Origin of the sequence: Floridaenema flaviceps BLCC-F50 (assembly GCF_041929275.2) — a bacterium.
Taxonomy (GTDB): domain Bacteria; phylum Cyanobacteriota; class Cyanobacteriia; order Cyanobacteriales; family Aerosakkonemataceae; genus Floridanema; species Floridanema flaviceps.
Map to the genome: position 1 here is coordinate 805,690 of NZ_JBHFNR020000001.1, position 461,373 is coordinate 1,267,062.

Annotated in this window: 439 protein-coding genes, 5 tRNA genes, 1 other RNA gene and 9 pseudogenes (2 of these 454 cut by a window edge); 245 read left to right on the forward strand and 209 right to left on the reverse strand. The window is 41.2% G+C overall.

The features are described 5' to 3' along the window. Window positions 1-250 carry the end of a hybrid sensor histidine kinase/response regulator gene (locus ACE1CI_RS03815; protein WP_413266933.1) on the forward strand. Its footprint begins 1,172 nt before the window's first position, so 250 of the gene's 1,422 nt are visible here — the last part of the coding sequence; its start codon lies beyond the left edge, outside the window; it ends in the stop codon at window positions 248-250. A 579-nt stretch (window positions 251-829) separates the two neighbouring features. After that, entirely contained in the window at window positions 830-4,792 is a 3,963-nt protein-coding gene (locus ACE1CI_RS03820) for a choice-of-anchor D domain-containing protein (protein WP_413266932.1), read from the forward strand. A gap of 123 nt (window positions 4,793-4,915) precedes the next feature. Here the strand turns inward: ACE1CI_RS03820 and ACE1CI_RS03825 are convergent, their stop codons facing one another. Beyond that, window positions 4,916-5,386, reverse strand: coding sequence for a hypothetical protein (locus ACE1CI_RS03825; RefSeq protein ID WP_496615220.1), 471 nt, complete (start codon window positions 5,384-5,386; stop codon window positions 4,916-4,918). A gap of 32 nt (window positions 5,387-5,418) precedes the next feature. On the opposite strand from ACE1CI_RS03825, the gene ACE1CI_RS03830 reads away from it, so the two are divergent. Beyond that, on the forward strand, window positions 5,419-6,384 hold the full coding sequence (locus tag ACE1CI_RS03830) for an isopenicillin N synthase family dioxygenase (RefSeq protein ID WP_413266930.1): 966 nt from the start codon (window positions 5,419-5,421) through the stop codon (window positions 6,382-6,384). 178 nt (window positions 6,385-6,562) lie between these two features. On the opposite strand, the gene ACE1CI_RS03835 is transcribed toward ACE1CI_RS03830, so the two are convergent. Together ACE1CI_RS03835 and ltrA are read right to left on the reverse strand one after the other, a co-directional pair. Further along, the gene (locus ACE1CI_RS03835; RefSeq protein ID WP_413266929.1) at window positions 6,563-7,972 is read right to left on the reverse strand and encodes an aminopeptidase P family protein; all 1,410 of its coding nucleotides are present in this window, start codon (window positions 7,970-7,972) and stop codon (window positions 6,563-6,565) included. A 268-nt stretch (window positions 7,973-8,240) separates the two neighbouring features. After that, on the reverse strand, window positions 8,241-9,881 hold the full coding sequence (gene ltrA / locus ACE1CI_RS03840; protein ID WP_496615221.1) for a group II intron reverse transcriptase/maturase: 1,641 nt from the start codon (window positions 9,879-9,881) through the stop codon (window positions 8,241-8,243). 831 nt (window positions 9,882-10,712) lie between these two features. Between ltrA and ACE1CI_RS03845 the strand changes: the two genes are divergently transcribed. After that, window positions 10,713-11,153, forward strand: a complete 441-nt coding sequence (locus ACE1CI_RS03845) for a DUF4332 domain-containing protein (RefSeq protein ID WP_413267446.1) — start codon at window positions 10,713-10,715, stop codon at window positions 11,151-11,153. A gap of 80 nt (window positions 11,154-11,233) precedes the next feature. On the opposite strand, the gene ACE1CI_RS03850 is transcribed toward ACE1CI_RS03845, so the two are convergent. The 8 genes from ACE1CI_RS03850 to ACE1CI_RS03885 form a co-directional block, all read right to left on the reverse strand. Continuing rightward, window positions 11,234-11,590 carry a type II toxin-antitoxin system PemK/MazF family toxin gene (locus tag ACE1CI_RS03850; RefSeq protein WP_413267445.1) on the reverse strand — a complete coding sequence of 119 codons (357 nt, stop codon included), beginning with the start codon at window positions 11,588-11,590 and terminating at the stop codon, window positions 11,234-11,236. Next, window positions 11,571-11,756, reverse strand: coding sequence for a hypothetical protein (locus ACE1CI_RS03855; protein WP_413267444.1), 186 nt, complete (start codon window positions 11,754-11,756; stop codon window positions 11,571-11,573). The genes ACE1CI_RS03850 and ACE1CI_RS03855 overlap by 20 nt, the downstream gene beginning before the upstream one ends. Window positions 11,757-11,896: 140 nt before the next feature. Then, window positions 11,897-12,082: a hypothetical protein gene (locus ACE1CI_RS03860; protein ID WP_413267443.1), complete on the reverse strand. Its 186-nt coding sequence runs from the start codon at window positions 12,080-12,082 to the stop codon at window positions 11,897-11,899. A gap of 94 nt (window positions 12,083-12,176) precedes the next feature. Beyond that, entirely contained in the window at window positions 12,177-12,653 is a 477-nt protein-coding gene (locus tag ACE1CI_RS03865) for a PIN domain-containing protein (protein WP_413267442.1), read from the reverse strand. Between the two features lie 9 nt (window positions 12,654-12,662). Beyond that, on the reverse strand, window positions 12,663-12,926 hold the full coding sequence (locus tag ACE1CI_RS03870) for a UPF0175 family protein (RefSeq protein WP_413267441.1): 264 nt from the start codon (window positions 12,924-12,926) through the stop codon (window positions 12,663-12,665). Window positions 12,927-13,066: 140 nt separating this feature from the next. Continuing rightward, a complete protein-coding gene (locus tag ACE1CI_RS03875) occupies window positions 13,067-13,741 on the reverse strand; it encodes an RpnC/YadD family protein (protein WP_496615222.1) in 675 nt (224 codons plus the stop codon). Between the two features lie 127 nt (window positions 13,742-13,868). Beyond that, complete coding sequence (locus ACE1CI_RS03880) at window positions 13,869-14,126, reverse strand: hypothetical protein (RefSeq protein ID WP_413268301.1); 258 nt, start codon at window positions 14,124-14,126, stop codon at window positions 13,869-13,871. A 15-nt stretch (window positions 14,127-14,141) separates the two neighbouring features. Then, window positions 14,142-14,762, reverse strand: coding sequence for a TetR family transcriptional regulator (locus ACE1CI_RS03885; protein ID WP_496615223.1), 621 nt, complete (start codon window positions 14,760-14,762; stop codon window positions 14,142-14,144). Window positions 14,763-15,301: 539 nt separating this feature from the next. Between ACE1CI_RS03885 and ACE1CI_RS03890 the strand changes: the two genes are divergently transcribed. From ACE1CI_RS03890 to ACE1CI_RS03900, 3 genes and pseudogenes are all read left to right on the forward strand, one after another. Continuing rightward, window positions 15,302-16,834, forward strand: a complete 1,533-nt coding sequence (locus ACE1CI_RS03890) for a M16 family metallopeptidase (RefSeq protein WP_459564171.1) — start codon at window positions 15,302-15,304, stop codon at window positions 16,832-16,834. A 47-nt stretch (window positions 16,835-16,881) separates the two neighbouring features. Next, window positions 16,882-18,415 (forward strand): annotated as a pseudogene (locus tag ACE1CI_RS03895) (M16 family metallopeptidase). 582 nt (window positions 18,416-18,997) lie between these two features. Beyond that, window positions 18,998-22,822 (forward strand): DUF4347 domain-containing protein, encoded by a 3,825-nt coding sequence (locus ACE1CI_RS03900; protein WP_413268297.1) that lies wholly within the window; start codon window positions 18,998-19,000, stop codon window positions 22,820-22,822. A 228-nt stretch (window positions 22,823-23,050) separates the two neighbouring features. Here the strand turns inward: ACE1CI_RS03900 and ACE1CI_RS03905 are convergent, their stop codons facing one another. From ACE1CI_RS03905 to gifA, 4 genes are all read right to left on the reverse strand, one after another. Continuing rightward, window positions 23,051-25,471 carry a GH116 family glycosyl hydrolase gene (locus ACE1CI_RS03905; protein WP_413268296.1) on the reverse strand — a complete coding sequence of 807 codons (2,421 nt, stop codon included), beginning with the start codon at window positions 25,469-25,471 and terminating at the stop codon, window positions 23,051-23,053. A gap of 202 nt (window positions 25,472-25,673) precedes the next feature. Beyond that, window positions 25,674-27,986 (reverse strand): polysaccharide biosynthesis tyrosine autokinase, encoded by a 2,313-nt coding sequence (locus ACE1CI_RS03910; RefSeq protein WP_496615224.1) that lies wholly within the window; start codon window positions 27,984-27,986, stop codon window positions 25,674-25,676. A 120-nt stretch (window positions 27,987-28,106) separates the two neighbouring features. Beyond that, window positions 28,107-30,305: an SLBB domain-containing protein gene (locus ACE1CI_RS03915; RefSeq protein ID WP_413268294.1), complete on the reverse strand. Its 2,199-nt coding sequence runs from the start codon at window positions 30,303-30,305 to the stop codon at window positions 28,107-28,109. 827 nt (window positions 30,306-31,132) lie between these two features. After that, window positions 31,133-31,330, reverse strand: a complete 198-nt coding sequence (gene gifA / locus ACE1CI_RS03920; RefSeq protein ID WP_413268293.1) for a glutamine synthetase inactivation factor IF7A — start codon at window positions 31,328-31,330, stop codon at window positions 31,133-31,135. 244 nt (window positions 31,331-31,574) lie between these two features. Between gifA and ACE1CI_RS03925 the strand changes: the two genes are divergently transcribed. Continuing rightward, window positions 31,575-31,952 carry a histidine kinase gene (locus ACE1CI_RS03925; protein ID WP_413268292.1) on the forward strand — a complete coding sequence of 126 codons (378 nt, stop codon included), beginning with the start codon at window positions 31,575-31,577 and terminating at the stop codon, window positions 31,950-31,952. 173 nt (window positions 31,953-32,125) lie between these two features. After that, window positions 32,126-33,040 (forward strand): calcium-binding protein, encoded by a 915-nt coding sequence (locus ACE1CI_RS03930; RefSeq protein ID WP_413268291.1) that lies wholly within the window; start codon window positions 32,126-32,128, stop codon window positions 33,038-33,040. 305 nt (window positions 33,041-33,345) lie between these two features. On the opposite strand, the gene ctpA is transcribed toward ACE1CI_RS03930, so the two are convergent. Next, entirely contained in the window at window positions 33,346-34,581 is a 1,236-nt protein-coding gene (gene ctpA / locus ACE1CI_RS03935; RefSeq protein ID WP_413268290.1) for a carboxyl-terminal processing protease CtpA, read from the reverse strand. Between the two features lie 139 nt (window positions 34,582-34,720). On the opposite strand from ctpA, the gene ACE1CI_RS03940 reads away from it, so the two are divergent. The 5 genes from ACE1CI_RS03940 to ACE1CI_RS03960 all read left to right on the forward strand — a co-directional run bounded on the left by ACE1CI_RS03940 (window position 34,721) and on the right by ACE1CI_RS03960 (window position 39,692). Further along, complete coding sequence (locus ACE1CI_RS03940; protein WP_413268289.1) at window positions 34,721-36,256, forward strand: ATP-dependent DNA helicase; 1,536 nt, start codon at window positions 34,721-34,723, stop codon at window positions 36,254-36,256. Window positions 36,257-36,329: 73 nt separating this feature from the next. Then, window positions 36,330-36,542, forward strand: coding sequence for a DUF2839 domain-containing protein (locus tag ACE1CI_RS03945; protein WP_413268288.1), 213 nt, complete (start codon window positions 36,330-36,332; stop codon window positions 36,540-36,542). A 322-nt stretch (window positions 36,543-36,864) separates the two neighbouring features. Then, complete coding sequence (locus ACE1CI_RS03950; RefSeq protein WP_413268287.1) at window positions 36,865-37,212, forward strand: DUF1815 family protein; 348 nt, start codon at window positions 36,865-36,867, stop codon at window positions 37,210-37,212. 160 nt (window positions 37,213-37,372) lie between these two features. Next, the gene (locus tag ACE1CI_RS03955; protein ID WP_413268286.1) at window positions 37,373-38,275 is read left to right on the forward strand and encodes an alpha/beta fold hydrolase; all 903 of its coding nucleotides are present in this window, start codon (window positions 37,373-37,375) and stop codon (window positions 38,273-38,275) included. 685 nt (window positions 38,276-38,960) lie between these two features. Further along, window positions 38,961-39,692 carry an FHA domain-containing protein gene (locus ACE1CI_RS03960; protein WP_413268285.1) on the forward strand — a complete coding sequence of 244 codons (732 nt, stop codon included), beginning with the start codon at window positions 38,961-38,963 and terminating at the stop codon, window positions 39,690-39,692. Between the two features lie 93 nt (window positions 39,693-39,785). Here ACE1CI_RS03960 and recA read toward each other — a convergent pair whose 3' ends face one another. Next, window positions 39,786-40,889 carry a recombinase RecA gene (gene recA, locus ACE1CI_RS03965; protein WP_413268284.1) on the reverse strand — a complete coding sequence of 368 codons (1,104 nt, stop codon included), beginning with the start codon at window positions 40,887-40,889 and terminating at the stop codon, window positions 39,786-39,788. 204 nt (window positions 40,890-41,093) lie between these two features. Between recA and xseA the strand changes: the two genes are divergently transcribed. The 4 genes from xseA to ACE1CI_RS03985 all read left to right on the forward strand — a co-directional run bounded on the left by xseA (window position 41,094) and on the right by ACE1CI_RS03985 (window position 43,541). After that, window positions 41,094-42,377: an exodeoxyribonuclease VII large subunit gene (gene xseA / locus ACE1CI_RS03970; RefSeq protein ID WP_413268283.1), complete on the forward strand. Its 1,284-nt coding sequence runs from the start codon at window positions 41,094-41,096 to the stop codon at window positions 42,375-42,377. A 114-nt stretch (window positions 42,378-42,491) separates the two neighbouring features. Further along, the gene (xseB, locus tag ACE1CI_RS03975) at window positions 42,492-42,743 is read left to right on the forward strand and encodes an exodeoxyribonuclease VII small subunit (protein ID WP_413268282.1); all 252 of its coding nucleotides are present in this window, start codon (window positions 42,492-42,494) and stop codon (window positions 42,741-42,743) included. A 109-nt stretch (window positions 42,744-42,852) separates the two neighbouring features. Next, the gene (locus ACE1CI_RS03980; RefSeq protein ID WP_413268281.1) at window positions 42,853-43,176 is read left to right on the forward strand and encodes a DUF433 domain-containing protein; all 324 of its coding nucleotides are present in this window, start codon (window positions 42,853-42,855) and stop codon (window positions 43,174-43,176) included. Window positions 43,177-43,178: 2 nt separating this feature from the next. Continuing rightward, complete coding sequence (locus ACE1CI_RS03985; RefSeq protein WP_413268280.1) at window positions 43,179-43,541, forward strand: hypothetical protein; 363 nt, start codon at window positions 43,179-43,181, stop codon at window positions 43,539-43,541. A 64-nt stretch (window positions 43,542-43,605) separates the two neighbouring features. Here ACE1CI_RS03985 and ACE1CI_RS03990 read toward each other — a convergent pair whose 3' ends face one another. From ACE1CI_RS03990 to ACE1CI_RS04045, 12 genes are all read right to left on the reverse strand, one after another. Further along, entirely contained in the window at window positions 43,606-44,808 is a 1,203-nt protein-coding gene (locus ACE1CI_RS03990) for a DNA double-strand break repair nuclease NurA (protein WP_413268279.1), read from the reverse strand. 12 nt (window positions 44,809-44,820) lie between these two features. Then, entirely contained in the window at window positions 44,821-46,713 is a 1,893-nt protein-coding gene (locus tag ACE1CI_RS03995) for an alpha-amylase family glycosyl hydrolase (protein WP_413268278.1), read from the reverse strand. 98 nt (window positions 46,714-46,811) lie between these two features. After that, window positions 46,812-47,198 carry a nuclear transport factor 2 family protein gene (locus ACE1CI_RS04000; RefSeq protein WP_413268277.1) on the reverse strand — a complete coding sequence of 129 codons (387 nt, stop codon included), beginning with the start codon at window positions 47,196-47,198 and terminating at the stop codon, window positions 46,812-46,814. Between the two features lie 19 nt (window positions 47,199-47,217). Beyond that, window positions 47,218-48,000, reverse strand: a complete 783-nt coding sequence (locus tag ACE1CI_RS04005) for an HAD family hydrolase (protein ID WP_413268276.1) — start codon at window positions 47,998-48,000, stop codon at window positions 47,218-47,220. Between the two features lie 49 nt (window positions 48,001-48,049). Then, window positions 48,050-48,121, reverse strand: a tRNA-Gln gene (locus ACE1CI_RS04010). 290 nt (window positions 48,122-48,411) lie between these two features. Then, complete coding sequence (locus tag ACE1CI_RS04015; protein WP_413268275.1) at window positions 48,412-50,238, reverse strand: R3H domain-containing nucleic acid-binding protein; 1,827 nt, start codon at window positions 50,236-50,238, stop codon at window positions 48,412-48,414. 182 nt (window positions 50,239-50,420) lie between these two features. Then, entirely contained in the window at window positions 50,421-51,599 is a 1,179-nt protein-coding gene (gene ldpA, locus ACE1CI_RS04020; protein WP_413268274.1) for a circadian clock protein LdpA, read from the reverse strand. 135 nt (window positions 51,600-51,734) lie between these two features. Further along, entirely contained in the window at window positions 51,735-52,337 is a 603-nt protein-coding gene (locus ACE1CI_RS04025) for a vWA domain-containing protein (protein ID WP_413268273.1), read from the reverse strand. A 189-nt stretch (window positions 52,338-52,526) separates the two neighbouring features. After that, on the reverse strand, window positions 52,527-53,132 hold the full coding sequence (locus ACE1CI_RS04030; RefSeq protein WP_413268272.1) for a vWA domain-containing protein: 606 nt from the start codon (window positions 53,130-53,132) through the stop codon (window positions 52,527-52,529). 234 nt (window positions 53,133-53,366) lie between these two features. Then, window positions 53,367-53,822 carry a salt stress protein, Slr1339 family gene (locus ACE1CI_RS04035; RefSeq protein WP_413268271.1) on the reverse strand — a complete coding sequence of 152 codons (456 nt, stop codon included), beginning with the start codon at window positions 53,820-53,822 and terminating at the stop codon, window positions 53,367-53,369. Window positions 53,823-53,880: 58 nt separating this feature from the next. Then, complete coding sequence (locus ACE1CI_RS04040) at window positions 53,881-54,486, reverse strand: vWA domain-containing protein (protein WP_413268270.1); 606 nt, start codon at window positions 54,484-54,486, stop codon at window positions 53,881-53,883. A 157-nt stretch (window positions 54,487-54,643) separates the two neighbouring features. Continuing rightward, window positions 54,644-55,120, reverse strand: a complete 477-nt coding sequence (locus tag ACE1CI_RS04045; protein WP_413268269.1) for an NAD(P)H-quinone oxidoreductase subunit N — start codon at window positions 55,118-55,120, stop codon at window positions 54,644-54,646. 1,166 nt (window positions 55,121-56,286) lie between these two features. Between ACE1CI_RS04045 and ACE1CI_RS04050 the strand changes: the two genes are divergently transcribed. The 30 genes from ACE1CI_RS04050 (at window position 56,287) to rpsI (ending at window position 73,407) form a co-directional block, all read left to right on the forward strand. Then, window positions 56,287-56,451, forward strand: coding sequence for a hypothetical protein (locus tag ACE1CI_RS04050; protein WP_413268268.1), 165 nt, complete (start codon window positions 56,287-56,289; stop codon window positions 56,449-56,451). Between the two features lie 457 nt (window positions 56,452-56,908). Further along, window positions 56,909-57,544, forward strand: coding sequence for a 50S ribosomal protein L3 (gene rplC, locus ACE1CI_RS04055; RefSeq protein ID WP_413268267.1), 636 nt, complete (start codon window positions 56,909-56,911; stop codon window positions 57,542-57,544). Window positions 57,545-57,644: 100 nt separating this feature from the next. Then, window positions 57,645-58,277 (forward strand): 50S ribosomal protein L4, encoded by a 633-nt coding sequence (gene rplD, locus ACE1CI_RS04060; RefSeq protein WP_413268266.1) that lies wholly within the window; start codon window positions 57,645-57,647, stop codon window positions 58,275-58,277. Beyond that, window positions 58,270-58,584, forward strand: coding sequence for a 50S ribosomal protein L23 (locus ACE1CI_RS04065; RefSeq protein ID WP_413268265.1), 315 nt, complete (start codon window positions 58,270-58,272; stop codon window positions 58,582-58,584). Before rplD ends, ACE1CI_RS04065 begins: the two co-directional genes overlap by 8 nt. A 53-nt stretch (window positions 58,585-58,637) precedes the next feature. Further along, window positions 58,638-59,501, forward strand: coding sequence for a 50S ribosomal protein L2 (gene rplB / locus ACE1CI_RS04070; RefSeq protein ID WP_413268264.1), 864 nt, complete (start codon window positions 58,638-58,640; stop codon window positions 59,499-59,501). A 118-nt stretch (window positions 59,502-59,619) separates the two neighbouring features. Then, on the forward strand, window positions 59,620-59,898 hold the full coding sequence (gene rpsS, locus ACE1CI_RS04075) for a 30S ribosomal protein S19 (protein WP_193980734.1): 279 nt from the start codon (window positions 59,620-59,622) through the stop codon (window positions 59,896-59,898). A 94-nt stretch (window positions 59,899-59,992) separates the two neighbouring features. Beyond that, window positions 59,993-60,343, forward strand: a complete 351-nt coding sequence (gene rplV / locus ACE1CI_RS04080) for a 50S ribosomal protein L22 (protein ID WP_413268263.1) — start codon at window positions 59,993-59,995, stop codon at window positions 60,341-60,343. A 97-nt stretch (window positions 60,344-60,440) separates the two neighbouring features. Further along, on the forward strand, window positions 60,441-61,187 hold the full coding sequence (gene rpsC, locus ACE1CI_RS04085; RefSeq protein ID WP_496615227.1) for a 30S ribosomal protein S3: 747 nt from the start codon (window positions 60,441-60,443) through the stop codon (window positions 61,185-61,187). A gap of 5 nt (window positions 61,188-61,192) precedes the next feature. Further along, window positions 61,193-61,612, forward strand: a complete 420-nt coding sequence (gene rplP / locus ACE1CI_RS04090) for a 50S ribosomal protein L16 (protein ID WP_413268261.1) — start codon at window positions 61,193-61,195, stop codon at window positions 61,610-61,612. 2 nt (window positions 61,613-61,614) lie between these two features. Next, window positions 61,615-61,842, forward strand: coding sequence for a 50S ribosomal protein L29 (gene rpmC, locus ACE1CI_RS04095; protein ID WP_413268260.1), 228 nt, complete (start codon window positions 61,615-61,617; stop codon window positions 61,840-61,842). A 12-nt stretch (window positions 61,843-61,854) separates the two neighbouring features. Next, the gene (gene rpsQ / locus ACE1CI_RS04100; RefSeq protein WP_413268259.1) at window positions 61,855-62,088 is read left to right on the forward strand and encodes a 30S ribosomal protein S17; all 234 of its coding nucleotides are present in this window, start codon (window positions 61,855-61,857) and stop codon (window positions 62,086-62,088) included. 126 nt (window positions 62,089-62,214) lie between these two features. Continuing rightward, window positions 62,215-62,583, forward strand: coding sequence for a 50S ribosomal protein L14 (rplN, locus tag ACE1CI_RS04105; protein ID WP_413268258.1), 369 nt, complete (start codon window positions 62,215-62,217; stop codon window positions 62,581-62,583). Then, the gene (gene rplX / locus ACE1CI_RS04110; RefSeq protein WP_413268257.1) at window positions 62,583-62,936 is read left to right on the forward strand and encodes a 50S ribosomal protein L24; all 354 of its coding nucleotides are present in this window, start codon (window positions 62,583-62,585) and stop codon (window positions 62,934-62,936) included. The genes rplN and rplX overlap by 1 nt, the downstream gene beginning before the upstream one ends. A gap of 152 nt (window positions 62,937-63,088) precedes the next feature. Continuing rightward, window positions 63,089-63,634, forward strand: coding sequence for a 50S ribosomal protein L5 (gene rplE, locus ACE1CI_RS04115; protein ID WP_413268256.1), 546 nt, complete (start codon window positions 63,089-63,091; stop codon window positions 63,632-63,634). Between the two features lie 10 nt (window positions 63,635-63,644). Further along, window positions 63,645-64,046, forward strand: coding sequence for a 30S ribosomal protein S8 (gene rpsH / locus ACE1CI_RS04120; protein WP_413268255.1), 402 nt, complete (start codon window positions 63,645-63,647; stop codon window positions 64,044-64,046). A 147-nt stretch (window positions 64,047-64,193) separates the two neighbouring features. Continuing rightward, window positions 64,194-64,742 carry a 50S ribosomal protein L6 gene (gene rplF, locus ACE1CI_RS04125; protein WP_413268254.1) on the forward strand — a complete coding sequence of 183 codons (549 nt, stop codon included), beginning with the start codon at window positions 64,194-64,196 and terminating at the stop codon, window positions 64,740-64,742. Beyond that, window positions 64,739-65,101: a 50S ribosomal protein L18 gene (rplR, locus tag ACE1CI_RS04130; protein ID WP_413268253.1), complete on the forward strand. Its 363-nt coding sequence runs from the start codon at window positions 64,739-64,741 to the stop codon at window positions 65,099-65,101. The genes rplF and rplR overlap by 4 nt, the downstream gene beginning before the upstream one ends. Window positions 65,102-65,199: 98 nt before the next feature. Further along, on the forward strand, window positions 65,200-65,736 hold the full coding sequence (gene rpsE / locus ACE1CI_RS04135) for a 30S ribosomal protein S5 (RefSeq protein WP_413268252.1): 537 nt from the start codon (window positions 65,200-65,202) through the stop codon (window positions 65,734-65,736). 111 nt (window positions 65,737-65,847) lie between these two features. After that, window positions 65,848-66,306 carry a 50S ribosomal protein L15 gene (gene rplO / locus ACE1CI_RS04140; RefSeq protein WP_413268251.1) on the forward strand — a complete coding sequence of 153 codons (459 nt, stop codon included), beginning with the start codon at window positions 65,848-65,850 and terminating at the stop codon, window positions 66,304-66,306. A gap of 71 nt (window positions 66,307-66,377) precedes the next feature. Then, a complete protein-coding gene (gene secY, locus ACE1CI_RS04145; protein ID WP_413268302.1) occupies window positions 66,378-67,682 on the forward strand; it encodes a preprotein translocase subunit SecY in 1,305 nt (434 codons plus the stop codon). Window positions 67,683-67,687: 5 nt separating this feature from the next. After that, window positions 67,688-68,248 carry an adenylate kinase gene (locus ACE1CI_RS04150; RefSeq protein WP_413268250.1) on the forward strand — a complete coding sequence of 187 codons (561 nt, stop codon included), beginning with the start codon at window positions 67,688-67,690 and terminating at the stop codon, window positions 68,246-68,248. A 203-nt stretch (window positions 68,249-68,451) separates the two neighbouring features. After that, on the forward strand, window positions 68,452-68,676 hold the full coding sequence (gene infA / locus ACE1CI_RS04155) for a translation initiation factor IF-1 (RefSeq protein WP_006276978.1): 225 nt from the start codon (window positions 68,452-68,454) through the stop codon (window positions 68,674-68,676). Between the two features lie 123 nt (window positions 68,677-68,799). Next, complete coding sequence (gene rpmJ, locus ACE1CI_RS04160) at window positions 68,800-68,913, forward strand: 50S ribosomal protein L36 (RefSeq protein WP_071782548.1); 114 nt, start codon at window positions 68,800-68,802, stop codon at window positions 68,911-68,913. Window positions 68,914-68,992: 79 nt separating this feature from the next. Continuing rightward, window positions 68,993-69,376 (forward strand): 30S ribosomal protein S13, encoded by a 384-nt coding sequence (rpsM, locus tag ACE1CI_RS04165; protein ID WP_413268249.1) that lies wholly within the window; start codon window positions 68,993-68,995, stop codon window positions 69,374-69,376. Between the two features lie 79 nt (window positions 69,377-69,455). After that, window positions 69,456-69,854 (forward strand): 30S ribosomal protein S11, encoded by a 399-nt coding sequence (gene rpsK / locus ACE1CI_RS04170; RefSeq protein ID WP_413268248.1) that lies wholly within the window; start codon window positions 69,456-69,458, stop codon window positions 69,852-69,854. Window positions 69,855-70,023: 169 nt separating this feature from the next. Then, on the forward strand, window positions 70,024-70,974 hold the full coding sequence (locus ACE1CI_RS04175; RefSeq protein WP_413268247.1) for a DNA-directed RNA polymerase subunit alpha: 951 nt from the start codon (window positions 70,024-70,026) through the stop codon (window positions 70,972-70,974). Window positions 70,975-71,084: 110 nt separating this feature from the next. Beyond that, window positions 71,085-71,435, forward strand: a complete 351-nt coding sequence (rplQ, locus tag ACE1CI_RS04180; protein ID WP_413268246.1) for a 50S ribosomal protein L17 — start codon at window positions 71,085-71,087, stop codon at window positions 71,433-71,435. 33 nt (window positions 71,436-71,468) lie between these two features. Further along, on the forward strand, window positions 71,469-72,377 hold the full coding sequence (truA, locus tag ACE1CI_RS04185) for a tRNA pseudouridine(38-40) synthase TruA (RefSeq protein WP_413268245.1): 909 nt from the start codon (window positions 71,469-71,471) through the stop codon (window positions 72,375-72,377). A gap of 146 nt (window positions 72,378-72,523) precedes the next feature. Next, window positions 72,524-72,976, forward strand: a complete 453-nt coding sequence (rplM, locus tag ACE1CI_RS04190) for a 50S ribosomal protein L13 (protein ID WP_413268244.1) — start codon at window positions 72,524-72,526, stop codon at window positions 72,974-72,976. Further along, the gene (gene rpsI, locus ACE1CI_RS04195) at window positions 72,976-73,407 is read left to right on the forward strand and encodes a 30S ribosomal protein S9 (protein WP_413268243.1); all 432 of its coding nucleotides are present in this window, start codon (window positions 72,976-72,978) and stop codon (window positions 73,405-73,407) included. The genes rplM and rpsI overlap by 1 nt, the downstream gene beginning before the upstream one ends. A 1-nt stretch (window position 73,408) precedes the next feature. Here rpsI and ACE1CI_RS04200 read toward each other — a convergent pair whose 3' ends face one another. After that, window positions 73,409-74,773 carry an RNA-guided endonuclease InsQ/TnpB family protein gene (locus ACE1CI_RS04200; RefSeq protein WP_413268242.1) on the reverse strand — a complete coding sequence of 455 codons (1,365 nt, stop codon included), beginning with the start codon at window positions 74,771-74,773 and terminating at the stop codon, window positions 73,409-73,411. Between the two features lie 248 nt (window positions 74,774-75,021). Between ACE1CI_RS04200 and rpmE the strand changes: the two genes are divergently transcribed. After that, on the forward strand, window positions 75,022-75,282 hold the full coding sequence (gene rpmE / locus ACE1CI_RS04205; protein WP_413268241.1) for a 50S ribosomal protein L31: 261 nt from the start codon (window positions 75,022-75,024) through the stop codon (window positions 75,280-75,282). 105 nt (window positions 75,283-75,387) lie between these two features. Further along, window positions 75,388-76,482 carry a peptide chain release factor 1 gene (gene prfA / locus ACE1CI_RS04210; RefSeq protein WP_413268240.1) on the forward strand — a complete coding sequence of 365 codons (1,095 nt, stop codon included), beginning with the start codon at window positions 75,388-75,390 and terminating at the stop codon, window positions 76,480-76,482. Window positions 76,483-76,687: 205 nt separating this feature from the next. Here prfA and ACE1CI_RS04215 read toward each other — a convergent pair whose 3' ends face one another. Further along, a complete protein-coding gene (locus tag ACE1CI_RS04215; RefSeq protein ID WP_413268239.1) occupies window positions 76,688-77,260 on the reverse strand; it encodes an SRPBCC family protein in 573 nt (190 codons plus the stop codon). Between the two features lie 731 nt (window positions 77,261-77,991). Between ACE1CI_RS04215 and ACE1CI_RS04220 the strand changes: the two genes are divergently transcribed. The 5 genes from ACE1CI_RS04220 (at window position 77,992) to ACE1CI_RS04240 (ending at window position 81,399) form a co-directional block, all read left to right on the forward strand. After that, window positions 77,992-78,186 (forward strand): hypothetical protein, encoded by a 195-nt coding sequence (locus ACE1CI_RS04220; protein ID WP_413268238.1) that lies wholly within the window; start codon window positions 77,992-77,994, stop codon window positions 78,184-78,186. Window positions 78,187-78,208: 22 nt separating this feature from the next. Beyond that, the gene (gene rd / locus ACE1CI_RS04225; protein ID WP_413268237.1) at window positions 78,209-78,373 is read left to right on the forward strand and encodes a rubredoxin; all 165 of its coding nucleotides are present in this window, start codon (window positions 78,209-78,211) and stop codon (window positions 78,371-78,373) included. Beyond that, window positions 78,374-79,624, forward strand: coding sequence for a BaiN/RdsA family NAD(P)/FAD-dependent oxidoreductase (locus ACE1CI_RS04230; RefSeq protein WP_459564170.1), 1,251 nt, complete (start codon window positions 78,374-78,376; stop codon window positions 79,622-79,624). A gap of 75 nt (window positions 79,625-79,699) precedes the next feature. Beyond that, the gene (lpxD, locus tag ACE1CI_RS04235) at window positions 79,700-80,740 is read left to right on the forward strand and encodes a UDP-3-O-(3-hydroxymyristoyl)glucosamine N-acyltransferase (protein WP_413268235.1); all 1,041 of its coding nucleotides are present in this window, start codon (window positions 79,700-79,702) and stop codon (window positions 80,738-80,740) included. Between the two features lie 194 nt (window positions 80,741-80,934). Then, window positions 80,935-81,399: an Hsp20/alpha crystallin family protein gene (locus ACE1CI_RS04240; RefSeq protein WP_413268234.1), complete on the forward strand. Its 465-nt coding sequence runs from the start codon at window positions 80,935-80,937 to the stop codon at window positions 81,397-81,399. Between the two features lie 629 nt (window positions 81,400-82,028). Here the strand turns inward: ACE1CI_RS04240 and ACE1CI_RS04245 are convergent. Beyond that, entirely contained in the window at window positions 82,029-82,925 is an 897-nt protein-coding gene (locus tag ACE1CI_RS04245; RefSeq protein WP_413266337.1) for a CoB--CoM heterodisulfide reductase iron-sulfur subunit B family protein, read from the reverse strand. Window positions 82,926-83,254: 329 nt separating this feature from the next. On the opposite strand from ACE1CI_RS04245, the gene ACE1CI_RS04250 reads away from it, so the two are divergent. The 3 genes from ACE1CI_RS04250 to tkt all read left to right on the forward strand — a co-directional run bounded on the left by ACE1CI_RS04250 (window position 83,255) and on the right by tkt (window position 87,179). Beyond that, window positions 83,255-83,506, forward strand: a complete 252-nt coding sequence (locus ACE1CI_RS04250; RefSeq protein WP_413266336.1) for an acyl carrier protein — start codon at window positions 83,255-83,257, stop codon at window positions 83,504-83,506. 155 nt (window positions 83,507-83,661) lie between these two features. After that, window positions 83,662-84,918 (forward strand): beta-ketoacyl-ACP synthase II, encoded by a 1,257-nt coding sequence (gene fabF / locus ACE1CI_RS04255; protein ID WP_413266335.1) that lies wholly within the window; start codon window positions 83,662-83,664, stop codon window positions 84,916-84,918. 248 nt (window positions 84,919-85,166) lie between these two features. Then, window positions 85,167-87,179 (forward strand): transketolase, encoded by a 2,013-nt coding sequence (gene tkt / locus ACE1CI_RS04260; protein ID WP_413266334.1) that lies wholly within the window; start codon window positions 85,167-85,169, stop codon window positions 87,177-87,179. Window positions 87,180-87,611: 432 nt separating this feature from the next. Here the strand turns inward: tkt and ACE1CI_RS04265 are convergent, their stop codons facing one another. Beyond that, window positions 87,612-88,400: an ion transporter gene (locus ACE1CI_RS04265; protein WP_413266333.1), complete on the reverse strand. Its 789-nt coding sequence runs from the start codon at window positions 88,398-88,400 to the stop codon at window positions 87,612-87,614. A gap of 270 nt (window positions 88,401-88,670) precedes the next feature. Between ACE1CI_RS04265 and ACE1CI_RS04270 the strand changes: the two genes are divergently transcribed. The 8 genes from ACE1CI_RS04270 (at window position 88,671) to ACE1CI_RS04305 (ending at window position 95,716) form a co-directional block, all read left to right on the forward strand. After that, window positions 88,671-88,811, forward strand: a complete 141-nt coding sequence (locus ACE1CI_RS04270) for a hypothetical protein (protein ID WP_413266332.1) — start codon at window positions 88,671-88,673, stop codon at window positions 88,809-88,811. Window position 88,812: 1 nt separating this feature from the next. Continuing rightward, the gene (locus ACE1CI_RS04275; RefSeq protein WP_413266331.1) at window positions 88,813-90,072 is read left to right on the forward strand and encodes a glycosyltransferase family 4 protein; all 1,260 of its coding nucleotides are present in this window, start codon (window positions 88,813-88,815) and stop codon (window positions 90,070-90,072) included. 455 nt (window positions 90,073-90,527) lie between these two features. Beyond that, window positions 90,528-90,971 (forward strand): ribosome silencing factor, encoded by a 444-nt coding sequence (gene rsfS, locus ACE1CI_RS04280; RefSeq protein WP_413266330.1) that lies wholly within the window; start codon window positions 90,528-90,530, stop codon window positions 90,969-90,971. Between the two features lie 86 nt (window positions 90,972-91,057). Further along, entirely contained in the window at window positions 91,058-91,558 is a 501-nt protein-coding gene (locus ACE1CI_RS04285) for a CGLD27 family protein (protein ID WP_413266340.1), read from the forward strand. A 109-nt stretch (window positions 91,559-91,667) separates the two neighbouring features. After that, window positions 91,668-92,621, forward strand: coding sequence for an asparaginase (locus tag ACE1CI_RS04290; RefSeq protein ID WP_413266329.1), 954 nt, complete (start codon window positions 91,668-91,670; stop codon window positions 92,619-92,621). Window positions 92,622-93,076: 455 nt separating this feature from the next. Further along, entirely contained in the window at window positions 93,077-93,595 is a 519-nt protein-coding gene (locus ACE1CI_RS04295; RefSeq protein WP_413266328.1) for a group I intron-associated PD-(D/E)XK endonuclease, read from the forward strand. Between the two features lie 75 nt (window positions 93,596-93,670). Further along, complete coding sequence (locus tag ACE1CI_RS04300) at window positions 93,671-95,152, forward strand: YcjF family protein (RefSeq protein WP_413266327.1); 1,482 nt, start codon at window positions 93,671-93,673, stop codon at window positions 95,150-95,152. A 171-nt stretch (window positions 95,153-95,323) separates the two neighbouring features. Further along, window positions 95,324-95,716 carry a WD40 repeat domain-containing protein gene (locus ACE1CI_RS04305; RefSeq protein WP_413266326.1) on the forward strand — a complete coding sequence of 131 codons (393 nt, stop codon included), beginning with the start codon at window positions 95,324-95,326 and terminating at the stop codon, window positions 95,714-95,716. A gap of 66 nt (window positions 95,717-95,782) precedes the next feature. On the opposite strand, the gene ACE1CI_RS04310 is transcribed toward ACE1CI_RS04305, so the two are convergent. Both ACE1CI_RS04310 and ACE1CI_RS04315 read right to left on the reverse strand, forming a co-directional pair. After that, window positions 95,783-96,151, reverse strand: coding sequence for a DUF5615 family PIN-like protein (locus ACE1CI_RS04310; RefSeq protein WP_413266325.1), 369 nt, complete (start codon window positions 96,149-96,151; stop codon window positions 95,783-95,785). Next, entirely contained in the window at window positions 96,151-96,375 is a 225-nt protein-coding gene (locus ACE1CI_RS04315) for a DUF433 domain-containing protein (RefSeq protein WP_496615229.1), read from the reverse strand. Before ACE1CI_RS04315 ends, ACE1CI_RS04310 begins: the two co-directional genes overlap by 1 nt. 185 nt (window positions 96,376-96,560) lie before the next feature. Here ACE1CI_RS04315 and ACE1CI_RS04320 point away from each other — a divergent pair, with 185 nt between their 5' ends. After that, window positions 96,561-97,886: a GTP-binding protein gene (locus tag ACE1CI_RS04320; RefSeq protein ID WP_459564113.1), complete on the forward strand. Its 1,326-nt coding sequence runs from the start codon at window positions 96,561-96,563 to the stop codon at window positions 97,884-97,886. Here ACE1CI_RS04320 and ACE1CI_RS04325 read toward each other — a convergent pair. From ACE1CI_RS04325 to ACE1CI_RS04340, 4 genes are all read right to left on the reverse strand, one after another. Then, window positions 97,876-98,097, reverse strand: coding sequence for a hypothetical protein (locus tag ACE1CI_RS04325; RefSeq protein WP_413266322.1), 222 nt, complete (start codon window positions 98,095-98,097; stop codon window positions 97,876-97,878). The two genes, ACE1CI_RS04320 and ACE1CI_RS04325, sit on opposite strands and share 11 nt — an antisense overlap. Before the next feature lie 91 nt (window positions 98,098-98,188). Beyond that, on the reverse strand, window positions 98,189-99,070 hold the full coding sequence (locus ACE1CI_RS04330) for a polysaccharide deacetylase family protein (RefSeq protein WP_413266321.1): 882 nt from the start codon (window positions 99,068-99,070) through the stop codon (window positions 98,189-98,191). Next, the gene (locus ACE1CI_RS04335) at window positions 99,067-99,918 is read right to left on the reverse strand and encodes a hypothetical protein (RefSeq protein ID WP_413266320.1); all 852 of its coding nucleotides are present in this window, start codon (window positions 99,916-99,918) and stop codon (window positions 99,067-99,069) included. The genes ACE1CI_RS04330 and ACE1CI_RS04335 overlap by 4 nt, the downstream gene beginning before the upstream one ends. Before the next feature lie 32 nt (window positions 99,919-99,950). Continuing rightward, a complete protein-coding gene (locus ACE1CI_RS04340) occupies window positions 99,951-100,775 on the reverse strand; it encodes a TlyA family RNA methyltransferase (protein ID WP_413266319.1) in 825 nt (274 codons plus the stop codon). Between the two features lie 244 nt (window positions 100,776-101,019). On the opposite strand from ACE1CI_RS04340, the gene ACE1CI_RS04345 reads away from it, so the two are divergent. Further along, complete coding sequence (locus ACE1CI_RS04345) at window positions 101,020-101,487, forward strand: hypothetical protein (protein WP_413266318.1); 468 nt, start codon at window positions 101,020-101,022, stop codon at window positions 101,485-101,487. 5 nt (window positions 101,488-101,492) lie between these two features. Here ACE1CI_RS04345 and ACE1CI_RS04350 read toward each other — a convergent pair whose 3' ends face one another. Further along, the gene (locus tag ACE1CI_RS04350) at window positions 101,493-102,647 is read right to left on the reverse strand and encodes an Arm DNA-binding domain-containing protein (protein ID WP_459564112.1); all 1,155 of its coding nucleotides are present in this window, start codon (window positions 102,645-102,647) and stop codon (window positions 101,493-101,495) included. Between the two features lie 144 nt (window positions 102,648-102,791). Beyond that, window positions 102,792-102,864: transfer RNA gene (locus ACE1CI_RS04355), tRNA-Phe, on the reverse strand. Between the two features lie 182 nt (window positions 102,865-103,046). On the opposite strand from ACE1CI_RS04355, the gene ACE1CI_RS04360 reads away from it, so the two are divergent. After that, a complete protein-coding gene (locus tag ACE1CI_RS04360; protein WP_413266316.1) occupies window positions 103,047-103,208 on the forward strand; it encodes a metallothionein in 162 nt (53 codons plus the stop codon). 31 nt (window positions 103,209-103,239) lie between these two features. Here ACE1CI_RS04360 and ACE1CI_RS04365 read toward each other — a convergent pair whose 3' ends face one another. Beyond that, window positions 103,240-104,118: a metal ABC transporter permease gene (locus ACE1CI_RS04365; RefSeq protein WP_413266315.1), complete on the reverse strand. Its 879-nt coding sequence runs from the start codon at window positions 104,116-104,118 to the stop codon at window positions 103,240-103,242. A 64-nt stretch (window positions 104,119-104,182) separates the two neighbouring features. On the opposite strand from ACE1CI_RS04365, the gene ACE1CI_RS04370 reads away from it, so the two are divergent. Then, window positions 104,183-104,596, forward strand: coding sequence for an ArsR/SmtB family transcription factor (locus tag ACE1CI_RS04370; RefSeq protein ID WP_413266314.1), 414 nt, complete (start codon window positions 104,183-104,185; stop codon window positions 104,594-104,596). A gap of 170 nt (window positions 104,597-104,766) precedes the next feature. On the opposite strand, the gene ACE1CI_RS04375 is transcribed toward ACE1CI_RS04370, so the two are convergent. Both ACE1CI_RS04375 and ACE1CI_RS04380 read right to left on the reverse strand, forming a co-directional pair. After that, entirely contained in the window at window positions 104,767-105,537 is a 771-nt protein-coding gene (locus ACE1CI_RS04375) for a metal ABC transporter ATP-binding protein (RefSeq protein ID WP_413266313.1), read from the reverse strand. Between the two features lie 86 nt (window positions 105,538-105,623). Next, window positions 105,624-106,610, reverse strand: a complete 987-nt coding sequence (locus tag ACE1CI_RS04380) for a metal ABC transporter solute-binding protein, Zn/Mn family (RefSeq protein ID WP_496615231.1) — start codon at window positions 106,608-106,610, stop codon at window positions 105,624-105,626. A gap of 200 nt (window positions 106,611-106,810) precedes the next feature. On the opposite strand from ACE1CI_RS04380, the gene ACE1CI_RS04385 reads away from it, so the two are divergent. Further along, window positions 106,811-108,523, forward strand: coding sequence for an iron uptake porin (locus ACE1CI_RS04385; protein WP_413266311.1), 1,713 nt, complete (start codon window positions 106,811-106,813; stop codon window positions 108,521-108,523). Between the two features lie 281 nt (window positions 108,524-108,804). Here ACE1CI_RS04385 and ACE1CI_RS04390 read toward each other — a convergent pair whose 3' ends face one another. Both ACE1CI_RS04390 and ACE1CI_RS04395 read right to left on the reverse strand, forming a co-directional pair. Further along, window positions 108,805-110,526 (reverse strand): Rqc2 family fibronectin-binding protein, encoded by a 1,722-nt coding sequence (locus tag ACE1CI_RS04390; protein ID WP_413266310.1) that lies wholly within the window; start codon window positions 110,524-110,526, stop codon window positions 108,805-108,807. Window positions 110,527-110,649: 123 nt separating this feature from the next. After that, a complete protein-coding gene (locus tag ACE1CI_RS04395; protein ID WP_413266309.1) occupies window positions 110,650-111,366 on the reverse strand; it encodes a choice-of-anchor W domain-containing protein in 717 nt (238 codons plus the stop codon). A 454-nt stretch (window positions 111,367-111,820) separates the two neighbouring features. Here ACE1CI_RS04395 and remA point away from each other — a divergent pair, with 454 nt between their 5' ends. From remA to ACE1CI_RS04410, 3 genes are all read left to right on the forward strand, one after another. Further along, complete coding sequence (gene remA, locus ACE1CI_RS04400) at window positions 111,821-112,087, forward strand: extracellular matrix/biofilm regulator RemA (RefSeq protein ID WP_073593291.1); 267 nt, start codon at window positions 111,821-111,823, stop codon at window positions 112,085-112,087. 184 nt (window positions 112,088-112,271) lie between these two features. Next, window positions 112,272-112,829 carry a guanylate kinase gene (gene gmk, locus ACE1CI_RS04405; RefSeq protein WP_413266308.1) on the forward strand — a complete coding sequence of 186 codons (558 nt, stop codon included), beginning with the start codon at window positions 112,272-112,274 and terminating at the stop codon, window positions 112,827-112,829. A gap of 164 nt (window positions 112,830-112,993) precedes the next feature. Then, window positions 112,994-113,596 carry a DUF6174 domain-containing protein gene (locus tag ACE1CI_RS04410; protein WP_413266307.1) on the forward strand — a complete coding sequence of 201 codons (603 nt, stop codon included), beginning with the start codon at window positions 112,994-112,996 and terminating at the stop codon, window positions 113,594-113,596. 179 nt (window positions 113,597-113,775) lie between these two features. Here ACE1CI_RS04410 and ACE1CI_RS04415 read toward each other — a convergent pair whose 3' ends face one another. From ACE1CI_RS04415 to ACE1CI_RS04430, 4 genes are all read right to left on the reverse strand, one after another. Beyond that, window positions 113,776-114,312 (reverse strand): photosystem I reaction center subunit XI, encoded by a 537-nt coding sequence (locus tag ACE1CI_RS04415; protein WP_413266306.1) that lies wholly within the window; start codon window positions 114,310-114,312, stop codon window positions 113,776-113,778. Window positions 114,313-114,534: 222 nt separating this feature from the next. Beyond that, window positions 114,535-114,669, reverse strand: a complete 135-nt coding sequence (locus ACE1CI_RS04420) for a photosystem I reaction center subunit IX (RefSeq protein ID WP_413266305.1) — start codon at window positions 114,667-114,669, stop codon at window positions 114,535-114,537. 299 nt (window positions 114,670-114,968) lie between these two features. Further along, window positions 114,969-115,097: a photosystem I reaction center subunit IX gene (psaJ, locus tag ACE1CI_RS04425; RefSeq protein ID WP_413266304.1), complete on the reverse strand. Its 129-nt coding sequence runs from the start codon at window positions 115,095-115,097 to the stop codon at window positions 114,969-114,971. A gap of 39 nt (window positions 115,098-115,136) precedes the next feature. Next, entirely contained in the window at window positions 115,137-115,643 is a 507-nt protein-coding gene (locus tag ACE1CI_RS04430; RefSeq protein ID WP_413266303.1) for a Photosystem I reaction center subunit III, read from the reverse strand. A gap of 183 nt (window positions 115,644-115,826) precedes the next feature. On the opposite strand from ACE1CI_RS04430, the gene tsaD reads away from it, so the two are divergent. Together tsaD and ACE1CI_RS04440 are read left to right on the forward strand one after the other, a co-directional pair. After that, window positions 115,827-116,870, forward strand: coding sequence for a tRNA (adenosine(37)-N6)-threonylcarbamoyltransferase complex transferase subunit TsaD (gene tsaD / locus ACE1CI_RS04435; RefSeq protein WP_413266302.1), 1,044 nt, complete (start codon window positions 115,827-115,829; stop codon window positions 116,868-116,870). Window positions 116,871-116,970: 100 nt separating this feature from the next. Then, on the forward strand, window positions 116,971-117,576 hold the full coding sequence (locus ACE1CI_RS04440) for a Uma2 family endonuclease (RefSeq protein WP_496615232.1): 606 nt from the start codon (window positions 116,971-116,973) through the stop codon (window positions 117,574-117,576). Window positions 117,577-117,595: 19 nt separating this feature from the next. On the opposite strand, the gene ACE1CI_RS04445 is transcribed toward ACE1CI_RS04440, so the two are convergent. The 3 genes from ACE1CI_RS04445 to ACE1CI_RS04455 form a co-directional block, all read right to left on the reverse strand. Then, window positions 117,596-118,060: a DUF29 domain-containing protein gene (locus tag ACE1CI_RS04445; protein WP_413266300.1), complete on the reverse strand. Its 465-nt coding sequence runs from the start codon at window positions 118,058-118,060 to the stop codon at window positions 117,596-117,598. Window positions 118,061-118,152: 92 nt separating this feature from the next. Then, window positions 118,153-119,058, reverse strand: coding sequence for an alpha/beta fold hydrolase (locus tag ACE1CI_RS04450; protein WP_413266299.1), 906 nt, complete (start codon window positions 119,056-119,058; stop codon window positions 118,153-118,155). A gap of 156 nt (window positions 119,059-119,214) precedes the next feature. After that, a complete protein-coding gene (locus tag ACE1CI_RS04455) occupies window positions 119,215-119,934 on the reverse strand; it encodes a hypothetical protein (protein ID WP_413266339.1) in 720 nt (239 codons plus the stop codon). A 519-nt stretch (window positions 119,935-120,453) separates the two neighbouring features. Between ACE1CI_RS04455 and ACE1CI_RS04460 the strand changes: the two genes are divergently transcribed. Together ACE1CI_RS04460 and ACE1CI_RS04465 are read left to right on the forward strand one after the other, a co-directional pair. Continuing rightward, the gene (locus ACE1CI_RS04460; RefSeq protein WP_413266338.1) at window positions 120,454-120,981 is read left to right on the forward strand and encodes a GNAT family N-acetyltransferase; all 528 of its coding nucleotides are present in this window, start codon (window positions 120,454-120,456) and stop codon (window positions 120,979-120,981) included. A gap of 161 nt (window positions 120,982-121,142) precedes the next feature. Then, window positions 121,143-121,216: transfer RNA gene (locus ACE1CI_RS04465), tRNA-Pro, on the forward strand. Window positions 121,217-121,234: 18 nt separating this feature from the next. Here the strand turns inward: ACE1CI_RS04465 and ACE1CI_RS04470 are convergent. Beyond that, complete coding sequence (locus tag ACE1CI_RS04470) at window positions 121,235-122,533, reverse strand: ABC transporter substrate-binding protein (protein ID WP_413266298.1); 1,299 nt, start codon at window positions 122,531-122,533, stop codon at window positions 121,235-121,237. A gap of 273 nt (window positions 122,534-122,806) precedes the next feature. On the opposite strand from ACE1CI_RS04470, the gene ACE1CI_RS04475 reads away from it, so the two are divergent. The 4 genes from ACE1CI_RS04475 to ACE1CI_RS04490 all read left to right on the forward strand — a co-directional run bounded on the left by ACE1CI_RS04475 (window position 122,807) and on the right by ACE1CI_RS04490 (window position 126,447). Then, the gene (locus ACE1CI_RS04475; protein ID WP_413266297.1) at window positions 122,807-123,676 is read left to right on the forward strand and encodes a Tic22 family protein; all 870 of its coding nucleotides are present in this window, start codon (window positions 122,807-122,809) and stop codon (window positions 123,674-123,676) included. A gap of 108 nt (window positions 123,677-123,784) precedes the next feature. Beyond that, window positions 123,785-124,837, forward strand: coding sequence for a HemK family protein methyltransferase (locus ACE1CI_RS04480; RefSeq protein WP_496615233.1), 1,053 nt, complete (start codon window positions 123,785-123,787; stop codon window positions 124,835-124,837). 35 nt (window positions 124,838-124,872) lie between these two features. Continuing rightward, window positions 124,873-125,457 carry an L-threonylcarbamoyladenylate synthase gene (locus tag ACE1CI_RS04485; RefSeq protein ID WP_413262109.1) on the forward strand — a complete coding sequence of 195 codons (585 nt, stop codon included), beginning with the start codon at window positions 124,873-124,875 and terminating at the stop codon, window positions 125,455-125,457. Between the two features lie 156 nt (window positions 125,458-125,613). After that, window positions 125,614-126,447 carry a sensor histidine kinase gene (locus ACE1CI_RS04490; protein WP_413262108.1) on the forward strand — a complete coding sequence of 278 codons (834 nt, stop codon included), beginning with the start codon at window positions 125,614-125,616 and terminating at the stop codon, window positions 126,445-126,447. Between the two features lie 157 nt (window positions 126,448-126,604). Here ACE1CI_RS04490 and ACE1CI_RS04495 read toward each other — a convergent pair whose 3' ends face one another. The 6 genes from ACE1CI_RS04495 to ACE1CI_RS04520 all read right to left on the reverse strand — a co-directional run bounded on the left by ACE1CI_RS04495 (window position 126,605) and on the right by ACE1CI_RS04520 (window position 131,795). Further along, window positions 126,605-127,078 (reverse strand): GNAT family N-acetyltransferase, encoded by a 474-nt coding sequence (locus ACE1CI_RS04495; protein WP_413262106.1) that lies wholly within the window; start codon window positions 127,076-127,078, stop codon window positions 126,605-126,607. Window positions 127,079-127,282: 204 nt separating this feature from the next. Further along, window positions 127,283-128,266 carry a porphobilinogen synthase gene (gene hemB, locus ACE1CI_RS04500; RefSeq protein ID WP_413262105.1) on the reverse strand — a complete coding sequence of 328 codons (984 nt, stop codon included), beginning with the start codon at window positions 128,264-128,266 and terminating at the stop codon, window positions 127,283-127,285. A gap of 153 nt (window positions 128,267-128,419) precedes the next feature. Further along, window positions 128,420-129,757, reverse strand: coding sequence for an RNA-guided endonuclease InsQ/TnpB family protein (locus ACE1CI_RS04505; RefSeq protein ID WP_413262104.1), 1,338 nt, complete (start codon window positions 129,755-129,757; stop codon window positions 128,420-128,422). A gap of 295 nt (window positions 129,758-130,052) precedes the next feature. Next, window positions 130,053-130,343, reverse strand: a complete 291-nt coding sequence (gene rpmA / locus ACE1CI_RS04510) for a 50S ribosomal protein L27 (protein WP_413262103.1) — start codon at window positions 130,341-130,343, stop codon at window positions 130,053-130,055. Window positions 130,344-130,656: 313 nt separating this feature from the next. Continuing rightward, window positions 130,657-131,124 (reverse strand): 50S ribosomal protein L21, encoded by a 468-nt coding sequence (gene rplU / locus ACE1CI_RS04515; protein WP_413262102.1) that lies wholly within the window; start codon window positions 131,122-131,124, stop codon window positions 130,657-130,659. 293 nt (window positions 131,125-131,417) lie between these two features. Next, on the reverse strand, window positions 131,418-131,795 hold the full coding sequence (locus tag ACE1CI_RS04520) for a hypothetical protein (RefSeq protein ID WP_413261021.1): 378 nt from the start codon (window positions 131,793-131,795) through the stop codon (window positions 131,418-131,420). A 346-nt stretch (window positions 131,796-132,141) separates the two neighbouring features. Here ACE1CI_RS04520 and ACE1CI_RS04525 point away from each other — a divergent pair, with 346 nt between their 5' ends. After that, a complete protein-coding gene (locus tag ACE1CI_RS04525) occupies window positions 132,142-134,148 on the forward strand; it encodes a lipoxygenase family protein (protein WP_413261020.1) in 2,007 nt (668 codons plus the stop codon). Window positions 134,149-134,322: 174 nt separating this feature from the next. On the opposite strand, the gene psbU is transcribed toward ACE1CI_RS04525, so the two are convergent. From psbU to ACE1CI_RS04540, 3 genes are all read right to left on the reverse strand, one after another. Then, the gene (gene psbU, locus ACE1CI_RS04530; protein WP_413261019.1) at window positions 134,323-134,763 is read right to left on the reverse strand and encodes a photosystem II complex extrinsic protein PsbU; all 441 of its coding nucleotides are present in this window, start codon (window positions 134,761-134,763) and stop codon (window positions 134,323-134,325) included. A gap of 96 nt (window positions 134,764-134,859) precedes the next feature. Next, a complete protein-coding gene (locus ACE1CI_RS04535; RefSeq protein ID WP_413261018.1) occupies window positions 134,860-135,852 on the reverse strand; it encodes an adenylate/guanylate cyclase domain-containing protein in 993 nt (330 codons plus the stop codon). A gap of 116 nt (window positions 135,853-135,968) precedes the next feature. Beyond that, window positions 135,969-136,652 carry a DUF3120 domain-containing protein gene (locus ACE1CI_RS04540; protein ID WP_459563971.1) on the reverse strand — a complete coding sequence of 228 codons (684 nt, stop codon included), beginning with the start codon at window positions 136,650-136,652 and terminating at the stop codon, window positions 135,969-135,971. Between the two features lie 346 nt (window positions 136,653-136,998). Here ACE1CI_RS04540 and ACE1CI_RS04545 point away from each other — a divergent pair, with 346 nt between their 5' ends. From ACE1CI_RS04545 to ACE1CI_RS04585, 9 genes are all read left to right on the forward strand, one after another. Next, window positions 136,999-137,961: an undecaprenyl-diphosphate phosphatase gene (locus tag ACE1CI_RS04545; protein WP_413261017.1), complete on the forward strand. Its 963-nt coding sequence runs from the start codon at window positions 136,999-137,001 to the stop codon at window positions 137,959-137,961. Window positions 137,962-137,971: 10 nt separating this feature from the next. Further along, the gene (locus ACE1CI_RS04550) at window positions 137,972-138,523 is read left to right on the forward strand and encodes a hypothetical protein (protein ID WP_413261016.1); all 552 of its coding nucleotides are present in this window, start codon (window positions 137,972-137,974) and stop codon (window positions 138,521-138,523) included. Window positions 138,524-138,543: 20 nt separating this feature from the next. Next, window positions 138,544-139,914, forward strand: coding sequence for a TIGR03279 family radical SAM protein (locus tag ACE1CI_RS04555; protein ID WP_413261015.1), 1,371 nt, complete (start codon window positions 138,544-138,546; stop codon window positions 139,912-139,914). A gap of 614 nt (window positions 139,915-140,528) precedes the next feature. Next, the gene (locus ACE1CI_RS04560) at window positions 140,529-140,999 is read left to right on the forward strand and encodes an REP-associated tyrosine transposase (protein ID WP_413267879.1); all 471 of its coding nucleotides are present in this window, start codon (window positions 140,529-140,531) and stop codon (window positions 140,997-140,999) included. Window positions 141,000-141,285: 286 nt separating this feature from the next. Next, a complete protein-coding gene (locus ACE1CI_RS04565) occupies window positions 141,286-142,329 on the forward strand; it encodes an adenylate/guanylate cyclase domain-containing protein (protein ID WP_496615235.1) in 1,044 nt (347 codons plus the stop codon). Window positions 142,330-142,436: 107 nt separating this feature from the next. Next, window positions 142,437-143,009, forward strand: coding sequence for a COP23 domain-containing protein (locus ACE1CI_RS04570; protein ID WP_413267881.1), 573 nt, complete (start codon window positions 142,437-142,439; stop codon window positions 143,007-143,009). Between the two features lie 168 nt (window positions 143,010-143,177). Further along, window positions 143,178-144,092 carry a S1 family peptidase gene (locus ACE1CI_RS04575; protein WP_413267882.1) on the forward strand — a complete coding sequence of 305 codons (915 nt, stop codon included), beginning with the start codon at window positions 143,178-143,180 and terminating at the stop codon, window positions 144,090-144,092. Window positions 144,093-144,114: 22 nt separating this feature from the next. Beyond that, window positions 144,115-145,278: a S1 family peptidase gene (locus tag ACE1CI_RS04580; RefSeq protein ID WP_413267883.1), complete on the forward strand. Its 1,164-nt coding sequence runs from the start codon at window positions 144,115-144,117 to the stop codon at window positions 145,276-145,278. Window positions 145,279-145,354: 76 nt separating this feature from the next. Continuing rightward, a complete protein-coding gene (locus ACE1CI_RS04585; RefSeq protein WP_413267884.1) occupies window positions 145,355-146,218 on the forward strand; it encodes an RpnC/YadD family protein in 864 nt (287 codons plus the stop codon). A gap of 70 nt (window positions 146,219-146,288) precedes the next feature. On the opposite strand, the gene ACE1CI_RS04590 is transcribed toward ACE1CI_RS04585, so the two are convergent. After that, window positions 146,289-146,522 carry a YARHG domain-containing protein gene (locus ACE1CI_RS04590; RefSeq protein ID WP_413267885.1) on the reverse strand — a complete coding sequence of 78 codons (234 nt, stop codon included), beginning with the start codon at window positions 146,520-146,522 and terminating at the stop codon, window positions 146,289-146,291. Between the two features lie 7 nt (window positions 146,523-146,529). Then, window positions 146,530-146,670: a hypothetical protein gene (locus ACE1CI_RS04595; protein ID WP_413267970.1), complete on the reverse strand. Its 141-nt coding sequence runs from the start codon at window positions 146,668-146,670 to the stop codon at window positions 146,530-146,532. 128 nt (window positions 146,671-146,798) lie between these two features. Here ACE1CI_RS04595 and ACE1CI_RS04600 point away from each other — a divergent pair, with 128 nt between their 5' ends. The 5 genes from ACE1CI_RS04600 to ACE1CI_RS04620 all read left to right on the forward strand — a co-directional run bounded on the left by ACE1CI_RS04600 (window position 146,799) and on the right by ACE1CI_RS04620 (window position 149,686). Further along, window positions 146,799-147,578, forward strand: coding sequence for an alpha/beta hydrolase (locus ACE1CI_RS04600; RefSeq protein ID WP_413267886.1), 780 nt, complete (start codon window positions 146,799-146,801; stop codon window positions 147,576-147,578). 39 nt (window positions 147,579-147,617) lie between these two features. After that, window positions 147,618-148,172 carry a Uma2 family endonuclease gene (locus ACE1CI_RS04605; protein ID WP_413267887.1) on the forward strand — a complete coding sequence of 185 codons (555 nt, stop codon included), beginning with the start codon at window positions 147,618-147,620 and terminating at the stop codon, window positions 148,170-148,172. A 137-nt stretch (window positions 148,173-148,309) separates the two neighbouring features. Beyond that, complete coding sequence (locus ACE1CI_RS04610) at window positions 148,310-148,885, forward strand: Uma2 family endonuclease (RefSeq protein ID WP_413267888.1); 576 nt, start codon at window positions 148,310-148,312, stop codon at window positions 148,883-148,885. 70 nt (window positions 148,886-148,955) lie between these two features. Beyond that, window positions 148,956-149,297: a DUF6883 domain-containing protein gene (locus tag ACE1CI_RS04615; RefSeq protein ID WP_413267889.1), complete on the forward strand. Its 342-nt coding sequence runs from the start codon at window positions 148,956-148,958 to the stop codon at window positions 149,295-149,297. Then, window positions 149,297-149,686, forward strand: coding sequence for a hypothetical protein (locus ACE1CI_RS04620; RefSeq protein WP_413267890.1), 390 nt, complete (start codon window positions 149,297-149,299; stop codon window positions 149,684-149,686). Before ACE1CI_RS04615 ends, ACE1CI_RS04620 begins: the two co-directional genes overlap by 1 nt. A gap of 140 nt (window positions 149,687-149,826) precedes the next feature. Here the strand turns inward: ACE1CI_RS04620 and ACE1CI_RS04625 are convergent, their stop codons facing one another. After that, on the reverse strand, window positions 149,827-152,550 hold the full coding sequence (locus ACE1CI_RS04625) for a CHAT domain-containing protein (RefSeq protein WP_413267891.1): 2,724 nt from the start codon (window positions 152,548-152,550) through the stop codon (window positions 149,827-149,829). A 355-nt stretch (window positions 152,551-152,905) separates the two neighbouring features. On the opposite strand from ACE1CI_RS04625, the gene ACE1CI_RS04630 reads away from it, so the two are divergent. Genes ACE1CI_RS04630 through ACE1CI_RS04645 form a run of 4 tightly spaced genes read left to right on the forward strand, consistent with a single transcriptional unit; the run spans window position 152,906 to window position 154,312 of the window. Further along, window positions 152,906-153,190 (forward strand): ribbon-helix-helix domain-containing protein, encoded by a 285-nt coding sequence (locus ACE1CI_RS04630; protein WP_413267892.1) that lies wholly within the window; start codon window positions 152,906-152,908, stop codon window positions 153,188-153,190. Next, window positions 153,190-153,333, forward strand: coding sequence for a hypothetical protein (locus tag ACE1CI_RS04635; protein WP_413267893.1), 144 nt, complete (start codon window positions 153,190-153,192; stop codon window positions 153,331-153,333). Before ACE1CI_RS04630 ends, ACE1CI_RS04635 begins: the two co-directional genes overlap by 1 nt. 56 nt (window positions 153,334-153,389) lie before the next feature. Next, window positions 153,390-153,995, forward strand: a complete 606-nt coding sequence (locus tag ACE1CI_RS04640) for a tetratricopeptide repeat protein (protein ID WP_413267894.1) — start codon at window positions 153,390-153,392, stop codon at window positions 153,993-153,995. Next, window positions 153,995-154,312, forward strand: coding sequence for a hypothetical protein (locus ACE1CI_RS04645; RefSeq protein WP_413267895.1), 318 nt, complete (start codon window positions 153,995-153,997; stop codon window positions 154,310-154,312). The genes ACE1CI_RS04640 and ACE1CI_RS04645 overlap by 1 nt, the downstream gene beginning before the upstream one ends. A 75-nt stretch (window positions 154,313-154,387) precedes the next feature. Here ACE1CI_RS04645 and ACE1CI_RS04650 read toward each other — a convergent pair. From ACE1CI_RS04650 to ACE1CI_RS04660, 3 genes are all read right to left on the reverse strand, one after another. Further along, window positions 154,388-154,459: transfer RNA gene (locus tag ACE1CI_RS04650), tRNA-Lys, on the reverse strand. Window positions 154,460-154,576: 117 nt separating this feature from the next. Then, the gene (locus tag ACE1CI_RS04655; protein ID WP_413267896.1) at window positions 154,577-155,401 is read right to left on the reverse strand and encodes an alpha/beta fold hydrolase; all 825 of its coding nucleotides are present in this window, start codon (window positions 155,399-155,401) and stop codon (window positions 154,577-154,579) included. A gap of 67 nt (window positions 155,402-155,468) precedes the next feature. Next, window positions 155,469-156,188 (reverse strand): lysophospholipid acyltransferase family protein, encoded by a 720-nt coding sequence (locus ACE1CI_RS04660; RefSeq protein ID WP_413267897.1) that lies wholly within the window; start codon window positions 156,186-156,188, stop codon window positions 155,469-155,471. Between the two features lie 328 nt (window positions 156,189-156,516). Between ACE1CI_RS04660 and metG the strand changes: the two genes are divergently transcribed. The 3 genes from metG to lptC all read left to right on the forward strand — a co-directional run bounded on the left by metG (window position 156,517) and on the right by lptC (window position 160,294). Further along, window positions 156,517-158,121: a methionine--tRNA ligase gene (gene metG / locus ACE1CI_RS04665; RefSeq protein ID WP_413267898.1), complete on the forward strand. Its 1,605-nt coding sequence runs from the start codon at window positions 156,517-156,519 to the stop codon at window positions 158,119-158,121. 93 nt (window positions 158,122-158,214) lie between these two features. Continuing rightward, window positions 158,215-158,826: a LabA-like NYN domain-containing protein gene (locus ACE1CI_RS04670; RefSeq protein ID WP_413267899.1), complete on the forward strand. Its 612-nt coding sequence runs from the start codon at window positions 158,215-158,217 to the stop codon at window positions 158,824-158,826. A 292-nt stretch (window positions 158,827-159,118) separates the two neighbouring features. Continuing rightward, a complete protein-coding gene (gene lptC / locus ACE1CI_RS04675; protein WP_413267900.1) occupies window positions 159,119-160,294 on the forward strand; it encodes an LPS export ABC transporter periplasmic protein LptC in 1,176 nt (391 codons plus the stop codon). Between the two features lie 17 nt (window positions 160,295-160,311). On the opposite strand, the gene ACE1CI_RS04680 is transcribed toward lptC, so the two are convergent. Continuing rightward, window positions 160,312-161,703 carry a D-alanyl-D-alanine carboxypeptidase gene (locus ACE1CI_RS04680; protein ID WP_413267901.1) on the reverse strand — a complete coding sequence of 464 codons (1,392 nt, stop codon included), beginning with the start codon at window positions 161,701-161,703 and terminating at the stop codon, window positions 160,312-160,314. Window positions 161,704-162,021: 318 nt separating this feature from the next. On the opposite strand from ACE1CI_RS04680, the gene plsX reads away from it, so the two are divergent. From plsX to ACE1CI_RS04715, 7 genes are all read left to right on the forward strand, one after another. Next, on the forward strand, window positions 162,022-163,056 hold the full coding sequence (plsX, locus tag ACE1CI_RS04685) for a phosphate acyltransferase PlsX (protein ID WP_413267902.1): 1,035 nt from the start codon (window positions 162,022-162,024) through the stop codon (window positions 163,054-163,056). Between the two features lie 2 nt (window positions 163,057-163,058). Next, window positions 163,059-164,075 carry a beta-ketoacyl-ACP synthase 3 gene (locus tag ACE1CI_RS04690; RefSeq protein ID WP_413267903.1) on the forward strand — a complete coding sequence of 339 codons (1,017 nt, stop codon included), beginning with the start codon at window positions 163,059-163,061 and terminating at the stop codon, window positions 164,073-164,075. Between the two features lie 34 nt (window positions 164,076-164,109). Then, entirely contained in the window at window positions 164,110-164,664 is a 555-nt protein-coding gene (locus ACE1CI_RS04695; protein ID WP_413267904.1) for a Uma2 family endonuclease, read from the forward strand. Window positions 164,665-164,750: 86 nt separating this feature from the next. After that, window positions 164,751-165,635: an ACP S-malonyltransferase gene (gene fabD, locus ACE1CI_RS04700; RefSeq protein WP_413267905.1), complete on the forward strand. Its 885-nt coding sequence runs from the start codon at window positions 164,751-164,753 to the stop codon at window positions 165,633-165,635. Window positions 165,636-165,836: 201 nt separating this feature from the next. Continuing rightward, window positions 165,837-166,475: a 1-acylglycerol-3-phosphate O-acyltransferase gene (locus ACE1CI_RS04705; RefSeq protein WP_496615236.1), complete on the forward strand. Its 639-nt coding sequence runs from the start codon at window positions 165,837-165,839 to the stop codon at window positions 166,473-166,475. Between the two features lie 317 nt (window positions 166,476-166,792). Continuing rightward, window positions 166,793-167,089, forward strand: a complete 297-nt coding sequence (locus tag ACE1CI_RS04710) for a DUF2288 domain-containing protein (protein ID WP_413267907.1) — start codon at window positions 166,793-166,795, stop codon at window positions 167,087-167,089. 96 nt (window positions 167,090-167,185) lie between these two features. Continuing rightward, a complete protein-coding gene (locus ACE1CI_RS04715; RefSeq protein WP_413267908.1) occupies window positions 167,186-168,229 on the forward strand; it encodes an AI-2E family transporter in 1,044 nt (347 codons plus the stop codon). A 1-nt stretch (window position 168,230) separates the two neighbouring features. Here the strand turns inward: ACE1CI_RS04715 and ACE1CI_RS04720 are convergent, their stop codons facing one another. Both ACE1CI_RS04720 and ACE1CI_RS04725 read right to left on the reverse strand, forming a co-directional pair. Then, window positions 168,231-168,785 (reverse strand): ElyC/SanA/YdcF family protein, encoded by a 555-nt coding sequence (locus ACE1CI_RS04720; protein ID WP_496615237.1) that lies wholly within the window; start codon window positions 168,783-168,785, stop codon window positions 168,231-168,233. Between the two features lie 906 nt (window positions 168,786-169,691). Then, the gene (locus ACE1CI_RS04725; protein ID WP_413267910.1) at window positions 169,692-170,849 is read right to left on the reverse strand and encodes a tocopherol cyclase family protein; all 1,158 of its coding nucleotides are present in this window, start codon (window positions 170,847-170,849) and stop codon (window positions 169,692-169,694) included. Window positions 170,850-170,961: 112 nt separating this feature from the next. On the opposite strand from ACE1CI_RS04725, the gene ACE1CI_RS04730 reads away from it, so the two are divergent. From ACE1CI_RS04730 to ACE1CI_RS04740, 3 genes are all read left to right on the forward strand, one after another. Further along, complete coding sequence (locus tag ACE1CI_RS04730; RefSeq protein ID WP_413267911.1) at window positions 170,962-172,812, forward strand: protein kinase domain-containing protein; 1,851 nt, start codon at window positions 170,962-170,964, stop codon at window positions 172,810-172,812. Window positions 172,813-173,146: 334 nt separating this feature from the next. Further along, window positions 173,147-173,329, forward strand: a complete 183-nt coding sequence (locus ACE1CI_RS04735; protein WP_413267912.1) for a hypothetical protein — start codon at window positions 173,147-173,149, stop codon at window positions 173,327-173,329. 89 nt (window positions 173,330-173,418) lie between these two features. Continuing rightward, on the forward strand, window positions 173,419-174,354 hold the full coding sequence (locus ACE1CI_RS04740; protein ID WP_413267913.1) for a WD40 repeat domain-containing protein: 936 nt from the start codon (window positions 173,419-173,421) through the stop codon (window positions 174,352-174,354). A 15-nt stretch (window positions 174,355-174,369) separates the two neighbouring features. Here the strand turns inward: ACE1CI_RS04740 and ACE1CI_RS04745 are convergent, their stop codons facing one another. Next, a complete protein-coding gene (locus tag ACE1CI_RS04745; protein ID WP_496615238.1) occupies window positions 174,370-176,145 on the reverse strand; it encodes a diguanylate cyclase domain-containing protein in 1,776 nt (591 codons plus the stop codon). A 280-nt stretch (window positions 176,146-176,425) separates the two neighbouring features. On the opposite strand from ACE1CI_RS04745, the gene ACE1CI_RS04750 reads away from it, so the two are divergent. Beyond that, window positions 176,426-176,677: a type II toxin-antitoxin system MqsA family antitoxin gene (locus tag ACE1CI_RS04750; RefSeq protein WP_413267915.1), complete on the forward strand. Its 252-nt coding sequence runs from the start codon at window positions 176,426-176,428 to the stop codon at window positions 176,675-176,677. Further along, window positions 176,637-176,858 carry a hypothetical protein gene (locus tag ACE1CI_RS04755; protein ID WP_413267916.1) on the forward strand — a complete coding sequence of 74 codons (222 nt, stop codon included), beginning with the start codon at window positions 176,637-176,639 and terminating at the stop codon, window positions 176,856-176,858. The genes ACE1CI_RS04750 and ACE1CI_RS04755 overlap by 41 nt, the downstream gene beginning before the upstream one ends. Here ACE1CI_RS04755 and gnd read toward each other — a convergent pair whose 3' ends face one another. Then, a complete protein-coding gene (gene gnd, locus ACE1CI_RS04760; RefSeq protein WP_413267917.1) occupies window positions 176,859-178,361 on the reverse strand; it encodes an NADP-dependent phosphogluconate dehydrogenase in 1,503 nt (500 codons plus the stop codon). 150 nt (window positions 178,362-178,511) lie between these two features. On the opposite strand from gnd, the gene ACE1CI_RS04765 reads away from it, so the two are divergent. Both ACE1CI_RS04765 and ileS read left to right on the forward strand, forming a co-directional pair. Then, entirely contained in the window at window positions 178,512-179,237 is a 726-nt protein-coding gene (locus ACE1CI_RS04765) for a Ycf66 family protein (RefSeq protein ID WP_413267918.1), read from the forward strand. A 199-nt stretch (window positions 179,238-179,436) separates the two neighbouring features. Next, window positions 179,437-182,805, forward strand: coding sequence for an isoleucine--tRNA ligase (gene ileS / locus ACE1CI_RS04770; protein ID WP_413267919.1), 3,369 nt, complete (start codon window positions 179,437-179,439; stop codon window positions 182,803-182,805). Between the two features lie 243 nt (window positions 182,806-183,048). Here the strand turns inward: ileS and ACE1CI_RS04775 are convergent, their stop codons facing one another. Next, on the reverse strand, window positions 183,049-183,981 hold the full coding sequence (locus ACE1CI_RS04775) for a ParA family protein (protein WP_413267920.1): 933 nt from the start codon (window positions 183,979-183,981) through the stop codon (window positions 183,049-183,051). Window positions 183,982-184,487: 506 nt separating this feature from the next. On the opposite strand from ACE1CI_RS04775, the gene ACE1CI_RS04780 reads away from it, so the two are divergent. From ACE1CI_RS04780 to ACE1CI_RS04790, 3 genes are read left to right on the forward strand one after another with little or no spacing between them, the layout of a single operon-like run. After that, window positions 184,488-185,885: an AAA family ATPase gene (locus ACE1CI_RS04780; protein WP_413267921.1), complete on the forward strand. Its 1,398-nt coding sequence runs from the start codon at window positions 184,488-184,490 to the stop codon at window positions 185,883-185,885. Beyond that, window positions 185,882-186,442 (forward strand): hypothetical protein, encoded by a 561-nt coding sequence (locus ACE1CI_RS04785; RefSeq protein WP_496615239.1) that lies wholly within the window; start codon window positions 185,882-185,884, stop codon window positions 186,440-186,442. Before ACE1CI_RS04780 ends, ACE1CI_RS04785 begins: the two co-directional genes overlap by 4 nt. Window positions 186,443-186,447: 5 nt before the next feature. Continuing rightward, complete coding sequence (locus ACE1CI_RS04790) at window positions 186,448-186,639, forward strand: hypothetical protein (protein WP_496615240.1); 192 nt, start codon at window positions 186,448-186,450, stop codon at window positions 186,637-186,639. 288 nt (window positions 186,640-186,927) lie between these two features. Here the strand turns inward: ACE1CI_RS04790 and ACE1CI_RS04795 are convergent, their stop codons facing one another. Next, window positions 186,928-187,662: a hypothetical protein gene (locus tag ACE1CI_RS04795; RefSeq protein ID WP_413267923.1), complete on the reverse strand. Its 735-nt coding sequence runs from the start codon at window positions 187,660-187,662 to the stop codon at window positions 186,928-186,930. Between the two features lie 184 nt (window positions 187,663-187,846). On the opposite strand from ACE1CI_RS04795, the gene ACE1CI_RS04800 reads away from it, so the two are divergent. Continuing rightward, window positions 187,847-189,073, forward strand: coding sequence for a glycosyltransferase family 4 protein (locus tag ACE1CI_RS04800; RefSeq protein WP_413267924.1), 1,227 nt, complete (start codon window positions 187,847-187,849; stop codon window positions 189,071-189,073). On the opposite strand, the gene ACE1CI_RS04805 is transcribed toward ACE1CI_RS04800, so the two are convergent. From ACE1CI_RS04805 to ACE1CI_RS04815, 3 genes are all read right to left on the reverse strand, one after another. After that, window positions 189,063-189,566, reverse strand: a complete 504-nt coding sequence (locus ACE1CI_RS04805; protein ID WP_413267925.1) for a hypothetical protein — start codon at window positions 189,564-189,566, stop codon at window positions 189,063-189,065. The two genes, ACE1CI_RS04800 and ACE1CI_RS04805, sit on opposite strands and share 11 nt — an antisense overlap. Before the next feature lie 212 nt (window positions 189,567-189,778). Beyond that, window positions 189,779-190,831, reverse strand: coding sequence for a fatty acid desaturase (locus ACE1CI_RS04810; RefSeq protein ID WP_413267926.1), 1,053 nt, complete (start codon window positions 190,829-190,831; stop codon window positions 189,779-189,781). Window positions 190,832-191,147: 316 nt separating this feature from the next. Continuing rightward, window positions 191,148-191,405, reverse strand: coding sequence for a hypothetical protein (locus tag ACE1CI_RS04815; protein ID WP_496615241.1), 258 nt, complete (start codon window positions 191,403-191,405; stop codon window positions 191,148-191,150). 277 nt (window positions 191,406-191,682) lie between these two features. Here ACE1CI_RS04815 and thrC point away from each other — a divergent pair, with 277 nt between their 5' ends. Next, complete coding sequence (thrC, locus tag ACE1CI_RS04820; protein ID WP_413267928.1) at window positions 191,683-192,774, forward strand: threonine synthase; 1,092 nt, start codon at window positions 191,683-191,685, stop codon at window positions 192,772-192,774. On the opposite strand, the gene ACE1CI_RS04825 is transcribed toward thrC, so the two are convergent. Beyond that, window positions 192,719-193,318: a hypothetical protein gene (locus ACE1CI_RS04825; protein ID WP_413267929.1), complete on the reverse strand. Its 600-nt coding sequence runs from the start codon at window positions 193,316-193,318 to the stop codon at window positions 192,719-192,721. The genes thrC and ACE1CI_RS04825 overlap by 56 nt on opposite strands. A 233-nt stretch (window positions 193,319-193,551) precedes the next feature. Here ACE1CI_RS04825 and ACE1CI_RS04830 point away from each other — a divergent pair, with 233 nt between their 5' ends. Next, entirely contained in the window at window positions 193,552-194,037 is a 486-nt protein-coding gene (locus ACE1CI_RS04830) for a DUF4112 domain-containing protein (protein ID WP_413267930.1), read from the forward strand. Window positions 194,038-194,069: 32 nt separating this feature from the next. Further along, the gene (locus ACE1CI_RS04835; RefSeq protein WP_413267931.1) at window positions 194,070-195,011 is read left to right on the forward strand and encodes an alpha/beta fold hydrolase; all 942 of its coding nucleotides are present in this window, start codon (window positions 194,070-194,072) and stop codon (window positions 195,009-195,011) included. Between the two features lie 7 nt (window positions 195,012-195,018). Here ACE1CI_RS04835 and ACE1CI_RS04840 read toward each other — a convergent pair whose 3' ends face one another. The 3 genes from ACE1CI_RS04840 to ACE1CI_RS04850 are packed head-to-tail and all read right to left on the reverse strand — an operon-like array spanning window position 195,019 to window position 197,440. Then, entirely contained in the window at window positions 195,019-195,390 is a 372-nt protein-coding gene (locus ACE1CI_RS04840) for a DUF5615 family PIN-like protein (RefSeq protein WP_413267932.1), read from the reverse strand. Then, window positions 195,387-195,680, reverse strand: a complete 294-nt coding sequence (locus ACE1CI_RS04845) for a DUF433 domain-containing protein (RefSeq protein WP_413267933.1) — start codon at window positions 195,678-195,680, stop codon at window positions 195,387-195,389. The genes ACE1CI_RS04840 and ACE1CI_RS04845 overlap by 4 nt, the downstream gene beginning before the upstream one ends. A gap of 59 nt (window positions 195,681-195,739) precedes the next feature. Then, complete coding sequence (locus tag ACE1CI_RS04850; protein WP_413267934.1) at window positions 195,740-197,440, reverse strand: CBS domain-containing protein; 1,701 nt, start codon at window positions 197,438-197,440, stop codon at window positions 195,740-195,742. Between the two features lie 183 nt (window positions 197,441-197,623). Here ACE1CI_RS04850 and ACE1CI_RS04855 point away from each other — a divergent pair, with 183 nt between their 5' ends. Next, window positions 197,624-198,652, forward strand: a complete 1,029-nt coding sequence (locus ACE1CI_RS04855; protein ID WP_413267935.1) for a hypothetical protein — start codon at window positions 197,624-197,626, stop codon at window positions 198,650-198,652. Between the two features lie 51 nt (window positions 198,653-198,703). Here the strand turns inward: ACE1CI_RS04855 and ACE1CI_RS04860 are convergent, their stop codons facing one another. Then, a complete protein-coding gene (locus ACE1CI_RS04860; protein ID WP_413267967.1) occupies window positions 198,704-199,450 on the reverse strand; it encodes a carbohydrate ABC transporter permease in 747 nt (248 codons plus the stop codon). 447 nt (window positions 199,451-199,897) lie between these two features. Between ACE1CI_RS04860 and ACE1CI_RS04865 the strand changes: the two genes are divergently transcribed. Continuing rightward, the gene (locus ACE1CI_RS04865) at window positions 199,898-200,593 is read left to right on the forward strand and encodes an aldehyde oxygenase (deformylating) (RefSeq protein WP_413267936.1); all 696 of its coding nucleotides are present in this window, start codon (window positions 199,898-199,900) and stop codon (window positions 200,591-200,593) included. A gap of 197 nt (window positions 200,594-200,790) precedes the next feature. Beyond that, window positions 200,791-201,813 carry a long-chain acyl-[acyl-carrier-protein] reductase gene (locus tag ACE1CI_RS04870; protein ID WP_413267937.1) on the forward strand — a complete coding sequence of 341 codons (1,023 nt, stop codon included), beginning with the start codon at window positions 200,791-200,793 and terminating at the stop codon, window positions 201,811-201,813. A gap of 74 nt (window positions 201,814-201,887) precedes the next feature. On the opposite strand, the gene ACE1CI_RS04875 is transcribed toward ACE1CI_RS04870, so the two are convergent. The 3 genes from ACE1CI_RS04875 to ACE1CI_RS04885 all read right to left on the reverse strand — a co-directional run bounded on the left by ACE1CI_RS04875 (window position 201,888) and on the right by ACE1CI_RS04885 (window position 204,627). Then, window positions 201,888-202,979, reverse strand: a complete 1,092-nt coding sequence (locus ACE1CI_RS04875; protein WP_413267938.1) for a hypothetical protein — start codon at window positions 202,977-202,979, stop codon at window positions 201,888-201,890. Between the two features lie 293 nt (window positions 202,980-203,272). Continuing rightward, complete coding sequence (locus tag ACE1CI_RS04880; RefSeq protein WP_496615242.1) at window positions 203,273-203,629, reverse strand: hypothetical protein; 357 nt, start codon at window positions 203,627-203,629, stop codon at window positions 203,273-203,275. Between the two features lie 191 nt (window positions 203,630-203,820). After that, window positions 203,821-204,627 carry a hypothetical protein gene (locus ACE1CI_RS04885; protein ID WP_496615243.1) on the reverse strand — a complete coding sequence of 269 codons (807 nt, stop codon included), beginning with the start codon at window positions 204,625-204,627 and terminating at the stop codon, window positions 203,821-203,823. A gap of 518 nt (window positions 204,628-205,145) precedes the next feature. Here ACE1CI_RS04885 and ACE1CI_RS04890 point away from each other — a divergent pair. From ACE1CI_RS04890 to ACE1CI_RS04920, 7 genes are all read left to right on the forward strand, one after another. Continuing rightward, entirely contained in the window at window positions 205,146-206,624 is a 1,479-nt protein-coding gene (locus tag ACE1CI_RS04890; protein WP_413267940.1) for a toll/interleukin-1 receptor domain-containing protein, read from the forward strand. Window positions 206,625-206,761: 137 nt separating this feature from the next. Beyond that, window positions 206,762-207,736 (forward strand): acetyl-CoA carboxylase carboxyltransferase subunit alpha, encoded by a 975-nt coding sequence (locus tag ACE1CI_RS04895; protein ID WP_413267941.1) that lies wholly within the window; start codon window positions 206,762-206,764, stop codon window positions 207,734-207,736. A gap of 264 nt (window positions 207,737-208,000) precedes the next feature. Next, a complete protein-coding gene (locus ACE1CI_RS04900; protein WP_413267942.1) occupies window positions 208,001-208,726 on the forward strand; it encodes an SDR family oxidoreductase in 726 nt (241 codons plus the stop codon). Window positions 208,727-208,772: 46 nt separating this feature from the next. Then, window positions 208,773-209,501: a GTP cyclohydrolase I FolE gene (folE, locus tag ACE1CI_RS04905; protein WP_413267943.1), complete on the forward strand. Its 729-nt coding sequence runs from the start codon at window positions 208,773-208,775 to the stop codon at window positions 209,499-209,501. Between the two features lie 224 nt (window positions 209,502-209,725). Then, a complete protein-coding gene (locus ACE1CI_RS04910) occupies window positions 209,726-210,241 on the forward strand; it encodes a MarR family winged helix-turn-helix transcriptional regulator (protein ID WP_413267944.1) in 516 nt (171 codons plus the stop codon). 137 nt (window positions 210,242-210,378) lie between these two features. After that, on the forward strand, window positions 210,379-210,912 hold the full coding sequence (locus tag ACE1CI_RS04915) for a hypothetical protein (protein WP_413267945.1): 534 nt from the start codon (window positions 210,379-210,381) through the stop codon (window positions 210,910-210,912). 135 nt (window positions 210,913-211,047) lie between these two features. Next, window positions 211,048-211,401, forward strand: coding sequence for a hypothetical protein (locus ACE1CI_RS04920; protein ID WP_413267946.1), 354 nt, complete (start codon window positions 211,048-211,050; stop codon window positions 211,399-211,401). Here the strand turns inward: ACE1CI_RS04920 and ACE1CI_RS04925 are convergent. Next, window positions 211,398-212,042 carry a phosphoribosylanthranilate isomerase gene (locus tag ACE1CI_RS04925; protein WP_413267968.1) on the reverse strand — a complete coding sequence of 215 codons (645 nt, stop codon included), beginning with the start codon at window positions 212,040-212,042 and terminating at the stop codon, window positions 211,398-211,400. The genes ACE1CI_RS04920 and ACE1CI_RS04925 overlap by 4 nt on opposite strands. Before the next feature lie 130 nt (window positions 212,043-212,172). Here ACE1CI_RS04925 and psaK (ACE1CI_RS04930) point away from each other — a divergent pair, with 130 nt between their 5' ends. The 4 genes from psaK (ACE1CI_RS04930) (at window position 212,173) to ACE1CI_RS04945 (ending at window position 214,972) form a co-directional block, all read left to right on the forward strand. Then, entirely contained in the window at window positions 212,173-212,451 is a 279-nt protein-coding gene (gene psaK, locus ACE1CI_RS04930) for a photosystem I reaction center subunit PsaK (RefSeq protein WP_413267969.1), read from the forward strand. A gap of 109 nt (window positions 212,452-212,560) precedes the next feature. Continuing rightward, window positions 212,561-212,818 (forward strand): photosystem I reaction center subunit PsaK, encoded by a 258-nt coding sequence (gene psaK / locus ACE1CI_RS04935; RefSeq protein ID WP_413267947.1) that lies wholly within the window; start codon window positions 212,561-212,563, stop codon window positions 212,816-212,818. Window positions 212,819-212,976: 158 nt separating this feature from the next. Further along, window positions 212,977-214,200: a site-2 protease family protein gene (locus ACE1CI_RS04940; protein ID WP_413267948.1), complete on the forward strand. Its 1,224-nt coding sequence runs from the start codon at window positions 212,977-212,979 to the stop codon at window positions 214,198-214,200. 262 nt (window positions 214,201-214,462) lie between these two features. Beyond that, window positions 214,463-214,972 (forward strand): DUF4278 domain-containing protein, encoded by a 510-nt coding sequence (locus ACE1CI_RS04945; protein ID WP_413267949.1) that lies wholly within the window; start codon window positions 214,463-214,465, stop codon window positions 214,970-214,972. Here the strand turns inward: ACE1CI_RS04945 and ACE1CI_RS04950 are convergent. The 4 genes from ACE1CI_RS04950 to glnA form a co-directional block, all read right to left on the reverse strand. Next, a complete protein-coding gene (locus tag ACE1CI_RS04950; protein WP_413267950.1) occupies window positions 214,962-215,711 on the reverse strand; it encodes a lipoate--protein ligase family protein in 750 nt (249 codons plus the stop codon). The two genes, ACE1CI_RS04945 and ACE1CI_RS04950, sit on opposite strands and share 11 nt — an antisense overlap. 234 nt (window positions 215,712-215,945) lie before the next feature. Beyond that, window positions 215,946-216,434: a YbjN domain-containing protein gene (locus tag ACE1CI_RS04955; RefSeq protein ID WP_413267951.1), complete on the reverse strand. Its 489-nt coding sequence runs from the start codon at window positions 216,432-216,434 to the stop codon at window positions 215,946-215,948. Between the two features lie 370 nt (window positions 216,435-216,804). Next, window positions 216,805-217,701 carry a ferritin-like domain-containing protein gene (locus ACE1CI_RS04960; RefSeq protein WP_413267952.1) on the reverse strand — a complete coding sequence of 299 codons (897 nt, stop codon included), beginning with the start codon at window positions 217,699-217,701 and terminating at the stop codon, window positions 216,805-216,807. Between the two features lie 192 nt (window positions 217,702-217,893). Continuing rightward, window positions 217,894-219,312 (reverse strand): type I glutamate--ammonia ligase, encoded by a 1,419-nt coding sequence (gene glnA / locus ACE1CI_RS04965; RefSeq protein ID WP_496615244.1) that lies wholly within the window; start codon window positions 219,310-219,312, stop codon window positions 217,894-217,896. 420 nt (window positions 219,313-219,732) lie between these two features. On the opposite strand from glnA, the gene ACE1CI_RS04970 reads away from it, so the two are divergent. From ACE1CI_RS04970 to ACE1CI_RS05000, 7 genes are all read left to right on the forward strand, one after another. After that, entirely contained in the window at window positions 219,733-220,023 is a 291-nt protein-coding gene (locus ACE1CI_RS04970) for a hypothetical protein (protein ID WP_413267954.1), read from the forward strand. A 237-nt stretch (window positions 220,024-220,260) separates the two neighbouring features. Beyond that, window positions 220,261-220,770 carry an allophycocyanin subunit beta gene (gene apcB, locus ACE1CI_RS04975; RefSeq protein ID WP_413267955.1) on the forward strand — a complete coding sequence of 170 codons (510 nt, stop codon included), beginning with the start codon at window positions 220,261-220,263 and terminating at the stop codon, window positions 220,768-220,770. A gap of 199 nt (window positions 220,771-220,969) precedes the next feature. Next, window positions 220,970-221,311, forward strand: a complete 342-nt coding sequence (locus ACE1CI_RS04980; RefSeq protein WP_413267956.1) for a hypothetical protein — start codon at window positions 220,970-220,972, stop codon at window positions 221,309-221,311. 143 nt (window positions 221,312-221,454) lie between these two features. Beyond that, on the forward strand, window positions 221,455-221,847 hold the full coding sequence (locus ACE1CI_RS04985) for a YtxH domain-containing protein (RefSeq protein ID WP_413267957.1): 393 nt from the start codon (window positions 221,455-221,457) through the stop codon (window positions 221,845-221,847). Between the two features lie 66 nt (window positions 221,848-221,913). Continuing rightward, window positions 221,914-222,408, forward strand: a complete 495-nt coding sequence (locus ACE1CI_RS04990; RefSeq protein ID WP_413267958.1) for a DUF948 domain-containing protein — start codon at window positions 221,914-221,916, stop codon at window positions 222,406-222,408. A gap of 362 nt (window positions 222,409-222,770) precedes the next feature. Beyond that, window positions 222,771-223,619, forward strand: coding sequence for a TPM domain-containing protein (locus tag ACE1CI_RS04995; RefSeq protein ID WP_496615245.1), 849 nt, complete (start codon window positions 222,771-222,773; stop codon window positions 223,617-223,619). A gap of 290 nt (window positions 223,620-223,909) precedes the next feature. After that, window positions 223,910-224,539, forward strand: coding sequence for a precorrin-8X methylmutase (locus ACE1CI_RS05000; RefSeq protein ID WP_413267960.1), 630 nt, complete (start codon window positions 223,910-223,912; stop codon window positions 224,537-224,539). Between the two features lie 255 nt (window positions 224,540-224,794). Here the strand turns inward: ACE1CI_RS05000 and ACE1CI_RS05005 are convergent, their stop codons facing one another. The 3 genes from ACE1CI_RS05005 to ACE1CI_RS05015 form a co-directional block, all read right to left on the reverse strand. Continuing rightward, window positions 224,795-225,550, reverse strand: a complete 756-nt coding sequence (locus ACE1CI_RS05005) for a DUF8619 family protein (protein ID WP_413267961.1) — start codon at window positions 225,548-225,550, stop codon at window positions 224,795-224,797. A 119-nt stretch (window positions 225,551-225,669) separates the two neighbouring features. Next, window positions 225,670-226,497 carry a 4-hydroxy-tetrahydrodipicolinate reductase gene (gene dapB / locus ACE1CI_RS05010; protein ID WP_413267962.1) on the reverse strand — a complete coding sequence of 276 codons (828 nt, stop codon included), beginning with the start codon at window positions 226,495-226,497 and terminating at the stop codon, window positions 225,670-225,672. A 174-nt stretch (window positions 226,498-226,671) separates the two neighbouring features. Next, on the reverse strand, window positions 226,672-226,962 hold the full coding sequence (locus ACE1CI_RS05015) for a DUF7219 family protein (protein ID WP_413267963.1): 291 nt from the start codon (window positions 226,960-226,962) through the stop codon (window positions 226,672-226,674). A gap of 665 nt (window positions 226,963-227,627) precedes the next feature. Between ACE1CI_RS05015 and ACE1CI_RS05020 the strand changes: the two genes are divergently transcribed. Next, window positions 227,628-227,951: a TMEM14 family protein gene (locus tag ACE1CI_RS05020; RefSeq protein ID WP_413262402.1), complete on the forward strand. Its 324-nt coding sequence runs from the start codon at window positions 227,628-227,630 to the stop codon at window positions 227,949-227,951. A gap of 22 nt (window positions 227,952-227,973) precedes the next feature. On the opposite strand, the gene ACE1CI_RS05025 is transcribed toward ACE1CI_RS05020, so the two are convergent. The 3 genes from ACE1CI_RS05025 to ACE1CI_RS05035 form a co-directional block, all read right to left on the reverse strand. After that, entirely contained in the window at window positions 227,974-228,477 is a 504-nt protein-coding gene (locus tag ACE1CI_RS05025; protein ID WP_413262401.1) for a hypothetical protein, read from the reverse strand. Window positions 228,478-228,676: 199 nt separating this feature from the next. After that, on the reverse strand, window positions 228,677-228,877 hold the full coding sequence (locus ACE1CI_RS05030; protein ID WP_413262400.1) for a hypothetical protein: 201 nt from the start codon (window positions 228,875-228,877) through the stop codon (window positions 228,677-228,679). 251 nt (window positions 228,878-229,128) lie between these two features. Further along, a complete protein-coding gene (locus ACE1CI_RS05035) occupies window positions 229,129-230,328 on the reverse strand; it encodes a class I SAM-dependent methyltransferase (protein ID WP_413262399.1) in 1,200 nt (399 codons plus the stop codon). Between the two features lie 489 nt (window positions 230,329-230,817). On the opposite strand from ACE1CI_RS05035, the gene ACE1CI_RS05040 reads away from it, so the two are divergent. The 5 genes from ACE1CI_RS05040 (at window position 230,818) to ACE1CI_RS05060 (ending at window position 237,657) form a co-directional block, all read left to right on the forward strand. Beyond that, window positions 230,818-234,216: a phycobilisome rod-core linker polypeptide gene (locus tag ACE1CI_RS05040; protein WP_459564004.1), complete on the forward strand. Its 3,399-nt coding sequence runs from the start codon at window positions 230,818-230,820 to the stop codon at window positions 234,214-234,216. Window positions 234,217-234,802: 586 nt separating this feature from the next. Further along, a complete protein-coding gene (gene apcA / locus ACE1CI_RS05045; RefSeq protein WP_413262398.1) occupies window positions 234,803-235,288 on the forward strand; it encodes an allophycocyanin subunit alpha in 486 nt (161 codons plus the stop codon). A gap of 77 nt (window positions 235,289-235,365) precedes the next feature. Further along, window positions 235,366-235,851, forward strand: a complete 486-nt coding sequence (apcB, locus tag ACE1CI_RS05050; RefSeq protein WP_413262397.1) for an allophycocyanin subunit beta — start codon at window positions 235,366-235,368, stop codon at window positions 235,849-235,851. 209 nt (window positions 235,852-236,060) lie between these two features. Beyond that, complete coding sequence (locus ACE1CI_RS05055; protein ID WP_073595487.1) at window positions 236,061-236,264, forward strand: phycobilisome linker polypeptide; 204 nt, start codon at window positions 236,061-236,063, stop codon at window positions 236,262-236,264. A gap of 139 nt (window positions 236,265-236,403) precedes the next feature. Further along, window positions 236,404-237,657, forward strand: coding sequence for an FtsW/RodA/SpoVE family cell cycle protein (locus ACE1CI_RS05060; protein ID WP_413262396.1), 1,254 nt, complete (start codon window positions 236,404-236,406; stop codon window positions 237,655-237,657). A 25-nt stretch (window positions 237,658-237,682) separates the two neighbouring features. On the opposite strand, the gene ACE1CI_RS05065 is transcribed toward ACE1CI_RS05060, so the two are convergent. Together ACE1CI_RS05065 and ACE1CI_RS05070 are read right to left on the reverse strand one after the other, a co-directional pair. Continuing rightward, on the reverse strand, window positions 237,683-238,144 hold the full coding sequence (locus ACE1CI_RS05065; protein ID WP_413262395.1) for a VOC family protein: 462 nt from the start codon (window positions 238,142-238,144) through the stop codon (window positions 237,683-237,685). A gap of 60 nt (window positions 238,145-238,204) precedes the next feature. Then, complete coding sequence (locus ACE1CI_RS05070) at window positions 238,205-239,152, reverse strand: alpha/beta fold hydrolase (protein ID WP_413262394.1); 948 nt, start codon at window positions 239,150-239,152, stop codon at window positions 238,205-238,207. Between the two features lie 204 nt (window positions 239,153-239,356). Between ACE1CI_RS05070 and ACE1CI_RS05075 the strand changes: the two genes are divergently transcribed. The 4 genes from ACE1CI_RS05075 (at window position 239,357) to ACE1CI_RS05090 (ending at window position 242,483) form a co-directional block, all read left to right on the forward strand. Continuing rightward, window positions 239,357-239,674, forward strand: coding sequence for a nucleotidyltransferase family protein (locus tag ACE1CI_RS05075; protein WP_413262393.1), 318 nt, complete (start codon window positions 239,357-239,359; stop codon window positions 239,672-239,674). Continuing rightward, complete coding sequence (locus ACE1CI_RS05080) at window positions 239,661-240,005, forward strand: HepT-like ribonuclease domain-containing protein (protein WP_496615248.1); 345 nt, start codon at window positions 239,661-239,663, stop codon at window positions 240,003-240,005. The genes ACE1CI_RS05075 and ACE1CI_RS05080 overlap by 14 nt, the downstream gene beginning before the upstream one ends. A 190-nt stretch (window positions 240,006-240,195) precedes the next feature. Then, window positions 240,196-240,936, forward strand: a complete 741-nt coding sequence (locus ACE1CI_RS05085; protein ID WP_413262391.1) for a cytochrome c biogenesis protein CcdA — start codon at window positions 240,196-240,198, stop codon at window positions 240,934-240,936. Between the two features lie 170 nt (window positions 240,937-241,106). Then, the gene (locus ACE1CI_RS05090) at window positions 241,107-242,483 is read left to right on the forward strand and encodes a cytochrome c biogenesis protein (RefSeq protein WP_413262390.1); all 1,377 of its coding nucleotides are present in this window, start codon (window positions 241,107-241,109) and stop codon (window positions 242,481-242,483) included. Here ACE1CI_RS05090 and ACE1CI_RS05095 read toward each other — a convergent pair. Continuing rightward, window positions 242,480-242,986, reverse strand: a complete 507-nt coding sequence (locus tag ACE1CI_RS05095; RefSeq protein ID WP_413262389.1) for a MarR family winged helix-turn-helix transcriptional regulator — start codon at window positions 242,984-242,986, stop codon at window positions 242,480-242,482. The genes ACE1CI_RS05090 and ACE1CI_RS05095 overlap by 4 nt on opposite strands. Before the next feature lie 137 nt (window positions 242,987-243,123). Between ACE1CI_RS05095 and ACE1CI_RS05100 the strand changes: the two genes are divergently transcribed. Then, complete coding sequence (locus ACE1CI_RS05100) at window positions 243,124-244,365, forward strand: RNA-guided endonuclease InsQ/TnpB family protein (protein WP_413262388.1); 1,242 nt, start codon at window positions 243,124-243,126, stop codon at window positions 244,363-244,365. Between the two features lie 234 nt (window positions 244,366-244,599). Here ACE1CI_RS05100 and ACE1CI_RS05105 read toward each other — a convergent pair whose 3' ends face one another. The 6 genes from ACE1CI_RS05105 to gloA all read right to left on the reverse strand — a co-directional run bounded on the left by ACE1CI_RS05105 (window position 244,600) and on the right by gloA (window position 248,143). Next, a complete protein-coding gene (locus tag ACE1CI_RS05105) occupies window positions 244,600-245,694 on the reverse strand; it encodes a response regulator (protein WP_413262387.1) in 1,095 nt (364 codons plus the stop codon). Between the two features lie 151 nt (window positions 245,695-245,845). Continuing rightward, on the reverse strand, window positions 245,846-246,271 hold the full coding sequence (queF, locus tag ACE1CI_RS05110; protein WP_413262386.1) for a preQ(1) synthase: 426 nt from the start codon (window positions 246,269-246,271) through the stop codon (window positions 245,846-245,848). Between the two features lie 14 nt (window positions 246,272-246,285). Further along, window positions 246,286-246,723 carry a hypothetical protein gene (locus ACE1CI_RS05115; protein ID WP_413262385.1) on the reverse strand — a complete coding sequence of 146 codons (438 nt, stop codon included), beginning with the start codon at window positions 246,721-246,723 and terminating at the stop codon, window positions 246,286-246,288. A gap of 210 nt (window positions 246,724-246,933) precedes the next feature. After that, complete coding sequence (locus ACE1CI_RS05120; protein WP_413262384.1) at window positions 246,934-247,311, reverse strand: phasin family protein; 378 nt, start codon at window positions 247,309-247,311, stop codon at window positions 246,934-246,936. 26 nt (window positions 247,312-247,337) lie between these two features. Beyond that, an RNA gene (gene ffs / locus ACE1CI_RS05125) (signal recognition particle sRNA small type) lies at window positions 247,338-247,434 on the reverse strand. Window positions 247,435-247,705: 271 nt separating this feature from the next. Then, window positions 247,706-248,143: a lactoylglutathione lyase gene (gene gloA / locus ACE1CI_RS05130; protein ID WP_496615249.1), complete on the reverse strand. Its 438-nt coding sequence runs from the start codon at window positions 248,141-248,143 to the stop codon at window positions 247,706-247,708. Between the two features lie 236 nt (window positions 248,144-248,379). Between gloA and eno the strand changes: the two genes are divergently transcribed. Further along, window positions 248,380-249,669 carry a phosphopyruvate hydratase gene (gene eno, locus ACE1CI_RS05135; RefSeq protein WP_413263418.1) on the forward strand — a complete coding sequence of 430 codons (1,290 nt, stop codon included), beginning with the start codon at window positions 248,380-248,382 and terminating at the stop codon, window positions 249,667-249,669. Window positions 249,670-249,794: 125 nt separating this feature from the next. Here eno and argC read toward each other — a convergent pair whose 3' ends face one another. Next, a complete protein-coding gene (gene argC / locus ACE1CI_RS05140; protein ID WP_413263417.1) occupies window positions 249,795-250,853 on the reverse strand; it encodes an N-acetyl-gamma-glutamyl-phosphate reductase in 1,059 nt (352 codons plus the stop codon). A 261-nt stretch (window positions 250,854-251,114) separates the two neighbouring features. Between argC and ribBA the strand changes: the two genes are divergently transcribed. Continuing rightward, window positions 251,115-252,812: a bifunctional 3,4-dihydroxy-2-butanone-4-phosphate synthase/GTP cyclohydrolase II gene (gene ribBA / locus ACE1CI_RS05145; protein WP_413263416.1), complete on the forward strand. Its 1,698-nt coding sequence runs from the start codon at window positions 251,115-251,117 to the stop codon at window positions 252,810-252,812. Window positions 252,813-253,226: 414 nt separating this feature from the next. Further along, the gene (locus ACE1CI_RS05150; RefSeq protein ID WP_413263415.1) at window positions 253,227-254,549 is read left to right on the forward strand and encodes a tetratricopeptide repeat protein; all 1,323 of its coding nucleotides are present in this window, start codon (window positions 253,227-253,229) and stop codon (window positions 254,547-254,549) included. A gap of 130 nt (window positions 254,550-254,679) precedes the next feature. Here the strand turns inward: ACE1CI_RS05150 and gltD are convergent, their stop codons facing one another. The 12 genes from gltD to ACE1CI_RS05210 all read right to left on the reverse strand — a co-directional run bounded on the left by gltD (window position 254,680) and on the right by ACE1CI_RS05210 (window position 266,621). Then, window positions 254,680-256,164, reverse strand: coding sequence for a glutamate synthase small subunit (gene gltD, locus ACE1CI_RS05155; protein WP_496615250.1), 1,485 nt, complete (start codon window positions 256,162-256,164; stop codon window positions 254,680-254,682). A gap of 51 nt (window positions 256,165-256,215) precedes the next feature. Next, a complete protein-coding gene (locus tag ACE1CI_RS05160) occupies window positions 256,216-256,464 on the reverse strand; it encodes a DUF4926 domain-containing protein (RefSeq protein WP_413263413.1) in 249 nt (82 codons plus the stop codon). Continuing rightward, window positions 256,454-256,795 carry a DUF6883 domain-containing protein gene (locus ACE1CI_RS05165; RefSeq protein ID WP_413263412.1) on the reverse strand — a complete coding sequence of 114 codons (342 nt, stop codon included), beginning with the start codon at window positions 256,793-256,795 and terminating at the stop codon, window positions 256,454-256,456. The genes ACE1CI_RS05160 and ACE1CI_RS05165 overlap by 11 nt, the downstream gene beginning before the upstream one ends. 57 nt (window positions 256,796-256,852) lie before the next feature. Continuing rightward, entirely contained in the window at window positions 256,853-257,416 is a 564-nt protein-coding gene (locus ACE1CI_RS05170) for a Uma2 family endonuclease (RefSeq protein WP_413263422.1), read from the reverse strand. A 19-nt stretch (window positions 257,417-257,435) separates the two neighbouring features. Beyond that, window positions 257,436-257,687: a hypothetical protein gene (locus ACE1CI_RS05175; RefSeq protein ID WP_413263411.1), complete on the reverse strand. Its 252-nt coding sequence runs from the start codon at window positions 257,685-257,687 to the stop codon at window positions 257,436-257,438. A gap of 32 nt (window positions 257,688-257,719) precedes the next feature. Further along, window positions 257,720-258,082, reverse strand: a complete 363-nt coding sequence (locus ACE1CI_RS05180; RefSeq protein WP_413263410.1) for a DUF5615 family PIN-like protein — start codon at window positions 258,080-258,082, stop codon at window positions 257,720-257,722. Then, window positions 258,079-258,399, reverse strand: coding sequence for a DUF433 domain-containing protein (locus ACE1CI_RS05185; protein ID WP_413263409.1), 321 nt, complete (start codon window positions 258,397-258,399; stop codon window positions 258,079-258,081). The genes ACE1CI_RS05180 and ACE1CI_RS05185 overlap by 4 nt, the downstream gene beginning before the upstream one ends. A 33-nt stretch (window positions 258,400-258,432) precedes the next feature. After that, the gene (locus ACE1CI_RS05190) at window positions 258,433-259,494 is read right to left on the reverse strand and encodes an AAA family ATPase (RefSeq protein WP_496615251.1); all 1,062 of its coding nucleotides are present in this window, start codon (window positions 259,492-259,494) and stop codon (window positions 258,433-258,435) included. 79 nt (window positions 259,495-259,573) lie between these two features. After that, window positions 259,574-264,172: a glutamate synthase large subunit gene (gene gltB / locus ACE1CI_RS05195; protein WP_413263421.1), complete on the reverse strand. Its 4,599-nt coding sequence runs from the start codon at window positions 264,170-264,172 to the stop codon at window positions 259,574-259,576. Window positions 264,173-264,904: 732 nt separating this feature from the next. Further along, a complete protein-coding gene (locus ACE1CI_RS05200; RefSeq protein WP_496615252.1) occupies window positions 264,905-265,192 on the reverse strand; it encodes a phosphoribosyltransferase family protein in 288 nt (95 codons plus the stop codon). A gap of 28 nt (window positions 265,193-265,220) precedes the next feature. Next, window positions 265,221-265,382, reverse strand: coding sequence for a hypothetical protein (locus tag ACE1CI_RS05205; RefSeq protein ID WP_413263406.1), 162 nt, complete (start codon window positions 265,380-265,382; stop codon window positions 265,221-265,223). A gap of 18 nt (window positions 265,383-265,400) precedes the next feature. Further along, window positions 265,401-266,621, reverse strand: coding sequence for an RNA-guided endonuclease InsQ/TnpB family protein (locus ACE1CI_RS05210; RefSeq protein ID WP_413263405.1), 1,221 nt, complete (start codon window positions 266,619-266,621; stop codon window positions 265,401-265,403). Between the two features lie 220 nt (window positions 266,622-266,841). Between ACE1CI_RS05210 and ACE1CI_RS05215 the strand changes: the two genes are divergently transcribed. After that, window positions 266,842-267,294: a COG3650 family protein gene (locus ACE1CI_RS05215; protein ID WP_413263404.1), complete on the forward strand. Its 453-nt coding sequence runs from the start codon at window positions 266,842-266,844 to the stop codon at window positions 267,292-267,294. An 18-nt stretch (window positions 267,295-267,312) separates the two neighbouring features. Here ACE1CI_RS05215 and ACE1CI_RS05220 read toward each other — a convergent pair whose 3' ends face one another. The 4 genes from ACE1CI_RS05220 to ACE1CI_RS05235 all read right to left on the reverse strand — a co-directional run bounded on the left by ACE1CI_RS05220 (window position 267,313) and on the right by ACE1CI_RS05235 (window position 269,640). Next, window positions 267,313-267,504, reverse strand: coding sequence for a hypothetical protein (locus ACE1CI_RS05220; RefSeq protein WP_413263403.1), 192 nt, complete (start codon window positions 267,502-267,504; stop codon window positions 267,313-267,315). Window positions 267,505-267,634: 130 nt separating this feature from the next. Next, window positions 267,635-267,820, reverse strand: a complete 186-nt coding sequence (locus ACE1CI_RS05225) for a hypothetical protein (RefSeq protein WP_413263402.1) — start codon at window positions 267,818-267,820, stop codon at window positions 267,635-267,637. A 236-nt stretch (window positions 267,821-268,056) separates the two neighbouring features. Beyond that, window positions 268,057-269,220: a spore photoproduct lyase family protein gene (locus ACE1CI_RS05230; RefSeq protein ID WP_413263401.1), complete on the reverse strand. Its 1,164-nt coding sequence runs from the start codon at window positions 269,218-269,220 to the stop codon at window positions 268,057-268,059. A gap of 39 nt (window positions 269,221-269,259) precedes the next feature. After that, window positions 269,260-269,640 carry a glyoxalase superfamily protein gene (locus ACE1CI_RS05235; protein WP_413263400.1) on the reverse strand — a complete coding sequence of 127 codons (381 nt, stop codon included), beginning with the start codon at window positions 269,638-269,640 and terminating at the stop codon, window positions 269,260-269,262. A 378-nt stretch (window positions 269,641-270,018) separates the two neighbouring features. Between ACE1CI_RS05235 and ACE1CI_RS05240 the strand changes: the two genes are divergently transcribed. From ACE1CI_RS05240 to ACE1CI_RS05265, 6 genes are all read left to right on the forward strand, one after another. Then, complete coding sequence (locus tag ACE1CI_RS05240; RefSeq protein ID WP_496615253.1) at window positions 270,019-271,902, forward strand: methyl-accepting chemotaxis protein; 1,884 nt, start codon at window positions 270,019-270,021, stop codon at window positions 271,900-271,902. Window positions 271,903-272,093: 191 nt separating this feature from the next. Continuing rightward, window positions 272,094-272,687: a TetR/AcrR family transcriptional regulator gene (locus ACE1CI_RS05245; RefSeq protein ID WP_413263398.1), complete on the forward strand. Its 594-nt coding sequence runs from the start codon at window positions 272,094-272,096 to the stop codon at window positions 272,685-272,687. Then, window positions 272,684-273,973 carry an ABC exporter membrane fusion protein gene (locus ACE1CI_RS05250; RefSeq protein WP_413263397.1) on the forward strand — a complete coding sequence of 430 codons (1,290 nt, stop codon included), beginning with the start codon at window positions 272,684-272,686 and terminating at the stop codon, window positions 273,971-273,973. Before ACE1CI_RS05245 ends, ACE1CI_RS05250 begins: the two co-directional genes overlap by 4 nt. A 61-nt stretch (window positions 273,974-274,034) precedes the next feature. After that, window positions 274,035-274,382: a DUF2834 domain-containing protein gene (locus tag ACE1CI_RS05255; protein WP_413263396.1), complete on the forward strand. Its 348-nt coding sequence runs from the start codon at window positions 274,035-274,037 to the stop codon at window positions 274,380-274,382. 34 nt (window positions 274,383-274,416) lie between these two features. After that, on the forward strand, window positions 274,417-275,580 hold the full coding sequence (gene devC / locus ACE1CI_RS05260; RefSeq protein WP_413263395.1) for an ABC transporter permease DevC: 1,164 nt from the start codon (window positions 274,417-274,419) through the stop codon (window positions 275,578-275,580). A 17-nt stretch (window positions 275,581-275,597) separates the two neighbouring features. Then, window positions 275,598-276,347: a DevA family ABC transporter ATP-binding protein gene (locus ACE1CI_RS05265; protein ID WP_413263394.1), complete on the forward strand. Its 750-nt coding sequence runs from the start codon at window positions 275,598-275,600 to the stop codon at window positions 276,345-276,347. Window positions 276,348-276,573: 226 nt separating this feature from the next. On the opposite strand, the gene ACE1CI_RS05270 is transcribed toward ACE1CI_RS05265, so the two are convergent. Together ACE1CI_RS05270 and ACE1CI_RS05275 are read right to left on the reverse strand one after the other, a co-directional pair. Continuing rightward, window positions 276,574-276,924, reverse strand: coding sequence for a hypothetical protein (locus ACE1CI_RS05270; protein WP_413263393.1), 351 nt, complete (start codon window positions 276,922-276,924; stop codon window positions 276,574-276,576). Between the two features lie 99 nt (window positions 276,925-277,023). Further along, entirely contained in the window at window positions 277,024-277,731 is a 708-nt protein-coding gene (locus ACE1CI_RS05275; RefSeq protein ID WP_413263392.1) for a DUF305 domain-containing protein, read from the reverse strand. A gap of 139 nt (window positions 277,732-277,870) precedes the next feature. On the opposite strand from ACE1CI_RS05275, the pseudogene ACE1CI_RS05280 reads away from it, so the two are divergent. From ACE1CI_RS05280 to ACE1CI_RS05305, 6 genes and pseudogenes are all read left to right on the forward strand, one after another. Beyond that, window positions 277,871-277,975: pseudogene (locus tag ACE1CI_RS05280) on the forward strand (four-helix bundle copper-binding protein); the annotation flags it as partial. Window positions 277,976-278,136: 161 nt separating this feature from the next. Next, window positions 278,137-280,395 (forward strand): heavy metal translocating P-type ATPase, encoded by a 2,259-nt coding sequence (locus ACE1CI_RS05285; protein WP_413263391.1) that lies wholly within the window; start codon window positions 278,137-278,139, stop codon window positions 280,393-280,395. A 12-nt stretch (window positions 280,396-280,407) separates the two neighbouring features. Further along, entirely contained in the window at window positions 280,408-280,953 is a 546-nt protein-coding gene (locus ACE1CI_RS05290; RefSeq protein ID WP_496615254.1) for a cupredoxin domain-containing protein, read from the forward strand. A 277-nt stretch (window positions 280,954-281,230) separates the two neighbouring features. Then, window positions 281,231-282,031, forward strand: coding sequence for an Rpn family recombination-promoting nuclease/putative transposase (locus ACE1CI_RS05295; RefSeq protein ID WP_413263389.1), 801 nt, complete (start codon window positions 281,231-281,233; stop codon window positions 282,029-282,031). Window positions 282,032-282,165: 134 nt separating this feature from the next. Further along, entirely contained in the window at window positions 282,166-282,519 is a 354-nt protein-coding gene (locus tag ACE1CI_RS05300; RefSeq protein WP_413263388.1) for a DUF433 domain-containing protein, read from the forward strand. After that, entirely contained in the window at window positions 282,494-282,856 is a 363-nt protein-coding gene (locus tag ACE1CI_RS05305) for a DUF5615 family PIN-like protein (protein ID WP_413263387.1), read from the forward strand. The genes ACE1CI_RS05300 and ACE1CI_RS05305 overlap by 26 nt, the downstream gene beginning before the upstream one ends. Window positions 282,857-282,928: 72 nt before the next feature. Here ACE1CI_RS05305 and ACE1CI_RS05310 read toward each other — a convergent pair whose 3' ends face one another. Then, on the reverse strand, window positions 282,929-283,294 hold the full coding sequence (locus ACE1CI_RS05310) for a hypothetical protein (protein ID WP_413263386.1): 366 nt from the start codon (window positions 283,292-283,294) through the stop codon (window positions 282,929-282,931). 7 nt (window positions 283,295-283,301) lie between these two features. Beyond that, window positions 283,302-283,643 carry a hypothetical protein gene (locus ACE1CI_RS05315; RefSeq protein WP_413263385.1) on the reverse strand — a complete coding sequence of 114 codons (342 nt, stop codon included), beginning with the start codon at window positions 283,641-283,643 and terminating at the stop codon, window positions 283,302-283,304. Window positions 283,644-283,889: 246 nt separating this feature from the next. On the opposite strand from ACE1CI_RS05315, the gene ACE1CI_RS05320 reads away from it, so the two are divergent. Genes ACE1CI_RS05320 through ACE1CI_RS05330 form a run of 3 tightly spaced genes read left to right on the forward strand, consistent with a single transcriptional unit; the run spans window position 283,890 to window position 285,106 of the window. Beyond that, window positions 283,890-284,702, forward strand: coding sequence for an Rpn family recombination-promoting nuclease/putative transposase (locus ACE1CI_RS05320; RefSeq protein WP_413263384.1), 813 nt, complete (start codon window positions 283,890-283,892; stop codon window positions 284,700-284,702). Between the two features lie 34 nt (window positions 284,703-284,736). Then, complete coding sequence (locus ACE1CI_RS05325) at window positions 284,737-284,880, forward strand: hypothetical protein (RefSeq protein WP_413263383.1); 144 nt, start codon at window positions 284,737-284,739, stop codon at window positions 284,878-284,880. 49 nt (window positions 284,881-284,929) lie between these two features. Next, the gene (locus ACE1CI_RS05330; RefSeq protein WP_413263382.1) at window positions 284,930-285,106 is read left to right on the forward strand and encodes a hypothetical protein; all 177 of its coding nucleotides are present in this window, start codon (window positions 284,930-284,932) and stop codon (window positions 285,104-285,106) included. Between the two features lie 14 nt (window positions 285,107-285,120). On the opposite strand, the gene ACE1CI_RS05335 is transcribed toward ACE1CI_RS05330, so the two are convergent. From ACE1CI_RS05335 to ACE1CI_RS05345, 3 genes are all read right to left on the reverse strand, one after another. Continuing rightward, complete coding sequence (locus ACE1CI_RS05335) at window positions 285,121-287,718, reverse strand: PA14 domain-containing protein (RefSeq protein ID WP_413263381.1); 2,598 nt, start codon at window positions 287,716-287,718, stop codon at window positions 285,121-285,123. A gap of 604 nt (window positions 287,719-288,322) precedes the next feature. Then, on the reverse strand, window positions 288,323-288,838 hold the full coding sequence (locus ACE1CI_RS05340; protein ID WP_413263380.1) for a methyltransferase family protein: 516 nt from the start codon (window positions 288,836-288,838) through the stop codon (window positions 288,323-288,325). Between the two features lie 350 nt (window positions 288,839-289,188). After that, a complete protein-coding gene (locus ACE1CI_RS05345; protein WP_413263379.1) occupies window positions 289,189-290,139 on the reverse strand; it encodes an aldo/keto reductase in 951 nt (316 codons plus the stop codon). A gap of 156 nt (window positions 290,140-290,295) precedes the next feature. Between ACE1CI_RS05345 and ACE1CI_RS05350 the strand changes: the two genes are divergently transcribed. The 4 genes from ACE1CI_RS05350 (at window position 290,296) to ACE1CI_RS05365 (ending at window position 293,656) form a co-directional block, all read left to right on the forward strand. Then, a complete protein-coding gene (locus tag ACE1CI_RS05350) occupies window positions 290,296-291,744 on the forward strand; it encodes a BCD family MFS transporter (RefSeq protein WP_413263378.1) in 1,449 nt (482 codons plus the stop codon). Window positions 291,745-291,798: 54 nt separating this feature from the next. Further along, entirely contained in the window at window positions 291,799-292,611 is an 813-nt protein-coding gene (locus ACE1CI_RS05355; RefSeq protein ID WP_413263377.1) for an inositol monophosphatase family protein, read from the forward strand. 93 nt (window positions 292,612-292,704) lie between these two features. Next, window positions 292,705-293,055 (forward strand): hypothetical protein, encoded by a 351-nt coding sequence (locus tag ACE1CI_RS05360; RefSeq protein WP_413263376.1) that lies wholly within the window; start codon window positions 292,705-292,707, stop codon window positions 293,053-293,055. Window positions 293,056-293,068: 13 nt separating this feature from the next. Beyond that, the gene (locus ACE1CI_RS05365) at window positions 293,069-293,656 is read left to right on the forward strand and encodes a Uma2 family endonuclease (RefSeq protein WP_413263375.1); all 588 of its coding nucleotides are present in this window, start codon (window positions 293,069-293,071) and stop codon (window positions 293,654-293,656) included. Between the two features lie 173 nt (window positions 293,657-293,829). Here ACE1CI_RS05365 and ACE1CI_RS05370 read toward each other — a convergent pair whose 3' ends face one another. The 5 genes and pseudogenes from ACE1CI_RS05370 to petP all read right to left on the reverse strand — a co-directional run bounded on the left by ACE1CI_RS05370 (window position 293,830) and on the right by petP (window position 297,757). Beyond that, window positions 293,830-294,702, reverse strand: a complete 873-nt coding sequence (locus tag ACE1CI_RS05370; RefSeq protein WP_413263374.1) for a ChaN family lipoprotein — start codon at window positions 294,700-294,702, stop codon at window positions 293,830-293,832. Between the two features lie 172 nt (window positions 294,703-294,874). Continuing rightward, on the reverse strand, window positions 294,875-295,147 hold the full coding sequence (locus ACE1CI_RS05375; protein ID WP_413263373.1) for a hypothetical protein: 273 nt from the start codon (window positions 295,145-295,147) through the stop codon (window positions 294,875-294,877). 170 nt (window positions 295,148-295,317) lie between these two features. After that, window positions 295,318-296,245, reverse strand: a pseudogene (chlG, locus tag ACE1CI_RS05380) (chlorophyll synthase ChlG). Window positions 296,246-296,383: 138 nt separating this feature from the next. Continuing rightward, entirely contained in the window at window positions 296,384-297,550 is a 1,167-nt protein-coding gene (locus ACE1CI_RS05385) for a Get3/ArsA fold putative tail anchor-mediating ATPase NosAFP (RefSeq protein ID WP_413263371.1), read from the reverse strand. Window positions 297,551-297,559: 9 nt separating this feature from the next. Next, window positions 297,560-297,757 carry a cytochrome b6f subunit PetP gene (gene petP / locus ACE1CI_RS05390; protein WP_413263370.1) on the reverse strand — a complete coding sequence of 66 codons (198 nt, stop codon included), beginning with the start codon at window positions 297,755-297,757 and terminating at the stop codon, window positions 297,560-297,562. A gap of 458 nt (window positions 297,758-298,215) precedes the next feature. Here petP and ACE1CI_RS05395 point away from each other — a divergent pair, with 458 nt between their 5' ends. The 11 genes from ACE1CI_RS05395 to ACE1CI_RS05445 all read left to right on the forward strand — a co-directional run bounded on the left by ACE1CI_RS05395 (window position 298,216) and on the right by ACE1CI_RS05445 (window position 315,249). Further along, the gene (locus tag ACE1CI_RS05395; protein WP_413263420.1) at window positions 298,216-299,061 is read left to right on the forward strand and encodes an ABC transporter permease; all 846 of its coding nucleotides are present in this window, start codon (window positions 298,216-298,218) and stop codon (window positions 299,059-299,061) included. A gap of 74 nt (window positions 299,062-299,135) precedes the next feature. Next, window positions 299,136-300,566: an ABC transporter ATP-binding protein gene (locus tag ACE1CI_RS05400; protein ID WP_413263369.1), complete on the forward strand. Its 1,431-nt coding sequence runs from the start codon at window positions 299,136-299,138 to the stop codon at window positions 300,564-300,566. A gap of 23 nt (window positions 300,567-300,589) precedes the next feature. Continuing rightward, the gene (locus ACE1CI_RS05405) at window positions 300,590-301,474 is read left to right on the forward strand and encodes a class I SAM-dependent methyltransferase (RefSeq protein ID WP_413263368.1); all 885 of its coding nucleotides are present in this window, start codon (window positions 300,590-300,592) and stop codon (window positions 301,472-301,474) included. Window positions 301,475-301,476: 2 nt separating this feature from the next. Beyond that, window positions 301,477-303,927, forward strand: a complete 2,451-nt coding sequence (locus tag ACE1CI_RS05410) for a glycosyltransferase (RefSeq protein ID WP_496615255.1) — start codon at window positions 301,477-301,479, stop codon at window positions 303,925-303,927. A 32-nt stretch (window positions 303,928-303,959) separates the two neighbouring features. Then, a complete protein-coding gene (locus tag ACE1CI_RS05415; protein WP_413263366.1) occupies window positions 303,960-307,532 on the forward strand; it encodes a glycosyltransferase in 3,573 nt (1,190 codons plus the stop codon). 2 nt (window positions 307,533-307,534) lie between these two features. Next, window positions 307,535-308,293 (forward strand): sulfotransferase family protein, encoded by a 759-nt coding sequence (locus ACE1CI_RS05420; protein WP_413263365.1) that lies wholly within the window; start codon window positions 307,535-307,537, stop codon window positions 308,291-308,293. A gap of 88 nt (window positions 308,294-308,381) precedes the next feature. Next, on the forward strand, window positions 308,382-310,025 hold the full coding sequence (locus tag ACE1CI_RS05425) for a glycosyltransferase family 39 protein (RefSeq protein ID WP_413263364.1): 1,644 nt from the start codon (window positions 308,382-308,384) through the stop codon (window positions 310,023-310,025). 526 nt (window positions 310,026-310,551) lie between these two features. Further along, on the forward strand, window positions 310,552-311,817 hold the full coding sequence (locus ACE1CI_RS05430) for a glycosyltransferase family 4 protein (protein WP_413263363.1): 1,266 nt from the start codon (window positions 310,552-310,554) through the stop codon (window positions 311,815-311,817). Window positions 311,818-312,264: 447 nt separating this feature from the next. Beyond that, window positions 312,265-313,731 carry a calcium-binding protein gene (locus ACE1CI_RS05435; protein ID WP_413263362.1) on the forward strand — a complete coding sequence of 489 codons (1,467 nt, stop codon included), beginning with the start codon at window positions 312,265-312,267 and terminating at the stop codon, window positions 313,729-313,731. Between the two features lie 839 nt (window positions 313,732-314,570). Continuing rightward, the gene (locus ACE1CI_RS05440; protein WP_413263361.1) at window positions 314,571-314,801 is read left to right on the forward strand and encodes a hypothetical protein; all 231 of its coding nucleotides are present in this window, start codon (window positions 314,571-314,573) and stop codon (window positions 314,799-314,801) included. Next, on the forward strand, window positions 314,788-315,249 hold the full coding sequence (locus ACE1CI_RS05445; RefSeq protein ID WP_413263360.1) for a type II toxin-antitoxin system VapC family toxin: 462 nt from the start codon (window positions 314,788-314,790) through the stop codon (window positions 315,247-315,249). The genes ACE1CI_RS05440 and ACE1CI_RS05445 overlap by 14 nt, the downstream gene beginning before the upstream one ends. Before the next feature lie 45 nt (window positions 315,250-315,294). Here the strand turns inward: ACE1CI_RS05445 and ACE1CI_RS05450 are convergent, their stop codons facing one another. The 3 genes from ACE1CI_RS05450 to ACE1CI_RS05460 form a co-directional block, all read right to left on the reverse strand. After that, window positions 315,295-315,753 carry a hypothetical protein gene (locus ACE1CI_RS05450; protein ID WP_413263359.1) on the reverse strand — a complete coding sequence of 153 codons (459 nt, stop codon included), beginning with the start codon at window positions 315,751-315,753 and terminating at the stop codon, window positions 315,295-315,297. A gap of 11 nt (window positions 315,754-315,764) precedes the next feature. After that, the gene (locus ACE1CI_RS05455) at window positions 315,765-315,899 is read right to left on the reverse strand and encodes a hypothetical protein (protein ID WP_496615256.1); all 135 of its coding nucleotides are present in this window, start codon (window positions 315,897-315,899) and stop codon (window positions 315,765-315,767) included. A gap of 73 nt (window positions 315,900-315,972) precedes the next feature. After that, window positions 315,973-316,341, reverse strand: coding sequence for a TSUP family transporter (locus ACE1CI_RS05460; protein WP_413262292.1), 369 nt, complete (start codon window positions 316,339-316,341; stop codon window positions 315,973-315,975). A 60-nt stretch (window positions 316,342-316,401) separates the two neighbouring features. Between ACE1CI_RS05460 and ACE1CI_RS05465 the strand changes: the two genes are divergently transcribed. After that, window positions 316,402-317,286, forward strand: coding sequence for an ion channel (locus ACE1CI_RS05465; protein ID WP_413262293.1), 885 nt, complete (start codon window positions 316,402-316,404; stop codon window positions 317,284-317,286). 319 nt (window positions 317,287-317,605) lie between these two features. Here the strand turns inward: ACE1CI_RS05465 and ACE1CI_RS05470 are convergent, their stop codons facing one another. Continuing rightward, on the reverse strand, window positions 317,606-319,228 hold the full coding sequence (locus ACE1CI_RS05470; RefSeq protein WP_413262294.1) for a CocE/NonD family hydrolase: 1,623 nt from the start codon (window positions 319,226-319,228) through the stop codon (window positions 317,606-317,608). Between the two features lie 78 nt (window positions 319,229-319,306). On the opposite strand from ACE1CI_RS05470, the gene ACE1CI_RS05475 reads away from it, so the two are divergent. Then, the gene (locus ACE1CI_RS05475; protein WP_413262295.1) at window positions 319,307-319,546 is read left to right on the forward strand and encodes a hypothetical protein; all 240 of its coding nucleotides are present in this window, start codon (window positions 319,307-319,309) and stop codon (window positions 319,544-319,546) included. Between the two features lie 96 nt (window positions 319,547-319,642). Here the strand turns inward: ACE1CI_RS05475 and ACE1CI_RS05480 are convergent, their stop codons facing one another. Both ACE1CI_RS05480 and ACE1CI_RS05485 read right to left on the reverse strand, forming a co-directional pair. After that, entirely contained in the window at window positions 319,643-320,095 is a 453-nt protein-coding gene (locus ACE1CI_RS05480; RefSeq protein ID WP_413262296.1) for a cupin domain-containing protein, read from the reverse strand. A 125-nt stretch (window positions 320,096-320,220) separates the two neighbouring features. Continuing rightward, on the reverse strand, window positions 320,221-320,988 hold the full coding sequence (locus tag ACE1CI_RS05485; protein ID WP_413262297.1) for a cysteine hydrolase family protein: 768 nt from the start codon (window positions 320,986-320,988) through the stop codon (window positions 320,221-320,223). Between the two features lie 141 nt (window positions 320,989-321,129). Between ACE1CI_RS05485 and ACE1CI_RS05490 the strand changes: the two genes are divergently transcribed. Then, the gene (locus ACE1CI_RS05490; protein ID WP_413262298.1) at window positions 321,130-322,554 is read left to right on the forward strand and encodes an amidohydrolase; all 1,425 of its coding nucleotides are present in this window, start codon (window positions 321,130-321,132) and stop codon (window positions 322,552-322,554) included. Between the two features lie 51 nt (window positions 322,555-322,605). After that, a complete protein-coding gene (gene hpxZ, locus ACE1CI_RS05495; protein ID WP_413262299.1) occupies window positions 322,606-322,989 on the forward strand; it encodes an oxalurate catabolism protein HpxZ in 384 nt (127 codons plus the stop codon). A gap of 81 nt (window positions 322,990-323,070) precedes the next feature. On the opposite strand, the gene ACE1CI_RS05500 is transcribed toward hpxZ, so the two are convergent. The 17 genes from ACE1CI_RS05500 to ACE1CI_RS05580 form a co-directional block, all read right to left on the reverse strand. Continuing rightward, window positions 323,071-323,466 carry a DUF2281 domain-containing protein gene (locus ACE1CI_RS05500; RefSeq protein WP_413262300.1) on the reverse strand — a complete coding sequence of 132 codons (396 nt, stop codon included), beginning with the start codon at window positions 323,464-323,466 and terminating at the stop codon, window positions 323,071-323,073. Then, complete coding sequence (locus tag ACE1CI_RS05505) at window positions 323,463-323,807, reverse strand: DUF6883 domain-containing protein (RefSeq protein ID WP_413262301.1); 345 nt, start codon at window positions 323,805-323,807, stop codon at window positions 323,463-323,465. The genes ACE1CI_RS05500 and ACE1CI_RS05505 overlap by 4 nt, the downstream gene beginning before the upstream one ends. Beyond that, on the reverse strand, window positions 323,804-324,850 hold the full coding sequence (locus ACE1CI_RS05510) for a S66 peptidase family protein (RefSeq protein WP_413262302.1): 1,047 nt from the start codon (window positions 324,848-324,850) through the stop codon (window positions 323,804-323,806). The genes ACE1CI_RS05505 and ACE1CI_RS05510 overlap by 4 nt, the downstream gene beginning before the upstream one ends. After that, window positions 324,847-325,209, reverse strand: a complete 363-nt coding sequence (locus ACE1CI_RS05515; protein WP_413262303.1) for a Lin0512 family protein — start codon at window positions 325,207-325,209, stop codon at window positions 324,847-324,849. The genes ACE1CI_RS05510 and ACE1CI_RS05515 overlap by 4 nt, the downstream gene beginning before the upstream one ends. Before the next feature lie 21 nt (window positions 325,210-325,230). Further along, entirely contained in the window at window positions 325,231-326,796 is a 1,566-nt protein-coding gene (locus ACE1CI_RS05520; protein WP_413262304.1) for a hypothetical protein, read from the reverse strand. Between the two features lie 2 nt (window positions 326,797-326,798). After that, a complete protein-coding gene (locus ACE1CI_RS05525; RefSeq protein ID WP_413262305.1) occupies window positions 326,799-328,256 on the reverse strand; it encodes an MBOAT family O-acyltransferase in 1,458 nt (485 codons plus the stop codon). Window positions 328,257-328,363: 107 nt separating this feature from the next. After that, window positions 328,364-329,092: a GDSL-type esterase/lipase family protein gene (locus ACE1CI_RS05530; protein ID WP_413262306.1), complete on the reverse strand. Its 729-nt coding sequence runs from the start codon at window positions 329,090-329,092 to the stop codon at window positions 328,364-328,366. Window positions 329,093-329,200: 108 nt separating this feature from the next. Beyond that, window positions 329,201-329,671, reverse strand: a complete 471-nt coding sequence (locus tag ACE1CI_RS05535; protein ID WP_496615257.1) for a tetratricopeptide repeat protein — start codon at window positions 329,669-329,671, stop codon at window positions 329,201-329,203. 23 nt (window positions 329,672-329,694) lie between these two features. Next, a complete protein-coding gene (gene glsA / locus ACE1CI_RS05540; protein ID WP_459563999.1) occupies window positions 329,695-330,615 on the reverse strand; it encodes a glutaminase A in 921 nt (306 codons plus the stop codon). Then, window positions 330,615-331,664: a threonine aldolase family protein gene (locus tag ACE1CI_RS05545; RefSeq protein ID WP_413262309.1), complete on the reverse strand. Its 1,050-nt coding sequence runs from the start codon at window positions 331,662-331,664 to the stop codon at window positions 330,615-330,617. The genes glsA and ACE1CI_RS05545 overlap by 1 nt, the downstream gene beginning before the upstream one ends. A 117-nt stretch (window positions 331,665-331,781) precedes the next feature. Continuing rightward, a complete protein-coding gene (locus tag ACE1CI_RS05550) occupies window positions 331,782-332,555 on the reverse strand; it encodes a metallophosphoesterase (protein WP_413262310.1) in 774 nt (257 codons plus the stop codon). Between the two features lie 87 nt (window positions 332,556-332,642). Next, on the reverse strand, window positions 332,643-333,743 hold the full coding sequence (locus ACE1CI_RS05555; protein WP_413262311.1) for an ABC transporter ATP-binding protein: 1,101 nt from the start codon (window positions 333,741-333,743) through the stop codon (window positions 332,643-332,645). 137 nt (window positions 333,744-333,880) lie between these two features. Further along, a complete protein-coding gene (locus ACE1CI_RS05560) occupies window positions 333,881-334,753 on the reverse strand; it encodes a carbohydrate ABC transporter permease (protein ID WP_413262312.1) in 873 nt (290 codons plus the stop codon). Window positions 334,754-334,756: 3 nt separating this feature from the next. Further along, window positions 334,757-335,665, reverse strand: coding sequence for a carbohydrate ABC transporter permease (locus tag ACE1CI_RS05565; RefSeq protein WP_413262313.1), 909 nt, complete (start codon window positions 335,663-335,665; stop codon window positions 334,757-334,759). Window positions 335,666-335,712: 47 nt separating this feature from the next. After that, window positions 335,713-337,044, reverse strand: a complete 1,332-nt coding sequence (locus ACE1CI_RS05570; protein WP_459564000.1) for an ABC transporter substrate-binding protein — start codon at window positions 337,042-337,044, stop codon at window positions 335,713-335,715. Between the two features lie 361 nt (window positions 337,045-337,405). Further along, window positions 337,406-338,317, reverse strand: a complete 912-nt coding sequence (puuE, locus tag ACE1CI_RS05575; protein WP_413261225.1) for an allantoinase PuuE — start codon at window positions 338,315-338,317, stop codon at window positions 337,406-337,408. A 128-nt stretch (window positions 338,318-338,445) separates the two neighbouring features. Beyond that, window positions 338,446-339,093 carry a DUF1361 domain-containing protein gene (locus tag ACE1CI_RS05580; RefSeq protein WP_459563978.1) on the reverse strand — a complete coding sequence of 216 codons (648 nt, stop codon included), beginning with the start codon at window positions 339,091-339,093 and terminating at the stop codon, window positions 338,446-338,448. A gap of 135 nt (window positions 339,094-339,228) precedes the next feature. Here ACE1CI_RS05580 and ACE1CI_RS05585 point away from each other — a divergent pair, with 135 nt between their 5' ends. The 4 genes from ACE1CI_RS05585 (at window position 339,229) to ACE1CI_RS05600 (ending at window position 347,115) form a co-directional block, all read left to right on the forward strand. Then, window positions 339,229-341,763 carry an ATP-binding protein gene (locus ACE1CI_RS05585; protein WP_413261227.1) on the forward strand — a complete coding sequence of 845 codons (2,535 nt, stop codon included), beginning with the start codon at window positions 339,229-339,231 and terminating at the stop codon, window positions 341,761-341,763. A gap of 121 nt (window positions 341,764-341,884) precedes the next feature. Next, window positions 341,885-344,728 carry an ATP-binding protein gene (locus ACE1CI_RS05590; protein WP_496615258.1) on the forward strand — a complete coding sequence of 948 codons (2,844 nt, stop codon included), beginning with the start codon at window positions 341,885-341,887 and terminating at the stop codon, window positions 344,726-344,728. Window positions 344,729-344,832: 104 nt separating this feature from the next. Next, entirely contained in the window at window positions 344,833-345,018 is a 186-nt protein-coding gene (locus ACE1CI_RS05595; protein ID WP_413261229.1) for a PCP reductase family protein, read from the forward strand. 255 nt (window positions 345,019-345,273) lie between these two features. Further along, window positions 345,274-347,115, forward strand: a complete 1,842-nt coding sequence (locus ACE1CI_RS05600; RefSeq protein WP_413261230.1) for a pentapeptide repeat-containing protein — start codon at window positions 345,274-345,276, stop codon at window positions 347,113-347,115. Window positions 347,116-347,281: 166 nt separating this feature from the next. On the opposite strand, the pseudogene ACE1CI_RS05605 reads toward ACE1CI_RS05600, so the two are convergent. The 4 genes and pseudogenes from ACE1CI_RS05605 to ACE1CI_RS05620 all read right to left on the reverse strand — a co-directional run. Then, window positions 347,282-347,533 (reverse strand): annotated as a pseudogene (locus ACE1CI_RS05605) (PIN domain-containing protein); the annotation flags it as partial. Further along, a pseudogene (locus ACE1CI_RS05610) lies at window positions 347,530-347,776 on the reverse strand (UPF0175 family protein). The pseudogenes ACE1CI_RS05605 and ACE1CI_RS05610, both read right to left, overlap by 4 nt. A gap of 73 nt (window positions 347,777-347,849) precedes the next feature. After that, window positions 347,850-348,722 (reverse strand): SWIM zinc finger family protein, encoded by an 873-nt coding sequence (locus tag ACE1CI_RS05615; protein ID WP_413261233.1) that lies wholly within the window; start codon window positions 348,720-348,722, stop codon window positions 347,850-347,852. Window positions 348,723-348,760: 38 nt separating this feature from the next. After that, a complete protein-coding gene (locus ACE1CI_RS05620) occupies window positions 348,761-353,371 on the reverse strand; it encodes a sll1366 family intein-prone helicase (protein WP_413261234.1) in 4,611 nt (1,536 codons plus the stop codon). 256 nt (window positions 353,372-353,627) lie between these two features. On the opposite strand from ACE1CI_RS05620, the gene ACE1CI_RS05625 reads away from it, so the two are divergent. Then, on the forward strand, window positions 353,628-353,816 hold the full coding sequence (locus tag ACE1CI_RS05625; RefSeq protein WP_413261235.1) for a DDE transposase family protein: 189 nt from the start codon (window positions 353,628-353,630) through the stop codon (window positions 353,814-353,816). Between the two features lie 78 nt (window positions 353,817-353,894). Here the strand turns inward: ACE1CI_RS05625 and ACE1CI_RS05630 are convergent, their stop codons facing one another. Then, window positions 353,895-354,767 (reverse strand): S-methyl-5'-thioadenosine phosphorylase, encoded by an 873-nt coding sequence (locus ACE1CI_RS05630; protein WP_413261236.1) that lies wholly within the window; start codon window positions 354,765-354,767, stop codon window positions 353,895-353,897. Window positions 354,768-354,980: 213 nt separating this feature from the next. Here ACE1CI_RS05630 and ACE1CI_RS05635 point away from each other — a divergent pair, with 213 nt between their 5' ends. Further along, a complete protein-coding gene (locus ACE1CI_RS05635; RefSeq protein ID WP_413261237.1) occupies window positions 354,981-355,184 on the forward strand; it encodes a hypothetical protein in 204 nt (67 codons plus the stop codon). Window positions 355,185-355,298: 114 nt separating this feature from the next. Here ACE1CI_RS05635 and ACE1CI_RS05640 read toward each other — a convergent pair whose 3' ends face one another. Further along, complete coding sequence (locus ACE1CI_RS05640) at window positions 355,299-356,264, reverse strand: DMT family transporter (protein WP_413261238.1); 966 nt, start codon at window positions 356,262-356,264, stop codon at window positions 355,299-355,301. A gap of 438 nt (window positions 356,265-356,702) precedes the next feature. On the opposite strand from ACE1CI_RS05640, the gene sppA reads away from it, so the two are divergent. The 3 genes from sppA (at window position 356,703) to ftsH2 (ending at window position 360,599) form a co-directional block, all read left to right on the forward strand. Beyond that, on the forward strand, window positions 356,703-357,524 hold the full coding sequence (gene sppA, locus ACE1CI_RS05645; RefSeq protein WP_413266390.1) for a signal peptide peptidase SppA: 822 nt from the start codon (window positions 356,703-356,705) through the stop codon (window positions 357,522-357,524). Between the two features lie 185 nt (window positions 357,525-357,709). Continuing rightward, entirely contained in the window at window positions 357,710-358,105 is a 396-nt protein-coding gene (aroH, locus tag ACE1CI_RS05650; protein ID WP_413266389.1) for a chorismate mutase, read from the forward strand. Window positions 358,106-358,703: 598 nt separating this feature from the next. Continuing rightward, window positions 358,704-360,599 carry an ATP-dependent zinc metalloprotease FtsH2 gene (gene ftsH2, locus ACE1CI_RS05655; RefSeq protein WP_413266388.1) on the forward strand — a complete coding sequence of 632 codons (1,896 nt, stop codon included), beginning with the start codon at window positions 358,704-358,706 and terminating at the stop codon, window positions 360,597-360,599. Between the two features lie 216 nt (window positions 360,600-360,815). Here the strand turns inward: ftsH2 and ACE1CI_RS05660 are convergent, their stop codons facing one another. After that, entirely contained in the window at window positions 360,816-361,091 is a 276-nt protein-coding gene (locus ACE1CI_RS05660; protein ID WP_413266387.1) for a DUF6464 family protein, read from the reverse strand. A gap of 212 nt (window positions 361,092-361,303) precedes the next feature. On the opposite strand from ACE1CI_RS05660, the gene rbp reads away from it, so the two are divergent. The 3 genes from rbp to ACE1CI_RS05675 all read left to right on the forward strand — a co-directional run bounded on the left by rbp (window position 361,304) and on the right by ACE1CI_RS05675 (window position 362,676). Then, window positions 361,304-361,621 carry an RNA-binding regulator gene (rbp, locus tag ACE1CI_RS05665; RefSeq protein WP_413266386.1) on the forward strand — a complete coding sequence of 106 codons (318 nt, stop codon included), beginning with the start codon at window positions 361,304-361,306 and terminating at the stop codon, window positions 361,619-361,621. A gap of 231 nt (window positions 361,622-361,852) precedes the next feature. After that, on the forward strand, window positions 361,853-362,029 hold the full coding sequence (gene rpsU / locus ACE1CI_RS05670; RefSeq protein WP_073594437.1) for a 30S ribosomal protein S21: 177 nt from the start codon (window positions 361,853-361,855) through the stop codon (window positions 362,027-362,029). A 170-nt stretch (window positions 362,030-362,199) separates the two neighbouring features. Continuing rightward, complete coding sequence (locus ACE1CI_RS05675; RefSeq protein WP_413266385.1) at window positions 362,200-362,676, forward strand: DUF29 domain-containing protein; 477 nt, start codon at window positions 362,200-362,202, stop codon at window positions 362,674-362,676. A 61-nt stretch (window positions 362,677-362,737) separates the two neighbouring features. Here the strand turns inward: ACE1CI_RS05675 and ACE1CI_RS05680 are convergent, their stop codons facing one another. The 4 genes from ACE1CI_RS05680 to ACE1CI_RS05695 form a co-directional block, all read right to left on the reverse strand. Beyond that, window positions 362,738-363,133 carry a helix-turn-helix domain-containing protein gene (locus tag ACE1CI_RS05680; protein WP_413266384.1) on the reverse strand — a complete coding sequence of 132 codons (396 nt, stop codon included), beginning with the start codon at window positions 363,131-363,133 and terminating at the stop codon, window positions 362,738-362,740. A 90-nt stretch (window positions 363,134-363,223) separates the two neighbouring features. Further along, window positions 363,224-363,523 (reverse strand): type II toxin-antitoxin system HigB family toxin, encoded by a 300-nt coding sequence (locus tag ACE1CI_RS05685; RefSeq protein ID WP_413266383.1) that lies wholly within the window; start codon window positions 363,521-363,523, stop codon window positions 363,224-363,226. Window positions 363,524-363,763: 240 nt separating this feature from the next. Further along, the gene (locus ACE1CI_RS05690; protein WP_413266382.1) at window positions 363,764-364,675 is read right to left on the reverse strand and encodes a restriction endonuclease; all 912 of its coding nucleotides are present in this window, start codon (window positions 364,673-364,675) and stop codon (window positions 363,764-363,766) included. A 91-nt stretch (window positions 364,676-364,766) separates the two neighbouring features. Continuing rightward, the gene (locus tag ACE1CI_RS05695; protein ID WP_413266381.1) at window positions 364,767-364,940 is read right to left on the reverse strand and encodes a type II toxin-antitoxin system HicB family antitoxin; all 174 of its coding nucleotides are present in this window, start codon (window positions 364,938-364,940) and stop codon (window positions 364,767-364,769) included. A gap of 461 nt (window positions 364,941-365,401) precedes the next feature. Between ACE1CI_RS05695 and ACE1CI_RS05700 the strand changes: the two genes are divergently transcribed. The 3 genes from ACE1CI_RS05700 to ACE1CI_RS05710 all read left to right on the forward strand — a co-directional run bounded on the left by ACE1CI_RS05700 (window position 365,402) and on the right by ACE1CI_RS05710 (window position 369,309). Beyond that, window positions 365,402-366,415 (forward strand): substrate-binding domain-containing protein, encoded by a 1,014-nt coding sequence (locus tag ACE1CI_RS05700; RefSeq protein WP_496615259.1) that lies wholly within the window; start codon window positions 365,402-365,404, stop codon window positions 366,413-366,415. A gap of 342 nt (window positions 366,416-366,757) precedes the next feature. Then, on the forward strand, window positions 366,758-368,311 hold the full coding sequence (locus tag ACE1CI_RS05705) for an ATP-binding cassette domain-containing protein (RefSeq protein WP_496615260.1): 1,554 nt from the start codon (window positions 366,758-366,760) through the stop codon (window positions 368,309-368,311). Beyond that, window positions 368,308-369,309 carry an ABC transporter permease subunit gene (locus tag ACE1CI_RS05710; RefSeq protein ID WP_413263988.1) on the forward strand — a complete coding sequence of 334 codons (1,002 nt, stop codon included), beginning with the start codon at window positions 368,308-368,310 and terminating at the stop codon, window positions 369,307-369,309. Before ACE1CI_RS05705 ends, ACE1CI_RS05710 begins: the two co-directional genes overlap by 4 nt. Before the next feature lie 555 nt (window positions 369,310-369,864). On the opposite strand, the gene ACE1CI_RS05715 is transcribed toward ACE1CI_RS05710, so the two are convergent. From ACE1CI_RS05715 to ACE1CI_RS05730, 4 genes and pseudogenes are all read right to left on the reverse strand, one after another. Beyond that, window positions 369,865-371,043, reverse strand: a complete 1,179-nt coding sequence (locus ACE1CI_RS05715) for an RNA-guided endonuclease InsQ/TnpB family protein (RefSeq protein WP_413263989.1) — start codon at window positions 371,041-371,043, stop codon at window positions 369,865-369,867. 8 nt (window positions 371,044-371,051) lie between these two features. Then, window positions 371,052-371,513: pseudogene (locus tag ACE1CI_RS05720) on the reverse strand (Uma2 family endonuclease); the annotation flags it as partial. 134 nt (window positions 371,514-371,647) lie between these two features. Then, window positions 371,648-373,435 (reverse strand): aspartate--tRNA ligase, encoded by a 1,788-nt coding sequence (gene aspS / locus ACE1CI_RS05725; RefSeq protein WP_413263990.1) that lies wholly within the window; start codon window positions 373,433-373,435, stop codon window positions 371,648-371,650. A gap of 233 nt (window positions 373,436-373,668) precedes the next feature. Further along, window positions 373,669-374,259, reverse strand: a complete 591-nt coding sequence (locus ACE1CI_RS05730; RefSeq protein ID WP_496615261.1) for a hypothetical protein — start codon at window positions 374,257-374,259, stop codon at window positions 373,669-373,671. A 546-nt stretch (window positions 374,260-374,805) separates the two neighbouring features. On the opposite strand from ACE1CI_RS05730, the gene ACE1CI_RS05735 reads away from it, so the two are divergent. Then, entirely contained in the window at window positions 374,806-376,548 is a 1,743-nt protein-coding gene (locus tag ACE1CI_RS05735; protein WP_413264371.1) for a WD40 domain-containing protein, read from the forward strand. A gap of 21 nt (window positions 376,549-376,569) precedes the next feature. Here ACE1CI_RS05735 and ACE1CI_RS05740 read toward each other — a convergent pair whose 3' ends face one another. The 5 genes from ACE1CI_RS05740 to ACE1CI_RS05760 form a co-directional block, all read right to left on the reverse strand. Beyond that, window positions 376,570-376,887: a hypothetical protein gene (locus tag ACE1CI_RS05740; protein ID WP_413264370.1), complete on the reverse strand. Its 318-nt coding sequence runs from the start codon at window positions 376,885-376,887 to the stop codon at window positions 376,570-376,572. Between the two features lie 34 nt (window positions 376,888-376,921). Further along, complete coding sequence (locus tag ACE1CI_RS05745) at window positions 376,922-377,284, reverse strand: hypothetical protein (RefSeq protein WP_413264369.1); 363 nt, start codon at window positions 377,282-377,284, stop codon at window positions 376,922-376,924. A 653-nt stretch (window positions 377,285-377,937) separates the two neighbouring features. Beyond that, window positions 377,938-378,192 carry a hypothetical protein gene (locus ACE1CI_RS05750; protein WP_413263458.1) on the reverse strand — a complete coding sequence of 85 codons (255 nt, stop codon included), beginning with the start codon at window positions 378,190-378,192 and terminating at the stop codon, window positions 377,938-377,940. Window positions 378,193-378,421: 229 nt separating this feature from the next. Then, window positions 378,422-379,606 carry a M20 family metallopeptidase gene (locus tag ACE1CI_RS05755; RefSeq protein WP_413263461.1) on the reverse strand — a complete coding sequence of 395 codons (1,185 nt, stop codon included), beginning with the start codon at window positions 379,604-379,606 and terminating at the stop codon, window positions 378,422-378,424. 173 nt (window positions 379,607-379,779) lie between these two features. After that, a complete protein-coding gene (locus tag ACE1CI_RS05760; RefSeq protein WP_413263459.1) occupies window positions 379,780-381,765 on the reverse strand; it encodes a calcium-binding protein in 1,986 nt (661 codons plus the stop codon). A 423-nt stretch (window positions 381,766-382,188) separates the two neighbouring features. On the opposite strand from ACE1CI_RS05760, the gene ACE1CI_RS05765 reads away from it, so the two are divergent. From ACE1CI_RS05765 to ACE1CI_RS05785, 5 genes are all read left to right on the forward strand, one after another. Next, window positions 382,189-383,928: a protein kinase domain-containing protein gene (locus ACE1CI_RS05765; protein ID WP_413263460.1), complete on the forward strand. Its 1,740-nt coding sequence runs from the start codon at window positions 382,189-382,191 to the stop codon at window positions 383,926-383,928. A gap of 270 nt (window positions 383,929-384,198) precedes the next feature. Further along, the gene (psaC, locus tag ACE1CI_RS05770; RefSeq protein ID WP_073594425.1) at window positions 384,199-384,444 is read left to right on the forward strand and encodes a photosystem I iron-sulfur center protein PsaC; all 246 of its coding nucleotides are present in this window, start codon (window positions 384,199-384,201) and stop codon (window positions 384,442-384,444) included. A gap of 269 nt (window positions 384,445-384,713) precedes the next feature. After that, on the forward strand, window positions 384,714-386,615 hold the full coding sequence (gene glmS / locus ACE1CI_RS05775; RefSeq protein ID WP_413266639.1) for a glutamine--fructose-6-phosphate transaminase (isomerizing): 1,902 nt from the start codon (window positions 384,714-384,716) through the stop codon (window positions 386,613-386,615). A gap of 418 nt (window positions 386,616-387,033) precedes the next feature. Next, the gene (locus tag ACE1CI_RS05780) at window positions 387,034-387,252 is read left to right on the forward strand and encodes a hypothetical protein (protein WP_413266638.1); all 219 of its coding nucleotides are present in this window, start codon (window positions 387,034-387,036) and stop codon (window positions 387,250-387,252) included. Beyond that, window positions 387,249-387,545, forward strand: a complete 297-nt coding sequence (locus tag ACE1CI_RS05785) for a type II toxin-antitoxin system VapC family toxin (protein ID WP_413266637.1) — start codon at window positions 387,249-387,251, stop codon at window positions 387,543-387,545. The genes ACE1CI_RS05780 and ACE1CI_RS05785 overlap by 4 nt, the downstream gene beginning before the upstream one ends. Before the next feature lie 439 nt (window positions 387,546-387,984). Here ACE1CI_RS05785 and ACE1CI_RS05790 read toward each other — a convergent pair whose 3' ends face one another. From ACE1CI_RS05790 to ACE1CI_RS05825, 8 genes are all read right to left on the reverse strand, one after another. Continuing rightward, the gene (locus tag ACE1CI_RS05790; protein WP_413267551.1) at window positions 387,985-390,279 is read right to left on the reverse strand and encodes an FdhF/YdeP family oxidoreductase; all 2,295 of its coding nucleotides are present in this window, start codon (window positions 390,277-390,279) and stop codon (window positions 387,985-387,987) included. 103 nt (window positions 390,280-390,382) lie between these two features. Next, entirely contained in the window at window positions 390,383-391,909 is a 1,527-nt protein-coding gene (locus ACE1CI_RS05795; protein WP_413267550.1) for an adenylate/guanylate cyclase domain-containing protein, read from the reverse strand. Between the two features lie 2 nt (window positions 391,910-391,911). Continuing rightward, entirely contained in the window at window positions 391,912-392,958 is a 1,047-nt protein-coding gene (locus ACE1CI_RS05800; protein ID WP_413267549.1) for a chemotaxis response regulator protein-glutamate methylesterase, read from the reverse strand. A gap of 2 nt (window positions 392,959-392,960) precedes the next feature. Further along, complete coding sequence (locus ACE1CI_RS05805) at window positions 392,961-395,846, reverse strand: hybrid sensor histidine kinase/response regulator (RefSeq protein ID WP_413267548.1); 2,886 nt, start codon at window positions 395,844-395,846, stop codon at window positions 392,961-392,963. A gap of 6 nt (window positions 395,847-395,852) precedes the next feature. Continuing rightward, window positions 395,853-396,599 (reverse strand): chemotaxis protein CheW, encoded by a 747-nt coding sequence (locus tag ACE1CI_RS05810; RefSeq protein WP_413267547.1) that lies wholly within the window; start codon window positions 396,597-396,599, stop codon window positions 395,853-395,855. Between the two features lie 16 nt (window positions 396,600-396,615). Continuing rightward, on the reverse strand, window positions 396,616-398,217 hold the full coding sequence (locus tag ACE1CI_RS05815) for a HAMP domain-containing methyl-accepting chemotaxis protein (protein ID WP_413267546.1): 1,602 nt from the start codon (window positions 398,215-398,217) through the stop codon (window positions 396,616-396,618). A gap of 60 nt (window positions 398,218-398,277) precedes the next feature. Further along, window positions 398,278-399,585 carry a CheR family methyltransferase gene (locus tag ACE1CI_RS05820; RefSeq protein ID WP_413267545.1) on the reverse strand — a complete coding sequence of 436 codons (1,308 nt, stop codon included), beginning with the start codon at window positions 399,583-399,585 and terminating at the stop codon, window positions 398,278-398,280. Continuing rightward, entirely contained in the window at window positions 399,566-400,036 is a 471-nt protein-coding gene (locus tag ACE1CI_RS05825) for a chemotaxis protein CheW (protein ID WP_413267544.1), read from the reverse strand. Before ACE1CI_RS05825 ends, ACE1CI_RS05820 begins: the two co-directional genes overlap by 20 nt. A gap of 750 nt (window positions 400,037-400,786) precedes the next feature. Here ACE1CI_RS05825 and ACE1CI_RS05830 point away from each other — a divergent pair. Further along, complete coding sequence (locus ACE1CI_RS05830) at window positions 400,787-402,601, forward strand: hybrid sensor histidine kinase/response regulator (RefSeq protein ID WP_413267543.1); 1,815 nt, start codon at window positions 400,787-400,789, stop codon at window positions 402,599-402,601. Between the two features lie 151 nt (window positions 402,602-402,752). On the opposite strand, the gene aqpZ is transcribed toward ACE1CI_RS05830, so the two are convergent. Next, window positions 402,753-403,526 carry an aquaporin Z gene (aqpZ, locus tag ACE1CI_RS05835; protein ID WP_413267542.1) on the reverse strand — a complete coding sequence of 258 codons (774 nt, stop codon included), beginning with the start codon at window positions 403,524-403,526 and terminating at the stop codon, window positions 402,753-402,755. A 125-nt stretch (window positions 403,527-403,651) separates the two neighbouring features. Beyond that, window positions 403,652-403,903, reverse strand: a pseudogene (locus ACE1CI_RS05840) (response regulator transcription factor); the annotation flags it as partial. 644 nt (window positions 403,904-404,547) lie between these two features. Here ACE1CI_RS05840 and ACE1CI_RS05845 point away from each other — a divergent pair. From ACE1CI_RS05845 to ACE1CI_RS05870, 6 genes are all read left to right on the forward strand, one after another. Beyond that, complete coding sequence (locus ACE1CI_RS05845; RefSeq protein WP_413267540.1) at window positions 404,548-406,932, forward strand: response regulator; 2,385 nt, start codon at window positions 404,548-404,550, stop codon at window positions 406,930-406,932. A gap of 361 nt (window positions 406,933-407,293) precedes the next feature. Further along, window positions 407,294-408,502, forward strand: a complete 1,209-nt coding sequence (locus ACE1CI_RS05850) for an RNA-guided endonuclease InsQ/TnpB family protein (protein WP_413265852.1) — start codon at window positions 407,294-407,296, stop codon at window positions 408,500-408,502. A gap of 16 nt (window positions 408,503-408,518) precedes the next feature. Then, the gene (locus tag ACE1CI_RS05855) at window positions 408,519-414,059 is read left to right on the forward strand and encodes a PAS domain S-box protein (RefSeq protein WP_413265808.1); all 5,541 of its coding nucleotides are present in this window, start codon (window positions 408,519-408,521) and stop codon (window positions 414,057-414,059) included. Continuing rightward, complete coding sequence (locus ACE1CI_RS05860) at window positions 414,056-414,427, forward strand: response regulator (protein ID WP_413265809.1); 372 nt, start codon at window positions 414,056-414,058, stop codon at window positions 414,425-414,427. Before ACE1CI_RS05855 ends, ACE1CI_RS05860 begins: the two co-directional genes overlap by 4 nt. 105 nt (window positions 414,428-414,532) lie before the next feature. Beyond that, window positions 414,533-414,745, forward strand: a complete 213-nt coding sequence (locus ACE1CI_RS05865; protein WP_413265810.1) for a hypothetical protein — start codon at window positions 414,533-414,535, stop codon at window positions 414,743-414,745. A gap of 58 nt (window positions 414,746-414,803) precedes the next feature. Then, the gene (locus ACE1CI_RS05870; RefSeq protein ID WP_413265811.1) at window positions 414,804-415,202 is read left to right on the forward strand and encodes a response regulator; all 399 of its coding nucleotides are present in this window, start codon (window positions 414,804-414,806) and stop codon (window positions 415,200-415,202) included. 167 nt (window positions 415,203-415,369) lie between these two features. Here ACE1CI_RS05870 and ACE1CI_RS05875 read toward each other — a convergent pair whose 3' ends face one another. Both ACE1CI_RS05875 and ACE1CI_RS05880 read right to left on the reverse strand, forming a co-directional pair. Next, the gene (locus ACE1CI_RS05875; RefSeq protein ID WP_413265812.1) at window positions 415,370-416,968 is read right to left on the reverse strand and encodes a helix-turn-helix domain-containing protein; all 1,599 of its coding nucleotides are present in this window, start codon (window positions 416,966-416,968) and stop codon (window positions 415,370-415,372) included. A 431-nt stretch (window positions 416,969-417,399) separates the two neighbouring features. After that, on the reverse strand, window positions 417,400-418,791 hold the full coding sequence (locus tag ACE1CI_RS05880; protein WP_413265813.1) for a BamA/TamA family outer membrane protein: 1,392 nt from the start codon (window positions 418,789-418,791) through the stop codon (window positions 417,400-417,402). A 118-nt stretch (window positions 418,792-418,909) separates the two neighbouring features. Here ACE1CI_RS05880 and ACE1CI_RS05885 point away from each other — a divergent pair, with 118 nt between their 5' ends. Continuing rightward, the gene (locus ACE1CI_RS05885; RefSeq protein ID WP_496615262.1) at window positions 418,910-419,737 is read left to right on the forward strand and encodes a PHP domain-containing protein; all 828 of its coding nucleotides are present in this window, start codon (window positions 418,910-418,912) and stop codon (window positions 419,735-419,737) included. Window positions 419,738-420,012: 275 nt separating this feature from the next. Further along, window positions 420,013-421,500, forward strand: coding sequence for a hybrid sensor histidine kinase/response regulator (locus ACE1CI_RS05890; protein WP_413265815.1), 1,488 nt, complete (start codon window positions 420,013-420,015; stop codon window positions 421,498-421,500). Between the two features lie 230 nt (window positions 421,501-421,730). On the opposite strand, the gene ACE1CI_RS05895 is transcribed toward ACE1CI_RS05890, so the two are convergent. Next, on the reverse strand, window positions 421,731-422,516 hold the full coding sequence (locus ACE1CI_RS05895) for a calcium-binding protein (protein ID WP_413265607.1): 786 nt from the start codon (window positions 422,514-422,516) through the stop codon (window positions 421,731-421,733). Window positions 422,517-422,890: 374 nt separating this feature from the next. Here ACE1CI_RS05895 and ACE1CI_RS05900 point away from each other — a divergent pair, with 374 nt between their 5' ends. Next, on the forward strand, window positions 422,891-423,268 hold the full coding sequence (locus tag ACE1CI_RS05900; protein ID WP_413265608.1) for a response regulator: 378 nt from the start codon (window positions 422,891-422,893) through the stop codon (window positions 423,266-423,268). Here ACE1CI_RS05900 and ACE1CI_RS05905 read toward each other — a convergent pair. The 3 genes from ACE1CI_RS05905 to ACE1CI_RS05915 form a co-directional block, all read right to left on the reverse strand. Continuing rightward, entirely contained in the window at window positions 423,265-423,573 is a 309-nt protein-coding gene (locus ACE1CI_RS05905) for a glycosyltransferase (RefSeq protein ID WP_413265609.1), read from the reverse strand. The two genes, ACE1CI_RS05900 and ACE1CI_RS05905, sit on opposite strands and share 4 nt — an antisense overlap. After that, complete coding sequence (locus ACE1CI_RS05910) at window positions 423,506-424,585, reverse strand: HEAT repeat domain-containing protein (protein ID WP_413265610.1); 1,080 nt, start codon at window positions 424,583-424,585, stop codon at window positions 423,506-423,508. The genes ACE1CI_RS05905 and ACE1CI_RS05910 overlap by 68 nt, the downstream gene beginning before the upstream one ends. Before the next feature lie 274 nt (window positions 424,586-424,859). Further along, window positions 424,860-424,933, reverse strand: a tRNA-Pro gene (locus tag ACE1CI_RS05915). A 435-nt stretch (window positions 424,934-425,368) separates the two neighbouring features. Between ACE1CI_RS05915 and iscB the strand changes: the two genes are divergently transcribed. The 6 genes from iscB to ACE1CI_RS05945 all read left to right on the forward strand — a co-directional run bounded on the left by iscB (window position 425,369) and on the right by ACE1CI_RS05945 (window position 431,953). After that, window positions 425,369-426,658, forward strand: a complete 1,290-nt coding sequence (gene iscB / locus ACE1CI_RS05920) for an RNA-guided endonuclease IscB (RefSeq protein WP_413265611.1) — start codon at window positions 425,369-425,371, stop codon at window positions 426,656-426,658. A gap of 88 nt (window positions 426,659-426,746) precedes the next feature. Beyond that, window positions 426,747-427,616: a lipoyl synthase gene (gene lipA, locus ACE1CI_RS05925; protein ID WP_413265621.1), complete on the forward strand. Its 870-nt coding sequence runs from the start codon at window positions 426,747-426,749 to the stop codon at window positions 427,614-427,616. A 258-nt stretch (window positions 427,617-427,874) separates the two neighbouring features. Next, the gene (locus tag ACE1CI_RS05930) at window positions 427,875-428,798 is read left to right on the forward strand and encodes an NAD(P)H-dependent glycerol-3-phosphate dehydrogenase (protein WP_413265612.1); all 924 of its coding nucleotides are present in this window, start codon (window positions 427,875-427,877) and stop codon (window positions 428,796-428,798) included. Window positions 428,799-429,240: 442 nt separating this feature from the next. Continuing rightward, complete coding sequence (sigC, locus tag ACE1CI_RS05935) at window positions 429,241-430,479, forward strand: RNA polymerase sigma factor SigC (RefSeq protein ID WP_413265613.1); 1,239 nt, start codon at window positions 429,241-429,243, stop codon at window positions 430,477-430,479. Window positions 430,480-430,859: 380 nt separating this feature from the next. After that, window positions 430,860-431,360, forward strand: coding sequence for a Fur family transcriptional regulator (locus ACE1CI_RS05940; RefSeq protein WP_413265614.1), 501 nt, complete (start codon window positions 430,860-430,862; stop codon window positions 431,358-431,360). Window positions 431,361-431,497: 137 nt separating this feature from the next. Continuing rightward, complete coding sequence (locus tag ACE1CI_RS05945) at window positions 431,498-431,953, forward strand: Fur family transcriptional regulator (protein WP_193981623.1); 456 nt, start codon at window positions 431,498-431,500, stop codon at window positions 431,951-431,953. Between the two features lie 365 nt (window positions 431,954-432,318). On the opposite strand, the gene ACE1CI_RS05950 is transcribed toward ACE1CI_RS05945, so the two are convergent. The 5 genes from ACE1CI_RS05950 to ACE1CI_RS05970 form a co-directional block, all read right to left on the reverse strand. After that, window positions 432,319-433,443, reverse strand: a complete 1,125-nt coding sequence (locus tag ACE1CI_RS05950; protein ID WP_413265615.1) for a peptidoglycan-binding domain-containing protein — start codon at window positions 433,441-433,443, stop codon at window positions 432,319-432,321. 320 nt (window positions 433,444-433,763) lie between these two features. Further along, window positions 433,764-437,147: an efflux RND transporter permease subunit gene (locus ACE1CI_RS05955; protein WP_413265616.1), complete on the reverse strand. Its 3,384-nt coding sequence runs from the start codon at window positions 437,145-437,147 to the stop codon at window positions 433,764-433,766. Between the two features lie 114 nt (window positions 437,148-437,261). Further along, the gene (locus ACE1CI_RS05960; RefSeq protein ID WP_413265617.1) at window positions 437,262-438,800 is read right to left on the reverse strand and encodes an efflux RND transporter periplasmic adaptor subunit; all 1,539 of its coding nucleotides are present in this window, start codon (window positions 438,798-438,800) and stop codon (window positions 437,262-437,264) included. A 376-nt stretch (window positions 438,801-439,176) separates the two neighbouring features. Beyond that, complete coding sequence (locus tag ACE1CI_RS05965) at window positions 439,177-439,917, reverse strand: class I SAM-dependent methyltransferase (protein ID WP_413265618.1); 741 nt, start codon at window positions 439,915-439,917, stop codon at window positions 439,177-439,179. Window positions 439,918-440,048: 131 nt separating this feature from the next. Beyond that, window positions 440,049-440,171, reverse strand: coding sequence for a hypothetical protein (locus ACE1CI_RS05970; protein WP_413265619.1), 123 nt, complete (start codon window positions 440,169-440,171; stop codon window positions 440,049-440,051). A gap of 349 nt (window positions 440,172-440,520) precedes the next feature. Between ACE1CI_RS05970 and ACE1CI_RS05975 the strand changes: the two genes are divergently transcribed. Next, window positions 440,521-441,867 carry a D-alanyl-D-alanine carboxypeptidase gene (locus ACE1CI_RS05975; RefSeq protein ID WP_413265620.1) on the forward strand — a complete coding sequence of 449 codons (1,347 nt, stop codon included), beginning with the start codon at window positions 440,521-440,523 and terminating at the stop codon, window positions 441,865-441,867. Window positions 441,868-441,934: 67 nt separating this feature from the next. On the opposite strand, the gene ACE1CI_RS05980 is transcribed toward ACE1CI_RS05975, so the two are convergent. Continuing rightward, window positions 441,935-443,128: a glycosyltransferase gene (locus ACE1CI_RS05980; protein WP_413264111.1), complete on the reverse strand. Its 1,194-nt coding sequence runs from the start codon at window positions 443,126-443,128 to the stop codon at window positions 441,935-441,937. 31 nt (window positions 443,129-443,159) lie between these two features. Continuing rightward, window positions 443,160-443,501, reverse strand: coding sequence for a hypothetical protein (locus tag ACE1CI_RS05985; RefSeq protein ID WP_413264110.1), 342 nt, complete (start codon window positions 443,499-443,501; stop codon window positions 443,160-443,162). A gap of 368 nt (window positions 443,502-443,869) precedes the next feature. On the opposite strand from ACE1CI_RS05985, the gene ACE1CI_RS05990 reads away from it, so the two are divergent. After that, window positions 443,870-444,346: a DUF29 domain-containing protein gene (locus ACE1CI_RS05990; RefSeq protein ID WP_413264109.1), complete on the forward strand. Its 477-nt coding sequence runs from the start codon at window positions 443,870-443,872 to the stop codon at window positions 444,344-444,346. Window positions 444,347-444,474: 128 nt separating this feature from the next. Here the strand turns inward: ACE1CI_RS05990 and ACE1CI_RS05995 are convergent, their stop codons facing one another. The 6 genes from ACE1CI_RS05995 to ACE1CI_RS06020 all read right to left on the reverse strand — a co-directional run bounded on the left by ACE1CI_RS05995 (window position 444,475) and on the right by ACE1CI_RS06020 (window position 451,718). Continuing rightward, window positions 444,475-444,708 carry a DUF6887 family protein gene (locus ACE1CI_RS05995; protein WP_413264108.1) on the reverse strand — a complete coding sequence of 78 codons (234 nt, stop codon included), beginning with the start codon at window positions 444,706-444,708 and terminating at the stop codon, window positions 444,475-444,477. Between the two features lie 278 nt (window positions 444,709-444,986). Further along, window positions 444,987-445,376, reverse strand: a complete 390-nt coding sequence (locus ACE1CI_RS06000) for a type II toxin-antitoxin system VapC family toxin (protein ID WP_413264107.1) — start codon at window positions 445,374-445,376, stop codon at window positions 444,987-444,989. Continuing rightward, the gene (locus ACE1CI_RS06005) at window positions 445,363-445,608 is read right to left on the reverse strand and encodes an AbrB/MazE/SpoVT family DNA-binding domain-containing protein (RefSeq protein ID WP_413264106.1); all 246 of its coding nucleotides are present in this window, start codon (window positions 445,606-445,608) and stop codon (window positions 445,363-445,365) included. The genes ACE1CI_RS06000 and ACE1CI_RS06005 overlap by 14 nt, the downstream gene beginning before the upstream one ends. 115 nt (window positions 445,609-445,723) lie before the next feature. Beyond that, a complete protein-coding gene (locus ACE1CI_RS06010; protein ID WP_413264105.1) occupies window positions 445,724-449,113 on the reverse strand; it encodes a WD40 domain-containing protein in 3,390 nt (1,129 codons plus the stop codon). A gap of 371 nt (window positions 449,114-449,484) precedes the next feature. Beyond that, entirely contained in the window at window positions 449,485-449,859 is a 375-nt protein-coding gene (locus ACE1CI_RS06015) for a hypothetical protein (protein WP_413264104.1), read from the reverse strand. 44 nt (window positions 449,860-449,903) lie between these two features. After that, entirely contained in the window at window positions 449,904-451,718 is a 1,815-nt protein-coding gene (locus ACE1CI_RS06020) for an AAA-like domain-containing protein (RefSeq protein WP_413264103.1), read from the reverse strand. Window positions 451,719-452,143: 425 nt separating this feature from the next. Between ACE1CI_RS06020 and ACE1CI_RS06025 the strand changes: the two genes are divergently transcribed. From ACE1CI_RS06025 to ACE1CI_RS06055, 7 genes are all read left to right on the forward strand, one after another. Next, window positions 452,144-452,527: a hypothetical protein gene (locus tag ACE1CI_RS06025; protein WP_496615263.1), complete on the forward strand. Its 384-nt coding sequence runs from the start codon at window positions 452,144-452,146 to the stop codon at window positions 452,525-452,527. A gap of 145 nt (window positions 452,528-452,672) precedes the next feature. Further along, window positions 452,673-453,050, forward strand: coding sequence for a hypothetical protein (locus tag ACE1CI_RS06030; RefSeq protein ID WP_496615265.1), 378 nt, complete (start codon window positions 452,673-452,675; stop codon window positions 453,048-453,050). 148 nt (window positions 453,051-453,198) lie between these two features. Continuing rightward, window positions 453,199-453,576, forward strand: coding sequence for a hypothetical protein (locus ACE1CI_RS06035; RefSeq protein ID WP_496615266.1), 378 nt, complete (start codon window positions 453,199-453,201; stop codon window positions 453,574-453,576). 148 nt (window positions 453,577-453,724) lie between these two features. Next, window positions 453,725-454,111 (forward strand): hypothetical protein, encoded by a 387-nt coding sequence (locus tag ACE1CI_RS06040; protein ID WP_413264100.1) that lies wholly within the window; start codon window positions 453,725-453,727, stop codon window positions 454,109-454,111. A 145-nt stretch (window positions 454,112-454,256) separates the two neighbouring features. After that, complete coding sequence (locus tag ACE1CI_RS06045; protein WP_413264099.1) at window positions 454,257-454,580, forward strand: hypothetical protein; 324 nt, start codon at window positions 454,257-454,259, stop codon at window positions 454,578-454,580. A gap of 39 nt (window positions 454,581-454,619) precedes the next feature. Further along, window positions 454,620-455,006 (forward strand): hypothetical protein, encoded by a 387-nt coding sequence (locus ACE1CI_RS06050; RefSeq protein ID WP_413264098.1) that lies wholly within the window; start codon window positions 454,620-454,622, stop codon window positions 455,004-455,006. Window positions 455,007-455,049: 43 nt separating this feature from the next. Then, window positions 455,050-455,601, forward strand: coding sequence for a hypothetical protein (locus tag ACE1CI_RS06055; protein WP_413264097.1), 552 nt, complete (start codon window positions 455,050-455,052; stop codon window positions 455,599-455,601). 110 nt (window positions 455,602-455,711) lie between these two features. Here ACE1CI_RS06055 and ACE1CI_RS06060 read toward each other — a convergent pair whose 3' ends face one another. Next, window positions 455,712-456,323 carry a fasciclin domain-containing protein gene (locus ACE1CI_RS06060; RefSeq protein WP_413268214.1) on the reverse strand — a complete coding sequence of 204 codons (612 nt, stop codon included), beginning with the start codon at window positions 456,321-456,323 and terminating at the stop codon, window positions 455,712-455,714. 312 nt (window positions 456,324-456,635) lie between these two features. On the opposite strand from ACE1CI_RS06060, the pseudogene ACE1CI_RS06065 reads away from it, so the two are divergent. The 4 genes and pseudogenes from ACE1CI_RS06065 to ACE1CI_RS06080 form a co-directional block, all read left to right on the forward strand. Then, window positions 456,636-456,851 (forward strand): annotated as a pseudogene (locus ACE1CI_RS06065) (glutathione S-transferase N-terminal domain-containing protein); the annotation flags it as partial. Window positions 456,852-457,397: 546 nt separating this feature from the next. Then, the gene (locus tag ACE1CI_RS06070) at window positions 457,398-458,900 is read left to right on the forward strand and encodes a group II intron reverse transcriptase/maturase (protein WP_413268216.1); all 1,503 of its coding nucleotides are present in this window, start codon (window positions 457,398-457,400) and stop codon (window positions 458,898-458,900) included. An 86-nt stretch (window positions 458,901-458,986) separates the two neighbouring features. After that, window positions 458,987-459,562, forward strand: a pseudogene (locus ACE1CI_RS06075) (glutathione S-transferase family protein); the annotation flags it as partial. Window positions 459,563-459,751: 189 nt separating this feature from the next. Continuing rightward, window positions 459,752-461,373, forward strand: partial view of a helicase HerA domain-containing protein gene (locus tag ACE1CI_RS06080; protein WP_413268218.1) — the 5' portion only. The gene runs 115 nt beyond the window's last position; 1,622 of the gene's 1,737 nt are visible here — the first part of the coding sequence; its start codon is at window positions 459,752-459,754; the stop codon falls past the right edge of the window.

Genomic DNA, 461,373 nt, shown 5'->3' on the forward strand with positions numbered 1-461,373 from the left:
TGTCATTCGCATTCAAGATAACGGTGTGGGGATGTCCGAAGTAGTTAAACAACAAGCTTGTGAACCATTTTTTACCACCAAACCTGCCCAAGGAGCTAGGGGATTAGGATTAGCGATCGTTCGTCAAATTGTAGTCGAAAAACATGGCGGCAGCATAGAAGTAATCTCATCCCCAGGAGAAGGTTCTGAGTTTGCGATCGTTCTGCCTTCTTCAGCATCAGACGATCGCACATCTGCTCCCCGACTTTGACCTTCCCGAATAACTTGATTTGGCTGATCTTTCCCGTTAAAAACATCAAATCTCGCCTCCAAGATTTTGATATTGCCACATACGCGCTCTATATCGCAGGTGCATTAATTCCCGCAACTTGGTACATTTAAGCACGGAGATTTCGGCGTTGCGCGATCGCCTGCGAATAATTATCCGATCGGCGCACCCAACAAAAAATCATTAATTTTAACAGTAGCGAAATACTTAGAAGATCCAGGAATTATTTTCGCACCAGTCATAAAGTAGATATTATCGATCGACTCGGTTAATTGGCAGAAACTTAGTTCTCAAACCCTCATATTATACTTGAGCTTGCTATTAACAAAACCATGTAAATTGCTGAGCTAACTATCTGCTAAATCACAGGAAAAACCTTTTTTAGATATTTTTAATAATATGCCTGTGGTCGGAAATAAACCTATAAATAGGAAGATGAATAACATATTCCTTTAAAATATTTCAATTTAATGATCTATATAAGTGAAGAGGTAAATAAATAGACCTGATAGATAGCCTAAACATATAGATATCAATTTATTAGGCGGTCAGGAGTTTAAAATGGCTATTTCACAAGCAGCAATTGACAATAAATTAATCATTGGTACACCTGCACCCGATTCTATTGCCGGATTAGAAAATACAGACACAATTTTAGGCGCAGAAAGCGCAGATATTCTAATTGCTAATCAAGACTTAGATATGATCAATGGCAACCAAGGCAGCGACACAATTAGAGGCAGTCAAAGTGCCGAAATGTTGCGTGGGGGTCAGAATAATGATTTTATTACTGGTGACAACGGTCAGGATACTATATTAGGTGATTTAGGTAGCGACACTCTCATTGGCGATCGAGGAGACGACGTAATATATGGTGCTCCTTATGAAGATGTAGACTTTGCCGGAGATGGCAAAGACTTCCTATACGGAGGACAAGGAAAAGATACCTTATTTGGGGGTGCTGACAACGATTTAGTCGCTGGCAACGAAGAATCAGATATACTTTATGGTAACAAAGGTAACGACACAATTTACGGCGGACAAAGCAACGATACCATATACGGTGGTCAAGAAAATGACCAACTTTTTGGCGACAAAGCTAACGATGTTCTTTGGGGAGATTTAGGCGCAGATACCTTAACTGGTGGGATTGGCGATGATGTATTTGTAATTGGTAGACGCAACGATGTAGATGGTTTTCAGAGTACAGGTGGAAGTACGATCGCACAAGCTGATGTGATTACAGATTTTGGTAAAGGTTTAGATTTAATCGCCTTAACAGGTGAGCTAACTTTTGATAACTTAAATATTGTCCAAGGTACTGGAGAAAACGCAGCTAATACCTTAATTCAAGATAAATCTACAGGTCAGTATTTAGCCAACCTACAAGGAGTTGACCTCAACACAATTACTAAAGCTGACTTCACTTACTCAACTATTAGCATCAATAACTACTTATCATTTGCTCAGCCAACATATAGCGTTACAGAAGAAGGTACGCCTGGGCTCGCTGTTACCATCAATCGTACAGGCGAAATTAATCAAGCAGTCAGCGCTACATTATTTACCAGCGACGGCACTGCCAAATCACCAACTGACTACAATGGCAACCCAATTGCCGTTGATTTTGCCCCCGGACAAACCAGCAGAACTGTTACTATTCCCATAGTTGGAGATAACATAGCCGAAGGTCAAGAAACATTTGATTTAAGTTTAGGTTTCCCCTTCAACGGTGCCACAGTTGAACAACCTCAAAAAGCTACCGTGACCATTGTAGATAATGATAATGGTGGCGGAAATAATAATAATGGTGGTTCTAATGGCGGTGGTGTATCAGCAGCAGAAGCAGGAACTATTCAATTTAGCAGCCCCACCTTTGCTGTTAACGAAGATGGCACACCAGTAGCATCAGTAACAGTGAATCGCAATGGTAATAGTAACGGTGCCGTAAGTGCCAAGCTGTTAATAAATGGTGGTACTGCCATTGGTGGATCGTCACCCTTAGCCTCACCCGTAGATTATGACAACAGCTTTATCACAGTGGAATGGGAAGATGGAGATAATACTCCTAAAACGATCGATATTCCCATCACTGATGACGCACTAACTGAAGGTAATGAAACTGTTAATTTGACCTTGTGTGATTGTACAGGTGGCGCAACAATTGGCAAACAAGATACTACCGTCCTCACCATTGTTGATAATGAAGGTGTATCCTCCTCAACATTAAACCCAGAAATTGATTTGTTCGTTGGCGGAACAGGGATTCCTGATAATACAGGAAGCGTTGATTTTGGTAGCGCTGCGGTTGGTGATGACCTAACTAAAACCTTCACAATTCAAAATACCAGCCCCACTGATACTCTGAACATTAATAGTTGGGAAATACCCGATGGTTATTGTTTAGTAGGAAATGTCCCTGGTAGTGTCGATCCTAATAGTAAAGCCACCTTTACCTTATCAGTTGATACAACAAAAGCAGGTAATCGCCAAGGGGTAATATCAATCAATAACAATGACCGAAATGAAAGTCCTTTTAACTTCGCTGTTAAGGCTGCAATCGGTGATAATACTACCCCCAGCCCAACAGAAAGCGCAATTCAAATCTTTAATGATGGTAGCGAAGTTAGTGATGATAGTACTAGTGCGATCGACTTTGGTACAGTTAATCTCGGTGGAACTCTCAGCCACACTTTCACCATTAAAAATACCAGCAGTCAAAAAGCACTCACTTTAAGCGATTTAACCTTACCCGATGGATTCAGTTTAGTCGGAACATTTCCTAACAGCATTGCACCCAACACCGAAAAAACTATCACCATTAATGTGGACACTTCCACTGTTGCTAATCCTCAAGGCACTTTAAGTTTTAAAACCAGCGATAGTAGCGACAACCCCTTTAATTTCAACATTCAAGCCACAGTTAACCAAGGAACTTCTTCCCCTTCCCCTCAAGGCGGCGAAATTGAAGTGTTAGACAATGGTGTTGACATCAGCGATGGTAGTTCTAACCCCCTTGACTTTGGTACAGCTAAAGTGGGCGACAATCTCAGCAAAACCTTCACGATTAAAAATACCAGCACTCAAGGAACACTCACTTTAAGCGATTTGAGTTTACCCAGTGGATTCACTTTAGTCGGGAATCTTCCTAACAGCATTGCACCCAACAGCGAAAAAACTATCACCATTAATGTAGACACTTCCACTGTTGCTAAACCTGACGGTACTTTAAGTTTTAAAACTAGCGACAGTGACGAAAACCCCTTTAATTTCAACATTAAAGCCACAGTTAACCAAGGAACTTCTTCCCCTTCCTCTCAAGGCGGCGAAATTGAAGTTCTAGATCAAGGGATTTTTAATCTCACGGATGGTAGTCCTATTCCCGTTGACTTTGGTACAGCTAAAGTGGGTGACAATCTCAGCAAAATCTTCACTATTAAAAATACCAGCACTCAAGGAACACTCACTTTAAGCGATTTGAGTTTACCCAGTGGATTCAGTTTAGCTGGAACTTTTCCTGACAGTATTGCACCCAATAGCGAAAAAACTATCACCATTAATGTGGACACTTCCAAAGTTGCTAATCCTGATGGTACTTTAAGTTTTAAAACTAGCGACAGTGACGAAAACCCCTTCAATTTTGGCATTAAAGCCACAGTTAACGAAGCAACTTCTTCTAATGGAGGTGGCACAATTGAAGTTTTAGATGGGGGTTCGGAAATTACCGATGGTAGTACTAACGTCTTCGACTTGGGAATTGTTGATGTTGGGCAAAGCCTGTCAAAAACCTTTACCATCAAAAATGTTAGTAATAGTCAAGATCTGGTTTTAAGTAACTTGACTTTACCTGATGGATTTAACTTACAAGGTGATTTTCCTAGTACGATCGCACCCAATAGCACAGCTACTTTCAGCATTAATGTAAACACAACAACAGTCACTGATTTGCAAGGAACTCTCTCATTTAAGACTAACGATCCAAACCAAAATCCCTTTGATTTTGTCATTGGTGCTACAGTAAGAAATCCTGCTGCACCCGTAGAAATATTGGGCAGTGAAGGTCGAGATAGAATCCAAGGAGATGATAACGGTGTTGATATTATCACTCCTCGTGGTGGTGCAGATATTATTACTTGGACAAATGTTCCACCCCAAGGTATTACCGACCAAATCATCGGTTTTGCACCTAATGAAGACAAACTGCAATTTGCTGTTGCCAACTTCGGAGGTATTTCTAGTATTACCCCAGTAACTGTTACTCAATTGTCAGCTGATGGTACAAATATTAGCGGCAAAAACCTGGTTCTCTTTGACAACAGTCTCTCATTTTCCGATATTGCTGCTGTGGATTCAGCATTAGCAGCACAAAATGGTAGTTCGGGTTCCGCAACTTACTTTGTATACTCTGCTAGTGGAGTTCAGTATTTAGGTTTCGATCCAATTGCCAATCAAACTGGTGATGCAACAAACATTGTTAAATTGGATGCAGCACCAACAGCAGAAAGTTTTAGTTTCTTCAACTAAGCAAGTTCGATAGAGTGTTATATAGATCCCCGACTTCTTGGAGAAGTCGGGGATCTCGCTTAAGTTTAATTTGTGTTATATAGATCCCCGACTTCTTGGAGAAGTCGGGGATCTCGCTTAAGTTTAATTTTCTACTTTACGACTGCGACAAACTCCCATAATAATTTGATCTTGCTCACCAAAACTGATATTGATAATTTCTCCGGTTTTTGTGACAATAGTAGCTTGTGTAGGAGAAACAGTAGTAAACAAACCACCAGTTTCATAAGCGCTTCTTTCTGCTTCCGCACGCTGTCTACCAATAAGTTGTTGCCAACCACCTAAACGCGGATTTTTATCATTTTTCCTCGCAGTACAAGCTAACAATTCTTCTTGACTTTGCTCGGTATTTGTTCTATTAGATGGATCTGTCTGAGCATAGCCAGGAAGAACGAGACTATTTAAACTAATAGCAATTGCGGTGATGATGACTGTTCTCATATCCAACTTGGGGTTTGGGTGAATTAAACTAACGATCGCATTTAAGGTAGCATTGTTCCTAGTTACTGAGAAATAGGTACGTTGTTGCGCTTGGGCGCTCTTATTACCGCCCAAGCGCAACTACGTACTAAAAGCCGGAGGTTAAAATGTCTACTATCTTTACTGAAATTCCTGTTATTGATTTTGCTCCTTTTATTAATGAAGATGCCAGTAAGAAAAAATTAATTGCTAACCAAGTTTATCAAGCTTGTCAAGAAATAGGCTTTATGTATATCAAAAATCCAGGCATATCCAAAAATTTAATTCAGCAAATTTTTAGAGAAGCGAAAAAGTTTTTTGCTTTACCAATAGAAGTTAAAAGCAAATTAGCTTGGTCAGATGAATTTAGTAATAGAGGTTATGTTGGCGTAGAAAGAGAAAGCCTCAATCCTGAACAACCAGGAGATTTAAAAGAAGCTTTTAATGTGGGCAAAGAAGATAATTCAACTAACTTAAATTTAGAACAAAAGAACTCTAGTTTAACTTGTAATCGCTGGCCTACGGGAGATGAAAATTTTCGAGAAACAGTGTTAAAATTTTATCAAGCTTGTACAGAAACAGCGAACATTATTTTAGAAGCATTTGCGATCGCCCTGCAACAACCAACAAACTTCTTCACAAATACCCACACAGACCAAAACCACACCCTACGCTTACTGCATTATCCACCTTTACAACAAACACCAAAACCCGGACAAGTAAGAGCAGGCGAACATTCAGATTATGGCAGCATTACCTTATTATTTCAAAATGAAATTGGCGGATTAGAAGTTTGTACAACCGCAGGAAAATGGATTGCTGCACCGACAATTCCAGATACAATTTTAGTGAACACAGGTGACTTAATGCAGCGATGGACAAATCACGTTTTTTGTTCTACCAAACATCGAGTAATGATTCCTGAAGATGAGAAAAAAGCGGTTTCTCGTTATTCTATTGCTTTTTTCTGCCATCCAAATGATGATACCCTAATTGAAGCTATTTCGAGTTGTGTAAGGGAGGATTTTCCGCAACTTTATCCCCCCATCTCGGCTGGTGATTATTTGCTTAGTCGATTGCAAGCAACCTACTGATTTTAGATTTTCGATTTTAGATTTTAGATAAAACTCTGAAAATCTAAAATCTGAGATCACAGCACCAAGAGGCGGAGCCTGGAGTTTCTCGTTCCCCGGTTGAACCTGGGAACGAGGTGAAAAGAGGTTCTACCTCCATTGCTGCCAGATCTGAGAAAATCCAAAATCTAAAATTAATTTAGCTGTTAACAATATGTTCGATCGCATCTGGATGAGTGGGCAATTCACCAGTAATTACCTCACAACCAGAATCCGTAACTAACACATCGTTTTCAATGCGAATTCCCCGCACATCAGAGAATTGCGCCAAGCGATCCCAGTCTACAAACTCTTGGAAAGATTCTCTGCGATCGGGATAATTCAAAAGTGAAGGAACTTGATAGAAACCTGGTTCAATACTTACCAACATTCCCGCTTGCAAAGGACGATCCAAACGGAGGAATTTTAAGCCAAAGCGATCGCTTCTTGTCCGCCCCAACTCATACCCCGACAAATCGCCCAAATCCTCCATATCATGAACATCTAAACCAATTAAATGCCCAATACCATGAGGGAAAAATGCCGCATGAACATCATTTTCCACCAACTCTTCCACATCCCCTTTCAGGATGCCCAACTGTACCAACCCGTAGGTGAGAGTTGTCGCCGCCTGAAGATGAATATCCTTATATTCCACCCCTGGCGCAATTTTAGCGATACAGGCATCATGGGCCGATCGCACCACCTCATAAATATCACGTTGCGTCGGTGAAAACTTGCCCGAAACAGGCCAAGTGCGCGTCACATCAGAAGCCCACCCCAGCGCCGTTTCCGCACCCACATCCGCCAGCAACAAATCCCCCGGATTTATCGCCCGGTAATGCTGTTCGTTGTGCAGCACTTCCCCATGAACCGTGACAATGCTGTTATAAGCACAAGTCATCTGCTGGGCTAAAATCACATTTTCCATTGCCGCCCGTACTTGGGCCTCAAACTTAGCGTGACGAGTCGCCGCCATTCCTGCCCGATGCGCCTGTACCGTACAAGCAGCCGCCTTGCGTAACTCAGCAATAGCAGCAGCATCATGACAAAGGCGTAGTTGGACGATCGCATAAGCTAATTCCCAGTCAATCCAACTTAAGGAACTAGCCGAATACAGCCAACGATGCAGCATATTTGACTGTTGCTGTTGCAGGTAAACATCCTGAACTGGAATTGTAGCGCTACTGTATGCCCTCGACCACAATTCTGACATTGGGAAAGCAATATTTGCCCCAATCAGTTCAGCAACTTCTTCCCTGAGTAACTGTTTCCCATGCCACAGTTCATCATCTAAACTGGGGTCATCCATGTACAGTTCCAGCGTCCCTGGTGGTTCCATACGAATCGCCACATTTTCCAGAGGTATGCCAGCAAAGTAAAGAAAATGGCTGCTGGCGCGAAAAGGTAGCTGATTTCCCGGATAATTCCGAGAACTGCGAACCCCTGACCAGAGGACGACCGGAAAATTAATCATCTTAAAGAGTTTTTGCCGTCTTTTGCGAAGAGCATCAGCAAGGGAAACCCGGCTGCCATTAGTCTCCGCCAAAGAAGCTGTTTGTGTCAGCATAAAAGGAAAATTGTTAATTGACTCCGCTGGCCTTTCGATCGTGAGTTGCATTATCTGAACTAACCGTTCTGTAAAACTTACTCAAATTTACCAAAGTCGAACAGCGAAAGCGCGAACCAAGTAAATTCGATGTTTACTTCCTGCTTCATCGAATCCTTAACAGCGATGCTCTTAAGTTGATGTGACTCGTCGGGTAAGGATTGGGTATCACTACCCGCACCTCCCCTAAGAACCGGACTTGACAGTTTCCCATCATCCGGCTCAAGCCTTATTTCAAGCCTTTCAACTTGGGTTTTGAATGTACCTGTTTGTGGCACGCTGCGTGTAAGTGCTGTAGGTTGTCTGTGTCGTCTAGACCGCCTTTAGCTACAGGTACTATGTGGTGGGTTTCTACCTCTTCCCCATTGATTAATAGTTCACCGCAGATGGGACATTTCCAATTTTGGAGAAGGGCTACTTCGTAATATTTTGAGCCTTTCTCCCAGTATGATTTCCCGTTCTTTTGGTGACGTTTATCCCAATAATCTTTTAGGGACGGGTCATCTGGTGACGCGCTACCTTTAACCTTTATGTGCCTTTCAATGGGTGTTTTTGAGATAGGATATAGGGTGATTGTCACCTTTTTCCTACGGCGTTCGCTTTCGCAGGCGAACGTCCATTGATTATTTTGGATGGTCTTAAAGTAACGGTTTTTCACCCACTTTTTGCCTTTCTTGGGGTGTCTACGCTTTGCCCAATGCCAAAGGTATTGCCATACTCGGTGTGAGATATAGCTGAAGGTTTCTTTGCTAACTCCACCTTTGTAATAGTTAGCAAAACCCCTGAGAATCGGATTCAGTTTTCTGATGACTACTTCTTGTTCTTGACCATTCAGACGTTTGATTTCCTCTCCTATCCTTTTACAGAAAGCTAATACTTTCTTTTTGGATGGTTTGGTTAGCAGTTTACCGCTATAGTGTCTTAGATTAAAACCAAGGAAGTCGAAACCATCTTCCATTGACGTGATTAGCGTCTTCTCAGTGCTGAGTTCTAAGCCTCTTTCTCTCATCCATTGCTGAATCTGGATTTGTGCTTTTTCGAGACTTCCTTTGTCCCTAGCTGTAACTATGAAATCATCAGCGTATCTCACCACGCCAAGTTTCGGATTGGTGGATTTTATGTATGTTTCTAACCCATGCAATCCTATGTTGGCTAGGAGCGGGGATATTACCCCTCCTTGTGGTGTGCCAAGTTCTGTCGGGTTAATTTTCCCTTGGAACATGAATCCAGCTTTTAACCATTCTCTTATTAACTTTCTTTGTGGAAAGTGGCTAATACTGTCGAGAATGGCTTCGTGGGCAATGTTGTCGAAAAAACCTTTGATGTCAGCTTCTAGTACCCAGTTGTCTCTTCCTTTGCATACCCTGATGAAGGATTGTTCTATTGCATCTTGACAACTTCTACCGGGTCTGAAGCCATAGGAATTGTCTTCAAACATGGCTTCCCATTCGGGTTCTAGTGCGTTTTTCACTACTACTTGCATGACTCTATCTCTAATGGTTGGGATACCAAGAGGACGTTTTTTGCCGTTTGGTTTAGGAATCATAATTCGTCTTGTGGGACTGGGTTTTGTTCCTTTCCAATTACGTACAAATTTCACTCTTTGTGCGGGGGTGTTTATAACCTCCTTGTCAATCCCTGCCGTCTTTTTACCGTCATTGGTTTGAGTGATTTGTCTGACTGCTAACAGTAGGTTTGCGTAGCTTCTTAGCATTAACTTTTGTAGGCTTCGTAGCTTACGAAATAACCCAAGTTGTTTGGCACGAAAGATTCTTTGACGTAGATTTCTCACAGCTTTTCGGGCTTGTCGCCAATTAATTTGGCTCCAATCTTCTAGCTGTTTCTTTTGTCCGTTTACTGTCATTTTCATGGCGGTATCTAACTTGTCATCAGATTCGATTTCTTAGTCATTTCGTCTTTCGTATAAGACCCAGGTGAAGTCTGCTTTCCTTTCGGTCAGAGGCAAATTTTGAACCTCTATCTGATTCATTACAAATCAGCATTCGCTTTTTCACCCATCCTCTACCCTCCAGGGGTTTCTGTCATTGTTGCCTTTGACTTACTAGGGTTTTCGACCTTTCCCTAGACCTTGTAGGGTTTACCCTGTTGTATCGTCTAGTTTTCTTTTCTTTGTTAGGTGCTGTCTATACTGCGATGAGGTTTATTGTTCACACGGTTTAAGAATGTGGAAGTCTTTAGCCCCCTCATAGGAACCTTTCAGCCTTATTTGGTTCCTCGTTTGATGACGCAGCTTGTGACAGTTCACTTGCGTTCACCGTTCAAAGAAATCCCTCTTGCTCCTAACTATCTTAGGCTGATAGCTTCGGCTACTTTCGTGGTCTGCATTCCGGTTGTTTCGTTACCTACTAAACCGTGACCGGACTCTTTTAACAGTCTTTTACGTGAGGGTAGGAAGTGTGAAACTCCTAGAGGACAGGGTTCCTCATTCTAGATGACCAGTTCAGGTCGCGCTCCACAGGCAAACCCCGTCGAACTGACGGTTAAAGGATCATCAATTTCAGGATACCAGTGTTCTAAATTGGCACTGGCATTCAAAGTTTAACTTATGATTTTAACAATTTGCTATCTATTTGAAAACCTCATAAGTTATAGTAGTGCTTCGATGCTTGAGTTAGGTTTTTGTTTCAGATAAACTTCCTCAGAATAACAAAAGAGTTAAGTTTGAGAGTAGGACAAAAGAATGACTCTTCAGCCCAATGCTGCGAAAAACAGCATCAAGTTTAGTGATTGGTCAATTGTACAACTACCCGGATTGAGTGCCCAAGACTGCGCCCAACTCTCCGAATGTGGCATCAATACTACTGTGCAATTGTTGGTAAAAGCAAATACCTCGGAAAAAAAATTAGCCTTAGCTAGTCAATTACAGAAACCCGTACATCACGTCCAAAAATGGGTAGCATTAGCAGATTTAGCCCGGATTCCCAGCGTCGGTTGTCAATACTGCGGCTTACTGTTACACGCTGGCATCGCCTCCGTCAACCAACTAGCCCAAAGTTCCGCCCACAAAGTACATCAACAAATTTTAAAATTACAAGTTTCCACAATGCAGCGTCGTGACCTTTGTCCCCCTGTGGAAGAAGTTACTTGTTGGATTCAACAAGCGAAAACGATCGTTAGGTAGTTGGTAGTTGGTTGTGAATATTGTTTGAAAAACATCGCAAATGGTTGATTAACCTTATGCGCCAAGGTACTAGAAGAGATTTAATTTCCATTCAGTGTATCGTCCTGCTGTTCTTCAACTTCCAAATCTAGGGCAAATCTCAAAGCTTGCCTGATTCTGAGCATGACTTCATCGGGTAGTACACCCAGTTTTCTCTCAAGTCTCACAGTTGGAATAGAACCTAGACCTTGAACATTAACAACAGAGTCACGTTGTAAAAAGGATAATTTGGGCAGGGCAACTTCGTAAGAACTACCGCGATTTTGGGTAGTTACTGGTACATAAAGAACTAAAGCGCGAGGTGGGTTAGAATCAAAGCGAGATACGATCACAACAGGGCGTTGCTTTGCTACAAGCCCTAAATCAACCAGCCACACTTCACCAGGTTTCGGATTCATCAATTAAATCTAACACTTCTTGTTCTACAACTCTCGATCGCACCAAATCTAGCGCATCTTGGTCTGCTAATTCAATGAGTTCCGTTAGGTATTGCCGTACTTGCTGGGCAATATCAGGTTGCCATTGACGCAGTTTCATATCAAGTTCTTGAATTAAAGCATCCATGAAAAACTTTTCAGCGATGATGGTTGTCTAGTTCTATGTTAAGCTATATCATAGCAACCAGCACTTCAGCGGCAATAAAAGTTTCTTTAATTCCCCTATATCATGCAGTTTTTACTTAAAATTATACTGTCCGACGCACTCTATAAAGTGAAATTGGCTTGAAAGTTAAGTTTATTTTTCCAAGCTTCAACTGTATTTTCTGGAATAGGTTTTAAATCTGAAGCAATCTCAAAATACATATCCAGTCCACTGTGCAAAATTCTATTTGTGTTAATCAAAGGTTCCTGTTTGGGTGTACTTCCATTACCATTAACAAAATCACCCATTGCTTCAGTTCCATTAGCTAAACGATGAACTGTAGTTTCAGATCAAGTTCTTGAATTAAAGCATCCATGAAAACTTTTCAGCGATGATGAGTTATCAGGAAAATTCTTTGAGCAAATCTTCAACGAGTTGGGGAGAGACACGGAAATTTGTAGCTTGTAACAGTTGCTTCAAAGTCTCAGGAAAGTCAATCCATTTCCGCCTAGCTGCTTCACCCAAAATTCCTAACAAACCAGTAATTTTAATGCCAAGCTGTTGAGCAATTTGACGAGCCGCTAAATCATCAACAATAAGTAAATCAGCTTGTAGGGACTGAGCAAGAAAAATAGCAGCCTGTTCACCAGCCTGTAGACGTTGCAAAGGAGGATAATTACCTGGGGGAACTGGTCGAATTTCTAGCCATTGCGGAGGTTTAGCTATCCACTCTTGTAGTACAACTGGCGCACCTGTGGCTTGCATTTCGGCTTGGACAACATCGGGAATAATTAGAGTTGAGTAGAGGCGCGGTAATAGGTCAAGTTGGTTGATAAGTAGTAAGTAGAGAATAGGTGAAGTATCAGAAATGACAATCATCGGAAATGTTCACCCCTGCTCAAGCTGTTGAAGCGTTTGCAGGTCTTGCTGGAAGTCAATAATGCTGTAGTGAAGATAAGCTCCATGTTGTTTGAGGAAAGCATCGACTTCAAAACGGTTGAGGTTAAGAATACGTCCGACTTCAGCACTGGTCAAGTTTTGTGCTTTGTAAGCTTCCACAACCAGGATTTCTAGGATATGTTGGGAGAAGTTCTCTAAATCAGGTTTGAGTTTTTGGATGTATTCATCTGGAATATCAATGGTAATTTGCATCGGTAAGTTTTGGAATATGGCTTTGTTTACGAGTCTAACATTGGAGAATGAATAATACTTTACCCTTTTAACTGAGTCCATCAATCTAGAAACCCGATTTCTTCAATAAACCGAGTTTCTTTTTTTTCAAATAACAAAACCTAATTAAACCTAGATAACAATTCTTCACGGGATAACTGTAACAACAAAGCTGTTGAATCTGCGGGCGGTAAAGCTAACAAAGGCTCAATAATTCCCCTTAGTTCATCATCCAACTCTCCAAATTTTGCACGCAACAAATTTTCTACAAAAATTCGTTGTCCTTGGCGAACACCTTGCTCGATACCTTGCTCGATACCTTGCTCGATACCTTGCTGAGTAGCTTCAGCCAAACGTTGCTCATAAAGTGGTGACAAACGCATAATTAAATCCTGCTCCTCCGGCTCCAAATTTTGGCTTACTTCTAATATAGTCTTGAGGTTACTTAACAACTCCAACACCACAACCCGCAAAGGATCGTTTTCGGGAATTTTTGCCAAATCATCAATAGCTTCTTGCTGCACTCTCCCCTTACCTAAAAGGCGTAACCAAAGAGTTTCTTGAGTTTTTGGTAATTGATGAATTACCACAATACCCGCTTTCCAATGAATGGGGAAAAAATAAACTCCGCTGCCCCAGTTTTCTACATCAAGTGTAGCGCCAAAACCTGATAATAGAGCTTCTGATGCTGTAGGAGCAATTATCCAAAGAAAAGGTAAATCTGTCTCCTCAATACGAGTATTATTTCGTCTTGCTTGACGTTCCAAAAAAGCAAAAACATCAAACAATTTGCCCATACAGCTACGAACATCACCCAAATTCAGTAGGTAGATGTAAATAAAGTGAAACCAGGGCGGGCTCTCCTGCCCACCCCACAAGAAAGCTGTAATTCTTGTGGGGTGGGCAGGAGAGCCCGCCCCATCCTCATATAACTATTATCACTTTATTTATTTGCACCCACTTAATCGCATTCCGGTAAGGTTCAAAAATCGCCGCAGTAGCCGCCAAGCGTCCTAATAATCCCAACTGGGTAGTAGGTGCAATCTCCCCCTTGGGGGCAAACCAAACATCGATTTCTCGCACTTCACCCGCAATATTACGACTTGTTTCTACCTCGCCTAAAGGTGATAACAATTCTTTCAGATAATCTTTGGCAAATTGGTCATAGGGAAAAACAGTCATTCGATTAAATTAAAATTAACCTTTTGCTAAAACTCCATTTAAGAAAATGTCAGCAATACCTTCAGCCATTTCTTTCATTTCTTGGGGTGAGGTCTGGGGTTCCATTATTGTATTGTGGCTGAAACCTGCGATCGCAAACATTCCCACAAATACCTGTGCTACAATTCGCGGATTCATCTGGCGATAAATCCCTTTTTTCATCGCTGTTTCAAAGAATGCTTCTGCTACATTCGTCATTTTATCAATTACTTCGGACTGAACGCGATCGCGCAAATCTTCATGGAACTGCGCCTCCATAAAACAAACTCGCATTAAATCACCATTTTTATGGAAATTAAGCATTCGCCGTCGCATCACTTTTCCTACCGCTTCATAGCTTTCCATCTCACTTAATTCTGTTAGCAAATCTGTGAGAATTTCCACCCAACCTTGAGTCGCTACTTCAATTAAAATCGCCTTTTTATTGGGAAAATGCCTAAACACAGTTCCTTCAGCTACTCCCGCTGCCATAGCCAAGTCACGAGTCGTTGTGCCATCATATCCCTGACGAGCAAATAACTTTTGTGCCGCCTTAATAATTCGGTTGCGCGTCGCATCTTCTGACTGAGGCTGAGGATTTTTGTGCAAAATTCCCATAGTAGTAATTTGTGTATCTTAACTGAAGTGAAAACTGATTAAATATGGCTGAGTTCGATCTTCAGCAGGGAGATTTCCCTGATGGAAGTAAACTATCGAGAAGTATTAGCATTTCCAGCAGCTATAATTACCTAATATTAACCTGTTCTGACCCCGATTGCCCCTATTTCCTGAATCTGATTTAAATCAAACTTGGCAGATGTAAAACCAAGGTCTGCTCAGTAATTGCAGCTATTAGGATAAGATACTTTTTAACTATAAATATGAGCGATCGCACAAAACTTTACTTTTTTTTATGAAAAAACATCTTAACTCCATCTATCTTGCTGAAAAATTATGCTAACTATAAATTGGTAAAATCAATAAAAATGTGATTTTCTCATTTTCAGGTTTAAATTTTGAATTGCTGATGTTGTTACTGACACACAAAATCAGCATAATTACTAAATAGTCACCAAAAAAACATCCGTAGGGAAGCAATTATCAAACCAGCATCCCCACGTATTTGATCTGGGAAAACAATGTCTCTATCCTCTTTTATGCTTAGGCTCATCTCCTTTCTATGCGCGGTAATGCTATGGTGCTCAATAACACCAGGAAGCGCCCTAGCACTTACCCAAAACCCAGCAGCCACAGCTGATTCAATTAAGCCCTATCTAGATCGAGTCATGCAGCGCATCACCGAGTTTAAACTAGATAATGGCATGAAATTCATCGTCTTGGAAAGACACCAAGCACCAGTAGTTTCCTTTCTCACTTATGCTGATGTCGGTGGCGCAAATGAACCGGAAGGCAAAACTGGTGTGGCACACTTTTTAGAACATTTAGCTTTTAAAGGTACCACACGCATTGGCACCAAAGATTACCAAGCAGAAAAACCAATCTTGGACAAATTAGATAGTTTATGGCAACAAATTCAATCAGCGAAAGCCGCTGGTAAAGCAGAAGAAGTTACCAAACTACAAGCTGAATTTCAGAAAGTTGAAGCCCAAGCAGCTGAACTGGTCAAACAAAATGAACTAGGTCAAATAGTCGAAAAAGCTGGTGGTGTCGGTTTAAATGCTGCCACTTCTAGCGATGCTACTCGCTATTTTTATAGTTTCCCGGCTAATAAAGTAGAATTGTGGATGTCCCTGGAATCAGAAAGATTTTTAGATCCCGTCTTCCGCGAATTTTTTAAAGAGAAAGAAGTCATCCTAGAAGAACGCAGAATGCGGGTGGAAAATTCCCCCATTGGGATGATGATTGAAGCTTTTATCGATAAAGCTTACAAAGTGCATCCTTATCGTCGTCCAGTAATTGGTTACGATCGAGATTTGCGGAATTTAAGTAGGGAAGATGTAGCGCAATTTTTCCAGACTTACTATGTTCCGAGTAACCTGACATTGGCAGTAGTTGGCGATGTAAAAACCGCCGAAGTAAAGCGGCTTGCGGAAATTTATTTTGGGCGCTATCCTGCTAAACCTAAGCCAAAATATGATTTATCAGTTGAACCGAAACAAACAGAAACTAGGGAAGTAACTTTGCGCTTGCCGACTCAACCTTGGTACTTTGAAGGTTATCATCAACCCGCAATTAATCATCCTGATTATGTGATTTATCAGTTAATTGGTAGCATTCTCAGTGATGGACGTACTTCTCGTTTATATAAGTCTTTGGTGGAACAACAAAGAATTGCTCTGACGGCTCAAGGTTTTAGCGGTTTTCCAGATGATAAGTATCCAGCAATGATGCTGTTTTATGCTTTAACAGCACCAGGTCATTCTGTTGATGAAGTCGCCAAAGCTTTGCAAGTGGAAATTGATCGATTGAAAAGTGAACCTGTTTCGGCAATGGAATTGGAACGGGTAAAAACCCAGTATAGAGCAGATTTGTTGCGATCGCTAGATTCTAATTCCGGTATGGCTTCTTCATTAGTAGAATATGAAGTGAAAACAGGTAGTTGGAAAAATCTGTTTAAGGAGTTGGAAGCTATAGAAGCTGTGACTCCGGCTGATATTCAACGAGTAGCTAAAACAACTTTTGTGCCGGAAAATCGCACTATTGGTCGTCTGCTTCCGAAGGAGGGATAGAAATGATTGAACCGCAGAGACGCAGAGGACACAGAGGAAAATTTTTTATGTCTGGGAAAGGTTTAAAGAGTAAAAGAAAAGAGAGAGGTTTTTCTTTGTTGAGCATCCGTTATAAATGGTTGGCGGGAATTTTTGGTTTGGTAGTTGCTTTGGGTTTGGTAGTTGTTAATTTCGATTTTTCGGTAGCAGCAACTACAGCTAAACATTATACGGAATTGACTTTTCCGCCCTTGCCAGAAATTCAACTTCCGGCTTACACTCGCTGGCAATTAAATAATGGGATGATCGTCTATCTCATGGAAGATCACGAGTTACCTTTGGTGAGTGGATCTGCTACCGTTCGCACTGGCGATCGCTGGGAACCAGCTGATAAAGTTGGTTTAGCTGGAATCACTGGCGCAGTAATGCGGAGTGGGGGAACCAAAACACATCCACCCGATGAATTAAATCAATTGTTAGAACAACGTGCTGCTTCTGTAGAAACTTCGATCGGGGAAGTTTCTGGTAGTGCTAGCTTTAGCAGTTTAACTAAAGATTTGCCCGAAGTTTTTAGTTTGTTTGCGGAAGTTCTCCGGGAACCAGCTTTTCTCCAAGATAAATTGGAGTTGGCAAAAACTCAAGTTAAAGGTGATATTTCTCGGCGTAATGATGACCCAGATGACATCGCAGGTCGGGAATTTCAAAAACTCATGTATGGCGAAAGAAGCCCTTACGCCCGCACTGTAGAATATGCCACCGTTAATAATATTTCCCGTGCAGATTTGCAGAGTTTCTATCAACAATATTTCCATCCCAACAACATAATTTTAGGCGTTGTGGGAGATTTTGATAGCAAAGTCATGCGTCAATTGATTGAAAGCAAGTTCGGTGATTGGCAAAAAAATAATCAGCTGAAAGTTCCTCCTTTACCAGAAGTTTCCCAAGCAAAAACAGGCGGAATTTTCTTGGTTAATCAACCCCAAATGACCCAAAGTTATGTGCAAATGGGACATTTAGGTGGCGTATTTAAAAACCCTGATTATCCGGCGTTAGATGTGATGAGTGGGGTTTTGAATGGTTTTGGCGGGAGATTGTTTAACCAAGTGCGATCGCGCCAAGGTTTAGCTTACAGTGTTTATGGTTCCTGGAGCGCCCGCTTTGATTACCCAGGTGTCTTCGTCGCTGGCGGACAAACTCGTTCCGACGCTACCGTACCCTTCATTAAATCAATCCTCGCAGAAATTAAGCGTATCCAAGCCGAACCAGTCACCCCAGAAGAACTCGCCCTCGCCAAAGATTCTGTGTTAAATTCCTTCGTCTTTAACTTCCAAGACCCCGCCCAAACACTCTCCCGGTTGATTCGCTACGAGTATTACGGTCTACCCCCCCGACTTCCTCTTCCGCTATCGCCGCAACGTGGAAGCAACCACCGCAGCTGATGTTCAGCGTGTCGCCCAAAAATACCTTCAGCCAGAAAAGTTAGCCACTTTAGTAGTAGGTAATGCCGCCGCAATTCAACCTCCACTAACTACTTTAGCCGCAGAAGTTACCAACGTGGATATTACAATTCCACCGCCAACAACTGCTGCATCAAAACAATAAATTTGGAAAAATATCAAAGACTTTGGGAGAGGTTGATTTGAATCCTCTCCCTTTGTTTTTATTAGTAGAGGACTTACGCAAAGCCTCTATTTGTAGGGTGCGTTAGTGCTAACGTAACGCACCATCCCACCACCTGATAGCGTTACTGCGTAAGTCCTGTAGTAAGTAGGTAGATGTAAATAAAGTGAAAACTCTCGTCGGGCTCTCCTGCCCACCCCACAAGAGTTACAGTTTTCTTGTGGGGTGGGCAGGAGAGCCTGCCCCATCCTCATATAACTATTATCACTTTATTTATTTACACCTACTTAATTACCCATTATTGCTAATTTCTCTAAGCGAATAAATGCTAAATAACAGTTTACAGTTACTTCATATATATAAAGATTCAGTAAATTTTGGATATTCAAATATTCAGTGGAAATTCTTAAGTATATGCTTAAAATTAGCAATAAAAAATCAGGGTTACGGAATCGGAAATTACACAGAAATTTACGGTGAATTTTTTAATAGCATCGTGTTTTCTCGTAGCTATGCAACTTTGTAAGGTACTCCCCTCGAACTACATATAATGCAGGTTTTTCTATGAAGGCAATTTCCTTAATCCCAGCAGGTTCAACCCCGCAAATTACTTCAACTAGACAAGAAGCAAAGGTAGTTCCGGTTCATCACCCCTTTCTGAACCCAATCCCGGCACTGGTGGTAATTGACTCAGGTTTACCCGATTATCAAACTCTCGCAGCGGGAGTTTTACCCGGATCGCAAATCTTGATTCTCAATTCTTACCAGGATGGAGTTGAGCAGATTACCACAACGCTCAATCATCTCCCCCCTGTCCAGACCCTGCATATTGTGTCTCATGGGAAACCCGGTTGTCTGTATCTAGGTAACACTCAACTTAATTTAGACACTCTTGCCCACTATGCTCCGGCTGTGCAAAACTGGTTTGCTCACCCAGAGAGTCAGCTTTTCCTCTATGGCTGTCATGTAGCAGCAGGGGATGCAGGCAGTGAATTGATCGATCGCTTGCAGCAGTTAACGGGAGTAGCGATCGCCGCCTCTACCACCCCCATTGGCGCTTCATTTCTGGGCGGCAACTGGCACTTAGATGTCACAACCCGTGACATGGAAGTAGGAATCTGCTTCCAGAATGAAGTCATTGAGACCTACGCTGCTGTCTTTGCTGTGGGCGGGCTCGATCCCAGCTTTGGCAGTGGTGGTAAGGTGATAACCAGCGGCGGTTTTGCGTATACATACGGGATTGCCCTCCAGCCCGATGGGAAGATTTTATCAACTGGGTCTGGTCTACAACCCGGTAACAACTTATTTTCTCTGACTCGCTACAACATTGATGGCAGTCTGGATACCAGCTTTGGGAATAGTGGCAAAGTCACCACTGATATTTATAGTGGAACCGCTACCGATCGAGACCGAGGTCAAGTGGTTTTAGTGCAGCCAGATGGCAAAATTGTCGTAGCAGGTCCGACAACGATCGCGACCCCTGGCTCTTCTGCATATCCTATTTACAGTTATTTAGATGGCTTCGCCCTCGTCCGTTATAACAGTGATGGTAGCCTGGATACTAGTTTTGGGAACAATGGTGTGGCGCTTTCCAGAGCCGGAAACTACACAGGTAATCTGGGCAAAGCAGTTCTTCAACCGGATGGCAAGATTATCTTAGTTGAAGATTCTTCTTCGGGTCGTTATGGCCCCTTTGTGTTAAAGCGCTTTAACAGTGATGGCAGTTTTGATAATAGTTTTGGTACTCTCCCTGCAATGCCTGAGTATCAGGTGTGGGGAAGTTCTGTCACCACTTCGGTCAATGACACAAATTACGCTAGAGATGCTGTACTCCAACCCGACGGCAAACTGGTAGTGCTGGGAATTTCTCGTGCCGATCTGCTCAGAGGTGGGGTGGATACACCTAGAAGTTTAACACTGCTGCGGTATAACCCAGATGGTACTCTTGACAGTAGTTTTGGCACGGGGGGAATTACCACATCGCTTTTCCAATTTCTTCCGAATAATTTTTCCTTCAATGATGGTTCCCAAGCTAAATTAGCGCTGACAACTGACGGCAAGATCGTGGTTGCGGCAGATGGCAGCAGTAGCCAGGGTACCCAGTCTATCTTGCTCCGCTACAACAGCAATGGTAGCCTCGATCCTGACTTTGGCATTGGCGGTCGAATCACGACTTCTGCCACAACAACTATTGCCGGAGTTGCGATCGACACCGATGGCAGGATTTCCGTCGCAGGGCAAGCCAACGGTGATTTTGTCTTGACGCGCTATAGTAGCACAGGTAGCGTGGATACCAGTTTTGGCAGCAATGGCAAAGTAACCACTGATTTTGGCACCACCACCGATAACCCTTTTCAATTGGTAATACAGCCTGACAGCAAAATTGTGCTGACGGGAACCGCCAACGGTAATTTTGTTATGGCTCGCTATGAAGGCGGGGGTAGCATCAATACCGTGAATTATGCCCCAACTGATATTAATTTCGTTAATCGCACTGTCATTCCAGAGAATATTCTAGTAACGCCCATTCAGAACGCTTACTCGGTAGCGCTGAGGTTGAGCGCGACTGACCCCGATACTACCGATCTTCATACTTACACGCTGGTTGCTGGGGCTGGTGATAGCGATAACGCTGTCTTTAAAATTGATGGCGATCTCTTAGTTCCCTTGCAGACTTTTGATTTTGAAACCAAGTCTAGCTATAGCGTGCGAGTGCGGGCAGACGATCGCAAAGGTGGTATTTTCGAGAAAGCACTGACGGTGGCAATTTTCGATCTTCCTGATACTACGGTGGTCAACAGTGCGCCAACAGACCTCAGCTTGAGCAATGCCAACGTTGCCGAAAATCTCGCTGTTAATACGATCGTTGGAGCCTTCAGCACGATCGATCCTAATGTTGGCGATACCTTTACCTACTCGCTGGTAACAGGCACAGGCAGCACCGATAATGCCGCCTTCAAAATCGCTGGTAATACCCTGCAAACTGCTCAGTCCTTTAATTTTGAGTCCAAGTCCGCTTACAGCATTCGGATACGGACAGATGACGGCAAGGGTGGCATATTTGAAAAACCCTTCACCATCAGCATTCAAGACTTAAATGAAACTCCGTTTGTGACGGTGGCGATCGCCAATCAAGCAACTACTGCTGGAACAGCCTTTAACTATGTTGTTCCTACCACTACCTTTACCGACCCCGATGCCGGAGATGCGCTAACGCTCAGTGCTACCCTCAGTGATGGTAGCGCTCTGCCCACCTGGTTGGGTTTCGATCCCACTACCCGTGCCTTCAGCGGTACTCCGACTAGCACCAACGTTGGGACGGTTAATTTACTACTTCGAGCTACCGATCGCGGCGGACTCTCTACCACCACTGGCTTTAGCCTGACAGTAAATTCGGTTACAAGCGGTACAAACCCCACTACTGGAACCGCTGGGGACGACTACCTGGTTGGTAGCAGCGGTGCTGATACGATTCAGGGTCTAGCTGGCAATGACACGATTGACGGTGGACTGGGTGCTGACTCGCTGATCGGCGGACTGGGCAACGACACCTACATTGTCGATAACATTGGTGATGTTATTGTTGAGAACCTCAACGAGGGATTAGATACAGTACAGTCATCTGTTACCTACACCCTTGGTAATAATGTGGAAAATCTGTCCCTGACTGGAACTGGCACGATTAACGGTACGGGTAACAACCTGGATAACGCGATCGTAGGGAACTCAGCCAAAAACATCCTGACTGGTGGTGCGGGTAACGACACCCTGAATGGCGGTGCAGGCAACGACACCCTGAACGGTGGTGATGGCAATGACATCCTGAATGGTGATGCAGGGGGCGATCGCATGGTCGGTAATGCCGGAAATGACACCTACATTGTCGATAACACAGGTGATACGGTGGTTGAATCCAGTAATTCTGGAATCGATCTGGTACAGTCCTCGATCTCTTGGACGCTGAGTAGCAATGTGGAAAACCTGACGCTGACTGGAACTGCCATAAACGGTACGGGTAACAGCCTCAATAACGCGATCGTAGGTAACTCGGCCAATAACATCTTGACTGGTGGTGCAGGAAATGACACGCTGACTGGTGGTGAAGGTAGCGATCGGTTTGTCTATAACTCCTTTGATAACCGCACCGATATCATCACAGACTTCAGCATCAGCCAGGACATACTCGATCTAAGTACATTGTTTGACAGTCTGGACTATGCGGGTTCAAATCCCATTACTGATGGCTTCCTGAGATTTATCCAATCAGGTGCCAATACTTTAGTCCAGATCGATTGGGATGGTACCGCTGGAGGGGCAGCCTTTAGTACGCTAGTCACTCTAAACAATGTAATTGCTAACAATCTGGTTGTTGGCACCAATGTTTTATAGGGCTAAGATGAGCTAAATCTAGATACATAGATCCCCGACTTCTTGAAGAAGTCGGGGATCTGGGCAGCAGAATCAGCATCTAATTAACTCAAGTTGCTAGTTACAAGTCTAACTTTTTCTTAGCCCCCCTTGAGTAAGGGGGGTTGGGGGGATCTAAACCTAGTAATCACAGCCGAATATCCCCCCTAACCCCCCTTACTCAAGGGGGGAACAAGAAAGAATTAATAACTAGCAACTTGCGTTAATTACTGCATATAGCGCCCAAATTGCCATGCCACGCAAATAATAACTAGCGCGAAAAGTACCAGCAGCAGTAATAGCTTCTGGGGTACGAAATTGTAAACCATTTTGGTAAATTTGCTGTACTACGGCTTCAGTAATTTGCCATGCTTCCTGCTGCATTCCCATTTGCCACATAAAAGCAGACACACCAAAATTAATTCCTGTCCAAACCTCTAAAGGATGGGTAGCTTTAGGGTTTTCTGGCGAACCATCAGGTTTAACACCATTAGCAGCGCCAAGGGGTGAATTAGGAAATTGCTTACTTGCTTGTAAGCTATTGAATTTTACGAAACAGGAATCATAAACTTTTTTCAAAGCACTAGTAACACATTCTTCTGGGACAATATCCGGTAATCTTAATAAACGGCTATAAAATTGACCGCACAATTGATCGGTCATAACTACATCGGAATTACTTTCACTATCTAAACGATAATATTCACCATTCCACAATTTTTCTTGGTATACTTTTTGAGCTTGTTGATACCAACTCTCATAAATAAACTTTTGTTCCTCCCAACTCTTCTGTGCGTCCTCTGCGTCTGGGCGGTTTTGAATTAAAATATCACAAATGGCGATCGCACTTTGCAAAGCCGCCAACCACAACCCACCACAATAAGCACTCACACCCTGCAACCGCCAATCATCAAAAGTTTGATCTGGCGCACCAGAATTTTCCGGTATCCCATCGCCATCTAAATCAAAAGTTTTCAAATAAGCCAAAGTATTAACAATACTCGGAAAACTTTCCTCTAAAAACTCAATATCCTTTCTTCCAGTAAACACGAAATAACGATAAACTTGCAAAACAAAATCGCAGGGTAAATCCTTCCACAAATTACAATCTTGATAACTAGTGTAATTAGTTTTCTCCCAAGGATGCTCGTTAGGTGCGCCTAAATCATGGGGAGTTGCATCAGCAATTTTCCGCACAGCTGACGCTTGATTATAACCAATAATTCGCTCTTTATCATCAAAAGTCGGAATTGCCCTAGTATATGCTTCTAACACAGCTTTATCTAACTTAGGCCAAAGCATGACGATCGGAAAAGAACCATAAAGCCTCACATCTAAACTTTCATACCAACGATAATCAATACATTCTAAAATGCCAAATTGACCGATCGGATCGGTTTCCGAAGCAGCAGTCCAAAGAGTTCCCCCACTAGTCAAATTATACAACTCATTAAACAGCGCCATTTTAAACCAATTAGGCAAATCTTCCCGCGATAAAATTGGTTCTTGCCAATCAACAATTCTCTCTTTCCAAGTGTCATAATGTTTCAAAGCAGTGCGAATCATTGACCAAGAATTTTTGCCATTTCTTCCATAGAAATCTGTGTAACGTCGATAATAATTTACGCCATCAGCAAATTCAGTAATTGGAAAATCCCAAGCTAAAATAAAGGGAATTTGGCGCGTTTTTCCCGGTCTAACTGTTACCCTAATTGCCATTGCTACGCCAATTTGTTCTCCGGGATCTGCGGGTATTTCATTTTCTATATCTGGCAAAGAACCATCTTGAGCGAAATTTTGCCAAATATCATTGCCATCGCCAGCGGGATTCCAACGAGTGTGATAGAAAATTTCTAAACTAGGATTAGCGAGAGTTGCGATCGCCCATTGTCCCTCTTCTTCTCGCACATCCTCACCCAATCTTACCCGATCCAACAAACAACCAACCCGATATTGTTCCTCAATCCATTGATTAAAATTACCAGTACTATCGCCTATCCTTGGTTGATAATCATAAACCGGACTACCATCATCTCTTACCCGCACTTCTTTAGTTTTGAAATAATTAGTAAACCAACCGACAATATTTTGCCAAGTTATCATAATACTAACAGTAATTGGCTGGTCGGTAGGATTATGAATACTCCAATCAAAAATTGCGATCGGATAAGAACTTTCCTGATAATTCCCCGCCCAAATTGGCGAAAATTGTTCGCAAATCAACTGCGATTTAAACACATTTTCATAGACAAACCAACTGCGCGGATAAAGCGCATGATAAGTCCCGGAATTACTTTCTGGATACCAATTCCAAGCTGACAAACTACCATCTTCCGGCGCTTTTGTACACAAAGTATATGCTTTTCCCGGTTCATTTCCTACCTGTTCAAACACACTAAATTGACAAGCCGGAATATTTTGAAAAGTGTGTTCTCCCGCATCCAAATGCCAAAGATTAAAATCTCCCCGTGAAGAACGACCAATACAACCTGCACCAAAACCACCTAACGGCGCACCATGCCAAGGGCCATCATCTAAATTACTAGCATAGCGAACTTTGTAGTAATTTTCCCAACCCAAACCGATCGCACGTTGCCAAGTATAAGGAGGGATTTTTAATTCGTCGGTCATTGGTTATTTGTCATTAGTCATTGGTCATTTGTTATTTGTTATAGCATGGTTTTTAGCCCGAAATCGTTTAATTTATGCTAATTTCCCCAAACAAGAGATAATGCCTCATCTGTCTTTAGTTAGTTGTCAATTTCCATTTTTCAGATCTGATAATTTCTAACCAACTACCAACTACCAACTACCAACTACCAATGACCAACAACTATTGATCGATCGCAATTTGCCCAGTGCCTCTTTGATTCACAGGAGATTGGTTATAGTAGCGATTGTAAGAATCCTGCCAACGAGTAGTATAACTCTTCACTCCATTAGCAACTAAACCTAAAACTGGCGTTCCCGAAATTCGCAACGTATCTAATGCTTGCATTAACGGATAACGGTCAGCTTTTCCTAGTCCGACAACTAAAATTACCCCATCAGTAGGAGTTGCCAAAATACTAGCATCTGCAAAACCAACTAACGGAGGAGTGTCATAAATAACTAAGTCGAAAGCTGACTGAAAATCACTCATCAGTGTCTGCATTTTCTCTGAAGATAACAGACGAGTCGGGTCAGGGGGAATTTGTCCCGCAGTCAGCACAAATAAATTTTCTTCTTCTGAGTAATTTTGAATTACCTCATTAAAATCTAGGTCTTCAGAAGAAATCAAATTAGTTAATCCCCGCATATTAGGCAAACCTAATCTTTTGTGAATTTGGGGACGGCGTAAATCAGCATCTATTAATAATACCCGTTGTCCCATTGCTGCTGCTGCTTGCGCCAAATGCAAAGATATTACTGTTTTACCTTCTGCGGGAGTCGATGAACTAATTACTAAACTTCGGATTGGCATATCCGTAGTCAAAAGACGGATATTAGTATAAAGAGAACGGAAAGATTCCACAAATTGAGAAGCTTTATACCGAGAATGGCCTCTAGTATTTTCAGTAGCTAATGCCAATTCTGAGTGTGGTAATAATAAACCATCTACCTCAGAATTGTCCCCAGGAGCGACTTTTTTCAACCCCTTACTAAAGGGAATTACCCCTAACAAAGGCATTCCAGTTTGGTTTTTCAAATCTTCCGCAGAATGGAATACATTATCGAGCATTTCCACTAACCAAGCTGCGCCAGCACCTAAGAGCAACCCAGCAATTACGCCCAACATTATATTACGATATTTGTCAGGAGAAATTGGATAACTTTGATTAGGAGCATCAATTAATTGCCAAGGAGTCGCCTTTTGCGCCGCTTCAATTTCTAGGTTTTCTCTAGTAGATAAAAACCTCAATAAGCTTTCCGTTGTCACCTTTAATTCTCGCTGCAAATCTGTATATTCACGAGCGCGAATTGGCATTTGTTTGAATTCTTGTACTAAGATATCTTCAGCGCGTTTTAACGCTTGATTCCGCACTTCTAAAACTTTGATTTGATTTGTGGTATCCACAAATTGTTGAGTTAAAGATAGTCGGATCGAGTTTTGATTGCTGAGCCTTTGCGTATTGATTGTAGTAGGAGAAAGAGTATTACCGATCACTCTTTGGTTTTCTTGAGCAATCAAAGGTAACAGCTTTTGTCTTCTTTCCTTGAGTGTAGTAAGCATGGGACTATCTTCTGTGAATCTCACAGATTCCGTCGCCAGTTTAGTTTCTACTTCTTGCAATTCCGAGAGTAATTTTTGATATCGGGGAGCTTCACTCAAAGCCGATGCTACAATCGCTTCATTGGGCTGTAATCCTAATTGTCCTTGCAACAAAGTATAAAGCGATCGCAACTCATTTAACTTAGTATTTCCTTCTACTTGTTGTTGTTCAATTCCCGAAATTCTATTTCCTAATTCTTGCGCCTTTTGTTCAGGATCGATAAAATTATACTCTTGCCTAAACTTCTGTAATCTTGCTTGTAGCGCATTTACCCGTTCTTGCAAATTTGGTAACTGTTGTTTAACAAAATCAATTCCTTGGCGCACATCACTTTGGCGCTGTTGCTGACTATAATCCAAGTAACCATCAGCAAGGATCTGTAAAATCCTTTCTGCTCTTTTCGGATCGCTATCTTTATAACGCACCTCAATAATTTTAGTATTTCCCAAACGGCTAATCATTAAACTGGATACCAAAGAACCGTAGTTAATCTCTGGATATTCAGCCTTTATTTTATTAACAATACCATCCATTACGCTAGGACTGCGTAACACTTCAGTTTGGGTATCATAATCTAAAATAGAATAAACAATTGCGCCGAAATTTTGCGCCACCTTAGTTTCGGCAGTAATTGGTTCCACCAAAACGCGAAACTTCCCTTCATACAAAGGTGGTGTATTCCAAGCCCTTGTTCCCATAACTGATGACACAGCGATCGCCACACTAACCACAACCAAAGCGCGACGACGTAAAATTCCCAAAACCTGCCTTAAATCTAACTTATTTGCCTCTTCTTCATGTACCTGCTCTGGATAAATATAAGGCAAAGAATGAGGTGTCTTCCCATTAATATTGTTCGAGTATATCGGTTGAGCGTATGGCTTAATTTTCATTTCTTCATTGTCTCCTTTATCAGTAAACTTAAGTCAATTATCATGAGAATTTTCCACCAGAACCACCAATTACCAACCAGAAAAAATTGCACATCCTTAACTCAAAAATATCAACTCCTCCTACAGACCATCAAAAATACGGATTAAGTTAAAGATCGAGAAGAAATTACTAATTGGATCTAACCAAATTCGCAACCCATCCGTGACTTGTGCTGCAAAAGAGCGATTCACCACAATAACGTCATTATCCCGAAGAATCGGATTTTCGTTCTCATTGATCCCTCTGGAAAAATTAATCGTAATATTCCGTTTAGTCACTGTACCATTGGGATTCAAGCGGAGCAATTCCACATAAGAAGTGCGGGCGCGAGTCGGATTAAAACCTCCTGCTGCTAACAACGCTTGATTTAAAGAAGTATTAGGCGGTACTTGTAAAACCCCGCCCCGGGCAACTTCTCCCACCACATTCACCCTGATAGTAGCTGGAGAGAGACTGCTCGATGCAATTTGCGGCGCTTCTGATGGATCGATATTCTGCGCCGTAGGGACAAAAATTGTATCTCCTTGTTGCAAGATTAAATCTTGAGAGCGATCGCCCGACTGCAACAATTGCCAGAAATTTGATACTAAAATTTGTTGTGTCCCCAACCTAGTACTACGGCGAATTTCAATCCGGCGAACATCCGCTAAAGGCGTAATACCCCCCGCCTGTTGAATCGCTTGGGACAATGTAGGTAATCCCGCAAAAGAAGGTAACGCCCCCGGAACGCCCTGTGCAGGTCTAAACGGTTGAATCAGATAAGTTCCCGGACGTGATACCTCACCCACCACAGCTACGTTCAAAGGTTGGGAAGGATCGGCAGCAATACTAGAAGAAACAATCTCTAAAGATTGGGCTACTGGTAGAGGTGCAGTAGCAGTGGGAACAACGATCGAATCTCCTTCTTGCAAAAAGATATCCTGACGGCGATCGCCACCCTGCAACAACTGTTGTAAATTTATAGTAATTGTCTGGATAGTGCCATCACGAGTAATCCGGCGCAACTGCACGTTAGTAATATCAGCAGTTTGGTTAATTCCCCCAGCAGCTTGCAGCGCCCGTGATAAAGTAGGCGGCGAACCTGTTTGTGTGGGTTGTACACTGTAAGGGCCAGGACGAGTCACTTCCCCCACCACAACTATATTAATCGGCTGATTTTGGGTTGGTGCCAGAGTACTATTAGTAATTTGGAAACTTTGATCGGGGCTAATTCTTGGTGCAGTGGGAATCACGATCGTATCACCCTGTTGTAATACCAAATCCTGACGGCGATCGCCACCCTGTAAAACTTGATTCAAATTTACCCCAATAATCTGTTCTCTGCCTCCTCTAGTAAAGCGACGCAGTTGCACCCGACTGAGATCCGCCGCTTGCGTCACACCACCAGCAACTTGCACCGCCCGTGATATAGTAGGGAATGCTCCTGTTTGGTCTGGTTGAACGATCACCGGACCCGGACGAATCACTTCTCCGGCAACTAAAATATTCAAAGGCACATTTTGTACTGGAGCAATATTAGATCTAACGATATCCTGCGCCGCTGTTAAATTAATACTCGTTGCTGTGGGAATAAATAAACTATCTCCATCCCGCAAAGTGATATCTTCGCAGAGTTCGCCTCTTGTCACCAATCCGAAAACATCTAAATTAATTGTCCCCAAACCCGGTCTGAGCAATCTAACTTGACGCAAATTTGCTGACTGCGTAATTCCCCCTGCTAAACTTAAGGCTTGGGACAAAGTGGGAAATTGAAAACCTGCACCACCTGCACCACCTGCGCCACCCGCACTAGCCAGAGGAATAATATAAGAACCACTACGATTTACTTCTCCAGCGATCGCTACTTGTACAGGTCTAGGGGATACTAAGTTAACAGTTACGATCGGTCTTCGCAAAAATCGGGCATAGCGAGAAGAAATTAAATTAGAAGCTTGTTCCAACGTCAAACCTCGAAGTGAGACACTTCCAATCAGCGCCAAGTTAACTGTCCCATTAACCAAAACCTGATATTCTCGACTATATTCTGGAACGTTGAAGATATCTAGAGCAATGCGATCGCCCGCACCCAAAGTATAAGCTGGTTCCGGCCCAAAACGACCGCTACCTGGACGACAATTCAGCGTTCCCGCTGGTGCTTGCGCCCACCCCACTTGAGGAACTGTTAACACCAGCATTGACAAAGCAATTACCAAACTTTTCTGGTTAATCAAAGACAGTTTAACACTTCTGATGTGTTTTGCTCCTGGGCTGTTCGTTTCGGAAAGCGATTTTTTCAACATTACTTTAACAGTGTCACTAAAAATTTTGCAGAGGTTGTCAGTAATAGATAGTCAAATCAAGTTCGCCAGTTCCTCATCAGCAGAATTACAAGTGTCCAAAACTTAGAAATCACCTGAGAGAAAGCAACTTCTCTAACTTTTGTAACTTTTTTCTTACCTATGGGATTTAATACATAATTTTGGCGCATTTGTCAAAAAAAATATAACTAGTCTTCAACCGTTCCCCGGTCAAACCAGATTATAGCCCATCAACATATTGCCGTAACTTTTGGTGTATCGTGCTTTAAATAGAACCATTACCAGAATGCTAACCTTCTTTACAGACATACACATCCCCGATCGGAGTTTCCCTACCATACTGCCTGACAAACTGACGGAACTAGCACCCTAATAGCTCTAAATATGCTGCCACATTTCCAGCAAAGTAGTCTAATTTTGCCGTAAATATCCAAAGAATTTAATGTCTTGTTAATTGTTCTGGCTGGCGATCGCACTCCCAAAAGCAATAAAACTCTCCCAAAATTCCTCTGCGTTCATCTGCGGTTAAAATTTTAAGATTGGGACTTTGGCAAGAAGACTAGTAAATTTTATCTTATAAATTAACCTACAGCTTTGCTCCCACTTTACCACCTAATTTCCCGCAGCAATTTAAACAAAGCTGATAAAAAAACCAGAATATCCCATACCCAGAAAAAGACTACCAAAAATTTAAAGGCGTTCTCTTCTTCCCAAGAACGCCCAAAGTAATATGGCAATTGTTAACAGAATGACTGAATCAGTAACTTAATATCTTAAAGGAATGGCTTTCGTTGTCAGAATTAAAATTTCTAGCTTAAAGAAGCATCGCTGCGATCGTAAGTCGCCCGGAAAGAAGGCTCTGTTTTTCCTTGAGTATGTACCCAACTATCCACATCAACCGATAGACCCATTTCCGCAGCCGCACGACCTAGCATAGATTGCTGGCGGTTTTTAATCAAGTGATGGTGACGCATCATCAAAGACCGAGCTTGTTCTTGTGCAGACATGACCTTTTCTCCTCGTTGAACTTGTTCGTTATACCTTCACTATTTAAGATAACAGGAAATTCTGTAACTAAAGCTACAAAATGCTGCTTTTTTACAAAAAGTTACAAAAATCTTTGGGATCGTTTAACCAAACACCCCCGATCCCCTAGTTCTTTTCATCCTCAGCGATAATCTGTAAAATTCCTCTATCCCTGAAATATCGAAGGGCGTTACCCTGGGTTGGGAAACCCCTGATTTGAAGAAAATGCTTACACCTTGTCATATCGTTGTTGAAGGCAATCCCGTAGTCGTCTACGCCAGCAGAAATGGCTCACCTAACAGAGTCTTACCAATCCTCAAACCATTCTTAGAGAAATTTTGGGAAGAGAGAAAAACCTGTGGCGAGTACGGCGATAACGCAGAATGTTTAGTAGCTCAAATAGTCGTCAGATTTGGCTATGAAATTTGCGAAGACGATTTTTCCAACCTGCGAGTTGGAGTAAACTACGCCCCAGACGTTGAATACATCTATTTCATTGAGATGAATCGCCAAATTAACACTTTGATTCCCAGCGATGAGTATCGCAGCAATCCCAATTTGGGACTCAAAGCCTGTCGCGAACTGGCTACAGAAAGCTGTTAAACATAATTAACTAGAAAGGCAAATCTTCAATATTAAATGTTGCTTTTTGCCTTTCGTTCTCCCGATGATTAATTTTGATTAGTCTGCTGACATAAAAAGCCGAATAAAACCAAAAGTTAGCTCAGATTATTATTGATTTAGAGCTCGATCCACTTCATAGAGGGAAGTTAAAAATGCCAGCCATCCCGCCCTTTTTTGTGCTAACAGACAATGCAGATAATTTTACGATCGCACCTGGGTTGCTAGATACCTTACCGGGTGGTCTACTAGCCTTAGCTGGAAACGATACAATCACAGGATCAAACCTAGCAGATATTGTTCAAGGCAACAAAGGAGACGATCGCTTAATCTTAGGAAAAGGCGACGACACCATCTTTGGCGGCGCAGGAAACGATACCATAGCCGGAGAGCAAGGCCAAGACTTCATTTCCGGCGATCTGGGAGATGACATAATCTACGGCGGCAGTATCAACAACCAAGTTCCAGATTTAGCCGACATAATCTACGGTGGGGAAGGAAACGACACCATCTTTGGGCAGGAAGGAAACGACTTCCTCAACGGTAATCAAGGCAACGACTATCTGACAGGAGGCGCAGGAAACGACACCATTCGTGGCGGCAAAGGTGGAGATGTCCTTCTTGGCGATCAAGGCTCAGATACCCTGATTGGAGATCTTGGTCAAGATGCCCTAGTTGGAGGTATTGCAGACGCTGGCGCAGTAGACGTTGATGTGTTTATCCTGCGAGGAGATGCTGGAGCCAATAAATTAGCCCAAGCAGATTTAATTTTAGATTTCTCCGTTGGTGACAAAATTGGCATTACGAATTTTAAAGGAGGAATTGGATCGCTAGCCCTACAAGAATTTGTCCCGATTCCGGTTAGTCAATTTATCACTCAATTGTCCCCTGAACTACAAGCAGCCCAAAAATCCGGCTTAATCAACTTAAATGATTTAGCCTTTAACGGTCTGATTCAGGGTACAGCAATTAGTCTCACTGTCAATGGCCCAGTTATTGGTGTCGTCCTCAATCAAAGCCTTGTCCAAGTCAATGCCGCTTTATTCAATACTAATATTACCGAAGCTTAGTTAAGAGCAGTGGGGTTCCAGGGGACAAGGGGACAAGGCGACAAGGGGACAAGGGGACAAGGCGACAAGGGGACAAGGGGACAAGGGTACAAGGGGACAAGGGGACAAGGGGACAAGGGGACAAGGGGACAAGGGGACAAGGGGACAAGGGGACAAGGGGACAAGGGGACAAGGGGAAGAAAGAGAACAAATCTCCGCGTCAGGAGCTTCCTCTTCTACTCCCCCCTACCTCCCTACCTCCCTACCTCCCCACCTCCCCACTTCCCCACTTGCCCACTTCCTCACCTACCTGTTCCCTGTTCCCTTTAACCTGCATTTGCCACAACGGAAGGAGTAGTCAATAACTCGAAAGCAGTTTTATATTGTTGATCTGCTTGTGTGGCAATTTGGTCAAAAGCAGTTGCTTCCCAACTAATTACGCGATCGGGAGTAATTCCCAACTTATTAATGTCATGATGATTAGGCGTTTCGTATTTAGCGACAGTTACCGCTAAACCGGAACCATCAGACAAGTCAAACAATGATTGAATTAAACCTTTACCAAAACTTTTTTCACCGACAATTTGGGCGCGTTGATTGTCTTGTAAAGCACCAGCGAGAATTTCGCTGGCACTAGCCGTACCACGATTTACTAACACTACTAAAGGATCGTTCGTTAGTGCTACATTTGTTGCTTCAAAGCTACCAATTATGCCTTGACGATTAACTGTGTAAACAATGGTTCCTTGATCCAACCAGAGACGGGCGATTTCAATTCCAGCTTGCAATAATCCACCGGGATTGTTCCGCAAATCTAGAATATAGGCATCTGCACCTTGTTTTTCTAAGCTAGAGATCGCATGAGCAACTTCTGTTACCGCGTTACCATTGAATTGGTTTAGGCGAATATAGCCTACAGGAACTTTTCCGGGTGAAGAACGCAATTCGGCAATTACAGGGTTAAGGGCAATGCGATCGCGCACTAGTGTAAATTCTTGGGCATCTTCCTGTTGCCGTCCCACAGTCAGAACTACTTGGCTACCCCTGGGGCCACGCATCTGAGTCGCAGCTTCGTCTAAAGTAAACTGTGTAGTGGAAACGCCATCGATTTTTAGAATCCGATCCCCAGGCTTAATTCCAGCTTTTTCGGCAGGCGATCCGGCAATGGGCGTTATTACCTGCAAAACACCAGTTTCTTCATCCAAAGCAATCTGTAACCCAACTCCTGTGAGTTCCCCAGAAGTAGATACCTGTAAATTTCGGTATTGGCTAGGTTGAAGATGTCGCGTAAAAGGATCGTCTAAACTAGCTAACATCTTGCCAATTACAGAGTAAGTCTCTTCTCGGCTATTGGTGCGTTGCTTCATCGCGTTTTGCCGCACTAACCACCAGTTTTGATGGTTAAACGTCTCATCCACGTAGGATTGATTGACAATGCGCCATACCTCTGCTATTAGCTTTTGGTTTTCGGTATCAGCCTTAGCAGACGGAACCCACCAACCTAATCCCAAAATAACTGAGAGAATCAGTAAAAGAACAATTCGCAAAAAACGGTTTTTCATCTGCATCGAATTTTAAACAATATTTTACAAAAATCTAGCGCGAAAACCCACGCAGGCGGGCAGAGGAACACAGGGGTAGAGGGGCACAGGGGAAGAAAATCGCAAATCTAAAATCTAAAATCTAAAATCTAAAATCGACATGATTGAGGTAGAAGTCCATAACTCACTGCGAGCATTCCTCAGAGAGTGCAAAGAGACATACTGGCCCCACCATTTAACTATGGCTAGACTGGTGGCCCGCGCCTTACGATTGGAAAGAAGTGCTTTGATTCAAGTGGGTGCCCCCACTTCGGCAAATATCCGCTATCGTCTAAGTTACCTAGCACCTGCTTTAATGTGGTCTGGGCCAGTAATTGTCGTGGCGACGGAAGCAACACAGCAGCGACTCCTCAAGGTGGAAATTCCCCAATTACAAGGTTGGCTGACTACAGAAAAGGAAATTTTTGTCGGTGATGCTCTCCCCGATCCTAATTTTGCTGGGTTGTTAATTACTTCGCCTTCATCTTGGTTGAGATCTCGCCTCACAACTAAAACACAATTTGGTCATGGTATCCCCACCATCCTCGATGGTGTAGATGACCTGGAAACTTGGACGCGCCAACAGTTAACCGCTACCATTACTCCTAGCGATTGGGAAGAGTTGATCCAAGCTTTCCCCCACCGAATTGAGGCAATTCGAGATGCTAAGGTACAACTAACTAAGGAAATTTTTCAGCATCCCGCTAATCCCTACGAATGCTATTTGCTCGAAGTCACAGAAAAACAGGTTTTAAGTCATCTATTTGCAGTTTTAAGTCTAGATCAGGAAGATTCTGCCACATTTTCCGCCCTGCCACCTAGCTGGCAGACATTTTGCCAAAGATTTACTACCCCAGGACAAATGTATTGGGCGCAAATCGCCCGGACTCAAGGTTTGTTTACGATTTACTGTGGTCCGATCGAAGTTTCTTCCACACTCAAACCGATTTGGATAGATCAACCTGTTGTTTTAATTGGTGGCGCTTTGGAGTTGGAAGCGGAAGCACCAATCTATCGTCAGCAGTTAGGATTAGGAGACCTAACTTGCTTGAAGTTTTCTTTGGATCGTCAAAGTGAGCTAATTCAGCTTTATGTACCGGACAGTTTTCCTCTGCCGAATACTCCCCAGTTTCAAGCTGCGTTATTACAAGAAATTCGCAGATTGTTGGTCGTTAGTACAGTTGTAGAAGGACTAACGGTACTTTTGGTTAGTGATGTGCCGCTAAAAGCTCAAGTGGGCGCAGAAATTGCTGCTGAGTTTGGTTCGCGGGTGCAGGTGGAAAAAACTTGTTTGGATGACAATGGAATTTTGGTGACTGGCTGGGAATTTTGGCTGGAACATCAGGATGTGTTACCCGCACCGCACCTATTATTGATTGCGACTTTACCGATTCCTTCGTTGGAAAATCCTTTGGTAGCAGGTCGAGTGGCTGCTTATAAGCAACAGCATCAAGATTGGTTTCGGTTATATTTGTTGCCAGAAGCTTTGAATGTTTTGCAACGAGCGATCGCACCTGTTCGCACCACTCAAGGAGTCGTCGCTTTACTCGATAGCCGCACCATTCACCGCAGCTACGGTCAACAAGTACTCACCGCTTTAAGCCCTTTCGCCCGCATTAATTACCTAGACCCTAACTTATTTGCTTCCGAAGGTTAGGTATAAAAAAACTTGTCAAAGACGATAAAGGTTATCATTAAGCCAGAGTATAGCTCTCTTGGAGTGAGCAGTTATGGGTGAAGCAAAAAGACGCAAGGAAGCACTTGGGGAACAATACGGCAAAGAATCTTACATAACTCCCTGGTTCCCAGTTACTAAATCCCAAGCACAGCAATTTGTCAAGTGGACAAGCCGAGGCTCATGGATCGGAATTGGGCTTTTGGTTGTTGTTTGGGTAAGCGTGCGGTTCATTGGCCCAGCTTTGGGTTTGTGGCAAGTTAACTAAAATCTGACAGGCGTTCCCACTCTTAGATCTGTAGCAAGTGTTGTAGATAACTAACAAAGTTAGGGTTTCTTGACATCGGAGATCAAAGTATCCCGCAAGAATGAACTATGAGCGAAGTGAAAACGTTTAACATAGCTGTGGCTCATCTGGGAATGTCGTTCCTGATACGACCAAAAAATAATCGTTCAGTTAACTTAAAAGCAAAGCTATAAGTTGTTTAGTAAGAAAGTTGTTGGAAATTCGCGATCTGGAGCATAATGGATAGAATGTTAAGAAATTCTAAAGAAGGTCAAAAATTAGGTGTGGTGGCTGGAGGATAAAAGTGTTTATCAGACTTGCAAAACAACACTCGCAGTTTGTCCAAGATCTGGTGATGAATCTTCAAGCACTGGCGATCGTGCTGGAGCGCAAAGGTTATTTGGCTTCTTGCTATACTTGCGGCGATCAGATGTCTAGCGCATCTTTTATGGTCAGCTTGGGAGATAATCACCTGATTAGATTTTTGGTGTCAGATTATGGCATCACTTGGACAGAGATGCGAGACGATCGAGAATTGATGAAGCTAGAGGGCGCAGAAGCGATCGCTCAGCTACAAGAACTCGCCAACTTGCTCAAATCTCAACCCGAATCCCCTTCTGTTTACACTGCTGCGGTAGCACAAGCAATCTAAGCAGATACTAGAAGCAGATGTCACAGGCGAGCCAGAACTTGACACCATCAAGGTTTAGCTCTCTCGGCTAGATGCTGAAACTACTCCCTCAGCGACGCTGAACTGCTAATCTAAAGATAGAGATGTTAGTTCAATTGGCACCTTTAGCCTGCTGTTTAATATGAGCGCTCCTGATTCGGGATGGCAACACCATTTTGTCAAGACAAATGACATTCGCTTGCACTGTGTAACCCAAGGTGAAGGAGAATTAGTAATTCTTTTGCATGGGTTTCCAGAGTTTTGGTACTCGTGGCGACACCAAATACCTGCTTTAGGACGTTACTTTAAAGTGGTGGTTCCCGATCTACGAGGTTACAACTACTCAGATAAGCCAGCGAGTGGCTATGATTTGGATACACTGAGCGCAGATATTCGCGGTTTAATCCAGGGTTTTGGCAAAAGTCGCGCTCACATAGTAGGACATGATTGGGGTGGCGTGATTGCTTGGAATTTAGCACAGAAATTTCCTGAATGTATCGATCGACTAGCTATCCTCAACGCACCTCACCCACAACAATTCGTCAAAGACTTAATCGGTAACATCGACCAATTTCGTCGTACCTGGTTTTTGCTATTATTCCAAATTCCGGCGCTCCCAGAGTGGTTAATTCAACACAATCTAAAAAATTTCGTCCAAAACTTGTTTCGAGAACACGCCATTCGCAAAGCAGCTTTCACGACCGAAGTTATGAATATTTACCAAAATGCTTTAGCAAAACCCCGTGTTTTAACAGCCGCAATTAATTATTACCGCCAAATCCTTTCACCCCAAGCTTGGTTGCATCATCGGGAAGAACAAACTAAATTAGTCACAGTTCCTACTTTAGTGCTTTGGGGTGAAGAAGATTCTTTCTTAAGCAACAAACTTACCCAAGATTTAGACCAATTAATTGCTGCTCCCTTTCAACTCAAATTTGTTCCCAATTGCGGACATTGGATACAGCAAGAAGCTCCCGACACAGTAAATAGAGAGTTGTTAAATTTTCTGCGTTCGTCAGAAAAACTTTTTATCAAGAAAAGGTAAAGACCGCCAAAGCAAAGTTTAGAGAAGACTGAGCTTTGGCTCAGTTTTTTAGTCAAAAAAAAAGAGAATTTATAAGGTTTTTCCGGCAAATTTGGCTTTTACTTTTATCTTTATAGTCCAGCTTGATAAAGCTTTTCTTACTTACGACTATCGATAGTTTGCTGATTTAGCCTACTCAAATATGTAGACTAAGTAAATTCTATTAATCTTAATAATTACTTTAAATTGCTACTGATAGTAAAACATTGTAAATAAAAAAATAATAATTTTGCCAATCAAAAATTTTCTTTTCAGTAAATTTGCGGGTATCAAACAAACTAAAAAATATTACTTTAGGTATAGGCGAAGTATTAATGGTTGTGCTTTCTAAGAAGAAAATAGCGTCCGTACTTGACCTTAAACTGGTAGAGATTTTAACTATAAAGTTAAATTACTACTCAGGAAGTAAGGAAGTTGTTTGGTTTATATTAAAAGTGGAACACTATTAATAAATAAAAAGTTGTTACTTCGTTTCTCAATGGCTGCTAACCTAGCCTTTTGGCAGGAGTCACTGGAATATACAACCAAGCACAACAATAATAAATACTAGCCTTCGTGTAATCTCAGATTGAATATCTGGAAAATCACGGTTAATCTGGGTGTGTCAACAGGGATGCACTGACTATAATCTGAAACCTTGTAAATTATGGAACTAGAAAAACGCCTTGGTCTGTACCAAGTGTTTCTCAAAATTTATGAACATAATCGTGGTCTACTGGATGAGATTCTCCAACTAGAGAATTTATCATTTCCCTATTTAAGTAGCAGAGTTCCAACTTATGTCCAGGGTGTTGTACAAGAAAGAGAAGTTTACCTGATCACTAACTTGGTGAATGGAAACACGCAAACACTGTTCCAACCACAGAAAATTTGGATTATAGGACGCGATCGCCGTTTAGCCTTAACATTAAAAGATCAATGGATTTCGCGCCATCATGCTGCACTCCAATATGTAGAAAACGAAGGATTCTACTTAATAGATCTCAATAGTACTAATGGCACCTTTGTCAACGGTGAGCCAGTTTTCCATCGACAACTAGTTAAAGACGGCGATCAAATTCGTTTGGGAGGCTTGACTATTTCCTTTTTCTTAGCGCAATCAGCGCAAAAGTTGGAGCCATTGTCCTCAGAAATAGTAGCACAAATGAATGAGTTGCCAATAACTGAACCCGCAGTAGCTAAGCCAGAGTATCTGCAAGCGAAGATGGAGGAAGAAAATAAACCTGAGCCCATTGGAGATAAAGATACTTCGATTCATCAAAGGCAAAAACCTTTTCCTGGGGAAGAAGCTTCGCCATCTACGATGTTCAATATAACTCCGACACAGCGTTCAGAAATTCTCGATCGCTTTCTCACCAGTCGTCAAACTTCCGCTTAGAATTTTAGAGAAAAAAACAGAAAAGACTCTCGTCACAGGGTAGGGGCAATTCATGAATTACCCCTACCCTGTAATCAGAGTCTCTCAATTAAGTTATTCGTCTACATCAAGAATTTCATCTTCTTCCTCAATATCGCTTGGGTGCGCCACTGAATTAGCAGAGACAACCGCGCCTTTATCGAGTTTTTCCCGAATTTCTTGTTGAATTTTTTGTGCCAGTTCAGGATTTTCATCCAAATACTTAATAGTATTATCCCGACCTTGACCGATATTGTCACCGTTGTAGCTATACCAAGCGCCTTTACGGATAATTACGCCAGTTTCCTCAGCAATGTCCACAATACAACCCATTGTCGAAATGCCTTTGCCAAAGATGATGTCAAACTCGGCAATACGGAACGGAGGCGCAACTTTGTTTTTGGCAACTTTGACTTTAACGCGAATCCCAAACTCGTCAGTGCCTTTCTTTAAAGTTTGAATCCGCCGAATGTCAAGTCTGACAGATGCGTAGAATTTCAGCGCATTACCACCAGTAGTAGTTTCGGGATTACCATAAGTAACACCGATCTTTTGCCGCAACTGGTTGAGGAAAATCACGGTACAACCAGATTTACCGATGTTACCAGTAATTTTCCGCAAAGCTTGGCTCATTAACCGCGCTTGTAAACCTACGTGAGCATCGCCCATGTCGCCTTCAATTTCAGCGCGGGGTACTAAGGCGGCTACCGAGTCTACAACTACAATATCAACTGCTGCCGATCGCACTAACTGATCGACAATCTCTAACCCTGCTTCACCAGTGTCGGGCTGCGAAACGAGTAAATTTTCAATATCCACGCCTAGCGCCGCCGCGTAGGTGGGATCTAGAGCGTGTTCTGCATCGACAAAAGCAGCAACGCCACCCAATTTTTGAATTTCTGCGATCGCGTGTAGCGCTACCGTCGTTTTCCCCGAACTTTCTGGCCCATATATTTCAATTACCCGCCCTTTGGGTAAGCCACCACCCAAGGCTAAGTCTAACGTTAAAGAGCCACTGGGGATGGTTTCCACTCTCATGCGAGTGGCATCTCCCAATCGGACGATCGCCCCTTTCCCAAATTGACTCTCTATTTGTTTAAGTACTAGGTTTAGGGCTTTTTCCTTGCCAGCGTTTTGGGATTTTTCCTTGCCAGCGATATCATTTGATGCAATAGTCATTACCGCGCCTCATGGGTTAGGAGGTTTAAAAACTGTTGGTCTGGAAGTCAGGACTAGAACAGATATACTATTCTAGTTTAGATTTTCCCGCTCAGAACGTCCAAGCTTGATTAATCTATATTGTTAAGACGTTTGTTTAATGGGAGTCTAGCATTCCCAGCGAATCTGGTGCTTTAAGCTTTTTTAAGTTGCCCTTGAGTTTATATGAATTCTCACCTTTCCCATAATCTGATACTAGAAACAGCCTTATCAGTAGGCGGAATCACCGACTACATTCAAGAATTGCTAGAACAAGACGCAAATCTGACACAGGTTTGGATATACGGAGAAGTTTCTAGTGCTAATCGACATTCTAAAGGGTTATTTTTCACCCTGCAAGACTCCGACGGTAAAGCATCGATTCGCTGCGTGGTTTGGGGTAACTTGGTGAAAGAGTTGGTACAAATGCCCACCCAAGGCGAACAAGTGCTAGTTTTCGGCAGTTTGACTCTATATCGTCAGCGGGGAGAGTATCAACTGCGAGTTTTCCAAGTTTTGCCAGCAGGGGAAGGTTTACAAGCGTTACGCTTGCAGCAGTTGCGAAACCGTTTGCAAGCGGAAGGTTTGTTCGATCCTCAAAGAAAACGATCGCTTCCTCCTCATCCCCAAACTATCGCGGTTGTCACTTCCCCGCAAGCTGCTGCTTGGGGAGATATTCAAAAGACTCTGAAACAGCGTTACCCTGGTTTACAGGTGTTGTTATCTCCAGCGATCGTACAAGGGGAACAAGCACCTGACTCGATTGTAGAGGCGATCGCACGAGTAGAAAAAGACAAACGGGCCCAGGTGATAATTTTGGGGCGTGGTGGAGGTTCAGTTGAAGATTTGGCTTGTTTTAATGATGAAAGAGTGGTGAGAGCGATCGCTTTATGTTCGATTCCCATTGTCACAGGAATTGGGCATGAAAGAGATGAATCTTTGGCTGATTTAGCAGCTGATTTTGCCGCCCATACTCCGACAGCAGCAGCCGAAAAAGTTGTTCCCAGATTAGATGATTTAATTATTGAGCATCAAGAAAGAGTTTTGCATTTACGGAAAGTGATAAATCGGCAAGTTGAAAGGGAGGAGAGTCGAGTTTTATTATTAAAAAATCGGTTGCGGCGTTTGCGGATCGATCGATTTGTTGAGGAGAAAGGGCGATCGCTTTCTTGGTTACAGCAAAGGTTAATTCAATCAACGTTACAGCAGTTTGAAGCAGCTAATCAACGTTGTCAGTTATTACAGCAAAAGTTGGCAACTTTAGATCCCAAGTCGGTTTTACAAAGAGGCTATGCTGTGGTGAGAAATCAGGCGGGAGGTATTGTAAAATCTGATGAAGGTTTGCAGGTTGGGGAGGAGTTATTAATTCAGTTGGGGAAGGGAAAGGTTAAGGTTGAGGTGAGAGAGGTTTTAGAAGATTTGGAACCGCAGAGACGCAGAGGACGCAGAGGTTCGCAAAGGTTAAAGTAAAGTATTCATCTGCGTTTAAAAAAGAACGATTTGGGTTTTTTTCGAGAGCTTTATTTTATTAAACCGCAAAGGACGCAAAGAGCGCGAAGAGAAGAGAAGAAAGAGGTTTTTTTGATGAGTAAGTCTATTCGGAAAGAGTCGGAAGAGGTTTCGCTGCAACAGGGTTTTAATTATGAGGAAACTGTGGCGAGGGTTGAGGAAATAGTCGCGGAAATTGAATCGGGGGAGTTGGAGTTGGGGGAGGTGTTTGATGAGTTTGCGATCGCAGTTGAAGCGTTGCTTAAGTGTCAGAATTTTTTGGCACAAAAGAAGCAAAAGGTCAATTTACTAATTGAAACATTGGAAGAAGAGGCAGAGAGTTTTTGAGTACCAAACAATCAATTTCCATAGTTCATCTTTTATTGTTCTAACTTATCAGCTTGCGTTATCACCACAAGTACGGGAGAGCCATCTTAATTAACCAGGAGAAAGTAATATGCAGCTAGAAGACTACTTTAACTTTTTAGCACCCGACGATATTCGTTTAAAAGGTACGCGAGTTGGTATCGAAACTATTTTATATGAATATATCTACCGCGCCCGTACCCCAGAAGAAATCGCTCAAACCTACCCCACTGTGACTTTAGAACAAGTTTATGCCACAATTCTTTATTACCATCACGAAAAAGAAAAAGTCAGTCAATATATCACTGAATGGCTAGAGTGGAGCCACCAAATGCGAGAAGAACAACGAAAAAATCCCCACCCCGGAATTAAGAGATTGATGGAAATTAAGGCTACCCAAAAAGCTCAAAAATAAAGATGATAATTCAATATCTTATTGATGAAAATGTTAACCCTCTTTATCCTCAACAACTCCGCCGCCGTGAACCGGAGTTAGTGATTCAAGTTGTAGGAGAACCTGCCACACCCCCCAAAGGCACTTTAGATCCAGAAATCTTAATTTGGTGTGAAACTTATGGATGTATTCTTGTCACTAATAACCGCCGTTCCATGCCCGTTCACCTTGCAGATCATCTCGCTCAAGATCGTCATATTCCAGGTATTTTTATCCTGAATCAAGACATGGGTATTGGCGAAACCATAAATGAATTAATTATGATTGCTAAATACTCATTTAAAACCGAATATCAAGATCGAATTACCTTTCTACCTATTCCTTAATCTTTAATCAAACTATCTCTGAATCTTCTGCGATTCAAAAACTAATATCAAATAAGTAAATTCTTCAGGCAATACTACCCCGCTTGCGAGTTTCCTTATAAGAAATTCCCACATTTTTCAATCCAGCTTTAATCATTTGTTGTTCCAAAAAAGCAAAGAAACGAGCGCGATCGTCCCCCTTAACTACCGCATGATTATGCGCCTCCGACAACGAAATTGGATAACCATAACCCTTTTGAATTTGTCCCAACATTAAACTTAAAGCTCGATCCAATAAAGTAGAATTTTCTGCTACCCAAGCAGGGAATTCTACTCTAGCAATTTCGCTTCCCACATGAACATAACAAAAATAAATTGTCTGAGTTTCCCCATATAAATTTAAAATTCGCATCGTACTTTTCCATAAAGGAGTACGTTGTCCAGGTTTTAAAATAGACAACCAAAATGGCGGATCTCGCAAAGCATCAAAAACCTGACAAGGCGGTTTTTTCTCATCCGCATCACCACAATTAACCACACAATTAGGAGTAGGATGAGGGCAAGCTTGTAAGCGAAGTAAATTTAAACTTTCCGTACTTCGAGACGCACTAATATAACCTATAAGGGGAACTTCTGCTAAACGAATTTGTTCCCAAGCTTCTAAAATTGGCGGTAAAATGCGATCGCAAGCATCCCCAGGTAAACCTTCCAAAAACCAATAAATTAACGAACCATCCACCAACGCTAAAGTTGGTACTTGAAAATTTCCCTCTCTTTGAGATTGTACCCAACTTGTAACTAACTCTGCTAAAGCGATCGCCTCCGAAACAGTCCGCCGATACCCCATCCATTCTTCAACTCGAATACCCCATTGGCGGGAAATATATAAATCTTCAGGTCGGTAAAAAACTTCCGGTAAACTATCTAATAAAGGGTATCTTCCTTGTCCATAATGAAACACCACCCGCCCAATATTTATCAAATAACAATAAGCAATTTCATGGTGACTCGGTGAAATTTGCGAACCATCTGTAGCAATAACCGTGTGAACTTTTGGCGGAATGGGAATATCAATACAACGATCTAAAGGTTCCACTGGAGTAGGTACAGAAAAAATCATGCGATCGCGCCATCTCTCCTGTATCTCCACTAACTCTTCCTGTCTAGCAGTCGCCTCCACCATCAACTTTTGCGCTATCTCTAACCGTTGACGACTAGCAACACTTTCCGCCGCTAAGTGTTCGCTTAAACCCTGCATTTGTCGCGCAATCTTTGTTAGATCTAGCATAGTTCTAAATTCTCACCACGCCCAGTTATCTTGCCATTTTACCGTACCTTCGGGAACTAAAATCCAGCGACGGTTAACCAAGTTTTCCCGCAACGGTTCTTGGTTTTCTCGCCACATCGCGTACTTGTATGCGATCGCCTTTCCCGCACTCTCATTAAACGGAATTTCGGCAAACCAAGTATTAGAATTAATATACTCTAACGGGTAAGCTTTACTAATATCCCAATTCCCTAACTCAGGACAATCTCCTGTCACCACAACTGTTTCCCCAAATTTAGTTTTTACTCCATTTAATTGGACTCGCGCAATAGTTTTTCCCTTAACTCTCTCTCCCAAATAACTGAGGATAATCATTTCTTTTCTCTTGAGTTCTAACCCTAGCAATTGTCCATTTTTAACTTCAAACTTCCGACCTGATAAAATGCAGATATATTCTCCATCTTCCAAATCAGTAGAAGGAATATCAATTTTCACATAATCACCTTTATTCATCGCCACAAAACAGCGAGAATCTCTATAACGGCGCACATAACAATACACATCAGGAGTCAAATATTTTTGTACCTGACTTCCCAAAGAAACCGCCGGATTTATTCTTCTTAATTTCGATAAAAGTTGCAAATCGTGATAAATTTGCGTATCCATATCCCACTTTTCCATCATTGGGCGATTGTATGGATCGTTGCCGCCATTTGTATCATTATGAAGATACTGTTCCGTACCATAATAAATACAAGGAATCCCCCGCGATGTCATAATTAAATTAACCGCCAATCTCAAAATTTCTGGGTCAGAATTCAAGCTTTGAAATCGTGGCATATCATGATTATCGATGAAAGTTATTAGTTCAGTGGCGCGATCGTACAAATAATCCAAATTCAACACATCTTGAATTAAATGAAAACCCCCTTCGCTATTTTTCGCTAACGCCGCCCGAACTCCTTCACACAAAGCAAAATCTAAAATAGACATTCCTGACTTATTGGTGAAATTCACAGATTTGCCATCCCAAGGTTTGCTAAAACCCCATTCACCAAAGATAAAAACCGAAGGTTTATGAGTTTGAATATCTCCAACAAATTCTTGCCAAAACCAAACAGGTAAATGTTTTACCGTATCCACGCGCAAAGCATCTACCCCACGATCTAACCATTGTTTAATAGCAGATTTAATATAATTACGATAATCAATATTACTCTCATTAAAAGTAGCTAATCCCGAAAGTTCGCAATATAAAAGTTGCCATTCATCTTCCCAATCAGTAATTTCCCCATTGTGATAATACCAATTCTTCACATCATTATAAAAATCAGCAATTAACACCCCATCATCATAAAGTTCCCCCTTATGTCCATTCACATCAGGACTACTATGATTACAAACAATATCTAAAATTAACTTCATTCCCCGTTTGTGCATTTCCTTAATCAATCGATCGAAAACATTGCATTCAAACAGAGAAGTAGACTCATTACTATTAACTAAACGGGGATTAATTCTTTTAAAATCTTTCGTCCAATAACCGTGCATTGCAGCAAAATCAAACTGTGATTCCTCCACTTGTTCAAACAAAGGAGACAACCAAATTGCCGTTACACCCATATTTTTTAAATAATCTAACTTATCAATAACCCCTTGCAAATCTCCGCCCCAATATTTCCCCCACTTTTGCTTAGTTGGATCGTAAAGTGCAGGATTTGGGCCAAGATTATTATCAGGGTCGCCATCATTAAAGCGATCGACAATAATAAAATAAATAGTTTCTTGACGAAATTCGATCGCCCGAGTAAACAAAAACTCAAAATCTGCGTACTTACTTGGTGTAACCTCTTTCGTATAAAAACCCGCCGCCGCCTTTGCAGCTGTACTATCAACTTTTAATTGAGAATCAGGAATTTGTACCATCAGATTAAACCTCCATTTCAATGAGAAATAGCCCTTCTCTTCCTCTTTCCTTCGCGTCCTTTGCGTCCTTTGCGGTTCAAAAAAATCCTAACTCAAAACTACCGCATAATCGGACTACCATGATGATTAATTAAATACCACTTTTGCCCCATCCGTTCAAAAATATTAGTTGCTAAAGACTTTGCTTGAGTTCTCCTCCCACCCAAAACCTGAAACACATTTTCCACCAACACCAAATAAGCCAAATCACCCCGAATTTCAGTAGTAACAATTTCTACATCGATTTCCACGTAACTAGTATTTTTAAATATTTGTTCCCAAGAATAACCGATTTCCTTCCAACCCCGCAAAACATTCCAACCAGGATGGACACAAACAGTCGCCACACCCTTAGACCAAATATTACCCATCGCCTCGATATCTTTCTTTTCAAAAGCGCGATAGAAAGCTTGGTTAGCCTCTAAAACATCATTACTATCTGTCATTATTTTTACAAACTAATAGTTAAACCCAAGCCGCAAAATCTTGCGTAAATTGATCAAGCGATAACAACTTAATTCGGTTATTATTTGCGATCGAATCCCGTATTTGCTGAGTATTGTAACCCCAATCAGCCAAAAATAACCTGACCGAAGCTAAATCCGATTCCTGTTCTACCAACTGCAACGCCTTCAATCTATCTTCCACAAACCAAATCTTAACCGCACTTCCACCCGCAGCGATTAACTCCCGCAAAATCTCATACTTCGGGCGTTTATATTCCTTCCCAATAATCCGTTCTTCCGGGATTTCCACACTTTGTTCTTGCAACAACTGACGAACAAAACGCCCCTCTTTCGTAGTGACAATGTAGATTTTAACTGAATTGGCGATCGCACTTTGCAACCTCTCGATCACGCCCGGATAAAACCGATGCAACCCCAACCAACCCCCTAAATCCTCACCAATCCACTCATCCCGTACCCCATCCAAAATCGCCCCCACCTCAGCAGCTTTCAACCCTTCCTCGCTAGTAATCTGCTGCGCCACACCTACCCAATCCGCCCAAATCCTCTCCTGGGAAACACCCAAAATCAACGCCCTTAACAAAATAGGCATTTCCCAACCCACCTCAATCACAGGGCGCAACCGATAAAAATCAGCCGCTAAACCCTCTGGAGGCGTTTCATCCGCAGGATGCCAAATTTTACAATAACTTCGCCAAGAAGTCTGAAAATACTCAATCAGCCCATCACAAACAACTCCATCAAAATCCAGAGCTAAAATAGTGGGACTAACTTCAGACATAAAAATACCCTCCTTCAAAATTGTGTGATTGAGAAGTGAGGGCGATGAACTGGGGTGCAAGGATTCGAACCTCGGAATGCCTGGACCAAAACCAGGTGCCTTACCGCTTGGCGACACCCCATTGCGTTAACCTTGTTTATATTAGCACTCAGTTACCTAGTTTTGTCAAGAAATTGAGTAAGAATTTTTTAAGCTTTTTCTTAAGTCCGTTGTGAACACTTCAGTGTTCTAACGCTAAAGCGTTCACAACCAACCCGTTTGTTGTGAACACTTCAGTGTTCTAACGCTAAAGCGTTCACAACCAACCCGTTTGTTGTGAACACTTCAGTGTTCTAACGCTAAAGCGTTCACAACCAACCCGTTTGTTGTGAACACTTCAGTGTTCTAACGCTAAAGCGTTCACAACGAACCTTAAGCTGGGTAAATCCGCAACCGTCGATTAGGTTCATCACCAAAGCTAGAAGAACGCAAGCGGTAATGTTCCACCAACTCATGCTGCATTTTCCGCACCGTTGCAGAACGAGGTAGCAACTCCACAGGTTGTCCCTTCGGAATCACAATCTGTTCCACCGCTAACCTAGCCTCTTCCAGCGCCTCAATTTCGTCATTGCTGCCATTCTTAGTAAACAGCCGCAAATCTGGTATATCCAGCAGTTCACCCTCATCGATATGCAACATCCGTTGCAAACCGTGAGTAATTTCCGCTACAGTGCTAGCCTTAATCGTGTGGATCGGAATATGACGCGCTTTGGAAATTTGCCGCAGTTTCGAGTGATTTTTTACATGGGATCTCAGCGCCAAAACCGCATCCGCCCCATCTAAATCCTTAGTTAAAACAATTGGCAACTTCAACACATCAATTACTTGATCGAGTTGATGACGACTAATCCCATAAGGATAGATATGCAGTGGCAAATCTTCCCCATTCGGACCCGCCATAAACTCATCTTCAGCAAAAGCAAAATCTCGCTTAAAACCACCCTTTTGGAAAGAAGCATCCAACAATTGCTCAAAGCTTTGCTTTTGGGTCAAAACTTCTGGTTTAGCTGAAGAAACAGGAGTCATTTGTCCCGAAGCACGCCAACCATTAGGTTTCCAAGTAGGTGTAGATTGAGGTTGATGGGCAGAAATTGGGTTAACAGGTAACTCCCTGGTAATTTTCACTTCCCCAGCTTCGTTCACAGTCCGCACTTGCAAACTCGGTTGTCTTCCGCGCAGCAAGCTATCTACTGTATCCGCAGTACTTTCGTGAACTACCCAGCGTTCCCGTTCCATCATTTCGACGGCAATTTCAAAAGTTGGCGGTGCTTTGCGTTCCAAAACCGTCTTTTGCGAACCCCTGCGCCGCGCCTCTTCGTCACCCAAGGTAACAGCTTGAATTCCCCCTACCAAATCTGACAAAGTAGGGTTTTTAATCAAGTTTTCGATGCGATTACCGTGAGCCGTACCAACTAACTGTACGCCTCTTTCGGCAATGGTACGCGCCGCTAACGCCTCTAACTCTGTGCCAATTTCATCAATGACAATTACCTCTGGCATATGGTTTTCCACAGCCTCAATCATCACTTGATGTTGTAATTCTGGGCGGGCGACTTGCATCCGTCTTGCTCTTCCGATCGCAGGGTGAGGAATATCACCATCGCCAGCAATTTCGTTAGAGGTGTCGATAATTACCACCCGCTTGTCTAATTCATCCGCTAAAACACGGGCAATTTCTCTCAAAGCGGTGGTTTTACCCACGCCCGGACGACCTAGCATCAAAATAGACTTGCCAGTTTCTACCAAGTCTCGGATCATGCCGATCGTACCGAAAATCGCTCGACCCACACGACAAGTTAAACCAATAATCTCATCCGTGCGGTTGCGAATCGCACTAATCCGATGTAGGGTTTGCTCAATGCCTGCTCGGTTATCGCCGCTAAAATGCCCTACCCGACTAATGCAATAACTCAAATCTTCCCGTGAAACAGGCTGTTCGGAAAGATATTCAGCTTTGCCAGGAAAACGCGCTTCAGGTCGCCGCCCCAAATCTAATACTACTTCTACCAAAGTATCTTTTAATGGGTGCTGCTCCACAGCCAGTCTAATATCCGCTGGCAAAATTTCTAGTAACTTATGAAGATCGTCTGTAATCAGTTTTTTTCCCACGGTAACGTCTTTAACACTCTTTGTTAATTCTGGATTTGCCTGTTGATTCAGTTGACTTGTACCGTTGGAATTGATCATCTTGATTGGCATGAGCAATTGGCGATAAAGGGAATTGTTTGTTGACGCAAATCTCTGTAGTCAAGCTTGTAATACAAAAATCTTGCCGACGATGCCAGATTATGCCCTAGCTAGACCTTAGAACCTGGATATTGTTAAATTCAGAGTATTGACTTTCATACTACAATCATACTTCAATTTCATCGGTTGTCAGCCTACTTTTTGAGGTTGGATGATTTAATTTGGGAAACCAAAGTATCAGCTAAAGCCACAGCTTGCCAGAGAAGTTCGGGATAATCTTCCAAATTGACTCTTGGTTGTGGTAATATAATCGATGCACTTAAAGAGTCGGTTTTCGTGGCTACTGTCTCTAGCCGATCGAGGATTGGCGATAACATTACACGAGCAAAGCTACCATAAGCAATCCCAGCAATATAGTTTTGGGATTTAGTGAAATATTGCGGACTAGGATTTGCGGGTGAGGTGGCTACTCGATCGCCTAACTTAGAATTAAGCAGATCAACTGTCTTTAGTTTACTAACTGTGTGGTTATTAGTACCTCCTGCTAATTGAACATATCCGGGTAAACCTGCGGCTAAAACCTTTTGTCCTAGTTTAATGGCAGCATGAGTCGTTCCCGCACCGATATCGCCACTCATGGGACGACCATCGGTTTGCCAAATTAACTCACAAGGCAAAGGTTTGATTAAATCATACAGCGACCAGAGGTAGTTAATTAGACCTTCTCCATCGGGACAACTAATGGCAACTACTTTGAGTTGATTTACCCAAGGAGCGATCGCACTCCACAGCCTTTGGAAATCTGCTAACCTACCAACTTGAGTATGAATTTCCACCGCATCAACAGATGTTTGGAACACCAAAGGCGCGACAGCTTCCGGTGTGGAAACATAAGCACGAGTGAAAATCAAGTTGCTAGGGCAAATTGGTATACATCTACCACATCCGTAACATAATTGATCCAAAACTCCAGAAAAATTATTATTTAGGCGATCGAACACGATCGCTTCCGCCGGACAAATACTTTCACAAGGACGGGGACATTGAGTTGGACATTCACTAGCATCAAACTCCGCCTTCCGAAAATGGGGATCTTCCCCATCATTCAAACTGGTCATTAACAAAGGCAAACTTTTAAAGCCAAACCCTCGCCGTTGAGCTTCTTCGCCAAAAATCACCGCCGTCTCCAGCGCCTCTTTCGCCGCTGCAATCACAGCTGGATCGGCTGCAACATCAATACAATCCGCACCTGCTAAGGTGTAAACCAATGTTAGGTTTCTTACAGCTGGGAGGTGTTGGAAACTGGCTCCGCAGATTAACTTAAACCAGTGACCTTCCCTGAGAGAATGTAAAGGAGAGTAAATATTTGTCACACTTTTATATTAACACCAAGTCCGTTGTCACGACTTCAGTCGAGTCCGTTGTAGCGACTTCAGTCGTTACCTTTTCCAGACAGAAGCACTAAAGTGCTTACAACAGACTAGGACTAAAGTGCTTACAACAAACAGCTAATCATTAATTGCATTGAGCAACACTTCTGCTAAAGTCATATCTGCCATATCATCCATTGTCACTGTATCGCAAATATCAAACTTCGCTCCCGCACCTTGCAAATCATCATCCAACGCTTTTAAAAACCGACTTGCGGTAGCATCTGAACCTACTTGAATCATCGAAATTGCTAACTCTTCATCTCTATCCATTTGGCGCGATGCTTCAATAATTACTCGCATTACACCTTTGCGATCGTCCGGTTCCCCATCAGTAACAACTAAAATTGTCTCTCCACCCGCTTTAGTTTGTCCAGAAGCTTTGCGCTGAAAATATTGCTTAACTGCATCTTCCAAAACTCCAGCCAAATTAGTTGTACCAGCCGGATCGTTTTCTTGAAAAATTTGCTCAACCTTACTGGAAGTTACATTTTCATAACGCTTAAATCGACTAGAAAATAAGTAAACCGTAATCCCATCCGGGTCAAACTGTTCGCATTTTCTCGCCAATGCTAAAGTAGATTCTTGTGCAGCTTCCCAACGACTCCTTCCACCAACTTGATCGGGAGTAGACATACTGCCACTTTTGTCAATTATTAATGTATAATCTCGGTCTTGCATATTAATAACCTCTTTGGGGATTGGGGATTGGGGATTGGGGACTGGGGACTGGGAAAGAATTTTCAGATTAAAAGAGTCTCTGAATTACTTACTAATATGTAATAATCCCTCCGATTCTCCAGTCCCGAACAAAAAGTAATGGATAATCAACCAGAGAAAATCTTATCAATTACCCATTACCAATTTTACCTAATCGGTAATCGCATTCATCAACACTTCACTTAAAGTGAAACCTTCCATATCATCCAAGGTGATTGTATCTACAATGTCAAACTTTGCTCCCGCAGCTTGCAACTCATCATCTAATGCTTTCAAGAAACGAGTAGCTGTTTGATCTTTACCAACTTGAATCAAGGAAATTGCTAATTCTTCATCTTTATCTATTTGGCGCGATGCTTCAATAATTACTCGCATTACCGCTTTGCGATCGTCCGGTTCCCCATCCGTAATTACCAAAATTGTCTCACCATTTGGCTTAGTTTCCCCCGATTGTTTCCGCTTTAAATAGCTATCAGTAGCATCTTTTAAAACACCTGCCAAGTCAGTAGTTCCAGAAGGATCGTTTTCTCGGAAAATCTGATCGACTTTATCCGATGTCACATTATCGTAACGCCTAAAACGACCGGAAAATAGATAAACCGTAATCCCATCTGGATCGAACTGTTCGCATTTTCTAGCTAATGCTAAAGTTGACTCTTGTGCAGCTTGCCAACGAGTTCTATTACCCAGTTGATCTGGGGTAGACATACTACCGCTTTTGTCAATAATTAATGTATAGTCGCGTTCTTCAAGCATAGAACCTCCAGCCCATACAAGACAACTCGAAAAACTTTTTCTCGTTCCTCATCTAGCCTATCCTACTCTCTAAAAATAAAATTGACAAAGCTAGAAAAATTTCAGAAATATTAAGAGTGAGATGGTGCGTTATGTTATCACGCTTCGCACCCTACAAATAGCTCATACGTAGGGTGCGTATAGCCTGCGGCATTTAAGAAAAACGCCAGTGTAACGCACCATGCCACTGAGTTATTAAGATTGGGTTTCTTTTAAAGCTTGCAAGTAATCAATGGCTGCTTCTAATTTTGATGAATAACTATAGGCAAATTCTTCAAACCAAAGACCTTCAGCCGATCGCGGATTTAACTTCTTCAACCAAGCTTCTGCTTCTTTAGTTAAAGCTTGTCTTTGCTGTTGTTTGATTCTTTCTTGTTTAATTTTTTCCTCTTGGATTTGTTGTTGCCTCTTCAGTTCTTCAGCTTTGTCCTGTTCCGCAAATTCAGCTTTAATCTGTGAAAGTAAAGCATCTTCCGGTGAAGAAGGAGAGAAAGATTTTCGACCTGATGTTGCTGGCGGTGGTAGATTTGGTAATTTAGGCTCGATCGCTTTCTCTTTTCCCACAGGAGGTTGCTTTTTCTGTTGCCCTGGATTATCCTTTTCTTGATACTCAGATTTTAACTGAGCCAATATATCATCTATTGATTCCATAATTCTTTAGCCCTCATACTGCTAATCACTAAATTGCAGAATCTCTCCAGCCAAACTATTAATCAACAATTGCATTTAACAGCACTTCGGTCAAAGTCATATCTTCCATATCATCAATAGTAACTGTGTCTACAATGTCAAATTTTGCCCCCGCACCTTGCAACTCATCATCTAAAACTTTTAAGAATGTTCTTGCTTGTTGATCGTTGCCAACTTGAATAAAAGTAATCGCTAACTCTTCATCTTTATCCATTTTGCGCGATGCTTCAATAATTACGCGCATTACCGCTTTGCGATCGTCCGGTTCCCCATCCGTAACTACAACAATTGTTTCCCCATTTAGTTTAGTTTGTCTCGCAGCTTTCCTCCGAAAATAATCATTAGTTGCATCTAAAAGCACACCAGCTAAATCTGTTCTTCCAGAAGGTTCATTCTCCCGGAAAATATCTTTAACTCTACTCGCAGTAACATTATCGTAACGCTTGAATTTTCCTGAAAATACGTAAACCGTCAACCCATCAGGGTCTAATTCTTCACACTTACTCGCAATAGCTATAGTAGATTCTTCCATCGCCGCCCAGCGACTCTTACCACCAGGCTGATCTTTAGTAGCCATACTACCACTTTTGTCAATAATTAATGTATAATCTCGATTCTCTAACATAAATCTTATCTCCATTAAATATTTCTATTTCCAAGGTATCAAAACCTCAGACTTATCTACCTTCACCCAAAAGAACAAGCAGGGGAGAGTTAAAGTCTCCCCTGCTTCCCTCTGGTACGTTGTTGCGCTGTCTTCGCTAAAGCGCAACAACATACTCTTATGCAGCAGCTAAGGTATTTGCTAAAGGTTCCCAGCGGAAATAGCGATCGCCACCCATCTCCACCGCCAACTTCACTCGCGGCTCCATCTTCGGTAACATTGTTAAATACTCAATCTCCTGACGAGACAAAATGTGTCCCTCAATGATCCACAGCAACAGTCCCTTAGACTTAGGCGGTAGCTGTTCCAGTTGAGTACTCAGCAGAGGTGGTAAATAGTAGATATAACCTACAGCCGCACCAGAACCTAAGCTTTTCTTACCCAAATGTGGCGGACGTACCCCATGCACCCCAGTCAAGTAAGCACTTAGATCGCCTAAACCTTTAGCAGAAATGTTCAAGCTTGTATAGCCCGCTGCCCTGATCCGCCTTTGGTAACGACCCTCAAAACCCCCTTCTAGTGGCACATAGAGTGCTAGCGCCCCAGAACTTTCCAAATCTTTAATCAGTTGACTACCAGTTGTAATTAATGCCATAAATTCGTCTTCTATCGCCTGTGGCTAACTGCCCGATCGCTTCATGAAGCTTTAAATATAGTAATTTTAGTCCTTGATTAGCCAATCCAGAAATAACACTTACTTTTCATTGCCATAGATAAAAGCAAAATATCTTTGTCATCATCTAGACAATTCTTAAAATATGGTCTATAGTAAACAATTGTGGTCAAGTGCGATTCGTTCTCTCAAAACACTACTTAGTTAGATGGGGAGAGAGGCTGGTTTCAACAGAACCTAGACAACTTCATGTTCATGAGGGTTAAATTCCCTTCCTCCAAACCACAGGAGTGAATACATAGTCCCACATTTTCGGGGATGGTATCCCGGACTTGCGGTGCATGGGCTAAATGACGGTAACTCGAAGCTAATAGAGAATCCCGGCTAGTGGAGTTAGACAAGGTTAACGCATAGTGAATCTAGTAAGAACCATCGTAAAATTACGTGCATGGAAATTAGCTGTCAAAGACATCCAAATTGATGTCTCCCTTAGAGGGTAGATGGTCGCAACAGGGTAGTTCCTGAGCAACTGAGTCAACCATATCGGGTTCACCAGCACGGAATAAAAAGGGAGGCTAGGCTGTTCATAATTTTGTTCGTATGAATGTCGTGGTGAAAACAGCCCCCGGTGGATACTAGAAACCTAAATCTGACGCGAAATGAACATGAGGAACGAAGTAACTCTTTAATTTCTCTGCAAAAGCCCCCGAAAGGGGGAGTCTGTAGGATATACCCCAGACAATTAAATAGGAACCTATCACATTCCATCTATCCTACAACTAAAACTAAGCAGCAGGTTAACCAGACCGTATGGATTAAAGAGAAGGACATCCTAAAAAGCCAAAGCTGTGGGTAACGCCATAGATATGCAGACGTAGGATGAGCGTTGTGGAGGCTCCCAAAGTAGTAACTCTGGATATGCCTAAGACTCCAGTACTGACTGAGAGTGGGATGAAAACCGTTATGCGTACAGTGAACCAATGACTGACATTCCCGTAATTGCCCGGATGTAAAGGCGATAGCAAAGCGTCGAACGGTCTAGTAGTCATCAAGGCGGTAACAGGATAGGAGCGAACCAATAGGAGTTAAGGTCTAACGGAGTAATCCAACGGACTATTGTTGACAAAGCAACCACACGCAGGAGCCGGATGAGGTTGGAAACTCTCAAGTTCGGTTCTGAATTAGAGGTGAAAGATAGCGATATCTTCATCGACTATAACAATTTCAGTAACTCTGCTCTCGCTCAAGAGTGGCAAGGATACTTGAATAGAGCCAACCGGATAGATGCGCTCGGTCAACTTTGGCAGTTGTAACACCAACAGCTTGAGCCAAAGAGTAACCAAAAAGTGGGCGGTACTGTCAAGTAAACGAACAAGCCACATTATTTTATCTGGCTAAACAAAAGGATACTGAGTAGGGACACGGCATCATAAATATTTTGGACACACGGATAAAATTAATTATGCCGTGTCCCTACTTAAGTCCCAGTGCCAGCGAAAAATGACCAGGCTAGTGCTTGGCCTACCAAACAGCTTTAAATAGCAAGTTTACGCTAATAATCGGACTTCCAAGAAGTAAATCTTTGGGAAGTCCAATAATAGTCTGATTGTCATCTTGCTCAGGTTACACCATCTCATCTAAAAGACCGAACATCTGGAAACAGTTCAATTACATTCGACTGAAGTCCAGAAGAGTGTAGTCAAGAAAACGGGTTCTCCAAAAGGGAATCTGGCGAATTGTAGTGCGTAAATAAAGGAGAAACCACGTACTGTGGCGATCGGAATCCTCGGCACCAAATTAGGCATGACCCAAATCTTTGACTCAGCAGGAAAAGCCATTCCTGTCACCGTAGTTCAAGCAGGCCCATGCCCCGTAACGCAGATTAAGACCAAAGAAACAGACGGTTATACTGCAATCCAACTCGGATTCGGCGAAGCTAGTTCCAAGGCAATCAACAAGCCAGAAAAAGGACACTTAGCCAAATCTAACAGTGCGCCCTTGCGTCACCTGCGCGAGTATCGCTTGGATAATCCCAGTGAATATCAGCTGGGTCAAGAAATTAAAGTAGATATATTTGCCCCAGATCAAATCGTGGACGTTGCTGGTACAAGTATTGGTAAAGGCTTTGCCGGATATCAAAAACGCCACAACTTTAAACGGGGGCCAATGGCTCACGGTTCCAAAAACCATAGATTGCCCGGTTCTACGGGTGCTGGTACGACACCAGGAAGAGTCTATCCCGGTAAGCGGATGGCAGGACGTTTAGGCGGAGAGCGAGTCACCATTCGCAAACTAACAGTAGTTAGCGTCGATGCTGAACGCAACTTGATTTTAATCAAGGGAGCATTGCCCGGTAAACCAGGTGCTTTGCTCAGTATTACACCAGAGAAAAAGGTCGGCAAATAGTTAATGAGTTATTAGTCATTAGTCATTAGTTATTATCTTTAACCCAATGACAAATAACCAATGACAAATGACAAATGACGAATAACAAAGGACAAAGAATATGGTTAACTGTGTAGTAAAAAACTGGGAAGGGCAAGAAGTTGGGCAAGCAACTTTAGAGTTGAAAGTTGCTAAAGAAGAGAATGCCTCTCACATTGTCCACCGCGCACTGGTACGGCAAATGACCAATGCACGGCAAGGAACAGTCAGCACCAAAACTCGATCGGAAGTGAGTGGTGGCGGTCGCAAACCTTGGCGACAAAAAGGAACCGGACGCGCTAGAGCAGGTTCTATCCGTTCTCCATTGTGGCGTGGTGGTGGTGTAATCTTCGGGCCAAAACCCAGAGAATTTAACATCAACATGAACCGCAAAGAACGGCGGTTGGCTCTAAGAACAGCATTAATGAGCCGGGATGCGGATCTGATAGTAATCGAAAGTTTTGCTGAAAAATTTCCTCGACCCAAGACCAAAGAGTTAGTAACGGCACTTACTCGTTGGGGTGTAGAACCAGAAACAAAAGTTTTGTTGATTGTTTCAGAAAAAGACGAAAACCTTTACTTATCAGCCCGGAATATTGCCAAGTTGAAATTAATTTCAGCTGATTGCTTGAACGTCTACGATTTACTGTGGGCCGATAAGTTAGTGACGACACCCCAAGCTTTGGCAAAAATACAGGAGGTCTACAGTGAGTGAGTACGATCCTCGCTACCTTGCCGATATAGTTTATCGCCCGATCGTAACTGAAAAAGCAACTATTCTCATGGAGCAGAATAAGTACACTTTTGAAGTTGTACCCAAAGCGACTAAACCGGAAATTAAGGCAGCGATCGAGAATTTGTTTGATGTCAAAGTGGTAAGTGTAAACACCATTTTGCCACCGAGAAAACAACGTCGAGTCGGCAAGTTTGTTGGGTTTAAGGCTAGATACAAAAAAGCGATCGTCACCATAGCACCCGACGACGTAGAAAAAGTTAGACAAACCCTGTTCCCAGAAGTTTAATCCCCCTTGCACGAGAGCAAAACTTCTTACCCAGAACTGAGGACGCAAAAAAAATGGGCACCCGTTCCTTTAGGCCATACACACCCGGTACTCGACAATGTACCATCTCTGATTTCTCTGAAATTACCAAGAGCGAACCAGAGAAATCCCTAACAGTATCAAACCATCGGCCAAAAGGTCGCAACAATCGCGGTGTAATCACCAGTCGTCGTCGTGGTGGTGGACACAAACGCCTCTACCGCATCGTTGACTTTCGTCGCGACAAACACAACATCCCCGCCAAAGTAGCAGCAATAGAATACGACCCCAACCGTAATGCACGGCTGGCTCTACTGTTCTACAGAGACGGTGAAAAGCGTTACATCATTCATCCCAACGGTTTAGCAGTAGGAACGGAAATAATCTCCGGGCCAGAAGCTCCCTTTGAAATCGGTAACGCGCTACCTTTGGGTAACATCCCCTTGGGTACCAACGTTCACAACGTAGAACTAGTAGCAGGTAAAGGCGCTCAAATCGTCCGTGCTGCTGGCGCTACCGCCCAAGTCGTAGCCAAAGAAGGGAACTACGTCACCCTGAAACTGCCATCAGGCGAAGTTCGCATGATTCGCCGGGAATGCTACGCCACGATCGGTCAAGTAGGCAACCTCGACGCGAGAAACCTCAGCACCGGAAAAGCAGGTCGAAATCGTTGGAAAGGTCGCCGTCCCAAAGTTAGAGGTAGCGTGATGAACCCTGTAGACCACCCACATGGAGGTGGTGAGGGTAGAGCACCGATCGGTAGAAGTGGGCCAGTCACACCTTGGGGTAAACCAACCTTGGGTGCAAAAACTCGCAAACCGAAAAAACCCAGCAGCAAATTAATCGTGCGTCGTCGCCGCAAAGCGTCTAAACGCGGTCGTGGCGGTCGTGATGCTTAGAATTTTAGATTTTAGATTTTAGATTTTAGATTACAAAAGCAGAAAACATCTAAAATTTCAAAATCTAAATCCAGAATTAAAAATCCAAAATCCAAAATCCAAAATCCAAAATCGAACTATGGGTCGATCATTAAAAAAAGGGCCTTTCGTTGCCGATCATTTGATGAGCAAAATTGAAGCCTTAAACGAAAGAAAAGAAAAACAAGTAATCAAAACTTGGTCTAGGGCTTCTACCATCCTGCCGCAAATGGTAGGTCATACCATCGCCGTACACAACGGTCGTCAGCACGTACCAGTTTACATTTCTGACCAGATGGTGGGACATAAATTAGGCGAATTCGCGCCAACTCGCACCTTTAAGGGGCATTCCAAAAAAGATGTTAAAGCTCGTCGATAAATTGTTTTGTCATTAGTCATTGGTCATTGGTCATTGGTCAAGAGATTAACAAATGAAAAGTGGCAAATAACGAATGACAAAAGTGGAGAAAAATATGGCTGACAGTACTGAAATAAAAGCGATCGCACGTTACATACGAATGTCACCGTATAAAGTACGTCGCGTTCTCGATCAAATTCGTGGGCGCTCCTATCGGGATGCTTTAATCATTCTGGAGTTCATGCCCTACAAAGCTTGTGAACCAGTCCTCAAAGTATTGCGTTCCGCCGTTGCCAACGCCGAAAATAACGCAGGCTTAGACCCCCAAAAACTAGTCGTCAGCACCGCCTTTGCTGATGGTGGCCCTAGCCTAAAACGGTTTCGCCCTAGAGCGCAAGGACGTGCATACCAAATTCGCAAGCCAACTTGTCACATCACAGTTGCCGTTGCGGAAGCAGAACAATAACTAGGAGGAAAGATTTTTAGATTTAGATTGCAGATCGCAAAACCCCAAAATCTAAAATCTAAAATCTAAAATCTAAAATCACGTTGAGGACGTATCAGTGGGACAAAAAATTCATCCAGTTGGTTTTCGTTTAGGCATCACCCAAGAGCACCGCTCTCGGTGGTTTGCCAACCCATCTCGATACCCGGAGATCTTAGAAGAAGATCATAAAATCCGCCAGTATGTCGAGAAAAAACTCAATCAAGAACAGAAAGCTGGCATTTCCGATGTCAAAATCGAACGGAAAGCCGACCAAATCGATTTAGAAATTCGTACTGCTAGACCTGGTGTAGTAGTTGGAAGAGGCGGTACCGGAATTGAAAATCTGCGACTCGGACTACAACAAGCTCTGGGTAACAATCGTCAAATCCGCGTCAACGTTGTCGAAGTCACAAAAGTTGATGCTGACGCTAACTTAATCGCAGAATACATCGCCCAACAATTAGAAAAACGGGTTTCCTTCCGTAGAGTAGTTCGCCAAACCATTCAACGCGCTCAAAGAGCCGGAATCGAAGGCATCAAAGTCCAAGTCAGCGGTCGTTTAAACGGCGCAGAAATCGCTCGGACTGAATGGACAAGAGAAGGTCGCGTACCTTTGCATACCTTACGGGCAGATATCGATTTTGCATATCAGACCGCTAAAACCATTTATGGCATTTTGGGCGTAAAAGTCTGGGTTTTCAAAGGTGAAATTATCCCCGGACAAGAACGAGTAGAACCTGCTCCCGCTCCCGGTGGAAATAATCGCCGTCGCCAGCCAAACAAACGCCGCCAGCAGTTTGAAGACCGTTCTAATGAGGGATAAAGAGTATGTTAAGTCCTAAAAGAACAAAATTCCGTAAACAACAACGCGGGCGGATGACAGGTTTGGCTTTTCGGGGTGGTGACCTTAACTTCGGTGATTTCGGTCTGCAAGCCCTAGAACCAGCTTGGATCACCTCTCGACAAATAGAAGCCAGTCGTCGGGCGATGACTCGCTACATTCGTCGGGGTGGCAAAATCTGGATTCGGATTTTCCCTGACAAACCTGTAACGATGCGCCCCGCAGAAACTCGGATGGGTTCCGGTAAAGGTGCTCCTGAGTTTTGGGTAGCGGTAGTGAAGCCGGGAAGAATCATGTTTGAAATCACTGGTGTACCCGAAGAAACCGCTCGTGAAGCTATGCGTTTGGCTGCTAATAAGTTGCCAATTAAAACTAAATTTGTCGTGCGTTCTCAGGAGCAGGTGTAAAGATGCCTTTATCCAAGATTTCTGAAGCCAGAGACTTATCCGATGCTGAACTAGCCAAGGAAATACTCGAAATTAAACAACAATTGTTTAAGTTGCGCTTACAAAAAGCAACTCAAAAGTTGGATAAGCCACACCAGTTTAAACACGCTAAACATCGTCTAGCTCAATTATTGATGGTGGAAGGCGAACGTCAAAAAGCAGCTGCTCAAGGGAAACCAGAAGCAGAATAGGAGTAGAGAGCAATGGCTGTTAAAGAAAGAGTCGGATTAGTTGTTAGTAACAAGATGGATAAAACGGTGGTGGTGGCGATCGAAAACCGTTCCCCTCACCCCAAATACGGCAAAATCGTGGTGCGAACCAAAAAGTATAAAGCCCACGATGAGGAAAATAAGTGTAACGAAGGCGATCGCGTTCGCATCAGAGAAACTCGTCCTTTAAGCCGTACCAAACGCTGGGAAGTTGCCGAAATTCTCTAAGTAGTCAGGCGGTAATCGGTAATCGGTAATCGGTAAATAGGTAATCGCAAAAAACCAACTACCAACTACCAACTACCAACTACCAATTCCCAATTCACTAGTTTCCAATTCCCCAATCCCAAAGCTATGATTCAACCCCAAACCTACCTCAATGTTGCTGATAATAGCGGAGCCAAACAATTAATGTGTATCCGGGTTTTAGGTGCCGGAAACAGCCGCTATGGTCATGTGGGTGATGTGATTATCGCCGTCGTTAAAGACGCAATCCCCAACATGGCAGTGAAAAAATCAGACGTAGTGCGGGCAGTCATCGTGCGTACCAAAAAAGCTATGCGTCGCGAAAGCGGCATGAGCATTCGTTTCGACGATAACGCCGCCGTGATCATCAACGCCGATGGCAACCCCAAAGGCACTCGCGTTTTCGGTCCCGTAGCCCGGGAACTACGCGACAAAAACTACACCAAAATAGTTTCCCTCGCCCCGGAGGTGCTGTAATGCCTCAAAGTAAAAAAGCCCAAAAAGAACGTACTAAACTGCACGTTAAAAAAGGCGACACCGTACAAGTAATCTCCGGCAAAGATAAAGGCAAAGTCGGAGAAATTATTCGGGCAATACCTGAAGAAAGTCAGGTAGTAGTTCAAGGTGTCAACATCAGAACTAAGCACGTTAAACCCCAACAAGAAGGTGAATCTGGTCGCATCATTACTTTTGAAGCACCAATTCACAGTTCTAATGTCATGCACTATTCCACCAAGCAAAATGTCGCTAGTCGCGTTTGCTATACCTTTAATGAAGCTGGTAAAAAAGTGCGGATGTTGAAGAAAACTGGGGAAATTCTCGACAAATAAAACCGATCGGGATTTAAGGATTTACTTGATGAACGGGATTGATAATTTGATTGGTCGAATTGACTAGAATTAATCCAAAATCCCTAAATCTAAAAGCTAAAATCTAAAAGCTAATATTTCCTGACCAAGCCCAGGAAAAACAGGTAAAACCAATGACACAAAAACTAAAAACCACTTACCAAGAAACAATTGTTCCCAAACTCAAAGAACAATTCAATTACACGAATATTCATCAGGTACCGAAGATCGTTAAAGTCACCCTGAACCGAGGTTTAGGAGAAGCGGCTAGTAATGCCAAAGCTTTGGAATCTTCACTGACTGAAATTGGTTTAATTGCTGGTCAAAAACCAGTAGTCACCAGAGCAAAAAAAGCGATCGCAGGTTTTAAAATCCGTGAAGGAATGCCAGTGGGAATTATGGTGACTTTACGGGGCGATCGAATGTATGCTTTTCTCGATCGATTAATCAACCTAGCACTACCCCGGATTAGAGACTTTCGCGGAATCAGCCCTAAAAGCTTCGATGGTCGTGGTAACTACAGCTTAGGCGTAAGAGAACAACTGATATTTCCCGAAATCGAATACGACAGAATCGACCAAATTCGTGGCATGGACATCTCCATTATTACCACAGCCAAAACCGACGAAGAAGGCCGCGCCTTACTCAAGGCTTTTGGGATGCCATTCCGCGATCAATAAGGAGGAAAAGATGGCGGTAAACGACACAATTGCAGATATGCTAACGCGCATCCGCAACGCAAACTTAGCGCGGCATCAAACCACAAAGGTTCCCGCAACAAGAATGACTCGCTCAATAGCCAAAGTTTTACAAGATGAAGGTTTCATTGGTGAGTTTGCTGAGGATGGCGAAGGTGTACAAAAACATCTGGTAATTTCTTTGAAATATAAAGGAAAAAATCGCTCTCCCGTTATTACTGCTCTCAAAAGAGTTAGTAAACCTGGATTACGAGTTTACTCAAATCGCAAAGATTTACCGAGAGTTTTGGGTGGAATTGGGATTGCGATCATCTCTACTTCTAGTGGGATTATGACCGATCGCGAAGCCCGTCGCCAAAATGTAGGTGGAGAAGTGCTTTGCTATGTCTGGTAAAGTCAAAAGTCATTAGTCATTTGGTCATTAGTTAATAGTTAACTAAGATTCGCTTTCCCGACTAGTTATAGAGAACTCCTACAAATGACAAATGACATAAGACATAAGACATAAGACAAGTGATAAATCACAGAGGAAAAATTTGTCATGTCTCGGATTGGTAAGCGTCCTATTAGCGTACCTAATAAGGTTACAGTGGCAATTGAAGACCAAAAAATTGCCGTCAAAGGGCCAAAAGGAGAATTATCTAGAGTTCTCCCCCAAGGAATCATCGTGCAGCAAGAGGGAGAAACCTTAAACGTGCTGCGGGACAACGACTCCCGCACACTCCGTCAGCTACACGGTTTATCTCGCACCTTAGTCGCCAACATGGTAGAAGGTGTTTCCAATGGATTCCAACGCCGTTTAGAAATTCAAGGGGTTGGTTATCGGGCTAGAGTAGATGCTGGCAATTTGGTTTTAGTTGTCGGCTACAGCCACGAAGTCAAAATTGAACCACCACCCGGCATCCAAATGGCAGTGGAAGGTAACGTAAACGTCACAGTTAGTGGCATCGACAAAGAACTAGTGGGTAATCTGGCAGCTAAAATTCGTGCCGTCCGCCCACCAGAAGTTTACAAAGGCAAAGGCATTCGCTATGCCGGAGAAGTAGTCAGACGCAAAGCTGGTAAAGCTGGTAAGGCAGGGAAGAAATGAAGCTTACTCGCAGAGAATCAAAAGAAAATCGCCATCGCCGGATTCGTCGCAAGGTTTTTGGTACGCCGGAACGTCCCAGATTGGCAGTGTTTCGTTCCCACGAGCATATTTATGCTCAGGTAATCGACGATACTCAACATCACACCTTAGTTGCTGCTTCTACAGTAGAACCATCCTTAAGAGAAAGTTTGGACTCCAAATCTACTTGTGCAGCTTCCACCGAAGTAGGTAAATTAATCGCCCAGCGTTCTCTAGAAAAAGGCATTCAAAAAGTTGTCTTTGACCGGGGTGGTAATATTTATCACGGTCGGATTAAAGCTCTAGCTGACGCAGCCCGTGAAGCTGGATTAGATTTTTAATTGTCATTAGTCATTGGTCATTGGTCATCTGTGAAAGAAACAACAAATGACTTATAACAAGTGACAAATGACAAATAACAAACAATCAAGGAAAAAATATGGCAGAAAAAGAGAAAGGTCGCGGTAAAAAAGGCAGCCGCACTAAAGAAAAAGAGACTACCTGGCAAGAACGGGTGATTCAAATCCGTCGGGTCAGCAAAGTAGTTAAGGGTGGGAAAAAACTTAGCTTCCGTGCGATCGTAGTCGTAGGCAACGAACGCGGTCAAGTCGGAGTCGGAGTTGGCAAAGCTAGCGACGTAATCGGCGCAGTTAGAAAAGGCGTAGCTGATGGGAAAAAACACTTAATTGATATTCCCCTCACCAAGTCTAATTCCATTCCTCACCCCATCAAAGGCAAAGGCGGCGGAGCCAAAGTGATGATGCGTCCAGCAGCCCCAGGTACAGGGGTAATCGCAGGTGGCGCAGTCCGTACCGTGTTGGAATTAGCCGGAGTCCGCAACATTCTAGCCAAACAACTCGGCTCTAGCAACCCTCTGAATAACGCCAGAGCTACCGTTAACGCCCTAGAAACCCTGAGAACTTTTACAGAAGTAGCTGAAGACCGGGGAATCCCACTAGAAAATATTTTCGGTTAGTTATTGGTCATGAGTCATTAGTCATTGGATAAAAGAATCAATCTCATTTCTACAAATGACAAATGACAAATAACAAATGACAAATGACTAAAAAACTAAGGAAAAAAGACTATGAGACTAAATGATGCTCTGCCTAAAGAAGGCTCAAAAAAACGCCGTCGCCGTCTAGGTCGGGGTGTTTCTGCTGGACAAGGTGCTAGCGCTGGTAAAGGGATGCGCGGTCAAAAAGCTCGTTCTGGTGGCAGCACTAGACCCGGATTTGAAGGTGGACAACAACCCCTGTATCGCCGTTTACCCAAGTTAAAGCACTTTACGGTAATTAATCCTCGCCAGTACACTACGATCAATGTAAGTAAACTGGCATCCCTCCCAGCTAACACTGAAGTAACCCTGGATTCGCTCATAGAAGCTGGTATCATCACAGGTAACAATGGGCCACTCAAACTCTTGGGAGATGGAGAGTTAAACGTAGCTTTGCGAGTAACAGCCGCAGCTTTTACAGCTGGAGCCCGCAGCAAAATTGAAGCCGCAGGTGGCACTTGTGAAGTGGTAGAGAAGACCAGAGGTTAACCTAAGACCTAGCTATTGCCAGGATACAATGCTCGTCACACGCTAGGCGATCGCCAAGAGGTAAACCGGAAATTATGATCAGTCGAGAAAAAGCTCCCACGGCTCAGGAGACATTCGCTCAAATGGCCCAAGCAGCCGGACTTCGCGGTAGGCTGCTTGTCACTCTAGGACTGTTAATTTTGGTAAGATTGGGCGTTTTCTTACCAGTACCAGGAATTAATCGCGAAGCATTTAGAGCGCAAGTGCAAAATAGCCCCTTAGTTGGCTTGTTGGATTTGTTCTCTGGAGGCGGTATCGTTGCCTTGGGTATTTTTGCCTTGGGTATTCTGCCTTTCATTAATGCTTCGATTATCTTGCAGCTACTCACCGCCGCCCTTCCTTCTTTAGAAAATCTCCAGAAAAATGAAGGGGAAGCAGGTCGCCGGAAGATTTCCCAGTGGACACGCTATGTAGCTCTGGTATGGGCTGTAATTCAAAGTATCGGCATTTCTATTTGGGTCAGCCCGTTTGCAGAAGGAGGCAATCCCGGATTTTGGTTCTATGCCAAAACCGTTATCGCTCTCACCGCAGGCTCTATGTTTGTGATGTGGGTATCTGAAGTGATTACAGAGCGTGGACTTGGTAATGGCGCTTCTCTGCTGATTTTTCTAAATATTGTGGCAGTTGTACCAAAGTCTTTCGCCGCTACCATTGATTTGGCTCAAACAGGCGGTAGAGAAATTATCGGTAAGGTAATCATTCTCTTGGTTGTATTCCTGGTGATGATCGTCGGGATTGTTTTTGTCCAAGAAGGTAGTCGCCGGATTCCGATTATTTCTGCACGTCGCCAAGTTGGACGCAAGATGTATTTGGAAAAAAGCAGTTACTTGCCTTTGCGTTTGAATCAAGGCGGAGTGATGCCAATTATCTTTGCCTCTGCTGTACTATTTTTACCTGCTTCTTTGGGAAACTTTGTCCAAAATGAAACTTTAAATAGAATAGCAGCGACTTATCTGAATCCTAGTAGTCCAGTTTATGTGATTACTTATTTGGTGTTGATTCTTTTCTTTAGCTATTTCTACTCTACTTTGATTGTCAACCCAGTAGATTTGGCACAAAACCTCAAGAAAATGGGTTCTAGTATTCCCGGTATTCGTCCTGGTAAAGCTACTAGCGAATATGTGGAAAGAGTTCTCAACCGTTTGACTTTTTTAGGTGCGGTTTTCTTGGGTATGGTGGCAATTATCCCTACAGCAGTGGAAAGTGCTACTGTGGGAACTTTTAGAGGGTTGGGCGCAACTTCTCTGTTGATTCTGGTTGGTGTGGCGATCGATACGTCAAAACAAATCCAGACTTATGTAATTTCTCAACGATATGAAGGAATGGTGAAAGAGTAGTGGCAGTGACGCGATTGATTTTTCTGGGAGCGCCTGGGGCGGGTAAGGGAACTCAAGCACAAAAAGTAGCCCAGTTATGCAATATTCCCCATATTTCTACTGGGGATATTTTACGCAATGAGGTGGCTCAAGGTACTGATTTAGGCATCCAAGCTAAGTCATATCAAGAAAAGGGCGAACTTGTTCCAGACCAACTGATTTTGGATATGGTAAGCCATAGATTATCTGAGTCTGATGCTCAGTCAGGTTGGATCTTAGATGGGTTTCCTCGCAATGTGGCTCAAGCTAAGTTTTTGGATGAACTGCTTACGAAATTACAGCAAAAATGCGATCGCGTAATCAACCTAGAAGTCCCAGATCAAATCATCGTCGATCGGTTGCTCAAACGCGGTAGAAAAGATGATAGCGAAGAAGTAATTCGTCGTCGTTTGGAAGTTTATCGCGAACAAACCGCTCCTTTAATTGATTACTATAGCCAGCGTCAGCTACTTGTCTCTGTTCAAGGTAATCAGTCGATGGAAGAAGTTACAGCTTCTTTGAAAAAAGCTGTCGATTTGAGTTGCTAGCAATCATGCTTTTTCCCTGATAAATTGAATGGGTTCTCAACCAACCCATTCAAAAATCTCTCCCTGGTATCGTCAGGTGAAGAGCAACCAGGAAATTTGCTAAGTTATGTTAAAATGTGCTAGGGTTCGCCCTGTGTCGCCCAAGAAAAATCATCCGATCGCAGTTTCAATCATATAAATTGTCGAATTGAGGAAAAAAACAATTGTCTAAACAAGACTTAATTGAGATGGAAGGAACCGTAACTGAATCATTACCTAATGCCATGTTCAGGGTAGACCTGGATAATGGGTTTAATGTTTTAGCCCATATTTCCGGGAAGATTCGCCGTAATTACATCAAAATCTTACCAGGCGATCGCGTCAAAGTAGAGCTAACTCCCTACGACTTAACCAAAGGTCGGATTACTTATCGCTTACGTAAAAAGTAAGAATAAATTGATCAAAGCCTCTCAAGTCAGTAATCAGTTAACTCTAACTTAGACGTTACTAGACTGACAAATAAAATAGGAAATGATATAATATTTAGTTTGTAGTCAGAAGCCAAAAAAGGCATGAAAGTTAGAGCATCAGTTCGCAAAATCTGTGAAAAATGCCGCGTAATCCGTAGACGCGGTAGAGTTATGGTCATCTGCTCCAACCCGAAGCACAAACAACGCCAAGGTTAATTAAAGCAGGATCTATTTAAGAGCATTTTAGTTCTAGAAAACTTTTGTAGCAACCATCAAAGATTAGGGGGAAGCAAGCGTGGCTAGAATTGCCGGGGTAGACCTTCCGCGTGACAAGCGGGTAGAAATTGGTCTGACCTACATTTATGGAATCGGGTTAACTAGGTCTAAAGAAATTCTCGCCGAGACTGAGATTAATCCCGACACTCGTGTAAAAGATCTTACTGATGCTGAAGTCGCAGCACTGCGAGCCTCAGTAGAAAGTAACTATCAAGTAGAAGGAGATCTCAGGCGCTGGGAAGCAATGAACATCAAGCGCCTGATTGACATTGCTAGTTATCGCGGTCGTCGTCATCGTAGCGGATTACCAGTGCGGGGACAAAGAACTCGTACCAACGCTCGGACTCGTCGCGGTAGACGTTTAACTGTAGCAGGTAAGAAGAAAGCACCAGCTAAGAAGTAAGACTTTGGGTAGTAACCCTATACAGAATCCCAGAATATTACAACCAACAAGTAAAGTTAAAACCCAGCGATAGAGCGATATGGCGCGACAACAAACAGCAAGAAAACCAGGGACGAAAAAGCAAAAACGCAACGTACCCAATGGTGTAGCTTACATTCAGTCAACTTTTAACAATACGATCGTCACCATTAGCGATCAAGGTGGAGACGTGATCTCTTGGGCCTCCGCAGGTTCGAGTGGATTTAAGGGAGCGAAAAAAGGTACTCCTTTTGCTGCTCAAACTGCGGCGGAAGGTGCGGCTAGACGGGCGATCGATCAAGGAATGCGGCAAATCGAAGTCATGGTGAGCGGACCCGGTGCAGGTCGGGAAACCGCAATCAGAGCACTTCAAGGCGCAGGATTAGAAATTACCCTGATTCGAGATATTACTCCCATTCCTCACAACGGCTGTCGCCCACCCAAACGTCGCCGCGTGTAGACAAGGGACTGTTTTTAAAGAGGGTGTGCAGAGGAATATTAGGTCTTCTCACCATTAACAAGGGTGAGTATTTTGCTGGGTAAGCATCTGGACAATTCAGCTAAAAGTAAATCGGGTAGGCAGCTTTTAGCCGCCTGCCAATGGAGCTAGGAAGAACGGGGGAGACGAAGTGGCGCAGTTTCACATTGAATGTGTCGAGTCTAACATTGAGAAAAATCGGGGTCAATACAGCAAATTTGTCCTAGAGCCACTGGAAAGAGGTCAAGGAACCACTGTTGGCAACGCATTAAGGCGAGTACTACTGTCCAATTTACCAGGAACAGCCGTTACAGCCGTCCGCATCGCCGGAGTTAATCACGAGTTTGCCACAATTCCAGGAGTGCGGGAAGACGTGCTGGAGATTCTTTTAAACATGAAAGAAATAGTCTTCAAAAGTCATGCTTCTGGCCCGCAAATTGGTCGCCTAGTGGCAACAGGTCCCGGAACAGTGATTGCCTCCCAATTTGACTTACCTTCCGAGGTGGAGGTAGTAGACCCCAGTCAATATGTCGCAACACTGTCACCAGGAGCCAAATTAGAAATCGAATTTCGGATGGAAACCGGAAAGGGTTATCGTTCCGTAGACCGGGGACATGACGAATCCGCTGCTTTGGATTTCCTCCAAATCGACGCAGTATTTATGCCAGTTCGTAAGGTAAACTACAGCGTTGAAGAAGTGCGGGCTGACGGTTCCCAAGAAAAAGACCGTCTGCTGATGGAAATTTGGACGAATGGTAGCATTAGTCCCCAAGAAGCATTGTCGCAAGCGGCAAATCTGTTAGTGGATTTATTCCAGCCGCTAACTGATATTAGTACTCATGCGATCGGTCCCGAACCATCAGACGAACAAGACCCGACCAGCCAAATTCCGATCGAAGAATTGCACCTCTCAGTTCGGGCATACAACTGTTTAAAACGGGCACAAATTAACTCAGTAGCAGACCTACTGGATTACACCCAGGAAGATTTACTGGAAATCAAAAACTTTGGTCAGAAATCAGCCGAAGAAGTGATCGAAGCTTTACAAAAACGCTTAGGGATCACTTTGCCAAAAGAGAAATCTGCCAAACCTAACGCCTAATAAATAGTTTTAAGTTATGAGTGATGAGTTTTAAGTTATTCAGTTAATTCAAAACTCAAAATTCAAAACTCAAAACTCAAAACTTTTTTCAAGATAGACAAGGAAAACTTATGCGTCACGGTCGTCGTATCCCACAATTAAGTAAGCCAGCAGACCAGCGAAAAGCGCTGTTAAGAGCGCTGACAACCCAATTGTTACGTCATGGTCGGATTGAAACTACGGTTACTAGAGCCAAGGCTGTGCGATCGGAAGCCGATCATATCATCACCTTAGCCAAAGATGGTTCCTTATCTGCTCGTCGTCAAGCAATGGGCTACCTCTACGATAAACAACTAGTTCACGCCTTATTTGAACAAGTCGGAGAACGGTACAGCAATCGTCAAGGTGGCTATACTCGCATCCTGCGGACAGTAAACCGTCGCGGCGATAACGCAGAAATGGCAATTATTGAGCTAGTGTGAGCCGATTTGGATTTGTGAGATTTTAGATTGACTATGACTAATCCAGAGCTAGATTCCCGACTTCTTCAAGAAGTCGGGAATCTAAAAAATCTCAAATCATCACGGCGAGTTGCCTTGGTAATTCAATACCTTGGCACTCATTTTCACGGTTGGCAAAGACAAAAAGGACAACGCACGGTACAAGAAGAGATCGAAAAAGTACTCGCTTGCATCGAAAAACGACCAGTCACCCTTTACGGTGCTGGAAGAACGGATGCTGGTGTTCATGCAGCTGCTCAAGTAGCTCACTTTGAAACTACAGGTTCGATCCCTCCTGAAAAATGGGCTACAGTTCTCAATACTCAACTGCCTAAAGATATATTAGTACTGGCATCAGCCCAAGTAGATTCTAGATGGCACGCTCGCTTTTCAGCCCTTTGGCGACGTTATCGGTACACCATATATACAGATAGCCAACCAAACTTGTTTGTCAGACCCTTTGCTTGGCATTATTATTATGCGCCACTAGACTCAACCAAGATGCAAGCCGCCCTAGATCCAATGATTGGAAAGCATGATTTGACAGCTTTCCATCGTTCTAACTCCGGTCGCGCTCACTCTTGGGTGGAAGTTCAAGCGGCAAAATGCGTTCGCGCCAGCGTGTGCGATAGCACGGATCGCAAAGGCGCATTCATCCATATAGAAATTCAGGCAAATGGCTTTTTGTATGGCATGGTGCGACTACTGGTGGGACTGTTAGTGCAGGTGGGTAAAGGAGAGCGATCGCCAGCCGAGTTTACCCAACTTTGGGTCAACCAACGTCGCGAAGAAGTGAAATATGCAGCACCCCCTAACGGACTGTGTTTGCTGCGCGTTGGTTATCCCGAATTTCCCTTTCCCCCAGAAGTTTGGTTTGATAATCAACCTAAATTTACTTTCTGGCAACAAACATCCCTATTTTAGATTTTCGATTTTCGATTTTCGATTTGTGATTAATTGAAACAACTCTTTTCATTTCAAAATAGATTCAGCAATCTAAAAATCCCAAATCTAAAAATCTAAAATCTAAAATCTAAAATCTAAAATTTCCCAGGTCAATCATAAGAAAGATGAACAAAACCTACTTACCCCCACAAAATACTGAGCGCCAGTGGTATCTGATCGATGCTGCTGACCAACGTCTGGGAAGACTAGCAAGTGAAATTGCTGTCATTCTCAGAGGCAAAAATCTCCCACAATATACCCCACACCTGGATACAGGTGGCTTTGTAATTGTGGTTAACGCTGAAAAAGTCCAAGTTACAGGCAAAAAACGCAGCCAAAAAACTTACCACCGTCACTCTGGTAGACCTGGTGGAATGAAGACTGAATCTTTCGCTCAATTACAACAACGGGTTCCCGAAAGAATTATCGAACAAGCTGTTAAGGGAATGTTGCCCAAAAACTCTTTAGGCAGAAGCTTATTTACTAAGCTAAAAGTTTATAAAGGCCCCGATCACCCGCATCAAGCACAAAAACCCCAAGAAGTTAAAGTTAGTACCATTCCCGGAGGAGAAGAATAATGCAAGCAGTAGAACAAAGCGATCGCATCGTCAACAACGATCGCGTCATGTACTGGGGAACAGGTCGGCGGAAATCTGCGATCGCCAGAGTTCGTCTAGTACCCGGTAGCGGTCAAATGACCATCAACGGCAAATCTGGAGACTTATATCTTCAATTCAACCCCGCTTTCCTGATCGTCGCCAAAGCACCCCTAGAAACCTTGGGACTAGAAAACGATTACGATGTCATCGTGAAAGCTGAAGGTGGTGGAGTAGCAGGACAAGCTGATGCTATCCGTTTAGGCGTAGCTAGAGCACTCTGTCAACTAGACCCAGAAAACCGGAAACCCTTAAAAACTGAAGGGTATCTCACCCGCGATCCCAGAGCCAAAGAACGGAAGAAATACGGCTTACACAAAGCTCGCAAAGCACCTCAGTACTCCAAGCGATGAACTACCCCGCCGTATGGACGGACGGGGTTTCTAAAATCCCATCCGTCTCACGGCAAGATTTTTGACGCTTCAACTGCCCTAGTTGCTGCATTGAACCAGTATGCTTGCGCTTACTGTTCGATGTAGTAGAGCTAGAACATCGGCAGTCTACGAAGTTGGTTCCCAACTCCGGTTGCTGATTGGTCGCAACATGATAAAAAACCATCACAGAACCTCGATCGCGAGGAATCTCAAAACCGCAATCACTACAAATGTGATAGCGATTTGATAAATCAGCCCATTCTTGATGGACTGCCCCACAATTCGGACATCTCTGTGATGGTTTTATTTGTTTTGTTGGTAGCATCAACATCAAGCCGCCTTTCTGCTCAATTTTGTAAGTCAACATTTGATTGAGAACACCAAAACCAACAGACAGGATTGATTTATTTAATCCAGCTTTCTGTTTTTTCCTTTTGCTACTTTTTTTGGCTTGGCGAGTCATATTTTTGGTATTAAGCTGCTCTGTCACACCGATGTCATAACGACTAGCAATATCTGATGTAACCTTATGCTGCCAATCTCTCCGTTGATTCGCTACTTTTCGTTGGAGTTTAGAGATTTGTTTTCTCGCTTTTTTCCAACGTCTAGAACCCTGAATCTTTGTGGTTCGGTTCGGCGCACGCTTCCTTCGCAAAGCCTTAGATTTCTGCTTAATTTTAGCTTCTGCTTTCTTGGTGAATCTGGGATTTTCTAGTTCGGTAAATTCCTTGCCGTCATACAAAGTTAGTGCCGTTTGAGTCCCTAAATCAAAAGCGACTATTGATTCATAACTCAGGTCTGACTCTGAACCAAACTTGCATTCTGCGATGGTCACATCAACAGTAATTGAAGCAAACCATTGATTCCGGCTTGGTCGATAAACAATGCTTAAAGTTGTGAGTGTTCCCCAACATGAAGCTTTTCCTCTTAGTTTTAGGTCAATTCCTAAATCGTTGAGTATTAAGCGACCATGTTTACCATTGTTATTAATTTTCCATCCCGATTTTGCTGGATAACACCATCCTGAATAATCCCGGATCGACTTGAATTTTGGTAGTTCGCGTATCCCTTGAAAAAATCCGCCGTAAGCTAAGTCAACTCGTTTTACTGTGGCTTGCAATGTCTGAGAATGGAGAGCAGCAAACTCCGGCCATTCCTTCTTAAACTCTGGTAAACAATTCTGCTGTTCAAAGTAGGAAACATTGCGCTTATTCGCCTTCCACTCATAGCGACGATTTGCTATACAAGCGTTGTACAAATAACAATGCAATCGACGCGCACCAAACAACACTCTTTCCTGAGTCTTGGTTGGATAAATTCTAAAAGTAATGCGTCTGATTGCCATTGTTTTTTGTTACCAAATCCTCTAAAATATTACTACACAATTTGGAATTATGCGGACGCTACGCGATTTATTTGTTGGTCGCTATCCATCCCCACCCTATAGACGGATGGGGAATTTCGCGACATTTCCGTTAAAATGGTTATTGGTCAATTGGTCATTGGTCATTCGTAAATAGGTTAACAAATGACTTATGACAAATGACACATAACAAAAACCCTGCGAACACAAGATCTTGAGGAAAAAGCAAAATGGCAAAACCTGATATTCACCCCACATGGTATCCAGAAGCAAAAGTTTACTGTAACGGTCAAGTAGTGATGACCGTTGGTTCTACCAAACCAGAACTTCACGTTGATGTTTGGTCAGGCAACCATCCTTACTACACTGGTACACAAAAGATTATCGACACTGAAGGACGAGTCGAGCGCTTCCTCCGTAAATATGGAATGTTGGAAGGCGAAGAAGGACAAGCACAACCTCAGAGAGGCGGTGGCAAAAAGAGAAAGTAGCAGGCTAGTCGTATGTCGGTAGTCCGTTGTTTGTAGCCTTCTCTACTAACAACCTACCTTTCAACTGTTAATTCGCTAACAAATGACAACAACTGGCAACTGACTATGGCTGAATCTTACCTGCTCGATAAACTTAACTCTGTTGAACAAACTTTCAACGAACTAAACCGACGACTGGCAGATCCCGATGTAGCGAGCGATCCTACAGAATATCAAAAAGTGGCTAAAGCTCGTTCTTCTTTGGAAGAAGTGGTGAACACTTATGAAAAGTGGAAAACTGCTCAAGAAGAGTTAGTCGGTGCTAAACAAGTTCTTAAAGAAGCCAACGGCGACGCAGAATTACAAGAAATCGCCGCTTTGGAAGTAAAAGAACTAGAAGAGAAAATAGAACAACTGGAAACAAGACTAACGATCCTGCTTCTCCCCCGCGATCCTAACGATGACAAAAATATCATGTTAGAAATTCGGGCGGGAACAGGAGGTGATGAAGCTAGTATTTGGGCTGGTGACTTAGTGCGGATGTATTCGCGCTACGCGGAAGGTCAAGGCTGGCAAGTAAAAATGCTCAGTGAATCCCTGGCGGAAATGGGCGGTTTTAAAGAAGTCGTTTTGGAAATTCAGGGCGACCAAGTTTACAGTAAGCTGAAATTTGAAGCGGGAGTTCACCGAGTCCAAAGAGTACCTGTAACTGAAGCTGGTGGGAGAGTTCACACTTCTACAGCTACTGTTGCGATAATGCCTGAAGTGGATGATGTGGAAGTACATATCGATCCGAAGGATATTGTACTGACTACAGCGAGGTCTGGTGGTGCTGGTGGACAAAACGTGAACAAGGTGGAAACAGCCGCTGACTTGTTCCACAAGCCTACGGGAATTCGGATTTTTTGTACTCAAGAACGCAGCCAGCTGCAAAACAAAGAACGGGCGATGCAAATCTTGCGGGCTCGGCTTTATGAAATGGAACTGCGGAAACAGCAAGAGGAAGTCTCTTCGATGCGCTTGAAGCAGGTTGGTACTGGTTCGCGATCGGAAAAAATTCGCACCTACAATTACAAAGATAACCGGGTGACTGACCATCGCCTGAACCACAACTTTTCTCTAAACAGCTTTCTGGAAGGGGATATCGAAGACGCTATCCAAGCTTGTATTTCTCAAGATCAACAGCAACGTTTAGCAGAATTAACGGCTGCTAGTTCATAAGGGAATAAAAAATAACCAGGACTTACGCAACTAAATATGGTGGGATGGTGCGTTACACTGGCGTTAACGCACCCTACAAATAGGGGTTTTGTGTCAGTCCTAATAACATTAATGCGGAAGGGTTATGATTTTAACTCTTCCGCATTGCCATTTTTAAGTTTAAATAAACAGAATTTGTGACAGAAGCGATCGATCGGAACAACTTTTAAGTAGCAGCACAAATAACTTGACGCATCTTTCGCATATTAGCTGGTAAATCTAAGAGCATTGCTTGTTGAATAAAAAGTGAAGGTACAGGAATAGTAGGGGTTGCTTGGACGCTATAGGTAAGCAAAGTCCCATTACTCCAATCTTGTAATTTTAAATCGGCAGTAAAGTCATTAAAACTGCCTTTTTCCATACGGAATTGAATTTGCTGCTGTAATACTTCTATCACTTTTAGGTAGATTTCTACTTCAGCAGAAAACATTAAGAAAGCTTTGCGACCAATCTGATAAAGACGCTTGCCTTTACCAGTGAGACTATCTCCTCTGTGGATGACTTCGCTGCGGATTAAGTCTGGGAAGTAATGTACCCAACGGGGATAATCAGTTAACTGTTGCCAAGCGTGCGATCGCTGACAAGGCAAGTACATCGAAGCTGTACAAGCACCACCCCAAGCTGAGTGATTTCTAGTTTCCAGCAAAACTTCCCCAGACAGCAACGCTTTCTGTTGTTGTTGATTCCACACCACGTCTTTTACACTCACAGAAGGTTCGGATATACAAAGTGTAGTCATTATCGCTTAAACAACTTATTACTAATAGGGAATACAGTCCAAGGCTCGAAGTTCCCTAAAAAATTTAAAACTTAGGTGTTCTTCCCTGCCTATTTACTAAAATACCCATATCAGTTGAAGAAACTGCAAAGTTACAATAAAGATTTTCCAAATTTTTGGCTTTTAGGGAAATGAGATGGGCAAATTACGGAATTAATCTCCAAATTCGGTCGTTTAAACTCAAAATCGCTCTCAGGGAAAACTTGGAGCTCGCAAAGATTTTTCTCCTGCCTGCTATGTATTTACCGTAACTCTGAACCACAAGGCAATTTCGCTAGTAGTAAGCAACCCGAAGAATAACCATTGTCAGTAGACCGAAAAGCGATCTTTAAAGGCAGGGGGTAGGGGTTAGGGGTTAGGGGTTAGGGTATCTTTAGGTGATAGGGGTCAGGTGGTAGGGGATGGGGAATCTTTAGGGGTTAGGGGTCAGGTGTTAGGTGATAGGGAAACTTTAGGGGATAGGGGTCAGGGGGTAGGTGATAGGGAAGAAGAAGAAAATTTCCCCAACCCCCAACCCCTAACACCTAACCCCTCTCTTTCACCCAACCCCCAACACTCAACACCTAATTCTTTTTCCCTAACACCCAACCCCTAACCCCTATTCCCCATACCCTACTTTCATCAATAACTTTGCGATCTACTGATTGTGAAATCCCTGTGGCATAATAAAGACGAATTTCGGAAAAAAGATTGTGGCTAGAACACCGAATCCGGGGAATTGGAGATTTATCTCGATTTTTGGCTTAATTCTCGGTATTACCTTGGTTGTTTGGGTACTCCGAGGCATAGGTATCCTCAGTTTTCTTCCAGGTGGCATAATTTGGGTATTAATACTGTTTTGTATAATTGCAGGCATCCTCAGCTATCTGCAAGAAACGGTCTGGTAAAACCTTGTGAGGAGATAGCAAAATGGAAAAGTATATTTGTACCGTCTGCGGCTATATCTACGATCCCGAACAAGGCGATCCTGATAGCGATATTCCACCAGGTACAGCCTTTGAAGATATTCCCGAAGATTGGATTTGCCCTGTTTGTGGGGCAACAAAAGACGACTTTGAACCCTACGACGAGTAGTTGATTAACTTGAGTGTAAAACCAATAAAAATTGTAGTTATCGGTGGTGGGGCGGCAGGATTTTTTGGTGCGATCGCCTGCGCCCAAACTCATCCTGATACAGAAATTACCATTTTAGAAGCGAGTCATGAACCCTTAACCAAAGTGCGGATTTCCGGTGGGGGAAGATGTAACGTGACTCATGCTTGCTTTGAACCTGTGGAGTTAGTTCAGTATTATCCCAGAGGCGGCAAAGCTTTGCGGGGTGCTTTTTGCCGATTTCAACCAAAGGATATGGTAGCTTGGTTAGCGGCGCAAGGTGTGGAACTCAAAACAGAGTCAGATGGGAGAATGTTTCCCGTAACTGATGATTCAGCAACGATCGCCAACTGCCTACTCAAAACAGCGAAAAATTTAGGAATAGAACTGCGAACAAAAGTCAGAGTCTCCTCAGTTGGGAAAATTGCAGGAGAATTAAACAAATTTGAAGTGCGGTTGAAAGATGGCGAGGTGATAATTTGCGATCGTCTTCTCCTAGCTTCCGGTAGCAACCCTTCAGGATACCAATTTGCCAAAGCATTAGGTCATCAAATTGCGCCACCAGTCCCATCTTTATTTACTTTTAACGTTCCCGATCGACAATTAACAGAATTAGCCGGAGTCAGCGCTGAAAAAGTTAAATTACGCTTACAAATAGCAGGCAAAACCCACTTTGAACAAACAGGTGCAATATTAATTACTCATTGGGGTTTAAGTGGCCCAGCAATTTTAAAACTTTCTGCTTGGGGTGCCCGAATTTTACACGAAAATCACTACCAAGCAACTTTACTAATTAATTGGGTTCCTGATTCCAACCCCGAATTTTTACGCAAACAATTGTTAGCTGTCCGATCGCAATTACCACAACGGCAAATTTCCACAACTTGTCCACTTCTGGTCCCCAGACGTTTGTGGGAATATCTAATTGCCCGTGTCAATATTGCCTCTGAAGATCGATGGGCAGGACTTTCCAATAAAATGCTAAATCAATTAATCCAGGAAATTACTCAAGGCGAATACCAGATTAGCGGCAAAGGGGTTTTTAAGGAAGAATTCGTTACCTGCGGTGGCGTGGACTTAAAAGAAGTAAATTTTAAAACGATGGAAAGTAAGTGTTCTCCGGGGCTTTACTTTGCGGGAGAAATTTTAGATATTGATGGAGTAACTGGCGGATTTAATTTTCAGAGTGCATGGACAACCGCTTGGTTAGCTGGTCAAGCAATGGGAAGTTAGAAATTTTGCCTTTCGCTTTTCATTTTTCTCTGTGTTCTCTACGCCGTCAGCGGTTCAATCAAATATTTAAAGACCATGAAATTCAGCGAAATTGTCCAAAAACTAGACGTACCTTTTCATAGCTTGACATCACACGACGACATCGATCCAGAAATTACTGGTTTAGCCCCGATCGATAACGCACCTCCAGGCACTTTGAGTTATATAGAAGGGGGAAAGTTTGCCGCGATGGTGAACAAAACGACCGCTAGCGCCTTGATTTTGCCGCCAGATGAACAGTTGCACTCAGAAGCAATAGAAAGAGGAATTGCTTGGTTAGCTGATGCTGAACCCAGATTATTATTTGCCAAAGCGATCGCCTTATTTTATAAACCTTTTCGTCCCGATGTTGGGATTCATACCTCAGCGGTAATTCATCCCTCAGTGGAGATTGGTAGAGATATTTATGTAGGCCCAAATGTAGTAATTCAGGCGGGCGTAAAACTCGGTAATGAAGTTTGTATTCATCCCAATGTAGTGATTTATCCCCGTGCAGAAATTGGCGATCGTACCACTCTCCACGCCAACTGTACCATTCATGAACGCACTATCATCGGCGCAAATTGTGTGATTCATAGTGGCGCAGTAATTGGTGCCGAAGGGTTCGGTTTTGTACCCACTAAATCTGGTTGGTTCAAAATGGAACAATCTGGTTGCACTGTATTAGAAGATGGCGTAGAAATTGGTTGTAATAGTACGATCGATCGTCCAGCTGTCGGAGAAACTCGCATTGCCCAAAACACCAAACTTGACAACTTAGTACATATTGGTCATGGTTGCCAAATAGGTGCCAATTGTGCCTTAGCAGCACAAGTAGGATTAGCTGGAGGAGTGAAAGTTGGCAACAATGTCTTATTAGCTGGACAAGTAGGAATTGCTAATCAAGCTGTGATTGGGGATGGTGCGATCGCCACTGCCAAATCAGGCATTCATAATGATGTAGAACCTGGGACAATTGTCTCCGGTATTCCTGCTGTTTCTCACAAAATCTTTCTCAAAGCTTCTGCCATCTACAGCCGCTTACCAGAAATGTACCAATTCTTTAGACAAATGAAACGTCATACTAATGAAAAGTAGCCCCCATTATCGGAAAAATGTACTAACTTAGTAGGGTTTCCCGACCTAACAATTTCTCTGACTTGGGGCACTATATATTTGTAAGTTAAAGATGCCAGGAAGAACAACCACAAAACTTGAACCTAGCTCTTTAACTGAGGTTGAAAAAATATCTAACTCTATTTCCCAAGAAGTTGATAAAAGGAGCGTTATCTATGAGAATAGTACGTTGGCAACCATTCTCTGAAATGGAATCCCTCCGTCGTCAAATGGATCGGATGTTTGATGAACTTCTGGAAATTAATCAGCAACCAGGAAATACTAATTGGACACCAGCGATAGAACTCAAAGATGAGCAAAATCAGCTAATCTTAAGAGCAGAAATTCCTGGTGTAGAAGCCAAAGATTTGAACATTGAAGTAACCAGAGAAGCCGTATCCATTTCTGGTGAACATCACTCGGAAAAACGGACAGAAGACAAAGGTGTATATCATTCTGAACTCCGTTATGGTAAGTTTCAACGCCTAGTACAACTACCAGTTCATGTAGAAAACGAACAAGTCAAAGCTGAGTTTAAGAATGGTATTTTGACTTTAACTCTGCCCAAAGCGGAAGAACTACGCCGCAAAGTCTTCAAAGTCAACCTCACCGACGAACAACCGCAAATTTCCGGTTCATAATTTGAGCGATCGAAATATTAAAAGTGAATTCATAACTTAACTTTTAAACCCTGAGTAATTGACGAAATAGCTGCAATTATTCAGGGTTTATTTTATAGTTATTAACTCGTTCGTTGTGAGGACTTCAGTCCTTCTATTTGGAAGTAGACGACTAAAGTCGCTACAACAAACCTGTAGACGACTAAAGTCGCTACAACAAACCTGTAGACGACTAAAGTCGCTACAACAAACCTGTAGACGACTAAAGTCGCTACAACAAACCTGTAGACGACTAAAGTCGCTACAACAAACCTGTAGACGACTAAAGTCGCTACAACAAACCTGTAGACGACTAAAGTCGCTACAACAAACCTGTAGACGACTAAAGTCGCTACAACAAACCTGTAGACGACTAAAGTCGCTACAACAAACCTGTAGACGACTAAAGTCGCTACAACAAACCTGTAGACGACTAAAGTCGCTACAACAAACCTGTAGACGACTAAAGTCGCTACAACAAACCTGTAGACGACTAAAGTCGCTACAACAAACCTGTAGACGACTAAAGTCGCTACAACAAACCTGTAGACGACTAAAGTCGCTACAACAAACCTGTAGACGACTAAAGTCGCTACAACAAACCTAAGTTTTTACCAGCCTAACTTTTCCAGTATGGGACGAGTAGAAACAATATGTCTATCTAAACCCAGTTGTTTCGGTTCCACACCCACAGCTAAAGCAATCAACTGGGGCAAATGTAGCACTGGCAAACCTAAGTTTTGTTCAATTACCTTTTCTACTTCTGGTTGACGGGAATCCAAATTTAAGTGACACAAAGGACAAGGAGTTACCAAACAATCTGCACCAGCTGCTATTGCATCTTGAATTTGTTTTCCGGCCATTTGAAAAGATTGGGTAGTAGCATAACTAGAAAGAGGCCAACCACAACATTGAGTTCTACCCCGATAATAAACAGGAGTCGCCCCTAAAGCCCGGAATACATTTTCCATTGATTCCGGCTGGTGAGGATCGTCAAAAGGTATAGACTTTTGCGCCCTGAGTAAGTAGCATCCATAAAAAGCGGCGCATTTCAGACCACTCAGTTTGAGAACAACTCGCTTTTGCAGTTCCTCTAATCCAAAATCTCCGACTAATGCCCACAGCAGATGTTTAACCGTAGTATTACCGTGATAAGGTGAACAACCTTCTTTTTGCAGAAGTCCGTTAATTTCTTCTAGGTAAGCTGGGTTAGTTTGCTGCGCTTCTTTTAATCGTTCATCCACATGACCGATTACACCTTGACAAGTGCTGCAATGGGTGAGTAAAGGTAAGTTTAACTCCTCTGCTAAAGCAATGTTCCGGGCATTAACAGTATCTTCCAACAAGCGAGATTCTTCTTTAAAAGTGCCCGAACCACAGCAAGAGGCTTTTTTTAGCTCAATTAATTCGATCCCTAAAGCTTTCGTAAGAGCCGCTGTTGATTGGTATAATTCCCGGCAAGCACCTTGGGCAACACAACCGGGAAAGTAAGCATATCTAAGAGTCATTTGTCAAGTAATATTGGTGAAGTAACCAAGAACCGGATAGTAGTTCCTATCCTAATGATGGCGCTTTTAGGGGTTTTGGGCGGTTACAGGAGTTTGCTAGATAGGAAAATTTTCATTGCCACGATCGCAATCCTTGTCCCAAGAGTCCCAAGAGTCCCAGCGTCAGCCTCAGCCAAGATCGGGACTGACCACAGCAAAATATTTTGGGTGTCAATCAGAAAATTGGCTATTGACATGATAGAGGGATCACCATATCAGATAAGATTAAAAAATGCTTAGAACAATCTTGATTGGAAAGGCAGTTCTAGCAACCGCGATAAGGAAGAGCTATGAGCGAACAGGAAATTTTCGATAAAGTAAAAGGCATTGTGGTAGAGCAATTAGGCGTTGAAGCCGACGCAGTAAAACCAGAAGCTAACTTTGCTGACGATCTAGGAGCAGATTCCCTAGATACAGTGGAATTAGTTATGGCCCTAGAAGAAGAGTTTGATATTGAAATTCCCGACGATGCCGCAGAAAAGATTCTAACCGTGCAACAAGCGGTAGAATACATCAACGACAAAGTTGCGGCATCAGCATAAGAAACCTTGTGGAGAGGCTTTTTGAAGGAGAAAAGCGATCGCTAAGTGATGTGTAGCACGATCGCGCCTGTCTAATTTCCTAAACTCTCACAGATTATCCATTGTTTATTTTGTTCTGCGTTCTGGGCAGGGAAACCCAAGTTAATAGATGAATCATGACAGATTTTGAGCAAAAGCGCGTTGTTGTTACTGGCCTGGGAGCGATTACACCGATCGGCAATACCTTAAGTGAGTATTGGGAAGGGTTATTGAGCGGACGCAACGGCATAGGGCCAATCACTTTATTCGATGCGTCTAAGCATGATTGCCGTATCGCTGGCGAGGTAAAAGGATTTGACCCCCACGACTATCTGGATCGCAAAGATGCCAAACGCATGGATAGATTTGCCCAGTTTGCGGTTGCAGCCAGCAAACAGGCTTTAAAAGACGCGCAGTTTGTCATTAACGAACTGAACGCAGAACAGGTGGGGGTAATCATCGGTACAGGGATTGGTGGTCTGAAAGTATTGGAAGATCAGCAAACAATCCTCTTAAATCGTGGCCCCGATCGCTGTAGCCCGTTTATGATTCCGATGATGATTGCTAACATGGCTGCGGGGTTAACGGCAATTCATACAGGGGCAAAAGGGCCAAACTCTTGCTCTGTAACTGCTTGTGCCTCTGGTTCAAATTCGATCGGAGATGCGTTTCGCCTAGTTCAAAGAGGTTATGCCCAAGCGATGATTTGCGGTGGGACAGAAGCAGCTGTTACGCCTTTGTCATTTGCGGGTTTTGCCTCAGCGAGGGCATTATCCACCAGAAATGACGATCCGGCTCATGCTTCTCGTCCGTTCGATCGAGATCGTGATGGCTTTGTCATGGGCGAAGGTACAGGCATCCTGATTTTAGAAGAACTGGAACACGCCCTCAGCCGAGGAGCCAAAATTTACGCCGAAATCGTTGGCTATGGCATGACTTGTGATGCCTACCACATGACTTCCCCAGTCCCTGGGGGAGAAGGAGCCGCTAGAGCAATGCAGCTATGCTTAAAAGATGCTGGTTTAACTCCAAACCAAATTAGCTACATTAATGCTCACGGCACCAGTACACCCGCTAATGACTCCAACGAAACGAAAGCAATTAAAACAGCTTTGGGCGAAAGCGCTTATCAAGTAGCGATTAGTTCCACAAAATCGATGACGGGTCATTTGCTGGGCGGTTCCGGTGGCATTGAAGCTGTAGCAGCGGCAATGGCAGTGGCTAACGATCAAGTTCCACCCACGATCAATTTAGAAAACCCCGATCCCGAATGCGATTTAGATTATGTCCCAAATCAAAGTCGCGCTCAAAAAGTGGATGTTGCCCTCTCCAACTCTTTTGGGTTTGGGGGTCATAACGTCACATTAGCCTTCAAAAAGTACGTTGCTTCGTAGGGGCGGGTTTTACTGTTAATTCTTTTGCTATGACCACAGTTTTTCTACTAAACCCGCCCGTACAAGGTAATTGGTAAGGTAGAGGGAGACAAATTATTTACCGCTCACCAATTACCAAATTATTAGGCAAAAATACTTGCCCATCGATCCCGCAAATGGGATGATGGGTGATAGTGTTTTGGGCGATCCAGAGCGCCAAAATTTAGTACACCGACCAAGTTTCCGATCGTCGTTAAGAAGAAAAGATTATGGCAGTTGCAACTCAATCCCTAGAGGAACTTTGTATTAACGCTATCCGCTTTCTCGCAGTAGATGCGGTACAAAAAGCAAATTCTGGACATCCAGGACTGCCAATGGGCGCAGCGCCAATGGCATTTGTGCTCTGGGATCGCTTTATGCGGTATAACCCAAAAAATCCGAAGTGGTTTAACCGCGATCGCTTCGTCCTCTCCGCAGGTCACGGCTCCATGTTACAGTACGCCCTGCTTTACCTCATGGGTTACGATAGCGTTTCCATTGAGGATATCAAGCAATTCCGGCAGTGGGGTTCCAAAACTCCCGGACACCCTGAAAACTTCGTTACCCCAGGCGTAGAAGTTACTACCGGGCCACTCGGACAAGGAATTGCCAATGGCGTTGGATTAGCAATGGCTGAAGCCCACCTCGCCGCCAAATTCAACAAACCCGATGCCAAAATTGTTGACCACTATACTTATGTAATTCTCGGTGATGGTTGCAACATGGAAGGCGTTTCCGGCGAAGCTTGTTCTTTTGCGGGACACCTGGGATTAGGTAAACTAATCGCTCTGTATGATGACAACCACATCTCGATCGATGGTTCTACAGATGTAGCATTCACCGAAGATGTTTCCAAACGGTTTGAAGCTTACGGTTGGCACGTCCTCCACGTCGAAAACGGTAACACCGACTTAGAAGGAATTGCTAAAGCCATTGAAGAAGCTAAAGCTGTCACCGACAAACCAACCATGATTAAGGTGACAACCACCATTGGTTATGGTTCCCCCAACAAGCAAAACACCGCAGGCGTTCACGGCGCAGCTTTAGGTAACGACGAAGTAAAATTGACCCGTGATAATTTGGGCTGGCAATACGAACCCTTCGACATCCCAGAAGATGTACTCAAGCATACCCGCAAAGCAGTAGAACGCGGCGCAGGTTATGAAGAAGAGTGGAACAAGGCTTTTGGCGAATACAAAGCTAAGTATGCCCAAGAAGCAGCTGAATTTGAACGTTTCTTGAGCGGTGCATTGCCTGATGGTTGGGATAAAGTGTTGCCGACTTACACCCCCGAAGATAAAGGTCTACCTACCCGGAAGCATTCAGAAACCTGCCTGAACAAATTAGCACCAGTTTTGCCTGAGTTAATTGGCGGTTCTGCTGACTTGACTCACTCCAACCTGACTGAACTTAAAGGTATTGGTGAGTTTCAGAAAGGGCATTACGAAAACCGTAACATCCACTTTGGGGTGCGGGAACATGGCATGGGCGCAATTTGTAATGGTATGGCGTTGCATCATTCAGGATTAATTCCCTACGGTGCTACCTTCTTGATCTTCACAGATTATATGCGGGCGGCAATCCGCTTATCTGCGCTGTCTGATGCTGGCGTGATTTGGGTAATGACTCACGATTCAGTGGGACAAGGTGAAGATGGCCCAACTCACCAACCGATCGAAACTTTAGCTTCTCTGCGGGCAATTCCTAACTTAACAGTGATTCGTCCCGCTGATGGTAACGAAACTTCTGGCGCTTATAAAGTAGCGATCGAAAAAGCCAAGAAAAACGAACCTACTCTATTAGCATTCACCCGTCAAAACGTTCCCAACTTAGCAGGTACTTCGATCGAAGGCGTTACCAAGGGTGGTTACATCGTAGTTGATTGCGAAGGTACACCTGAAATCATCTTAATTGGTACTGGTTCAGAACTTAGCCTCTGTGTCACTGCTGCGGAAAAACTCACCGCAGAAGGTAAGAAAGTTCGGGTTGTTTCCCTAGCTTCTTGGGAGTTATTTGAAGCGCAAGATGCTGCTTACAAAGAATCTGTGCTACCAAAAGCTGTTACTAAGCGTTTGTCTGTAGAAGCTGGCGCTAGTTTCGGTTGGCATAAGTATGTGGGAACTGAAGGCGATACAGTTAGTATCGATCGCTTTGGTGCTTCTGCTCCCGGTGGCGTTTGTATGGAGAAGTTTGGCTTTAGCGTTGACAATGTATTAGCTAAAGCTCAAGCATTGTTGGGTTAATACTCAAGCAAACTAAACAGTTTCTTCAAGGGTAAGTTAAATACTTACCCTTTTTTCATTGAGTCAAATTTCGCTAGCTAGATTAGCCTTTGTTAGGACAGAATTCCAAAGATATTTGAATATTTAGTAAATTTATTTATAGATATTTATCAAGCAAGCAGGTACTATCACTGACTCTAAATCAAAAGAGAAAATTACTTTCATGAGCGCCACAAGTTGAATTACTAATAACTGAAATGATTTGAATTAAGAGGCAATATAAAATTTTAAGAGCATTCTGGCAATAAAGATAATCTGCATAAGTTATCTGTCATTTATTCCACATGATTAGAGATATTTGCCCTAAACAAGCTCAAAATGAGTCAGATTTATGAGCGGTAAATAGTTAGATAATTAACTTATCAAATTTAGCAGTATGGTTAATTTTATAAGTTAGTTATCTCCAGGTTTTTCTAATTTACTACCGCAAATCTTGCAGAAATTAGCATCTGGATCGTGCAAGAACAAACCGCAATTATGACAAGGAATTTCTACTTCATTAGCTGACTTAACTACACGCTTAATCAAATCTCCTACCTGCCAGGGAATCAGCGCAATTCCGGTAAAAATCATCATAATCGTCAAAAATCGACCAGCTTCTGAGATTGGGGTAACATCACCAAAGCCAACAGTTGTCATCGTTACTACGGAAAAATAAGCCGCATCTAAAAAAGTTCGGAAAACTTCAGGATTTACAGGATGTTCAACTTGATATATTAAGCCAGAGTAAACAAAGACGATCGCAAATAAAGTAAAAATAATCCGAGTCAGAATTAAACTATCTTCTGTGGTAAGATGACCTGGTAAATTCTTGGGATCTAAGAATCTTAACAATCGCAGAATTCTCAACCAACGAAATAGGCGGATAAAGCTAATGTCTATCCATCCGATAAACACAGGTAAAATAGCAATTAAGTCAATTACAGAGTAAAGACTAAATAAAAATTCATACTTGTTCTCTGCACACCAGAAACGCAATAAGTATTCCCAGGCAAATATCAGTAAAATTACGGAATCAATATAGTTGAGTATGGTACGTATATCCTGAGAAATACTAAAAGTTTCAATGACGAAAATTACTGATGATAATAAAACTAAACCTGTAATAATTAAATTAATGGATCTACCAATTGGCGTTTCAATGTCTTCAAGATAAAAAGAAATTTTTTTTCTGAGCAGCATAGGTCAAATGTAGATTCTGACTGTGACAGGGTGCATCTAAAAGTACAAAACAGAATCCGTCAAGCCAAGGGAGTTTAGAAAAGTTTTTTTGGCGCGATCGATAAATACTTGACGATTGATGGGTATCTTAAGCTAGGCTGTGAGCAATGGGAAACTTGTTTAATACTATCCAAATAACAGGAGATCATTACTCACCAAAACCCACCAGGGATGTATTACTACTGTTGTGCGTGCTAATTTTGAGTAAACGACATTTGGTGTAAATAAGTGGTGGAAACAAACAAAGCAGAACACCTGTCAGGAGCAGAAGCACTGGGATTAACTCCTGCAACTGCGGCACGCTACAAAAATCTATCTAAGCAAATTACAAACTATCTTCCCACTCCTCTAGCAAATTCCATAAAGTTTTAATATGCGTATCCTAATCTATTCCTACAACTATTATCCTGAGCCGATCGGTATTGCCCCGTTGATGACTGAACTGGCGGAAGGCTTAGTTAAACGCGGTCACGAAGTTCGGGTGATCACTGGAATGCCAAACTATCCGCAGCGACGCATTTATCCAGGTTATCGTGGTAAATTTTATAAATGTGAAGAAAGAAACGGCGTTAAGATTGAGCGCAGTTATGTTTGGATTCGTCCGAAACCAAGTTTGTTAGATAGATTACTATTAGACGGCAGTTTTGTATTAACCAGCTTTATCCCGGCTTTAGTTGGGCCAAGACCAGATGTAATTTTGACCACAGTACCACCGCTACCTGTTTCCTTATCGGCTACTTTAGCGGGATGGCTGCATAACTGCCCTGTGGTTTTAAACGTTCAAGATATTCAACATGAAGCTGCTGTTCATGTAGGATTACTAAAAAATAAATTTGTGATTCGTGCTTTTGAAGCCTTAGAAAAATTTGCTAACCGCGCCGCAACTAGAATTAGCGTAATTGCCGATGGTTTTGTGGAAAACTTGGTTGGCAAAGGTGTTCCGAGAGAGAAAATTGACTTGATTCCCAATTGGGTTGATGTCAATTTTATTCGCCCGTTACCAAAAGAAGATAATGCTTTCCGTAAGGCTCACCAACTTGAAGGAAAATTTGTGGTGCTTTATTCGGGGAATATCGCTCTGACTCAGGATTTACCAACGGTGATTAAAGCAGCAGCTTGTCTGAGAGATAACCCAGATATTGTATTTGTGATTGTAGGTGAAGAAAAAGCTTTGGCGCGGGTGAGTGATTATTGCCAAATGTATGGAGCATATAACGTTAAGCTTATAGCATTTCAACCTAGAGAAAAGTTGCCAGAAATGTTAGGGGCGGCTGATGTGAGTTTAGTTACCCAAAAACACAATGTAATTGCCTTTAATTTACCTTCTAAAATTCCTGTAATATTGGCTAGTGGTCGCCCGATCGTGGCTTCGGTACCTGCTACTGGAACTGCGGCTAAGGCAGTGCAACAAAGTGGTGGTGGTATAGTAGTGCCTCCAGAAGATCCGGCAGCTTTAGCTTCTGCGATCGAAAAACTATACAACAATCCAGATAAAGCAGAAAAATTGGGTAAACAAGGTAGACAACACGCGATCGATTTTTACTCGTCTGAACAAGCGTTGAATCGCTATGAGGAACTTTTTACCTCTTTAATGCCACAACCAGTTTCCAAAGTCAAACCTTTGCCTAACTAAAGCCCTGTTTCCAGGTCGGAATTAGGATAAATATAACTACCAAACCATCTCTGCTAGACATATTTTGAGTGCGATTGTCCCAGGAGATGGATTTGTTGTACTTGATAAAGAAATATGAAGAGCGATCGCGAATCATACTTTGGGCAGACCAAGTATGCACTTACTGGGTTGTACCCTGTCTTTAGGGGATATTAACTCAAAAGCGAACTATATTAACCTGTGACTGGTAGATGGGAATCGCCAGAAACCAAAGAAACCTACAATATCGAACGACTGCCCCTGTTGATACCATGACTGTCAGAGGCAAGTTATCATTAGAGGCAAAATCGCAAAATTGATTTTTCTCATGAACGCTAAACTATAGAAAACCCCTTTTGGTTACGAAATCCAAAGTCTGTACATTTTGTCCAGATAGGAATCGTTTAAGAAAAAATTGCATAGCGTTAAGGAGTTGAATGTCCGAGAATTTCCCTACTGTAAATTCCACCTTGACCACCGCAGTGGCAAATACCGATCGTAATAAGGCAGCAGCAGGTCAAGAAGCAGATCGACAAATGCTTGCCACTATTGTAGAAGCTGCATTAGACCGTAAAGGATCTGACTTAGTTGTATTGCGGGTGTCAGATGTATCCTATTTAGCTGATTATTTTGTCTTAGTCACAGGCTTTTCTAGAGTCCAAGTGCGGGCAATCAGCCAAGCAATTCAAGGCAAAGTAGAAGAAGATTGGCAACGTAAGCCTCTGAGAATTGAGGGACAAGCCGAAGCCAATTGGATACTACTGGATTATGGTGATGCGATCGTCCATATCTTGATGCCGAAAGAACGAGAATTTTATAATCTGGAAGCATTTTGGGGTCACGCAGAACGAGTTAATCTGCCTCAAGAACAAGATAATTGATGATTTACACTACTCAATTTAATTGTCAAATGTCTTAACGTGCTGGCTTTTGGGCAAGCTTTAACAAATAAGAGTGGATGGCAATGATGATGGAGTCTTCTGTTTCTGTGTGCCCGGTACCATTTGAACAGCAACCCATCAATGAGTACCAGGAACTAAAAGATTCCTGGTTTTTTAGCTGGGCTACTCTTGATTGGGGAAGTTATTCGCGGAAGATGGCTTGGATTTGGGGTTGGAGTTGGCTTCTGGCAGGGCCAGTAGCAGCGGCAAGTTTTCCGCCCCAAAAACTTGTGGGTCAGTTTATGCTTTGTGGTGGGGCTATCGCCAGTTTGTTTATGATTTTGGCACTGCTGCGGCTGTATTTGGGCTGGTGTTACGTGCGCGATCGCTTGACCAATCCTACTGTCTTTTACGAAGAATCGGGATGGTACGATGGGCAATGCTGGAATAAACCACCAGAAGTTATCACTCGCGATCGCTTAATTGTCACCTACCAAGTCCAACCCATCCTCCAGCGACTTAACAAATCTTTTGCATTGCTAGCCTTGATTTTCTGTTTAGGCAGCCTAATTTGGGTTTTTCTTTAACTTTCTGGCTGCTAATTAGTTGTAAATTAATATTGGGAATAAATCCAAAATCTAAAATCTAAAATCTAAAATTCCCGAATCGTCCCCCTCCAGTGATAAAGTCTTACCCATGACAAGGGGAAAAAGAACTCAAACCGCAGAACTAGAAGTTAGACTGCTGCGGGAAGGCATCATTGAATCAGCACATCGCGTCCAAGCCGCTGTTTGTGACGACAAAGGGCGCGTACTTTCTGTAGCAGGTAATTCTGAAACTGCTACCTTTGCTCGTTCAGCACTCAAGCCTTTCCAAGCACTGGCAGTCACTACTACAGGCACTTTAGAACGTTACGGTCTGACAGACAGAGACTTGGCAATTATCTGTAGTTCCCACCAAGGGAATATTGAGCAGGTACGACAAGTTTTTAATGTACTTTGGCGTTGTGATATCGATCCATCCGCGCTCCAGTGTCCCATTCCAGAAGGCAAGCAAAGTCCACTGGAATATAATTGCTCTGGGAAACACGCAGGAATGCTGGCTGTTTGTCAGCAACGCAGCTGGTCGCTCACTAGTTACTTACAGCGCAATCATCCGGTACAACAGCTAATTTTGAGCAAAATCGCTGAATTGCTGCGAATGCCGGGAGAAGAGTTTATTCAAACTCATGATGATTGTGGCGCTCCTACCTATTTGATGCAATTAGGGCAAATGGCATCTTTATATGCTCAATTGTCCTCTGGGAATAATTTGGATATGGAACGCATTGTCCGGGCTATGACTAGTCACCCGAATATGGTAGCTGGCCCTGGCGAATTTGACACGGAATTGATGAGGCTTACTCAAGGCGAAATAGTCAGTAAGGCAGGTGCAGAAGGAATTGAGTGCATTGGTCGTGTGGGTGAAGGCATGGGTTTAGCGATTAAAGTAACCGATGGTGCTAAACGTGCTAAACGTGCTGTGGCTATTCACCTGTTGCGGCAAATGGGCTGGATTACTCCTACAGTGGCAGAATCCTTGGCAGAAACTTACCTGAACTTGGGTACTTACAAGCGTCTGGAAGTAATTGGAGAATTATCGCTTTTATAGTTGCAATTTGATCTAGTTTATGTTTATACTAGTCAGAGTGAAAGAAAAGCGACGCGGGATAGAGCAGTCTGGTAGCTCGTCGGGCTCGCAAAGCAAAATTAACTAAACGCTTGAAAGTTAATTTTGTTATGGGCTGTAAGCAAGGAAACTTGTTTGCGATCGCCTCTCAAATTCGGGGAAGCCTTTAGCGTGGTAATCCCGAGCCAAGATCCAGAAATGGAGAAGGTGTAGAGACTCGATGGGAGGCACCCTAACAGTTAGGCTGAGGGTGAAGGGAGAGTCCAGACCCCAAACTGGAAATCCAGGCAGCGAAAGCTGTAGTGGTAAGCATAACCCGAAGGTCAGTGGTTCAAATCCACTTCCCGCCACCAAATTAAAAAGCAAAGCCCCTGAAACGGAAATGTTTTAGGGGTTTTGGTTTATGCTAATTAGCATTGGTTCTGAAAGAATAGATTGTGGATACAAAGCTGAAAGGAGATATAGCAGAGCAAGCAGCAGTTCTTCATGCACTTAAGCGTGGCTGGGGAGTCTTAAAACCTGTTGGAGATCGGCTTCCCTATGATCTTGTCTTTGATATAGAAGGAACCCTGATTAAAATCCAAGTTAAGTATGCTTGGTTTGATGAGTCATCAGGTAATTTTGTTGTAGATAACCGTCGTACCAAAACAAATCGAAGGCTCATGCTTCGAGAAGCTTACAAGCAGTCCGACTTTGACTTTGCCTTACTATATGTAGAGAAACTTGACCTGTTCTATGTTTTTCCAGTGGAAGTCTTTATTAGCTACGGTAGTGAAATCCATCTAGTAGAAGGCCAAAAGCGACAGCGAAAACCTCGTTCTGCACAGTATCGTAACGCTTGGGACTTAATTTTACAGAAAGTTTTTGGTAAAGAAATAGAGGAACAACAACCTCTTAAATTCGAGGAATTTCTTGGTGACGTAATGCCAATACAAGCACAATCAAATGAAAATTAAGGATGGCGAATCTCGAAAAAGTAAATATTTATGAGGTTTTGCTTTATCCTAGAATCTAGTTATAAAAATAAAATTATGAATGTTAATTTACGGCGACCGATTTTAGTTGGCGGAGTTGGGCTTTCCTTTTTGCTTTGGCTGTGGCAAGGTGTGGATGATACGGTGGGGCAGTTGGGAGAGTATGCTGTATGGAGTGCGATCGCTCTAGGTGGTGTATTCTTACTCAGACAAAAGAAAGCGAAACAGACTCAGGTAGATTTTGATTTGTCGCTGGTGGAAAGGGCGACGGTGGTTAATGCGATCGCGCAAGCCCAAAAAGTTATAGATAAATTAGAATTAGAGGCGGTTAATGGTGATTTAATAGCCAAACTGCGAGAAAAAGTTGCGGAAGTAACGGCTAAATTAGATCGACAAGAGTTAAGTTTAGCGATCGCTGGTGGAAAAGCTGTTGGTAAAACTACTTTAAGGGAACTTTTAGCAGAAAGTTGGCTGACACAAATTAGGAAAACTGTGAATTTGCAGGAAACACCTGCTTTATTTGTTGCTGATGAAGCTGGGAAATTAGCCGAAGCAGAAGCTTTAAAAGTTGCTACTAATGCTGATGTTTTGTTGTTTGTGATTAATGGTGATTTGACAGATTCGGAATGGCAAAGTTTGCAACAATTAAAAGCTGCTAATCAGCGGTTTATGCTGGTTTTTAATAAGGAAGATCAGTATTTGCCGGAAGATCGGGAAATTGTTTTACAACAAATTCGGCAAAGAATGCAGGGAATATTGGAAAAAGAAGATGTAATTGCGATCGCTGCTAATCCAAAAGCGATTAAAGTCCGGCAATATCAAACTGATGGATCGATGCAGGAATGGTTGGAAGAATCTGTTCCGGCAATTTCACCTTTAACAGAACGTTTGAATGTAGTTTTAACGCAACAAAGTCAACAGTTAGTTTGGGCGACAACTTGGCGAGAAGCTGTAGCTTTGAAAGGGGAAGCGAAGGAAGTTTTAAATGGGGTGAGGCGCGAGCGATCTCTCCCGATAATCGAACAATATCAATGGATTTCTGCTGCTGCTGCTTTTGCTAACCCTGTACCAGTATTAGATTTAGTAGCTACAGGCGCAATTAACGCCCAAATGGTGTTAGATTTAGCCAATATTTATCAGCAAAAATTCTCCTTAGAACAAGCGCAAACAGTTGCCGTAACTATGGGAAGCGCGATGTTGAAATTGGGTTTAGTGGAACTTTCTACCCAGACAATTAGTTCTTTTCTCAAAACTCATGCGATTACCTTTGTCGCTGGGGGAGTTGTACAAGGAATTAGTGCTGCCTATTTAACGAGAGTTGCTGGATTGAGCTTAATTGAGTATTTTCAAGAGCAAGAAATTAGTGCTGATACTGGAGAAACTGCTTTCAGTGTGGAAAGGTTGAAAGAAAAATTGCAAGGCGTTTTTCTGCAAAATCAAAGAGTGGTTTTTCTGCAATCTTTTGTGCAGCAAGTTGTGGGTAAATTAATGCCGAATTCGTCTCAGTTAGAACTTTCTGCGTTAGAAAAAATTGGTTGATTCTACTTAACGCAAGTTGCTAGTTATCATTAGTAGGGTCCGTCAAATTAAAAATTCCTGTGACTTGCCCAAATTTTACCGTCTGACGCACAGGACAAACCACAAACTTACCCACAATTAATAATTAGCTAGTAACTTGTATTACAGATTTATTAGGAATAATAAGTAACAGTGGATGGCAAACTCTTAAAAACTATTCCAGGGCAAAGTCAAGGGTTAACTAGAGTTGCTTTTAGTCCCGATGGTCAAACTATTGCTACTGCGGGGGTTGATAATACAGTAAAGTTATGGAATCTCCAGGGAGAGTTGTTAAGAACTTTGCCGGAACATCGAGGAATTGTGATTAGTTTAGCTTTTACTCCTGATGGCAAATTTTTAGTTTCCGGTGGAGATGATAGCACTGTGATTATTTGGGATTTAAAAAAGATAGAGAATCTCAATGAGTTGGAGTATGCTTGTATTTGGGTTGGAGATTATTTGCGGACGAATGTAGAAGTTCAAAATAGCGATACGCCTGACGGCACGCTACGCGATCGCCATTTGTGTGACAATATCAAAAAATAGTTAATGTGGAAATAGCGATCGTACCTTTTTAATTATCTGAAACAGAAGTTGTTTAACCTCACTGCACTACTCTCTAACTCGAATTCTGTAAACTTCCACTAAAAGTAATTTACCTTGGTAATGCTCCATATTCATGTTAGCTGATAAATAAACTTTTAGCCTCTCCATTAATTGAGGAATGATTTCGGGATGATTCCTTAACTGAATGGAAATGATTCCTTTATAGTTAGCCGGAGGATAAGTTACAATGTCGGCAAAATCTCCGTTTATTGAAATTAAGATTGTATCCAACTCTTGGGCTTTAGAAATGACAAGAGAATCAGGAGATTCTATCGGAATGTAATCCTTCAAAAGCAAAACTTCATAGCCTGCATCGCTCAAAATTTGAATGATAGAGTTAGGGATACATTGATCTGCAAAAAAGCGTAAATTCATTAGGTTACTGTCTCAAACTCTGACAAATCACGGGCATAATCTAAACAAGCTGTTATTTGTTCTTTTGATAAATCAGGAAACTCTTGCATAATTTCATCCTGACTTTGGTTAGCTGCAAAATAACCCAAAATCAAACTTACCGGAATTCTAGTACCTTTAATTCTCGGTTTACCACGCAGTATGTCTGGTGTGGTAACTATATGTTCTCTCCAATTAACCGTCATATTACATTTGTTCCGTCAATTAACCATAAATATATTGTAAAATACCCAATTAATTAAATATTAGTCAAAATAGAACTGTAGACATTTTTCCCGATTTAACCTTGAGTAACACGCCATTCCCCCAAACTGAACCTTCCCCAGCGCGGAGTCGCCAAGACTCTCACTTTAACCGTGCTCGATCGAGTATTCGTCGCACCATCTCTGGACATTCGGCAAAAATGCGGGCAATGTTGCGCCCGGAAATTGAAGTTTTAAATAGCACTTTAGAAAAATTAGATCAAGGCGTAATTTGTATTGCTGCTTTTGGTTTAGTTAGTCGGGGAAAATCAGCCGTTTTAAACGCTTTAATTGGGCAGAAAATATTACAAACTGGCCCACTTCACGGCGTTACTCAATACCCTCGTTCTGTACGTTGGACGATCCCCCCCCTACCCCCCCTTAATAAGGGGGGGAGTTCTCAGGTACAAGTGGAATTAATTGATACTCCGGGATTAGATGAAATTGAAGGTCAAGCTAGGGCGAAAATGGCGCAAGATGTGGCGCGTCAAGCTGATTTAATTTTATTTGTGGTTTCGGGAGATATCACTCGCACTGAGTATGAAGCACTTTGTCAATTAAGAAAGGCGCAAAAAGCGATAATTTTAGTATTTAATAAAATCGACCTTTATCCCGAACAAGATCGACAAACAATTTACGCAAATTTGCAAAAATTAGGTGCTGCTAGTGGGGATGATTCGATTTTACAAGAGTTACTTTCACCTGATGAAATTGTCATGGTAGCAGCTGAACCTGCACCGTTACAAGTTAGGGTAGAAATGCCAGATGGTAAGGTAAGTTATGAGTGGGAAAGTCCACCACCACAAATTAATGAGTTAAAGCAGAAAATTCTCAAGATTTTGAATCGAGAAGGTCGATCGCTTCTTGCCCTCAATGCCTTAGTTCAAGCTAGAGATGTGGAAGAAAGAATTGCCCGAAAAAGTATAGAAATGCGAGAAAAGGAAGCGGAAGATTTAATTTGGCAGTTTACTAAATATAAGGCGATCGCGATCGCTATAAATCCCATTGCTTTCTTAGATGTAATCGGCGGAACTTTAACAGATTTAGCATTAATTCGCGCTTTAGCAAAATTGTATAATTTGCCGATGACTAGTTACGAAGCTGGCAAGTTATTAAAAACAATTTTATTAAGTTCTGGGGGTTTATTATTAGGAGAAATCGGCACTACTTTCTTGTGGGGATTAGGGAAAAGTGCTGCGGCAATTTCTGCGGGAGAAAACCCTTCTAATATTACAGCTTATGCGGGTGCTGCGATCGCCCAAGCAGGGATTGCGGGTTATGGGGCTTATGCGATCGGTCGTGCCGCTCAAGTATACTTAGAAAAAGGCTGTACTTGGGGAGATAATGGGCCAAATACAGTCATTCAAGAAATACTAAATCAGGTAGAATCCCACACAATTCTCTATCGTTTACGCACAGAATTGCAGCCACACTTTGACAAATCTACTCCATAATTTCTGCTTCCGAACGAGTTAACATTGACTCCTGAGTTTGTTCAGCTTCTAAACGTTGTTGTGTCATTTGTTGCCGTGCTAAATCTTCAGTTGCCGGATTATCTCCTTGTTGAACTTCTGCTTCTGCACGATTCAACATTGACTCTTGAAGGCGTTCCATTTCCAGACGCTGTTGCGCCATTTGTTCCCGCGCTTGTTGTTCTGTACTCATAATTTAACTCTCTGGCGATCGAACTTCTAACTTGTATATTTTGATTCTTTGAAACTCTTACCAGCCAAATTCATCTTATTGGCTTAAGCACTCATTCATTCTTTATTTTAAGAGCTTTTTGGGCTACGTAGATAAGTCCTTTGGGAGATTTTCGGTGATTAACAGTTAAACGAGGGATTTGGTACTTATTTTTTAACCACCCTCGCCAAAAAAATCGACTATTGTACAAATATCCCGATTTATAATATTTAGCAGTAAACTTCTCTACCTTCTGATTTGACGCACCGTAAGGGTAAGCTATATGAGAAGCAACTGTTTTGTTAGGATCTAAACCTGCGGTACATTTCCTCAGTTGCAGTTGTGCTGTTTCTAACTCATAAATTAAATCTTTAGTAGTTACTTCAGTAAGTTTTTTGTGTCTTTGTCCATGAGATTGAATATCAAAAAAACCCTTTGCCAATCCTTCTCGCAAATTATTACAACTTATATTGAATGAAGTTTTACTTTCATTCTTTGCCATTATTCCCGGATTGATAAACAATACTACTTTAATTTTTTGATTATATTTCTCTGCTATACTTTCCAAAACTGGCAATAAATTTGTATAAAACGTTTTGTAAGAATCATCAAATGTCAGCATTATTGGTTTTTTGCCTATATGTTCAGGCGGAACTTTCCGGGAGTTAGTTATAAAGTAATCGTAGAGGTCTTGACTAGAAATAAACCAAAAATTATGAGTTACTAAATAATCTACAACTTTGACAAAATCTTCCTTGGTATAATAGATTCTTCGCAAGTCTTGGCTAATATTTTTTCCCTCTAAGCTTTGAGTATCAACAATACTATGAAACCCAAAAATAGGTATCTTTGGTATAGTGATATCTATAATCAGCCACATAATAGTAATCACCAAGAATGTGGCAATAAAAACCAGAATTGGAAAAGACTTAAGCTTTAGTTTGATGAATTTCATTTATTTAATTTTCCGGGAGGAGTTTCTGATTTTACAGATTGAGTACGGTGCGGAATAGGAGGTGCTTTAGGTTTACCTCTTTGAGGTATTGGTTGTCTGACAGGTTTGTTTTGGGGCATTTGATGACGATGGGGTATGGGGGGAAACATGATAACTCGAAGTTTTATTAGTTGCTTTTCAATTGTTTGACGACCAATGTGAAAATGAGCAATAGTTGTAAATACTGATAATGAGAAGTAGAAAAATCGAATTACCCAGTTCCCAGCGGCTAATAAAATAGAAATTGCTTCTTGGCTTAAATTAGCCTTTTTAGTTAAGCTAGTGATTTCAGATCTGACTTTTTTCTCCCACTTTACCGCCATAACCATTTCTTTTTTTGTTCGGGCTAAAATGGGAAATTGAGCGCTATAAGAATAGAAACCTAAAAACCCTTCTAAGTTAACTCTAGATTTTAAAAATGAGTCACTTAATGTTTGCGCTTGTTGGTATGTGATATTCTCATTGTCAGCAATTTCTTTGATCCAAGTATTGTATTTGAGGAACGGAGTAATGCCAAAAATTAGGGGTACTAGGATAATTAATAAAACGGCGCTTGTTTTGAGTTGACAAATTTTTGGTAAGATGACGCTGGCTAAGCCAAAACCCATACCGAGTACTGCAAAAATAATGATATTAGCAAACTCAACTACTTGTAAGATAGCTATGAATTCCCCAATAATCAGAATGTTGTAGATTAGTTCTTCACCGATAAAGTTGGCTATCAGCTTGAGGCTTACAGTGAAGAAAACCAAGCTACAAATAACCAAGATGTAGATTAATAATCTAAATAATAGTGTTAAAAGCCGCATTGAATTAAATGTTAGTTAAGTGGTGAAAAAAATCAGTTATCGGCTGTCTTACTAAGTTCCTCTTTTGCAGTTTTGGTGATTTGTTTGAGTGTTGTCAGATCGGGTGCTAAGTTTTGGCTGTCCATACTCAACCACAAAAGATACTCTATATTACCAGCAGGACCTGTGACTGGAGACCAGGTTAAGCCACAATATTGCCACCCGATCGCTTGTGCAGCTGCCATTACTTGCGCGATCGCATCTGCTTGGTCGTCAGTATCCCGCACCACGCCCTTTTTGCCAACCCTGAACTTTCCTACTTCAAACTGCGGTTTAACAAGCAAAATTGCGTCACGGGGAGATTGAAGTAGTTGCCATAAGCTAGGAAGAATTTTTGCCAAAGAAATGAACGAAACATCTACCACCCCTAAATTAGCCACTTCCCCATCTCCGTACAACTCGTTTGGAGTCAAATAGCGCAGGTTAGTGCGTTCTTTTAAGATTACTCTGGAATCGTTGCGAATTCGCCAGTCAACTTGTCCATACCCGACATCTACGCCGTAAACTAGCTTGGCACCAGCTTGCAACAGACAATCAGTAAAACCGCCTGTGGAAATGCCGCCATCTAAGCAAACTCGTCCTGCGATCGGAATAGTAAAGCATTTTAAAGCTTTAGCCAGTTTTTCTCCGCCTCTGGAAACGTAGGGCGATCGCTCTTTCACCTGAATTTGAGCAGTAGTATCCACCAACGTCCCCACTTTGTCAACTACCTGTTGATTTACCAACACTTCCCCCGCCTGAATTAACCTTTGCGCCAACTGCCGAGATGAAGTTAAGTTAAGTTCTACCAGCAATACATCAAGTCGTTGTTTTGTCATGAGTTCATCAAATTGTAGAGATTTATGCAGTTAATACACAGAAGCATATTGTAAACTGTTATTTATGTAACAATTAACTTAGGAAGTGTAAAAAATCATTGACTAGGGTGACTCAAACCAGTGGAAATAGAGAAAATAATTAAGTAAGGACTAAGTGTTTTGAGAATAGCAATTAATCAAGTTAGCTGTTCCTACCCAGTCTCCTTCATTAGCCCCTAGTAATAGTAATCTTAAGGAGATATTCATGTTAGAAACTAAGTTAACCAACTGTGCAATTTTACTTTACCAATGGTTGTTGCCTAGAGTTTCAGCTAACCCAAAATTAACTGTTGATTTACAAGACTTTCAAGCATGGTCAGCAGAATTTCGGGAAAAACCATACAATTACACAGAAATTCTCGAAGCTATTCAAAAGTTAAAAGAACTGCAATTTATTCAACTTAGCAAGACAGAAGTTACTTTGGAAGTGAAGAATCTGGAAGATTTGAGTGTACAGATGCAACTTCCCACTCAAATGTTATCTGTAGAAAGCGATCGCCAACAACGCCAGGAAAAACTAGTTAAATTAGTCAAAATTGTTTCTGGTTCATTAGCCTTATCCATAGCATCATTAATGATAGGCTTAACTATATTACAAAGGCAACCAGAAATTTTAAATACCCCTCATCCTTGGAGTGTTTTAGGAGAAAAAAATATTGGTTCTAGTAAGTAAATGACTTAGGAAAGATCGGGAGGTTTGAGATTGGTAAAGTTAGTAGCCCCATAATGGTTATCAATCATTTTGGCAGAAGTTCCCGTCCATCTGCCGATCGCCGTACTGTTAATATTTGCTTCTACACACAAGCTGATAAAAGTATGTCGAGTCTGATAGCTTTTGCGATATGGAATGTCACACTTAGCTAAAATTGACTTCCAAGCACGAGTGGAAAAGTTGTGCTGATCAATAAATTTCCCTTTAGGGCTAAAAAATATAAATGACTCAGGATCGACTATTTCAGGACGAATCTCATCTAAGATTGCCTGCACTTCTGAATTAATCGGAAAATCTCGTTTTCTCTGGGTTTTCAATCCTTCTTTGAGAACTAAACCATCTTCGGAAACAACAACAGATTCGCGAAATTGAATTACGTTTTTAGTGACGAACTTCCACTTGAGGGCTATTGCTTCTGAAGGTCTGCACCCTGTAAAAAAGAGGAAGCGTACATAGTTAGTGTAATGGTTGTAGTAGCGATCGCTAGCAAAAGTGCTAATAATTAAATCTCTCTCTTCCTTAGTAAACGGGGTAATATCCTGTTCTTCAGATAAACCCTTTGGCACTTTGATATTCATTTTTGCAAAAGGATTTGTGTCAATTATCCCCTCTGACAATCCCCAGTTACAACAAGCTTTAAATTGAATGAGACACCGTTTAGCAGCATTAGGAGTCAAATTCGATAATAAGTAATCTCGAATAGCAGACGCTTCATCTAGCGATCGGGTTGGTAATTTAGCAATGTGATTGCGATGCTTAGAAAAGTCCTTGGCATAAGTACTCGGACTAACCTGCGGTTTCTTAAACTCACTATACTTATCCCAAAGTTCATCTAATAGGGGTTTGGGCTTTCTGATGGGTGTAATGGGTGTAACCGTACTCAGAGCAGATTGTGGCTGGTACTTTTGTAATGTTTCATCAAACTCCTGGGAGAGAATATCTTTCTCAATCTCCGATGCCTGAAGCTCTGCTAGTTTCCGGTTAGCAGGGGTATCAGCTAAACCCGTAGAAATGTAATGACGCTTTCCACCAAATCTAAACCGCAACTGCAATCGATTATGAGAATTTATGATAGACACAGAACCCTTAGATGCCCGCCCCGCAGGAGTTTCAGAGAACATACGCTTAGATGGTGTAATTACTCCTCTAGTCTAGAGCGTTTACACCCTTTTTACACCCAAAAATCTCGAAAAATTACATCAGCGCTAATATTTAAAAACCTAAAACCCCTTGAGATGAACTATTCTCAAGGGGTTTATTTTAGATGCCAGGAACCAGACTTGAACTGGTGACACGAGGATTTTCAGTCCTCTGCTCTACCGACTGAGCTATCCCGGCGGACTGTTGTTGCGTGTTTTTTGTTTGTTTTTGACGCTTAATTAATATAACAGACAACTTAAGATTTTTGCAAGCCTTTAGCCAAAAAAACTTGGTGGGGATTTTTTGAAGATTTATGAAGCATGATATCTGAATAGTTGTTCATATATTAAAGTTAAATTAGAACTGATGAGGAAACAACCATGCCCACTGTCACCACCATGAAATGCGCTTGTGAATCTTGCCTCTGTGTAGTTTCCATTGGTGATGCTATTCAAAAAGATGACAAGTACTATTGCAGCGATGCCTGTGCCAATGGACACCCGGAAGGCAAAGGGTGTGGGCATCAAGGCTGTGGCTGTTAATTTCAAGCTAGTATTTAGAATCTCAGCAGTATTATTGAATCGCCATTCTCAGCCCAGTTAGTCCAGCAATCACTAAAAACAGGGAAAACTGAACTAAAACAATGCTGGGGCCAGAGGGCCAGTTAAAAAGACCAGAGAAAAGTATGCCAATGATGCTGCTGAGAGCACCCAAAGTTATTGACAAAGTGAGAAAAGTGCTAAATTTTTGACCCAGTAATTTGGCGCAAGCAGCTGGAATCACCAAAAACGCATTTACTAGCAAAATCCCGATCGCTTTTGTCGCCAAAGCCACAGTTAAAGAAAGCAACACCACAAACAAATAACGGTGTAACTGAACGGGGACACCTTGAACTTTCGCCACAGACAAATTTAGAGTTAATAAAACTTGTTCTTTTAAAGTAGATAACAGATAAATAGCACTACCAAAAAGCAAGATTAAGGTGAGAATTAAATCCACCTGATTAAGTGCCAGAATATCCCCAAATAACACATTCATCAACCCGCCTCGGTAGCCACGAATTAAGCTACTGAGGATAATTCCAATTGCTAAAGTTCCTGATAACACTACATTGAGAATAGTATCACTAGCTAAATCGGTTTGGTCAATTAAATAAAGTACAACTACACCAAAAATTAGCGTAAAAGGCAACAACATCCAAGTCGGATTTAACTGGAGAAGTACACCTAAAACAACTCCGATTAATGCCGAATGTCCAACAGCGTGACTATAAAACGATAACTGTCGCAGAGTAACAAAGCTACCGAGTAGTCCGCCTAATAATCCCATCAGGATACCACCTGCGATCGCCCTCTGCATAAAAGGAAATTGCAACAATTCCAGGAAATTGCTGACATTAGCCACAGCTAATAAGTTAGGATTGTAATCAGAAAGTAAATTTAGCCAAAGCATTACTTTGGAACCTCTTTAATTTAAACAAAGCATCAAAAAACCAATTAGCACTTGCGATTTAAAAATGTCAGTCGAACCTGCGGTTAATCAAATTGAAAACAAATTGTTACCTAATTCGGAAAAACTAACTTGCGATTTTCCCTGTCCCATTAATGATGAAGTTCATTATCTCCAAGGGCAAATTTTGCTTACAGAAAAAGCCCAAAGAATGGCAGAATTTTTTAGCCTTTTGGGAGATGCCAACCGCTTGCGAATTCTTTCCATGTTAGCAGTGAAAGAACTTTGTGTCTGCGATATGGCAGCAGCCTTAGAAATGTCTGAATCCGCAGTTTCTCATCAAATGCGAGTTTTGCGATCGATGAGACTAGTCAGCTACCGGAAGCGGGGACGTAATGTATTTTATCGCCTCCAAGACCATCATGTTTTAGAACTTTACCAAGCTGTTGCAGAACACTTAGACGAACAGGAACCCTTGTAGATATGTTGTATCTGTAGAGACGTTGTATAAGTAGGTGCAAATAAATAAAGTGATAATAGTTATATGAGGATGGGGCGGGCAGGATGCCCACCCCACAAAAAAGCTGTAACTCTTGTGGGGTGGGCATCTTGCCCGCCTTGGTTTTCATGTCTCTACAGATACAACATATACTAATGCCGATGTTGATAGCGGCTAAAAGTTGGCCCATAAGTAGCTAACAGATTTTGTGGTGAAAGAATCGCCTCCGGTTGTCCCGAACAAACTACAGTTTGATTCAAACAAATTACTTGATCGCAATTACTATTTACCATATCTAAATCATGAGAAATCTGTAAAACCGTCCAACCTTGCTCATTTTTTAGTTCATTTAACAAATAGTAAAAATCAGCTTCTCCAGAAATATCTACTCCGGCAAAAGCTTCATCTAAAACTAAAAGTTTGCGCGGACTAACCAAACAATAAGCAAGTAAAACTCGTTTTAATTCTCCACCGCTTAAAGTGCCGATCGCCTGTTGTCGCAGATGATAAGCATTAACTCTTTGTAAAGCATTAGCGATCGCCTTTTCCTTCTCCCAATTTCGTTGCCAAAACTTAGGAAACTTGGATCTTTTTTCTTCTTGCCATCCCAATCCTACTAACTCACTTACAGAAATGGGGAAACTGCGATCGAAAATAAAATGCTGGGGAATATATCCAATAAAATGTCGCCAACTCCCCAATCTTTTCGGCGGACGACCAAAAATTTCTACATTTCCCGAACTCTTAGGAAATAAATCTAAAATCGCTTGAACTAAAGTACTTTTGCCCGAACCATTAGGGCCAATTATTGCTGTATCAGTTCCCGATTTTAACTCAAAAGAAACATCCCTGACCGCTAAATAATTACCCCGGTAAACTGTCAAATTCTCTACCTTTAAAACCGGGACTTCTGTTAAGTTCATTGCTGGCTATTCAACTCTCTAAATTTTTCGGTGGGTATACGACTAAAGTCGATACAACAAACAATATCTATTTTGCCATTCTGGAGTTAGCGACAAGCAGCTTCAATACCTTGAAGATTGGACTTCATTCCTGTAATGTAATACTGCGGATCTTTATCTCCCCCTTCCAAAGGATCTAAACTTCGCAAGGTCAAATTCAGATCTTGAGAAAGACTCGTTAACAATTTGTTGTCCGTTCCTGGTTCACCAAATAAAGCCTTAACATTATACTTTTTTACTGTAGCAATTGTCTTCTGTATATCTTGGGGAGAAAGCTGATCTTCAGGAATCTCTACTACTGCTACTTGTTTCAGTTGATATCGCTTGGCTAAATAAGGAAAAGCATCATGAAAAGTAATAAAAGTACATTGGTTGCCAAATAATTTTAACCTTTGTTGAAACTGTTGATCCAAAGCTTGTAACTGTTTAATATAAGCCGTAGCATTCGCTTGGTAAACATCCTTATTTTCGGGATCGGCAGCAATTAAACCATCCCGAATATTTTCCACTTGTTTAATTGCTAAAACAGGATCTAACCACACATGAGGATTACCTTCTGCACGATCGCGATCGCGATTTTCCCCTTTAGTTTCCACTGGTTTTACCACAGGCGAAAGTTGCTGTAAAGGCTGAATACCTCGACTAGCTTCAATCTGTTTTAACTTAGGATTTTGGGCATTTTTTACCGTACTTTCGAGAAACTCTTCTAAACCCATACCATTTTTAACTAATACATCTGCTTGGGCGATCGCTTGCACATCTTTTGGCGTAGTTTGATAATCATGGATCTCATTACCCGGAGGTACTAAAACCTCCACCTGGGCTAAATCTCCTGTCACCGCCCTAGTAAACCAATACATCGGCAAAAACGTCGTTACCACCTTTAGCTTAGGCGTTTGTGGCGAAGTTTGCGCTACCCCAGAAGCAGTCGTAGCAGCAGGTGCTGAACCCGAATCAGACTGATTACAGCCAGTCACAGGTAGCACAACCAGCAGCAAACCTAAAAACAATCTTTGCAATTTGGGGCAAACCAACACTTCTCTCCTTTGATTGCCGCAGCCTTTTTTGCGAATCGATCCAATTATACTCTATTTAAAATGAGAATAAAACTCATTCTATATAGATGTCTAAAAAATTATTGCTATATTTTTGCAATAAAATTCTTGGCTTTTCCAGAACAAAGCGTATAATGTTCAGGTCTTGACTAAATTTGGTGTGAGGTTAGAAACCATCAATGTTGAAAATATTATGCAATAAAGCCTTCATGGGGTCGGCTGTGCTTAGTGCAAGTTTCGCTTTATGCACAGGTGCGATCGCCACCACACCCCCAACCACCCCAGAAAACAGCGATTCCGAATCCAATATTTCCCAAACAACATTAGAACAAATCAACCAATACACAAACGAAAATCCATCCGAAGAAAACAGTTTAGAACAAGTAACATCAGTTTCCCAACTGCGCGACGTACAACCAACAGATTGGGCATTTCAAGCATTACAATCCTTAGTGGAGAGATATGGTTGTATTGAAGGATATCCCGATCGAACATATCGTGGCAATCGGGCTATGACTCGTTACGAATTTGCTGCTGGATTGAACAGTTGTTTGGATAGAATTCAAGAATTAATTGCCACATTACCCCAAGGAGTAAGTCGAGAAGATTTAGATCGATTGCGAAGATTGCAAGAAGAATTTGCTGTCGAAATTGCTAACTTACGGGGAAGAGTAGATAACTTAGAAGCCAGAATAACAAAAGTAGAAGCCCAGCAATTTTCCACCACTACAAAACTAGAAGGAGAAGTGCTTTTTGCCACTGCTGCTATTTTTACCGGAGACGATGCTTTTGGAAATAAAGTAGAGAGAGTACCAATCCTGGGCTATCGTGCTCGACTGAATTTTGTCACTAGTTTCACAGGAAAAGACACTCTTTTAACCAGGCTGCAAGCAGGTAATTTGACACCTTTTTCCAGTGTTACTGATACACCAGAAGGGGATTTATTCTACTCTGGTTTACCATTTGAACAGGGATTAGACAACAGTGTAGCACTTGATGAATTATCGTATAAATTTACCATTGGCAACAGTACAGAAGTGATAATTTCTGCTAATGCTGCCGGGTCAGATAATTTTGTTGATACCCTGAATCCTTACTTTGATGGTGATGGTGCTACTGGTGGTTTAACTAACTTTAGTACTCGTCCACCAATTTATTATCTTGCTGAAGGTACAGGCATTGGCATTAGACAAAAGTTCGGCGAAAGTGTAGAACTGAGTTTAGGTTTTAATGCTGATTCAGGTACAGCTTTTTTACCTGGTAAAGACGAAGGTTTATTTAATGGTGCCTATGGTGCATTAGCTCAGTTAACATTTAAACCAAGTGAACGTTTTAAGTTTGGGATAACTTACGCTAACGCCTACAATGTTGACCTAATTACTGGTAGTCGAGTAGCAAATTTGCGATCGTACTTAGCCGCATTCCAACCTTTTGTAGGTAATAACAACTTACCAGTTTCTACTAATGCTTACGGTGCAGGCTTTTCCTGGCAACTTAGTCCCGGATTTGTCATTGGTGGTTGGGGTGGCTACATAAATACTCGCACCCTTTCCACATTAGATGGACAACTTAACCGAGGTAGTTTAGACATTTATTATGGAGCAATTACCCTAGCTTTTCCTGATTTGTTAAAACCAGGAAGTTTAGGCGGAATTATAGTTGGTGTAGAACCCATTGCTGATGCTAGTCCTCGCCTTTCCACAGACTTATTTCGCGCTGGTTTAGGTGGCGATGATGATGATGTTTCTTTCCACGTTGAAGCCTTTTACCAATTTCAGTTAACCGATAACATCTCCATTACCCCCGGAGTAATTTGGCTAACTGCTCCCGATCATAATAGCAACAACAGCGACATTGTTATTGGCACAATCCGCACCACTTTTACATTCTAAGACTACCTAGATCCCCGACTTCTTGAAGAAGTCGGGGATCTAGCTGAGATCCCCGACTTCTTGAAGAAGTCGGGGATCTAGATTCAGCTGTTCTAGCGGTAAAAGACCAGCACTTAAAAAGGCTGGTCTAATATTTAAAATGTGTTGTTGTTGATTAGAAGAAATCCCAACTGCGCGTTCCCATTCGTGCAGAAGGTAAACTTTCTTTTCTTAATAACTATAATATTACAAAAGGTAGATGTTTGATCTCGGTAGTTCTCCCGAATTTTGTCGTATTTCCACTACCTTAATTGAGGACGACCCCAGATAATCCTTTCTTGCTTATAGATCGCAACGCCTGGTTTGGCTCCCTTGGGTTTATAAATATGTTTAGGTTCGGTATATACTACCGGAACGCGATCGCTTTGTCGAGAACGACTATAGTAAGCAGCAAGATCGGCGGCATACTGTAAATCTGCTTCCTCAGCCACCATTCCCGGTTCTAAACGCATCAGCACATGACTACCAGCAATCTCTTGAGTATGGAACCAAAGATCGTAATCACCTGCTAACCGAAATGTGAGATAATCATTTTGGCGGTTGTTCCGTCCAACTAACAGTTCAAAACCGCTAGGAGTCTGAAATCGGTAAGGATGCGACTCCGACTCGGATCTAGTAGCAGCGCGATATTCTGGGTCTTCCAGATACTTTTGTTGAATCAATTCTTCCCGAATTTCCGTTAAAGTTTGCAGATCTTCTGTACTACTATAAAACTCAGTTTGAGCTAAAGCCGCCTCTACCTGTTCCAAGTAATAAATCTCTGCCTTTACTTCAGCTAATAGTGGTTCAACTGCATTGCGAGCCCGCTTGAGCTTTTGGTGAATTTTGTAAAGAGCTTGGGCATTTTGTACAGCATTTTTTTCCGGATCTAACTTAATTTTTACAGGTTCAGCAGTGTCAAAATCTGCTAAAATAATGGACTTCATTCCAGGTTCCCACTCATGCAGATGCGCCATTAGTAAATCAGCTTGTTGACGATGTTGATCTGCTGTGTCAGATTGCTGTAACCGTTGCTCAAAACCTTGTGCCTTTTGCCGTAGTTTTCCCAGAATATTATTTAGTTTCTGAGTCAGTTGATGGCGAAGTTGAGTAAATTCTTGCTGATTTAATTGATTAGTGTAGTAGCGATCGAGCAAAGAATGAACATCGGGAGCAGGCTCAACCACACCCCAACCCAACACCGTATACCCCTGTTGAGTCCACCCAGGAATAAAAGCCGAGTTACTTTTTTCCAGAACTAACAACCATTCCTGCCACTTTTGAAACAATCCTTGCCAATCCGATTGAGTTAAAGTATCAGTGGATTGGTTCGGGTCAAGTCCAGCCGCTTGCACCATCGACTGCACTAACGCCGAACTCAAACCCCGATAACTTTTGAGCAAACAACGCCCCAAGTTTCCCGGTATTAAACTAATCCGTTCTTGCCAACGTTGTTGAGACTCGCTCAAACTAGGAATCGGATCGGAAAGTAAAGGTGGTACTTCGTAACGTTGTCCAGTCAAAATCGGGCGAACGCTAGATTGTTGTTCATTAACTTGGTGCGCCGCAGTAATAATAATGTTGTCAGCATCAGTCAAAATCACATTGCTGTATTTACTCATGATTTCGACATAAAGATGCCAAAGTGGTGGATCTCCCGGACGTTTGCCAAACTGAAAATCTAAAACCCTTTCCCAAGGTGCTATTTCCGTAACTGCTGTTAAAGCTAAACCGCCAAGTTGATGACGCAGTTGTTGACTAAAAGTAAATGTGTCGGGTGCTTTCGGTGGTGGCGCAGCAATGCAGAGTCTTGCCGCTTGGGGATGCCAAGAAATATCTAGCCAACCTCGACCTTTTAAAGTGCGGAGCGCTAGAGATATGGTGAAGCGATCGCGCTGATATACTTGTTCCAAGCGCGATGGTAGCCAGCCAGCCCTTAATTCCTCACAAGCAGCTGTCAGTGTCGTAAAATCAACGGGTTGCAAAACAGCCGATTTTTCTTTGGTGAACAGGTAATTTTCTATCTATTACTATCTTCTCAGATAACGAGACATTATTACAAAAGATTAAGGCGACTAGATCCCCGACTTCTTCAAGAAGTCGGGGATCTAGGGTGATTGAACAACTTTTTGCTTTTTCTTCAACCCAACAGACAGAACACCAGCCGCCAGCAACGCCCCCACAGTACCAGGTTCAGGTACACTTTCCATTGGTGTACTATTACCAACCTTAATTTGATATGCCAAATTAGAACGCATTGGTGGAGCACCCGTAAAACTCCAAAGCATCAATGAAGTACCAGACAGAGTAAAGGGAGCAGTTATATTACTAATTTGTAGATAATCAACATCATCGCCCGAAGAAGACAGATTACTAATTCCCAGACCCTCAAAAACGAGATTGCTCAGTGCCATAGTGCTATCAGCAACAGACTTAGTACGGAGGAAAATATCAGTTACAGAACCACTAAAAACACTATCGATCGTTTTACCACCAACAATATAATTAACCAAGCTTCCCGTGTATTCTAGGGTAAAGTTTACTGACTGATTGTTTGCCCACCAAAAATCACCTGCGGCAACAGGCGTACCGCTAGCATCATTAATTCCAAATTCCCGTTCTGAGGGGTCTAAACTAGCGTTACCAATGCGACTTTCAGCAACGAACAATTCCGTAAATTGTCCCGTTGCCCGCAGATTGTTAAAATCTGTATCGGTAAAACCAGTGCGATCGATTACAGTAAAAGCATCAGCCGCTTTAGGCACAGAAACCGCTCCTAAACCAACTACTGCTAAGGTAAAAAATGTGTTACGTAAGTTAATCATTGTTGTTAATCGCTACCCGATAGATTTATTTGTTAGGATGCCTAAGAGATAATTAATATTCTATTTCCAGTGTTTTTAGGTACCCGATTTACCTTTTTTCTAAACTAGACCAGCGTTTCTCTTCTTGCCTATATTAAGTAATTATTTTTATTAAATCTTAGCTCTTTCGTCCTTCTGGTCATAAGTAAACCTGATTAATTCCTAAAATGCTTGATTCATTAAGCAATTCAGTCCTCAGTCCCCAGTCCCCAGTCCCCCAAAACTAGGAATAAAAGCTGAGTTTTTACTTCTATACCTTTAGAGAGAAGTAAAATTCCGAAAAAGGTGAAAAAACCGGAAGAAAAACTAAAAACAATTGATTTCTTGGTTTTTAGCCTTGTAACTCGCTATTGTTGGATTTATCATGGAAATAGAATCGTAAAAGCTCCTCATACTGCTAGGCCGTCAATCTGTCATGGATATTCAGCTGATCAACATTGGTTTTGGGAACATCGTCTCTGCAAGTCGAGTAGTCGCCATTGTCAGTCCAGAATCCGCCCCTATTAAACGCATCATTACAGATGCCAGAGATAGAGGGCAACTGATTGATGCCACCTACGGACGACGCACCAGAGCAGTAATTATTACTGACTCCAGCCATGTAATTCTCTCGGCAATTCAACCGGAAACAGTCGCTAATCGCTTTGTCATCAGCAAAGAGGCTACGGCTAACGAACACTAAGCTGGTCAGTTTCAGATTTGAAATTTTGGATTTTTATTGCTCATCAGTCAAAGGCTGTCGTTCAAAGGTCATCTCTCAAGAATCATCGGTAATCACCAAAAAATTCTTAACAAATGACAAATCACAAATGACAAATGACAAATGACAATTTAAAATCTAAAATCTCAAATCTCAAATCAATCTTATGAAAACAGGCAAACTGATTGTTTTTACAGGGCCAAGTGGAGTTGGCAAAGGTACCTTACTGCGAAAACTCCTAATGCAGCACCCAGAGTTGGTACTTTCTATCTCTGTAACTACCCGTTCACCTCGTCCCGGAGAAATTAACGGTATAGACTATTATTTCGTTAATGTGGAAAAGTTCCAGCAAATGGTAGCAGATGAAGAATTGTTGGAATGGGCAGAATTTGCGGGTAACTATTATGGTACACCTCGCTTACAAGTGGAAGACCTCATTTCCCAAGGGAAGTGGGTAATTTTAGAAATTGAACTAGAAGGTGCAAGACAAATTCGCCGCACTTTTCCGCAAGCTTTGCGGTTGTTTATTTTACCTCCTTCACTTTGGGAATTAGAGCAAAGAATCCGCCGCCGGGGAACAGAAACAGAAGAAGCTATCACCAAACGTTTGCGCCGTGCCCAAGAAGAGATTAACGCCGCTAATGAGTTTGATATTCAAATTGTCAATGACGACTTGGACAAAGCTTTGGAAAATCTGGAAGCAGCACTTTTTGTACCATGCTAAATTAATTTCTGAGGGCGACCTATAGTGGATTAATGTTGGTAGTAACCAATATTTTCTACTATAGGTTTTGTGTATTGGCTTTATTCTAAGTTGTGGAACTTTTCCTTGCAGTCACAGTCAATAATTTCACGTTATCCAAAAATTTAGACTATAGGTTGAGGGAAATGTTGAGTAAATCTATAAAAAAGTTATTCTGGTTAATCACCAGCTTATTAGTGATTTTGAACGTCGATTCTGCTTATGCAAGTAATAGTCAAGAATCTAGATTAACAACTGGGCTATGCAGTAGCACCGGAACCCTTTTGATGGCTCAATCAAACTTACCTGTGTTGGCTGAAAGAAATTTACTGGCTTTGGCAAGTTCAAATTCCGAAGAGTTACGAAAAAACCAGGAATTATGGGCTAAACAAAAATTGAGAAACTACCGTTATACCTTGCGTGTTAGTTGTTTTTGCCCAACCGATCTAACTCAACCAGTTAATATTAATGTTCGTTCTGGTAGGACTGCTTCAATTACTCCAGAAACTAGCAGAAATAGAGTCAATAGAGAGTTCTTTCAAAAGTACGATTCGATCGATAAGCTCTTTGAAATTATTCGTTCAGCAATTGCCCAAAATGCCTACAAGGTTGATGTTAAATATCATCCCAGTTTAGGCTATCCAACCCAAATCACCATTGATTACAATAAGCAAATGGCAGATGAAGAACTCTTTCTCACAATTAATAGTTTAGAAGCTCAATCAAATAGGCGCTTCTCCCAACCATAATAAACTTAAACGTGCGATCGCACGGCACCGACTGAAGTCGTTACAACGAACAGGCAACCGACTGAAGTCGTTACAACGAACAGGCAACCGACTGAAGTCGTTACAACCAACAGAATCGAGAAACCAGTTTAATTTAAAACTTTGGTTTCTCGATTTTTAAAATCAGCTAATAAGCTAATTTATTGGAACAGGTAAGTGGTAATAAAATGGGGAATATCCAAAGCTAGCAGTGCATAAGCAAGCAAAGCGCCGCCAATTCCACCAATTAGAAAACCACTACCATATTCGTTCCAACCTTCAGAGGTATTTAATGCTTGTGGTGGTCTGGGTGTGGTGACAGTTACAGTGGGATTGGGGGGATTGCTACCAGCATAGAGGGAAATGGCGATCGTCGAAATTACCAACAACCCAACTGTTGAAATTAATCCCGCTAAATTAGGAATGTCTGAATCACGTAATGGCCCTAACTTGGCAAATGGGCCGATTAGCCAATAACCGTGCGCCATTCCTACTTCTAAACCCCGGCGAATTGGTGATAAACCCTGACGATAAGCTGGCAAATTGTTAATGTATGCTTTGGTAAAAGCCGAAGCATTAATTGGGGTTTCTAAATTACCGATTTGTGGATCGTCAAAAGCTGGGTGAACCACTTCACGATTTCTGGGATCTCTGGGTCTGTCTTTCGATCGATCGATCGATCTAACTACCGTTTGCATATTGCTATTCTCAGCCGATAAACTACAAAGATCATGCTTTGAGCAAAACAAAAATCTCTTTACTTAACTTTATAAAACTCTGCTAATGAAAACTCCCTCAAAAGTCATAAACATTAGTAATTGAAAAATACAAAATACACTTAATTAACAGATCTCTAGATCCCCGACTTGTTCGACAAGTCGGGGATCTGAGCATTGCCAAACTGAATTGAACAAGCTCTTTTATGGCATTGGATGAAACAATAAGTCCGGGAAATAGTAGTTAAACACAATCAAAATTACTGCCTGTACTGATAGCAAAACAAACAACAGAACAGGTGCCAGAGAAAGATATTTGACGAAATAGTTTAACTGCATTTAAAACTCCTCTTAACTTGACAAGGAAAGCTCTACACGGAAGACCAATCAGTGCAGCTTCTCATTACCAAGTTACAAAATTTAAATATTTAAAAATCATTCCCAGGTTAGAAACAATAAACTCGCGATTGTTTACTTAACGCTACACCAACGCTTGTAAACGATCGCGAGTTTTAAACATCAGATAAAATTGTCGGAGCGTGTTGCCAGTTCTACCTAATGCTACTGCCAAAAGCAGGAACTAGCATACTCCCGTAGGTATAACCAAACCATCCAGAAACTATGCCGAAAGAGATATTCTATGGCATGGGATGGAATAGCAAGTCAGGGAAAAAGCGGTTAAATTCAATCAAAATCCCCGCAGTGATAAACAACCAAATTGTCGTTATAACAGGAGCGGTAGAAAGATACTTCAGGAAATATTGCATGAGAAAAATCCTCCAAGATTTTCAGAGCCAAAAACTAAACTAGCGAGGTGAAACAGGGATTTTACTGTCGTCAGCTACTAATTCACCAGTGGTGAATTCTTTTAATGCCAACAAAGGCCATAATGGGCCTGTGAGCATTTTGGAAACAGCCAGTGGTACATCGATGATGATCTCTTTTTCTTCTGGAGATTTTTCTTTCTTAACAGCTTGCAGATAGGCACGACCAACCCAGCCAATCCAACCAGTAATGTAGAGAAACAAAATACTGGGGATTAAGAAGTCGCCAGCATGATCTAAGCTACCATCTACAATCAAATGAGGTAGCCCTTCTGGGCCACACATTGCTTCAGAATAGCGATCGAGACGCTTTTTCCCTGATTCGGGATCGGCAGTTGTGGGGCGGACATCTTTATAGCGTTGTTGGAAAGCGGGAGACTCCTTACAGGGTACTAAAACAGAGGAGTCGTCCACACCAGAAGCAGAAGCAGCAGGAGCAAAGCTGAACCAAAGGCTGATTGTTAGAATTAAAGCGAACAAGCGTCGCATCGGATTGTTTCCTTTTGTTACAAAACAATAAGTTTGTTGTACAAAAAGCTGAGATAATTTGTACAGTCGAAAACGCTGATCTAGGAAGAAATAATACTCTTGCTTGGTAATTTTAGTAAAGTTGAAGTGAACAAAAGTTAAAGTTTCTCAAACTAGTTCTCAACATTTTCCCCAGAGTGAGCAATGGCGACAATTTTAGCAATAGAAACCAGTTGTGATGAAACAGCGGTGGCGATCGTGCGCGATCGACAAGTTTACAGCAGTATCATTGCCTCTCAAATCCCCGTCCATCAACAATACGGCGGCGTTGTCCCAGAAGTCGCCTCCCGCCAGCACGTAGAAACGATTAACGAAGGGATTGCCCAAGCATTTCAACAAGCGGGTTTAAACTGGTCAGAGATTGACGGCATTGCTGCCACCTGCGCCCCTGGATTAGTCGGCGCTTTGTTAGTCGGGTTAAGTGCGGCGAAAACATTGGCGATTCTGCATCAGAAGCCATTTTTAGGCGTACATCACCTGGAAGGGCATATTTACGCCTCTTACCTGAGTTCCCCGGATTTAGAACCACCTTTTCTTTGTTTGCTGGTTTCCGGGGGTCACACAAGTTTAATTTATGTTAAGGATTGTGGAGTTTACGAAACATTAGGCGAAACTCGCGATGATGCAGCGGGGGAAGCGTTCGATAAAGTGGCGCGATTGTTGGCATTAGGTTATCCTGGTGGGCCAGTAATTGACAAATTGGCAAAATCAGGTAATCCCAACGCTTTCCCTTTACCAGAAGGCAAGATTTCTTTACCCAATGGCGGTTTTCACCCTTACGATTCTAGTTTTAGTGGTTTAAAGACGGCGGTATTGCGGTTAACCCAAAGATTAGAGCAAGAAGGGCAAAATCCGCTGCCAGTAAATGACATTGCGGCTAGTTTTCAGGATACAGTCGCTAAAGCTTTGACGAAAAGAGCGATCGCTTGCGCCCAAGACTACGGACTAAACACCATTGCCGTAGGCGGAGGAGTAGCAGCGAACAGTGGACTGAGGAAACATTTACAGGAAGCAGCTGCTTCCCATAATTTACAAGTGATGTTTCCCCCAATGAAATTTTGTACTGACAATGCCGCGATGATCGGTTGTGCGGCGGCGGATCATTTGAATCGGGGGCATGGTTCGAGTTTGAGTTTGGGAGTGCGATCGCGCCTTCCCCTCTCTCAAGTCATGCAGCTTTATAACTAGAGATCCCCGACTTCTTCAAGAAGTCGGGGATCTGGGCGCTAGAGATCCCCGACTTCTTGAAGAAGTCGGGGATCTGGGCAGAATTATTAACAAATAAACAATGACTTACACCACCCAAAAACCTTTAACCTTTGAAACATTTCTCGCTCAATATGGTAATAATCCTCGCTACGAACTTGCTGACGGAGAGTTAGTTGATATGGAACCAACGGGACTTCACGAAACCGTTAGCGGTAAACTAGCAACTCAAATTGGGATTGCTATTACAGCAGAAAAACTCCCTTGGTTCATTCCTCGCACTTGTTTAATTCGTCCTTTTGCAGATGTCGCTACTGCCCGTCGTCCTGATATTGTCGTATTAGATGAAACTGTCCTTGCCAATGAACCTTTATGGCAAAGAGAACCTGTGATTACTTTAGGGCGATCGATCAAAATAGTAGTAGAAGTTGTCAGCACCAACTGGGAAACAGATTACGCTCGAAAAGTTGAAGAATATGCGCTTTTTGGAATTCCTGAGTATTGGATTGTTGATTATTTAGGCTTAGGAGGTGTGGCTTTTATTGGTAAACCCAAACAACCAACTGTTACGATTTGCCAACTAATTGAAGAAGATTATACTCAACAACAATTTCGTCTTGGTCAACAGATAGTTTCTCCTCTGCTAAAGAACTTACAACTTCGGTTTGAAGATATTTTGCCTCGTTAATCTGCTAACTTCACCGCTATTAATCACTATCCCCTGGTTGATTAGGGAACCAATTTAAGTCGAGCAGCTGCTTAAAGGAATAGGGACATTCAAGAGGGAATTTAACTGTATTACCAGTTTTTTGTTGCACGCGACCAAGCGCACGTTTGTAAATTGAATCTAGGTTTTCTGCTAGATAGTTTCGCAAAGTTGTTGTTAGAATTTCATCCAACTGATCGCGGAAGCCGTAAATTTCACTTCTCCAGTGATTAGCATTAAGTTCTCTTTCATTCGTCCAATATTCAAGCAATAATAAATGGATAATAATTTGCTTTAAAAGGCTAGATACTTCGTTTTTATCTCTTCTACTCAATTCTTCTAATTGCTCAATTAAATTTTCTAAATCAAGCGAATCTAATTGCCGATTTTTTAGTAATTGAATAGTTAGCTGTAGCCATTCAAATTCGTCAGTCTCATAAAGAGTTTTTAAATCAATGACACTCATTACGCCTTCCTTTTCTATAAATTAAAATTTAAAACATCTTCTAAGAAGTATGCTAATTTGCGATCGCGCCAATTCCAAAACTAACAGCAAGCTCACTCTCTTTCATAACGAGTCAGAATACTACTAATTTCTTTTGCCACCACATCTGGCTGTTCTAGCATAGCCAAATGTCCGCAATTGGGAATTTCAATTACATTATTTCCACAGCATTCAAATAAGGGATGAAAACTAGCTAAATGGCGCACATATTTTGGTTCCATAACCTTGTCATTGGCACCAGCGATAAAATACACAGGTTGCTTAAGTTGCGAAACTATTTTTGGCAGAGTATTAACTTCTGCTTCTGTTGTTGAGTCTAGTAAAGTTCCTAAAGCTGCTTCCGGGTGCGCCATGACAAAATCAATTACCCTTTGACGACCCCAAGATCGATCGACTGGACGTGCTACACTATCACGAGCAAATATAAAATCAATCCCTGGTAAATAACGGAGAATTCGCGGACGATACTTGACTAACTGCTGACCTACAGAACGAAATTGCTCAAAAGCTTCCTTGAGATAAATACCACCGCCAGCGTTAATACAAATTACTCCTTTGACGGACTCAGGAAACTGTTGTGCTGCCCAGAGAGCGATCGTACCACCCAAAGAATGCCCCACCAACCAAGCACTAGAAATATTTAACTCTTTAAGTAAAAGACCCAACTCATTAGCATAGACAGCTGGAGTATAAAGAGCAGCCTTAGCAGTTACCGTTTCAACCAAAGACTTATCCAGACAATCTACCCGATTCTGATTTTGCTCACCAATTTGGGAATCACCAAACCCCCGCAAATCATAACAGAGGCACTGATAACTTGGTGCCAACTGCTCGATTAGAGGTTGCCAATAGCGACGACTCAACAGCCAACCGTGAACGAAAACCAAAACATCACTCCTAGCAGTAGGAGCCGTCAACTCATAAGCGTGTGCTGTACCCCGGATGTCGATGCTTGCCATACATAGATCCTATATCAATGGGGGCTCTCTTGACTCCCCTTACACAACTCATAGCAAGCATTTGGACAACTTCCACCACATCAGCTTAGCCGCTGGGAAATGTGACAGGAAAAGATCGCAGAAATTTTGTTCCCTGTTGCCTGTTCCCTTAGACAATCATCGACCCATCAATCTTAGCTTGACGCTTTCAGCGATTTTTTGTCCGAGATATTCTGGAATCAAGCTTTCATTGGGGCCTAAAAGATAAAGTATTAAGCGAGTACGTCCCCGCCATACCAGCAAATTGGCGCTAATCACTAGCAGATCTTCTTGCCAGATAGCATACATTACCTTGTAAAACAATCCCGGCTGGTTATCCGCTTCAATTAACAGCGCTGGTAAATGAAATACTTGGTCAACGTGGAAATCAGTTTCTACCTGTTCTAAACCAGCATCGAGATTGAATTCCACCGCCAGCATTTCTTCGACCTCAAAGCGTCCCGCTAGTGCTTCTCGAATGGCGCGGCAGACATTTTCAGAGGTTTTCTCTGTTAAAGCCTTGCTACCACGAGAAACGACTAACTTAATAAACACCAGCATTGGGGGGCGAATTTGACCGTACAGGCTCAGACTATGGATAGTTAAGCCATAAGCAGCTAGTACGCCAAAAATGTCGCTCAACAGGAATGACTGATTTCGGTAGGCAAAGTAAAGCGCACTTTTATTGCCTTCCGGTTTCATTTCAATAACCGCTCGTTTGGTTTTGAAGAGTCGATAAGCTAACCTTAAGTTTTGCAGTTGACTCTCGCTACTGACAAACTGTTCGTAAAATTGGGGAAACGATCGATTGAACCGTTTTAGAAGTTCTAGAGTGGATGATTTTAAACCCTGGGCCATCATGGGCAATTAAAATAACAAACCAGATTCAAAGTCTGGCTAATTTTCAAATGTTCTTACGCTTTAAGGCGATGGGATTTCCTGGCAATGGTTTTACCAACTACCTCTCCCAAAGAGCATAGACTGTTTACCACCTAAGTTGGTCAAAATTGCAGATGAATTGAGTTTTGGGGAAATTTCCCTACTCACCGACTAAATACCGCAATTAGGTCAAGCATTAGGGGGATACGTAAAGATATACTAACTAGTGCAGGGTGGTAGGGAGCTTTCGGAGCAGGGGGGACAAGAGGACAAGGGGACAAGGTGACAAGGGGACTCTTGGGACAAGGTGACAAGGGGACAAGGTGACAAGGGGACAAGGTGAATTTTTATCTTCTGCCTTGGAGCCTTCTACCTTCTACCTTCTACCTTCTACCTTGGAGCCTTGGAGCCTTGGAGCCTTGGAGCCTTGGAGCCTTGGAGCCTTGGAGCACTAGTACGCCTACCCAACTTCCTTATTACTACGATAACCACGGCTGCATGGGTTTTTGGAAAAGCTGGTTTAGCGATTTTGACAATGCCTCTTCAACTGGGGGCAAACAAGTAGAAGAATATCCGATCGCAGGTTCAGGAGATTCGCCTAACCGTAATGGTCGCATATTTTTCTCTACCGAGCGGGACATTGATTTGTACGAACTAGAAGAACTCTGCGACGCAGTGGGATGGTCCCGCCGTCCCCTGCGAAAGGTCAAAAAGGCTCTTCAACACAGTTTCCTTGTGGGTTCCATGTGGGAAGTCAAAGGCAACCGCAAGCGCCTGATTGGTTTTGCTAGAGCTACATCTGACCATGCCTTTAATGCCACTATCTGGGATGTAGTGGTTCACCCTGATTTCCAAGGCAAAGGTCTCGGCAAAGCACTGATGAAGTACATGATTAAAAAACTCCGCAGTGAGGATATTAGCAACATTACTTTATTTGCCGATCCTCATGTGCTCGATTTCTATCATGGCTTAGGTTTTATTTCTGACCCGGAAGGCATTAAAGGGATGTTTTGGTATCCCAATTAATTTACCGACCGAACCGAAAGGCGACAATAAGTCAGCGCTTAATACTATTCTCGCTTGAATCTGCTCCACCTGGCAGAAGCGCGATCGTTATGCCCAAAACTTTTGCCAAAATAAGGTGTAGCAAATTTCAAAGAAAATGGTATACTAAGAAAGTTGCCAACCGGGATGTAGCGCAGCTTGGTAGCGCGCCTGCTTTGGGAGCAGGATGCCGGAGGTTCAAATCCTCTCATCCCGATTCTTTAAGTAACTCCACTTAGGAACCTCGGACACTGATTGTACTAACAACTTTCAGCTGTCCGTTTTTGTCGATCGTCCAAACATCATAATTCCCTGTCACATCCCCTTGGGAATCAAAGTCTAAATTTCCACTAGCACCTTGATAGTTAATCTTTTTACCTTGGCGAATCAGAGAAAGCGCTTGGCAAACATCAGAAACATTCTGTCCTGGGGGATTAGCTACTTCCCGGATTTTGTCTTTAATAGCACTACCAGAAGTAGATTTGGCAGCTTCTGCGGCTAATACTAGCACTGCTGCGGCATCCCAAGTGTTAGGGTCATAAACTACGGGTTGACGATTATTGTAGGCGGTTTTGTAGCGATCGTTAAACTGTTTTAAAGCCGCACCTCCAGCACTAGCAGCAGTACCAATCATCCCCGTAGTAATATATCCTCCTTGAGCGTTTTTCCCTACCAGTTCGGCAATCTTTAAATCTTTCATCCCATCTGTCAGCATGACTTGGGTTTTCTTCCCTAATAAACCCTGCTGATAAGCTGCTTTCAGGATTAAACTCCCAGTTTCCGGGTAAGCAACTAATAAAACCGCATCAGGATTACCTTGAAAAGCCGCTGCTACCTCTGATTCAAAACTAGAAGCATCAGGGGGATAGTAAGTAGGTTTCGCCTGATTTAAAACCTTGCCCCCTAAAGGCGTAAAAGCCGAAGTAAAAGAATTTACCAAACCTCTGCCATAGTCATTATTGAGCGCTAAAACCGAGACAGTTTTAAAACCCCTAGCCTGTGCTAATTTGGCTAAAGCTTGACCTTGGAAATTATCTGGCGGCGCAGTACGGAACCAAAACCCGCGAAAATCACCTTTTTTCGCTCTTTCTGTAAAAATGGGGCCAGTGCTGGAAGGAGAAATTTGTACTACCTGATTCCGCACCGCAATATCCACAGCAGCACTAGAAATACTAGTTCCGGCAGCACCTACTACTCCCCCGACGCGATTCACCTCTGCTAATTTAGTCATGGCAGCAGCACCAGCAGCAGGGTTAGTTTGGTCATTTTCCGAAATTAACTGTACTTGTTGACCTAAAACGCCACCACATTGATTTACCGTTTTCACGAGTAGGCTAGCACTGTCCTGCATAGAAGCGCCAAATTGAGCTAAATCTCCGGTTATGGGCAGGAGAGTGCCTATTTTGAGTCCAGAATCCGAAGATGTGTTATTTTGACAAGCAGCAGCGAGTGAGAGTAGTGCGATCGCTCCTCCACAAAAGAGCAACTTTGCCACTTTGGTACACTGTAGTTGAGTTCTTTTTGGCTGATTCATATAATTTTTCTCTATTGAGGCATTACTAACAATGTAGTCAACTTGATTCTCTTAATGGAACTCTTTTCCTTACAGCCTAGTCAGAATCAGTACAATTTAACCAATGAAATGCTGTAATATCTTCAAATGTTCTATTGACAGAGGACTAATTAGTTAATATTGTGCGATAAACAAACTGGTCGCAGATTGCGCCAAGAAAACTATCAGATAGGATACCTAGTTAAGTGTCTGAATGTGTAATTTTTCCTGCTGAGATTTTTTTAGGAGAGGTATATGAAATCAATTTTTCGCAAAGGCGCATCTCTGGCTATTGTTGGCAGTACCCTGTTAAGCTCTCTGCTGATTGGTACTTTAGAGGTACTGGCTCTTACTCAAGAACAAATTTTGCAAAAGTTAGCACCTGTATTAGTCTTTACCATTAATAACGAAAGTGGTCAGACCTTAATTAGAGAAATTCGCAATCAGCAGCAAAATAGTACAGCAAAAGTTGCCGGAATTTTCATTAGTCAAAAGGATGCTCAGGCTTTTTTAGAAAAAATGAAAACTGAAAATCCCCAACTGGCTAATAATATGCAGGTTGTCCCCAGGTCTTTAGCAGAAGTTTATCAGCTAGAGGAAGCTAATAAAAATAAGCCAGAGGCGCTGAATTTTGCTTATGTACCTACTCAACAACAGGTGGATTCGGCGTTGACAGTGTTGCGCCAAAGTGGGCAAAATGTGAATGAATTTAATGGTGTACCTTTGTTTGTCTTGAGCGGTGGACCGAATAAAAATTATTTGGCTGCTCAACGAGGAGATCAACAAATTATTCCTTTCTTTTTCAGTAAAGAAGAAGTACAGGCGGAAGCAGAGCGAATTAAAAAACAACAACCCGATTTAGCATCTTCTTTGCAAATAGATGTTATACCTTTGGAAGGATTGATAGATGCTTGGAAGAATCGTAAAGAGGAATGGTTGAGCAAAATTGAGCTAATTCCATCTAAGGAATCACGGGATTTATTGCGGGCTTTGTTAACCCAAATGCAGCAAAATAACCAAAATCCTCCGGCATCGGGAAATCAAGCTGCACCAACAAGAACTCCTCAACAAAATAATCAATCACGCCCAACAAATACTCCGGCTAATAATCAGCAACGTAAGTGATTACGGTTGTCCAGATCCCCGACTTCTTGAAGAAGTCGGGGATCTGGAGTCCAGATCCCCGACTTCTTGAAGAAGTCGGGGATCTTGCTCTTAATTTAGTAATCAAAAATGTCTGAAGAAAAAGTTGTTTCTGGTTTAGAACTTTGGGAGTGGCGAATTGCTGCTATTAGTGAGGCAAAATTGGCTGATGTTTCGCCAATGGAAGTGGATTGGATTTTGCAGGAAGTGGCAGGGTTAAGTACTTTATCTTTGCGGTTGGAGTTGTTTAAAGATCGATCGCAAATCCCCCTAACTATGCCCCTATCAAAACTAAACCAATTGTGGCAAAAGCGACTACAAGAAAGATTGCCAGTGCAATATATTACCGGAATTACTCCTTGGCGAAATTTCTCTTTAATTGTTTCTCCCGCAGTTCTTATTCCTCGCCCAGAAACGGAAATTTTAATTGATTTAGCAGTAGAAGCAGTGCAGGGGAGGTGGGGGGATGGGGAGGTGGGGAGGTGGGGGGATGGGGAGGTGGGGAGATGGGGAGATGGGGAGATGGGGAGAGATCTAGAACTAGAAACTCCCCCCACCCCCCTACCTCCCCACCCCCCCACTTCTTCCCAGTCCCCAATCCCCAGTCCCCAGTCCCCGACTCATTGGGCAGACTTAGGGACGGGGAGTGGTGCGATCGCAATTGGTTTGGCAGATGCTTTTCCTCATGCCATAATTCATGCAGTGGATCGAAGTATCGAGGCTTTAAATATTGCTCAAGAAAATGCTCAACGTTTGGGATTTTTGCCCAGAATTAACTTTTATCAAGGTTCTTGGTTTGCACCTTTACAAAATTTAAAAGGTAAACTGACTGGGATGGTATCAAATCCGCCTTATATTCCTAGTAATATCGTGCCAACTTTACAACCGGAAGTGGCAAATCATGAACCACATTTAGCCCTTGATGGCGGGAATGATGGATTAGATTGTATCCGGTTGTTGGTAGCATCAGCGCCAGAATACTTACTTCCGGGCGGAATTTGGTTGATAGAAACTATGGCTGGACAAACTGAGGCAGTAGTAGAATTGTTAAACAATCAAGGAAGCTACTGTAATATCCAAGTTTTCGCTGATTTGTCAGGGATCGATCGCTTTGTATTAGCCTTTTGTTCGGAAAAGAAATAATCTCAATATTAACCAATTACTTTTAAAGTATATCAATAATGAAGGTTTCAATAGATGCCTTAATAGATGGTGCAAAATCTAGTTCTGTAGTCAGTTTTCCTACAGATACAGTACCCGCATTAGCAGCTAAGCCAAAAAATTCTCGTTTAATCTTTGAAGCTAAACAGCGGAGTCAAGATAAGCCACTAATTTTGATGGCAGCAACTGCTGAGGAACTTTGGCCTTTTTGTAGCGGAAATATCCAAGAATTCCAAATTTGGCAGGAAGTTAGCGATCGATATTGGCCGGGTGCGTTAACGTTAGTATTACCTGCCTCCGATCGAGTACCGATCGAGGTCAATCCTCTCGATCCGACTACTATTGGTATAAGGGTGCCCAATAGTACTATCGCTCGCCAAATTTTAGCCCAAACTGGCCCTTTAGCCACTACTAGTGCTAATTTATCTGGTCAGCCACCACTAGAAACTATGGCAGAAATTGACGCGCAATTTCCTGATGTTCTGACTCTATTATGGGAGGAAGAATTGAAGAATCAGGCTGGTGGCGTTCCTTCCACAGTTGCTAAATGGACAAATAATGGTTGGCAAATTCTCCGACAAGGAGCAATTAAGCTAGTGTAACAAGGCTTTAAGGCTGAAGGTAAAAAAAAGCTGATCCTGAGTTCTTTAACCTTTGGCAAGTGGTAAATTATTATTGTCTTGCTGAGCTAGAAATTTGATAAATTTAATTTGGTGAAAGTAAACAGTTTAATAACTAATTTTTAAATCCTCATTTTGATGAACAAGCCTCAAGATTCTCAACCTAGTGTTTCTGCTCTTTCTGAACAACTTAAGCTGACTAATGCAGCTTATCATCTTGCTGCGGAAATGAGCCAATTTAAAGCAGGTTTTTTGGCAAGGATTTCCCATGAATTGCGATCGCCCTTAAATAGTCTCATCGGTCTGCACCAACTAATTATTTCTGATTTGTGTGAAAGTCCCGAAGAAGAACGAGAATTTGTCCAACAAGCTCATGCTTCAGCTTTAAAACTCGTAGGTTTAATCGATGAAATTCTCAATGTTTCTCGCACAGAATATGGTACAAATCGGTTAGATATTCAACCTTTACAATTAGCAGAAATTCTCTCTCAAGTCTACGATTTAACTCATTTACAAGCAGCAAATCGCAATCATCGGTTAACAATTGAAACACCCGCATCAGAAATTTTTGTATTAGCAGATCCGCGCTGGTTAAGACAGGTATTGTTAAACTTAGTAGATACTCCGCTAAAATATGCAGAACCGATAAATGTACGAGTTTCTGTACATTTAGATCCAGCAACCGAATATGTTAATATTTGCGTGGAAGATGAACGTCCAGCAGAGGCTTTAAGCGAACCTATAGATTTATTAAAAGGCATTTCAACAGAAGACAAAGAACCCTTACCTTTGAATGAAGATTTTACCCTTTCACCCGGATTATCTTTGATGATGAGTCAAACTATCCTGGAATTAATGAAAGGGCATTTAGAAGTTATCGCAGTTCCCTTGGTTGAGGAAAATTCAAAATTTACCAAAATTCAGTGTTCAATTCCTTTGTGTAAAAAGGAAATACTTGATGCTGAAGGTTAAAGGAATTTTGCCAAATTGCCCTAGCGACTAAAGTCGCAGGCTATACAGACAAAACCTGCCGGAAGCAGGTTTTGAAATTTTTATTTTCTGGAAGTCCGCGTAGGCGGACTAAGTTTTGTGTAGGTGCGGTTTTAACCGCCAACTATATATTCAAATTTTAAACTGTTTTTTCAAACATTTGCTCGATCGCTTTTGCGGAAGCAGAATTAATTCGGCGTTGATTGTAGAGTACCATAGCAGTACTAGGATTAGGAAATTCAAATCCTAACTTGAGATAAAATCCTTGTTGATAAGTAGTCATTAAATAAACTCTTTCCACGCGCCGAACGCGGGGATGATCGAGTAAAGTTTCGATTAACTTACGCCCTAAACCTTGACCTCGATAATCTGGGTGAATTACCACATCCCAAATTGTAGCCCGAAAAACGCAATCAGAATTAGCTCTAGTAAATCCAATTAAGCGATCGTCATCCCAAATTGTAATTACGGGATCGCTGTTCGCGATCGCAATTTCCAAATCCTCAAATGAACGGTTTTGCGCCCAAAAAGCAGCGAGTTTAAATAATCCTTGTAGCTGGACAATATCTACATCTGATTGGCGATCGCAAACCCGAATTTGACCACACTTCATTCCTTAATAACCCCCAGTATATTACCGAGTTATTTTACTAATTAAATTAGAATTGTGTGGTGTCTAAAAACACTGAATCATTTGATAATGGGTAGTAGGTAGTTGGTAATTGGAATAAAAATCAAGATAGTCAGAAAAACCCCATTCTTTAACCCTCATTCTTATCCCACTACCTACTACCTACTACCTACTACCATTTCAAAATTAACCATTCAACCAACGAGCCGCATCTTTCGCATGGTAGGTCAAAATTAAATCAGAACCAGCACGTTTAAAACTAGTTAAAGTTTCCATTACCACCCGTTCTTCATCAATCCAACCGTTCAGGGCGGCAGCTTTTACCATAGAATATTCGCCGGAAACATTGTAAGCAGCAACGGGCAAATTGCTAGCTTCCTTAACGCGCCAGATTACATCCATATAAGCCAAAGCAGGCTTCACCATTAGCATATCAGCGCCTTCAGCGATATCTAAAGCGATTTCCTTGAGGGCTTCGCGGGCGTTACCGGGGTCCATTTGATAGGTTCTGCGATCGCCAAACTGAGGCGCAGACTCAGCCGCATCCCGGAAAGGCCCATAATAAGCCGAAGCATACTTAGCCGCGTAAGACAAAATCGGTGTATCCTGATACCCCGCCTCATCCAAAGCGACGCGAATCGCCTGCACAAAACCATCCATCATTCCCGAAGGCGCAATAATATCCGCCCCCGCCTTAGCCTGAGAAACCGCAGTCTTCTTCAACAATTCCAAAGTCGGGTCATTCAACACCCGCCCCGACAGATCGCCAACCTCTAAATAACCGCAGTGACCATGACTGGTATACTCACAAAGGCAGGTATCAGCAATCACCACCAAATCAGGAACCGCTTCCTTAACAGCAGTCGCCGCCTTTTGCACAATCCCACAATCATGCCAAGCGCCAGTAGCATCAGCATCCTTATCTTCAGGAATCCCAAACAGAATAATACCCGGAATCCCCAAATCGTAGACTTCCTTCGCTTCCTCCACAATTTTATCTACCGAAAGCTGATAAACTCCTGGCATTGACTTCACTTCCTTAGCAAAACCTTCACCAGGAACCGCAAACAAAGGATATATTAAATCATTCGTCGTCAGAACAGTTTCCCGCACCATGCGGCGTAACTGAGAAGAAGTGCGGAGACGGCGAGGGCGATGAATTGGAAACATGACTTTTTTTAAACCTTATTTTGCTGAAGAGTTACTCATTTAATGAAAGGCAGAGGGCAGAAGGCAGAAGGTAGAAGGTAAAGAAAGCTTTGAGCATTTTCACCTTTTTCAACTGGATAATTCTTTCCACAACTCTGCGCTAGCTGACATACGCTAATAGAAAATCTTGACACTCCCCGCGATAAATCGAGGGGATTCTAAGCGGATACTACGGTATGGGCTCTGGGCCACATCCCTTCGTTTCAACTTAGCTGACCAAATATTGAATCTTTGGGGCGTTGCCAAGGACACCCTAGACACTTCACTTAAATCAATACTAAGTGTTGTGCTTACTTTACGCAGAATGTTCGCTGCTGCATTCGCATCAGCGTTGATATACCAATTGAAAGCGGTGCAATACAACCCACGTTTTACTCGCTTACCTGATGGCTTCCAATCGTCGGGTTTTTCACCATATTTCGGAATTAAATCGCCATCAACAAAGGAAGATTGGGAAGTATAGCTTTCCTCTGTCTCTACAAAATTAATCCCATATTGTTCGCACAATTGGGAGATTCGTTCTTTAACTTTAGCGGTGGGAATCTGCACCCATTTTTGGTTGTTATTCCTACCTAAATTAGCTTCCTGTTTTTGCTCTGGATTCCAGCCAAAAACAACCACACCAATATTGTTTTTCAGACAATGATTGACGACTAATCTAGCTGCCTTATTAACAGCATCGCGCACCTGACGATTTCTTTTTTCCGTCAGCTGCGCTAATTTCTTTGACCAAAATCCTTGGGGTTTCCCTTCTTTAATTGTAGATACTTTCTTGTTGTACCAACGGTTTAAAGATTTCAGATGCTTGCCATCAATAATGAAGCTGGTTCCCACATTTGATACACAGGTAAGCCAATTATTCATTCCTGGATCTATACCCAAGGTATTTTGCGGATTTAGACCCAAATTTACTGGACTCACCTCGTAAACAAACTCGGCATAAAAGCATCTATTTCTTGGTAGTATTCGTAATTCCCGAATTTGCTCAAACCGTAAATTACTTGGCAATTTTAACTGGAAACTCTCTATCCCGAACCAAGCTTTTACTTGTTTGCCCAAAGGGATGCGAATATTGCCTTTTTCATATTTCAATGCTTGTTTGGGATAGCTAACTGTATACAAGCCGCCCTTTCTGTATTTAGGTGGTTTTGGTTTATCTATCAACTCGCCATTTCTAGATAGCTTCTTCAATTCCTTGAACGATTTGAAAGCTTCCCATACCGAAAGACAAGTTTGTTGGGCAGATTGAGAATACATTGCTTGAAAGTGGGCATTGTGCTTAATTTTTCCCAGCAATTCGGACTTACCGACATATCTGTGAGCTTTAAAATATATCTGTCTTGCATAATATACAGCACAATTAAAAACTTTGTTTGACTCGCTACAAAGATACTCAATTATTGCTTGAGTATCTTTATTGGTGTGAATCAAAACTTGCTGACATCCAAACAATTAGATCACCTCCTTTTCTCAGTAATTGTATCATGGAAACGACAGGATAAATCCCTTGAAGAGCGTTTCATCCCCTGCTTGAAAGCTAGGGGTTTTCACGCTAGATTTGGATAATATTTTTGCCCAGCCAGATCCCCGACTTCTTGAAGAAGTCGGGGATCTGGCTGGGCAAAAAGCCTCTCTATTCGTAGGGTGCGCCAGCCATAGCGTAACGCACCATCCCCCCAGGAAAAAACATCGGAAAAGCCCCCTCCTCGCAAGCGGGGAGGGGGTTGGGGGTGGGGTTCAATTAGCCTTAAGCTGTAACAGTTGCAGTTTCCGCTTCAGCAGCAGCAACAGCATAAACGCTAACTTTCTTGCGAGTTTTACCCTTTCTTTCAAAAGTAACAATGCCATCGATGAGGGCGAACAAAGTGTCATCGCCACCGATACCAACATTATTACCAGGGTGGAACTTAGTTCCCCGTTGGCGAACTAAAATGTTGCCAGCGCGAACAACTTGACCACCATAGCGCTTAACACCTAAACGCTGGGCGTTAGAGTCGCGCCCGTTGCGCGTACTACCAGTACCTTTCTTGTGAGCCATTTTTCCTTCCTAATCTATCTACTTCTACTTTCTACTAACTCAAGTTGCTAGTTACCAAGATTATCGCTTTGATCCCCCCTAACCCCCCTTAATAAGGGGGGAACCAGATTTAAAATCCCCCTTAATCAGGGGGGAACTCCTTTCAAAGTCCCCCTTGGTAAGAGGGGAACCCCTTTCAAAGTCCCCCTTGGTAAGAGGGGAACCCCTTTCAAAGTCCCCCTTGGTAAGAGGGGAACTCCTTTCAAAGTCCCCCTTGGTAAGGGGGATAATGGGGGATCAACCTCGGCTCATAACTAGAGCAACTGTATTACTATTATTCAGCTGCTTCTGTAGTTGCGGGTGCTGCTTCTTCTGCGGTTGTAGTTACTACTTCTGCGATCGCAGGTGCTGCTTCTTCTACTGGTGCAGATGCTACTTCTGCGGTTACAGGAGTGCTTTCTTCTTTCTTCCCACCGAGTACTGTACCGTTCAGACTGATGGAATCAATCATTAAACGAGTGATTTCCTGGCGATGTCCCCGTTTTTTGCGGGTTTTCTTTTTCGGTTTCATCTTGTAAACCAGGACTTTGCGCCCCCGAAAATGGCGCATCACCGTACCCGTAACGGTAGCACCTGCAACCAAGGGCTGACCGATACTTACATCGCCGTCATTGTTAACAAATAAAACTTTGTCAATGGTAACTTCGGCATCTGCTTCGACGTGCAGTAGTTCAATGTCGTAAAAGCGACCGGGTTCTACCCGTAATTGTTTGCCGCCTGTTTCAATAATTGCGTAAGTCATGAGTTTTTGCTGATTTTGGCCGTACAGGTAGCTCAATTGGTAGTGGGTGATGGGTAGTTGGTAGTTGGTATGGAAAACCAATCACCAATGACCCATAACGAATCGCCAATCAAGCTTTTGGAATGTCTTGACCTGATCCGAGCAGGGGTAGACAGACAATCTACTATTATCTGTTTTTTTGTCGCTAAATGTCAACTCAAAAATTTTCTAGGTACGTTGTTGCGCTTCAGCGCTCTTATCTGGCGCTGAAGCGCAACAACGTACTTTAATATCAGCTAAATCCGATAACCACGTCAACGCAAAATTGCCCAAGCATAAGCTTTTTTCAGCATCAATTTATCAGCGGCTAAACTTAATTCTCGAAGTTCTTGCCGTTCTGAAGAATTAATTGCCCCAATTTGGTTTTTCTCTAATAATTCTTCATGACGTGCTTGTTGATTAAAGGTAACTTTGCTTTGGGCAATTTTTAGTAATTCATCTATTGCTAAAGTTTGCAATAATAATAATTCTGCTTGAATTTCTGGAGGTGCATTTTCTACAGAAGGCGGTAAATTTGTGGTGATTCTCTGTGCTGCTACTGCTTCTAAAGATTGGTTTGTTAACTCTGCAATTCTCGCTAGTTCTAGAAATACTGATTCTGGCAGTTCTACTGTAACTCTGCGATTAGGCATTTTTCACCTCAATTAACAGCTGAGTAACTGTTGATTACAGGTTAACATTTTCTGGGAAGGACGGAAGTCCTTATTTAACTCAGCCCAACTGGGAAAGTCATTAGTAAATTAATTGCAATATCTTCACATTTCCCCGCGATCGCAAAAATCAGGTTATTCTAGGTTAAGCCATGCGATAGAAACTATCGAGATTCCATGTATTACTAATCTCTGTCCGTTTTATCATTGCTGATGAAAAGTAAGGGAAATTGCCAACTTTGTTAAAAGATAGTTGCAAAAATTAGCAATGTAACTCAGCTATGCCTGTTGAGAGGAAACCTAATAGCAATTTAGAGGATTTATTAATATGTCAAAGACCAAAACAATTTTTGACGAATTAAAAGCTGTGGTGATGATGAAACTGCTCAGCAGCCCACTAGGACAACGCTTAATCGAAGAGAAAGCAGAGAAAAAAATCTCTAAGCCCCAAGAAGATAAACCAACAAAACCGATCGCACAACTACACAAAGCTACAGGTCAGTTAATATTTAGCGATACTAAAAAACCATTACATAACATGGGACTGGAACTCTGGGATCGAGACATCGGCACACCTAATGATTACTTGGCTAAAGGTGTAACTGACCAAAATGGTCGTTTTGAAATCTACTACGACCCTGAAAAAGCAGGCTTCAAAGATGCACCTGATTTGGAATTAAGAGTAATTGATAATCGGTTCACTTTTGATGCCAACAATCAGCCAGTTTATAGTAACCGCATTGCCTACATTATCAAAGGTGCGGACAATGTGACTCAGAAAGAATATGACTTTGGTAGTTGTACTGTCCCATACTGGCTCTACAATCCTGATAGTCCCTTTGCCCGTATTTTGCTTACCGATCCGGAAAACACCCCTGATGATTATTCCCTCGGTCGCAAATTTCAGGGCTATGATGCTGCTGGTAAACTAACTCCGATTAAAGCCAAGCATACTATCACTAATACCCTCAATCCTAACCAACCGACTTTATCAGAAATTCAAGCTGATTATCCTCCGAATAAGACGCTCGAATTAGAGAAGCAAAATCCGGGTTACACCAGAAGCGATGAATACTTTGTCTTCCGAATTCTTAATGGAATGAATCCCTGTTTACTCAAGCGTAATAAAAACAATCCCCATCAATTTAAGGTGACATTTAATTGGGATAACTACGAAAAAGATAATGAACACGACCTTAATAATGTAGAAGCATTTTTTGAATTGAAAGATGACAAACTTATACCCACTGCTATCACTATTCAAAGCCGCTATCCTGACTCTTTTGCCCCTTATTCTCCCCTGAAAGATCCTGTTACTTATACGCCCAATGATGGAGAAAAGTGGTTACAGGCAAAACGCATTTTCCGCACTAATAGCTTGTTTGTGGGTGAAGCGATCGAGCATTATTCCAAGGCTCATGTACAGATGGAACAATATGCTGTAGCTGTTTTCCGTAACTTGCGAAAAAATCCTGTCCGCTTGATGTTAGCTCCCCACCTGAAAAGCATTATCAACATCAATCGACGTGGCGATGATTTACTAGTAGAGCCAAAAGTGGGTGTATTTATTACCAACGGCCCATTAACTTATGCCGGATTCTTGCAAATGTGTAAGGAAGTCTTAGCAACTTACGATTGGAAAGGCTGGAAGCCACGTCAGCCGCTCTGCGAAGCTCATAGCTATGCCAAGATAGCTAATCTTTACTGGCAGATTTTAACAGAGTATATTGATACTTTCTTCCAGAAGTATCAACAGGAAATTGCTCAGGAATGGATTGAAATTCGCCGTTTATCTGATGATTTGGTAGAGCATAGTATGGCTTATCAACCAATCCAAGGAATGATGGTCAATACTGATAGTGATTATGAGTGGTACGACCAAAACGAAGTTGATAAACCGGATATACCCAGAGTAAATATTAATGGTACGGTGAAGGTTCTCCGACCGATTACCCTCTCCGATCAACCCAGTCCCGCAGATCTGGAAAACTTAAAAGAGTTCTGCCGTTATGCGATCTTCCACACTACCTTGTGGCACACTTGGGTGAATGATTCTCAAACTGATGAGGGGGGAGAACTCGCTTATAACTCATTGGCTTTACGCAATGGTAGTTTTGGCAGTGAGGACGATTCAGCGATCGCGCCTGATACTATAGAAGCGACAAATCAGCTTTATATACTCAGCGTCTTAAATTGCATTAAGTACGGCTTGATTCTCAAGAATGAAGACAACGATGTTCCTGAAGAGTTGAGAACGACCTTGGCACGTTACAAAAACGATTTTGACCACCTTGGTTATGATATTAGCAACCTCAGAGCCTTAATCAATATTTGATTTATTAAGGCTTATGCTTAAAAAACCCACCCTTAATTCAAAATTTATGATGCAAAATTCCAAATAGAAATGTTTTGAATTTTTGCATTATAAATTTTTCCAGGGGTGGGTTAGAAGAAATTGTGGGTAATTAATTATTTAACGACTACCAACTACCCACTACCAACAACCAACTTAACGATAGATACCGTTGTTAATGCGATCGTCTCCTTCGTTAAAAGCAGATTCTACTGATGTAACAGTAAACTCATCCAAGTTAGCTTGGAGAATTTCCTTCTGCCGAGCACTAAGTCCCGGAATATCCAATACATCCTCTACCTTTTCATAAGGCGCATTTTTGATGATCTTCGCACCCAAGTTGGGGTACATTCCCTGAAAACGCTTAAATGCCCGTAAGTTGGTATTGTTTAAATCAATTTTGTTGGCTATTTGTCCTAGCTTCGCGTCTACTTTATTTCGCAACGCAGCTTCAGCTGATGTTTCTGCCAAAACTGGTGCAGAGTTAAACGCCACGCTGGTCAAAGAAACCGCATTAGCGCGTTGAACTAATCCCAGTCCTGCCCAGCAACCAATGACTAGGGCGCATATTGTAAAGAAGCGTAACAATTTTTTCATTTATCTATACCTCCCTCAAAAACTGGACTGATGTCCACACAGCTTCCATCAAAAGATTATTATCGGTCTAATAGTGCCGTCTTTATGAACTTCTATCTATTGAGTTTTTGTTTGCATTGCCAAAAACCTATCCAGGTCGGCAAAAGTGCCTGCGTAGGTAACGGTTGGTTTGTCGTAGCCTTTGAGATGTACTACTTGTTGTTTAAAACCAGCGTCCTCAACACCTAGAGGTAACAAATATTGATAAGTAGATTCACCTAAAGCCACATCCATTCCCAGCTGCTTGGTAGAAGATTCCAAGCGAAATGTTGCATTAACAGTATCTCCTAACGCGGTGTAGTCTGGGCGATCGCCACTCCCCGTATTACCCACCATTGCATAACCAGTATTAATCCCCGCCCCAATTCGCAGCGGAAATGGTAAAACATATTCCCGATCCAATTCTTGTGTCATTTTGTACAGGTCGCTAAGTGCCTGACAAATTTTCCCTACCTCCTCATTAGTAATCGTGCGTCCACTGTGAAACCAAACAGCCATCACTGCATCACCGATGTACTTATCCACCCAACTACCGTAGTCGCGGATAATACTTCCACAATGACGAAACCAAGTGCCAATCAATTCCGAAAGCACTTTCTCATCTAATTGTCGAGTTAAAACGGTAAAGTCGCGAATATCGACTACCATTACCGAGATTAAGCGGCGAACGTGCAGGGCGGAAGTAGCAGTTAACTCGTCAGAGCTATTGTTAGCGTGTTCTGAAGAATTATCGTTACTGGGAGTAAAGAAATCTAATTCGGTTTGACCGAAGGTAAGATGATCGCCATTTCGCAGGGTTACGGGAATGCTAACCCTGCGACCATTGACAAAAGATCCATTACGGCTTCCTAAATCGATTAAATAAAATTCCCCTGTTTCCATGCACTGTAACATTGCATGGTTACGGGAAATCCAGCGATCGGGGATGACAAAATTATTGTCATCGCTTCTACCAATAGTCCAGCAATGACTGCCCACTAATGGTAGATACCGATTTCCAGAGTCGGTTTTTAGTAACAGATAGGGAACGGATGTAGGTTGCAACGTCACCGGATGTTAGAGAAGCGACGTGGAGTTAGTCAGAGTCTCTAATATTTATACTAATTTAACTGTCTGAAGTCGCATGACAGCTGTAAGTAACAGTTTTGTCAAGCTAATGGTTTAATTCAGGCAGCCGAGGCAGCTAACCAAAATAGGCCATCTACCAAAATCGTACTCAAAACTGCTCCACTAAACGCCCACCAGTGTAACTGTACTGAGCGCCAGGGTAAAGTACCCACGCCTAAGAGTACGCCTAAAAGTGCTATAGCCCAAGCAATTCCCCCAGGGCTATTAACATGAGTTGTCGCATCTTGCAAGATCTGTATTGCTAATTCTGGCTCTACCTGCATTAGTTGCCGCCAGGAAGGAATTAAATCTACTAAGTAAAAATACGTATCTGTAACTGCGGTACCAAATAAGGAACCTAAATAAAACCAGTTGCCTACTTTGCCCCAACCTTGTCTGAGACACCATAAGGCAAAGGGTAGTCCGATCGCTTCCACTGGCAGGTGAATTAATGGTTCCCAACGCAGCCAACCCCAATAAATTGACCCCGCTAACCAACTCCAACTAAACCCTAAAAGCAAATCTCCCCAAATTTGGGTTTTTGGCCTTTTCAGCAGCACAAAACTTAAACCCACCCAACCCAAGGTCAATAACAAGCTCAGCAAGGGCAACAGCCGCACTAGGGGCGCTTGGATGAACACTGGCACCGAAACCAGGAATGATGCCGCCAGGAAGACCAACCAGGCTTTCTTAGAACCGATTCGCCACCAGTCAGTGGCTCGACAAGAGGTGTAACCAGACAAGGTATTGTTTAGCAAGATTTTTAATTTTTGTTACTTTAGTTTACCTTATTTAATATATCACAACAAATATCCCCCAGGGGGGTATTTTTATATTAGCTTAGATTTTGGAAATGGGGTAGGGAGGTGGGGAGATGGGGAGATGGGGGGATGGGGGGATGGGGAGAGATCTAGATCTAGAAACTCCCCCACCTCCCTACCTCTTCTTCCTAGTCCCCAGTCCCCAGTCCCCAGTCCCTAGTCCCCGTTCCCTGTTCCCTTAATTCACATTGAAACTTTAAATTTGAAGCTGATTTTTTTGGGTAGGCTATGCTTGGTGGTCATATTGGGAGTTAAAAGTAAAGCAGACATGGGTTTATCACAACGTCAATGGCATAAGTTTTTGGGTTTAGGAATTGTTAGCGCTCTTCTTGCCTTACCTTTAAAAGCACTTTCTCAGTCGGCGGTGGCGACACCAACAGCAACGACTAGTCAGGTAAATGTGTTTCAGGCAATTGTTTTAGGTTTTGTGCAAGGGGCGACGGAATTTTTACCGATCAGTAGTACGGCGCATTTAAAAGTGGTGCCTGTTGTCTTGGGGTGGGGCGATCCGGGTGTAGCTTTTACGGCGGTAATTCAATTGGGTAGTATTGCGGCGGTTCTGTGGTATTTTTGGCGGGATTTGAAAAATATTGCGATGGGTTCGATCGCTGCGATCGCACACAAAGACTACGAAGCTCAAGAATTTAAATTAGCATTGGGAATTATTTTTGGTACGATCCCGATCGTATTCTTTGGGTTATTGATTAAAATCCTCATTCCTGACTTTGATAATTCTCCTTTGCGAAGTCTAGGGGCGATCGCTACTGCCTCAATAGTCATGTCAATATTGTTAGGAATAGCGGAAAAAATCGGCACTCGCCAACGAAAATTTGATAAATTGGGGACGAAAGATGGAGTTTTAATGGGTTTAGGGCAAGCATTAGCTTTAATTCCCGGAGTTTCCCGTTCTGGTTCTACCTTAACTGCTGGGTTATTCATGGGTTTAGAAAGGGCGACAGCAGCAAGGTTTTCCTTTCTGTTAGGAATTCCCGCTATTACTTTAGCTGGTTTGGTAGAATTAAAAGGCATTTTGTCTGAAGGTTTGGGAGATGCGGGATTACTGCCATTAATAGTTGGAGTGATCTCTGCGGGGATTTTTTCTTATTTAGCGATCGCTTGGTTGCTGAAGTTCCTGCAAACTCAAAGTACTTGGGTGTTTATTTGGTATAGATTAGTGTTTGGCGTAGTGATTTTAGGGGCGATCGCCACTGGTTTGTTAAAGAACGTCTAGTTGTGAAAAAATGAACAACTGTCAGCAATTTACATTAATACTTTTGTCTGTTGTAATGCTGACTGAATTGCCCAGCGTAGCTCAACCTTTTGGATATCTGAAATCTGCTAATTTTCCACAGGTAAAACAGAATACCAGAAGTTACATTGGGCTACGTTACCAGGGCAGAAAACTGCCCAAGGGCATTCAGGAAATAGCGGGTTGGACAGTAGGGACTGGTACAGAACCTCGCCAGAGTTATGGGGTAAGTTATGTGCGCCAAGGAAGTCAACAAATGTTGTGGTTTCAAAACTTGGTGTCACGCGATCGATCTGGTAATCCAAACTGGGAAGTGATAGATGCTATTAGCTTACCAAAATTCAATACTGGCGAGCAAATTGCCCCTCCCACTTGTAAACTTAAAGGAGTGTCTGACCCAGAATTGATTGCTCTTGTAAAATATGAAGATAAGGAGATATTGACAAATATCAGACGAGCTTGGCGGGCTAATCGTCGTACCCGCAAAATAGAAGAAATACCCCCAAAAAACATTGTTTGCCAAAATCCGGCATGGGGTGTTTAAGTTGAATAATACTAACAGTTATGAGTGAAATTTCTATTCGTCCGGCTTTAATTACTAGAGTTTTACCTGATTCGATCGCTGCTGAGATTGGGTTTGAGGTTGGCGATCGTCTAGTTTCGATTAACGGTACCAAACCCCGCGATCTCATCGACTACAAATTCTTATGCGCCGATGAACTTCTAGAATTAGAAGTGTTAGACGCTAAAGGTAAAACCCATCAACTTGAAATAGAAAAAGATTACGACGAAGACTTAGGTTTAGAATTTGAAACGGCATTATTTGACGGTTTAATCCAATGTAATAACCGTTGTCCCTTCTGTTTCATCGATCAACAACCACCAGGAAAAAGAGAATCTTTATATTTAAAAGATGACGATTATCGCTTAAGTTTCCTCTATGGTTCATACTTAACTTTAACCAATCTCACTCAAAAAGAATGGAACAGAATCGAACAAATGCGACTTTCTCCGCTTTATGTTTCCGTTCACGCAACTGAACCAGAAATCAGAATTCGCTTATTAAAAAATCAACGTGCTGGACAGATTTTAGAACAACTTAAATGGTTTCAAAAACGGCGGTTACAAATTCACGCCCAAGTAGTTGTTTGTCCGGGAATTAATGACGGAATTCACTTAGAAACCACATTACGAGATTTAACCAAATTGCACAAAGGCGAAGTTCCCGCAGTTGCATCGATCGCCGTTGTTCCAGTTGGTTTAACTCGCTTTCGTCCCCAAGAAGATGAATTAATACCAGTAACACCAGAAAAAGCGAAAGAAGTAATTTCCCAAGTGCAAAAACTGCAAGCGGAATTAGGTAAAAAGAAGGGTAGAAATTGTGTTTGGTTAGCCGATGAATGGTTTTTGATTGCAGGTGAAGAGTTACCACCAGAATCACATTATGAAGATTATCCACAAATTGATAATGGTGTGGGTTCAATTCGTTTGTTTTTAAGGAAATTTGAGGAAGCAGCGCAGAGTTTACCCGCGAAAGTTTCGCCGGAAAGAAAGTTTACTTGGGTAGTGGGAAATGCAGTAGAAAAAGCCTTTCAACCGATTTTAGAAAGATTGAACAAAGTGGAAGGTTTGTCAGTGAAGATGGCAGCTTTTCCTAGCCAATATTGGGGACAAAAGATTACTGTAACTGGGTTGTTGACTGGGGAAGATTTGCTGTTGAATTTACAAGGGAAAGATTTAGGAGATGGGATTTTATTGCCATCTTTAATGTTGAAACATGGAGATACAAGATTTTTGGACGATCGGACTGTTGATGAAGTTGCTGATAAGTTGGGTGTGAAGATTTTTCCGGTTAATGGGATTGAGGGATTGATTGAGAGTTGTTTGAGGTATGGGGCAGGCAGGATGCCTACCCCACAAGAGTACAAAAAATGATTGTTCATTTCTTGTGGAGCAGGCATCTTGCCTGCTATAAAAATCTAAAAGTGCTCTTTGGAAATAGGCAGGCAGGATGCCTACCCCACAAGAGTACAAAAAATAATTGTTTCTTTGTTGTGGAGCAGGCATCTTGCCTGCTATAAAAATCTAAAAGTGCTCTTTGGAAATGGGCAGGCAGGATGCCTACCCCACAAGAGTACAAAAAATAATTGTTTCTTTGTTGTGGAGCAGGCATCTTGCCTGCTATAAAAATCTAAAAGTGCTCTTTGGGAATAAGCAGGCAGGATGCCTACCCCACAAGAGTACAAAAAATAATTGTTTCTTTGTTGTGGAGCAGGCATCTTGCCTGCTATAAAAATCTAAAAGTGCTCTTTGGGAATAAGCAGGCAGGATGCCTACCCCACAAGAGTACAAAAAATGATTGTTCTTTTCTTGTGGAGCAGGCATCTTGCCTGCTATAAAAATCTATTAGTGCTCTTTGGAAATGGGCAGGCAGGATGCCTACCTCACAAGAGTACAAAAAATGATTGTTCTTTTCTTGTGGAGCAGGCATCTTGCCTGCTTATACCAGCAATAAATTATCTCAAATTAAGTAGAAAGCTAACATTAAAATGAAAGAGCCAAAATTGAAAATCAGCCAAAGAAGGCTACCGCATTGGGAATTAGATGGAGCAGTCTATTTTATCACTTTTAATACTTGGGAAAAACTGGAAATTACTCCAGAAGCTAGACAAGTAGTTCTGAATGCTTGGAAGTTTTTTGATAACAAAAGATATAAGATATATTGCCTGGTTGTGATGCCAGATCATGTACATATACTAATTCAGCCATTACCTAAGTCTGCTGATGAATTTTGGTCGCTTAGTAGTATCATGCACAGTATTAAAAGCTATAGTTCAAAAGAGATTGCTAAAGTTATGAAACATATTGGGACAGTTTGGCAAGATGAGCGATATGACCATATTATTAGAAACGATCGAGAGTTGGCAGAAAAGTGGGAATATATTAGGCAAAATCCTGTAAAAGCAAAATTGTCAGCTACACCAGAAGAATATCCGTTTTTCTGGCAAATATCTAATTGAGCATGGAAATATTAAAAGAAAGCAGATTCATTTTTCTGAAAATAATATCCGCAACTCTTGTGGGATAGGCATCTTGCCTGTCACAGGGGGATTGAGACTTTCAGATTATCAATAGTCAATTCTTCAGAGGAGCGATCGCATATTGTTTGCGTTTGTGCGTTCAAATTTCCAGCAAACAAACTAGTAAACGAATAACTATACCAAACTATACGCTGGCTCCCCTGGTTCCGATCGCAGAAAGAAAGGTTTATGCTAGAAACAACCATCTTGAGATAGAAGAGTTGCCATGTCTGAGAATATGGTAGTGATGGTGTTCACAGATCTAGTGAACTCGACCGCCATAATAAAACAATTGTGTGAAGAAGACACAATTGCACGCGATCGCACCTACAACGAGACGATATTAGCGCCGCACTCCCAGCGAGTGGAAACCACTCTTGAGAAATACGGCGGGCGCAAAATCGACACTCAGGGCGACTCATACTTCCTTGTTTTTGCTAACCCAATCCAAGCTGTACGGTGGGCAGTTGAGGTGCAAATTAGCCACGCTACCGACCCTATTGTGACACCACTTGGCCCGCTCTCGATGAGAATTGGTATCCACATCGGCAACCCACTTCCCAAAGGTGATAATTTGGTTGGGTACGACATACACTACGCCTCTCGTGTTGCTGCTTTTGGCAATGGGGGACAAATTCTGCTTTCCGAAGTGATGGCGGCATTAGTACGTGCTGCTAGCATCAGGGGCTGGAGGGTGCATCGTCATGGTGAACGGGACTTCAAAGGCATTGGCAACGAACCGATTTTTGAACTCCTTTACGCTGACAAACAGCCACAGCCACTCAAAGACGAACCTGCAATCATCAAAGTTGCACCTGATACCAAACAAAAGAATCGGCAAAAGGAAACTCAAAGAATTACTTCGGGAATCGAGAAGCGCCAGCGTACCCCAATTAGAATGGGTTTTTTAATACCTTTGTTGCTGATGCCATTACTCGGAGTAGTGGCAATTTTTATGATTAATCCCGCTGAAATTTCTAACTTATGTGATGTATTGCCAATTTGCGCCCAATACAAGTGGAAAGTTAAACATTATGAAGCAGATAATCAGGCTAAAATAGCTCACGAGTTAGCCCTGAAAGCCACAGATTACGATGATTTGAAAAAAGCCTCCGAGCAATTGGAGGAAACCATCAAACAATTTGAGGCAATTCCACCAAATGCCACTATTTATCCACAAGTGCAGCAAGTATTACCAGGGTATAAACAAGAACTAGCTAACATGAAACAGAAACAGAAGACAGACCTTTTTAAACCTCAGAAGCCGTAATATCAGAAAAAGCTAATTTTTACTAATCTCGATCTTGCCGAGGCAAATTTAAGTTAGTAAATTGGATCTATATTTTCATATCCACATTTGTCTGTGGTGAAAGTCTTATGAACTTGAAATCAACATCAGTTCAAAAGGTGGCGCTATTGGCGCTTACTTTTGGTGCTACTACCGCTTTTGTACAGCCCAACTTCGCTCAAGGTAATGAAAACTCCAACCGCACCTTCTTGTGCGGAGCTTATCAAAACTCATACGCAACATTTGTTCATAATAGGCAAGTTGGTCAATACATTCCATTTATTTCCTGGAGTTCCGGCTATTTCAGGAGTGGTGGTCATGACCCTGTGAGCCGTTGTCGGACTGTTTCTGACAAATTTGAAAGTGAGTACAAGAAAGACCGATTGAATTATATTACCAGCGGAAGGATGGGCAGACAGACGGTTATTTGCACTGCCGCCAGGAAAGGGGGCGAATGCCAGGAAGTGTTGTTTACACTTAAACCAGGTGATGATGCAGACCGAGTTTTGCGCCAAATATTTGATATTCGTACTTTAGGTTCAAACAGACCAGTTGAACAATCAAGTTACTTAACACGGGAATCGGCAAACGGAGAAACGCGATTTTACGTGGATGTTTCCAGTTTCATCAGAGCTTTGGACAGAAACAGAATCAGACGATAGACACAGATTTTAGCCAGTTAATTAATCAAAGCAAAGACAACTCTTCATGGGCTAAAATCTATGGCTAGATAAAATTGACCTACCAGGGAGCATAAATTTATTGAGTGAGCGTGTAGTCGGTTTTTGTATGTTTTGTATAGACCCGCTATTTAGCAGGAAGGATACGAAATGAATTGGCGATCGCTAATATTCTTAATCGGTCTGGGAACCTGGTTAATTGACACAGCAGCACAAACACCAAATTCAGGTTTGGTAGTTAAAGCTCAAGTTTCCGTAGTTTCAGAACCATCACCCCTATCCCAAAAAGAACTTTGTCAAAATGCACGTTTAATCACTGTTAAAGTCCTGTCAGGAGGTGGTTCGGGTTCGGGAATTTTGATTTACAAAAATGGAACGGTTTATCAAGTCGTCACAAATGCTCATGTGGTCAGAGAAAAGAACAATAATAAAATTCAGACTCCTGATGGAAAGTTGCATACAGTTCAATCTATCCGCAGTTTAGATAAAGATGATCTAACAGGAGATGACCTGGCAATTATCCAATTTAGAAGCTCTAATAATTACCCAGTAGCTACAAAACTAAGAGAGGCATTAACCAGCCTGAAACCAGAAGATGAAGTTTTTGCCACAGGTTTTCCATCTGATCCCACTTCTGCTCAGTCTGGTAAATTTGAATGCACAAATCCGGGAAAAGTTTCTCATCTGCTGGAAAGACCTATGAAGTTAGGCTACCAGGTAGGATACCGTATTAACATCAAAAAAGGCATGAGTGGTGGCCCGTTATTGAATATGCAAGGCGAAGTTGTGGGCATAAACGGTCAGCATAGCTATCCCCTCTGGGGTGGAAATAATAGCAATAATTATCTGTTCAAAAATGGCGATCGAGTTCCCTTCCCGCCAAACGAGTTGATCGCTTCTAGCTGGGCAATTCCAATTGAAACCTTTGCCCGACAAACTCAAGTTTCTAAATTTACTATTCCTGTTACATCAGGCAGAGTTTCCCAACCCCAATCAACCAGACAAAACACCAAAAGTCCAGCCGAATCATCTCCAGAATCTACACCAAAACCAGATCTATTCTAGAAATAACTCCATAATAAATATATTGCACAAGCGCCAAATGGGAAAATTTTTCTATCAGCTACCAGTAGTGTTTATCGGAGTTGCCGTAGCAACTTTTCTCTTTCCATCAGCAGTGGCACAGTCCGACTTGGAAGGTAAAGCAAAGAAGATAACAATTAAACTTCTTTCTCCATCCCCTATTTCCAAACCAGGAAGTAATAACTTTGATATGGCAGGATCGGGAATAATTATTGCTAGACAAAAGAATACAAAAACCTATTATGTCCTCACAGCCGATCACGTACTAGTTGCTGCCAATCAAGATCAAGTGGTTACTTCAGATAATAGAAAATACCCGATTAAATCTATTTTTAAGCTGCGCCAAGACATAGATTTAAAAGTATTACAGTTCAACAGCGATAGAGATTACACTGTTGCTGAAATAGGCAATTCCGATCCCAGTCAACTGACTAGGGGAACAACGATTTATATTGCTGGGTGGTCAAAAGAAAAGCCTGATTCCTTCAAATTTGTTAATGGGAGAGTTACAAATAATAGTTTGGGAACAGAAGACAATGGTTATACTTTGTTCTATAGAGATGCCGCAACAGTAAACGGCATGAGTGGAGGGCCAATTATTAATGATAGGGGTCAGTTAGTTGGCGTTCATGGACGAACCGGAGCATGGGAACAAAAAGGGATTCCGATTAAAACTTTTTTGCCAATAGCACCCCCAGAAGTTGCCCGTCTAATTCAACCCTCAACTACTGCCGTTGGAGTAACAAATCGCCCCACACCAACACCATCACCAACCTCTCGCCAAGCTAATACTGGTAATGTTCAAAGTCCTAGTTCCAATATCAATAGAGAAACCATCAGTCTCAATCAAACGATTAGCGGTAGTCTTAATGGAAACGAGCCGATAAATTCATATACTTCTGGTAGATTTCGGGATTATCAGCTAGTAGGAGTTAGCCCTGGTCAATCAATACAAATAAACGTGGATTCTGCCAAATTTGACCCTTCATTGCAGATTATAAATGCTACTAATAATCAAGTGATTGCTCAGAATGATGATAGGCGTGGAGGAGGTCGAAACTCGCAACTCATTTTCACTGTCAAGGAAGGGATACAATACTTGATTCGAGTTACTACTTATTATCCTAATGGGATTGGCAACTACACTTTAAGAACGACAATTAAATAGCTACAAATAATTATTATTTTCCGAGCAACTACCACCAACAAAATTATGGCAAAATCTAAAAAACTCCCCCATTCTTATGTCTAAAAAAGCAGACATCGGCAGCAAACGCCTAATCAGCCTAGCCCCTGAACAATGGGTAAAATGGGTAACACAAATTCCCAATGTTCAAGTGCGAGATATCATCACTTCAGAATTCCAATGGGTAAGTCGTGAAAGTGATGTTTTAGTCCGCGCCTATACTCCCGAAGATGGCGAATTTCTCGTCCTCAATGAACTACAATTGCGTTATAAACCGGAAATGCCACTGCGAATGCGAGCTTATGCCGCTTTAGCAGAAGAACGCTACAATAAACCCACTTACCCAGTATTAATCAACATCCTACCACCCGGTTCTTCCGTCACCATCCCGACTCGCTATGAATCTGAGTTCAGAGGTTTACAAGCGCGACAAGACTATCGAGTAATTAACCTTTGGGAAGTAGACGCAGAATTAGTTTTTCAACAACCTCTTCCTTCCTTAATTCCTTTTGTTCCCATCCTCCAAGGTGGTGGTAACGAATCGAAAGTCCGACAAGCTTTACAGCTTTTACGAACAAATGAACAGTTAAATGATTTAGAATCTTTGCTGGCATTTTTTGCTACCTTTGTCTTAGAAACTCCCTTAGTTCAGCAAATTATGAGGTGGGATATGGCAGTTTTACGTGAATCTCCTTGGTATCAAGAAATATTACAAAAAGGTGTGGAACAAGGTAGAGAACAAACTTTACGGCAAGGACAACTTTTAGCTATTGCTTTGGGTTTAGAATTGAAATTTGGCACAGAAGGTTTACAGCTAATGCCGGAAATTGAACAAATAGAAGATGTGGCGACATTAGAAGCAATTGTTCAAGGTATTAAAACCTTAAATACTCTTGATGAGTTGCGGCAAATTTACAGATAAATTTGTTAGGAAATGACAAATTTAGAGGAGGCGCTAAAGCGCTACTACGTACAAAAGCGATCGCACTCCTCTACTTCACCCATCTTAAACCATTCCGTTCTTGATACTCTAAAATATACGCTACATTCTTTTGTTCTAAAGGTGTTAACAAATCATTGGGAAAACTTTCCGGTGAATAAATCGGACGATACCAAGATTGACTACTAAAATATTTTTGTAATTCCTGACTTCTAAACCTTCTGCCATAACGGGCAAAAACTGAGTTTCGCAATACATCTAATTCTAAAGCATTCTTATCAAACAAATCTGCATCAGTAACTTGTCTGTTGCTTAATTACACAACGGCGTTGCGATGGCATATTGGTATCTTCTGCCAAAAAAGTATCACCAAAACCGCCACTACCCAATTTTTGGAGTAAAAGATAGCGGTTATTCAGAAGTTCCTGTATCATTGGGGTTCACAGGCTCATTTTTACTCACTAGCTGCCAAATCTATGCTACAACTAGAACTTTGTTGCGATCGCTATTTACAAACAAAAAATAACTCTTATCATACAAAAGTACCCAACTATTAAGAACAATGGGCGACATTCAAATTATCCGCGACTTTTACTCATTTGGCGAACAAACAAATCGCACCCTTCGCATCTTTACTCCCGGCGCTTATCACGAACAACCCCACAGGCGTTTCCCAGTGCTTTATATGTTGGATGGGCAAAACATCTTTTCTCACCCCGAATCTGCGGTTTATGATACTTGGTGCGCCAATATTGCCCTAGAAGAGTTAATATCTCAAGGTACTATCCACCCTTGGATTATTGTTGGGATCGATCACTTACCGAACCGGATGGAAGAATATTCTCCTTGGCAAGATGGAAGGGGACATTTAACATCAGAATTTTTAGTAAATAGTTTAAAACCTTATATCGATCGCCAATATCGCACTCTCACCGATCCTCAGAATACCGCAATTTTAGGCTCAAGTATGGGCGGATTATTTGCTTTGTATATCGGCAAAACTTACCCGCAACTTTTTGGACGCATTGGCGGTATTTCTCCCGCTTTAATGTTTGGTGGAGATTTCATGTTTCGCTATTGGGATAGACACACTCGCTTTTGGTCAAAAATTCTTTTGTACGTCGGTAGCGCTGAACAATACAACTATTATGGAACTGAATTAGATTTCGTTCCGATTAACGAGTATTTCTATCAACATTTGAAGAATTTAGGTTACACCGAACAGGAATTATGTTTTGTACTTGGTGAAGATGAAATTCATCACGAGACTGCTTGGCAAAAACGTTTACCAGAAATGCTGACTTGGTTATTAGAACCAACTGTAGGAAAAGGATGGTTTTAAAATGTTTACTAGTTGAAGAGTTAATAGTAAAGTAAAATCATGAATACTGCTACTCAAACGATAAGTTTAGAGGAATTTTTACAACTTCCCGAAACCCAACCTGCTGCTGAATTAATCAAGGGAGAAATTATCCAAAAAGCTATGCCACAGGGAGAACATAGTGTACTTCAAGGAGAATTATGTGAAGCAATTAATCAAGTAGCTAAACCCCAGAAAATTGCTTATGCTTTTCCAGAATTACGCTGTACCTTTGGAGGAGATTCTATTGTTCCAGATGTAGCAGTGTTTCGTTGGGAAAGAATTCCATTTAGTAGTTCAGGAAGAATAGTTAATCGTTTTGAAATTCACCCTGATTGGGCAATTGAAATTTTATCACCGGAGCAAAGTCAAACTAAGGTACTAAAAAAACTGCTTCATTGTTGTGAAAATGGTACTGAGTTAGGTTGGTTGATCGATCCAGAGGAAGAAAGTATTTTGATTGTTTTTGGCGATCGCAAAGTGCAACTGTTGGAAGGAAATACTAAATTACCAATCCTTCAAGGAATTGATTTAGAGTTAACTGTTGAACAGGTTTTTAGTTGGTTGACGCTTTAATGTTGTTAGGATGAGATTGAGCAAAAAGCGATCGCATTCCATCGATAAGCTTTACAAAAATATGGTTTTCCGATTTCTGGATATCTCTATTTGCGAAGATTTTGAGACATAATAAACTAAAGGTTTAATGGCAGATCATGAAAAGCGAAGTTGCAGAAAAACTGTTTACGTTTGAGGAATATCTAGCTTATGACGATGGCACAGATAACCGCTATGAATTGGTTGATGGAAGGTTAGAACTGATAAATACGCCAACTTTTAGGCATTTGCTTATTGCCAAGTTTGTTGACGAAGTATTTCATACAGAAATTAAGCGATTAGGTTTACCTTGGGTATGTTTTAAAGGTGCGGGAATTAGAACGGGATGGCGAAAGTCGAGATTATCCGATCTTTATATTGTACCTGTTGAACAAGTGCGGGAATTTTTGGATCGATCGGCTATTACTGAAATACCCCCATTATTAGCAGTTGAAGTTGTTAGCCCTGAATCTGTAAGTCGAGATTATCGTTTTAAGCGTTCTGAATATGCAGCGTTAGAGATTCCTGAATATTGGATTGTCGATCCAATGAAATCAAAAGTTACGGTTTTGTTGTGGGAAGAAGGTTTATATGAAGAAACCGTTTTTACAGATAATCAAAATATTGTTTCTCGGACTTTTCCAGAGTTAGTGTTAACAGTTGAACAAGTGTTAGCGGCTGGTAATATTGCTTAGGACATTAGGAAGTGGCAGAGGTTGAATAAAATGTTCGATCGCATCAGAATCTGAGGAAGTATTCAAAATAATGACTTTACCTAACCGTTTTGACTTTCCTATTGCTAAAGCACAATATCTCTTAAGTCGTGCTTCTGAACCAGGGAAAGGAGGAGATAAGCGCAAATTTTGGCAGGAAGAGATGGGTTTTAAGTCACCAGAAGCCATTAGAGAAGCCATCTTAGCTGAGGTATCTTTAGATATATTGCAACCTCAGAGTCAGAACGAACAAGGTGAAATTTATCGCGCTTATATTCAAGTTACAGGTGCTTCTGGAGTATCCCGAAGAATCAGAACAGTTTGGATTGTTCTATTTGATGAAGATGTTGCTAGGTTTGTAACAGCAGTACCGGATAGACTAGGGGGATTGTAATGGCTAATTTTCAACTATTTGATGGGGTTAAGTTAACTGAAAATATTCCCTTAACTGATGGCGGAGTGGCGCAGGTAGGAACAGTCGGCGCAGTTGTGGAAGTTCTGGGGAATGGAAAGGCGTATCTTGTAGAATTGTTTGGTGACTGGGTTAAGTATGATGAGCATGGGGATTTTATGCCAGCGACACAAGATGAACCAGGCTCATTTATGGAGACAATTGGAGTAGAAACTGTTTATCCTCATCAATTAGTTTTAACGATTCCTGCTCGTGAAGCAATGGGAGTTCGAGAACATTTAACGGTGGTTTTAGATAGTTTATCTGATGATTTAGTTGCTGAAGTTCGTGATTTTGCTGAGTTTTTACAACACAAGAAACAACAAAAGTAGGTGAGTTAAAAATAGAGCTAAAGTAGAATGTTCGATCGCATTACTTTCAACCCGCCAATTATGGGAGAACGAGCTTGCATTACAACGTCTACCAGATATCAATATTGTAGACACCTACACTACAGTTTTAAGATGTAAAATTAACGCCAAGAACCCACCAAAACGAAAGGTGCCCAATAATAAGGAATTTTATACTGCTCTGACTGCAAAAGACTCAGTTGAGCGCGTCTTAATGCCTCGGATTTGGTAATGTTTTCCTTGGCTAATTCTTGGTAAAATCTCACCATTAATTTAGCTGTTGATTCATCGCTGACTCTCCATAAAGTTGCTACAGTGCTGCGTGCTCCTGCTCTCACTGCTACCCCAGCTAATCCTAAAGCGGCTCGATCGTCTCCTTCTGCGGTTTCACAAGCACTAAAAACCAGTAATTCAATTGGGCGGGAATCTTCTTGTTTTCTGCGACGCAATAAATTGTCTAACTCTTTGACATTAATTTCTTCATCCCAAGTCAGAATAAAAGTTCTTTCTGCTTGGGAACTAAACTGACCGTGTGTGGCAATATGTACAACGGGAAACGGAACTGAATTAAGTGCTTGTTGCAGATTTCGATCGGTAAATTGCTGATTTAAAAGCTCCTGAGTAGACATTATAGACTGAATTTGTTCCAACTCCTCTTTTACGTTAGGAAGGGCAGGAAATTCTTGACGTGCTTCCGATAAACCAGCCGTTAAAACTCTCAACTGTTCCCGTTTGAGAGGTTGCGGTGGGAGTAACTGTAGTCCAGGGGTGAGAGCAATGCTGTATTTTTCGACTAAATATTTCTCTCCGTCGTGCAAAGCAGCCATTGGAATATTTCGCAATAAACCATCAGGAACAAACACCAAAGTTTGCACGTTTTTCTGCTTAATATCTGCTTCGATCGGTCGAATAATCCAGTTATAAACTTGTTGAGAAAGCTGCAAAACCTTATCATTATCAGCGGCTGGTCTTCCGATATCTTGTTGCAGGTCATTGAGAACGCTTTCGAGTTCTTGTTGAGTTTTTTGCGTAGTATAAAGGCTCAGAGAAGATTGAGGTAATGCTAAAATTACAGCTAATCTGTCTTTTAAAATAATCGGATAAACTACTGCGGCAGTGGGATCTACTTGGTCTATTTGTACAGGTTTAACATTTAAGCAAGCTTCGCGAAAGAAATTGTCTAATTCTGCTAATTGGAGAGATTCAATTACAGACCGTGCTTGTCGTAAATTGTCTTGACTTGGTTGCTTATCTGTGGTAACTAATAAATCAACTAATTCGCGATAAACAGGTTCGACACTTTCCCGAAATGAAAACTGCACATCTGGATTATCGGGATTAATGGCAACGAGGTCTTTACGTAGAGTATGAAGAGTTTCTACTGCTACGGTGTAAGATGCGATCGCACCATCATTATCCCCTCTATCTTTCAGCAATCTTCCTAATTGCCATTGCCAGCGATAACCAATATCTGAAGCATTAATTGCTTGAGCTAAACTAAGAGCTTGTTGAGTAAGATTTTGCGCCTCTTTAAATTGTCCAGTTAACTCATATAATCTGCCCAAATTTCCCAAAGCGTAAGATTGGGCTGGCAAATCTTGGAGATTTTTTGCTTCTTGAACTGCTTTAGCTAAAATTTGAGCAGCTTCGCGGTGATTGGCAAAGGAAACAATTTTTTCTGGTTCACTCTTTAGCTTTAACAAAGTTTGAGCTAGGTTAATTTGCAGGTAGACTAACTTACGGCTTGGTGGTAATTCATCCAGTTTAATTAGCGATAATAAAGCTTGGGCTTCCCTAATTTGTTGAGTATCTGCTAGCAAGCTTAGTTGATTTATTTGTGCTTGCAGTTTGGTAAGTGGTAAATTGGATGTTGCAACGGTTTTTTGATATGCTTCTAGAGCATTTTTTATTTCAATTTTTGCTGTTGATTGCTCTCTTAAATCTTCAGCTTTTTTAGCTAAAGTTCTAGAAGTGTTTGCCAAACTAAAAGAGGCGGCGCTGACAGCTTGGGATACACCTAATTCTTGGGCTATGGTCAAACTTTGCTGCAACAATTGCCGGGATTTTTCCAGTTCACCAATTGCTTGCAAGGCGTTACCCAAACTCAGCAAGGCTGTAGCTTTTATTAAAGAGTTTGGTTGAGATTGTAAGGAAGTTTCTATCTCTTCTAAAGTTTTCCGGGCGCGACGGTAGAATCCTAAAGATTGTAATGCTTGGGCTTGATTTATTTGGCTGCCAATTTGTCCTTCTGTGTCGCCAACTTGGGAATAGGTAGCAGCAGCTTTTTCCCAAGTTGTTAAAGCTTGTTCTTCTTGTCCCAATGCTAATTGCAAATGGCCTTGGGCGTTCAATGCTTGAGCTAGAATTTGTTGGTCAGTTTTATTTTTACTAGAGTTCTGAATTAAGGAGAGACTAGAAACTATTGCCTTTTCTGCCTCTTTCCATTGACCGAGTTGTTGATAAGCTAGGGATAAATAACTCAGTCCTAAAGCTTCACCTTGTTTATTCCCCGAAGCATGAAAAGCAGAAATAGCTTGTTGCCAAACTGTCACCGCTTGGGAGAATTGTTCCGCTTGGAACAACTTCTTACCTTCTCGTAATAATTGCTGTGAATTTGTAATCGGTGATTGGGAGATTGTTGTGTCTTGGTTTTTGAGGGAAAAAACTTTTTGCCCTATCTCCCCTCCCTGTCGCACGGGGATGGGTTGGGGGTGGGGTTGTTTGCCAATTTCCGAAAATGCCAGTGAAACTCCCGCACTGAAAAATGCGGCTAAAATTGCTAGAGAGATGCGAGTTAGCCATTTTTTGCTAAATGTCGCTTTTTTCCCAGATTGTTGATTACTCATGGCAATATTGAGGTATAAAAGTGGATTTCTGAGATGTTGCCGTTGCCGTATCTGCGACAAGAACCACTTGCCCTTGAGAATTTCTCATCCATCCTTGAGCCTCGACAATATAAGATGAACTAGCAAATTCCCCATTCTCCCCTGCTCCCCGGCTCCCCGATCTTTTGGTTTATACTGTGCTATCTCCATTAATTTGAACGGAATAGCTTCTTTTTGGCCTATAGTTGTCAATGCTAATATCTGGGTTGGTAGAACAGCATAAGCACATATACAAGAAGTGAAAATCACCAGGAAATTCTGGCTGCTCATATCTTAGTTGCCTCCTCAAAAATTAAGGTAAAATGAATTGCAAAATATGTTTAAGATTATGAGCATTGTCCTCACACCAGAGCAAGAGCAGTTTATTCGAGATCAGATGGCGCGAGGTCGGTTCAAGTCCCCAGATGAGGTGCTGGCTCAAGCTTTTAAGCTGCTTCAGGAGAAGTATCAGGAGTATGAAAGCTGGATTGAAGTAACGCGCCAACAGGTGGATGAGGCAGCAGCCGAGTTGGATCGAGGGGAAGGGATTCCCTTGGAAACAGTGATGGAGCAGTTGCAGAACAAATTTCAGCAGGCAAAGGGACTTAGGGAACTATTTTAATGAGTCGTTGTCTAATTTCCCCTAGTGCCAGTCGAGATCTGAATGCAATTTCTGATTATTTCTTGGAACGGAAACTTTCTGGCGATCGCCAATTCATCTTCACCACTACGATCGTTTCTGCTGATAAGTTGAACCTTAATTAGTGAATTAGTGCAACCGGACTGGGAATTATAAGTATGTACTTTCCAGTACTCAGGTTATGTTCAAACGAATATCAAGTACCCTAATACTTTCGGTTTTAATTGTTCTACCTGCGACAGCAGCCCAGTCAGCTAAGGATTTATTTTGTCGCGGTACATACGAATTTGACGAAGATAGATTTGGTGAGGCGATGACCTCATTTTCTCAAGCAATTCGCCTCAACCCCCGACACTCAAATGCTTACTACTACCGGGGAGTTATTCATCACTATCAAAAGCGATACCCAGAAGCAATTGCAAACTACAACCAGGCTCTAAGCATTGGAACCGATCAACCAGTAATAGTTTTGAAGAGCCGTGCTTCAGCGCTGGCAAGCTTAGGCGACTATAAACAAGCGCTGGAAGATTTGAAACTGGCTAACACCTATAAACCTAACGACCGTGACACAGAAAGAGCACTGGCTTTTACCTTTTTGAAATTGGGGAGCCGGAAATCTGCGATCGCAATTCTGGAAAAAATGACAGCGAGATACTTCCAGTCAGGAAACGGTGATTTCTACTTATTGAGTAGGGACGAACTTCAGAAGGTACGCTCCGGTCGAATGTTGGATTATCGCTGGAGTTTCAGCATGGGCGGATCTGAGTTTGAGAAGGAGTGTCCATAATGGTTCCAGCTAGTATATTACTTGCCTTGCTAATAGCGGGATTCCTTTGGTATCGGATATTAGCCAAGATGGGATTTAAAGAATCTGCACTTTGGGTATTGCTCATCATGCTTTTCTTCCCTGTCACAGTGCTGATCTCGTTCATCTACTTGGCGCTTTTCCCTTGGCCAATTCAGAAGGAATTAAAGCAAGTCAAAGCTAAACTATCAACCCAACCATTTTCAGGTCAACCAGTAGATGAAATTGACATTGAGTTAGAGCGAATGCGTGGTGACATGGGACTGAACCAGATGAAGAAACGGAAAAGAGAAAATTAAGCTCAAACAGAAAAGCCCTAGTGATGATTAGGGCTTTTCTGTTTGAGATTAACTAAAGAGTTAAGGATTTTACAATGGGCGACCAGGGGCTCGAACCCTGAACCACCAGATTAAGAGTCTGCTGCTCTACCATTGAGCTAGTCGCCCGTAAGATTTATTATGATAGCAAATTTAGCCGGATTTTGGAAGTAGTAGTCAAAGTTTTTTTTACAAAACTTTGAGTTTTTGGCTAATTAAACAATTTTCAACTACCTTGATTACAGCTTAACTTACTGCGGAGGAAACCATTTTAGTTTGCCCTTTGCTCTCCGGTAAAAAATCATTCTCTCGTAAAATCTCATACAGATTCACATCAGTCTCCAACAAGCAAGCATGACCGCTATCTGGTAAAATTGTCATCTTCGCATTGGGAAAATGTTGTACTAAATACTGCACTTCGGAAACAGATGGTAACAGGCGATCGGCAGCACTGCCAATTAAAAACACTGGTTGAGTAATGCGGCGCAACTCATTAGGATGAATTTGAAATTGTTGCAGGAGAGAAAGTCGCCAAATCGAGGTTTTTTGGGGCACAAGTTGTACTGCTTGAACTAAGGCTTGGCGATCGCTCGGTGCTATCCTACCCATAGCAGCTAAAACAGGTAAACCAATCAACGATCCTAATTGATAAAAAGAATTTGGTACCCATTGAGTTAAAGGAATTGCCGCGTACATCCAAGGACGACGACTAATCGAAGAAGCAGGATTCACCAAAATTATTTTTTCAAATAACCAAGGTGCTTTAACAGCAACCTTCATCGCCAAACAACCGCCAAATGATTCTCCACATAAATAAACAGATTGACGCGGAAATTTTTTCAACTCAGCTTCAATTAAATTGATTACTTGTTCTGTAAGTTCATCCCATCCAGTTAAATCATCTGGCGGAATAGCTAAACAACGAATATCAAAACCTTGTTCTAAACCAGCAGTTTGACAACGTAACAGTTGTCCTGTACCATCCATTCCGGGCAAAAATATAAATAAAGGAAAATGTGGTCTAATTTGTGTGGGAGTCAAAAAACAGGGATGACTTTTAATTTGTGGCATTTTTCAATCGATATTAAACAGCTATTTTCAATTAAGTTTACCCAAACTAGAGAACAAAACTGACAACTTAATTACAGCCTTGACGCAATAGTTCGCTAATTTCTGTTTGACAGTAATCTATCAGTTCCCCAACGATCGCTTTCATCTGTTTTCCTTTGAATTCTTCTCTCACAGAAGCGGTAATCCAATAAGGACGACCGATTAAAACATTGACTCTTTGATAAACTACCAAAGGATGCCAACCAGAAGTATTAAACAACGGTTCCGACGGATCGAACCAGCTTAACATTTTCAATGGTACTGCTGAACTCACATTCTCTTCCATAGAAGCGATCGCCACAGGTAAAATAGACAACCGTTCCACTGGAGCTCGTAACGCCAAATGAGCAAAACCCCTGTGAAATTCCCCCATCGTTTCCGGTTTGGTAAACTCTACCATTGGTTGTGGTCCTTCAGGAAACAAACCTACCACTTGCTGTTTCTCAAACAAATTAATAGCCTGTTGGAAAAATTTCTTTTGCGGTTTTCCCGTCTCCTCCAAAGGGAAACAGCCTAATCTAGTCACCAAATCCCGCATCACTGGCACTTGTCCCATATAATGATGACAAGCAAACCGGATCGGACGACCGATCGCTGACATCAGCAATGGCGCATCCATAAAACTGCGATGATTACTCACCACTAACATCGGCCCAGATGGAGGTATACGCTCCTGATGATGGAGAAACAGCTTGGTTTTGGTAGCTGCTAGCAATAACTGTGAAACTAACAATGGTTCGGAATACATAACTTGTCCAAATTCACTACAACCAGATAATAAGGGATTGTTGAATAAATAATTTTTCGATAGTTTGACTAATATTTTTGACTAAGTGTAACTCTACCCCTTAATAATTGTTAACTTTCTTTCAGGTAAATTGACAAATATCTTCAGATAGAGACGCAATATGTACAGATGAGGTATTGGAGAAAGATTAATTCAGTGATTTTTTATACTATTGTTACAAGATGAGATTAGATTATAATAAATGTAAAAAATACCCATAAAACCTCTATTGAATAACCCTCATGTATGATTAAAAACAGTTTATGAGGGTTTATTGCCATTTTTTTCCATGAATTATACCGATAGTAAAAAAACCTTTGCTCTGACAACACCCCTATATTACGTAAACGATATACCTCACATAGGTAGCGCTTATACGACGATCGCAGCGGACGTAGTAGCCAGATACCACAGAATGCGAGGAAATTCGGTGTTGCTAATTACCGGAAACGACGAACACGGACAAAAAATTGAACGCGCTGCCCAAGCTAGAGGGCTATCACCCCAGGTACACTGCGATGAAATAGTTGCTGGGTTCGAGAAACTTTGGCAAAAGCTGAATATCCAGTACGATCGCTTTAGTCGGACTACAGCAGAACGGCATCATGCGATCGTCAAAGAGTTCTTTCACCGTGTTTGGGATGCTGGCGACATCTACCTGAGTCAACAAAAAGGCTGGTATTGTGTAGCTTGTGAAGAATTTAAAGAAGAACGCGAACTCCTCGAAGGCAGGCGTTGTTCCCTTCACCCCAACAAAGAAGTTGAGTGGCGCGACGAAGAAAACTACTTCTTCCGCCTTTCTAAGTACCAAACTCAACTGGAAAAACTGTATCAAGAACGACCAGGCTTTATTCAACCAGAAACTCGCCGCAACGAAGTCCTCAGCTTTGTTAGTCAAGGTTTGCAAGACTTTTCGATTTCGCGAGTTAACTTAGATTGGGGCTTTCCCATACCTAAAGATCCCAAACATACCATTTACGTTTGGTTTGATGCCCTTCTAGGTTATGTTACCGCTCTTCTGGAACCGGATGAGGAACCAACCATTAAGAATGCTTTAGCTAAATGGTGGCCGATCGACTTACATTTGATTGGTAAAGACATTCTGAGATTTCATGCGGTTTACTGGCCTGCAATGTTAATGTCAGCCAAGATCTCTTTACCAGGAAAAGTGTTTGGACATGGCTTTTTAACCAAAGATGGGCAGAAAATTAGTAAAACTCTCGGTAATACGATCGATCCGATCGCTTTGGTCGATCGCTATGGAGCCGACGCAGTTCGTTACTATTTTATGAAAGAAATCGAATTCGGCAAAGATGGCGACTTTAACGAAGCAAATCGGTTTATTCCCATTCTTAACGCTGACCTAGCCAACGACTTGGGCAACTTGCTCAATCGTACTTTGAAAATGGCTTACAAATACTGTGGTGGAGAAGTTCCCAATGTAAAAGGTGCAGACATTCCCGCAGAAAACCCCTTAAAAACAATTGGTTTGACATTAGGTACACAAGTTGCCCAAGCTTATGAAAATTTAGCTTTCAGCAACGCTTGTGAAGCTGTTCTGGGCATGATTCGCACTGGTAACAAGTATATCGATGAACAAGCACCTTGGACATTGTATAAACAAGGAAACCAGCAAGCAGTTGAGCAAGTGCTCTATTCTGTTTTAGAATCTGTGCGATTGGCAGCTTATTTATTGTCACCAATTATCCCTGGTATCAGCAACGACATTTATCAACAATTAGGCTTTGGTACAAATTTTAATGACAAAACTCAATTATCTAATACACCAGACTTTACGGTTCATGCTAGTTGGGGAACCTTACCTGCTAAACAAAAGTTAGGCGAACCTCGTCCGATATTTCAAAAATTGGAATTTTCGGAAACTAGTTCTTAATAAAATCCATAAGCCATTCCAGGCTATATAAATGTGGAAAAAATTAGGAGTACATTGATTGATTTGAAAGATAAAAAATGAGGCATAATAATCATGTTAAATAATTTGGAAAAAGACTCTCTATTCACGCCAGAGCAAGTTCTGGAAAATCGGGGTAGAGTCGCCATCTTTATTGATGGTTCAAATTTGTTTTATGCAGCCTTGCAATTGGGAATAGAAATAGACTATACCAAGTTATTGTGTAGGTTGACGGCTGGTTCTCGGTTGTTGCGATCGTTCTTTTATACAGGAGTCGATCGCACCAATGAAAAACAGCAAGGTTTTTTGTTGTGGATGCGGCGCAATGGTTATCGCGTCATTGCTAAAGACTTAGTGCAGTTACCAGATGGTTCTAAAAAAGCCAATTTAGATGTAGAAATTGCTGTAGATATGATGGCCTTAGTTGGCTCTTATGATACAGCAGTTTTAGTTAGTGGCGATGGCGATCTAGCTTATGCTGTAGATGCAGTTAGTTATCGTGGTGTGCGCGTAGAAGTTGTCAGTTTGCGTTCCATGACTAGCGATAGTTTAATTAACGTTGCCGATCGCTATATTGACCTAGAAAACATCAAAGATGATATCCAAAAAACTCAACGTCAGGGAGGATATATCTATCGCCCACTGTCTGGAATTGGATTATTAGATGATGAAAAAGACGACGATTAAATAACAAGATAAAAACAGCAATTTAAAATTCACTGTCGCCTAGATCCCCGACTTCTTCAAGAAGTCGGGGATCTGTTTACTCAGATCTGGCACTCAGCTAGGCAGAACCTCCATTCTTCGTTCCCAGGTTCAACCTGGGAACGAGGATCAGGGAGGTTCCACCTCCTTTGAGTGCCAGATCTGAGTTTAGGCAATTTGTAGCTATAATTTCTCTGAAATGATGAGTTTGAGGAAAATTACTCTGAATAAACTAATCTTTTTAAAACTAATCTTAATCGGGTTATTGTTTGGTATGGTAGCCTGTGATAGCGAAGGGAGGACAGCCAAAAAGCTAGCCCAAGATAGTAGACTAGCTCAAGAAAGAGCATTAGCCAAAGAATCAGATAGTAACCTGACATTGAACGATGTCATCCTCGATAAAGTTGATGATTCAGGTCGGACTTTGTGGAAAATTAAAGCCAAACAAGCTGTTTATAGTAATGATAAAAAAGATGCAAAAATTTTAAGTCCCATTGGAGATTTATTTCAAGATGGCAAATTAGTATATCAAGTTAGTGGTCAAACCGGAGAGATTAAAGAAGATGGCAAACAAATGTTTCTCAAAGGTCAAATTGTTGCTACAGATATACAAAATGGTGTAGTGTTGCGGGGTAATGAATTAGAATGGCGACCAGAAGAAGATATTTTAATTGTACGGAATCAATTAACAGGAACTCATAAACAAGTACAAGCATCAGCGCAAGAAGCGAGGGCGTTTAGTCGGGCGAAGAAAATAGAATTTATGGGACAAGTGGTGGCAAAAGCGATCGATCCCCCGTTAATCATGAGAACCGAAAAGTTATTTTGGCAAGTGCAAGAACAGAAAATGTTTAGCGATCGCTTTACGCAAATTGACCGCTACAATGGACAAAAGATTACCGATCGCGCCACAGGTAATCAAGGAGAAGTAGACTTAAAAAACAAAATCGCCAAACTGGGAAAAAACGGACAAGTTACCTTTGTTGAACCTCCAATGCAAATTGCTAGTAATGCTATTGTCTGGAATTTAAATACTAAAATAGTCTCCTCAAATCAACCAGTAACTATTTACCAAAGAGAACAACAAATCACCTTAAACGCTAGCCAAGGCAGAGTTGAATTAACCCCACAAATTGCTTACTTAATCGGCGGTGTCCAAGGTACAGGTCAAAAACCACCTTCCAACCTGCGAACTGATGAAATGACTTGGTATTTAGAAACTCAGCAATTTGCCGCCAATGGCAATGTTTTCTATCAACAAACTGACCCACCATTAACTTTAAATGGCCCCAAAGCCTTGGGAAACCTCAAAGAGCAAAAAATCGCTATTACTGGAAATGGTAATAACTCTCCAGTCATCACTGAAATTGTTCCGCAGGGCAGGGGGGCAGGGGGGCAGAGGGGCAGAGGGGCAGAGGGGCAGGGGGGCAGAGGGGCAGGGGGGAATTAAATTTCACCCCCACAGTTTTACCCTTTAACCTTTTCGGTTTCCCCTTCTTTTGCTTGTGCCTTCTGCCCTCTGCCTTCTGCCTTTGTTCTGCCTTGCAGGATAATTTGGTTACGATCGCTTGCCCCAATGTGTTTCACGTAGTTGAGGCTAGCGCGAGTGGGAAGGACTACTACAGGCGGAGTTAAAGTGGTTCCCCATTTTTGGCTCAAGCTTTGTAGTAAAAGGTCTTGTTTGGCGCGTAAACCTAAAACATCGTTACCTCGGTTGATGATCGCAAACCAAACTAAACCGCGATCGCGTGTCGGCATCACTCCCGCTAAAGCACTGACATCTCGTAGAGTCCCTGTTTTAATCGCAGTTGCTTGGGGAATGCGACGATGCAACATTGTACCATTGAGATCGCTACCAGAAACCGGGAAAAAATCGCCGATCGTCAACCCTAAAGGTTGCAATTTCCGTTGTAGTGCCATTAACATTCCACAAACTGCCCGCGCAGAAATCCGATTTTCCACACCTAAACCAGAACCATTAATTAATTGAATTTCTGCCAAAGGCACACCCGCAGCACTCGCCGCCAATTTCCTTACTACTTGCGGCCCTCCCAAAGATTCCGCAATACTTTCTGCCATTTCATTACTGCTGAAAATATTCATTTCTTTCAACAGTTGAGTCAGAGTTAAAGAACGGTGACGTAATAATAAATTTGGTTTAGTTTGTTGTGCGCCTGTTTCGGGGTTTTCCACCTTTACACCACCCAAAATTTCCAATTGAGGTTTGGGAGTACCTTGAGGCATTTGGGAATATCTCAAAATCAGCGATCTAGACCAAGTGCGAAAATTAAAAGACTGCATGAGCATTTGACCCGATGGCAAAGCATTCCGGTTGCCATTCATCGCAAACCTACCCCGAATCACCAAATTTCCCGTGACTTTTTTAATCCCCAGGCGAGTTAAAGAATTAGCCATTGCAATGCCATCTTGCCAAACAAACAACGGATCGCCGTTGCCATTGACAACTAAATCTCCCTGTAATACCCCATCTTTTATCGGCCCTGTGGCACTAATGAGCGTCTCAAACTGGTGGGAATGATCCCAGGTAGATAGGGCAGCCAAAGAGGTAGCAATCTTCGTTAGAGAGGCAGCTGGCAAAGGAATAGAACCTTGATTATTAGCTAATACTACTGGCCCCGACTGCATCCAAATTGCTTGTTGTCCGATCGGATGTTGTTTCCCTAACTCCTTTAAATATTGCTCAACTATACTTGCCGTCTGCGGTTCCGGCGCAGCTGCAAGCACAAACCCCGCATTACCAGGCCAAACCATTTCTTGTGTTGAATTCAACCCAGAACTGTGAATTCCTGCCATATCTAACCACACAGACATTAACCCAGAACTAAATAATTCCAGCACTTTGAAACGCTCCTCAACACGAACTTTTAGATTTTAGATTTTAGGTTTTAGATTTTACATTTAGCAATTTAGATTTTGCCTTAAAAGAACGTTAGGGGGTAGGGGGTAGGGGTTAGGGGGGCAGAGGGGCACAGGGGCAGAGGGGCAGAGGGGCACAGGGGCACAGGGGCACAGGGGCACAGGGGCAGGGGAGCCGGAGTTTTTCCCTACACCCTACACCCTACCCCCTAACCCCAAATCAAAACTTTCTTCCGTAAAGGTTGATTTTTGGATGGAAGCCATCTGGTAAAATCTTTGATGTTTCTACTACATTGATCAATGGGATCAGCTAGGGCACGAATTGCAATAGACGCGATGGGTGGGGATCATGCCCCCGCCGAAATAGTCGCTGGCGCACTTAGAGCAAGAGAAGAATTAGACGTAGAAGTTCTACTGGTAGGCGATTCTTCTCAAATTGAAGCGGCTCTAGGTCAACACGCAAACTCATTTCCGATCGAAATTGTGCCTTCAGAAGGCACGATCGAAATGCACGAAGAACCACTGAGCGGTATAAAACGCAAGCCGAAAGCTTCCATCAACGTCGCTATGGATTTGGTGAAGCAAAAACGGGCTGATGCAGTGGTTTCGGCTGGACACTCTGGCGCAGCAATGGCAGCTGCACTGTTGCGTCTGGGAAGGTTGAAAGGAATCGATCGACCAGCTATAGGCGCGGTTTTACCGACTATCCTGGCTGATAAGTCGGTGCTACTTCTGGATGTGGGGGCAAATGTCGATTGTCGTCCCAAATTCTTAGAACAGTTCGCTGTCATGGGATCGATTTACAGTCAGTACGTTCTAGGTGTGGCAGAACCGAAAGTCGGCTTACTCAATATCGGTGAAGAACCGGGTAAGGGTAACGATTTGGCAATTCGTACTCACCAAATGCTCGAACAGAATCAAAAAATCACTTTTGTGGGCAATGCGGAAGGTCGAGATATCCTTTCTGGTAACTTTGATGTGGTGGTTTGTGATGGCTTCGCTGGTAATGTCTTGCTCAAATTTGCTGAGGCGGTGGGCGAAGTGATGTTGCAAATCCTCAAGGAAGAATTGCCTCAAGGTTTGCATGGTTTATTGGGTACTGCTTTGCTTAAACCTAACCTACAACGGATTAAGCAGCGGGTAGATCATGCCGAACATGGTGGTGGTTTGCTTTTGGGTGTGGCTGGAATTTGTATTATTAGTCATGGATCGTCCCAAGCTCCTTCGATTTTTAATGCAATTCGGTTGGCTAAAGAAGCGATCGATCACCAAGTACTAGAAAGAATTTCATCCAACTATCACCAACCTGCTGCACCAGCGGCTGAGGTCGAGTAATAATGTTGCAGCAATTAGGAAAAGGCGTTGCCATCACCGGAAGTGGTGCCGCAACACCAACGGTTTCTTTCACTAATCACGATCTCAGTCAGATTGTCGATACGTCTGATGAATGGATTGCTACGCGCACAGGCATTCGGGAACGGCGTTTAGCTGTCCCCGGTCAAACTTTGTGTGAGTTGGCTACCCAAGCAGGCGAAAAGGCGATCGCAATGGCTGGGATCGCTCCTGAAGATATCGATTTGATTATTCTGGCGACTTCTACCGCAGACGATCTGTTTGGCACTGCTAGCCAAATTCAAGCGAAAATCGGCGCAACTAAAGCTGTGGCGTTCGATCTCACAGCTGCTTGTTCGGGTTTCGTCTTCGCCTTGGTGACAGGTGCCCAATTCATCCGTAACGGCGTTTATCGCAATGTGTTGTTAATCGGGGGAGATATCCTCTCTCGTTGGGTAGATTGGTCCGATCGTCGCACCTGTATATTATTTGGCGATGGTGCAGGGGCGGTAGTGATGCAGGCAACCGAGTCAGATAGTGAAGTGAGCGACCGCTTATTAGGTTTTGAAATCCGCAGTGATGGCACCCAAAATCATTATCTCAACCTGAGTTACAAAAGCGAAGCTAAAGAATTAGTCGCAGGAGTTTCGATTAATCAAGGCAATTTTCAACCAATCACCATGAACGGACAAGAAGTTTATCGCTTCGCCGTCAAACGAGTCCCAGAAGTCATCGAAAAAGCCCTGTTTCGCGCCAATTTAACAGTTGACCAAGTAGATTGGTTGATATTACATCAAGCTAATCAAAGAATACTTGATGCGGTAGCGCAACGGTTGAAAATTCCCCCCGAAAAAGTGATCAGTAACCTGGCTAATTATGGCAACACCTCTGCGGCATCAATTGCGATCGCCTTAGATGAAGCAGTCAGATGCGGCAAAATTAAAGCAGGAGATACGATCGCCACCGCAGGTTTTGGTGCAGGATTAACTTGGGGTGCCGCAATCTTTCAATGGGGTAAATAAGCTAAAAAAAGCTAATCAACCCAGGAGAAATACTATGACTTTCACTGTCCGGGATTTAGAAAAATTCCAAGCGCAACTCTCCCCAGAATACGAGGATTACCAACTAGAGTTGCACGAAGGAAACATTGTCATTATGGGGCCATCAGATATCGTTTCTAGTGAAATTGGAGTGCGATTAACCGCCTTTTTGTTTGCTTGGATTACACCAAAAAAACTAGGGCGATTATTTGACTCCAGTGGAGGATTTATCCTCCCAAATACCGACCTCAGAGCACCAGATGTTTCCTTCGTTTCGCGAGAAAGACTCAGAGAACCTGTAAGAGCTTTTGGCGAATTAGTACCTGATTTAGTAGTAGAAATAAAATCTCGTACCGAGAGAATCAAAAAACTAAAAGACCAAATTCAAATGTTTTTAGAAATGGGAGCAAGAGTTGGAATATTAATCGACCCCGATGAACAAACAGTAACAATTTATCGTTCTGGGAGTGAAGCAACCGTTTTAAATAATCAGCAAAATCTAACCATTCCAGAATTATTTCCTGGCTGGGAATTGCCCATAAATGAATTATGGCCTCCCGTATTCGATTAAAATATTTAATGCTTTTTTTGGTTCATTTTGTTGATAATTAACAAGTGACCAATGTCCAATGACCAATGACCAATAACAAACAAACAATGACAAAAACTGCATGGGTGTTTCCCGGACAAGGTTCACAAAAAATTGGTATGGGAGGAGATTTAGTAGAGTTTCCTCATGCCAAAAATAAATTTTCCCAAGCCGAACAAATTTTAGGTTGGTCAGTTTTAGAAATTTGCCAAAGTCAAGAAGATAAAGTTTCACACACTCTTTACACCCAACCTTGCTTATATGTAATAGAAAGCATTTTAGCTGAACTAATGCAAGAAAAAGGACAGCAACCAAACTTAGTTGCTGGACATAGTTTAGGCGAATATGTAGCCCTTCATGTCGCTGGAGTTTTTGACTTTGAAACAGGTTTGCGCTTAGTAAAAAAACGCGCCGAATTAATGGATAGCGCCGCTGGAGGAATGATGGCGGCATTAATCGGATTTGACGAAAAGCAGTTAACAGAAGTAATCGAAAAAACGCCAGATTTAGTATTAGCAAACGATAACAGTTCCGCCCAAGTAGTAATTTCTGGAACTCCCGAAGCAGTAGAAACTGCGTTATCTCAAATCAAAGCGAAAAAGGCTGTTAAATTAAATGTTTCCGGCGCTTTTCACTCACCATTAATGGCACCAGCAGCAGCAGAATTTCAAGAAGTTTTAGATGCTGTAACTTTTAACGATGCCCAAGTTCCGGTAATGTCAAATGTTGACCCGACACCAGCAACAGAAGCAGCTGTTTTAAAACAACGTCTTTCCCAACAAATGACAGGTTCAGTACGTTGGCGAGAAATTTGTTTAGCCTTACCGGAAGCAGGTGTAGAAAAAGTAGTAGAAATTGGCCCCGGAAAAGTTCTCACAGGTTTAATTAAACGCACCTGCCCTAATATAAACTTAGAAAATATCAGTAACGCAGCCGATTTACCAACCCAATAAACATTTCCTTTCAAAGTTTGTAGAGACGTTGTATACAAAGATTGTAGAGACGTTGTATACAAGGACATTGTATAAAAAGATTGTAGAGACGTTGTATACAACGTCTCTACAAGGGTTAGGTGGTAACGCACCTTTAATTTCTGGAGATGTCTAATAACCCCTGTAGCCCCCCTGCTCCCTTAACAATAAAGTTACGAAATTATGCCCAGAAACCGGGAACCGTTGGTTAGTTTGATGCTTTACCACGCCTTTAAATGGTCGGTGGTTAGCCCCATGTTACACCTCTATTTTCGGGGGAAAATTTATGGTGCCCAACAGGTGCCAAAAGAAGGGCCATTGTTAGTAGTAAGTAATCATGCGAGTAATTTTGACCCACCAATTGTTTCCTGTTCGGTGGGCCGTCCGGTAGCTTTTATGGCGAAAGAAGAGTTGTTTGCTGTGCCAGTTTTAGGTAAGGCGATTCGATTGTATGGTGCTTATCCGGTGAATCGCTTATCTGCCGATCGCAGCGCCATTCGTTCCGCATTACAATATCTAGAACAAGGTTGGGCTACGGGCGTATTTTTGCAGGGTACTCGCACCCCCGATGGTAAAATTACCGAACCAAAATTAGGCGCGGCTTTAATTGCGGCAAAAGCAAAAGCACCCTTATTGCCAGTCAGCTTGTGGGGTACAGAAAAAATCGAGCACAAAGGTTCGACCATTCCCCAAGTAGTACCTGTAACAGTACGAATAGGCGAAATAATCCAGCCTCCTAGTTCCAACAGTAAAGATGAATTGGAAGCAGTAACGCAAAAATGCACTACCGCAATCAATGCGCTACATGATTTGGGACGGTAACTTGGGGACTCTTGACTCTTGACTGGGGGGATGGGGGGACATGGGGACATGGGGACAAGGTGATAACTCAAAACTTTTTCTTTCACTCAAAACTCTCTCACTCAAAACTCAAAACTTCCCCCAGTCAAGAGTCCCCTTACACCAGGCAAAATTCTGTAGCTAGAAAGAGTTCCCTTTGAGAAATAGCAAGTTAGAATAAGCCATAATTAACTTTATTAGTCATAGGTCATTGATTATTAGACAAATGTCTTTATATTTTGACAAATGACAAATGACAAATGACAAATGACAAATCACTCAACCATTACTTTTAACAAATGCAAGATTTAAAAGCAGAATTAACAGCATCCGTAGATGAAGCAGAATGGCAATGGTTACTACCTCATGTTGCTCGTGATTCTTTGATTATTGTTACTCCTAAACTAAATTTAGTTGATGTGGGAGTTGCGATCGCAAATAATAACGTTCCTTTAGTCGAAAATTGGATTAACGAACAACTGATTTCTAAACCCTCCTTAAATCAGATGACACAATGGCAAGCTAACATGAGTAAAAGGTTTAATGCGCTAATAGTGCAGCCTTTTGTATTAATCCAAGAACAAAGCAGCAACTAAGCAAAATTATCCTTAAACATATAGGGATTCCTTCAAAAACCTTAACTGCTCTGCCTTGCTCCCCTGCTCCCCTTTGGGCATCTAACTTCAAAGAATATGAGTGAATCACCTCCACATAATTTCTGGGAGCGACTTAATAACTTAGTTTTAGTTCGCTTTTTATTAATATTTGCTTCCGGTTGGGCTTTAGTACAATGTTTAGCATACTTTGAAACCATCATTGTCATTTTTAGTTTAGCAGCAGTCCTCGCCTTTCTCCTCAGCTACCCTGTAAACTGGCTGAAGCGTTTCCTACCTCATGGATTAGCCGTTAGCTTAGTTTTCTTGTCAAGTTTAGTAATTTTTGGCTGGTTTACTGTTACTGTCGGATTAGCAATTGTTTCTCAAGGGCAACAACTTCTTGATACTTTACCTGATTTTGTTAATTCCTTTACTCCTTTAGTAGCACAATTAGAAAATTATCTGCGTTCTCGACACTTACAAGTTGATTTTAGTACGCTGGAAAAATCGTTGCGAGATCAACTACCCACTTTTATTAATGCTAGTTTTACTACTTCCCAAATAGTCTTAGATTACTTGGTAAAATTGGTTTTAATTGAAGTTGTGGCTTTTTTCATGCTGTTGGATGGCGAACAACTTTGGTCTTTTGTTGTCCGCGTCATTCCCAAGCATTCAAGGAAAAGGTTCACACTTATAGTTAAACGTAATTTTGTTGGATTTTTTCGGGGACAACTGCTGTTAAGTTTATTCTTTACTATAGCTGCTTTTATTGTGTTTTTAGCTCTGCAAGTGCCATTAGCTTTAATCTTAGGGGTAATTCTAGGATTGTTTCAGTTAATTCCCGGAATAGGAGCTACTTTAGGGATTAGTTTAGTCTGTTTAATTTTATTACCTAAAAGTGTTGGTTTAGCATTTAATGTTCTCATAGCTTCCATTATTCTTCAGCAAATTAAGGATAATCTATTAGCACCCCGCATTATGCAAAATTCGCTAAATATTAACCCTGTAATTGGCTTTTTTGCTTTATTAGTTGGTTATCGCATAGCTGGGTTACTGGGAATTTTCCTGGCAACTCCTATTGCGGGAGTATTTCTTAGTTGGTTTGGCATTGAGAACAAAAAAAGAATCAATTGGGATTGAATTAAGAGTGTAAATGAGGGAAATATCGGCTGAGATTTTTACCTGTACTACCAGTAATTACCCATAGTATCGATCGAGCTCCATCGCGGATTGCTTTTTCAATTGGTTCGGGAGATTTTTGAGAGGGAACTGCAACAGATTTAAACACAATTCCCCGACTTCCTAAAACTACTTCACCGATAACTTGAGCACGACGAATATGATAATCAGAGGTAATTAAATAAACGCTGGTAATACCTCTAGCTTTTAATTCATCGGCTAAGGTTGTAAAATTTGTCACTGTATCTACTGCTCGATCGTCAAAGTGAATTTTTTCGGAGTTAATTCCCGCTTTAATAAAAATCTTTCTGACGTAATTATTGTATTTTCCCGAACCGCCCGAAGAAATCCAAATCTCTAAATTTTGTAAATTTGGTTGTTGGCTGACAAATGTGGCAGTAAATTTTTCGCGTTCCAAAGCAGATGTTGAACCACCTAACATTAAAACTGCTTGGGGTGTTTCTAAACCTCTAATTTGCTTATAGCCAAACCACAACAATAAAGGTGAAATTAACATCAGTAACTTTAAGCTACTGCTGAATTTACGAGGAGATTTATCTCGTAACCTTTTTCTGCGCTTGCTGGGTTGAATCTTTAGAACCATGAATCGATCGAATAATCCACTAAATTTTCGCAATCACGCAGCAGATGATACCCCACTCAAGGTTTAGCTTCAACCCCAGACGCAATCTGCTGGAAAAATTATGATTCGAGAGTATCAGATGGAGGGACGCTTCCTAGATACCCGACTTCTTCAAGAAGTCGGGTATCTAAATCTATAAAATCTAAAATCGATTAACGGGACTGATGGGATTTGAACCCATGACCTAGCGCTTCAGATTTGTATGAGTTTCCCCACTCTCTGGACTATACCTTCACCATCAGCTAAAAGCTATTAGGTGGTGGCCGTCTCGTCTCTACACCTTCCTGACTCGAACCTCTTTTTTATAGTTTGTCGGAGGAAGTCAGGCTTGGCTCGGTATTGCCATGAAGTGTAAGAAGATTAAACAATTCGATAAGCTTCTTTTCAACTTTTTAGGTTTCACCGACTTTGACCACATTCACACATAGAGTTTCCTGCTATGGTGCCCGATATTTCAGGAGGCGCTCGCTCTATCCAGCTGAGCCACAGCCCCAAACACAAAGCCATGATAGCAAATTAATCGGACTTACGCAGTGAAACCTGGAACCTAGATCCCCCCTAGCCCCCCTTACTAAGGCAGGGCTAATTCATGGTCATCAAAGAAAATTAAACGGATGGGGGGACAAGGGGACAAGGGGACAAGGGGACAAGATGATTTTTCCTTTATTTGCATTATCTCTCCTTCAAAAATCAATTTCTCTGTTTACAATGAATTAGCCCTGCCTTACTAAGGGGGGAATTTCAGAGAGCCCCCTTAGTAAGGGGGTTGGGGAATCTGAGTTAATCGGATTTAGATAGCCAGGGTTGTTCCCAAGGACTGCCGCCAATTTCTAATCCACAAAGGGAACTGGTAGCTTTCAGGATAGTTTGGGATTTCTCGCGCAATTCTAAGGTGAGATTTCCTAGCATGGTATCTCGACAAACAAATTGCATTCCGTCACGAGTGGGAGCACGTAAAGGTGTTCCGGGTAAGTCAGTAGTTCCTAACAATTCCACTTCGTATTGGGAGTTTTTGGCTTGCATAAGCCATTTTCCCCAAGGTTCAATTTGCCAAGTGACTTGGGAGTTCCAGGGAACGAATTCATAAAATTTGCCTTGGTAATGAATTCCTACCATTGCGACTGACTCCATCCACCAGAGAACGCCGCGTCTACCACCGCCAGCAGTTAAGGCGAGGTCTGGTTCGCCGTCAAAGCAATTACAATTTAGCCAAAACCATCTTTGGGGAAATGCGCCACCCCAGTTTTTTTCGGCGTATGCTGGCGCGTTGGTGAATTCGTAGCGTTTGCCATTCCACTCTATCCAACCTGTGGCTAAACCATGCGCCATTAATATTTGCCATCCGGGTTCAAATATTTGCAGGAAGGAGAAGAAGCCAGCGGTTGATTGTTGCGGTTGTCCGGGGTTTCCCCAACCGTAAACGGGTTGGATCTCGTATTGCCAACGCGCTGTGTGACCTGTGCCGGGGTCGTGAAGGCTTCCTTGATGGAATTTTGCTGTTCCTTGGTATCCTTGCTGGATGTGGCTTGTAAACTCTTCTGGTGGGAGGTAGCGGGGTTTTAAGAGATCCCCCTCTTGTCCCCCTTGAAAAGGTTTTAAGAGATCCCCCTCCCGTCCCCCTTGCCAAGGGGGAAGCCATTCGGTTTTTCCCCAATGTCCTAATCCTAAGCTGTCTCGCCATGCCCAAAATTTTTTCATGTCGGGGAAACTGCGGCATATATACTCATCATTTGGGCCGAGTATTTGGGCACTGCCTCCACTGTGGAGTTTACCGCCCTTCGGATCTTCGATCGAATACATGAAGGCGAATGTTTGGCGATGTTCGGGTAGGGTAACTCGATAGTACCAACCTTCAAAAAAACGCCGATCGCTTCCGTCCCAATGATAGCCACTGTGGGGTGTTTGTAAAGTTTTGAGTTGATGGGGAAGTTTGAACATAAGCTTTAGCAGCTACTCAGAACATAATTAAGGAATGGGAATAGGAATTAGGAAGAAATTAATTAAGGGATGAATCTACTCAGTCCTCAATCATTATTACTTAGTTTTCAATATGAGTTATTGTCTTAATCCTCAGTGCCAGCAGTTACTCAATGCTGATGGCGCAAAGTTTTGTCTTTCCTGTGGTTCAAGGTTGTTTTTGGGCGATCGCTATCGGGCGATAAAACCCTTGAGTCAGGGTGGTTTTGGCAGAACTTTCCTGGCTGTAGATGAGTTTAAGCCTTCTCGACCTCCCTGTGTGATTAAACAGTTTTTTCCGCAATGTCAAAATGGGGAGACTGCTAGGAAAGCGGCGGAAATGTTTCGCAATGAAGCTATTAGCTTGGAACAGTTGGGTAATCATCCTCAAATAGCCGAATTGTTGGCATATTTTGACCAAGAGCGGCAGCAGTATTTGGTAGAAGAGTTTATTGAGGGGAAAAACCTCGATCGAGAATTGGCCGAAAATGGGGCTTTTAATGAAACGCAAATTCGACAATTATTAAATGATTTGTTGTTGGTGTTGCGGTTTGTTCACGAGCGCAAGATAATTCACCGAGATATTAAACCCGCTAATATTATCCGTCGCAGTAGCGATCGGCAATTAGTTTTGGTCGATTTTGGTGCGGCTAAATTAACTTCTGGATTGGCTTTAGAATTGACTGGAACGGTAATTGGTAGTGCGGGTTATACTGCGCCGGAACAACTTTTGGGTAAGGCAGTTTTCCCCAGCGATTTATACAGTTTAGGTGTTACTTGCATTCATTTACTGACACAATTTCACCCTATTAATTTATATGATACTAGAGAAGCGGTTTGGGTTTGGCGGAAATATCTTAAACATCCCATTAGCGATGAGTTAAGTGGAATTTTAGATAAGTTATTGGAAACTGCGACGGCAAAACGTTATCCCTGTGTGGAAGAAGTTCTAAACGATTTAAATTTGCATTTGTTTGAAGCAAATACGACTATAGATCCAGTTGTTGTTTCACCATCGATATCTCAGCCTTTAAATCAAAAATGGAAATATATTGGCACTATCTTTGGGCATTCTACAAGGGTGCTTTCTTTGGCGTTTAGTCCTGATGGGAAAACTCTGGCTAGTAGCAGCGAAAATGGCACAATTAAGCGGTGGTCTTTTGATGCTGAAAAAATTCAACCTGGTTCTATATCTCTGACATCTCAGAGTTTTTATGGAGGTGCGGGTGCGATTAATACGATCGCTTTCACCCCCGATGGAAAATTTCTGGTAAGTGGCGATCGCGACGGTAGAATTGAATATTTGCATTTGGAAAGTGGAGAAATTAAACATAGTTTTATTGGACATTCAGGGTCAATTAAAGCGATCGCTATTAGTAGTGATGGCTATTTTATTGCTAGTTCGGGTGAGGGTAAGAATATTAAAATTTGGCGATTTGACAATCAAGAGTTAGTTTATAAATTCGAGGAAAAGGGTAAGGTTAATGCGATCGCTTTCTGTCCAAATCATCATATAATTGCCAGTGGTGGAGAAACCCAAAATATTAAATTATGGAGTTTAAGGACTGGAAAGTTAATTAAAAGTTTTGAATGGCCTTCTGGTTGGGTTTACGATCTTGCTTTCAGTCCAGATGGTAAGATTTTAGCTGTTGGCGGTTATGGTAGAACTATTCAGTTTTGGAATTGGGGAGCCGAAGAATTAGTTAATAGTTTGATTAGTAATTTGTATTCGGTGCGATCGCTTTGTTTTAGCCCCGATGGACAAATGATTGCTAGCGGTGGAGAAGACACTACAATTAAGATTTGGTGTTGGCAAAGTGAGAAATTAATTGCTTCTTTTCCCCATCATTTACAGTTAGTTTCATCTTTGGCTTTTAGTCCTGATGGTAAGTTTTTGGTTAGCGGTTCTCATGATAAGAGTATTAAGTTTTGGCAAGGGGTTTGATGGGGGTTGGGCGATCGATTTTTTTGAACCGCAAAGGACGCATTAGGCGAAGCCTTCCCGAAGGGTAAGACGCGAAAGAAGAAAGCGAAGGGATGATCTTGCACCAGTCCCAAAATCCGCCTGGGACTCAAGTCCCAGGCTCATAGCGAAAGTCCTCTAAAGAGGACTAAAATATTTGAAATTCTTATGCTTTTAGTCCACTTTAGTGGAGTTAAGCTATTAGCCTGCGAATTGATTCGCAGGCGGGCTAAAACGGCAGGTGCAAGATCTCATAATAATTCTTAGTATCAATTATTTTTGGAAAATCTCAAAATAAACAAGATTGGAGTTTACTATGACTAACTTTACCATGCCTGACCCAGAAAAAGTTAAACAAACCAGTGCCAAAGCTCGTCGTGCTATTCAAGAAATGGAAATAGCTGGTTTAGAACTGCAAGCAGTTATTAATATCTTAGAACAGCAAAGTCGGCAACAGCGTTTGGAAAGATTAAAATTAACGTTGAAAAACGATGTTTGAGGAATTTTGGGGTTGAGTGCGATCGAACTGTTACATCCAACAAACTCAAGGGAATACTAACTATAGACTGAGTTAATCTACCTCCCATTATGAGTTATTGCCTTAACCCCGAAAACACAAATCTTTCTCAAACCTGGGAATGTGTAAAAACCTTAAATCATGCCAATTGGGTTTTTGCAGTTGCTATCAGTCCCAATGGTGAAATTTTCGCTAGTGCTAGTAGAGATAAAAGTGTAAAAATTTGGCATCTTGATACAGGGAAATTATTACACACATTAGATGGTCATGCCGCATGGGTGAGGTGTCTTGCTTTCAGCCCAAATGGTCAAACTCTTGTGAGTGGGAGTGATGACAGTACTATTAAAATTTGGCAAGTCAATACAGGCAAATTACTGAAAAATTTTACCATAAACTCAGCCCCAGTTTGGTCTGTTGGTTTTAGTCCAGATGGGCAGAATATTATTACTGGTAGCAAGGATGGTATTATCAAAATTTTTCATTTAGAAATGGGGCAGATTTTACAAGTTATAAAAGGACATTCTGACTCTGTTTACTCTCTTGCTATTAGCCCTGATGGACAAAGTTTTGTTAGTGGAAGTTATGACAAAACCATAAAATTAGGTTCTCTAAAACGGGGAAAGTTTGAGAAAACTTTCACAGGTCATTCAAACTGGGTTACTTCCGTAGCTATTAGTCCAGACGGACAAATTCTTGCTAGTGCTTGTTACGATAAAACTATAAAATTATGGCAGGTAAGTACAGGTACAGAACTAGCCACTTTAAACAAACATCATAGTAATGTTTGGTCAGTATCTTTTCACCCTAATGGTCAAATTATAGCTAGTGGAAGTGCAGATCGCACTATTAAAATATGGCAGGTTGAAACAGGACAAAGAATTTCTACTCTTAGCGATCATTCTGATTGGGTTAATTCTGTTGCTTTTTGTCCTCAAGGAAATAGAATTGTTAGTGGTAGTAATGATATGACAGTCAAAATTTGGCGGTGTGATAGTGATGAAGCATGAAATTTCAGCGTTTACTTAGTCCTCAATAATTGAGGCTACGGAATCTGCACACACCCACCTATCTCGCCCTAATTTCTTGGCTTGATATAACGCTTTATCGGCTTCTTTAATCAAGTGCTGAACCGATCGCTCGTGAGTAGGAATTTGGCTGGCAATTCCTAAACTAATGGTGACGTATGGACGATCGATTGGCGTACCTTGATGAGGAATCTGTAACTCCTTGACAGCATCTCGGATTTGCTCGGCAATCTTGACTGCGCCAGCCCGATCGGTATTTGGTAAAATTACAGCAAATTCCTCTCCACCATAACGAGCTATAACATCTGTGAAACGCTTCACAACTGATTTAGCTGCACAGGCAATTTCCATCAGACATTTATCTCCAGATGGATGACCGTAGTAATCGTTATAAGCCTTAAAATAATCAACATCAAATAAAATCAGAGATAGATACTCTGCTGTGCGCGTCAGTCTTTGCCACTCATTTTCTATGGTCCGATCGAAAAATCGACGATTCGAGATTTGAGTTAAGGAATCGATATTGCTCAACTCTTCTAATTTTTCATTAGCTAGTTTGAGTTCCTGAAGCGCCCGATCGAGTTGTTTAGTTTTAGATTGAGATTGTGCCAATAATTCTGCATGACTTAAGGCAACGCCGAACTGGGTAGCTAACTGTTTGATGAATGTAATTTCAGATGCTTGCCAAATCCGAGGATGACGGCATTGATGAACACATAAAAGTCCCCACAGTGTATCTCCTTTGATTAGAGGAACAACGATTTGAGCTTTAATTTGAAATTGTTCCAGTACTTCTAGATGGCAATCCTTTAATCCAACCTGATAGATATCTGATATCGCCTGTACCCGTCCCTGATGATATTGGGCTGAAAATTGGTTTCCAAAGCAATGGTCATTTACTTTAACTGCGATCGCAGAATCATATTCCGGCAATACATTCTCAGCCACAAATTCACCAGATTTGTAGTGTGAGTCAATATTAAATTGAAAAATACCAACGCGATCGGTATGCAAGGCTTTGCGAACTTCACGAGTTGTTGTTTTGAATAAAGTTTTGAGATCGAGCGACTCACGAATTTGGGCAATTATATTAGATAAAATCTCTTGTTGCTCATTAGCTAACCTTAATTCCTCGGCTTTTCGCTCAGTTTGCGCCATCAGTTCCGCTTGCTTCACCGCAAACCCAAGTTGATTTGCCACTTGCGATAAAAACTGAATTTCTTGATGTTGCCATTCATGAGTTTGGGAATGTTGATAAGCAGCTAAAACTCCCCACAACTTTTGCCCAATAAAAATCGGAACTGTGGCGTATGCACGAATATGAAATTGCTCTAAAATGTCTAGATGGCATTGCGATAAACCTGCCTTATAAACATCAGCAACCGTTAAGCACTCATTGTTGCGATATCGTCCTCCCTGATGCTCTTGCAGATATGAATCATTCCAGACGGTGTTTTCTTCAAATCTGCCAAAATCCCAACCAGGTTCAGCAAATTCAAAATTACTAACAAACTTACCCCCCCAGTCATCTGAAAATCGATAGACTGCTATCCGCTCAACTCGAAGCAGTTTACAAGTTTCTTTTGTCGTAGTGCGAAAAATGATATCCAGGTCAAGAGATGCCCGAATTTTACTAATCACTCGGTACAGTGCTTTTTGTTGTTCGTCGATCGCCTGAAGTTCCAGGTGCCTATTCTGTAATTGCCCTTCTAATTGACTGATAGATTGGATACCAACTATTCGGCAGATCAAATCTACAAATTTTTTTCTCACTGCATTTAACCGAGCGTAAATCTACGAATTTTTTTATTGCTGGATGTAATAGATACAACATCATAACCCATCATAACTAAGAAATGCTTAATATCACAATTCTTAATATAAGGTTGCCATAATAACAATGCTCCACGCTCTCTAAATAAATTAGTCTATCTGCGATCGGCTTTATAATGACAACTGTCAACTAACTAATAACCTATGAAAAGTATTATGACGACTATCCAAATTCCCAGTCCACCAAATTTTATTGACCCTAGAACCAGAGGATAAACTAATGAGAGAAATTCAATGCAATACTTGTGGTAGTCATCAGTATGAAGAACGCCGAATTAACTATCTTTACAGTCATCAAGGCAAATATTTATTAGTTCCTAATACTCCAGTAGAAATTTGTATTGATTGCGGAATGGTTTATTATGATGCAGCAGTTCTTAAAGAAATCGAGCGACATTTTTTCGCTATTCATCAGCAGAATGAAGAACCTGATGCTTACATTCAAATGCCAACAAAAAGTTACACCAATTAGGGATCATACAGAATTTTTAAACGGTTACGCACCAGAAGACGAAGGGCTTTATGATGATTATCCATTACATATAGATATCTCCAAAAACTCTTGTGGGGTAGGCATCCTGCCTGCCGAAAGAGATTCTTTGTTGGAGAGGTCTAATAAAAAATTAGGGTGGGAATTACCCACCCATGATTAATTATTCAGCAGAACCAGCAGTACTTGCTACTTTAGCGGGTTCTTGAGCTTGCAAAGGTTCTGGGGTTGAAGTTTGCACTGACTCTTCAGAAAACTTAGTCCATTCTGTGTGGAAGAAGCCATCTTTATCGACTCTTTCGTAAGTGTGTGCGCCGAAATAGTCGCGTTGTGCTTGAGTGAGGTTTTGCGGTAGACGATCGCGCCGATAGCTGTCAAAATAATCCAAAGAAGCACTAAACGCCGGAACCGGAATTCCTAACAGCGCCGCCTGAGACAACACTTCCCGCCACGCACCTTGACGATCCAAAATTGTCTGTTTAAACTCAGGAGCTAACAGCAAATTCGGTAACTCTGGATTTTCCTTGAAAGCTGACTTAATCTTATTCAAAAATCCAGCCCGAATAATACAGCCACCTTTCCAAATTCGCGAAATTTCACTCAAATTCAGATTATAGGAATAAGCTTTAGATGCCGAACTCAAAAGCGCCATACCTTGAGCATAAGAGCAGATTTTTGAGCAGTAAAGCGCATCCCTAATTTGCGTTACAAAAGTGCTAACATCACCCGTATATTTTGCAGTTGGACCAGTCAAAACTTGCGAAGCAGCAACTCTTTCCGCCTTGTAAGATGACATAATCCGGGCATTTACTGCCGCCGTAATTGTGGGAATACAAACACCCAATTCTAAAGCACTTTGAACAGTCCAGCGTCCCGTTCCCTTTTGCCCCGCCGCATCCAAAATCATTTCCACCAAAGGTTGTTTCGTGTCTGGGTCAATGTATTTGAAAATATCAGCAGTAATCTCAATTAAATAAGAATTGAGTTCGTCAGTAGTGTTCCATTCGGTAAATACTTCATGCAGCTGTTTATCATTCAAACCCGCAGCATTTTTGAGTAGGTCATAAGCTTCAGCAATTAGCTGCATATCACCATACTCAATGCCATTGTGAACCATTTTTACATAGTGACCAGCACCGCCGGGGCCGATATAAGTTACACAAGCACCATCATCAACTTGTGCCGCAATTTTGGTAAAAATTGGCTCAAGATATTCATAAGAACTAGTGGTTCCACCAGGCATTAAACTTGGGCCATTTAACGCCCCTTCTTCACCACCACTAACACCCATACCGATAAAACGGAAACCTTCTGGTTCTAACTCACGGGTGCGACGTGCAGTATCGTCATATAAAGAGTTACCACCGTCGATGATGATATCGCCTTCCTCTAAGAAAGGTTTCAATTCTTGAATTACTGCATCCACAGGCGCACCAGCTTTCACCATAATCAAGATTTTGCGGGGACGTTCTAAGGACGCAACGAAATCTTTAATGGTGTAAGTTGCTACGGCATTTTTGCCTTGGGCGCGTGTCTGCATGAAAGCATCTGTTTTTTCTGCGGTGCGGTTATACACAGAAATGGGAAAACCATTACGTTCTACGTTTAAAGCTAGGTTTTCACCCATTACTGCTAAACCGATTACACCAAAACTCTGTAGTGCCATAGGACTTTTTACTTAATACTGCTGTTGTTACGAAAGTTGTCTCCTTCAGGTTAGCGGTAACTTTCTGTGTTGTCCTGGAAGAAGAAATTAAGACTGCGATCGAAAAGGTAAAATTAGCGGGTATAAGCCGTTTAACTAGATGGGAGTTTTATGCTCGCATACATCTTGGCATTAGTCGTCGGTACAGGTAGCCTTGCTATTTACCTTGCCGCATTTTTCCTACCAGAAATCCACCGTAAGAGCGATTTTTATTGGAGTGGAGTCGGGTTGTTTTATGCTTTAGTTTTGTGGATTTGTGCTGGCAGAATTACAGGTGGCGTTCTGTTAGGACAAGTTGCTAGCGTTGCCTTATTAGGTTGGTTTGGTTGGCAAACCCTGACATTACGCAGAGAACTTACTCCCAAATGGCAACAAACCGAGTTACCCAGCACAGAGGAAGCAACCGAAAAAGTGTTATCTGAGGCAAAAAACCTCAGCGAAAACCTTAAATCTCAAGCTTCCAAGGTATCCTTACCGCAAGGAGTTTCCCAACTACCCCAAAAACTCTTAGGCTTATTCAATAGCGGAAAACCGAAAACCGCAAAACCGCCCAAAGTTAAACCAACTGTTACTCCTCCCGCTGCAAGTTCCGCAAAAACAGTAGCAACTCCTCCTACTGCTGAGGTGACAATCACCGAAATTACCCCAGACAACCCACAACCGGAACTTGATGTCACACTAAATGTAGATACAACTTCCAGCGAAACACCGGAACTAGTTCGCCCCAACCCTCCAGACCCTAAACTGGTAGAAGAAGCTGTGGAAGATGCAGAAGAGAAAAATCTGCCTAGTTCACCCCCAAGTCCCTTTGACAAGATTGAAAAGTCGGGGAGTTGAGGGTTCCAAGGGCAGAGGGGCAGAGGGGCAGAGGGGCAGAGGGGCAGAGGGGCAGAGGAGATAAATAATTTGCCTTTTGACCTTTACCCTTTTCCCAATGACAACTCACCAATGACTTTTCCCCAATTTTGATACATTGGAAAAATGTAGTTCCAATTGACTCATTTCATTTCATAATTGTTTTTCCGGCATTCCGACCGTGACAGAAAATAAAAGCTACAAAGACACCGTTAATCTGCCCAAAACTAACTTCGATATGCGTGCGAACGCTATCAAGCGGGAACCAGAAATCCAACAGTTTTGGGCCGAAAATCAGATTTACGAAAGATTGTCCCAAAACAATCCGGGCGATATATTTGTATTGCACGATGGGCCACCTTATGCCAATGGTTCGCTGCACATTGGTCATGCCCTGAATAAGATTCTCAAGGATATTATTAATCGTTACCAGTTACTTAAAGGGCGCAAGGTGCGCTATGTTCCTGGTTGGGATTGTCATGGTTTGCCCATTGAGTTAAAAGTTTTGCAGCAAATGAAACCAGAGGAACGGAAAAACCTCACGCCTCTGGAACTTCGTCGCAAGGCAAAAGATTTTGCCCTCAACACTGTGGACGAACAACGTCGCAGCTTTATGCGTTACGGCGTTTGGGGAGATTGGGAAAATCCTTATCTGACTCTAAACCCGGAATATGAAGCGGCGCAAATCGGCGTTTTCGGGCAAATGGTGTTAAAAGGTTACATCTATCGGGGTTTAAAACCTGTTCACTGGAGTCCAAGTTCTAAAACTGCTTTGGCAGAGGCGGAATTGGAATATCCCGAAGATGAAAAGGGCAACCCGACTCACGTTTCCCGCAGTCTTTATGCTGCTTTCCCTGTGGTCAGCGTAGCAGATGACTTGAAGGAAGCACTAGCACCTTATTTGCCCCAGTTGGGTGTTGCGGTTTGGACGACTACGCCTTGGACTATTCCAGCGAATATGGCAGTAGCAGTCAATCCTGATTTGCTTTACGCTGTGGTAGAAGTTGACCAAAAAGGCACAAAACTTAGCAAGTTTAAGTATTTAATTGTTGCTAATGAATTGGTGGAACGGTTAGCTGCTACTTTGGGCGTAAAGTTGACGGTTCGCGCTGTTGGTGTAGGTCGTTCTTTTGAAAATTGTACTTACAAGCATCCACTTTATGACCGAGTAAGTCCCATAGTCATCGGTGGCGATTACATTACCACTGATTCCGGTACTGGTTTAGTTCATACCGCACCCGGACATGGGGATGAGGATTTTCAAGTCGGAAAACGTTACAATTTACCTGCATTTTCCCCCGTCGATGCTGATGGCAATTTCACCGAAGAAGCAGGACAATTTGCAGGTTTAAACGTCCTCGATAAGGGTAATGCCGCTGTTGTGGAAGCGTTGGCAAAGGAAAATGTGTTGTTGAAAGAAGAACCTTATCGACACAAATATCCTTATGATTGGCGGACGAAAAAACCGACAATTTATCGGGCGACTGAACAATGGTTTGCTTCGGTTGCTGGTTTCCGGGAAGCTGCTTTAAAAGCAATTTCCGAAGTGAAATGGATTCCCGCCCAAGGGGAAAATCGCATTACACCAATGGTAGCGGAACGATCGGATTGGTGTATCTCTCGTCAGCGCAGTTGGGGCGTGCCAATTCCAGTTTTTTACGATGAAGAAACTGGAGAACCGCTGTTAACTGAAGAAACGATTTCTCACGTTCAAAGTATTGTCGCCGAAAAAGGTTCTGATGCTTGGTGGGAACTTTCCGTTGAGGAACTTTTGCCGGAAAAATTCCGCAACAATGGCAAGAAGTACCGCAAGGGAACTGACACAATGGATGTGTGGTTTGATTCTGGTTCTTCTTGGGCAGCTGTGTTAAAACAACGCCCGGAATTACATTATCCAGCAGAGATTTATCTGGAAGGGTCCGATCAACATCGCGGTTGGTTTCAATCTAGTTTATTAACTAGTGTGGCGAGTAATGGAATTGCCCCTTATAAAACTGTTTTAACTCATGGTTTTGTGTTGGATGAACAGAACCGGAAAATGAGTAAGTCTTTGGGGAATGTTGTCGATCCAACTATTGTCATTGAAGGTGGGAAAAATCAGAAAGAAGAACCGCCTTATGGTGCAGATGTGTTGCGTTTGTGGGTGTCGTCGGTAGATTATTCTACTGATGTGCCTTTGGGTAAAAATCTGCTCAAACAAATGGGCGATATCCGCAATAAAATCCGCAATACAGCGCGGTTTTTGTTGGGGAATTTGCATGATTTTGACCCCGAAAAAGATGCGGTTCCTGTTGAAGAATTGCCGGAATTAGACCGTTATATGTTGCATCGGATGACGGAAGTTTTTGGTGAGGTGGAAGCTGCTTTTGAGAGTTTCCAATTTTTCCGATTCTTCCAAACGGTGCAAAATTTCTGTGTGGTGGATCTTTCCAATTTCTATTTAGATGTGGCGAAAGATCGGTTGTATATCAGTGCACCTGATGCTTATCGTCGTCGCAGCTGTCAAACGGTTTTAGCGATCGCACTTGAAAACTTAGCAAAAGCGATCGCACCAGTATTATGCCACACAGCCGAAGATATTTGGCAATTTATCCCTTACTCAACTCCTTACAAATCTGTGTTTGAAGCAGGTTGGGTGAAGGTAGATGAACGCTGGAAAAATCCCCAATTAGCAACAAAATGGCAACAACTAAGACAGCTGCGCCAAGAAGTGAATAAAGTCATGGAACAGGCGCGGAGTGAAAAAACGATCGGTTCTTCTTTAGAAGCGAAAGTTTTGCTTTACGTTGCTGATGAAAAACTGCGCGAACAATTGGCGGAATTAAACCCAGAAATTGTTGAATACATACCAGAAGTACCAGCAGAAGCAAATCTAATTGATGCTGAACCGTACACACCGCCTGGGGCAATTGTTCCTACTAAAAAGTCCCCTGTTCTGCAAGAATTAAATGTTAATTTCGGAGAATTTGTCCGCAATTACAATCAACCTTTAATCACAGTTGCTTTAATTCTGGCGACAATTGTCACTGTCTATATAATGGGGGGAACTTTAGGCGTAATTAACCGAGTTCCGCTACTAGAACAGTTTTTTAGAATATTGGGACTTTTCTACTCACTGTGGTATGCCCGAAGGTATTTACTATTAGCAGAAGACCGCGAAAAATTGTTTGCACAAATTAGCACTTACAAAGAAGAAATTCTAGGTAAAACTGCGGAAATAAGCGAACAAAAACTTCTGCCCGAAGCTACTGAACCTGAAGCAATTACTTTGTTAGAAGTTGAGACTATTCCCCAAAATCCAGGAATTCTTAAAGGTGTGGATGAACTGCGTTATCTGTTCATTTCTTCCCAAGTGGAATTGCTAGATTCACCTGATGCTTTAACCGATTTGCAATATAAATTGCACACAGAAAAGCTAGGTGTTGGGATAGTGAAAGCTGATGGGGAAAAGTGCGATCGTTGTTGGAATTACTCCATCAATATAGGCAAATCTCTCTCAGATCCCCTACTTTGTGAACGTTGCATTCCTGCATTGCAAGGTAAATTTTAGGCTGCCCAGATCCCCGACTTCTTGAAGAAGTCGGGGATCTCAAGCTACTCCTCGTTCCTCGTTCCCAGATTCAAGCTGGGAACGAGAAGCAGAGGCTCCGCCTCTTGGGAAAGAGAAACGCAAAAGGAAAAAGGAAAAGGAGGTAGAACCTCCCAATCCTCGTTCCCAGGTTGAACCTGGGAACGAGAAAGTTTTAGGATGCCCAGATCCCCGACTTCTTCAAGAAGTCGGGGATCTCAAAGACTATTCACCAAAATCAATTTTCGCTGGATTCTGTTTCGTATTAGTAACAACCGTAATTTTTTGGAGAAATTCTTGAGTTAATTGGGTAAAAGCTTTCCCTCCTGGTGATTGGGGATTACACAAAACCACAGGCATAAAAGTATCAACTGCTTTAGAAACATTCACATCAACAGGAATGCGAGTTTTAAACATTTTAGTAGCACTGTAATCTTCATTAACTCTTCGCATTACTTGATTGTAGTATCTGCCTGATAATAAATTAGCGGACATAGTAAAGACAATTCCCAACATTTGAATTCTCACATCAGGTTCATTTCGGTGAACTTCTTTTTGTTGAGCAATGCGTCTTTCTAATAGCTGAATACCAATCACAGATAAAGGTTCGGGTCTAGCTGGTAAAATGTAGAAATCGCTTGCAAGTAAACCGCTACGAGTCAAAAGATTGTAACCTGGAGCGCAGTCAAGAATGATGAAATCATAATCTTTAACCACAGGGTTGAGAATATTTCTTACCAACTCTCTTTCAAAATCAATCCAAATTTGCTCAAAGTTGCTGCTACCTGCACGAACTGCTTTTTCATAAAGCATTTCCGATACTAAAAATTCATCATATAAATCCAAATCACCCGGTAGTAAATCCAATCCTTTCAATGAGCAAACATAAGGATTAATTACATCTGCGATCGGTATTGTCAACTTAAGATCCGGTTTAATTGCTCTATTTACTAAATGCCTTAAAGTCCGTTTATCGCGTCGCCGCTTAGAAAAGTCTTGAGGAGACATTAAACTCAAAGTGGCACTAATTTGGTTATCTAAATCTACCACCAAAACTTTTTTCCCGAAATCTTTTACTAACGAAGCAGCTAAATTTACCGTCAGGGTTGTTTTACCCACGCCGCCTTTCATATTAGCAGTTGCAATTATTAAACCCATTCCTTCAGTCCTCTCAATAATTTCGCCCTGTTTTCAACTTTGTTTAGACACCTAGATAACACACCGATCGCCATGCTTGAATAAATTTAATATGTTTGTCGTACAAAAGGGCGTTAACTGCTGAAACTTTCCCCTAGAGATAGACGAGTCAACGGATGATGATTTTCCCATGAACCTGTGCTTTTAGGCAACTGGATTATTTTAGCTAATAAGCTCTGCAATCTTGACAAAATTTCCCCCAGTCGTCAAAGTAATTTTCCTTTCCTCAGCAGGTAAGCAGCTGTTAGTCATCTAAGTTGCTAGTTAAGGCACAGAGGCGGCAGGAAAGAGCGATCGACACAGATCCCCGACTTCTTAGAGAAGTCGGGGATCTCGCTGGGAATTTGTAGTGATGAGTGCGATCGCAAAATCAGTAATTTCCCCCAATCAATGGAGTACGATCCGATCGACAATAGAATCAAAGTCAGCTTATCTCTGATAAATGCTGCACTAGAGAGGAAAAAATTTTGAGTTTTAATCCTCAACTTTGCCGCAACGAAAGCGAAGTTGAAAGTAAGCTTATCGTCAATTATTTGTTACCTAAGTTAGGTTACACTCCCGACACTTGGCATCAAGAAGTCGCTTTCGGCAGAATCCGTCTAGATTTTTTAGCTTTTGCCATCCAAAAAATCCCTTTTGTGTTGGATGCCGACTCGCCATTAGGCGTAGTGATGGAAGCCAAACATCCACAGCAAAAATTAGATAAGCATATTCCCAGACTCAAGCGATATTTAATCAGTTTGAATCTCAGATATGCGTTACTGACAAATGCTAAAGAAATTAGAATTTATGAAAGATTCAACGATGATATCCAGTTAATTTATCAGTGTTCCGGCGAAGCACTTGATAGTCACATAGATGAAATTAAATCTCTTATTGGCAGAGGTAGCCTGAAAGAAAAACCTACGGAAGTTCCTTCTGTGATAATCAAATCTCAAGATGAACAAATAAAACCAACTGTTCAAATCTCTAAACCTAATTCTGAAAATCCGAGGAAAAATACAATGAAGACGATCGCAGTTTATCACAATAAAGGCGGAGTCGGTAAAACAACAACTGTCGTCAACCTAGCAGCAGCATTAAGTAAGAAAGGAAAGCGAGTTCTTGTTATCGATTTGGATAGTCAAGCTAACACGACTTTTGCTACAGGCTTAGTGAAATTTGATGATGAGGAAATGGACGATATAAGAAATAACCATATTCTTCATGTTTTACAGTTAGAAGATTCCTTCTCTATACCGGAAGTAGCAAGAAAATCTCAGTTTAGTAATCCTACAATTGACGTTATTCCTTCTCACATTACATTAATGGAGTTTGAATACGAATTAAATAATCTCGACTACAGTAGGCTGATGTTAATTAAAAAATTAGCAGCAGTAAATGACAAGTATGATATTGTACTTATTGACACTCCTCCATCATTAAATTTCTTTGCTAGGATTGCCCTGATTACTGCTGATTATTTAATAATTCCTTCAGATTTAAAACCATTCGCTAATCAAGGGCTAAACAATGTAAAAGAGTTGATTAAACAAGTCAATGGCTACAGAAAAATGGTGAATAGAGAACACATCCAAATACTTGGGGTTTTGGCTTGTAAAATTTCGACTAATTCTAGATTTATAGAATATAGTTTACCCAGGCGGAGAGAAATTATTCCCAACCGTTACGCTCTTAATTTATTGGATACTGTGATTTATGAAAGAGATGATTTGGCTAAGTGTGCAGAAAAGGTTCAAATTATTGGAGAGATGGAAATAGCAGATCCAATCTCAGTACTTGACTTTAAACCTGATTCGCTTGCATCTCAAGAATTTGAATTGTTAGCTATAGAAGTTTTGCAAAAAATAGGAATGGCAGTATGAATTTGAAAAAATTATCACCTTCTCTGGTAGCAGTCAAACGAATAACTTCCTCTGTTCCTCGGTCAAATTTTGCAGAGAATGAATTAGACAATACTGCCAAGCAAATTTTAGAAATTGGCGGATTGATCAATCCAATAGTTGTTTGTAGAACAAGCTCGGACGCATACTCCTATGAGGTAGTAGATGGTCATTTTGAATACTACGCAGCTGCTAGAGCAAAAGAGATAGATCCTATAAGGGGTGAAACAATTGGAGCCTTTATTATTGAACCAGAAAATGAGAAAGCTCTCCTCACGCAAGTTCAAGTTCTGCGAAAGCAAAGAATTTCAATAAACACTGGTCTAAGTGAGGTTGACAAAGAAACAAAAATATCACCCAGCTTTGAACTACGTTTAACAAATCTAGAGTCACGCCAAACAAACATTGAATCTCGATCGGAAAATCGACACAATGAACTAAGGTCAGAGTACTTGAGTGAAATCAAAGCGCTTAAAAGTAGGATGGATGAAATTGAAACAAGAATTAAACCAGTACAAATTCCTCTTTTAGAGGTCTGAACAATATGGAATTATCCAAACTTCTTTCTCAATTAAGCAAGATTCCTGGAGTAAATTCTACAGTAATTGCGAATTTCAAGAAAGAAAGAAGTAAGCAACCATTTGAGCCGTTTACTTCATTTGAAGATGTAGTAAAAAGGGTTTACAAATTAGGTGGCACAACCATGATTAAAATCATAGATGGGTGGCAAAAATAGTAGTCTAGATTGAAAAGGCGATCGCTCATTAATACCAAATCCGGGTTAACTATCCGATTGGCGTATCTTCTTCCTCTTCTTTCTTCGTGTTTTAAAACGCTATCGCGTTTCGCTTCGCTATCGTGTCTTCGTGGTTTCCTAAAAAGTAATTAATGCGGACTTAGTATGAGGTACGGAGAAACCCGGTTTCTTCAAGAAACCGGGTTTCTGGGGTGTACTTCATCCAAATGAAAACCGCTATACTTTCCTCCACATTCCCTTACCCATACACTGACGGAGGAAAGAAAATCATCTTTTCGCTAATAACTCAAATTCCTGGTAAATAGCTTCTGCTTTCAACAGTAGAGGTATAAGATTATCTTCTTCTATCTCTTTGATGAACAAATCTTTTAAATACTCACGCTTTTCCGATGGCCCAGAATGAAACCCTACCATTTCATGAATTATTTGCACATCTTTTTCTGTATGTTTGAACCCAGCGAAATTTGTATGAAAATGTTGATTAATTTGCTCTATAATTGCTCCGAAATCATTAGTAACTTCATCAAATAATCCAATTACATAATTTTCTTTATAAGGCAATATCTGTAAATAAAAATTTACCCAAGCTTTTAAATAGCTTCTAACAGAAGCTCCCCAACCAGGATAATCTACATTAAATCGATAACTTATTTCTAATTCTAAACTCTTTAAGGAAATTATTGCATCTGCTGGTTGACGAATTAGTACTAGTGTGGGAATTGACAAATCAGCGGCGCGAATTACTTGTGCTGCTGCGTGTAAGTGAGATGCTATTATTAAAGGCTTTGGCTGTACAGATTGAATTGCCGCTACACAAAAACTGTTGGCAGAACGCGGAAATCCTTCTATAACTAATTGTGTATTTTCTTGTACTGCTTGTTTGGTTCCTTTGCCTAGTAGCGATCGCAGCGGAAAAAACAATTGAGGATACAAACTGCAAAAAGAACGCAACTCAAATTTTAACCTCAATAGCGTTTGTTTACTTGATGCACCGTAATACATAACTCAAACAGCTAAAATTCTAAATATGTTACCACTTAATCTTTAATTTCCTAAGTAGATTTTTACAAGCACTATTTTTTTGTATGTACATAGCATATTATTCAGACCAGCTAGCTTAACATAGTGATAACTCAAGTCGCCAGTGGCAAACTTAACCAAAATTCACCTCTTTTACCTAAGTACGATGAACATCCTTATGCTTTCCTCAACGTTCCCCTACCCACCAACTCGTGGGGGAACGGAAATTAGAACCTTTAACTTACTTAAATATCTGCAACAACGTCATCAAATCACCCTCGTTACTCAACGCCACTCAGGAGTTACTGACACCGAGGTTGCAGAACTCCGTCAATGGGTGAAAGAATTAGTGATTTTTCCCCTACCACCAGAACCAACTCAACTAAGTGGAATTAAAGGATTAGTTGGTAAATTTTCCCGCTTTTCGGAATCTTTAATTAAAGCAACGCCACCAAATGTTTTATATCGCTATTCTCCCGAAATTCAAGCTTGGGTAGATGATTTTGTGCGATCGCGAAAATGTGATGTCATCACCTGCGAACATAGCGTTAATGAAATTTATGTCCGTCCTGAATTTAAAAATACCGTCAAAACAATTGTCGATATTCACAGTTCGGTTTATGGTTGGATACGCGATCATTTAGATATGGGTGCTTCACCGAATGCGCTGCGCGATCGCCTTTACCTCAACCTACTTCTAGAACGCTATGAAAAACGCTATTCCGGCAAATTTAACTACTTAGTTGTCACCACCGAAGACGACAAACAACAATTCCTTAAATACCGTGCCGATGCCAAAATCCCTGTAATTCCTAATGGTGTAGACTTGGAATTATTCCCTTATCGAAATAGCGATCCAGGAGGACATAAACTAGCATTTGTCGGCGCAATGGACGCTTCCCATAACATCGACGCAGTACGATTTTTTGCCTTAGAAGTGTTACCAGAACTGCAAAAAACCTACCCCGATACTACTTTTAGTATTGTCGGCGCACGTCCCACCCCCGAAGTTTTAGCACTCGCAGAAACCAAAGGAGTTATTGTTACGGGAAAAGTGCCATCAATGGCAGAATATCTCCACCAAAGTACAGTTTGTGTAGTACCTTTGCGTGCAGGTTATGGAATTAAAAATAAAACCTTAGAAGCAATGGCAGCGGGAACTCCAGTAGTAGGTAGCGATCGCGGATTAGAAGGATTAGCCGTTGACACTCCCAATGTACCATTAAGAGCATTAAGAGCTAACAGCATCCCAGAATATATTAACGCGATCGATCGCTTATTTGAAAATGCCCAATTACGGCAAGAGTTATCGAAAAATGGGCGATATTTGGTAGAAACAGAATACATCTGGGAACGTGCAGGACAACTTTACGAACAAGTAATCACCGATTAAGCCAATTGCGAATTTTGACTTTTAAATAAGTATAAAATGGCAATTGGTAACTTTCTGCTAACAACCAAAGTACCAAAATTAAATGCGATAGAAAAGTTAAACCCACCCAAATAAAAGGAAAATAAGATTGATTGCTTCCTTCTTCTGGTGGGAAAATGTAAGTAGAAACTCCCACAATTAAAGTTGGGAAAATTACCAAAGCCATTCCCAACAGCCAAACTACAAAAGATAATTCCGAATCTTTTTGATGTGCTAACTTCCAATTTCGACCAGTCCACCGCCAAGCCATCGGCGGCGTACTATCCGCCATAATCAGTATTTGTTCTTCTATATTCGCCGTAAAAATATGGCGACAAAAGTCACAAGCAAAAGCTTCCGTGAGAGTCAATACTGAAATATGACCATAGCGACAGACTGGACAACTATAAGCATCATGATAGTTAAGTTTTCTGCTCTCAAGAGCTAGTTTGCTCGAATGCTTTGGTATATTCATTTCCTAACTGAGGATTTTAAACCTTTTACAAGTCTTATTCGCGTAGTTTAGCGATTAATTAGGCAATGTCGCTACTGGTAAAATACTATTTTACAAATATTGTAAAAAACCCAGCCGATATAACAGCTGAGTTTTAATTAGGTCTGTTGTAGCGACTTTAGTCGTTTCCTTACCAAATAGAACGACTGAAGTCGTCACAACGAACGAATTACTTATTTACCTTTAGCGTGATGATTCCCAAAAGACTCGTAGTATTTTTCCGGGTCATATAAGTGACATTCGTCGGTAATCTGTTTCATTAAAGACCAAGAAAAAGTGTATTCCCGGACATACTCTCCCCAGTTTTCCTTGATGCTGCGATGTGCTAACCGCAAGTTGTAGGAAGGGATAGCAGTACAAAGGTGGTGGGGAATGTGGACGTTAATATCATGACAGAGAAATTCTACCCAACCTGGATAGTCGCAATGAACGCTTCCCGCTAACTGCGCCATCGCTTCATTCCACTCTGCTTCCGGTTTAAAAGGAATATCAGAATATGTGTGGTGTACCAAAGTAAAGGTACTCATCCAGAAATGGTAAACCATCCAAGGCATTAACCAAAACTTGACAAAACCCCAAATTCCAGTGGTAGCGATTAAAGTGGGAAATCCGATCGCCATAAACCCCAAAACCAACAATACCGAAAATCTTACCTGTTCCCGCTTTTTACCTTCAAATCGGTTCCAATTAAAGTGTAAAACTGCCCAATGCGCGATCGATCCTACCCACCAAAGACGACCCCGTATCGCTTGATAACCCCATTTTCCCAATGTACCTAAGCTATCGTAATACTCTGGTTTAAAAGGTTGCCAAGCATTATCCTCATCTATCTTATTCGTATGGGCGTGGTGGTGATTGTGGAGAAGTCGCCAACTATGGAAAGGATAAATCAAAGGCAACATCATCGCATGACCCAGCAAATCATTCACCCAACGACGGTTAGCAAATGAACGATGACCACAGTCATGACCAATAACAAAAAAACCAGTCAGTGCCGTCCCGGTAAAAATCCAGGCGAATGGTAACAAAAACCAAGGAGAAAAAGCAATGCCAGCATAGCCTAAACAAACCAGCAATACATTAATTACCACCGAAGTCCAAGCTTTCCGGCGATTTTTCAGGAACACCTCTTTTGGTAAAGTCCGCAAAATATCTCTGAGGCGGAGATTAGGGGAAACTTCCTGGGTAGTTCCTGAATCTTGGGGTTTTACAAATGATAGAGTCATGAATTACTTAACTTAAACTTCCTGCGTAACCGTACAGTGTGTAGCAAAATAGGCACAGCAAAGCTGCCTACTATAAATCAATCAGTAACAGGCAATATGGGCGGATATTTTGCTTATTTTGCTAAATTTCAGTAGTAGTCAGGCTGGAGAACAATACTGGGTTTTCTGTAGAAAAACAGATGTGTTCGTAGCGAAACTTTTCTTTTTATACCATAAGGTGAGGTTGCTGACTACCCATAGAAAATTTAGCCTAAGCCACAATCAAGGCTAGGATAATCATTTATCAACCGCAGAGGATAGATAGTGCTAATTTCTTCTATCCTCGATCGTCCTGAGTGCTGATTTCTGAATCTTCTTCTATTAAACGCTGTTGCTTGAGATTTTGTAGCTGTTGCAACAAAGTTTCGACTTCGGTTTGCAGATTTAAAAGCTTAAGTTGCTGATCTGCCTGATAAACTGACTTCATCTTTTCCATCATGCGGACTTGATTGGTTAGTGCTACAGACATATTGCTCGCTTCCTGAACAGCGATCGCAGGACGTTGAATAGTTGATGCAGATAAACCAGTTGACATTTTCTTTGCTTAGTTATATTTGCTTACTCACACCATTCGGTAATTCTAACCTGTAAAGTTATGCAAAGTTAAGTTTTTCTGGAACTAATTTTTTCTGAAGTCGGGGACAGGGGTTAGGGGGTAGGGGTTAGGGAGAGTTGAAAAGTAGTTAGTTAAATTATTTTCCCCCAACTCCCCAACTCCCCAACTCCCCAACCCCCAACCCCTAACCCCTAACCCCCCACGAAGGAACCTTACAGGGTAAACTGAGTGTATATTTCGGAGTTTTGTTTTATCTGTGATTGCTAGTCTTTCCCTTGCTGACTCTAAACTAAAAAGCTGGCCTGGTCTTATCGAAGCCTATCGTCCTTACTTGCCAGTGACATCGGACACGCCTGTAGTGACTTTGTTGGAAGGCAATACACCGTTGATTCCAGTTCCGGCGATCGCATCTCAAATCGGTAGACAAGTCCGCGTGTTCGTAAAGTTTGACGGACTTAATCCCACTGGCAGTTTTAAAGACCGAGGCATGACTTTGGCAATCTCGAAAGCCAAAGAAGCTGGTGCAAAAGCCGTTATTTGTGCTAGCACTGGTAACACTTCCGCTGCCGCTGCTGCTTATGCCCGACGGGGTGGGATGCGGGCGTTTGTGTTGATTCCTGATGGTTATGTGGCTTTGGGTAAGTTAGCCCAAGCTTTACTTTATGGCGCAGAAGTGCTGGCAATTAAAGGAAATTTTGACGATGCGCTGAATATTGTCCGGGACATGGCTCAAAGCTACCCCGTAACTTTGGTCAACTCTGTTAACCCTTATCGCTTGGAAGGGCAAAAAACAGGTGCTTTTGAAGTAGTTGATGCTTTGGGTAATGCGCCTGATTGGTTGTGTATCCCCGTTGGTAATGCGGGAAATATCACAGCATATTGGATGGGTTTTTGTCAATACCACCAAGAAGGAAAATGCGATCGCCTACCGCAAATGATGGGATTTCAAGCAGCTGGAGCCGCACCGATCGTCACAGGTAAACCAGTCGCTCATCCCGAAACCATAGCCACAGCCATTCGCATTGGCAACCCAGCGAGTTGGGAAAAAGCCATTGCTGCACAACAAGCAAGCCAAGGAGCATTCAACGCCGTTACCGACGAAGAAATTTTGGCAGCTTATCGGTTGTTAGCTTCCGAAGAAGGGATTTTCTGCGAACCTGCTAGTGCTGCTTCGGTTGCCGGAATGCTGAAAGTCAAAGATCAAATTCCCAACGGTGCAACAGTAGTTTGTGTCCTCACCGGAAATGGACTAAAAGACCCAGATACAGCAATTAAACACTGTGAAAACCAATTTAAGAGCGGGGTGGAGCCGGTCTTGTCGGCGGTAGCTGAAGTGATGGGCTTTTAGCTTTAATTGGTAATTCTACAGGTTGTTTGGTTGATTCGGGCAACTTGGCAGGTTCCGGTTGCTTCTCCTCACTCTTGGGTTTTGGTGTAGTTTCCCCAGTGTCGCTACCAGAATGTTTAGTGAGGAGATCTACCATATCGCTTAAAGCAGTAGTCAAGCTTTGGCGAGTGTTGACGTGGTTTTCTTGTTCCGCTTTTAAGGCTTTAATTAATTGTTCGCGTTCGATCGTCACTTCAATAAGTTTCTGCTGTAATTGGGTTAGAGTTTGCAGTTGTTCTACCTCTTGAGAAATAGCCGCAACATCCAAAGAATCATCTGTTTTCAGCGAAATACCAGCCTTTAGTTGCTGGATTTCTGCTTTGAGTGCTTCTATCATTTCTTGTGATAGCTTGGCTTCCTTGCGGCGTTGTTCTGCTTCCGTGTTGTAAAGCTCACTCCACTTGGTAGCAGTTTCCAAAGCCGTATCGCGATCGCGTTGTGCTTGCGCTACCTGTTCCCGCAAAGCCTGAATTTCCGCTATCCACTGACTAATATCTTGACTCATATCTTTAATTTCTTTCTTATTACCAACTGCTTATATAAAGACAAAACGCCCTTTTACTCAAATCTTGCATCGGGGAGGTGGAACCTCCCACATACTCGTTCCCAGGTTGAACCTGGGAACGAAGAAAAGAGGCTCTGCTCAGGAGTGCAAGATCTGAGTTTTAGCTTTAAATATACTGGATTTTGCCCAAGCAAAACTTATAAAAGTTAACCTCTTCTTATTTTACTGCCGCTATGATCTCACAATCTGAACGTAAAGCATCCACCCTCAAGCGCCTGCGGAGGATTAGTCATGTACTAGATAATGCCATTGCCATTCCCGGAACAAAATTTCGCTTTGGTATCGATCCAATATTAGGATTAATCCCCGGTGGAGGTGATACAGTCTCAGCTTTCTTCGCCGCTTACATCATCTGGGAATCAGCGATGTTGGGATTACCAAAAGAAATTTTAATGCGAATGTTTTCTAACATTTTGTTTGATACCTTTGCCGGAAGCGTACCAGTAGTCGGAGATTTATTTGATGTTGCGTGGAAAGCTAATGTTAAAAATGTCGCTTTGTTAGAAGAGCATTTACAATTACCAGAGACGAGTCAAAAAGCAGATAAATGGTTTTTGTTTCTCTTGTTAATAGGTTTAATTTTGTTCGTGACAATTGTCGGTACTATTAGCGTTTTGATCGTTAGTTTCTTGATCGGTTTAATTACAGGTAACAGATAACCTGAATATTTCAATAGTGAGGAGTGAATAAAATGCAAGATTGGTGGTCAACCACATTTCCCAAAGGTCGGCAAACTGTTACAATCACCGACGCTAACGGTTATCCCGTGAAAATTGCTTATGGGGAAAAAGGTAAAGGCAAACCTTTATTTTTAGTACATGGAATTGGCAGTTGGAGTTACGGTTGGCGACACAACATCGATCGCCTTTCTCAACACTTTCGCGTGATTTGTTTCGATGCTAAAGGTCATGGATTTTCCGATCGACCATTATACGCCGAACAAGTAGGACATCAAATCATCGAAATCAAGCGAATTATTGAAGCTTTAACCGATGAACCTGCAATAGTTGTCGCAATTTCTTTAGGCGCATTAGTAACATTAGGCGCAGCTAGTTCATATCCAGAATTGTTTGCAGGGTTGGTAGTCATAAACGTACCAATTTTCCCGCAAAGATTGCCAAATCGCGCCATGAGGTTACTGTCTTATTTACCAATGGATTTAGTGCGAACTGTTGATAATTTGCGACTTACAAAAATCTTTGCGCCAATGGTACGACGAATTATCGAAATTGAACGGCACGAAGTAGTAGTTAATCCAGAATCAATCACTGACGAAGATGTTTACTGGATTTCTTATCCATATATTAACTTTACCAACGCCATTACCAAATACGCCGAAGAATTACGAAACTCAGCTAGAGAAATTGAATGTTTACTGAATAAAGAACCAAATATTATCAGTAAAATTCAAGAAAACTTGCCCAAAATTAATTGTCCAACTTTGATTTTATGGGGAGAACAAGACCAATGGTTTGAGGTTAGTAATGGTGAAAAATTACAATTGCGTTTACCCGGTTCTCTATTAAAGATTTTACCCAATTGTGGTCATGACCCTTCTGCCAGTTGTCCCGAAATTGTGAATGAAGCAATTTTAGACTTTCTGCGCGATACTAATTTTGTGAGGGTGAAATAAATATTTATTATTCGGCAGTAATATAAGCACCCAGAAACACTAATTGATTAATCATTTCTTCCGCCGACTTAGTAGCTATCAATCTTTGAATTCCTCGCAACTGTTCGCCAACTGAATAACTTTGCCTTTCCGCAATAATAATTCCTGCATGAACTCTACTTTCTTCCATGTAGATTTTATGCAAACGGCAAAAATCTCGTACATTAAAAGTATAAATTACCCGTTGTTGCTCGGTTGCCCAAATTAACTGTTCTGAATCTATCTGTCCGAGATTATTTGCATCTGCGGTGGTTACTAAATCTACACCAGCATTTAGCAAAGCTTGCACTAACGCTCCTCTTAGTGTATCTTCATCCAGATACAAACGAATTTGACTCATTTTTGCTGACTCGCTATGTATTCTGCTTCCAATCGTTCATACTCGGCTTTTTCTGCTGCTAAATATGCCTCTATTTCTGCGGTATTTGCGTGATAATAAGCTAATGCTGCATGAACTTGAGCTAAATTGATAAAGCCATATTCTTGAACAATTTCTTTTGGAGTTAGTCCTTGTTGCGATAAAACAGTTATTTGTTCCACAGAAATTCTAGTTCCTGCAATTCTGGGACGATTTCCGCAAGTTTCTGGTGTGCGGATAATTAGAGTTCCGATATCAACTGTCGTAGTCATATTTACCTCTATGTAACTAATTTATATTCTATTGTTTTATTGTGATCATAACCAGATTTTCAATTATTTAAAGGTAAGATTACAGTAAAAGTTGTGCCTACTCCAATTTCACTAGTGAAACTAATTTGACCTTTGAGTAATTCTACATAATTTTTGACGATCGCTAATCCCAAACCGGAACCCCCTATATTATCTACATTTCTACCCCTGTAAAATGGCTCAAATAAATTCGATCGATCTTCTGGATGAATGCCAATTCCCCGATCTATTACTTGAAAAATTGCCTGTTCATTATCAATCGAGAGTCGCAACTTTACAGTACTACCTTGGGGAGAATATTTGAGAGCATTAGATAGTAAATTTGAGAGAACATAGCGCAACCATTGTTCGTCAAACTCAACAAATGTATCTGGTTTACCTTGATAAGTAAAGCAGATATCATGTCCCTGTTCATCAGAAAATTGTAATTCTTCTAATAAGTATTGACAAAAATCTGGTAAATTTATTGGTGTAGGATTAGCTTGAACCTTACTTGGATCAGTTCTGCCTATTATTAAAAGATCTTCTATCAGTCTGAGCATTTGTTGAGCCGAGTTTTGAATTTGCTGCAAAAACTTATTTTTTTTGGCTTCGGAAAGCTGAAGCTCATAAAATTCAATGGTTTGGGCTGACATAATAATCGCACTTAGGGGATTACGAAATTCGTGGAAAACCATTGAGATAAATTGGGATCTTAGGTGATTGAGTTCCTGTTCTTTTTCTAGGGCGTGATATACTTCTTCTGTTTGCTTTTGTAATTGTTGATTAGCTTGAACTAATTCAGTTGTTTGATTTTCTACTACTTGTTGTAGGGTTTCGACAACATTGTATAGTTCGATCGGATCTAGCGATCGCAAAATGCTACTCTGAGTCACAATTCCTACAAGTTCACCCGCTTTACCAACCACTACCAAACGGCGCACAAACCGCTGTTGCATCTCTTGATGTGCTAACCACAAAGAATCTTCTGGATGCAGACAAAATAAGGGTTGACTCATCACAATTTCCGCCGATACCTGTGCTAAATTCAAACCTAAAATTTGCATTTGTACAATGTCTCTTTCAGTGATTATTCCCACAGGAATGAATTGTTGAGAATTTAGCTGAGAAGTAATGACAACTGAACTCACTTGATGCTGATTCATTAATTGAGCTAATTGTAAAATTGAATTGTTACCAGCAATATGAATTACTTCTCTTGTCATCACATCACCTACTCGGCGCATTGCCAATAAACTCGCAGGTTGTAAAATGCGACGAATAGTTCCTGGTGTAACAATGCCGATTAATTTGCCCCGATCGTCTACAATTGGTAAATGGCGAATTTTATTTTGCCGCAACAATGTTAAGGCAACAAAAACATCTTTAAATTGCGATAAAGATAAAGTAATAACTTCTTTGGTCATAATTGCCGCAACAGGTACAGCTAAGTTTTGCCCTGTCGCCAGCAAATTTACAATGTCTCTTTCGGTAACTATACCTTTAATATAATCTTCTTCAACTACTAAAACGCAACTATTTACTTCATATTCCGCTAAATCATCGGATAGAAAAACATCTGATAAACTGGAATCTTTGTTGTTAGTTTCTGTTGGATTGTATAAAACACAGTCTCTCCCGCGAACCTGATTCATCAATGACAGCATTTCTAACAAAGGCGTATTAGGGCATACAGTTAATATATGGCAGTCAATTGCCTGTATTGGGTTCGGAAAGTGCATAAATAAAAAGAATACCTTGGCAGTAGAGTCATTTATACTAGGGTAACTAATTTTACTTCGCAAATCTTTAAAGTCTGGGAAATTTTTTTAATACTAGAAAATGAAAAAATCTCCAGTAGTTCGCTGCATCTCTCGACCGATCGTGCAATAATGATCCTTCTGTGACTTAACGATCGCTTTTCCATGCCTGAAAATCCTCTGTCCCAAGAAGACCTCGCATCTGCCTTAGAAGGTATCAGCGATATCAACTTTCAATTGCCCGATCCCGAAGACGAAGAAATCCCCGATCATGAATTTCAAGAACAGTTAGATACTGCTTGGCAAGTTTGCGATCGCTTCGATCTGCTAACAGAAATTTGGCGGGGGCGCATTTTAAGGGCGATACGCGACAGAGAGAAAAAAAGAGGTGATGGCAGAGGTAGCGGCTTTTTAAACTGGCTAAAAGAGCGAGAAATTAGCAAAAGTCAAGCATATTCCTTAATAGAATTGGCGAATAGTGCCGATACTTTACTAGAAGAAGGAAAACTCGACCCAAATGCGATTAGAAACTTCAGTAAACGTGCTTTTGTGGAAACAGCTAAATCTTCCCCAGAAGTACAACAAATGGTGACAGAAGCAGCACAAAAAGGCGATCGCATCACCAGGCGTGAAGTCCGTCAATTAACAGATGAATGGACAGCAATGAGTTCCGATCTCCTACCAGAAGAAGTGAAAGCAAAAGTTGCCGATCATACCCTTCCTTCCCGCTACCTGACACCTTTAGTTAAAGAATTAGGCAAATTACCCGAATCTCATGTTAATTTTCTACAAGAAGAAGTTGCCGAAGAACCAACAGTAGATAAACTGAAACAAGTCACTTCTGATGCGCGGAATTTAGCCAAATATCTTCATGCCGCTGCCCAAGTGCAAGCAATTAATCAATCAACAGTTGATGTTGAATTGGCATTAGAAGATGCCTTGCGAGTTGGTTGTTTAAATACTGCTTCTGACTTAGTAAAACAAGCGGCGCAATTAGAACAAACGATCGCCAAATTTTTCACAACTTGGAAACGTTTAGGTACTTTAGCCGATCGACTTTACGTAGACACAGGCGCGAGTACACCACATTTGCGATCGCTCCTCTCCTGCATAGAACGTCTCTCCGGCGAAATCATCGAAGTCCCCTTAGATGACGAAGGGCAACAAGTTGTTCGCTTAAGAATCCTCACTTAGCAGGGGTGCTGGGGAGTTATTCCCTAACCCCTACCCCCTACCCCCTACCCCCTAATTCTTAATTCCAGTAGTAGCAATACCGCGAATAAATTGCTTTTGACCGACTAGAAATAACAAAACTACTGGCACAGTAGCAACGATCGTAGCAGCCATTAACAAAGGCCAATTATTCGTAAATTGTTCTTGAAACTCTGCCAAAGCCAATTGTACAGTTCTCAGTTCGGGTCGAGTAGTAAAAACCAAAGGTTTAAACAAATCATTCCACTCACCTATGAAAGTGAATAGAAACAGAGTGACTAAAGCAGGGCGAGACAAAGGAATCATTATTTGCCAGAGAATTTGTAACCGATTTGCCCCATCTAAAGCAGCAGCTTCTTCCAATTCCAGAGGTACAGTTAGGAAATATTGGCGCAATAAGAATATGCCAAAACCGTTAGCAGCTGTCGGTAAAATTAGCGCCCAGTAAGTATTGATTAGATGTCCCCATTTCAGCACCAAAAATATAGGAATTACTAATAACTGAAAGGGAATAACTAAAGTAGCTAAAATAATTAGCAGCAAAGCCTGACGACCACGAAATCGCAATCTAGCTAAAGCGTAACCAGCCAAAGCCGAGGTGACAACCTGAAACGCCGTCACCGCCAAAGCTACTAAAGTGGAATTAGCAAACGCTAACAAAAAATTACCCCGTCGCCAAGCTTCCTGGTAGTTCTCAAAAGTTGGATTAGCTGGTAAGCCACTACTAGAAACAGTTCCAGGAGGAGCAAAGGAGGTGAAAAAAACCACCAGCAACGGCATTAAGACGATAATTGCACCAAAGACCAGCAAAACTGGATTTAACCATGCCAGGATAGAGTGAGCGAAAATCGGTGTAGTGGTTGACTGAGACTGAGGTTGATTCATAAGTGAAGTGACTATAGAAAGTGCTTTTAGATATTGATTTTCTGAACATTGAGCAAATAACTGAATAGTTGCCTACAATAACAGACTAGGTATTAACTCCAGTGATCATGCTCAGGCTAGATATCAGTCTGGCAGATTACAGTTAATGATAAAGTAAGTCGAATGAGATGACTTGGCGAGAAAAATCAGTGATTTCTGGTGATTCTGGTAAATTATATCTAATAATGCAGGGTAGCTTTTTTGCCCTAAATCTCAGCCCAGAGTCGATTTCCGTTCGCGTAGCGTGCGCGTAGTGCGTATCGACCGATATCTACCAAATAAAGTTGAGGAGACAAGTTACTTATGCCGCAGCTTGAAGCCAGTGCAGAACTAGACTTCCACAGCGAGAGCTATAAAGACGCTTACAGCCGCATTAATGCGATCGTGATTGAAGGCGAACAAGAAGCCCACGAAAACTACATTCAACTGGCTAAACTGCTACCGGATCACGAGGAAGAGTTAATCCGTCTTTCCAAAATGGAAAGTCGCCACAAGAAAGGATTTGAAGCTTGTGGTCGTAATCTTCAAGTGACACCGGACATGAAGTTTGCCCGTGAGTTCTTCGCCCAACTGCATCAAAATTTCCAAGATGCACTCGCCGAAGGCAAAGTAGTTACTTGTTTGCTGATACAAGCTCTAATTATCGAGTGTTTTGCGATCGCTGCATACAACATCTACATCCCTGTAGCTGACGACTTTGCCCGCAAAATTACTGAAGGTGTCATTAAAGACGAATATTCACACCTCAACTTTGGCGAAGTTTGGCTCAAAGCAAATTTTGAGGCATCAAAAGAGGAATTAGAAGCAGCAAATAAGCAAAACTTACCCATAGTTTGGCAAATGCTCAATCAAGTCGCAGATGATGCCCGTGTTTTAGCAATGGAAAAAGATGCTTTAGTTGAAGATTTCATGATCGCTTATGGCGAAGCTTTAAGTAATATTGGCTTCACCACCCGCGATATTATGCGAATGTCAGCTTATGGATTGGCAGCTGCCTAATCTCAATGTCACAAAATATCCTAAAAGCTCTAAAACAACCCGTGCTAATTAGGAAAAGCAGGCAAAATCAATACTAGTGCCGATTAGCCAATAATTTTCTAATCGGCAATTTTGTGTAGGATTTTTTAACTGCGAATAAATGTACTTCTTTTTAACCTTTACTTCAGCCTAAATAACAGGTCTGCTTAAAACAATTCATGTTTGGTCTCATCGGTCACCTTACCAGTTTAGAACACGCCCAATTAGTAGCAAGAGATTTGGGCTACCCGGAATATGCCGATCAAGGCTTGGATTTTTGGTGTTCTGCACCACCTCAAATTGTCGATAAAATTACAGTCACTAGCATTACAGGTCAAAAGATTGAAGGTCAGTATGTAGAATCTTGCTTTTTGCCAGAAATGTTGGCAAATAGAAGGATTAAAGCAGCAACACGCAAAATTGTGAATGCAATGGCTCATGCTCAAAAACATGGGATTAACATTACTGCTTTAGGTGGTTTTTCTTCAATTATTTTTGAAAATTTCAATCTTAATCAAATCACTCAAGTTCGCAATATTAAATTAGAATTTGAGCGCTTTACTACAGGCAATACCCACACAGCTTACATTATTTCTCGGCAAGTAGAACAAGCCTCGAAAGAATTGGGGATTGAACTCTCGAAGGCAACAGTAGCAATTTGTGGCGCAACAGGCGATATTGGTAGTGCAATTTGCCGCTGGCTAAATGCGCGAACTGATGTGGCAGAGTTGTTGTTGATTGCTCGCGATCGCGATCGCTTACAATCCTTACAAGAAGAACTAGGTCGCGGCAAAATCATGGGATTAGAAGAAGCCCTACCCCTAGCCGATATCGTAGTTTGGGTTGCCAGTATGCCCAAAGGCGTAGAAATCGATCCGACTACCTTAAAACAACCTTGTTTGTTAATCGATGGCGGCTATCCCAAAAACTTAGGCACAAAAGTTCAGCATCCCGGTGTCTACGTCCTCAATGGCGGTATCGTGGAACATTCCCTCGATATTGATTGGAAAATCATGAGCATCGTCAACATGGACGTACCAGCACGCCAATTATTTGCCTGTTTCGCTGAATCAATGCTACTCGAATTTGAAAAGTGGTACACCAACTTTTCTTGGGGAAGAAACCAAATTACAGTCGCCAAAATGGAGCAAATAGGCGAAGTTTCAGTGAAGCACGGATTTCGACCGTTGCTGTCATTTTGATGATAACTTAGCCTTTTTTACAGTCTGTAGGTTAGGGTTAACCCATATTTAACCCAACCTACTATCTTTCAACTTCAAAGAAAAGAATCTCCACTCGTAAATCGCAAATTATATTGAATTTCATTCACAGATATTACTCCATCAACCTTAGCAATTAAATCAGGGTTTTCCAAAGGTTGTAAATAACTAGTATAATTACTAACCTTATCAACCTGACTAAGAAATATATTCAAACTATCGCCAGATTGAACAAAATCATAATTCCATGCTCCCCCAGCTAAGACAATTTCATCTTTGCCGATTTCATAATTTCTAATCCAGGCATAATCCGCATCTCCATTTCCTCGATAAAATGGCACACTATAAGAATGAAGGTCTGGGTAAGATCCGGTAGCAAGAGTTTGTCCCAAAACAAAAGTGTCTTTTCCATTACCACCAAAAAGAACATCAGCTTCATTAACTCCAAAGCCTAAATGTAAAGCTTGACCTCCAGTGGGAGTAGTACCCCTTAATTCTGGCCCAATATTTGCGTCTACTCCATAAAGTGTATCTATTTGTCCAAAAGCAACAACAGTATCGTTGCCTGTTGTGCCATTAAAAGTACCACCTCCTCTGTCCTCAAATTGTCCGTATTTAATGTAATGTTCTAAAGTCGAACCAAATAAACCAGCTTTTACCGCTGCTTCTACATCTGGATTAACTTTTTCTAAATTGTATGGAAATGGAGTTTGCCTAGTTATCCCACTATAAGCAAATTCGTTAAAACTGGTTCCTGAGCGATTTTCCGATTGTCCAAATTGTAAGTAATGGGCTAAACCAGAACTAAGATTACCCGATGTTACTGCCGCTGCCACATCGGGATTTTTCCGCAAATAAAATTGTTCATCAAACAGCAAACTAGCTCGCCGACCTTCAGTTTCACCAGCTAAGATAAAGTGTTGTAATCCAGAACGAAATGTCCCAGAAGTAACGGCTCTGGTTACATCAGGATTTTTCTGTAAATAGTACTGTTCGTTGTAGAACGGTGAGACAGAAACCCGCCCTTCTGCTAAACCAAATTTTTGAAAATGTTCAAGGCCAGAGGAGAAATATCCGGCTTTGACAGCTGTTTGAACATCAAGATTATGGGCGAGGTAAAAAGATTCGTTAAATACTGAGAAGCTCATATTTTTTTATTAAATAGAATACCTCAATAATACCTTTGGTTTAATAGATATTCCTGAAAGTTTTCGGTAAAGAATTGTCAAGATATTTGTCCGATCGCCAAAGAATAGTACTATCAATATTAGTTAAAAAATTTGGTGACTTTTCATTGATAAACTTACCCACTAGAATGGAAAAATTTGGCTAAGTTTTCCGGCATAAAAGATGGCGATCATTACTGTTAATGGGTACCTAACTTAGCATTTTTTCCATCTCTAGATTGGGTTAATAAATATTTAAACTGGATTTACTATTTTTAATACACATATCCCCTCTCAAATCGTAGCTTACTCTCAATTTGACTGACAGAAGTTACTCCCTCAACCTGAGCAATTAAATCAGGAATGGCTAATGGTAATGGTTGATACTCATCACCAGAACGACTGAGAATTATATTCAAACTATCCCCAGCCTGAACAAAATCGTAATTACTTGCTGCCCCAGCTAACACAATTTCATCTTTGCCAATTTCATAATTTTTAATTCTGGCATAATCAGCATCTCCATTTCCTCGATAAAATGGGTAAGCAGAAAGATTTTTGCCACTAGAAGCTTGTCCCAAAACAAAAGTATCTTGTCCATTACCACCAACAAGGACATCAGCTTCATTCACTTCATTCACCCCAAAGCCAAAATGTAAAGCTTGACCTCCGAAGGGAGTACCACCACTTACATTTTCCCCAATAAATGCGTCTACTCCATAAAGCGTATCTAGTTGCCCAAAACCAATAACAGTATCGTTGCCTTTCGTACCATTAAAAATACCTCCTCTGCCTTCAAATTGCCCGTAGGTAATGTAATGTTCTAAAGTCGAACCAAAATACCCGGTTTTACCGCTGCTTCTACATCTGGATTGACTTTTTTAAAATTAGATAGCCCAATATAACCAAATTCGTTAAAATTAGTTCCCGAAAGATATGTTAATTTTCCTACTTGTAAGTAATGGTCTAAAGCAGAACTAAATCTACCATCTGCTACCTGCGCTGCTACACCGGGATTTTTCCGCGAATAAAAATATACATCAATCAGTAAACCAGCTTGATTTTTCTGCAAATAAAAATCTCCATCAAACAGTAAACTAGCTCGCCGACCTTCTGTTTCACCAGCTAAGATAAAGTGTTGTAAACCAGAACGGAAAATTCCAGAAGCAACTGCCGTTGCTACATCAGGGTTTTTTTGCAAATAGTACTGTTCGTCATAGAAAGGTGAGATGAAAACTCGATTTTCTGCTTCACCTGCGGCAAAAAAGTGTTGTAAACCAGAACGGAAGTTTCCAGAAGCAACTGCCGTTGCTACATCTGAATTTTTTTGTAAGTAGAACCGTTCGTCATAGAAAGGTGAAACCGAAACTCTTCCTTCTGCTTCACCAGCTAAAATAAAGTGTTGTAACCCAGAACGAAATGTACCGAAGGCAACTTCTGTGGCGACATCAGAATTTTTGCGTAAATAGTACTGTTCGTTATAGAAAGGTGAGACGGAAACCCGCCCTTCTGCCAAACCAAATTTTTGAAAATGTTCAAGACCAGAGGAGAAATATCCGGCTTTGACAGCTGTTTGGACATCAGGATTATGGGCAAGGTAAAAAGATTCGTTAAATACTGAGAAGCTCATATTTTTTATTAAAAAGAATACTTCAATAATACCTTTGGTTTAATAGATATTCCTGAAAGTTTTCGGTAAAGAATTGTCAAGATATTTGTCCGATCGCCAAAGAACAGTACAATCAATATTAGTTAAAAAATCTGGTAACTTTCCCGTGATGACCTTACCTACTAGAATGGAAAAAATTGACTAATTTTTCCGATAGAAAAGATGGCGATCGGCAAAATAATTCCAATTTCTTAAAATACCTGATGAAGCTGATACTTATGCAAATTTTGTCTTGGAGTTATTTAACTCAAAGACAAAATTTTTTGCTTTCCACTTTATTGGTAGGAATCTTATATCATGTCTGGCAAGATTCCCCACATTGTAGAGATTGATATATCAATCTCTACAATGTTTTGGATTAAGGATTCTATAGCTGATTAGCCGTACATGATATTACGAGTTTAGAATATGGACAACGAAGGAGGTTAAAGTTAAAGTAACACCATAAGTTTAAAAATCATGTTTAAGGAGCAAGCACTATGAGAGCTAAGATATTCATCTCTTATACATCTCCAGACCAATCTTTACTTGATGAATTTCTGAGGCATTTAACATCGTTTCAGTGGGAGTCTATTACTACTTACTGTTATCATGAAGGAAACATTCAAAGAGAAGAATTTAAATCACAGATTCGTTCCGCCAATATAATTGTAATATTAGTTACTTCTGCTTACCTTGATTCTGTTACTCAGAGAAGATGGGAACTAGAACAAATAGCAGCACAAAACAAGGTTATTGCTATTAACTTCAACCCAGATGAATTAGCTACTTCTCAATTCCAAGAATTTTGTTCTCAAGTGCTTGATTATTCTTCTGTTACATCTTGGGAAGAGCAGATAGAAAGTTTAAAGAACGCAGCAGAAGTCATTTATGAAGAAATAGTTTCTCTAACAGATTCATACCAAACGCGCTCATTAGTCAGTGATGCCACAAGGGGGATAGTTCTACCACCTTCTCCACCTAAGTCGGATGTAGCAACAAGAGGCTTGGCGCGAGGTGCAGATATTGTTACACCTAGAGGCTTCTCTCCTGTTGAGAGACAAGAAAACACAGGTTACGATACTGCTCAGTTGAAAGAGCAACTCGAACAAATCTACCGAGTCCAAGAAGCTTCTGCACATCCCACTGCTACTAACAAAGACTTGGTAGATTGTAGTGTTTTTAGTCCCCCTGCTGTAGCTTGTGGAGATATGTTCCTAGTTCAAGTGTTTGTTCATCTCCCAGAGCAAGCGGAAATTGCCCAACAACAGGCTGAACAATCTGATTCAGAGACTAAAAAACTAGGAGTGAAAAGTTTAGGAATACCCATAGAACGGGGAACCGAACTTAGCTTTTCTCTCTCCATTCCCAAACTAGAAGTTGATGAACCCATTCAAGAGTTAATTTGGAATGGAACAGCTAATTCAGTGCAATTTGGAGTCACAGTTCCTGCCGATTTGACTCAGAAGACTCTCATTGGTACTGTTACAGTTAGCCAAAACAGCATTCCCATTGGTCATTTAAAATTCAAGCTGTCGATTACTGCTTCTGGCTCCGCTAATTCCAGTCAACCTCAACCTGTGGGAGAAGCAGCACGCATTTACAAAAAAGCATTTGTTTCCTACTCTTCAAAAGACCGTCAGGAAGTGTTGAAAAGAGTACAAGCGCTTGCTGTGACAGGAATTGAGGTTTTTCAGGATGTGTTGAATTTAGAACCGGGCGATCGCTGGGAAAAAGAACTCTATCGTCATATTAATGAATGTGACCTATTTCTCTTGTTCTGGTCTACAGCTGCAAAAGAGTCAAAGTGGGTACTCAAAGAAGTGTTATATGCCCTGGAACGACAAGGAAAAGATGGACTAAATCCCCCGGAAATTATTCCCGTGATTATTGAAGGCCCGCCTCTTGTTCCTCCTCCAGAGCAATTGCAACACCTCCACTTTAATGACAAAATTCTCTACCTGATAGCAATGTCCTAATCAAGTAGGCAAATAATTGTTTTTGTAGCTCTAGTACGTTGTTGCGCTTTAGCGAAGACAGCGCAACAACGTACCAATTTATAAAATATCTAACTGTTTTGGTAGGATCTCTAAAGAGTTAAGAGTAGTTGAGCAACGTGGTAACTTCTGAGCGCAAACCTTACCTGTTAGATTTTGAAAAGCCTTTAGCTGAGCTAGAAAGTCGCATCGATCAGATCCGTGAGCTAGCTACAGAAAATGGAGTGGATGTCACCGATCAAATCCGCCAGCTGGAATCACGAGCTTTAGAACTGCGTCAAGAAATTTTTACTAATTTATCTCCCGCCCAAAAGCTACAATTGGCGCGTCATCCCCGTCGCCCTAGCACTTTGGATTATATTCAAGCGATTAGTGATGAATGGATGGAGTTACATGGCGATCGCAGCGGTAGCGATGACCCCGCTTTAGTCGGTGGTGTGGGTAGTATCGCAGGTCGTCCAGTGGTGATGTTGGGACATCAAAAAGGACGTGATACTAAAGATAATGTGGTGCGGCGCTTTGGTATGGCTTCTCCGGGTGGTTATCGCAAAGCAATGCGATTAATGGAACACGCCGATCGCTTCAGTATGCCAATTATCACTTTTATTGATACTCCCGGCGCTTGGGCTGGTGTGGAAGCGGAACAATTAGGTCAAGGAGAAGCGATCGCTTACAATTTAAGAGAGATGTTTCGTTTAGATGTGCCAATTATTTGTACTGTGATCGGTGAAGGTGGTTCCGGTGGCGCTTTAGGAATTGGCGTGGGCGATCGACTCTTAATGTTTGAACACTCAGTTTACACTGTCGCTAGTCCCGAAGCCTGTGCTTCTATCCTCTGGAAAGATGCTACCAAAGCTCCCCAAGCTGCTGAAGCCCTGAAAATTACTGCCGCAGATTTGAAAAATTTGGGAATTTTAGACGATTTGTTAGCAGAACCGATCGGTGGCGCTCACTCCGACCCCCTGAAAACAGCCTCTATCCTTAAAGATGCACTTTTACATCACTTAACAGAACTCTCCCAAATGACCAATAGCGAACGTCGGGAATTACGTTATCAAAAATTCCGTCGCATTGGCGTATTCATGGAATTTTGAAACGCGCTGGGCTAAATCCACAGAGATTCTTGGTTCACAGCCACACCTCTCACCTGGAAATCTTTTCTCTTAGTGTCAAATCTATGCCTAATGATATAATCAGAGTGTAACATTTGTTTACACAAGCTCTCATACTGAGCTAGCTCTAGGTTGGGCTAAGTCATAAGAGCGCACCATCACGAATTTTGGGAATCTCAACTTGCCCCTTGGCAGTTGCCCGGAAGCGATGGGTGTTAAAGGCAAAATTCGAGACAATTCAACTCAATGAGTGCTTCCAGCGAAAGACGCGCACTGATTACAGGAGCCAGCAGTGGCATTGGCAAAGCGACAGCTTTAGCATTTGCTCAGGCTGGGATTCATGTAGGATTATTAAGTCGCTCCCAAGAAAAATTAGCGGCGGTAGTTCAAGAAGCGGCGAAAGCCGGGGTGACGGCGAAAGCTTATCCCATAGACCTAGCTGAAATTGACCAGGTAAAAGCAAAAATGCAAGCGATCGCGGCAGATTTTGGCCCGATCGACATTTTGGTAAATAATGCTGGCATAGCGTACACCAAAAACATCATAGACACGCCGCTTTCTAACTGGCAAAAGGTAATTGACCTAAATCTGACCAGTGTCTTTCAGTGCATACAGGGTGTATTACCCCAAATGCGCGATCGCCAGAAAGGAACAATTATCAACGTCAGTTCCATAGCAGGTCAACAAGTTTTTCCTGGGTGGGGCGCATACTGCGTCAGCAAATTTGGCTTGATGGCACTCTCCAAAACTCTCGCAGCTGAAGAACGCGCTAATGGCATAAGGGTGAGTGCGATCTGCCCAGGTGCGGTTCATACTCCACTTTGGGATACAGAGACAATGGATCTTGGTTTCGATCGCTCATCCATGCTTACCCCAGAAACAGTAGCCCACTCAATTCTTGTCACCGCACTGTTACCAGAACAAGCAGTGATTGAAGAGTTAACTATCACGCCTAGTGCTGGCACACTCTAGCAACTTACTCCCGTTTTCACTTAATTCTCTAAACTTAAGGCTAATCATGACTATCGCTTCCTCCAACACCTCCAACGGTTCCAAAGGTTCTAACGGATCTCAATCTCTTGCTGTCAACACTAACGGCACTCTTAATGTCTCAACTCGGCCCGATCGCAACACTTTAAATGGTCGAGAAGCTAAGTTACACCCTCCTTCCGAAGAAAGCAACCAAGAAATGATGGATGCTGTACGAACAATGCTTTTGGGAGTAGGAGAAGATCCCGAACGAGAAGGATTGCTGAAAACTCCCAAGCGAGTTGCAGAGGCAATGCGCTTCCTCACCAGTGGTTACAATCAGTCTCTTGAAGAACTGGTAAATAATGCCATTTTTGATGAAGGTCACAACGAAATGGTACTCGTAAGAGATATCAATTTCTTTAGCCTTTGCGAACACCATATGTTACCTTTCATGGGTAGAGCGCACGTTGCTTATATCCCTAACCAAAAAGTAGTGGGACTGAGCAAATTAGCCAGAATTGTGGAAATGTATTCCCGCCGTTTACAAGTTCAAGAACGTTTAACTCGCCAAATTGCCGAAGCAGTTCAAACCATTTTAGAACCAAAAGGTGTAGCTGTAGTTATGGAAGCTACCCATATGTGTATGGTGATGCGCGGTGTACAAAAACCTGGTTCTTGGACTGTTACCAGTGCAATGGTAGGAGTATTCCAAGAAGATCAAAAAACTCGTGAAGAATTCCTCAATTTAATTCGTCACCAACCTGCTTTCTTCTAAAAATTTAAGAATTTAGATTTGAGATGAAAGATTTTTATTTCATCTCAAATCTAAATTCCCCTTAATTAATCACGCATAAGTTCGTTGTAGTGACTTTAGTCATATTGGTTAGCAAAAGAATAGGACTAAAGTCCTCACAACGAACAAATTTTCAACCCGGAAAAGGACAGCCCGCTAACTAATCAGCTACCGTATAGTTAGCCGCTAAAGGAGATGACTAAAACTTGGCTATTCTACGTCCTTTCATAGATCGAGTCGTCGATCGCGCCGCCTTAGAAAACCTTGCCCAACGCTATCCTGACCTTGATGTAGCTTCCACAGAAGTCTGTCTGGAATTTCTCCGTGCCAGTGCGGACGTGCAAACTGCTTTGGAAACTCACTTTGCCCGTTATGAACTATCGATGGGCAAATTTACCCTATTGATGCAACTGTTACAGGTGGATGGACTCACGCCTTCTGAATGTGCAGACCGATCTGGGGTGACTCGCGCTACGATTACTGGACTGCTAGACGGATTGGAGCGTGATGGTTTACTAGAACGTCGCAGCGCTCCAGGCGATCGCCGAATGCTGAAAATCCACTTAACCGATAAAGGGCGCACCCTTCTCGATCAAATGCTACCCGATCAATTTTGTCGCACGACGCGCTTGATGGCACATCTTACCCCCAGCGAAAAGAAAACTTTGATTAAGCTTCTACAAAAGTTAAAAGCAGGTACTCCTGCGATGTTAGAGCCTTAGACGATCCTCTAGCTCTTTACAAAGAATGTTTATGTTGCTATATTAATTAGGTAACTAATTATCGCCTACCAAACTATTAGTAACCTAATAGCGAGGGTTTGCTCGTGGTAAATAGGTAATCCCTTATTTAAGAGAAGATGAAAAAGTTGAGTGTTAAGCCTAAGAACTGGCTTGTTTCCCTCCATGTTGTGTCAGGTGGGTTATGGTTTGGTGCAGCATTTTGTCTTGTTGCTAGTGCGATCGCAAAAGGAAATACCGCCAATGGCGATGAATTGTATGCCATTAACTCAGTGCTGAAATTTATTGATGATTGGGTGATTATTCCCACAGCGATGCTGTCTTTGCTGACAGGGGGATTGCTCAGTTGGCTAACAATTTGGGGATTCACAAAACATTACTGGGTAATTGTGAAATGGGTGGCAACGGTGACTCTGATTACAACAGGAACTATTTGGCTTGGCCCTTGGCTTAATGCAATGACAGCCATTTCTGATACAGAACGATTGCAGGCTCTCCATAACCCTCTCTACGTGCTGGATCAACAACGAGTTATTATCGGAGGACTCATTCAAACTGGAAGCCTTGTTTTCCTAATAGTAATTTCAGTGTTAAAACCTTGGGGAAGGCGATTAACTCAATCCTCTAAAGAAGCATCAGAGGCAGCAAATTAGTCTAATTAAGATGCCCCAGCAGAGGTTGAATGGCATTCAACGACTGTTCAACATTTCATGTTTTATAGCAATAGCTAATCAATCTTAATTGTTCGCGAAAAATCACATTTTTGGTAATTCATTTTGGAGGGTGTTATGAAACGCTTAATTCTTAGCACTTTGTCTTTACTATTGTTATCTTCTTTGTCTATACCAGTAGCTCAAGCCCAACCGCAAGCAACCAATTTAGCAACTTATAGAGCTACCTTAAACCCTGGTTATCAACTCACACCTTTTGAGCTGGTGACGATGGCTGACCAAGGTTATTTTAAAGAGCAAGGTATTCCTAGTTATTTGAGCCTGCTCTGTGCTCACGCGCTGGGAAATTTACGTGCAGAAGAATTAGTTGCAGCGGCAATTAATGCTAAGAAACTATCACCGGAAATTTTAACAGATCGAGGATATCTGAGTGCTGTAGAAGCTCAATTACAGAGACTTAACCTTCGTTAGTAATTCAGGCAGTAATTTTCCTTTAGTTTTGTAAATAGTTGGGCGACTTTACCTAAGTCTTTGTCTCCTGGCGATCGCTCTACACCGCTAGATAAATCAATTCCATCCGGTTGTAATAAACTCAAAGCATCGACAATATTATCCGGTGTTAATCCACCAGCAAGTAACCAAGGCAGACAAGGTTTATAGTTTTTTAGTGTAGTCCAATCTAAAGTTTTACCAGTGCCACCTAATTGAGTCGGATGATAAGCATCTAATAACAGCATATCTACAGAATTAGCATAACTTTCTGAGTTAGTTAAACATTGGGTGGTTCGCACTCGTAAAGCTTTGATAATTTCTGTTTCTGGTAAGGACTGGCGCAACTGTTGGCAAAATTCGGGGGATTCGTTACCGTGTAACTGAACACCACTTAATCCTGTGGCAGTTACGGTTTGACAAATTTCCGCCACAGTGCTATTGGCAAATACACCAATGCAGTCAACTGGTTGGGAAAGTCCTTGGATGAGGGTGGCAATTTTTTTTGCACTCACATAGCGGGGAGAGGAAGGGACACAGATAAATCCCAAAGCTGTTGCGCCCAGTTGCGCGATCGCATCTCCTTGTTCTAGTTTAGTAATCCCGCAAATCTTCACCCGCATTTTTTCTTCTACCTCTGAAATTGTTTGGATTTGTATCAAAATTTGGCGATTATGTTAACTCTTAAAACAAAAAGAGTTTTTTGCATAACAGCTTTTTATAATTCTTGATGAACTTCTGTAATGGAGACGCATCTTGATTCACTCAATTTTACTAGGGGTTGAGTACACTGCTCCCACCACAGCCAGTTGGAGTCCAGCGGTTGGCGCTGTGATGATCCTCTGCAACTTACTCGCCATTGCTATTGGTCGGTTTGCAATTCAAAATCCCGGACAAAGCCCAGATCTTCCCGTTTCTAAACCTGCACTCTTCCGTAATTTTACTTTGGCTGAACTGTTGGCAACCATGAGTTTTGGTCACATCCTGGGCGCTGGCGTAATTTTAGGTTTGGGTAATGCAGGTGTCCTGTAATCAAGCGATCGGTTTATCAGAAATAATGCTTTCATCCCTGGACTAAAGTCACAGGTAGTGTCAAAATCCAATCTATTAAGCCAAGTTTCTCGAAACAGGAGAAAGAATTTTGATTAACTCAATTTTATTAGCCGCTCAAACCGTCAATATCCGCTCCGATAATTGGTCTTTGCAGGTAGGAGTAGTGATGATTCTTTGCAATATTCTCGCATTGGTAATTGTTCGCTACGCTACTCAAGATCGGGGTAGTAAACCAGCTTCGCCTGTACCAGGCTTTGGTTTACCACAATTGATCGCTGGTGCTTGCTTTGGTCACATTATAGGCGCTGGCGTAATTTTGGGACTGACTAACTCTGGAGTCCTGTAAATCGAGACTGATTTCTCCCCTGTAGATCCTTTGCAGATCCCCGACTTCACAGAAGAAGTCGGGGATCTGAAGCATATTTCTCACCTTAAGTAGGGGAGCTACACAAAATTAAATAGTATTTTAAATTTATAAGTAGAGAAAGTTAAAGGAAGTTTTTTATGCAATCAGGCTGGCGAATCGGGTCTATATTCGGTATTCCATTGTACATTGACCGATCGTGGCTGATTATTTTAGCTTTTTTCAGTTTCGTCAATGGAATCAATTTACAGCAAGATTATCCGGGTTGGTCTTCCCGAACAGCTTGGTTAATTGGCTTTTTCATAGCATTATTGCTGTTTATATCGGTGTTATTGCATGAGTTAGGTCATAGTTTAGTTGCTCGATCGCAAGGGATCAAAGTTAGTTCGATCACTTTGTTTTTGTTTGGTGGGATTGCGGCGATCGATCGCGAATCAAAAACCCCTGGTTTGTCTTTTCAAGTGGCGATCGCAGGGCCTACAGTTAGTTTCATTTTGTTTATCATCCTCACTTTGATCGCTTTGCCATTTTCCGAGTTGAGTCCGGTACTGGTGCTAGTCAATCGTTTAGCAGAAATTAATTTAGTTTTGTTTTTGTTTAATTTAATTCCGGGATTACCTTTAGATGGAGGACAAATTTTAAAAGCTGCGGTATGGAAGGTGACTGGCGATCGTTTTAAGGCGATTCATTGGGCAGCTAAAACTGGAAAATTTATCGGTTGGGCGGGAATTATTTTTGGCGTAATCTTTAGTTTCACTGTACCTGGTTTATTATGGATTTCTCTACTTGGTTGGTTTATTTTGCGAAATGCTAACGCTTACGATCAAGTTACCAGAGTACAGCAAATTTTATTACAGTTGATCGCTGCTGATGCAATGACTAGAGAATTTCGCGTCATTGATGCCGATATGACTTTACGCCAATTTGCTGATGATTACTTACTAACTACCAATCCGCAAGAAGTGTATTTTGCTGCTTCTGATGGTCGATATCGCGGTTTAGTATGTGTTGAAGATTTGCGATCGATTGAAAGAAGTCAGTGGGAAACACAAACAGTTCATAGCATTGTTAAACCTTTGTCAGAAATCAATCATGTAGAAGAAAAAACCCTTTTGGTAGATGTAATTAACCGCTTAGAAACTGATAAATTACCGAGAATTACTGTACTCTCTCCTGCTGGCGCTGTGGCGGGATTGATCGATCGGGGCGATGTCGTCAGAGCTTTAGCTCAAAAGCTAAATGTGATAATTCCCGAAGCCCAAATTAAGCGAATTAAAGAAGAAGGTAGCTATCCTCCAGGATTGCAAATCGCCGCACTCGCTCAACAAGCAGCCGAGTCTCAATTAATAGAGAATAAGCAATAAAACTAGGACTGGGGACTGGGGACTGAGAAAGATGATTTTCACCCTCAGTCCTAAAGTCCAAGTGTAAAAATTTAAAAAATTGAGTGGTATTATTATTAAAATTGCTAAATGTTGACAAACCCAACTAATAATTAAGGATTGTCAAGAAAGCTTAATAATATATCCTCATTTCCTGATTGTCGAGAGTTATAATAGGCAAATTAGGAGGTAAAAGCTGAAAATATTGATTAGCTTAAGTTGATTTATTCGAGAGGTAAAAGCTGTGAACTTCTCTTTCATGATTCCATTGAGTATTGTCTTTGTGGCTACCTATTTTTTCAAAAAGTCATCCGATGATATAGCCTATTTATGTGGCATAGTCATCGTCATTTGCTTACTTTTTAGTTTGATATTAGCGCCTTGGCAAATTCAACTATTACTGTTAGTCCTGGCGGCACTCTGGACAATAAATTTGCGGCAACAAAATCAGACAGTAGTAGAGGTAGAACAGGAAAATAAACCTACTTTACTTTATCGGGGAAGTAACTACGAACATAACGCTTCTAATGCAAATAATATCGAAGTTGCCGAGGCTGATTTAGAAGGGAAATATCGCGGGCAAGTGTGGAAAAATCATCATAAAGAAGAAACTGCAATTCCCCAAACCTTCCACCTGACATACAGAGGTGCTACTGTGGAATGCCAAAAATATGTAGCGCTAAAAGACGAAGAAGAGGCTGAAATTAAAGCAAACGGACATTCACCAACCGATCGTAATGATTCTAATTCTTAGTTGCATCTAATTGAGCCTGAATTAATTTCCATTCTAAATCAGACAAGGGGTGTAATACTAATTGAGTATTAAAGCAAGTTTCTGCGGCCCAAATTAGTGCTTGGATCGCAGTTGCAATTAAGTTTTTTCCCTGCTGATGAAGAGGTAAATTAATTGTGGGTGGTGCAGTTTCAGGAAAAACTTGAGAGAAGAGACATTTATCAGGTTGTAAGAGCATTGAACCATGTTGCAAAATAGCACCATCCCGATAAACTTGGGCACTACCAATCAGTTTAGAACCATTATCTAGCAATAAATCTGCACCTGTAGGGGTAGCAAAACAATTAGGATTGTGGATATAACCGCGCCCAGCTGTACCATAGTGTAAGTTTACGCCGAGCGATCGCCAACCCACAATCAAAAACTCACACAACTTTTGGTAAACTTGCATCCGACTTCCACTAATTCCCGAAGTAATAATCGCATAAGTTAAATCACCTTGATGTAAAACCGCCCTTCCCCCAGTAGGACGACGCACCAAATCTAATTTAGTATTTTCCCAATATAAATTTTCCCAAAAATCCGGCCAACGTCGCTGATGATATCCTAAAGAAATTGCCGCTGGCGACCAAGTATAAAAACGTAAAGCTGGAGGATGTAAACCTAATCGATGCTGTTCCAATAGCCACCCATCAATAGCCATTTGCACTTTACCAGAAGCCTCCAGCAGCGGAATTAAACGAAATTTCTCATTAGTCATCTCATGTCCAGTTAAACTGTTTGTAGTTGCGTTTGTAGTTGCGACTTCAGTCGTATATTTCTCGCATCAAAACACTGAAGTGTTTACAACAAACCAGCATCAAAACACTGAAGTGTTTACAACAAACCAGCATCAAAACACTGAAGTGTTTACAACAAACCAGCATCAAAACACTGAAGTGTTTACAACAAACCAGTTTTATTACAAGTGATGAAAGCGGACATGATACAACCACTAACAAAACTGCTCTTGTAAAGCTTCATCATTATTATCGGCAATTGTGGCAACAATAGTGATAGCACGGGAAATTTCCCCAGGAGAAAGTTCTGCCACAGTGCGAGATGTGATTACCACTACTTGATCTTCGATAATAGCGAAACGGGATTCAAAAGTTTCTGTCCAGTTCATTTGCAACAGTTTCTGCATTAAGCCTAATTCATCTTTAGCGGGTAGTTTAAGTACCGAAGACCAAACTGTAAAGGTATCATCATCTGTAGATCCGGTAAGTTGGACAAATACCTCAACACTACCGTATTTAAACTTCCACAAATGACCCGCCTCAGTTTTGCTAACCATTGCAGTATCATCCTGATCTAAACTGGAGATTACAGTTTCGATCAGATCTTGGTAACTAACTGTTTCTTCAACCAACTCATTGGTTAGCTCTTTGTTAGATAAATCTTGGGTTGCAACCGTTTCTGCATCCGGCCCAAAGGTAGTCATAGAAGTTTCCCTTTTCTTCTGTTGGGGTACTAGACCAACAGTATCGCTTCTTGGCGCTTTTGTGGAATTAGTACCAGCTGATACCTCAAATTTTCCAATTTTCGATCGCTAACCCTGCCACTTTCCCAAAATCTCGATGATTGCGGGTTAAGAGAATGTCAGTACTTCCTCACAAGCAGGTTCATCTTTGAAATGGGATTTTACCTACTTTGTAGATAGATGTAAATAAATATTTGCTCTGTACAAAAAAGATACTTTTAGATCAAAAATATCTAACTGTTTTTTGTGGGGTGGGCATCCTGCCTGCCATTGTTCCCGGTAGGCAGGATACCCACCCCACAAGATTGAATCATTTTATTATTGCAATTCCCTAAGCAGTCCCTTTTTTCTGTTTGTCAACAGTGCTCTTCACGCCATTAAGAAACATCGGCACAAATTTTTCCATAAATGCTTGAGGATCGCGATTCCAAGCTCTTTGAGCTATTTGAATTCGAGTCATTTGCAATTGAGGTGCTAGCAAAGCTTGGGGAATACGTTCCATTAAGTACTGAGGACGTTCCCACAAAGGCATAGTATTGGCAATTTCCAACAAATTATCTATGCGGCGCAGTTCTGCACCCAAGGTAATGTCTATTCCAGATTCATACGCTGCTTGTTCGATCGCAGTATACTTGCGCTTAGCCTGTTCCACCTTTTGCCGATGTTCCGGGCTTTTTTTCGCAATTTCTGCCAGCCAACGATTTCCCCAACGAACGTGCCCTGCTTCTTCGGGAAAAATGCGTTCAATTGTTTCGCGAATTTTAATATTTTCTTCAGTTTGTGGGGCTTCTTTTAAAGCGTGAATGTGAGCGGAAAAATATTCACAACCCCGTTTTTCGGTGACGTTAATTGCAGCCAGCGTGGAAATAACGAAGTCGTCTAAATCTTTCTCAGGATGAAGTTCGCGATCGATTAAACGCTCAAATTCCAGTATGTAAGAAGTTCCTGGTGGTGTATTAACATTTTCTCCCATATCTACCAACAAATCGGTCAACCACATAGCATGACGCGCTTCGTCGGAAATGTGATGAGAGAGATCCCGAATTAATTGTGGTTCTTTTCCATTTAGTGCCTCAATAATTTCTGTCAAGTCTTTACAGCTGCGTTGTTCGCTGTAACGGTAGCGGTTGAGGGTGATGATGTGGATTTCGCGATCGGACACCACCTGCTTCATGATTTCCCGTGCGCCAATAGAGTTTTGTAACTTCCTTGGGTAAGCAACTGTCATAATTGTTGAGTTTTGTAAAGTAGATCTAATAGATTAGATTCTAATACCTATTTCCAAAATGGGTGCGACAGATCGATCGGTAACATAATCAACACCACAAATTTTTCACAATCCAAAATAGTTGTGATACAGGTTGTAATAAAAAAGCCACCAATTAAGGTGGCTAAATGTTATTTAAACAACAAACACTTTTTAGCAGTCGTAGTAGAGGGCATACTCGTAAGGATGAGGACGTAACCGCATGGGGTTAACTTCCTTATCAATCTTGTAAGAAATCCAAGTTTGGATAAAGTCTTCCGTGAACACACCTGTTTCAGTCAAGAAAGCATGGTCTTTTTCCAAAGCTTCCAGGGCACCTTCCAAAGAACCAGGAGTAGAAGGAACCTTACTCAACTCTTCCGGGCTCAGTTCGTAAATATCCACATCCAGAGGTTCACCTGGATCGATTTGGTTCTTGATGCCATCAATACCCGCGCAAAGCATAGCCGCAAAAGCTAAGTATGGGTTACAAGTAGCATCAGGACAACGGAACTCTAACCGCTTGGCTTTAGGATTATTACCAGACAAAGGAATCCGAATCGAAGCAGAACGATTACCTTGAGAGTAAGCCAAGTTCACAGGTGCTTCAAAACCAGGCACCAAGCGTTTGTAAGAGTTGGTGGTGGGGTTAGTTAAAGCCAACAGTGCAGGTGCGTGCTTGAGAATACCGCCGATATAGTACAGCGCCATTTGACTCAAACCAGCATATTTGTCACCAGCAAACAAGGGTTGACCGTCTTTCCAGATCGACTGGTGGGTGTGCATCCCAGAACCATTGTCATTAAACACTGGCTTGGGCATAAAGGTAACGGTTTTGCCGTACTTCTTAGCGACGTTCTTAATTACATATTTATAAGTCATCAAGTCGTCTGCTGCCTTGATTAACTTGTTGAAGCGGATACCTAGTTCGCACTGACCGCCGGAAGCAACTTCATGGTGATGCTTTTCGATCGGTACACCGCACTCTGCCATAGTCAGCAGCATTTCTGTCCGCATATCTTGGGAAGTATCGGTGGGGGAAACTGGGAAGTAACCTTCTTTGTAGCGAGGTTTGTAACCCAAGTTTGGCCCTTCGTTTTTCCCGGAATTCCAACGACCTTCAACAGAGTCTACGTGGTAGTAGCCCTCGTGTTCGTTTTGGTCGAAGCGAACATCATCGAAAATGAAAAATTCCGCTTCTGGGCCAATGAATACTGTGTCGCCAATACCTGTAGAGATTAGGTAATCAACTGCTTTTTGGGCAATTGTCCGAGGGTCGCGGCTGTAGGGTTCACCTGTGCGGGGTTCGATAATGCTACAGATGACACTGAGGGTGGGTTCTTTCATGAAGGGGTCAATCCAAGCAGTGGTGGGATCTAGCACCATTGCCATGTCTGACTCGTTGATGGTTTTCCAACCCCTGATACTGGAACCATCAAAGGCTACACCTTCGCTGAAGCTGCTTTCATCGATTTGGTCATGGTACATCGACAAGTGTTGCCAAATACCAGGCATATCGATGAATTTCAGGTCAATGATTTGGATGTTCTTTTCTTTAACGTAATTTAAGAACTCTTGCGGGGTCTGGAACATGAATTACTCCGTAACTTTTGATCTCGTAAAGTCTGGATATAGATAATCAGCTGTGGTGAAGGTTCAGGTCAAGGGGCAGAAAACCTAGATTTGAAAGAATTTTACTGGGTGTGTCTGTCTTTATTGATCTGACACCTCAAACTACTGCCTGGATCTCTCCATGATTGTTACTCTGGGATGTCCAGACAGATTTGATTCAAATTAAATAGCCGATTTTGCCGACTTAATAGTATACCTGCATCATCCTAGAGACAGGTTTCAGGATCTTTTGTATCCAAGGTTACAGAATATCCTGCTCTGGTTACGCGATCGCCTAAAGAAAAGGTTAAAAAATGTAGCGACTTTGACAGAATCCTTTCTCAACCTAACTTTCCTTGTGTAAAATCGTAACAATAACTACAGTTTATAGCTGCGATAACAATGACTTTTACATTACAGACAGATTTAACAACACAGGAAGCACAGCAATATCGTCCGGGACTGCGGGTAGAGTTAAAACAACGTCCAGGTGTGGTTGATGTAATTGCAGAGTATGACCCGATGATGGTGCCGCCAATTTGGTTGGTAGGCGATCCTCAACCTCGCTATCCTGAAGAGTTAATTTTGTTATCTGAGCCGTTGACAGACTGGTTTAAATCCGCTATTAAATTTCAGCCAGAATATCCTTCTTGCCACTTAAAAAATCGCCCAAAACAAAAAGTTTTGGTTTAATGTTCTCTCCCAATACAAAAGCTGTGAAAGGCAACTTTTGGGGCATCGTTTTGTTGTAAACTACAATCGGCTATCTACGCCACAGGTAAAGCTTTGTGTTTCTTGATTAAACTTTGTTAAGTTGAGTTTTAATCTAGAAGCAGGTGTGTCTGTCCGATGTTCTAATACGGATTAGATGCAACAATATTTCAGCAATAGTAAAACCCCGATAGTAACATTCACTGGGAGAGCAATTTCATGCGGGACGCAGTTACAACTTTAATTAGAAATTACGATGTTGCTGGTCGTTATTTAGACCGGAATGCTGTTGATTCACTGAAAGCTTATTTTGAAACGGGTACGGTTAGAGTAGCTGCTGCTGCTGTGATTACTAGTAATGCAGCTGAGATTGTTAAACAGGCAGGTTCGCAATTATTTGATGAGTTGCCGGAATTGATTCGTCCTGGTGGAAATGCTTACACGACTCGTCGTTATGCGGCTTGTCTGCGGGATATGGATTATTATCTCCGTTATGCTAGCTATGCGCTGGTTGCCGGGGATACTGATGTGTTGGATGAGCGCGTTTTGCAAGGTTTACGGGAAACTTATAATTCTCTGGGTGTACCCATTGGGCCAACAGTGCGCGGTATCCAAATTATGAAGGATATTGTTAAGGGACTAGCAGAAGAATCTGGGATTCTGAATACTTCCTTTATAGACCAGCCTTTCGATCACATGACTCGCGAATTCAGCGAACAAGATGTCTAGATTCGACGGTTGAAATTGTAGTTAGAAAAATTAGCGATCGCGCTTTTTTCCTGAAGAGGGGGGAGGGGGCGATCGCTATTCTATTTAGGATTTTAGATTTTAGATTTTAGATTAATTAACGATCGCACTTTTACCCGCTATCATTAAAGCCAACAGCCATTCCATTAAATTAAATGTGCTTGTTAAGAGCAATACAAAAATGATTGCCATTGTCATCACAATCAACATACTCATCGCTCTATTCAACTTTTACCTAGCTTGGCGAATTTGGAAAATCCGTAGGACGATCGCAGGTGCAACAAAAGCTATCCTAGCTGCCGATCGTAATACTTACAAAGTCTTACACAGCGCACCAAAAACCATAACTGTTGGACAAAAAGGTGCTAAGACGCTGCGTGAACAATACCAAAAACTAGAGATTCAACTGGAAAAACTCGGACAAGTCTTAGGAATACTCAACTTCACACAACAGTTTTGGCGGAAACGCTCCAGACAGAATAGACAATTGAAAAAGCTCAAGAAGTCCCTGTCTAAATTCTAATCATGGCTTTTTTGCTCAAGGCTGCTAAATCCTGCTTGAGGAATAATCTCGCTCGGTGCTCGCCGCAGACGCAACGCGATCGCATATCATACCAAACAGGAAATCCCGCCTAAAATGAATTAAAAGGATAGAGTAGCGAAAAAATGTCTGAGAATCGTTCAGGATCGGGATCGTTTATCGGTGGTATGCTTCTGGGAGCAGCACTGGGGACTATTACAGGCTTGCTCTTAGCACCGCGCACTGGGAAAGAAACTCGCAATTTGCTAAAAAAATCTGCCGAAGCACTCCCAGAATTGGCAGAAGACCTTTCCAGTAGTGTACAATTGCAAGCCGATCGCCTTTCCGAAACAGCACTGCGTAACTGGGATAGTACCTTAACGCGACTTAAAGAAGCGATCGCAGCCGGAGTTGAAGCCACTGCCAGAGAACAGCAAAATATACAACGGCAAGAAACTACCAGATCTTCTGATGAAACTTTAGTTCGAGATCCTCTAACAGAGGTAACTCTAGATCCCATACCTCCGAAACTAAAGTAGTTAAAGCCGACTCCAAATAAACAGGAATTGAACCAGAAGCCTAATAATTATTTAAACTAAAAATTTGTGATTGACCCGTTATTTTGGCTAGGACTTTCTATTCTGCTAGTTGCCATTAGTCTCACGGCAGTTCTAGTAGCACTTTTGCCAGCTGTTCAAGAAATTGCCCGTGCTGCCCGCAGTATAGAAAAATTAGCCGATACTTTAAACAGAGAACTACCACCCACTTTAGAATCTATTCGCCTCACCGGAATGGAAATAAGTGAGTTAACAGATGATGTTACCGATGGGGTAAAAAGTGCAGGTCAAGTAGTAAAAAATGTCGATAAAACTATTGACGGCGCTAAAACTCAAGCGAAAAAAGTTCAAGTTACTACTCGTAGTTTCCTCACAGGAATAAAAGCCGCCTGGAAAACTTTTAACCGTTCTAATAATAATATTCCCCCTAGTGGACACCGTACTGTAGACCGCCTCCCAGCAGGACAAAGAATGCCCTTGGATTTTCCTCATGAGCGATCGACATCCTACCCGAAAGAACATTCAGAAGCAGACAAAGAGTAGAGAGTAGAGAGTAGGGGTAAAAGGGAAAATAATTTTAAGTTTACTAATATAGAAACTAGTTTAAATTGTTTAATTTTTTCATTTTCTAATTGTTAGTTTATAAGTATAAAAATCTAATTATTAAAAATCAAAAACAAGATTTGTGAGCAACTATTTCATTTTAATCTTTGCTCCCCTGCCCCTCTGCCCCTCTGCCCCTCTGCCCCTCTGCCCCTCTGCCCCTCTGCCCCCTGCTCCTGGAGCCCCTTTTTCCCCATTATGAAAATAATGGTGGTAAAATGGCGTACTATTAGAGTAAAGTAAAGAAGTGTAAAGAAATATTAGCTTTCTATTAACCTTTGATTAATAAAACTTGTTGGTAAATGTCCCAACCTGAGATTCCGGTAAAACAGCCCATGCAGCAAAAACCTTTCGTCAAAAGAGTTCTGGCATCCCTAGTAGCCTTTTTCCTTGCCTTATCAGTTTGGACAGTAGCACCTGCTTTCGCGCAAGCATACGAAAACCCAGACTTGCTACCTACAACTCAAACCCCAATTATTGACCTCGCCAAAACCTTCACCGATATTCAGAAGGAAGCACTGACAAAAGATATAGAAAATTTTGAAGCCGAAACAGGCTGGAAACTGAGAGTATTAACACAGTACGATCGCACCCCTGGTAGAGCAGTTAAAAAGTTTTGGGGCTTAGATGAAAAAAGCGTCCTTGTAGTTGCTGACTCCAGAGGCGGCAATATCCTCAACTTCAACGTTGGAGATGCCGTTTATCAGCTTCTACCCCGGACATTTTGGATTGAACTCCAAACTCGGTTCGGCAACCTCTACTTTGTCCGCGAACAAGGCGAAGCTCAATCAATCATTCAATCCTTAGAATCCGTGAAAACCTGCTTGACTCAAGGCGGTTGCAACGTAGTTCCCGGACTACCGCGAGAACAGTGGATTCTTACCTTAGTTACTTCTATTGTAGGTGGAGTAGTCTTAGGATTCGCGGCTCATCCCCGGAAACCAGGACAAATCGTAGCATGGCAATGGGCGTTAATGTTCTCGCCTTTGTGGGGAATTTTGTTTATTGCCTTCGGAATCGGTCCGGTAGTCAACCGCACTGCCGAATGGTTGCCCTTGCTGCGAAATGTGGCAGGATTCGTCATTGGAGCTTTAGTTGCTTACCTTACCCCTGCGGTTGGTTCACCTTCGGAAGCTTCCAGCAGCCGTTAAACTGTTAAGTTCAGTTAATTATCCATATTTCACTGAATAGAATAGGACGCAGAGAACGCAAAAGTTAATTTTGTATTCTTTGCGTCCTACCTTTATGCTTTAAACAAACTGGTTTGTTGTAGCGACTTTAGTCGTTAATCAGACAAGCAAAGGACTTTAGTCCTGACAACGAAAAACAAACTGGTTTGTTGTAGCGACTTTAGTCGTTAATCAGACAAGCAAAGGATTAAAGTCCTTACAACGAACTTAATTTATGCTTAAATGAGTAGCAGCTTCGGGGGCAGTTTCTCATGGAATGGCATATTACAGATGCCCAGAGTTTAGCAATAATCGATCGCGAAATCGGCGAACACATCTTTTCCCCAGCAGAATACGAAATAGTTCGGCGGGTAATCTATGCCACCGCTGACTTTGAATATAAATCGCTGATTCGTTTTTCCGAAAGAGCCTTACAAGCAGGCGCAGCAGCTTTAGCCGCCCGCACTACCATTGTCGTAGATGTGCCAATGGTACAAGTTGGCATTACCCCAATTATCCAAAACACCTTTGCCAACCCGGTTTACTGTAGCATGGACGCATTAACGCGCCCCCAAAAAGAAAAAACCCGTGTAGCTTGGGGAATTGAAACACTCGCCAAACGCTACCCAGAAGGAATTTTTGTTGTGGGTCATGCTCAAACCGCTCTTTCTTCCCTGGTAGACTTAATCGAGAAAGAGGAAATTCGACCAGCTTTAGTAATTGCTACACCCGCAGGTTTTGTGGATGTAGATGTAGCTAAAGAAAGATTACAAGATTCGCTTATTGCCCATATTCGCACCGAAGGACGGAAAGGAAGCGCCGTAGTCGCAGCAGCAATAGTCAACGGATTAGTAGAACTAGCTTGGCAAGCATACGGACAAGAGGGAGTAGTCGGCGTTTAATAAAGTTAGATAAATTAGTACTAAAATGCTGTGTTTTGACTTTACCACTACCCCAGGAGAGATCAATTCATGTTAATTTCTCGCGATCGAGGTTAAAATTTAACTGTTAGTTGTGAGGACTTTAGTCCTTCACGATGTTTCCAGAACGACTGAAGTCGTGACAACCAACTTTTTGTATTTGTTAGTTGTGAGGACTTTAGTCCTTCACGATGTTTCCAGAACGACTGAAGTCGTGACAACGAACTTTTTTATTAATTACCAATCATTAACTCTTTTCGGTCTTTTGGGTTGCTTTACGGGGCGCGTTTCTTCGGGCTCATCTTGCTCAACAGGTCTTCTTGTTTTCTTTTGCCTTTCCATTTTTTCGGATTTTTCAAACCTATAACTCAGTTCAGTAAATTCTTTTCTTTGTACATAAGGATAATCACTCACCCATAAATCAAGGTCGGAAATATAAATATCTGTTACTTGGTTAATGATGGCTAAATCTGGTTTATTAGACATTACCAACATTTCGGCAGCTTGACCTCTTCTGAGCGATTTATGAATTCGTTTGAGGGGAACTTGTAAACTTGTGGAAAAACCTGTTTCATCACCGACTTCTATATTTAATCTTTTCTCGCGGTTTTCTACAATTACTAATTCGCCTCGTTTGTTAACATTATGTTCTTTTCCTACTAGTTCTTCACTGATATACAAATCCCAGACTTCACCTTTCCAAAAGCCACTGTATTTGTATTTGCGACACTGATAATTACGTAAACTAGCGCGAAAAATAGGCCCCCATAAAAAATAGGAAGCAGTAAAGATACCAGTTAATAGCGTGAAAGCGACATATTCTGGCCCTAAAAAAGCAACTTCAATCCACCAGATTAACAGAGCGATGACTACAGAAATTAGTAGCCGCAGGATAAAGTCAGATGGCTTACCCCAATAATATTTGTATTGACTTCCTGTAGCTAGGATAGGGATGAGTTGTTCAAATTTCTCGCGGGTGATGGGAATGAGCATAATTTTTAAGTATTGAGTAATAAGCAATAGGTAATTGGTAGTTAGGGGAGAATTCAGAATGCAAAAGTTTGATTTTGATTCTGAATCCTGAATGCGGATTTTTACCTGTTACTGGCGAACTACAAAATCTTCTCTAATCCATATACTAGCGATTTTAGTTGGGTGACTTGGCGAATTGCCAGTAGGACTCCGGGCATATAACAGGCTCGATCGCTTGTATCATGTCTTAAAGTGTAAATTTGCCCAGGTGCGCCAAAAATTACTTCTTGGTGAGCAATTAATCCGGGTAAGCGCACGCTATGAATCCGAATTCCTTCTTCTGCTAAACTGCCTCTAGCTCCTGCTAGTTTTTCCTCTTCCTTAACTAAAGGCGGATTGTAAGTTTTGCCCAGTTCTGCTAGGAGTTTAGCAGTTTGAACGGCTGTACCGCTAGGAGCGTCTGCTTTTTGATTGTGGTGGAGTTCAATAATTTCTACATGGTCAAAATATTTCGATGCTTGAACAGCAGCTTGTTGCAGGAGCACCATGCCAATGGAAAAATTGGGAATGATTAAACAGCCAGTACTCGCCTTTTCTGCAAATTCTGCTAAGTCTTGAATTTGTTCGGCACTCATTCCGGTAGTTCCGACGACTGGGCGCACGCCGTAAGCGATCGCAGACCGCACCGAATCGTAAACTGTACTAGGATGGGTAAAATCTACCATCACCCCCAACTGTCTCTCTTGCGCTGCCATTGCCAACATTGGCTCAAACTGATTGGTAATTGGCACCTCTAATGTGCCACATCCAGCTATCTCACCAGCATCTTTGTCTAAAAACTCTGGATTATGGTCGATTGCCCCCAGTAGCGTCATATCACTTGCGCCAGCTACCGCTGTAATCACTTCTCGACCCATTTTGCCAGCCGCACCATTCACCACAACGGGTATGGGATATTGATTCGTCATTTCCTCAAAAATATCCTTGCATCTAATAAGCGAATTTTAAACTAAAATAAATGTCGCGTTGAGTTCAAATATCCCAACGCGACAAGAAAAAAATATAGCTGCTTTGTTTTTTGGCAACAAGGAGGTGCAATAGATGCGTTCCAGTACAACCTGAAATCGTTCATAAAAATCTACTCAATTATCTTCAGATGATTGATTTCCTTCGTTGTTATTGTCATCACTTCGGAAGGGATGTTGACCAATACCGAGTTCCTTTTTAGAACGTTTCAGTTGTTTCCACAAAGCCTTGATTTGTGTATAAGCTTCTTCAGGGGCAAGCTTACCACTAGTTTCTAAAGCACAGATAAAGTTAATCCTTTGAGTAAACTCTTGCAAATTGGCGTTAAAAACCAAATTTTCTGGATTAACTGAACCGTAGTAGCGACTACGGGGGTAAAGAAAGTTTGCTTTTTCGTTCGTGTTCATCTGCTTGTGCAAAACCTGTTTCAAATATCTATCTAATTCTGTTGTAATCTGTTTTTTCCCTGTTGTAATCCCTTGCCGGATATATTGCAATTTTTGTTAATAATAATACATTACGTAGAACCACTGACCTGTTCAGAAAAATTTCCGCAAAATCTCTGTGGTATAACTGCTCATGTCCTAACTAATTACCATTTTAAATACAATTAAACCAAGTTTTAATAGACTTTTTGTAGAAGTCAGGAGAAAGGGAAAAGGGAAAAACTTTTGAGTTTTGAGTCAGAGAGTTTTCAGTTAAGGAGAAAGTTTTAACTCAGATAAGAGCACCATTCTCAACAAGACTTGAAAAACCGAGTTTATGAACGAAAAATTTAGACTTTTAGGTTTAGTTATTGGCAAGAAACCCGGTTTTTAGCCTTGGTGCAAGATCTGAGTTAAGTTAATTAAATTCCCCTTGTCTCAAGAGTCCCCTTGTCTCAAGAGTCCCCTGTCCCCCTCCTCCCCTAGTTCCTCTGCTTTATCCGCCTGCGGCGAAAGAGGCCATAATCAGAATTGAAAGCAAAAGTCCCGGAGTTAGGAGTAACAACAACATTCCCAAATCATGTAGATTCATAGAAAATTGCCCTTGATTGTGGTATGTTTTTTAGATTAAATCAAAAATTAAAAATATGGCGCAAATATTAATCTGGGCTATCTTGGGATATGCTTTGATTGTCGGAATAGGCGGTGTCTTTGGCTACATGAAAGCCAAAAGTACCAAGTCTCTTCTAGCAGGTTTAATTAGTGGTCTAATTCTATTAGTTGCTTGGTTTTTAGCAACAAAAACACCAACGGTAGGGTTAGGAATAGCAACTTTGATGGCAGCAGTTTTGCTCGTAGTTTTTATTACTAGGTTTGTCCGAACTCGGAAATTTATGCCTGCGGGAATGATGATGTTGTTAAACTTAGTGGCGACAGTGGCATTTTTGGCTGGTTGGTTGAATTTAGCTTAGATGCTGGGAAATTAACTGATAGTTAAACTGCCAGAACAGCTGAATTTGATTGTTTAGTTTCTCCGTGATTGGTTTTATACTGACGTGCCATACTGACTGTTTTCGGTAAAACTCCAATTAGCCCAGAGAGAATATCGTCTGATATTGAGCTAACAGCTTCGGTTCCGAAATACTTTTCTAGCATTACCAAAATCATGTAAGCCCTTTGTAAGGGAACAGAACTTTCCATTGCTTTTTGAGTAAAACGGAACCATCGCTGTCTGATGGTAAATGCTTTTTGTCGCTCTGGGAAAGACTCTGGATGAATTAAGCTGACATCACCTATAGGAATTACCCGATTACAGTCTATGTCACAACTACCACCTACAGCGGCTCCATATCCAGCAAATTCTGCGTGATGTCGCTTACAAAGTATGATTCCACCTCGACAGCGACTATCAATTTTCAGTATTTGTCCACTATTTAACTGGGTCAAAACTTGCTTGGAGTTAACAGTAAGTTGTGGAAGAAGAGATTGCTGTGACATCTTGACCCCTGGAACTCGGTATTATTACTATGAATCTTTTGTTCCAGGAATTAAGTGATGTCAGAAAGCTTTACAAGTGACAGTAAAAACTCTTACAAGTGACTGTAAACTTGTAGAAAAGTGATTTTATATTGCTGGTAAATGTGATAATACTCAGAATTGGAGGTGATATTGATCGCATCTGTTGTTTGAAAAATTCTTAGTCGATGACTCTGAGTAATCCATGTCGGATGCCATAGAGCAATCTGTTGATTAAAATTTGCTCTGGTTCGCTCAGAGTATCATTTAATAAGGCAGACCTAATCTGATAGCGATCGCTAATGGTAATCTTACCTGTCACCATGATTTGTCCGCAGAGAGCTTCTATGGGGATGGAATGCCAACGGTATTGAGATTTCATAGTCTTGCACCAAATTGTCTTTTCTTAAGAAAAGTTAAGGAATGATAAAGCTTTTGCTATTCTTATAGTTTGATTGCAAGTTCCCCGGAAAACAGTGATAATTCCTTAACTATTTTGTGACTCAAGTCATCGACAAGAAGGGACTATTGGGACTTTTGGGACTCTTGAGACTTTTGGGAGTCTTGGGAAGTTAATTAACTCCAAAAACGAAGCTAAGAACTCAAAACTTTTCCCTTGTCTTGGAGCCTTCTCTACAATTGATTAGGGGTTAGGATAATTAATTGCTGTTGGAGGAGCGATCGCACTTTGTCCAAGCTCAAATCAATACCTGTTAAAATTTCGGACAAAGTTTGCTGTTTATCAGTATTATTATCGCCAGCTTGCAGAAATTGGAATTCAGGCTCCGTAAGATTAACTATCTGATAATCATAGTTAAATAGACATTTACTAGGCCATCCATCCATACAAGGGTTACGTTCTGGAATTGCTGCTAATAACGTTTCATCAGAAGACCAATCTGATTTAGTTAAAGGTGGTCTGGCTAAGAAAAATTCGTAATGAGTGAAACTTTCGGGATCTAATAATTCAATTAAACGGTAACGTTGGCGATCGCTTAAAGTTTCTGCCCTAGCAATTAATTCAGGACTTTTCCCTAATAATCTTTCTAATTCCCACATTTTTGGATTAGAAAAACCGACGAATTCCAACCCAGAAGCGTCGATTAATTCAAATAAAGATGCGATATTGTAATCAATTTCTTGGGGATGGACATACATATCAGCGAAACATTCGTCTTGTTGATTTTCCATTGACCAACGTTCTTTTTCTCGCTTGACAAGTCGGTTATCTGTTGGTAGGGAATTAAAGATCTGCCGACCTATTCGGACACCATCTTGGTAATCACCGACTTTGTTACCTTGGAGGAGTGCGATCGCTTTTTGCATTAATTGAATTTCCCAGCGTCCCAATTCCCCATAGACGAAAATATGAAATAGTCCACCAGGAGCTAATTTAGCAGCTAAAGATTGAATCCCCCGTTTGGGATCGGGTAAATGGTGTAAAACTCCCACACAGTTAATTAAGTCGAACTCACCATCGAGTTGTCCGGCATCGTATAAACTGAGGTGATGGAATTGAACGCGGTTAGCACCAGAACGCTGACAGCGTTCCTTTGCTACAGCTAAGGCACCTGCACTGAGATCGATCGCTGTTACCTCAGCTTTAGGATTCAAATGAACCAAATACTCAGTACCGACACCAGTACCACATCCAGCATCGAGAATCCGAATATCTTGCTTTGCTGGTTTTCTTCCCACACAAAAGTTATAAGCTGCTAACCAATTCCAGCGCCAATTGTATCCCGGTGGCGGAGTATCCAGCAGCGGTTCAGGTGGAAAAGGGTAAGTATCGTAAAGACGTTGAACAGCAGAACTAATATCTTGATTGGTCATTGGTCATTGGTCATTGGTCATTGGTCATTGGTCAAGAGATCGTAAGGTTAGGTTTGTGTGCTTGAGGAAAGCTCTCACCCGCCCGTACTATAAATTACTAATGACTTATGACAAATAACAAATGACTAATGACAAATCACCAACTGTAACAAAACTTATCTTTTCTCTCAGAAAATGTTCGATGATAAAGTATGATATGTGGGCAACAGTCGAATATAGTTGTACACACTTCTTAATAAACGAGTGTGACAAGCACGAAACATTCTAATCTAAAGACTGAGTTGATTAACTCCGAACAGTCTTGATGGCTCGGTTCACTTCAGCCTGATTCGAGGAGGCTTCCGTGAGCGTCAGCCGAACGGCAAAAAGTCAGAGATTGTTAGAGGAGTACGGGCAAAGCATTCTCAGGTGAGGAAACTTTGACCCAGATCAGGCGTAACCAGTCGGGTTTAACAAAGGGTAGAAACTATAGGGAGCTTTTGAGATCCAATGAGTGTTAAAGCAAGTGGTGGAAGCTCAGTTGCACGTCCGCAGCTTTACCAAACCCTGCCAGTGGCAACGATATCCCAAGCGGAACAACAAGACCGCTTTTTAGAGCGCGGCGAACTGAACGAACTAGCGAGCTACTTCAGTTCTGGCAGTAAGCGGTTAGAAATTGCCCAGACCTTAACCAAAAATTCCGAAATCATCGTATCGCGGGCAGCCAACCGGATATTCGTCGGTGGTTCACCAATGGCATTCTTGGAAAAACCACAAGAAGAGCCAGTAATGACAATGGCTGGCACCGCATTGGATACAAGAGAAGCGATGAAATTGGGAACCGCTACCTACGTAGAGAGTAGGGGCGGATTCTTAGAAGGAATCAGGTCATTATTTTCTGCATCTAGTGGTGGGCCCGTATCCGCAGGATTTCGTCCCATCAACGTAGCTAGATACGGCCCAGGAAACATGACCAAATCCCTGCGCGATTTGTCTTGGTTCTTGCGTTATCTGACTTATGCGATCGTAGCTGGCGATCCCAATATTATTGTGGTCAACACCAGAGGATTGCGGGAAATCATTGAAAATGCTTGCTCTGGAGAAGCAACGATCGTGGCGTTGCAGGAAATGAAAGCAGCAGCATTGGGTTACTTCCGGCAAGACGAAGTAGGGACAACCACAGTCGGTCAATATTTTGACGTACTGATTTCTGAGTTTAAAGCTCCCACTCCTTCGGACAAATTACGGCAACGTCCTTCAGGCGATCAGCAGGGGTTACAGCTACCACAAATTTACTTTGCTTCCTCTGAACGTCGTCCTAAGTTTGTGATGAAGCCGGGACTTTCTAGCCGAGAAAAACAGGAAGTTGTGAAGGCTGCATACAGACAGGTGTTTGAGCGGGATATTACCCGTGCTTACTCACTCTCGATTTCCGATTTAGAATCAAAGGTTAAAAATGGCGATATTTCCATGAAGGAATTTATCCGCCGTTTGGGTAAATCTCCTTTATATCGGCAAAATTTTTATCAGCCATATATCAACAGTCGGGCATTAGAATTAGCTTTCCGGCACTTTTTAGGTAGGGGGCCTTCTTCACGGGAGGAGGTGCAAAAATATTTTGCGATCGTATCTGAAAAAGGCTTACCCGGATTAGTTGATGCCCTAGTAGATTCCCAAGAATACTCGGATTACTTTGGCGAAGAAACTGTTCCTTACCTGCGGGGATTAGGACAGGAAGCCCAAGAATGTCGGAACTGGGGGCCACAACAAGATTTATTCAACTACAGTGCGCCATTCCGCAAGGTACCGCAATTCCTGACTACTTTTGCGGCATACAACCGTCCTTTACCGGATCAACATCCTTATGGTTCTGGCAATGACCCACTAGAAATTCAATTTGGGGCAATTTTCCCGAAGGAAACCAGAAATCCGAGTGCTAGTCCTGCTCCTTTCGGTAAGGATACTAGACGGATTTTAATTCGTCGTGGTGCGGGTATTGAAAACCAGTTGAGCAACCCAGCGGCAAGAGGTAAGGCACCTGGAACTCTCGGTCCAAAGGTTTTCAAACTGGACCAACTCCCCAGCTTTACTGGACTGGGTGGCAAACGCGGGTTAAAGAGTCAAGGTGTTAGTGTTAAGTTCTCGGAAAGCTCTACTCAAGCGGTAATTAGGGCTTGTTATTTGCAGGTGTTTGGGCGCGATGTCTATGAAGGGCAACGCCTGAAGGTGTCGGAGATCAAGCTGGAGAATGGAGAGATTACGGTTCGGGAATTTATCCGTGCTTTGGCGAAGTCGGATTTGTTCCGTAAGCTGTACTGGACTCCTTTATATGTTTGTAAGGCGGTTGAGTACATCCATCGTCGCTTGTTGGGTAGACCTACTTACGGAAGACAGGAGAATAACAAGTACTTCGATATTTGCTCCAAAAAGGGCTTATACGGCTTGATTGATGCTTTGATTGATTCACTAGAGTACAACGAGGCTTTTGGAGAAGATACGGTTCCTTACGAACGCTATGTTACTCCATCTGGTTTGGCGCTGCGCTCTCTGCGGGTTGGTAGTATTGGTGAGACTGGAGCCAGGGTTGACAAGGAGGAAACTCCGAAGTTTGTGGAACTGGGTGCGGTTTCCGAGATGCGAACGGAGCCTGATGTCCAATTCCGCGTTAACCAAGGTGTTTCCAAGAAACGGGAGCAAACTAAGGTCTTCAAGCTGACGGGTAATGAAGATAAGAAGGCTGCTCTTACGGTGATTCGAGCGGCTTATCGGCAAGTCTTTGAGCGCGATGTGGAACCTTACATTGTGAAGAATGAGTTCTCGGCGCTGGAGAGCAAGCTGAGTAATGGCGAAATTAACCTGAAGGAGTTCATTACTGCAATAGGTGAGTCGCAACTTTACATTAAGGAGTTCTATGCACCTTATCCGAATACTAAGGTGATTGAACTGGGAACGAAGCATTTCTTGGGTCGTGCTCCTTTGGATCAAGTAGAAATTCGCAAGTACAACCAAATTCTGGCAACTGGTGGGATTAAGGCTTTTGTTAATGAGATGACCAACAGTGCGGAATATGCGGAGGCTTTTGGTGAGGATACTGTTCCTTACAATCGCTATTTGACTTTACCTGCGGCGAATTTCCCGAATTCGCAAAGGCTGTATAACCAACTGACTAAACAGAATAATGATTTGGTTGTACCAAGCTTTGCTCCTGTGAAGGCGAGAATGGATAATTCTAAGATGCCTTTGATGGGTAAGGCGATGGGTGATTTGGAACGGCAAACAAGGGAGATGGATAAATCCAAGCCTTTGTTTATTGAGTTGGGTCGTTCTTTCAGCAATGGGGCAGGACAATCGGTAGAGGTGGGTGTGGGTACTACTCGCCGCAAGCCTGCGCGGATTTACCGGATGAATCCGGGGATGAATCAGGCAGAGACGGCATTAGTGTTGAACGCTATTTACACTCAGGTGATGGATGTGTTCAGCGGTCAAGTGCCTGCTGAGTTCCGTCGCTCTGATTTAGAAAGTAAGTTGCGGAATGGGGAAATTTCTGTGCGGGAGTTTGTCCGAACTCTAGCAGGTTCAGAAATTTACCGTCGCAGATTCTATACTCCTTACCCAAATACTAAGGTGATTGAGTTCTTGTTCCGGCATTTGTTGGGACGTGCTCCGGCAACGCAAGCGGAGATTCGCTCATATAACCAAATCTTGGCAACGGCTGGATTGAAGGCTGCGGTTGAGGCGATGGTTGATAGCCCAGAATATGCTCAATATTTTGGTGAGGATGTGGTGCCGTATAATCGCTTCCCATCTTTGCCTGCTGGTAACTACTTGGGTAGTGTGAAGGCGGCTACTGACTTGGTGAAAACTCCTTGGTCGAGCCTATCACCTTCTTATCTGGGTGGTCGAGTCTAGAAAGAAAGGCTCCAAGGCTCCAAGGCTCCAAGGCTCCAAGGCTCCAAGGTTGAAGGTTGAAGGTAAAAATCTCCTTGTCCATATATCCCTTCTGCTACCCTGCTGTGAGAGCCGCCCTTTTCCTAATTTAAATAGCCTTATCTCCTATTTGGGGATAAGGCATTTCCTGTTGCTTGGTTTTATTAATTAAAGTAAATTTTATTAACAGCTATTGACAAATGACTAATGACTATTAACTAATGACCTGTTTGGTGACAAAAGATCGGAAAACAGGGGTGCAACTGGCAATCATGAGGAGAATTATTAAAAAGTATTACAGGAAGCATCAGAATATGAACGTAATGTCGCAAAATATTTTCGGAAGGTTGCTGAGTCTGAAATCAGGGATGAAAAAGCTTCTCTGGATTTGTGGTCTAGAAGTTTGCTTTACCTGACAAAAGATTGAAGTTTACTAAACCTGCTTCTCAGAATAGACTTAACTAAGCTGTCGAGTTTCAGGTTTGGTCAAAACTCACTCAGCTACTCGGTTGCCAACGCCAGTTTCAAGATCCTGGTTAAACAATTTCTTTTTTGGAGGATTCCGTAAATGAGTATCGTCACGAAATCCATCGTGAATGCTGATGCTGAGGCCCGCTATCTCAGCCCTGGTGAATTGGATCGGATCAAGAGCTTTGTAACAAGCGGTGAACGTCGTCTCCGTATTGCTCAAACTCTGAGTGAATCTCGCGAACGCATTGTTAAGCAAGCTGGCGACCAACTGTTCCAAAAGCGTCCTGATGTTGTTTCTCCTGGTGGCAATGCCTACGGTGAAGAAATGACCGCTACTTGCTTGCGTGACCTCGATTACTACCTCCGTCTAGTTACCTACGGAATCGTAGCTGGCGATGTAACCCCGATCGAAGAAATCGGTTTGGTTGGTGTTCGTGAAATGTACAACTCTTTGGGTACCCCAATTCCTGCGGTAGCTGAAGGTGTTCGCGGTTTGAAGAGTGTTGCCACCTCCATGCTGTCTGCTGAAGACGCTGCTGAAGCTGGATCTTACTTCGATTACGTGATTGGTGCTATGCAGTAGAACCTAAGTTCTGTTGTAAGTTAGCATTTTCCAGATTTAGGATTTCTCTTGTTAGGTGACTTGAAGGAAGCAAACAAATGCAAGACGCGATTACATCTGTTATTAACTCCTCTGACGTTCAAGGTAAGTATTTAGATACTGGCGCTTTGGAAAAGCTGAAAGGCTACTTCCAAACTGGCGAATTGCGGGTACGTGCCGCTACCACCATCAGCGCTAATGCAGCTTCGATTGTTAAGGAAGCAGTAGCTAAGTCTCTGTTGTACTCTGACATCACTCGTCCTGGTGGCAATATGTACACCACCCGTCGCTATGCAGCTTGCATCCGCGACTTGGACTACTACCTCCGCTATTCCACTTACGCAATGTTGGCTGGCGACCCCTCCATTTTGGACGAGCGCGTTCTCAATGGTTTGAAGGAAACCTACAACTCCTTGGGTGTACCTATCTCTGCTACCGTGCAAGCTATCCAAGCTATGAAGGAAGTTACTGCTAGCTTGGTTGGCGCTGACGCTGGTAAAGAAATGGGTGTTTACTTCGACTACATCAGCTCTGGCTTGAGCTAATTGATAACTGGAGCCATTGAAGACGAAGGTTTAATAACTCTGTCTTCTATGTAAGCATGGTCTGGGAAGTCAGGAGTCAATGCTAGGGCGTTAAAGACTTGTCTGTTATTAATTGATGAGTTTTGGCGGCTAGTATTTACTCTTGAGTCCCAGACCTTGGTTTATCAAGACCCAAAAGTTTGTTTCCGAAAGTAGGAGAGTGAAAAGTCATGCGGATGTTTAAGATTACTGCTTGTGTTCCTAGCCAAACCAGAATTCGTACTCAGAGAGAATTACAAAACACCTATTTCACCAAACTGGTACCCTACGACAACTGGTTTCGTGAACAACAAAGAATTATGAAAATGGGTGGCAAAATCCTCAAGGTTGAATTGGCAACAGGCAAACAGGGCGCAAATACAGGTTTGCTGTAATTTTCAAAAAAGGCTTGACAAAAATTCCCTTAAAGCTAGCTACTTCTACAAGGTAATAGCAATTTTTCCGTTGTGCCGTCTTTCATCTCTTGGCTTTTAGTCATAAGATGAAAGACGGCAAAGTTTTAAAGTTAGTCAAGTGAAGCTACGCCTACTAATTCCGTTTTTAGATAATTCTGTAGAAGAATGGGCTACTCTGGCGCGTTTGCTGCGCTGGTTGACTTTCCTGTGGCTATTTATAGGATTGGTGATTTTATTTTCAGCTTCTTATTCTATTGCTGATGCCGATCATGGGGATGGATTGTATTACTTTAAGCGACAAATTGCTTGGGTTTTGGTGGGTTTGGTGGTGTTTAATTTGGTTGTCCACTCCCCTTTGCGTTATATAGTAGCGATCGCTGATTGGGCTGTATTGCTGCTTTTGTTACTAATCTTCGTGACAGTTATTCCAGGGGTAGGAACAACTATTAATGGGGCTACTCGCTGGTTGCTAATCGGCGGGATTCCGATTCAACCTTCGGAACTGATTAAACCTTTTTTAGTGCTACAAAGTGCTAGAGTTTTTGGGAAATGGGAACAGCTAAATTTGAGAGTTCGCCTGACATGGCTGTTAATTTTTGCTTTTGTACTTTTGGGGATTTTATTACAACCAAATTTAAGTACAACGGCATTTTGTGGCATGACTATTTGGCTGATAGCTTTGGCTGCGGGGTTGCCTTATGTTCAATTAGGGGCGACGGCTTTTGGGGGATTTCTGTTAGCTTTTCTGAGTATTAGCCTGCGGGAATATCAGCAAAAACGGATCATGATGTTTTTAAATCCTTGGGTTGATGCTTTGGGAAATGGTTATCAGTTAGTACAAAGTTTGTTGGCTATTGGTTCTGGGGGAATGTGGGGAACTGGGTTTGGTTTATCGCAGCAAAAGTTATTTTATTTACCAATTCAATATACTGATTTTATTTTTGCTGTTTATGCGGAAGAGTTTGGTTTTATTGGTTGTTTGGTGTTGTTTGGATTTCTGTTTGTTTATGCAACTGTGGCTTTAATTGTGGCACAACGGGCGCAAAGGGTTGTGCATCGATTGGTGGCGATCGGTGCGATGATTTTAATGGTAGGACAGTCTTTAATGAATATTGGTGTGGCAACGGGGGCTTTACCAACTACAGGTTTACCTTTTCCTTTGTTTAGTTATGGTGGTAATTCGATGATTGCCAGTTTGTTAGCTGCTGGTTTATTAATTCGGGTTGCTAGAGAAAGTAGTGAAGCCCAAGTTGTATCTTTAGCTGAACGCCGTCGTCCTCAAACTGGCAGGGGGGCAGAGGGGCAGAGGGGCAGAGGGGCAAAGGGGAAGATTGTCAGTTTAAATCGACCAGATTTCAAATCTAAACGTTAAGAAGGCAGAAGGCACTAATCACCAATCAATGAGGGTCGCAACGAATTTCTATTAGGAAACCATCAGGATCGTAAAAGTAAATTCCTCTGCCTGTGGGACGAGTCACTGGGCCATGATCGATTTGAATTTGATGTTGTTTTAGGACTTCTACAGCAGTATCAAATAATTTGGGGTCGATGTCGAATGCTAAGTGATTGGCGCGAGTAAATTGCTGTGTGGGGTCGGGGTTTGGTGGTGCAAGTTCTGGTTCCCAAAATAAATCTAAAACTGTACCATCAGGAGTGACAAAATTAGCGACTTTTCCCTTAGCAACTAAATCAACTAAAGTTTCGGGAATTTCATCGCCTGTGAGTTCGTGCAGTCCCAGGATGTTGCCGTAAAAATGGCGCGATGCTTGCATATCTCGGACGTTTAAAGCGATGTGATGAACTCGGCGCAAGCTACCAGGAATTAAAGCTGTGTTAAGAGATTGGGATGTAGTTTGCATGATGGGGATTGGGGCGTGGGGAATGGGGATTAGTGCGATCGCCAAATCTTACTTTATTTCTTAACATATTGCTTCTATTTTATCAGCAAAATCAGCTACTATTTTGACAAATTCTTTCGTCGATTCGTAGGGTAAAACATTTCGACCGGAAATAAAAACAGTTTCACCTTTTGGTAGATGTTCTAAGTAAGCTTTACTGCGTTGTTCTGGAGTTTCTTGAACACCAGCTTTACTAATGCTGGAGGCTTTTTCTCCCAAAACCACAAGGGTTGGTTGGTTAATTTTATTAATTGCTTGTTCATAACCTTTCTGCCAAAACCTTGCTAAAAATGCAAAGACTGCATAGCGACTCGCCATATCTTTAGCACCCAAATTTAGCATACTTAACCATTGGGTATCTACCTGTTTCTCTTGGGCAAATAACTGGCGAATTGAGAAAGAACGTAAAAATTTTTCACCTCTAGCATAGCGATAAAACGCATTACCTAAAGGAGAGTCTAGCAAGTTCCAAGTTAATTTTTGCTGCCAATTTTTGGCTTTTTTGGTAATTACAGGCCAAGCTGGAGGGCCAGATAATATAATTCCTTTGACTAAATCGGATATACTGGAGTTTTGCACAAGCTCAATTGCCACTGGAAACAAAGCACCTTGCACTACTAAAATTACAGGTTTTTTCACAACATTTTGTAAAAAGTATTGCAACTGTTGGGCCCAATCATTAGGAGTATAAGCTACATGAGGCATATCACTTTCACCGCATCCTAATAAATCGGGATTATAAATTAAATTCTTTCTTCCTGTTTGATACCATGACTCATAAAATCGTTGCCAAAAATGCCGAGATAATCCTACACCAATGGGATGAATTAGTAACAGCGCAATTTTTTGATTGTTATCTTCATCTGTTGGTGTATGAACTTCGTAGGCACAACGGTAATTTTTCCAAGTGTAAAATTGCGTAGGAGATGTTTTGAAGTTGCGGGAATTAGTAGGAGAAACTGGGGTCATGGTAATTCCTAACTTAAAGTACTTTTGCTAAAGCAATTTATTAAAATATAATATAGCAATTTTCAATGAATTGGGAAACTTATTTTCTTTCTTCGCGTTCTTTGCCTCTATGCGCGTAGCGCACGCTACGCTAACTTAGTAAAAAAAAAATCCCAATGTTAGTTCAAACTTGATATCTTTAAATGGAAGAGGTTTTTACTAGAAATGAGTGAAACTAAAACGTTACCGATTGAGATTCCCAAAAAAGAAATAGAGCAATTTTGTCAGCGTCACCATATCCGTAAGCTGTCTTTATTTGGTTCGGTGTTACGAGATGATTTTACACCGGAGAGTGATATCGATTTCTTAGTGGAATTTGAGCCGGGAAAAACTCCAGGTTATTTTAAGTTAGTTAGTATGGAAATGGAGCTTTCCGAAATGCTAAAGGGGAGAAAAATAGATTTAAGAACTCCAAATGAGTTAAGTATTTATTTTCGAGACAGAGTAATTGCTGAGGCGGTGGTGCAGTATGACAGCAATTGACGATTTAACTCGCTTACACCATATCCAAGATGCCGCAAGAGAGGTTTTAGGTTTTATGTCTGGAAAGACTAGGAAGGATTTAGATAATCATAGGATGTTGGTGTTGGCGATCGTTAAAGATTTAGAAATTATTGGCGAAGCAGCGGGGAGAATTTCAGCAGAATGTAGGGCGAGGCATCCTGAGATTCCTTGGGCAGTTATGATTGGGATGCGAAATCGGTTAACTCATGCTTATTTTTCTATTGATTTAGATATTGTTTTTGATACGGTAACGAATGATTTAGTGCTACTTGTTGAGCAATTTGAAAGGGTAATTCATGAGGAAAGTTAGTTAAGTGATGATTCAGGAAAATTATCTGTTGACTAGTTGTACAGGAAAAGATTTATCTGTCACTTTTACTTCATTAGTTAATTAATGCTTATGTCCCTATTTTCTTACTTTGTCAACGAACCCAATAAAATAAAAATATATTCTGGGTTACAATACAATCAGGTCAAAAATTGCAATTGCCGTTAGCCTTATGTGGGAAACATTACAAACCTATCTTTATCAACTGGGACAATATGCCGATCGCTTAGTACAAACTCAACTTTTACAACTTAGTTGGTTAAGTGTGGCGATTATTTTTGCTGCTGGGTTACTCACCAGTTTAACACCTTGTATGCTTTCGATGTTGCCGATAACTATTGGTTATATTGGTGGTTATGAAGCTAAAAATCGCTGGCAAGCTGCGGCACAATCTACTTGGTTTTCTTTGGGATTAGCTACTACATTAGCAGCTTTGGGAATTGTGGCTGCTTTTGTCGGTCAAGTATACGGTAAAGTTGGTATTGGTTTGCCAATTATTGTTAGCATCATTGCTATTATTATGGGTTTAAATTTATTAGAAGCTTTACCTTTACGCTTCCCTTCTTTTGATGGTATAGATTTTATTTCTAAAGATTTGCCTCATGGGGTACGTTCCTATTTATTAGGGTTAACTTTTGGTTTAGTTGCTTCTCCTTGCAGTACTCCGGTTTTAGCTACTTTGTTAGCTTGGGTGGCATCCACAAAAGATTTAATTTTAGGGGGGATTTTGTTACTTTCCTACACTGCTGGATATGTTGCACCTTTGATTTTAGCAGGAACTTTTACAGCGTCGATTAAAAAGTTGTTGGAATTGCGTCGTTGGTCAAGTTGGATTAATCCGATTAGTGGGGCGTTGTTGGTAGGATTTGGGGTGTTTTCTCTGCTGTCGCGCATTCCTGGGGGAATTTGGTAAGTCACTTGTGCGATAATTTTATACAGCAGTTCTAGATGATGGGTGAAGTTTGATTTTTTGAACCGCTCCAGGCGCTCCAGGACGCAGAAAAGGAGTTGAGAGAAGTTGATTTCACAAATTAGTTAGGACTGCTATGTTAGGTGAATTGAAAATCGAAAATTTAAAATCGAATGACTGTTACTAATTCTGAATCTCCATTTAATAAAATTAACAAGTTTTTCCGGGGCGAGTTATTACCTTTGTTGGCAGATTTGCGTTTGGCGATTTTGCTGCTGTTGGCGATCGCACTTTTCAGCATCAGCGGTACAGTAATCGAACAAGGTCAATCTGTCCAATTTTATCAAGCTAACTATCCCGAACATCCAGCTTTATTTGGTTTTCTGACTTGGAAAGTTATCCTAATTATCGGCTTAGATCATGTATATCGAACTTGGTGGTTTTTATCACTATTAATTTTATTCGGTTCTAGTCTTACCGCTTGTACATTTACTCGCCAATTTCCCGCCTTAAAAGCAGCTAGAAATTGGAAATTTTATGAGCAACCTCGGCAATTTGAAAAATTAGCTTTGAGTGCCGAATTAGAATCAAGTTCTTTTAATTCTTTACTACCTGAATTACAGAAACGCAGTTATCGCATTTTTCAAGAAGGCAATTCTTTATATGCACGAAAAGGTATAGCTGGACGTATCGGACCGATCGTTGTTCATGCTAGTATGCTGATAATTTTAGCTGGGTCAATTTGGGGCGGAATCACCGGATTTGTTGCCCAAGAAATGATTCCCAGTGGACAAACTTTTCAGGTTAAAAATATAGTAGATGCTGGGCCATTAGCAGCAGCGCAAGTTCCTAAAGATTGGGGAGTCAAAGTTAACCGTTTTTGGATTGATTATACGCCAGAAGGCCGAATTGACCAATTTTATTCTGACTTATCAGTTGTAGATAAACAAGGTAAAGAAGTCGATCGCCAAACCATTTACGTCAACAAACCTCTGCGTCATCAAGGCGTAACTTTCTATCAAACAGATTGGGGAATTTCCGCAGTTAAATTTCAGTTTAACAACAGCCCAATTTTCCAACTACCAATGGCGCAACTAGACACCAATGGTAAAGGCAGAGTTTGGGGAACTTGGATTCCCACAAAACCCGATCTAAGTGAAGGCGTTTCCCTAATTACTAAAGATTTGCAGGGGACTTTATTCATTTATGATACCACTGGCAAACTAATATCAACCGTCCGCACTGGAATGACTGCGGAAGTCAATGGAGTCAAACTAAAAATTTTAGAAGTTATCGGTAGTACCGGATTACAAATTAAAGCAGATCCAGGTATTCCCATAGTTTACGCTGGCTTTGGTTTGCTAATGTTAGGTGTAATCATGAGTTATATTTCTCACTCCCAAATTTGGGCTTTAGAGAAAGATGGCAAGCTGTATATTGGCGGCAGAACCAATCGCGCCCAAGTCGCTTTTGAGAGAGAAATTATTGAAGTTTTGCAGCAATTAAAAACCTCTTCTCCCCAAGTAAGCACAGCCCAAACTCTGGTTTAGTCAGAATTAGAAGCGGCAAAACTTGATAATAACTTCAGTAATAAAAAATATAATTGCTGCTGTTCTTTGTCATCCAAAACTGAAAGCAACTGACGTTCGTTTTCCAGGTACTTGGGAATAATTTCATCAATTAATTCTTGTCCTGTCGGCGTTAGTTGCACTAACCAGCGTCGTCTATCTCCTGGTACAGCTTGGCGTTTTACAAAACCCCTTTCTTCCAAGCGATCGACTCGATTAGTAATTGAAGCCGGAGTTACTAACACAAATTGAGCAAGTTGGGTTAAAGTCATCCCTTCGGGTGGCGCAGAACACCGCAGGGTAGCTAGTAATCCGAATGTAGCAGCATTCAAATCATATTTAGTGAAGAGTTTTTCCGTGAGTTTTTCCTCTTCCAAGGCGGTACGGCGAATGGCTAAAACAGTTACCATTGACCAAGGATCGATATGAGGTTGCCTTTTTTGCCAATCGCGTTGAACCTGTGCCAAAATCTCTACGTTATTCATAAAATAATCCGGTAGTTTGGAAACTCAGTCCCTTTAAGACCCAGAGGAAAAACGACACGAGTGGTTTTAACCACCGTGAATATTTGACTTTTATCCCAAGCTTTCGCTATAATACTAGAGTTATCAGCGAAAGTTTTATGTATCTGACCCAGAAAAACCAAGTACGAGGTTTGACAAGTAAGGAATTTCTTGCCTTGCAAGAACTCTGTAGGTTGAGCAAGAACCTTTACAATGTAGGTCTTTACACAGTCAGACAGTATTACTTTCAAGAGAAAAAGCACCTCCGATATGAATCCAATTATCACTACTGCAAAAGCAATGAAAACTATAAACAACTGAACACCGATATAGCCCAGCAAACCTTGAAGGTAGTTGAGCGAGTATTTCGCAGTTTTTACGGCTTGATTATTGCCGTGAAAGAAGGAAGTTATCAGCAAAGGGTTAAGCTTCCTCACTATCTCCCTAAAGATGGGTATTTCACCTTGATAATGCCCAGAGTCAAGGTAAAGAATCGGAAATTCCGAGTCCCAATGTCCAACCAATTTCGTCAACAATTTGGCGAAGTTTGGATACCTTTCCCAGACAGAATAAACCTTGATGATTTGAAGGAGGTTAGGATTCACCCACGTTATAAAGCTAGGTTTTTTGAAGTCGAATTTATTACCGAAGTTGACGTAACTCCAGTTACCACTAACTCCGATTCTGTGTTGGCTATAGATTTGGGAGTTAACAATCTGGCAGCTTGTGTTGATACCAATGGGGCATCCTTTCTTGTGGATGGTAAACCGCTTAAATCTATTAACCAATGGTACAACAAGGAAAATGCTAGATTGCAGTCCATTAAGGATTTGCTTTATATTAAGGGAGTTACTGAACGTCAAGCCAGACTGACCAAAAACCGAAACAACAAAGTTAGGGATTATCTGAATAAAGCAGCGAGGTATATTATTAATCACTGCATCAAAAATCAGATTGGTAAAATTGTTGTTGGCTTTAATCTTGGGATAAAACAAGACATTAACATCGGTTGTCGCCATAACCAAAACTTTGTCCAAATTCCCCACGCTAATTTTAAATTCAAGTTGCAAGCTTTGTGCGAAAGATATGGGATTGCTTACCTCGAACAAGAGGAGTCTTATACTTCTAAAGCAAGCTTTCTTGATGGTGATGAGTTGCCTGTTTACAACGCTGACAGTCCAAAGGAATATCAATTCTCTGGCAAGCGGGTTAAGCGAGGTTTGTACAAAACTAGACATGGTTTTTTGGTTAACGCTGATGTAAATGGTGCAGCCAATATCTTGAAAAAAAGTAAGCACAAGGCTTTAAGTCGAGTGTCTAGGGGCTGTTTGGCACAGCCTTTAAGAGTCAAAATCTCTTAAGAATCTCAGTGTCTTGCTTACCTGAGAGTGTCAATGCTGCATTCACTCAGTTGTGCCTACAACTTATTTTAAGAGCTAAATATCTAGCAACTAATATAAGGTGATTTAAGTAAAAATATACTAACATTTAAAAACTAAAGTATTTACTGGTAAACATAAAATTATTAAGGTAGATACTTAGAAAAAGTGAGGACAAAACCTGGTTTTTTCAGTAAAAATGGTAATTTACTGCCCTCAAGGAGAGATATATTTATCAATAATTTCTTTAAGTTGCTCAGTTTTAAACGGTTTGGCTAAGAAATCATCTGCACCTACAAGCTTTGCTCTGGCTCGATTCATCCAACCATCCCAAGCAGTCAGCATAATTATAGGAGTTTTGCGAAAAGTCGAAATTTTCCTTAAAAATCTACATAAGTTATAACCATCTGTATTTGGCATTACTAAATCCAAGAAAATTAAATCTGGCTTACACTTAGTTAAAGTGGCAATCCCTCCTACAGGGTCTTGAATGTAAAATACTTGATATCCAGCCGGAGTAAGAACTTCCTTTAAATACTTTCCTACCAAAGGAGAGTCATCGACACAAACAATTATAGGTGGCTTTTTGCCATGACTATCACCCTTAATTTGTAAATTACATTTATAGGGAATAGGTAAATCTGATACTGTTTGTAATTCCAACAATCCTTGCTGATAAAAGTAATGTAACAAACGACCCACTCTCAGCAAAGGTTGTTTCATTTTAAAAGCAATATCCCATAGCGTGTAATGACCATTGAATAAAGCAGTTAGATTGAGAAAAGTATCTGCCGAACACTTTGTTAATACAGATGGAGACTGTTTGACAACAGGTGCAAATTCAGGATTGATGTAAGCTAAACCCATCTCTTGCCATTGTTGCCAAAGATTTTGGCAATTCTTAAGAATTTGTTTAATTTCTAAAGGACAAAGGGTAAGATAAAAAGTACTTTCTGATTTGGCATATTTACAAGTACGCCATTGGTACTTTGAACATACGTAAGGGTTTAGGGAAAATAAAACTTCTTGGGTAATCTCACGTACTAGTGCTTTTACCTGAGCCGCATTTAAACGACCTTCAATCATCCCTTGATGAAGTAGTTCACATTCCCAAATTTCACTGTTAATTGGTTGAGAATTGTCTATTACCCAATTTGGACAATAGCGTTTTAAGCCTCTTTGCCAACGCCGAATTCGGTGAGTTTCTTTAATTGCATAAAGCAGTTGTCCAAGAAAAAAGCACAATCGGTATTGAGTTGAGTTATTATTGATAATCAACTCTCCTGTAGCTTGTTTTTGGTGAACAAGCATTATATTACGCTCCAGTTTGCTTAAGCCTGAAGCTACTGATAATGAATTCATATAAAAATTAATGCCGCCTAATCTCTTACATAATTATAAAGAAATTTTAAGCAACGGCACTGAAAAGGCAAAGCGTAAACATACTGATTTTTGCCCAAACTTAGGCATGACGCTGATGGCGTACCTCAATTACTGTATGCACATTTCCGCGTGGTGCAAAATCTCCTTTAACAGTAACTTCTAAAGGGTCGCAAGCGGCGACAAAATCATCCAAAATTTGATTTATCGATTCTTCGTGGGAAATGTAGCGATCGCGAAAACTGTTAATATAAAGCTTCAGAGATTTCAACTCCACAACTTTTTCATTAGGGATATATGAAAGGTAAATTGTGGCAAAATCCGGGTAGCCAGAAAACGGACACTTACAAGTAAACTCAGGCAAACTAATATTAACATCGTAGCGTCTGCCGATGCGCGGATTAGGGAAAGTAATTAACTCGCCTTCAGTAATCAAACGTTCGCCGTACTTCATTTCTGAAGTTTGTTCTAATTCAGAATTAGACTGATTAAAAGATTGCGTTGTCATAAATAAATTACTGCTTAAAAACCTCTTTCATCCTCTTCCCAATCCGGGCAAGTTTCCCCTTCACAACCGTAAGGGTGCATCCCACAAACTAAAAGATTACCGCTATACATTTGACCATGAAAATGACGACAACCAATACAAGCCGGATGAAAATCTGCTGAAGGTTCTACCCAATCAGTTATCGGCCAATCACTTTCAAAATGAATCTCATCAAATTCTATAGGTTCAAATATATCAGTGAAAAACTGCTCAAACTCAACACTCATATTACCTTGTAATTGATGAACGAATTCTTCTGGATTTTTAGCGAACGCATCAAAAGCTTCTACAAAAGCGTCCGATGCTTCTGCGACAGCTTGGGAAACATCGTCCAGAACTTCATCAAGAAATTTTTCTACTTCATCTACCACTGTTTCTAACATAGCAAACCAATTTTTCTGCCAATCTTCCATAGTTCTTATGTTGAGCTTGCTCTCAAAATTTATTTTTGTCGCCAGCTGAGAAAGTTGATAATTTAAACTCAATGATACACAATTATTCTAATTTATTGGCTATGCGATCGCCGATCGACACATTTTGCTGAGGTAAAGTAACTCTTAACAGAGAACAGGCAACAAATACTTCTGTTAGTTTGTCCGAAAAGCCAATGGTTCGTAGCCGAATTATTCTTGCTTCAGGCGACGCAACTCTTCTTGTAACTTCATAACTTGTTCTCGCAAAGTATCCACATTTTGCCCCTCTGCCTTCACAGGTAAATCTTCATCTGAGGAAATTTCAATGGGGCGCGGTTCCGAACGATTATTATTACCACTATTACCAGGATTAATTGGTTGCTGTTGTTGGGCGCGGTTCACCATTTCGTCTACTAAGCGTTTGGCTTCTTCTGTGGTAATTTCGCCCTTCGCTACCATTTCATCTGCCAACTTCTGTGCTTGTTCTCTTAATTCTGCTAATTTTCCACTTGCTGACTGAGCGGCAGAAGCAGCTACCCCAACTCCCAGGTAAAACGCTTTCTTAACCAGATCTCCTAAACCAGCCATAACTTAATAGAATCTTCTCAAAAAAGGGCGACCCGGAGTCTACGCCTATCACAAGCATCTCGTATTGCTGCTACCTTCCGGTCCTGACAAGATTTGAGCGTTGTAATCGCATAGGTCCAGGTCTGTTATTAGAATAGCACGTTTGGGGAAAGTTTTGAGTTTTGAGTGAGAGAGTTTTGAGTTTTGAGTGAGAGAGTTTTGAGTTAGGAACAGTTGCAGAGTTTTAAGTTTTAAATTCTCCCCTGCTCCCCTGCTCCCCTGCTCCCCTGCTCCCCTGCTCCCCTGCTCCCCTGCTCCCCTGCTCCCCTGCTCCCCTGCTCCCCTGCTCCCCTGCTCCCCTGCTCCCCTGCTCCCCTGCTCCCCTGCTCCCCTGCTCCCCTGCTCCGAGAGTTCCCTACTGAGCAACCATTTCGGGTTGAGCTTGTTGCTTCTCGGTGGCAGTTCCTTGGGTACCCAATTGAATTAGCTCGACTTTGTAGCCATCAGGGTCTTGCACAAAAGCAATAACGGTGGAACCATGTTTCATTGGGCCGGGTTCGCGGACTACTTTGCCACCTTGAGCTTTAATTTGGTTACAAGTAGCGTAGATGTCATCGACTCCGATCGCAATATGACCGTAAGCATCCCCCAAATTGTACTGCTCAACACCCCAGTTATAAGTTAATTCCAAAACCGTATGATCGGACTCATCACCATAACCGACAAAAGCCAAAGTAAACTTACCATCTGGATAATCTTTCTGCCTCAACAATTTCATACCCAGAATCTCGGTGTAGAATTTTAGCGATTCTTCCAAATTGCCAACGCGCAACATCGTGTGTAGCAGTCGCATGATTAACTCCAAATTCCACAATTGCTTTCCATTCTATAGATGTTGTGGTGTTGGGTAATGGGTAATTGGTAGTGGGTAGTGGGAAAGGGAAAGTAATAATTTCACTACCAACTGTGAAAATTTTTCTTTGAGCAACCTGATTCAAAGTATGCTAAACGAGCAGACGATTTTGTTTCAATTTAGGCTTACTGTAGAGTTGCGTCTTGTGTGGCGCTGCTATTTAAGGTAAAGAAATCATGACTAACACACTAGATACTGCTATTGATTTTATCCAAGCGCGAGAAATCTTAGATTCACGGGGAAAACCCACAATTGAAGCGGAAGTTTACCTAGCTAATGGGATTATGGGATTGGCGCAAGTTCCCAGTGGTGCTTCTACTGGTACTTTTGAAGCTCATGAATTGCGAGATGGGGATAAAAGCCGTTACGGTGGCAAAGGAGTTCTCACAGCTGTAGAGAATGTCAAAGAGAAAATAGCTCCGAAATTATTTGGTTTAGATGCGGTTAATCAAGAGTTTATCGATCGCACCATGCTCGAATTAGACGATTCCCCAAATAAATCTAACTTGGGAGCCAATGCAATTTTAGCAGTTTCTTTAGCAGTGGCAAAGGCGAGCGCTGCGGCATTAACCTTACCTTTGTATCGTTATTTAGGTGGCCCTTTAGCTAATTTGCTACCAGTGCCGTTAATGAATGTAATTAATGGTGGTGCTCATGCTGCTAATAATGTAGATTTTCAAGAGTTTATGATTGTCCCCATTGGTGCAGATTCCTTTCGGGAAGCATTACGTTGGGGTGCGGAAGTATTCGCTGCTTTAAGTACAGTTTTGCAAGATGAAGGTTTGCTAACTGGAGTAGGTGATGAAGGCGGTTTTGCTCCTAATTTAAAATCAAATGTAGAGGCTTTAGAATTACTGGTTGCAGCTATTGAGAAAGCTGGTTATAAACCTGGTGAAGAGGTAGCTTTAGCCTTGGATGTAGCAGCTAGTGAATTTTACAAAGATGGTAAGTATGTTTATGATGGTGCTGCCCATTCTGCTTCCGAATTAATTGATTATTTATCACAAATGGTGGCGCAATATCCGATCGTTTCTATTGAGGATGGGTTACATGAAGAAGATTGGCCTAATTGGACTTTATTAACCCAAAAATTAGGGTCAAAAGTGCAATTAGTGGGTGATGATTTATTTGTGACTAACTCAAGTCGGTTAAAAAAAGGGATTGGGGCAAAAGCTGGTAATGCCATTTTGATTAAATTAAATCAAATAGGTTCTTTGACTGAAACTTTGGAAACCATTGATTTAGCAAATCGTTATGGTTATCGTTCAATAATTAGCCATCGTTCAGGAGAAACTGAAGATACTACGATCGCAGATTTAGCAGTAGCCACCAGAGCCGGACAAATCAAAACAGGTTCCCTTTGTCGCAGCGAACGAGTTGCTAAATATAATCGATTATTGCGAATTGAAGAAGAGTTAGGCAGCCAAGCAGTTTACGCGGGTGTAGTGGGTTTTGGGCCAATATAGGGATTGGGGACTGGGAAGAAGAAGTGGGGGAGTGGGGAGGTGGGGGGGTAGGGAGAGTAGAAGAGGTAGTTGGATTATTTCCCCCCATTCCCCCATCCCCCCATCTCCCCATCTCCCCATCTCCTCTAGGGATAGAAAGATAATTGGGGTAAGCCCAAAGTTTCTTCCCAACCCATCATGAGATTTAAGCACTGAACGGCTTGTCCGGCTTGACCTTTCATTAAATTATCGATCGCAGACAGGACAATTACCCGCCCGGTGCGGGAATCGACTTCTAAACCGATATAACAAAGATTAGTGCCACAAGCCCATTTAGTTTGGGGATAAGTGCCACTGGGTAAAACTTTCACCCAAGGGGCATTGCGGTAAAAGGCATTGTAAATGGTGATTAAATCTTTGTGTTGTAACCCCGGATCGCGCATGGTGGCGTACACTGTGGCTAGGATGCCCCGCACCATTGGGATTAGGTGGGGTGTAAATTGGACTGTAACTTCGCTTCCGGCTAAATCGCTGCAAATTTGCTCAATTTCGGGTGTATGGCGGTGACGGGCAACTCCATAAGCACCTAGAGAACTATCTGCTTCAGCTAACAACATATTAACTTTTGCTTGTCTCCCACCACCGGAAGTCCCTGATTTAGCATCAATAATAGCGGTTTCTGGCAAAATTAACCCTTGTTTGAGCAGGGGTGCTAGTGCTAGGAGACTAGCTGTAGGATAGCAACCGGGACAGCCGATTAGTTGGGCAGAGGCGATGCGATCGCGATACAGTTCTGGTAAGCCATAAACTGTTTTCGAGACGATTTCTTGATCTTGGCGATCGCCACCATACCAAGATGTATAAGTACTAACATCAAAAAAGCGGTAATCTGCCGAAAGATCGAGTACTTTGCATCCTCTTGCCAATAAGGTTGGTGCCATTTGATAAGCTAAACCATTGGGCAAGGAAAGAAAAACTACCTGACAACGAGCCGCTATTTCTTCTAAGTCGATCGCTTCAATTTTCAAATCCACAAACGGACCCAAATGTGGGTATAAATCGGAAAAAGGTTTCCCAGCGCTACTTTCACCGCCAAGGTAAACTATTTCTACCCCTGGATGCTCCTTAAGGAGCCTCACTAATTGCACACCACCATAACCTGATGCGCCGACAATACCAACGGGCACACGCCCCATATTACCCATGATCCTTGACCTTTGTGCGTTTTTAGTTTAAATCAGCTATAACTTTTGCTGCATTGTAGTACTAAAACCCCTGTTTGGTAGAACCAACCGATTTTAGATTTTAGATTTTAGATTTTAGATTTTGCTCTTGGAGTCCAAAAGAACCCAAAAGAACCCAAAAGAACCCCCGATCCCAAAAGAGCCTCTGGAACTGCCTGATATTTTAAACAAAGGAACGGGGTAAAATTAAAGAGGAAAACTTTACGAAATTTTACGATATTAGTGCCAGAAACTCCTATCCAACCTTTTAATTTTGACTCTATTGACACCGCTTTAGCAGAGATTAAAGCAGGCAGAGCGGTGGTGGTAGTAGATGACGAAAACCGAGAAAATGAAGGTGATTTAATTTGTGCGGCGCAGTTTGCCACGCCCGACTTAATTAATTTTATGGCAGTGAATGCCAGAGGGTTAATTTGTTTGGCAATGACGGGAGAACGTTTGGATGAACTGGACTTGCCATTGATGGTCAGCAAAAATACTGACAATAACCAAACTGCTTTTACTGTGAGTATTGATGCTGGCTCTCATTTAGGTGTTACTACTGGGATTAGTGCCGACGATCGCGCTCGCACTATTCAAGTAGCTATTAATCCAGCTACTCAAGCCAAAGATTTACGTCGCCCCGGTCATATTTTCCCGATCCGGGCGAGAGTTGGTGGCGTACTCAAACGGGCTGGTCATACGGAAGCAGCGGTAGATTTAGCTAGATTGGGCGGACTTTATCCAGCGGGGGTAATTTGCGAAATTCAAAACCCTGATGGTTCAATGGCGAGATTGCCGGAGTTGATTGAATACTCGAAAAAGCACAATCTCAAGATTATTTCGATCGCCGATCTAATTAGTTATCGATTACAGCACGATCGCTTTATTTGTCGAGAAACGGTCACTAAATTACCCACAGAATTTGGTAATTTTCAAATTTACGCCTACCGCAATGTTTTAGACAATTCCGAGCACGTCGCCATTGTTAAAGGCGATCCCAGCCAATTCGCTGAACAAAGTGTAATGGTGCGGATGCACTCGGAATGTTTGACTGGTGATGCTTTAGGTTCACTGCGTTGTGATTGTCGAATGCAGCTACAAGCAGCTTTAAAAATGATTGAAAATGCTGGTAGCGGCGTGGTAGTTTATCTGCGTCAAGAAGGCAGAGGAATAGGTTTAATTAACAAGTTAAAAGCCTATTCTTTACAAGATTTAGGCTTAGATACTGTGGAAGCAAACGAAAGATTGGGTTTCCCTGCTGACTTGCGAAATTATGGGGTTGGGGCGCAAATTCTCAATGATTTGGGTGTGAAAAAAATTCGCTTAATTACTAATAATCCGCGCAAAATTGCCGGGTTGAAAGGTTACGGTTTAGAAATGGTGGAAAGAGTACCTTTATTAATTGAAGCGAATACTTATAATACAACCTATCTAGCTACGAAAGCGGAAAAGCTAGGTCATCTGCTCCTGCAAACCTATTTAGTAACAGTAGCAATTCAATTGCGGGGTGAGTCTTCAATTGAAGAACGTTATGAACGGTTGGAAAAATTGCGTCAGATGGTCAGCGTTCATGATTTATTGTTACAGGAAGAAGCTAGACCTGTAACGATCGCCCTTTTCGGTCAACCTTTACTAACTGTTCACTTGGGTTTCGATCAACCATTATTAGCAGCACCCGACTGGTATCAACAACCAAGTCATCCTTACCTGGAAGCGATCGCCAAAATTCTTGATAGTATAGCTTCTTGGCCTGATTTACAACGTCTAGATTTTTTGGTTTCTTCAGGTGGCGATCCCCTGACTAGTTTGCAGGTAAATCTCAATCGTCAAAGCTTCTCCCTGAGTCAGTTACCTTCCTCGATCTGTAACAATTTGGAAACCCAAAAAATCTATAGTTTTATAGCTGATACTTCTTCTGAAAGTACCTTAAATACTTGAACAGAGAAATTTATGGTTTTACCAGTTCAGGAGTTTAGCAGTGGAAAACTCCTGAATTTTTTAATATTTGTCTCAGTTTTGTTTCGGGATCAGTGTAAAGTTACCGTAAATTTGCTGAGGGAAGTCGTAAAGATTGAGTGAAGTATATCCTGTCAACCGAAATTTTTGGGAATATTCGCTGTATAAACAAGAATAAGTTAACACTGATGAAGCGAGTTGAGTAAAACTGTTGTGTGCGGAACTAATCGCCAAATCTCCAGCAGGATACTTAATGGGTAGATGGAACTTCCGGGAAAGTTACTTTGATTTAATAGCTTCAGCTTGCTAACTTGATGAATGTGATTCCCCAGGTAAGAAAGCGGAAATTACCTAAAGTGTGTTACCCAAAAATTTAGTAGATCCAGTGGTGAGGCTATGAGTTTGCAAAACATATTAAATCTAGGCATCGACAACGTGAAACAAGGGGATTATGCAGCAGCGATCGAGAAATTTAATCAGGCGATTAAGCTGGAATCCAACTACGCTGCTTATTATAATCGAGGTCAAGCTTACTATTACTTGGGAGAGTATAAAACAGCCTTAATTGATTTTAATTATGCTTTGCAACTTAAACCTGATTTTACCAATGGTTACTTAAGCAGGGGTTTGGTTTATTTTGATTTAGAAGCGCCAGAGGAAGCGATCGCAGATTTTAGCCAAGCAATCAACTTAAATCCGCAATTAACTATTGCTTATATTAGTCGCGGTTTATCTCAAGTTTACTTAGGAGAAATTGCAGCGGCAATTGCAGATTACGATCGAGCTTTAAGCATCGATCCCCAGGCATCAGAAGCTTATAATAATCGGGCAATGGCGCGTTGTTATGTGGGTGATTTCCTGGGAGCGATCGCAGATTTTGACCAAGCAATAGAACTAGATCCTTTCTTTGTAGAAGCTTATAATAATCGGGGCAATGTGCGTCTGCAATTAGGCGATCGTGCAGGTGCAATGGCAGATTTACAAAAGGCTATAAACTTGGCTCCTGATTTAGCCACACTTTACTATAATCGAGCTTTAGTTCAGCATAAAAATGGCGATCAATCGGGAGCAATTGCTGATTATAATAAATCTTTAGATATTAATTTTACTGATGCAGAAGCTTACAATAATCGCGGGAATATTTGCACTTTGCAGGGAGATTACCAAGCAGCAATTGAAAACTATACTCAAGCGATCAAAATCAATCCCCAAAAAGCAAATGCTTACTATAATCGCGGTTTAGCATATTATTATCAAGGAGATTTCCCGAAAGCAATTGCTGACTTTAACCAAGCAATTCATTGGAAACCTGACTATGCAGCAGCTTACAATAATCGGGGACTAGCTTTTCGCGTGCAAGGAAATATTCAAAAAGCGCTAGAAGATTTTAATCAAGCCTTAAAGCAAAATCCGAATTTAGCTGAAGCTTATGTTAGTCGTGGTTTAGCTCGTTCTGATTTGGGAGATAAACAAGGAGCAATTAAAGATTTTAACCAAGCTTTAGAACTTAACCCGAATGATGCGAAAACTTATAATAATCGGGGATTTGTCTATTACAGATTAGGTGATTCTCGCCAAGCAATTGAAGATTTCAACAAAGCTTTAAAACTCGATCCAACATTAAATTCAGCTTACATTAACCGGGGATTAGCTCGATTTGCGATCGGTGACAAATTAGGCGCATTAGAAGACGTGGATCAGGCATTAAGAACAGCTTAGGTAGGGGACAAGGGGACAAGGGGACAAGGGGACAAGGGGACAAGGGGACAAGGGGACAAGGGGAATTTTCTCGTTCCCAGGTTCAACCAGGGAACGAGAGAAGGGAGGTTCTACCTCCTTTGGCATCAAACTATGGCAAATCAGTACTTCCCATTAAGTAAAGGTCGCACTCACGGGCGACACCTCGACCTTCGTTAAATGCCCAAACGACGAGGTTTTGACCGCGACGACAGTCACCAGCGGCAAAAACACCGGGAATACTGGTGTTATATTTACCGTAGTCAGCTTTAACATTGCTGCGTGCGTCGCGTTCTAGACCAAGGGCATCAAGCAGCGGTTGTTCTGGCCCCAAAAAGCCCATTGCTAGCAGAACGAGTTGGGCGGGAATAACTTTTTCTGTACCAGGAATATGTTTGGGAATAAACTGACCTTTTTCGTTTTTCTCCCATTGCACCTGAACTGTGTGAACGGCTTTCACATTGCCATTTTCGTCACCTTCAAACTTGGTCGCCGTAGTAGTATAAACACGGGGATCATCACCAAATTTCGCCGCTGCTTCCTCTTGACCGTAGTCCATTTTGTAAACTTTCGGCCATTCGGGCCAAGGGTTGTCAGCTGCACGTTCTGAAGGTGGCTTAGGCAAAATTTCCACTTGAACGAGACTGTTGCAGCCGTGACGAATAGAAGTACCTACGCAGTCAGTTCCGGTATCACCACCACCGATGATTACCACATCTTTACCTTCCGCAGTGATGAAGCCGCCATTTTGACTTTTGTCTAAAATTGCCTTGGTATTGGCGGTGAGGAAGTCCATTGCGAAGTAAATGCCTTTCAACTCGCGCCCTTCAATGGGGAGATCTCTAGGTTTAGTCGCTCCTGTACAAAGTATTACCGAGTCGAATTCTTTCAGCAATTGCTCAGAGGTAATATCTTTGCCAACTTCGGTGTTGCAGACAAACTTCACGCCTTCATCTTCCAAGACTTTCAGACGGCGGAGGACAACTTGTTCTTTGTCCAATTTCATGTTAGGAATTCCGTACATAAGCAGTCCGCCTGGACGATCGGCCCTTTCAAACACAGTCACCCAATGTCCCGCTTTGTTAAGTTGAGCAGCAGCGGAAAGTCCGGCTGGGCCTGATCCCACGATCGCAACTTTTTTCCCGGTACGCTTAGTAGGTGGATCTGCGACGATCCGACCTTCATCCCAGCCTTTTTCGGCGATCGAATATTCAATATTTTTAATCGTAACTGGTGGGTTGTGAATGCCCAAAACACAAGCGCCTTCGCAGGGTGCCGGACAAACTCTTCCGGTAAACTCAGGGAAGTTATTGGTTTTGTGGAGGCGATCGAGTGCTTCGCGCCAAAGTCCGCGATAAACTAAATCATTCCATTCTGGAATCAAATTATTAATTGGACAACCGCTTGCCATTCCACTAATTACAGTTCCCGTGTGGCAAAATGGCACACCGCAGTCCATACATCTTGCGCCTTGGGTGCGGAGTTTTTCCTCTGCCATTGGCAAGTGAAACTCGTCCCAGTTGCGAATGCGATCGAGCGGTTCAACTTCCGATGCTACTTCCCGAAGAAATTCGATAAATCCTGTTGGTTTTCCCATTGTTTGTTACCTCGAAAATTACAAAAGTTTAACTGTCAAAAAGGCGATTAATTAACTGATTTTCGTCAAAGAACGTACAGTTAAAATCTCATCAGCACTTAAAGCTGCAACCGAAGATACTGGCACAGCAACTACCGCAATAGATTCACCTACGGCATTAAATACCTCCAATAAACAACCCTCCTCCCCCCCTGTGGGGTGGGGAACGAAATCAACCAAAGTCGCAATGTCACCTATTTTTAGCTGATGTTCTGGTAAATCACGAGTTAGAAAAACTTCTTGATAAAGCTCAATTTTCATAACGAGACTCCTTAAAAGGTTTGAGTGTCACAAACTGAAATTTGCCGTCACTTTTTCGCTGTAACCAAATTGTAATAACTGATAAACTTGCTCCATCAATACCGATAAGTTCTCCTGCAACACGATAGAAAATACCATACTCATTTGTTCCATCTTCTACAGCCTCATTTGACTCAATTAGTAATCGAATAGCTTCCCGCAATACTTCTGGATTTTGTTCTTTAAACCCAGCTTGGGCTAAAAATTTTGATTTATCGTTTCTTGCTTTGTATACCAACAAATAGCGAGTTAGTTTACTGTCTGGTATTTCTGCATCGGCGGGAATTTTCACATTATAACCTCTGAAAGTTGCTAATTCTCGTTTCGTTATAGTAATGCAGTTTGCTGATTACTCTCTCATTTTTAACCAGCCAAATATTTGTTCTACTGTTAAATTTAATGTAATCCCCTCTAATATAATTAATTCATCTTTTCCTTGGCGTAACTCTGGTTGTTTTTCCGGTTGGAAGATGAGAATTGAGTAATCATCTGGATCGAGTAACCATCCTAATTCACAACCATACTTTAAACAATGCAGAATATTTCCCGTCACCCGATTAGAACTTTGTTCAGGCGAGAGAATTTCAATCGTCCAGTTTGGCGGAATTAATACATCATCTAATGGTTCTCCATTTTCATCAACCTCGATGTTTTCCCAACGTAAAATTGCTATATCAGGAACAATTGAACGCCCTCCAAAAGTACAACGCAACTCAGGAAAAGCATAAGCAATTCTCGCTTCTTCAGTCACTTGATTAATGGTGTCAATCAATTTACCTTGAAGTCGCGAGTGGCGAGTTTTCGGCATTGGTTTTTGAATAATTTTACCGTCAATATATTCACTAGCGGGTTTTGTTTCGGGTAATTTAAGAAACTCTTCTAAAACGATTGTTTGGGATGAAGTTTGGATCATTTGGTTCATCGAATTTAAGCTACATAACAGATGAAGTTTTCCCAGACTGACTAGCAATGTATTCCTGAATAGTTTGATAGTCTCCTACTTGGTATGCTTTCCTAGCTTCTTCAATCTCTGCCAGAACTTGTGGTTCTTCCTCTAGTGATTCTTCTGATTCAAACACCAAATCCTCTAAAATTTCCAAAAGTTCCCGTTTTTTTTCCAAATCTAACGATGTAATAGCTTCAATCAATGATTCAAAGGGAACGTTAAATTTAACCGTTGTCATTTTTTCCTCTTTTCGGTAACTCTTTCAATTCTTCAATGCTGGACTAACAGAGGTAGGTATGCAATGCGATTAATCCAGTCTTCTGCTTCTAATCTCTCCCAAATCTCGATTAAATTAATTATTACCTGGCTAATTGGCAAACTTTGTAACACAATAATTACACCCGCACTTGTTTGTTCGACAATAAATTCAGAAAAGTATTTCGGCATGGTTCTTTGGTCATGAGAGACTAAAACTCTACCTTCATTTGCTGCAAATTTCAGAACTTCTATATCGCTTAACCCACTTAAATTGGATAAATTTGATGTTAAAAAATCAATGGTTGGCTCACGTCTCAAGACACCCGTTACAATTGCTAAATTCAGATCTGCATCTGCTTGAAAGCGAATTTTCATCCCTGGTTTTCCTGAGCGTAGAGTTTTTGATATAGTAATGAGTTACTTTCTCTAGATTGCTCTCTTAATGTTTCAAAAAGCTTTTCTCCTTCAGCTAAATAGTTATCGATGTTTGTGCGATTAGCAAGGTAAAAGGTAATTGCTCCATAAACTTCTTCTAATGTTAATACGGGAAATGATTGCACTATGCTTTCTGGTGATTGTCCTGCTAGGAAAGCATAAACAATTGAATCGAGAGAAACGCGCTTTCCAACAATAAAGTAGCAATTTTCCCGTTCTTCAATGTACTGTTTGGTTGTTATAATTGCTGCACTCATAATTTCTGTTTAATTGACAATTTTTATGTCAAATTACCTACCCTTATCAGACGTTAATTCAACAATACTGTTTGCAAGCTCAGTGAAAATTTTCAGGAAGTTGTCTCGATTTTCTCTCATGGTTTCAAGGATAACTCCTTGTTGTTCAATTTGCTTATCAGATAAGGCAAATATAGGAACATTATGCTTTTGTGATTGAGCAATTAATGAATTAAAATCTGCAATATTTGCCAAGTTGTAAGGTGTGTCAGCCGAAATACTTCTTTGAAAAGTTTCTCGATGAATTGTCATACCCTCGTGAGTTAGCGCTGGAACTAGATGAGTGTCTACTGTAGTTTTTATCCGGTCTATCCACCTTTGAAAGGAAGTTGCTGGTGCGCCACTCCGAGGGCGGTATTTCTGAGATATAATTCCTAAAAAAAGTGGAGATTTAGTTGGAATGGGATATAAAAGAGAAGAATTTCTAAATTCTTGAATAGATGAATTCCAGCGAGGCAATACAGCAGCCAATGATTTTACTGCCTGCTGGCAGAAAAAATCGGGAAAAGTTGGAACGACGAAATAATCGCTTGTCATCAACAAACATTGATTAAGCGCCCCAACGCTAGGACTCATATCAATGATTACATACTGTAAATCATGTTTGTTTGCTGTCTCACGTAATAAAGAGCCAAAGCAGCCAGGAATATTTCTTAGTGCAGGTATTGTTTTACCAGTACCTAAAGCAACCGATATTTGAGTTTCTGACTCTGATAATTTAATGTTACCTGCTAGTAAAAACAAGTTGGGATTTTGAGTACCGATAGGAGATGCTGGCTCCAAAGGACGCTGTTGACCATCTAAAACTGGTTCAACAGCCGAGTACAGATTACAGCCTGCATTTTCAGAATAGAACCTTTCAAAATCCTCAACTGCGTTGTAATCTAAAACTAAGCCTGTTAAATTACATTGCGGATCTGCGTCCACAATTAAGGTACGATATCCGAGAGTAGCAAGTGCCCATCCTAGATTGAAAGCGGTAGTTGTTTTGCTTACACCACCTTTGTGGTTGAAGAGAGAAATTAATTTAGGCATAAGTGAATTAAATGTTGACAAAAACAGCAAAATTAAGTGTTTCCCAATTTAGGCGAATAACAAAATAAGGGGCTGAAAAAGCCCCTTGTTTGACTATAGATCAGCTTCCGCCTATCCGAGAAACGTCACGGGCGTTTTCTTCAAAGGCTGCGGCTAATGCTTCGTCTCCGCTTAAGCCGGATTCAAATGCACGTTTTAAGCATTCGAGGACTCGTTTGTAGTCGCGGGGCATGACTTTGACGAATTTAGATACCATTTCATCCCAATTGTCAAGTACTTTGGCGGCTTTTTGGCTTCCGGTGTACTCGCGGTGTTTTTGGATCATTTCGTGGATGGTTTCGATATCCTCTAAGTCGAGGGGTTCGATGTCCGCCATTTGGGTGTTGCAGCGGGTGGCGAAATCGCCTGTTTCGTCGAGGATGTAGGCTACTCCTCCACTCATTCCGGCTGCAAAGTTGCGTCCGGTTTTTCCTAAGACTACGACTTTTCCGCCTGTCATGTATTCGCAAGCGTGATCTCCGACTGCTTCGACGACGGTGTTTACACCGGAGTTGCGGACGCAGAAGCGTTCGCCAGCTATACCGTTGATGTATGCTTCGCCTTTTGTTGCGCCGTAGAAGGCGACGTTTCCAATGATGATGTTTTCTTCGGGGACGAAGGTGGAGGTTTTCGGGGGATAAACGATGATTTTTCCACCGCTTAAGCCTTTTCCTAAGTAGTCGTTTGCGTCGCCTTCTAGTTCTAAGGTTACGCCTTTGGGCACGAATGCGCCGAAGCTTTGTCCTGCACTTCCTTGGAAATGTAGGTGTACTGTGTCTTCTGGAAGTCCTTCCCAGTGGCGTTTGGTGATTTCGTTTCCTAAGATTGTTCCGACGACTCGGTTGATGTTTTTGATGGGTAGGGTGGCTTTTACTTTTTCGCCTTTTTCGATCGCACCCCGACACAAATCCAGCAATACTGTTATATCAAGGGATTTGTCTAAACCGTGATCTTGAGGGATTTGGCAATAACGACCGACTTCCGGGCCGACTTCCGGTTGATATAAAATCTTAGAAAGGTCGATATTTTTGGCTTTCCAATGTTCAACGGCTTTTTTCGGTTCTAAAATATCGGTTCGTCCCACCATTTCGCTGAGGTTGCGGAAACCTAGTTCCGCCATTAGTTCCCGAACTTCGGTGGCGATGAACTTCATAAAGTTTACCGTATGTTCGGGGTCGCCTGTGAAGGCTTGGCGTAACTGTGGGTTTTGAGTTGCAATTCCAGCGGGGCAGGTGTTAAGGTGACAAACACGCATCATGATGCAACCGAGTGTGACTAAGGGTGCGGTTGCAAAACCAAATTCTTCTGCACCTAGTAAGGCTGCAACTACTACATCCCTTCCGGTTTTCATTTGTCCATCGGTTTCTACGGCGATGCGACTGCGTAAGTTGTTTAATACTAAGGTTTGGTGAGTTTCAGCGAGTCCGAGTTCCCAAGGTAAACCTGCGTGTTTGATGGAAGTTTGCGGTGATGCGCCTGTTCCTCCGTCATAACCGGAGATTAACACAACGTCGGCGTGGGCTTTGGCTACACCTGCTGCGATCGTACCAACTCCAACTTCCGAAACTAATTTTACACTAACCCGCGCTTCCCGATTCGCATTCTTTAAATCGTGAATCAGTTCGGCTAAATCTTCAATCGAGTAAATGTCATGGTGAGGCGGTGGGGAAATTAAACCTACTCCGGGGGTTGAGTGACGCACTTTCGCAATCCAAGGATACACTTTCCGTCCGGGTAATTGTCCACCTTCTCCCGGTTTCGCCCCTTGCGCCATTTTAATTTGTAATTCTCGCGCTTGGGAAAGATACAAACTGGTAACGCCAAAACGTCCTGATGCTACTTGTTTGATGGCACTATTCTTGGAGTCGCCTTGTTCGTTTGTCCAAGTGTAACGATCGGGATCTTCTCCGCCTTCTCCTGTGTTAGACTTGCCTCCAATGCGGTTCATGGCGATGGCGAGACTTTCATGGGCTTCTTTGGAAATTGAACCGTAACTCATTGCGCCTGTTTTGAAGCGTTTCATGATTGCTTCTATCGGTTCAACTTCTTCGATGGGTACTGGTTGACGTTCTTTGAATTCTAACAATCCGCGCAAGGTGAAATGTTTTTTCCCTTGTTCGTTTACCAGTTTGGCGTATTGTTTGAAGGTTTCGTAACTTCCTGTACGAACTGCTTTTTGTAAGGTGTGGATAGTTTCGGGACTAAATAAGTGCGCTTCGCCTTCTTTACGCCATTGATATTCGCCGCCAACATCGAGGGTATGTCCGTTGACTTCGCGATCGGGAAACGCATGAGAATGTCGTAAAATTGCTTCTTGAGCAATAACTTCTAAATCTGCGCCTTCAATCCGCGATGCTGTCCAGGTAAAATATTTGTCGATGACTGCTTTGTTCAATCCAATGGCTTCAAAAATTTGGGCACCGCGATAACTTTGAATGGTGGAAATCCCAATCTTGGAAGCGACTTTAATTACACCTTTGGTTGCTGATTTGATGTAATTCTTAACTGCGGTTTTGTAATCAACGTTGAGGATTAATCCTTCGTTAATCATATCTGCGATCGTCTCAAATGCAAGATATGGATTAATCGCGCCGCAACCGTAACCAATTAAAGTTGCATAATGATGCACTTCTCTCGGTTCACCTGATTCTAAAACTAATCCAACTCTGGTGCGCGTACCTTCCCGAATCAAGTGGTGATGTAAACCGGATACTGCTAAAAGTGCGGGAATGGGTGCATTATCTTTGTCGATTTCTCGATCGCTCAAAATAATTATACTCACACCATCAGCGATCGCAGCATTCGCCTTTTGGAAAATCTCTTCCATCGCACTTTCCAATCCCTTGACTCCCGCTTTGGGATCGAACAAAATTGGCAAAGTAATCGATTTAAATCCGCCTTCATTAATATATTTGAGTTTCGCCAATTCTTCATTACTCAGAATTGGAGTTTTCAACTCTATTAAATGACAGCTTTCTGGAACTGGGTTGAGTAAGTTTCTTTCTGCACCGATCGTAGTTTCTGCCGATGTGATAATCTCTTCTCTGATAGAATCGATCGGCGGATTTGTCACTTGAGCAAATAATTGCTTAAAGTAATCGTAGAGTATTTTTGGTCGATCGCTCAACACTGCCAAAGGTGTATCCGCACCCATCGCGCCAACTGCTTCCACTCCATCTCTCGCCATCGGAGTTAACAGCAACCGCAACTCTTCAAAGGTATAACCAAATGCTGTTTGACGTTGGGTTAGGTTGGGGACTGGGGATGACAGGCAGGATGCCTGTCCTACAGGATTGGGAGTTTCTAGTTTCGCCAGTTCTACCATATTATCCTTAATCCATTCGGCGTAAGGATGTTGGTTGACGATCGTATTTTTGATTTCCTCGTCGGCGATGATTCGTCCTTCTTCCATATTGACGAGGAACATTCTTCCGGGTTCTAAGCGTCCTTTCAAAGCTACCCGTTCTGGTTCAATGGGTAATACTCCAGCTTCTGATGCCATAATTACTAAGTCGTCTTTGGTGACATAGTAACGAGAAGGACGCAAACCGTTGCGATCGAGCACTGCTCCCATCATCGTACCATCGGTGAATGCGATCGAAGCCGGACCATCCCAAGGTTCCATCAAGCAAGAATGATATTTGTAAAATGCCTTTTTCTCTGGACTCATTGATTCATGCGCCGTCCAAGGTTCGGGAATCATCATCATTACCGCATGAGGTAAGGAACGTCCCGCCAAAACCATTAATTCTAAGGCGTTATCGAAAATCAGCGAGTCACTTCCATCTATATTAATAACTGGCTTGATCTTCTTAATGTCATCGCCAAACAATTCCGATTCAAACAAAGATTGTCTAGCGTGCATCCAGTTAATATTACCCCGCAATGTGTTGATTTCGCCATTGTGGGCGATGTAGCGGTAGGGGTGTGCTCTTTCCCAACTGGGGAAAGTGTTGGTACTAAAGCGAGAGTGGACTAACGCCAATGCGCTTTCCATGTCGGGATCGTGCAAATCGGGGTAATATTGTCCTACTTGCACAGGCATTAACATTCCCTTGTAGACGATCGTCCGACAAGATAAACTGCAAGGATACCACATTGGATCGATGTCAGTTGCCCGAATCTTTACATGAGTACGTTTGCGAATCACATACAATTTTCTCTCAAATGCTGCATCATCGAGATCGGCGGAACGTTGGATGAACACCTGTTGCATGGAAGGTTCGCTAGACTTTGCAGTGTTCCCCAATGAAGAGTTATCTGTGGGTACGTCGCGCCAACCAAGTACTTTTTGTCCTTCTTCAGCGACAATAGCGGTAAAAGTTTCTCGACCTTTTTGCCGAACTGCTGGGTCTGGAGAACAATATATCATCCCGACTCCATATTGTCCCGGTTCTGGCAAGGTAAATCCTTCTGCTGCTGTGACTTTCTGCAAAAACTTATGCGGTACTTGCATTAAAATCCCTGCGCCGTCTCCGGTGTTTGCTTCACAACCGCAAGCGCCTCGGTGATCTAAGTTTAAGAGAATTGTCAATCCTTGTTCTACGATTTCATGGGATTTTTTGCCTTTTTGATGGACAATGAATCCCACACCGCAAGCATCATGTTCAAATTGCGGATCGTATAAGCCTTGGTTTGCTGGTACTGTGTTACTGTTCATCATCGGATAGTATATAAAGTGCGTTGTCTGTAACAGCCGTTACAAAACGACTGAGATGTTTATAAGGCAAGACTTTGACCAGGATTTAATGATTACAGGATGAGCAGGATTTATTTAATTAATCATGAAATCTGGCAAATCTTTAAATCCTAGCGGCAATCTTGTCTATTCGCTAAATTAGGAACAAATCCAAATTTTCTAAAAGCTTTATCCAATAAGTGTTTTGTAGAAATAGGTAACACTTGATTGTCGCCTTGCCACTTTAATGATTTGTTCAGTTTATCTGTTGGGATAGACTCTTTGAGCAATATCGGCAAGGTTAGCAAACAGGGTAGCTGCAATGATATTAACCGTCGATAGTAATTTACTACTAAATTTCTGTTGTTTCATGCTGAAAGTGGGAGGCTGTTAACGATAGCTATGATGGATTTTCTAACGAGGCTGGCTATGAGGTGCCAGTTCTTAAGGAAAGTTTTAGCTAGTCTGCAAATTTTACTAGGAAATCCCTGGCTGTAAACCAATTTGTTAATCAGTTTTATAGAACTTTAAGTAATTAAATATTTGCCGCCAAGGTTCGCTACTTAACTGTAACTTATTATGCAGAAATTGGGGGCAGATGTTTTGCTTACTTGGTTGAACTATTACCTGAAGGTTGAAGACTCCAAGGATAAAAGGTTTGTCTAAAGCTGTTCCACTTGTTTTTAACTGTAGAGTTATTTCTGGCACAGTGGATTATTCTTCTAATACGTAAATGGCTGGGAGTTGGCGGTATTGTTCATTTACATCTGTACCATACCCGACAATAAAGCGATCGCCGATCGTCTTCCCCAGATAATCTATCTTAACAGAAACGCTTCGTCTAGCTGGTTTGTCAAGTAATGCACACAATTTCCAGGAAGCTGGATTTTGCGCTTTTAGCAACTGCAATGCCATTGAGGTGGAAAGTCCAGTATCGACAATATCTTCGACTAATATTACATCTTGTTTGCTTGCGATCCCGTCTGATAATCCCATAAGCATTTTTACTTCACCCGAACTGACGGTGGCATTACCATAGCTTGAGCGAGCGAAATAATTCAATATTTTTAATTGGGGTTTGCATTTGACGAATCAAGTCTGCTAAAAAGATGAACGATCCTTTCAGCATCCCAACGACAACGGGAGAACGATTAACATAGTCTTTGTCTATTTGTTGCGCCAGTTGTTTCACAATTTGACACTCCTCGCCCTATAAGTGCGAGGATTCTTGGTTCACAGACTCGCCATAACCTAACAGGATTGCTCCAATTAGACTAGAGGGCAAATCTCCCCAAGCTTTAGATCCGGTATGCCCTACCGTACTTAACGCTAATTTCAGGATATTAATTGCGGCATTGATATCTCTGTCTTCTATAAACCCACAATGCGAACAAACATGAGTTCTAGTTGATAAAGACTTCTGCACTTTCTCTCCACAATTGGCACATTTTTGACTCGTATTATAAGGAGGAACTGCGACAGTTACCTTTCCATACTTATAGCCAAAATATTCCAACCAGCGGCGAAATAAATACCATCCTGCATCACTAATTGATTTCGCTAGATGTCGATTTTTTACCAACCCTTGAACATTTAAATCTTCATAAGCCACCAAATCGTTAGATTGGATTAAACGGAGTGCCACTCTCTTGACAAACTCTTCTCGCTGCCTACTTACCTTTAAATGTTTCCGGGCATATCTATTTCTAGCTTTCTCTCCGTTCTTTGATTGAGGTTTCCCTTTCTTGAACTTCTTATACTTCTGACGGTTCAAGCGTTTTAAACTTTTCTCTCCCTTTCGATAAAACTGAGGATTAGCTTCAATGTTTCCTTGACTATCTGCCAAGAAATATTTAATTCCTAAATCTATTCCTACAGCTTTCTGACTGGGAATTAAAGGCTTAGTCCGCTCTCTGGGATCGGCTTGAATAGCAAATTGCACGTAATACCCATCGGCACGACGCACAATTCTCACTCTTTTAATTTGCTCAATCTGGTAAAAGTTCAAATCTCTGGAGCCTATTAGCTTGAAACTTCCAATACCTTTCTTGTCTATAAAATTAATGTATTTTCTGTTATCAGATAGCTTCCATCCTGAGACTTTGTATTCTACCGAGCGAGTGTTTTTCTTGAATTTAGGATATCCTTTCTTGCCCTTAACTTGGTTTTTACAATTCTCATAAAAACGGTTAACTGCCTTGAGTGTTCTTTCTACCGCAGCTTGGCAAGCGTGGGAGTTTAACTCTTCAACAAACTTAAACTCTTTTCTCAATAATGTGTTGTATCTAAACATTTCTGGCTGACCGATAGCACGATTATCCATCCAATAACGAAGTACTTTATTTCGGACAAATTGAGATGTCCTAATTGCTTCATTAATGGCGGTTATTTGTTGTGGCTTTGGGTTGACCTTAAACTCGTAGACAAACACGACTGATACTGAGTTTATGAATATCAACTATTATGATAACATGGAATTGAAAAATGGGGAATAAAATGCCGTACTTCTAGGACGGGGCTTGTATCCCATTATTTTCGGTCATTGGATTTTAGATTGTAGATTTTAGATTTTAGATTGATCCCAGAGTTGAATCTGTGGGTATGGGCTAAAATCTGCGATCGTCATGCTTGTAAATTGGGAGTTGGTAATTATGAAATCTCTATACTTTTATACTGCTTTATTGGCATTATCTGTTAGTTGCTTGGGAAGTGAGTCTGCGTTAGCCGATCGCCAAGGGAATCCCAGCTATAGTAATAACATATCAGGAGAAAACGTCTTAATTTCGCAAACTCCGGCTAAAGTGGAAACCTTTACCGCCATTGGTACAGAACCTTTTTGGAATATAACTATTAATCGCAATGGCATAGTTTATTCATCACCAGACGCAAGTAAACGAACTTACCCTTATGTTGCACCAATAGCAGCGCAAGCTCGTCCTGCTGATTTAGTTCGAGTATACCGACTCAACGGACAACCAAACGGAACATTAATAATAAAAAAAGCTAATTCCTGTAGTGATGGAATGTCAGATAAAGCCTATCCCTACGAAGCTATTTTGATTTTAGGTAATCAGGTACTCGAAGGTTGCGCCCAAAGAAAATAGCTAAATAAAAATTTTCCTTTAAGCTTCTTCCATTGCTTCTTCTGACTTTTCGGCTACTCTGGGGTTGAGAGGAGAACTTTGTCTGAGTTCTTCCTCTTCTTCCTCGGTTCTGTAACCGGATTCTGGTTGATAATATTGAGGAGTTTGATCCATTTCTGGGTTAGAGTCAGTAGGTGATTGGCTGGAAGGTTGGTTTTGTTCGGTAGTCATAATTTTGCCCTTTGGTGAATAGCGATCCTGGCTAACGCACTGGCTAGCGCGATCGCTTTCATATTAGAAAACTCCAGCTTTTTCAACCTCTGACTAAAGAGAGGTTATCTGAAAGTTAACCACTATTTAACTAATCTTCCATCCAAAATTCGTGATAGATGCGATATTGAGAACTGCTGAAAAATCCTGTGCTTAAGCAGGTTTCTAGAACTTGGGGGTTGATTGTAGCATTCAATACTTTCAGGCAGTTTAAGAGAGTATCACGGTAGCGGCGATCGCCTTGAACTACAATCCAGTTATCTTCTAAGTTAAACATAGCTTTATTCCTAGCTCTAGTTTTATATTTCCCACTTTCATGGTTAATATCACCATCAGCACAAACAAATTTTTCTCTCCAAATGCTAATGTGTCCAGAACGCTACACAAACGCCTCTACAACGAGAAAAATACTTAACTAAGCAGTATTGAATATTACGCTAAACAGATCCCTAAACAGATCCCCGACTTCACAGAAGAAGTCGGGGATCTCGCTTGGATCTCGCTTGGGGGGAGTTAAGTCCAATAGAGAATCTTAGCTTTGGGAAAGCGTTGAGTAATTTCCCGTGCAAAGAAGCTTCGCAGTGACTTCATTGTGTCAGCATCATAAACATATTTAATGCCGCCAAACTTATTTCGTTTCATGCTGCGAGTAGATTCATCCATGTCTAATTTGCTGTGCGGATACCACTGGGTTAACACATCTTTAGAACCGGGAGTGAAGCGGTGAGTAATTAACTCAAAGGTTAAGTCACAGTCAAAATCTAAAGTGCTGCTAATTTCATCTAATAGCTGAGTGTAATGTAACTCCCAATTTTCAATTGCCATAATCGGCGCAATCACTAACCCTACGGGATATTCGCCACCTCCTTGAGTGCGAGGTAAAGCTAATTTTCTTAGTGCTTGCAGTCGGGAATTAACATTAGCAGTACCGCCTTCAAACCGACCGGAAATAGGTGTGGCATTCACACTAACTCGGCAACGAGTGTTACCGTTGTGAGGTAAAGAAAGTAGTTCGTTAACGTTATCAAATTTGGAAACCCAGCGTAATTGAGCGTTTTTGCGAGTGCCAAAATAACGAATAGATTGAGCTAAGCTACCTGTGAGATGTTCAATGCCTAAAGGATCGGTGTAGCAACTGACTTCAAATGTGGTTAAATCGGATTTTTCGTAGTTAGCTAAGTTGTCTAAAATTTGCGGCAAATTGGCAAATACTCTAATTACAGGTGGCCCTTGTAAACTACCAGCTAAATAACAGTATTGGCAATGAGCAGGACATCCTTCTGCTATGTGAAATTGCCAGTCAGCAGAGGGGGGAATGGGACTAAGTTTAAAACTGCTCTTAGGTGCGGTAACAACTGCTAAAGTGCGTTTAGAAATGTCGTAAGTTTCGCGCTCAGTTTCTCCCCGCAATCGAGTGAGGCGATTTCGCGGAAGTTCTTCTATTGGCAGGTTGAGCGATCGCACTTTCTCCAGAATTTTTTGTCCCCAAGGTTCATCTAAAGCAGCAGGAGTAAATAATACTTGGTCAGGAAACCATAACCGCGACTTTTGCGTAGCTGAGTCTGAAGAAATAGCAGGTGTAGTTAATACCAAGTCAGTTCTCCATATTTCATCTACTTTTATTGTGCCAAGGAAACCACTACTCGCCAAGGCAAATTTACACCGGATTTCCCCCATTATTTAGTCGTAATTATCTGATGACAGCACGATTAGTGATTACTGCGGAAATTCGTAAAAAGTTAAACAAACTCCTGCTAAATCTATGACGCTAAATTCTTTTGGCCCCCAAGGTTTTGTTTCTAGTTTACCGTTGGGATGAACGATCTCGTCGCCTTTGCTTTCTAATTCTTGATAAAGTTGTTCAATGCCTGTTACTTGCAGACGTAGGGATATTTCTTTGGCTAAATCATGATAATCGCTTTTGACTAAAAAAATCTCTGCGTTGTCACGTTTGACGATCGCCATTCTGATGGGATCGCCTTCCCGAAAAATGGTGGTAAATCCCAGTTTTTGTTCATAAAACTCAATGGCTTTTTCTAAGTCATCGCCTGCGGGAATCAGTGGGCTAATACTGCCGATTTGAGGAGGGTTGTTCATGGCTGCTATAATTGCTGAGTGTTACTTAAGTTAATTATATTGATAACCGGAGTCTAGAATTGAGAGCCAGAGGAAAATTCTTAACATTTGATTAATTAATTAGGCGATCGCTACTAAGCTTTTTCCTGGGATAATTAAATTATAGCAGCCTAATCTATAGAGAAAATTGCATGAATTTAAACTCAAGTTTTTAATTGTTATTTGGGTAATCTAATAGATACATAGTGATAGTAAAGCTGTAATAAGCAATAAAAAGATTTGATGGTAACTGAGATTGTTAAATTCGATCAATTTAAGTTATAAAAGTTGACTTAATTCAATATAAGTTTTCAGAAAGTTTACAGCATTTACATAACTTACAAATAGAGGTTTGTACAAATGGGTACGGCATTTTTTAACAAATTTCAAAACAAGCTGAGTGTTTTGTTAGCGATCGGACTAGTTGTTCCTACTGTAATTGTTAGTGTTTACAGTATTAATTCTTCAAGTCGAGAATTGACATCTTTAGTTTCCGGGCAGATGAAATTGGCTGGAGAAAACAGCGAAAAGTCAATTAATCAATTAATAGATATTAGCAAAGCTGATGTACTTTATCTGAGTCAAACGCCACCAATTCAAGGGATTGTCAGAGCCAAAGACAATCAGGGAATTGATCCTCAAGATAAGTCTACCTATTCAGAATGGGTAAAACGACTCAATATTATCTTTGTTTCTTTTCTAGAAGCTAGACCTTATTATTATCAAATAAAATATTTAGATCAAAACGGCAATGAATTAGTCAGAGTCAATTCTCAGGTTGGTTCAGTAGAAGTTGTTCAAGGTTCTCAACTGCAAAACAGATTGAACACAGAATACTTTAAAGAGGCTATTAATCTACGGCGCGGAGAAGTTTACGTTTCTACTATTAATTTGAATCGAGAAAATGGAAAAATTGAAACTCCCTATATCCCAGTTATGAGATTTGCCACTCCTATCTATAATGCTCAAGGGCAAAAGAGAGGTCTTGTAGTTGCTAATCTTTTAGCCAATTATTTATTCAAAACTGGTGAAAATGATTATTTAAAAAATAATTTTCAACAGCAATTTTTTGTAGTAAACCGAGATGGATATTATTTGTATAATCCAGATGAAAGTAAAAATTGGGGATTTGAACTAAATAAAAATACAAATCTGAAACGAGACTATCCTACTGAAGTAGTTAACGAGATTTTATCTGGGCAAAGTAGCTTAACTGATAAAACAACAAACTCTTTAATTAATTATCAGACATTTGTACCCGATCGCCAAAACAAAGATAGTGCTTTTGTGTTGATTTACGAAACTCCTAAAAAAGCTGTTTACTCTTCAATTGACAGTTTTAAGTTTTTTGCTTTCATTGTATCAGTCTTATCGCTCTTAATTGGTTTATTCGTGGGAGTTTTAATTCTGCGTGGCTTAGTTAAATCGATTCAAGAAATTGTCGGAACTGTGTCTTCTTTTTCGACTGAACTTTCATCTACGGTGGTGCAACAAGAAAGAATGGCGAGTCAACAATCATCTTCCGTGCAACAAACAACAGCAACTATGGATGAATTGAGTGTTTCCTCTCGTCAATCAGCAGAACAAGCGGAATCAGCTGCTTTAGGTGCTCAGGAAAGTTTACAACGAGTCGCTCAAGGAACTGATGCAGTTCAACGAGTTTTAGAAGAAATGAATAATCTTAAACAAAGGGTTGAGGAAATTGCGGAAAATGCTGTTCATCTGGGACAACAAACTAATCAAATTGGCAAGGTTTCAGATGCGGTAATTTCTTTAGCAAATCAGACTAATATGTTAGCTTTAAATGCTGCGATCGAAGCGGTAAGAGCCGGAGAACATGGTAAAGGTTTCTCAGTTGTTGCTTCTGAAATTCGCAAATTAGCAGATGAAAGTGGCAAGTCTGCTCAACAAATTACCACTTTGGTTAAGGAAATTCAAACAGCAATTCATTTGATGGTTGGGGTAGCTGAAGCTGGTACGAGAAATGTGGATTTAGGTGTGCAAATTTCGCATGATATGGCGAAAATTTTTGCCGATATTGCTCAATCAGTGGAAAAGATTGTGGAAAATAGTCAGGCGATCGCACTAACTTACAAGCAACAAGCGATCGCTACCCAGCAAGTCACAGAAGCAATGAGTCACCTCAGCCAAGGTGCAAACGAAACAGCAAACGGTATTTCTCAAACAAAACAAGGTACGCAACAACTCAATCAAGTTGTTTTGAAATTAAGCGAAACAATTTAAACCTCTATTGACACTCTCACTGTCGTAGGGGTAATTCATGAATTACCCCTACGACTCTTGCGTTTAGTTTTGTAAACGGATATAATAACGGATGTTCGATATAAATCACTGCTTCCCCTATCTTGTTAGTTATCTGATGTTGATTCATGCTGTATAACTAACAAGCAAAGGGTTTTTATTTGTTGTGTGTTATGCCAAAAATTGTCGATCGCGAAGAATATCGTAGAGAACTGTTAGATAAGTGTTTTGATTTGTTTGCTCAAAAGGGCTATGGATCGATTACAATGCGACAAATTGCCGAAGGTTTAGGAGTTTCAACGGGTACTTTGTATCATTACTTTCCGAGTAAAAAAGCTTTGTATGAGCAGTTAGTAGAAGAAATTCACAAACAGGATTTATTGAAGGTAGCGGCTGAATTAGAAGGAACTCAAACGCTGCAAGAGCGCATAGAAGCTTGCGGGAGATTCCTGAAGAAGAATGAAGATTATTTTATCAAACAAACGTTGATTATGATTGATTTCTGTCAAAGTAATGACGCTCAAGAAATCAAAGGTAATGCTGTATTTAAAAGAACTATTGACGGTACTTTGCAAGCAATTTGTGATTTTTTCTCTTTTGAAGATCGGGCGTTAGCTGCCTTTATAATGGCGCATATTGATGGATTATTACTCCAGAGAATTTGGGTAAAGGAAGAGGTTTCAATTAGCGAACAGTTTGAGATTTTAGGACAGATGATCGCCATGTATTTAGAAAATAAAAAGTTACTTAATGAGTCAAAACCATGAATATAAACTTGCCATCTAAACCGACAAATCAATGGTTAATTGGATTAATAGCTGCTGCTACTGCGACCACAGGGGGAATTATTTATTATGCAATTTCCGAGTCTGGTTTTATCAGCCAAACTACTCCTACTCCCAGTGTGGTGACGACACCAGTGGTGAGGAAGGTAACAGCTTTAGGAAGATTAGAACCAGAAGCGGAAATAATTAAATTGTCTGCTCCTTTATCGTTGGATGGCGATCGCATTGGCGAGTTATTGGTTAAAGAAGGCGATCGCGTTCAAGCCGGACAAATAATTGCAATTCTCGACTCAAAAGAGCGTTTACAAACAGCTTTACAACAAGCGCAAGAACAAGTAAAAGTTGCTCAAGCGAAATTAGCGCAAGTAAAGGCTGGTGCGAAAAGTGGGGAAATTCAAGCACAACAAGCAAGTGTTGAACGTTTACAAGCACAATTAGAAGGAGATAAAGCAGCGCAATTACAAGCGATCGCACGCATAGAAGCGCAATGGTCAGGAGAAAAATTAGCTCAAACAGCTACTATTAGAAAACTTGAAGCAGAACTCAATAATGCGGAAGCAGAATTGCGCCGTTATCAACAGTTATTTGCTCAAGGTGCGATTTCTAATTCTTTGTTTGATAGCAAGCGTTTAAGCGTAGAAACTACTCGCCAACAATTGAACGAAGCTAGTGCGAATTTAGAGAGAATTAACACTACTAATAGTAAGCAATTGCGGGAAGCAAAAGTAATTCTCGATCGGATTAACGCCACTGGTAGTAAACAAATTCGAGAAGCGCAAGCTACACTGACACGAATTGCGGAAGTGCGTCCAGTGGATGTGCAAGCAGCACAAAGCGAAGTTGATAATGCGATCGCCGCTGTTAAACGAGCCCAAACTGATTTAAACTTGGCTTATATTCGCGCTCCCATTACGGGTGTAATTTTAAAAGTTAATAATCGACCCGGAGAAAAAATATCCAGTTCAGGAATTGTGGAATTAGCACAAACCGATCAAATGATGGCGATCGCAGAAGTCTATCAAAGCGATATTGGTAAAGTTAAAATCGGACAAAAAGCCACTGTAAATAGCCAAAGTTTTTCCGGTGATTTAACCGGATTTGTAGAGCGAATTGGTTTACAGGTTGAGCGACAAAATGTATTTAGCAATCAACCCGGAGAAAATTTAGACCGCCGAGTAGTCGAAGTGAAAATTCGCCTAACTCCTGAAGACAGTCAGCGAGTTTCAGGATTGACAAATTTACAAGTTCAAACAGCAATTGAACAGTAAATTACTGTTGGATTTTTTTATAACGGATGACCAATATAAAATTTTTGGGAGTTAAAAACCAATGCTGCAAGTAATATATCTGACCTTTTGTATTCTAGGTACAATCCTCCCTTACAGCCAATTCATCCCCTTTTTAATGGAGCATGGATTTGACTTTCAACTATTTTTCGATCAACTATTTAGCAATCGAATTTCCAGCTTTTTTGCAATTGATTTAATAGTTACCTCTGTAATCCTCTGGATATTCGTATTTGTTGAAGGTAGAAGACTAGAAATGAAAAACCTGTGGGTTTACATAATTAGCAACCTATTAGTTGGAGTCTCCTTAGCCTTACCATTATTCCTCTTAATGCGAGAAAGAAAACAACAACAAAAAACTGAAACTATCAACTTGATTCCCAATCACTAGTCCCTAGTCCCCAGTCCCCAATCCCCAAAAATCTATGTTTCTCAAATTATTTCGCAAAACACCCTTAGCATGGCGACAGTTAATGAAAGAAAAAGTCCGTTTAGCTGTTGCAGTTGCAGGTATTGGTTTTGCCGATATGTTGATATTTATTCAGATGGGATTTGAAGGAGCATTATTTAATGCAGCAGTAAAACCCCATCGCAATCTCCAAGCAGATTTAGTACTCATTAATCCCCAATTCCAAACCCTGTTTTCTGTGAAGAGTTTTTCCAGAGAAAGACTCTATCAAACATTAGGTTATGATGGGGTAAAATCTGTCAGTTACGTTTACATTTCTACTGGACAATGGCGCAATCCTGAGACTCGCTTAGATCGGGCAATTTTAGTTTGGGGAATCGATCCTGCATCTCCAGCATTTAAGTTTCCCGAAGTGCTGGAAAATCTTGATAGTTTGAAGCAATTAAATAATGTGTTGTTCGATCGTGCAGGTCGCCCCGAATACGGAGTTGTAGAAACTTTTGATAAAACCGGGAATTTCAGCACAGAATTAAATGGTAAAGCGATTCAAGTAACTAATTTATTTACCAATGGTGCATCTTTTGCGGCTGATGGAAATGTAATTGCTAGTGATTCCACATTTTTGACATTATTTCCCGATCGCAAACCAGAAAACATCGAAGTTGGGCTAATTCATCTTAAACCAGATGCGAATTTAGCCCAAGTGCGATCCCAATTAAAAGCAGGTTTACCCAAAGATGTTTCAGTGCTTACCCCTGAAGAATTTGCCCAAATTGAGCAAACTTACTGGGCAAATGGTACAGGAATTGGGTTTATTTTCGGGCTGGGTGTAGGCGTAGGATTTATTGTGGGAATCGTCATTGTTTACCAAATTCTTTACTCGGATGTATCCGATCATTTACCCGAATATGCCACTTTAAAAGCAATGGGATACACCGATAATTATTTATTAATAGTGCTAATCCAAGAGTCATTAATTTTGGCTGTTTTGGGATTCTTACCTGGGTTTTTCCTCTCATTTGGTCTGTATCAACTTGCTTATGCTGCCACACTTTTACCGATTGAGATGACAATTAATCGTGCTGGCACTGTTTTTTTGATGACAGTTGTTATGTGTGTTGGTTCGGGTGCGATCGCCATGCGAAAACTCCGTTCTGCTGACCCTGCTGATGTGTTTTAAATTTGAAAAAATTAACCATGCAAAACTTGACTCTTGCCAATCAATCAGTGAAAGATATTACTACAAAACCTGTTATTTCTGTAAACAAACTTAACCATTACTTTGGTAAAGGTTCCCTACGGAAACAAGCATTATTTGATATTAACTTACAAATTAATGCTGGAGAAATTGTCATTTTAACAGGGCCATCAGGCTCAGGAAAAACTACGCTATTAACTCTTTTAGGCGGGTTACGTTCTGCTGATGAAGGAAGTTTGAAAATTTTAGGTCAAGAGATGTGTGGCGCGAGTAAAAACCAATTAACCAAAGTGCGTCGCCAGATAGGGTATATTTTCCAAGCTCATAATTTGATGAAATTTTTGACAGTAAAAGAAAACGTGCGAATGTCTTTAGAATTGCATGATGAAATGTTGAAACAAGACATGGATGCAATTGTAAGCGCCATATTAGAAAAAGTAGGTTTAGGAGAAAGAATTAACTATTATCCAGAAAATTTATCAGGGGGACAAAAGCAAAGAGTGGCGATCGCCAGAGCATTAGTAAGTCATCCCAAAATAGTTTTAGCCGACGAACCTACCGCCGCCCTTGATAAAAAATCCGGGCGCGATGTGGTGGAATTAATGTATAAATTAGCCAAAGAACAAGGGATAACAATTTTATTAGTTACCCACGATAATCGGATTTTAGATATTGCCGATCGTATCCTTTACATGGAAGATGGTTGTTTAGTTAGCGACGGCATCGATGTAAATGCAAAAATGCACTAATCTATTTGTAGGGTGCGTTAGTGCTAACGTAACGCACCATTCTAATCTATTTGTAGGGTGCGTTAGTGCTAACGTAACGCACCATTCCACTAATCTATTTTAGGACTTACTAAATATGGTGCAATGGTGCGTTACACGCTTCGTTAACGCACCCTACGGATAGAGGTTTTGCATAAGCCCTGTATTTCTAGTTAGTGCTAACGTAACGCACCATTCCACTAACCATTCACCTCTCTTCAGGTGGGAGGAAATCATAAAGAATTTCATCAGGTTCATCTTCTACAAAATCATCATCATCATCTGCATTTGGTTGAACTTCTGGCAATATTGCTAAAGAGCTTGGTTGCCGATTTTTTACTAAAATAGTCAGTTCTGCTAATTGCCTTTTTAACATTGTTACCTCTACTTCTAAAGCATTGAGGCGACTGTCATCAGTGTTAGCATTTTCACCCAAGTATTGCGCCAAAGCTTCATAAATAATTTTACTTGGCTCTGTCTTCCTTTCTTTCGCTAAAAGTTCTATTTTTGCTAGCCATTCTTGGGGAACTTTACAACCGACTCTAACTTTTTCTCCCATTATTCACCTTGCCATTGTTTAGTTTGTTTATATCTTATGAGACTTAATTATTTTTGGCTATACTATTGAATTTAATATAGCCAGGAATCAGATTTTAGCTTACTTTTGATACCAAGCTTTTCGCCATTGCTTCATTTGGTCAATTTCTTTCTGTTGGGAAGTAATAATTTCCTGAGATAACTTCTTAATTTCGGGACGCTTAGACTTCTGCAAAGCATCTTGAGCCATCACTAATGCACCTTCATGATGAACAATCATTGCATCCATAAAACGCCGATCGAATTGAGCATCAGCAGCCCCCAAATCTTGCTGCATCATCATCATTTCCCGTTGTTCTTTTGACATTGGTACTACAGATTTGCCTTCACCACCATAAGCGACAAATTCTTCACTAGCTTGGGGATACCATGCTTTTCGCCAATTTCTTAATAGCTCATTTTCTTCTCTGTTTTGAGCAATAATAATATTACCTGCCAACTGTTTAATTTCTGGGCGTTGAGATTTTTGTTGAGCTTCTTTTGCCATTGCGATCGCACCCCGATGATGTAATCTCATCCCATCAATAAATCGCAAATCGTAGTTAGCATCTGCTGGCCCCAAATCCATGCTATGATTCGTACCCCCATGATGTGAATCATGCTGGCTAATAGTATTAGTTGCAGAAGTCGTTTGCACTGGCTGACTATTACTATTATTTGTTGGGGCTGTTTGGCTTTGATTTTGCAACTCTGAAGAACAACCTGTTAGTGTAGCGATCGCACCTAAAATTAAAGCTAAAAACCCAATTTTTGCTGAGTTTGATTGCATAATTCTGAGAGACCTCTTCCAGCTGAAAAACTTTTCTGTACTAGTAATCTAATTTAAACTATCCATGTGAGTGGAGAGTCAAGGCTTTTGATGGGAAAATCTAAATTTACTTGCGAATTAATGATAGTGATAAACTAAAGAATGTGAAAAGCACGATGCAGAACATTGCCAAAGCTGTGCTCAAGCTTGTCGCCATGCTATTGAAGAATATCGCAAAGTCGCTAGTGTTGCAGGTGTAGCTTAAATTTTGCTAAAGATTTTGTGGGGTAGGCATCTTGCCTGCCCAATCTATTTATATTGATTTTTTAACAAAATTGTCAAAGAAATTGAATTGAACTCTTGACTCTCCAGTTAACTAGAGCATTCAAAATAGATGTAGTTGATTAGGAACATCTCTATTGAAGTATGGACAACGCCACCCTCAAATTGCGAGGCATGAGTTGTGCCTCCTGTGCGAAAAACATTGAAGATGCCATTCGCTCTGTTCCGGGAGTTAAAGAAGCTAACGTTAACTTTGGTGCAGAGCAAGCAAGTGTTATTTATGATGCACAAAAGACCAATGTAGAGTCAATTCAAAACGCAGTAGAAGAAGCGGGATATTCTGCATACTCTCTCCAAGAACAACAAATGATTACTGGAGAAGATGACACTGAAAAAGCTGCTCGTCAAGCGGAATCTCGCGATTTAATGCTAAAAGTTGCCGTCGGCGGAATTATTAGCATTATCTTAATTATTGGTTCATTACCAATGATGACAGGACTTAATTTACCTTTCATTCCAGCATGGTTGCACAATCCTTGGTTCCAATTACTGTTAACAACGCCTGTACAATTTTGGTGTGGTTACAGTTTTTATATCAACGGTTGGAAAGCTTTTAAACGTCATGCGGCAACAATGGATACTTTAATTGCACTTGGCACTAGTGCAGCTTATTTCTATTCATTATTTGCCACAATATTTCCTAAGTTTTTCATCAACCAAGGATTGATGCCAGAAGTTTATTACGAAACTGCTGCCGTTGTAATTACCTTAATTCTGTTAGGGCGATTCTTTGAAAATCGAGCTAAGGGACAAACCTCAGAAGCAATACGACAACTCATAGGTTTACAGGCAAAAACTGCCAGAGTAATTCGCAACGGAAAAGAAGTAGATTTGCCGATTCAAGAAGTACAGATCGACGATGTAATTTTAGTACGTCCTGGTGAAAAAATCCCAGTTGATGGTGAGGTAATTGAAGGCAGTTCTACTATTGATGAATCAATGGTAACGGGTGAAAGTATTCCTGTGAAAAAGCAAACCGGAGATGAGGTAATTGGCGCAACGATTAATAAAACCGGGAGCTTTAAATTCCGAGCAATTAGAGTTGGGAAAGATACAGTTTTAGCCCAAATTGTGCAATTAGTTCAACAAGCACAAGGTTCTAAAGCGCCGATTCAAAGATTAGCAGATCGAGTAACGGGATGGTTTGTACCTGTGGTAATTGCGATCGCGATCGCCACTTTCATCATCTGGTTTAATTTCATGGGAAATGTAACTCTAGCATTAATTACCACAGTAGGAGTTTTAATTATTGCTTGTCCCTGTGCATTAGGTTTAGCTACTCCAACATCTGTAATGGTAGGAACTGGAAAAGGTGCAGAAAATGGCATTTTAATTAAAGGTGCAGAAAGTTTAGAACTGGCACATAAAATTAAAACCATTGTGTTAGATAAAACTGGCACAGTCACCCAAGGAAAACCCACAGTTACAGACTTTATCACTGTAAATGGTACTGCCAACAAAAACGAGCTAAAACTAATTAAATTAGCTGCTTCTGTAGAACGAAATTCTGAGCATCCTTTAGCGGAAGCAGTGGTAAGATATGCGGAAACGCAGCAAGTAAGTTTAGGAGATGTAGATAAGTTTGAAGCGATCGCAGGTAGCGGCGTACAAGGAATAGTTTCTGACAGATTAGTGCAAATTGGCACTTCTCGCTGGATGGCAGAATTAGGAATTGACAGCACAACTTTGCAACAATTCAAAACAGAATGGGAATCAGCGGGAAAAACAGCAGTTTGGATAGCTGTAGATGGGGAAATAGAAGGATTAATGGGAATTGCTGATGCAATAAAACCTTCTTCACCTGCGGCGATTAAAGCATTAAAACGGTTAGGTTTAGAAGTAGTAATGTTAACCGGAGATAACCGCCAAACAGCGGAAGCGATCGCCCGTGAAGTAGGAATTAACCGAGTTTTTGCCGAAGTTCGCCCCGATCAAAAAGCAGCTAAAGTCCAAGAAATTCAATCCGAAGGCAAAATTGTAGCGATGGTAGGAGATGGGATTAATGATGCACCAGCTTTGGCGCAAGCAGACGTAGGAATTGCCATTGGAACTGGAACAGATGTAGCGATCGCAGCTTCCGATATCACCTTAATTTCTGGCGATTTACAAGGCATTGTAACCGCGATTCAACTATCTCGCGCCACCATCCAAAATATTCGCCAAAATCTCTTTTTCGCCTTCATTTATAATGTTGCGGGAATCCCGATCGCTGCCGGAATTTTGTTCCCCTTCTTTGGTTGGTTACTCAATCCAATTATAGCTGGAGGTGCAATGGCATTCAGTTCCGTTTCTGTAGTCACAAATGCTTTGCGCTTGCGGAATTTTCAACCCAAAACAATGTAAGGAAGGTCGCCAATGTTGAGCAAGAAAGTCATTTTTAGCAATGTGGTAGCATTAGGATTTTTGCTAGGAATTAGTTCCGGCGTAGCAGCAACCCAAATGCCAATGGAAATGACCCACTCGATAACCGAAAAAAACGTCCAATTTCGCAAAATTAATCAACCTTTAGGTTTAAAACTTGGCGTTACTCTAGGTGGTTTATGTTTAATTGGATTGGAATTGTGGTGGTTTATGTTCAGTAAATCTAAAACCCGAAAAGCTGAAGCAACTCAGGGAATTCAAGAAATGACTATTACTGTTGATGGTGGTTATGAACCGAGTAGAGTAGTAGTGCAAGCAGGTCAACCAGTCCGACTAAATTTCTTCCGTCGTGACCCAAGTAGCTGTTTGGAAAAAGTCTTAATTCCCGATTTTCAGATTGCCCAAGATTTAGACCTAAATCATGTTACACCCATTGAATTTACCCCGAAAAAACCGGGTCAATATCCCTTTACTTGTGGCATGAATATGTTTCGCGGAGTCTTGGAAGTGCAACCTGTTGGAACATCTCAAAAAAGTTAGAATTAACTGTTGTGAAATCAGAGCGATCGCGTAGCGTGCCGTAGGCATATCGCACTAGTGAATGAGTTAGGCGATCGCTTTTGCATCAAAATAAGTAGATAGATATAAATAAAGTGAAAACTCTCGTCGGGCAGGATGCCCACCCCACAAGAAAGCTGTACTCTTGTGGGGTGGGCATCCTGCCCGCACCACTCTTAGATAACTATTATCACTTTATTTATTTACACCTACTTAGCAGTAAAATGAAAACTAATAAAAAACCAAAATATTCCTAACCTTGAAAACTGACACAATCTTTTATCGCTTATTCCAATCATTCCCCAGCATCTTCTTTGAATTGCTCGAACAACCACCAGAATCAGCTAATGCTTATCAATTCTCATCAGTGGAAGTTAAACAACTTGCCTTTCGCATTGATGGCGTGTTTCTCCCCTTAGAAAATGCTCCCGAAACACCCATTTATTTTGCTGAAGTTCAGTTTCAACCAGATAAAACATTTTACTCACGCTTTTTTGCGGAAATCTTCCTTTATTTGGACAAAACCGAACTGACAAATGATTGGCGAGGCGTGGTAATTTATCCTAGCAGGAACACAGAATCTAGCAATATATTCCGCTACCGAGAATTACTAACTCCCACGCGAGTTAGACGCATTTATCTGGATGAACTAGGTACAACCAAGCAGTCAATTGGTATTGAAACTGTAAAATTAGTAATAGAACCAGAAGAGACTGCTGCTAGCTTTGCTAGACATTTGATCGAAAAAGCTAGGGAGGAAGTCAGCAATGAAGTTCAACAACGGGAACTACTCCAGTTGATTGAAACGATAATTATTTACAAGTTTACCCAGAAAAGTCGGGAGGAAATACAAGCCATGTTAGGTTTAGGTGATATCCGTCAAACGCGAGTTTATCAGGAAGCTAAGGAAGAAGGTTTAATAGAGGGAGAAATCCGAGGTAAGTTAAAAACTGTGCCTTATATGTTGAGTTTGGGAGCAACTGTAGATCAAATCGCTGAAGCATTAAATCTGTCTGTAGAGGAAGTGAGGCAAGCGGCGCAACAACAGTCTTCTAATTGAAGTAGGAAAGTTGATAAGGGCGATATGCCTACGGCACGCTATGCGATCGCATTTTGAGTAAATGGGAAATGCGATCGCACTTTAAAAAAGATAAAATACTTTCAGATCAGCCATGATAATCGGAGAATTGACTAATGCAATTAGAAGACTATTTTGACTTTCAACGTCCCGATGATATTAGACTCAAAGGCACAAGAGTAGGAATAGAAACCGTCCTTTATGATTTCATTCATCGCTCTCGAACTCCAGAAGAAATTGCTCAAAGTTATCCTTCACTAACACTAGAACAAGTTTATGCCACAATCCTTTATTATCTGCATAATAAAGACGTAATTAGTCAATATTTAGCTAACTGGTTAGAGTGGGGAGAACAACAGCGTAAAGCTCAAGAATTAAATCCTCCTCCAGCTGTAGTGCGATTGCGGAAATTAAAAGCAGAAAGAGAGGCAATGAAAAAAGCAAATGAGTCTGAAGTATCTGTTGGATGAAAATGTAGACCCTACTTATAAAACACAGTTACATCGACGAAATCCCGATATAGTTATGTGGGTAGTTGGTGAACCTGGGACTCCTCCCAGAGGAACTTTAGATCCAGAAATTTTGTGTTGGTGTGAGGAGTACGATTTTGTTTTAGTGACTAATAACCGTACATCTATGCCTGTTCATTTAACTGACCATATAGCTGCTGGTCGCCATGTGCCAGGAATTTTTATTTTAAATCCTAAGTTGAGTATGGGTCAAACTATTGAAGATTTGATTTTTGTTGCTGAAGCTTCTTTTAAAAATGAATATCAAGATCGGATTGTTAATTTGCCAGTGACTTAAGATTAGGAAGGGAAAAAAGGGCGATCGCATTCTGAGTAAATAAGAAATGCGATCGCTCTCAATACTTCCCTATTAAACCGGATTAATAGTTGCTTTTTCGGCTGACAATTTTGCTAGAATATTATTTGCTTCTGCATCCCAATCAGGCCCATGAAGCAATAAGTAATGAGCATAGTTACGCAAAGTGTTAGTATCCCGAAAACATAATTTTAATAGCTGTTGATATGTGGCTTGAATGATATCAAATGGCATTTCTAAATCAGTATCTAATTCGATAATTTTTTGGAGCATATCAGGCTGATTAACTTGAATAATTTCCTGAAGGAAACGAATTTTTATTTCAGCCATTTGCGATGATAGTTCAGCCGAGTTATTTTGCCAATCGGCTGCCATTAAAGCTTTAATTTGTTTTGCCAAATCATAGAGAGTTTCGCTCATTGTTATTTCACGGAGTAGGGAAATAAGTGGTAACTTCGATCGCACCCGACGGCAGTTCCAGCGCCCTGTAGGTGATGCCTTGCCCATTAACAATGATATCTCTCTCGATATAAGGTGGGGTAGCAGTTATGGGTGGGAAATTGATCCCAGAGGCGAGAGTTAGCTGAATGTCTAATGCGATCGCATAGTCAATTTCATCCATTGTACCGATGTTGCTGACATCACCAGTTATATGAGGACGGTTATAACCATGTCCGCTTTTAATTTTAAGAGTCCGTCCATTAATCTGTGTGGAGCGAATTAGGTCTGTGCCAGATCCTTTAGAATTCCATTGAATGGGAGCATTCAATATCTGCTCTCCTGGGGAAATTGGAGTGTAAATTAAAAATCATATTATAGAGTTTAATTTACTCATAATCAATTGCAAAAGCGATCGCATTTTCAAACCCGTACAAAAAGCGATCACATTCTGAATAAATGGGAAATGCGATCGCTTCTTTTATTTATTCACATAAATTTTGATTATTACAATAAAAATTTATGTGTTTATCATCGGATATAAGTTACAATAAAAATATTAATTTATAGCAAAAATGTGAAAACAGATACGATCTTTTATCGCTTATTCCAATCTTTGCCTAGCATATTTTTTGAACTGCTCGAACAACCTCCAGAAGTTGCCGATATTTATCAATTCTCATCCGTAGAAGTTAAACAACTTTCCTTCCGTATTGATGGTGTGTATCTGCCCAAACAAGATACTACCGAAACACCCATTTATTTTGCCGAAGTTCAATTTCAAATAGACAAAAGATTTTACGCTCGATTTTTTGCTGAAATCTTTCTATATCTGGATAAAAACGAAGTAGAAAATGATTGGCGTGGAGTGGTAATTTATCCTACCAGAAGTGCAGAATCAAGCGATACTAGGCAGTATCAAGAATTGCTTGCTTCTGAGAGAGTAACGCGCATCTATCTGGATGAACAGCGATCGGCACATCAGTCTCTAGGCATTGAAACGGTAAAATTAGTGATAGAACCAGAAGAAACGGCTGTCAGCAAAGCCAGACAGTTGATAGAACAAGTAAGCGAGGAAGTTAGCGATGAAGCACAAAAACGGGAATTGCTACAATTGATCGAAACTATAATTATCTACAAGTTTACCCTGAAAAGCAGGGAGGAAATACAAGCTATGTTAGGGTTAGGTGATATCCGTCAAACGCGAGTTTATCAGGAAGCGAAAGAAGAAGGTTTGCAAGAAGGAGAGACTCGAGGGCGCTTGCTAGGAAAGTTAGAAGCAGTACCAAACTTATTGGCAACAGGATTAACAGAAAAGAAGATTGCTGAGGTGTTAGGTTTGTCTGTGGAAGAGGTGAGACAAGCAGCGCAACAAGAATCTTCTAATTAAGTTAAATAATTACCCCTTTATTGTAGTTGTTTGAATGAGATCGCATTTTCAAACCCGTACAAAAAGCGATCGCATTTTGAATCAATGGGAAATGCGATCGCTCTTGAAAATTGCAAACAAAAATCTTGGAGCGGTTGCCATCACCCAGCGAGGAATCAATTCCCCGCCTCATAGCTAAACTCGGATAAATCCGACTAAATACATATTTTATTCAGTCCACTTGAGAAATGGCTGTAGGGACACGGCATCATAAATATTTTGGTCAAAGGTTAAATCTTAATCATGCCGTGTCCCTACAATTGAAAATATTGATTACTGAATTGTTTTTGAAGATTGGAGACAAAAAATGCGATCGCATTCTGAGTAAATGGGAAGTGCGATCGCACTTCAATTTAAGCTTATGAACTGGGATCAAAAGTTATTGATATAGTTTCACCAATCCCTTTCTTACTGCCTCTTGAAATACACTGTCCACTTTAAGGCGACTACTAGGGCCAGGTACAGTATTAGGACGGGACATATCAACATTTACTCGACCTTCATGAACTTGTACGTGAGTGTGATCTCCAGTACTGTAACCCGTGCTACCTTCTCGTCCAATCATAGAACCTGGCGCAATATTTTTTCCTTGTAGAGATTCATCAATCGATCCCTCAGCAAAGTGCCAGTAAATGAATGTCTTGTTCAACTCTTTGTTGTATATCGCAACGGTTCCGTTGTATACCCAATTGTCGAAAACAGCCTTAGAAAATTGTTTGCCATTCTTTGCTTCAATTACTTCCCCTCCCACTAAAGCGTACACTCTATTATCAGAATCACCATCTACTGAATCAAATGCTGAAGTTCCGTCGTGATCAATTCTTTTCATGACATTATTCCTATTGTCTTGATACAGTGTATTGAGATAGTCAGTCGGCTTGTAAATATAATTTGGATTAGGAGTACCGCCACCTTTCTCCCACCAAGCCTTAACTTGACCAGTACCTGTTTTCTCGTAATACTCAACTTTGACTTCGTGAGTACCTTTGCTCAACGTAAAATTGCCAGATTCTTCAGTTACCGTCTGATCTTTCCACTTATCAATCACCAATTTGTTATCTACCCAAAGCTTAAATCCGTCATCACCTTTCACCTTAAACACATAATTACCCTGGTCGAAATTAAAGTTACCCGTCCAACGTACAGAAAAGTTGTCATTTCCGATCGTTTTACCAGGGCCACCAGCACCCCAATTCTTGTCAATTTTGCTCTCTTTAGTGATGACAGTGGGAGCGCCGCTGAGGTCTTTGTTATTGTAGTATTCGGCATTGAATTCACCTGTAGGAATCACAGAAAAGTCATCGCGATCGAGCGGTGATTCTCCACCAGATTCCTTCCAACTACTCCAAGTTATTTCACCATTAGAAGCAACACTCTTGGAAAATCGAGTATAAATTTTCTGATCTAGACCCTGATGAGACTGAAAGAGTTTGTTACCAACAGCTTCTAATGTCGGAGCAGTCGGTGTTTGTCCACCAGATTCTTTCCATGAACTCCAGTTGATTCCATTGGCTGAAACACGAGTATAGATTTTATCGTCTGTACCGCGATGAGACTGGTAGAGTTTGCCATTAAACTCTTCTATATCTGGAGTGCTATAGGTTTCTCCACCAGCTTCTTTCCATTCACTCCAGTTGATTCCATTAGAGGTAAAACGAGTATAGATTTTATCGTCTGTACCTCGAGTAGATTGATAGAGTTTGTTGTTGCCAACAGCTTCTAGAGAGGGAGCGCTATAGGTTGTTCCGCTAGTAGTTGCTGTCCATTGACTCCAGTTGACTCCATCGGAGGTAAAACGGGTATAAATTTTATTATCAAAACCCCGGTGAGACTGATAGAGTTTGTTTTGGAACACCTCTAAAGCTATAGCATTCTTTGTCCTTGCAGGTGCTTCAGCCGCAACCCAAGGACTCCATTCGATTCCATCAGGGGAAATACTGTTAGAAAAACGGGTATAGATTTTATCGTCTGTACCTCGCGAAGACTGATAGAGTTTGCCGTTGAAAGTTTCTAAACTGGGAGCGCTATAGGTTGTTCCGCTAGTAGTTTTTGTCCAATCACTCCAGATGACTCCCTCTCCATCGGGGGTAAAACCTTTAGAAAAACGAGTGTAAATTTTATTGTCTAAACCCCGATGTGTTTGGTAAACAGTATCACCAATAGATGCCATTGCAATCTGAGACTTTTCTATAGAAATGTCTTTACCACCGATAGTAATAATCGCATGATCATTCTCTCTCTTTAAATCCCGAAGTTCACCTGCGCTTATCGCCTTACCTTGCACAACTCTGGCAAAAATATCTCCTTCATCCCCAGCAGCATCAACAACATTTACTTTCGAGTCTATATAATGCCCAATTTCTTCTAGCAACACACTCGTAATCGCACCTGGATTACCAGCATTTTGCTCAACAAACTCTTTCGCTAAATAAATCGTATTCGTCACACTAGCAAACGCACCATTCGCCCCATTAATCGCCGCCGATGGCAGAATTTCAACTACTGGTAGCTGACTAAAATTACCTTTAGCAAACTCTTGAACTAAATTACTAAATACCTCAGCATTCCAATCATTACCGAAAGCGCGATTCATCTTAGCATTGAAATCTGCATCTTTCGCCAAACCTTTCAAATCATTTTGAGCAAATTGTAGCGCCTGCTCTAAGATTGGATGATTACTGTTTGAGAAAACTTCCCCAGTTAACTCATCTACTGATGATTTATTTGTCTTTAAACTATCAGATTCTTGTCCTAATGGCGATGCACAAAGCGGCATCAAACTAGGATTACCGCTCAATACTACACTTTTTGTATCTATTGCCTCTTGACTAACTTCTCCTAATATGTGGGGGGGGGAAGATAGCTGTTGATTTAACGATTTTAGAGATAATTCATCTGTTTGTTGAAGATCCAAACCTGAATTAGTAAGCGGCGAAAAAGATTGTGGAAAACTATTACTTGAATCTAAATCAAACATAAAAATTACCTTGCTCGAAGAGTTTGATTACACAATAACTTGTGAGCATTAGGTTTTGAAAGTAGTAAATACTAACTTTTACCGACTCTTTAAGATCGACTTTACAATTAGTAATTACACGGATATGTGTTTTTGCGTAAACTTAAATATTCTTGTTAACTATTTACGTAATAACTAGCAAATCCACATCACTTATATAGCCGATGAGTCATCTATACACAAGAGTATTAATCATTTATTGTGATGTAAATTGAAAGATTTTTAGGTTAATGAGCTAAGTAAAATCACCAACAATTTACTAACAAAAAACCTACCCGTTGAGAGAGTAAGTAGGTAGATCTAAATAAAGTAAAACAAAGGTGGGCAAGATGCCCACCCCACAACATTTTCAGCTTTCTTGTGGGGTGGGCAAGATGCCCACCCCACAACATTTCCAGCTTTCTTGTGGGGTGGGCAAGATGCCCACCCCACAACATTTCCAGCTTTCTTGTGGGGTGGGCATCTTGCCCGCCCCATTGATAAATAACTATTTTCACTTTATTTATTTACACCTACTTAGGAGAGAAATTAGAAACAAACTTACTTTGATTAATGCAACTTACTATCAATACAACCCAGGAATCAACTTCTTGACTTTTTGCCGATATTCAGCATATTCGGGAAATTTTGCACTTAACCAAGCTTCTTCTTTACTCGCCTTCGCATTCAAGACAATAAACAGAGTTAAAGCTGCAAACAAGTGAGTCAAACTCATTTGAAAAATTGCCCAACTAAGTGTTAAAAAAATTAACCCGCTATAAAGAGGATGACGCACTAAACTATAAATTCCTGTTTGCACTAATTCACCATCTTCTTTAGGATAAGGTAAAGGTGTTAACTGTTTTCCTAAATCTATTAAACCTTTGCCTAAAAACACTAAAGCGATTAATGCTAAAATCGCAGCAACGCCCCAATTGAAATACAAATAACTAGCTGAATTAAGTGCTAACCAAATTGGTCGATAAGCTGGTAAAAAAGGGAAAATAATAACTATTAAAGCTTGAGCTAAAAACCAATATTCACCTTTATTGCCAGTTCGCAAACCTTCGAGAGAAAAGCCCCAGTCTGATAAGAGTTTCATAGTTTAGGTAGTAGGGAAGAATTAGATTTTGAATGGAGACTTCTGGCAAAAGTTGGAAATCTCGGATTTTTTTACCACAGATGTCCACAGATGAACACAGATGAACACAGATAAGCTGCTACGCACCTAATTTGAGAGCCAAATTTTACCTTTTTCTTGTGGGGTGGGCATCTTGCCCGCCGCTTTATTGGATTTAAATGCGTAGCAGCTTATATAGGGAGATTGTCGGCTTTTGCCAGAGGTCTATTAATTGTAGGACTTACGCACTAACTCTATATATGGTGGAACGGTGCGTTACACTGGCGTTAACACACCCTACGAATACAGCCGAGGCGTAAGTCCTAAACTGTTTATTCTAACCAAGGGCGGCTTGCTTGTTCTAATTTGGCGACTTCTTCTTCAGTCATTTGCCAATTTAAAGCGCCTGCGTTTTGTTTTGCTTGTTCGGCGGTTTTTGCGCCGGGAATGGGAATTACGTTACCTTGGGCGATTAACCAATTTAGGGCGACTTGGGCGGGGGTGCGATCGTACTTATTCCCAATTTCCCGCATTAAACTAATTAAAGGAGAGATCTTTTCTAAACCACTTTTACTAAAACGAGAATCAGTTTTTCTCGCCCCAGTTGGTTGGTTATTATTGCCAGGAACATACTTCCCAGTTAACAACCCTTGCGCCAAAGGACTATATGCCAAAATGGTAACGCCTAATTCCTTAGCAGTGGAAATAATTCCTTTGCTTTCTACTTTGCGAGAAAGTAACGAGTAGCGCACTTGATTTACCGCCAAAGGTACACCATAATCAGCTAAATATTGATAAGCTTGGCGCATTTCTTCAGCAGAATAATTGCTGACTCCTATTGCTTTGATTCTGCCTCTTCTGTATTCTTCCGCTAAAGCTTGCATCAAAGTTTGTTGACTCAGAAAAAAGGTAAAAGGCCAGTGAACTTGATAAAGTTCTACTGATTCCAACTTCAAACGTCTTAAACTAGCTGTTAGCGCGTCGGAAACTGAACCTCCCGTAAATCGCCAAGGGAAAGGGCCAAATTTTGTGGCTATTTGTACAGGTTTATCAGTTTCTTTGATGAATTCTCCCAGCAATTCTTCGGAAACTCCATTGCCGTAAACTTCCGCAGTATCGAAAAAGTTAACTCCCGCATCTACTGAAGCATGAAAAGCTTCCCGTAACTGTTCGGAACCGTAATCTTTGCCGTAACTCCAAAACAGTTTATCACCCCATGCCCAAGTTCCCACACATAAGGGTGTGACTGCGGGGCCATTTTGTCCTAAAGTGATGGTTTGCACGGCTGTTTTTCCACTCGCTTTACACTTTGTTACATTTCCAGTCTAACGTTGTTATAAAGGTGAGTGGAGAGTGAGAAATTTTTGCAGCTACCTGAGAGAGTTTATCTTTAAACTGGATCAAGGAGAAGTTATAAACTGTTTACCTAAAAAGTAATTATGGCAACTGGCGATTTTTCAAAATCAGATTCATTAGAGCCAGCAAATCCCAAGGTGATTCCCAGTGTTAACTTGTTGACTATGTTCCGACTGGGCTTATTTCAAATGGGATTAGGCATTATGTCGGTGTTAGCGTTGGGAATTTTAAACCAAGTGATGATAGCTGACCTTGGCATTAACGCGATCGTAGCTGCAGGCGCGATCGCAATGCACCAATTTATCGCACCAGTAAGATTATGGTTTGGGCAAATGTCCGATGCTAAACCGATTTTTGGTTATCATCGCACGAGTTATGTTTGGATTGGTGCGGCTTTATTTACTTTTGCTTCTTTTGTCGCTGTACAAGTAATGTGGCAATTGGGAAATGCGGTAAAAGCGGCTGGGGGTTGGAGTTTAACAACTCAAACTGTTGGTTGGACTGCATTATTAGCGTTAATCTTTGCATTATATGGATTGGCGCTAAGTATGAGTTCTACTCCATTTGCGGCGTTATTAGTTGATGTTTCAGAAGAAGACAATCGTTCTAAAATTGTCAGCATTGTTTGGTCAATGCTGATGGTAGGAATTATTGTGGGGGCGATTCTTGGTGGCAGTTTGCTTAACAGAGTAAAATCAAATGCGCCGTTGGAAATTTTACAATCTGCAATTAATAACTTGTTTATTATTGTTCCAGTAGTGGTGTTTGGGTTGGCAATTTTGGCAACATTTGGAGTGGAAAAAAAGTATTCTCATTATGGAGTGCGATCGCTCTTAGTAGACCGGGAAGATAAAATTACTTTGGGTGTAGCTTGGCGAATTCTCACGGCATCACGGCAAACAGCTATTTTCTTTACCTTTTTGCTGATTATGACGATCAGTTTATTCATGCAGGAAGCAGTTTTAGAACCCTACGGCAGACAAGTATTCAATATGACCATAAGTGAAACTACAAGAAACTTGAATGCTTTCTGGGGTATCGGTACATTAATTGGCATGAGTACAACAGGCTTTTTAGTTGTGCCGCGAATTGGGAAACAAAAAACTACCAAAGTCGGCTGTTTAGCAGTAGCAGTTTGTTTTATATTGATTATACTTTCCGGTTTTACCCAAAATCCCAAACTCCTACTATTTGCCTTGTTCCTATTCGGTTTAGGTTCTGGAGTCGCTACTACTGGCGCAATTAGTTTAATGTTAGACTTGACTGCGGCTGAAACTGCTGGAACTTTCATTGGTGCGTGGGGATTAGCCCAAGCAATTGCTAGAGCATCCGCAACTTTTACAGGTGGTGTAGTATTAGATTTGGGGAAAAAATTATTTACCAATTTGGTATTAGCTTATGGATTGGTGTTTGCTTTGCAAGCAGTGGGAATGATTGTAGCTGTTTGGTTTTTAAGGAGAGTAAATGTAATGGAATTTCGCACTAATGCTAAAGATGCGATCGCCTCTGTCTTAGGAAATGATTTAGATTGATTCTCCGGGGAATCAACCAATGACAAATAACCAATGATTAATGACAAATAACCAATGACTAATTTCCAGGAAACAATTTTAAATTTTGCTCAAACAACAACCGCGAGAATTGGTACTAAATTGTTGGCAGATTATGCTCAACTAAAACCAGATTTCAAAGCTGATGGAAGTTTGGTAACTCAAGCTGATAAATGGGCAGATCAAGAAATTCAAAACGCAATTTATGACCATTTTCCCAGTCATGATGTCTTAACTGAAGAAGGATCTCATGTCTTTTCTGGTGCAGAATGGTGTTGGGTAATCGATCCGATCGATGGCACAACTAATTTTACAAGAGGAATTCCCATTTGGGGAATTTCTTTAGGTTTGTTGTATCAAGGAATGCCCATTTTCGGTTACGTAGATTTCCCCCACATTAACCAATCTTTTCACGGTTATTGGTATGGAAATTCTCAAACTAATGAATCTAATGGCGCATTTTTAAATAATACCCCGATTCAAACTAGTAAAGATGAACCGAGTAATAATCACTTTTTTAATCTTTGTTCCCGCAGTACAGAAGTCTTGCAAAACAATATGCCTTGTAAAATTAGGATGTTGGGTGTGACAACTTATGATTTTCTTTCTGTTGCTACTGGCGCAGCTTTAGGCGGTGTGGAAACTACCCCAAAAGTGTGGGATTTAGCAGGAATTTGGCCCATTGTTCAAGCTGCTGGGGGTATTTTTGTTAATCTGGGAGAGGAATCACCTTTTCCGTTACAAGAGGGGAAAGATTATGGCGATCGATCTTTTCCCACTTTAGTAGTCAGTCGCCCAGAATTAATCCCAACCTTTAAACCTTTGGTAGAATTTTTAGGGAAAAAGTGATTCGGGACTGGGGATTGGGGACTGGGGATTGGGGAAAGTTTTATTGTTGAAATTCTTGGTTCCTTATCGCTAATTTATTGAGGGGAAATAGTTATGGATAATAAGTTAAAAACTAGGTTAGAATATCCCTTAAAAGAAGCTTTACTCAGATTGTCAATATCTCCAGTAAAAGCCGATAGAGAAGCTATTGCCAGATTAGAAAGAGAAACAGGTAAGGATATCCAAAAAATCATTCAAGATTTAGATAGCATTGATATTACTCTCCAAGCTGTAGAAGAGAAATTGCAGTTTTCTTCCCACAAAATGAGGCTACTATTTTGGGGTTTATCCTTTGGTTCCTTGGTGGGAATTGTGGCTTTATTTGTGCTACCTTGGGAAAAATTAGCAGTAGCGATCGCACTAGGTTTTATACTCGGTATTTCGATCGCCTTTCGCCGTTCTTAATAGGTGATAAATTATGGAAATGCAAACTCTCAAACGTTCCTACACCCCCGAAGAATATTTAGAACTAGAAGCAACAGCAGAATATAAAAATGAATATCGAGATGGGGAAATTGTACCAATGACGGGTGGAACTACTAATCATAATAAAATTGTCGGGAGTTTTTATGCTTTCTTGAAGTATGCTTTAAGAGGGCAAAATTACGATATTTATTTCGTTGATGTACGTTTGTGGATACCTCGTTATCGTCAATACACTTACCCTGATATCATGCTAATTGAAGGGGAACCTATTTACGAAGGAACTAATACAACTACTGTAACCAATCCTTCATTAATTGTTGAGGTTTTATCTAAAAGTACGAAAAATTACGACCAAGGAGATAAGTTTCTTTATTATCGATCGATTCCTGAATTTAAAGAATATATATTAATTGACCAAACCAGATATTATGCAATGCAATATAGTAAAACTTTGGATGGAAAATGGTTATTAACTGAGTATGAATCGGAAAATGCAACTATACAATTAAGTTCAATAGACTTACAAATTAACTTCACCGACATCTACGAACAAGTAAACTTTAATGATAGTGAGGAATAGTTTGTTGTTCCCACTTCAGTGGGAATAGCGCTCAAGCGCCTACAACAAACATTAAAGAATAGTTCGTTGTTCCTACTTCAGTAGGAATAGCGCTCAAGCGCTTACAACAAACATTCAGAAAGTTTGTTGTTCCCACTTCAGTGGGAAAAGCGCTGAAGCGCAACAACGTACAATTAATTTGACCAGAGGAAATCAGCGACGGGTTGATCTTTCTTTAAGGGGAATTCAGTATCAAAGTTTAGTAATATAGTTTTTTGGACTAAACTATTACCTAAACGTCTAGCAACGCGACTAGGAATACCATAACCATACACTAAATGTCCTTGTCCAGCTAATACAATCACTGTATAAGTTGGATTATCTTTGACAAATTCAGCAATGTTTTCCGCCATTGTTTCATCCCACAAAACTTGTGCGGCAAAAAATCTGTCAAAATTCGCGCTAGAACCATGTCCACCTTTTTGATGTTGATTAAAAATATCGGATAACATTTGGCGATATTCAGCGTTATCTGTGCGAACTTCAGAAATAGGAGGAATGTATTTTTTCTCTTCTGCGGTGAGACTTTCTAATCCTTGGCGTGCAACTTTTCTGGTGACTTCGCTGGGAGTATTTAAAGCTAAAACTGGGATAAGATTTTCTTTCGCAAAACGCAGAATGGGGGCGTAATATTCCCAAGAAAAACCCCAACGTTTTTGATATTCAGTTTGGGTTAAAAGTTCTTGTTCGGTGATTCTTCCAGCTAGGTATCGATCGATCGCCCCCTGATAAGGACGCTGAAACATTTCCATTGCGATCGCAATTTTCGGCTTTTTCGCATATATTTGTTGAATAATCTCTAACTGCGCTTTGTGATCTGCTTCGCTAGTATGAGTTTCTCCTAAATAAATCACATTTGCTTGAGTAAGATTCTGGAAAAATTCTTGGGTTGTGTAATTTTGTTGGGATACCGGACTAGATATTTTTTGGGCGTTTGCTATTGGGGTACAAAATAAATTAATTCCTAAGAAACAGGCGCAAAATAAGGCGAGTTTGTTTGGTTTCATATTTTTTTTAAGTACGCAGATGAAAGCAGATAAACGCAGATGAACGCAGATGAACCTAATGATATACTTTGATTTTTGCTAGAGTCTAATGATTTTTAAACCTCTATCTGTTTCCTGTTACCTGATTTACTCATAAACGGTACAATCACTGAGTTTTCTGACTAACATAAATCTACTTTCTGGCTTGATAGTCGCTACAATTTATGGCATCTTCAGTGTTAGCAATTGAAGGATGCACTGTACATTTCAGGCGATAGTCAGCAGTGAAAAACTGACAACCTGTACAGGGGATTTCGTGCATTTTTTTGGCTCTGGAGACGCTATCACTAAAAGCTGACCACAGACTCCAAGCAATCATAATTACTAATGACCATGCTAAAACAAAGCAGATCGGTACTAAATAGGGTTGAATGACATGAACTAGGGGATAAAGCAGTTTAAACACGGTTACTTACTGCCGATGAATAACTAAATGTGTACTATCCCACATTTTATCCATTTACCTAGAAATAAAGCATCGTTCGTTGTAGAGACTTTAGTCTTACTGATGTCACTAACTTAGGACTGAAGTCCTTACAACGAACTTAGGACTGAAGTCCTTACAACGAACCTTTTTTAGACTCCGGCGTGACCTAAAGCTAAAGCCAGCTACCAACATTCCTAAAACTAGGAAAGGTTGAGCGCTTGCTTGATATTTTACGTCGTTTTTCAAGGGGTCGCGCAGGAAATACATATCTTGGAAAGTGATTTGCGGGATGACTAACAACATCAAAATTGTGGCAGACAAGTTCTGATGAATATAAACCAAGTAGCCAGCAATTCCGATTTGGAAAATGTCAATCATTAACACGCAAATCCAAGCAGCAGTGGTGATTCCGAACATTACTGGCAGAGATTGTAAACCCAGTTGTTTGTCACCTTCCACACTTTTGAAATCATTAACAACCGCAATTCCTAAACCTGCTAAACTGTAGAACAGTGTTAACACAATAATTGTGGAATTGAGGTCGCCAAATAATGCGTGACCTGCCCACCAAGGCAAAGCAATGTAACTGGCACCAAGGGCATAATTGCCTAACCAGCCATTTTTCTTTAGCTTTAAAGGTGGTGCAGAATAAATGTAAGACAGGAAAGAACCACCGATCGCTAAAACCGTAATTGTCGGGAAACTATGACCCGCCCACAAATCCAACAAATAAGCAACTCCAATTCCTCCTAATAACAACACCCAAACTTGAGTGATGACTTGAGGAATAGAAATTGCCCCGGAAGGAATGGGGCGATAGGGTTCGTTGATTGCGTCAATTTCGCGATCGTAAAAATCATTAATTGTTTGGGTGTATCCTGCTAACAACGGCCCAGACATTAACATACAAGCAGCCGCAATCAGGACATTTTCTAACGTCCAGGTATAGTTACCCGAAGAAGCCGCACCACAAACGACTCCCCAAATTAAGGGAATCCAAGTGATTGGCTTCATCAGTTGCAGGCGAATTTTCCAAATATTAGTTTCCCCAGATGCCGCACCCTTCATTCCCAGCATTTGCCGAGTTTTAGCACTGCGACTCGGCGCGAGTTCCGCCTCAGTGTTGGGTTGAACATCTACTGGTATTTGTTCGGTTTTTTCTGGAGTAAGTTCAGGTTGTGTGAGGTCAGACATTGCTGCTACTAGATTTTCTAGTTAGAAGGAAAGAATTAAATAGTTGTTTTGGAATTTTGCTCCTCTAACTGAATTTCCACTCAGTTCGGGAGGTAATTCAATATTGTGGCGTTGATCTCCCGCTTCTAGGGTGACTTCTGGGCCATTTTGGGTGAGTTTAACTTGTTTTTTGTCAAATCCGGGCAAGAATAATTTTACTTGCCTTGCTGCCACGTCAACTTCCATTGGTCTGGGAACCATTGCGGCGGCGCGAAAATCAGGCATTGCATTGATTAAAGCTTGCCAGTCGTCACCCACACGCTGAGGAAGATTGCTAATTTGTAAGGGAGCAAATTCAGAAGAAACGGTATTAGTAATCGCAGATTCGCGATCGAACGTCTCGTAAACTTGTTGTAAGTTTTCCGCAATTTCCGCTACCACAGTATCCGGCAAAATTGCTTGATTGAGAATTACCCCACCCACAGTTAAACCCACTTGTTGAGCACTACCCCAGAGATATTTAGCTGTAGCAATGCTGCTTGGGTCGCCTGTTGTGACTAAGTAAACCGCTACTCGATGCGGGTCGGCAATTGCTGCTTTTCCTTCATCTAAAAGATTAGTGGCTCTGTTAGGTTTGGACAAGTTTTCTGGGGTCAGGCTAATATTTAGAACTGCACTAGCAATTGGTTGCAGAAAGGGCAAAAGGGTTCTACCCAAATCAGAATTGCTAAAAATAGTCTGGAAACGACGCAGATACCAGCTGAGAATTTCTGGCATTCCGAACATTCGCAATGTGTTTTGATCTCCGATGCCATCGTAGACGATCGCATCGTATTTGCCGCTTTTATCATATTCACGGATCGCATTGAGAGCCAAAGCACTATCCATTCCGGGTAGGACTCCCAACTCTTGACCGTAAACTTCTTTAATTAAGGGCATCCGCAAATATTGCGCTTCCAGGTTTTTCACTTCTTCCCAACTGCGTTCTAGCAGCAAGGAAGTCTGAAACTGAACCCCATGTAAATTAGGGCTCAGTTCCTGTGGTTCTGGGTTCAAGGTAGCACCCAAAAGCAGCCCAAAAGCTGGACTTGTGTCCTGTGTTGCCAGGAGAACTCTTTTGCCTTGACTGGCTAGCTTTTTCGCGGCTGCGATCGCAACTGTAGTGCGACCTGTACCACCTTTACCCAAAAAAGTCAAAATTAGAGACATTTCTCTTCCTTATGCGTTTACGGGTTCTAATTCATCCTCAAAGAACCAGGTGGTAAACTTGTCCTCAAATTGGACAACTACACCGACTCCGCTGCCATCTACCATTTTGAACTCTTTGATTGTCCCGATCTTACCCAAACAACCAATCACGCTTGCTGGGGATCTATCCCTAAGACGGCGTACCCGCACTTTTTGACCGATTTCCATTCCAACTCCAATCTATCAACCATACACAGTCTAAAGGTAGTGTGGCACTTGGGCAATGGGTTTTGGGTTCGGTCAGAGGAGGTGGGTTCGGTCAGAGGAGGTGGGGAGAGTTGTTGATCTAAATTAAGGAAATTCCCCCCATCTCCCCATCCCCCCACCTCCCCAGTCCCCCAATCAATTGCCAAAATCTGAATAAAATCTTAACCTAATACGTTATGTGACCAGTCGATCGCTTGGGAAAAATGGCTCAGTAGTAACCATAAATACTTCTTTAAATACATCTTCTAGCCACTTTCTAGACGATCGGAACACTGCTATACTGTCTAACTTTAGTAGGAAAAACCGATTTAGTGGCTCGGAACTGAATCTAAACCAGGTCAAAGCTAGAAGCAACTAATCGGTTTTCGCGGAGTGTGGTGTGTTGATTGTGAGTGAGGAAACAGGCATTGCTGAGGTCAATGAGAGGAGTTGCCCGAAAAGCAGAAAGGTTAAGCAATAAGCTACCGATTAATGCTTTATGGCGGGCTAAATTGGATCTACTCAGGGCGCTGGTAATACGAGACTTGGAGGCGCGGCACAAAGGGTCTGTTTTGGGCAATTTGTGGCCTTTACTCAACCAGTTGTCACAATTGCTGATTTACACTTACGTTTTTTCGATTGTTTTAAAAGTCAAGTTGCCCTTACATGGATTACCAGAGAGCAACCTTTCTTTTGGCATCTGGATATTTGCTGGATTAATTCCTTGGAATGCGTTTGTGGGCGGGTTATTACCAGCAGCTAATTCGGTAATTAATCAACCTAATTTAGTCAAAAAGGTAGTATTTCCTTTGGCTTTGTTGCCATTGGTGCCAGTTTTTTCTGCCTTTGTGGAAAGTACGCTAGGAATGATGTCTTTAATCATTTTGGTCGCACTAACAACAAAGACAATTCATCTTACCCTTTGGCTGTTACCACTAATTTGGATTCCCCAGTTACTTTTTACTGCGGGTTTAAGTTATTTGGTGGCAGGATTAACAGTTTTTCTGCGCGATATACCGCAAACTTTGGTAGTTTTAACTAATTTATGGTTTTATTTGACTCCCATCGTTTATCCGATTACTGTGATTCCTGAAAAGTTCCGACAATGGGTATTTTGGCTAAATCCAATGACAACGATCGCAGAAATTTATCGAGAGTTAATTTTAAGCGGCACAGTCAAGCATTTAGGAGAATGGGGAATGGTTTCTCTGTTCTCTTTAATAGTATTTTATGGCGGTTTATCGGTCTATCGGCGCTTGCGTTATGCCTTCGCTGATGTTCTCTAAACTTCCATCAAAAACCCCCATAAAAAATCTCGCTTGTCCACTGAAAATTAGTTTTTAATCATAGCGGCAATTCCATGACTGAAATCGTAATTTCTCTCCAAAACGTCTCGAAATGCTTCAAGCGTTACGCTCGTCCTGTCGATCGCCTAAAAGAGTTATTATTACCAGGGAAAACTCAATGTCAAGAATTTTGGGCACTGCGAAATTTGAATTTAGACATTCCTAAAGGGCAAACTTTGGGAATTGTCGGGCGCAATGGTTCCGGTAAAAGTACATTATTGCAAATCATTGTCGGTACTCTCACTCCCACCAGTGGCGAAGTTCATGTTAACGGTAGAGTTGCCGCATTGTTAGAATTAGGTAGTGGTTTTAACCCAGAATTTACTGGCAGACAAAATGTATTTTTTAACGGTCAATTGATGGGTTTAAGCTATCAGGAAATTGCCGAAAAATTTGATGAAATCGCAGCTTTTGCAGATATCGGAGATTTTATCGACCATCCAGTAAAAACCTATTCTAGCGGAATGTTTGTCCGGTTGGCTTTCGCTGTTGCTACTAGCGTCGAACCGGATATTTTAATCGTAGATGAAGCACTATCTGTAGGTGATGAAGCTTTTCAACGCAAGTGCTATTCGCGAATTCAATCAATTCGCGCCAGGGGTGGCACAATTCTCTTTGTTTCTCACTCAGCAAGTGCTGTAATTGACATTTGTGATGCTGCTATTTTAATGGATAGAGGCGAAAAGTTACTCTTCCATCACCCGAAATTTGTTCTCGATAAATATCACAAGTTAATGTATGCCCCGGAAGAAAAAGTTACTACATTAAGAGAAGAAATTCGGGAATTACAAAACGTAGTTAGCTACGATTCATTTAAACAGCATATTTCGGTTATCGAAAATAAGACCGTTGTTGATGTTACCTGTGAAACGGCACCGGAAAATGTTGTAGAAGCGGAAATTCGAGAATTTTTAGATCCCGAATTAGTACCATCAAATACTATTTCTTATGTACCACGAGGAGCCAAAATAATTAATCCTCACATTACCATGCTTGATGGTACAGTAGTCAATAACTTAGTAGGCAGAAAAGAATACATTTACACCTACTCGGTTGCCTTTGTGAAACCAGCCGAACAAGTGCGATTTGGAATGTTAATTAAAACTGTCAGCGGTTTAGAACTCGGAGGTGCTTCCTTTACTGCTTCTTCTCAAGAAATTTATCATATTGAACCGGAAACAATTGTCATAGTTAAGTTCCGATTCAAGTGTTTATTAACCCCAGGTGTTTACTTCTTGAATGCAGGTGTTACAGGTTTAGTCGATGGGCATTTTACCTTTTTATCAAGGCATATTGATGCCGCAATGTTTAGAGTACAACCAGAGGTTAATTCCTACAGTACTGGGATTGTTGACTTAATGATTAAACCGAGTTTAACTATCAACTCAGATTTAACTGAAAAACATCCCGAAGAAATGGAAATTGCTTTGGGAGAACATTTGTGATTTGTTGTTTTTAGCTAGGTTAAATGGAACCGGAAATTATTAAGCTCAAACAACAAGAGATCGTTGCTGAATATGGTGAATGGACTAATCATAACATTCACCTTGGCAATGGTATTTACACGATTAGCGATCGCGGTAATGGTTCAGAGATTAAGGTAAGACGAATCTTACAAATGATAGCCGATACTGTTAATAAACCTTGGGAAGAGTTGCGAGTTTTGGATTTAGCTTGTTTGGAAGGTTTATATGCAGTAGAACTGGCATTGCAAGGGGCAGAAGTAGTCGGAATAGAAGGAAGAAAAGCGAATATCGCTAAGGCAAATTTCGCTAAAGATATCTTAGGTTTAGATAATCTTCAGTTCGTTCAAGATGATGTCAGAAATCTTAGTAAAGCTAAGTATGGCAGTTTTGATGTAGTATTATGTTTGGGCATTTTTTACCATTTGGATTTGCCCGATGTTTTTTACTTTATGGAAAGTATAGCAGAAGTGTGTGAGAATTTGGCGATCGCAGACACCCACGTAAGCACAAACGCCGAAAAATGCTATCTTTATAAAGATCGGGAATATTGGGGTAGCAGCTATGTCGAACACAGTGTTGAAGCAACAGCGGAAGACAAAGAAAAATCATTGTGGGCATCATTAGATAATCCGACAAGTTTTTGGTTTACCCGCTATTCTTTTTATAACTTACTAGCAGCAGTTGGCTTTACTTCAGTGTACGAATGCCACAATCCTCCAGTAATTAATTATGAAAGAAAAAGATTAAACCAAGAAACCGATCGCAATACATTTTTAGCAATTAAAGGCAAACAAGTCACCCTGAAAGTAACAGCAGTAGAAACCGCACAGGATGCCCCAAAATGGCCTGAAAAAGTAGAGTTAATGCAAACAAAAGCAGGAAATTAACAATGTCTCTGACGCTGATAGTAACAGGAATGCACCGCTCAGGCACTTCGTTGGTAGCTTCATTTATTCAAGCGATCGGAGTAAACTTAGGAGAGAGATTTTTTCCCTCAGATGCCTTAAATCTCAAAGGCTATTTTGAAGACTTAGATTTTTTAGAGTTCCAAAGAGAAGTTCTCAAAAATTCTTGCCGTAGCGAAGAAATAGGTTGGCATGATTGGGGATGGACAACCAGCGAATTTTTAGATTATAGCAAGTTTTCCCAATACACAGAAGCAACCAAAGAATTAATCAAAAGTCGGCAAGACTATGGGGAAATTTGGGGTTGGAAAGACCCACGCACCACCCTAATGTTAGACTTTTGGCATCAGTTATTACCAGAAGTAAAATATCTATTTGTTTACCGCTATCCTTGGGATGTGCTAAACTCTATTGTTCGCCCAAATTCTTTGGTTTTTAGCGATCGTCCTGACTATGCCCTGAAAGCTTGGGCGTTTTATAATCGACATTTGTTAAAGTTTTATCGGGAACATTCAGAGCAAAGTATTTTAGTCAATGTTAGCGCCATTATTGAACAACCAGAGCGATTAGTTAAACTTTTAAAAAGTAAGTTGGATTGGCAATTTTACGATCGCGACTGGGAAGCCAAATTTAAACAAATTTACGACTGGCGGATGTTTACCAACTTACCTTGGCAGAGTTCAGTGGTAAAACATATCTATAATAAATATTCTGAATGCTTTAGCCTTTTGGCAGAATTGGAAGCAGCAGCAGATTTACCCGATAATTTTTCTTTGGAATTAGCAGGATTAACAGAAGTGACGCACACTCAAGTAACAACTACATCCGCAGATGTATTAGAAAGTGAAACAGAATTGACAACTGAAGAAAACTCAGAAATTGCTGTTTCAGTGGTGATTCCTTGCTATAACCAAGGAGAGTTTATCTTAGAAGCAATTTCCAGTGTGGAAAGTTGCCAAGAAGCTGTTTATGAAATCGTCATTGTTAATGATGGTTCGACGGAACCTTTAACCAAAAAAGTCTTACAATATTTGAAAGATAACGGTTATTGGGTGATTGACCAAAATAACCAAGGATTAGCTAGAGCGAGAAATAAAGGAATTAGCAAAGCTAGAGGACGCTACATCTTACCTTTAGATAGCGACAATAAAATTAGACCAGAATATCTCACCAAAAGTATCGAAATTCTCGATAAATTCCCGGAAGTGGGAGTTGTTTACGGAGATATGCAACTATTCGATCGCAGAAAAGATATTTTGCCCGTGCCAGATTTTGATATAAATAAACTGGCGATGGGTAACTATATTGATGCCTGTGCCGTATTGCGGAAACAAGTTTGGCTAGATTGTGGTGGTTATGATGATAAAATACCCGATAAATTAGGTTATGAAGACTGGGATTTATGGTTAGGTGCGGCAGCTAAAGGCTGGAACTTCTATCATATTCCTGAAGTCATGTTTGATTATCGAGTCAGAGAAGATTCGATGGTTACTTTTTGTCGAATTCCCGAAAATCACGAAAAATTAGTGCGTTACATATCTACTAAACACTTGGATATTTATAAGAGTAATTTCGCCAACATTTTGGCTGAAAAAGATGCAGCTTTGTTAAGAGAAAGACTGCGTAGCGAAGACATGGAATTTCGCTTACAAAAAGCTCAAGCTGCTTGGGAAGAAGCGCGAGAACAATTAGAACAAATTCAAGCCGCTTGGGAAGCAGCAGAATCCCAAGTTAAGCAAATTCAAACAGCTTGGGAATCAGCAGAAGCAGAAGTTAAAAAAGTGCAAGCTTTCGGGGAAATTTCTCATCAAGAATTGCACCAAATTCAAACAGCTTGGGAAGCAGCACAAAAAGAACTGCGCTTAACTCATTCTGAATGGGAAAAAGCAGAATCTCAAGTGCAAAAAATTCAAGCTGAATGGCAGAAGTCTCAAGAACAAACCCAAAAAATTCAAACAGAATGGGAAAAGGCGCAAGTAGTAGGAAAAGAATCACAGGCGCAAGTGCAGCGCATCCAAACTGCTTGGGAGGAAGCACAAGAAGAACTGCGCCAAACTAATGAAAAATCTCAATCTCAAACCGCACAAATTCATCATCAATGGGAACAAGCACAATTAGAAATTAAAAAAATTCATGACGAATGGGAAAAATCCCAATCTCAGTTACAACAAACTCATCTAGCTTGGGAACAAGCGCAAGAACAAACAAGGTTAATTCATGCAGCTTGGGAAGAATCTCAAGCTCAAACAAAATTGATTTACGCCCAATGGGAAAAGGTGCAGTTACAGTTGCAACAAATGCAGGGGGAATGGCAGCAAACTCAAGCCGAACTTCGCAATACTCAAGCAGAATTGCAGGAGGCGCGAAGGATTATTAGTCAAGCAAAAAGCGGTATATTCGGAAAAATTAAAAGAGCATTGCTAAGGCTGAAGTAAGGAATAATTTCACCAAAAACAATTGAGCAAACATGAACAAATTTGGCGGTGTAGTTGAGAAAATTCTGCAAAGTACCAAGTCTACCCTACCACAGGGGAAACAGACAGATATTGCTGTACAAGAATCACCTTTTGTTGAAGTAACTCCTAGCGGGGAATTAATGGGTTGTTTGGATGCGCCAACTACTCATGAAACTAATTTTAACAGCACTTTGGTTGTAGCTGGTTGGCTTTGTAGCCGCAATCGATCGATTCGCGCTTTATTGTTAGCTAGAGATGAGGCGGGGGAAGAACCAATTACATATAATGTACCTCGTCCAGATGTGGCACAAGTATTTCCTGATGTACCAAATGCTGCTTTATCAGGTTTTCGCTGGAACATTTTTTTAGGGCCAAATTTTTCGGGAACTCTGAGGATTAAAATTGATGCGATTTTGGAAAATGGGGAAAGAATTTGTTGTTTTACGCGCTTGGTAACAGTGATTATTCCCACACCTCCAGAACCTACAAGCCTAAATCCAGTTATTTTTATTTATGGTGCTCTTAAGAAAGCTGTAGCTGCATTTAAACATGGACGTTTATCGGCTTCGCCGATGCAATGGGTGCGGAAATTGCGGCGTTATTATCAACAGTTAAAAGCTAATCCTGATGCGGCGATCGCAAATTTCAACATCACTCATCCTTGGCAATTGCAAGATCATTATCAACGATGGATCGATCGCAATCGTCTAACGCCAAAACTCTTGGCAAAAATGAAAGAAGATGCCCAAAAACTAAAACATACTGGGGCAAAAATTAGCGTAGTTGTTCCCATTTATAACACCGATGAACTCTTTCTCAAAGAAATGATTCAGTCGGTAACTTCCCAAATTTATCCTAACTGGGAATTGTGCTTGGCTGATGATGCTTCGACTAAACCTCACGTTAAAGAAATTCTTAAAAAAGCAGCGAAATCTGACTCGCGCATTAAAGTAGTTTTGCGATCGGAAAATGGTCACATTGTTGAGTCTACAAATTCGGCGATCGAACTAGCTACAGGCGAATACATCGGCTTTTTAGATCACGACGATTTGTTATCGCCAGATGCCTTATTGCACGTTGCTGAATGTATTAATAAAAATCCCGATGTTGATTGGATTTATACTGATGAAAATAAGATAGACAATGAGCGTTATTACGATCCTCAATTCAAGGGGGATTGGAGTCCAGAAATGATGCTCACTCATAATTTTACTCAACATTTTACGGTGATTCGCAAAACTTTAATCGATCGAGTTGGGCGGATGCGAAAAGGATATGAAGGAGCACAGGATCTCGATTTATTTTTACGGGTAAGCGAACAAACAACACCAGAAAAAGTTAAGCATATTTCTAAAGTTTGTTATCACTGGCGATGCCATGCGGAAAGTACGGCTTCTCATGGTATGCAAAAACGCTATATTTTTGATAGTGCTTATCGAGGGATATCAGATGCGATCGCACGTCGAGGATTAAAAGCTAAACCTTTTTTACCTGCCATTGCCGAAAAAAATGGTTGGTGTTTGTACCAGCTAAAATGGGATGATTCTTTATTAGCAGAGAATCCGGTAACTATTGTCATTCCGACGCGAGATAAAGTTCAATTATTAGAAAGATGCGTCGAAAGTTTAAAAAGAACCGTCCCGGAACGTTACGTTAAACTGATAATAGTTGATGACGGTTCTCAAGAAGAAAAAACTCATGAATATTTTCAGAAATTAGAACGAGAAAACGTTTTTCAATGCCGAATCGTTCCTTCGGGAAGAACTACCGAACCTTTTAATTATGCAAGGTTAATGAATATCGGGGCAAGCTATGTTGATACTCCCTTAATGTTGCATTTAAATAATGATATAGAAGCGGTAGCTCCCGGTTGGTTAGAAGACATGGTAGGGTGGATGTCAGTAGAGGGAGTGGCAGTAGTTGGGGCGAAACTTTATTATCCCGATCGCACTATACAACACGCCGGAGTAATTGTTGGCCCCCATCATGGATTAGCGGATCATTTGTTCGATCGCTTACCCAAAGAAGAGGCAGGTTATAATGCTTTACCACACGCCACCCGTAACGTTGTTGCTGTCACTGGCGCTTGTCTTTTAACTAATACAAATTTATATCGAGAATTAGGTGGATTTGATGAAGAAAAATTCGCCGTTCAATACAACGATGTAGATTACTGTTTGCGCGTTTTTCAATCTGGCAAAAGAGTTGTTGTTACACCACAAGCTACTTTAATTCATGTTACCAGCGCTTCCAGAGGGAAAGAATATAACTATCAAGAACACTTGAATTTCTTGCACAGATATCCAGATTTTTGCGATCCCTACATCAACGAAAATTTAAATATCGATGACCCCTGGATGGCTGTGAATCCCTACCATTATTGTCACACAGATCGAGTCGGAAAATTAAAAGTTCTCGTCGTTAGTCACAACTTAAATCTCGAAGGTGCGCCCTTAATTGTTTACAATTACGCTCGTTATTTTGCCACTGTTGGGGGATATCAAGTAAATGTAATTTCTCCCGAAGATGGGGTTTTACGGGACTTTTATGAAGAATTGAATATCCCAGTAAAAATAGTTCCCAAACATTTACCCCAAGCTGATGAAATGTTAGAAGAATATCGCCAACGGTTGAAAAAATTAGGAAATAGTCTTGATTTAGCTTCCTTCGATCTGGTGGTATGTAACACCTTGACAACTGCTTGGGGGATAGAATTAGCTAAATTATTTAATGTGCCAAGTATTTGGCATATTCATGAAAGTGTTTCTCTCGAAAAAAGCTTGACAGTTTGTTTTGGAGAAGGCGATCGATTATCAATGAGGGAAGTGCTCAATGATTGTTTTGTCAACGCTACGAGAATAGTTTTTCAATCGCAAACAACCGCAAATATATTCCAATACTTGAATACGCAAGATAATTTCCGCACTTTACCGGGTGCAGTGGCGATCGAAAAAATCAATCAATTCCGCCAATCCCATAGTAAAACAGAACTGAGGGCGAAATATGCGATCGATCGAAATGCGATCTTCCTGCTGATGGTAGGAACTATTTGCGAACGGAAAGGACAGCATATTTTAGTCGAAGCGATCAAAGAATTGGTAACTCAATATCCAGAGTTGGAGAGTAAGTTATATTGTGCGATCGTTGGTGGTAGCGTGCCCAGTTATCTTAATTTTGTCAAACATCAAATTAAAAAATTAAATTTGCCAAACGTACATATCTTTCACGAAACAAAAGAAATTTATGACTTTTTCGCCATGAGCGATCTTTTTGTATTTTCCACCTTTGAGGAATCTTTCCCTAGAGTGATTTTAGAAGCAATGGCATTTGAGTTAAAAATTGTCAGCACCAATGTATTTGGTATACCCGAAATGGTAGCCGATGAACATGACGCTTATCTAGTCGATCCTGGTAATCCTAAAGCTTTAGCAAATGCGATTCATCAGTGCTTAGAAAATCAGGAAAGATCGGCAAAAATGGCTAGCAACGCTTATGCGAAAGTTTGCCGTTTATTCGATGAAAAAGACCTCCTGCATAATCATCTTTTATTAACTAAAGAAGTAGTGCTTCAAGAGATAAAGTAAGTATGAACAATTATCAGCAATCTCAGCCTGATTTTATTATTATTGGCGCACAAAAAAGCGGCACTACTTCTTTGTATCAGTACCTAATTCAACACCCGCAAATTGTCCCCGCTAGCCAAAAAGAGGTGCATTTTTTTGATTTGAATTTTGCTAAAGGTGTGGATTGGTATCAACAACAATTTAAAGCACTTTCTCAAGATTTCATTACTGGGGAAGCTAGTCCTTATTATATTTTTCATCCCTTAGTAGCGCAGCGAATTTATAAATTATATCCCCAAGTAAAGTTAATTGCGTTGTTAAGAAATCCGGTGGAAAGGGCAATTTCTCATTATTATCATGAAGTGCGGTTGGGATTTGAGAAGTTGGGGTTGGAGGATGCGATCGCACAAGAATCCGCTAGACTAAAAGGGGAAACTGCCAAAATGTTGGCTGATGAAAATTACTACAGCTACAATCATCAACATTACACCTATTTATCTAGAGGAATTTATGTAGAACAACTAAAACATTGGATGCAGTTTTTCCCTAAAGAACAGTTTCTTGTTTTGCCCAGTGAAGAGTTATATAATCAACCAAATATTGTGCTAAATCAAGTCTTGGAATTTTTGGAATTACCGAGTTATCAACTTACTCAATACGACAAATATAACTCCGGGGAATACCCAGAAGTTAGCCCAGAAATTCGCCAACAACTGCAAGCTTATTTTCAGCCATATAATCGGGAACTTGAAGAGTTTTTGGGAGAAAAATTTGTTTGGTAATAATACTTGTAACTAAATTCATATTTCCAGCCTAACAATCAAAAATTATATAGATTATTGCAGCACAAACTTTACCTGATAAGTAATTATGAAAATCAAAAATATTACATTTAATTTTTTTTCTAGCTATTTCCCTCAAAAAGGATTACGAATTTTAATCATTACCCTGTTATTAATCGGCATTTTATTTCGCTGCACCAATATCGATACAAAAGTATACTGGGGTGATGAAGTATTTACTTCATGGCGACTTGCTGGCTATACCCTCAATGAGTTCGTTCAGCAAGTTTCTGATGGTAAGATTAGAACAATAGATGAATTACAGCAATATCAGCGAATAGATCCAGAAAAAAGCGTAATTGAGCCAATTAAAGTCTTAGCAGTTGAAGATTGTCATCCCCCACTTTATTATATCATAGCCTGGTTTTGGCAAAAAACTTTTGGTGATTCTATAGCAGTCAAAAGAAGCTTATCAGTTGCGATTAGTTTACTAATCTTCCCTTGTTTATATTTACTATGCCGCGAATTATTTGCCTCACCATTAGTAGGATGGATAGCGCTAGGATTAGTAGCCGTCTCTCCTATTCATGTATTATATGCCCAAGAATTTCGCCAGTATAGTTTGTGGACTGTTACTATTTTATTATCCGGCTGGGCGTTGTTGCGATCGATGCGCCTTCAGACAAAATCGAGTTGGTTAATTTATGCTGCTAGTTTATTACTGTTACTATATACCCATTTATTTTCTCTCTTTGTAGCTGCTGGGCATTTGATTTATGTTTTGATTAATCAAGGTTGGCGATGGAATAAAAAGAGCAGGAATTTTGGCTTAGCATTTTTGGCTGGAGTCATCGCTTTTGTACCCTGGATAGTAGCTATCATCATTAATTTTAGGGGGTTTCAAGAAATAACTGATTGGACAAATCAAAAAACTTCATTATTTTCCTTATTTAAGATTTGGCTATTTAATTTAATGTATACTTTTATTGATTTAGATAACCCAATAATCCTAAAATTAAGTAATGATTGGTTACATCTACTAATTAAAATAATCTTAGGATTATTAATAGGTATTTTAGTGGGATATTCTATTTATTTCATCTGCAAACACAGCCAACAACAGACCTGGTTATTTGTGCTAACATTAATGGGGGTAACTGGTATTAGCTTAATCCTACCAGATTTGATTCCCGGAGGTATCCGTTCTACTATTCCCCGTTATTTAATACCTTGTTATTTGGGAATACAACTAGCTGTTGCTTACTTAATTGCCACCAAAATCAGCAACTTTAAATTTCCGGGTTATTGGCGGTTGTTGCTGATAGCTATATTATCCGTGAGTTTATTATCATGTCAGATTAGTTCACCTGCAAAAACCTGGTGGACTAAATATGGAAGTTATTACAATCCCGAAGTAGCACAGATCGTTAATCAAAGTCCAAATCCCCTAGTAATTACCATGCCTTATGGACCGAGAATATTGGCTTTAAGTTACTTGCTGCACCCGCAAGTACATATTCAATTTATCGATGAAACTAAAATATTAAAAATTCCCAATGGGTTTAGTGATATATTTTTCTATAGGATACCTCAACCATTATTAGATACACTTAATCAGCAGTATAATAACCAAATAAAAATTATCTACCAGTCTCCCCTGCCTTCTGCTTATTATGTTGAACCTCTGGCTCAGCATTGCCAACTTTGGCTAGCTAAATTAGTAAAAAGATAAATTTGTAGGGTGCGTTAGCGTAGCGTAACGCACCATAATTATCTGTCAAACGGTGCGTTACGCTGGCGCTAACACACCCTACATACTAAATTAGTAAAAAGATTGTAAACTGATTAGGCTTAAGGAACTAATTCTAGTTACTAACTAAGCCGAGATAAGTAGGGTTTGCTGAATAAAGGTAAAAAGTAAAATAGGCAAGGGTGAAAGCGCCTTTTTTGCTCAAAACAAGTGCAAGTTTTTCAGACCTTTTGGCACAAAATCCTTGCTTTTTTCCAGGAAATTGTAGGGACACGGCATGAAAGAGATAACGGTAAGAATTGCAAATATTAATGATGCCGTGTCCCTACCCCCACCAATAGACTTTTTCAGCAAGCCCTAAGTAATAAATTTGTAGGGTGCGTTAGCGCAGCGTAACGCACCATAATTATCTAAGTCAAACGGTGCGTTACGCTGGCGCTAACACACCCTACATATTTAGGCGTGACACTTGCATATTAAAATTGATTAGGTAGAACTGACTCAGCCAATGAAAATACTTTTCCTACATCCTAACTTCCCTGCCCAATTTCGCCATGTAGCGGCGGCTTTAGCTCAAGATCCTAACAATGAAGTGCTGTTTGGGACAAAGTTTGAAAATCCAGAATGGCAAATTCCCGGTGTTCGGAAAGTATTGTTTAAGCCGAGTCGGGAAGCCCGTCCCGAAACCCATCATTATGTGAGATTCTTAGAAAATGGGGTTTTGCATGGACAAGCAGTATTTCGCATAGCAGAACAACTCAAAAGTGAGGGATTTGTCCCTGATATAGTTTACGGTCATTCTGGTTGGGGACCGACATTATTTATTAAAGATGCCTTTCCCAATGCCAAACTGATGTGTTATTTTGAGTGGTTTTATCATGCTGTTGGTTCTGATGCGGATTTTGATCCAGCAGATCCTTTGAGTATAGATGATATGGCGCGGATTCGGATTAAGAATACGCCGATTTTAGTAGATTTATATAGTTGTGATTGGGGGATATCACCTACATATTGGCAAAGGTCGCAGTTTCCCAAAGAATTCCTCAGTAAAATTAGCGTGTTACATGATGGAGTAGATACGGAATACTTTAAGCCTAATCCGGGGGCAAAATTAGTGTTGCCTAATGTGGATTTGTCAGAAGTTGATGAAATTGTGACTTATGTAGCCAGGGGAATGGAACCTTATCGGGGATTTCCTGAGTTTATCGAATCAATTGCTTACCTACAAGAACGTCGCCCCAACTGTCATGTAGTAATTGTCGGGTCAGACAGAGTATGTTACGGTAAAGCCTTACCCGATGGCGAAACATATAAAAATTATATGCTCAAAAAAGTGCCTCTAGATTTATCCAGGGTGCATTTTGTCGGCTCATTACCCTACGGACTCTACTTAAAAGTAATTCAAGCTTCCCAAGTTCATGTGTATTTAACTCGCCCTTTTGTCCTATCTTGGTCAATGATTGAATCCATGTCCACTGGCTGTTTAGTATTAGGTTCAGATACCGCACCAGTCAAGGAAGTGATCCAAGACGGAGAAAATGGATTATTAGTAGATTTCTTTTCTCCCAAACAGATTGCTGATAGAATTAGTGAGGTTTTGGATCATCCAACGCGCATGGCTCAGCTGCGCCAAAAAGCCAGGGAAACAGCCTTAGAACGATATTCCCTGGAAAAGCTGCTACCAAGTCACGTCCAATTAATCAAAGATGTGGCAAATGGTTCTCTACCACCCCAAATTACCCCAACTGCTACCAACGTAGAATGCAAAGTTTAGGAACGAGGAGGGAAGCAAAGCTGTTTACTCTTTTGCTCCCAATTACTAAAGTATCAACCACCAACCTAGTTGTGTAGAAGCGTTACAGTGCGTTAAATCAGACAACGAAATTACGTCTTGGCTACCTAAGTTCGGGTAATTTGGAGAAAGACCGTGAAAACGATTAAATTCCTTAGCTGCAAGTGTAATATTTATCCTCAAGCTAGGGAACAATATAAACGGTGAGATGGTCGCATGGTAGTAAAGACCATTAAGAAACCATTAACAAAGTTACTGTTTAGGTAATTGGAGAAAATTATTGTGCAAGTTATACTACTTAAGGCAAAGGAGATAGAATCAGGGAGCGAATCTGGGTGTAGAAATGAATTAGCCCAAAATTTAGCAAATCTAGGTAATATCTCTATTAAATATCCGGTTCAGTTTTTTGGAATGAGGAGTGTAGTTTAGATGGCAGAAACAAAATCAGGGACAACTGGGAATGATACTCTTATTTCCCAGGCTGGTGATACAGTATATGGCTTAGCGGGTGCCGACTTTATTACCGCTACTGGAGACGGTGGGGTAATTTACGGTAATACGGGTAATGACACCCTCAATAGTCTTGGTGCTAACACCCTGTTTGGCGGTAAAGGTGATGATTCCCTTAAGAGTAGTGCCGGAAAAAGTGTATTATACGGAGATTTAGGTGCTGACATCCTAATCGCCACTTTTCAGGATACCTTATATGGCAATGATAGTCTTAATACCGATACTGGTAACGATACCTTAATTGCACAGGCACAATCGTTGCTGTTTGGCGGCAAGGGCAAGGATAGCTTAATCGGTGCTACTACTGCCACTCTTTACGGAGGTCAGGATGATGACATCCTAATAGGGCAGGGTTCTGGTTACTTGTCCGGGGATAAGGGTAATGACTCGCTCCTTGGTAAAGCTGGTGATACCCTGCTAGGTAGAGAAGACGCTGACACTCTGGTTTCTCAAGGAGCAACTCTTCTGTTCGGCAACGAAGGAAAAGACATCCTGACTATTCAAGGTGCAATAGCAAATGTCACCATGTATGGTGGTCAAGGTAGTGACACTATTTATGGTAATGGTAAAAATGGCATCCTCTATGGTGATAAGGACAATGATTACATAGTAGCTACGGTGGCTGGTGCTACTGCCACTGATCGTGATACTGTCTTCGGTGGAGATGGTGCAGACACTATTCTCGGTTCTGGCGGAAAAGATTTCATTATTGGTGGTAATTCAGCAGAAGGGGGAAATGACTCACTAGATGGTGCTGACACTATTATCACCTATAATGACGCCGATACTGTCTATGGCGGTGGTGGTAATGATGTCATCATACTTGGCTCTGGTAACAACTACGCTGATGGCGGTAGTGACGGTGACAGTATCGTTGGTGGTGACGACCAAGATACAATAATTGGTGGCGAAGGCAGTGACACTTTAATTGGTTGGAAAGGAGCCGACACGCTAACTGGTGGTGCTGGCGCTGACTACTTTGTTTATATTGGTGGTGCTTTCGCAACTGGTGGTGTATTCACTGATGCCGGAGGAATAACACCGATTACTACTGTTGGTGACCTTGGAATTGACACTATTACAGACTTTGAGATAGCAGCAGATAAAATAGTTCTTGATGGTCAAGGTACTGTTGCTGGTTTTACCAATGCAAATCCAAATGGTATATTCACAGCCTTCTCCACGAATGTATTACCATCAGTTGCAATTGCTACATCTACGGCAGGCGTTACGCAAACTAATGCTCAGTTAATTTATAGCCAGGCCGATGGTAAGCTATTTTACAATCCGGCTGCTGCAATTAATCCTAATCCAGCGCCCATCCATTTCTTAACTCTACAGGCTGGTCTTGAAGGTCTGACTTCACAAAACTTCCTAATTGTCTAAAAACTTGTCAAATAAATTAAGCTTGCTACAAATTAGCAGCTTTATTACCCGTCTAAAAAGGCGGGTTTTTTGTTTATTTGTCATTCGTTATTTGTTATTAAAATGGGTTGGGGGCTGTTTACTAATTAGGGTTTGCTGAAAAAGTCTGTTGGTGGGGGTAGGGACACGGCATCATTAATATTTGCAATTCTTACCGTTATCTCTTTCATGCCGTGTCCCTACAATTTCCTGGAAAAAAGCCAGGATGAAAGCGCCAAAAGGTCAATAAAGCCTTTTGCACTTGTTTTGAGCAAAAAAGGCGCTTTCACCCTTGCCTATCTTACTTTTTATTTACCTTTATTCAGCAAACCCTAATTAAAGCGATGAACAGAAACCCGGTTTCGCAGAAGTTACCGGGTTTCTAGGATTTACTGAAATATTCAGGGCTTGTGTTTATAAAGGTAGTTATATTCTGTAGGGTGCGTCAGACATGATAATCTTAGCCGAGTTACAACATATTTAAGGTTCTGACGCACCCTACAAACATCATCAATTTGTTATAATAATTTTGTGGTAAATTGAAGATAGTTATTAGAGTTTTTGCTAGTTATATTATAATATAGTTATATTCTGTAGGGTGCGTCAGACATGATAATCTTAGCCGAGTTACAACATATTTAAGGTTCTGACGCACCCTACAAACATCATCAATTTGTTATAATAATTTTGTGGTAAATTGAAGATAGTTATTAGAGGTTTTGCTATTTATATTATAATATAGATAAGCTGATTTTTGAACCATAATAATATATCATTTTATAAATAAAGTTTTAAGGTTTTAATAAGTTTATGGAGAGGGTATGAAACCGGAAGTTATTGATGTCACAGGTTTAAGCCCAGAACAAATTGCCATATTGCAAGAAATCGTGGTAGCATTTCGGGCTGTTGCTCCACAACAAGAGGTTAACCAAACAGTTAGTGATTCTGGTGATGAAGAATTAAAGCAACTGCATAAAGAATTTGATTGGTGGGTAGCAGATGTCGGAGTAAAAGAAACCATAAATAGGAGTAGTATTTATGGGATTGAGTAAACCAATCAAGAGATTTTTAGACACAAATATCTTGGTTTATTCCCTGGATTTAAGTGTTGAAAATCGCCAGAGGCATCGAGCTTCTTTAGAGATATTAAGACCAAGTAGTACTGAAATATTATGTATTTCACCTCAAATACTTGGAGAATTCTACGCTGTTGTTACTCGTCCTTCCTTGCTGGCTAATCCTTTAACTCCTCAAGAAACTCTAAGTAGAATTGATAGGTTACTGCAAATGCAGCATATTGAACTGTTATCAATGTCTGAGCAGGTTTTTAAGCGATGGCTAGAACTACTAAAAAGAAATCCTGTAACTGGAGCTACAGTATTCGATTTAATGCACGTCGCTACAATGATGATACACGGAGTTAAGAGTATTTATACTTTTAATGTAGATGATTTTAAGGGCATTACTGACATTGAAATAATTTTGCCCACTGGGAAATGAGATGGGTTGGTAAATTCCAGTTTCTCTTGATTTTTTGAACGTTTTCTAACCGGAAATATTCGCTGTCAAAACAGCAGATTCAATAACGTTTTGTATTGGTGTAGACGATAAACCTTCTGCATCCATCAATTCTTTGACCTTTTCAAAAATTAAAACTTCTTCCTCATTTTGATCGGTTAGTTTATCGTAAAAGTAAGGATCAGAAAACCATTGTTCAAATGCAACTTCTAACAACCCGTTGGCAGAAAACTGCAACCTCCAATAGGCAGACATTCTGTTATCAACTACTTCAAATAATGGTGCTGGACTCCGCATGGGATAATACATATAGTTATCTTCACAGATGTAGTACCAAATTTGTCCTTGTTTAGCAGAGAAAGCATAAACTATATATTCCTTCCCTATTGTTAAAGGAAATTCCAATTGTTTGGTGTACCCTTGTTGAGGAGAGAGATAATTTTCAGGAAGAGAGTCTCCCGTATTGGCGATACAACGAATTTTCATAATGATACTTTTTAAAGATTTTTAGCTGCTGTTTTGGGATACTGACGTTTGAATTTAAACTCAACATCTTGAAGAGTTTGACTGTTACGAAACCAGTGAACTTGTACAGAAGCTCCATTAATTTCAAAAGCTTGATTACTTGTCACGATCGCACCTAAAATACAGGTACGTTGTTGCGCTTTAGCGCTCTTATAGCGCTAAAGCGCAACAACGTACTATTTACCTATAAAACAAATACCGAAAACCTATTAGTAACAAAAAGATGCCGTAAAGTTTTTTCATGAAGGCACTAGTAATGTATGGTTGATTGGCAAATATTGCGCCAAATAAATTACCAACTACTAACCCAGCAGCGATGAATAGTGCGTGTTTAAGATTTAAGTTACCTTCGCGATAATAGACGATCGCACCCAAAATGCCGATCGGTAAAATTTGTGCTGCAATAGATGTACCAGTAGCAAATTTCTGATCCATCCCCATTAATAACACCATTGCAGGCACCATTATTGCACCGCCACCGATGCCAAACATCCCACCCGCCACACCAGCGGCTAAACCGATAAGCAATAACTGAAATAGTACAGGCATAAAATTATGAACGAAAACTTAGACAAATAGTAGAATAATTTTTAACTATCAGCCACACTGATGACTAAAATACACCGTCCCCATAAGTTACCTCATGTCGTGAGTCGCGATCGCAGCTTAAAAATCCTGCGTAAAGGTTCATCCCACTCGCATTGGCGTGACCCTTACCACTGGTTACTGACAATTTCTTGGGGTAAATTTGTCATTGTAATTATTATTGCTTATGCGATCGTCAATGCTTTATTTGCCCTAGCTTATTTAGCCGGAGGAGATTGTATCGCTAATGCCCGTCCTGGGTCTTTTGCGGATGCTTTTTTCTTCAGCGTGCAAACAATGGCATCTATTGGTTATGGGGCGATGTATCCCAAAACCGACTATGCGAATTTGGTAGTAGTAATTGAAGCATTAGTTGGTTTAATGGGTTTAGCAATGGCAACCGGGTTAATGTTCGCCCGCTTCTCTCGTCCGACAGCCAAAGTTTTGTTCAGCAAAGTAGCAGTAATTACCAACTACAATGGTAAACCAACCCTAATGTTTCGCGCCGCAAATGAACGACACAACCAAATTTTTGAAGCGGAAATGCACGTTAGTTTAGTGCGCGATGAAGTGAGTATCGAAGGTTCTGTAATGCGGCGATTTTATGACTTAAATTTAGTCCGTAAGAAATCACCTCTTTTCGTCCTAACTTGGACAGTAATGCACATCATTGACGAAACTAGTCCTTTGTATGGCGAAACCGAAGAAACTCTGCATCATTCCAACATGGAAATTATTGTTATTCTCACCGGAATGGATGAAACAGTTGCCCAAACAATTCACACGCGCCACTCATATTTAGCTGAAGAAATTCTCTGGAATCAGCGTTTTGTAGATATTTTAGTTACCATGCCCGATGGCAAAAGATTAATTGATTATACGCGCTTCCATGATGTAGTAAAACTTTAATCAAATCGTAGGGTGCCAAAAAACTAAGGCGGGCAGGATGCCCACCCCACAAGAGTTGCAGGTTTCTTGTGGGGTGGGCATCCTGCCCGCCCCATCCGAATATAACTATTATCACTTTATTTATTTACACCTACTTAATTATTTAAATCGTAGTGCGTTACGGCTGCGCCTAACGCACCATTGTTCAATTTTACGGATAATTTACCCAAAAAATTTGTCCGCGATCGGAAGGTGCGTTAACGCAGTGTAACGCACCCTACGAAGCTACGAAGTCCTGTGCCAAATAGAAGCACTGAAGTGCTTACAACAAACCTGATTTTTACATACAAATTTTTGAAGGGAAGTTTCTTCCAGTTTGCACAGAAATGGTAATAATTTCTGCTTCGATTAACTGGGTTTCTTTAGGTAAAGAACCTGTACCAGGATTTACGGGATAAGCGGGGAAACAAGCGGCACTTAAACTTAATCTTAACCCATTTCCTGCTGCAATTTTTATACAAGTTGGTTGCAATTGAATGGTTAATGGTTGCGTTGATTGATTTGGTTTTACTCGCAGATAACCTTGAGTAAAATTATAAACATTACCATTATTTTTTATTTCTGATAAAACAGCGCATAAATCAAAAGTTGGTTTATCTGCATTGCAATAAATTTCTACAAATACATCTCCAACTATTAATAAATCTTCGGTTAAAGGTGCAGTAGTGTAAGTTAAAACATCTGTGCGACAGTCTATTTGCGATCGCTCAAAAGCACCCGCAGGAATTACCGCATGACCACCCACAGCAAGAACAGGTCGCCAAGGGTCGTGAATGAAGGTGTCAGGTATTGGGGATTGGGGATTGGGGATTGGGGATTGGGTTAATTTCCCCGCATCTTCGCGCATACTTGCTAAACCGTTGCTTTGCAAGAAATAGGATGTTTTACTATTATTAGGCCAACTATCAAAACCTTTCCATTGATTACTTCCCATTTCAAATAATGAGACAGATGGTTCATTAGTTATTCCGGTATCAATACCTTTAAGAAATTGATTAAACCAGCGAATTTGTAACTCATCAATTGGGTTTGATGCTGCTAAACCATAATCTATTGATCCAACTTTTCGCCCCCAAGGAAGATGTGCCCAAGGGCCAATTAATAAATATTGTAAAAAGTTGCTTTGAGATGCCATTTCTTTATATAAATTGACGGTTCCTCTGAGGAAGGTATCAAACCAACCGCCAACGTGCAACATCGGTAAATCAATAGTTTTTAAATAGGTTTTCGGTGAAAGTTTTTCCCAATATTCATCAGGTCGATCGTGTTCTAACCATTCATGATAAAAAGAGTCAGGAGCATATTTTTTCATTACTTCTGGACAAGCGGGAATTGGATCAAATAATGGTAAGTTACGAGAGGCAGAATAAAGGGCTTGAAATGCTTGTTCATCATTTTTTAATCGGGCGGTTTCTGTAGCGATTTGAATTGCCCAACCGAGATTAGCTTGTAAACAAAATGCGCCACCTTCGTAAGCCCAATCATGATATAAATCATAGCCGATCATTGCTGGACAAATTGCTTTTAAGGCGGGTGGTTTTTCCACAGCAGCATAAAGCTGTGTCATTCCCTGATAGGAAAAGCCATACATTCCCACTTTGCCATTACTTCCAGGTAATTGAGATGCCCAATTAACTGTATCAAAACCATCAGCTATTTCATGGGCAAATAGTTTAAATTCACCTTCAGATGTACCTCGTCCTCTAACATCTTGAATGACTACAATATAGCCTTGTTGAGCATACCAAGTGGGGTGGGCGTAGACTACTGTGGAGGCGATCGATCTCCCATAAGGTTGCCGCATCAGTAATACTGGAAAACTACCCTCAGCATCAGGGCGATAGACATCTGCATCTAACCGCACCCCGTCTCTAGTAAACATGGAAACTGTTTCTTTCAGCATTGATAAAAATTAGCTCAACATTAATGTTATTTTAAATTACATTTATATGAAGAAATCTGTAAATTATTAAATTTATTTATGAAAGTTTTTTTAAATATGTATCTTTTAAAAGATGGCGATCGATATCCTGTTATAATAAAAGTTCTAGGAGCGGCGCATAGCCAATTTATTAACACTTTGAAAGAAATTAAAACTGAATTAAATCAAAAAGGCCCTAGCTTATTGTTAGCGATAAAAGTGAATGAAGAATTGCTAGATTGGTTTGTGAATCATATCAAAAAAATAGATAGAGAACTCAAAGCTTGTATGAATAATTAGTAAAAATGGAATAGGGAACTGGGAAGAAGAGGTAGTTAGTTAAATTATTTTCCCCCCATCCCCCCATCCCCCCATCTCCCTTGTCCCCTGCCTTTTTCAACAAGCAACTAACGCATCTGAACGACTCAAAACCCTTAAATCTTCCTCATCTAATTCTACTGGTGTACCACTACGAATTAGTTCCACAAAATTTTCATTAGGAACCATAAAACACAAAGCATACAATCGTTCTGTGCCTGTATTTTCTATCAAATGAATCCCTGTTGGTGGAACTAAAATACTATCTCCGGCACGAATAGAAACAGTTTTACCATCACAGCTTGCTCTGCCTTCTCCCTTAAGTACAAAAAACATTTCCACAGCTAAATTATGCCGATTAGGAGGAGTTTTTCCGCCTATATCAAAAATTTCTACACATAACGTTAAGGAAAAGTTAGCTGTTGTTGGGTCGAATACAATTGCCAAGCGATTAGTATCATGGGGACTAATCCGAAAAGCTTGGTAATCTCTGGGAGACTTAACAACAGGAATTACGCAACAGTTGTTCATTTTTTCAAATTCCTTTTTTATTGGTCATTGGTCATTGGTCATTGGTCATTGGTTAACTGTGATTAGAAAACTGACTAAATATATAAATCTTATCCAAATGACAAATGACGAATGACCAATGACAGTTAATCAGTAATTGCTTTTAAGATAGCTTGAGAATCGGTGACAAAACCAAAACATTGTTTCACATTGTAAAGAGTAGCTAACCAGCAGTACTCAGGCGAAGTAGTAGCAGTGCAATCTTTTACTAAAATGCAGTCGTAACCTAAAAAATTAGCGTCTTGTAATGTTGCCATTACACATTGGTCGGCGTTCACTCCTCCAAATAACAAAGTAGTTTTGCCTAGATTGCGTAAAATACTATCTAATGGTGTATCCCAAAAACCGCTCATTCTGTACTTATCTATAGAAATATCTTCGGGTTTTTGTTCTAATTCATCTACTACCGCAGCTGCCCAACTTCCTGCCATTAAAACTTTCGCCCCATTTTTCGGCAAAGGGTCGCCCAAACCTACAGCATCGCCTGTGGAATTGTAAACGTGGCGCAGTCCGGCACTAATATTTAATAAGTCGGGACGATTTCCCCAATTCAACCAAATTATCGGCACGTTGACTTTTCTTAATTCTGGTAAAAAGCTTTTTAAAGGGTTAATTGGAACCCTTGCAGGTGTGACATCTACGCCGATGTGCGCCAACCAACCATCTGGATGACAGAAGTCATTTTGCATATCAATTACTAATATGGCGGTTTTTGCTAAGTCGAGGCGCAAAGTTTTGGTTTCTGTCGCTAAAGCGATCGGTTTAGCTTCTAAAGGTGGGCGGGTAATATCGGCAATTTCGGCATTAACTGACCAAGCATTAGGCGCTACACCCAAGGTACGGAGATTTTTCATAAGCGTTGTTAATTGTTGATTTTGAGTTATCTTCAGTTTTAGGGCAAAATCAAATTAGACTGTGATGGTGAATAATACTGTTCACCGTTTTACTGCCAAAACTCATAAAATTTCTAAATTCTTAATCTTAAGGACAAATCTGTGACTTTTACTCTTCAACAAGCTTTAATTCCGGTAGACCAAGGTTACGCAACTGTAGATGTGCAAGTTGTCGGAGATACTATTACGGCAATTTCTGCGAATTTAGAAGTTGTCGGCACAGCTGTTAATTGCGAAAATAAGTTATTGTTGCCTGGTTTTTTTAATGCCCATACTCATTCTTCGGAAATGTGGCAGCGAGGAGTTATTCCACCTTTACCTTTGGAATTATGGTTAGCAGAACTTTATGATTTTGCACCATTAGAGTTGTCAAAGGTTTATTTGAGTGCTTTGGGTACGGCAGTCGAAACTTTGTTATCAGGTGGTACTAGTGTTGTGGATCATTTGGTGCTAATTCCTGGGCAAGAATTTGAAACAATTGCTACGGCGGTTAGGGCTTATCAAGAAGTTGGGATTCGGGCTTTTGTTGCGCCTTTAATTTGGGATCAACCTTTAATTTCGGGTATTCCAACTGGGGGAAATCAACCGGAAGATACAACTAAGGGGCGTTCTGCTACAGAAATTTTACAAATGTTGCAGGAGGCAATAAATAGGTTTCATCAACCAGAGGCGGGAGTTTATATTTTAACTGCACCAACGGGAATGCAATTGTGTTCTGATGAGTTGTTTGCGGGGTGTGTGGAATTGAGCGATCGCTACAACCTTTGTCGTCATTCTCACCTTTTGGAAACCAAAGCACAACAGTTACTCGCTCAAGAAAAATATGGTTTTAGTGCTGTAGAATATTTAAACAGAATTGGTTATTTAAGTTCTCGCACTTCTTTGGCGCATTGTGTTCATTTGACTGATGATGATATCAAAATTTTAGCTCAAACTCAGTCAACTGTTGTCCATAATCCCCTCAGTAACCTGCGTTTAGGTAGCGGTATTGCGCCAATTTTAAAGTATCGCCAAACGGGAGTTAATGTTTCTTTTGGTTGCGATGGTTCTTCCAGTAATGATTCCCAAGATTTACTGGAAGCAATTAAAATTGGTTCGATTCTGCACAATGTTACAGATTTAGATTATCAACATTGGATTACCCCTCGTCAATCAGTGGAAATGGCAGCTTTGGGAGGTGCTAAAGGTTTGAATATGGGAGAGCAACTTGGTTCTTTGACGGTGGGCAAAAAGGCTGATTTAGTGCTTTATGATTTGGCTAATTTGTCTTTGTTACCTCGGACCGATCCCATTGGTTTATTAATTTTAGGTCGTCCGACTCAAGTGGTTGATAGTGTTTGGGTGGATGGGAAAAGGATTGTGGAAAATGGTCAAGTAACTACAATTAATGTAGATGATTTGAAACAGGAATTGTTTGCTAAAAGTGAATGGGAAACCGATCGAAAATCAAAGACTGTGACCCAATTTGAGGCGCATTATCGCAGTGTGATGGGGTTGCCTGAAGCAGAGATTAAGGGTTATTCTTAGAGAGTTATAGAGTGGAATTTTTCCACTCTTGTTATTTTATGGGTTGAAACAATGGATATCAATATTCCTGAAGTGGTAGCTGAAGTTAAGGTGGCATTTGAGCGTTACGAAAAAGCTTTAATTAGTAATGATGTTGCTGTACTGGATGAGTTATTTTGGCAAAGTCCCCAAACTATACGCTTTGGGGTAACGGAAAATCTTTATGGTTATGATGAGATTGCTAATTTTCGCAGTAACCGTTCTGTTGTTAATTTGGAGCGAGTCCTAATCAATACTATTATTACTACTTACGGATGGGATTTTGCTACAGTAAATACTGAATTTAAACGTCCACCATCATCAGATAAAATTGGCAGGCAAAGTCAAACTTGGATGCGGACAAATGAGGGTTGGCGTGTTGTTTGTGCTCATGTTTCTTTTTTGATGACTTCCTAATTTCCAGATTCCCTCCAGATCCTCCAGATCCCCGACTCCAGATCCCCTCCAGATCCCCGACTTCTTGAAGAAGTCGGGGATCTAAGTAGCTTTGTTTAGATTCTTTTGCTGTAAAAATTCTGCAAAATCACATACTTCTGCTAACAAATTATCTGGTAAATCATCTAAAACTGTAGTTAAATATTTACGAATTCCCATAATTTCGCGAGCAGGTTTAACTAATTTCAATTGATGAGGATAAACAGTTTCTACACCAATGGTTTCCATAAAAGATAATGGTTCATCTTGAGTAGATGGAACAAAATCACCTCCTACTTCTGCCTTAACCCATCCTCCAAATAACTCTACTAAATATGCTTCACCATTATTGAATACTTCAACAATAGCTCCATCTGTTCCTAAAGGTGCAATCCCTCCATCTGTAAGAGGAATTTCTTCAATTAATTTAACTGCATCGAATAATTGGAATTTACTCATTGCTGTCTCCCAAATCTTTCTGGAACTGCGGTGACAAACCTAGCAATATCCTCCTCGAATAAAACTATCCAACCCGTGCGAATTTGCCAAGATACGCTAGACTTACCTGTAATTAAAATAACAGCTTGATAGCGATCGCCATAATTATTCTGTCCTACTGGCTGTAGTAAGTCTAACGAAACTTGGGCTAAAATTGCCTCTCGAATTTCCTCTGGTGACTCAAACCCCATTACTTCCTGCCAAAATTTCCGCTTATCTCCACCTACCCCTGGTTCAGCAGTACGAGTAAAAAGATATTGCGCCTTAGCAATAGGAAACTCAAAACTGGTGGGTACAGTCATTTACTTTCAGTAGCACTTTCTAACATTTGAATACTACCATTATTGGCATCAATTTCTACTTCTATTCCTATTGGTAGGGTAAATTTGTTGGGAATATGACCAATAGCTGCACCATACCAAGCGGGAATTTTTAATGGTTGAATATGGTCTTGTAAAACTTGCATTAATGTTAAGGATTGTTCGGGTTTTTCGGGATCGCATCTGGTACATTGACCGAAAATAAAACCGGAGATGCGATCGAGTATTCCCGCAAGCTTTAATTGGGTTAACATTCGATCGACTCGGTAAACTTCTTCCCCTATTTCTTCAATAAATAAGATACTTCCTTGCCAATTCGGTAAGTAAGCAGAACCTACCATTGCTGATAAAACTGATAAGTTACCACCGATTAATTTACCCCTAGCTTTTCCCGGAGTAATTGTTTCTACTTGTAAGGGTGTACTGCTGAGATTTTCACCAATAAAAGGTGAGTTTCGCATCGTGACAGCTTCTCCGTTAAACAGAATTTGCTGTACAAAATTCACTGTAAATTGATTCCAAGTAGATGTGGCAACAGGGCCGTGAAAAGTGACAATTCCACTCTGAGCATAAATTGCTAAAAGTAAGGAAGTAATATCACTGAAACCAATAATAATTTTGGGATTTTTTCTGATTAATTGGTAATTTATTAATGGTAAAATTCGATTACAACCCCAACCACCGCGCAAGGTGAGAATGGCTTTAACTGATGGGTCAGCAAACATGGTATTAATATCAGCAGCACGGTCTATATCTTTGCCTGCTAAGTAACCGTATTTGTCTAAAATATGGGTTCCTAATTTGTAATTTAATCCTAAATTTTTCAGGGTTTGTTTAACTTCTTCTACATCTTCTGAAGAAACGAAACTAGCAGGGTTAACTAAACCAATTGTATCACCAAGTTTCAGACTAGGTGGTTTTATAATTGGCTGGGAAAGTGAGTTAGCTTGAGCAATTTTTGGTAATTGACTGGTGAAGGCGGCGAGTCCCAAAGCTTGCAGAAATTGGCGGCGATCGCAATTCATTTATCCACCCAGACTGTCACCGCAGCTACAGCGATTAACATTTCATCATTTTTATCATTTAGAGATGCGATCGCTCTCCCTTCAACTACCATTCCGCCTGCTTCTAAAGTTAAAGTTTTTTGTCCAAAAGGTAGCACTGCTAATACTTCTTCTTGGCGCACTTGTTCGGGGTAAGGAACGGCTACTTTTACCTCAACAATCATCTGATTTGGATCGCTTAAACCTGCAACTTCCCAAACTCCGGGTAAGGCATTGTGTGCGATCGCATTTCGCACCGCCCTAGCTGCCGCTACAGTTGGTTCCTGTCCGTGCTGATCCACACCCATTCCCATTTCAATAACCAAACGTTTTCTAGCCACTTTCACCTCTTAATTTGCTGATTACTTAACCAAGTTTGTTTCCTTTTGCAGTTCCATAACAAACTGCACTATTGGCAGATTATTATCCTTCCAATTTAAGCGCTGTTCCCGAACTAGTTTTAGGTGAGGTTCTATATTATTCGGGCTGATCATTTTACCAAAATTTGCCGGAACTTCTTCCAATTTATAGTTATAAATCCGGTTCATAATTAAGTTAGCAACTTCATCTCGATAATGTACGCTATCCACAAAATGGTTCATATTATCTCCGATGGCTTCTGTCGTTAGATTGCTGTAACTAGCAAAGTCCCAAACCGGAGTTATTTTGACAATTTGGCGTTTCCAATTTTCAAATTCTGACCAAATACCTGCCCGATTAATTAGTTCTAATTGAGCGGCGTGTACTGGTGCAATAAATACCTTCAGTTTAATATTACGTTGTTTACAAGTATCAACAATTGCTTTAAAAGCCGCCAACTCTTCTTCCGAAAGATTATAGTCCTTGTAGAGGGTTTTTTCCGTCAAATACATCCTCATTACCCTCTTAAAATTGCTATATCTGTCGCTATCTTTATCCAGAGTAACTTCTACCTTTGCTGGGTTCACTTTAGGTTTGGCTACAGGAGTTTTCGGCTTTTCTTTATCTGTGGGCGGCTTGACAAGTTGCGCCTTATTAACAGGTTTTTTGACCTCTTTTTCTACCTTTTTATCGGGTTTATTATTTGGCTTTTTCGGAGATTTTGTAGTTTCTTTCTGGTTAGTTTTCTTGGCTGACTCTTTCCGGTTTTTTGTGACCTTTTTTCTATTTTTGGATTTGAGACTATCCGAGGATTTGCGATCGATCCTTGCCGCTAAAACCTGAGATTTTTTTTGCCCCTCAGTTTTTGGTTGTTCTCCCGGTTGCGATAAAGGTAAATCAGTTGCAGTAATTTTTCTTAAGCTAGCAGCGAAAGTATCCAAAGAAAAATTAATTTTGACTAATTCAGGAATAGTTACACTGTACTTATTGGTTCTGACTACAGTTACTTCTTGGGGCTTTTCTGGCTGAGTTTCTGGAGTTGGTTTTACTGGTTTTTTTTGCCCACCAAAAGCGAAGAAATCCAGACTCAGTACTACTTCTTGTAAATCAGGATGATTAGCCAAAGTATCATCAAAATAACTTTTAATATCCCGCATTTTCGCCCCAGGTAAAGCCAAGTTATAAACTGGTTGTACCTTTAAAGCTGGGTGTTCTGTAGATAATTTTAAAGCTGTAGATGTACCTAAAAACACTGCTTTAGGCTGAATTTTAGTAATACTAAGAGTTGCTAAATTTATTTTAAATCGCTCGGCTCTATATCTATTTCTCTGCTCTAAAGTTGTTTGTTTAGGTTGATTTTTATTTTCTACCTTTGGCTGCTCTGGGTTAGTTGCTGGCGGCGGAAAGTCCCCAGCAAAATTAAATTGATTCTCCTCCGTTGCCGTCAGATTTTTGATTACGCCATAAGGATCGACAACTAAATTGAAAATAGCAATGGCAGCTAAATTCACCCCTACCAACGGCAGAAACAATAAGTTAAACAAGCGATAATTTTTACTATTAATCATTGCTAAAATTGGAAGTAAAGGAACTCAGAAACTCGGTTTAAAGACAGTAAACACAAAGCAGCAAGAGTAGTCAGAGATATTACCCATAATAGATTAGGTTTAAACCATTTCAGCATTTGATTAGTATTGGGTAAAACTGTCACGCCTACTAGTAATGCAGCTAAGACAATTAAGCTTTCTCCCCCTCCTTTTAAGTAAGGAAAACTTGGGGTAAACTTCACTCCAATGGGAGATAACCAACCGAGAAAACTTTCATAATTGTTAGCAATAACAATACCTTTTGCGCCAACCATTGCTTGTAAAATTTGCCAAGCGTCAGCAGCATTCCGCGCCCGGAAAAATACCCAACTAACTACTACAGCTACAAATGTAATTGTCCAGCCTACTGATTTAGGTAAGGTTTTACCATGTAATCTCCACCAATGATTAATTGATAAGTAAATTCCGTGTAAAGCACCCCAAATTACAAAAGTCCAACCCGCACCATGCCACAATCCACCTAACAACATGGTAATTATTAAGTTAGTGTAGCGGCGAATTTCTCCTTGGCGACTACCTCCTAAAGGAATGTATAAATAGTCTCTTAAAAAATTAGAAAGAGTGATGTGCCAGCGTCGCCAAAAATCACTAATAGAAAAGGCTTTATAAGGTGAATTAAAGTTAATTGGTAGCTTAATATTAAGCATTAAACCCAACCCTACTGCCATATCAGAGTAACCAGAAAAATCAAAATATAGTTGTAAGGTATAACTCAATGCACCCACCCAAGCTTCAATAAATGTTACTTGAGATGCGTTATTAAATACAGGTGTAACCCAAGAGGCTATGTTATCACCAATCAAAACTTTTTTGGCGAGTCCTAAAATAAATATGGCTAAACCCATTGCCATATTTTTATGAGAAAAGACATAAGTTCTTAATTTATGAAATTGCGGTATTACCTCTTTATTGTCTGAAATTGGCCCTGCTATTACGTGAGGGAAAAATGCCACAAAAAGACTGTGCGTAAGAAAATCAGTTTGTTTAGCTTTACCGTTATAAGTATCTACTAAATAGGCGATTTGAATGAAGGTATAAAAGGAGATTCCCAAGGGGAGAATAATGGGCGGAATTTGCCAATTTGTCTGAAGTAGTTGACCTAACGAAGTAATAAAAAAATTGGCGTATTTAAAATAACCAAGTAATGCTAAGTCAAAGCCTATTCCCAGTAATAAAAATAATTTTGCTTTTTCAATATTTGGTTGGGCTTGTTCGATGCACTTGCCAATTAAATAATTAACACTGATGGAAATTAGTAACAGTGGCAAATAGGAAACGTTCCAGTTAGCGTAGAACACTAAAGAAGCGATAAGTAACCAAGTTCTAGCAATGGTAATTAAACCTAACTTGGTTAAACTGAAAAAGACTATTAGGGTAATCGGCAAAAAGCCTAAGATAAAACTATAGGAGTTGAACAGCACAGTTTGATATTAAGAAAGAGAACAAATTGCGATCGCTGTTAATTATATAATACTTGTCAACTTTTTTGACTGTTATTACAGTAATAGGTAATTTCAGCCCTCATCAATTAATTTACATAATTCTTGATAATTTCTTTCCATCCTGCATAGCCTTCTCCATTTAAATGAATCCCATCATTTGTGTAACGATAAGCTAGTTCATTGTCGATCGTAAAAAATGAATATAGATCGATATACTGATAGTTAAATTCCCCTGCTAAAACCCGCAATTCTTCGTTTAGCCGAAACACTAAGTTATTATCCACTGGTTTTTTAAAGCGACTATTCACTGGCAAAACGCTTTGAACATATACTTCAGTTCTGGGACTTGATTGTTTAATATTAGCCAGCGCTAACCTATATTTTCTTACTATTTCTTCTAATGTTTGGTTGCTAATTACATCATTGATCCCGATCATCAGAAATATTTTTTTCGGACGACTAGCTGTTACTTGATCCAATCTTTTTATCATTCCGTAAAGGTTATCTCCACTAATACCTCTATTTTTAATATTGGGATTTTCCAAGATCTCCGACCATTCACAACGTTCGATTAGGCTATCTCCTAAAAATACAATATCATTGGGACTTTGAGGGATTTTATCAAATAAACTTTTCCGGTCTAAATAGTAAGCAGAAAATCTAGCTGGCTGGGTATTATTACTAAAATATCTCCCAAATAACTGCTCGCTCATCAAATAAGAAGTTAAGCCTTTTTTGGGAATCAAAACTATTACATAACTCAAAAATAAAATATTTATGGTTATGGAAAAGACCATACCCCAGTTTTTTTTCATTGATTTAGGTGATAGAAGCATTTTAATGATGAAAAATCAAAAATCAAACTAACAATATACCAGGGCAGAGTTGCTGTCAAGTATCTTAACTCTATAAGAGTTATAAAATCAACTCAGTCTAGCGGTACATTCTAAAATTAATTTTTGATTAATTAAGGCATGAGGCTGAATTTCTAATGCTTTGTGAAAAGCTTGGATCGCCTCACGATATTCGCCGATCGCAGCGTGACACAATCCTAACCCGTGAAGTGCGCCAAAATGAATCGGATTGAGCTTAATTACCATTTTGCAGTCGGCAATTGCTTTTCTGTACTCTCCAATTGAGTAGTATAAAACTGCACGTCGATTCCAAGCTTCTGCAAAGTCTGGTAAATCAAAAATTAGCTGTGTGAGTGCTATTTCTGCTTCTTTAACTTCTCCGGTTTCTAGTAATAATTGAGCCTGACGAATTATTTCAAATCCGATCGCACCTTTTTGCTCAAACCAAATCCGCCAAAGTTCTGAGGTGGCGCGATCGCGTATTTCTTCGTCAGGATTTTTCAAATCATTTAATAGTTGATTGATGCGGTACTCATTCATAGTGTATTAACCACAAAAAACGATTAAATAAACAGGCTGAGATTCAGAGAGTTAGTGAATTTTTCCAAGAAAAATATCCCAGCTTTAGAATTACCTACATGATCGAGAGCCGGACTATAACAAGCGATCGCACCTGCGGAAGGTACAATAGATAATAACGCACCACTCACCCCCGATTTAGTTGGTAAACCTACTTTTACAGCAAAACTGGCTGATGCTTCATACAATCCACAAGTCAGCATTAAAGCATTGACAATCCGCCTGTTTTCTATAGAAATTCCCGCTTTTTCTTGTGCTAATAACATTCCCAATTTTGCTAAATCGCTGACATTTACCGCCAAACAACAAATGTGATTGTAAGTGTCGATCGCAATTTCTGGAGCATTCAAAAAACCAGATTCAAACATTACTTTAGCGATCGCTCGATTGCGTTCTCCACCAGCCGCAACAACAGAATTGAGCATCGCTTTATCTAACATTAAATTAGCTCCTGCACGTTGATTTAACCATTGACGTAAGTTCTCACAACGAGAAAAACCATTGTCACCTGGTAATAGAGAAGCTAGTGCGATCGCGCCACTATTAATCATTGGATTTCTAGGCCAACCTTTGTCAGCTTCTAACTGTTCGATCGAGAAAAAAGCTTGGTCAGAAGGCTGCATTCCCACATGAGAAAATACCCCCTCTTTCCCCATTTCTTCTAACAAACATAGCAGCACAAAAGGCTTAATTACACTCATTAAAACAAAAGGTATTTCCGTTTCCCCAAACCTAAAACTTTGTCCATCTGTGCAATTAATTTCTACAGCAAACCATTCAGGATTAACCTGAGCCAACAGGGGAATATAATCAGGTAATCTACCCCCTTGACTGTAACTTCTTGCCTGTACAGCCAAACTCTCTAATTGAGCTTGAGTTAAATTAGATAACTTCGCTGAATTCATCATCTATTAGCCAACACTACAGAATAGGATTCAGCCGCTTTAATAAGAGCATTAACATCTTCCTCTTTGGTATTAAAAGCAGTAACTATCCGTAAGGTAGTCGAATCTTCTCCTTCCCAACGATAAAGCTGAAAACCTTCAGCAAAAACACCTTGAATCACAGCTTCCGGCAATTGAATAAAAATTTCATTTGCTTCTACCGGATGACAAAGCTTTGCTCCTGGTAAATTAATTAAACCCTCTACTAATTTAGCTGCCATATTATTAGCATTATTCGCATTCTTTAACCACAAATCATCTTTGATATATGCTTCTAACTGCACCGATAAAAAGCGCATTTTTGAAAATAAATGTCCCCCACGTTTGCGCCGAAAAGCAAAACTTTCTGCTAGTTTTTTGTTGAAAAATACCACTGCTTCTGCCGCCATTGCTCCATTTTTAGTAGCACCAAAAGACAAGATATCCACGCCAGCACGCCAGGTAATATCTGCGGGTGTACAACCTAAAGAAACTACCGCATTAGCAAACCTTGCCCCATCAAGATGTAAGCTAAGATTGTGTGCGTGAGTGACTTCTGCAATTTGGCGAATTTCATCTACAGTATAAACTGTTCCGGCTTCAGTTGCTTGGGTAATACTAACAGCAGCAGGTTGGATATGATGGACAATTCCTGCACCTGCTTTTTTTAATTTTACTGCCAAATCGTCAGCGCTGAACTTGCCATGTTCCCCAGGAATTGTTACTAATTTAGCGCCACCTGTGTAGAACTCTGGCGCACCACATTCATCGAGGTTTATATGGGATTCATTGTGGCAATAAATCGCACCATAAGGAGGGGTAATTACTGATAAAGCCAGAGAGTTAGCAGAGGAACCTGTGGCTACTGGAAAAACGATGACATCAGTTTCAAATAATTCGGAAAAAAGTGTTTGTAATCTTTGCGTGTATTCATCGTTACCATAAGGCATAGCTGTGCCTTGATTAGCAGCAATTAATGCTGCCATGATTTCCGGTGCTACACCTGTGACATTATCGCTACAAAAATTCATTAACTTTGGAGATTAGTTGCAACTGTTTTCCTCAAATTATACATAAAGTTTATTGGTCAACATCTTTCTGAATTGCTTTACAGTGGTTTGCAACCTTCAGGAAATACACCTGAAAAATTATGTAACTTCTATTGCCTGTCCTTTTAAATCAAAGTCTGGACACTCAAATATTGTCAGGTGATTGGGATAACCCGACTGGTTAGAAATCACCCGCGTTTTCCCGATCGTCTGGTCATCACATTCATGGGTATGACCGTACACCCATAAGGCTGGTTGATACGACTCAATTAAGGGCAGCATATCGAGGGAATGGAAGGCTGGCCAGAAGGGGCTATCTTTGTACTGGGTGTTTGGATTCATCACAGGGGCGTGGTGGCTGATGACCACCCTTGCTCCACTCAGGTCATTCTCAAACCAGGCGATCAGTTTTTCCTTGTAAATCTCGTGCAGGACAATAGTTTGGGCAGGTGTCAGAGGTTGACCATCTGGCTGATAGATCTTGTAGTAATCGTTCATCTGCTGCTGGGCAGTTCGCATCGCCTGCGAATTGCCACAGTCAAAATCCGTCCACATCGTGCCGCCGAAAAAATGTACGCCATCAACGGCGATCGCCTCATCCAGCAGCAGGGTAACATTTGGATGTCTCTCACTGAGCCATTGCCGAAACTTGCGCTCCTCTTCCGGCATCGGGCGGCGCGTGTAGTATTCATGGTTGCCCATGACATACAGCACTAGCTTCTGCCAATTTTGCAGGAAACGGCTGAGTGGTGTGTAGTCTTTGCAGGTGATAATGTCCCCTGCCAAAATCATCAGATCTGCATCAGAATCAGCAGGTGGTCTGAAAATCCACCCAAACTCAAAGTGTAGGTCGCTGTAACAGATGATTTTCATTCAACTAAAACTCCCTTCTACAACTATTGATATAATTTAAAGTTTGGGAAGTATGAATAGGGTAGGCAACACCAACCCCGCAACCTTTCACACTAACTGATTCAAAACTGGCTGTTTAACAATTGCATCTCCCGTCTGCACATCAAACCAATGAATTGACTCATTAGGCAATGCCAAAGTTATCTCTTCTCCACTCCATTTTTGATGAATTGGCACCAAAGCCCGGACTATTATTTCTTCTTTCTCTGAACCAGCAACCCGCACACTAATTAAATAGTGCATTCCTAAATTTTCCACCAAAAATATCCTACCTTTAATTGTATTTATATCTTCTGATTCTGCCAAAGTTACATTTTCCGGGCGAATTCCTAAAACAATGCTCTTTGGAGGAGTTTGCATATCGGGAATTGGGATTCTAAAATCACCCAACATCGCGTAACGTCCCTGACAAAGAAGCGTTAACAAATTCATTTGGGGACTACCCACAAAACCCGCGACAAATACATTAGCTGGATTGTTATAAATCCGTTCTGGTGCATCAAGTTGTTGCACATCTCCCTTATTCAAAACAGCTACTTTTGAAGAAAGAGTCATTGCTTCTGTTTGATCGTGAGTAACATACACAACAGGAACTTGTTGTGCAGCAAATAATTGTTTAATTTCTGCCCTAACTCTTTCTCTTAAAAGTGCATCTAAATTGCTTAAAGGTTCATCTAATAAAAATACATCTGGGCGACGAACTAAAGCGCGTGCTAAAGCAACTCTTTGTCTTTGTCCGCCTGACATTTGACCGGGTTTTCGGTTCATTAAATCTTCTAACCCTAAAACGCTTGCTGCTTCTGCTACTCGTTGTTTGATTTCTTGGGAAGGTGTTTTTTTCAGTTTTAAACCGGAAGCAATGTTATCGTAAACTGTTAAGTGAGGATAAAGGGCGTAACTTTGAAAAACCATTGCAATATTGCGATCGCCCGGACGCACACTAGTAACATTTCTGTCACCAATCCAAATTTGACCGCGAGTTGGTTCTTCTAAACCTGCAATTAACCGTAAAATTGTCGATTTTCCACATCCAGAAGGGCCAAGTAATGTGAGAAATTCGTCATCTTCTACAGTTAAACTTACATCTTTTACCGGAATGACTTTCGGGGTATAAGTCTTATTTAAATTCCTGATCTCTAGTCTAGCCATTGTCTTATTTCTTCCTCAAATTTTCAATTCAAAAATTTATATGTTAGGGGGCGGGTTTTGTCTGGAGATTGTTTATTTGACAGATAGGTTATCTGCTAAACCCGCCCCTACAATCAATCGGACAATCGATGTTGATATTATCCTTTGACAGCACCAGCAGTTAAACCTTGAACAATCTTGCGTTGGAAGAACAAAACCAACAATACTAAAGGTAATGTTCCTAAAACTGTTGCAGCTGCGATCGGTCCATAAGGTATTTCAAAAACTGAAGCACCACCTAATTGTGCCGCTCCCACTGGAATGGTTTTCATGGTTTCTTGAGTCATGAAAGTTAACGCAAAAATGAACTCATTCCAGGCAGCAATAAACGTTAAAATTCCCGTAGTTACTAATGCGGGAACTGTCATCGGCAGCAAAATTTTGATTAACATCTGCCAAGTGTTATAACCATCGACTTTCGCTGCATCTTCCAAATCTTTTGGTAACTGCTCAAAAAAGCTGCGTAACACCAAAATTGTCAGAGGTAAATTAATGGCAGTGTAGGGAATGATTAATGACAAATAGTTGTTTGCTAATCCTAGTCTTTGGATAATTTCTAACAGTCCTAGAAATAACAAAATTCCCGGAAACAGGGTAACTATCAAAACACCCGCCAAAATTACTTGTTTACCCCAAATTCTTAACCTTGCTAAAGCATAAGCAGCAGGTGCGCCAATTGCTAAAGCTACAAAAGTAGAAGTAATTGACACAAAAGCACTGTTAAAAATGTAGCGTAAAAAGGGACGGCGATTGAATAATTCAGCGTAATGGGCGAGAGTAAAACGAGTAGGAAAATAAATTGTGGGAACAGCAGAAATATCCTCATTCACTTTCACAGAAGTTAACACTTGCCATAATACAGGCGCTAAACAGAAAACTAGCACTAAAACAACAGCGACGTACAAGAGGATTCTTTTCTGGCTGATTTTTTTTCCTTCCCTAGTTGGACTTTCTTGAGTAATTGCAGTCATGTTTTAAGCAACTCCTGACAATCTTTTCCGCATTTGACTGAGTAAGAAACTGGCGATCGCAACTGCTAAAATCAGCAACGAAAATGTCACTACCACCAAAGCTGAACCATAGCCAAAATCTAAATAACGCATCACCGTTGCATAGATATAAAGTGACACGACTTCCGTCGCCCCACCAGGTCCACCACCAGTCATTACAGCGATTAAATCGAACACGCCAAAAGATTGAGCGAATCGAAATAATAGCGCAATTAAAATTTGTGGCATCAGCAAAGGTAGAGTTATTTTGTAAAAGCTTTGCCAAGGAGTTGCGCCATCAATTGAGTGCGCTTCGTAAAGGTCTGGAGAAATAGATTGTAAACCAGCTAACAGCAAAATGCTAATAAAAGGAGTAGTTTTCCAAACATCAGCAATAATTACAGCAAACAATGCTAAATTTGGATCTCCCAACCAGTTTATTCCAGTTTTGATCAAACCCAAACGTAACAAAATATCATTAACAACTCCAAACTGATCGTTAAAAATCCACGCCCATGCTAAACCAATCAAAGCTGTAGGCAAAGCCCAAGGAATAATTGCCGCAGTTCTAACTAAAGAACGCCCCTTAAATTGCTCATTCAAAACTAAAGCAATTCCCAAACCTAGTAACAATTCCAACAACACAGCCGAGACTGTGAAAACTGAAGTAACCCAGAAACTTTGCCAGAAACGACCATCTCCAGCCATGCGAACATAGTTATCTACACCAGAGAAAACAGGTTGTAATTCTGTCCCTAAGTTTTGCGTAAATAAACTTAGCCAAAATGCGCGAATAATGGGGTAGCCATAAACAAACAACAGCAATAGTAAAGCGGGTAAAATTAATATCCAACCAGTGCGTTGTTCTCGTCGTTTAATCGTATCAACTGTCATGATTTTTCCGAAATTTGTTAGTGATTAAACCAAATGGTGAACCAACTTTATGCTGATTTTCTCGCTTGCCCAGCCCTGAGTAATCGGCGAGTTTCATCAGCAGCAGATTTCATGGCATTTTCAGGAGCCATCCGACCAGTTAAAGCGCCGCTGAGATAGCGTTGTAAAATATCTGATGCCTGTGCATATTGGGCGATCGGTGGGCGTAAAACTGCACTATCTACTACCTCAAGTAACTGGGGAAAATGGGGATATTTTGCCACAATTTGTGGGTCGGTAAATAATTCTCTGCGACTGGGTACATAGCCCGCTTTTAAAATGAATTGCTTCTGTGCTTCTCGACTGCTGAAATATTGAATAGCTTTCCAAGCTTCTTCAGGATGTCGAGTGGTTTTAGCAATACCTAAACCCCAACCTCCTAAAGTAGCAGCCGAACTTTGACCAGGGGCATGAACCATTGGTTTAATACCAATTTTTCCGTTAATTTTTGAATTTGGTTGATTAGCTAAGGGCCAAACATAAGGCCAACTTCTTAAGAATACAGCTTGACCGCTTTGGAAAATTCTTCTGGTTTCTTCTTCTTGATAAGTTGTTACTCCTGGTGGTGAAACTCCTTGTTTAACTGTGTTTTGTAAAAAGGCGATCGCTCTTAAAGTTTCCGGTCGATCTAATCCCACTTCTAATGTTTGGGGATTCACCCAATAACCACCAAAACCTTCTAAAACTTCGAGAAACATTGCCACCAATCCTTCATATTGGCGACCTTGCCAAATGTAACCCCATCTAGCTTTGTCATTCCGCTGCAAAACTTTAGAATAATTCATTAATTGTTCAAAAGTTTCAGGCGGTTTTAATCCCGCTTGTTGCAATAAATCTTCTCGATAGTAAAGCATTCCGGCATCAGAACGCAGCGGAATGCGATACAATTTGCCTTGGTAAGTTCCTCCCTCCACATCTTTAGCCGAAAATGCTGTTAATTCTTTGGGGGTAATGCGATCGGTCAAATCTAACAACCACCCAGCAGCAGCAAATTTGGATGTCCAAATTACATCCATATTGACTAAATCGTAGGGTGAATCGCCCAAAATAAAAGCCGAAGTATACAGGTCTTCGATTAAATTTGTTGCATTTGGGCCTTCAATAATATTAATCCGAATACCGGGATGCTTCGACTCAAAATCTTTTACTAAACCCTGTCGCCAAGGGTCAGCATCAGGCGCAGTCATGAGTAAATTAAGAGTGACTGGCTGTTGTGCGATCGCTATCTTAGTTAATAAAATTATGCTCAAAAAAAGAGCAGCAAAAATTAAACTGCTGCGCCAAAATCCCAGGTTATGAAAAAACTTTTTCAGTCGATTTAGTGGCTGAATGTAACCCATTGTACTTGGTTGAATCGTAAAATATGTTAATTTTTTGAATGGCAAAAATATAGTCATCTTTCTGAGCTAACGCTATTTTTGAGTTAAGCTCAGATTAGACTTAAAACTGATGATAGAGAGAATCCAAGTATATATAATTTAATTCACTTTTAAAGTTTAAGCAACTTCTAAAGATATAGTTTATTTGTTTAGAAAAATACTCCTTTTAGAAGTAGAAAAATTTCTCATAAAAGTGCTATGTATCGGACAATTATGAAGTTATATTAATTAAATAAACTAACTTAATACAAAAAGGTACGTTGTTGCGCTTGGGCGCTAAAAGAAGAGCGCCCAAGCGCAACAACGTGCCTAAGTTCTTTACTCAGGTTTGCGGCTGATGATGTTCATGCCAATGACGCGCAATATCAATGCGGCGACACAACCACACCCGTTCATGTTGCTGCACATAATCGAGAAAACGCGCCAAAGCTGCTGCACGTCCAGGTCTTCCAACTAAGCGACAATGTAAGCCAATACTCATCATTTTTGGTGCAGTTTCGCCCTCAGTGTAAAGCACATCAAAAGCATCTTTAAGATAAGCAAAAAATTGCTCGCCAGAATTAAAACCCTGGTTAGTTGCAAAACGCATATCATTGTTATCTAAAGTGTAGGGAATGACTAAATGCGGTTTGCCATAATCATAAATCCAGTAGGGTAAATCATCGGCGTAACTATCAGCATCGTAGAGAAAACCGCCTTCTTCAACTATTAATTTACGGGAGTTTGGGCTAACTCTTCCGATGTAGCAACCTAGAGGGCGACTACCAGTAACTTGGGTGTGAATGGCGATCGCTTTTTGCAAATGTTCCCTTTCCTCCTCCTCACCAACATATTGATAATCAAGCCACCGATAACCATGACTAGCAATTTCCCAATCAGCTTCTAACATCGCCGCCACAGCTTCTGGGTTTCTTTGCAAAGCCATCGCCACACCATAAATAGTTACCGGAATTCCTCTTTGGGTAAATATCCGATGTAGTCGCCAAAAGCCCGATCGACTACCATACTCATAAATCGATTCCATATTCATATTTCGCACCCCCGTCAAAGGAACAGCTGCCACAATTTCTGACAGGAATGCTTCCGAAGCAACATCACCGTGAAGAATAGAATTTTCCCCACCTTCCTCATAATTAATCACAAATTGCACCGCCACACGCGCTTGATTCGGCCATTTTGGATCGGGGGTATTCCGTCCATAGCCAACCATATCTCGTGGATATTGCTTAGTCATTGTTATTGTTTCTTTAGTTTGCCAGGTTTCTGTTTTCTGTCAGTTATTAAAAATATCACAAGAATACAAAAAATCCACATCTACATCTGTGTGCATCTGTGGATGTCTGTGGTAAAAAAAACTTAAATTTATTGTTCTTTTAGCTTACGCTTTAATTTCATATACCGAATTCGCATCACTAACCCCAAAGTAATTTGCTTCATAATCCAATAAACCACTGTTAAAACAACGAAAGTGATAAACATGACTAACAAGGGACCTTTATTAGTCAATTCGTTAATTGTAGTAATGAGTAAGTTATCTGGATCGGTGATTAAATCCCAGCTGTTAAACCGGAGAAATCTTCCCAGATAAATTCCTACTGCACAGAACAGATGAGTAATTAACTCAGACCAGAGGACAAACTTTTCTGCTCCTTGTCGTTTTAAATACTTCCCTTGATTAATTAAAGACACCACGTAAGCTTCCATTCCGGCAACAATGGCAAATAAATGTAGGGGAATAAAAACTAAGGTAATAATCCAAGCCGAATATCCTTCCCGAATGCCGCGAATTAAGTGGATAATATCTGTTAACAGATAAGGTGCATTGGGCAAGAAAGCAGCATAAAGTAGGAAAACTACCCACCACAACCACGATCGCGCATTTGATCTTTGCCGAAATAACCAAAAGCTAAGAACTAAAGGGATAAAAGCCAAAAATAGATTCCAAGCAATCCAGCCACTATATATACCACCGGAAAGTGCTTCTTTAGTTTGGGAAATTTGGGAATTCATCTGCATCTTTGTTTTTTACGTTTTCCTTTACCTACGTTAACTTCTCTGTTACGAAAAAGTTTTTGTCTAAATAAGAAAATTTTGTGATTGTTGTACAGTAGGTATTAATCGTATTAGTTAATACCATTTTTGCTCATGGTTAGTCTTTCTGACGATCGCACCACTCAGTCTTCTTCAACTCATCTAACCCGCAGCCTGAGTGCTTCTGAAACCTGGGGTTTTGGGTTAACTGCACATCTTTTCTGGCCCAGTATAGCAGCTACCATTCAGTTCGGATTGGGTTCAGCAGCAATCTTAGCCTGGTTCCCAGGAACGTTAGTAGGAATGCTCGCAGTTTTTCAAGTTCAGAAACTAGGCAGTCATTGGATCGATGTCGCTGGGGGAACGCCAAACTATACAACAAAACTTCTCAAACATTATCCTGGTATTGCTCGCTATGTTGCCTTGGGATATTTCTGTGGTTGGGTTTCCAGTCTATCAACTAGCGCGATCGTCCTCACTGACCTAGTTCAAGATAATTTGGCAACAATGCACCTATCCTGTCCCGAAATACCCCTCAAAGTAGGATTCACCTTGATAGCATTTGTCTTGGCATTTAGCGGCACTAGAGCTTTGAGTATTCTACATTTGTTTTTTGTCGTACCTGCGATCTTACTTCTCCTAGCCTTTTGCTTCCAAGGAATCTGTTGGTTAATCTTTTCTCCTCACAGTCCCGGCTTTTTTCCCACCACTTGGTCACACTTCAGCTTTGCAGATTGGGCAAAATGGTACTTCTTCTCCACTTATGTTACTTATGCCTGCGAAACAATCACCGCTTACGTTGCTGATAGTCGTAGTCCAAAACAGACATTAAAATTTATGCCGATCGCTGCTGGATTAATGCCACCCATATTTTTGGGCGGTACTTGGGTATTAATTCGTCTAGCAAATGAGGGCAATAGCGATGTCTTGATTAATTTCGTGACCGCAGCTAACCCATTTTGGGGTTCATTCACCTTATTATTTATCACCTTTTTAATTAGCGCAGTCAGTCTGCTATGTTGTGCCACAGTCGTTTCCAATTGTCCACGCATCCTCTACCAACTTTCCTTAGATGGGCATCTTTCACCCGTTTTTTCCGTTGTTTCCCAAAGAGGCGTTTTTGGCCCTGCGTTATTACTAATTCTCATATATAGTCTCTTCTGTTTAGTTTGGGGAAATGTAGATCAAATCATCGCCGTCTGCAATATTAGTTGGTTTATCTCCATCATGGGACTGCACTTAGGACTATGGTTGCAACGTGGCAAACCAGAGGTTTTGTTCCCGCGACTTTCACTGGGCATTTTGTTAGCTGAAGTGGTGATTCTTTTTGTGGGAGGAACTTCTTGGGGTTGGCAAAACTTTATCGTCGGATTTCTGTTTCCCATATTAATCTTACTTATCGATCGAATAATTCGCTATATTCCCTTGGCCTTTTTTGATAAAAATTGGTGGATTCGATATTATTATCGTCAGCGTACTTTGGCAATAGTTAAAGACTCGATTTTTTTACAAGTTCTTGTCTTAATTGTGCTTTTATGTGTCGCATTTGTCACAGGTTGGAGTTTTCACATCTTGTTAAATCAAAAGTCTGTTGCCCAGGCTAATGCTATGGTGATCGTGCTGTTACAAGTGGTTGTGTTTGTTGGGGTGGCGATCGCTTGCTGGACAAGTTTACCGCAAATTATGGCACTCTTTGAAGCTAAGGATGCAGCCGAAGCAGCTTTGCGAGAATCAGAAGCTAGCTTAAGACAACAAACACAACAACTGCAACAAACTCTACAGGAACTCCAACAAACACAAGCTCAACTAGTGCAAACGGAGAAAATGTCCAGTTTGGGACAAGTGGTAGCTGGAGTCGCCCATGAAATCAACAACCCAGTCAACTTCATCTACGGCAACGTCAACCCTGCCCAGGAATACATTCAAGACTTGCTACAGTTGCTGGAAATGTACCAACAGCACTATCCCACTCCCGTTTCCGAAATTCAAGACTTAGCAGAAGCGATCGAATTTGACTTTTTAAAAGAAGATTTGCCGAAACTTCTCTGTTCGATGAAAATAGGGGCAGACCGGATTCAAAAAATTGTCTTAGCACTGCGGAACTTCTCACGCATGGATGAATCAGAACTCAAAGAAGTAGACATTCACGAAGGTATCGAAAGCACCTTAATGATTCTGCAAAATCGTCTTAAGGAAAAGGCAGGACATCCCGGCATTACTGTAATTAAAGAATATGGTGATTTGCCCTTAATTGAATGTTATGCAGGACAACTCAACCAAGTATTTATGAACATTATTAGCAATGCTATTGATGCACTTGAAAGCGTTAATTGTGATGAACTATTAGCCGAACCTTTGACAATTCGGATTTGCACTAAGAGATGGAGAAGCGATCGCATCTTAATTCGGATTGCTGACAACGGCTCCGGTATGTCTGAAACTGTCAAAAACAGATTATTTGACCCATTTTTTACCACCAAACCTGTTGGTAAAGGTACGGGATTAGGAATGTCGATTAGCTATCAAATTATTACGGAAAAACACCTTGGTTCTTTGCAGTGCAACTCCGCACTTGGTCAAGGAGCAGAGTTTTTGATGGAAATTCCGATCCGTCAATCCAAAATTAGAATTTTGTCGGCAAAATGCTGAGGTTTACGAATTTTCTTTTGCTACTTTATCCTCTCAACAAAAGGTTTTCGGCTAACTGCGAAAAGGTTTGTGACTGTTGTACATTGGGCGTTAATAGTATTAATTAACACTTATTTTGCTCATGGTTAGTTCCTCTGGCGATCGCGCCACTCAGTCTTCCCCTACCCGCCTCACCCGCAACCTGAGTGCGGCTGAAACCTGGGGTTTTGGGTTAAGTGGGCATCTTGCATGGCCTAGTGTCGCGATCGCCATTCATACAGCATTGGGTTCAGCAGCCATCTTTGTCTGGTTCCCAGCCATACTAGTAGGAATGCTCACCATTCGTCAGGTGAAGCAACTGGGCAGTCATTGGATCGATGTCGCCGGAGGAACGCCAAACTATACTACTAAACTTCTCAAACATTATCCCGGCATTGGTCGCTACGCCGCCTTGGGATATTTCTTCAGTTGGGTTTCTACTTTGCCAATCAGCGCGATCGTTCTCACTGACCTGATCCGAGTTAATTTGGAGGCAATGCACCTACCCTGTCCTGAACTGCCCCTCAAAATTGGATTCACTCTAATCACCTTTGTCTTGGCATTTAGCGGCACACGGGCTTTGAGCATTCTACATTTGTTTTTTGTCCTACCTGCGATCGCCATTCTCCTAGCCTTTTGCTTGCAAGGAATCAGTTGGTTAGCCTTTTCTCCCATCACTCCAGGGTTTTTCCCCAGCAGTTGGTCACACTTGAGCTTTACAGATTGGGCAAAATGGTATTTCTTTGTCAGCTATGCCGTTTACGCCTGCGAAACAGTCTCCGCTTACGTTGCTGATAGTCGTAGTCCACAAAAGACATTGAGATTTTTGCCCGTCGCTGCTGGGTTAATGCCACCAATATTTTTGGGCGGTGCTTGGGTGTTAACCCGTCTAGCAACTGAGGGCAATGGCGATCTGTTTCTGAGTTTCGTTGCAGCTGCTAACCCATTTTGGGGTTCATTCACCCCACTAATAGTCACCTTTTTAATTGCCGCTGTCAGTCTGCTGTGTTGTGCCACCGTTGTTTCTAACTGCCCTCGCATCTTGTATCAACTTGCCTTGGATGGACATCTTTCACCCGTTTTTTCTGTAGTTTCCAAACGGGGCGTTTTTGGGCCTGGTTTGTTACTAATCCTCTTATTTAGTCTCCTCTGTTTAGTTTGGGGAGATGTCGCTCAAATCGTCGCTGTGAGCAGTGTGGGCTGGTTCACGTCCTTCATGGGACTGCGCTTAGGACTGTGGGTGCAACGTGGCAAACCAGAGGTTTTGTTCCCCCGACTTTCACTGGGCATTTTGTTATGCGAAGTGGTGATTCTTTTAGTGGGAGGGATTTCTTGGGGTTGGCGAGACTTTTTGATTGGATTTCTATTTCCCATTGGAATTTTGCTTGTCGATCGACTTATTCGCCGCATTCCCCTAGCACCTTTCCATAAGAATTGGTGGATTCGACTTTATCACAAGCGTCCTTCTGCAATAGTTCAAGACTCAATTTTGTTACAAGTTATTGTCTTGATTGTGCTGTTGTGTGCCGCAGTTTTAGCAGGCTGGAGTTTTCACATTTTCTTAGATAAAGGGTCTATTACAGAGGCTAATGTTCTAGTCGTCGTGTTATTACAGGTGGTTGTCTTTGTGGGAGTAGCGATCGCCTGTTGGACAACTTTACCGCAAGTTGTGGCACTGGGGGAAGCACGGGACGCAGCAGAGCATCTATTTAATATTGCTCAGGATGCGATGGTTGTAGTTGATGAAATGGGAATAATTCAAAGAGTTAATCCCGCTGCTGAATCGCTGTTTCAAGTTAAACAAAATCAACTTTTGAAATGTCATTTAAATCAACTGCTGCCTAATTTAGGAAATTCCCCGCCAGACTGGATTAATCGTAGCGAACACAGTCTAAATTTTACTAACAATTTAAATCCGCTCACTGTCGAAGTTTCTGTTTCCGATCGTTCTCATCAAGACTGCCAAGAATATGTGGTAATTTTGCGCGATATTAGCGATCGAAAACTTGCCGAAGAAGCCCTGCGAAAATCAGAAGCCCGCTTACGCCAGCAAGCACAACAACTGCAACAAACTCTACAGGAACTCCAGCAAACCCAAGCTCAATTAGTACAAACTGAAAAAATGTCAAGTTTGGGACAACTAGTAGCTGGAGTCGCCCATGAAATCAACAACCCAGTCAACTTTATCTATGGCAACATCAACTATGCCAGGGAATACATTCAAGACCTGCTAAATTTGCTGGAATTGTACCAAAAACACTATCTCACCCCAGCTTCAGAAATTCAAGACCTAACAGAAGAGATCGAACTTGACTTTTTAAAAGAAGATTTGCCGAAACTTCTCTGTTCCATGAAAGTAGGTACAGACAGAATTCACAAAATTGTCTTAGCCCTGCGGAATTTCTCACGTATGGATGAGGCAGAAGTGAAAGAAGTAGACATTCACGAAGGCATCGACAGTACCTTAATGATTCTGCAAAATCGGCTTAAGGAAAGGTCAGGACATCCCGGCATTACTGTAATTAAAGAGTATGGTGATTTGCCGTTAATTGAATGTTACGCCGGACAACTCAACCAAGTATTTATGAATATTCTTTCCAATGCTATTGATGCACTGGAATCAGTTGATTATGATGAACTATTAGCCGAACCTTTAACAATTCGTATTTGTACTAAGAGAGCAGGAAGCGATCGCATCTTAATCCAAATTACTGACAATGGTCCCGGTATGTCCGAAACCGTGAAAAAACGATTGTTTGACCCATTTTTTACTACCAAACCAGTTGGTAAAGGTACGGGATTAGGAATGTCGATTAGCTACCAAATTATTACGGAAAAACACCTTGGTTCTTTGCAGTGTAACTCCGTTCTCGGTCAAGGAGCAGAATTTTTGATTGAAATTCCGATTCGGCAATCCAAATTAGTAAGTTTGTCGGCAAAATGCTGAGATTTACGAAAATTAAACAAATTTAGTTACCATAACAGGTAAAATACCAACATTAGGCTGTTTAATAACAACTCATAAATAACAAATCAAAATATTAGGTAACTATGGCAAATTCTGATTTAACTGGTGGTTTGCAGTGGAGTGCTGAAGCTAAAACCAAGCTGAAAAACATTCCCTTTTTTGTGCGGACTCAGGCAAGAAGGCGAATTGAGCAATTAGCGCGAGAAGCTGAATTAGAGGAGGTTACGCCGGAGATTGTGGAACAGGCAAGGTTAGAATTTGGACAGTAGGGAAAGTGCGATCGATCTGTTTTTTATATCAAATAGAAAACAGAATCTAACAAATCGGAGATCCCCCTAAATCCCCCTTACCAAGGGGGACTTAAAATCCAGTATTGTTCCCCCCTTTTTAAGGGGGGTTAGGGGGGATCAACCATTTTTAGGGAAGTTTTAGGTAATTGATCTTGCTCGTTCTTGGGTAATTCCTCTGTTTCCTAACTGTAGTCAGATTAGAGAAAATAGTGTTAACTGGCTAGGATAATTAATATGAATGACCAACAACTGAATTTAGTATCGCTGTTTTCGAGAATTGAACAACTCGAACAGCACCTTCTTATGGTTAGAAAATATTCTACAGCGGTGAAACGTCAATTAGACTGTGTGACAGAACAGTTTAATAATAGACCTGAGTTACAAGAATGGGAACTTTTAAAAAGGGAGTTGGCTGAACTTAAAAAGCAGCAAAATATAATCTTTGGTTTGACCGATCGCACTTTCAACTCCCAAACTCTCGATTCGCCTCCCAGCAATGGTACAAAAGAAGATGCGGAAATAGTTAAGGAGTTTTTTGCCAGGGTCGATCGACAATTACAGCAAGATTCCCTCACCCCGACAGTTGAAGAATCTCAAGAATTAGCGAGTAATAATGAGCAAATTGTAAGTTTTCCAGATGAAGAAATTGATGCTGTTGAACAGGAAACAGAATTTTCTATCTTTACTGATGAAGAATTCAAAATAGAAAGAATGTTGCTGTTGTTGATGAGAGATGAGACTGAAGAAGAAGATAATCAGGAAGCAGATATCAGTGCTGAAGAGTTTTTGACAAAGTGTGATGAGGGAGAAAGAGATTTTACTGGCATTAACTTAGCCAGAGTCGATTTAAATGAAAAATCTTTTTGGAGTTATAGCAATCTGAACCTTAGCCAAGCTAATTTAAGCAAAGCTAAACTAAGGAAGGTAAACCTATCTGCTGTAAACCTGTGTCGAGCAAATTTGAGAGGGGCTGAACTTTGCGAGGCAGAATCATATCGCATAAATCTTAACGATGCAGATTTAACTAATGCAGATCTTCGTAAAGCGAAAATGTGTGAAGCTAAGTTAGGTAGGGCAAACCTTAGAAAGGCAAACCTTAGTTTAGCGAATTTGCAAACAGCAAACTTATGTGAAGCCAATTTAATTCAGGCAAATCTTAGCGGTGCGGATTTTACCTTGCAAGCAAACTTTAATGATGCAAACCTAAGTCAAGCTAACTTGAGTAGTGCAAATTTGAGGAAAGCACAATTGATAAATGCTAATCTTAGTAATGCTAATCTTAGTAATGCTAATCTCCTAGAAGCAAATTTAGAAGGAGCAAACCTGCGGGGAGCGAAGCTTCAAGAAGCAATTTATAGCGACTCGACTATCTTTCCCAAAGATTTCGATCCTGTTGAAGCAGGTGCTTATTTAATTGCTCCTAACTCGTCACTGCGAAATGCTAACTTAGCTGGCACTGATTTGAGTCAAGTAAACCTAAGTGGAGCATATTTGGAAGGTGCAAACTTCAATTCAGCTAACCTTCATAACGCAAACTTGAGTCAAGCAAATTTGTGTGGAGCGAACTTAAGCAAGGCAAAATTGTTTGGTGCAAAACTCCTTCTAGCAAATCTTTGTCACGCCAACTTAAGTGATGCAGATTTGACTAGTGCCAATCTAACTGCTGTCGATTTCAGAGTAGTAAATCTGATTCAAGCAAATTTATGGTCAACCAACTTAGCTGGTGCAGATTTAAGCCAAACAGACCTGAAAAACGCAAGAAATATTCACTGTGCTAACTTAAGTGGTGCTAATCTGAGAGGAGCCAATCTTTTGGGAGTAAGCTTGGGCCGTATTAACCTGAGTGGGGCAAACTTGAGCAGCGCAAATCTTTGTGGAACAGAATTGAGTGGAGCAAATTTAAGCGGAGCAAACCTTACTTCAGCAGACTTACGTGGAGCACGCTTGACAGGGGCAAACCTCGAAAAAGCTAACTTGAAAGGAGCAAATATAAATGGAGCAATTCTAGAGGAAAAAAATTATGAAAAAGCAAAACTTACTGGTGCAATTATGCCTGATGGCACAGTTCACGAGTAAAGGTTATCAATGTTTTGAAACAGGGAAATTGAGGAAAGATCGATCGCACTTATCAGGTTAGGGGAAAAAGTGCGATCGATCCTATTCACCAGCAGACTTAATAACCTGAGAGTAGAGTTCAGTGCTTACTCTGAAATCAACTTGTGTAATCAATTCATCAATTAATAATAGCTTCCGCTTCGCCTTGATCTAATTCTGCCAGAAGTTCTGTTACTCGGTTAGTATCCATTACTTGCCGAGTTTCAATCCAAGATAAGGTTTGAACTTCAATAGCACCCGGTACAGCATAACCTACGCTCGCCATTTCATCATAAACTGCTTGGGGAATAATAATTGTGCCATACAGTGCTTGCAATAAATTTAGCCGCTCTATAGCTGCTAAGTTAGTAATTGGTGAAGTATTGCTAACAACGATCACAATCTACCCATTTCCCTGAGAGTTTCCAAGTCTTCTTGAAAATCTTCGACATCGTAATGAATACAAATTCCCCGACGGGCGATTTCATGTTGAAATTCAATTAAGTTCATGCCAGCTAAACTGCGGGCTTTCCCTATACTAATTTTGTCTTGTTGGAAAAGCATGATGGCAATTTCTCGCTTTAATTCTGCTTCTGACATCCCTGCAGTTTTGGAGGATGTCATCGGGAATAACAACACTCATAAATCTTTTTTCTAGTGATAAGTTCAGAAGCAACTCCTCTTCATCTTAGCAAATTGAGCGTGAATGTTTCTCGTCATTCTCCCACTGTCATTGCTGAAATAATTGCTTGTTGACTAACTGCCTTATAAACTGAATCCAAATATTGCATTACTGCGTCAGATGTAGCAGTTGTTTGCGGTTTTTCCGTTTCATCATTACCTAAAGGTATTTTACCCAAAACATCTAAAATTGTTTCACTGATTGGTGATGGTGCAATTACAACTAAACCTGATTCTAAAGGTCGATCGTACTGCCAAAACTCCTCAATTTTTAGAGGATATTGTACTTTTTGATTTACCGGAATATCAGTTTCTTTTTCTCCCTGTTCCTCTTTCCCCTTGCTGCGAAACTTGCGTAAAGCTTCAATAATTTGTTCTTTGCTGCGACCTCGCAATTGAAATAACACAAACGGATCTTCACCAAAGCGATCGCCTAACAAATAATAAACCGCCCCAATATGTTTACAAGGATTCGCCTTATCAGGACAACTGCAACGACTCCGCACATCTTCCAACGTAAAAGGAAACAAACTTAAACCATTTGCCGTAAATACTTCCTCAATATTTTTTGGCATTTCTCCAGCTAATAACTTAGCCGAAAAAATCGCCTTTTCCGACATACTTTCAATTACATAATCCCATTGTTCATCAGTAAAAGGTTCCAAAAATATCGAAAGTTGATAAGGTTCCGGTTCTGTACCTTGAACTTTAGCAAAAACCTTTTGATCCTGAAAATCAATACTCAAAACATTGCCTTGTCTAGCATAAATTCGCGCCCGTTCTAAACGCTTTTTAAACCGATACTTATCCAACAATTCTAACCACCGTTCCACCCACCATTCCCGACCAGAAATAGAAGTATTATCTTCCTTTGTAACCCTCTGCATCCCAGGATCGTAATCTCTCATCTTCTTTGCGTCCTTTGCGTCCTTTGCGGTTTAAATAATTAAAAATCCGAACTATCAATTACTGTATTGCGATCGAGCAACAATAAATTCCGTAACTGATCGGTATCTAACTCAGTTAACCAATTTTCCCCACCACCTACAACCTGTTCTGCCAATGCTTTTTTACTCTCTATTAGATCGTGAATTTTCTCTTCCAAAGTACCTTGACAAACAAACTTATGCACCTGAACATTGCGCGTTTGACCAATCCGAAATACCCTATCAGTTGCTTGATTTTCCACCGCAGGATTCCACCATCTATCGAAGTGAAAAACATGATTGGCGCGAGTTAAATTCAACCCAGTACCACCAGCTTTTAAAGACAGAATCATCACTCTTGGCGCTTGCGGATCGTTTTGGAAGCGATCGATCATTTCCTCCCTTTGATTTTTGGAAGTGCTACCATATAAAAACAGCATTTCTCGATTAAACTGCTTTTCCAAATAAGGTTTTAACAGTTTCCCCCATTCCGCAAATTGGGTGAAAATTAAAGCGCGATCGCCCTCCGAAATCACCTCTTCTAACATCTCTTCTAAACGCAAAAGTTTTGCCGATCGCTTCTGATTTCCCAAACTTGCTTCCTTCAAAAATTGTGCTGGATGATTGCAAATTTGCTTCAGTTTAACCAACAACGCTAAAATTTGACCGCGCCGTTGAATCCCTTCCGAACTTTCTATTTCCGCCAAAGATTCTTCGACTAATTTTTGATATAATTCTGCTTGTTCTGCTGTTAAACCGCAAAATACATTCATTTCCTGCTTTTCGGGCAAATCTTGAATGATATCGCGATCGGTTTTTAAGCGGCGAAGGATGAAAGGTTGGACTAGCGATCGTAAAGTTTTTAACGAAGAAGTATCCCCATATTTTTCCACCGGAATCGCAAAACGCCGTTGAAAGAAATTTTTTGGCCCCAAATAACCAGGATTCAGAAAATCCAAAATTGACCAAAGTTCCGACAATCTATTTTCTACCGGAGTTCCTGTTAACGCAACGCGGAAACTCGCCTCTAAATCCCTGACTGCTTGCGACTGTTTCGCTTCTGGATTTTTAATATTTTGTGCTTCATCTAACACCACGCCTTGCCAAGAAACAGTTTGTAAATCTTTCACATCTCGGAAAACTAATTGATAACTAGTAATTACCAAATGTTTATCCTGAACTGCTTTCGCCAACGCCTTTCCTTTGGGACGTTTATCACCGTGATGCACCACAACTTTTAAACTAGGGCCAAATTTTTTAACTTCTCTTTCCCAGTTACCTAAAACTGATGTTGGACAAACTAAAAGAGTCGGTTTTTCCAGTGCATTCTCTTCTTTTAAATGTAAGAGAAAAGCGATGAACTGGATAGTATTATGACAGAGGATATTATTCGCTACAAAATTGTGATGTTCGCTTACCTCAAAATCATAAACCCAACCATCATAATCAATCTCTTCAATCTCTTCTATTTGGCAATAAAAAACTTCCCGAGCGAAAAAATCTTGCAAACGCTGTCTAGTTAAACTTAAATGTTGAGTATCCAGTTGCGCGTATGCTGCAAGAGTTTGATTTGTCCACTTAGAAGATTTCGACAGTCGATATTGTTTTTCTGCTTCCCCACTCAAGATGCGATCGCATCCTGCCAATACCTTTTCTAAACTACTTCGAGAAAACTGTTGACTACCATTAATATATACAGTGTTGTGCATCCCGAAATGTCGGATTGGTAACTTAGTTGTAGAGACAGTTTCAGCGACTAAATCAGAAACAGGAATTCCCTCAACATTTGTGTTACTTACCTTTTGACAAATCGCCGTTAACTTCTGTTGTTTAACCAAATTTCCAAAACCAATTTCTTGCCAAAATATGCGGGCGGAATTTCCCCCAAGAGTGCCTATATAATAAGTACGGAAAATCTTTGTTCCATTGGTAGCACATTTTTGTTTAGCGGAAATTCTTAACCAAATACCGAAACGTCTTAATAACGTGGACAATTGTTGAATTAGCAAAGCTGAAGCTGTACTAATTTCGACACTACCCATATTACTAATAACCGCAGATTCAGCATCAAAATAGTTTCTCAGAAAAATCCGCACAGTGTTTAAATCTGCCTGCATTATCCATGCTGGAATAGACTTTTCTGCCGACTTCTTACCCCATTCATAACCTTTAGCTTCCAAGAATTGGCGATAGGATTGACTGTTTACTTGAAGCGCCGGAACTTTACCAGGGAAAGTGCGAATTTTTGGACAATTAATTTTGAGATTATAACGTTTACCAATGCGTTGAAATGTTTCCTTCAATTCCTCCAAACAGACAACATCTTTTTGTGATATTGCCATACTTCCCCGTTCTTTCAGTTCATATCCCTCAGCAATTTGCCAAGCAATAAATTTCACTAAATCGGGATCTTCTGGTTTTCCTTCCCAAACCAGTTTAGCAGGTACACAAACGTAATCTCCGACTTTTAAATTATTGTTCCATCCATCTTTAGTTAAAAGTTTATGACGGTGGGTAATTGTAATATTGCTACCATCTTTTAACCGGATAATTCGCAATTTCTCTTGTACTTTCTGGCGATATAAACTGCGAATAGGAGTCTGGATAATTTGACCATTTTTTTCATTGATGGCATTCACAAGTAACGTACTATTAGGAACACTCCAAAATCCTTCTCCATCAAAATCTATATCTGTAACGTGAGTATCCCAAATTTCTTGGGCGGTGCGTAAATTTCCGTTAATTAATACTAAAGATTGCGGGTGGATACACTTTCCTAATCCCATATCGTCCGCTAAACAAGCACCTAATCCCCAGCGTTCTAAAAATGCTAACCAACCTACACCTCTTGCTTGGTAAGGGCGTAATTCTCCTTTGAAAGATTGGGGAGGATCGATCGCCTCCACCGCCCGATTACTTGTTAAAGCATTCAACAAATCTTGCAAAACTCCCGAAGCTTCAAAACTCACCACAGGCAATTTTTCCACCATTTGAGTATCACCTGTACTGAGACGCAAAGCATCTTCCAAAGAAAGAGACATTTCCTCTTTTCGAGAAGCAAAGAAATTCTTCGCTGACTTTACATCTTGCGGGCGTAACTCCACCCATTCCCCATTAATTTCTACCAGAGGACTATTCTGTGCTGCTAACTTGTCAAACTCTTTTTTAGAAATAGTTTGCCCACCAATAGATAACTGCCATTTAAAATTTAATAAACTCTGCAAACCTAAGCGTTGATTAGGTTTTAATTCAGGAGTTTGGGCGCGAATACTTAAACCCAAACGACTCGCCCAACCATCTCGATTTGCCAAACTTGGTGGTAAAATTACCCCTAAACCGCTATCTTGAAAACGCCACGCACCACCTTTAATAAACTCATAAGCTTCTAACGGATTCAAGCGACAAAATAGCGGCGTAGCAGTTTCTAAACTCGGTTCAATTACTGGCATTAATCGTGAAGCTAAACCTAACCCTTGTAGAAATGTTTCTTGCGGACGTTCGATGGTTCTTCCTTGATAAATAAAACGTTCAACTGGATTCTGCCAAATAGTTGTAGCATCTACAATAAATTCAGGATCGTCAACAGCTTGCAAACAATATTCTAAAGTCCAATCTTGCTGATTTTCTGCGGGAGGATGGACTTTAAAACAAGTGCGGAATAAACTTTGTCCGGTTAGAAATGGTTGTACAGGTGCAATCCAAGCATTTAAAATTGCTGCTAAACGTTCTGGGGTTTCTCTTGTTACTTGTGCCGACTCATTTCCCAATCCTTCTAACCATTTCTGCACCAAATTTTCTGTATTTGGTACAGAGTTTCCCTTCGCCACACTTCGCACTTGAAGATCGATCGCGCTACTTAAGAAACTCAGCAGTAACTCTTTAGGTTCTGGCGGTAATTCTAAACTGATAAATGGCGAAGAATCATCAATTTCCCAACCTTGATAAGTGCGACAAGTAGCAGGCATTTGTCGGGCAAAATTTTCTAACCTCACTTGATCGACTCCGCTATCAAGTAAAGGTTGCCAAACAGCAACAAATTCATTTTCTAACTGTTTCAATCTCGGCAAAAATTTGCATCTTGCTAGTAAATCTACACTCCACCTTGCTATATGACACCAAAATTGCAAATCTCTCCCTAAGAACGAATCTGATTCATTAATAGTTGTCAGTGGCAAAGCATTTAAAAATTCCCTAGCTTCCTGTCTATTTAAAGTAATTCCTTCCACTTGCCAAGGATACAAATAACAAGAAGATATCTCTGCTTCGTTTTCATTTAATATAGTTCCCGAATGCAACGGCAACAAAGCATTATTATCTGCTTCTAATATTTGAGTTGGTAATCCTAATACTTGCACTTGCCAACGGTTATTTTGGCTTTCTTCCTGTTTCTTTTTCCCTTTTTTAGCTGTACTTTTCTCAACAGTTAACGTATCCGATGGTAGCGCCTTGCTAACTTTTTCTAAACTCTGCAAATACTCGACTAATTCCGGTTTACTCATTGCCAATGGATGAGGTAGAAGCGTTGTAAATCCCTCAGAGTTTGCTGGATTCACTCTGCGCCAAGTTTCTCCCCAAACGAATAGATAATTGCCTTGAGATCGATCGATCCAACTACCGTGTAAAATTGCCATTTAGAAACTGCTCAATTTTTGTTGGTTATGTTTTACTCATCATTAGTCAATGCTGAAAAATCACTGGCTAATGATTGAGATTTATTGATGATTGTTTTAGAATATTGGCGCTTGATACGGTAAGCGTTGCTGAAGATTAACCAGTGAAATTGCGGATATCATTTTATGATAACCCTAAAAATCCCAGAAAACAACAATTTATCGCTTTTCTTTGGTTAATTACAGTTACAAATTTTTACAAAAAAGGTGAAAATTTATGAGCGATTCTCAAGGCTGGTATATTATCAAACGTAACGAGGGTAATTGCGATATTGTTCCTAGTCAACAATTGGAAAGCCAGGAAGATAGTAACATCTTAGAACGTTGGGGGCCTTTTGATACTGTAGAAGATGCGATCGCTCGTCGTGTCGGATTAATTCGCGCCGGAAAATGTAAACCTGTTTAGGGACTGGGGACTAGGGATTGGGGATTGGGGACTGGGAAAGGGAAATTTTGCAACTACAAATTTTCCCTTTTCTCATCTTTAAAGATATTTTTTCAGCAACAAACTTAAATTTTCTTTTGTTGTTGTAGGAACTTTATCCAATGGGGTGAGAATAGCGTATTTCAAAGCAGAATGAGCTTCGGAAACAAAGGGATTTTCTGTAATTCTTCGCACCGTTTCTTGAATTACTTTTTGAGCATTAACAGCATTACGTTGTAAATTATCAATAATCATTTCTACAGTCACGCTGTCATGATCTGGATGCCAACAATCGTAATCAGTAACTAAAGCTAAAGTTGTGTAAGCAATTTCCGCTTCTCTGGCTAATTTCGCCTCTGGTAAATTAGTCATTCCAATCACCGTTGCACCCCAACTGCGGTAAAGATGAGACTCTGCTTTAGTAGAAAAAGCTGGCCCTTCCATACAAACATAAGTACCGCCACGATGTAAATTTACACCGTCCAAATTTAAACTAGCCACTGCATCTGCTACCACATTAGCTAATTGTTGACAAATCGGATCGCCAAATGCAATATGAGCTACAATTCCCTCTCCAAAAAAGGTGGATACTCTATTCTTGGTGCGATCGATAAACTGATCTGGCACCACCATGTCTAGAGGTTTAGCTTCCTCCTTGAGAGAACCAACAGCTGACGCGGAGATTAAATATTCAACGCCCAGCTGCTTCATTGCGTAAATGTTCGCACGAAAAGGTAACTCAGACGGCAACAGAGTATGATTGCGACCATGACGAGCTAAGAAAGCTACCTTAGCACCTGCCAAAGTTCCTACAATTAAAGCATCAGAGGGTGGCCCAAAAGGAGTATCAACTTGCACCTCTTCCACATCTTTGAGTGCTTCCATTTTGTAAAGACCACTGCCCCCAATAATTCCAATTTTCGCCTGAGTCATAGAATTTGTTGTGTTGCGGGTGAGACTCCAGCATTTTACCCGTCAATCGGAACACAGGGAAGTGGTTTGGAAAGCGATACGTGCTGACGCACAGGCTACGCCAACGCGATCGCACTTCTTTATATAAACTTTAACATCCGACTGGTGAGAAGAACGACTTCCTTGGGAATACTTACTGTGGTTGAATACGGTTATAGATGAATTGAAATACTTATGAGACACTTTGAAGCCCAACCAAAAGTCTCCGTTGAAAGCATCCTAGAAAGGATCTTTACTGTTCGCCAGATTAATCGGAAAGATCAAAATACTTTAATGGCAGCACTGCTATCTAAAGATTCTCTCAGCGAAAAAGATCAGCGCCAGATTAATAAAGTTTACGAAGCAATTCAAAAGGGATTAATCAGAATCGTAGATTAAACAAGAAAGGCAGAAGGCAGAAGACAGAAGGTAAGAAAAGATAAAGGTTATATTTTCTCCCCATCTCCCCACCTCCCCATCTCCCCACCTCCCCATCTCCTCATCCCCTCTGCCTCAATTATCCAAATTCAGTTTAGTAGATGCTTCCACATCAGCAGGTTGAAGTTTTAGCAACTTACCTAATTTATCTCGCTGATTTACTAAGTAAATACTGACCAAAGTTAAACTGACTCCCAACCATTGATGAGGTTGCAGCATTTCGGAAAGGAAGAGATTACCGAACAACAATGCAAATACAGGAGTGAGAAAAGTTAAAGAACTCAAACTAGTTAAACTACCACGAGAAGCAAAGTAGAAGAATAAACCGTAAGCGATCGCACTACCAAAAATCGTCGCATAACTTAAAGCCATCCAGCTAGACAAATCCAAATTTTGCCACTGCTGAGTTTCCAAAGTTCCCGAAAGCACAAATAAAGGCAAACCACCCAAAATCATGTGCCAACCAGTAGCAACCACAGGATCGACATGGCGACTAACAAACCGAGAAATTACCGTTCCCACTGCCATAGACAATGCTGCTAACAGCATTAACCACAATCCGCGATCGAACAAATTTACAATTACAGCTTTAACATCAGCAAATTCTCTAGGAATATTAACCAGCATCCCCAAACCCAAACTTTCACTATTTGGATGCAACAGTGCCACAATCCATTCATCGGGTAAACCAATTAAACTAATTCCAAAAACCCCAATCCCTAATCCCAACCATCCCCACAAACCAATCTTTTCCCCAAACAGCAACAGAGATAAAACTGCCACAGCTAAAGGTTGAGAATCAATCATTACCGAACCTAAACCCGCACTAGTGCGAACCAAACCTTCTGCCAAAAAACCTTGAAACAGCGCTGCATCAACCAAACCAAACAAAGCAATCCACAACCAAGCTAACAAAGTCCGGGGTTGAGATCTGCCAGTGAGCATACAAAAAAGTAGCACAAATACCCCAGCAGGCACCAAGCGCACTCCTGCTACAAAAAACGGTGTCGTCTGTGGCATCACACCTTTCATCGCCACCATTGCCGTTCCCCAAAGGAAAAAAGGCGCAATCAGCAGCACAGAAGCAAACGGAACTCTAAATGGGTTGATTTCTCCTGGCGAAGCGGTTTCTGCATTAGCGATCGCCGTTGGAGATACTACATTAAAGTCTTTTTCTAAATCAATTTGCGTTTCTTTTAAATTCATTTCTCGATTGGGAGAGTCGTTTACCTTATAAATATCTTGATTGTACTGAATTATGTAGTTGTGTTAAGCAAATTACAAAGAAGCAGAGGAGTTGAAGAAGTGGGGAGGTGGGGAGGTAGGGGGGTGGGGGGAGTTGTTGAGGTAGATTAGGGATTCCCCCCATCTCCCCATCTCCCCATCCCCCCACCTCTTCTTCCCAGTCCCCAATACCCCGCTTTCTGCTTAGACTGAAGATAGGAAGTAACTATCATCACCACTAAATCTTAATTGCTCATGATTTGGCCGTTTAAGCCTAAGTTTCGTAAACAAATAGCACGCATTGAAGTATCAGGTGCGATCGCAGGTGCCACTCGCAATAGAGTACTCGAAGCCCTAAAATTCGTAGAAGAAAGGCGTTTTCCTGCCTTGCTGCTACGAATTGACAGTCCTGGCGGTACAGTGGGAGATTCCCAAGAAATTTATAGCGCCTTGAAGCGTTTGCAAGAAAAAGTCAAAATAGTCGCTAGTTTTGGTAATATTTCCGCCTCTGGTGGCGTTTATATTGGCATGGGTGCTCAGCATATTATGGCTAACCCAGGTACGATTACTGGTAGCATTGGCGTAATTTTGCGGGGAAACAACTTAGAACGCCTGTTGGATAAAATCGGTGTTTCCTTCAAAGTGATTAAATCAGGCCCTTATAAAGATATTTTGTCCTTCGATCGCGAACTCACCGAACCAGAACAAAATATCCTTCAAGAACTGATTGATACCAGTTACCAACAATTCGTCCAAACTGTCGCCGAAGCAAGGCGATTAACAGTAGAGTCAGTGAGAAGTTTTGCTGATGGCAGGATTTTTACTGGACAACAAGCTGTAGAATTAGGCATAGTTGACCGTTTGGGAACCGAAGAAGATGCCCGTCGTTGGGCAGCAGAATTGGCAGGACTTGACCCAGAAAAAACCCGCTGCTACAACTTTGAAGAAAAGAAACCACTGTTGGGCCGTTTAATTTCTGGGGATAGACAGGAAAGTAGTGTTTTATCAGCAGGGATGAATTGGTTAGAATTTGAGCTAAAGACCAGCGGGCAACCTTTGTGGCTATATAAACCATAAGTTTAAACAAATTGGTACTTTCTAGGTTCAATCTGAGGTTTTGTTAATATTGCTGACGGCACTGCTGACTTTTCGGCAGTGCTTCAGTCATGATGGGTTTAGGAACGATCGCTTTTGTCGCGATCGTCAACTTTAAAAAAATTGTTTGTCTATTTTGTTTTATCGATAATTAGGAGGATGTTTGCGTGGAGTGGCGAGTTAAGGCAATTCGTGGGGCGACAACTGTCACCGAAAATTCCGTGACAGCAATCAGCGAAGCAGTAAAAGAACTGTTGGACGAACTAGAAGCGCATAATAATTTTGACCCTGACGATATTATTAGTGCCATTTTCTCCGCTACACGCGATCTAGATGCGATTTTCCCCGCTGCGATCGCTCGTCAACGCCCACACTGGCAAAACGTCCCCTTACTAGATGTCCAACAAATGCACGTCGAGGGAGGATTAGAACGCTGCATCCGCTTCCTAATTCACGTCAACGTACCCCATCCTGTAGAAATTTACCATCCCTACCTCCGTCAAGCCAAAAGCCTCAGACCAGACTGGAGTCTGAGGAATTCCCTTTTGAGTGCAGAGTTTTAGCTCCAGGGGCAGAGGGGCAGAGGGGCAGAGGGGCAGAGGGGCAGAGGGGCAGAGGGGCAGAGGGGCAGAGGGGCAGAGGAGCAGAGGAGCAGAGGAGCAGAGGAGCAGAGGAGCAGAGGAGCAGAGGAGCAGAGGAGCAGAGGGGCAGAGGGGCAGAGGGGCAGAGGGGCAGAGGGGCAGAGGAGGAAAAGGTAAAAAATTCCCAAGAGTCCCCTTGTCCCCTTGTCCCCTTGTCCCCTTGTCCCCTTGTCCCCTTGTCCCCTTGTCCCCCAGTCCCCAATCCCCAGTCCCCAATCCCCAGTCCCTAGTCTTGCCCTAATTATGATAAATAAGTTAAATTTAATTAAGATTTGTTTGCTGTTACACGCTTTCGTTTTAAAGAAAGCTTTTTAACTCTGACAGGACATTAGTGCAGGACAGAGGAAAGCAGATCAAAATAAACAGCTTTTTACAAGCTCATTTAAAGCCTTCTGCCTTCTGACTTCTGCCTTCTGCCCTAGTTTAAACAGCGCAAAATTTAACTGACAGCTTTCAAAAGCACTTATTTGTGTAATCGAGAACCTATTTTGTTTAAATTGCATTTAGAGGCCACCCAACTATGAAGTCTTCCTGGAAAGTCGTAGTACTGTGGATGTTGCCTGCGTTACTCATAGGATTTTTCCTGTGGCAAGGGGCATTCTCATCATCAGCGATGGATACGGGCAGAAATACTGCTAGTACCCGCATGAGCTATGGTCGATTTTTAGATTATTTAGATTCCGGTCGAGTTACCAGCGTTGACCTCTATGAGGGTGGTCGGACAGCTATTGTAGAAGGAATCGACCCAGAACCAGTTTTGGGTTCCCAAGTCCAGCACTGGCGAGTTGATTTACCCTCTAACGCCCCAGAATTAATTGCCAAACTCAAAGAATCAAATATTAGCTTCGCCTCTCATCCCATGAGAAACGATGGCGCAATTTGGGGATTGTTGGGTAACTTAGTATTCCCCGTTTTATTGATTGCCGGATTGTTTTTCTTGTTCCGTCGTTCCAGCAACATTCCCGGTGGGCCCGGACAAGCAATGAATTTCGGTAAATCTCGCGCCCGGTTCATGATGGAAGCGAAAACCGGAATTAAATTCGATGATGTGGCAGGAATTGAAGAAGCAAAAGAAGAATTACAAGAAGTTGTAACTTTCCTGAAACAACCAGAACGCTTTAGCGCAGTCGGTGCCAGAATTCCCAAAGGTGTTCTATTAGTTGGCCCTCCGGGAACTGGGAAAACTTTGTTAGCTAAAGCTATTGCTGGGGAAGCTGGTGTTCCTTTCTTCAGTATTTCCGGTTCTGAGTTCGTGGAAATGTTTGTGGGTGTGGGTGCTTCCCGCGTCCGTGACTTGTTCAAAAAAGCGAAAGAAAACGCCCCATGCTTGGTGTTCATCGATGAAATTGATGCCGTCGGTAGAATGCGGGGTACGGGTATCGGTGGCGGAAACGATGAAAGAGAGCAAACTTTAAACCAGTTGCTTACAGAAATGGACGGTTTTGAAGGTAATACAGGTATTATCATCATTGCTGCTACTAACCGCCCTGATGTACTTGATTCTGCTTTGATGCGTCCGGGACGTTTTGACAGACAAGTAACTGTAGATGCTCCAGATATGAAGGGACGTTTGGAAATCCTCAAAGTCCATGCCCGGAACAAGAAGCTATCTGATGAGGTTTCTTTAGAAGCTATTGCCCGTCGCACTCCTGGTTTTACAGGTGCAGATTTGGCGAATTTGCTGAATGAAGCGGCAATTTTAACCGCTAGACGGCGCAAAGAAGGTATTACCATGCCGGAAATCGACGATGCGGTTGACCGTGTGGTTGCTGGTATGGAAGGTACTCCTTTGGTAGATAGCAAATCTAAGCGGTTAATTGCTTATCACGAAGTTGGTCACGCGATCGTTGGTACTTTGTTGAAAGACCATGACCCAGTACAAAAGGTGACTTTGATTCCCAGAGGACAAGCTAGAGGTTTGACTTGGTTTACTCCTAATGAGGAGCAAGGTTTAACTTCTAGGTCGCAACTGAAAGCAAGAATTACTGCTGCTTTGGGTGGTCGTGCTGCTGAAGAAATTATTTTCGGAGATGCAGAAGTAACTACTGGCGCTGGTGGTGATTTGCAACAAGTTGCTGGCATGGCTAGACAAATGGTAACTCGTTTAGGGATGTCTGATTTGGGGCCTTTGTCTTTGGAAAGTCAAAGCGGTTCCGAGGTATTTTTAGGACGAGACTTGATGAATCGTTCTGATTATTCTGAGGAAATTGCTTCCCGTGTGGATGGTCAGGTAAGAGCGATCGTTGGTCAATGTTATGAAGATGCTAAGCAAATTATGCGCGATCATCGCACGGTGATCGATCGCTTAGTCGATCTTCTCGTTGAAAAAGAAACGATCGACGGTGAAGAATTCCGCCAAATTGTCGCTGAGTACACTGTTGTTCCTGAAAAAGAAGAATATGTTCCTCAGATATAAGTTTTAAGCTCTAGGTGAATAGGTGAATTAGGGATGATTTAATCATCCCTATTTTTTTGCCAGAAAGCTCCGAGAAAGTCCTGAGTTTGCAGGGGTGGGTTTTATCCCCTAGTCCCCTTGTTCCCCAATCCCCTTGTCCCCTTGTCCCCCAATCCCCTTGTCCCCTTGTCCCCTTGTCCCCTTGTCCCCTTGTCCCCCTTCCCCAATCCCCAGTCCCTAATCCCTCATCTGATAATGAACACAGCCATCACAAGGCCCATCAGGATTGATGGCGCAACGCAAATGGGGCGATCGCGCATTGAATTTACAGCTGATGTCACCGATATAACTTTGATTTTGCAGTCGGGGCGGGAAATTTAAGGGGGTAAGAGAGGCTCTTTCTATGGCTATTCTCAACCTTTCTCGCCCTCTGACTTCTGCTTGCCGAATTACCCAAATCGAGACTATTGGGGGGATTAAACCGATTAAGAATATTAGCAATGTCTGCAACACGCAAAAAACCTGCCATTTTTTAAATTGGCTCTCTTTTAGGATATTTTGCCGAAAAATTTCTCCTCTGGGAAGAGTAGCCCTTGACAAATCAACATATCTGATGTGCTAAAATGTGGGTCGATGATGAAATTCGGTGACACTGTTTGTTGTTAGTACTCACAAGCGACTCTCCGAATCGTAATCTTTGCAATACCTGATTCAGGAGAGAACCAATGTCTATTTATGTAGGAAACTTATCCTACCAGGTCACAGACGAAGACCTCAAAGAAGTATTTAAAGAATATGGCGAAGTAAAGCGCGTTCAAGTTCCCACTGACCGTGAAACTGGAAAAATGCGTGGCTTTGCTTTCGTGGAAATGTCAACTGAAGATGAAGAAACTGCTGCTATTGATGCACTTGATGGCGCAGAATGGATGGGGCGTAGCTTGAAAGTAAATAAAGCGAAACCTCGTGAAGAGCGTGGCGGTAATCGCGGCGGCTATGGTGGTCGTGGTGGCGGTGGCGGATTTAATAATCGCAATCGCTATTAAGGCTCAAAGCCGATCGAGCTTTTGTTAAAGTTTGCTGTTCAGGGGCATTTCGTTTGCGCTTCTGATTATTCAGATAAGTATAGCAAGACGAAATGCTTCTGCTTTTTCAGGTATTGACGAGTGTGTGCGATCGCGTAGCGTAGTGTAAGTAATCGCTTTTCTCTCCCATTTACGCTAATACGGATGCTAAGTAAGTGTCCGACTATTCACCGAAGCTTAGGAGTAGTCAGAATGACCCAAATTATTGTCGGGGAAAATGAAGGGCTAGAATCGGCGTTGCGTCGCTTTAAGCGTCAAGTCTCCAAAGCTGGAATTTTTTCTGATATTAAACGTCTGCGTCACTTTGAAACCCCTCCAGAAAAACGCAAGCGCAAGGCTATTTCTAGAAGACGGAAAAAACAGTTTTAGTTAATAGTTTTTGGTTAATTAATTAAACTCGTGCGATCGCACTCTCTGAACTCGAAAAGGGTTGTTTGGAGAGTGCGTTCGCGTAGCGTGTGCGTAGCACGTATCGCTTTTTTTTGCCTAAATTAGGATGGTATAATTCAATGGGTATAAAGCCATCTGAGGAAGAAACTATGAACCTTCCACTTGAAAATTTATACGAAACTGATTTTTATGCTTGGACGCAAAAACAAGTACAGTTATTGCGTCAGGGTGATTTAAATAATCTTGATATTGAGAATTTGATTGAGGAAATAGATTCTTTGGGTAAGCAAGAGAGGCGAGAGTTAGTAAATCGGCTAATAGTTTTAATCGCGCATTTATTAAAGTGGGAATATCAAACCGATCGCAGATCTAGAAGTTGGTATTTAACGATTCGCGAGCAAAGTCGTGCGATTCGGCGACTTTTAAAAGATAGTCCCAGTTTAAAGCCTTATTTACCAGAAGCGATCGCAGATGCTTACGAAGATGCCGTGATTTTAGCTGCTAAGGAAACAGGAATGAAACTTCTAGATTTTCCCACTGAAGTTTCTTACACATGGGAAGAAGTAGAAAACCCTGATTTCTTACCGGGAATTCTACTGGATTCTGATGCAGATTTGTTGAATTGATGTGCGCTTTTGGGGGAAAGTGCGATCGTTTTTTTACTGAAATTTCAGAATACTACACTCGCTAACCTGGAAAAAAGACAGCTGGCGAAACATGAAAGAATTTGGCTAATTCTTCTATGTGTCTGGTGGTTAGTTGTCGCTTCCCACTGAGTACATCAGAAACAATGGATTCTGTTTTAAAAATTGGTACAAGATCTTTTTGCCGTAAGTCGAATTCTTCTATCAAAACCTTAAGAAGTTCTACTCCATAAATGTCAGGTATGGGTTCTTGTTTCTGTTCGTAGTCATAGACTAACGCGGCTAATACATGAAGATAATCGCGTTCTTCCTTACTCAATTCCCTCTTATCTAAAAGCGAATCAATAACATTCTGCGTTTCCCTTAATTCATCTTCAGAAGTTATGGGGCGCGGGGGAAAAGATTTAAGTAATTCGATGTAATCATTTGAAATCAGCATTTGAGTATTCTAGGTTCAACTAGTAAAGTAAGAAGAGAATTAGATTTCATTCTCTAACCAGATCCGAGCAAATTCAATGAGAAATAAGTTTTATTGAAACCACTCATCCTCTTTCCATTTATTCGTATCATATTCGCTATGTGTAAGTACATTACGAATAAATACTATTCCAGATTCGTAGTCTATATATGCAATTAACCGATACTTCTTTTTGAAATTAAAAACAGTAAAGTTTTGCACAAAATCAACTGAGTTCCATGTTTCTCGCACTTCAGCAGTATTTTGCCATTGAGCATCTTTTACAATTTTGTACCATGTCTTCAAACTGTTTTTGGCATCGGAATGTATTTCCCAAAACTGTTTGAGTTTTGATTCAGAAATAACACGCATAAATATATTATCCTTTCAAAAGGAAAAAAAATTGACAACATTGTATTTCCCTCTTTTTGTTTTCTATGTATTCAAAAGTGTAGAAGTACTTTTGAATTATATTTCTATCTTAGCAAATTGCGAAGTTGGCTACAAGTCTTTGGGCGGAATTTAGTATGTAAAGAGCTAACTACCTAGTGAGGCGTAGTTTACAGGCGAAGTAAGTATTTATTCTCATCCAAATGAATTAACACCTATTTTCTATTCATCAGTAAAATAGTCTGAATCTATCTTTTTAATTTCATAAGTAGACACAGTTGATACACCTACATTATTGTCAATCATAAACTGTGCAAGTTGCTGCCCATCTATTAAGACAATTTTGCTATCTATAATAGATACATATTCTCGTGCATCATGGGAGAAAGTAGAAGTTGTAATAAATACTCCTTTCCTTGCTCTTTGACCATGTAAAGCACCAACAAATTTTTGAATTTCTGGTCTACCAACAACGGTATTATCCCATCGTTTTGCTTGGATAAAAACAATATCTAAGCCTAACTTATCCTCTTTAATTATTCCGTCTATTCCACCATCTCCGCTTTTGCCAATTGCTCTACCAGCATCGCGCCTAGAACCTCCGTATCCCATTCTAACTAGAAGATCTACCACAAGTCTTTCAAAGAAATCAGCAGAGCAGCTTTTGACACGGTTAAGTAATTCAAATTCTAAATCTTTGCGAATTTTTTGATAACCAAACTCTATAGATTCTTGAGGAGTTTTATCTAAAATTTCCGGGATTTCAGTATCATTATTTTCGGTTTCTTTTCTAGTAGTCCTAAACTTTATAAATTCGGGAAATTGCATTAAAAAATTTAAGTTTATTTCTGTTGGTGATTGGTTTAATACTTGTAAACCCCTATCAGTAATTTTAAAAAATCCTCTTTTCGGATCTTCCAATAAACCTGCTTTTTTTAAGTGTGTTCTTGCCCATCCAACCCGATTATCAAAAACAGCTTGTTGTCCACTAGGCAATAATTCTTTTCTTTCCTCATCACTCAAGTTAAATTCTTCGGTTAATGCTTCGATCGCTTCTCTGAGTGAATGTTCTTCTCCATCAGCTGCATACTTAAGCAGGGGAAGCATAATCTTTTGAAAATCAGGGATTGACATGGGGCATACTTGAAAAACGCTAAGTATTATCTAATACTCAACATTTTACATCTTTGGTCGATCGCGTAACACACCCTAACCTGCTAATATTTCACCGTGAAGTTTTAGGTAAGGGAAATTCTTCTAAATAAAGCTCAGTTGCTTCTTTAAGATTAGCAATTGCTTCTTCAATAGTTTCTCCCTGACTAGCAGTTCCAATTTCTGGACATTCTGCAACATATACATCTTCTTCCCAATAAACAACTGCGCTGAAAGTGCGAGACATATTTTTGGTGATTAGGGTTGCAACGGGATTTTTTTAGTTTAACTCATCTGGTTAAAGGGAATAATAAGTAGAAGCGATCGCTTTTTCCCCACATTTCTTCAGCGCGATCGCTTTTTCATTCAACCCTGCCTTAAGCCTTTACATTTAGCAACAAAAAGTACATATTTAGAAACAATTAAAGGAAGGATACTCAGTCATAAGGCAGATGGAGTTAAGATTAGTTTCCTGGTAGATTAAAGAGCAATTCAGATTTTGATTTGCAAATTTGTATTCCTAACGCCTTTTACACCATAGTTTTAGATAAAATCCATTTTGGGAGAAGCATTCGTAAAGAATTGCAACTAAAATTCCTGGGATTGTTGCTTAATGAACTGTGCAACAGTTGTGTGCAGTTCTAGGTTTATTCCATTTGCAAATCTTGATTCTGTTAACTATAAATTCATGAAGTTAGTAGAGTATAGATGAGCGCCAAAAAAATAAAAATTCAGAGCGTGATTCGAGGTGGAATCGCGATCGGTATTTTAAGTATCTTAGGTGGCATCCTGGCAGCTTGTTCGCCCAATGCTGCAACAAAAGGATCGATCGCACAACGCAACTCAGATCCAAATCCCAAACTAAATTCGGTTGCTGTCACCGTTGGCGATCTCAGCAATCCGTTTTTTGTGTTAATGGGACGTGGTGCGGAGATAGAAGCCAAAAAAATTGGTGGCCCAAATACGCGAGTAACGCTGGTTTCGAGTGGGTACGATCTGAACCAACAATTTAACCAGATTGAGAACTTCGTTGCCTCAAACACCGATATCATTATTTTGAATGCAGCAGACAGTAAAGGCATAGAGCCAGCGGTTGCCAAAGCTAAACAAGCGGGTAGTGTGGTGATTGCCGTTGATACGGGCGCAGGTGGAGATGTCGATGCCACCATCACCTCAAATAACTTGCAAGCAGGACAAGTTAGCTGTAAATACATTGCCGATCGACTCAAGGGTAAAGGCAACATCGTCATAGTAAATGGCCCACCTGTAGTTTCGGTGATTGAACGGGTGCAAGGTTGTCAACAGGTGCTCGCCAAATACCCAGGTATCAAGATTCTCTCCAAAGACCAGAATGCCGAAGGCAGTCGAGATGGGGGATTGCGGGTAATGAGCGATTTGCTCACCTCCTTTCCCAAAATAGATGCAGTGTTTGCCATCAATGATCCTAGTGCAGTAGGCGCAGAACTCGCAGCTAGACAAACCAAACGCAAAGAATTTTTCATTGTGGGAGTAGATGGAGCACCGGAAGCGACTCAAGCGATCGCAGATCCCAACAGTTTATTAGTAGCAACTGCCGCTCAAGACCCCTTGGGAATGACCCGAAAAGCAGTACAAGTTGGCAACGACATCTTACACGGCAAACGACCCGCCAACCCCAATATTTTGATTCCAGTCAAGCTAATCACCCGCCAGAACGTCAGTCAGTACAAAGGCTGGCAGTAGGCGGGCAGAGGGGCAGGGGGGCAGAGGGGCAGAGGGGCAGAGGGGCAGGGGGGCAGGGGAGCAGGGGGGCAGAGGGGCAGAGGGGCAGGGGAGATAAACTTAAAACTCTGTAGGGGCGGGTTTTGCTGTTAATTTTTCTGCTATGACCACAGACTTATCTACTAAACCCGCCCCTACAAACTCAAAACTTCCCCCTGTCCCCTTGTCACCTTGTCACCTTGTCCCCTTGTCACCTTGTCCCCTTGTCACCTTGTCCCCTTGTCCCCTTGTCCCCTTGTCCCCTTGTCCCCTTGTCCCCTTGTCCCCAGTCCCCAGTCCCCAATCCCCTTCTAAGGAGTACCGATGACAACAGATATCCAACCTTCGCCTGCACCTGCTTCAAGTTTGACTCCTGTGTTGGAAATGCGGGGGATCACCAAACGCTTTCATGGTGTACCTGCGCTTCAAGGGGTGAATCTAACGATTTATCCGGGAGAAGTTCATGCTCTGATGGGCGAGAATGGTGCTGGCAAAAGTACCTTAATGAAAATCCTAGCGGGAGCCTATATCGCTGATGAAGGTGAAATTTACATCAACGGACAAAGGCTCAATATTACCGATCCGGGAACAGCAAGGCAGGCAGGCATCAATTTGATTTATCAAGAGTTGAATGTTGCACCCAATTTGACCGTTGCAGAAAATATGTTTATGGGCAGCGAGTTGCGTCGGGGGCAACTGCTCGATCGCGAAGGAATGCGGCGAGAAGCTCATCAGGTATTGCACAGTTTGGGTGCCCATTTTGCTCCCGACGATCTGGTGTCTGGTTTATCGATCGCCGAACAGCAGTTAGTGGAGATTGCCCGTGCGCTGAAAGACAAAAGCCGCATTCTGGTAATGGATGAACCAACCGCAGCTTTGAGCGATCGCGAGACAGAACGATTATTTGAGGTAATCCACAAACTGCGACGGGATGGCATTGCCATCATTTATATTAGTCACCGCATGGAAGAAGTTTATGCTCTGGCGAATCGGGTTAGTGTATTGCGAGATGGTCAGTATATTGGCAGCTTGACGCGAGATGAGATTTCGCCAGAACGACTGGTGCAAATGATGGTAGGTCGCCCGATGCAAGACTTCTACGAACATCAGCGACAGACTAGTGTCGGCCCAGTGGTGCTGGAAGTTCGCAATCTGGGCGATAATCGCAAAGTACAGCCTACCAATCTCACCTTGCACGCTGGGGAAATTGTCGGGTTAGCAGGTTTAGTAGGTGCGGGACGAACCGAACTTTCTCGATTGATTTTTGGCGCAGATCCGAAAACCAGTGGAGAAGTGTGGCTGAATGGCAAAAAACTAGAGATTAACTCGCCTGGAGATGCGATCGCAGCGGGGATTGGTTACGTTCCAGAAGACCGCAAAGATCAGGGCTTGTTTTTAGAAATGACTTCTGGCAAAAACATTGTCCTAAATACGCTCAAGCAGGACGCGAAAGCAGGTGTGCTGAACTGGCGATCGCTCGGTAAGATTGCCCACGATGCAGTAGAAGACTTCAACATCCGGTTTGCCAATCTGGAAATTCGAGCGATGGATTTGTCCGGTGGCAATCAACAAAAGCTGCTGCTGGCAAGGTGGTTAGCGATTAAGCCCAGAGTGCTATTGCTAGATGAACCAACGCGAGGTGTAGACATCGGTGCAAAAAGCGAAATCTATCGCATCATCAGCGACTTGGCGAAACAAGGCGTTGCCATTCTCATGGTATCCAGCGAATTGCCGGAAGTTGTGGGATTGAGCGATCGCGTCCTAGTGATGCGTGAAGGGCAAATAGTCGGTGAACTAGGTGGATCTACAGGCACAAACATTACTCAAGAAAACATTATGGCGTATGCCACAGGCGCATCGGAGGTTGCCGCATCATGAGTGAAACTAAATTACGTCCCGTCAAAGATGAAGCAGGCGATCGTTCCCGGACACAAAGGCGCAGAGTTGCCAATAATTGGCTGCAAATAGCGGGAATTCTGCCAATTTTGCTGCTAATCTGCATTCTGTTCTCTGTTCTGTCTCCCAACTTTGCCACACCGGGAAACGTTGTCAATATTTTACGGCAAGCATCGATTAATATCGTCCTCGCCACAGGCATGACTTTCGTCATTCTCACAGGCGGCATTGACTTGTCCGTTGGCTCAATTTTAGGTGTGTCTGCGGTTGTAGGCGTACTTGTCTCTCTCATCCCTCCCTTAAGTTGGGCAGCAATACCAGCGGCACTGTTAACAGGTTTGGTGATTGGCTTAATCAATGGTGCGCTGATTGCTTTCCTCGACTTGCCACCTTTTATTGTCACTTTGGGTGGTCTGACGGCATTGCGCGGCGTTGCTTATCTCGTGGCTAATGGCACCACCGTTTTGAACCGCAATCTTAACTTTGCTTGGATAGGCAACAACTACTTAGGCCCCTTTCCCTGGCTGGTTGTAATTGCATTGCTGACAGTATTAGCCAGTTGGTTTATCCTTAGACAAACCGTTTTGGGCGTACAAATTTATGCGGTGGGTGGCAATCAAAGGGCTGCAAGACTGACGGGAATTAAAGTCGATCGCGTACTATTATTTGTCTATGGTGTCAGTGGATTGCTGGCAGGTTTAGCAGGCGTAATGAGTTCGAGTCGGCTTTATAGCGCGACGGGGTTATTGGGAAATGGGTATGAACTAGATGCGATCGCTGCGGTAATTTTAGGTGGTACCAGCTTTACAGGCGGTATTGGCACAATTCCGGGAACGTTGCTGGGTGCGTTAATCATTGCAGTGCTCAACAATGGTTTAACCCTGCTAAATATGTCCTATTTCTGGCAGTTAGTTGTCAAGGGATTGGTGATTATTATTGCTGTGACGATCGATCGACTCCGCCGACGCAGCGGACGCTAATGGTCGATCGTCCAAACTCAGAGGTATTTGATATGAGATCGATCGTCTTCAACTCAGATCTACCACCAGTCCCAAAATCCGCCTGCGAATTGATTCGCTTTTCTTATAGCTAAACTCCTCTAAAGAGGACTAAATACTTAGTATTCAAAACCTTTCAGTCCCAGGACTTACGCAAAGCCTAATTCCGTAGGGTGCGTTAACGCCAGTGTAACGCACCATCCCACCCAATACTGCTCGGTTAAGCATTTTTTGGCATGGAGGGGCGAAGCATTTGGACAGAACATCTAGGGTTTGAGGTGATAAATTGTTGCCAAAATGCTTCGCCCCTACTCTTAACCGAGCCAGGATTGAGTATAAAGGAGGTTCTTAACCCGGATTTGGTATGAGTCCATTTTAATGGACTTGAGCTATTAGCCTGCGAATTGATAAGGCAGGCGAGCTCGCATCACAGGAGCAAGATCTCAGTTCAACCCCCTTGCGCCAGTTTTAAACCTCTGGGTCAATTCCTAAAGCACTTGACACTCCCCATGCCTAAAGGCGAGGGGATTCTCGCATCTACAGATACTCTCCACTAGGGAGAATACCCTTCATCGAGTTAGGGGTTGTGCCAAGCAACCCATTCTCTAGACCAGATGAAGCCATTGCAGCAGCATCTCTCTTTAGGTCTAAAGAACATGAGAAACCGTCCCATTGCGCTAGGTTTCTCGAAGCATTTAAATCGGCATTGTGGTAATGACCATTAGGGCAATTGAAATGGTGTTTCTTCCTAGTTCCAATAGTGCTGCAAGTTGAACAAGATTTAGAGGTGTATGGAGCCGGACGTTTAATTAACTTTAATCCCTTGAGAGTTAACTTATAACCAAGTTTTTGCTCTAAAGAATAGTACGCCCAAGCGTGTCTTGATTCCCCATTGTCTGAGCGATTTTTCCTGCTCTGCCTCATGGTGTCTCGACACCCTTCTAAATCTTCAATCACCACATCTGCATTATGATATTCAGCAAATCTAACTATCCGTCTGCTAATGGTGTGATTAACCGCGTCCATCCATCGTCTTTCTTTCTTGTTCCACTTCTTTAATGCCCTAAATTTTTTAGCTTCTTGCAAAGATTGACGGCGTTTTTGAAAGTGGCGACGACGATGTTTAACCTGCTTGCCATTAAAGAACTTACCAAATCCTTTGGCTGGCGCTACCACTGCTAGGTTATTCTGTCCTCGGTCACATCCTATTCTTTTCGTCGCTTCTACTTCTGGAACTTCCAGAGTGACAGAGATATAGGCATACCATTTATTTCGATGCTTAATTAGCTTGGCAGAACCTTTATTAATCAAAGTGTCGTAATTTAACAACCTATCTAAAATTGGTTGCCAATGTTTTGACGCTACTTCAACGGGGACTCTCTTGGTTCCTTTGATAGTGGGAAAACTCAAGCTATAGGTTTCACCAACCTTGTGGATTGTCCAGTTCTGTTTATTAATTTCTGGAGGCAAGCACTTATATTGTTTAACTTTCTTACCTGTCCCAGACGTGGTATGCCGAATAGTTTGATTTGCGAGTGCAGACATGAGCGAAGTATCTACCTTGGCTGTAGTTAACTTCCTCCTTTCTGGAAGGGGAACAGTTAACAGCCAATTAGCTAAACGAGTATTTTCCTCTGTCATCTCGCCAAACAGTTTTGCTTTAGCAAGATTGAGGTGGGAAAACTTTAGTTTTAGCGTGATAGTTACTTGACTCATGCTAATATTTTTACTTCATAAATCCCATAAAACGGCACTCTAATTCCTTTTTCATAAATCCAAAACTTACCTTTATAAGGTGTAGCATCTCTTTCTTCGGAACCATCACCAGAAACAAATTCTAAAACAATTAAAGGTGCGAGATATTCTTGCCAAATCACGTAAGAACGTCGGATTTCACCATTTAAAGTTGGAGGAACATTTGGCACATAAAACCAATCCGGTGAAACTGCACCTCTTTCCGGTGGTTCTATAATTCGCCAGTAAATTCCACTATTTTGACCGATGCAATATTGCCTATTAGGATATAAATTTTGTAATACTGGTGTAAGAGAATCTGTTAATATAATACTTTGGGGATGTACCTGAAAATTTTTCACAAAAGTTCCGTCAGACTCAGGTAACTGTGTGTGATCTGGTAAAGATTTCGGCAGACCTAAAGAAGCATAAGTTTCGTAAGTTTCGGTCATCTCGATCCCCTACATCAAGTAATAATTCAAGCTGCTATAAGGTTCGATCCCCCCTAACCCCCCTTAACAAGGGGGGAACCGGATTCTCTGATTCAAAGTCCCCCTTTTTAAGGGGGATTTAGGGGGATCTAATATTAAGTTTTCGGTTTGTAAGTTGATTGCACTTGCAATTCTTTCATTTGTTTTTCATCTACGCTAGATGGTGCATTTGTTAACAAACACCTTGCTTGTTGTGTCTTCGGAAAGGCAATTACATCCCGAATTGATTCCTCTCCAGCTAATAGCATTACCCAACGATCTAAACCGTAGGCAATTCCTCCGTGAGGCGGTGTTCCATATTCAAATGCGTCTAACAAAAAGCCAAATTTATTGCGTGCTTCTTCACTCGATAAACCGATCGCATCAAACACCCTCTCCTGCACATCCCGCTGATAAATCCGGCAACTTCCTCCACCAACTTCTACACCGTTATACACCAAATCATAAGCTTGCGCTCTGGCAGTTTTCAAATCATCTAAATCTTCAGGATTTGGTGCGGTAAATGGGTGGTGCAATGCTTCTAAACGCTTTTCTTCTTCGTTCCATTCAAACATCGGGAAATCAGTCACCCAAAGCAGGTTAATTTTACTTCGATCGATTAAATCTAATTGTTGTGCAATTACCTGACGTAATCTATCCAAAGTTTTATTTACTACTTCAGTTTTATCAGCAGCAAATAATAATAAATGACCGGGTTTCGCATCTGTGCGATCGATTAATTCTTGCTTTTGTTCCTCGGTCAAATTATCTTTAATTGCGCCAATGGTGTCAATTTCTCCGTTGTCGCGCACGCGGATATAAGCTAAACCTTTTGCACCTGCTTCGCTAGCTTCTTTAAACAAGTCGCCACCAGCTTTAATTCGCACATTAGAAACTGCATCATTTCCCCCTGGAATTGGCAAAACTTTTACCACTCCACCAGATGCGATCGCACCTGCAAACACCTTAAAACCCGAATTTTTAAACAAATCGGAAACATTTACTAACTCTAAACCATAGCGAGTATCGGGTTTATCGCAACCATAACGATCCATCGCTTCCGCATAAGTCATGCGCGGGAAAGGACGAGGTAATTCAATTCCTTTAACCGCTTGGAAAACATGACAAACTAAATCTTCATTCAGTTGCAAAATCTCTTCTTGCGACATGAAACTCATTTCCATGTCTAACTGAGTAAATTCTGGTTGTCTATCAGCGCGTAAATCTTCATCGCGGAAACAACGCGCAATTTGATAGTATCGATCGAACCCCGAAACCATCAACAACTGTTTAAATAATTGCGGAGACTGAGGTAAAGCATACCATTCCCCCGGATTAACGCGACTCGGTACTAAATAATCTCTTGCACCTTCAGGAGTAGAACGAGTCAAAATTGGGGTTTCAATTTCAATAAAACCCTTTTCATCTTCTAAATGACGACGAATTGCTTTGACAACTTGGTGCCGAAGTTGTAAATTAGCAGTCATGCGATCGCGTCGCAAATCCAAATAGCGATACTTCAGACGCAACTCTTCCCGGACAACTTCTTCGTCAGCCGTTGACACCTGGAAAGGCATCTGCTTATATACTTGATTGAGCAACTCCAGTTCATCAGCGTAAACTTCCACCTCACCAGTGGGAATACGTGGATTGAGAGAATCTGCTGGACGTGGCGTTACCCGACCAGTAATTTTTACCACATATTCGTTACGCATCTTCTCAGCTTGCTGATATGAATTCGGAGTGCGTACCGGATCGCTTACAATTTGCACTATCCCAGAGCGATCGCGCAAATCTAAAAATATCACACCCCCGTGATCGCGGCGACGATCCACCCATCCATAAAGAGTGACCGTTTCTCCCACATTGTAACTTCGGAGTTGACCGCAATAATGACTTCGCATACCTGTTGATGTAAAATTCAAACACTAAAAATTGGAAAACTTCACCATTATGCCCTATTGCGGGGGTGACTGGGGACTGGGGAGGTGGGGAGGTGGGGAAATGGGGAGATGGGGGGATGGGGGGATGGGGAGAAAATAATTTCACTAACTACTTATTCAACTCTCCCCACCTCCCCACCTCCCTACCTCCCCACCTCCCCACCTCCCTACCTCCCCACCTCCCCAACTACTATTTATCCTGGGGAACAGAAGCGATCAAATCGTTCCAGGTTTTTTTTCGCCGCATCTGTTAACTGAGTTCCCAGAGATTCTATTTCACCAACGAATACTTGCCAGTTTTTATCTGTTTGTTGTTGCAAATCTTGCACGGTTTGTTCAACTTGTTCTTTTTCAATCAGTTTATTTTGTTCCACTGATTCTCTAGCTTTTCGCACCGCTTCTAAATATTTCTCACGGCTAAGTTCACTCCATTCTTTCGTCATTTCTACTGCTTTAGTTCTGAGTGCTTCAAACGTTTGCCAGTTTTTATCCGCTTCCTTCTGTAGTAACTGACTTGTCTGTTCGATGCGTTCTTTTGCTTCAGTTTGATTTTGTTCTAAGACGTTTTGTGCGCCAGAAACAGCGTTAAGATAACCTTCGCGGATTAATTCTGTAGCCGTTTGCCATTCTTCTTGTGCGCGGTTTTTAATGGCTTCAAACAGTGCCATTGTTTCTTTAATTACATCATCGTTGGGATCGGGGGTTTCCGGTTTTACCAAATCAGTAGTCTCAGGCTCAACTTCTACGATCGCAGATTCAGGAGGAATTGTTTCTTCTGTGTTCATGGGTTGTTGCTCCTTAAAAATTTATTTATGAGGATTTTTTCTGACTTTCTAAATTAAGTAGAGCAAATTCTAATTTGTTTTGTTTCCTAATTTACAAAAGTGGATTTTCACAGATAAATTTACTAACAGTTTATGCTTTTACCTCAAATGCTGCAAGCTGCCAATTTGCGCTTTCCCTTGGCTATTAGTTTAGGTGCCCAAGCAGCTGACCTGTGTCCCTTCTATTTTACCTGATACTTCCGCAACCTTTTGGGACTAATTTCTCCTTCGGAACCTTTTTTTATCAATCTTACTGGCTGCTTCCCAATCGGATTTTTTGTGTAGTTGGTAGTTGGTAGTATCTAGTAGAAATCCCACTACCCACTATCAACTACATACTACCAATTCCCCACCATCGCCACGCTAGTAACTAGCAACAGAGTTAACTAGCTGTTAATTTAATTTTCAACTACTGTTGGCGCAACATCAGAAATTGTGTCTGAATGACATTTCTTTGGTAGCCAAGACTGATATCATGCAAAAGGCAGCAAGTGTCAAAAGTGTTAAATGTCGAACAACTCTAATCGGCTAGAAATGGTAGAATATGCGGCTGTTGTAGGCACGATCGCAGGAGCGGTGGTAGCTGTCATTAGCGGCAAAATCATCTATTTGGCAGTACCTCTGTCAGCTTCGGTGTTAGTCAACTTAGTCAACCGTCGCCGTTTTGAGTTGCTAAGTAGAAATAGCACCAATGCAGCGACGACGCGCCTTTATCGGCAACTCGCAACAGATATCCAAACTTTACAAGCAGTGACGCGAACTTTAGCCTCTGGGGGAGAAGCGAATTATTTAGGTATTGCCAAGCAGACGGCGCAAATGCAGGATTTTATTGCTTCTTTACTGGGAGCAAAAATGAATCCCATTTATCAAGATATAGGAGAACTCAGGGATCAATACAGCAGTTTAGAGGATTCCTTAAGTAGTGTAGTGCAGTACCTCAATAGCACTTCTCTGGCACCGCGATTAGATAATTTAGAGCAAACTGTAAAACAGTTCTCTGACAGAATGGGAGATGTTTCTTTACCTCCTGAACAATGGTTAATTGCACAAATAGAAGATTTAAAACAACAAGTTAGAGAATTACAGCTTCAGGGAACAAAAGTAGACAACCGCAAACAAAGAATTGCTGAATATTCCCAAATTGAGTCATGGTTAATGAGTAAGTTGGATGAACTCAAACGACAAGTGCAAGAAATTCAAAAATCTGTCGCCATAGAATCACCAAAAAGTCAGAGAAAAGTGGAAAATGTCTCCTATCGGGAGCCTCATTTACCTTTTGCCAGTTTGCCAACACAAAGTTATCATCCTCAACCTGCAATTACTACTACTGTGCAACCGTTAACTTCCCCGATTTCCTTGCCAAAATGGGATTGTGTTCAGACAATAGCCGCGCATTCTGACTGGGTATCTGCGGTGATTTTTGCGGCGGATATGTCAAAGATTATTAGTGGAAGTTTCGATCGCACTCTGAAAGTTTGGAATTATCAAACAGGAGAATTAGTTCGGGTAATTTCGGAAAATACTGGTGCAGTTTATGCTCTAGCTTTCAGTGACAATCTTAATTTACTCGCTCAGGGTGGTTCTGAACAAAATATTAAACTTTGGGAAATAGAAACAGGTGCTTTAGTAGAAATTTGTAAAGAACATAGTGGATCGGTAAGAGGAATTGCTATTAATCCTGATGGACAAATTCTGGCTAGTGGTAGTTATGATGGCACAATTAAGTTATGGGAGTTAGAAACTGCTAAGGAAATTAAAACTTTTACTAAACATTCTGGCGCAGTAAGCGCGATCGCTTTTAGTCCAGATGGACAAATTCTGGCAAGCGGTGGCGGCGATGGCATGATTAAATTGTGGCATTGGAACACTGGACAATTGTTGCACAGTTTAGTTGGCGATTTAGGCTTAATTGGCTCAATCGCTTTTCATCCCACAGAACCCATGTTAGTCACTGCTAGTAGCGATCGCACTATCAAATTATGGCATTTGGGCACTCGCGATCGTCTTTATACTTTCATCAGTCACACAGGTGGCGTTACTTCTGTTTGCTTTAGTCCTGATGGCAAAACTCTCTTTAGTGCCAGTGTTGATGGTTCCATTATCATCTGGGATTTATTGAGCGGTAAACCTTTAACTACCTTGACTTTTGAACCTGCACAAGCGATCGTTTCAATGGCACTGGGCAAAAATGGTCAAACTCTAGCTGCAGGAAGTGTCAATGGCACTCTAAAAATTTGGCAACTTAATTGAGTTAACTAGGTTTTGGCTGAATCAGCGAGTTCCAGAACCTATATTACTATCTGGTCCACCTTTATTCGGTGGCTCGTAGTCCATCGTTTTAATTAAACCATGAATATCTACACTAGCCGCAGTTACAGCATGGATATTAATTAGCTGTATTCCCAGAATCAGAGTCATCGCACTTAGCAAATTAATTGTTAAACCCATAACAGTCACCTCAACAGAATATACATTTAAATATCGGCTATTGAACTGACTGATAGAGTGATGAAAGCTAGCGGGAATTGTGACAATTTGATGACAAATGAGTGATGAGATTGTGCCAACTAACCCGCTCCGATCCCTCATTATTAGTGATGATTATCACAAATTTCGATCGCCATTACTTCACCCAATCTATCGAACGAGAAGCCAATAACCACACCTGTGTTAACAATTGTCTCATACTTGTCCGATTAACGATCGCCCAAAGGTTAATTGTCAAGCAGACGCTACCCAGTGTCAGCAAAATGTAAGTTGGGAGCATCACTACCCCAACCATAAACCAGGTAAAGACGTGCAAAATCATTACCACAGCTAGCATTGTCGCCATTGTAATTGCTGGAACTAACTGCACCCAGGAACGATTTAATCCCACCAGGATCGTAGTCTGCAAAGTTGCTAATAAGTTGGCGGGTACTAGAAACGCACAGATAGCAGCACAGTTGAGGCGAGAAAATTCGCAAAGATGATGAAAATCAAACATTTAATATGACTCGTAATGAATTAAGAAAAACTTGCAATAAGGCTCTACATCTTGTCTTTGGTAGTCCAAATATTGGTGAACATCATTAACATCCCGCCGATTAAAATGGCGATCGCCAGTCCACCTGCTATTACATTCTGCCAATCTACATTTTCCATGTTATTTTTTAATTCCTCTGACCCTGCTTTCACCTTACCGCATTTTTCCCTCAGCCGTGAGTCAGTTTTATATTTATTTTCTTATTGCTGTCAATCATCGTATTTAAATATACAATAGATTGCTTGTTCAAAACCAGTTATTTTAAACTAGTAATAAATCTAGATAATTTTCCATATATTTAGTAAGTTTTGTCAAATAAGTAGGTAGATGTAAATAAAGTAAAAAGCAAGGCGGGCTCTCCTGCCCACCCCACAAGAGTACATCTTTCTTGTGGGGTGGGCAGGAGAGCCCCGCCCCATCCTCATATAACTATTATCAATTTATTTATTTGCACCTACTTATATGAGCAGAAGTTCGCGATCGAAAGTCAAGAAAAACTTTTTATTTTCAGCTGTGCCGCATTTAAATAAGTTTATTTAGAAACAGAAAAAATAGCTTTCTTCTGCTTTGAGAGCGCCGAGAACTCCGAGAGTTCCGAGAGTTCCCCAGCGCCTTTATAAATCCGTTGGACTTTCAGGCGCAATATCAAAACCACCTTCTTGTCTAAGTGTTTGCTGACTCGTAATTAAATCGCTCAATTCGTGAATTTCCACCCCAATATCCTGACAAGCTTGTTTCAATTCGGCAGAGAAAGCATTAATATTTTTCCCATAACCACAAAGCTCGGTTGCTGTCTCAATTCCCTGTTTCGCATTAGCTTTGGCACAATCAATTAATTCGATGCCATGAAGTTTACTCTCAGATGCCATAAACGGAAATTTCCTTCTAACTCGTTATAGTTAGGACTTTAATTTTTGCTGTAATATGTTTCATCTGCCTTCAGTCTGATCGGCGATCGTCAGTTTGTTGTAACGACTTGGGTCGTTTCTTAGTCTGTTGTAACGACTTGGGTCGTTTCTTTACCAGATATAAGGACTAAAGTCCTTACAACCAACTAGGACTAAAGTCCCGACAACGAACAAAGATAATTGCTAAAGTTTACCTTTTTGTTTGTTGCCAATATTTGTAAGCAGAGTAGGCGAGAGTCACCACCCCAGTAATAATTGCTGATTCATCAATTTGAAATTGGGGATGATGCAGGGGATAATTATGTTGATCTTTAAACCCGACACCCAAGCGGAACATTGAACCTGGAACCTTTTCCAAATAGCGAGAAAAATCTTCTGCACCTAACGAAGGTTCAGGGAGAATAATAATACTATCACTACCCCAAGCTTCCCTAGCCGATTGCTCTAATAATTGGGTTAACATGGGGTCATTGAGTACACCCGGAACACCCTGTTTATAGGAAACTTGATATTGAGCGCCGTAAGTTTTACAAACATTAGCAACAATTTGCTCAATCCAATTTGGTAAAGCTTCGCGACTTTCTGGATGGAGCGATCGCACAGTCCCCAACAACTTTACCTCATCAGCAATCACATTGGGAGCACGACCCCCAACAATTTTACCGATCGTCACTACCACCGGACGCAGCGGATTTTGGGTGCGACTAATCGCTTGTTGCAAAGAAGTAATGACTTGCGAAGCAATCCAAATTGCATCGATCGCTTCATGGGGTCGAGCACCATGACCCGACTCACCAATTATAATAATTTCCAAATCATCTGCCGCAGCTGTCAGGGCACCATAACGAATCCCCACAGAACCCGCAGGAATAGAAGGAAAAACGTGCAAACTTAAAATTCCTGACACTCCATTTAATGCACCATCTTCCACCATCCAGCTAGCGCCTTTAGCAACTTCTTCCGCTGGTTGAAACAAAAAACGCACATTTCCGGTAAAGTTTTCTCCCAACTGCGCCAAAACCATTGCCGTTCCCAAACCCACAGTTGTATGCACATCATGACCGCAAGCGTGCATAACTCCCGCTTCACTGGAACTATAATCTAAACCAGTGCGTTCGTGAATTGGCAAAGCATCCAAATCGGTACGAATTGCTAAAATCCGATCGCTGTGACTATCACCCCGAAGATCTCCTACCACTCCCGTTTTACCCACACCCTGTTGAGCATGAATACCGTAGGAAGACAACACGCCAGCAACATAAGCAGAAGTTTGATACTCCTGACCACTTAATTCTGGGTGAGAGTGAATATGACGACGAATCTCAATCAGACGGGGTGCTAGTTTAGTCGCTATTTCTTTAATATCAGCAAGCATGGATAAAGTTAGTTTTAGTTGTGATGCCTTTTTAACATGATAAAGAATTGTTCTGGAAACTGAAATGGGCAAAAAAATAGCGATCGCATTTCTCGATTTAGTAGAGTGCGATCGCCATCCCATTTAAGGTTCAGTTAGTAGAGATTTATCGATCTTCTACTCCGACTCAATCCTTAAGACTTGTTTTTAACTTTGAAACCTGCTGACTTGAGACGGTTGCTAATCTTCACCTTCAGTCCAGAACTAACACCCACAACCTTAGTCAGTTCTTGCAAACTAGAACCGCCAAAAGAAGAAGGTAAGTTACCCAAACCAACCGTAAAGTTTTTCACCGACAGCGAAGAACTGCTGAAGATATTCAACCGGAACTCTTGACTCAACATTATAGTTGTGTAGTAAGTACCACTCGCCGTTGTACCAGTCTTAGTCACAGCACTAAAGAGTTCTTCGGAATTACCAAAACCAAAACCAGCAACTTGGATTACATCTTCCTCAGCATTGAAATCGTAAATCACATCCTGACCAAACTGTTGACCACCAGTTAAGCTGTCACTTCCACCAGGTAAGGTACTGCCACCACCAGGTAAGGTACTGCCACCACCCGGTAAGGTACTGCCACCACCAGGTAAGGTGCTGCCACCACCAGGTAAGGTGCTGCCACCACCAGGTAAGGTGCTGCCACCACCAGGTAAGGTGCTGCCACCACCAGGTAAGCTACCGACACGCAATGAATCAATAATAAAGGTATCTTTACCAGCGCCACCGTAGAGAGTATCTTTACCAGCGCCACCATACATCAGATCATTGCCATCGCCGCCGAAGAGAACATCATCTCCATCACCACCAGAGAGAGTATCGTTCCCATCACCGCCGACTAAGATATCGTTGTCTTGACCACCAATTAGTAAGTCATCTCCCTCACCACCGTAAAGGAAATTCTTACCACCACCACCAACGAGGACATCTTTACCACTTTCACCAACTAGAATGTCATCCCCATCCTCACCGTCTACTATGTCATCACCAGCGCCACCAAATACTAGGTCGTTACCAGCGCCACCTAATACTAGGTCATCGCCGCCATCGCCAAAGACGTAATCATTACCTGCACCGCCATTGACATTATCATTGCCACCACTGCCAGAAACTAGGTCATTGCCATCTAGTCCATCTAAGCGATCGGCGATCGCTTTACCCAATAGTAAATCATCCCTGGTAGTTGCCAGGGTAGTTTGTGAGGAAGCAATTAAACCTTGTTGCTGACCTTTTGCCAGATACTGTTCAAAAGCATTTTTAAACAACCCTTTGCTAAGGTCTTGTTGTACCTGTGGATTTAGGTCAGTATACAGCTGAGCATCAAACCTCGAACTAATGAAACGCTTTTCTTTGAAAGCGACACCAACAATATGTTCAAAAGCAGTAGTCGTTCCTGCTTTAACTGCTTGTGCTACATCCTGATTAGCTTGAAGATATTCTGCAACATTGATAGCGCGATTGAACTCACGACCTTCTTTAACACCAATATTTATCCAGTGGTTAAAAGCGCTAACAATTTGACCTTTATTCTTTGCTTCTGCAATATCAGGATTGGTTTCTAAATAGAATGTCTCGTCAAAATAAGGAGTTGGAATATCTCCTTCTGATTCACCTTTTTTTAGGAAATATTCAAAGGCACTAGCAGCTTCTCCCCTTTGGATAGCTTGTTGTACCTTGACGTTAGTACTTTCATAGAAAGTGCTATTAAAAAAGAAACTAACGGTACGATATTTTTCTGTACTGCTAACTTTTATAGCGTGTTCTAAAGCTCCAGTTAGTCCTTTACTCGCTGCCTCTTTAACATCTGGATTGTCTTCCAAATATTTTTTAGCATTAAACAAGCGATTGCCAGTTTCCCGTCCTTCTTTGTCGCCAAACTCTTCGTAATGTTTACTGGCGCTGGTAATTTTACCTTCTTTAAGTGCTTGGTCAATGTCCTTGTTCAATTTGCGATATTCTTCAGGATTAAAAGCTAAAGAAGCTTGACGGTCTTCGTTTTTGCCAACTTTTTCATAGTGTTCTTTAGCACTCTTGAACTCGCCTCTTTTAATCGCATCGTCAACGTCTTTGTACTTTTCGCGGTAAAATTTCTCGTCGCAAAGGTCTGCTAAGTTTAAAGACATACAATCTCTCTCCGAAATCTGTATAGTTTCCTACTTCTCTTTTTGCAATCAAGAGAAAATAGATGCACTAATTACCCGTAACTGACTGTATTATACATGACCAGGTTCCCAAATTTCGGAAAAAAAATTTTAATTAATCAATGATATTTTTAGCGCCATAACTGGGTAATATAGCTGTTATTCTTAATAACTCTTGTAGACCGTAAAGTTAACATTGCGGTGGTAATTTCTGTCACTTTAGTTATTATATCTATCTTAAGGTAGATGCTTTCAAAATCAAGCTAGAGGTTGATTGGTGCAGTTAAGCTAAGAGTGGTGAATCTAGAAATCGCATTTGCAGCCAATAACTCCTGAGATATTAGTTTGCCATGATTGGGGAACTTTTTTACCAGAAGTTATCGATCGCCTTGCGAGTTATGGTCAGTGTTTACGAAAGAAGATAGTAGTCAGTGGGTGACGATCGCCAACATCCAAACAAACTATAAAATTTTTCATACTATGAGTTATTGCTTTAATCCTACTTGCGAACAACCGGAAAATCCTCAAGAAACAGAGGTTTGCTTAACTTGTCACTGGCCTTTATTGTTGCGGAACCGTTATCGATCGCTTAAACTAATAGAAGCCGGAAATTTTGGCAGAACCTTACTTTGTACAGACGCAGACAGACTAAACGCCCATTGTGTAATCAAGCAATTTTTTAAATGGCGTAAAATAGAAAATGCGATCGCCGCAATGGCAAGAGCCAGACAAATCTTTGAAAAAGAAGCTAAACTATTACTGCAACTAGGAGAACATCCCCAAATTCCCACACTACTAGCTTGTTTCGAGCATGATAAAAGTTTGTACCTAGTACAAGAATTTATTGAAGGACAAAACTTATTAGACGAAATCTTACAACAAGGAACATTCAGCGAACAAAAAATTAGAAACTTATTAAACGATCTATTACCCGTTTTAAAATTCATCCATCAACATAACGTAGTGCATCGAGACATTAAACCGATGAATATTATTCGCCGCCAAAGCGATCGAAAATTAGTATTATTAGACTTTGGTTTAGCGAAACTACTACATAGTAATTCCTGGGGAAAAACAGGTTCCCAATATGGAACAGAAGGCTATGCACCAATTGAACAAACTCGTGGTAAAGTGTATCCAGCCAGTGACTTATTTAGTTTAGGAGTCACCTGCATTCAGTTAGTTACCGGAACAGTAATAGAAGAACTTTACCAAGCAGAAGAAGGCATTTGGATATGGCGAGAATATCTCAGACAAAGAGGCGCAGATGTTAGTGATAAACTAGCGCAAATCTTAAACAAATTAATTAAAGACTCCCTCAAAGAACGCTACCAAAGCGCCAGTGAAGTCATGCAAGACTTACAAGAAAGCGCACCCAGATGGCAATGCTTCAAAACTTTTAGCGGACATTTCGGAGTAGTAAACCGAGTTACTTTTAGCCCAGACGGAGAAACTGTAGCTAGCGGTAGTGAAGATAAAACCCTAAAAGTTTGGCATTTAGAAACAGGTGAATTAATCCAATCTGTAATCAGCGAATCTCAAGGCGTAAAATTTGCCGCTATCAGTCCCGATGGAAAAATGCTAGCTAGCGGTAGTGGAGATAACTCAATTCAAATTTGGCAGCTACCTACAGAAAAAATTCAACATACCTTAATTGGACATCTAGGCATAGTTAATCAAGTCGCTTTTAGTGCCAATGGAGAAACTTTAATTAGTGGCAGTACAGATAACACAATTAAACTTTGGGACACCAGTAGCGGGGAACTACTGCACACTTTGACAGGACATACTGCTGCTGTAAACACAGTTATTGTTAGCTCTGATAGTAAATTTGTCGTTAGTGGCAGTGAAGACAAAACGATTAAAATTTGGCATTTAAGTGGTGGAATACTGCTGCATAATTTAACAGAACATTCGCAAACGATTAACTCTTTAGCTATTAGCCCCGATAATCAATTAGTAGCCAGTGGTAGCGCCGACAATACAATTAGGATTTGGCATTTAGCTACTGGCAAACTCATAGATATTCTCACTGGACACTCACAAGCAGTACGTTCCGTAGCCTTTAGTCCCAATAGCAAAATTTTAGCCAGTGGCAGCGAAGACCGAACCATTAAGATTTGGGCATTAGGGACTAGGGACTAAGGCGGGGTTAGGGGTTAGGGGTTAGGGGTTAGGGGTTAGGGAAAAACTCCCCTGCCCCCCTGCCCCCCTGCCCCCCTGCCCCCCTGCCCCCCTGCCCCTGAAACCCTGAAACCCTGATTATTTCGATCAATTGTCAAGTTCTTTAAAGTTTTGCTGAGTTTTGAGGAGTACCTGAGAGAGTGTGCGGTAAACTAAGCTTTGATTCAAAGAAGCTTGTGTTATCTGCTTTGCAGAGTCGCATTGTTGAGCCTCGTTTGGAGTCTTTATTCCATGTCACATTCAGTAAAAATCTACGATACCTGTATTGGCTGTACTCAATGCGTCCGGGCTTGCCCCACTGACGTATTGGAGATGGTTCCCTGGGACGGCTGCAAAGCCCAACAGATTGCTTCATCTCCTAGAACACAGGACTGTGTTGGTTGCAAACGTTGCGAAACGGCTTGCCCCACAGACTTTTTGAGCATCCGAGTTTACTTGGGCGCTGAAACTACTCGCAGTATGGGCTTGGCCTACTAAGCTCTTGCATCCATAGTCCTGAGTGTTGAGTTGTGAAGATTCTTCCTTCCATCTGTTGAACTTCTGACTCGTACTCAGGACTAGTTATTTGGTGATAAAACAGGAACAGGGAACAGGGAACGGAACAGGCAATAGGGTGTAATTTCAGGGGATTTAGACCCTACTACCCAAAAGTCATTACTTACAGAAAACTTGACGTTATCTTGATAGCTCAGTAGCTTTTAGCAAGTAAGTTATAGTTGTTTGGCAAGAGCAGGAGTGGTCGTGAAATGTGTGGAATTGTTGGCTATATTGGCACTCAGGCAGCTAGTGAGATTTTGTTAGCAGGATTAGAGAAGCTGGAATATCGGGGTTATGATTCGGCTGGCGTAGCTACTGTGAGGGAGGGAGATATTCACTGCGTTCGGGCTAAGGGGAAATTACAAAACCTGCGTGATAAGTTAGCGGGTGATGAAAATCCGGCGCAAATAGGGATTGGGCATACTCGCTGGGCTACTCATGGTAAGCCGGAAGAGTACAACGCACATCCACATACGGATACGGCGATGCGAGTGGCGGTGGTGCAAAATGGGATTGTGGAAAATTATCGGGAGTTGCGGGAAGAGTTAAAGAGTCGGGGGCATAAGTTTCGCTCGGACACTGATACAGAAGTAATCCCGCATTTAATTGCGGAATTTTTAACTTTGTTGCCGAATAATTCTGCTGTTTCTGTTAATTCGCGGTTTTTGGAAGCGGTGCGACAAGCGGTGAATAAGCTGGAGGGGGCGTTTGCGATCGCAGTAATTTCCGCTGATTTTCCTGATGAGTTAATTGTAGCGAGACAGCAGGCACCTTTAGCGATCGGATTCGGTTCCGGTGAGTTTTTCTGCGCTTCCGATACTCCGGCAATTGTCCCTTATACTCGTGCTGTTTTAACTTTAGAAAATGGGGAATTAGCTCGGTTAACTCCTTTGGGTGTGGAAGTTTACAATTTTGCTGGAGATAGATTGAAGAAAACTCCCCGCACTTTGAATTGGAATCCGATATTAGTCGAAAAGCAAGGATTCCGTCACTTTATGCTCAAAGAAATTTATGAACAACCAGGAGTTGTAAGAGCTTGTTTGGAATCTTATCTTGATAGTGATTGGACGGCATCGAATGGGAAATCACCGATAAAATTGGATTTACCAACTGAACTTTGTGCAGATTTAGAACATATTCAAATTTTGGCTTGTGGTACTTCTTGGCACGCTGGTTTAGTGGGAAAATATTTGTTGGAACAGTTAGCCGGAATTACGACGACTGTGCAATATGCTTCTGAGTTTCGTTATGCGCCGCCGCCGTTAACTGCAAATACTTTAACTATTGGGGTGACACAATCAGGAGAAACGGCTGATACTTTGGCTGCTTTGTCAATGGAACAAACTCGAAGATTGGGTAAATCTGCGGAATTTAAGGCGAGATTATTGGGGATTACTAATCGTCCTGAAAGTTCTCTTGGGCAATTAGTTTCTCATATTATTGATACCCATGCTGGGATTGAAATTGGGGTGGCGGCGACGAAAACTTTTTTGGCTCAATTAATCGCTTTTTATTGTTTGGCTTTGGATTTAGCTTATCGGAGAAAGACTTTATCTGCTATTGCGATCGAGAAAATTTTGGATGGTTTACGATTGCTACCAGCGCAAATTGAAATGGTTTTGGAAAGCCAAGAAAGATATATTGAAGAGTTAGCCCATGATTTTGCAGAGACGCAAGATTTTATCTTTTTGGGTAGGGGAATTAATTACCCAATTGCTTTAGAAGGGGCGCTGAAATTGAAGGAAATTAGTTATATTCATGCTGAAGGTTATCCGGCTGGGGAAATGAAGCATGGTCCGATCGCACTTTTAGATGCTAAGGTTCCGGTAGTTGCCATTGCCATGCCTGGTAGTCCAGTTTATGAAAAAGTAATTTCCAACGCCCAAGAAGCCAAAGCCCGTGATTCCCGCTTAATTGGCGTAACCACAAGTAATGAAGGGGAAGAATCGGATGTTTTCGATCAAGTTTTACCAGTTCCTTTAGTTGATGAATTATTGTCTCCCATTGTCACAGTAATTCCCCTGCAATTGTTAGCTTATCATATTGCTTCTCGACGCGGTTTAGATGTTGACCAACCTCGTAATTTAGCTAAGTCAGTAACAGTTGAATAAAGGAAATATCCGATTTGACTGCGTTGGGTAGGAATAATAAAGTTGGACAATTAATAATAAAATTGTACAATTTCAGGGGGCGAATGTATAGCCCCCTAAGCGAGATTTTTTGTAGGCAGAATCATGAGGTAATGGAAGTAGGCTAAATTTGAGCGTTACTACATGATAGCGATCGCTCTTACCAAACAACAAACTTAAAGAAAAATCGCGCCTTACAATGAATAAAGCGCGTTTAGAGAAACTAGTGATATCATGTCTGGTCGAATAACCTGAATAAAAATGGCTGAAAGTATTGTTTTGAGGGTATTGCAATGATGGGCAATCAACCGGACATGATATGAAAAGGATAAACTAAAATTGAGGTACGTTGTTGCGCTTTAGCGCTAAAGTCCATCTTTAAATAAATCGCATATTCAATATGAATGCACACAAGATAGAAACAACTTTAACTGACAATGGCACTTTACTCTTAAAAGATTTGCCATTTCAAGCGGGTGATTCTGTGGAAATTATTATCCTTAAACGTAATTACCAAAAATCAGAATCAAATCCTTATCCTTTGCAAGGAACAGTATATCGCTATGAAGATCCTTGTGAACCTGCTACCCCTTTAGAAGATTGGGAAGCACTGCAATGATTATACTCGACACCCAGATATGGATTTGGTGGGTTGATAACAATCAGCGACTTACTCAGCAACATCGAGATTGGATACAACAATATCAAGCTCAAGGTTTAGGAGTTAGCATTATTTCTTGTTGGGAAGTCGCTAAATTAGTAGAGAATAACAAACTCATTCTATCCCGTTCAGTTGATGAGTGGTTGCAAGCAGCTTTGGCTTATCCGGGAGTACAGTTAATCAATCTGACGATTCCCATAATTGTTGATGCAAAAATTCTTGCTTATCCCGATGTACAAACTCTTAAGTAATTAAATCTGATTCTTGCTATAGATTCTCAGCGTTTTTGCTGACACCCAGCCCAGAAGACCTCCCTTTGTTATCAAATTTTAACTTCATAAAGATTTTTAGAGCAAGTCAGGGCATCATACCAAATCCGGGTTAGTTACCCCCGTTATTTTTGAGGGGAAGGGGGAAGGGGGAAAGGGGAAGGGGAAGAAGGGGAAGCAGGATATTGGTTTTAAAGGTAATACCACATCCGGAGCAAAAACCCTTGCCCCTGCCCCCTTCCCCCTTCCCCAGAAAAAGGGGTTTTTCACCCGGATTTAGTATCATAAGCCAAAAGATTACTAGGAGTCAGTTGATAAACTTTTTGATATTTGATAGTAAAGTTGTACACTAATGGTATGGAGCTTTTGTCTATTAACAGATAGAACAGTTAAACTATTTTCCTGGCTATAGCGTTATAGGCTACTTAACGTATACACAGACAGGAACTCGTTTATAGGCAGGTGTACCACTGCGGCGATCGCTATTCGCACTAAATAAAATATTAGCTTCAGGATAAAACATAAAAGCCGCTCCTTCCCGAATCGCACCGCAAATAATTTCAATATTATCTAATTCTCCAGCATCTCCTTTAACAGAAACTCGTTGATGTTCTTGTAATCCGGCATTCTGCACATCCAAACGATTCATTAAAATACAATGGCGATGGGGCATTCCTCGATATTTATCCCCCGGCTGATAAACTACAGTATTATGTTGTCCGTAGCTGCGTCCCGTACCTAAAATTAGCACCATCCCCGTTTGCTCTTCGGAAATCCCAAAATCAGTTTTATTTGGTAAACTTAATTGTGGTAAAGGTGTGACAAACATTTGGGCTTTTCCTGAACTTGTAGCAAATTTTGGTTGAGTAAAGATTCGCCCTTCAATAGTAAATTCTTCTTGCGTTTTGTCAATTGTGGCAATTTTTTGATAACCGGGAATGGTTTTAGCAATTAACTCCCTAACATAGCTAGTATCTTGTAGTTTTCGCCAATTAATTGGACTTTCTCCATGTAGGCGATGAGCGATTTCTGCAAGTAATTCCACTTCCGAAATTAACTCAGCTTCACTTGGTTGTAAATGACTAGTTCCCGCATCATTTAACCGCACAAAATTATTCCCAGATTCTGTGGTAGTTTGATGTGGGTTTTCAAACCGATTGAATACAGGTAAAATTAAGGTTTGATGTTGTGCTAATCCGTGAAAATGTCCTAAATTTGGTTTAGTAGCAACATAAAAAATGGTCTGAATTTGGGATAATGCAAATTTGGCTTGTTTTAAATCCGGGTTAGCGGCATAAAGATTTCCCCCTAAGCATAAAAGTGTATCAACTTTTCCCTCTGTAGCGGCTTCAATTAAGGCGCGAGTATCATAACCTGGGGTTTCACTTACGGGATGTCCTAATAATTGGGAGAGTGCTTGTTTGATTTCTTCTTTTAATCGCACAGTTACACCCATTGAACCAAATCCTTGCACATTGGAATGTCCGCGAATGGGCATTGTACCTGCACCGAGTTTTCCGGCATTACCTGTAATTAAGGCTGTGTTAGCAATACTAAAAACGTTATTTACTCCGTTACTGTGGTGAGTAATGCCCATTGCCCAGGCAAATACTACTCGCTCTGATGTACCAATTAAATAAGCTGCGGCTGTGATTTCTTCAATAGATAAACCACTTGTGTTAGTAATAGTTTCCCAAGATGTTTGTTGGGCATAATTTATGACTTCTTGCCAGCCGTCGGTGTAGGAGGCGAGATAGTCTTTTTTGATTAAATTCTGTTCTATTAAGGATTTTTGTAAACCAATAAATAAGGCTACATCGCTACCAGGAATTAGTTGCAGATATAAAGTAGAGATGTCTGAGCCGCCTTTGAGCAGAGATTTAATGGGAAAAGCTGGAGAAGCAAATTTTACTAAGCCGATTTCTATTTGGGGGTTAATAATAATAACTTTGCCATTTCTTTGGCGCAATTTAATCAATTCATTCATTAACCGGGGATGATTAGCTGGGGCGTTAGAGCCAACTAAAACCACGCAATCACTTTCTTTTAGGCTTTCTAGGCTCACCATTGATGTGCCTGAGCCAAATACTTGTTTTAATCCAACGGTTGAGGGAGCGTGACAGAGATCGGAACAATCTGCTAGGTTATTGCTGCCTAAGCTACGCATTAGCAGTTGTAGCAGATAAGCGGCTTCATTGGAGGAACGCCCGGAACTATAGGTAGCGATGCGTTGGGCTGGTTGTTGAAATGCTTTGGTTGCTATTTGGAAAACTTCTTCCCAGGTAATGCGTTCGTAGTGGGATGCTCCGGTTCTCAGAATTAGGGGATAATTGAGTCTACCTAAACGATCGCATTCCTGTGAAGTGAGTTGTTGCAGTTGCGTGATATTATATTTCTCAAAGAATTCTGGGTTAATAGCGGGTTGCAATTCCGATGCGATCGCTTCCACACTTTTAGCACAGCGTTGTAAATATTCTCCAGCTTCGTTAACAAATCCGCCTTTTTGTCCACCTGTTCCCCAAGCACAAGATAAACAAGCACTTTTATGATTGAGTGTTTGCCATAGTTTCAATCCTGTGGGAGTGAAAGTCTTTTCTACCCAATATTGAATTACAGGTAAACCGCCCCCTACTGAGGGATGAGATTCGTTGTCGTTCGACTGAGTTTCGACAAGCTCAACTGCTGGGCTCGCGCCGAAGTCTGGAGAGTTGTTCATCTGTGGTTAACTCAATGAATGCAATTTTATTTTAGCTACAATCTCAGCGATCGTCTTGAGATCTGAGAGAGAATGGTGCCAGATCTGAGATCGACCCCATAAATCACTTCTCAGTAAAAGTCCAAACCCCTTTCCAGTTATCAGGAATACCCTGATTTGTCAGAAGATCAATCCGTTGCAGATAAAGCAGCGCTGTTTTGTCAGCAGGATTTACACTTAACACCTTTTCAAAGCAAACCTTTGCCTTTGCCAATCCATCTTTTTTTGTGAAATATTCTAATCCTTGCTCAAAATCTGCCTGAGTTTTTAACTTCAAATTCCTGATTTCTTCGGCTTCTGCATCCAGAACTTCATAAACTGCTAAAGGTTCCTTTCTGCCCTTAACAATCGCTCGGTCTAAAAATCTTAATTGGTATGATTCTGGATTAGTCAACTGCTCAAAAGCTTGTTGAGAAATCAACAAGGAAACTCCATAAAATTTAGTTAAACCTTCTAATCGAGCCGTTAAATTAACACTATCAGAAAAAGCATCTCCCTGCATCCGATTTGATTCGCCAACCATCCCCAACATTATATGACCTACATGAATACCAATGCCTATTTTGAGCGGTTCATTTCCTAATTTTAATCGCTCCTGATTGTAATCTTCCACAACTCTAAACATTGCCACGCCAGCCGCTAAAGCATCATCAGCACCCTCTGGAAAAACAGCCATTACACCATCTCCCAAAAATTTAACAATTAAACCATGATTGGTGCGAATTTGGGGCCCCACTTTTTGCAAATAAGAGTTAATAAAAGCAAAGCTTTCTTTGGGAGTCATCTTTTCTGATAATGTGGTGAAGGAGCGAATATCAGAAAACATTACAGCCATTATTTTACTGACATGATCGCCTAACTGAACCTCGGTAATGCTTTTTTTACGAAGAAATCGGAGATATTCGTGAGGAACATAACGTCCGTAAGTTGTTAATAAAGATTCTAATTTAGTATTAGCATCAGTTAGCTCTTTTTCTCTGGTTTTAACAGTTTTAACCATGTTAGTGAAAACTCGTGCTAATTGTCCGAGTTCGTCACTACGTTTGGCAACTTCTGCTAAAGTTTCTGGTTGAAAGGCATCCCGTTCCACATCAGAAGCAGCGGTTGTTACTTTACTTACTTGCTCAATATATGCTGCTTGACGTAAGATTTCTGCTTTGAAAAGAGCTTCCGCTTCCTGACGTTTTAAAAAGTTAGTATAAGCTTGGGAATGATAACGAATTCTGGCGATTAATTCCATGCGATCGGGCAATTTCACCAAGTAATCATTAGCACCTAATTCAAACGCCTTGGCTTTAATTATCGGTTCTTCTTTACTAGATAAAACAATTAAGGGAGTGTGGCAAGTTACAGCATCTTTAGAACGCAAAAACCGCACTAACAGCAACCCGTCCATTTGTGGCATTACCAAGTCTTGTAAAATAACTGTTGGTTTGCAGTTTTCGGCAAGGTCTAAGGCTTCGGTAGGATCGCTACAATAATGAAATACTATATCTAATTCGGGAGCTAACATTCGACGGACTGCTTCACCAATAATCGATTGATCGTCAATTAATAAAACAGTTATTTGTTCGCTTATTAAAGTAGTCATAATTAAAGATTACGGTGGAAAAGTGAATTTTTCAGGAGGGTAGAGGCGATCGCATCTAGTGATAAAACTTCCACAGCAGCGTTTAACTCAACTGCTGCTTTAGGCATTCCATAAACTACACAACTTTCTTTATCTTGAGCGATCGTATGCCACCCCTGAAGTCGCAAAGCACTTAATCCTTCAGCCCCATCTCTTCCCATTCCAGTTAATAGAATTGCTGTTCCTTTACGAGTCCAATTTTGCGCCAAACTTTTGAAGAATACATCCACCGAAGGACGGTAAGGATAATTAATTGGATGTTGGGTATAACTCAAAGTTAGGTCGGATTGCAAATACAAATGATCGTTTGTTCCAGCAACTAAAACTGTTCCTTTTTCCAAGCGATCGCCCGAATTAGCTATTCGCACTGGTAACGCACATTGTTGTTTTAACCAATCAACAAAACCCTCCGAAAATTGAGCATCTACGTGCTGTACAATGGAAACAGCGGCATCAAAATTGGCAGGGAGTTGGGAGAGTATTTTGGCTAATGCTTTTGGCCCACCAGTTGAGGAACCAATTGCTATTAATGGTGTTGTGGCAGAAAATTTGTTGCGGGTTACTACTGGTGATAAACTAGGCGATTCTTTGACCTTATTGTTCAAGGTAGTAGATACTTTCATTAATTTGCCAATTCTGGCAATTTTATCTAGTAAGTCTTTGGCTGTCTTGTCACTTTCTGTTGACGAAAAAACCGGAGTATTTACCACATCTATTGCACCATATTCCATTGCTTGATAAACTTGCGATAAATTTCGGTCTTTATCTGAAGTTACTATTAAAATAAAGCAGGGAGAGTTTTTCATAATCTGACGAGTTGCTTCTACCCCATTCATCACAGGCATGAGCAAATCCATTAAGATTATGTCTGGTTTATTTTGGGCGCATTTTCTCACTGCTTCGTCTCCATTTTTTGCTGTCCAAATGATTTGATAATTGGGAACAGTTTGGAGAACTCTTTGCAGTACGGTTTGTGCGATCGCCAAATCATTAACAATAGCAATTTTCATAATTAGCGCCCGATTAAAGTGACAACAGCATCAATTAAAGTATCATCATGAAAACTACTTTTTGTTAAGTAGTAGTCTGCACCAGCTTCTAAACCCTGAATCCGGTCTTCTTCGCGATCGCGATAAGAAACGATAATCACTGGGGTTGAATGTAAGCGAGGATGACTTCGCATCTGCTTGATTAACTCTATCCCATTCATGCGCGGCATATCAATATCACTGATTACCAAATCATAGCGATTGCTGCGAACTGCATTCCAACCTTCCACGCCGTTAACCGCAATATCCACCTGATAACCGCGATTTTCTAACAGTTTGCGTTCCATTTCTCTGACTGTAATTGAGTCATCAACCACCAGAATTTTCTTCTGTTTGTTAGTAGTACTTATTGCTGATTTGGCACCAATTTTTGCTAATTTTCCGGTATTGAGGATGGCATCAATCGATCGCACCATATCCGATACATCAATAATTAGAATTGGTGAACCATCTCCCATTAAAGAAGTAGCACTAATATCGGGTACTTTGCCTAACCTTGGATCGAGAGGTCTAACAACTAGATCGCGTTCACCCAAAAACTTATCTACTACTAAACCATAAGGATTAGATTGATCGCTAATTACTACTACAGAAAGTGTGTCAGAATTTGTAGTAAGTTCAGGTAATTCTAGGACTTGATCAGCAGCAATTAAACCAATATTTTGTTGATTCATTGTGAAGTATTGGCGGTTTTCTACTTCAGAAACATTCGCTCGTTCTACAGTTACAATCTGCTCGATTCTCGCTAACGGAATTGCATAAGGTTTGCCAGAGATTTCGACTAAAAGTGTGCGAACTACAGATAAAGTTAATGGGAGTTGAAAATGAAAACTCGTTCCTTTTCCCGGATGAGAAGTGGCGCGTACTGTTCCCCCAACTTCCTGCGCCATACTTTTAGCAATATCTAATCCTACTCCCCTTCCTGAAATTTCTGTTACTTGTTTAGCAGTAGAAAATCCCGGTAAAAATAGAAATTCCAACAATTCTGCATCGCTCATTTGAGCTACCATATCTGCTGTCGCCAGATTCTTATTAATTACTTTTTGACGTAACTTTTCAGGTTCGATTCCTTTGCCATCATCAGAAATACTAATTGCTAACATTCCGCCTCGGTGAATTGCTTCTAAACGGATGGTACCTTCTGGAGGTTTAGCAACAGCAACCCGTTCCGCTGGTAATTCAATTCCGTGATCGATGGCGTTGCGTAAAATATGAGTTAAAGGTGCTTCTAATTTTTTGAGAATATCGCGATCGACTGGCGTTGATTTACCAATAATATCTAACTTAACTTGCTTGTCTAGTTTGCGTGCTAAATCGCGAATCATTCGGGGAAAACCTTGCACACCATCCGCAAAAGGACGCATATTAGAAGTGATAACTTCGCGGTAAAGGCGATCGGATAAATTAGCAGTTCTTTGAGCATAAACTTCTAATTCACTCAAGCGTTCGCTGAGGAAATTAATACATTCATTTTCCCGGTTGCGTACCTCTTCTAAATACTCCTTTCCTTCCTGATGATAAGCATCACGATCTAAAGCATCTTGTAACTGTTCTAGCGATCGAGATAATTCAACTAATTGCCTTTTTAAAGTCATCATTGAATCGGCATAAGGTTGCAACCAATTAGCTTCTATTAAAGATTCTCCCGCCAAACTCATAATTCGATTTAAGTTTTCTGCACTAACTCTTACCACTCGATCTTGAGTAGCTGTTTGTTCGGATGCAGAGGTAGTTTGATTTGCAGGTTGTTTAACTATTTTATTTGCTGGATTAAATGGATTGATGGCAACAACAGCTGAATCAGAAATAGTAATAGAATCCTCCGACTTTTTGGTGATTTGTGTTGGGGTATTCGGATTCAGAATTGCCGCAATTAGCGATCGCGTTTCGGCAAAATCGATTCCCATCTCTGTCAACCAATTTGGTAATTCTGTATCGCTAACTTGACTAATTCCTTGTAATAAATCTACTGCATGAAGTAACGCATCAATATGATCCCGATTGAGTGTAATGCTCTGATTTTGAGCCGCCACAAAACAATCTTCCATCACATGAGCTAAGTTAACTATTTCATCTAATGATACAATTCTAGCCGAACCTTTAATTGAGTGCGCTGCTCGCATTAATGTATCCAATGCTTGCGTCGATTCAGGATTACTTTCTAGTGCTAATAAACCTTCATTAAGAACGGCTACTTGTGCTTCTGCTTCTAAGCGAAATAGCTCCATCATTGAGCGATCGCCACTGAAAGTAGCTGGCGGACTTTCAGACACAGTTAGATTGGTTTCAATAATTTTACCCGAAGTTTCAAGAATATCCAAAGGCAGGGAAGAATTTGGCTCTATTACTAACTCTGAAGAATCCGGTTGTTGCACAGGTAATTGAGCAGAAACCGAAACAGTTTTAACCACTTCATTTTCCCGATCTGTCGGAGTTTGTGGCACAACTTTTCCCAGACTTATAGTTACAGAAATAGCTTTTCGAGTTGTGCTTAAATCCCAAGAATGTTCATTCATCCATCGATCGAATTCACCCTCAGCTGCTTTGCTCATACTCAAAAGTAAATCAGCAGCATGAAGTAAAACATCTATTTGATCGTCGCCTAGCGTTACACTCTTATCGTGAACAGCAAGTAAACAATCTTTTATTAACTGCGCTAAATCGGCGGTTGCTGACATTTTGACAACTCTGGAAGCTCCCCAAATTGAGTGAACTGCTTGAATTGCTTGCTCAATGACTCGCAGAGGAAATTGTTGCGTTCTTAATACAGGAAGCCTTTCTTTCAAGATAGCAACTTGAGCTTCTACCTCTTGGCGAAATAATTCTAATTTAGAGTAATCATTTAACATAATCAACTATAAAATTTTTTGATTAAGAGTATAGAGCAACAATTCAGAATCAAGATAATTTACTTTCTTTCCTTGCCAATTAATGATTCCCTTAGTGTATGCTTCCGCAGCTTTAGAAATTACCACTGGTGCATCTCTCAATTCTTTTTCATGGAAACGGTAAACGCCATGTACTTCATCAACTGGAAATACCCATTTATCAATTCCTTGTCCTGCTACGATCATTCGCTTAGTATTGCTCGCATTAGGAATGGGAGAACTTTCTTCATTTAGTACTATGTTCAAAAGATGACTTAGAGAAGCACACAGTAATATTTCTCCTCGAATATTTACTAATCCTAAAAACAAATTATTGCTGCGATGCGGTAGGGGTTGAATCACGCAGGGATGAGTAACTTCTTGCAAAGATTTTACCGGAAAAGCTAATCGTTCATTTCCTAAGCGAAAGATCATTACAGAAATTGCTTCGGCTGTGCGAATAACAATTTCGTCGCCTTCGGTTTCTTCTTGTTCAACTGGTATTTCTGCGAGGATATTAATCCATTCATCCAAATAATTTGGCGGGGGGAGTCGCTCTAGTAAACTGTCACCTGCTTCTGCATAAACAGGACAATCATGACAGTGCATTACACTTGCTAATTTACTACAGGATCGATCGCCCATTACTCCAATTTGATTCCAACAATCATTCAGAATTGAGCGATCGATCGGGATAGTTTCCACAATTAATTCTTCATTCACTGGATCGATCATCGATCGTTTACCTTCTTCAATAATTACTTACCTTAGAGCGAGAAATTTCCCTGCGTAATCCTTGAGCAGCATCCTCTAATTGTTCCAAAGCGCTATTAGTTTCTCGCAAAGCATCCACTGTTTGATGAGAAGCTAGGCTCAATTGTTCCATTGCTTCGCTAATTTGTTGTGCTCCCTCAGATTGTTCTTCCATACTTTGACTCACTCGTTCAAATTGTGGAGGCAAACTTTGCACTTGATGAATTACTTTTGCTACCTGATCGCTAATTTTACTCACGCGATCGACACTATCACCAACTGACTTATTAAATTTATCCATTTCCATCACCCCAACTGCCACCGCTGATTGCATATCTTTGACAATTTGTTCAATTTCTAATGTGGCAACAGCTGTCTGATTAGCAAGGCGACGAATTTCTCGCGCCACCACTGCAAAACCTGCACCATATTCTCCAGCTTTTTCGGCTTCAATCGCAGCATTAAGTGATAATAAACTCGTTTGATCGGCAACTTTAGTAATAGTCACCACAACATTATTAATGTTGCCAGCTTTTTTATTCATTACCCCTAATTTTGAATAAATAGAAGTAGTTGCTTCTGATAATTGCTGCATGACATTAGACATTTCTGCCAATTCATTCTGACTATCGTTAGCTGAAACTGCTGTTGTTTGAGCCATTCCCGCTACTTGCTCCATTGTTGATACTAGTTTTCTAGAAGTAGTAGCAATTTCCTGCGCTGTGGCAGTAACTTCGTTGGTAGAAGCAAGTTGTTCGGCAACAGTTGCTTCCAATTCTTTACCAGAAGCAGCAATTTGAGTTGCAGAAGTGGTAATTTGAACAACTGATTGTTGCAAGCGACGAATCAAAGCATTACTGAGAAATCGCCCTAGTACAATTGCTACAGTAGGGCCTACTATTATAATTAAAATCGTCCAGAACTTTGATTGATTTATTGCTATAGTTGTAGCTTTTTCAGCTTGATTAGCTACATCTTGATTAATTTTTTTTAACTCTGAAAGATCCTCTCTTACAGCCTTATATTTATCGCGACTTTCAAGAATGTTGTTCAATCGTTTATCCAAAGCATTTACTGCTTTTTGTACTTGCGCCATTTCTGGCGAATCGGTTTTATTCTGACGCAAAAGTTCTATTTCTTTAGTATAAGGATTCGGAATCCCTATACTGTCAAATTGTTGGTTAAGCTTGAGAAATTCCTTATGACCCTCTTCCCACCTATCCCAATCCCTCAAAAGTTTTTCATAAAGCTTATTCTCATCTTCAGTTCGGGGTGTCACTTCATATTGTTTAAATCCTTCTTTAGTTTGTTCCAAAGCCTTATTAATCCGAGCTAATTTTGCTTGTCGTTCCTGTGGATCTACTCCGAGAATTGATAAGCCACGTTCCGCAGCTTCGATTTGAATTTGCCCATCGCTAATTTTCCATAAGCCAACTAGACTTGGCAAACTGTTATTATTTATAGTATTTACATTGTTACTTAAGCTAATGGTTGCAATTAAGCCAACTAATGCCACTACCAAAGCTAAAATTCCCATGAAGTTGAAAGCTGTCTTCATGCGATTTTGAATTGATTGCTCTTTTAATATGCCATTCAACATAATCACTGCCTTGATTTTTTACTTGTGTTTGTTATTGGGAGAGCGAATAGGGAACAGAAATTATTTATTCCCTATTCCCTGTTCGCCGTTCCCCTTTTCCTGTAGTTTTTGAATGCGTTGCTGAAGGATATTCGCCCCAACAATATCTCCGCGATGCTCTTTGAGTAAAGCCAAATGGACTAGGGCTTCGTAATAGTTAGGATTCAAGTAGAGAGCTTTGCGGAAATATTGTTCAGCTTGATTATTTTCAGCTTTCGTCTGATATAGTGTACCCAATAATGTGTATAATTCAACATTACCTAAATTGGACTCCAAATACTGTTTACAATGGTTAATTGCTGCTTCTATTTCGCCTGCATCAGCTAATTGTTTAGCAATTTCAAAGCTGCTATGATTATTGCCTTTATTTTTTGATTGAATAGGTTTAGAAGCAGGTTTTATGGTAGAGTTTTGTCTAATCACTGAGGTAGAGGAATTACTATTGATTACAGCATATCGCTGTTCAATTAATTTAGATGGAAACTCATCTATCTCAGTAATAGCTGAGGTTTTCTGTAATGACGGTGATGATTCTTTAAATGACGCTTTTTGATAAGCGAATGTGTAAGATTGACGAATTGATGTAAAGCGATCGCTAGGAACTTTAGCCGTTTCTGAAGCTCCCACAAAAAGTAACCCATTAGGAACTAACAGTCGATCTAAGATTTGGAAAACTTCTGCACAGGCAGTTAATTCCAAATAAATTAGTAGATTCCGACAAAATATTATATCATATTTACCTTGAATCTTAGAGAATATATTCAACAGATTACCTATAGAAAAATTCACCCTATTTCGCACAGGTGCAATAACTTCATAGCCTGTTTTTGTTAATTGAAAGTAGCGGTCGCGATCGATCCAATTTTCTCCCCGAAATGAGTTTTTTCCATAAATAGCTGTTTTGGCTTTACTAATCGCTTGTTTGCTAATATCGATCGCATCTATACTAAAACGATGAGCAGGTAATCCCGCTTCTAATAATGTTATTGCCATTGAATAAGGTTCTTCACCAGTGGAACAAGGCACACTAAGCAAAGAAAATTTGGTTCGATTAGATTTAGCTAACCATTCCGATCGCACGTAATCTTTCAAAAAATTAAAGGGTTGGCGATCGCGGAAAAAGTAAGTTTCGGGAACTACTATTTGCTCAACCAATTCTTCAAATTCTTGGGGCAAGGTTTGCAGAAGTTTGAAGTAAGCTTCTAAATCTGGTAAACCACAAGCTAAACGGCGCATTTCTAAGGCTCTAGCTATTCTGTGTTTCCCAATAATCTGAGCATCAATACCGATTTTTTTGCTTAATAGTTTCTCAATTGCTACTAGAATCATTGACCGCACCTAAGAACTTAATAGGTTTTAAATCCGCAAATAATCTGTCTAAATCTATTCGTTGAATCATCTCCTTTTCATCCATCACCATGCCACCTAAATAGGCAGCTTCATTCGCTTGAATCCCAGAGCTAACAAACTCAATTTCTGGTTTATTTATCGTCTTGATTACTCGCTCTGCCATCAATCCGATATACTGCACTTTGCCATCTTTACCAGGATAACTCACCATAATTACGCGAGTACTTAGGTAAGGCTTGCAAGGTGTTCCTCTGATTAATTGACAAAGGTCAATTACAGGGACGATCGCACCTCGATAATTAAATAATCCCGCTACATATTTCGGTACATAAGGCACTTCCCGATAAGTAACTCTGGGAATTACTTCTATGACATTAGAACTATCAATTGCATATAAGCTATTTCCAATATGAAAGATTAGAATTAACATGAAAATTTTACCTCTCTTTCAGGAAAAAGTTGCTGCCAGTTTGGGTTGAGTGGCTTCTGCCTAGTCAATGTGTTTTGACTCCTTGGTATTTTTAGATTTGATAATTGGTAACAGCGTTCTCAACATAATAGAAGAGTTTGCTGTTGCCTATCTTATTGTTCCCCTATCTAGCAGTAGTATCACTACAATTGCGAAAAGTTTTATCTAAATAAAACTTTACATCAACAGAGTTACTTGACTACTGGCGTTAGTTCTTTAAGGTTCAGGGACGATCAAAACCATCAAATTAACGATCTAACTTAGACCGAAGCACCCACATAAGTATAGTTTAGCAGTAGCGATGCCTTACCGAGCTTTTCAAAATTAAGGAATTATTATCAATGAATTTGTCAAAATAATTACCTGGTAACAAAATTTTTATTTCAGATTGTTGAGATCTCAAAGAAATCACCATGAAATTGAGATATTTTAATTGATAGCTCGCTCGCTCGATCGCCTTATGATTAACATCCCTGTCGCTCCTATCCAACCTATTTGTCACTCCCTAATGAGGAAAACTTTGCCTATATTACTGGGTGTGGTAGCTTCTGTTACTGTTTTATTTGTGTCGAAGAGCTTTCTGGACCTGAACAACTCTAAATTCAACAGTTGACTTGTGAGTAGAGCAAACACAATTGAAATTAATCTTAGCCATCAACTGAACTATCGAATCCGCCAGCCAATAGCCAATAGCCAAAAATAGATTTTCTTATGCTTAAACCCCCATCTAAAACAAGTATTCTAATTGTAGACGATCACCCCGATAATTTGCGGTTGTTAGCTACAATTCTAGAGTTGCAAGGCTATATTGTTCGTAAATCCCTGAGTGGAAACATGGCGTTGCAAAGTGTCCAGCAAAATCCACCAGATTTGATTTTGCTGGACATTAATATGCCAGGAATGGATGGCTATGAAGTTTGCCAAAAGTTGAAAGCCTCAGAAGTTACACAACATATTCCGATTGTTTTTATTAGTGCTTTCAATGGTATAAGTGATAAAGTTAAAGGATTTGAAGTTGGCGGACAAGATTATATTACTAAACCTTTTCAAGAACTGGAAGTATTAGCACGCATTAAAAATCAATTATTAATCCAACAACAACAGCAACTTCTAATTGAACAAAATCAAAAATTAGAACGAGAAGTTCATGAACGTCAACTGGCGGAAGCAGAAGTCCGGCAATTGAATATTAATTTAGAGCGAGGAGTACAAATTCGCACATTGCAATTACAACAATCCTTAAATTTTGCTGCGACCTTAAAGCAGATTTCTGATAGAATGCGGGATTGTTTAGATCAACATCAAATTTTGCAAATGGTTGTGGAAGCATTGGGATGTGCGTTAGAGGTGAACTGTTGTGATGCTGTGCTTTACCATCCCGATCGCTTCAAGTCCGTGATGCGATATCAATGGGTACAGCCAGAATTGAATCTAATTAAAGAACAACCATTTTATACAATAGATTCTCCTGAAGTTTATCAACAGTTACAGCATAAATATTGCTTTGCTTTCTGTCAAATAGAATCTAATTCAACGGGGAATCAGGCAGCGATTCTTGCCTGTCCAATATTTGATAATCAGGTGGAAGAAACAGGCATTTTAGGCGATTTGTGGTTATATAGAAACAATTGTTCTAGTTTTGGTGAAATGGAGGTAAATTTGGTGGAACAGGTAGCGAATCAATGCGCGATCGCACTCCGCCAAGCTCGTCTCTATGAAGCGGCACAAGCTCAAGTCCAAGAACTGCAACGGCTCAATCAACTGAAAAATGAGTTTCTTAATACCATTTCCCACGAATTGCGCTCCCCCATTGCTAGTATGAAAATGATAATTCAACTATTGGCAAGTTTGTTGAGTCAAGAAGATAATCAGACTCAGGGAAATAGGGAATTAGTAAGTCAAAACCGCCAAATTTTGCGATATTTAAAAGTTTTGCAGGAAGAGTGCGATCGGGAACTGCTTTTAGTAGAAGACTTGTTAAACTTACAACATCTAGAAGCCGGAACTTATCCGCAAGAACTCTCAGAAATTAACCTCAAAGATTGGATTCTTCATATTATTGAGCCATTTGAAATTCGCACCCAAAATCATCAACAATATTTGAAAATTAATCTCGCAGGCAACTTGCCAACAGTGAATTGCGATCCTTTTAGTCTCAGTCGAGTGGTGACAGAACTACTGAATAATGCTTGTAAATATACTCCCGCAGGTGGCACCATTGCGATCGAACTTAACATCTTACAGGAAGAAACAACTCAACAAGAAGCAAGTATTTCTCTAATCAATCAATCTTCTTGGCTGCAACTGATCGTTACTAATACAGGTGTGGAAATTCCAGAAGCAGAACTTCCCCGGATCTTTGATAAATTCTATCGCATACCGCAAAACGACCCCTGGAAATATGGTGGCACTGGTTTAGGACTAGCACTGATAAAAAAGTTGGTTGAACAAATGGGCGGAAACATCATCGCTAAAAGCGCCAACAATATTACTAAATTCATTGTTCAAAGCCCACTGGGCTCTTAGGGGAGATGGGGAGATGGGGAGATGGGAAGATGGGGAGATGGGGAGATGGGGAGATGGGGAGATGGGGGGATGGGGGGATTTCTCGTTCCCTGGTTGAACCAGGGAACGAGATCGCAGGAGGTTCTACCTCCTTTTTAGAGCCAGATCTGAGTTAAATCAATTCTTTCATGCGTTGGCGACTTTCGATCGCAGGTTCACTAAAAAAGGAGGAGTAGAAAAATCCGGCTAATATTGCGCCAAAAATTGGTGCCACCCAGAATAACCAAGTTTGCGCCAAGAGTTCCGATCCGGCAAATATAGCAACACCTGTGCTCCGAGCCGGGTTGACAGAAGTGTTGGTTACAGGAATACTAATTAAGTGGATTAGGGTAAGTCCTAAGCCAATCGCGATCGGAGCAAAACCAGCCGGAGCACGGTGATCGGTAGCACCCAGGATAATGATCAAAAACATGAAAGTCATTACTACTTCCGTGATCAAAGCCGCTAACAGGCTATATCCGCCTGGTGAGTGTGCGCCAAAACCGTTGGTAGCTAGGGGATTAGAACCTGAAAGGACAAAACCTTCTTTCCCAGTCGCGATTAAATAAAGTAGTCCAGCGGCGATCGTTGCGCCAATCACTTGAGAAGCAATATAAGGTAGAAGTTCGGAAGCGGGAAAACGTTTACCTGCCCATAATCCAAAGGATACTGCTGGGTTCAGGTGACAGCCAGAAATATGACCGATCGCGTAAGCCATTGTCAACACAGTTAGTCCAAAGGCAAGGGCGACACCAACAAACCCAAGCCCCAAAGGAAACAAAGTCTCTCCACCCATTTTGGCACCATCTGCGGTGAAGGTTGCGGCTAGTACTGCGCTACCACAACCACCCAACACTAGCCAAAATGTACCGATTAACTCAGCGATACACCGTTTTATTAAGGTCATTAGTACAAATCTCCTTGGTTTTTCCAGACTTTAGGTAACAGTTATTTTTTCTGAATTGTTTTGTTTTGGAACATATTATACAGCTAGGAGATAAGAGAATTATAAGAATATGAGAAAATTTTGTCTTATTCTACTAAACCTGCACGTAGAGCTATTACTGCGGCTTGGGTGCGATCGTTTACATTTAACTTATTAAAGATGTTTCGCAGATGTGTTTTTACTGTCCCTACTGTAAGATATAGCTTTTCAGCTATTTCGGAATTAGTGTCTCCCTCGACGATTAACTCCAAAATTTCTATTTCCCTTTTAGTTAGGGGGTGTTCTTGTAAATACAAATGATACTCCGGGACTAATGCCCGAATCCTAACTGTTTTGCTGTTACTGAGCCAAGATTTTTCTGATTGCATATTGGAATTGAGTAGCTGAGGCATCTCCAATTTTGTTTGACTTAATTCAACTTGGGAGTTTTGGATTAAATGCTCGATCGCTAGTAAAGAGAGGCTACTGTTAACTTTCATATTTCTCAAAAACCTATCTCGAAACCAAAGTAGTGGATTTACTGAAATTTTGTTTGATTATTGTTGATTATTTTTACAACGGTAATTATATCAAAAATTTTCCCGATGTCAGGAAATATTTATATTACCAGCGTAGATTTTTGTTAAGCTAGTGCCTGGTGGCAGAAATAACTTATCAGTGGAAAAGAGGTAAAAGGCTGAACATAAAAGCCTTCTTCCCTGAGAGTCTGGGAGCCTTCTTGTACAAGCGCAGTTACTTTTTTGAAAATTTATTTTTGCAGTTACACTCCCGAATAAAATTGTATTGGTTGCTTTTTGGGTCTAGAAAAAAGTTGTGTTAAATTTTAGCTAAATCTAAACCTACAACTTAAAAGTAAAGAACTTATAAGAAAAAGCTCTAGCCCGTCAAATATTATCACTTTCTTATAAAGTTATAGTAAAAGATGTAAAGTAGACGAATCTCCCTTCTCGTTCACATCTCAAGAAACAATCCCCAGTCTGGTATGAAAATTCTATTAGTAGAGGACGATCCGTTTACAGGCGAACTAATCTCAGGAACACTGAAGACTCACCGCTACATTGTGGAACTGGCAACTGATGGTCAAATAGCATTGGAATTGGCAAATGTATGTAATTATGACTTGATAATTCTGGATGTACAAATTCCCAAATTAGATGGTATTAGCGTCTGTCGCCAGTTACGTTCCTCTGGATGTAGCACGCCGATTTTAATTTTGACAGCTAAAGATTCAAATGATGACATTGTAACAGGTTTGGATGCTGGAGCCGATGATTATGTGGCTAAACCTTGCGATCGGGCCCAACTATTAGCACGTATCCGAGCCTTATTACGGCGTGGAAGTGCCAAGTGCGAAGCAACAATTTTAACTTATGGGGATTTGTGTTTAGATCCGGCTTTAGCTCAGGTGAAATATCAACAGCAAGTTGTTAACCTGAGAACTAAAGAATACAGCCTTTTAGAACTGTTTTTGCGCCATCCGCAAAGGATATTTAGTCGCAATGCGATTATCGATCATTTGTGGAAAATTGATAATTGTCCAACGGAACACGCTGTCACTAATTTGATTAAAGATTTACGTCGTCAACTAAAAGCTGCTGGAATGAAAGAAGAATTTATTGAAACAGTATATGGATTAGGATATCGTGTCAAGACAGCGCCTGCTCAAGGAGAAAAGGCAAAGAAAGGGAAGAAAGACAAAATAAACAAAACAGAAATTAATAAATTTCCCACTGAATCAGTAGCAATTAATCGAATTTTTGAACATTTTCGTTCTACTCTGGAAGAACGGCTGAAAATTTTGGCAGAGGTAGTTCCAGAAGGATGGCAACAGGTAAATCCCGAACAGGTGCAAAAAGCTAAGGAAGAAGCGCATCGATTGGCGGGAAGTTTAGGAACTTTTGGCTATCCGACAGGATCGGAAATAGCAAGAGCGATCGAACATCTGTTAAAGGAAACAAAATTAGAGTCACAACAAATTTCTCGCTTTTCTCAACTGCTAATGGAATTAAAACAGGAATTAAACAACCCACCCCAAATTTTAGAAGAAAGTCCATCAACTTTAGCTCCGCGAGTATTACTGCTAGGAGAAAAAACCGAGTTTGCAGAAAGTTTAATTGCAGAAGCCGCTCTTTGGAAATGGCAAATTCAGTTAATCTCAGATAAATCAAAAGTATTACAACAGATAGCTTCAGCTACACCGATCGCCATTGTACTCCTACTCAACTCCCCGCCACTAACAAAAGAACAACTGTCCCTGCTGTGGGAATTAAGGCAAGAATTTCCTTCGATTCCTTTCATTACTTTGGGAGAACATGATAACTTAGATAGTCGGGTGCAAGTGGCTCGTCTAGGTAGTGAAAAGTATCTTGTACAACCAGTTACTCCCACAGAAGTATTGGAAGCAATTTACCAATTACTACTACCAATTCAAGAAAAAGATGCCAAAGTAATGGTAGTAGATGACGATCCCACAGTGTTGAAGATTTTAACCCATGTGCTGCAACCTTGGGGAGTGCAAGTTACTTGTCTGGATAATCCGCAGCAATTTTGGGAGGTGCTCAAAAGTACTGAGCCTGATTTGTTGCTGTTGGATTTAGAAATGCCGACTTTTAACGGGATCGAACTTTGTCAAGTGGTGCGCCAAGATCCGAAATATGGAGATTTACCAATTTTAGTGGTAACTGCTCACAACGATCGCCAATCCACCCAAAAAGTTTTTGCCGCCGGAGCCGATGATATGATTAGTAAACCGATCGTAGGGCCTGAATTAGTTACTAGGGTAATCAGCCGCATCGAGCGATCGCGTTTACGTCAACAGCTAGATTATCTACATCAACAGCAAGCAGCTATTTGGCAACAACAAGCCAGAATCGATCCATTAACCCAAATTCCTAATCGTCGAGCATTTGAAGAATTTCTCCAACAACAATGGCAACAGCTAATTCCAGAACAGGAAACTTTATGCTTAATTCTCTGTGATGTAGACCATTTTAAAAATTACAACGATTTTTATGGACATCCAGCAGGTGATATCTGCTTAAAACAAATTGCTAAAACAATTCAAGAATGTATCAAATCTTCCGATTTAGCGGCTCGTTATGGTGGCGAAGAATTTGCCATTATTCTACCTAAAACTAGCCTCGATGGTGCCTTGCGTGTTGCTCAACGGATTCAACAAACAATCTCTCAGTTACAGATTCCCCATGAAAGATCTAAGATCAAAAATTATGTGACTATTAGTATGGGTATTACAGGGAAAATTCCCACACCAGATCGAAGCTTTGATTCCTTAATTGAGATCGCAGATGAAGCATTATATACTGCCAAAAACCGGGGAAGAAATACTTATTGTTTGTATCCTTTCTAGTTTTTCGGTGCCAAGGGGACTGGGGACTGGGGACTGGGGAGATGGGGAGATGGGGAGATGGGGGGATGGGGGGATGGGGGGATGGGGAGATGGGGAAGTTTATTAACTCAAAACTCAAAACTCTCCTTACGAGAAACTCTCTCACTCCCCCCACCTCCCTACCTCCCCATCCCCCCATCTCCCCAGTCCCCAGTCCCCAGTCCCCAATCCCAACGCAAAACTTGATCTCAAATGTCGCAATTCATCTCCCGGTAAGCTGCGCTGTACCGGGAGATGAATTGTGACCTTTGAACTCAGATTGAGCGCAGCGAATCGATATAGTTGGTGCTATACTGTTACTAATTCCCAAATAGATAGAGAAATGCTAACAGCTTTAAAGGTAAAATTGTACCCAAACAAAGAACAGCAAATAGCCTTAACACAAAACTTTGGGTGCTGTCGCTTTGTCTGGAACTATTACCTGAATAAAAGCTTCACTCAATATCAGGAAATGGGAAAAGGATTAAGCTATTGCGACATGGCGAAAGATTTGACTCAGCTAAAGAAACACGAAGATTTCTTATGGCTAAAAGAAGCGTCATCTTCGGCATTGCAGCAATCCTTGAAAAACCTGGAAGCAGCATTTAAAAACTTCTTTGAACATCGAGCTAAATTCCCGAAGTTTAAAAGCAAACACAAAAAGCAATCGCTGAGATATCCAGCAGGTTGCTCGGTAAAAGGTAATGGAGTCCAACTCCCTAAGCTGGGAATTGTTAAAGCAGTAATCTCCAAAAAGATTTGCGGCAAAATAAAATCCGTGACTGTCTCAAAGGACAGCACGGATAAATATTTTGCCGCTATTTTGTTAGAGGTTGAAGATAGTCTAACCAGCAAAGATGGGAAAATCTCAGGGATTGATTTAGGTCTTAGCTCCTTAGTCACAGTGTTTGATGGAGAAACAATCTATAAGGTTGACCCAATTAAACCAACGAGAAAATACGCCAAGCGATTAAGGCGCAGACAAAAATCTCTATCTCGGAAAAAACTTGGCTCCCATAACCGTAAGAAACAGGTTAAGAGAGTAGCCAAAGTCCATCAGAAAATTGCAAATACAAGACTTGATTTCCTTCATAAACTCTCTCATCAGTTAGTTGGCGAAAATCAAGCTATTGTGGTCGAGAACCTTTGTGTTAAAGGAATGGCGCGTACCAATCTAGCTAAATCTGTATTGGATGCTGGATTGTCCATGTTAGTTAATTTCTTGGACTACAAACTGAAAAGAGTTGGCGGAATTCTTGTGGAAGTTGACAGATTTTTCCCTAGCACTAAGCTTTGTAATTGCTGCAAATACAAGAATAATTATCTCACTTTAAAAGACAGAGTATGGGTTTGCCCAAAATGTCTTACCCACCACGATAGAGATGAGAACGCAGCAAGGATTTTGCGGTCAGAAGGTATCAAGATTCTGTCAACAAATACCGTTGGGCAAACGGTATTTCAAGCTTGCGGAGAGAGCGTAAGACTAATTAGTGATTGCACTAAAAAGCGGCACTCGAAGAAACAAGAATCTCCCGTTAAGCTGACGCTGTAACGGGAGAGTGTCAAATATGCGATCGTTTATTTTCCCTAAGCATCAGCGTTTTTTTCGGAAAATTCCCTTACATTGGGTGCTGGTTGTACCTTTTGTGCTACAAACGGTGGGAGCAGTGGGATTAGTTGGTTATTTCTCTTACCGGAGTGGACAAGAAGCTGTTGAAGATTTAGCTCATCGGTTGTTGGCGCAGGTATCCCAACGAGTTAGCGATCGCCTCGATAGATATTTACAAACCTCTCAACAAATTGTGGCAATCAATCATCTGGCAGTAAAGCAGGGAAGTCTCAATATCAACGACTTTGAGCAACTGCGACAACATTTATGGCAACAGATGAACTTGAATCCTTTACTGACATCAAATAGCTTTTGGAGTCAGGAGGGAGAAGCGATCGGTTACATACGTTTCTTGTCAGAACAAGAACGTGACTATGCTAGCAAGCTGACTGGCAAGAATGTGATTCCGGGAAGAAAATACTTCATGAAAATCAACAAACTCAATCCGAGTCAGCGCCAGTTTTATCAGATTGACGATCGCGGTACGCCAAAAAAACTAATATATTCGACGGTTGATGTGGATTTTCAAAAGCTGCCTTGGTATCGTCAAGTAAAAGCTGCCAGAAAACAAATTTGGTCATCGATTTATGTCAATCGAATTATACCCTTGTTACAAATACAGGCATTGGCTCCCGTCTATAATAGCGCCGAAAAATTTCAAGGAACTTTTAAATCTTTTTATTTCTTATCAGATCTTAGTAGCTTTCTGCACCAAGAAAATTTTTCTCGATCGGGACAAGTCTTTATTATTGAGCGATCGGGAACTTTAGTTGCTAGCTCTAGTTTAGAAAAACTCTATGTCAAGTCAGCAAAAGGAGAACCAAAAAGATTAGCAGCATTAAATAGCCAAGATTACCGGACAAGGGAAGTTGCCCAAAAGTTAGTTAACAGATTCGGCAGCTTTTTTGATTTACGAAATCCCCAAGAACTGAATTTAGTAACTAATAATCAACGGCAGTTTGTCCAAGTAACTCCCTATCGAGATAATTATGGACTCGATTGGCTGATTGTGCTAATTGTGCCCGAATCTGATTTCATGGGAAGTATTAACAAAAATCTTTGGCGGACAATTTGGCTGTGTGGATTGACTTTTTTAGGTACAAGTGCGGCGGGAATTTTTAGTGCTTATTGTCTTGCTAAACCAATTCGGAGATTAAGTCGAATTAGTCAAGAGTTGGCAGCAGGAAATTGGCAAAATGTTGAGCTAGAAGACAGTGCAATTAAGGAAATTTCTGTGCTGGCGCAATCTTTCAACCGCACTGCTCAACAGTTGCAACAGTCTTTTACACAGATTAAAACAGCGCTGCAAGAATCGGAAGCAAGATTTACTAAAATATTTCGCACTTGTCCCGATCCGATTTCAATTAATCAGTTGGGAGATGGCGGAAAATACATAGAAGTTAATGATAGTTTTATCCAATTTTGTGAGTATAGCCGGGAAGAAATTATTGGGAGAACTCCAGAAGAATTAAATCTTAGCGCTGATTTACAACAAAATGTAATTCTCTGGGAAGAGTTACAAAAATATGGGCGAATTGAGAGTTTCGAGTTTCATTACCGTACTAAGTCGGGTAAGTTGGGAACTGCGCTATTGTCGATCGAACTGGTAGAATTAGACGGTCAACAACGAGTTTTGACTATTAGTAAAGATATTAGCGATCGCAAACAATTAGAACTAGCACTGCAAGCTTCGCAAGCTCAAATTAATGATATTATCAATAGTGCGATCGCCGCAATTAGTAGCTTTCGAGTATCTGGTGATGGGAATTGGGAAATTAACTATATTTCCGCTGGTTGTGAATTTATTTCTGGTTATACCCCCGCCCAATTACAAGCAGACAAAAACCTTTGGGTATCGCGGATTTTTCCCGGAGATTGGGAAGCGATCGAATCTCAAGTATTTGCCGATATCTTCGCGCAGCAAACCGGAACTTACGAGTATCGGCTTTACCATAAAAATGGTAGCTTACGTTGGATTTCTCAAACTAATAATTCTCGATGGGATGCTACTTTAAATTGTTGGATTTTGACGAGTGTTTCTTTAGATATTACCGATCGCAAACAAGCTGAAGAACGACTTTCCAAAACTGAAAAATGGCTCCGTCATTATAGCAATCAATCTCCCAGTTCAATTTATACATTGGTTCAAGAATTGGATGGGCGTGTCTGGTTTGAGTATAGTAGTTCCGCAGTGGAAGCAATTCATGAATTGACATTTCAACAGATTAGAGAAAATCCTCAAACTTTATTTGACCAATTCCATCCTGACGATGTTGCCAGCTATACGGAAGCAGCAGCTAGGAGTAAGGAAAATTTAGAACTTTTCTCTCATGAATGGCGGATTATTACTCCTTCTGGCAAAGTTAAATGGTTACAAGCTAATTCGCAACCAGAAAAACGCAGTAATGGTACGATCGCATGGCATGGTGTGATTACTGATATTACCGATCGCAAACAAGCACAAGAAGATTTACGCCAAAGTGAAGAAAGATTCCAAAAATTAGCAGCAGCTTCCCCAGGAGTAATTTACACCGTTATTGAATATCCCAGTGGTCCTGTATCCTACGAATATGTGAGTCCAGCTTTTGAAGAGATTCATGAAATTCCAGTGGCAGAAGTTCTCCAAGATGCCACAATTACATTTAACCAAATTCATCCTGACGATCGAGAGGGCTATCAACAAGCTGTAAAAGCAAGTCTAGAAACAGGAAAACCATTCAAACATGAATGGCGAATTATTACACCTTCTCTGAAAATTAAGTGGATTCAAGCTAGTTCTCGACCAGAACGAAGGAAAAATGGTGAAGTTGCTTGGCATGGCGTTGTTTTGGATATTACCGATCGCAAACAAGCACAAGAAGCCTTACGGCAAAGTGAAGAAAGATTCCAGGAAATTGCCCATACTGTTAATCAATTCTTCTTCGTGCGATCGACAATAACAGGCGAATATCTTTATGTCAGCCCAGCTTACGAAAAAATTTGGCACCGCCCTTGTGAAAATTTATATCAAAACCCGGATTCTTGGCTAGAAACCATACATCCAGACGATCGCGAGTTAGTCTTAGCTTCTATTAAACAGCAATGCCTTGAGCAAAGCAAGCGCGAATATCGGATTATTCGTCCTGATGGCGAAATTCGTTGGATTAGTACCGATGTCTCACTGGTAAAAGATGAAGCGGGAAAACCTTTGCGTGTTGTAGGATTAGCTGAAGATATTACCGATCGCAAACAAGCCGAAGAAAAACTGCGAAAAACCGAACAATGGCTCAATCAATTTAGCAATTCCTCCCCTTCAGTTATCTACACTCTAGTTAGAGAAGCTAATGGTTTATTCAGATTTGAATACATGAGTTACGCCTGTGAAACCATTAATGAAGTAACAGCAGAACAAGCATTAAATGATGCTGAATTGATCCTGCAAATGAATCATCCAGATGATGATTCCGGTTACAAAGCTGCGGTAATTCACAGTGCCGAAACCCTGGAACTTTTCAGTTATCAATTGCGAATTATTACTCCTTCTCTTAAAATCAAATGGTTACAAGTAACTTCTCAACCAGAACGTCGCACTAATGGTGCAATAGCTTGGCACGGTGTTGTTTTAGATATCACAGAACAGAAGCAAACAGAACAAGCTTTGCAACAAGCACTTGGGCATATTAATACTCACTTTGATGAATGTCCCCTAGCAATTGTGCAATGGGATCGAGACTTCCGAATTATACGTTGGTCGAAACAAGCAGAACGCATTCTTGGCTGGACTGCCCAAGAAGTGAAAACCGAATCTCCGGCGATCTGGAAGTTTATTTATGAGGAAGATATCAATTATGTAAATGCCGAACTTGCTCCCTTGATCGATGGGTTAGTTACTGGTAAGGCGATTCAAAATCGTAACTACACTAAAGATGGTCGAGTGATTGTTTGTCAGTGGTATAGTTCAGCAGTTTTTGATCCAGCAGGTAATTTGGTTTCGGTGCTTTCTTTTGCTCAGGATATTACCGATCGCCAAAAAATTGAAGCAGCTTTGCGGGAAAGCGAACAAACAAATCGAGCTTTGGTGCAGTCAATTCCCGATCTATTAATTCGCATGAATCGAGATGGTACATACTTAGATGTGCGAACCTCTGAAGAAGTAAAATTAATTAACCCACAAAAAATTCAACCGGGAGCTAATGTTTTTGATGCACTACCGCAAGAAATTGCTCAAGAAAGATTCAGTTTTATTCAAACTACATTAGCAACCGGGGAAGTGCAAATTCAGGAATACCAATTGGAAATAGACGGGGAAATTTATTATGAAGAAGCTAGAATTGTTCCCTGTGGTGTGGATGATGTATTAATAATTGTCCGCGATGTGAGCGATCGCAAACGCATTGAAGCCGCATTACGCGAAAGTGAAGAAAGGTTTCGCAGAGCTTTTGATGATGCCGCAATTGGTATGGCATTAGTTGCTTTAGATGGCAGGTTTTTACAAGTAAATCATGCCCTTTGTGAAATTACAGGTTACAGCGAAACTGAACTTTTAGGCAATTTTTTCTCCGATATTACTCACTCAGATGATTTAGATGCAGATTTGGAATATATGCGTCAGGTATTGGCAGGAGAACGCCGGACTTATCAAATGGAAAAACGTTACATCCATAAATCTGGTCATTTTGTTTGGTGTCTTTTAAGTATTTCTATAGTTAAGGATCGACAGGGAAATTATCTTTACTTTGTCGGGCAAGTTCAAGATATTAGCGAACGTCACAAAATTGATAGAATTAAAGATGAATTTATTTCGATTGTCAGTCATGAATTGCGAACTCCCTTAACAGCAATTCGCGGTTCTCTAGGAATTCTGGAAACCGGAGTTTTAGATAATCGCCCGGAAAAAGCTAAATATATGCTTCAAGTGGCAGTGAAAAATAGCGATCGCTTAGTCCGGTTGGTTAATGACATTCTAGATTTAGAAAGATTGCAGTCTGGGAAATTTCAATTATTTATGGAAAACTGCCAAGTTGAAGATATCATGCAGCAGGCTGTAGAATCTGTACAAGCGATCGCTAATGAAGCACAAATTAAAATAAATGTCACACCATTAGTCGCAGAAATTTGGGCTTCCACTGATGCGATTATTCAAGCCCTGACTAATCTACTCAGCAATGCAATCAAATTTTCTCCGGCTCATAGTACGATCTGGTTAAGCGCTGAATGCAGAATCGGCGAACCGCAAACACAGGAAAATCCAACTGTTGAACCCCCACTTTCAACTCCTTATATCTTATTTCAGGTTAGAGATTCAGGAAGGGGAATTCCTGCTGATAAATTAGAAACAATTTTTGGCAGATTTCAACAAGTTGATATTTCTGACTCTCGGCAAAAGGGAGGCACTGGATTAGGTTTAGCTATTTGCAAAAGCATAGTACAACAGCACGGAGGCAAAATCTGGGTTGAAAGTATTTTAGGTCAAGGTAGTATATTCTATTTTACGTTACCAATACAAAATATAGAACTATGAGTAAACGTCTTTTAGTAATTGATGACGAACAAGATATTCGCGATGTAGTTCAAGTTTCCTTAGAAGAATTTGCAGGTTGGCAAGTTGAAACAGCAAGTTCAGGCTCAGAAGGGTTACGAAAAGTGAAAACTGGCGAGTGGGATGCCATTCTTCTGGATGTGTCAATGCCCGATCTCGATGGATTTTCCGTATTTGAGCAGCTGCAAGCTAACTCAGCAACTAGAACCATCCCCGTAGTGTTATTAACCGCAAAAGTTTTACCTAGCGATCGTCGCCGCTTCGCCGAAATGGGTGTGACAGGAGTGATTGTCAAACCTTTCAACCCGGTTACAGTCTGGAATCAGGTAGCCCAGATTCTCAAATGGTGAAAATTTTGCAAAAAAGCCTTATAACTTTCTTACTTTTTTACTTTAATTTGAAAAGTAGTAACTCTTTCAAACCTACACTAGAAGTGTAGTAAGGAAATCAGCCCAATGACAGAAATTAGAAATGACTCATCTAAAGCGTTCGTAGTGCAACACAGTATTAATATACTCAATCAAGCAGCAAATAAACTACAAGAAAATGATTTTGTCTCGGCTCAGGTGATGATTGGAGTAGCCAAACATCTACTAGATGAAGTGCAAACCGATCTAGAACATTATTTAACAATTCAGAAGATGCTGAAAGATACTTTAAAATCTTAGCCAATAAAAATTGTAGCGATGCCGGAAGCGATCGTTAGCTGTTAAATCTTTTTGCATTATGTGTAGTGCTAAATCTATTTTGCTGATTGATTACGAAGCAAGCGTGCGCGAAGTGCTTCAAGTTTGCTTGAGCGAAATTGGCGGTTGGAATGTCATAGCAGTTGCTTCTTTTGAAGAAGGATTAGCATTATTGCTAACCGAAAAACTTGATGCCATTATCATGGATAATGTCACAGCAAAAAGAAACAGCACCAGATTTATTCAAAAGCTGAAGGCGAATCCTTTAACTCAGTCAATTCCGATTTTGTTAATTACCCATAAAGCAAGTTGGTATAATCGTCAACATTTGCAAGATATGAGTGTGGTGGGTGCGATCGCCAAACCCTTCGATCCTGTCTTTCTACCAGTACAAATTTCTAAACTATTAGGCTGGAATTCCACTGTGCCATCAGATTGAGCTCTCGGAGACAAGGGGACAAGGGGACAAGGGGACAAGGGGACAAGGGGACAAGGGGACAAGGGGACAAGGGGACAAGGGGACAAGGGGACAAGGGGACAAGGGGACAAGGGGACAAGGGAAGAATTTTTACTTTCTGCCCTGGAGTCCTGCGAGTCCTGAAACCTTTAAGCTAAACCTAAAACCTTGCGTAACAACGCTTGATCTTCCAACTTGGCAGATAAACGTCCTTTTTCTAAATCTCTGATCCAGCTTTGGCTTTTTCCAGTCATTTTTGCCAAATCTCTTTGAGACATACCTTGACGTTTTCTTGCTGCCAAAATTTGTTCAGCAGACAAAACTACCTGCTCATTTTGTTTGGTTTTTTTAATCCGGTTGGTACGCTTTTTCTTGTCTTCCTCGCTGTTTTGTTGTTCCCAACCCACAGGCAATTCAAACCACAAAATCCGGGCATTCATCAAAGAATTCCATTTCCCACGCGGGCCAATATCGGTAATCCGAGAATCATTACCTCCATCGTTGATCCAAAAGTCTAAAGCATCATCGGCATCATCAGGAAGTTCTGATAACTTTGCCCAAAGTGGTTGAATTTCCGGGGGATAAGTTACCGGATCGAATATCGGTTTAATTCCATAATGATGGAGACATTCTAAGTCGCTTTCAAATGTTTTCAATAATCTCTTTCTTTCTTCCCGCATTTGCGTTGCCAAAGCGACTTTTTCTTCTCCGTAAGCAATTCGCATTAATGTGGGTACGGTAATTCGCTGTTCTTTGCCCATTTTGGCTTTAAACAACAACCATAACATCATTCGCGCCGCACCTTCATGTTGCTGCCAAATACTCATAACGTTGGTTAACAGAGATTTGGGCAAAATGCCATATTGATAAAAAGCTGTGCGTTCTTTACAACCTTGTTTGTTTAGGAAGTATTGCGCCCAAATTCCCGCCCGAATTTTGAAAGTTAATCCCACTAGATATTTGCATCCTAATTCATCTTCTTGAAAATGATGCTGAATTTCTAGTAAGTGCCATAAGCGAGTTCCATTGACAGAAAAGCCATTAATTTTTCCTTGTTTCGGCCAATCTATAGAAGCAGTAATTAAGCAAGGTTGGAGGGCGATTTCTCTGATTAAAGCTAGTTTGAAAGCTTTACTTAAGTCTTTACGTTTGTCGAGTCCTAAGTATTCTTCTATTTGTCGATCGTTAATCAGAAATTCCTGCTGCCAGGGTTTTTCTAAGGCAGTGGCATGAGCCGCATATATTAGGTGCATACAAGCAGCACGAATGTCTAGGGATTCGATCGCTTTAACAGCTTCTTTTCCCATTAACGGCACTGCATCATCAGAAAGGCTTTCGGTAATTCTTAATGAGATTCCGCCCCTACCTCCGTTGATTGAGCGTTCATAACAAGGCTGTCCCGAAGCTTCTACTTTCCAGGGTAAAGATTGCCTTTGCGCTAACAAATTACAGAGTTCCCAAATCAAAATCGAAGAGGCAAAGGGATTATTTTTCCCATTAGCAAATAAGTCCGGGTTAGTTATCGGTCTAGTTTCGGCTTTGTATCTGCCCTTCTTCGGTTCTGACGGTAAAGGACAATCAATCGGGCAATAAGTTAGACATTGCGCTTCTGGATAATAACCTTCACAATTATTGCAAAGACTAGGGTCAATCCAATAATCATCACTCACCACTTTAATTGCACCAGTTGGGCAGTGAGTCCGACAACTATCACACTTTAAACAAGTCCCAGGAATTTTGTATGCCATAAGCCAATCACATTTCTTCTCAGCAAGATACCGACAATCTCGAACTTTTATCGACTCATCTCACCTGAAGCTCTATTAAGTTATTTATTCTAAAGATATATAACTGAAATTTTATGTTTGTTCATCACAAGCTATTTAATAGACATTTAATAACTTCAGGTTCAAGCATTATGAAATCTTCCAATTATTTACATATTGCTCACATATAAAAAGTACGCTAAGTATTTTGAACATTTTGTTCACTAAGAACATTTTTATATTTTTTTACAAAAATTTACTAAAGAGCTAGAGGTTATGAGTAGAGGCTTTGGCATCAAATTGAAACTTGATAAGAATTCCTGATTAACGTGAGGAATACTATGAAAAAATCCGGCTTCTGTTGCAAGTTTTTCCATCAAGAAACCGGATTTTATAGAGAATAGATGTTAAGATTAAAAGCGATCGCCTATGACCATATAAATCTCATTACCACCGCGATCGTTCCAACCGAACTCCAACCTGATTAACCCAAAAGGACTGCGAGCATTAAAACCAAAACCATAACCCAAACCATCCCCAGGTTTATCTCGGACTACCGCAGGTTTACCCGTGACATCATCAGCGGTGCCAAAATCAGTGGCATAGTCTACAAACAGACTTGCCGACACATCAAAAGGTTGGCGAAAAGCAGTAAAAGAAAAGACAGGAAAACGGTATTCAGCGGTAGCTTGAATGAAACTGCGACTAGTAGAAATTTCACCTTTGCTGTAACCGCGTACTGAAGAAGTACCGCCTAAATTAAAAGCTTCATAAGGCGGAACATCACCTAACATAGTACCTGTTTGCAAATTTAAAATGAAAGTTTGCGGCCCTTCAGTAAAATTCAACAACCTTACCGGAAAAAATTGTGAAAAGTTAGCAGCAAACCGCGTATAAGTAATGCTAGAATCTCCCACAGGGAAAGATTGATCGAAGCCAAATTTGATTCGAGAACCATTGGTGGGATAACTAGGATTATCAGTGGTATCGTACAAACCAGCGAAATTTAAAGTTAATAAAACATCAATTCCGTCATTGCTAAAAGATAATTCGTTACCGAATTCATCTCGCGGTGAAATGTTAGAAGTAAAAGCGCCATCTCGAATCGCTACTCTTTGATAATTAAATCCTACCGCCATTTGCAGTTGCGGCGCTAAACGTTGGGAATATTCTATGCCACCACCCAAGCGATCGACCCAAGGTTCATCTCCCCCCGGTAATTCTACTTCCCTTTCTCCTTCCTCAAAAGCCGGAACTCGCGATTGTTGACTAGAAAAATTAACCGAAAAAATCCCCGGTAAAGTTCCCGGTGCAATACTGTAACTAAGGTCAACACCTAATAATTCAAAACCACCAATTGCTTCAAGTACCAACCTTTGGTTATCACCAATTTTTTGCTGTACGTATCCGCTAATGGAAAATGATGGTAATGCAGTTGATTCTGCGGCTACAACTGTTTCACGAGTTGGCCCTTTTAATGCGGTTGGTTCCCCTAAAATTGAACCAAAACCAAAACTAAAAGCTTTATCTCCGGGAAATAAAGACGAGTTGACTGTTGGATCTGTACTATCCTGTGCAAATTCTCTAGTCTGAGATTGAGAAGCATTAGGTAACAAATCAACAGCGTTCGTGGAGACTTTTTCTAAACTGGGATAGGATAAGCGATCGAAATAGCTTGCTTCTAATAACAAATCTGTCCAAGACAAATCCTGACTCCAGCTAGCAGTTGCCAAAAATAGGTTCCCAGAGGTAGCACCTAAAATCAGGAATAATGGTCGTATAAAAGACTTGTTTGGCGTAGGCATTGACTTTTTCCTCACACTTGCCAAATAGAATAACATCCAGCCATGCCAAAGTCAGTTATTCTTTACACTCAGAAGTTTAAACTCGCGGGATTTTCAGCATTATTTTTATAATGTAAGAATGCTAGAACTTCACTGTCACACAACCTATTCCGACGGCACTCTTACACCAGCTGAACTCGTAAAAAAAGCTGCCCAAACTGGTGTAAAAGTGCTAGCAATTACCGATCACGATACCGTTTCTGGTTGGGATGAAGCAATTGCTGTTGCTGCTAACTACGAAATAGAAATAGTTCCAGGGATCGAACTGAGCACCGTACATAATGAACGTTCATTACATATTTTGGGTTTTTATCCCAACCCAGATTTAATCCGTCCAGCATTACAAGAACGTTTAGCCGGAAGAAAACGCCGTGCTGCACAAATGGTAGCGAATTTAGCGAATTTAGGTTATCATATTCAACTTCCCGAAATGGGCGCAGAAATGGCACCCGGAAGACCACATATTGCAGCGGCACTGGTGAAAGCGGGAATAGTAAAATCATCTCAGGAAACCTTCGATCGCTGGTTAGGAGATGACAAACCTGCTTATGTACATTATGAAAAATTTTCCATCCAAGAAGGTGTTACTTTACTGCGGGAATGTGGCGCTGTACCTGTGTGGGCACACCCCTGTTTATTTCGCGGTGGTGTAATTACAGAAGTGCTTAAAGAATTGGTAGACGCAGGTTTAATGGGCGTAGAAGTTTACCATCCTAACCACAATTCCAGAGATCAGAAGATGCTGTTAGAATTGTGTGCTAAATATGGTTTACTAGTTACAGGTGGCAGCGATTATCATGGCCCAAATCTTGTGTCCAAAGATGAGGATCGATCGCTCAATCATCTGCATTTACCCTTGGAATTACTAACACCTGTAAAAAAAGCAGCAGCAACTTTACAACAGTAAAAGTTTTGAGTTGTACGGGCAATTCATGAATTGCCCGTACTGAGTTTTCAGTTAAGCAGAAACTTTGGCAAGTTTTGAGTTCTTAGCTTCGTTTTTTGAGTTTGTAGGGGCGGGTGAGAGCAGAAAATTCTATGGTCATAGCAGAAGAATTAATAGCAAAACCCGCCAACACAGAGTTTTCTTGCACCGAGAGTCCCCCTGCCCCCCTGCCCCCCTGCCCCCCTGCCCCCCTGCCCCCCTGCCCCCTGCCCCCCTGCCCCCCTGCCTTCAAGTCTATGAAAGCTGACATTTTGGTAATAGATGATACGCCGGAAAATCTAAATCTTTTGTCTGCCATGCTGACAGAACAAGGTTACAAAGTTCGCAGCGTGACTAAAGGTTCCACAGGGTTAAGAGGGGCACAAGCTGCGCCGCCTGACTTAATTTTGTTGGATGTAAATATGCCGCAAATGAACGGTTATGAAGTGTGTCAGCAGTTGAAAAAAGACGATCGCACTCGTGAAATTCCAGTAATTTTTATCAGTGCTTTAGGAGATGTTTTAGATAAAGTCAAAGCTTTTGCTGTAGGGGGAGTAGATTACATTACTAAACCTTTTCACGTAGAAGAAGTTTTAGCCAGAATTGAAACTCACCTGACAATTTGTAAGTTGCAAAAACAACTGCAAACGCAAAACTCGCTATTACAACAGGAAATTCGCGATCGGGAAAAAGCCGAAGAGAAATTTAGGAAAGCATTTCGTTCTAGTCCTAACCCAATTGCGATCGCCACCCTAGAAGAAGGCATATTTATTGATATCAATCCCAGCTTTTTAAGAATGAGTGGTTATTCCCAAAGCGAAGTAATTGGACATAACGCTGCTGAATTAAATTTAGGAATACCCCAAGAAATTTACGAACAAGCTTTACAACAATTATTAGAAACCGGATCTTTGCAAAATCAAGAATGTGAATTTCGCACTAAAACCGGAGAAATTAAATCCGTATTATTATCAGTAGAATTAATCGACCTTAGCGGAATTACCTGTACTTTGAATATAGTCAACGATATCACCGAACGCAAACGTTTAGAAAATGAATTTATCTCTTTAGTCAGTCACGAATTACGCACTCCCTTAACTTCTTTAATGGGTTCCTTAGACATTCTCTGCGCTGGGAAATTGGGAACTCTCACACCCCAAGGACAAAATGTGTTAAGGATTGCCATTAATAATACTGAAAGATTGATTCGGTTAATTAACGACATCCTCGATTTAGAAAGGATGAAATCCGGCAAAATAGCCATGCAAATGGTTAAATGTAATGCTGCTAAAATTCTCAATCAAGCAGTAGAATCAATGCAAGCATTAGCAGATCAAGCCCAAATTAAATTAATCGCCCAACCTTTAAATGTAGAAATGTGGGCAGATCCCGATCGCTTATTACAAACCTTCACCAACCTACTCAGCAACGCCATTAAATTTTCCGAATCAGGTAGCAATGTTTGGATTAATACCGAACTTAAAAAATCAGAAAATCCTGACTCTGACTTCATATTATTTACAGTCAAAGATCGAGGTCGAGGCATCCCCGCTGATAAATTACACCTAATTTTTGAACGTTTCCAACAAGTAGATGCTTCCGACTCCCGCAAAAAAGGTGGAACCGGATTAGGATTAGCAATTTGTCGCCACATCATTGAACAACACGAAGGCAAAATTTGGGCAGAAAGCGTTTTAGGTGAAGGTAGTACATTTCACATTTTATTACCCTGTGAAAAAACTTAGTTCGTAGTAGGGACTTGAGTCGTAATCCTTAGTAAAGAGAAGACTGAAGTCTTCACAACTAACCAACAGAACTAACCAACTAAGTAGGTAGATACAAATAAAGTGAAAAGTAAGGCGGGCTCTCCTGCCCACCCCACAAGAAAGCTGCAACTCCTGTGGGGTGGGCAGGAGAGCCCGCCCCATCCTTAAATAACTATTATCACTTTATTTATTTACACCTACTTAAAAACCTAAATATTACCCACAGAAATGATTTTTCCTGAAATATCAGACGGCGAAACATTGACTACATAAGCGAGAACCAAATCATTACTAAATTCAATAGAAGTACCAGTAACAATACCATCCATATTTGGGTCAATATCTACACCAGTCAAATCAATTAAAGTTTGTCTAATTGTAGCTGGAGTTATACCAGGAATATTGGAAACACCTGGATTAGTTGCGATCATAGTTAAAGGAACATCCAATGGTCTAATAGTGAAATTTGCTTCTGTAAATCCACCTGTAACACCTATCAAGTCATCAAACTTATTAAAGTCTAAAATAATATCCAAATTGTTAGCATCAGCTAAAACAATATCACTTCTTAAAGCAAACAAATCTGCGCCGTTTCCTCCCACTAAAACATCTATACCCAAATCTCCAACTACTACATCATTCCCCTCTTCTCCGCTTACTAAATCTGCATCTTTGCCGCCTCGAACTGTATCATTTCCTGCACCTCCAAAAACTAAATCTTCTCCTAAATTACCGTTCACTAGGTCATTACCAAAACCTCCTGAAATTCGATCTCTACCTTTTCCACCTAGTACTAAATCATCGCCTCCTCCGCCTTGAATAGTATCATCGCCTTGATTACCGTTAATAATTTCTGCATCTATTGAACCGATGACAAAATCATTACCATCTAAAGCAACTAATCCGATCGGTAAACCTGCAAGTAAACCAGGTGGAATTTCCAAAAAATCATTGCCTTGTGTTAGGAAATAGAAACCAAATTCAGATGCTGGCATGGTGATATCCTCTTTGTTAATTTAACTATCTCGATCGCTAATTGATGCACCAGTTAATATAATTACCCATCGTTGAGCATATACTATACTAGCAAGTAACTAGATATTAAACTATTCAGTAAAATTCCCGATTTGTTGCTTCAGTATTTTCACCAAATGCTAAGTACATCTGAGTTTTAGCATTTAGCAATACAGGGGGGATTTCCATCTCGATCGCTACAGGAATCAGGAATTTAAATCCATCATAATCTTTTATTAGCTAAAATTAGGATCAACATTACCCTAGTTCTTCCCGATTTAGATTTACATTAGCAGCTAATACCAACTTAACAACTATCAAAAGTATGAACCCCCAATTAGTAGCGGAGCATTTTATGAGTAAAAATATCCTCATAGTTGATGATGAAGAAGATGTGCGTGCGATCGCACAAATGGGATTAGAAATGGGTGCAGGTTGGAGTGTAGTAACTGCCAGTTCGGGAAAAGAAGCTTTAGAAATTGCTGCCGACCAACAACCAGATGTTATTTTATTAGATATGATGATGCCAGACATGGATGGCAGAAGTACATTACAAAAGTTAAAAGCTAATCCCACAACTCAACCAATTCCGGTTATATTAGTTACTGCCAAAGCCCAAAATGGTTATCAAGAAATTTTTGCTGATATGCCAGTAGCCGCTATATTTGCTAAACCTTTCCGTCCCTTGAAATTAGCTGAACAAATTAGCGAAGCACTCGGTTGGAGTGACTAGCTTTTTTCCCTATAATAATATTTTAAAATATCCTCAAACCATTGTTCCATTCGCTCGCCTAAAGCTGGCAAAGAATATTCAATTTCTGCTTGCTGACGGCTGGTATTGCGATCGATTAGATCGAATTGTGCGATCGCCTTAACCAACTCCTCCACATTATCCGGTTCTACCAAAAAACCCGTCTTTCCGGGTTGGATAATTTCTCCGGGGACACCCCGATTATAAGATATGAACTCATTAATTCGGTGGTTTATCCCAAGAATTTCCTTGATTAGTATTAGTAAAAGAGGGAAAATTATCCACACTAGAAACCCCTCGCATCCGGTTCATTTGAGTCATAGCCCACTTAGCCGTTTCTTGCACTTCCGCATCTGGATCGTCAATAGCGTGACGCAACAATTGACTAATTTGCGCCATTAATTCATAAATCCGAGTCACATCCCGAATCGCATTTTTCCGCACCTCCGCATTTTCATCTTGCAACGAAATCACCAAAGCACGCTGCAAAGGTTTCAGCGTCCGATGCCCAATTTGGGAAATAGCTTCTAAAATCAAACAACGCTGTTTAGAATCAGCATCAATTAACGAATTAACCAAAGGTTGAATTGCTCTAGAATCTCCCCTTTGCGCCAACTCCCAAATCGCCTTACGTCGCTTCGTCGGATCGGGATTTTGTAAATCTTTAATTAACTCATCAACAATATTAATTTTCGGGAGGCGAGTAGTTTCTTGCACCTCTAAATTACTATCTGTCGCTACTGATTTAGGTTCCGGTAATGGTTCCGATAATGGTTCATCTTCCGCAGCAGTTAATATATGATTAGCATGACCATTTTTATCTACTTCTATTGGTTTTATTTCCTGAACCTCAATCACAGAATTAGCAGGTTCATAAACAGGAACTCGATCGTTTTCTACAATTTCTACCACCGTCTCCGGCTGACTTTCTGATGCTTCCGACTCAGATGTTTCCGTCTGGGAAACTTCAGGAGGAAGTTCCCAATGTTTGAGAATGTAAAGCAGTCCTCCGGCAATAATCACCAAAAATACCCCAGCACCCATCCAAAACAAAGGCCACTTCGAGGATTTTTTGCCAGAATTAGTTTTGGGTCCAGGAGTAGGAGAAGGCTTCGTTTCCCCAAGATTCTGTAATAAATCGATCGGAACCGAGTCTCCCCCAGGCTTCGGCGCGTTATTCTGGACTTGGATAGTTATAGATGGAAATCTGGGTGCCCCTGACGCTACCGTAGCGCCAGAAACAAAGCTGAAGCAAGAAGTGCAGGAGAACAAAACGAAAGCCAGACGTGAGGGCATCATAAACTAACTTCGGGTTAGAGAGGGCAGCTAACATCAGTCATTAATGTAAATGACTTTAAGCTAGTTCAATCCTAATCTGCCATCTCACCAGAAACACATTCTAGTTGCCTTAGCTTATAGCAAATTTTCCCAATTTGTACAGTTATAGTTAAAGAGATTTGGGTAATGAAGAATTATTTCTGCCAATTCCAAAACTCAGGGATTAACCAAGAGCGATCGCTAATCTGCCAATCTGTCAACGCGGACAAATAATCTGGCAATCCACTACCAACAATCGGGATGACAGGATTTGAACCTGCGGCCCCCTCGTCCCGAACGAGGTGCGCTACCAAGCTGCGCTACATCCCGGATTTAACAAATCAGTTTTTCTATCATATCACAAATTAAAGGACTGGTGATTGGGGAATGAAGGCTGGGAGGTGTGGAGAGTTGTTGATTAAATTAAGGATCTTTCCCCCATTCCCCCATCCCCCTATCTCCCCACCTCCTCTGCTATGATCAATCCTGGTTAAAGAGGTTGACAGTAAGAGGCAATTGTCAACTACCCACACTTCTCTAACGGGTAAGTGTGGGCTTGTAGTTTCCTACAAGCCCTGTTGACCAGCCTAAGTTTCAGATTGCTGAAACTACGTTATCAGGGTCATGACACCTGAAAATGCTTGCCAGTTTTAAGCTCTGTCGTCTGAAGTTAAACAAGTTATAGGGAAAAGCTAGTGCTTCAGATTTAAAAAGCCCTGATCACCTTGGCGAGGCAAACTTAAACCAGAAATGAGAGGTGCAGTAATGCGCGTTTTCGTATTAGATAAAAACTTGAAACCTCTCGACCCTTGCCATCCAGCAAGAGCCAGAGAACTACTGGAAAAAAGGAGAGCTAGAGTTTTCAGACGCTACCCTTTTACCATTGTTTTGCCAGACAGAACTGTTGAAGAATCTGTCACTCATGACCACAGAATCAAAATCGATCCGGGGTCAAAAGTCACTGGAATTGCCATAGTCCAAGAACAGACAGGCAGGGTAACAACTGCATTGGAAATTACTCATCGAGGGCAACAAATCAGAAACGGTTTGGAATCTCGGAGAGCCTTAAGAAGGGGGAGAAGAGACAGGAAAACTCGTTATCGTCAACCTCGGTTTTTAAATCGAACTCGGAACAAAGGATGGCTTCCACCATCTTTAGAAAGCCGAGTTTTGAATATCGAAACTTGGGTAAGAAGACTAAGAAAACTTTGTCCAATTACCGCTATTTCTCAGGAGTTGGTGAGGTTCGATACCCAACGACTTCAAAACCCAGAAATTGATGGTGTCGAATATCAAAGAGGCACATTGTTTGGGTTTGAGGTTAAGGAATACCTACTTGCAAAATGGGGGCGAAATTGTGTTTACTGTGGGGCAGAAAACGTTCCTTTGGAAGTAGAACATATTCATCCTAAATCGAAAGGAGGAAGTAATCGGATTAGCAATTTAACTTTGGCTTGTCGGAAGTGTAATGAAGCTAAAGGCGACAAACCCATTGAGCAATTCTTAAAGAAAAAGCCAGAACTTTTCAAAAATATCCGAGCTACTACCAAAGCACCATTAAAAGATGCTGCTGCTGTTAATTCAACAAGATGGGAGTTGTACAGAAGACTTCAAAATACTGGTTTACCTGTGGAAGTTGGGACTGGTGGCAGAAGTAAGTTTAATCGCCAAACTAGAGGGATTGAAAAATCTCACTGGACTGATGCGGCTTGTGTTGGTGAATCTACCCCCGAAGGATTATTAATTAGGGGAATTAAACCTCTATTGGTAACAGCTAAGGGTCACGGAACAAGACAAATATGCAACACCGATAAGTATGGCTTTCCTATTTCTCATGCTGAAAGAGGCAAATATTTTATGGGATTCCGTACTGGCGATTCAGTCAAAGCTTCCATTCCATCTGGTAAATATGCTGGCAATCATACGGGGAGAATTGCTATTAGGTTCAGACCTAGTTTTCGGCTTTCTACTAAGAATAAACGTTTTGACGTTCATCCTAAATATTTAATGATGATTCACCAAGCTGATGGTTATGAATATGAATTCTCAAAATAAGGATTCGCTACGCGATTCTGAATTAGTTGGCGACAATTCCCTGGACGCTGAACCGCAGGTCAGCGTCCAGGGAATTGTCGCATTTAAGGTGGTAGTTAAGCCAGAATGGTTGCGAGTAAAAGCGCCTCAGTGGGAGCGTGTTGGCAGCGTTAAAGAAATTTTGCGGGATTTATCCCTGAATACCGTTTGCGAAGAAGCATCTTGTCCGAATATTGGCGAATGTTTCCACAATGGTACAGCGACATTTTTAATTATGGGGCCAGCCTGTACGCGAGCCTGTCCTTACTGTGACATTGATTTTGAGAAAAAGCCGAAACCTCTCGACCCGAAAGAACCAGAAAGATTGGCAGAGGCAGTGCGACGGTTAAACTTAAATCACGTTGTCATTACTTCGGTTAACCGGGATGATTTACCTGATGGTGGTGCATCTCAGTTTGTTCGTTGTATTTCAGAAATCCGCGCCACTTCTCCTGGTACAACAATTGAAGTGTTAATTCCTGATTTGTGTGGAAATTGGGAAGCATTAGCCCAGATTTTACAAGCTGCTCCAGAAGTTTTAAATCACAATACAGAAACAGTACCCCGTTTATATCGTCGGGTACGTCCCCAAGGGGAATATCAGCGGACGCTGGAGTTGTTGAAGCGATCGCGCCAACTAGCCCCCAAACTTTACACCAAATCTGGCATCATGGTAGGACTGGGAGAAACTGACGACGAAGTTCGCCAAGTTATGCAAGACCTCCGCGCCGTAGATTGCGATATCCTCACCATAGGTCAATACCTACAACCCAGCCAAAAACATCTGCAAGTTGCAGGTTTTGTCACCCCCGAACAGTTCGCCGCTTGGCAAAAATTTGGCGAAAGCATCGGATTTTTACAAGTAGTCTCCTCTCCCTTAACTCGGAGTTCTTACCACGCAGAACAAGTTAGAGCTTTAATCGAAAGATACCCCCGCTGAGGGACAAGGGAACAAGGGGACAAGGGGACAAGGGGACAAGGGGACAAGGAGACAAGGAGACAAGGAGACAAGGAGACAAGGAGACAAGGAGACAAGGAGACAAGGGGACAAGGGGACAAGGGGAGAGACGATCGCTCAAAACTCTCTGACTTCCGAAACTCTTCCTAACTCAAAACTCTCTCACTCAAAACTATTCTCTACTCTCACCCGCCCCTACAAACTCAAAACTCTCTCAAACGAAGCTAAGAACTTTCCGAAATGGAAACTAAAATCGCAGTTATTGGTGCTGGTGCTTGGGGCTCGACTTTAGCTTTTTTGGCGAAGGCGAACGGTCATCAAGTGCATTTATGGTCTCGCCAAAGTTCCTCAACTCTCGCGGATGTCTTAGCAGATGCAGACATTGTGGTTTCTGCTGTTTCCATGAAGGGTGTAAGACCTGTAGTAGAACAATTACGGAGTTTATCCCTGGGGAAAGTAATTTTTGTGACGGCGACCAAAGGGTTAGATCCTTCGACTACCTGTACTCCTTCTCAGATTTGGCAAGCGGCGTTTCCGGCAAATTCTGTAGTAGTTCTAGCAGGGCCAAATTTATCTAAAGAAATTCAAGCAGGACTACCCGCAGCAACGGTAGTTGGCAGTAACGACATGGCAGCGGCTAAACTAGTACAAACACTCTTTAATTCCAGTCGGTTTCGGGTTTATACTAATGATGATCCCTTGGGTGTGGAGTTGGGTGGGACGCTGAAAAATGTGATGGCGATCGCAGCTGGTGCCTGTGACGGTTTGCAGTTAGGAACCAATGCCAAAGCCGCACTCGTGACTCGCGGACTCGCAGAAATCATCCGTATTGGTAATCACTGGGGAGCTAAAACTGATACATTCTATGGTTTATCAGGGTTAGGCGACCTCCTCGCCACTTGTAACAGCCCTTTAAGTCGGAACTATCAAGTAGGTTATGGATTAGCGAAAGGGAAAAAGCTCACAGAAATTTTAGCCAACTTAGAAGGAACCGCCGAAGGAGTCAATACCTCCCAAGTGCTAGTTCATTTAGCTAATCAACAAGGAATTTATATCCCTATTTCCGCGCAAGTCGATCGCTTACTCAAAGAAGAAGTCACCCCGCAAGCAGCAGTAGACTCACTCATGCTGCGAGATGTCAAACCAGAAACACATCTACCCTAATCAGTAATCCTTGAGTATCACAGCAAATTATCTTTTAGAGATTTTTGTAATATATCTTCAATTAAATTAAGGCAATTATATAGAAAGTGATCGGGAACTCATCTACCTAGTGATGTAGATTAACTTATCCTCTGACAGAGGTCACGTAAGACATACATGATGCGACTCTATACTAGCTGAGGATAGAGAAGTTCACCCACTCCGTCTAGAAATTTTCATTTTAGGGCACAACGGTGTTATCTATTCTACTAATTATGGGAAAGATAGATTATGTGCTACTAAAGACGGTAGTCGCCAAGCTCCAGAGTGCATCACTGGAAGTCTTATGAGTAAGTAGGGCAACTATCAAGATTATATTTCGTCAAGAAAGATGCCCACACAAAAAACCAATCGCCAAATTCAAAAAGCCCCTTTGTCATCCGGAGCAGTTGAGGCAATAACTATGCCAGCAACCTTTTATACCACTGATGCCAGCTACAATAGTCAACCAGAAGCCCCTAGCTTTCAGTTAGACGAAATGGAACCAACAGTTAGGGATCTAGTTGATCTAGAGATCGAGGAAGAAGAAACTGCCAATTTAACGAAAAGTCCTAACCGCCGTACCAACGACTTAGTTCGTTTGTATCTGCAAGATATTGGTCGAGTACGTTTGTTAGGGCGAGATGAAGAAGTTTCCGAAGCCCAACAAGTCCAGCGCTATATGCGGTTGCTGGAATTACGAGATCAGGCTGCCCAAGAGGAAAATGGGGTACTCCGGCAATATGTAGAATTGATTGAAATTCACGATCGCCTAGCCGCTAATCTAGGTCATCGTCCCTCCTTTGAAAGATGGGCAAATGCAGCCGGAATCGCACTAGCGGAACTGAAGCCAATTTTAGCTGCCGGAAAACGCCGTTGGGCAGAATTAGTCAATTTAACTATTGAAGAACTAGAACAAATTCAAACAGAAGGGATTCGAGCCAAAGATCACATGATTAAGGCAAACTTGCGCTTAGTCGTGTCTGTCGCGAAAAAATACCAAAATCGTGGTTTGGAATTGTTGGATTTGATCCAAGAAGGTACTCTGGGATTGGAACGAGCCGTTGAGAAGTTTGACCCTACTAAAGGTTATCGCTTCAGCACTTATGCTTACTGGTGGATTCGTCAGGGAATCACCCGTGCGATCGCAACTCAAAGCCGCACCATTCGTCTCCCAGTCCACATTACCGAAAAACTCAACAAAATCAAAAAAGCCCAGCGCAAAATTTCCCAAGAAAAAGGTCGCACCGCCACTCTCGAAGATTTAGCAAAGGAACTAGAAATGACACCTTTGCAAGTCCGGGAAGTTCTTTTCCGCGTTCCTCGCTCTGTTTCCTTTGAAACTAAAGTCGGGAAAGAAAAAGATACCGAACTAGGCGACTTGTTACCCACCGAAGAAATTTCCCCCGAAGACACTTTAATGCGGGAAGCTCTCTACCGTGACTTACAGCAGCTTTTAGCTGACTTAACCACCAGAGAAAGAGATGTGATTCTCATGCGCTTTGGTTTGGAAGATGGTCGCTCCTACTCTTTAGCAGAAATTGGTCGCGCTTTGGATCTATCTCGCGAACGAGTTCGGCAAATCGAAGCGAAAGCTTTGCAAAAGTTACGTCAACCAAAACGCCGTAATCGTGTCCGTGATTATCTGGAGTCTTTTGGTTAAGTTTTTCAGTTAGTTCATTGTGTTTGTCTCCATTGACCGAGATTGCTGTTCTCGGTCATTTTTTTTGGGAAAGGGAACTCCTGAACGGGGAACAGTAGAAACTTTTGAGTTGTTAAGGCAATTTAACTCTACAATTTTGCAATTATAGAGATGTCTATTCAACATAAAAAATATTTTGGTTACAATCTTTATCTGTTCTAAAAACCTTACTTAACAAGGGTTATAGCTTTTCATCTTCTTTTTTAAATCATATTTATTCTCAATTATCTGAATTTTTTAGGATTCTTTTAGAAACAAATTGTCAATAAGTAAAAGTTCTTGAAAATTAGTAGCAATATTGTGTATCCTTCCTAAATAGAAGGCTTTATAATAACGTCAATATGAGTACCTACACAGCAGGCTCGTTTAAAGCTGAACTGAATGAAAAAGGTTGGCGTTTAACTCCCCAAAGACAAACTATTTTGCAAGTCTTTCAAGACCTTCCCGAAGGGAAACATTTGAGTGCGGAAGAACTTTACTCTGTGCTCCAAGGTCAAGGTGAGAAAATCAGCCTATCCACGGTTTATCGTACCCTGAAGCTAATGGCGAGAATGGGTATTCTCCGAGAATTGGAACTAGCAGAAGGACACAAGCATTATGAAATCAATCAGCCCTATCCTAATCATCATCATCATTTAGTCTGTATTCAATGCAACAAAACGATCGAATTTAAAGATAATTCGATTTTGAAAGTTGGCTTGAAACAAACGGAAAAAGCTGGACTGCATTTGTTAGACTGTCAACTGACTATTCATACTGTTTGTCCAGAAGCTTTGCGCCAAGGATGGCCCTCTCTGCTACCTAGCGATTGGTCTTGTTTGCGATCGCACAGCCAGCCGTAGGTATATCGCACAGCCCATCAACTGAGGAATCAAATTCCACATAATTAAGATAAATTCTCAATAAACTAAGTTTCTTGAAAATAAATCGCTAATTAGTTATCATTTTCAATAACTGTACCTTTCTTGAGAATGAGATCATGCCAGTCTATACAGCATCCTCACTGAAAGCTGAGCTAAATGAAAGAGGTTGGCGTTTAACTCCCCAACGGGAAACCATTTTACACCTTTTCCAAGAATTGCCCAGAGGCGATCATTTAAGTGCGGAGGATCTTTATCATCGACTCGAAAGCCAAGGGGAACCGATTAGCTTATCTACGATTTACCGCAGTTTGAAATTAATGGCGAGAATGGGTATCCTGCGTGAGTTGGAATTGGGCGAAGGACATAAACATTATGAACTAAATCAGCCCTATCCCCACCATCACGATCACCTGATTTGCGTGCGTTGTAATAAGACTGTGGAATTTAAAAATGATGCAATTTTGAAAATAGGAACTAAAACCGCAGAAAAAGAAGGATATCAGTTACTTGACTGTCAACTTACTATTCATGCGATTTGTCCTGCTTGCCAACGGGCATTGCTACCGATTTAAAAACAAAAAGTTCTCTCAAGGCTATTCAGGGGGATGGGGAGATGGGGGGATGGGGAGATGGGGGGAAGATAATTTAACTGACCGATAATTTTAGATCTTAGATTGAAGAATTTTAGATTTTAGATTTTGGATTGTTTTTTGGTACAAGCCCCGTCTTGAAAGACCGAATAAATCTAAAATCCCAAATATGAAATCTTCAAGATCCGCCCTTAAGTGCCCAGTCAATCTAAAATCTAAAATCGCAAATCTAAAATCCGTTGACTACCTCTTCAATTCTCCCTACCTCCGCACTCCCGAACCCACTTCTTCTTCCCTGTTGCCTTCTGTCACCAAAAAATCCCGTTTTAGACGGATCGCCGCCATAGCTATGGCTGTTGGATGAAAGAATCATTTTCACCAACTGTGGATGATTTTGGTTCGGCTTTGAGTGCCGCATTGGTTTGGTCGTTATTCGTTTGGTCGTTTAAACCATTGATAGTTGTTAATAAAGCGGCTTTGGTGGTGCTGTCTACAATACCGTTAGGAGTGAGTTTGGCTTGTTTTTGGAAACGAGTTACAGCTTCTTTTGTTAAGGAGCCAAAGTTGCCTGTGGTATTGCCTCTGTAATAGCCTAAAGCTTGGAGACGTTGTTGTAGGGTTTTGACTTCCTGACCGCGATCGCCTATTTTTAGACTAGCTTGAATTAAAGTTCTGTTATTAGTTGCAGGTTTGTCCGAATTATTAGTTAGGGAGCCATTAGTAAAAGGCGAATTATTAAAGGTGGGATCTAGTGCTTGAGTAGTACCGCCTCCTTTAGTCAAAGCTGACCAAGTATTACGTCCGACAACACCATCAACCATTAAGCGACTGGTGCGTTGAAATTGCCTAACTGCTACAACAGTTTCCAGATCGAACTTACCATTGATCGCACCCCTGTAAGCACCTGCATTAGTTAAAAGTTGTTGTAAGCTTTTGACATCGGAGCCTTTAGCACCCCGGCGTAAATTTGGTTGTTTGCTAGGGTCGATCGCTGTTTGGGCGGTTTTTTCTGTTTCCGGTTCGGGAGTGGTTGGCGCTACTTCCGCAGTGGTTGACGCTGCTGTTGTATTTTCCTGAAGTTTCCGTTCTAAGGCAGTGAGAGTTGTGGTTTCGACGATCCCATCTGCCGTTATGCCTTCATCTTGCTGGAAGCGAATCACAGCCTTTTTGGTCAATGGGCCAAAGTGTCCGGTGGGAGTGCGATCGAAGTAACCTAATTTTTGTAATTTTGTCTGAAGTTCTGCTACTTCTGTGCCTCTGCTACCTTGGGTCATTTGAGCCATTGCCTTGGTAGCAATTCCGACAGTGCTAATTGTAAGTACCAAGCTAAGTAAATGAATCCAGGCTCTTTTGCCTAAATTTCTCCAGTTTACTCTTTGGAAAATTTTGACCTCTTCTAAATTAGCACTAAAGTCTGCATCCTCGTTTTCCTCGTAGGAACTTGCCTGATGTATGTAAATAAGGTTTTCCATAATTTCCCAGTCCAACTTTCGACAACGCTTGCTACTCCTCCAAAGAAGTAGGCTATCAAGATTTTAATTTACAGTTATTTCCTGTTCAATAACTCAATCAATAATTAATGTGACACATTTAAGTGACATATTTAACTAAAGGTTTGGCAAATATAGCTAATTTAGTCAATTTTCCTCTGGTAGTCCTTAGCTCAGGAAACTTTTGCTGGACGATCGACTTTTTTGGCAAAAATCTGCACAAATTTCCTCGCTAGGAGGGATGAAGCGGAAAGAGTCAGCACTCAAGAACAGTTTAGCTCTTGAGTGCTGATTTTCAGAGGTTAGTTTGATGGGGAATTATGCTGATCGCTTTTCTGAGGCTTGTGAGTAACTTGAGAGTTATCATGAGGCTTAGATCCATTACCATTACCATTACCATTGCCATTGCCATTGCCATTGCCATTACCATTACCATTAGACCCATGATGCCCGTCTGAATTTTCCCCATGACGGTAATAGAGTAAAGACTGAGCTTTTGGTGTTGGAGTTGGAGTTGGTTTTTTTGCTGGAGTTACAGTTGGTTTGTGAGTACGTTTGCCGAAGAGATCTTCTATGTTCTTCACGATAATATAGAGCACAGGTACTACTAACAAACTTAAGACTGTAGCGACGCACATTCCGCCAATAACAGCTGTACCCAAAGACTGACGTGCTGCTGCACCTGCGCCTGTGGCGATCGCTAATGGTAAAGTACCAATAATCGTCGATAAAGCTGTCATCAAAATTGGTCGCATCCGTTGTTGAGAAGCTTCGATCGTTGCTCTGATAGTTGGTACACCTTGTTCTCTCAATTGGTTAGAAAATTCTACAATTAGTACAGCATTTTTACTTGCCATACCTATCAACATTAACAACCCAATTTGAGTGTAAACGTCATTAGCAAACCCTCTGGATAATACTGCTAGCAATGCGCCAAAAATTGCTAAAGGCACACTCAACATGATAATCAATGGATCGATGTAATTTTCATACTGGGCTGCTAGCACCAAGAATACGAGAATAAATCCAAAACCGAAGATTAAAATTGATTGTCCTCCGGCTTGGATTTCTTCTAAACTCAACCCAGACCATTCATAACTAAACCCTTGGGGTAAGACTTGTTTGGCTATGTTTTGCATAGCTTGAATTGCTTGTCCAGAACTTACTCCTGGTGCTCCCGATCCATTGATTTCTATAGACCGCAATAAGTTGTAATGGGAGATAACTGATGGTGCTGTTGTTTGGGTAACTTTCACTAAGTTACTCAGCGGAACCATTTGATTAGTTGCCGATCGCACGTAAAATTTATTGATGTCTTCGGGATTGGAACGAAATTGTTGATCGGCTTGGACATACACCCGATAACTGCGGTTAAATTGATTGAAATCATTTACATATTGTGAGCCTAAGAAAATCTGCAAAGTACTGAAAATATCTTCTAAAGAAACTTGCAGGGCGTTGGCTTTGTCGCGATCGACTTCTACAATTAGTTGAGGTGTATTGCCGTTAAAATTCGGGCGTAAACCGACTAATGTTGGCGGTGCTGGGTTATTAGGAGTACCAGGATAAGTGCTGGCTCTACCTAAGAATTGACCCATAACTTGCTCCATAACTCTAAACCCAACATTGTTTCTATCTTGGAGTTGGAATTCAAACCCGCCAAAGTTACCTAAACCTTGAATTGGAGGAGGCGCAAATGGGATGACTGTTGCCTCTTTAATGGACAGTAATTGAGGGAAAAGGCCACCAATAATTGCCTGTGCTGATTGGTCAGGTCTTTTACGTTCTTCCCAAGATTTTAAAGTTGTAAAGATTAAGCCATTATTGGGAGTTGAGCCACTAAAGCTAAAGCCCCCAATGGCAAATACATTCATTACATCTGGTTGTTTTCTGAGAATACTTTCAGCTTGTTCTAAGACTTTTTCGGTGTAACTTAAAGAACTTCCTTCTGGGCCTTGAACTATGGTAATAAAGTAGCCTTGGTCTTCTTGGGGAAGAAATCCTCCAGGGACGATCGTAAACAACCAATAAGTAGCACCCAAAGCTATGACAAATAGGAGGAGAATAATGTATCTCAGTTTGGTTACTATACGTAGCAACCAACCATAAACTGCTCTGATTTGTTCAATTACCCAGTTAATTGGACGGAAAAACCAGTTGTTATGTGATTCGCTTCTTCTGAGCAGTAAAGCTGAAATAGTCGGGGTGAGAGTAATAGCGTTAAAGGTGGAGATCGTTACTGAAAAAGCGATCGTCAAGGCAAATTGTTTGTACAATTGTCCAGTCGTACCAGGGAAGAATGCCACTGGCACAAACATGACTATTAGTACTAGCGAAGTGGCAATAACTGCACCCATTAACTCATTCATTGACTCAATGGCAGCTTCGATTGGGTTAATATCTTTTTCTTGCAGTCGGCGGGAGACATCTTCTACGATTACGATCGCATCATCCACCACCAGACCTGAACCCAAAGTCAAACCAAATAAGGTCAATGTGTTAATATTAAATCCTAGTAATTTGACAAACATAAATGTCCCCAGTAAAGCTACTGGAATTGCAATACTAGGAATCAGAGTCGATCGCCAATCCTGTAAAAACAGGAAAATAATTAGAATTACTAACCCAACCGATTGAAGTAAGGAAATTACAACTTCTTCTGCTCCAGCTTCAATAAATAAAGTGGTATCGTAAGCGACTGCATACTTAATTCCTGGAGGGAAGGTTGGCGCTAATTCTGCCATAGTTTTCTTGACAGCCTGCGCCACTGTTAAAGCATTACTACCAGTTAATTGACTAATTCCTAAACCAACCCCTCTGCGTCCGTCAAATCGCAAAACCGAAGCGTAATTTTCTGCCCCTAATTCGGCTCTACCGACATCTTTTAATTTAATTAAACTGCCATCTTCCCCAGTTTTAATTACTAACTCGGCAAATTCATTAGCATCTTCTAATCTTCCGAGTGCTTGGACAGCAAGTTGATATTGTTGATTTGGGGGTGCAGGTTGTTGTCCAATTTGTCCAGCACCGACTTGCAAATTTTGGCGACGCAGTGCATTTACGACATCTTGAGGTGTTAAACCACGACTCGCTAAACGATTAGGATCTAACCACAAACGCATGGCATAAGTGCGTTCACCAAAAATTCTCACATCAGCGACACCTTTAATTCTTTTTAAAGCGTCGGTAATGTAAAGATCGGCATAGTTACTCAGATATAAGTCGCTGTATCGATTATTTTCGGAATAGAGTCCGATCGCTAATAAAAAGCCGCTAGACTGTTTATTTACCCTGACACCCGTTTGTTGTACTGGCCCTGGTAATCTGGATAACACAGAAGAAACCCGGTTTTGTACATCTACTGCTGCAATGTCTTGATCTCTTTCTAATTCAAAGGTCAGGGAAACACTACTAGTACCATCATTAGCACTAGTAGATTTAATGTATTTCACCCCTTCAATACCATTGAGTTCTCTTTCTAAAATATTGGTGACAGTAGACTCAACAACTGAGGCGTTAGCGCCAATGTAATTAGAAGTAACTGTTACTTGCGGTGGGGTGATTTCTGGATACTGAGCGACAGGTAACAGGAAAATACAAGCTGCTCCCACCATAGTAATAATGATGGAGCAAACTGTGGCAAAGACTGGTCGCCTGATGAAGAAGTCGGATATAGAAAAAATCATGAAGTTTAATCAGGTTTTTGTCATTGGTCATTGTCATTGGTCATTGGTCATTGGGTAAAAGTAATTTTTTACTTACTTAATGAATTACACTCACTAATGACTAATGACTAATGACTAGTTTGATGGTGGTTTATTACCTTGTCCCCCTGGCGCACCTGCTCCCGGTGCTTGTGATTCAGGCATAATGGGAGCACCATCTCGCAGTTGCAAAATTCCGGCAATGACTATTTGTTGTCCTGGTTGCAAGCCTTTGAGGATTTCCTGTTGATTACCAGTAATTTTTCCTAGTTCAACAGATGTTTGACGAGCAATCATACCTCCTGGTTTGTCAGAGTTGGGTGTTCTTTCCACCACAAACACGAAATTTTGTCCTGCCATTCGAGAAATTGCTGTCACTGGTACAACTACTCCGGGACGAGTTTCCCAAATTATTTTCGCTTGCACAAATTGATCGGTTCGCATAGTGCCATTGGAGTTGTCGAAGCTAGCTTTAACGAGGACTGATTGGGTTTGGGGGTTAATATTGGGTGCAATGAAGGATATTTGTCCTGTTTGTACGGGTTTGCCTTGATTATCTATGAGTTGTATAGGCATTCCCATTCGCAGTCTGGTGGCTAGTTCTACGGGAACGTTGATTTGGGTTAGTAAGGTGTTGTTGTCTGCGATCGTATAAAGTTCGGTAGAAGAACTGACAAAATCACCGACTTTTACCGGAATATCCCCGATTACACCCGCAAAAGGCGCATTTATACTGTAGTAATTCAGCCTGACTTGTTGTTCAGTTGCTCCCGCTGCTTGTTGTTGAATTATCCTGTTTTGTTTAGTAATATTGGCTTCGGCTCTAGCAATGGCTGCTTGTTGAGCGCGAATTTCTGCATCAATTTGGGCTAAGTCAGCTTGTGCTCTTTGCAAATCCAGCCGTCTTTGATCTAGCGCTTGTCTAGTCACTGCGCCTTGACCTTGGAGTTGTGAAAATCTGCGGAATTCTCCCTGTTGAAATGCCAAATTTGAGAGGTTGGATTGTCTTTGTGCTTGTTTAGATGCCAGGGTTTGTTTCGCATTGGCAACGTCTGCCTGTGCTAAGTTCAACTCAGAGCGTGCTGATTCTACTGCTGCTAGTTGGCTTTGCAAAGATGCGGCTTGTTCAGCAGGGTTAATTTGTAGGATCGGTGCGCCTGCTCTGACCCGATCGCCAGCTCTAACAAATATATTAGTAATTTGACCGGAAACTTGCGGTCTTGGTCTTACAGATTGCCGAGATTCCAATCGCGCCACATATTCCGAACTATCTTCAATCGTTTTCGGTTGCGCTTCTCCCATCCTCACTGGCATTGCCATTGGCCCACCTGGCCCACCTGGTTTACCAGGGCCACTCGGCCCACCTGGGCCTGCTTGTTGTTGCCCGCTTGGTTGGAAAAATTGATTGTAAGCGAACCATCCACCACCACCAACTAACAACAGCATGAACAGAATTCCTAAGATCCGCAGAAATTTTTGGCTGGGTTTAGAGGCAGAGGTATCGAAGGTGGAAATCTCTTCTTCTTGGTAATTTTCTATGTATGGTTCGCGATCGTCTTTTTTTTCTACTGGCAGCACTTTTATATTTGGCAACTGTTCACTACTGGTGCGTTGTTCGGTATTTTCGGTATTCATCTGCCCCTCTAAATAATTGACTAGATACCGTTGTCAAATTTTAGTAATTTTATCAGTTACTTTACCACAGTCAAAAGAGTGATTTTTTGACTTAATGCTCTGAATCCTTGGGAAAATTTAATTTTAACATAGCGATCAATTGTTACGTTTAAAATTGACCACTAGCTCGATTAGTAACCATCAATAGTGAAGATCTAGGGATTAACAATTTTGTGCCATTTTAGTCTAATATTTTTCTTTTTAGTCTAAAAAAATAAATGATATTTATCTTCATAAGAATTCTATAATTTTGACTTTACAATCTAAAATAAATGAAAATCTGAGAATTTTTAACTTCAAACTAATTCTCTAATTTTTGTTTTAACCTTAAAACTTTTCAGTTTCCCCCAAATACAGCCAAGTTATAGTACTTCCAAGGTACAGCTACCCCGTCAAATCCCGACGTTTTCAGCATTTGCATCTGGGTGTCCAAAGTTGCCAATCGATCGGGGCTAGAATATCCGTAAGGGACGCTTTTACCAACCTGAGCGCGAATTTCTGCTAAAGTACTTCCTTGTTCGATCGCCCATTCTTCCCTAGCTGTTTGGTAAATTGTTTTCATTAATTCCGACTCTGGCAAAATGGGGTCTGCATTCCAAAAAACGCCCCCCGGATTCAAACTGTGGTGAATTTGTTGAAATAGTTTTAGTTTCATTTCATCGGTAAGATGATGAATTGCTAAAGATGAAACACAGGCATCAAAATTATTACCAATATTAGCGGTTTGGGAATTATTTGCCCATTCGCCAAAATCTGCTTCTTTAGCAATCCATCTTTGTTGATAGCCAGCTAACCGAATTTTTTCTTGGGCATATTGTAACATTCGTGGTGAGTAATCGACCGCTGTAATTTGAGTAGTAGGAAAGCGATTAAGTAATTTTAAACTTAATTCGCCTGTCCCACAGCCTAGTTCTAAAATGCGATCGACATTTGCCGGAATACAGTTCACTAAAACATCAAGCATTTCGTCATATTTTCGCAGTAGTTGCCGAATTCCCCCATCAAAATCAGCCGGATTCGGAAAAACTTCCCCTGGAAAAACTTCGTTATCTCTGGTAAATGCCGGATTTTCACTCATAAGCTTATGCCGATATTTGTTAATTTAGCATAGCATAATTCATGGCTGTAATAATATAAATGATTGACTAGTTTGCTATTTGGTAGTTAGGAAAAGCATTTAAACAATTTGAACGGCAAGTAATTCTGATATCAATCATCTTTCTTTGGCGGATTTTTTGATTGTCGCTGACCACGAGATAGGTCGTGATGAGACTGATATGGCAAAGATTTTTCGTATTCCAAAGTCATGTGGATATAAGCTAAAAATTCCATAATTGAGCATCCTTGATTTTTCGGTATTTGATTTTAGTAAAGCTGTAAATTCACGGTAATTTAATTGTTGAGTAACCAGTAAATTGATTGTTTAAGTAAAATCTGTGAGAAAACAACTTCCAGGCAGCTTGAGCAAGGTCTAGGCAGTAGACGGTAAAAAAACTGGTTAACTTATGGCGATCGGTAAATGCTAGAATTTATAATTCAGAATTCCGCAAGTGAGAGAGCTCATCCGGTTTTTTTGGGAAATTATCCAGAAAATTTGGTTTGAGAGGAGTTATTCCCTAAACTTGACCTACGACCAGAAAAGTTTGATGATATCCTTGCAGATTTTCTGTGGAGACAATAGATGCTAGAAACCCGACGCTTGACTGCTACCTTAGCGATAACTCTGCTGACTGCGGCTGCTGGATGTTCTTCTAATATTTCTCCTCCAGCTGTATCTAATACTCCCGCGCCGCAAGTTAACTCATTAAAAGATGCAACGACGGAACCAGCTATTTCAGTTACCAAATTAACTCTAGCTGCTATTAATCCCAATCCCGCAGAACAACTAAAAATCAATCAATATCTCAGTGGTTTAGCAGTTAAAGGTTTTACCAAAAAAACTCAAGGAGTATGGGTACAATCAAGCGATAGTTTGTTAGCAAATCACCAAGGTACAACACCTTTACCCGCTGCTTCAATTACTAAGGTAGCGACAAGTTTGGTAGCGCTTTCTACCTTTAGTCCAAATCATCGATTTCTGACTACAATTAGCACAACTGGCCCGATTAAGAATGGTACCCTAGAGGGTGATTTAGTCATTCAAGGAAACCAAGATCCTTTCTTTGTTTGGGAAGAAGCATTTGCTTTAGGTAATCGTTTAAATGAATTAGGTATCAAGCGAGTTAAGGGAAACTTGCTCATCAATGGCAAGTTTTACATGAATTATGAATATGACCCTTTAAAATCAGGAAATCTCTTAAAAGTAGGGATGAATTCCCTACTTTGGACACCCCAAGCGTTAACCCAATATCAAAGTTTGCCTCCTGGTACTCCTCGACCACAAGTAATAATTGATGGTACAGTCAAAGTAGTTCCGGTACTGCCGAGTAATGCTCAACTTTTAGTGCGTCATTATTCTCCGACTCTTGCTGATTTGCTCAAAAAAATGAATCGGTACAGTAATAATAAAATGGCGGAAATGATTGCTGATTCTGTTGGTGGTGCTAAACAAGTGGCGAAAAAAGCTGCTACTATTGCTGATGTTCCACCTACAGAAATTCAATTAGTTAATGGTTCTGGTTTGAGTGAATTAAACAGGATTTCTCCCCGTGCAGCAGTAGCTTTGTTTTTGGCAATTGACCGTTATTTGAAACCCTTAAATATGACTATTGGGGATGTGCTTACAGTAGTAGGACAAGATAAAGGTATTTTGGATGAACGCAAAATTCCTCAAATGTCAGTGGTGAAATCAGGTACTTTAAATACTGTTAGTGCTTTGGCTGGTGCTTTACCTACAAAAGATAAGGGAATTGTGTGGTTTGCGATTATGAATGGTGGAAATGATTTAACAGGTTTTCGCACTCAACAAGAGTTACTTTTGAACAATTTAGTTAATCAATGGGGAGTAGTTGATTCTCTACCTGCGGAGTTAACGCCAACTCAAAAACCTGAAGATCAAATGTCTCGAAATGAAGTTGTAAAGGAGTGAAATAAGGTATGTTGTTGCGCTTTAGCGCTAAACGCTAGCGCTAAAGCGCAACAACATACTTCATAAATCATAACTCCCCAAATCCCATTTCTTTTAATCCTTGGCGAAGTCTTGCTGCTTCACTGGGATTGTTTGTTTCGTGAAGTTCGATCGCTCTTTTAAAAGCTACTAAACTTTCAGCAACATTACCAACTTTCAAGAAAACTACTCCTAAATTTTGGTAAGCATCGGCATAGTTAGGATTTAGTTTAATTGCTTGTTGGTAAAGTGCGATCGCATCTGCAAATCTCCCCTTATGCTTTAACAACATCCCCAAATTATAATAACCAACAGCAAAATTTGGGTCAATTGCGATCGCACTTATATATGCTTCTTGCGCTGCTTCTAGTTGATTACTTGCTTTAAGAACATTTCCTAAATTAATGAAAGCACCTAACTTTAATTGTGGTAAAATATCTAATTTAGTAGCAGTTTGATAATGCGACTGGGCTAAATTCAGTTGTTGTAAAGACTCGTAAGCAATACCCAAATGATAGTGTAATTCGTAAAGTACACCTGCATCTATGGAATTAGCAGTTAACCCACGTTGTAAAAGTTCTATTCCTTGGTAAGTTTCCCCAATTTCTAAATATAATGCTCCCAATTTGTTACAAACATAAGGGTCATTGGGATGCTGGGTTAGATAACCTTCCATTGTAGTTTTGGCTGTTTGGAATTTGTTGCGGGATGCGATCGCCCCTGGTTCATACCCATAATGTAAAATAGCCACATCAGATAAACTAGCAATTTGCCATTGCGGTTCCTTCTGCAACAGCAAACTTACACTATCATCAATCATTGCATGATAAGGGCGAGAAAAATACACTTTTGGATGTTTGCGAAATAACCGAGAAACTAAAGAATAAGGTGTTTGTTTCGCGCCTATTTCTTCTCTTACCAAATTCACAACTAAAAGGTTAGGTTGCTGAATTACTTGTTTTAACTGGGGAATAATTTCTGGTTTTAAAACTTCATCAGCATCCAAAACTAAAACCCAGTCACCTTGCACATATTTTAAAGCTTCATTTCGCGCCGCCGAAAAGTCATTACACCATTGAAAATTATAAACTTTTGCGCCTAATTTTTGAGCAATTTCCGGCGTTTTATCTGTTGAACCTGTGTCTAAAACTATGATTTCATCTACTACTTTTTGGACGCTTTCCAGGCATTTTGGTAAGGATTGTGATTCATTTTTGGCGATCGCGCAAAGGCTAAGTTTCATATTTCACTGAGAAGTTTTAATATCTTATTACCTATCTTTTTGATGAAATAATTGTCTCTAGCTGATGGGCTTCTTGCTCTAAACGTTCTGCTTCTGCATCCCAGTCAGGGCCAAAACACCTTAAATCAGCAGCAGCGCGACGGAGAATTTCTGCATTTTTTGGTGCGAGTAAACAAGCAAAACGAAATGCCAAGTTTCTCGCCCAAACTGGAAATCCCAGCCAATCTTCTGCCAGAGCTTTATCCAGCATATCGACAATTTCATCAAAGCTGCTAAAAGTTAAGACTTCGAGGAATCGATGTTCAGCTTCGCTACGTTGAAAAGGCTCTTCCGCTTTTAGCATTTCAACCATTGTTTCTATCAGTAAACTCATAATTTAATTCCTTTGTTTTCTTATTTTTTTAGGGTATCAAGAAGTAAGTGCTAACAGAAATTGTGGTGGAATTAATTTGCACGGTACGGTAGACTATTTGGTAGTTATTGATTGTTACTATTCGTTGTAATGGCCCTGCGAAGCCTGACCCTGGTTGTGGTAATGAGCCTCCACTGGCTAGAAATGCTAACACATCGTAACTAATTTCTGTCTCAATATCATCAGGAGTAAGATTTGTGGTGCGTAGGTCGGTTACAATTCCATTTGCATCACTGTGGGGTCGGTAAAACCCATGCCCAGTGTTATGTTTTCTCTGACTTTAGTTACGGTAACATTAAATGAATATAAAGCCATCTGAGGAAGAAACAATGAACCTTCCAATTGTCAACTTATACGAAACTGACTTTTATGCTTGGACACAAAGACAAGTAGAGTTATTGCGTAAGCGCGACCTAAATAATCTTGATATTGAGAATTTGATTGAGGAAATAGATTCTTTGGGTAAACAGGAAAAACGAGAATTAGTAAATCGTTTGGGAGTTCTACTTGGACACTTATTAAAGTGGGAATATCAACCTAACAAAAGGTCTAGGAGTTGGGTGGCAACAATTCGAGAGCAGCGTTATAAAGTTCTCAAACTTTTAGAAGAAAATCCCAGTTTAAAACCTTACCTACCAGAAGCGATCGCTCAAGCTTATCAATCTGCATTAGCTTTAGCTGTTAGAGAAACAGAAATGCCATTTAAAACATTTCCCTCTAGCAATTCTTACGCTTGGGAACAAATAGAAAACTCTGATTTCTTACCGGGAATCCAACTCGATTCAGATGAAGACTTGCTTAATTGATGTTACTTTTGGGAAAACCGATCGCATATTTTTGTAAAGGGCGATCGCACTTGAGAAACTAATCGCATACTTCCCCAAAAGATCGATACGCGCTACGCGCACACTTCATGAACGCCCTCCCCATATCCTCAACAATCAGTGTCTTTCTTTCTGGTTTTTTCGTCAACAATTCGCTTAAATAATTCAAATTGTTCTTGTTCTTCTTCTTTGGTTTTTGGCGGGTGGAATACGATCGTTTCTGAATCTGGTTTACGGCGACTAAACAACACCCGCAAAGCCTCAAGATCGTCATCGCCGCCGCGATGTGCAAGTGCATAAGCTTTCAATTGGGCATTAGTCATTGCTTCAAAGTTCGGTTTCATAGAAAATACCACAGCTGAGATCTTGCATCTGCGTTTTAGCCCGCCTGCGAATCAATTCGCTTTTCTTATAGCTCAAGTCCATTAAAATGGACTGAAAGCTTTTGAATACTAAGTATTTAGTCCTCTTTAGAGGAGTTTAGCTATAAGAAAAGCGAATTGATTCGCAGGCGGACTTTGGGACTTTTTTCCTCAATTCTGACACAGAGATTAAAATACTACAAATTAGGAGCGATCGGTCTTCCAAAAACCGATCGCATACTTACCCAAAAGAGCGATCGCTACTCTAAGCAACGAAACCCTTTTTCTTCCTTCAGCTTGCTATCAAAACTAACGGTTTCTGTACAACCTGATTGGCGGGCAATTACTCCGATTAAATAATCAGAAAAATCGGCTTTACCTTGTTTATAACGCTGTAGGGCTTGGTTAACAATAGAACGGTTTTCAAATTCAAAGGCTGCGCTGTGTAACATTGCTTCTAGGGTATGGATAATTTCGTCTTTACTAAACCCGTAATTTCCACCTCTGAGAACCCAAACTAATTCGCACAGAACAATATTGGCAATAAAGCAGGGTTGGTTTTGTTGAATGAGTGTAACTGCTTGTTGCCACTGTTGTTCATCATCTTGGGTGAGATAGCGAACCAGTATATTAGTATCAAGTCCAATCATTTGCTCCCTCAGAAATAGCTATATCCATTTCTTCAAGGGTTGCTTTCTTCATACCTGGTCGATGCAGGATTCCTGATAGTTCTTCGACAGGAACATTCAGAGGAAAGAGTTTAACTTGTCCGTCTTCATCAATAATGAAACTGATTTTACTGCCGCTAACTAGTTTTAAGCGATCGCGAATTTCTTGAGGCAGGGTAATTTGTCCGGTTTCGGTGACAGTGGCACTAAGCATGGTGGGATTTATGGTAGGTCTGGTTTTGCGAATATTTTAGCGCGTTAGCGAAGCGTGTGTGTTAGCACATTCGCACTTGCAAAAACCGATCGCATTTCCCCAAAAAATCTCAAATCTAATTACCAGAACTTTGACAAACAGTGAGTTGTTTTCTTGCTTCTTGATGGGTAGCTAAATAATCTTTTAACCACACACATCCCCGTTGCAACAATTCATCTAATCCTTCCACGCGCCACCAGCGAATTTTACTAATATCAGATCCAGCAGCAGCAAGACGTTTGCCATCAGAACTAAAACTTACAGCCAAAACTTCGCCCGGATCGTAAACTTTGTAATTAGCTAATAACTGTCTGGGGGGTTTACCAGAAATAAACCATAACTTCACTGTACCATCAGCGCCAGCAGTAGCAAGGCGTTGTCCATCAGGACTAAAACTTAGACTTCTCACCTCACCTTGATGGGAATTAAACTGTTCCAACAGCTTACCGGAACGATTCCAAAGTCGGATTGTACCATCATCCCCAGCAGTGGCAATTACCTTTCCATCGGGACTAAAACTGACGCTCCAAACTTGATTTTGGTGCGAATTAAATTGAGTTAAAGGCTCACCAAATAGGTTCCAAAAACGCACTGTACCATTATCACCTGCGGTGGCAATCACATCTCCATCCGGGCTAAAACTGACACTCCAAACTCTACCTTGATCGCTTTTAAATTCAGCTAATCGGAAGCCTTGGCGATGCCAAATTTCTACTTTTCCATCGGCTCCAGCAGTGACAATTTTTTGTCTATCCGGGCTAAAACTGAGGCTTAAAACCCGACTTTGATTACTTTTGAATTGAGCCAATTGCTTACCAGTCCAATCCCACAATTTCACTTTACCATCAACTCCAGCTGTGGCAATTTGCTTGCCATCATTACTAAAACTAACGCGCCACAGTTCCTCACTTTCATTTTTAGGCATTTGTCCGCCTTGCAACACCGATCGAGATATTCCTCTTTGCCAAAATTGCCAAAGTCTGACTATTCCATCATCTCCACCACTGGCAATTTCTTTGCCATCAGGACTAAAACTTAAACTTAAAATTTGACCCTGATGAGAATAGGATTTAGCTAATTGTTTGCCGGAAAAATCCCAAATTCTCACTGTTCCATCGGCTCCACCTGTGGCTAGTTGTTTTCCGTTGGGGCTAAATTTTATGCTCGTTACTTTGCCTTGATAGGAGTTGATTTGCGCTATTTGTTTACCTTGTTGCTGCCAAAGTCGAATTGTACCGTCTTCCTCTCCAGTGGCGATGTAATCTCCTTTGGGACTAAAACTTAGGTTTCTGATTTTGCTGGTGTTAGATGTTAGTTTATGCAGCAGTTTACCAGATTGATTCCAAAGTCTAACAGTGCCATCTTCTCCGACAGTTGCTAATTGCTGATTTGAGTTAAAACGGATGCTCCAAATTTGATTTTGTTGGGAGTTGAATTGATTTATTAGTTTGCCAAGATGATTCCAAATTCTAATGATACCGTCTTCTCCGGCTGAGGCGATCGCTTTTCCATCAGGACTAAAACTCACACTCCAAACTTTCCCGAAATGACTTGGCATCGAAAATAATTGTTTTCCTTGTTTATTCCAAAGTCTAACTGTACCATCACCACCCGCTGTGGCAATCTGCTTTCCATCGGGGCTAAAACTAACATCGAATACTTCTCCTCGATGCCCTTTCAGATTAGCTATATTTAAACCTGTGCGCTGCCAAATTTTCACGATGCCGTCATCGTCGGCGCTGGCAATGTATTTTCCGTCGGGGCTATAACTAACGCGCCAAACTACTCCTTGATGTCCTTTAAATTGATGCCTTTGGTGAATTTTATCGAGAATTGTTTGTAATGAATAAATCGGACTGATGGCTGGATATTCTTGTAGTAAAGCTTGATTGTTGCTCAGGGATTTCAAATCTTGTCCTGCTTGCATGGCTAACAGTAAAGATTCAATTTCTTTTTCTTCAGATTCGTATTGTCTGAGGGCGCTAATTCCTTCCCATTCTAGTTTGCTGCCTTCTCTTGCTTGTTTAATAGTTGTGCCTGCGTTTAGTACTAATGTGGCGGCAACAGCTGAAATGGCAGCTAATGCGGCTAATCCTCTTTTAATTGTTTGATTGGCTTTTTGTTGGGCTGTCGCTAAGATTTGATTGGCTTCTCTTTCTGCTTCTAGGGCTTTTTGAACTTCTTTTCGCTCTAATTCTTGACTGGCGGTGAGGAATTGATAATCGCGATCGCTCAATTTTTTCCCTGTTCCCCATTCTAAAGCATCTTGTAATGCTCTTCCCCGCAATAATCGCGATTCATCTTCACAGTCGGAAGCTACCCAAGCGTTGAGTGCTTCTGCATAAGGGCGCAAATTTACTAAGGTATTTTCTACCCAATCTTGGTTAAAAATTCTCTCGTAAATCCGATTAGCAATAACTAATTTATTTTGCTCTTTGATGACTAATCCTGTTAGTTGTAATTCAGTTTGTTCTAAACTGTGATCTACGGTAATTTCTCCTTGTTGCAATATTTGTTGATACAATCCAAGCAATCTACTGGTGTTGCGTTCACTTCTAAAAATCCGCTCGATGATTGTTCTAAGATGTTTCGGTTCGTCGTTGCTTTCCCAGTTTTCTATTATATGCGATCGCACTAACTCTTCAATCCCCAATTCTCCATCCCCATTCGCCACTAAATGACACAACTTTTGGGTGAGAAAAGGTTGTCCTCCCGTCCAAGATAATATCTCTGGTAACACAGTTTCGGGATGACTAACTTTTGCTGCCAATCCTACCGCTAACGGCTGAATTTCATCTAACTGAAAGCCTCTTAAATGTATCGCTTGCCCAATATTAAACGGAGTGCGACTTTTATCTTTAATTAAATCTGATGGTGTCGCCACTCCCAAAAGAGCAAAAGTCAATCTTTTATATGCAGGTTTATCTGCGCGTTTGTTGAAGCAACTCCTAATAAAGATAAAAAAATCATCTATGGGAAAATTTAAACTTAAAACACTATCGATTTCATCAACAAAGATCACTATATCTTGAGTTATTTCCACAAGTAACACTCGTTCAATAAACTCGCTAAATCGCTGCAAGGGAGAAAGAAACTCGTGTTCGCGCCACCAACTCCTTAAATCTATTTGATCGAATAAATTAAAACTGTTTACTAAAGAATAAACTATCCCAGCATACCACTGACTTTGATTAACATTCCAATTACCAATTTCGGAAAGGTCGATCGCAGCACAAGCGATTCCTTGGGCCTCTAAACGGCGCATTGTTCGCAATTGTAAGCTAGATTTTCCCATCTGTCGGGAACTGAGCACATAACAAAATTTTCCGGCCCTCAAAGATTGGTAGAAATCTTCATCTGCTTGACGCTTAACATAAGTTGGTGCATCAGGTGGAAGACTCCCACCAACTTGATATTTGTAGTTATAAGGACAGGAAAAATCCGGGCTGTTAAAATTGATTCTCATAAAAGCACCACATAAATATTAGAGTTAAAATTTCTACTCCTGCTTTGTTTAGATGAATTAACCTCTGGTTATCACCTAAAAATTTTCCAGGTGGTATATTATGGTTGTACTCTAATTCTTAGGGGTGCGTTAATGCCCTGTGACGAATATAAGATTGTCTTAGATAGTGAGAGATGCAACATTTGAAATCAAGAAACTTCTACGTCTTGGTAAATCTTATCCCTGTGTGCCAAACTTAAAACTGTCAATGATGCAGTAGATAAAGAATCAGATTTTTGAGATATTTTAACCAGGAAAAACCTGATTTCGGCTGAGGCTTAGCTGATATTAAACCATAACCTTGAAAGTGATTAGAGAGAGAGGAACTAAGTTTACTCTAGCTCGAAATCAACATTTTTGATTTCATTACCACGACATCTAATTAATCTTTGCCGAGGATAGGTTCTCACCGGAAGGAGAGAGCCCGCTTCGTTGCGAAAAACCCGCAACACATAATGACCTGCTGGCAAAGAAGACAAATTATAAGCAGGTTGATTAGAATTAATCCGAGCCATTTTGGATGAGCGATCGCTATTATTATTTGCCATCACCACAAAATCAGAGCGTTCCTGATCTAAAGCAGAACCAGATAATTTGCCAGAAATCGAGCAAGAACGTCCAGACGCTAGGGTAGATTCGTCAGACAACTCATCAGCTTTAACCATATTTGTCGTACAAACAGACAATAAAAATAATGTTTGCAGCATAGCGAGTGCGCCCCAGTGCATTGAGGTCAAATTAAGAGCGGTTTTTAACCTCCGTTTTCTAATCTTTCCCGAAAATAAAGGCGATATAAATTGCAACGCGGTTTCACCTCATTACCTTGCAAATTGACTAATCCCATGCTGTGTAATTTAAATGCCAGAATTGCTTCTAGTTTCACAGAATGAGAACTACTAACAACTTCCCTCATAGCTGTTGCTAATTCAGGATGCTGTTGTAAATTCCATAAATGACGACGTAAATGATCGGCATAAAGTCCCGATTCTGTGGGTGCTGTTGCCAACAATTCCGTCAAAGTAGTATCTTTCCGAGCAATATGATACAGCGCAACTCGTACCAAAAAAGGATGTCCTCCCATCATTTCCATCAGTTGTTTAACTGAAGTGATATCCCAATTCAATCCATAGCGCCGTGCTAATTCCTGCACTTGTTCGCTATAAAATTCTGGTAATTCAATTGGTAATCCCACATTAAAAGGAGACTGATTAATGTCGAGAGGAATATAAACTTCCGTCGAATGCACCACTACCAAGCGCAACTTTTTCCAAATGTCCCGCTTTTTAGATTCTTCATGCCAAGCCCGCAAAAGTCCGAAAAAATCATCGGCAATTTCTGGGTGTAAGAAAACGCGATCGACCTCATCCAAACCCAAAACCAGCGGTCGATCTAATTCTGGCAACAAATACTTTTCAAAGTAAGCTTTACAGTTAACCTTGCTGCCAAAAATATCATCCCAATAATCATCTAACTTATTAGGTAACTGTAACTCCAAACCCACATAAGCACAGAACCAGCGTAAAAACTGTTCCAAATCTTTGAATATTGCCTTTTCTGCGAGATGAAAACTCAAAGTTACGGTTCGACATCCACGATCTCCTGCATACTGAACAATTCGCGCCATTAAAGAAGTTTTGCCCATCTGTCTGGGAGCTTTCACCCGAATCAAAGCTCCTGGTTGTAAAATCATTTCATAACAACGAGATTCGATCGGTGGTCGTTCCACATAAAAGTTAGAAGCCAAATCTACCTGACCTTCAGGTAATTCTGGGCTCGCTACGGGCAGCGGACGACCATCAGAACTTTCCCAAGCAGTTGGTAAACTAGCTCGATCTAAAATTGCAGACGAATCAATTAAGTATTCAGTTCCAGCCATCAAACTCAGGATTTCTTGCAAAATATTTTGGGTGTCAGCTTGTGAATTCCATTCCCGTTGCGGCACACTTTGTAAATAGCTGCGTAAGTCATAACTAATTGGGGAATTGAACGGAAAATTTACCCGAATCGCTAAAATTTTTGGTTGACCATCAGGACGAGAATCCTGCATTTCTTTAGCTTGTCGTAACTCCTCAATCAACATATCGCTAAAAGCAGATTGAGGACACAATAATAACAGTAAAAAATCCGATTGTTCTAATAGTGATTGGATGCGTTGCGGCCAATTTTTCCCAACTTTAATACTTTCTTCCACAGGGGATACTTCGTAACCAAGATCAGAAATAGCAGCGGACAATTGCCGCGCCAAAGTGTTATCTGGTTCTTGGCTACGATAGCTAATCAAAACTTTTCCAGAATGGGTAATCGATTGCTCCTGCACCACATTCTTACCAGGCTCTACTATTCCCCGGTTTTCCAACTCCTGAATTAGGAAAATTCGCAGCCGATTCTCTTTGCCTCTGTTCAATCCGCTAATGCCAAACTTGTTATACACTTGGCCCATGCGTTTCAGGCAAGCGCCAGGAGAGGTTTGCAGTTGGGTAGCAATTTGTTCGTAGTCCAGATTTTCTGCAAACCGCAGCAAAAATACTTCCTCCTGTTCGGGAGAAAGTTCGCGACTGTGAGCCATCTGAACCAGAAATTGGCGGGGAAACATCAGGAAATTTTTTAACCAGAGATTGAAAAGGTGAAAGAGGCAGATTTTGAGTCGGCTGAGTTTTGCGAACTCGTCTGGGAGAAACAGGGCTTTACTCCTGATTACTCACAAAGTTGATTCGACAAACCAGATAAATACCTCTGATTCCACCATAGCTTAATATATCGGCTACCAACTATCGCCCGAACAAGGTGAGGCGAAATATTTGTTCTTTATTCCCTGTTAGCCCAGAAACCCAGTTTTTTGGAAAAACCGGGTTTCTTTAACCTGATGTAACGAATTGTAACAACCTTCTTGACGAGGCTCTTGTCAAAAGCCAGAATGTTTTCAGAGTTTTTCAGAGGCTAACAGAAAAGCTCAAGCAAGCAACTCCAATAGATGACAAAGGAAAAAGTAAAATGCTGAAGAATTCTTATGTAGTTGGTTTTTTAACGTTTGCCACCTTGTCTTTGTTTCCCCTAACTGCTCAAGCAACTGACCCCTGCTGCCAGCGAGTTAGTGCAGGTGGTGGTGATAATGCGGTGATTCAAACCAGTAGACAGCAATCTCATACTTCGGGAAGCCAAAACACTACTAACCAAATTTCTAGCCAGACTAGTGACAATGCTACTGGTCGAGTCACTAAAGGCGATCGAGGTGTTGTCCAAGACGAAAATCAGAATTCTAATAACAGCGGTCATGGCAACCGAGTCACTCAAGTGAATCGCCAAAACAGCAGCACCCGAAATGCTACGGTTACTCCGGTTAAAGGACGTAAAGCTCCTTGCCCTCCACGACACTAATATTCCCGACAAATTTTAGCTGACGAACTGTAACAACTTTCTTGGCGAGACGCTCACCTAGAGGACTGAATAGTTTCCCAGTTTTCAGAGGATAGCAGAGAAGCTCTCGCCAGTAACTCCAATAGATGACAAAGGAAAAAGTACAATGCTGAAGAATTCTTATGTAGTTGGTTTTTTAACGTTTGCCACCTTATCTTTGTTTCCCTTAACTGCCCAAGCCACTGACCCCTGCTGCCAGCGAGTTAGTGCAGGTGGTGGTGATAGTGCGGTGATTCAAACTAGTACACAGCAATCTAATGTTTCGGGAAGCCACAACAGCACTAACCAAATTTCCAGCCAGAATAGTAACAATGGCGCTGGTCGAGCCACAAGAGGCGATCAAGGTGTTGTCCAAGACCAATTTCAAGATGCCAATAGCAGCGGTATTGGCAACCGAGTCAATCAAGTCAATCGCCAAAACAGCAGCAACCAAAATGCTCCGGTTAGAGGACGTAGAACTTCTTGCGCTACGCGGTGCCGCTAATTAATATTGCCGACAAATTTTATCTAAGGAACTGTAACCACCTTCTTGACGAGGCTATTGTCAGAGGACTCAATAGTTTCCCAGTTTTCAGAGGATAGCAGAAAAGCTCTCGCCAGTAACTCCAATAGATGACAAAGGAAAAAGTAAAATGCTGAAGAATTCTTATGTAGTTGGTGTTTTAACTGTTGCCACCTTATCTTTGTTTCCCTTAACTGCCCAAGCGACTGACCCCTGCTGCAAGCGAGTTAGTACAGGTGGTGGTGATAATGCGGTGATTCAAACTAGTACACAGCAATCTAATGTTTCGGGAAGCCACAACAGCACTAACCAAATTTCCAGCCAGAATAGTAACAATGCTACTGGTCGAGCCACAAGAGGCGATCAAGGTGTTGTCCAAGACCAACTTCAGGATGCTAATAGCAGCGGTATTGGCAACCGAGTCAATCAAGTCAATCGCCAAAACAGCAGCAACCGAAATGCTCCGGTTAGAGGACGTAGAACTTCTTGCGCTACGCGGTGCCACTAATTAATGTTGCCGACAAATTTTATCTAAGGAACTGTAACCACCTTCTTGACGAGGCTATTGTCAGAGGACTCAATAGTTTCCCAGTTTTCAGAGGATAGCAGAAAAGCTCTCGCCAGTAACTCCAATAGATGACAAAGGAAAAAGTACAATGCTGAAGAATTCTTATGTAGTTGGTGTTTTAACTGTTGCCACCTTATCTTTGTTTCCCTTAACTGCCCAAGCGACTGACCCCTGCTGCAAGCGAGTTAGTGCAGGTGGTGGTGATAATGCGGTGATTCAAACTAGTACACAGCAATCTAATGTTTCGGGAAGCCACAACAGCACTAACCAAATTTCCAGCCAGAATAGTAACAATGCTACTGGTCGAGCCACAAGAGGCGATCAAGGTGTTGTCCAAGACCAACTTCAGGATGCTAATAGCAGCGGTATTGGCAACCGAGTCAATCAAGTCAATCGCCAAAACAGCAGCAACCGAAATGCTCCGGCTGCGGTTAAAGGACGTAGAGTTTCTTCTTGCACTGCGCGGTGCATCTAAGATTTAGTGCCTTAGCTTGAATTGGCAGGATTTCATCGGAGGAAAAAGCAAGTATCAAGCTGGATCATCTTGGGCTAAGGCTACTTTTTCCTCTTCATTAAATGCAAAATGCAAATTAAAGAGTGTTTTGGATGGAAAGAAGATAGTGAAAAAAACTGTTGCGATCGCCTTATTCAGCTTTCTGACTCTGGAAATCTTTCCCACTGCCTCACTTGCTCAAACTGTTAGCTTGTCTAATTCCCAGCGAGCTAGGCAAGATTCTACGGTGATCGGTAACAACAACAATGTGAGTCAGAATATCAACATCATCAATAATATTACACAGCCTCGGTCCGATCGCAAGCCAGACAAAAGATTCAATCCGGCGACGAGGGGATCGATCCCGACCCCTCCACAGTTCCAAGGAAACTCATTAGCACCACAGTTTCAAGAATCCCCAGTACCAACGCGATCGCTCAAGTCTCTTTAAAGCATAAGTCAATAAATCGGAGATTATTTGGAGATAAACATGAAATTAAGCGCACTTGTTTTCGGTTTCTTATCTGTTTCCAGTATGTTGATTTTTAGCCCTTCTGCTACTAATTCTGCTTCTGGACAGTGCGTACAACTAGACCAATCTGTACAAGTTTCCATCAGCGGCTCAGGCCCAGCCAAACGCCGCAATAATATAGAATTGCGTAGTGAAGGTCCTTGTACTGGAAGTTATGGCGTGACTACAGGAACCCAAGTTCATGTCGGTCCAGGTCAGGCAGTTCAAGAAAGAAATGTCCGTCAGACTCTTCGCGGGGACAGAAAAAATCCAGCTGGCAGTGGTCGAACAATTCAAATTCAAGTAAATCCTCAAATTGATGTCCGCAATCCAGCAGATAAATATAGAAATCTAGTCGATCGTTAAGTTGGCGCGACTTGCCGGAAAAAATTTGCACCAAGGAGCAAATATGAATTTAATCACTTTGGCTTTGGCTGTAGCTTTTTTATCTTCCCTCACAGGTTATAGCCAACAGTTAATTACTGGAAGTTTGAATGGCTCACATAGCAGAGACTATAGGCAGGTATTCTGTCAAGAAAGAAGCATGGCTGACCAATCATTTTTAACATTTATGATTTGTAATTTCAGCCGTTCCAGACAAAGCTTTGACTCTGCATCGAGCAGCAGTTCATCTTCCGAAGAACAAACTACTACGATCGACATCAATTCGGCAAATCTCAAACAATCTCATACTATAGAAATTACCGCTGATTCTGGGGTTGCTATAGTTGGATATATTGCTCTAGATGGTCGAATTTTGAAAACATTTACTGGCAATAAAACTTCCCTAAACATATCGCCATTTCTCTCGAAAGGTAAACGAACTGTATTCATTGCAGGTAACTACAGTCCAGCAAATTCCTCAGTTGCAGTAGAGTTAAAAGGGCCGGGAACATCGGTAAGTCAATCAACAGGTGGTAGCGGTAAAATCAGACAAACTTTGATTATCAATGTGCAATAAAAGTAGGGGTGAAGCCAATAATTCAAAAGTACGTTGTTGCGCTTTAGCGCTCTTATTAAATGGTAAGAGCGCTAAAGCGCAACAACGTGCCTAATACACTTTATTCAACTCTAAAGTTTCAAATCTGGAGGTAACAAAACTGTATCAATCACATGAATAACTCCATTGCTAGCCTTAACATCAGCTTGAGTTACTTGAGCATTATTGATTTTCACTTTACCGTCTTTCACCATCACCATAACTGTACCGCCTTCTACAGTTTTGGCTGTTCCAGGTCTTAATTGAGTAGACATAACTTGACCAGGAACTACATGATAAGTCAAAACTTTGATTAGTTTGTCTTTGTTTTCTGGCTTCAACAAAGCTTGTACTTTTTCTTCACCTAATGCTTCAAATGCGGCATTTGTAGGAGCAAAAACTGTGAATGGCCCTTTTCCAGATAGGGTTTCGGTTAGTCCAGCCGCTTCTAGGGCCGCTTTCAAGGTGGAAAAATTATCATTAGCAGAGGCGACAGCTACAATCGTCTGAGTTTGTGCAGTTGTTACACCGGACGATGCTGGCGCTGCTGCGGGCTCTGAGGTTGTAGAACCAGGACGGGGGGGGCCACCACCAGGTTGAGCTTGGACTAATACTGGCAGGGAAATTAAGGCGCTAACTCCTGCGACTGCAATAGCGCCAGTCAGCTTTTTGATCCAATTCCGGCTATTTACTGCTTTCATCATGTTGCTCCTGCGTTTTTGTCCCTTTGTAAAGGAATTGTAAAGCTAACTATCAATTTATAACATTTTGTAAAAAAAGGGAGAATAAATAATATCTAACTTAGGAGATATTTTTATTAGCTTTACTTGTGCTAACCCTGACAAAATCACTGGTCAAGGATTTGTAAGTAAACTCTGGCGAGCTTTTCTGGAAATTTGTATATTTAGTAACAATAATTCCTTTGTTAAGAATTGCTTACTAACTCAAGTCAGGTGAATCTAGCGGCGCGATCGGATAAACTTTCAGAGTTACAAAAATGCTCAAGGAAAGGCGAAATGCTAGAGCTATACCAATTTGAAATATCGCATTACTGCGAGAAAGTGCGACTAATTCTAGACTACAAGGGGCTAACCTATAAAAAAATCGAGGTTACGCCGGGAATTGGTCAAATAGACCTCTACAGAATGTCTGGTCAGCGAAAAGTACCTGTGCTCAAAGATGGTAGTGAAATCATAGCTGACTCAAGTGCGATCGCCAAATACCTAGAGCGCGTGCGATTCGTTGTAGCTGAATCAGTGGCAAAAACCACGAAATAACGCTACTCACAGTCATTAAAGATTGTGAAACTCTCAAGATGATGGGGGTGCAAGTCCCCCCCACCAGGTATGGGTGTGACTCCCGACCTAGCCACAGCGACCAGACTCGGAATTCTGGAGACTGAAGCTGGCAGTAGGGCGCAATCAGAGCTTGACCGATAGCACACTGGCGCTAGGGGAGTTCTCACGGTGAAACATAGCCTATAAAAGCAACTTAAGGTAAAGCCGGACGGAAAAGATTAACCCCCCGGACTTCGCTAGAGTAAAAACCCGCTAGCTCATTCGCTCAAGACTAGCCATACCAAGGGTTTCCAGCAGTTGAATTGGCTACACCTAAAAGAACAAGACAATCACTTGAGGGAACGAAGAAAAACGGGTCTAGGGTCTTGGGAAAGGTCGAACCCCAGGTAGGCAAGACGAGATGCGGAAACCCCTAGACACGGGTAGGATTCAGAGTAATTTCTGAAAGGCAATCAGAGTAAACACTACAGGAGCAAGAGCATGATTAGGCACAGCCTTAGCGCTAGTGAATTTTGGAAGAAGTTACCTTGGAAGCAATTTCGACGTAACCTATTCCGCCTGCAAGTGAGAGTTTACAAAGCTATTCGGGCGAATGACCTGCGTAAAGCTAAGTCGCTAATGAAGCTAATTCTGAAGTCTAGAGCAGCAAGATTACTGGCAATCCGTCAAGTAACACAGCTTAATGCAGGGAAGAAAACCCCCGGTGTTGATGGAAAAGCGTCCCTGACGCATCAGGAACGCTATTATTTGAGCGCTAGGCTCAAAGCAAATGTTAACACCTGGAAGCACTCCCGGTTGAGACAAATTCCCATACCAAAAAAAGATGGGTCAATCCGAATGTTAAAAGTGCCTACCATAGACGATAGAGCTTGGCAATGCCTGGTGAAATCCGCTATAGAACCTGCACACGAGGCTACATTCCATGAGAGGAGTTACGGATTTAGACCAGGTAGGGCAGCCCATGATGCCCAGAAAATCCTGTACCTAAATCTATGCTCCAACAAGAACGGACTCCAGAAGCGCATCATCGAACTCGATATCGAAAAATGCTTTGACCGAATAAACCACACCGCAATAATGAAAAGACTCATTGCCCCCTTGGGCATCCGAAACGGCATCTTCCGTTGCCTGAAATCAGGAGTAAACAGTGAGTTCCCAGAACAAGGAACACCGCAGGGTGGAGTAGTTAGCCCACTGCTAGCAAACATCGCATTAAACGGTATCGAAAAAATCCACCAATCAGTAAGATACGCCGACGATATGGTGTACATACTGAAGCCAACAGATGATGCTCAAAAGATACTTGAGGAAATCGGTCAGTTCCTTGCTCAAAGAGGAATGAAGGTTAGCGAAAAGAAGACGAAAGTAACCGCAGCGACAGATGGATTTGACTTTTTAGGATGGCACTTCAAAGTGCAAAAGAACGGAAAGTTTCGGAGTCAGCCCTCAGTGGAGAACTTCAAAAAGTTCCGAGATAAAGTCAAGAAAATCGTCAATAACTCGAATTATGGGGCAAAGGTGAAAGCCCAAAAGCTTGCACCTATTGTCAGAGGATGGAGAAACTACCACAAGTTCTGTAAGTTAGATGGGTCACGCTTTAGTTTATGGCACATCAGCAAGAGAGCTTGGACGGTATTCAACAAAGAAAGGAAGCTTAACCGATATCAGGTCAAAGAACTGATAGATAAAGCATTTCCGGCTGTCTCCTACAACGAAAATAAGTTCGCAAATGTCAGAGGAGATAAGTCACCTTTCGATGGAGATATCACGTACTGGACAGAACGCAATAGCAAAACGTATGACGGTACGACCTCTAAGATGCTTAGAAAGCAAAAACATACTTGTGGATACTGTGGATTACGTTTCATCGGAGACGAAAAAGCGGAATTACACCACATAGATGGGAATCATAACAACTGGAAAGATAAAAATCTGATGGTTGTTCATGAAGGCTGCCACAACTATATCCACATGAGCAAATAAGATTGTCGGGAACCGTGTGCAGGGAAACTCGCACGCACGGTTCTAAGCGAGAGGGGCGAGGGGTAATGCCCTCCCTCGACTCAACCAAGTACCCCGAAAGACCAATTATTCCCACCAACCCCCAACAATCAGCGCTTTGTTTTCTGCTCGAAGAATTAGCCGATGAATCGATCGGGCTCAAAAGTCGCATGGCATTATTTAGCGGTTTGAGCCAAAATCAAAGCTTCCGCACCTCAATTTTGCCGACAACAACACCAGACTTTCTCAAACAGTTGGTGGCAGCAGTACCCAGCGACTTGTTAAATGTTTTAGGTTTTGGCATGGGTTTGAGTCCAGAGGTGATTAAATCAGCTTTGGATGACCTGAAACAAGTTTTACAATCCTTGTCAACACTAGTTTTGGATAAACCTTATTTAGTTGGAGATAAACCAACTTTAGCCGACTTTGCTGTAGCGGGTTTGAGTATGTATGTCAAATTCCCTGATGGCCCTTATTTAGATATTCCACCTAATCTCAGAGGAAAAGGAGTCCCTGAAATTGCTGATAGCCCAGCTTTTGACGCATTCTTTAACTGGCGAGATCAACTTTACGCCCAATATCGTAAGCCTTTGACTACTACCAGTTCTCCCACTTCTGGCCCAACATCAATTCAAATAGATTAATAAGTACGTTGTTGCGCTCTCTTCGCTAAACTATAGCGCTAAAGCGCAACAACGTACCTATATTTTTTTGAGGATTATTAGTTCTTTCTTTGTATTTGCGAATTAGGACAAAAATTAATTGTCAAATACCATGAAACAAAAGTAAAATTTTGCCAATGACCAATGACAATTGACTAATAAATATTAGCAATGACTTTAGGCAAACCGTTAGGTTCAGTTATTCAAGGTTCTCTGAGTGAAGGTTTAGAAGTACGTCTGCACCCGGATGTTTCGGTGGAAGATATGCGGGTGGGGAAATTTTTGGTGGTGCAGGGTGTGCGATCGCGTTTTTTCTGTATGCTAACCGATGTGGCATTAGACACTTCTAGCCCCAGAATTATCGCTAATCCTCCCGATTTTGCCGACGATTTATTAAGGGAAATTCTCGCTGGGAGTAGCACTTATGGCAAGATCGAACTCACTCCCATGTTAATGTTTACCCCGATTCCCGATCCCCCAGCTTTTTTCCCTCTTAACGGTAAATCCCGCAAATCTTTACCAGAAGCAGTGAAAAATTTAGCATCATTTCAACCAAATACTAACAGTGAAGATATAGAATTACGACCAGTCAAAACAATTCCCAGTCACTTTAGCCAAGTTTACGACGCAGAAGAAAGAGATTTTCGCACTGTTTTTGGCTGGGAAGATGACCCGCAAAGGTGTAATTTTGCGATCGGTCAACCATTAGATATGGATGTACCAGTTTGTCTGGATTTAGAAAGATTTGTTGAACGCAGTAACGGCGTTTTTGGTAAGTCGGGAACAGGGAAATCTTTTTTAACTAGATTGTTATTATCGGGGATTATTCGCAGACAAGCAGCAGTCAATTTAATTTTTGATATGCACTCGGAATATGGTTGGGAAGCAGTGCGGGAAGGCAAATCTTTCAGCACGGTTAAAGGTTTGCGTCAGCTATTTCCCGGACAAGTGCAAATGTTTACTCTCGATCCGCAATCAACCAAACGGCGAGGAGTTCGGGACGCTCAAGAATTATATTTAAGTTACGACCAAATCGAAATAGAAGATATTAAATTAGTCGCAAATGATTTAGGGCTTTCTGATGCGGCGTTAGATAATGCGACAATTTTGCAGAATGAATTCGGCAAATCTTGGATTATTCAATTGTTAAATATGACAAATGAAGAAATCAATACTTTTTGCGAGGAAAAGAAAGGACATAAAGGTTCGATTATGGCTTTACAGCGCAAATTAATGCGTTTGGAAAGCCTAAAATATATGCGAAATACTTGTCCGAAAAATTATGTTAATGGAATTTTGCAATGTTTAGAAGCTGGTCAGCACGTAGTAATTGAATTTGGTTCCCAGTCGAATATGCTTTCTTATATGTTGGTGACAAATATGATCACCAGAAGAATACATAAAGAGTATGTCCGCAAAGCGGAGATGTTTCTGCAAACTAAGAATCCGATCGATCGCCCCCAACAATTAGTAATTACCATTGAAGAAGCTCATCGTTTTCTCGATCCGGCAATTGTCGGCAGTACAATTTTCGGGATTATCGCCCGTGAAATGCGGAAATATTTTGTTACACTATTAATAGTGGATCAACGTCCATCGGGAATAGATAATGAAGTTATGTCCCAAATAGGCACCCGCATCACTGCCTTACTCAACGACGAAAAAGATATTGATGCAATTTTTACCGGAGTTGCTGGGGCGGGGAGTTTGCGATCGGTCCTAGCTAAACTAGACTCCAAGCAACAAGCCTTAATTTTAGGTCACGCCGTCCCCATGCCAGTAGTCGTGCGAAC

Bases quoted from the DNA above. Each gene is read 5' to 3' on its own strand.
- ACE1CI_RS04920 (WP_413267946.1), top strand. From the start codon at position 211,048: ATGAAACGCTTAATTCTTAGCACTTTGTCTTTACTATTGTTATCTTCT.
- ACE1CI_RS03845 (WP_413267446.1), top strand. From the start codon at position 10,713: ATGACTCTTCAGCCCAATGCTGCGAAAAACAGCATCAAGTTTAGTGAT.
- hpxZ (WP_413262299.1), top strand. From the start codon at position 322,606: ATGGATATCAATATTCCTGAAGTGGTAGCTGAAGTTAAGGTGGCATTT.
- ACE1CI_RS04950 (WP_413267950.1), bottom strand. From the start codon at position 215,711: ATGACTAATGAGAAATTTCGTTTAATTCCGCTGCTGGAGGCTTCTGGT.
- rplE (WP_413268256.1), top strand. From the start codon at position 63,089: ATGACACAAAAACTAAAAACCACTTACCAAGAAACAATTGTTCCCAAA.
- ACE1CI_RS03870 (WP_413267441.1), bottom strand. From the start codon at position 12,926: ATGCAAATTACCATTGATATTCCAGATGAATACATCCAAAAACTCAAA.
- ACE1CI_RS04300 (WP_413266327.1), top strand. From the start codon at position 93,671: ATGAATGTTAATTTACGGCGACCGATTTTAGTTGGCGGAGTTGGGCTT.
- ACE1CI_RS04825 (WP_413267929.1), bottom strand. From the start codon at position 193,318: ATGAGTCAAGATATTAGTCAGTGGATAGCGGAAATTCAGGCTTTGCGG.
- ACE1CI_RS05235 (WP_413263400.1), bottom strand. From the start codon at position 269,640: ATGAACAACCCTCCTCAAATCGGCAGTATTAGCCCACTGATTCCCGCA.
- rplF (WP_413268254.1), top strand. From the start codon at position 64,194: ATGTCTCGGATTGGTAAGCGTCCTATTAGCGTACCTAATAAGGTTACA.
- ACE1CI_RS05980 (WP_413264111.1), bottom strand. From the start codon at position 443,128: ATGAAACTTAGCCTTTGCGCGATCGCCAAAAATGAATCACAATCCTTA.
- ACE1CI_RS05735 (WP_413264371.1), top strand. From the start codon at position 374,806: ATGTCGAACAACTCTAATCGGCTAGAAATGGTAGAATATGCGGCTGTT.
- ACE1CI_RS04840 (WP_413267932.1), bottom strand. From the start codon at position 195,390: ATGAGTCAAATTCGTTTGTATCTGGATGAAGATACACTAAGAGGAGCG.
- ACE1CI_RS04310 (WP_413266325.1), bottom strand. From the start codon at position 96,151: ATGAATTTACGCTTTTTTGCAGATCAATGTATCCCTAACTCTATCATT.
- folE (WP_413267943.1), top strand. From the start codon at position 208,773: ATGACTATCGCTTCCTCCAACACCTCCAACGGTTCCAAAGGTTCTAAC.
- ACE1CI_RS05420 (WP_413263365.1), top strand. From the start codon at position 307,535: ATGAACAATTATCAGCAATCTCAGCCTGATTTTATTATTATTGGCGCA.
- ACE1CI_RS05040 (WP_459564004.1), top strand. From the start codon at position 230,818: ATGAGTGTTAAAGCAAGTGGTGGAAGCTCAGTTGCACGTCCGCAGCTT.
- ACE1CI_RS05120 (WP_413262384.1), bottom strand. From the start codon at position 247,311: ATGGCTGGTTTAGGAGATCTGGTTAAGAAAGCGTTTTACCTGGGAGTT.
- rplQ (WP_413268246.1), top strand. From the start codon at position 71,085: ATGCGTCACGGTCGTCGTATCCCACAATTAAGTAAGCCAGCAGACCAG.
- ACE1CI_RS06005 (WP_413264106.1), bottom strand. From the start codon at position 445,608: ATGCTTAGTGCCACTGTCACCGAAACCGGACAAATTACCCTGCCTCAA.
- ACE1CI_RS04315 (WP_496615229.1), bottom strand. From the start codon at position 96,375: ATGACGGTTAATTGGAGAGAACATATAGTTACCACACCAGACATACTG.
- ACE1CI_RS05265 (WP_413263394.1), top strand. From the start codon at position 275,598: ATGCAAAACTTGACTCTTGCCAATCAATCAGTGAAAGATATTACTACA.
- ACE1CI_RS04970 (WP_413267954.1), top strand. From the start codon at position 219,733: ATGACTTTTACATTACAGACAGATTTAACAACACAGGAAGCACAGCAA.
- ACE1CI_RS05450 (WP_413263359.1), bottom strand. From the start codon at position 315,753: ATGAAAATTCGTTGTATCGCCAATACGGGAGACTCTCTTCCTGAAAAT.
- ACE1CI_RS04340 (WP_413266319.1), bottom strand. From the start codon at position 100,775: ATGACAAAACAACGACTTGATGTATTGCTGGTAGAACTTAACTTAACT.
- ACE1CI_RS06020 (WP_413264103.1), bottom strand. From the start codon at position 451,718: ATGGCTCACAGTCGCGAACTTTCTCCCGAACAGGAGGAAGTATTTTTG.
- ACE1CI_RS04430 (WP_413266303.1), bottom strand. From the start codon at position 115,643: ATGCGACGCTTGTTCGCTTTAATTCTAACAATCAGCCTTTGGTTCAGC.
- ACE1CI_RS05430 (WP_413263363.1), top strand. From the start codon at position 310,552: ATGAAAATACTTTTCCTACATCCTAACTTCCCTGCCCAATTTCGCCAT.
- glmS (WP_413266639.1), top strand. From the start codon at position 384,714: ATGTGTGGAATTGTTGGCTATATTGGCACTCAGGCAGCTAGTGAGATT.
- ACE1CI_RS05410 (WP_496615255.1), top strand. From the start codon at position 301,477: ATGTCTCTGACGCTGATAGTAACAGGAATGCACCGCTCAGGCACTTCG.
- ACE1CI_RS04290 (WP_413266329.1), top strand. From the start codon at position 91,668: ATGACAAGGGGAAAAAGAACTCAAACCGCAGAACTAGAAGTTAGACTG.
- ACE1CI_RS05065 (WP_413262395.1), bottom strand. From the start codon at position 238,144: ATGCAAACTACATCCCAATCTCTTAACACAGCTTTAATTCCTGGTAGC.
- ACE1CI_RS05220 (WP_413263403.1), bottom strand. From the start codon at position 267,504: ATGACTACCGAACAAAACCAACCTTCCAGCCAATCACCTACTGACTCT.
- ACE1CI_RS04705 (WP_496615236.1), top strand. From the start codon at position 165,837: ATGCCCAGAAACCGGGAACCGTTGGTTAGTTTGATGCTTTACCACGCC.
- ACE1CI_RS05090 (WP_413262390.1), top strand. From the start codon at position 241,107: ATGACTGTTACTAATTCTGAATCTCCATTTAATAAAATTAACAAGTTT.
- ACE1CI_RS04015 (WP_413268275.1), bottom strand. From the start codon at position 50,238: ATGCCAATCAAGATGATCAATTCCAACGGTACAAGTCAACTGAATCAA.
- ACE1CI_RS05685 (WP_413266383.1), bottom strand. From the start codon at position 363,523: ATGCGTGTTATTTCTGAATCAAAACTCAAACAGTTTTGGGAAATACAT.
- ACE1CI_RS04875 (WP_413267938.1), bottom strand. From the start codon at position 202,979: ATGAGCTTCTCAGTATTTAACGAATCTTTTTACCTCGCCCATAATCTT.
- ACE1CI_RS04690 (WP_413267903.1), top strand. From the start codon at position 163,059: ATGTTGCAGCAATTAGGAAAAGGCGTTGCCATCACCGGAAGTGGTGCC.
- ACE1CI_RS05405 (WP_413263368.1), top strand. From the start codon at position 300,590: ATGGAACCGGAAATTATTAAGCTCAAACAACAAGAGATCGTTGCTGAA.
- ACE1CI_RS05105 (WP_413262387.1), bottom strand. From the start codon at position 245,694: ATGCTTGTTCACCAAAAACAAGCTACAGGAGAGTTGATTATCAATAAT.
- ACE1CI_RS05175 (WP_413263411.1), bottom strand. From the start codon at position 257,687: ATGACAACGGTTAAATTTAACGTTCCCTTTGAATCATTGATTGAAGCT.
- ACE1CI_RS04620 (WP_413267890.1), top strand. From the start codon at position 149,297: ATGGCTAATTTTCAACTATTTGATGGGGTTAAGTTAACTGAAAATATT.
- gltD (WP_496615250.1), bottom strand. From the start codon at position 256,164: ATGGGAAAACCAACAGGATTTATCGAATTTCTTCGGGAAGTAGCATCG.
- ACE1CI_RS05870 (WP_413265811.1), top strand. From the start codon at position 414,804: ATGTGTAGTGCTAAATCTATTTTGCTGATTGATTACGAAGCAAGCGTG.
- ACE1CI_RS04835 (WP_413267931.1), top strand. From the start codon at position 194,070: ATGCAAGATTGGTGGTCAACCACATTTCCCAAAGGTCGGCAAACTGTT.
- ACE1CI_RS04960 (WP_413267952.1), bottom strand. From the start codon at position 217,701: ATGACAGTTGCTTACCCAAGGAAGTTACAAAACTCTATTGGCGCACGG.
- ACE1CI_RS05020 (WP_413262402.1), top strand. From the start codon at position 227,628: ATGGCGCAAATATTAATCTGGGCTATCTTGGGATATGCTTTGATTGTC.
- ACE1CI_RS03850 (WP_413267445.1), bottom strand. From the start codon at position 11,590: ATGAATCCGAAACCTGGTGAAGTGTGGCTGGTTGATTTAGGGCTTGTA.
- ACE1CI_RS05180 (WP_413263410.1), bottom strand. From the start codon at position 258,082: ATGAAAATTCGCTTTCAAGCAGATGCAGATCTGAATTTAGCAATTGTA.
- rpsH (WP_413268255.1), top strand. From the start codon at position 63,645: ATGGCGGTAAACGACACAATTGCAGATATGCTAACGCGCATCCGCAAC.
- ACE1CI_RS05550 (WP_413262310.1), bottom strand. From the start codon at position 332,555: ATGAAAATCATCTGTTACAGCGACCTACACTTTGAGTTTGGGTGGATT.
- rplP (WP_413268261.1), top strand. From the start codon at position 61,193: ATGTTAAGTCCTAAAAGAACAAAATTCCGTAAACAACAACGCGGGCGG.
- psaJ (WP_413266304.1), bottom strand. From the start codon at position 115,097: ATGCAATATTTCCTGAAGTATCTTTCTACCGCTCCTGTTATAACGACA.
- ACE1CI_RS04360 (WP_413266316.1), top strand. From the start codon at position 103,047: ATGCCCACTGTCACCACCATGAAATGCGCTTGTGAATCTTGCCTCTGT.
- ACE1CI_RS05855 (WP_413265808.1), top strand. From the start codon at position 408,519: ATGCGATCGTTTATTTTCCCTAAGCATCAGCGTTTTTTTCGGAAAATT.
- ACE1CI_RS04005 (WP_413268276.1), bottom strand. From the start codon at position 48,000: ATGTCTGAAGTTAGTCCCACTATTTTAGCTCTGGATTTTGATGGAGTT.
- ACE1CI_RS03930 (WP_413268291.1), top strand. From the start codon at position 32,126: ATGCCAGCCATCCCGCCCTTTTTTGTGCTAACAGACAATGCAGATAAT.
- metG (WP_413267898.1), top strand. From the start codon at position 156,517: ATGAATTATACCGATAGTAAAAAAACCTTTGCTCTGACAACACCCCTA.
- ACE1CI_RS04345 (WP_413266318.1), top strand. From the start codon at position 101,020: ATGTTAGAAACTAAGTTAACCAACTGTGCAATTTTACTTTACCAATGG.
- ACE1CI_RS04370 (WP_413266314.1), top strand. From the start codon at position 104,183: ATGTCAGTCGAACCTGCGGTTAATCAAATTGAAAACAAATTGTTACCT.
- ACE1CI_RS05385 (WP_413263371.1), bottom strand. From the start codon at position 297,550: ATGTCTCTAATTTTGACTTTTTTGGGTAAAGGTGGTACAGGTCGCACT.
- ACE1CI_RS05740 (WP_413264370.1), bottom strand. From the start codon at position 376,887: ATGAGGGATCGGAGCGGGTTAGTTGGCACAATCTCATCACTCATTTGT.
- rplO (WP_413268251.1), top strand. From the start codon at position 65,848: ATGAGACTAAATGATGCTCTGCCTAAAGAAGGCTCAAAAAAACGCCGT.
- ACE1CI_RS05590 (WP_496615258.1), top strand. From the start codon at position 341,885: ATGGTTAGTTCCTCTGGCGATCGCGCCACTCAGTCTTCCCCTACCCGC.
- ACE1CI_RS04455 (WP_413266339.1), bottom strand. From the start codon at position 119,934: ATGGCCCAGGGTTTAAAATCATCCACTCTAGAACTTCTAAAACGGTTC.
- ACE1CI_RS04420 (WP_413266305.1), bottom strand. From the start codon at position 114,669: ATGCAGTTAAACTATTTCGTCAAATATCTTTCTCTGGCACCTGTTCTG.
- ACE1CI_RS05425 (WP_413263364.1), top strand. From the start codon at position 308,382: ATGAAAATCAAAAATATTACATTTAATTTTTTTTCTAGCTATTTCCCT.
- remA (WP_073593291.1), top strand. From the start codon at position 111,821: ATGGATATTCAGCTGATCAACATTGGTTTTGGGAACATCGTCTCTGCA.
- rplD (WP_413268266.1), top strand. From the start codon at position 57,645: ATGGTTAACTGTGTAGTAAAAAACTGGGAAGGGCAAGAAGTTGGGCAA.
- gmk (WP_413266308.1), top strand. From the start codon at position 112,272: ATGAAAACAGGCAAACTGATTGTTTTTACAGGGCCAAGTGGAGTTGGC.
- ACE1CI_RS04710 (WP_413267907.1), top strand. From the start codon at position 166,793: ATGCAAGATTTAAAAGCAGAATTAACAGCATCCGTAGATGAAGCAGAA.
- ACE1CI_RS05690 (WP_413266382.1), bottom strand. From the start codon at position 364,675: ATGTCAATCCCTGATTTTCAAAAGATTATGCTTCCCCTGCTTAAGTAT.
- eno (WP_413263418.1), top strand. From the start codon at position 248,380: ATGACTAACACACTAGATACTGCTATTGATTTTATCCAAGCGCGAGAA.
- aspS (WP_413263990.1), bottom strand. From the start codon at position 373,435: ATGCGAAGTCATTATTGCGGTCAACTCCGAAGTTACAATGTGGGAGAA.
- ACE1CI_RS05475 (WP_413262295.1), top strand. From the start codon at position 319,307: ATGAAAGTTTTTTTAAATATGTATCTTTTAAAAGATGGCGATCGATAT.
- ACE1CI_RS05565 (WP_413262313.1), bottom strand. From the start codon at position 335,665: ATGACAGTTGATACGATTAAACGACGAGAACAACGCACTGGTTGGATA.
- ACE1CI_RS05330 (WP_413263382.1), top strand. From the start codon at position 284,930: ATGGCTGTAGGGACACGGCATCATAAATATTTTGGTCAAAGGTTAAAT.
- dapB (WP_413267962.1), bottom strand. From the start codon at position 226,497: ATGACGAATCAATATCCCATACCCGTTGTGGTGAATGGTGCGGCTGGC.
- ACE1CI_RS03915 (WP_413268294.1), bottom strand. From the start codon at position 30,305: ATGTTGAAAAAATCGCTTTCCGAAACGAACAGCCCAGGAGCAAAACAC.
- ACE1CI_RS05875 (WP_413265812.1), bottom strand. From the start codon at position 416,968: ATGGCATACAAAATTCCTGGGACTTGTTTAAAGTGTGATAGTTGTCGG.
- ACE1CI_RS05640 (WP_413261238.1), bottom strand. From the start codon at position 356,264: ATGGTGGCGATGAAAGGTGTGATGCCACAGACGACACCGTTTTTTGTA.
- rpmC (WP_413268260.1), top strand. From the start codon at position 61,615: ATGCCTTTATCCAAGATTTCTGAAGCCAGAGACTTATCCGATGCTGAA.
- ACE1CI_RS04695 (WP_413267904.1), top strand. From the start codon at position 164,110: ATGACTTTCACTGTCCGGGATTTAGAAAAATTCCAAGCGCAACTCTCC.
- ACE1CI_RS05325 (WP_413263383.1), top strand. From the start codon at position 284,737: ATGAGATCGCATTTTCAAACCCGTACAAAAAGCGATCGCATTTTGAAT.
- ACE1CI_RS05760 (WP_413263459.1), bottom strand. From the start codon at position 381,765: ATGTCTTTAAACTTAGCAGACCTTTGCGACGAGAAATTTTACCGCGAA.
- ACE1CI_RS05370 (WP_413263374.1), bottom strand. From the start codon at position 294,702: ATGAAACCAAACAAACTCGCCTTATTTTGCGCCTGTTTCTTAGGAATT.
- ACE1CI_RS04555 (WP_413261015.1), top strand. From the start codon at position 138,544: ATGAGTGAAATTTCTATTCGTCCGGCTTTAATTACTAGAGTTTTACCT.
- ACE1CI_RS05030 (WP_413262400.1), bottom strand. From the start codon at position 228,877: ATGAAATCTCAATACCGTTGGCATTCCATCCCCATAGAAGCTCTCTGC.
- ACE1CI_RS03880 (WP_413268301.1), bottom strand. From the start codon at position 14,126: ATGACTGTTTTTCCCTATGACCAATTTGCCAAAGATTATCTGAAAGAA.
- ACE1CI_RS04245 (WP_413266337.1), bottom strand. From the start codon at position 82,925: ATGACTCTTAGATATGCTTACTTTCCCGGTTGTGTTGCCCAAGGTGCT.
- ACE1CI_RS05975 (WP_413265620.1), top strand. From the start codon at position 440,521: ATGCTAGAAACCCGACGCTTGACTGCTACCTTAGCGATAACTCTGCTG.
- ACE1CI_RS05950 (WP_413265615.1), bottom strand. From the start codon at position 433,443: ATGGAAAACCTTATTTACATACATCAGGCAAGTTCCTACGAGGAAAAC.
- ACE1CI_RS04640 (WP_413267894.1), top strand. From the start codon at position 153,390: ATGTTCAAACGAATATCAAGTACCCTAATACTTTCGGTTTTAATTGTT.
- rd (WP_413268237.1), top strand. From the start codon at position 78,209: ATGGAAAAGTATATTTGTACCGTCTGCGGCTATATCTACGATCCCGAA.
- ACE1CI_RS04870 (WP_413267937.1), top strand. From the start codon at position 200,791: ATGTTTGGTCTCATCGGTCACCTTACCAGTTTAGAACACGCCCAATTA.
- glnA (WP_496615244.1), bottom strand. From the start codon at position 219,312: ATGTTCCAGACCCCGCAAGAGTTCTTAAATTACGTTAAAGAAAAGAAC.
- ACE1CI_RS04645 (WP_413267895.1), top strand. From the start codon at position 153,995: ATGGTTCCAGCTAGTATATTACTTGCCTTGCTAATAGCGGGATTCCTT.
- plsX (WP_413267902.1), top strand. From the start codon at position 162,022: ATGGGATCAGCTAGGGCACGAATTGCAATAGACGCGATGGGTGGGGAT.
- ACE1CI_RS05115 (WP_413262385.1), bottom strand. From the start codon at position 246,723: ATGGAAGATTGGCAGAAAAATTGGTTTGCTATGTTAGAAACAGTGGTA.
- ACE1CI_RS05070 (WP_413262394.1), bottom strand. From the start codon at position 239,152: ATGACCCCAGTTTCTCCTACTAATTCCCGCAACTTCAAAACATCTCCT.
- ACE1CI_RS04445 (WP_413266300.1), bottom strand. From the start codon at position 118,060: ATGAGTGTCATTGATTTAAAAACTCTTTATGAGACTGACGAATTTGAA.
- hemB (WP_413262105.1), bottom strand. From the start codon at position 128,266: ATGTTTCCAATTCATCGCCCTCGCCGTCTCCGCACTTCTTCTCAGTTA.
- ACE1CI_RS05745 (WP_413264369.1), bottom strand. From the start codon at position 377,284: ATGTTTGATTTTCATCATCTTTGCGAATTTTCTCGCCTCAACTGTGCT.
- ACE1CI_RS05230 (WP_413263401.1), bottom strand. From the start codon at position 269,220: ATGGGGGAAATCCGGTGTAAATTTGCCTTGGCGAGTAGTGGTTTCCTT.
- ACE1CI_RS05435 (WP_413263362.1), top strand. From the start codon at position 312,265: ATGGCAGAAACAAAATCAGGGACAACTGGGAATGATACTCTTATTTCC.
- ACE1CI_RS05505 (WP_413262301.1), bottom strand. From the start codon at position 323,807: ATGACTGTACCCACCAGTTTTGAGTTTCCTATTGCTAAGGCGCAATAT.
- ftsH2 (WP_413266388.1), top strand. From the start codon at position 358,704: ATGAAGTCTTCCTGGAAAGTCGTAGTACTGTGGATGTTGCCTGCGTTA.
- ACE1CI_RS05730 (WP_496615261.1), bottom strand. From the start codon at position 374,259: ATGAACACAGAAGAAACAATTCCTCCTGAATCTGCGATCGTAGAAGTT.
- ACE1CI_RS05750 (WP_413263458.1), bottom strand. From the start codon at position 378,192: ATGGCATCTGAGAGTAAACTTCATGGCATCGAATTAATTGATTGTGCC.
- rpsE (WP_413268252.1), top strand. From the start codon at position 65,200: ATGGCAGAAAAAGAGAAAGGTCGCGGTAAAAAAGGCAGCCGCACTAAA.
- ACE1CI_RS03945 (WP_413268288.1), top strand. From the start codon at position 36,330: ATGGGTGAAGCAAAAAGACGCAAGGAAGCACTTGGGGAACAATACGGC.
- ACE1CI_RS06035 (WP_496615266.1), top strand. From the start codon at position 453,199: ATGCTGAAGAATTCTTATGTAGTTGGTGTTTTAACTGTTGCCACCTTA.
- ACE1CI_RS05355 (WP_413263377.1), top strand. From the start codon at position 291,799: ATGACTAATTTCCAGGAAACAATTTTAAATTTTGCTCAAACAACAACC.
- rpmJ (WP_071782548.1), top strand. From the start codon at position 68,800: ATGAAAGTTAGAGCATCAGTTCGCAAAATCTGTGAAAAATGCCGCGTA.
- rbp (WP_413266386.1), top strand. From the start codon at position 361,304: ATGTCTATTTATGTAGGAAACTTATCCTACCAGGTCACAGACGAAGAC.
- ACE1CI_RS04200 (WP_413268242.1), bottom strand. From the start codon at position 74,773: ATGGCAATCAGACGCATTACTTTTAGAATTTATCCAACCAAGACTCAG.
- ACE1CI_RS04495 (WP_413262106.1), bottom strand. From the start codon at position 127,078: ATGAAGTGTGGTCAAATTCGGGTTTGCGATCGCCAATCAGATGTAGAT.
- ACE1CI_RS05695 (WP_413266381.1), bottom strand. From the start codon at position 364,940: ATGTCTCGCACTTTCAGCGCAGTTGTTTATTGGGAAGAAGATGTATAT.
- ACE1CI_RS05080 (WP_496615248.1), top strand. From the start codon at position 239,661: ATGACAGCAATTGACGATTTAACTCGCTTACACCATATCCAAGATGCC.
- ACE1CI_RS06010 (WP_413264105.1), bottom strand. From the start codon at position 449,113: ATGAGAATCAATTTTAACAGCCCGGATTTTTCCTGTCCTTATAACTAC.
- iscB (WP_413265611.1), top strand. From the start codon at position 425,369: ATGCGCGTTTTCGTATTAGATAAAAACTTGAAACCTCTCGACCCTTGC.
- ACE1CI_RS04460 (WP_413266338.1), top strand. From the start codon at position 120,454: ATGGGTTTTTGGAAAAGCTGGTTTAGCGATTTTGACAATGCCTCTTCA.
- ACE1CI_RS03960 (WP_413268285.1), top strand. From the start codon at position 38,961: ATGGAACTAGAAAAACGCCTTGGTCTGTACCAAGTGTTTCTCAAAATT.
- puuE (WP_413261225.1), bottom strand. From the start codon at position 338,317: ATGACTAAGCAATATCCACGAGATATGGTTGGCTATGGACGGAATACC.
- ACE1CI_RS04845 (WP_413267933.1), bottom strand. From the start codon at position 195,680: ATGACTACGACAGTTGATATCGGAACTCTAATTATCCGCACACCAGAA.
- ACE1CI_RS04285 (WP_413266340.1), top strand. From the start codon at position 91,058: ATGATGGAGTCTTCTGTTTCTGTGTGCCCGGTACCATTTGAACAGCAA.
- ACE1CI_RS04660 (WP_413267897.1), bottom strand. From the start codon at position 156,188: ATGTATTCCGAACCATTGTTAGTTTCACAGTTATTGCTAGCAGCTACC.
- ACE1CI_RS05275 (WP_413263392.1), bottom strand. From the start codon at position 277,731: ATGCAATCAAACTCAGCAAAAATTGGGTTTTTAGCTTTAATTTTAGGT.
- ACE1CI_RS04560 (WP_413267879.1), top strand. From the start codon at position 140,529: ATGAAAGAGCCAAAATTGAAAATCAGCCAAAGAAGGCTACCGCATTGG.
- rpsK (WP_413268248.1), top strand. From the start codon at position 69,456: ATGGCGCGACAACAAACAGCAAGAAAACCAGGGACGAAAAAGCAAAAA.
- ACE1CI_RS05680 (WP_413266384.1), bottom strand. From the start codon at position 363,133: ATGCTGATTTCAAATGATTACATCGAATTACTTAAATCTTTTCCCCCG.
- ACE1CI_RS05755 (WP_413263461.1), bottom strand. From the start codon at position 379,606: ATGCTTGCTGATATTAAAGAAATAGCGACTAAACTAGCACCCCGTCTG.
- ACE1CI_RS05530 (WP_413262306.1), bottom strand. From the start codon at position 329,092: ATGAAAAAAAACTGGGGTATGGTCTTTTCCATAACCATAAATATTTTA.
- ACE1CI_RS04815 (WP_496615241.1), bottom strand. From the start codon at position 191,405: ATGTCAACTGGTTTATCTGCATCAACTATTCAACGTCCTGCGATCGCT.
- apcB (WP_413262397.1), top strand. From the start codon at position 235,366: ATGCAAGACGCGATTACATCTGTTATTAACTCCTCTGACGTTCAAGGT.
- ACE1CI_RS05285 (WP_413263391.1), top strand. From the start codon at position 278,137: ATGGACAACGCCACCCTCAAATTGCGAGGCATGAGTTGTGCCTCCTGT.
- ACE1CI_RS04395 (WP_413266309.1), bottom strand. From the start codon at position 111,366: ATGATTAACTTACGTAACACATTTTTTACCTTAGCAGTAGTTGGTTTA.
- ACE1CI_RS05245 (WP_413263398.1), top strand. From the start codon at position 272,094: ATGCCAAAAATTGTCGATCGCGAAGAATATCGTAGAGAACTGTTAGAT.
- ACE1CI_RS04275 (WP_413266331.1), top strand. From the start codon at position 88,813: ATGCGTATCCTAATCTATTCCTACAACTATTATCCTGAGCCGATCGGT.
- ACE1CI_RS04550 (WP_413261016.1), top strand. From the start codon at position 137,972: ATGAACAACTGTCAGCAATTTACATTAATACTTTTGTCTGTTGTAATG.
- ACE1CI_RS04250 (WP_413266336.1), top strand. From the start codon at position 83,255: ATGAGCGAACAGGAAATTTTCGATAAAGTAAAAGGCATTGTGGTAGAG.
- rplR (WP_413268253.1), top strand. From the start codon at position 64,739: ATGAAGCTTACTCGCAGAGAATCAAAAGAAAATCGCCATCGCCGGATT.
- ACE1CI_RS05940 (WP_413265614.1), top strand. From the start codon at position 430,860: ATGAGTACCTACACAGCAGGCTCGTTTAAAGCTGAACTGAATGAAAAA.
- rsfS (WP_413266330.1), top strand. From the start codon at position 90,528: ATGTCCGAGAATTTCCCTACTGTAAATTCCACCTTGACCACCGCAGTG.
- ACE1CI_RS04735 (WP_413267912.1), top strand. From the start codon at position 173,147: ATGACTAACTTTACCATGCCTGACCCAGAAAAAGTTAAACAAACCAGT.
- ACE1CI_RS04615 (WP_413267889.1), top strand. From the start codon at position 148,956: ATGACTTTACCTAACCGTTTTGACTTTCCTATTGCTAAAGCACAATAT.
- ACE1CI_RS04600 (WP_413267886.1), top strand. From the start codon at position 146,799: ATGGGCGACATTCAAATTATCCGCGACTTTTACTCATTTGGCGAACAA.
- ACE1CI_RS04670 (WP_413267899.1), top strand. From the start codon at position 158,215: ATGTTAAATAATTTGGAAAAAGACTCTCTATTCACGCCAGAGCAAGTT.
- ACE1CI_RS04000 (WP_413268277.1), bottom strand. From the start codon at position 47,198: ATGACAGATAGTAATGATGTTTTAGAGGCTAACCAAGCTTTCTATCGC.
- ACE1CI_RS05910 (WP_413265610.1), bottom strand. From the start codon at position 424,585: ATGATGCCCTCACGTCTGGCTTTCGTTTTGTTCTCCTGCACTTCTTGC.
- ACE1CI_RS05965 (WP_413265618.1), bottom strand. From the start codon at position 439,917: ATGAGTGAAAATCCGGCATTTACCAGAGATAACGAAGTTTTTCCAGGG.
- ACE1CI_RS05890 (WP_413265815.1), top strand. From the start codon at position 420,013: ATGAAAGCTGACATTTTGGTAATAGATGATACGCCGGAAAATCTAAAT.
- gnd (WP_413267917.1), bottom strand. From the start codon at position 178,361: ATGGCACTACAGAGTTTTGGTGTAATCGGTTTAGCAGTAATGGGTGAA.
- ACE1CI_RS04655 (WP_413267896.1), bottom strand. From the start codon at position 155,401: ATGCCACAAATTAAAAGTCATCCCTGTTTTTTGACTCCCACACAAATT.
- ACE1CI_RS04335 (WP_413266320.1), bottom strand. From the start codon at position 99,918: ATGCGGCTTTTAACACTATTATTTAGATTATTAATCTACATCTTGGTT.
- rpsI (WP_413268243.1), top strand. From the start codon at position 72,976: ATGCAAGCAGTAGAACAAAGCGATCGCATCGTCAACAACGATCGCGTC.
- ACE1CI_RS05310 (WP_413263386.1), bottom strand. From the start codon at position 283,294: ATGAGCGAAACTCTCTATGATTTGGCAAAACAAATTAAAGCTTTAATG.
- rplB (WP_413268264.1), top strand. From the start codon at position 58,638: ATGGGCACCCGTTCCTTTAGGCCATACACACCCGGTACTCGACAATGT.
- ACE1CI_RS05160 (WP_413263413.1), bottom strand. From the start codon at position 256,464: ATGAAAATTGAGCTTTATCAAGAAGTTTTTCTAACTCGTGATTTACCA.
- ACE1CI_RS05250 (WP_413263397.1), top strand. From the start codon at position 272,684: ATGAATATAAACTTGCCATCTAAACCGACAAATCAATGGTTAATTGGA.
- ACE1CI_RS04790 (WP_496615240.1), top strand. From the start codon at position 186,448: ATGGAATTATCCAAACTTCTTTCTCAATTAAGCAAGATTCCTGGAGTA.
- ACE1CI_RS04925 (WP_413267968.1), bottom strand. From the start codon at position 212,042: ATGCGGGTGAAGATTTGCGGGATTACTAAACTAGAACAAGGAGATGCG.
- ACE1CI_RS06070 (WP_413268216.1), top strand. From the start codon at position 457,398: ATGATTAGGCACAGCCTTAGCGCTAGTGAATTTTGGAAGAAGTTACCT.
- ctpA (WP_413268290.1), bottom strand. From the start codon at position 34,581: ATGAAAAACCGTTTTTTGCGAATTGTTCTTTTACTGATTCTCTCAGTT.
- ACE1CI_RS05480 (WP_413262296.1), bottom strand. From the start codon at position 320,095: ATGAACAACTGTTGCGTAATTCCTGTTGTTAAGTCTCCCAGAGATTAC.
- ACE1CI_RS04800 (WP_413267924.1), top strand. From the start codon at position 187,847: ATGAACATCCTTATGCTTTCCTCAACGTTCCCCTACCCACCAACTCGT.
- ACE1CI_RS05620 (WP_413261234.1), bottom strand. From the start codon at position 353,371: ATGGCAATTTTACACGGTAGTTGGATCGATCGATCTCAAGGCAATTAT.
- gltB (WP_413263421.1), bottom strand. From the start codon at position 264,172: ATGAACAGTAACACAGTACCAGCAAACCAAGGCTTATACGATCCGCAA.
- ACE1CI_RS04415 (WP_413266306.1), bottom strand. From the start codon at position 114,312: ATGCAAACGGTAGTTAGATCGATCGATCGATCGAAAGACAGACCCAGA.
- ACE1CI_RS05520 (WP_413262304.1), bottom strand. From the start codon at position 326,796: ATGATTAATAGTAAAAATTATCGCTTGTTTAACTTATTGTTTCTGCCG.
- ACE1CI_RS03940 (WP_413268289.1), top strand. From the start codon at position 34,721: ATGATTGAGGTAGAAGTCCATAACTCACTGCGAGCATTCCTCAGAGAG.
- ACE1CI_RS04715 (WP_413267908.1), top strand. From the start codon at position 167,186: ATGAGTGAATCACCTCCACATAATTTCTGGGAGCGACTTAATAACTTA.
- ACE1CI_RS05960 (WP_413265617.1), bottom strand. From the start codon at position 438,800: ATGAATACCGAAAATACCGAACAACGCACCAGTAGTGAACAGTTGCCA.
- ACE1CI_RS05170 (WP_413263422.1), bottom strand. From the start codon at position 257,416: ATGATCCAAACTTCATCCCAAACAATCGTTTTAGAAGAGTTTCTTAAA.
- ACE1CI_RS05880 (WP_413265813.1), bottom strand. From the start codon at position 418,791: ATGCCTACGCCAAACAAGTCTTTTATACGACCATTATTCCTGATTTTA.
- ACE1CI_RS04330 (WP_413266321.1), bottom strand. From the start codon at position 99,070: ATGAAATTCATCAAACTAAAGCTTAAGTCTTTTCCAATTCTGGTTTTT.
- ACE1CI_RS05290 (WP_496615254.1), top strand. From the start codon at position 280,408: ATGTTGAGCAAGAAAGTCATTTTTAGCAATGTGGTAGCATTAGGATTT.
- ACE1CI_RS05805 (WP_413267548.1), bottom strand. From the start codon at position 395,846: ATGTTAAATGATTACTCTAAATTAGAATTATTTCGCCAAGAGGTAGAA.
- ACE1CI_RS05305 (WP_413263387.1), top strand. From the start codon at position 282,494: ATGAGTCTGAAGTATCTGTTGGATGAAAATGTAGACCCTACTTATAAA.
- ACE1CI_RS05615 (WP_413261233.1), bottom strand. From the start codon at position 348,722: ATGAGAGATTACGATCCTGGGATGCAGAGGGTTACAAAGGAAGATAAT.
- ltrA (WP_496615221.1), bottom strand. From the start codon at position 9,881: ATGAAAATGACAGTAAACGGACAAAAGAAACAGCTAGAAGATTGGAGC.
- sigC (WP_413265613.1), top strand. From the start codon at position 429,241: ATGCCAGCAACCTTTTATACCACTGATGCCAGCTACAATAGTCAACCA.
- ACE1CI_RS06030 (WP_496615265.1), top strand. From the start codon at position 452,673: ATGCTGAAGAATTCTTATGTAGTTGGTTTTTTAACGTTTGCCACCTTA.
- ACE1CI_RS04240 (WP_413268234.1), top strand. From the start codon at position 80,935: ATGAGAATAGTACGTTGGCAACCATTCTCTGAAATGGAATCCCTCCGT.
- ACE1CI_RS04025 (WP_413268273.1), bottom strand. From the start codon at position 52,337: ATGCAAGACCGAGATTATACATTAATAATTGACAAAAGTGGCAGTATG.
- ACE1CI_RS05815 (WP_413267546.1), bottom strand. From the start codon at position 398,217: ATGTTGAATGGCATATTAAAAGAGCAATCAATTCAAAATCGCATGAAG.
- ACE1CI_RS04940 (WP_413267948.1), top strand. From the start codon at position 212,977: ATGCAATCAGGCTGGCGAATCGGGTCTATATTCGGTATTCCATTGTAC.
- ACE1CI_RS05675 (WP_413266385.1), top strand. From the start codon at position 362,200: ATGAACCTTCCACTTGAAAATTTATACGAAACTGATTTTTATGCTTGG.
- lpxD (WP_413268235.1), top strand. From the start codon at position 79,700: ATGAAATTCAGCGAAATTGTCCAAAAACTAGACGTACCTTTTCATAGC.
- ACE1CI_RS05635 (WP_413261237.1), top strand. From the start codon at position 354,981: ATGAGACACTTTGAAGCCCAACCAAAAGTCTCCGTTGAAAGCATCCTA.
- ACE1CI_RS03820 (WP_413266932.1), top strand. From the start codon at position 830: ATGGCTATTTCACAAGCAGCAATTGACAATAAATTAATCATTGGTACA.
- ACE1CI_RS05830 (WP_413267543.1), top strand. From the start codon at position 400,787: ATGCTTAAACCCCCATCTAAAACAAGTATTCTAATTGTAGACGATCAC.
- ACE1CI_RS05185 (WP_413263409.1), bottom strand. From the start codon at position 258,399: ATGAGTGCAGCAATTATAACAACCAAACAGTACATTGAAGAACGGGAA.
- ACE1CI_RS05800 (WP_413267549.1), bottom strand. From the start codon at position 392,958: ATGAAAATTGCTATTGTTAATGATTTGGCGATCGCACAAACCGTACTG.
- ACE1CI_RS03885 (WP_496615223.1), bottom strand. From the start codon at position 14,762: ATGGGAATTTTGCACAAAAATCCTCAGCCTCAGTCAGAAGATGCGACG.
- ACE1CI_RS05630 (WP_413261236.1), bottom strand. From the start codon at position 354,767: ATGACTCAGGCGAAAATTGGAATTATTGGGGGCAGTGGTCTTTACAAA.
- ACE1CI_RS05990 (WP_413264109.1), top strand. From the start codon at position 443,870: ATGAACCTTCCAATTGTCAACTTATACGAAACTGACTTTTATGCTTGG.
- ACE1CI_RS05200 (WP_496615252.1), bottom strand. From the start codon at position 265,192: ATGCTTATGGGATTATCAGACGGGATCGCAAGCAAACAAGATGTAATA.
- ACE1CI_RS03905 (WP_413268296.1), bottom strand. From the start codon at position 25,471: ATGACCGACGAATTAAAAATCCCTCCTTATACTTGGCAACGTGCGATC.
- ACE1CI_RS05000 (WP_413267960.1), top strand. From the start codon at position 223,910: ATGGAATGGCATATTACAGATGCCCAGAGTTTAGCAATAATCGATCGC.
- rplV (WP_413268263.1), top strand. From the start codon at position 59,993: ATGGCTGACAGTACTGAAATAAAAGCGATCGCACGTTACATACGAATG.
- prfA (WP_413268240.1), top strand. From the start codon at position 75,388: ATGGCTGAATCTTACCTGCTCGATAAACTTAACTCTGTTGAACAAACT.
- ACE1CI_RS04630 (WP_413267892.1), top strand. From the start codon at position 152,906: ATGTTTAAGATTATGAGCATTGTCCTCACACCAGAGCAAGAGCAGTTT.
- ACE1CI_RS05850 (WP_413265852.1), top strand. From the start codon at position 407,294: ATGCTAACAGCTTTAAAGGTAAAATTGTACCCAAACAAAGAACAGCAA.
- ACE1CI_RS05335 (WP_413263381.1), bottom strand. From the start codon at position 287,718: ATGTTTGATTTAGATTCAAGTAATAGTTTTCCACAATCTTTTTCGCCG.
- argC (WP_413263417.1), bottom strand. From the start codon at position 250,853: ATGGGTAATATGGGGCGTGTGCCCGTTGGTATTGTCGGCGCATCAGGT.
- ACE1CI_RS05580 (WP_459563978.1), bottom strand. From the start codon at position 339,093: ATGAATTCCCAAATTTCCCAAACTAAAGAAGCACTTTCCGGTGGTATA.
- ACE1CI_RS06015 (WP_413264104.1), bottom strand. From the start codon at position 449,859: ATGCTGCAAACATTATTTTTATTGTCTGTTTGTACGACAAATATGGTT.
- ACE1CI_RS03875 (WP_496615222.1), bottom strand. From the start codon at position 13,741: ATGGGCAAATTGTTTGATGTTTTTGCTTTTTTGGAACGTCAAGCAAGA.
- ACE1CI_RS03865 (WP_413267442.1), bottom strand. From the start codon at position 12,653: ATGATTGTCATTTCTGATACTTCACCTATTCTCTACTTACTACTTATC.
- ACE1CI_RS05095 (WP_413262389.1), bottom strand. From the start codon at position 242,986: ATGAATAACGTAGAGATTTTGGCACAGGTTCAACGCGATTGGCAAAAA.
- ACE1CI_RS04035 (WP_413268271.1), bottom strand. From the start codon at position 53,822: ATGGAATCAATAGATGATATATTGGCTCAGTTAAAATCTGAGTATCAA.
- ACE1CI_RS04860 (WP_413267967.1), bottom strand. From the start codon at position 199,450: ATGCCGTTGCTGGTGGTTTTTTTCACCTCCTTTGCTCCTCCTGGAACT.
- ACE1CI_RS04720 (WP_496615237.1), bottom strand. From the start codon at position 168,785: ATGTTAATTTCACCTTTATTGTTGTGGTTTGGCTATAAGCAAATTAGA.
- ACE1CI_RS04365 (WP_413266315.1), bottom strand. From the start codon at position 104,118: ATGCTTTGGCTAAATTTACTTTCTGATTACAATCCTAACTTATTAGCT.
- ACE1CI_RS05460 (WP_413262292.1), bottom strand. From the start codon at position 316,341: ATGCCTGTACTATTTCAGTTATTGCTTATCGGTTTAGCCGCTGGTGTG.
- ACE1CI_RS04350 (WP_459564112.1), bottom strand. From the start codon at position 102,647: ATGTTCTCTGAAACTCCTGCGGGGCGGGCATCTAAGGGTTCTGTGTCT.
- ACE1CI_RS04890 (WP_413267940.1), top strand. From the start codon at position 205,146: ATGAGAGCTAAGATATTCATCTCTTATACATCTCCAGACCAATCTTTA.
- ACE1CI_RS05055 (WP_073595487.1), top strand. From the start codon at position 236,061: ATGCGGATGTTTAAGATTACTGCTTGTGTTCCTAGCCAAACCAGAATT.
- apcA (WP_413262398.1), top strand. From the start codon at position 234,803: ATGAGTATCGTCACGAAATCCATCGTGAATGCTGATGCTGAGGCCCGC.
- ACE1CI_RS05970 (WP_413265619.1), bottom strand. From the start codon at position 440,171: ATGGAATTTTTAGCTTATATCCACATGACTTTGGAATACGAAAAATCT.
- ACE1CI_RS05955 (WP_413265616.1), bottom strand. From the start codon at position 437,147: ATGATTTTTTCTATATCCGACTTCTTCATCAGGCGACCAGTCTTTGCC.
- ACE1CI_RS03925 (WP_413268292.1), top strand. From the start codon at position 31,575: ATGCTTACACCTTGTCATATCGTTGTTGAAGGCAATCCCGTAGTCGTC.
- ACE1CI_RS03990 (WP_413268279.1), bottom strand. From the start codon at position 44,808: ATGCTAGATCTAACAAAGATTGCGCGACAAATGCAGGGTTTAAGCGAA.
- ACE1CI_RS04915 (WP_413267945.1), top strand. From the start codon at position 210,379: ATGAAAAAGTTGAGTGTTAAGCCTAAGAACTGGCTTGTTTCCCTCCAT.
- ACE1CI_RS05440 (WP_413263361.1), top strand. From the start codon at position 314,571: ATGAAACCGGAAGTTATTGATGTCACAGGTTTAAGCCCAGAACAAATT.
- ACE1CI_RS04985 (WP_413267957.1), top strand. From the start codon at position 221,455: ATGTCTGAGAATCGTTCAGGATCGGGATCGTTTATCGGTGGTATGCTT.
- ACE1CI_RS04850 (WP_413267934.1), bottom strand. From the start codon at position 197,440: ATGCACTTTCCGAACCCAATACAGGCAATTGACTGCCATATATTAACT.
- fabF (WP_413266335.1), top strand. From the start codon at position 83,662: ATGACAGATTTTGAGCAAAAGCGCGTTGTTGTTACTGGCCTGGGAGCG.
- ACE1CI_RS04795 (WP_413267923.1), bottom strand. From the start codon at position 187,662: ATGTATTACGGTGCATCAAGTAAACAAACGCTATTGAGGTTAAAATTT.
- ACE1CI_RS05785 (WP_413266637.1), top strand. From the start codon at position 387,249: ATGATTATACTCGACACCCAGATATGGATTTGGTGGGTTGATAACAAT.
- devC (WP_413263395.1), top strand. From the start codon at position 274,417: ATGTTTCTCAAATTATTTCGCAAAACACCCTTAGCATGGCGACAGTTA.
- ACE1CI_RS04410 (WP_413266307.1), top strand. From the start codon at position 112,994: ATGTTGAGTAAATCTATAAAAAAGTTATTCTGGTTAATCACCAGCTTA.
- xseA (WP_413268283.1), top strand. From the start codon at position 41,094: ATGAATTCTCACCTTTCCCATAATCTGATACTAGAAACAGCCTTATCA.
- ACE1CI_RS04785 (WP_496615239.1), top strand. From the start codon at position 185,882: ATGAATTTGAAAAAATTATCACCTTCTCTGGTAGCAGTCAAACGAATA.
- ACE1CI_RS06000 (WP_413264107.1), bottom strand. From the start codon at position 445,376: ATGATTGGACTTGATACTAATATACTGGTTCGCTATCTCACCCAAGAT.
- ACE1CI_RS04325 (WP_413266322.1), bottom strand. From the start codon at position 98,097: ATGAGTACAGAACAACAAGCGCGGGAACAAATGGCGCAACAGCGTCTG.
- rpmA (WP_413262103.1), bottom strand. From the start codon at position 130,343: ATGGCTCACAAGAAAGGTACTGGTAGTACGCGCAACGGGCGCGACTCT.
- ACE1CI_RS05300 (WP_413263388.1), top strand. From the start codon at position 282,166: ATGCAATTAGAAGACTATTTTGACTTTCAACGTCCCGATGATATTAGA.
- ACE1CI_RS04830 (WP_413267930.1), top strand. From the start codon at position 193,552: ATGATCTCACAATCTGAACGTAAAGCATCCACCCTCAAGCGCCTGCGG.
- ACE1CI_RS04265 (WP_413266333.1), bottom strand. From the start codon at position 88,400: ATGCTGCTCAGAAAAAAAATTTCTTTTTATCTTGAAGACATTGAAACG.
- ACE1CI_RS05895 (WP_413265607.1), bottom strand. From the start codon at position 422,516: ATGCCAGCATCTGAATTTGGTTTCTATTTCCTAACACAAGGCAATGAT.
- ACE1CI_RS05225 (WP_413263402.1), bottom strand. From the start codon at position 267,820: ATGTTTAACTTAGAAGATAACTGGATTGTAGTTCAAGGCGATCGCCGC.
- rplX (WP_413268257.1), top strand. From the start codon at position 62,583: ATGCCTCAAAGTAAAAAAGCCCAAAAAGAACGTACTAAACTGCACGTT.
- rplN (WP_413268258.1), top strand. From the start codon at position 62,215: ATGATTCAACCCCAAACCTACCTCAATGTTGCTGATAATAGCGGAGCC.
- ACE1CI_RS05780 (WP_413266638.1), top strand. From the start codon at position 387,034: ATGAATGCACACAAGATAGAAACAACTTTAACTGACAATGGCACTTTA.
- ACE1CI_RS03890 (WP_459564171.1), top strand. From the start codon at position 15,302: ATGCTTAGGCTCATCTCCTTTCTATGCGCGGTAATGCTATGGTGCTCA.
- ACE1CI_RS05255 (WP_413263396.1), top strand. From the start codon at position 274,035: ATGCTGCAAGTAATATATCTGACCTTTTGTATTCTAGGTACAATCCTC.
- ACE1CI_RS04050 (WP_413268268.1), top strand. From the start codon at position 56,287: ATGAGGTTGGAAACTCTCAAGTTCGGTTCTGAATTAGAGGTGAAAGAT.
- ACE1CI_RS04885 (WP_496615243.1), bottom strand. From the start codon at position 204,627: ATGAGCTTCTCAGTATTTAACGAATCTTTTTACCTTGCCCATAATCCT.
- ACE1CI_RS03860 (WP_413267443.1), bottom strand. From the start codon at position 12,082: ATGGGTGATTTTGTTAATGGTAATGGAAGTACACCCAAACAGGAACCT.
- ACE1CI_RS04545 (WP_413261017.1), top strand. From the start codon at position 136,999: ATGGGTTTATCACAACGTCAATGGCATAAGTTTTTGGGTTTAGGAATT.
- ACE1CI_RS05485 (WP_413262297.1), bottom strand. From the start codon at position 320,988: ATGAAAAATCTCCGTACCTTGGGTGTAGCGCCTAATGCTTGGTCAGTT.
- queF (WP_413262386.1), bottom strand. From the start codon at position 246,271: ATGACAACGCAATCTTTTAATCAGTCTAATTCTGAATTAGAACAAACT.
- ACE1CI_RS05015 (WP_413267963.1), bottom strand. From the start codon at position 226,962: ATGAACACGAACGAAAAAGCAAACTTTCTTTACCCCCGTAGTCGCTAC.
- ACE1CI_RS06055 (WP_413264097.1), top strand. From the start codon at position 455,050: ATGAATTTAATCACTTTGGCTTTGGCTGTAGCTTTTTTATCTTCCCTC.
- ACE1CI_RS05885 (WP_496615262.1), top strand. From the start codon at position 418,910: ATGCTAGAACTTCACTGTCACACAACCTATTCCGACGGCACTCTTACA.
- gifA (WP_413268293.1), bottom strand. From the start codon at position 31,330: ATGTCTGCACAAGAACAAGCTCGGTCTTTGATGATGCGTCACCATCAC.
- recA (WP_413268284.1), bottom strand. From the start codon at position 40,889: ATGACTATTGCATCAAATGATATCGCTGGCAAGGAAAAATCCCAAAAC.
- ACE1CI_RS05005 (WP_413267961.1), bottom strand. From the start codon at position 225,550: ATGCTCATTCCCATCACCCGCGAGAAATTTGAACAACTCATCCCTATC.
- sppA (WP_413266390.1), top strand. From the start codon at position 356,703: ATGATTTGGCCGTTTAAGCCTAAGTTTCGTAAACAAATAGCACGCATT.
- ACE1CI_RS04900 (WP_413267942.1), top strand. From the start codon at position 208,001: ATGAGTGCTTCCAGCGAAAGACGCGCACTGATTACAGGAGCCAGCAGT.
- ACE1CI_RS04955 (WP_413267951.1), bottom strand. From the start codon at position 216,434: ATGACTACCTTTGGGCCGGATGCAGAAACGGTTGCAACCCAAGATTTA.
- ACE1CI_RS05340 (WP_413263380.1), bottom strand. From the start codon at position 288,838: ATGAAACTCTTATCAGACTGGGGCTTTTCTCTCGAAGGTTTGCGAACT.
- ACE1CI_RS04865 (WP_413267936.1), top strand. From the start codon at position 199,898: ATGCCGCAGCTTGAAGCCAGTGCAGAACTAGACTTCCACAGCGAGAGC.
- ACE1CI_RS04475 (WP_413266297.1), top strand. From the start codon at position 122,807: ATGAAATCAATTTTTCGCAAAGGCGCATCTCTGGCTATTGTTGGCAGT.
- ACE1CI_RS04755 (WP_413267916.1), top strand. From the start codon at position 176,637: ATGCTTACATTCAAATGCCAACAAAAAGTTACACCAATTAGGGATCAT.
- ACE1CI_RS05570 (WP_459564000.1), bottom strand. From the start codon at position 337,044: ATGGGTTACATTCAGCCACTAAATCGACTGAAAAAGTTTTTTCATAAC.
- ACE1CI_RS04585 (WP_413267884.1), top strand. From the start codon at position 145,355: ATGTCTAAAAAAGCAGACATCGGCAGCAAACGCCTAATCAGCCTAGCC.
- ACE1CI_RS05985 (WP_413264110.1), bottom strand. From the start codon at position 443,501: ATGAGTTTACTGATAGAAACAATGGTTGAAATGCTAAAAGCGGAAGAG.
- ACE1CI_RS05365 (WP_413263375.1), top strand. From the start codon at position 293,069: ATGGAAATGCAAACTCTCAAACGTTCCTACACCCCCGAAGAATATTTA.
- ACE1CI_RS04750 (WP_413267915.1), top strand. From the start codon at position 176,426: ATGAGAGAAATTCAATGCAATACTTGTGGTAGTCATCAGTATGAAGAA.
- lptC (WP_413267900.1), top strand. From the start codon at position 159,119: ATGGTAGCCTGTGATAGCGAAGGGAGGACAGCCAAAAAGCTAGCCCAA.
- rpsQ (WP_413268259.1), top strand. From the start codon at position 61,855: ATGGCTGTTAAAGAAAGAGTCGGATTAGTTGTTAGTAACAAGATGGAT.
- ACE1CI_RS03955 (WP_413268286.1), top strand. From the start codon at position 37,373: ATGAGCGCTCCTGATTCGGGATGGCAACACCATTTTGTCAAGACAAAT.
- ACE1CI_RS05705 (WP_496615260.1), top strand. From the start codon at position 366,758: ATGACAACAGATATCCAACCTTCGCCTGCACCTGCTTCAAGTTTGACT.
- rplU (WP_413262102.1), bottom strand. From the start codon at position 131,124: ATGACTTACGCAATTATTGAAACAGGCGGCAAACAATTACGGGTAGAA.
- ACE1CI_RS05100 (WP_413262388.1), top strand. From the start codon at position 243,124: ATGTATCTGACCCAGAAAAACCAAGTACGAGGTTTGACAAGTAAGGAA.
- ACE1CI_RS04570 (WP_413267881.1), top strand. From the start codon at position 142,437: ATGAACTTGAAATCAACATCAGTTCAAAAGGTGGCGCTATTGGCGCTT.
- ACE1CI_RS03830 (WP_413266930.1), top strand. From the start codon at position 5,419: ATGTCTACTATCTTTACTGAAATTCCTGTTATTGATTTTGCTCCTTTT.
- ACE1CI_RS05595 (WP_413261229.1), top strand. From the start codon at position 344,833: ATGGCAAATTCTGATTTAACTGGTGGTTTGCAGTGGAGTGCTGAAGCT.
- ACE1CI_RS04595 (WP_413267970.1), bottom strand. From the start codon at position 146,670: ATGATACAGGAACTTCTGAATAACCGCTATCTTTTACTCCAAAAATTG.
- ACE1CI_RS05790 (WP_413267551.1), bottom strand. From the start codon at position 390,279: ATGAACAACTCTCCAGACTTCGGCGCGAGCCCAGCAGTTGAGCTTGTC.
- truA (WP_413268245.1), top strand. From the start codon at position 71,469: ATGACTAATCCAGAGCTAGATTCCCGACTTCTTCAAGAAGTCGGGAAT.
- ACE1CI_RS04775 (WP_413267920.1), bottom strand. From the start codon at position 183,981: ATGGGTTTAATAATTGCAACTGCTAATATGAAAGGCGGCGTGGGTAAA.
- ACE1CI_RS05710 (WP_413263988.1), top strand. From the start codon at position 368,308: ATGAGTGAAACTAAATTACGTCCCGTCAAAGATGAAGCAGGCGATCGT.
- ACE1CI_RS05545 (WP_413262309.1), bottom strand. From the start codon at position 331,664: ATGAATTTTTGTAGCGATAATGTCACAGGTGTAGCACCGGAAATCATG.
- ACE1CI_RS03985 (WP_413268280.1), top strand. From the start codon at position 43,179: ATGATAATTCAATATCTTATTGATGAAAATGTTAACCCTCTTTATCCT.
- ACE1CI_RS04520 (WP_413261021.1), bottom strand. From the start codon at position 131,795: ATGCCTAATCGCAGAGTTACAGTAGAACTGCCAGAATCAGTATTTCTA.
- ACE1CI_RS04855 (WP_413267935.1), top strand. From the start codon at position 197,624: ATGCCTGAAAATCCTCTGTCCCAAGAAGACCTCGCATCTGCCTTAGAA.
- gloA (WP_496615249.1), bottom strand. From the start codon at position 248,143: ATGCGACTGCTACACACGATGTTGCGCGTTGGCAATTTGGAAGAATCG.
- ACE1CI_RS05945 (WP_193981623.1), top strand. From the start codon at position 431,498: ATGCCAGTCTATACAGCATCCTCACTGAAAGCTGAGCTAAATGAAAGA.
- ACE1CI_RS04995 (WP_496615245.1), top strand. From the start codon at position 222,771: ATGTCCCAACCTGAGATTCCGGTAAAACAGCCCATGCAGCAAAAACCT.
- ACE1CI_RS05715 (WP_413263989.1), bottom strand. From the start codon at position 371,043: ATGAGTCAAGTAACTATCACGCTAAAACTAAAGTTTTCCCACCTCAAT.
- ACE1CI_RS04480 (WP_496615233.1), top strand. From the start codon at position 123,785: ATGTCTGAAGAAAAAGTTGTTTCTGGTTTAGAACTTTGGGAGTGGCGA.
- ACE1CI_RS05025 (WP_413262401.1), bottom strand. From the start codon at position 228,477: ATGTCACAGCAATCTCTTCTTCCACAACTTACTGTTAACTCCAAGCAA.
- ACE1CI_RS05240 (WP_496615253.1), top strand. From the start codon at position 270,019: ATGGGTACGGCATTTTTTAACAAATTTCAAAACAAGCTGAGTGTTTTG.
- ACE1CI_RS04810 (WP_413267926.1), bottom strand. From the start codon at position 190,831: ATGACTCTATCATTTGTAAAACCCCAAGATTCAGGAACTACCCAGGAA.
- ACE1CI_RS05585 (WP_413261227.1), top strand. From the start codon at position 339,229: ATGGTTAGTCTTTCTGACGATCGCACCACTCAGTCTTCTTCAACTCAT.
- ACE1CI_RS04740 (WP_413267913.1), top strand. From the start codon at position 173,419: ATGAGTTATTGCCTTAACCCCGAAAACACAAATCTTTCTCAAACCTGG.
- ACE1CI_RS05535 (WP_496615257.1), bottom strand. From the start codon at position 329,671: ATGAATGAGTACCGCATCAATCAACTATTAAATGATTTGAAAAATCCT.
- ACE1CI_RS06040 (WP_413264100.1), top strand. From the start codon at position 453,725: ATGCTGAAGAATTCTTATGTAGTTGGTGTTTTAACTGTTGCCACCTTA.
- ACE1CI_RS03835 (WP_413266929.1), bottom strand. From the start codon at position 7,972: ATGCTGACACAAACAGCTTCTTTGGCGGAGACTAATGGCAGCCGGGTT.
- ACE1CI_RS04610 (WP_413267888.1), top strand. From the start codon at position 148,310: ATGAAAAGCGAAGTTGCAGAAAAACTGTTTACGTTTGAGGAATATCTA.
- ACE1CI_RS04045 (WP_413268269.1), bottom strand. From the start codon at position 55,120: ATGGCATTAATTACAACTGGTAGTCAACTGATTAAAGATTTGGAAAGT.
- ACE1CI_RS03995 (WP_413268278.1), bottom strand. From the start codon at position 46,713: ATGGTACAAATTCCTGATTCTCAATTAAAAGTTGATAGTACAGCTGCA.
- ACE1CI_RS04605 (WP_413267887.1), top strand. From the start codon at position 147,618: ATGAATACTGCTACTCAAACGATAAGTTTAGAGGAATTTTTACAACTT.
- ACE1CI_RS04980 (WP_413267956.1), top strand. From the start codon at position 220,970: ATGATTGCCATTGTCATCACAATCAACATACTCATCGCTCTATTCAAC.
- ACE1CI_RS04805 (WP_413267925.1), bottom strand. From the start codon at position 189,566: ATGAATATACCAAAGCATTCGAGCAAACTAGCTCTTGAGAGCAGAAAA.
- ACE1CI_RS05860 (WP_413265809.1), top strand. From the start codon at position 414,056: ATGAGTAAACGTCTTTTAGTAATTGATGACGAACAAGATATTCGCGAT.
- psbU (WP_413261019.1), bottom strand. From the start codon at position 134,763: ATGAAAAAATTGTTACGCTTCTTTACAATATGCGCCCTAGTCATTGGT.
- psaC (WP_073594425.1), top strand. From the start codon at position 384,199: ATGTCACATTCAGTAAAAATCTACGATACCTGTATTGGCTGTACTCAA.
- ACE1CI_RS05930 (WP_413265612.1), top strand. From the start codon at position 427,875: ATGGAAACTAAAATCGCAGTTATTGGTGCTGGTGCTTGGGGCTCGACT.
- ACE1CI_RS05415 (WP_413263366.1), top strand. From the start codon at position 303,960: ATGAACAAATTTGGCGGTGTAGTTGAGAAAATTCTGCAAAGTACCAAG.
- ACE1CI_RS04030 (WP_413268272.1), bottom strand. From the start codon at position 53,132: ATGCTTGAAGAACGCGACTATACATTAATTATTGACAAAAGCGGTAGT.
- apcB (WP_413267955.1), top strand. From the start codon at position 220,261: ATGCGGGACGCAGTTACAACTTTAATTAGAAATTACGATGTTGCTGGT.
- ACE1CI_RS05825 (WP_413267544.1), bottom strand. From the start codon at position 400,036: ATGTTAATTCTAATCTTTCATATTGGAAATAGCTTATATGCAATTGAT.
- ACE1CI_RS05150 (WP_413263415.1), top strand. From the start codon at position 253,227: ATGAGTTTGCAAAACATATTAAATCTAGGCATCGACAACGTGAAACAA.
- tsaD (WP_413266302.1), top strand. From the start codon at position 115,827: ATGGCGACAATTTTAGCAATAGAAACCAGTTGTGATGAAACAGCGGTG.
- ACE1CI_RS04725 (WP_413267910.1), bottom strand. From the start codon at position 170,849: ATGTTCAAACTTCCCCATCAACTCAAAACTTTACAAACACCCCACAGT.
- ACE1CI_RS04040 (WP_413268270.1), bottom strand. From the start codon at position 54,486: ATGTTAGAGAATCGAGATTATACATTAATTATTGACAAAAGTGGTAGT.
- ACE1CI_RS05795 (WP_413267550.1), bottom strand. From the start codon at position 391,909: ATGACTACTTTAATAAGCGAACAAATAACTGTTTTATTAATTGACGAT.
- ACE1CI_RS05465 (WP_413262293.1), top strand. From the start codon at position 316,402: ATGACTAAAATACACCGTCCCCATAAGTTACCTCATGTCGTGAGTCGC.
- ACE1CI_RS06050 (WP_413264098.1), top strand. From the start codon at position 454,620: ATGAAATTAAGCGCACTTGTTTTCGGTTTCTTATCTGTTTCCAGTATG.
- ACE1CI_RS04565 (WP_496615235.1), top strand. From the start codon at position 141,286: ATGTCTGAGAATATGGTAGTGATGGTGTTCACAGATCTAGTGAACTCG.
- ACE1CI_RS04730 (WP_413267911.1), top strand. From the start codon at position 170,962: ATGAGTTATTGTCTTAATCCTCAGTGCCAGCAGTTACTCAATGCTGAT.
- ACE1CI_RS03910 (WP_496615224.1), bottom strand. From the start codon at position 27,986: ATGAAAATTAAGCCATACGCTCAACCGATATACTCGAACAATATTAAT.
- fabD (WP_413267905.1), top strand. From the start codon at position 164,751: ATGACAAAAACTGCATGGGTGTTTCCCGGACAAGGTTCACAAAAAATT.
- ACE1CI_RS04765 (WP_413267918.1), top strand. From the start codon at position 178,512: ATGCTCGCATACATCTTGGCATTAGTCGTCGGTACAGGTAGCCTTGCT.
- ACE1CI_RS03855 (WP_413267444.1), bottom strand. From the start codon at position 11,756: ATGGATGCTTTAATTCAAGAACTTGATATGAAACTGCGTCAATGGCAA.
- rpsS (WP_193980734.1), top strand. From the start codon at position 59,620: ATGGGTCGATCATTAAAAAAAGGGCCTTTCGTTGCCGATCATTTGATG.
- ACE1CI_RS05600 (WP_413261230.1), top strand. From the start codon at position 345,274: ATGAATGACCAACAACTGAATTTAGTATCGCTGTTTTCGAGAATTGAA.
- ACE1CI_RS06060 (WP_413268214.1), bottom strand. From the start codon at position 456,323: ATGATGAAAGCAGTAAATAGCCGGAATTGGATCAAAAAGCTGACTGGC.
- ACE1CI_RS05035 (WP_413262399.1), bottom strand. From the start codon at position 230,328: ATGACCAATCAAGATATTAGTTCTGCTGTTCAACGTCTTTACGATACT.
- ACE1CI_RS04450 (WP_413266299.1), bottom strand. From the start codon at position 119,058: ATGGCAAGCATCGACATCCGGGGTACAGCACACGCTTATGAGTTGACG.
- tkt (WP_413266334.1), top strand. From the start codon at position 85,167: ATGGCAGTTGCAACTCAATCCCTAGAGGAACTTTGTATTAACGCTATC.
- ACE1CI_RS05395 (WP_413263420.1), top strand. From the start codon at position 298,216: ATGAGAGGAGTTGCCCGAAAAGCAGAAAGGTTAAGCAATAAGCTACCG.
- ACE1CI_RS05995 (WP_413264108.1), bottom strand. From the start codon at position 444,708: ATGAAACCGAACTTTGAAGCAATGACTAATGCCCAATTGAAAGCTTAT.
- aqpZ (WP_413267542.1), bottom strand. From the start codon at position 403,526: ATGACCTTAATAAAACGGTGTATCGCTGAGTTAATCGGTACATTTTGG.
- ACE1CI_RS05555 (WP_413262311.1), bottom strand. From the start codon at position 333,743: ATGGCTAGACTAGAGATCAGGAATTTAAATAAGACTTATACCCCGAAA.
- ACE1CI_RS04490 (WP_413262108.1), top strand. From the start codon at position 125,614: ATGAACAAGCCTCAAGATTCTCAACCTAGTGTTTCTGCTCTTTCTGAA.
- ACE1CI_RS05820 (WP_413267545.1), bottom strand. From the start codon at position 399,585: ATGATTCTAGTAGCAATTGAGAAACTATTAAGCAAAAAAATCGGTATT.
- ACE1CI_RS05865 (WP_413265810.1), top strand. From the start codon at position 414,533: ATGACAGAAATTAGAAATGACTCATCTAAAGCGTTCGTAGTGCAACAC.
- ACE1CI_RS04440 (WP_496615232.1), top strand. From the start codon at position 116,971: ATGACTTACACCACCCAAAAACCTTTAACCTTTGAAACATTTCTCGCT.
- ACE1CI_RS04215 (WP_413268239.1), bottom strand. From the start codon at position 77,260: ATGACTACACTTTGTATATCCGAACCTTCTGTGAGTGTAAAAGACGTG.
- ACE1CI_RS03980 (WP_413268281.1), top strand. From the start codon at position 42,853: ATGCAGCTAGAAGACTACTTTAACTTTTTAGCACCCGACGATATTCGT.
- ACE1CI_RS05470 (WP_413262294.1), bottom strand. From the start codon at position 319,228: ATGCTGAAAGAAACAGTTTCCATGTTTACTAGAGACGGGGTGCGGTTA.
- ACE1CI_RS04525 (WP_413261020.1), top strand. From the start codon at position 132,142: ATGTCAAAGACCAAAACAATTTTTGACGAATTAAAAGCTGTGGTGATG.
- rpmE (WP_413268241.1), top strand. From the start codon at position 75,022: ATGGCAAAACCTGATATTCACCCCACATGGTATCCAGAAGCAAAAGTT.
- ACE1CI_RS04575 (WP_413267882.1), top strand. From the start codon at position 143,178: ATGAATTGGCGATCGCTAATATTCTTAATCGGTCTGGGAACCTGGTTA.
- ACE1CI_RS05810 (WP_413267547.1), bottom strand. From the start codon at position 396,599: ATGATCGATCCAGTGAATGAAGAATTAATTGTGGAAACTATCCCGATC.
- ACE1CI_RS04470 (WP_413266298.1), bottom strand. From the start codon at position 122,533: ATGAATCAGCCAAAAAGAACTCAACTACAGTGTACCAAAGTGGCAAAG.
- ACE1CI_RS04385 (WP_413266311.1), top strand. From the start codon at position 106,811: ATGTTGAAAATATTATGCAATAAAGCCTTCATGGGGTCGGCTGTGCTT.
- ACE1CI_RS04375 (WP_413266313.1), bottom strand. From the start codon at position 105,537: ATGAACTTAACAGAAGTCCCGGTTTTAAAGGTAGAGAATTTGACAGTT.
- ACE1CI_RS05400 (WP_413263369.1), top strand. From the start codon at position 299,136: ATGACTGAAATCGTAATTTCTCTCCAAAACGTCTCGAAATGCTTCAAG.
- ACE1CI_RS05845 (WP_413267540.1), top strand. From the start codon at position 404,548: ATGAAAATTCTATTAGTAGAGGACGATCCGTTTACAGGCGAACTAATC.
- petP (WP_413263370.1), bottom strand. From the start codon at position 297,757: ATGGAAATCGGTCAAAAAGTGCGGGTACGCCGTCTTAGGGATAGATCC.
- ACE1CI_RS05085 (WP_413262391.1), top strand. From the start codon at position 240,196: ATGTGGGAAACATTACAAACCTATCTTTATCAACTGGGACAATATGCC.
- ACE1CI_RS05270 (WP_413263393.1), bottom strand. From the start codon at position 276,924: ATGGGAGAAAAAGTTAGAGTCGGTTGTAAAGTTCCCCAAGAATGGCTA.
- ACE1CI_RS05350 (WP_413263378.1), top strand. From the start codon at position 290,296: ATGGCAACTGGCGATTTTTCAAAATCAGATTCATTAGAGCCAGCAAAT.
- ACE1CI_RS05500 (WP_413262300.1), bottom strand. From the start codon at position 323,466: ATGAGTAAATTCCAATTATTCGATGCAGTTAAATTAATTGAAGAAATT.
- rplM (WP_413268244.1), top strand. From the start codon at position 72,524: ATGAACAAAACCTACTTACCCCCACAAAATACTGAGCGCCAGTGGTAT.
- ACE1CI_RS05625 (WP_413261235.1), top strand. From the start codon at position 353,628: ATGAGCGATTCTCAAGGCTGGTATATTATCAAACGTAACGAGGGTAAT.
- ACE1CI_RS05215 (WP_413263404.1), top strand. From the start codon at position 266,842: ATGAAATCTCTATACTTTTATACTGCTTTATTGGCATTATCTGTTAGT.
- ACE1CI_RS05700 (WP_496615259.1), top strand. From the start codon at position 365,402: ATGAGCGCCAAAAAAATAAAAATTCAGAGCGTGATTCGAGGTGGAATC.
- glsA (WP_459563999.1), bottom strand. From the start codon at position 330,615: ATGAATTCAGCGAAGTTATCTAATTTAACTCAAGCTCAATTAGAGAGT.
- ACE1CI_RS05445 (WP_413263360.1), top strand. From the start codon at position 314,788: ATGGGATTGAGTAAACCAATCAAGAGATTTTTAGACACAAATATCTTG.
- ACE1CI_RS05075 (WP_413262393.1), top strand. From the start codon at position 239,357: ATGAGTGAAACTAAAACGTTACCGATTGAGATTCCCAAAAAAGAAATA.
- ACE1CI_RS05510 (WP_413262302.1), bottom strand. From the start codon at position 324,850: ATGAATTGCGATCGCCGCCAATTTCTGCAAGCTTTGGGACTCGCCGCC.
- xseB (WP_413268282.1), top strand. From the start codon at position 42,492: ATGAGTAAGTCTATTCGGAAAGAGTCGGAAGAGGTTTCGCTGCAACAG.
- rpsU (WP_073594437.1), top strand. From the start codon at position 361,853: ATGACCCAAATTATTGTCGGGGAAAATGAAGGGCTAGAATCGGCGTTG.
- ACE1CI_RS04635 (WP_413267893.1), top strand. From the start codon at position 153,190: ATGAGTCGTTGTCTAATTTCCCCTAGTGCCAGTCGAGATCTGAATGCA.
- ACE1CI_RS04625 (WP_413267891.1), bottom strand. From the start codon at position 152,550: ATGAGTAATCAACAATCTGGGAAAAAAGCGACATTTAGCAAAAAATGG.
- ACE1CI_RS03900 (WP_413268297.1), top strand. From the start codon at position 18,998: ATGAAGGCAATTTCCTTAATCCCAGCAGGTTCAACCCCGCAAATTACT.
- ACE1CI_RS05360 (WP_413263376.1), top strand. From the start codon at position 292,705: ATGGATAATAAGTTAAAAACTAGGTTAGAATATCCCTTAAAAGAAGCT.
- ACE1CI_RS05900 (WP_413265608.1), top strand. From the start codon at position 422,891: ATGAGTAAAAATATCCTCATAGTTGATGATGAAGAAGATGTGCGTGCG.
- ACE1CI_RS05560 (WP_413262312.1), bottom strand. From the start codon at position 334,753: ATGACTGCAATTACTCAAGAAAGTCCAACTAGGGAAGGAAAAAAAATC.
- ACE1CI_RS06025 (WP_496615263.1), top strand. From the start codon at position 452,144: ATGCTGAAGAATTCTTATGTAGTTGGTTTTTTAACGTTTGCCACCTTG.